Here is a 457,587-nt window from a genome sequence, read left to right as displayed (position 1 = left end):
TGGGTGAGGACTACGAGATCGAGGAGATCCCCGCGGATCTCAAGGCCGCCGCTGAGGAGGCCCACGCCACGCTGATCGAGCGCGTCTCCGATGTGGACGACGAGATCATGGAGATGTTCCTCGAGGGCCAGGAGCCCTCCGTCGAGCAGATCAAGGCCGCCATCCGCAAGGGTGTCATCTCGAACACCTTCACCGCGGTCGTGTGTGGCACCTCGTTCAAGAACAAGGGCGTCCAGCCCCTGCTCGACGCGGTCATCGACTACCTTCCCTCGCCGCTCGACGTTCCCGCCATCGACGGCTTCAAGCCCGGTGACGAGTCCGTCGTCCTCGAGCGTCAGCCCTCCGACGAGGAGCCGCTGTCGATCCTGGCGTTCAAGGTCGCCGCTGATCCGCACCTGGGCAAGCTGACCTTCGTGCGCATCTACTCGGGCGTGCTCACCGCGGGAACGCAGGTGCTCAACTCGACCAAGGGTCGCAAGGAGCGCATCGGCAAGATCTACCAGATGCACGCCAACAAGCGTGAGGAGATCCCCCAGATCGGCGCAGGCATGATCTGTGCGGTGATGGGTCTGAAGGACACCACCACGGGCGAAACCCTGTGTGATCCGAGCAACCCCATCGTGCTCGAGTCGATGACCTTCCCGGCCCCCGTGATCGAGCAGGCCATCGAGCCGAAGACCAAGTCCGACCAGGAGAAGCTGGGCACCGCGATCCAGCGCCTGGCCGAAGAGGATCCGACCTTCCGCGTCCACACGGACGAGGAGACCGGCCAGACGATCATCGCAGGCATGGGCGAGCTCCACCTGGACGTGCTCATCGACCGCATGCGTCGTGAGTTCAAGGTCGAGGCCAACATCGGCAAGCCGCAGGTGGCCTACCGTGAGACCCTGCGTCGCAAGGTCGAGAAGATCGAGTACACGCACAAGAAGCAGACCGGTGGTTCCGGCCAGTTCGCGCGCGTCATCATCGACCTCGAGCCGACCGAGCCGGGCTCGGGCTACGAGTTCGTCAACGCCGTGACCGGTGGCCGCGTCCCCCGCGAGTACATCCCCGCGGTGGACCAGGGCATCCGTGAGGCCATGCAGTTCGGCGTGCTCGCCGGCTACCCGGTCGACAACATCAAGGCGACCCTGACCGACGGCGCGTACCACGACGTCGACTCCTCGGAGCTCGCGTTCAAGCTCGCCGGCGCTCAGGCCTTCAAGGAGGCCGCCCGCAAGGCCGACCCGGCCATCCTCGAGCCGATGATGGCCGTCGAGGTGACCACCCCGAGGACTACCTCGGCACGGTCATCGGCGACCTGAACTCGCGTCGCGGCCAGGTCCGTTCGATGGACGAGCAGCACGGCAACCGCGTCGTGAACGCGCTCGTGCCGCTGTCGGAGATGTTCGGCTACGTCGGCGACCTGCGGTCGAAGACGTCGGGCCAGGCGTCGTACTCCATGGAGTTCGATTCCTACGCCGAGACGCCGAAGAACATCGCCGAGGAGATCATCGCCAAGGCGAAGGGCGAGTGAGCCTGACGGCGCACTGAACCAAGCAGAAGCTGGCCGGGGGGAGCACCCCCGGCCAGCTTCTTCGTTGTTCCTGGAGCGTCCCGGCAGGTGGCCCGCCCCGGTTTGGCGTCACGCGGCAGGATCGCTAGGATGTGGTAGGTATGGCGTTCGGCTGTGTGCTCGTTCGTCGACACTCTTAGGGGAAACACCCAACGCCGCACATTCCCGTGCGGCGATATCCAAGAAGGAGCCCTCGTGGCAAAGGCCAAGTTTGAGCGGACTAAGCCGCACGTAAACATCGGCACCATCGGACACGTCGACCACGGCAAGACCACTCTGACCGCGGCGATCACGAAGGTGCTTCACGACCGCTACCCGGAGTGGAACGCTGTCTCGGCGTTCGACCAGATCGACAAGGCTCCCGAGGAGCGCCAGCGCGGTATCACCATCTCGATCTCGCACGTCGAGTACCAGACCGAGAAGCGCCACTACGCGCACGTTGACTGCCCCGGCCACGCCGACTACGTCAAGAACATGATCACCGGTGCCGCCCAGATGGACGGCGCGATCCTCGTCGTTGCCGCCACCGACGGCCCGATGGCTCAGACCCACGAGCACATCCTCCTGGCCCGCCAGGTTGGCGTGCCCGCGATCGTCGTCGCCCTCAACAAGTGCGACATGATCGACGAGGCTGACGCCGACCTGATCGACCTGGTCGAGATGGAGCTCCGTGAGATCCTCTCCGCGCAGGAGTTCGACGGCGACGAGCTGCCGATCGTCCGCGTTGCCGCCTTCCCCGCCCTCCAGGGCGACGAGAAGTGGGCCGACACGATCGTCGAGCTGATGAACGCTGTCGACGACTACATCCCGCAGCCGGAGCGCGACACCGACAAGCCCTTCCTGATGCCCGTTGAGGACGTCTTCACGATCACCGGTCGTGGCACCGTCATCACCGGCCGTATCGAGCGCGGCATCGTCCGCACGGGCGACACCGTCGACCTGGTCGGCATCCGTGAGGACAAGCAGACCTCCACCGTCACCGGTGTCGAGATGTTCCGCAAGATCCTCGACGAGGGTCGCGCTGGCGAGAACGTCGGTCTGCTGCTCCGCGGCACCAAGAAGGAAGACGTCGAGCGCGGCATGGTCGTGATCGCCCCCGGGTCGACCACGCCTCACACCGATTTCGAGGCCAACGTCTACGTTCTGACCAAGGAAGAGGGCGGCCGTCACAAGCCGTTCTTCTCGAACTACTCGCCTCAGTTCTACTTCCGTACGACTGACGTGACCGGCGTTGTCCAGCTCCCCGCTGGCACCGAGATGGTCATGCCCGGCGACAACACCGAGATGACCGTTCACCTGAACAAGCCCATCGCGATGGAGGAGAACCTCAAGTTCGCCATCCGCGAAGGAGGCCGCACCGTCGGCGCAGGTAACGTCGTCAAGATCATCAAGTGATCATCTGACTCACTGAGTCTCTGAAGGGCCGCATGGGAGACCATGCGGCCCTTCAGCATGTCCTGGGCCTGCTGGTTGAGCCGGCCGCGGCGACGTAGTCGCCTGCTGGCGTGTCGAAACCCTCTGTGGCGTTCTGGGGTCTGCTGGTTGGGTCGGTCCCGGGCGACGCAGTCGCCTGCTGGCGAGTCGAAACCCCCGTGGTGTCAGGCTCGTGGGCGAGCTTGTCTGCGGTCAGCCGGGGCCGGGAGCCGGGCGGCGTTGTCGGCGGCCTGGGTGGTTGGCCTCGGGTAGGTCGGGTGCGGGTTACTGAGGCCGCCCGGCGTCCCGTCCCCGTCTGCCCTGTCCCGCTGGTTGAGCCGGCCGCGGCGACGTAGTCGCTGGCTGCCGTGTCGAAACCCTCTGTGGCGTTCTCGGGTCTGCTGGTTGGGTCCGTCCCAGGCGACTTAGTCGCCTGCTGCCGTGTCGAAACCCCCGTGGTGTCAGGCTCTTGGGTGAGCTTGTCTGCGGTCAGCCGGGGCCGGGAACCGGGCGGCTTTGTCGGCGGCCTTGGTGCTTGGCCTCGGGTAGGTCGGGGGTGAGGTTGTTTGAGGCCGCCCGGCGTCCCGTCCCCGTCTGCCCTGTCCCGCTGGTTGAGCCGGCCGCGGCGACGTAGTCGCTGGCTGCCGTGTCGAAACCCTCTGTGGCGTTCTCGGGTCTGCTGGTTGGGTCCGTCCCAGGCGACTTAGTCGCCTGCTGCCGTGTCGAAACCCCCGTGGTGTCAGGCTCTTGGGTGAGCTTGTCTGCGGTCAGCCGGGGCCGGGAACCGGGCGGCGTTGTCGGGGGCCTTGGTGCTTGGCCTCGGGTAGATCGGGTACTCGGGTTGCTGAGGCCGCCCGGCGTCCCGTCCCCGTCTGCCCTGGTGTTGGGCTCTGGAGGGTGTTGGGTACCGTGCCCTCGATTGGCGCGACCGCGGCGCGCACCTCGGTCGCCCCGCTGGGGTCGGGTCGCTTGAGGCGTGTGTCGTTGCGTTGGTGGTCGGGTTTGGCGTGCTGCGCGGTGGGGCGACGTGCGGGCTCACGGCCGTCACTTCCGGCACGTCGCGTTCCGCTCGGCGCTGGGTGTCTCGCTCTTGTTGAGGTCGGTGACGTAGTCACGTGCTGCCGCGGTGAGATCTTCGGTGGTGTCCTGGGGCCCGCTGGCGCGTCGAAACCTCTGGCGCCTAGTGCTGGGACTTTCTGCTTGGGTGTGGGTGGTTTCGACCGATGCGGTCCCCTGGCGGGCACCCTCATGGCTCAACCAACTGGGGGAGCGGCCGGCTGGGAGGTGACATGAGTGAAGCCGAGGCGAGGGCGCCGTTGCCCTCGACTCGGCTGCATCCGACACTAGTGGCGCGTCGGGGCCGCGACGCGGTCGACGGGGCAACTGTTATCGACTTGTGATGGGTTCCCCGCGAGGCCAACGCGCCTGGGCGATCGAGCGCCGTCGCTCACTCGTATTGAGCGGTTATTTTGTCGAACCCGTTCAATGTTAACGCTAGCATAGGGTGATCCCCGTCCCGATCAATGCAGATCCCGATGGGAGTCCCATGCGACGACAACAACCCCGCGCGAGCATTCGCGCACTGGCTGCGGGCGCTCTAGCGCTCACCCTGACCGCCGGAGCAGGAGCCGGCAGTGCCTTTGCGAGCCCCACAGACGCCCTCGACGTGTCCTTCGGCGGCTCGCTCGTCGGCACCACGCAGTACACGACCCAGGGCGACGAGGCCCAGCGCGGCGTGCTGCACCGGATCGCCGGAGGGGAGGAGCAGGTGCCCGAAGGCGTCCGCCTCGCCGGAGGCACCCAAGGCCTGCGGTTCGACGCCGCCGACCTTGACCTGGCGGCAGGCAGCCAGAGCTATGTGATGGAGTCCCGCTTCACCGCGACGGCCGCACCCGAGCTCAGCACCTACCTGTCCGCTGGCGGCAACGTGTTCGTCCGCGCCCAGAACGGCAAGCTCCGGTACGGCTACTCCAGCAACGCCACGGGCAAGTGGGTCGACTCCTTCAAGGAGGCAGCGCTCCCCGCGCTCGACAAGGAGCACGCCCTGTCGCTGCATTACCGCGCAACCGACGCGGGCGTCACCGTCGACCTCTCGCTCGACGGCGAGGCGCTGCCCGCCGTGACCGGAACCAGTCCCGCGAACGTGTCGACCGGGCTTTCCAAGGCCTTCGGCTTCGGCAACGAGGTCAACCCGGCCGGCGGCAACCGCGGCTTCGTCGGCGCGATCCACCAGGTGCGCGTCAACGCCACCGACGGTACTGGCGACCGGTTCGAACTGCAGCCCCGACCCGCCGCGACCGAGACAATGCTGCTCGGCTTCGACGGCTCCGTCGACGCGGGCGCCTACACCCCGGCCGCGGGCGAACTCGCCGCGGGATCGGTCAAGGCGCTCGGCGGTGCGACCGTGGCAGGCTCCGCGCTGACCCTCACGGGCGGCGGACAGGCCCTGACGTTCACGCCCACCAGCAACCCGATGCCCGACCAGGACATCGCCGCGGGCTTCGTCGCGGAGGCGGAGTTCACGCCGACCGGCGCCCAGTCCGAACTCGGCACCCTGATCGGCGTCGGAGGCAACTTCTACGTCCGCTTCAGCGGAGGCGCCCTGCAGTACGGCTACTCCGGTAACAACGGCAAGTGGGTCGAGTACCGCGCCGCAGCAGGCGAGTTGACGGCGGGCGAGAAGCACGTCGTCTCCGTCGCCTACATCCCGGAGGCCGCAGGGGGAGCCCGCGTGCTGCTCTGGGTCGACGGATACGCCCAACCCGAGCTGAAGGGCGCACTGCTCAGCAGGCAGTCCGCCAGCCGCGGCGTGGTGGCCTTCGGCAACGAGGCCAACCCCGGGGCGCAGACCCGCGGCTTCAAGGGTTCGATCGACCGCGCCCGCTTCGCGCTGCTCAACGGCGAGTTCAAGGACGCCGCCTTCACCTTCCAGAGCCTCAAGCCGCCGGTCTCCTGCGATCCCGTCGAGGTCGTGCCCGGCAACTACGTGCCGGTCAGCCGCACCGACTGCGACGACAACATCATCAAGAAGGCAAGCGCCGTGCGACCCACCGAGGGCCAGCTCGACTGGCAGGAACTGCAGCTCACCGGCTTCATGCACTTCGGCATCAACACCTTCTACAACCAGGAGTGGGGCAACGGCAAGGAAGACCCCAGCCGCTTCAACCCGACAGGCACCGTCGACGTCGACGCCTGGGCCAAGACCCTGCGCGACGAGGGCTTCAAGATGGGAATCCTCACCCTGAAGCACCACGACGGCTTCCAGCTCTGGCCCTCGCGCTACTCCTCCTTCACCGTCGCCAACACTCCATGGCTCGACGGCGAGGGCGACATCATGGCCGACTACGCAAAGGCCGCGAAGAAGTACGGCCTGAAGGTCGGCGTCTACCTGTCCCCGGCCGACTCGTGGGCCGAGCATGCTGGCATCTTCGCCAACGGCTCGCCGAAGTCGATGCGTACCATCCCGACCCTCGTCGAGGGCGACGACCGGGCGGGCAAGGACCTGCCGACGTTCGAGTACGAGGCCACCGACTACGGCCAGTACTTCCTCAACCAGCTCTACGAGGTGCTCACCGAGTACGGCGAGATCGACGAGGTCTGGTTCGACGGCGCTGGCGGCAACACCTCCGGCTCCGAGAAGTTCGACTACGTCGCCTACTACGACCTGATCCACAAGCTGCAGCCGGGCGCCCAGATCGCCGTCGGCGGACCTGACGTCCGCTGGGTCGGCAACGAGGCGGGCTACGCCCGCGACGCAGAATGGGGCGCCGTCCCGATCAAGATGACCACCATCGGCGACAAGATCGGTGGCGTGCTTCCCGCGATGCCGAAGGCCGCCGACGACGCGTGGGTGATCAACGCCGTCAAGTCCGGCGGTGCCAACGCGCTGCACTGGTGGCCCGCCGAGGCCGACATGAAGCTCACCGGCGGCTGGTTCGCGCATCCCGGCGACAGCCCCAAGAGCGGTGCCGCGCTGCTGAACTCGCACTGGGACCGCACCGTCGGCCAGAGCGCAGTGATGCTGCTCAACGTCCCGCCGACGACGGCAGGCAGCTTCGCCCCGTCCTCGGTCGCCGCGCTGGAGAGCTTCTCGAGCCTCCGCCGCCAGGCGTACGGGGACAACGCGGCCCTCGGGGCGAGCGCCACCGCGGGCCAGGCCGACGCGTCCGCCGTCACCGACGGCAACCTGCGCAGCTCCTGGCTGTCGGAGACCGGCGAGGACCGCACGCCGATCACCGTCGACCTTGGGCAGCCGAGCACCGTCTCGCGGATGAGCCTCGCCGAGGACACCCTCGACCACGGCCAGCAGGTGCGCTCCTTCACGGTGGAGTACCTCAACGGAGACACCTGGGTGCAGGCGGCGACCGGCACCACGATCGGCGTCAGCCGGATCGTCAAGCTGGCGAACCCCGTCACCGCGCAGCAGTGGCGGATCACCGTCACCTCCGCCCGCGGCCAGTACGCCATCGCTGACTGGTCGCTGTACCGGCAGGCGGCAACCGACCCGGGCAAGCCGACCGAACTCTGGATCGACTGCTCCGCCCCAACCGCAGGGTCGGGCACCAAGGACCGTCCGATCAACTCCCTCGAGCAACTCCGTCAGCTCGACCTGGCGCCGGGTGCCGACCTGCACGTCAAGTCGGGTACGGCATGCGAGGCGTCGACGGCGAGCCTGTGGGCCTACGGCACCGCGGACAACCCGGTCGTCGTCGACACCTATGACGGCTTCGACCTGCCCACCATCGGCGGCCGACCCGCCACCGAATGGTTCGAGGGCCGCGGTGGCGACCACGTCGAGGCGTTCCTGCGGATCACCGCCAACGAGGCACCCGTCGTCGAGGCCATCCCCGACGCGACCTTCGTCGAGGGCACACCGGTGGCCCTCGCCGTGCGGGCGAGCGACCCGGACGGGCCCCTCGGGTACGCCGCCACCGGCCTGCCGGAGGGAGTCACGATCGACGCCGCCACCGGCGAGATCGCGGGCGTGAGCCAGGCGGTCGGGGAGCATCGGATCGCCGTGACGGTGACCGACGCGCTGGGCGCGGCGAGCACCGCCGAGTTCACGCTCGCGGTGACGGCCCAGGTCAGCGGGGAGGGGCCGGTCATCTCGCCGGTCGCCGACCAGGTCGCGAACAAGGGGAGGCCGTTCAGCCTGAAGGTCAAGGCCTCCGGTCAGCCGCGGCCGCTGGAGCACGCCGCGACCGGACTGCCTGCAGGCCTGTCGATGCACCCGCGCTCGGGCGTGATCACCGGCAAGCCGAGCGTCACCGGCACCTTCGACGTCGTCGTGACCGTCACCAACGCGGCAGGCGCAGCCGCAACGGCCACGTTCACGATCCGCGTCGCGGGCTGAGCCTCGAACACCATCCGTGCCCCCGTCGCTGCCCGCGGCGGGGGCACGGTCGTGTCCCGGCACCGTGGATCTCCGAACGGCCGCGCGGGGCGGGCCCCCTGTGCTGTGCTGTCTCCAGGAATCGCGAGGGAGGATCGGCCATGGCTGGACGCGTACGGGTACACAACTTCTCCATCTCGCTCGACGGCTTCGGCGTCGGGGAGGGGCAGCGGCTCGAGGAACCGTTCGGGCACGCCGGGCACCGGCTGATGCAGTGGGCGCTGCCGACCCGCACCTTTCAACGGATGGGCTTCCACGGCTCCGACGCCGGCACGGTCGGCGTCGACGAGGCCTTCGCGGGGCAGTGGGCCGAGGGCATCGGCGTCGAGATCATGGGGCGCAACAAGTTCGGCCCGCAGCGCGGCCCGTGGACCGACCACGACTGGAAGGGCTGGTGGGGCGAGGATCCGCCGTTCCACACGCCGGTGATCGTGCTGACCCACCACGTGCGACCCCCCGAGCCGATGGCCGGCGGCACGACGTTCTACTTCCTGGACGCCACCCCGCAGGACGCGATCGCCAAGGCACGCACGCTGGGGGACGGACGCGACATCCGGATCGGTGGAGGCACCACGACGGTGCGCGAGTTCCTGGTCGCCGACCTGATCGACGAGTTGCACCTCGTCGTCGTGCCGATCCTGCTTGGACGCGGGGAGCGGTTGTGGGACGGGCTCGAGGGCCTGGAGGAACGCTTCACGATCGAGGCGGTCGGCTCCCCGAGCGGGGTCGTCCACCTCACCCTCGCGCGGCGCCAGGCCGACGGGTAAGGGGGCCGCTCAGCCGCGCTTCTGGATCGAGGCCCACTCGTCGCGGAGCCCCACCGTGCGGTGGAAGTGCATCGTGGTGTCCGGGTCGGCAGCGAAGTAGCCGAGCCGCTCGAATTGGACGACCTCACCCGGTGCCGCGCCGGTCAGCGCCGACTCGACCTTGACGCCGTCGAGCAGTTCGCGGGAGTCGGGGTTCAGGTCGTCGAGCGCCTCACCGGTGCGTTCGCCGGGTGCCTCCGCAGTGAAGAGCCGGTCGTAGAGCGCGACCGTGGCCTCCTCGGCGTGCGGGGCCGAGACCCAGTGCATGGTCGACTTCACCCTTCGACCGTCGGGCGCGTTTCCGCCCTTTGTCTCGGGATCGTAGGTCGCGAGCACCTCGACGACGTTGCCCTCGTCGTCCTTGACAGCCTCGGTCGCCGTCACGAAGTAGGCGCCGCGCAGCCGCACCTCGCGGCCGGGGGAGAGGCGGAAGTACTTCGGGGCGGAACCTCCTGGAAGTCGTCCTGCTCGATCCACAGTTCGCCCGAGAACGCCACCATCCGGGTGCCGTCCTCCGGCCGCTCCGGGTTGTTGGTGATCTCGAAGTGCTCGACGACGGGCTTGCCCGCGGCGTCGGTAGGCCAGTTCGTCAGGCGCAGCTTCAGGGGCCGCAGCACCGCCATCCGGCGCTGGGCAGACGCGTTCAGGTCGCGCCGCACGTAGCTCTCGAGATACTCGATCGACTGGCGCGAGTTGGTGCGCGTGGTGCCGACCTCGCGGCAGAACGCGCGGATCGCGCTCGCCGGGTAGCCGCGGCGCCGCAGGCCGCGCAGCGTCGGCATCCGGGCGTCGTCCCAACCGTCGACGACGCCGTCGTTGACGAGCTTGGCGAGCCGCCGCTTCGAGGTGACGGTGTAGGTCAGCTCCAGCCGGGCGAACTCGTACTGGCGCGGGGGATCGACCACCTTCAACTGCTCAAGGAACCAGTCGTACAGCGGGCGGTGCGACTCGAACTCCAGCGTGCAGATCGAGTGCGTGACGCCCTCGATGGCGTCGGACTGGCCGTGCGCCCAGTCGTAGGTCGGGTAGATGACCCAGTCGTTGGCCGTGCGGTGGTGGTGCGAGTGGCGGATCCGGTACATGATCGGGTCGCGCAACTGCATGTTCTCGTGCGACATGTCGATCTTGGCGCGCAGCACCTTGCTGCCGTCCGGGAACTCTTCGGCCCTCATCCTGCGGAACAGGTCGAGGTTCTCCTCGGGCGAGCGGTCGCGGTAGGGGGAGTTGGTGCCCGGCTTGCCGAAGCCGCCGCGGCCGGCGGAGATCTCCTCGCCGGTCTGGTCGTCGACATAGGCGAGCCCGGCCTCGATGAGCTGCTCGGCCCACGCGTAGAGCTGTTCGAAGTAGTCAGACGCGAACCGCTCGTCGGCCGGCTCGTAGCCGAGCCAGCGGATGTCGGACATGATCGACTCGACGAACGACACGTCCTCCGTCTCGGGGTTGGTGTCGTCGAGGCGCAGCACGCAGCTGCCGCCGAAGTCGTCGGCGACGCCGAAGTCGACGACGATTGCCTTGGCGTGGCCGATGTGCAGGAAGCCGTTCGGCTCGGGTGGAAACCGCGTCTGGACCCGCCCGCCGCGCACACCCTGCTCGATGTCGTCTGAGACGGCATCGTAAATGAAGTTGGAGGGCATGGCGGGATCGGTCATGGCGACATGTTAGCCGGTCGCGGCAGGCGTCAACCCCGGGTCACCAGTAGCGTGATGAGCACGATCGGCACCAGCAGGATCAGCGCGAACATCGCCACGATGATTCCCGCGACGGCGATCCAGTAGCCCACCGACGCGTCCCTCACCTGACCGCGGTCGGCGATCGTGCGGTTGAGCAGTTTGAGGTTCTTGTTGTTCGAGCGCCAAGCGAAGTCGAGCAAGGCCCCCGCGTAGGGGATCAGGCCGACGAGCCAGTCGATGATCCAGTTCAGGAACATCCGGGCGAGCACGGAGAGAGGCATCTTCAACCGGACGGCGTCGAACATCAGTGCCGTCCCGAAGATCGCGCCGGTGGCGGTGCCCGCCCACGGGATCAGGCTGAGCAGTGGGTCGATCCCCACCCGGTACTTGGTTCCCGGGATCGGGACCAGATCCTCCAGCAGGTAGGTGAGCATCCTGGTCGCCTTGGCGGGGCGGTCGGGCTCCAACGCCTTCTCCGCCTGCCTACGGGCCGCCTCAAGCGCGCCCGGATCGTCAGTGCTCATGCGTCCAAGTGTGCCGCACCCGGCACCCAGGCGCGGCGGCCATTTCCTGCCCGGTCCTCTAGAGTTGGGGGCACTATGACCACTGACGCGCCCGCCCGCACCCGAGTCGCCCCGTCGCCCACCGGCGACCCACACGTCGGGACCGCCTTCATGGCGCTGTTCGACCTGGCCTGGGCACGCAAGACCGGCGGCCAGTTCGTGCTCCGCATCGAGGACACCGACCAGAACCGGCTGGTGGCGGGCTCCGAGCAGCAGATCTACGACTCGCTCGACTGGCTCGGCCTCTCCCCGGACGAGAGCCCGGCCAAGGGCGGCCCCTACGCGCCGTACAAGCAGTCGCAGCGCCTCGAGACCTACCGGCCCTTCGTCGAGCAGTTGGTCGCCGACGGCCACGCCTACTACTGCTGGTGCTCGTCGGAGCGCCTCGCCGAACTGCGCGAGGAGCAGAACAGGCAGAAACTGTCGACCACCGGCTACGACCGGCTCTGCTACGGCAAGACTCGCGAGGAGCGCGCCGCGCTTCCCGGCTTCTCCGAGACGCCCGTGGTGCGGATGCTGATTCCAGACGACGCCCCGCTCGAGTTCGACGACATCATCCGCGGCAGCGTCAAGGCGCCCCGCCCCGACGACCAGGTGATCCTCAAGGCCGACGGGTTCCCGACCTACCACCTCGCGGTCGTCGTCGACGACCACCTGATGGGCATCAACACGGTGGTCCGCGGCGAGGAGTGGATCTCCTCGACGCCCAAGCACATCCTGCTGTACCGCTGGCTGGGCTGGGAGCTTCCCGCGTTCGCGCACATGCCGCTGCTGCGCAACACCGACAAGTCGAAGATCTCCAAGCGCAAGAACCCGGCCGCCAGGCTGATGTGGTTCAAGGAGCAGGGCTACCTGCCGGAGGCGGTGCGCAACTTCCTCCAGTTGCTCGGCTACGCCGGCGACGAGGAGCACGAGGTCTCCACCTTCGAGGAGTTCGTCGAGAACTTCTCCTGGTCGAAGGTCAACACCGTCGGCCCGATCTTCGATCTGAAGAAGCTTGACTGGCTCAACGGGGCCTACCTGCGTTCCCTGAGCGCCGACGACCTCGCCGACCAGATCGCGGCCTTCGCCAGCGACACCGGGCAGTGGGTCGACCCCAACGACGAGCAGTTGGCGGTGCTTCGCCAGGCCGTTCCGATCATCCAGGAGCGCCTGGTGCTTCTCAAGGACGCGCTGCCGCAACTGGACTACCTGCTCGAGTCCGACGCGAACCTGGTCATCGAGCCGACCACGGTCAGCGAGCTTCCCGACAATGCCGCCGAGATCCTCGACGCCGCCATCGAGGTCACCGGGTCCGTCGACTTCGACGCGGCCAGCATCCAGGCAGACCTGCGGGAGAAGATCGTCGACGGCATGGGCATCAAGCCGAAGTTCGCGTTCGGGCCGATCCGGATCGCGATCTCAGGGCGAAAGGTCTCCCCGCCGCTGTTCGAATCGATGGAGATCCTCGGCCGCGACTCGTCCCTGACCCGGTTGCGCTCGCTGCGCGCCCAGATCTAGGTCGCCTCCACCTGGCGCGGCGCTCCGATCAGCCCTGGGGCGGCCGCGTCGACCCGCGGCAGGTAGTAGAGGGCGAGTGCGTCGATGAGGTCGACGACGCGTCGACGCGCCGCGTCGCGCTCGCCCGCGGGGGAGTCGTCGTCGGTCGCGATCCTGGTGGCCGACAGAAGTCTGCGGCCCGTTTCGCGCTTGTCGATGGGGAGATGGTTTAGGCCAAGGTGCTCGGCGTTGACCCGTGCCGACTCGAAGGCCGCCGCGACCTCCGCCGACTGGGCGGCGGTCCGCTCGTCCTGCGGGGTGTCGTCCCAGGTCGCCAGCGCGATCACGAACCGGCGCGTCGTCGGCTCGGCGCCGTCGAAGAGAGCGGGACTCTCGATCCGGTAGACGACGTCGAGCAGCAGTGCGCCGTAGGCCTCCTTCACCCTCGCGACGGCGTCGCCCGGCGGGTCGAGCGGGGGCTGCGGTTCGGCCGCGGGCGGCAGTTCCTCGATCCGCTCGACGATCCGGGGCACCGTCATCGGGTCGGTCTCGGAGGCCGACTCGTGGTTGCCGATCAGCCAGCGGACTCCGAAGCTGACGCCGAAGCCGACGAGAGCGCCAAGCAGCAAGGCCGGGAGGTACCCGATCGGCGGCAGCCACGGCTGGTTGACGGCTGCCCAGAGCGCGACGAGACCGGCCACGAACCAGCCGAGGACCTCAAGCTTCGTGACCCCGGGCAGGAAGTCCATGGCCCGCGTCGGCTCGAGGGTCTTGGGGTCGAACTCGTAGTACGGCACCTCCGCGGCGAGCGCAGGATCGAGCCCGGCGAAGGCCCGCGACCAGTCCCGCAGTGTCGCCCCACTGGGCACGACCTCGGTCTTCTGCTGCTCCGACCACGTCCCGACCTGCTGGGGAACCAGCGGGTGCATCTGAGTTCGCCGTCCTCGTCGTCGATGTCGGCCACCACGTGCGTCCTCACTCCGCCGCCGTCCTCGCCGATCACCACGATCCGGCACCCCGCGAGGCTCGCCAGCCGCGTCTCGAGGTGCAGCCGAGCCCAGACGGGGCCGCTGTCGAACGGATCGCTCACCGTTACGCCACTAGGGGAAGGATCATCGGCCAAGGGTAACCACCGACCGACTCACGGCAGGCGCGGCAGCGCCCGCGGCGGGGGAGCAGGAAGGTAGTAGAGGCCCAGCGACACGAGGATCCGGCCGACCTGATCGAGGGCCGCCTCCCGCTCGGGGGCGCTGGTCGCGCGCTCCGCGAGCGAGGCGGCCTTCGCGGCGCGACTCGCCCTGCCGCGGAACTCCGCGGGGACGTGGTCCAGGCCGACGAGTTCGGCGTGCGCCCTCGCGGTGGCGAACGTGAGCCGCACCAGCGCCGCCAGTTCCGCACGTTCCCCGGCCGGCGCGGCGACGGGCAGGTCTTGCCAGGCCAGCAGCGCACGGTCGAACTCGTAGGTGGTGGCGACCGTCGAGTCGAAGAGGGCGCTGTTGGTGATGTGGTAGGTCAGGTCCGTCAGAAGCCGCGCGTATTCGTCGGCGACCTCGTCGACGATGCGGCTGGAGCGGTCGCTGACCGGCAACCGCCGGATCTCGGCGGCGGCCTCGCGTGGCCGGACGTCGCGGCCCTTGCCGAGGTCGACCTCGGGGGCGAGCAGCGGACGCCAACGGATGCCCGGCAGCAGCACCGCGCGGCGCACCTGCAGCCCGTGCGGCAGGGCCAGCGTTGACGGGGTGGCGAACCGAGGCGCGTCGACGCGGCCGCTCCAGCGTTCCCCGCCGCGCTCCGCGTGGAAGCGCACCGAGTACAGCCGCGAGCCGCTGAGCCGTGCCCGGGGGGTCTCGACGGTGGCGAGCATGAAGCCGTCGTCGGCGAGCAGCACCAGCGAGGCGTCACCGATCGAGGCGAGGTCGGCCTCGGGGGAGACGTCGTCGAAGCTGTCCGCCACTCAGTCCTCGAAGATCAGTTCGGGGTAGGCCGCGATCCACATCGCGTCGAACATCTGGTCGACCGGGTTGGTCAGCGGTCGCGCCGCCACGCCGTCGGCCTCCGCCGCCGCCGCGACCCTCAGCGCGACGGTCCCCGACACCCGGCGCAGGTCCTCGACGCTCGGCAGCAGCGAGTCGCCAGGCTTCTGCACCAGCGACAGCGCGGCGACGGCCTCGGCTGAGGCGGCGATCATCGCGTCGGTGACGCGGCTCGCACGACACAGCCCGACCCCAAGGCCGATGCCCGGGAACACGAGGGCGTTGTTGGCCTGGGCGATCGTGTAGGCAACGCCGTGGTAGCTGACCGGGGCGAACGGTGAGCCGGTGGCGATCATGGCCCTGCCATCGGTCCAGGCGATCAGGTCGGACGGGACCGCCTCCGCCAGCGACGTCGGGTTCGACAGCGGCAGGATCAGCGGCCTGGCGACGTGCGAGCCCATGTCCTTGACGATGGCCTCGGTGAACGAGCCCGGCTGCCCGGAGGTGCCGACCAGGACCGTCGGGTGCACGTTGCGCACGATGTCGGCGAGCATGTAGTGCCCGGGCCGGTCGACCTCCCAGTCGGCCAGTTCGCCGATGCCGCGGGCATAGGGCCGCTGGAAGTCGCGGAACTTCTGGGTGGCGTCGTCGGTGACCAGCCCTCGGCTGCTCGTCACCCAGAACCGGGCGCGGGCCTCATCCCGGGTCAGGCCCTCCTTCGCCATGAGGTCGATCAGCAGGTCGGCGATCCCGACTCCCGCGGTGCCACCGCCGTGGATCACGAAGCTCTGGTCGGCGAGCCGTTCGTGCTTGGCCTTCACACCGGCGAGGATCGCGCTCGCCACCACGGCCGCGGTGCCCTGGATGTCGTCGTTGAAGGTGCAGATCTCGCCGCGGTACTTCTGCAGGAGTCGGTGCGCGTTGTTTGCCCCGAAGTCCTCCCAGTGCAGCATCGCGTGCGGGAACACCTTGACGGCGGTCCGCACGAAGTGGTCGACGAACTGGTCGTAGCGTTCACCCCGGACGCGGCCGTGTCGCTCACCCATGTACAACTCGTCGTTGAGGAGGCGCAGGTTGTCGGTGCCGACGTCGAGCACGATCGGCAGGATCCGGTCGGGGTCGATCCCCGCCGCCGCCGTATAGACGGACTTCTTGCCCGTGCAGATCTGGATGCCGCCGACCCCCTGGTCGCCGATCCCGAGGATCCCCTCCGAGTCGGTGACGATCAGCAGATCGATCTCGTTCGGGTCCAGGCCGCAGTTCTGCAGCGACTCCTCGATGGAGTCCGGCTGATCCACAGAAAGGAAGATCCCGTTGACAGCCTGGTACCAGAGCGAGAAGCCCTTGATCGCCTCGCCGATCGTCGGGGTGTAGACGATCGGCATCATCTCCGCGAGGTGGTCGCTGAGCAGCCGGTAGAAGAGGATGGTGTTGCGCTCCCGGAGCGCCTGCAGGTAGGCGAACCGCTCCAGCGAGGTCTCAGCGAGCCGGAACCTCTCGTAGGCCCGGCGCAACTGGGCCTCGAGCGGGGTCACGTTGGTGGGAAGCAGGCCCACGAGTTCGAGCTTCTGTCGCTCCTCGAGGGTGAAGGCGGTGCCTCGGTTGATGCGGGGATTGCGCAACACCGCGCGCCCCCTTGCGTTGATCTTGACCCGCGAACCGTGTCCGCCGGGAAGAACCTCGTACTGGCGCTTGGGCATGGCGCCAGCCTATCGACGGGCGGGCGCGCACGGGCGCTTTCGACCCCGGACTCCCCGAGTTTCGCAGGTTGTCAGGGTTGCGAGGCGCACCAGCCGGGAGCGCGTTAGGGTGGGAGACGTGGCAACGACTCCCCAGGCAGAAGAGTGGACGCTATCGCAGGCGGCCATGTTCATCACGGCGACCCTGAACGAGGGTGGGGAAGAGGCGGCCTATGACGCCATCGCCAACCTGACGGGGCTGCACCGCTCGGTCAGCTTCCGCGCCCCGTCGCGCGACCTGATCCTTCGGGTGGGCATCGGCTCCGACGCGTGGGACCGGCTCTTCGCAGGCCCCCGGCCCGCCGGCCTGCACCCGTTCATCGCCCTCGACGGCGGCGTCCACCAGGCGCCCTCAACTCCGGGCGACTTCCTGCTGCACCTGCGGGCGGGGACCCTCGACATGTGCTTCGAGTTGGCGGGCAGGATCCTGGACAGCTTCCAGGGCACCCTCACGGTCGTGGACGAGGTGCACGGGTTCCGCTTCTTCGACAGCAGGGACCTCCTCGGCTTCGTCGACGGTTCCGAGAACCCGAGCGGCGCCGCCGCCGACCGGTGGACGACCGTCGGCGACGAGGATCAACGGTTCGCGGGCGGCAACTACGTGATCATCCAGAAGTATGTGCACGACATGTCGGCCTGGAACGCGCTCACCGTCGAGCAGCAGGAGTTGGTGATCGGTCGGAGGAAGACCGACAACATCGAACTGCCGGACGACCAGAAGCCGGTCGACGCGCACATCGTCGTCAACACCGTCGAGGACGCCGCGGGGGAGCAGCAGCAGATCGTTCGCCTCAACATGCCATTCGGCGAGCTCGGCAAGGGCGAGTACGGCACCTTCTTCATCGGCTACTCGCGGACCCCCGAGGTCACCGAGACCATGCTGGAGAGGATGTTCATCGGCGAACCGCCGGGCAACACCGACCGGCTCCTCGACTTCTCGACGGCCGAGACCGGCTGCCTGTTCTTCACCCCCACCGACGAGTTCCTCGACGACCCCTTCCCGTTCGTCGGGCCGAGCGTCACCATCGCAGATGAACCCACCCCCACCGCGCCTGCCGCAACCGGCGACGGGGCGCTCACGATCGGCAGCCTGAAAGGAATGAACTGATGAACAACCTGTACCGCGAGCTCGCTCCCGTCACCTCGTCCGCATGGGCGCAGATCGAGGAGGAGGCCGCGCGCACCTTCAAGCGGCACATCGCGGGGCGCCGCGTCGTCGACGTCAACGGCCCATTCGGCCCGGAGACGGCCTCGACCAACACCGGCCACCTGAACCCCACCGATCCGCCCTCGGACGGCATCGAGGCGAACCTGCGCGTCACGCAGCCCATGGTGCGGCTGCGGGTGCCGTTCACCGTTACCCGCGAGGACATCGACAACTGCGAGCGCGGCGGCCAGGACTCCGACTGGGACCCGGTCAAGGAGGCCGCGAAGAAGCTGGCCTTCGCTGAGGACCGCGCCATCTTCGAGGGCTACGAGTCGGCAGGCATCGAAGGCATCCGGGCGAGCTGCTCGAACACGCCCTTGAAGCTGCCGAAGGAGGCCATCGACATCCCGGACGTGATCGCGCGCGCCATCACCGAACTGCGGCTCGCGGGCGTCCAAGGCCCCTACAGCGTGCTGCTGTCGGCCGACGTCTACACGCTGGTCGCGGAGACCTCCGATCACGGGTACCCGATCCTGGAGCACATCCAGCGGCTCGTCGACGGGTCCATCATCTGGGCGCCGGCGATCGACGGGGCGTTCGTGCTGACCACCCGCGGCGGCGACTTCGACCTGCAACTCGGCAGCGACGTGGAGATCGGCTACATCACCCACGACCTCGCGTCGGTGACGCTGTACCTGCAGGAGACCTTCACCTTCCTCGACTACACGTCGGAGGCTGCCGTCTCGCTCGACTGAGCAGGGCCCGTCGTCAACTGGCGGCGAGCGGTCGCGGGCGCTGGCAGGTAGTGCAGCGCCAGCGACTCGAGGATCCTGACGACCTGGGCGAGCGCGGCCTCGCGCTCACCGTCCGACGTGGCGCGACGCGCCAGGCGTGCCGCCTTCGACGCGCGCCGCGCATCCTCGACGGCGCCCAGCGGCAGGTGCGCCATCCCGAGGGTCTCCGCGTTGTCCCGTGCGACGGCGAACGCGATCTCCAGGTCGGCGGCAAGAGTGTCGTACTCGTCGATCGTGAGAGAGCCGGGGTCGACGTCGGATCGCACCAGCGTCACCTCGAAGGCGCTCGTGGCGGGGGAGGCCGCGTCGAAGAGGGCCGGATTCTCGATCCGGTAGACGATGTCGTCGCGCAGGTCGACGTAGCCGGTGCGCACCGCGTCGATCCGCGCCGCGATCGCCTCCCGGCGCTGGGTCTCGGTGCGCGCGTCAGGTCGCTCGCCCAGGCTGCGGGCGGTGGCGTACTCGACGACGTTGCTCCCGTCGATCCTCAGGTCGCCCGCGGTGAGGATCCGTGTCGGCTGCCTGCGACGCAGCAGGTGCCAGGTGAGGGCGCCCGCCACCGCTGCGAGCGGGATCGCGAGCGCCGCGATCACCGTCACCCCGGTGAGCAGTGCAAGGGTGATCACCAGGAGCGCGACGACCGCGGTGATGGGCCCTCGCGCGGCAAGTCCGTGCCCGGACTTCGCCCATTCGACGGGCGGCAGGATGATGAAGTCGTTGCGCACTTCGCCGAGCCTCTTGCTCAGCCGTTCGGTGAGTTGTCCGTCGTCGATGGTGAAGGTGCGGACGCTGTCGAGGTTGCTGACGGGGGCCAGGCGCACGGTGCTGGTGCTCCCGTCGAACACCGTGAGCGACAACACGATCGGCGGCCGATCCTCGGGGATCGCGAGCAGCGACATTCCCGCCACCGCGCGGGCCTGCACCGTGGCTGGCATCGTCGCGAAGAACCTGGTCATCGCCGCTCCTCCTGCGACAGGCGCCCGGGCAGCGCGAGGATCCGGCGCCCCTCGACCATCTGGGCGGCCTCCTTGGGGCTTGGGAGGTAATACAGCGCCAGGTCGGACAGGATGGCGGCGACCTGCCGCAGTGCGGTGCTGCGCTCCGCGGGGGACCTCGTCGATGTGGCGAGGCGGGCCGCCTTCAGCGCGCGCTGCGCATCGGGGACCGCGGCCTCCGGCAGGTGCCGCATGCCGATCGTCTCCGCGTTGGCCCTCGCGGTGTCGAACGCGACCCGCACCTCGCCGGCCAGCGCACCGATCTCCGACGCGTCGAGGTCCTCGCCTCGCCCGTCCCACCTGATCAGCGCCAGGGTGAGCCGCTTGGCTGCCGCGTCGGCCGGGTCGAACAGCGCCGGGTGCTCGATCCGGTAGCAGATGTCGGACAGCAGCGCCCCGTACTCCTCCTTGACGGCGTCCACGCTCGCGGCCGCCGCGACCGCGGCGGGGCGGGCGCTGAGTAGCGCGTCGAGCGGGTAGACGCCCTGGGCCGTGCGGTAGGACAGCCTCACCGAGGGGCGCAGCCGCGCCCGGACGATGGGGCCCGCGACCGCCGCCGTGACCAGCGCCACGACGAGGAGTGCCTTCGCCGTGTCGGGCAGCCCGCTGACCAGCACCAGCGTGACCAGGCCGAGCGCGACCAGCCCGACAAGCGCCGTCAGCGCCATCACGCGCAGCAGGTGCCTGGTCTGCGTCGAGCCGCGCGGCAGCGCGTAGGCCCGAACGGGCCGCGACTTCAGGTGCGTCAGGGCGAAGTCGCCCAACTCCAGGTCAAGGGGCGCCGCCTGCACATAGGTCGGGTCGACCCGGTCGCCGCGGCTGAGGCGCACCTTGGTGGTGGCCTCGTCGCGGGCGAGCAGTTCGAGCACCGTCACGCTGCCGTCCTCCGACTCCAGGACGACGGGCGAGTCGAGCCCCGACAGCGGCGTCTGGAACCGGACGGGGGCAAGGCTGAGCGGGGGTGGGGCTGGCGTCGGCATCGCGGAAAGGATACGACGGTGGGGTCTCAGCCCCTGCCCGACGGCGTCGTCCAGCCGCTCAGGTCGGGTCCCTTCGGCACGATCCCGAGCGGGTTCAGGTCGGTGTGGACCTTGTAGTAGTGGTCCTTGATCTGCTCGAAGTTGACGTTGTTGCCGAAGCCGGGCGTCTGGAACAGGTCACGGGCGTAGCCCCACAGGTTGGGCATCTCCGTCAGCTTGTTCCTGTTGCACTTGAAGTGGCCGTGGTAGACGGGGTCGAAGCGCACCAGCGTCGTGAACAGCCGCACGTCGGCCTCCGTGATGGCATCGCCCATCAGGAAGCGGTTGCCGTCGAGGCGCTCCTCGAGCCAGTCGAGCGCCGTGAACAGCCGGTCGTAGCCCGCGTCGTAGGACTCCTGGGAGCCGGCGAAGCCGCACCGGTACACGCCGTTGTTGACCTCGGTGTAGATCCGCTTCATCACCGCCTCCATCTCCTCGAGCTTGTCCGCCGGCCACAGGTCGGGCGCGCCCTCCTTGTGGAAGTCCTTCCACTCGTGGAAGAGGTCCTTGGTGATCTGCGGGAAGTCGTTGGTGACGACCTCGCCGGTGCGCTCGTCGACCAGCGCGGGCACCGTGATGCCGCGCGGGTAGTCGGGGTCGCGCTTGAGGTAGGCATCCTTCAGCTTGGGGATGCCGAGCACCGGGTCGACGCCGCCTGGGTCGAGGTCGAACGTCCACGAGTCTGCGTCGTGCGTCGGGCCGGGGTTGCCCATCGAGATGACGTCCTGCAACCCCAGGAGGTCGCGGTCGATGATGGCGCGGTTCGCCCAGGGGCAGGCATATGCGGCGATCATCCGGTAGCGGCCCGGCTCGACCGGGTAGTCGCCGCTCTCCGGATCTGGGTCCTTGACGATGCGGGTCTCGATATAGCGGGAGTCGCGGTTGTACTCCTGGCCCTTGACGGAGTAGATGCCGCCCTTGCCATGTTCTTCGGAATCGCTCATGTCGCCACGCTACCCGCCGCGGCGACCCCACGCCGCCTGCACGGCACTAGGGTGAGGCTCATGTCGGTTGGCAGGATGGGTGGCGGAGGCCACGGGTTCAGGGGCGTCGACGAGGACGCCCAGCGCAAGATCAACGCTGAGGCACCACGGATCGCCAACCTGCGGGGGCGCATCGTCGCCCTCTTCCGGCCCTATCTCGGCAAGATCGTCGTCACCGGGCTGATCGTGATCGTCGGCGCGGCGCTCGCCGTCATCCCGCCGCTGATCGTGCAGCGCGTCTTCGACGACGCCCTGTTCCCTGCCTCGGGCGGTCCGAACCTCGGCCTGCTCGGCAGGTTGGTGGCGATCATGATCGGCCTGTACCTGACGTCGTCAGCGCTCGGGTGGTGCAGACCTGGCTGACCAGTTCCGTCGGCAACCGCGTCACGGGCGACCTGAGGGTGAGGCTGTTTGAGCACCTGCAGGCCATGGAACTTGGCTTCTTCACCCGCACCAAGACCGGCGTCATCCAGTCGCGCCTCCAGAACGACGTCGGAGCCGTGTCAGGGGTGCTGACCAACACCGTCACCAGCATCCTCGGCAACGTCGTCACGGTCGCCTCCGCGCTGGTCGCCATGGTCCTGATCGACTGGCGCCTCACCCTGATCGCCGTGGTGCTGATGCCGATCCTGGTGTTCATCCAGCGCCGCGTCGGCCAGGTCCGCGCGAAGATCGCCGCCCAGACGCAGGAGTCGCTTTCGGAACTGACGTCGATCACGCAGGAGACCCTCAGCGTGTCGGGCATCCTGCTGTCGAAGGCGTTCAACAGGCAGCGCACCGAGTCGGCCAGGTACCAGAAGGAGAACGGCAACCAGATCGCGCTGCAGGTCAAGCGGGCGATGAGCGGCCAGGGCTTCTTCGCGGTGGTGCAGGTCATCATGGCCAGCATCCCCGCAGTCATCTACCTGGTCGCCGGCTATCTGATCGAGGGCGGCCTCGGCACCATCACCGCCGGCACCATCGTCGCCTTCACGACGGTGCAGGCCCGGCTGCTCCAGCCGCTGATGGGCCTGATGCGCGTCGCGCTCGACCTACAGACCTCGGGGGCAATCTTCGCCCGCATCTTCGAGTACCTCGACATGACCCCGGCGATCGCGGACGCGCCAGACGCGATCGATGTGACGCAGGGGCCCGGGCCGATGGGGCGCGTGGAGTTCCGCGACGTCTGCTTCCGCTATCCGGACGCCGCCCCGGAGACGCGCCCGACGCTGATCGACGTCACGTTCGCGGCCGAGCCGGGGCAGCACGTCGCGTTCGTCGGCCCGTCCGGCGCGGGCAAGTCGACCGTGCTGTACCTGGCGCCCCGCCTGTACGAGGCGAGCGAGGGGGCGGTGCTGTTCGCGGGCACCGACGTGCGGCGGCTCACGCAGGAGTCGATCATCGACCACGTCGGGATCGTGTCCCAGGAGACCTACCTGTTCCACGCCACCATCCGCGAGAACCTGCTCTACGCCAAGCCCGACGCGACGCAGGCGGAGATCGAGGCGGCATGCACGGCAGCGAACATCCACCACATCATCACCGGCTTCGAGCACGGCTACGAGACGGTGGTGGGCGAGCGCGGCTACCGGCTCTCCGGCGGCGAGAAGCAGCGGATCGCGATCGCCCGGGTGCTGCTGAAGGACCCGCCCGTGCTGCTGCTGGACGAGGCGACCAGCGCGCTCGACACCGTCTCGGAGCGGGTGGTGCAGGAGGCCCTCGACAACGTCGCGGAGGGCCGCACCACGTTGACGATCGCCCACCGGCTCTCGACGGTGGTCGGCGCCGACGTCATCCACGTGCTGGAGGCCGGGCGGATCGTCGAGACGGGAACCCACCAGGAACTGCTCGCCCTCGGCGGGCTCTACGCCTCGCTCGCCGCGCAGCAGATGGAGGCCGCCAAGATCGAGGGCATCGAGCCGAAGGCCTACCCGGAACGCCGCGCCGACAAGGCACCAAGCCCCGAATCGCGCGACGTGTTCGCGGGCTCGGCGGGCTTCGCGATGGTCGTCCAGCAGCAGGACCCGTCCTGGCCGCCGCTCGGCTGAGCGCTCAGCGCCCCAACTGGCCCCGGGCGACGTCGGGCAGGTAGTAGAGCGCCAGCGAGGACAGGATCCGGTTGACCTGCTCCCAGGCCGCGTCCCGCTCGCCGGGGGTGCCGGCGTTGGATGCCAAGCGGGCCGCGCTCGCGGCCCTTCGCCCCTCAGCCCGCACGGCCTCCGGCAGGTGCCCGAGCCCCGTGGTCTCGGCGTGCGCCCGCGCCGTGTCGAACGTGACCTTGACGGCGGCCGCCAACCGGACGACCTCGGGTGCAGGCGTCGCGTCGGTGACGTCGGCCCAGATGGCCAACGCCCGCTCGAACTGGTCGGTGGTCGGCACCGCATGGTCGAAGAGCGCGGAGTTCTCGATCCGGTAGGCCACGTCGCTCAGCATCCGGCCGTACATGGCCCGGACGTCGGCGACCCGGGCGACCGCGGCGTCGCGCGCCGCATCGGCAGAGGGCAGCAGGTCGACGACCTGCCGGGGCCGGAACCGCTCGCCGTCGATCAGGATCTGCGGTTCGTTCTGGACCGGCTTGGCCTCCTCCGTCAGGAAGGCCCTGGAGAGCCGCAGCCCGCGCTCGAGGCCGAGCGAACCGATCGTCGCGAACCCGGCGACGGTGCGCACCCGGTAACGGAAGTACGGGCCCGAGTCGCGCCACGTCGCCGCGAGCCACCGGACGCGCTGGGGGTCGCCCTCCTGCCACGTCCTGAGCGTGAAGATGTCATCGCCCGCAAGGGCGAGCACCAAGCGGTTGGTGAGGTGGCGCACCTCAGCGTCGAGGCCCACGGGGCGCAACCCGGGAAGCGATCGGAGGCTCTCCGGCTGGGAGGGGGTGAGGTCGAGGTTCACGGCGCGGGCTCGATTTCCTTGGGGGCGGCCAGCAGTTGCGGGGCGGCCGGGTCGAGGCTCGGCAGGTAGTACAGCGCGAGCGAACGCAGCAGATCGGCCGCCTTGGTCGCGGCGGCCAGGCGCTCGGCGGGGTTGGTCGCCGCCATCGCCATCGCGGTGGCGCCGTGCGCGCGGCGGGCCGTGTCCTGCGCCGTCTCCGGCAGGTGCGCGAAGCCCTCCGCCTCCGCGGCCTCACGCGCCGCGTCGAAGGACTCCTCGACCTCCGTGGCGAGGCTTGAGGCGTCGGGGCTATCGGGATCCCAGGCGATCAGCGCAATCTCGAAGCGCTGCGTCGCGGGGGAGGCCCCGTCGAACAGGGCCGAGTTCTCGATCCGGTACGCGACATCCGTCCTGAGCTTGCCGTAGGCCTCCCTCACCAGGGTCACCCGGTCGGTCGGCGTCAGGCTCTCGGCGTCCGGGTCAACGGCCGAGGGCGGCAGCATCGCGAACACCTCGGCGGGCGGGATGGTTCGCCCGCCCTCGACGACGTATGCCTGGCCGACTGCCTTGCGGTCGCGCTTCTTGCGGCCTTGAAGCTTGAGGCCGACGAAGCCCGCGATCAGCGGGAAGGTCCACTGCGCGAAGACGAACTGCCGCGAGACGACGGCCGCCACGAGTGCCGCGACGATCAGCAGCACCCAGACGAAGTTCCATTGGGGGTGGGCACCGAACTTCCACTTCAGGCCGGGAACCTCCGCGGCGGTCCATGGCCGGACGTCCGCGTGGGCGAGGACCACCTCGCCGAGCGTCATGCCCGGCTCGACGGTGGGCGACGCGGCCCCCGCGACGGTCGAGCGCTTGGTGGTGTCGGTGATGGCAACCTTGACTCCGTGCGGGCGGCGCAGCAGGTGCGCATAGACGACGGTGCTCGTCCCGTCGGGGCCGAGCCCGCCCACGGCGACCTTCTTGCCCACGAGCGACCCGACGGGTGCGTTCAACGCGACGCGCGGCCAGGACTCCATTCCTCGAGGCTACCCGTCGGGTCAGGCACGCCCGAGCCCGGGACGCCCGAGATCCGGGAGGTAGTAGAGCGACAGCGAGCCGAGGATCCGCACGACCTGGTCCTGGGCCGCGGCCCGCTCCGCCTCGGTCGCACCGTCGGTCGCGAGGCGTGCCGCTCCCGCCGCCCTGCGCGCGGCGTCGCGGGCCGTTGCGGGCAGGTGCGCCAACCCGAGTGTCTCGGCGTTGGCGCGGGCCGCGTCGAACGTGACGCGCACCAGCGAGGCCGCCGTGACGACGTCAGCCTCTGGCGTGTCATCGCTCACCTCCGCCCAGGCGGCCAGCGCGGCCTCGAACCGCGCGGTGAGCGGGACGGCCCCGTCGAACAGGGCCGAGTTCTCGATCCGGTAGGCGACGTCGGTGAGCATCCGGCCGTAGACGGCGCGGACGTCGGCGACCCTGGCAAGGGCGGCATCGCGGGCGGCGTCGGCCGGGGGCAGCAGCGCCGCGACCTGGCCGGGGGAGAGCCGTTGCCCGGCGACCTCGAACCGCGGGCCGCGGATGCCCCACGCCCACACGTCGGCCAGGTAGGCCCGTGTCAGCCGCAGGTCGCGTTGCAGGCCCAACGAGGCGACGGTCGCGAACTCCGGGACGCGGCGGCTCCTGCGCCGCGGGATGGGCCCGGAGTCGCGCCAGGTGATCGATACGACGCGATGTTCCCGGGCGCCGAAGATGAGCACCTCTTGGCGCTGCAGCGCGGCGACCAGCAGGTCGTCGGCGTCGCTCACCCCGAGCAGAAGCCCGCCGAGGATGTCGCCGACGGCGGCGTCAAGGCCGATCGGCCGCAAGCCGTCGACAGGCAGGGCGGGGTTCATCTGCGGGGCTCGATCTGGCGAGGCGGCGCGATCAACCCGGGGTCTCCGGGTCGACGCTCGGAAGGTAGTAGAGGGCCAGCGAACCGAGCAGGTCGGCGACCTTGCGTCCTGCGGCGACGCGTTCGGCGGGTGTGCCCGCCGCGAGCGCCGTCCGGGCAAGCGTGTGCGCCCGGCGGGCCGTGCCGCGCGCCGTCTCCGGGAGGTGGTCGAAGCCGAGCGCCTCCGCCTGCTCGCGCGCCTCGGCGAAGGAGCGCTCCACCTCGTCGGCGAGCGAGTCCGCTGAGGGGGAGTTCGGGTTCCAGCCGAGCAGCGCGACCTCGAGGCGCTCCGTGGCGGGGAAGGCGGCGTCGAAGAGGGCCGAGTTCTCGATCCGGTAGGCGATGTCGTCGCGCAGCCGCTCGTAGCTGCCGCGGACGAGCCGGACCCGGTCGGACGCCGAGACGATCTGGCCCCCGTCCACATCTGGGGGCGCGATCTGGGGGCGCACCTGGCTGGGCAGCAGGTCGCGACGCTCGGCGTCCAAGGCGACGGCGGGCAGGCCGGCGGTGGCGCTCGCCGCGCCGCGCAGCAGTCGCACCCCCGCGTACACGACAGCCGCCAGCAGCGCCGCGGCGAACGCGGCCCAGTCGCGCAGGAACAACACGATCGACACGGCAAGCAGGGTGACGAGCCAACTGGTGGTCGTCATGAACGGGCGGCTGCCGATGGGCCACCGGATGCCCGCGAGTCGCCCGGCGCTGGTCGCCGCGATGCCCGTGTGCGCCAGCAGCACCTCGCGCAGCGTGAGGTCGCCCTTCACCCTCACCGCGACGATGCCCGGCATCTCCACCCTGGTGGCGGTGTCGCTGATCGTGGCGCGGACCGCGCCGCGGGAACGCGCGAGGGAGACGTAGGCGAGGGTGCCGCGGCCGTCGGGCCCGGTGCCGTTCACCGCGATGGGCTGCCCCACCAACGACGCCACCGGCTCATCGAGCGGGACGGAGGGCAGGTGTGACATGGGGCGATGCTAGCTGCGCATCCAGCCGCGGATCGCCTTGACCCGCTCGTCGACTTCCTTCTGGCTGGCCTGCGCCAGCTTCGGGCCGCCGCATTCCCGGCGCAGGTCGGCGTGCACGTGGCTGTGCGGGATGCCCTTGATCCTGGCGTACTGCGCCACGAGCGAGTTGAGTTCCTTGCGCTTCGACTCGAGCGCCCTGTGCAGCGCGACCTCCGGCTCGGCCTTGCCGTCGTCGCGCTCCCGGCGGCGCAACTGGCGGCGCTGCCGTTCGGCGAGCAGCACGCTCACCTGGGCCGGCTCGAGAAGGCCGGGGAGGCCGAGATAGTCCGACTCGTCCTGCGAACTCGGCTCTGCGTGCATCCCGAAGGCCTGCGAGTCGAACAGGACGTGATCAAAGGTGGCCTGAGACTCGAGGGCCTCGTACTCGCCGAACAGGTCGTCGGAGGCGGTCTCGTCCCGGTTGGCCTGCTCGATCAGCGCCTCGGTCTCGGCCCAGATGTCGTCGGGGTTCTTCGGCTTGCCGAGCACGTGGTCGCGCTGCTTCTCCAGCGTCGCGGCGTGCGCGAGCAGCACGGGAACCGTGGGGAGGAACACCGTCGCGACCTCGCCCCTGCGGCGGCTGCGCACGAAGCGGCCGACCGCCTGCGCGAAGAACAGGGGGTGGAGGTCGCCGTCGCGTACACCCCGACGGCGAGCCGGGGCACGTCGACCCCCTCGGAGACCATCCGGACCGCCACCATCCAGCGCTCCTCCGAGGCCGAGAACTGGTCGATCCGTGCGGAGGCCTTGGAGTCGTCGGAGAGCACGACGCACGGCTTGGCGCCCGTCAGTTCGGTGAGGAGTCGCGCGTAGGCGCGCGCCGTCGTCTGGTTGGTGGCGATCACGAGGCCGCCCGCGTCGGGGACGTGGCGGCGCACCTCGGTGAGGCGCCGGTCGGCGGCCCGCAGCACCGCAGAGACCCATTCGCCCTGCGGGGCCAGGGCCGTGCGCCAGGCGGCTGAGGTGAGGTCCTTCGTCATGGGGACGCCCAGGTCGGCGGCCAGTTCCTCGCCGGACTTGGTCCGCCACCTCATCGGGCCGCCGTAGTTCATGAACAGCACCGGGCGCACGACGTGGTCGGCGAGGGCCTCGGCGTAGCCGTAGGTGTAGTCGGCCCTTGACTGCGAGACGCCGGGCGCGAGTTCGTCGTAGGCGACGAACGGGATCGGGTTGTCGTCCGAGCGGAACGGGGTGCCCGTCAGCGCGAGCCTGCGTTTGGCGTTGCCGAAGGCGTAGGTGACCGACTCGCCCCAGCTCTTGGAGTCGCCGGCGTGGTGGATCTCGTCGAAGATCACCAGGACGTCCTTCGAGACGCACAGCGCCTCGTAGACGTAGGACCGGGCGGCGACGCCCGCGTAGGTGACGGCCGAGCCGTCGTACTCCTTGGAGCGGCCCCTGCGCGAGGATCCGCCGGTTCCCGGGTCGAGTTGGATGCCGACGCGGGCGGCGGCGTCGGCCCACTGCACCTTCAGGTGTTCCGTGGGGGTCACCACCACGATCCGCCTGATCTCGCGGGTCTGAAGCAGCATCAGCGCGACGCGGAGCGCGAAGGTGGTCTTCCCTGCGCCCGGGGTCGCGACGCAGAGGAAATCGCGGGGCTGGTCGCGTTCGTACTGGCTGATGGCCTCCTGCTGCCAGGCGCGCAGGGACGACGCGGTGCCCCACGCGGCGCGTTGGGGGAATGCGGGGGAGAGGTTTTCCAGAGCGGAGGACGACATACGGCTGGTCACTTTAGCCACCGACCACGTCAAATCCCAAGGATGTCATTTCGTGGGACCGACTCGGACGGCCGCCCGGGTCGCTCAGCCGAAGTGCTGTGGGGCGCGCCGGGAGCCGAGGACGGAGCCGAGGGAACAGCCGATCAATGCCGCCGCGATGACGAGGGGGATCCCCAGCGATCCCGTCATGCCGATGCTCTGGAAGATCCGCGCAGAGAGCGGTCCCAACTGAGCTGCAGGGGCCGCGATGAGCAGGAACCCGCACAGCGCGACGATTGCGCCGGCGACGAATCCGCCTGCCGCGGACCAGCGGTGGGGGATCAGCGACGCACACAGGGCCACGACGGCGGCGAGCACGATCAACCCCGAGAGACCCTCCCCTCCCATCGTCACCAGGCGCTCCCGGTAGAAGGCGTTGCCCGTGTGGCACACCAGCCACACGCACACGACGGTAAGCAGGCCCGCAGCGGCGCACGGCAGCGTCGATCGGCCAGGGGCCGACCGTCGGCTGGGCGTCATGAACCCCAGGGTGACGAAGAGCGCCCCGAGCGTCGTCACCATCCCCATCGATGCCGTCATCAGGAGCCCGTTACCCGGGCCCAATGGGTCCCGTGCGAGCGCGAAGATGGCGCGCATCAGCGTGGAGGCGCCGGCGGGACTGAGCGGCGCGAACATCACGACGAGACCGATCAGGAGCAGCAGGCCACCCGTGACGACGACCCCGAGGCGCGAGAGGGCAATCGAGGCTCCGGCGGCGACGATCAGGAGGAGGCCGACCACCAGCAGTGCGATGTCGCCGAGCGAGGGGATCGGGTCGTAGCGTGCGTGCTGGTTGGCCACCCGGACGCCGCCCGTCAGGGCCAGCAAGAGCCCGACGGTGGTGGCACCGAGCGCCGCCGGGAGGCTCAGCGCTCTTCTCGTCAGATCGGTCATCGGTGCTCCTCGGCTGATGTCCGGGAAGCGTATCCGCGCGCCCGGTCACCCTCCTGCGCAGGTCACGCCCGCGCGGCGGCGCCGAGCGTCGTGAGGCGCAGTTCCTGGGCGAGCGCCAGGTACAACTCCGCGCACGCCAGGGCATCGGTGAGCGCGTCGTGGCCGCGGTAGCTCGGCAGTCCCGCCCGCGCCCGCAGCCGCCACAGTCGCGCCGCGTCGCGCGGCAGGTCCTCCGCGTCGCCGAGGGCGCGCAGGCCGAGCGCCATGGTGTCGATGCTGGGGATCGCGATGTCGACCCCGTAGAGGCGGCGCACCGCGGCCCGCAGGAAGCCGTCCTCGACGGCGACGTGGTGCGCGAGCAGCACCCGGCCCGCCAACGCGCCGAAGACCCGGTCGAGCGCCTCCTCGATCCCGACGCCCTCCGCGCGCACCTCGTCGTCGGTCAGTTGGTGGATGACGGCGGACTGCCCGACGTCGACGCCCTGGTCGACCAGGTAGCTCTCCGCCGTGCCGAATGGGATGCGCGTCCCGTCGACGGCGAGGGTCCCGACCGAGAGGATGTGGTCGGTGCGGGCGTCCAGGCCGGTTGTCTCGAGGTCGACGGCGAGCAGACGCGCATCCTCCAACCTGGTGCCGGGCGGCGCGACGGGTGCCTCGAGGAAGCGCCGCAGGCCGCCTTCGGGGACGCTGGTGGCCAGCGCGGCGTTCGAGCGGCGCCGGAAGAACCTCATGACATGAACTGGGTCTGGAACGACACCGCGACGCCCTGCTGGGCCCGACGCACGATCGCGAACGCCTCGCGCAGGTGGCGCCGCTCGAAGTCGGACAGGTCGTCGGGGTCGATGAAGTTGTTGGGCTCCCCTCCCGCCGCGACGAGGCGACCCTGGTGCCGGAGGCGCGTGTAGCCGAGGAACTCGTGCGCGTCCAACAGGTTGGCGACCTGGGCGCCGTGCTCGGCCGCGGCGATCAACCTCGGCCGGGTCCCGACCTGCGGAAGGCCCCAGCGCAGCGCGTACAGCCGGGCGACGTCCACGATCGGGGTGATCCCGCCCAGCTTGATGTCGAGCCTGTCGCGGTGCTCGCCCTGCTTCTCGACCACGAAGCCGCGCAGGAAGCCGATGGGTACCTCGATGTCGTTGGCGTGACTGGCGAGGTGCCCCAGGAAGCGCGTCGACCCCGGCGCGGCAGCCAGCACGCGACGGTGCAGGGCCGTGAATAGCGTCTGTTCGCCGTGGATGGGGCGCATGTCGAAGAAGATCGACGAGTTCAGCACGGCATCGGCGGTCGGCGAGGAGAGCCAGGCGCCGAACTCCTGGCCCCACCTGGTGACGCTCTGCCGCCACCTCGGGTTGGTCGCCATCGCGTCCCCGTCGCAGCGCGGGAAGCCGCACGCCTCGAGCGCGGCCGTCACCTCCTCCGCCAGTTCGGCGAAGTAGGGCTCGTGTTCGGGAAGCACCGCGTCGGAGACGAGGAAGGCGTGGTCCTGGTCGGAGCCGAGCGCCTGCTCCTGGCGGGCGAGTGACCCGAGCGCCACCCAGCAGTAGGGGACAGGGGGAGGGCCGAGGCGTTCCTCGGCGAGCGCCGCGATCCGCTGCCACAGCGCGCCGGTGGTGCGCGAGACGAGCTTGGTGATGTCCTCGGCGGTGGCGTCCTGGCGCAGCAACCGGGTGACCAGGCTCGGCATCCTGCCCATCACCTCCGCCAGCCCCGCGACGTCGTGCTGCCGGGCGAGGTCGCCTGCCAGGTACAGCGGGCTGGAGCGCTCCAGCCGCATCAGGTCGCCCGAGGTGACCATCCCGACGACCCGCTCGCCGTCGAGCACCGGCAGGTGGTGGATGGTGTTCTCGACGAGGCTGAGCAGCGCGTCCAGGGCGAGCGCGCCCGCGTCGATGGTGTGCGGCGTCGACGTCATCACCTCGGCGAGCGGCGTGTCGACCGGTTGCGCCATGGCCACCACCCTGCGCAGGTCCCGGTCGGTGAGGATGCCAGCGAGCCGGTCGCCCGACGTGACGATGATGGCCGAGATCCGTTCCCGGTCCATGGCGCGGGCCGCCTCGCCGACCGTCGCCGACGCGTCGATCGTGACGGGGGCGCGGGTCAGCATCTCCAGCACGGGCACCTGCAGAACCGGGGCGTCGTCCGGCAACGACTTGACGGCGTCGGAGAGCCGCGACTGCGTGAAGAACCGCAGCACCTCGGGGACCTGCACCAGCTCGGCGACCACGTCCGCGTCGAAGGACCACAGCAGGGTGTCCTCGATGGCCGTGAAGGTGAAGCGCGAGGGGCGCTGCTCGAGGATCGAGGCCTGCCCGAAGCAGGCCCCGGCCTCCTCGTGCGTGATCAGTTCGCCGTCCGGGTCGAGCACCTCGACGGCGCCCGAGCGGATCACGTGCAGCCGCTCAGGCGACGATCCGGCCGCCAGGATCACGGTGCCGCGCCGCACGTAGCTGCCGGAGGCGCGCCGCGCGAGGGCGGCGACCCTGCCGGGGGGCAGCAGCGACCAGGGTTCGCGGCCGGCCAGAAACTGCGTCGTCTCTGCGAGCTCGGACATGCCAGGAGCCTAGCGGCGCGCCCTGAGTAGCATCGGCCCCGTGACGGAACTCGGGCCGGAATGGACGGTGGGGGAGGACGGCGTGCCGTGGCGCCGCGCCGCCCGCGTGGTCGTGATCGCTCCGGGCCCCCGCGCCCTGCTCGCCACGTCCCACGACGTCGACGACCCTGGCCGCGCCTGGTGGTTCACCCTTGGCGGCGGCATCGAACCGGGAGAGTCGGCCCGCGAGGCCGCCGTCCGAGAGGTGCGGGAGGAGTCAGGCATCGACCTTGCCCCTCAGGGCCTTCTCGGGCCGGTCGCGACCCGCAGCGCGGTGCTTGACTTCGCGGCGGGCGACGTGCGCCAGGAGGAGGAGTACTACCTGGCGAGGCTCGGCTCGGAGCCCCCTGTCGCGCACTCGGGCTGGACGGAACTGGAGCGGGCCTCGATGGATCTGGTCTGCTGGGTCGACCCGGCGGTGCTCCGCTCTGGTGTCGAGGTGTTCCCGCCCGCTCTCGCGGACCTGATCGAGCGGCTGGCGGCGGGCTGGGACGGGTCCGTCGAGCGGCTCACCTGAGAGTTGGTTTAACGTATAGCCACGCGACGGGCGACCTCGGTAGGATGGCCGTGTTCCCACGTCCCGGCCCGCGAAGGCGCTCACCAAGGAGGATCCACCAGTGTCCGAAATCACCTCGTTCTCCCCCGGAGCCGGGCGCCGCGTCGCACCCCGCTCGCGGCTCGCCTCGGACGCCGCAGAGCTCGACCTGAGCGGCACCTGGCGGTTCCTGTTCTCCGGGCGTCCCGACCTCGCGCCCGCCGACGGGGCCGCCGTCGACCTCGACGACTCGGGCTGGGACGAGATCAAGGTGCCGAGCCACTGGGTGCTGCAGGGCCGCGAGGAGTGGGGCAGGCCGATCTACACCAACATCAACTACCCCTTCCCCGTCGAGCCGCCGTTCGTGCCCGACGAGAACCCCACCGGCGACTACCGGATCGCCTTCGACGTGCCCGAGGAGCGCGGCGAGCGGGTGCTGCTGCGCTTCGACGGCGTCGAGTCGCTCGCGATCGTCACCCTCAACGGCACCCAGGTCGGCGTCGTGCGGGGCAGTCGCCTCGCGCAGGAACTCGACGTCACCGACGAGATCCGCCCCGGTCGCAACGTGCTGCACGTGCGCGTGCACCAGTGGTCGGCCGCGACCTACCTGGAGGACCAGGACCAGTGGTGGCTGCCGGGCATCTTCCGCGAGGTGACGCTGCTCTTCCGCCCGGCCGACGGCATCGAGGACGTCTGGCTGCGCGCCGACTACGACCCGGCCACCGGGCAGGGCGTGCTGCTTCCCGAACTCCGCGCCGGGGCCTCGGGCTACCCGATCACCGTCTCGGTGCCCGAACTCGGCGTCGAGACCACCTTTGCCTCTCCCTCCGAGGTCGCGGCGATCCCCGTCGGCGAGGTCGCGCCCTGGAGCGCCGACCGGCCCCGCCGGTACGAGGCAACCGTGCGCAACGCGGCCGAGACCCGCAGCCTGCAGATCGGCTTCCGCCGCATCGAGGTCGTCGGGCACCAGTGGCGCGTCAACGGCCGCAAGCTCCGGCTGCGCGGCGTCAACCGGCACGAGTACGACCCAGACAACGGCCGCGTCTTCGACGCCGTCGCCGTGCGCGAGCAACTGCTGCTGATGAAGCGCGCAAACATCAACGCGATCCGCACGTCGCACTACCCGCCGCACCCCACCTTCTTCGACCTGACAGACGAGCTCGGCTTCTGGGTGATCGACGAGTGCGACCTGGAGACCCACGGCTTCCAGCGCGACGGCGGCTGGACCGAGAACCCGACCGACGACCCCCGCTGGCGCGAGGCGCTCCTCGACCGCATCGAGCGCACTGTCGAGCGCGACAAGAACCACCCGTCGATCGTGTCCTGGTCGCTCGGCAACGAGGCGGGCACCGGCCAGAACGCGGCCGCGATGGCCGCATGGGTGCACCGCCGTGACCCGGAGCGCCCGGTGCACTACGAGCCGGACTACGACGGCTTCTACACCGACATCGTCTCCCGGATGTACCCGCCGGTCGAACAGATGGAGGACATGGCGGCGGGCACCGGCACGCATCCGCACGCCGTCGCGGGGCGCAACGCCGAGCTCGCGAAGCGGCCCATGATCCTGTGCGAGTACGAGCACGCGATGGGCAACGGCGCGGGGGCGCTGGCTGAGTACGAGCGCGTCTTCGACACGCTTCCCCAGTGGCACGGCGGCTTCATCTGGGAGTGGCGCGACCACGGGCTGCGCACCACTACCCCGGAAGGCACCGAGTTCTTCGGCTATGGAGGCGACTTCGGCGAGGAGATCCACGACGGATCCTTCGTCTGCGACGGCCTGCTTCTCTCCGACGGCACCCCCACCCCGATGCTCGCCGAGTTCGCCGCCGTCACGACGCCCGTCAAGGTCACCATCGACGGCGGCTCGGTCACCGTCGAGAACCGCCGCCACGACGGCGACACCACCGACCTGCGCTTCGTGTGGCGCGACGAGCTCGACGGCCGCCAGATCGGCACCGGCGAGTTGACGGTGCCGGCCGTAGCGCCGGGGGAGAGCATCACGGTCTCGCTGCCCGGCTTCGAGCCCCACGACGGCGAACTGTGGCGCACCGTCGAGGCCGTCACCGCCTCTGACGCCGAATGGGCGGCGGCGGGCCACGTCGTGACCCGCGCCCAGACCCAGCTCGCGAAGGCCGCGCCGGCGCTGAGCGTCCCCGCAGACGACGTGACCCCGGTCGCACGGGACGGGGCGATCTCCTTCGGGCCCGCCACGTTCGACGCGTTCAGCGGCGACCTGGTGAGCATCGCGGGCGCCGAGGTAAAGGGCCCACGCCTGGAGCTGTGGCGCGCTCCGACCGAGAACGACTCGCTGAGCTCGTTCGCCTCCTATGTCGACGTCGAGGCGGTCGCCTCACGCGGCATGGGGTCGAAGACCCCCTCGTCGGCGGAACTGTGGCGCGCAGCCGGGCTCGACAGGCTCCACCGCCGCGTCCAGGCCGTCGAGGTCGAACCGGGCCGGCTCGTCGTCAGGCATCGCTACGCCCCGTCCGCGGCCCAGGAGGCGGTCGTCGTCGAACTGATCTGGACGCTGCGCGCCGGACGCCTGCACCTGGACGCCTCGGCGACGCCCTCGCGAGGATGGAAGGGCACCTGGCCGCGGATCGGCCTGCACCTCGAACTGCCCGCCGGGCTGGCCGAGGCGCGTTGGTTCGGCACCGGCCCGGACGAGAACTACGTCGACTCGCACGCCGCGGCCCACGTCGGCAGGTTCGAGGCGGGCGTCGATGAGTTGAGCGTCAACTACGCGGTCCCGCAGGAGAGCGGACATCGGGCGGGGCTGCGGGAACTGCACCTTCCCGAGATCGGCCTGGGCATCACCGCGACCCCGGTCGCTGGCGAGTTGCCTGGCTTCTCGCTCCGCGCGCACGACGCGGCCGAGGTGACCTCCGCCGCTCACCCGCACGAACTGCCCGACTCCTCGGCGACGCACCTGTACCTGGACGTGCAGCAGCACGGTCTCGGGTCGCGCTCCTGCGGCCCGGACGTGCGTCCCGAGTACCAGTTGCGGCCACGGGCAGCGGCCTGGTCGCTCACCTTCGACGTGCGGTGACGCCCCGGCACGTCCATTCCCACAACCCTCTGGTAATTAATCCCTCCTACGGGAGGTAGTATTAGCAGCACAGCGCCGTACCGTCCCCCTCGGGTCCGACTTGCCGGGTTTCGGGTGGCGCTGCGGTGCGCTCTGAACAAACACGTGTCTCACAGGAGCGATATGACGGCCTCGGCCCCCACCCGCGAAGATTCCCTCGTCCCCGAGAATGCCTGGGGAGGGTTCGTTCCCGGAGCGTGGCAGGACAGCATCGACGTGCGCGACTTCATCCTCGCCAACTTCACGCCCTACACCGGCGACGCCGCGTTCCTCTCCGGCGCGACCGAGAAGACGCTGAACGTGTGGGAGACGCTGCAGCGCGACTTCCTGAGCGTCGAGCGGGCCAAGCGTGTCTACGACGTAGAGACCCACATCCCCGCCGACGTGGACGCGTTCCCCGCCGGCTACATCTGCGCTGACGACGACGTCATCGTCGGCCTGCAGACCGACACCCCGCTGAAGCGGCCCATGATGCCTGCAGGCGGTTGGCGGATGGTGGAGACCGCGACCCAGGAGGCGGGCCTCGAGCCCGACGAGCGGATCAAGGAGATCTTCACCCGCTACCGCAAGACGCACAACGAGGCCGTCTTCGACATTTACACCCCGCGCATCCGCGCCGCCCGCAGCGCGCACCTGATCACCGGCCTCCCGGACGCTTACGGCCGCGGCCGCATCATCGGCGACTACCGGCGCGTCGCCCTGTACGGCGTCGACCGGCTGATCCAGGCCAAGCAGGCTGACAAGGACTCCATCGCCGACGAGCCGTTCAGCGAGAACTGGGCCCGCTACCGCGAGGAGCACTCCGAGCAGATCAAGGCGCTGAAGAAGCTCAAGAACCTCGGCGACAGCTACGGCTTCGACCTGTCCCGTCCTGCCGCCACGTTCCACGAGGCCGTGCAGTGGACCTACCTGGCCTACCTCGCCTCCGTGAAGAGCCAGGACGGCGCCGCCATGAGCATCGGCCGGCTCTCCGGGTTCTTCGACGTCTACGCCGAGCGCGACCTTGCCTCGGGCCTGATCACCGAGCCCGACGCCCAGGAGATCATCGACGCGCTCGTCACGAAGCTGCGCATCGTGCGCTTCCTGCGCACCATCGACTACGACCAGATCTTCTCCGGCGACCCGTACTGGGCGACCTGGTCCGACGGCGGCTTCGCAGACGACGGCCGCACGCTCGTCACCAAGACGTCCTTCCGGCTGCTCCAGACGCTGCGCAACCTCGGCCCCGCGCCGGAGCCGAACATCACCATCTACTGGGACGCGGCGCTGCCGGAGGGCTACAAGGCCTTCTGCTCGCTGATCTCCATCGAGACCTCCGCGATCCAGTACGAGTCCGACGCCGAGATCCGCAGCCACTGGGGCGACGACACCGCCATCGCCTGCTGCGTCTCGCCCATGGCGATCGGCAAGCAGATGCAGTTCTTCGGCGCCCGCCTCAACACCGCGAAGGCGCTGCTGTACGCCATCAACGGCGGCCGGGACGAGATGACGGGCAAGCAGGTCGTGTCTGGCTACGACCCGCTCGCGGGCGACCAGCCCCTCGACTTCGACACGGTGTGGGCCAGGTACGACGCGATGCTCGACTGGGCCGTGCAGACCTACGTCGAGGCGCTCAACATCATCCACTACTGCCACGACAAGTACGCCTACGAGGCCATGGAGATGGCGCTGCACGACGACGAGGTCGTGCGCACCATGGGCTGCGGCATGGCGGGCCTGTCGATCGTGGCCGACTCGCTGTCGGCCATCAAGTTCGCCACCGTCACCCCGGTGCGCGACGAGTCCGGCCTTGTGGTCGACTACATCACCGAGGGCGACTTCCCGAAGTACGGCAACGACGACGACCGCGTCGACGACCTTGCCAAGCTCGTGGTCTCGACCGTGATGGGCAAGATCCGATCGATCAAGCTCTACCGCGACGCGATCCCGACGCAGTCGGTCCTGACGATCACGTCCAACGTCGTCTACGGCAAGGCCACCGGCGCCTTCCCCTCCGGCCACGCGGCAGGCACGCCGTTCGCCCCCGGTGCCAACCCCGCCAACGGTGCGGACACGCACGGCATGCTCGCCTCCATGATGAGCGTCGGCAAGCTGTCCTACGACGACGCGCTCGACGGCATCTCGCTGACCAACACCATCACCCCGACCGCGCTGGGTCGCACCGAGCAGGAGCGCATCGACAACCTGGTCGGCATCCTCGACGCGGGCATGGGGGAGGGCCTCTACCACGCCAACATCAACGTGCTGAACCGCGAGACGCTCCTCGACGCGATGGAGAACCCGGAGAACTACCCGCAGCTCACCATCCGGGTCTCGGGGTACGCCGTCAACTTCGTGAAGCTGACCCGCGAGCAGCAACTCGACGTGCTCTCGCGCACCTTCCACGAGGCCCTCTGAGCATGAGCGAGGTCCTGCTGGACGCCCCCGGCCGCGGGGCGCCCGGCGCACCCGCGGAGCAGGCGATGGTCGGCGGCATCCCCGTCGCGAGCGACCTGTCGCGCTCCGAACTGCTCCTCGCCCAACGGGTCGGCGAGGTGGGCTCAGTGCACTCCTGGGAGCTCGTCACGGCCGTCGACGGCCCGGGAACCAGGATGACGACGTTCCTGGCCGGCTGCCCGTTGCGGTGCCTCTACTGCCACAACCCCGACACCATGACCGCCAACCGCGGCATGCCTGTTCGTGCGGAGGACCTGCTGGCACGGATCCGGCGCTACCGGGGCGTGTTCCGGGCGACCAAGGGAGGGATCACGCTCTCCGGTGGTGAGGTCCTGCAGCAGCCGGGGTTCGCGGGCCGGATCCTGCGCGGCGCCAAGGAGATGGGCATCCACACGGCCATCGACACGTCCGGCTTCCTGGGTGCCAACGCGTCAGACGAACTGCTCGCCGACGTCGACCTGGTGCTGCTGGACGTCAAGTCCGGCGACGAGGCGACCTACCGGAGGGTCACCGGCCGTGACCTCGCTCCGACCCTCGACTTCGGGCGCCGCCTCGACGCGCTCGGCATCGCGACGTGGATCCGCTTCGTGCTGGTGCCAGGGCTCACAGATGACCCGGACAACATCGCGCCGATCGCCGACTACGCGGCGAGCCTCGGCAACGTGGAGCGGGTCGAGGTGTTGCCCTTCCACCAGATGGGCCGCGCCAAGTGGGACGGGTTGGGGCTGCGCTACGAACTCGGCGACACCGAGCCGCCGAGTGCCGCCCAGGTGGCCGCGACCAGGGCCATCTTCGAGGCAAGGGGCCTGCTCACCTACTGAATCGGGACCCCGTTCCCACTAGCATGTCTGGGGCAGCGTCACCCAAGGAGGCCCCATGTCCTATCCGCAGAACCCAGGCGGTTACAACCCATCCGGCAACGGCGGCGGATCCCCGCAGGGCGGCTACCAGCAGCAGGGCTTCAGCGGCCAGCAGCAGCCCTACGGCCAGCAGTCCTTCGGGCAACAGCAGTTCAACCAGGCGCCGCAGAAGAGCAACCTCGGGCTCTGGATCGGAGTCGGGGTGCTAGGCGTCGCGGTGCTCGCGCTGCTGCTGTGGCTCTTCCTCGGCACCGGCGGCCAGTACGTCGGCAAGAAGATGCCCTCGCTGCCGTCGAGTTTCGCGGGCTGGACCAAGGTCGAAGACAGCGGCCTTGGCATCACCTTCGGCGAGAACTACGAGAAGGGCGGCAAGCACGTGATGGCGCTTTCCGTCCCGATCGACGACGAGGACAAGCCTGACCCGACGGCCCCGCCGAGCGGGTTCGGCGACGTCGACGTGCCGGAGCCGCGCAAGATCGGCACTGGCATGTTCTGCTCCGATTACGACTCGATGGGCGTGAAGAACACCTCCTGCTACGGGGTATGGGAGGACGGCGTGACCATGTTCATGTCCGAATCGGACTCCGCCGCCGAGGAAGCCCTCAAGGACTTCGTCGGCGCGGCCAAGTAGGCAACGAGCCGCCGTCGAAGCGAGCGGCCGAACGGGCGCGTGACGTCTTCACCGATCGGGGTCTGACGACGGATAGAGCGCCCCGCCTCGCCGCTAGAGTGGTTCTTCAGTGACGAGGAGGTAGCGATGTCTCACCCCCAGGATTCGGGTGAGGCCGGGCAGCAGCCCGAAGGTGCCTCGCCGGGAGCCAAGAGCCGAGGCGGTGCTCGCAAGCAGCCGACGGTCAAGCAGACGGTGTGGTTGGCAGTCGCTCTCGTGGTGGTCATCGCGCTCTGGGTCGCGGTGTGGCTCTTCCACGCCGCCGGTGCCGCGTACGTCGGCGCGACGATGCCCGATCTCCCCGACGAGTTCGGCTCCTGGAAACAGCAGGGGTCGCTCGTCCCCGGGCTCCCCTTCAACGTGATTTACGAGAACGGAGATCGCACCGTCGGCCTCACCGCGTTCCCTTTCGACCCCGCCGAAAAGGCCGACCCCAGCGAACTGCTCGGGCGCAGGGGCTCCGATGTGGGCAAGGTGGGGCCCGGGATCTACTGTCCCGAGGACACAGCCGATACTACTCAGGCCACCTGCTCCGCACTCTGGGAGGATGGCGGGATCATCGTGCTCTCCAACTCCGCAGCGACGTCTGAGAGCGCGATCAAGGACTTCGTGCGCGCCACGAGGTGATCGCCAAGACCGGCCGCGGACCCTCGATTTGGTCGAGTGGGGGAGACGTGCCAGAATGGACCGGTTGCTCCGCGAGGGGTGCCAGGTGTGAAAGCGCCAGGCGCTCTACGAGTGAGGTCTACAACGCCCAAGCGCGAGATGTGACCTTCGGAAGGTGAAAGCCGGAAGAAGGGGTGTCTTACCTTGCGGCAAAGGGCGCGACACTCCCGACCTCGGGGGTCGGGGCGACAAGGGGTTTTACCCCGTAGGAACTTGAAATTTCCAAAGGGACGAGAAGAAGGAACGACTGTGGCTGGACAAAAGATCCGCATCAGGCTGCGGGCGTATGACCATGAGGTCATCGACAGCTCGGCGCGCAAGATCGTCGACACCGTGACTCGCACGGGTGCGAAGGTGGCCGGCCCCGTGCCGCTGCCGACGGAGAAGAACGTGTTCTGCGTTATCCGTTCGCCCCACAAGTACAAGGACAGCCGCGAGCACTTCGAAATGCGCACGCACAAGCGTCTGATCGACATCCTCGATCCGACGCCGAAGACCGTCGATTCGCTCATGCGTCTCGACCTGCCTGCTGGCGTTGACATCGAGATCAAGCTCCCGTGAGGTCTGCTGAAATGAGTGAACGAATCGTGAAGGGCATCCTGGGCACCAAGCTCGGCATGACCCAGTTGTGGGACGAGAACAACAAGGTCGTCCCCGTGACTGTCATCCAGGCGGGACCGTGCGTCGTGACGCAGGTCCGCACCCCCGAGACCGACGGCTACAACGCCGTGCAGCTCGGCTTCGGCGCCGTCAAGGCGAAGAAGGTCACCAAGCCTGAGGCCGGGCACTTCGCCAAGGCCGACGTCACCCCCCGCAAGCACCTGGTCGAGCTCCGCACCGCTGATGCGTCCGAGTTCGAACTGGGCCAGGAGCTGACCGCCGAGGTCTTCGCCGACGGCGAGATCGTCGACGTGACCGGCACCTCCAAGGGCAAGGGCACCGCTGGTGTCATGAAGCGCCACGGGTTCAAGGGCCTGCGCGCCTCGCACGGTGTGCACCGCAAGCACCGCTCGCCCGGCTCCATCGGTGGCTGCGCCACCCCCGGCAGGGTCTTCAAGGGCCTCCGCATGGCGGGTCGCATGGGCAATGACAAGGTCACCGTCCAGAACCTGAAGATTCACGCCGTCGACGCTGAGCGTGGCCTGCTGCTTGTCCGCGGCGCCATCCCCGGAAACAATGGCTCCCTCGTCGTCGTCCGCAGCGCAGCTAAGAAGGGTGACGCAGCATGAGCGATCTGACCGTTGACGTGATCGACGCCAAGGGCAAGAAGGCCGGCAAGGCCGACCTTCCCGCCGCGCTGTTCGACACGCAGACCAACATCCCCCTGATCCACCAGGTCGTCGTGGCCCAGCTGGCCGCCGCCCGTCAGGGCACGCACGACACCAAGACGCGCGCCGAGGTGCGCGGCGGTGGCATCAAGCCTTGGCGCCAGAAGGGCACCGGCCGTGCACGTCACGGTTCGCGTCGCTCGCCGATCTGGACCGGCGGTGGCGTTGTCCACGGCCCGACCCCCCGCGACTACTCGCAGCGCACCCCCAAGAAGATGGTCGCCGCCGCTCTGCGTGGCGCCCTCTCGGACCGCGCTCGTGACGGCCAGGTGTTCGTGATCTCCGAGATCGTCTCGGGCGACAAGCCCTCGACGAAGGCGGCAATCGCGACGCTGACCAAGGTCGCAGGCGACATCTCCAAGGTGCTCGTCGTGCTCGACCGCTTCGAGGACATCGCCTGGCTGAGCCTGCGCAACGTCCCGACCGTGCACGCGCTCGCCGTCGACCAGCTCAACACCTACGACGTGCTGGTCAACGACAAGGTGGTCTTCACCTCCGCAGCGCTGGCCGCGTTCGTGGCTGGCCCCGCTACCGGCAAGTCGGCCAAGGCCGTCGCCACCGAGTCCGAGGCTGCGGCCGAGGCTCCCGTCGCCAAGGCCGCTCCGGCCAAGGCTGCGCCCGCCAAGGAAGCCCCCGCGAAGGAGGCCCCCGCCGACGAGGCTGAGGTCAACGACGGTGGCTACCGCGGCGACAACCCGCCCGCCGGGTTCGACATCAAGGGCAACGCCGATTCCGGCAAGTACCACACGCCCGAGTCGCCCTGGTACGGCCGCACCAAGGCTGAGGTCTGGTTCGACAGTGCCGAGGCAGCAGAGGCCGCCGGGTTCGTCCCGGCAGTCGCCAACAACAACGAGGAGAAGGACAAGTGATGACTGCGCTGAAGATCCGCGATCACCGCGACGTCATCCTGCGTCCCGTGGTGAGCGAGAAGAGCTACAACCTGCTCGATGACGGCAAGTACACCTTCGTCGTCGCTCCCGATGCCAACAAGACCGAGATCAAGATCGCCATTGAGACGATCTTCGGTGTCAAGGTGGCGTCGGTGAACACCCTCAACCGCCAGGGCAAGCGCCGTCGCACCCGCTACGGGTACGGCAAGAAGGTCGACACCAAGCGTGCGATCGTCACCCTCGCTGAGGGCGAGAGCATCGACATCTTCGGGGGCCCGGTCGGCTGACCGGCGTGCCTCTTGTAGAAGAAGGAATTTGACTCATGGGTATCCGTAAGTACAAGCCGACTACGCCGGGCCGTCGCGGCTCGAGCGTGTCCGACTTCGTCGAGCTCACTCGCTCCACTCCGGAGAAGTCGCTGCTCGCGCCGAAGCCGAAGACCGGCGGTCGTAACAACACCGGCCGCATCACCACGCGCCACATCGGCGGAGGCCACAAGCAGGCCTACCGCATCATCGATTTCAAGCGCTACGACAAGGACGGCGTGCCGGCAAAGGTCGCTCACATCGAGTACGACCCCAACCGCACCGCCCGCATCGCGCTGCTGCATTACGCAGACGGCGAGAAGCGCTACATCATCGCCCCCAACGGGCTGGCACAGGGCACCGTCATCTCGGCGGGCGAGGGTTCGGACATCAAGCCGGGCAACAACCTCGAACTGCGTCAGATCCCCGTCGGCACCACGGTGCACGCCGTGGAACTGCGCCCCGGCGGCGGCGCGAAGCTCGGTCGTTCGGCCGGCTCCGCGATCCAGCTGGTCGCCCGTGAAGGCAAGTACGCCACGCTGCGTCTGCCCTCCGGCGAAATGCGCATGGTCGACGTCCGCTGCCGCGCCACGATCGGCACGGTCGGCAACGCCGAGCAGTCGAACATCAACTGGGGCAAGGCCGGCCGCAACCGCTGGAAGGGCATCCGCCCGACCGTCCGCGGCGTCGTGATGAACCCCGTCGACCACCCGCACGGTGGTGGCGAGGGCCGCACGTCGGGTGGCCGTCACCCCGTGTCCCCGTGGGGCAAGCCTGAGGGCCGCACCCGCGACAAGAACAAGGCGAGCAACCGTCTTATCGTCCGTCGTCGCAAGACCGGCAAGAAGCGCTGATAGGGAGCCTGAGGAACTATGCCACGCAGCCTTAAGAAGGGCCCCTTCGTCGATGACCACCTGTTCAAGAAGGTGGAAGTTCAGAACGAAAAGGGCACCAAGAACGTCATCCGTACCTGGTCACGCCGCTCGATGATCATTCCCGACATGCTCGGGCACACCATCGCGGTGCACGACGGTCGCAAGCACGTCCCGGTGTTCGTCACCGAGTCCATGATCGGTCACAAGCTGGGCGAGTTCGCTCCGACGCGTACCTTCAAGGGTCACGTGAAGGACGACAAGAAGGCCCGCCGCCGCTGAGGCGCGAGATAAGGAACTGATTCAACTATGAGCAACGAGAACGGCAACAGCCGTCGTCGCGAAGCCCTCCTGGGGGACCGCGACGGCTCGTACGCCATCGCGCGTCACGTCCGTATGAGCCCCACCAAGGTTCGTCGCGTCATCGATCTGGTTCGCGGCATGGACGTCAAGGACGCCCTTGTCGCCCTCAAGTTCGCGCCGCAGGCCGCTTCCGAGCCGGTCTTCAAGGTCGTGGCCTCGGCCGTGGCCAACGCGGAGACCGCTGAAGGCATGCGCGCAGATGACCTGTACATCTCCAAGGCGTTCGTCGACGAGGGCGTGACCCTGCGTCGGATCCGCCCGCGGGCCAAGGGATCGGCCAGCCGCATCCTGAAGCGCGGCTCGCACATCACCGTGGTCGTCGAACCCCGCGAGACGAAGGGAGCCTGATAATGGGCCAGAAAATCAACCCGATCGGCTTCCGCCTCGGCATCACCACCGATCACACCTCCCGTTGGTACAGCGATAAGCAGTACTCGGAGTTTGTCGGTGAGGACGTCAAGATCCGTGAGTACCTGACCAAGACGCTCGAGCGCGCAGGCATCTCGTCCATCGAGATCGAGCGCCGCTCCGAGCGGGTGACCATCTTCCTGCACGCCGCTCGTCCGGGCATCGTCATCGGCCGTAACGGCGCCGAGGCGGAGCGCGTCCGCGCCGAGCTGGAGAAGCTCACCGGCAAGCAGGTCCAGCTGAACATCCTCGAGGTCAAGAACCCCGAGATCGACGCTCAGCTGGTCGCCCAGGGCATCGCCGAGCAGCTCGGCGCCCGCGTCGCCTTCCGTCGCGCCATGCGCAAGGCCCAGCAGACCGCCATGCGTGCGGGCGCCAAGGGCATCCGCATCAAGTGCTCCGGTCGTCTCGGCGGCGCCGAGATGTCGCGCTCCGAGGGTTACCGCGACGGCCAGGTGCCGCTGCACACCCTCCGCGCCGACATCGACTACGGCTTCTACGAGGCTCGCACCACGTTCGGCCGCATCGGCGTCAAGGTGTGGATCTACAAGGGCGACGTCGCGGGCACCCGCGCCGAGCGCGCCGCCCAGAAGGCCGCCCGCAACAACGCGCCGTCCGGTCGTCAGCGTCCGGGCCGTCGTCCGGCCCGCGGTGACCGTGGAGATCGTCCCGAGCGTGGCGGACGCCGCCGCGCCGACGCAGCTCAGGCTGACGCCCCGGCTGCGCCCGCAACTGAGAACGCAGGAGCATAACAATGCTGATTCCTCGTCGAGTTAAGTTCCGTAAGCAGCACCACCCCAAGCGGGATGGTGCGGCCAAGGGCGGCACCAAGCTCGCCTTCGGTGACTTCGGCATCCAGGCGCTCGAGTCGTCCTACCTGACCAACCGTCAGATCGAGGCAGCCCGTATCGCCATGACCCGTCACATCAAGCGTGGCGGCAAGGTCTGGATCAACGTGTACCCGGACCGCCCCCTGACCAAGAAGCCTGCCGAGACCCGGATGGGTTCCGGTAAGGGTTCGCCCGAGTGGTGGATCGCCAACATCAAGCCCGGACGCGTGCTGTTCGAGCTCTCCGGTGTCCCGGAGGAGGTGGCCCGCGAGGCCATGCGTCTGGCCATCCACAAGCTGCCGTTCAAGGCACGCTTCATCAAGCGCGAAGCAGGTGACATCTGATGAGCAAGAACCTCGCCGCACACGACCTGCGTGGTCTGTCGCGTGATCAGCTCAACGCCAAGGTTGTTGAGCTGAAGGAAGAAGCGTTCGGTCTTCGCTTCCAGGCGGCCACCGGCCAGCTGGAGTCGAGCAGCCGGCTGCGCAGCGTCCGCAAGGACATCGCCCGCATCTACACCGTGCTGCAGGAGCGCAACCTCGGCATCGTGGACGAGCCCGCAGTTGAGGAGAAGTGAACATGAGCGAAGAGACCAACACTGCTGAGCGCAGCCGCCGCAAGGTCCTTCAAGGCGTCGTCGTCTCGGACAAGATGGACAAGACCATCGTCGTCCTGGTCGAGGATCGCGTGAAGCACCCGCTGTACGGCAAGGTCATGACCAAGTCCGAGCGGCTCAAGGCCCACGACGAGAACAACGAAGCCGGCATCGGCGACCGCGTCCGCGTCATGGAGACCCGCCCGCTGTCGGCGCAGAAGCGCTGGCGCCTGGTCGAGATCATCGAGCGCGCCAAGTAAGGCACCAAGAGTTACGGCCCGTCCCTCATCAGAGGGGCGGGCCGTTTCGCGTTCTCAGGCCTTCGGAGGAGGTGCGACCGAGCCGCGCCGGGCCATCTCGACGCTGAGCCGCACCTCTGCGCCGCGCTCCTGAGTCTCGATCAGGGCGAGCAGCGCCGCGACCGCGGCCTTGGCCTTCGCGGGGATGTCCTGGCGGACGGTGCTGAGCGCGGGGGAGACGTAGCGGGCCTCCGGCAGGTCGTCGAAGCCGATGATCGACGCCTGCTCCGGCACCGCGACCCCCGACTCGACCAAGCCCTTCAGCAACCCGATCGCGATGATGTCGGCGGTGGCGAAGATCCCGGTCGGGCGCTGCGGGCTGGCGGCAAGCTCCTGACCGAGCGCAAGCGCGGCGTCGAAGAAGGGGGCGCTGTCGAGCAGCGTGACCGCCTCGCGGTCGAGGCCCGCCTCCGAGACGGCGGCCATGAAGCCGAGGAAGCGTTGGTGGATGACGCCGGGACGGTCGACGCCCGGAGCGACGAGGGCGAGGCGACGGTGCCCCGTCGAGATCAGCTCCCGGCCCGCGATCAGCCCGCCGTGGAAGTCGTCCAGGCCGACCCGGCTGATCCTGCTCGAGGTCGAGTAGTTGTCCACGAACACCAGTGGCAGCCCCAACTTGCTCTGCACCTCGTCGGCCTCGGAGGTGAAGGCGCCGAGGATGATGGCGCCGTCGACGCGCCAGGACCGCAGTTCCTTCGCGGTGACGGCGACGTCGTCGGCGGAGCGGATCATCAGGTACCTGCCCGCCTTCGTCATGCCGCGCTCCACCTCGTCGAGGAAGATCGAGTCATGAGGGCTCGGCTGGGGGCGCTCGCCGCTTGCGGCGTGGACAAGGGCCACGATGTTGGAGCGCTTGGTCGCCAGCGCCGTCGCGGGCCCGTTGGGCACGTAGCCGGTGCGATCCATGATCTCCCGGATGCGCTCGGCGGTGGCGGCCGACACCTTGTCGGTGCGGCCGTTGATCACATTGGACACGGTCATGGCGCTGACCCCTGCCTCCGCGGCGATGTCTCTGACCGTGATCACGGCGCTCCCTTCGTTGCCCACCTCACTGTAGCCAGGTCACATTCGGATAACGCCACTTGACCGGGGGTGCAGGACGAGCCTAGCATTCACGTTGACCGGTAAACGTGTACCGGTAAACCTTGCGGAGGTGAATGCGTGGTGACCGATCGAGTCGCGGAGAGCGCCGAATGGTGGCGCACGGCGGTGATCTACGAGATCTACCCGCGCAGCTTCGTCGACGGCAACGGCGACGGCGTCGGGGACCTCGCGGGCGTACGCTCCGCCCTCGGGTACCTTCGTGACCTCGGCGTCGACGCCATCTGGTTCACCCCCTGGTACGCCTCGCCTTTGATCGACGGCGGCTACGACGTCGCCGACTACCGGGCCATCCACCCGGAACTCGGCACCCTCGCCGAGGCGGAGGCCCTGATCGCGGAGGCCGCGCAACTCGGCATCCGCACCATCGTCGACGTCGTGCCCAACCACATCTCCTCCGAGCATCCGTGGTTCGTGGAGGCCCTCGCCTCCGAGGCCGGTTCTGCGGCCCGCGACCGGTTCTGGTTCCGGGACGGCAGGGGAGAGCAGGGGGATCAACCCCCGACGCGCTGGCCCTCCAACTTCCACGGCGCCACCTGGACCCGCGTGCCCGACGCCGACGGCACGCCAGGCCAGTGGTACCTGCACCTGTTCACCCCGGAGCAGCCCGACCTCAACTGGGACAACGCGGACGTCATCGCCGAACACGAGGCGGTGCTGCGGTTCTGGTTCGACCGGGGCGTGGCGGGCATCCGCGTCGACTCGGCGGCGCTGCTGGTCAAGGACCGTGACCTGCCGGAGGTGCGCGAGCACCACGAGCCGGGACAGCACCCCACCACCGACCGCGACGAGGTGCACGACGTCTACCGCTCCTGGCGCCGGGTGACGGACGAGTACGAGGGCCGCGTGCTTGTCGGCGAGGTCTGGCTGCCCGACCCGGCCCGGTTCGCCGCCTACCTGCGCACCGACGAGATGCACACCGCGTTCAACTTCGACTTCATGGTCCGCCCGTGGGACGCGCGGCAGTTGCGCCAGTCGATCGACACGACCCTCGAGGCGCACCGTCCCGTCGGCGCCCCCACCACGTGGGTGCTGTCCAACCACGACATCACGCGCCCCGTGACGCGCTACGGGCGTGAGGACTCCGGCTTCGACATGGCGCAGAAGCGCTTCGGCACCCCGAGCGACCTCGCCCTCGGAACCCGCCGAGCCCGCGCCGCCGCGTTGCTGACCGCCGCGCTGCCGGGCGTCTTGTACATCTACCAGGGCGACGAGCTCGGCCTCCCCGAGGTCGAGGACATCCCCGACGACGCGCGCCGGGACCCGATGTACCTCTCGGGCGGGGGCGTCGACCCGGGTCGCGACGGCTGCCGGGTGCCGCTGCCCTGGGACGCCGAGGCCCCCAACTGCGGCTTCTCCCCGAGGCCGGTACCCACCTGGCTGCCGCAGCCCGAAGGATGGGGTGACTACGCCGCGAGCTCGCAGGCGCAGGATCCCGGCTCGATGCTCTCGCTGTACCGCTCCGCGATCGCGCTGCGCAGAACCCACCCCGCCATGCACAGCGCAGGCTTCGCCTGGTTGGGTGGCTACGGGGACGACGTCCTCGCCTTCGCACGCGAGTCCGACGGTGGCAGGCTCACGTGCCTGGTCAACCTCGGCAGCGACGCCGTGGCGCTACCCCCTCAAACCCACGTTCTGCTGTCGAGCGCCCCACTGCTCGACCGCCGCCTCGAACCCGATAACGCCGTCTGGCTCGAGAACCACCACCTCTAAGGAGTACGGAGAAATGTCAAACACCCGTCGACCTCTCGCGGCCCTCGTGGCTGCCCTCGTGGGCGCAGGCGCCCTCGTCGGCTGCTCCGGTGGCCAGCCCGCCGGATCCCCCTCGCCCCAGGCAACTGGCGGCGAGGCGGCAGGCCCCGTCACCCTGCGCGTCGTGTCGCTGCTTCCCGGCTCGGAGCAGGCCGCCATCGACGCCTTCAACGCCCAGGTCAAGGAGTTCGAGGACGCCAACCCCGGCATCGACATCCAGCCTGAGGAGTACGAATGGAAGGCGACCACGTTCGCCGCCCAGCTCGCAGGCGGCACCCTGCCGCAGGTCTTCGAGATCCCGTTCACCGACGCAAAGACCCTCATCGAGAACAAGCAGATCGCCGAGCTCGACGCGCAGTTCCAGACGCTGCCGTACGCGTCCAAGTTCAACCCGGCGATCCTCGACGCGGGCAAGGGCCCCGACGGCAAGGTGTACGCCATCCCGGGCAAGAACGTCTACGGTGTCGGCCTGCACTACAACCGCGACCTGTTCACGGCGGCCGGGCTCGACCCCGAGAACCCGCCCAAGACCTGGGACGAGGTCCGCGAGGCGGCCAAGAAGATCGCTGAGAAGAACCCCGGCGTCGCCGGCTACGCGCAGATGACTCAGAACAACACCGGCGGCTGGCAGCTCGTGGCCAACACGTTCGCCCACGGCGGCCGGGTCCAGGAGGTCAAGGCCGACGGCTCCGCCACCTCGACGCTGAACAACGACGGCACAAAGGCCGCGCTGCAGATGCTCAAGGACATGCGCTGGGGCGACAACTCCATGGGCGCGAACTTCATGTTCGACTGGGGCTCCATCAACCAGGCGTTCGCGGCGGGCCAGATCGCCATGTACACCTCCGGAGCCGACGTCTACACCTCGCTCATCCAGACCAACGGCGTCAAGCCCGAGAGCTACGGCCTGACGGCCATGCCGCTGCAGGGCGACGACGCGGGCGTGCTGACCGGAGGCACCATGGTCGCCATGCCCGCCTCGGTCACCGACGCCGAGAAGGACGCCGCCATCAAGTGGATCGACTTCTTCTACCTCGCGAAGCTGGTGGACAAGGACCGCGCAGTGGCAGACGCCAAGACGCTCGCCGCCAACAACCAGCCCGTCGGCACCCCCGTCCTCCCGATGTTCAACAAGGCCCAGTGGGATGAGAACCAGGAATGGATCAAGGAGTACATCAACGTCCCGCTCGACCAGATGAAGGGCTACACCGACACGATGTTCGACCTGCCTCTGGTGGGCGAGCCGAGCCAGAAGACGCAGGAGATCTACGCGCTTCTCGACCCGGTCGTGCAGGCGGTCCTGACGGACAAGAACGCCGACATCGACGCCCTCCTGAACGATGCCAACACCCAGGCTCAGGCGCTGCTCGACCAGAAGTGAGACCGGCGGGCGCGCCGTGACCCCCCTGCGGCGCGTCCGCCCACAACCTTGAGGAGAACCATCACGTGAGCAGCACCACCACCCCAGCCCGGCGCCTCGGCATCGGAGCACGGCTCAGGAACTGGGTCCGCGGCGGGGGAATCAGCACGCTGGTCTTCGCCCTGCCGCTGCTGCTCATCTTCGGGCTGTTCTCCTGGCTCCCGATCGTCAGGTCGGTGATCATGAGCTTCCAGAAGACGAACCTCGTTGCCCCGCCCGAGTTCGTCGCCTGGGACAACTTCGCGTTCGTGCTCTCGGACCCGCTGCTCGGCATCGCGGTGCGCAATACGCTCTACTTCGCGTTCCTCGCGCTACTGGTCGGCTTCCCGATCCCCCTGGTGGTCGCGGTGCTGATGAGCGAGGTCCGCAAGGCGAAGGGGCTCTACTCGGCGCTGGCCTACCTGCCCGTCGTGGTGCCCCCGTCGTGTCGGTGCTGCTCTGGAAGTTCTTCTACGACGCCAGCCCGACGGGCCTGTTCAACACGATCCTCGGCTGGGTCGGGCTCGGCCCGTTCCCGTGGCTGCAGGACTCGACGTGGGCGATGCCGTCCCTGGTGCTCGCCGCCACCTGGGCGGGGGCGGGCGGCACGATCATCATCTATCTCGCGGCCCTCACCGGGGTGCCGCCCGAACTGTACGAGGCCGCCGAGATGGACGGTGCAGGGATCTGGCGCAAGATCTGGCACATCACGCTTCCCCAACTCCGCGGTGTCATCTACATCACGTTGATCCTGCAGATCATCGCGACGGCGCAGGTCTTCCTCGAGCCATACCTGTTCACGGGCGGCGGCCCGGCGCACGCCACCATCACGGTGCTGCTGCTGATCTACAACTACGCCTTCGCCAACAGCCTCGGCGGCAACTACGGCGCCGCGACCGCGCTCTCGTTGATGTTGGCGGGCTTCCTTGCCGTGTTCTCGCTCATCTACTTCCGCCTCACCAGTTCCTGGAGCAAGTCGTGACCGACACCATGATCCCGCGCACCAGGCGCGCCAAGTCGTCCCAGGACCAGCGCGGCATCACCTCGAACGCGGACTGGCGCAAGCCGTCGGTCAGGTTCTCGCTCGGCACGGTGCAGGTGCTGCTGCTTGTGGCGCTGTTCGTCGCGGGGCTCGGCCCGATGCTGCTGCTCGCCAAGTTCGCGATCACCCCGACCCAGGACATCCTGCGCACGCCGATGGCGATCTTCCCCAACGGCGTGAAACTGGAGAACCTCGACCAGGCGTGGAACCGCGTCCAGGTCTCGCGCTACTTCATGAACACCGTGTGGCTCGCCCTCGGCTCGTGGGCGAGCCAACTGATCGTCGCCACCACCGGCGGCTACGTGCTCTCGGTGCTCCGCCCCCGGTACGGAAAGCTGATCAACGCGCTGGTGCTTGCCACGCTGTTCGTCCCAGCCGTCGTGCTGCTCGTGCCGCTGTACCTGACCATCCTGAACCCGCCGCTGCTCGGCCAGTCGCTGATCAACTCGTTCTGGGCCGTGTGGCTGCCTGCAGGCGCGAGCGCGTTCAACGTGGTGCTCGTCGCCCGCTTCTTCGACAGCCTGCCGCGCGAGGTGTTCGAGGCCGCTCGGGTCGACGGGGCGGGTAACTTCCGGCTCTTCTGGTCCATCGTGCTTCCGATGTCCAAGCCGATCCTGGGTGTGGTCAGCGTGTTCGCGATCATCGCGAGCTGGAAGGACTTCCTCTGGCCGCTGCTGGTGCTGAAGGACCCCAAGATTCAGCCCCTGTCGGTTCGGCTGCCCGCGATCGCAGGGGCGACCGACCTCGGGGTGTTCCTCGCGGCGCTGGCGATCGCGACGCTGATCCCCGTGGCGCTGTTCCTCGCGTTCCAGCGCCTGTTCCTCGGGGAGCGGGCCTGGGAGGCGCCGTCAAGGGCTGAGGCTCAGCGCTGCGAGTCCTGCTTCTTCCCGGAGCCGAGCAGGCCGCCCAGGATCGCGCCGACCACCGAGATGATGATCGAGCCGAACAGGGCCGACCAGAAGCCGTCGACGTGGAAGCCGATGCCGAACTGGGTGCCGATCCACGACGTCAGCATCAGCATCAGCGCGTTGACGACAAGCATGAACAGCCCGAGCGTCAGCACAATGAGGCAGGTGCTCATGACGCTGACGATCGGCTTGATCACGGCGTTGACCGCCCCGAAGATGAGCGCGACGATCAGCAGCGTGACGACCTTGTCCGTGGTGTCAGAGGCGGTCAGGCTGATCCCGGGGACGAGCCAGACCGCGGCGGCCGTGGCGAGGGCTGTGACGATGAGACGCATCAAGAACTGCATGCCTCCAACAATGCCAGCCGACCTGCGCCTCGTCTGTGGGGGACCTCCCTGAGCGTTCCCCGGTGTTGGGTGCAACGTAGGATTGCCGGAGTTTGGGCCCGACGACTCGGAGGGAGGACCCGATGCTCCAACTCGATCAAGTGCGTAAGTCGTACACGACGGGCGACTTCACTCAGGTGGCGCTCGACGACGTCAGCATCGCGTTCCGCGACAACGAGTTCGTGGCGATCCTCGGCCCCTCCGGCTCGGGCAAGACGACACTTCTCAACGTGGTCGGCGGGCTCGACCACTACGACTCCGGCAACCTGATCATCGACGGCGTCGCGACGTCGAAGTACAAGGACCGCGACTGGGACACGTACCGCAACAACCGGATCGGGTTCGTCTTCCAGAGCTACAACCTGATCCCGCACCAGAGCGTGCTCGCCAACGTCGAACTGGCCCTGACGCTCGCGGGGGTCTCGCCCGCGGAGCGCAGGCAGCGTGCCATCGCCGCGCTGGACGAGGTGGGCCTCGTCGACCACATCCACAAGCGCCCCAACCAACTCTCCGGCGGCCAGATGCAGCGCGTCGCCATCGCACGCGCCCTCATCAACGACCCCGAGATCCTGCTCGCCGACGAGCCCACCGGCGCCCTCGACTCGCACACGAGCGTGCAGATCATGGCCCTGCTGACCAGCATCGCCAAGGACCGCCTCGTCATCATGGTCACGCACAACCCGGAGTTGGCGGAGGAGTACGCCACCCGGATCGTGTCGCTGCGCGACGGCGTGATCTCCGAGGACTCCGACCCGTACACGCCGGACGCGGGGGAGGAGATCGGCCATTCGCAGGCCAAGCGCACCAGCATGTCCTTCCTGACGGCCATCGCGCTGTCCTTCAACAACCTGATGACCAAGAAGGGCCGAACGCTGATGACCGCGTTCGCGGGCAGCATCGGCATCATCGGCATCGCCGCGATCCTTGCGCTCGCCAACGGAGTCAACGCCTACATCAAGGGCGTCGAGGAGGACACCCTCTCGATGTACCCTCTCTCCATCGAGCGGCAGGGCTTCGACATGGGCTCGATGTTGGCCGCCTCCGCAGGCCTGATGGACGAGATGGGCGGCGACAAGGCGGGGGAGGAGGGCTCCGCGCACGAGATCCACCTGCTCTCGAGCATGTTCGGCGGGATCGGCACCAACGACCTGCGCTCGCTGAAGTCGTACCTGGAGGGCGAGGGACGTTCCATCCAGGACTCCGTCAACTCCATCCAGTACTCCTACGACGTCACGCCGCAGATCTTCGCCTCCGACACGGCCGACGGCCCGCGCCAGGTCAACCCCGACTCCACGTTCAGCAAGCTGGGCTTCGGCTCCGGCGGTGCCGTGATGGGCTCGGCGGGAGGCACCAACGTCTTCTCCGAACTGGTGGACGACCTGTCGCTCGTCGACACCCAGTACGACGTGTTGCAGGGCCGCTGGCCGACGGCATTCGACGAGACGGTGCTGGTGCTCAGCCCGAGCGGGGGCGTCAGCGACGTCTCCCTCTACGCCATGGGGTTGCGCGACCCGGCAGAGCTCGACGCCATGGTGCGCCAGGTGATCGCCGAGGAGAAGGTCAGCGTCCCCGAGGACTCGCTCAGCTTCAGCTACGACGAACTGATGGACGTGACGTTCCGGCTCGTCAACGCCACCGACAGGTATGCGTTCGACTCCGCATACGACGTGTGGACCGACCGCGGCGGCGACGAGGCGTTCATGCGTCAACTCGTCGACGGGGGAGAGACCCTCAAGATCGTCGGCGTCGTCAAGGCCAACGGCGACAACTCCGTGCTGAGGCCCGGCATCTACTACACCTCAGCGCTGACCCGCCACATCATCGAGGCGTCCCAGGACACCGCGATCGTGCAGAGCCAACTCGCCCACCGCGACGTCAACGTCTTCTCAGGGCGCAGCTTCGCAGACGACACAGGAGGGCCCGAGGGCCTCGACCTCGCCTCGCTGATCACCGTCGACGAGGACGCCATCACCAAGGCGTTCACCTTCGACCAGTCCAAGCTGCAGCTCGACCTCGGCGGGCTCGAGGACCTGTCGATGCCCGACCTGGAGCTCGACCCGGCGGCGCTGCCCGAACTCGACGTCGCGGCCCTGCTCGGCGACCTCGACCTGACGACCCTGGTGCGGCCCCCGGACGATCTCGACCAGGACGTCGGCCAGACCACCGCCATGGTGCAGGGCCTCGCGGAGGGGTTCGTCGCCTACGCCGCGGCCAACGCGCTCGACCCGGCCGACCCTGCCAGCTTCCCGACGTTCCTGGCCTCCGACGAGGCGAAGGCGCTGCTCGCGGGCGAGCCGGGTGCGAAGCCCGGGATGATCACCCAGTTGGTCACCGGCTACCTCGGCTACGCCACAGGCAACCAGGCCGACCTCGCGGACGTCGCGACCACGCTCCCCGCCTTCCTGGCCACCCCGGAGGGGCAGGCGCTCCAGGGGGAGGCGATGGGGCTGATCGACACGGCAGCGCTCCAGACCCAACTGCAGGGCGCGATCGGTGGCTACCTCCAAGAGGTGATGTCGACCTACATGGCGGAGGCGTCGAGCCAGATCGGGGACGCGCTGCGCACCCAGATCACCTCCGCCATGGAGGGCGCCATGGATCAGCTCGCCTCCCAGATGAGCGACGCCATGAGCATCGACCAGGAGGCGTTCACCAAGGCGTTCAGCCTGAACAAGAACCAGGAGGAGCTCACTCAACTCCTGATGTCGATGGCGACCACGGAGCTGAACTCCTTCGAGTCGAACATGCGCACGCTCGGCTACGCCGACCTCGCCGACCCGTCCGGGATCGAGATCTTCCCCAAGGACTTCGAGTCGAAGGGCAAGGTCATCGAGACGCTCGACGCCTACAACGAACGCGCCCGCGACGGCGGCCACGAGGACAAGGTGATCACCTACACCGACCTGGTGGGGGCGCTGATGGGCTCGGTGACGGACATCGTCAACATGGTCAGCTATGTGCTTGTCGCCTTCGTGGCGATCTCGCTGATCGTCAGTTCCATCATGATCGGCGTGATCACCTACATCTCGGTGCTTGAGCGGAAGAAGGAGATCGGCATCCTGCGCTCGATCGGCGCCTCCAAGCGGGACATCCGGCGCGTCTTCAACGCGGAGACCCTGATCGTCGGCTTCGTGGCGGGGGCGCTCGGCGTCGGTCTCACATTCCTGCTGACGGTCCCTGCCAACGCGATCGTCTACACCAACTTCGACGTCGCCAACGTCGCGCAGTTGCCGTGGCAGGCGGCGCTGATCCTGGTGGCCATCAGCATGGCGCTGACGGCGCTCGCCGGCCTCATCCCGGCCTCCGCCGCGTCCCGCAAGGATCCGGTCGAGGCGTTGCGCAGCGAGTAGGCCCGGGACCGATTTTTACGCTCAGGTCCGCTGCGATAGACTGTGCCAGTTGTCTTGGGTCTGTGCCCCTTCGGGGGACCTTTCCCGGGCGCACACCGTGGCCCCCTCTCTCTCGAGCTGGGGGTTGCCTCCTGGCAAAATCCAGGGGGTCCATTTCTAGTTCCACAAGGCCTGATACCGGAACCGGTGGAGCAAGGAGCAGTAATGATCCAGCAGGAGTCGCGACTGAAGGTCGCCGACAACACTGGTGCGAAGGAAATCCTCTGCATCCGTGTTCTCGGTGGCTCGAAGCGCCGCTATGCCTACCTGGGCGACACCATTGTCGCCACCGTCAAGGATGCGATCCCTGGCGGCAACGTCAAGAAGGGCGACGTGGTCAAGGCCGTCATCGTCCGAGCCAAGAAGGAGCGTCGCCGCGCCGACGGTTCCTACATCAAGTTCGATGAGAACGCGGCCGTGATCCTGAAGAGCGACGGGGAGCCCCGCGGCACCCGCATCTTCGGCCCCGTCGCCCGCGAACTCCGCGAGAAGAAGTTCATGCGCATCGTCTCGCTGGCACCGGAGGTGATCTGATCATGGCGAAGCTCAACATCAAGAAGGGCGACCGCGTGATGGTCATCTCGGGCAAGGACAAGGGTGTGACCGCCGAGGTCATCGCCGTTGATCCCGCCACCGAGCGTGTCACCGTCCAGGGCGTGAACCTCGTCAAGAAGCACCGTCGTGAGTCGCAGACCGCCAACGGTCGTCGCGTCGAGGGCGGCATCATCAACGTCGAGGCCCCGATCCACGTGAGCAACGTGCAGCTCGTGGTCAAGGTCGATGGCAAGGAAGTCCCCACGCGCGTCGGACACAAGCGCGTCGAGGTGACCAAGCGTCGTCCCGATGGTTCCGAGTACAAGGCCGAGCGCTCCGTGCGCATCGCCACCAAGACCGGTGAGGAGATCTGATGAGCGAGACCTCGACCACCACGATGCCCCGTCTCAAGGCCAAGTACCGCGAGAGCATCGTTCCTGCCCTGCAGGAAGAGTTCAACTTCGACAACGTCATGCAGATCCCCGGTCTCACCAAGATCGTCGTGAACATGGGCGTCGGCGAGGCCGCGCGCGACTCGAAGATCATCGACGGCGCCATCAAGGACCTCACCGCGATCACCGGCCAGAAGCCGGCCGTCACGAAGGCCCGCAAGTCGATCGCACAGTTCAAGCTGCGTGAGGGTCAGCCCATCGGCTGCCACGTCACGCTGCGTGGCGACCGGATGTGGGAGTTCGCCGATCGTCTCCTGACGCTCGCGCTGCCCCGTATCCGCGACTTCCGTGGTCTCAACGGGCGCCAGTTCGACGGCAACGGCAACTACACCTTCGGTCTCAACGAGCAGGTCATGTTCCTCGAGATCGATCAGGACAAGATCGACCGCGTCCGCGGCATGGACATCACGTTCGTGACCTCCGCAGACAACGACGAGGAAGGCCGTGCGCTGCTCAAGCTCCTGGGCTTCCCCTTCAAGGCCACTGACGACCCGAAGAAGCAGAAGGCCAAGCGCGGCCCCGCTTACTACGCCAAGAAGAAGAAGTGAACTGATGGCTAAGACAGCACTCAAGGTCAAGCAGGCGCGCAAGCCCAAGTTCGGCGTGCGTGCGTACACCCGTTGCCAGAAGTGCGGCCGGCCCCACTCGGTCTACCGCAAGTTCGGCCTGTGCCGCATCTGCCTGCGCGAAATGGCGCATGCTGGGGAACTCCCCGGCGTGACCAAGTCGTCCTGGTGACCCAGACCCACATTCCATTCAAACCACACCAGGTCCGGGTCTCCCGGAAACCGGTGTAGATAAGAGGCAACTAGTCATGACGATGACTGATCCGATCGCAGACATGCTGACGCGTCTGCGTAACGCCAACCAGGCGTACCAGGATTCCACGTCGATGCCGAGCTCGAAGATCAAGGTGGGAATCGCCGAGATCCTCAAGAAGAACGGCTACATCGCCGACTACGAACTGACCGAGGTCGAGGGCCAGGTCGGCAAGGTTCTGAAGGTGACGCTGAAGTACGGCGAGTCGCGCGAGCGCTCCATCGCCGGCCTGCGGCGCATCTCGAAGCCGGGCCTTCGCGTTTACGCGAAGTCCACCGAACTCCCCAAGGTGCTCGGCGGTCTCGGCATCGCGATCATCTCGACGTCGCATGGTCTGCTGACCGACCGCGACGCCAAGTCCAAGTCCGTGGGCGGCGAAGTACTCGCCTACGTCTGGTGATCTGGCGAAGGTAAGGAGAAAACTTAAATGTCACGAATTGGCAGGCTCCCCATCGCCATTCCGTCCGGTGTGGACGTCAAGCTCGACGGCCAGCAGGTCGACGTCAAGGGCCCGAAGGGCACCCTGACACTGACCGTCGCTGACCCGATCACCATCGCCAAGGGCGACGACGGCCAGCTGCAGGTTTCCCGTCCCAACGATGCGCGCGAGTCGCGTTCGCTGCACGGCCTGACCCGCACCCTGGTCAACAACATGATGCTCGGCGTCACCGAGGGCTACGAAAAGAAGCTCGAGATCGTCGGCGTCGGCTACCGCGTGATCTCCAAGGGCCCGCAGCAGCTCGAGTTTGCGCTCGGCTTCTCGCACCCGGTGATCGTTGACGCGCCTGAGGGCATCGAGTTCGTTGTCGAGGCCCCCACCCGTTTCTCGGTCAAGGGCATCGACAAGCAGCTCGTCGGCGAGACCGCGGCCAACATCCGCAAGATTCGCAAGCCCGAGCCCTACAAGGGCAAGGGTGTCCGCTACGCGGGCGAGCACGTCCGCCGCAAGGCTGGAAAGGCTGGTAAGTAATGGCCATCTCGATCAAGCACAACAAGTCGCTTGCTCCGAAGAGCGCGTCTCGTGCGCGTCGTCAGCTGCGTGCCCGCAAGAAGATCAACGGCTCGGTCGACCGTCCCCGCATGGTCGTCACCCGTTCGTCGCGCCACCTGTTCGTTCAGGTGATCGACGACACCGTCGGCAAGACGCTCGCGTCCGCCTCCACCATGGAGGCCGACCTGCGTTCGGCCGACGGCGACAAGTCGGAGAGGGCCCGCAAGGTCGGCTCCCTGATCGCCGAGCGCGCCAAGGCCGCAGGCATCGAGCAGGTCGTCTTCGACCGTGCAGGTAACAAGTACCACGGACGGATCGCGGCGCTTGCCGACGCCGCCCGCGAGGCCGGGCTCGGCTTCTAACACGACGAAAGGAATTCACGATGAGTGAAACCCAGCAGCGCCGTTCCGGCGCGGGTGAGCGTCGTGGCCGTGACGATCGTCGTGGCCAGGCTCAGAAGGAAGAAAGCAAGTACCTCGAGCGCGTTGTCACCATCAACCGCGTCGCCAAGGTCGTTCAGGGTGGTCGTCGCTTCAGCTTCACCGCACTGGTCGTCGTCGGCGATGGCGAGGGCATGGTGGGCGTCGGCTACGGCAAGGCGAAGGAGGTGCCGGCCGCGATCGCCAAGGGTGTTGAAGAGGCCAAGAAGCACTTCTTCCGCGTGCCGCTGATCCAGCGCACCATCCCGCACCCCGTCCAGGGTGAGAAGGCCGGTGGCGTCGTGCTGCTGCGCCCCGCCTCGCCCGGTACCGGTGTGATCGCCGGTGGCTCCGCCCGTGCGGTGCTCGAGTGCGCCGGAGTGCACGATGTGCTCTCCAAGTCGCTCGGCTCCTCCAACGCGATCAACGTCGTGCACGCGACCGTTGATGCGCTCAAGCAGCTCGAGACCCCTGAGGCCGTGGCTCACCGCCGCGGGCTCCCGGTCGAGGACGTGGCCCCGGCCGCACTGCTTCGCGCCGCTAAGGAAGGGGCGGCCAAGTAATGGCGGAGCTCAAGATCACCCAGTCCAAGTCCGCGGTGGGCGGCAAGCAGTACCAGCGCGACACGCTTCGCACCCTGGGCCTCAAGCGGATCGGTGACACCGTGACGCGCGAGGATCGCCCCGAGGTGCTCGGCATGATCCGCACGGTCGCCCACCTGGTTACCGTTGAAGAGGTGAAGTGACCATGTCGCTCAAGCTGCATCATCTGCGTCCCGCCCCCGGCGCCAAGACCGAGAAGACTCGTGTCGGCCGTGGTGAGGGTTCGAAGGGTAAGACCGCAGGTCGTGGTACCAAGGGCACCGGCGCGCGCAAGAACGTTCCTCAGAACTTCGAGGGCGGCCAGATGCCGATCCACATGCGTCTGCCGAAGCTCAAGGGCTTCAAGAACCCGTTCCGTGTCGAGTTCCAGGTCGTCAATGTCGGCCGCGTCGCCGAGCTGTTCCCGAAGGGTGGCGACGTCACCGTCGCCGACCTCGTGGCGGCCGGTGCCGTGCGCGACGGCGCCCTGGTGAAGGTGCTCGGCAACGGCGACGTCCCCGTGGCCCTGAAGGTGAGCGCCAACGCGTTCTCCGCCTCGGCCAAGGCCAAGCTGGAGGCCGCTGGCGGTTCCGCCACCGAGCTCTGACGCACAGCTGAACCCAGAATGGGGTGGGTCCGGATCTTTCCGGACCCACCCCATTCGCATCCCCCGACACGGGTTGGGCGAGGTTTGTGGGGGGCGGGAGTTTTGGTGGTGGGTCGGGCCTTGATAGGCTGCCCTGGTTGCCGTGCTATCGGCGCGCGCTGAAATCTGTTGTTCGTCGAAAGTAGATCTGGATGCTCTCCGCTCTCGCAAATGCGTTGAAGACACCGGACCTTCGCAAGAAGCTCCTCTTCACGCTGGGCATCATCGCCGTGTTCCGACTTGGGTCGACGATCCCAAGCCCGAACGTCAACATGGCTCGCATCGACGAATGTCTGGCGATCGCGACGTCCGGCGAGGCAGCCGGCATCTACAACATCGTCAACCTGTTCTCCGGCGGCGCGCTGCTGAGACTGACGATCTTCGCGCTCGGCATCATGCCCTACATCACCAGCTCCATCATCCTGCAGCTCCTCACCGTGGTGATCCCGCGGCTCGAGGCGCTGAAGAAGGAAGGGGCCTCCGGCCAGGCCAAGATCACCGAGTACACCCGTTACCTGACGCTCGTGCTCGCGGTGCTCAACGCCAGCGCCTTCGTGACGATGGCGCGCACCGGACAGTTGCTGCCCGGCTGTACCAACGTGCTGTACTCCGACGAGCTGTTCCCGCTCATCGTGATGATCCTGATCATGACCGCAGGCACTGCGGTCATCATGTGGATGGGTGAGCTGATCACCGAGCGCGGTGTCGGCAACGGCATGTCCATCATGATCTTCACCCAGATCGCGGCCAGCTTCCCCGCAGGCCTGTGGGCCATCAAGGAGAGCCACCAGGGCGTCACCGGATGGGTGCTGTTCTTCGTAGTGATCGGCATCGGCCTGCTCGTGATGCTCGGCATCATCTGGGTCGAGCAGGGCCAGCGTCGGATCCCCGTGCAGTACGCCAAGCGGATGGTCGGCCGTCGCCTCGTCGGCGGCTCCACGACCTACATCCCGCTGAAGGTCAACCAGTCGGGCGTCATCCCCGTCATCTTCGCCTCGTCGATCATGTATCTCCCGGTGCTGTACGCGACCTTCCGGCCCGAGGGCGCAGTCTCGCAGTGGATCACCGCGAACTTCACGGGCAACGGCATCCACTCGTGGGTCTATTCGGCGCTCCAGTTCGTCCTCATCATCGCCTTCTGCTACTTCTACGTGTCGATCACCTTCAACCCCGAAGAGGTCTCCGACAACATGAAGAAGTACGGCGGCTTCATCCCGGGGATCCGGGCGGGCAAGCCGACCGAGCGGTACCTGGCATACGTCCTGTCGCGCCTGACGGCCCCCGGCTCGCTGTACCTCGCGGTGATCGCCCTGATCCCGACCATCGCCTTCATGGCGGTCGGCGCCGCACAGAACTTCCCCTTCGGCGGCACCTCGATCCTGATCATCGTCGGCGTCGGTCTCGACACCGTCAAGAAGATCGAGAGCCAACTCCAGCAGCGCAACTATGAGGGTTTCCTGAAGTGAAGCTTCTGATCATGGGAGCGCCCGGTGCAGGCAAAGGCACCCAGGCGACGGCCTTGGCCGAGCGCTACGGCGTGCCTGCGATCTCTACGGGCGACATCTTCCGGTACAACATCAAGAACCAGACGCCGCTCGGCGTCAAGGTCAAGGCGATTATCGACGCGGGGGAGTACGTCCCCGACGACGTCACCGAGGAGATCGTCGCCTCCCGGCTCGCCGAGCCCGACTGCGAGCAGGGCTTCCTGCTCGACGGCTTCCCCCGCACCATGCACCAGGTCCACTTCCTGGACCGCTACCTCGCGGAGCGTTCGGCCCCGCTCGACGCCGTGGTGTCGTTGATGGTGCAGCCCGAGGCCCTCGTGCAGAGGCTCCTCGCCCGCGCCGAGATCGAGGGCAGGGCCGACGACAACGAGGACACCATCCGCCGCCGGATGGAGGTCTACGCAGGCCAGACGGCCCCGCTGCTCTTCCACTACGAGAACAAGGGCCTGCTCGTCGACGTGGACGGCACCGGCACCGTCGATGAGGTCCGCCAGCGCATGTTCGACCTGGTCGACGCGCACGTCAAGGCCTGAGCGTGAGCCACATCGAGATCAAGTCCCTGGACGAACTGCTCCTGATGCGCAGGGCAGGCCTCGTGGTCTCCGAGGGGCTCGAGGCCATGTGCGGCGCCGCCGCGGTCGGCGTGACCACCGGCGAGCTCGACCAGATCGGCCGCGACGTCCTCGCGCGCAACGCCGCCACCTCCTCGTTCCTCGGCTACGGCGCGGAGTACGGGGCACCGTTCCCCGGGGTCGCATGCATCTCGGTCAACGACGAACTCGTGCACGGCATCCCGGGCGACCGCGCGCTCGTCGACGGTGACGTCGTCTCCATCGACTTCGGTGCGATCGTCGCGGGCTGGCACGGCGACGCGGCGCGCACCATCATCGTTGGCACCGCCGACCCGGTCGACGTCGCGCTGATCGAGGCGACCCGGGAGGCCTTCTGGGCGGGTGCCCTCGCCACCAGGGACGGCAACCGCATCGGCGACGTCTCGAAGGCCATCGAGGGCTACGTGAAGCGCCTCCCGACCCGCTACGGGACGCTGCGCGAGTACACGGGCCACGGCATCGGCACCGAGATGCACATGAGCCCCGACGTGCCCAACTGGTACCGCCCCCGCCCCACGCCGAGGCTGCGGGTCGGGATGGCCATCGCCATCGAGCCGATGCTGACCACCGGCACGCACCAGACCCTTGAACTCGACGACGAATGGACAGTCGTCAGCCGCGACGGCTCCCGCGGCTCCCACTGGGAGAACACGGTCGCCGTCACTCCCGGCGGCGCCTGGGTGCTCACCGAGGCGGACGGGGGCGCGACACGGCTCGGCGACGCGTTCGCCCCGCTGGCCGACTGAGGCCTGTCCTATGATGGGGACCATGGCGCTGCCCCCGAGTTCGAAGTACCTTCAGCGATCCGGCGACCCCGTTGACGACGTCGAACGCGAGTCCCTGACGCAACGCCTCAACGCCGCCTTCGCCGACGGACGGATCACCCACGACGAGTACGCCGAGGGGATGGACACCGTCTACGCCGCGGGTAAGCTCGGCGACCTGGTACCCGTCATCGAACGGCTGCCCGCCGCCGCGGACAACACCCCGGCGATCGTGCAGCAGGGCGGCGTTCCTGCGGGCAACGTGAGCCAACCCCGCGACCTGGCCCCGTTCGCCGTGGCCGTCGGCGTCGTCGGCGTCGCGCTGATCGCGGTCATCGCCGTGCTCGTGGCCGTGCTGCTCTTCTGAGCCCGGCCCGTCGTAGGCTTGGCCGCGCCGCGAGGGGAGGAGGTGGGAACTAGCGATGCAGAACTGGTCGCACGAGGCCGACGACGCCCCGCCCCCCGTAGCACCCGGCCCGGGCCCTGACCGACCCCCGCCGCCCCAGGCCCCGCCGCCCCGGCTGTCCCAGGATCTGTGGCGCCAGGTGCCTACCCAACAGGCCCCACAGCGGCCCCTCGCATGGCAGGCGGCGCCTGCGGAACCCGGCCCCGGAGCCATCACCCGGATCGGCATCGCCGCCACCTCGCTGCTGGTCGCGGGCGCCTTCGTCGTGATCGGCATGTACCTCGCCGAGCGACGCACGACCACCACCGTCGACTCGCCCCCGCCTGCGGCCGCCCCGACCCCGACGCGCCGCAGCGTCGTCACCCCCACCCCGACGCCCCCCGGCCCCTCTCCGACGCCCACGCCCACCACGACGCCGTCGGTCACGGTGAGCGCCGACCCTGGCGGTCGGTCCTGGACGCTGCCGGAGCACACCTGGCCGCAGTTACCTGCCGCCGACCCCGACTCGCCCCTGTACGCGCTGCAGGCCACCCCGCTGGACGACCTGCCGCCGGTGACGCTCAGCGGCTGCCCCGAGCCCGAGCGCACCAGCAGCCAGGACGAGTGGAAGGCCGCGGTGCGCGGCCAGTGGTCGTGCGTGCACGCGGCCTGGGTGCCCGTCTTCAAGCAACTTGGCTGGTCCGTCGTCGAACCGGAGGTGCAGTTCTACCCGGGCGCAGGCTCGAAGAGCGAGTGCGGCTACCTGTCGGCCCCCGCCTTCTACTGCTCCTCCGGCGACGGGACCGTCTACTTCGGCCAGGAGCACTTCGAGATGGCGGCGACCTGGGACCTGTCGGTCAATGAGATGGTCAACCACGAGTACGGCCACCACATCCAGAAGTTGGCGGGAATCACGGCCGCCAAGCTTGCGATGCCGCCGCGCAACGAGTTGGAGCGCCGCTCCGAACTGCAGGCCACCTGTTGGTCGGCCATGATGACCTATCACAACCGGTCCTTCGGGTTCAACGCCGACGACCTGGCGTCCTGGAACGAGCGCCTCGACACCATGCTGATCGACTCGGTGCACGGCACCCGCGAGTCGCTGACCTACTGGGGCACCCGCGGCCTCTACGCGGCGACTGTGGCAGACTGCAACACCTGGGTAGTGGACGCGGATCAGGTCACGTGAGGAGGCGCCGGTGACGCAGGGCAACTGGCCCCAACCCCCTGGGCACCCCGGCTGGAACAGGCCTGGGTCGCTCCAATCGGGGTGGCAGCAGCCGCAGCAGCCGCAGCGCGCGTTCCAGCAGTCCCAGTGGGGGCCGCCGCCCAATCAGCAGCAGTGGCGCCCGCCCTATCCCGGGCCACAGCAGCAGTGGCAGGGCGGCTACCGTCTGCCCCCGCCGCCGCGGCGCTCCGGGGGTTTCGGCAAGACGATCTTCGTGCTCGTCGGGGTCGCGATCGTCCTGGTCCTCGCCGTCAACGTGTTCCGCGCCGTCGCCGACGTGCTGCAGCCGCTGGTGCCCGGCATCAGCCCCAGCGCCTCGGCGTCCGAGTCGCGGGAGCCGGAGCCGGTCGTCGAACCTGCCGAGCCGGGGGAGACCAACCCCGGGCTGCCGCCGCGCACGTGGGAGGAACTGCCAGGGCCCGACTCCACCGATCCGGACTGGAAGACGCTGCAGCAGAGCGCGATCTACGCCCAACCGGTTCCGCTGCTCGAGGGATGCCCCGAGCCGGAACTGGCCTACGACATGGGCGACCTCGAACGCATCGCGACCGGCCAGATGGAGTGCATCCAGGCGGCGTTCAAGCCGATCCAGGCGGCGCTCGGCTATTCCACCGACGACATCCCCATCTACTTCTATGAGGGCCGCTCGGTCGACACCCCCTGCGGTCAGGTCTCCGCGCCTGCGCTGTACTGCTCGACGCAGGGCGGCGCCATTTATTTCGGCGAGGACAGCCTCAACGGCGCGAGTTGGATGGACTTCGGGGTCAAGGACGTCACGGGCCACGAGTACGGCCATCACCTGCAGGCGCAGTCTGGCATGTTCCAGGCCGAGTACGCCGTAGGGCAGGGCGGCAACGAGTCGGCCCGCAGGATCGAACTGCAGGCCACCTGCTGGGGCTACGCCATGATGGCGCACGACCCGACACAGTCGGTTGGGGAGGCGTCCCTTGTCGAGTTCGAGCAGTACCTGCGCGCCACCATCGAGGACGGCATCCACGGGTCGAAGGACTCGATGGCCTACTGGGGCATCCGAGGCCTGTACTCGGCCGACATGGGCAACTGCAACACCTGGACGGTAGCCCCCGAGGACGTCGACTAGGCGCTGAAGCCCGCAGGAAACAGCGGATCGTCGAAGCCGACCTGATCCTCGGGGTGCCGACGCACCGATGCCATCGAGCGCGGCAGGTCGAACGGAAGCCGCCCCACCGACTCCACCTCGCCGAGCAACGCATCGACCAACGCGCTCCCGCTCGTCCCGTAGTCGACAACCAGAACCGAGGCGACGTCGAGCAGCGGCGTCAGCACCGCGGGCCGATCCAGGAAGACGTCGATCACGACGGGGCAGTGGCGGGCGATCCGCGCCAGTCGCACCCGCAGGCCAGGCGGGAAGTCGAGCGAGCCCTGATGGAACCAACTCTCGAGGAACAGGTCGTCGCGTGGCTCAAAGGGTGCCGCGAGCCGCACGATGGCGATGCTCGCCTCCTCCGGGGTGTCGACGACGGTGCCGAGCCGGGCGGCGGCCTCGCGGGAGATGCCCTCGGCGTAGACCCGCTGGTCCGGGGCCAGGGGCAGAAGGTCGCGGCCCGTCAGCACCGTCACGGACGCGGACTGGGCCCGCCTCCCCTCGCGGAGGAAGTCGTCCCGCCCGACGATGCCAGGCGCCGCGGCCTCGTCGACATAGGGGTCGTCGAAGAGCCCCAACCGGAACTTCACGCGGAGCAGCCTGCGCGCCGATTCGTCGACGCGCGACTCCGGGATGCGCCCGCTCGCGACGAGGTCGGCGAGCAGGTCGACGCACTCCTCGCCGCCGAACTGGTCGCAGCCTGCGTTCAGGAGCGCCTCCATCCGGCCTGGAGGGTCGAGGTGCTCCACGCCCCAGGCGCGGGCGGGCAGCACCTGGTCGCCGACGTGGTTGTCGTTGATGAGTTCCCAGTCGGACAGCACGACGCCGTCGAAGCCGAGCACGCCGCGAAGCAGGTCGGTGACGATGGCCCGGTTGTAGCCGAAGCCGACCTCGTCGGCCTCGATGCCGCGCAGCGTCAGGCCGATCGGCTTGGAGTAGTACGGCATCACGGCGCTGACGCCGGCGTCGATGGCGGCGGGGAAGGGCTGCAGGTGCGACTCCTGCGAGCCGCTCGGGTAGACCTGGGCCGAGCCGTAGGGGAAGTGGGAGTCCTCGCCGCCCTTGACGGTGCCGCCGCCGGGGAAGTGTTTGGCGGTGCATGCGACGCTTCCGGGGCCGAGCCGCTCGCCCTGCATGCCCGCAAGGTAGGCCACCCCGAGCCGGGTGACGACGTCGGGGTCCTGGCCGAAGGTCTGAGCCTGGCGCGCCCAACGGGGCTCGGTCGCCAGGTCGAGCGTCGGGTGCAGGGCCGCCCGGATCCCGACGGCGGTGTACTCCTGCCGCGCGATGTCGGCGAAGCGGCGCACCAGGGACTCGTCGCGGAGCGCGGCGAGCCCCAGCATCTCGGGCCACTGCGAGAAGGAGCCTGCGGCGAAGGACGCCCCGGCGTTCTCCGCGAACGAGTGACGCGGGTCGCTCGAGATGGTGACGGGGATGCCGTGCGGGGTCCGCTCGGCGATCTCCTGCACCGCGTTGTGCCACCGGGCGGCGGCGGCAGCGTCGCCCAGCTGGTGCACGTTGAAGTGGTTGAGCAGTTTGCCCGTCACCACCTGTGCCGTGCCGGACTTGCTGATCGCGCCCGCCCCCTCCAGCACCGTCCCGTCGGGTCCCGCCTCGATGACGGTGTGGAACATCAGGCCGATCTTCTCGGGAAGCGTCAGCCTCCCGAGCAGGTCGTCCACGCGCTCCTCGACGTCGCGGCGGGGATCCTCGTACGGGTCGAGGACGCCGTTGCGGTTCAGGTCGCGGTAGCGCTGGCCTGACGGGTCGGTGCTGAAGGTGGCGGGCATGGCGGTTCTCCTCAGTCGAGCGGGGCGAAGACCTCTGGGGCGATCACGGGACGCAGCCTGCGGGCGACCTCACCGTCGGTGAAGTAGCGGCGCAACGCCCCGCCGGTGAGCACGTTGCCGAGCGCGCCCATGATCATGGCCTGGTCGAGCGACAGGTGGCGGCGGGCCACCTGGCCGGATTTGGTGGCGATGGCGTCGTAGAAGCCGCCCGCCCCGTAGGAGTCGAAGTCGGCCTCGATCCGTGCGAGGTTCTCGTAGGCCTCGCGCGGCTCGTGCATCATCGCGAGGAAGGCGGCGTGCGGGGTGACGACCCCGTCCCCGTAGTGGGGCTCCGGCTCGTCGCGCAGGTGGTCGGTGTGCTCGATGTCGGAGAAGTAGCCGTCGGGGCGCATCCCGAGCGCATCAACGCCCCACTCGCTGTAACCGCCTGCGGGGTGGCTTGCGGGGAGAAGCCCCAGTAGCCGTAGTTGTCCATGCCGTGGATGCGTTGCACCGCCACGTGGCGTGGGTGGTTCTTGCCCCACGAGTTGGGCGCCCAGGTCTCCTCTGGCACGAAGACGTTCGGCATCAACTCCTCGAACATGGAGCCGCCCCAGCCGGGCACGGTCTGGTGACCGAGGTAGTCGTAGGCGCCCTCGTAGACGTCGACGCCCTGGTAGGTGTGCCACTCGCCGACCGGGATGATCTCCTGCCAGTCCCAGTCCGGCGGGAACGTCCGCCAGGCCTGGTAATACGCCTGCGCGGGGATCTGCCCCTTGGCGATGCCGAGGTAGGTGGTGATCCTGGTCTCCGAGACGATCGTGTCGTAGTGGTGGTCGCGGGTGTACCAGACGCCGCGACCCTCGTCGATCAGGTCGCGCTCGATGGTGGGCGGCGGGGAGGGCAGCCTTGTCGGCTCGGCCAGGTAGTAGCCGCCGTAGTTGAGGTAGGGCCGCGAGTTGGTGGGGTCGGCGAACACGTCGAAGCGCATCGCGTCGAAGAGTTCGCCAGCCACCTTGCGGTTGCCCTTGTCGCCGTTGCGCACCACGAGCAGGGCGGCGCCGAGCCAGGCGGCGTCGATGCTTGAGACGAACGGCTCGACGGGGTTGCCGTCGTCTGGCCAATTGAGCACCACTGAGCCGTCGCGCGGGTCGTACCAGTTGAAGTACATGCCCGCCGCGTCGTGGTGGGTCATCTTCTTCAGCGTGCGCAGCGTCTGACGGATCCGGTTGTTGGCCTCGCCGGGCGTGATGATGCGCAGGTCGCGGGCCACCAGAGTGCTCCACAGGTAGCCGCCGATGTTGGTCGGCGAGGTGTAGTGGGCGTTGGTGGCGAGGTCTCCCGTGATGTTGTCGGAGATCAGCCCGGTCTTGCGGTCGGTCATGGCCACCATGGAGGCCCACGTGTCGCGCGCCCAGCGCAACAGCGTCGTGCGGTCGGTGCCCTTGGGGGCGGGCAGTGGCTTCCTCGGGTCGGCGAGTGCGACCGAGGGGAGGCTCGCCAGCGCCGCGGCCGTGAGGCCTCCGGCGAGCGCGGTGCGTCTGCTGATCGGGGTCGGGTCAGGTCGGTTCATGACTGCTCCTTGTTGTCCTTCTGGCAGGGGTGTTACTTGATTCCAGTGGTGGCGATTCCTTGAATGAAGTGCCGCTGGAAGATGAGGAAGACGACGAGCACCGGCAGCACGACGACGGTTGCGCCCGCCATCAGCAGGCCGTACTCGGTCTGGTTCTGGCCCGTGGAGTAGAGCGCGAGCGCGACGGGCAGCGTGTACGAGTTGTTGGTCTGGGCAACCACGAGGGGCCACAGGAAGTTGTTCCAGCTTCCGAGGAAGGTCAGGATGCCGAGGGTCGCCATCGCAGGCCCGAGCAGCGGGAGGATGATCCTCAGGAAGATCTTCACCTCGCCAGCGCCGTCGATGCGGGCCGCCTCGACGAGGTCCCTCGGAAGGCCCATGATGAACTGTCGCATCAGGAAGACGCCGAACGGGCCGACCAGGAACGGCAGGATCAGTCCGGGGAGCGTGTTGACGAGCCCCATGTTGGCGACGAGCACGAACAGCGGGACGAACGTCACGACGCCCGGGATCATCAGCGTGCCGAGGATCAGGGCGAAGATGACCTTCTTGCCGCGGAAGTTCAGCATCGCCAACGCGTAGCCGACCATCGAGCAGAACAGCAGGTTGCCGACGGTGACCGCGACGGCGACCAGCGTCGAGTTCGCGAAGTAGGTGCCGAACGAGAGCCTGCTGAACAGCGACGTGAAGTTGTCGAGCGTCGGGTGCTCAGGCAGCCAGGTCGGCGGCACTTGACGCAGTTCCGAACTGGTCTTGAACGAGCCGAGCACCATCCACACGAACGGCGTCACCACGACGAGCAGCGCGACCGTCAGCAGGAGGTAGAGCCACCAGCGACGGCGGAATCCGGTGTCCTGGAACATGCTCAGTCTCCCTTCTCGGACAGGAACTTGAACTGGATCGCCGTGATGATGGCGATCACCACGAAGATCAGGTAGCTCAATGCCGCGGCGAAGCCGTAGTTGCCGAAGCTGAACTGCTGGTAGGTGTACATCGAGGCGGAGATGGTGCTGTTGAGCGGGCCGCCCTTCGTCATCACGAACGGCTCCTCGAAGAACTGCAGGTAGCCGATGGTGGTGGTCACCATCACGAAAAGCACCGTCGGGCGGATGATCGGGAGCACCACGTTGCGGAACCGCTGCCAGGGGCCCGCGCCGTCGATGGAGGCGGCCTCGAGCAGTTGGGTCGGTACGGCCTGCAGGCCCGCAAGGAAGATGATCATGCCGGTGCCGAAGTTTCGCCACACGGCCATCGCGATCAGCGAAGGCATCGCCCAGGTCGTCGACCCGAGCCAGTTGGGGCCGTTGATGCCGATCCAGCCAAGCACGGTGTTGACCAGGCCGCTGTCGGGGTGGAGCAGGAAGCGCCACACCACGGCCACCGCCACGATCGAGGTGATCACGGGGGTGTAGAAGCCGAGCCGGAAGAAGGCCCGGAACCTCGAGATGCCGTTGTTGAGCGCGATGGCGGCCGCCAACGCGACGATGATGGTCAGCGGCACCCCGACCACCACGAAGTAGATGGTGTTGAACGCGGCCTGCTGGAAGACGGGGTCCGCGAATGCCTTCGCGTACTGCTCGAACCAGACGAAGTCCACCGCGAATGGTGTGCGCAGGTCCTTGTTCCTGATGTCGGTGAACGAGAAGAACACCGACTGGATCACCGGCCAGGCGGTGAACACGAGGAACAGCAGCAGGAACGGGAGGGTGAGCAGCCAGCCCGCCCGTTCCTCCAGCCGGGCGCCGCCGGATCTGGAGGTACGGGTGCGGGGGGCCGCCTTCTGCGGCCTTGCCGCAGTCGGCGCGGACATGGTTACGCTCCGGTGCCGATCGAGTCGGCCTGCGCCTGCGCGGCCTTCATGGCGTCGGCGCCCGAGAGGCCCTGCTTCGCAACCTTCTCGATCTCGTTGTCGAAGGACTCGATGACCTGCTCGAAGCTGGGGAATGTCGGCGGAACCTTTGCCGTCTTGAGCGCCTCACCGAACTTGGCGAGCTTCGCGTCCTTGGCGAGGGTGTCGTCTTCCCAGGCGGACTGCAGCGACGGCAGGTCGCTTGTCAGGCCGTACCACTTGACCTGGGTCTCGGGCTGGCTCAGCCACTCGACGAGCGTCCAGGCGGCGTCGCGGCTCTTGGTGGCCTTGAAGACGGCCAGGTTCGAGCCACCGATGAACGAGGAGGACTGGCCGCCGTCGGCGGTCGGGATCGGGGCGACGTCGTACTTGTCCGCGAAGGCGGCGTCGCCGTCCTGCTTGGCGAGGTCCTCGACGAGGCTCATCATCCAGGGGCCGGAGACGAACATCGGCACGGCGCCGCTGACGAAGTCGGCCTCGGTCTGGCCCTCCGGCGGGTTCGGGTCGGAGATGCCGTCCTTGAAGAAGGAGCCGTAGTAGTCGACGGTGGAGACCATCGCCGGGGTGTCGAAGGTGTAGCCCTTGTCGTCGGCGATCTCGGCGCCGCGGGACCAGGCCAGCGGGAGCACGGTCTGCCAGGATCCGGTGCGGCCCGGCTGGAGGCTGATGCCCCACTTCACGCCGTCCTGCTCCTTCATCTTGGCTGCCATCTGCTTGAACTCGTCCTGGCCGGTGGGCACCTCGGTGACGCCCGCCTTCTCGGCGATGTCGGTGCGGTAGTAGGCCATCCTGGTCTCGACGTACCACGGCACGGCGTACGAGGTGCCGCCCACCTTCGTGGTGTCGACGGCGCCCGGGAAGAAGCCGGCGAGGTCGATCGAACTGGGGGTGGGGTCGAGGGCATCCATGCCGACGAACTCGCCCATCCACGTGGTGCCGACCATCGCGACGTCAGGGGTGGTGCCCGCCGTGATGGAGTTGACGAACTTGTCGTGGGCCGAGTCCCATGGGACAGGGGTCACGTTGACCTTGATGTCGGGGTGGGCGTCGGTGAACTCCTTGACGAGTTCGGGGAGCTTCTCGCCCTCGGCGCCCATCGCCCACACCTCGAGGGTGCCGGACGCCTTCGCCGTGTCGACGGCCTGCGCGGTGGGGGTGTCGCCACCGCCGCCGTTGTTGCCCTCGTCTCGGCCGCAGCCGGTCAGTGCGAGGGCGGTTCCGGCCGCGAGTGCGACCACTTTGAGGCTCAGACGCATGGTTCCTCCTGGTGTCTGATGGCCTGGGCCGACGAGTACCTCGGGCGACTGCCGTGTCGTGAGGGACGTCGTTGAGCCTCAGCCTGTCGTGGATGCGCTTACCGTAAGCGCTTACATTGGACGCTACACCGATCCAGGGGTTAGCCGCAAGTGTTTTGGCGGAAGTTCCCCGTTCAGGGGCAGCCGCAGGACTGCCGCAGCACGACCGTCGTCGGGAGTCGACGCGCGGGTTCGCTAGAGGCGTGCCCGGCCAGGAGTTGGCCGATCCGATCGGCGACGAGGCGTCCCAGTTCGCGCACCGGTTGGCGCACCGTCGTCAGCCCTGGCGCGATGTAGCGCGCCGCCATCATGTCGTCCCATCCGGTGACCGAGACCTCGCCGGGTACCTCGATGGGGCCGCCGTGTAACCCCTTCATGATGGCGAGCGCCAGTTCGTCGTTGGCGCACACCAGGGCGTCGGCCCCGAGTTCGCCGGCGAGCATCGCGTGGGCGATGCCGGCGCCCTCGGACTCGATGGCCTGGCACGGCACCGGCGGGCGCGGGGTGAGGCCGCGTTCGAGGTGCGCCTCGACGAAGCCGCGGTGGCGGCCCTCGATGTCGGGGGCGAGTGCGGGGTTGCCGACGAACAGCAGCGAGGATCTGCCGTGCACGTCGATCAGGTGCCCCGTCAGGTCGCGGGCGCTCACCAGGTTCTCGGTCGAGAAGGAGTCGGCGTCGTCGCCGCCCGCGATCATCACGACGGGGATCTTGCGGCGGAGAGCCTCGAGTGTGACGGGCGCCACATCAGCGCCGGCCTGGACCGCGAGCGCGTCGACGCGCCCCGCCAGCCTGCGCACCGCCTGGTCGACGTGCGTGCGGTTCTTCGTCAAGGTGACGACGACGCTGGCCTCCCGCGCCGCGGCGGCCGCCTCGAAGCCGCTGAGCAGTTCGGCGTAGTACGGGCCACGGAGTTCGTAGAGGACCAGCCCGAAGGCCTCGTTGGTGCGGGCCGCCAGGGAGCGGGCCGCACCGGTCGGTACGTAGTTGAGCGCCTCGACCGCCGACATCACCCGCTCGCGGGTGGCGGGGGAGACCACGTCGGGTTTGCTGAGCACCCGGGAGACGGTCGCGATCGACACGCCGGCGGCCGCGGCGACCTCGTAGATCGTGTGCCTGGCCATGATCGTCCGTTCTTCCTGTCGCGTCCGCAGCGTCCCGCGCGGCCGAAGAGAGCCTATTGCCTCATGACTACCGATCATTGCACCACACCGGCGTAAGCGCTTACAGTTTGGATCATGAGCACACCGACGGCGTTGTTGCATCCGGCCACCCACCTCGAGGACAAGGTCGCGGGCCTCTGGCTCCGCGAGCGCCAGGATCGCGCCTGGCTTCCCCATTCGCTGCCGGGGAGGGCGAAGGTGAGGTCGGCGGGCTGCGCTGGCGCACCGGTCGCACCGCCCTCGACGGGCGCGAGGGCTGGTCCCGGCAGGTGGAGGTCGTCAACGCGGGCGACCGGGCGGTCGAGTTCGACCTGGTCGCCGTGGAGGATCCCTCGCTCTCGCCTGCCGCGGTCCTGGACGCGAACCGGCTGTATCCATCCCAGTACCTCGACCTCACCCCGGTCGACCTGGGTGAGCGCGGGATCGCCGTCGCGATCCGGCAGAACATGCCGGGCCCGCGCGCGCCGTGGGCACTGGTCGGATCCTGGACCTCGGCGGTCGGGTGGGCGAGCGACGTCACGCAGTTGACGGGCCGCGGCCTCCCAGAGGGGGCGCCATGGCCCGGCCTGCGCGCCGACCTGCCGAGCCGTCGGCTGCAACAGGAACACTCGGCCGTCGCGCTGCAGAGCGCGCCCGTCACGCTGGAGCCGGGCGACAGGTGGGAGGGCGGCTTCTTCGTGCTCCTCGTCGACGACCACCCCGCCGCCACCTCGCAGGCCGACGCGACGCTTGCCGAGGGCCTCCGGCCCGGCGCGGCACTGCCCGAGGTGCGCGAGTCGGGCGCCTCGCTCGTCGGCCGCGACACCCCTGGCTACCACGCAGACGACCTGAGCCCCGAGGCGCTCGCGGGCCTGTTCCCGGAGGAGCGCCGACACGTCGAGGAACTCGACGGCCGCGAGGTCAGTTGGTTCACCCCCGACGGCGACCACCTCGTGACCGCCGCGAAGCAGCGCGCCGTGCATCGGCCCCACGGCCAGATCCTGCGCCCCCTCGCGTCCCTGCTCCCCGACCCGACCGACGTGACCTGCACAGTCTGGATGGACGGCGGCTTCTGCTCCCACCTGACGCTCGGCCACGCCGCCCTCGGCCGGATCCTCGCCGCCAAGGAGACGCCGCTGCCGATCGGCAGGATCCACGGCCTCCGGATCGCCGTCGACGAGGGCGACGGGTGGCGACTGCTCGGCACGCCGTCGGCCTGGCGCTCCGGCCTCGACCACGCCACCTGGGTCTACGCCTCCGGCGAGCGCGTCATCCAGGTCGACACCACCGGCCCGGGCGACGACGGGGCCGTCGCGATCTCCGTGCGCACGACGGAGGGGGACCCGCTCCCGGCGCTCGTCGTCCTCGCGCTCGACTGGGTCGGCGCCCCCGGCCTGCCAGGCGTCGTCTCGGTGGACGGCGACACCCTCACCGTCGCGGCCCCTGACGGTGCCCTGCTCGCGGACGCCGCGCTCACCGTGCGGTTGGCCGCAGGCGCGCGGGTCGGCGGCGACGAGGCGCTGTTCTCCGACGGCGTCAGCCGCGGCGAGTCCGTCGTGACCGCGCTCGTCCCTGCGCTGGCCGACTGGTCACTGCTGCTGCGCCCCGAGGCGCCCGGCACCCGCGCCCCCAGGGCGCTGGCAGGCTGGTCGGGTGTGCACGACCGGATCGCCATCTCCGGGGTCGGCGACGCCACGGCCGCGGACGAGGTGGCCAGGATCGACCAGGCCTGCGGCTGGTTCGCCCACGATGCGCTGGTGCACTACCTGTCGCCGCGAGGGCTCGAGCAGCACACCGGCGGCGCCTGGGGCACAAGGGACGTCTCGCAGGGACCAGTGGGGCTGTTGCGCGCCTGGGGCGAACACGCCGCCTGGCGCGACCTGCTCCTGATCGTCTTCCGCGCCCAGCACGAGCGGGGCGACTGGCCGCAGGCCTTCGACTTCCTGCCCGATCAGCGACGCGACGAGGTCGCCGACTCGCACGGCGACGTCGTCTACTGGCCCCTGCTCGCGCTCGGGCAGTACCTCGTCGCGACCGGCGACACCGGCATCCTCGCCGAGCGGGTCGCGTTCACCGGCGACGGCGTCCCCGGCGACGAGGCGACCCTCGCCGACCACGTCGTGAGGGCGTTGGACGCCATCGAGGCGACCTTCGTGACCGGCACCTCGCTGCCCGCCTACGGCCACGGCGACTGGAACGACTCGCTGCAACCCGCCAGCCCGGACCTGGCTCGCCGGATGGTGTCGACCTGGACCGTCGTACTGCAGGCCGAGGCCCTCGCCGTCCTCGCGCGGGGCATGGGGATCGCCGCCCCCGCCATCGCCGAGCGCGCCGCGGGCATCGCCGAGCGTGGCGCGGCAGATCTGCGCCGCGAACTCCTCGTCGACGGGGTGCTCGCGGGCTACGGCGTGCGCGAAGACTCCGGCCTGCGTCCGCTGATCCACCCGCGCGACACCGAGACCGGGCTGACCTACTCCGTCCTCGCCATGATCCACGCGATCGCGGGCGACCTCCTGACACCGGAGGAGGCGACGCGCCACCTCGACCTGATCGCCGACCACCTGACCGGCCCCGACGGCGTGCGCCTGTTCGACCGCCCCGTCGCCTACCGCGGCGGGCCCATGGAGGTCTTCCAGCGGGCGGAGGCGAGCACCTTCTTCGGCCGCGAGATCGGGCTGATGTACATGCACGCCCACCTCCGCTACGCCGAGGCCCTCGCGCGCGTCGGCGATGGACGGGGGCTGCTTCGGGCACTCGCCCAGGCGGTCCCCATCGGGATCCGCGACCAGGTGCCCACCGCGACCCCACGGCAGGCCAACACCTACGCCTCCAGTTCCGACGCCGCCTTCGCCGACCGCTACGAGGCGGCCGCCGAGTACCACCGGGTGAAGGCGGGGGAGGTCGCCCTCGACGGAGGGTGGCGCGTCTACTCCTCCGGGCCCGGGCTGTTCCTGGAGGTCCTGACCCAGCGGATGCTCGGCATCCGGCACGCTGGCGCCGAGGTGGAACTCGACCCGGTGATCGATCCCGACCTGCGGGGCCTCGACGCGACCCTTCCGCTGCTGGGGGGTGCCGTCACTGTCGAGATCGTCGCTGGCCCCCTCGGTCACGGGGTCGCATCGGTGCACGCCGACGGCAGGGCGGTCGCCATCCGGCCGCTCACCAACCCGTACCGCACGCCCGGGGTCGCCGTGGCGGCCGACGACCTGCGGGGCGCCGGGACGCTGCGGGTCGTCACCGACTGAGGCGGGTGGGGCCGAGAGCCGGGGTCAGGCCAGCGAGCCGATCACCGGGTTCCAGGGCTGGACGCGGCGCTCGGCGATGAGGCCCTCCTGCCAGAACGGATCCGCGTTGAGCTGAGTGTGGACCAGGTCCTCGCTGTCGGCGGAGAAGATCAGCAGCGCCCCTGGCGGGACCGAGCCCGGGTACGGGCCGCTGGCTACGAGCGTGTCTCCCACCAGCGACGAGAGGTATTCCCGGTGTCGTGGGCGGACCAGGTCGAGGGCGTCGGAGTCCGAGACGTAGGTGTAGTGCACCGCGAAGTAGCTCATGGCGGTAAGGCTAGCCCCGGGGCGGGTATTTGTTTGCGGGCGCTCACGAGCGTAAACTCACCTGTTGGAGTATCATCCGGCGCCGCCGGAGCGAGAAGAATGAGAGTACATGGCGAAGAAAGAAGGAGCCCTCGAGCTTGAGGGCACCGTGGTCGAGGCCTTGCCCAACGCGATGTTCCGCGTCGAGCTTGCCAACGGCCACAAGGTTCTCACCACCATCAGCGGCAAGATGCGCCAGCACTACATCCGCATCCTGCCTGCCGACCGCGTAGTCGTCGAGCTGTCGCCCTACGACCTGACGCGAGGCCGCATCGTCTACCGGCACAAGTGAGCTGCGACGCAGCCTGTGTCACTGCGCGCCCACCCCGAACCAGGGGAGGGGCGCGCTTTTGTTTGCCCGGATTTGGGAAGTCGTTGCCGCTGGCGTAAGCTGGCTCGTCGGTCGCCTATGCCCGGATGCGCTCGCGCGCGCCTGGGTCGCGGAGGCCACTCACCATCCGATTGGGGCGCACAACTGTGCTCCCAGTCGCCGATTGAAAGGTTGCTCGAATGAAGGTTCAGCCGAGCGTCAAGACGATCTGCGACAAGTGCAAGGTCATCCGCCGGCACGGTCGTGTGATGGTGATCTGCGAGAACCCGCGGCACAAGCAGCGCCAGGGCTGAGCCCAGGCCTGCCGCCCCACGGGGACGCAGATCATTGCGGAAAGGGTCGATCGCCCGCACCGCCGACACAACTGAAGAAACGTGATCGCAAGGCTCCCTCACGGGAGTTCCACCCTTGGACGAAGGCCAAGGCCCCGTCGGCACCCCAAGAGGTGCCACAGGCGGCGGGGACGCGTCACGCCACACACCTTCGCGGTCCGCGACCGGGTTCTGACGAACCAGGACCGAAACAATGAGAAAGGTACCGCCTGATGGCACGCCTAGTTGGTGTTGACCTCCCGCGCGACAAGCGCCTTGAGGTTGCACTCACCTACATCTTCGGCATGGGCAAGACCCGCGCCGCCGAGACCCTCGCCGCCACTGGGATCAGTGGCGATCTGCGAGTCCACCAGCTCACCGACGACCAGCTCGTCGCGCTGCGCGATCACATCGAAGGCAACTACGAGATCGAGGGCGACCTCCGCCGCTCGGTTGCCGCCGACATCCGCCGCAAGGTTGAGATCGGTAACTACCAGGGCCGCCGCCACCGCAGTGGTCTGCCGGTCCGTGGTCAGCGCACCCGGACGAACGCGCGCACCCGCAAGGGCAAGAAGAAGGCCGTCGCTGGCAAGAAGAAGGCACGCTGACCCCCCGGGGTGAGCGCCTCTTACAGGACTCAAGGAGAAACACTTAATGGCTACTGCAAGCCGCAAGGCGGCCGCCAAGACCAAGGTGCGCCGCAAGGAGAAGAAGAATGTGCTCGCCGGTCAGGCGCACATCAAGAGCACCTTCAACAACACCATCATCTCGATCACCGATCCCACCGGTGCAGTGATCTCGTGGGCCTCTGCCGGCACCGTCGGTTTCAAGGGCTCCCGCAAGTCGACCCCGTTCGCCGCCCAGATGGCTGCGGAGGCCGCCGGCCGCCGCGCCATGGAGCACGGCATGAAGCGCGTCGACGTGTTCGTCAAGGGTCCCGGCTCCGGCCGTGAGACCGCGATCCGCTCGCTCGGCGCCGTCGGGCTCGAGGTCGGTGCCATCTCGGATGTCACCCCCGTGCCCCACAACGGAACCCGCCCGCCCAAGCGCCGTCGCGTCTGATCGCCCGAGACCAGGAAAGGACCTAAGAACCCATGGCTCGTTACACCGGCCCAATGACCAAGAAGTCCCGTCGTCTCGGGACCGACCTCGTCGGCAACGACAAGGCCTTCGAGCGCCGTCCGTACCCCCCGGGTGTGCACGGACGCGGTCGCACCAAGGACTCCGAGTACTCGCTGCAGCTCAAGGAGAAGCAGAAGGCTCGCTACTCGTACGGCGTGCTGGAGAAGCAGTTCCGCCGCTACTACGAAGAGGCCGACCGTTACCCCGGCAAGACGGGTGACCGTCTGCTGCAGATCCTCGAGTCCCGTCTCGACAACGTGGTCTACCGCGCAGGCTTCGCCGCCACGCGTCGCCAGGCCCGTCAGCTCGTCGTGCACGGCCACTTCCTCGTGAACGGTCAGCGCGTCAACATCCCGTCCTACCGGGTGCGTGCGCACGACATCATCGACGTCGCCGAGAAGTCGCTCACCATGACGCCGTTCGTGATCGCCCGTGAGACCCACGGCGATCGCTCGGTTCCGGCTTGGCTTGAGGCCCGCCCGAACCGGATGCGGATCCTGGTGCACCAGCTCCCCGTCCGCGAGCAGATCGTGATTGACGTCCAGGAGCAGATGATCGTCGAGCTCTACTCGAAGTAGTCGCCCCACCGGTTGCGGTGGCCACCCGGCCACCGCACCACCTGTGGTCGCAGTCAGCGGCCACGCCTCATGTCGCGTCATCAAATAGTGGTTGACGCGGGAAGGAACAGTTCATGCTCATCGCACAGCGCCCCACCCTCTCCGAAGAGGTCGTCTCCGACTTCCGTTCGCGGTTCATGATCGAGCCGCTGGAGCCGGGCTTCGGCTACACGCTTGGCAACTCGCTGCGTCGCACCCTGCTGTCGTCCATTCCGGGCGCGGCCGTGACCAGCATCAAGATCGAGGGCAACCAGCACGAGTTCTCCACCCTGGAGGGCGTCGTCGAGGACGTCACCGAGATCATCCTCAACCTCAAGGGCCTCGTGCTGTCTTCTGAGGAGGACGAGCCCGTGGTCATGTACCTGCGTAAGGCCGGCGCCGGCGCCGTCACCGCTGGCGACATCCAGCCCCCGGCCGGTGTGGAGATCCACAACCCGGAGCTGCACATCGCCACGCTCAACGACAACGGCAAGCTGGAGATGGAACTGGTGGTCGAGCGCGGCCGCGGTTACGTGTCGAGCGTTCAGAACAAGAACCCCGACGCCGAGATCGGCCGCATCCCGGTCGACTCGATCTACTCGCCCGTGCTGAAGGTCACCTACAAGGTTGAGGCCACCCGTGTCGCCCAGCGCACCGACTTCGATCGTCTGATCATCGACGTCGAGACCAAGCCGTCGATCGCGCCGCGCGACGCCGTCGCCTCGGCCGGCCGCACCCTTGTCGAGCTCTTCGGCCTCGCCCGTGAGCTGAACGTCGACGCCGAAGGCATCGAGATCGGCCCGTCGCCCGTCGACGAGCAGATCGCCGAGTCGCTGAACCTTCCCGTTGAGGACCTCGAGCTGTCGGTCCGCTCCTACAACTGCCTCAAGCGCGAGGGCATCCACACCGTTGGTGAGCTCGTCGCCCGCAGCGAAGAGGACCTGCTCGACATCCGCAACTTCGGCTCCAAGTCGATCGACGAGGTCAAGGAGACCCTCGCGGGCCTCGGCCTCGCGCTGCGCGACTCGCACCCGGGCTTCGACCCGCTGCAGGCGATCGAGCGCTACGACGAGGATTCCGACGACGCGGACTTCGCCGAGACCGAGCAGTACTGACCGCCCACCGCCTAAAAACACTCACGGAGATCTAACCAATGCCCAAGCCAACCAAGGGCGCCCGTCTGGGCGGCAGCCCCACGCACGAGCGCATGATCCTGCGCAACATGACCAGCCAGCTCATCGAGCACGGCCGGATCACCACCACCGAGACGAAGGCCCGCCGCGTGCAGCCCTTCGCCGAGAAGATCCTCACCAAGGCCAAGCGCGGAGACCTGCACTCCCGCCGCCAGGTGCTCGCCACCCTCTTCGAGAAGAAGCAGGTCATGGGTGAGCCGGTCAAGGCCAAGGACAAGCTCGTCAAGAAGCTCTTCGACGAGGTCGCCCCGACGCTCGAGGGTCGCGAGGGTGGCTACACCCGCATCACCAAGATCGGCCCCCGCAAGGGCGACAACGCGCCGATGGCTGTGATCGAGATCATCACCGAGGCCGTCGCTCCGAAGGCAAAGCCCGCCAAGGCAAAGGCCGCCAAGGCCGATGCCCCCAAGGCTGAGGCCAAGGAGGAGACCAAGGTCGAGGAAGAGGCCGTCGAGGCCGAGGTCGAGGAGAACGACGTTCCCGCCGACGAGACCGCGATCGAGGAGACCGAGGAGGCCGCGGCCTCCGAGGAGAAGTAAGCCTCACGAGTTCGTGACAAGAGGGGTCCCCTAGTGGGGCCCCTCTTGTTGCATATCCGAGGGACCCCACCTCAAGGGTGTTCTACCCGTGGACGCGGGTCACCCCTGAGGCGGGGAGAATCTAGGCTGTCACCCGCCAAACCTGTTCCAAGGAGACCCCATGAAGCTCAAGGCCGCCGCCCTCGGCATCCTGGCCGCCACGCTGCTTTCCGCATGCGGCGGTACCACCCCGACCTCGACGCCCTCGGCCGACGCACCCGCCTCGGAGGGCGCCAAGAAGGCCGTCAAGATCGGCATCGCGCAGATCGTCACGCACCCCGCCCTCGACGCAGTGGCCGCAGGGTTCAAGGACGCGCTGAAGGAGGCTGGCTACGAGGTCACGTACTCCGAGGAGAACGCGCAGGGCGACCAGGCGACGCTGAGCAGCATCGCCTCGACGTTCGCGTCCTCCGACAACGACGGCTACCTGGCCATCGCCACCCCGACGGCTCAGGCGCTCGCCAACGCCATCACGGACAAGCCGATCGTCTTCGCCGCCGTCACCGACCCGGTCGCCGCTGGCCTCATGAAGGACTGGGACAAGCCGGACGCGAACCTGACGGGCGTCTCCGATCTGAACCCGATGAAGGAGCAGTTGGAGCTGATCAAGGAGGCGCTTCCCGAGGCGAAGACCGTCGGCATCGTCTACTCCTCCGGTGAGGTGAACTCCGAGGTGCAGGTCGCCGAGGCCGAGAAGGCCGCTGGCGACCTGGGGCTCGAGATCAAGAAGGCCACCGTCACCAACTCCTCCGAGGTTCAGCAGGCCGCCGACTCGCTCGACGTCGACGCCCTCCTTGTCCCGACGGACAACACGGTCGTCTCGGCAGCCGAGTCCGTCATCCAGATCGGCGAGCAGAAGCAGATCCCCGTCTTCGCATCCGACGAGTCAACCGTCGAGCGCGGCGCAGCAGCGGGCCTCTCGGTGAACTACACCCAGCAGGGCAAGGACGCGGCGGCCATCATGATCAAGCTGCTCGACGGCACCCCGGCCTCGGAGATCCCCGTCGAGACCCAGAAGGAGTTCGACCTGTTCGTCAACCCCGAGATGGGCAAGAAGCAGGGCCTCGAACTGTCCGAGGCGATCGTCTCGCGCGCCACGAAGCAGTTCTGAGCCTGAGATGTACATCGCCCTGGAACTCGGCTTCCTGTACGCCGTCATGGCGTTGGGGGTCTACCTCACGTATCGGGTGCTCGACTTTCCCGACCTGACGGTGGACGGCTCGTTCACGACCGGTGCGGCCACCTGCGCCATGATGATCGTGGGCGGGCTGCCGGTTCCGGTGGCGATGGCAGGCGGCGTCGTCGCGGGCATGCTCGCGGGTGCCATCACGGGTGCGCTGCACGTCTGGGGCAGGATCAACCCGCTGCTCGCCGGCATCCTGACCCAGATCGCGTTGTACTCCATCAACCTGCGCATCATGGGCAACAAGGCGAACGTCCCGCTGCTGCGCGAGACCACCGCCTTCACCTGGCTGAAGGACCACTCGCTGATGCGCTCGTGGGTGTCGGTGGCGATCCTCGCGGGCGTCGCGCTGATCGTCGCGGCGCTGCTGTACTGGTTCCTCGGCACCAGCTACGGCGTCGCGCTGCGCGCCACCGGCGACAACGAACTGATGGCCCGATCCCAGGGCATCAACACCGGCGCCTCCAAGATCGTCGGCCTGATGATCTCCAACGGCATCGTCGGGCTCTGCGGCACGCTCGTCGTGCAGCACCAGGGCTTCGCCGACATCTCGATGGGCATCGGCATCATCGTCGCGGGCCTCGCGTCCGTGATCGTCGGCCAGGCCATCTTCGGCATGACGGCGGTGTGGCAGGCGATCCTCGCGGTCGTGGCGGGCTCCGTCATCTACCGCGTGGTGATCCAACTCGCGCTCGGCGCCGAGTGGTTCACCGCCAACGACATGAAGCTGATCTCCGCGGTGCTCGTGGTGCTTGCGCTGGTGCTGCCCCAGTGGGGCCCGCTGAAGCGGCTGCGGATCAAGCGCAGGCGCGAGAAGGCCGTCGCGGAAGGGGTCAGCTGATGCTGAAACTCGACAACGTCACCAAGCGCTTCTTCCCCGGCACCGTCAACGAGCGGGTCGCCCTCGACGGGCTTAGCCTGACGCTGAACGAGGGCGACTTCGTCACCGTGATCGGCTCGAACGGGGCGGGCAAGTCGACCATGCTCAACGTCATCTCGGGGCGTTACCCCGTCGACGGCGGCAAGGTGCTGATCAACGACCGCGACGTCACCAAGCTGGGCGAGCACAAGCGCGCGACCTGGGTCGCCCGGGTGTTCCAGGATCCGATGGCGGGCACCGCCCCGCACCTGACGATCGAGGAGAACCTCGCCATCGCCTTCGAGCGGGGCCGCGCGCGCGGCCTCGGGATGGCGGTCACGGCGGCCAAGCGCGCCGAGTACCGGGTCGCCCTCGCCACCCTCGAACTGGGCCTGGAGGACCGACTGCAGATGCGCGTCGGGATGCTCTCCGGCGGGCAGCGGCAGGCCCTCAGCCTGCTGATGGCGACCTACGTGCACCCCGACATCCTGCTGCTCGACGAGCACACCGCCGCCCTTGACCCGTCGCGCGCCGAACTGATCACCCGACTGACCGGTGAGGCCGTCGAGCGCAACAACCTGACGGCGCTGATGGTCACGCACAACATGGATCAGGCCATCACGCTCGGCAACCGGCTCATCATGATGCACGAGGGCCGCGTGGTGCTCGAGGTCGACGAGGACGCGAAGCGGAGCATCACCGCCGACGCCCTCCTCGCGGAGTTCTCCAAGATCAAGGGCGCCACGCTCTCGGACCGCACGCTGCTCGACTGAGCCGCCCCCACGCCCGGCGGTATGCTTCGCGTGGAGGTAGGCGAAGGTGACTGACAACCCGACACCCGCCCGCCCGAACATTCGCCATGTTGCGTCGGCGGCCGGGGTATCGCACATGACGGTCTCGCGCGTCCTGAACAATCACCCGAGCATCCGTCCCGGCACCAGGCAGCGGGTGCTCGACGCCATCGAGGAGCTCAACTTCCGGCCGAACAGCGCGGCGCGGGCCCTCGCGACGCAACGCAACCGGCGCATCGGGGTGCTCATCGACGCGTCAAGCGCCTACGGGCCGAGCAGCACACTTCGAGGGATCGAACTGGCCGCGGGCGAGGAGGACTACTCGGTCACCTCGGTGAGCGTTCCCTCCGAGGAGCAGGGTGGCATGCAGTCCGCCGTGGACCACCTGACGGCCCAGGGAGTCGACGCGTTGTGCGTGATCGCGCCGCGGTCCTCCTCCCTCGCGACGCTGCGCCAACTCGACATCGGGCTGCCGGTGCTCGCCATCAAGGCCGAGGGCGACCCCAACTTCCTCACGACGGCCGTCGACCAGCAGCAGGGCGCGATCCTCGTGGTCGACCACCTCGCCGAACTGGGGCACCGCGACATCCTGCACCTGGCGGGCCCTCTCGACTGGTTCGACGCCCGCGCCCGCGAGCGCGCCTTCCACGCCCGGATCAGGGAATGGAAGCTCAGGGAACGGCCCATCGTGGTGGGGGACTGGTCCGCCGACTTCGCCTACGACTACGCCGCCTCCCTGAAGCGGCGCCCCGAGTACACGGCCATCTTCGCGGCCAACGACGAGATGGCGCTCGGCCTGATCCACGGTTTCGCAGAGCGCGGCATCGCGGTGCCCGACGAGCTCAGCATCGTCGGCTTCGACGACCTTCCCCTGACGGCGCATTTCCTCCCGCCGCTGACCACTGTGCGCCAGGACTTCCACCTGCTCGGCACCAAGGTGGTCGCGGCGCTGATCTCCGCCGCAGAGGGTCGTGAGGTGCCGCGCCGCACCAGGCTCCCCGTCGAGCTCAAGGTGCGCCAGTCGAGCGCCCGGCCGCGGGCCGCGTCGTGACGGCGCTGGTCGAACTGCGCGACGTGACCGTGGCCTTCCCGGGGGTGACGGCGCTCGACCGCGTCAGCCTCTCGCTGTACCCGGGCGAGGTGCACGCGCTGATGGGGGAGAACGGCGCGGGTAAGTCGACCGTCGTGAAGGCCCTCAACGGGGTCTGCCCCATCGACGGGGGCGAGATCCTGCTCGACGGGCGGCCCGTCTCGCTCACTGGCCCCTCCGAGGCGCACGCCGCGGGCATCGCCACCGTCTTCCAGGACATTCACCTCGGCCCGAAGCTCAACGTCGTCGAGAACGTGATGCTCGGCCACGAGGTGCGCGGCCGGTTCGGCATCAACTGGTCGGCGACGCGGGCCCGCGCCGCGGAGGTGCTCGCCGACCTCGGCCTGGACGACCTGGACCTGAACCGTGGCCTCGACTCGCTCCCGCCGTCGGTGCAGCAACTCGTCGCGATCGCCCGGGCCATGGTCGAGCGGCCGAGGGTGCTGCTGCTGGACGAGCCCACCTCCAGCCTCGAACCGCCCGACGTGCAGCGGCTGTTCCGGATCGTGCGCTCGCTGCGCGACCGCGGCGTGGCGATCGTGTTCGTGTCGCACTTCCTGGAGCAGGTCTACGCGATCAGCGACCGGATGACGGTGCTGCGCGACGGCCGCGTGCAGGGCGAGTTCATGACCCGCGAGATCGACCGGGTCGAACTGATCTCCCGGATGCTCGGCCGCGACATCGAGGCGCTGCGTCAGATCGGCTCGCAGCGCCGCGCGCACCACCAGGAGCCGGAGGGGACCCCGGTCATCGAGGCGCGTGGCCTCACGCAGCGCGAAGAGGTGGAGCCAACCGACCTTGAGGTGTACCGCGGCGAGATCGTCGGCCTCGCCGGCCTGCGCGGCTCGGGCCGATCGGAACTGGCAGCGCTGCTGACCGGCATCACCCGCCCCGACGGCGGCACGCTGCTCGTGGAGGGCAAGGAGGTGCGCTTCCGTAACCCGGGCGACGCGCTCGCCAGGCACATCGTCGCCTCCGTCGAGCGGCGAGCCGACCTCGGCATCATCGGGGAACTGTCGGTGGCCGACAACATCCTGATCGGGCTGCAGGCGCTGCGCGGCTGGCGGCACAAGGTCTCCAAGCGGGAGCGGGACGAGGTGCTTGCCTGGTCGGTCGACAACTTCGGCCTCGGCTCGGTCCCGATGGACCGGCAGGCCAAATTCCTCTCCGGGGGTGAGCAGCAGCGGGTGCTGCTCGCTCGGCTGTTCGCGACCCGTCCGGTGGTGATGGTGCTCGACGAGCCGACTAGGGGCATCGACATCGCCGCGAAGGTCGAACTGCAGTCCCGGATCGCAAAACTGGTCGACAAGGGCATGGGCATCGTGTTCATCTCGTCCGAGTTCAGCGAGGTGGTACGGATGAGCGACCGGATCGTCGTGCTGAAGGACAGGGGAAAGATCGGCGAACTCAGCAACGGGCCCGGGGTCACCGTCGACACCATCGTCGAGATGATCGCGGCCGACGGCGTCGACGACGACCACGACTGAGCCCGCGGCGCGTCTGGTTCAATAGGGCAATGCGCATCGCCCAGTTGGCCAACTTCGTGGGCCCAACCTCGGGCGGCATGAAGGTCGTCATCGAGACCCTCGGACAGGGCTATGTCGACGCAGGCCACACCCGCATCTTCGTCTCCCCGGGGGCGCGCGACGAGGTCGTCGAGACAGAGGCGGGGATCCTCGTGTCGGTGCGGGCCCGAAGGTCTCGGAGCAGTACCGGATGATCTTCCAGCCGTGGCGCGTGCTTGACGTTCTGGACCGGTTCCGCCCCACCAACATCGAGGTCTCCGACAAGTGGACGCTCTCGCCGGCGGCGCGATGGGCCGCCAAGCGCAGCGTCGGCTCGGTGCTGTTCAGCCACGAACGGCTCTCCGACATGCTGGCGATGTGGGCGCGCCGCTCCTTCGGGGTCGAGACGACGGTAGGCGCCCTCAACCGGCGGCTGTCGAAGGTCTTCGACTCGGTGGTTGTCACCAGTCGGTTCGCCGCCGACGAGTTCGACAACACCGGCGCGAACCTCAGCCTGATCCCGCTCGGCGTCGACCTCGACACCTTCACCCCGAGCGCCGGGACCCCGGCAGACGACGGCGTCCTGAAGTTCTGCTACGTGGGGCGACTCTCGCACGAGAAGAGCCCCCAGTTGGCCGTCGAGACCGTCGTCGAACTGCACCGGCGCGGCCACAAGGTGCGCCTCGACCTGTACGGAACCGGCCCCGACAAGCCAGAACTGCAGCGCGCCGCGGGTGATGCCCCCGTCTTCTTCCAAGGCTTCGTCTCGGGGCGCGACCAGGTCGCCCGCAGGATCGCGGCCGCCGACATCTCGCTCTCGGTGTGCCCCGCGGAGACCTTCGGGCTCGCGGTGCTGGAGGCCCTCGCGTGCGGCACCCCGGTGGTGACCTCCAATCGCGGGGGAGCGCACGAACTGGTCGACGCGACCTCCGGAGCGGCGGGCGACCCCAACGGCCCGTCGCTCGCCGACGCCGTCGAGTCGCTGCTCCCACGCCTCGGGCCCGACCTGCGCCGCGCAGCACGGGCCCGCGCCGAGCGCTACCCATGGCAGGCCACCATCGACGACATGCTCGCGCTGCACGCCGAACTGGCCGACGAGGTGCCTTACCGCTCCCTCAAGGGATTCGCCCGCCGCAGGAAGGACGACAGATGAAGCTGCGCTGGGGCTTGCCCGCGCTACTTGGCGCCGCGCTGATCCCCGTGTGGGTGATGGCGCCGCCCGCCGTGAAGACCGACGCGCCCGACACCGTCGACGGCCTGATCGCGCGCGCCAAGGCGACCGGGGCCACCGGCCGCGCCCTCGTCGACGAGGCCATCCGGCTCGTCGCAGTTGCCTTCCCGGCGCACTCGCTGTGGCACCTGACCGAGTCTCCCGCCCGGGCGCTGCGCGCGCACCGCGGCTGGTCGCACCAGTACAACACCGTGCTGTCGGAGGTGCTGCGGGGCCTCGGCTTCGACACCAGCCTCGTGCATGCGGCCCGCGTGCGCGGCTTCGGATACCCGTGGTGGCTGAGCGGCCACAGTTGGGTCAAGGTCATCGTGGAGGACAGGGCGCTCGATGCGTGCGCCTGCGACCCGACCTCGACGGTCGGCAACCCGCCGTTCGTCCCGGTGACGGCCGAACTGCCGCTGCGGCTCGTGACCCGCTGGGCGGTGGGCGCAGCGCTGGTGCCGTTCGTGGTCGCGGAGGTGTGGCGCGCCTGGCTCACGGGCCGCCCAGTCGCGCCGTGGGTCTACGGCGACAAGGACGGGTCCCACCCCTAGCCGTTGGGGCTGAGCCCGCAGAAGGCGTAGTGTCGAGCGGGTGAATTCTCCGGCCTCGACGTATGTTCCCAGCCTCGACGGGCTGCGCACCATCGCCGTGGGGCTGGTGATCGCCTTCCATCTGAGCGTGCCAGGGCTCGCGCCAGGCTTCGCAGGCGTCGACGTGTTCTTCGTGCTCTCGGGCTACCTGATCACCGCGGGGCTGCTGGCGGACACGGCCAAGCACGGCCGTCCCCGGTTCGCGCGGTTCTGGCAGCGGCGGTTCCTTCGGCTGCTGCCAGCCGCCACCCTCGTCCTGATCGCGGTGCTGACCTACGCCACGTTCCTGATGCCCGTCTACCGGCGGGCGGCGGCAGCGGGGGACGTCGGCTGGACGGCCGTCTACCTCGCCAACTGGCACTTCATGGAGGCCAACTCCTACTTCTCCTCCGACGGGTCCGCCTCGCTCCTGCTGCACATGTGGTCGCTCGCGGTGGAGGAGCAGTTCTACTTCGTGTGGCCCATCGCGATCGGGCTGATCGCCTGGCTTGCGCGCAAGGCCAGGCTCCGCACCGCCCTGATCGCCGTCACGGCGGTCCTCACGCTCGCGTCGATCGCGCGGCTGCCGCAGCTCTACCTGACGGCCTCGGTCGACCGGGCCTACATGGGAACCGACTCGAAGGCCTTCGAGCCGCTGCTCGGCGCCCTGCTCGCGATCCTCGTCTCCGACGACAGGGTCCGTGACGCCCTGGCCAGGCACCACAAGGCCCTCACCGCCGTCGGCATCGCCGCGGTCGCCGCGGTGCTGCCCTTCCTGGGCGGGCCGAGCCCGTTCTACTTCTTCGGCGGAGCGCTGCTGCTGAGCCTCGGCGTCGTCGTGCTGATGGCGGCGCTCGTCTGCGGCCCGGGAACCCTCGTCGAGCGCGCACTTGCGTGGGGCCCGATGGCCTACCTGGGCCGGATCTCCTACGGGCTGTACCTGTGGCACTGGCCGTGGGCCGTGTGGATGGGGATCGCGCACGTCGAGCACTTCCAGCCGGCCCGCGCCGCCGTCGCGCTCGCCGGGACGGTCGTGACGTCGGTCGCTTCCTATCACCTGGTCGAGCAGCCGATCAGGCGCGGCAGGCTGACGGCCTGGTTCACGCCGCGCAGGGTGGCCGCCGCGGTCGCCGTCGTGATGGCCGTCATCCTCGGCTGGTCTGCGACGCTTCAGGCAACGCTGGGCGTGGTCCCCGCCAAGCACTGGATCGTCGTGACCGGCGACTCCGTGCCGCTGAAGCTGATGAGCTCGCTCGACGCCGCGGCCACCGAACGCGGCTGGGCCGTCGACAGCGCGGCGCGCGGAGGCTGCACGCCGCTCGCCGTGGAACTGCAGGAGTACAAGAAGCCGCCCCACGAGGGGCCGGGCGACTGCCGGGTGCTCGCCCAACTTCAGGACTCGCTGATCGACAGGCACCACCCCGACATCGTGTTCTGGTGGTCGCGCTACGAGACGCACCAGCGCTGGTACGAGGGGCGCCTGATCCGCCCGGAGGACCCGGAGTTCTGGGACGTGCTCGAGGCGGAGACCCGCACCACGATCGACCGGCTGACCCGCGACGGCGCGACCCTCGTCATCGCGCAGCCCGAGCGCCCCGGCCCAGGGCTGCTGAAGAAGTGCCCCGTCGGGGACACCGACTGCTTCCCCCTTGACGACTACGCGTTGAACCACGACGAGTACCGGATGCGCTGGAACGAGATGGTTCGGCGGATCGCCGCCCAGGACCCCCGGGTGCGCACCTTCCAGATGGACCCGCTGTTCTGCGACGACCCCGAGCCGAGCCGCCCGCAGTCCCCGTCCGCCTGTGACGATGCTCAGCCCGACGGCGGCTCACTGCGCGACGACGGCATCCACGTCACGATCGACGCCTACGGGAGGCAGACGGCGGACAAGGTCCTCGCCGCCGTCCTCGACGCCGCCGCCTCCTGAGACGCGGGAACGGGCCCGAGGACGATCCTCGGGGCCCGTTCGCGTCGGTCGGTCAGTAGCTGACGCCAGCGGCCTTCGCTGCGGCGAGGCGCTGCGCCACGTCGTCCCAGTTGACGACGTCCCACCACGCGTTGACGTAGTCGCCCTTCACGTTCTTGTACTGCAGGTAGAAGGCGTGCTCCCACATGTCGAGCTGAAGGATCGGGAGCTGGCCGATGGGCAGGTTGCCCTGCTGGTCGAACAGTTGGTTGATGTTGAGGCGCTGGCCAAGGGTGTCCCAGACGAGCATCGACCAGCCGGAGCCCTGGATGCCGTTGGCGACGGCGTTGAACTGCTTCTTGAAGCCGTCGAAGGAGCCGAAGAACTCGCCGATCGCCTCGGCGACGTCACCGGTGGGCTCGCCGCCGCCGTCGGGCGACATGTTCTTCCAGAACACCGAGTGGTTGATGTGGCCGCCCAGGTGGAACGCCAGGTCCTTCTCCAGCTTGTTCACGGCGCCCAGGTTGCCTGCCTCACGGGCGGCCTGAAGCTGCTCGAGCGCGTCGTTGGCGCCCTTCACGTACGCCGCATGGTGCTTGTCGTGGTGCAGCTCCATGATCTCGGGGGCGATGGAGGGGCGAGCGCGTTGTAGTCGTAGGGGAGATCGGGGAGGGTGTAGGTCATTGCTGACTCCTTCACATGAGTTCCGCGCCGTCAGGCGCGCTGGCACAACCCATCCTATGCCCGGAAAGTAGTCACCGCTTCAACTTTCCACGGGTCCGCGGCGGCAGGCGCGCAGCACCCGGAAGCCCTTCGCCGAGGCCAGTCGCTCGGTCGGGTAGCCCTTGTCGATCAGCCAGCGCTGCAGCGAGTCGCCGCCCAGGTTCCTGCCGACCACCAGGTACGCGGCGCCGCCCTCGCGGAGCCGGGCGAGCCAGGTGAGCAGCAGTTCGTGCAGCGCCTCCTTGCCGATCCGGATGGGTGGGTTCGACCAGATCTCGTCGTAGCGCGTCTCGGGGGAGACCTCCGACGGCGTCATGGCTCGCACCCGGTCGGCAACCTTGTGCCGCCCCGCGTTCAGCGTCGTCAACTCGACGGCCCGCTCGTTGATGTCCACCGCGTCGACGGTGACCTCGGGCGAGGCGAGCGCCAGGCCGACGGCGATGGTGCCGACGCCGCAGCCGAGGTCGAGCACGTGGCCCGCCACAGGCGGGTCGATCTCGCGCAGCAGCACCGAGGTGCCGAGGTCGAGGCGCGAGCCGGAGAAGACCCCCGGCGCCGACGCGAACGTCAACTCCCGGCCGAAGATAGTGGCGGTGAAGTCGTGCGCGACGAACGGCTCCTCCGGCGTCTCGAAATAGTGGCTCACGCTTCCTCCAAGGTGCGGACGTTTCTCGCCTGTTCGGCGCGTTGCGCCAGGTCTTTCTCGGCCGGATAGCCGACCGCCTCGAGCGTCAGGCCGTGCGCCGGCATCACCGGCACCTCGGAGTGCCTGCGCGGGCTCGCCGCGACCTCCTCCAGCCAGGCGAGCGTGCGGCGGCCGCCGCCAACCGCGGTCAGCGCGCCGACCAGCGAACGGACCATCGAGTGGCAGAACGCGTCAGCCTGCAGCCAGATCTCCACGACGCCGTCCTCGCGGCGCAGCGCGCCCACCTCCCGCAGTTCGCGGATCGTGGTCGCGCCGTCGCGTGGCTTGCAGAAGGCGGCGAAGTCGCGCAGCCCGAGCACCGTCGCGGCGGCGGAGTTCAGGGCGCCGACGTCGAGTGGGAACGGGAGCCGGGTGACGTGGCCGCGCAGCAGCGGGTCGTGGAAGGAGCCCTCGTCGCTGACCCGGTAGCAGTAGCGCCGCCAGGTGGCGGAGAAGCGCGCGTCGAAGCCGTCTGGCGCCGTCGCGACAGACCTGACGGCGATGTCGTGGGGGAGCACCCGCTGCAGGCGGCGCAGCAGTTCGACGGAGGGGTCGGACTCGACGTCCAGGTCGACGTGGCAGACCTGCGCCCGGGCGTGCACCCCGGCGTCGGTGCGCCCTGCCACCACGAGCGTCGGCTCCGACGGCAGCCGCAGCACCTGCGCGATCCACGGCTCAAGAACGCCCTGCACGGTGCGCTGGCCGGGCTGGACCGCCCAGCCGTGGAAGTCGGTGCCGTCGTAGCCGAGGTCAAGCCTGAGCCGCATCGCGCCTCCGATACGTCAGGTCGTAGACGGTGCGGCCGGCCTCGAGGCCCTTGCGTTCGTACTTGGTGACGGGGCGCTCCTCCAACCGCGGCGCCCAGCCGTCGTGCTCGTTGACAAGCAGCGGGTGCCCGTCGAGGTGCTCGCGCATCCACAGCGCGTAGTCCTCCCAGTCGGTGGCCAGCCGCCACACCGCGCCGGGGGCGAGTTTCGCGGCGACGACGTCTGCGAAGTCGGTGCCGACCAGCCGTCGCTTGTGGTGGCGCTTCTTGTGCCACGGGTCGGCGAAGAAGGTCCACAGTTCGCTCACGGAGGCGTCGTCGAAGAGCACGGCAAGGCCCTGCGCGCCGTCCGCGACGACCATCCGGACGTTGCCGACCTCCTCGCGCGCGATCCGGCTGAGCGTCGAGGCCACCGCCGGCTCGAACACCTCGAACGCGACCACGTTCGCCCCGGGCCTGCCCTTGGCCATCGGGACGAGCGAGTCGCCACCGCCGGAGCCGATCTCGACGATCAGCGGAGCCTCGCGCCCGAACTGCTCCGACCAGTCGACCCTGGCCTCCGGTGCGACCGAGGTCGACAGGTCGCCATGCAGGACGGCGACCACGTATTCCTGCTTGTAGCGGAACCAGGCACGCTCCTGCGACTCGTTCATCCGGGTGCTGCGGCGCACGTAACTGACGACGTCGCGGTGCAATCGGGGAGGCAGCGGATCCATCCCCTCAGGGTAGTGGTGGGGGACAGACCCGGACCAACCCGGACCCGAACGGGTGGCCCACCCTCGTAGAATGGATGGTGTGCCTGCAGGAAGGACTGACTATGCGGACACTGCTCAACCTGATCTGGGTGATCTTCGGCGGCTTCTGGCTCGCCCTCGGCTATTTCCTCGCCGGAATCATCGCCTGCATCTTCATCATCACCATCCCGGTCGGCGTCGCCTCGTTCCGGATGGCCCGCTACGTGCTGTGGCCGTTCGGCAAGTCGGTGGTCCCGAAGCCGGGTGCCGGCGCGGGGTCGGCCATCATGAACGCCATCTGGTTCGTCATCGCGGGCTGGTGGCTCGCGCTGATCCACCTCGCGGCCGCCCTGGCGCAGACGTTGACGATCATCGGCATCGCGAACGCCTGGGTCAGCATCAAGATGATCCCCGTGACCTGCTTCCCGTTCGGCAAGCGGATCGTGGATTCCGGCGGCATCCTGTGAGTCGACGCGCCGCGAGCCTCGCGGCGCGCCTCGCGCTGGCGGTCACCGCGGTTGCCGCCCTCGCCGCCTGTTCGGCCGCCGGGACCAGTGAGGACCCGGCGGCCACACCGCTGCCCACGCAGACGCACGCCCCCGCGCAGAAGCCTGCCGATCCCGCCTCCGCGATGTTCACCGAGAGCCTTGGGGACGGGACCGTCGTGCTGCGTCACGCGGGGCAGCCAGTGACGGACACCGCGCTGCTCGAGGGCAGCCTGATGGTCGTGGACGGGTGCCTCGTGGTGCGCGCCGGCGACGTCGACGCGGTGCCTGCCTTCCCGAGGATGTCGACGTCGAGGCGCTCGTCGCGGCGGGGGAGAGGTCTCCCTGGTCGGCGGCTACGCCCCGCTGGAGCCCGAGTTGGGTTGCGGCGACAGCGACGCGTTCGTCGTCGGCGCTGTCAACTGAGCCTCAGAGGCTGAGTTCGTTCCACGCGCCCGGCTCGTCCAGCCTCGCCATCGTCGCCGTCACCCCGGCGGCGTCGACCCCTGCGACGCACACCAGAAGGGTCTGCGTCGGGTAACCGTGCGGGCGGTTGTCGCGCACGATCGCCCGATCGTCGGTCGCCTCGACGACGGTGCTTGCGCGCAGCGTGTCGATCCAGCCACCCCACCACGGATCGCCGTCGGTCGGCGCCTCCGAGAACGCGCCCAGCCAGGCCGCCACGCGGGCGGTGGTGGGCGCGTCGACGTCCTCGTGCGCGATCATGTGCGTTCCGGGTGCCAGCCGCGTGACCCGGGGCGTGCCGCCCTCCCATGAGGTGACGCTCACGCCGGCCGCGTCGGCGACGACCAGGTTGAAGCCGAGCGTGGTGAGCGGGTCGGGAAGGTCGCGCCCGGCGATGGCGTCAAGCACCAGCGAACCGCGGGAGGCGGGCACCGCGACGGTCGATCCGCCGTCCCTGTTCAGCAGCACCGCGAGCGTCGCGCCGTCGTGGGCCAGCCAGGCTCCGCCTGCGAGTTCGTCCATGATCCCCTCGACGCCCTCGCGCTCCGGCCACCAGGCGCCGAGCGGACGCCAGGGGCGGTGCGGGTCCTCGTCGCGGACGGCCAGCAACCGGATCGGTCCGTCTCCCGGTTCGGGGACCCGAATCACCACGGTGCACATGGTCCGCAGCGTACCCGGATGGAACAATCGGAACCATGGTCATCGTGGTGGGAGTAACGGGCGGCATCGCCGCCTACAAGAGCGTCCAACTGGTGAGGCTGCTGATCGGGGACGGGCACGAGGTGCACGTGGTTCCTACGCAGGACGCGCTGCGGTTCGTGGGGCTCCCGACGTGGGAGTCGATCAGCCGCAACCCGGTCACCACCTCGGTGCACGACGACGTGCCACGCGTGAGGCACGTGGCGCTCGGCCAGCGGGCCGACCTGGTCGTGGTCGCGCCCGCCACCGCGAACACCATGGCCTCGATGGCCGCCGGTCTCGCGTCGGACCTGCTCGGCACCACGCTGCTCGCGACGCAGGCCCCGGTCCTGATCGCGCCCGCCATGCACACCGAGATGTGGCGCCACCCCGCCACCGTTGCCAACCTGGCGACCCTGCGCTCCCGCGGCGTGCACGTCATCGGGCCGGAGGACGGGCCACTCACCGGCGGCGACTCCGGCCCGGGCCGGATGAGCGAGCCCGAGCAGATCCACGCCAGGATCGACGAGTTGCTCGACCGGCGCCGCGACCTCGCGGGCCTGACGGTGGCCGTCTCCGCGGGCGGCACCCGGGAACCCATCGATCCGGTCCGCTTCCTCGGCAACCGGTCGAGCGGCAGGCAGGGGGTCGCCGTCGCGGCAGCCGCCGCCGAGCGTGGCGCCAGGGTGCTGCTCGCGGCCGCAAACATCGAACGCGCGGTGCTCGACGAGGCGGGCGCGGGCGTCGAGGTCACGCCGGTCGGCACTGCCGCCGAGTTGGCTGACGCGATGGGGGAGTTGGCCGCCATCGCGGACGTGGTCGTGATGGCCGCCGCGGTCGCGGACTTCCGGCCGAGCGCCGTCGCCGACCGGAAGTTGACGAAGGAGGCGGGAGGGATCGCGTCCATCGACCTGGTGGAGAACCCCGACGTCCTGAAGGGCCTTGCCGCGGCACGCGCCGAGGGCCAGACGATCGTCGGGTTCGCCGCCGAGACCGCCCACGGCGAGGAGTTGCTGGAGCGGGGCCGCAGGAAGCGGGCCCGCAAGGGCGCCGACCTGCTCGCCATCAACGAGGTCGGCTGGGCCTTGGGGTTCGAGTCGGAGGGCAACCACCTCGTCGTCATCGACTCATCGGACGAGGTGGTCGCCGACGCGTCCGGTTCCAAGCGCGCTGTGGCAGACGCGCTCCTGGACGCCGTCCTGGCCTACCGCGGCCAGAGTTCCTCAGGCATCAGGTCGTAGCCGTCGAAGACGCGCGTGAACGACCCGGTGCCCTGCGCGAGGCCGCGCAGGTCGATCGGGTAGCTGACCAGTTCGATCTGCGGGACCAGCGCCTCGACGGTCGCGTGGCCCGCGCCGTCCAGGTCGCTGCCCTGCACCTGGGCGCGTCGCGACCCCAGGTCGGTCAGGATCGCCCCGAGGTAGCAGTCGGAGACGGTGACCCGGACGCGGTCGATCGGCTCCAGCACGCCCACCTCGCCGCGCTCGGCGGCGTCGCGTAGCGCGAGTTGGCCCGCGACCTGGAAGGCCATGTCTGAGGAGTCGACCGAGTGGGCCTTGCCGTCGTAGAGCGTGACGCGCAGGTCGACCGTCGGCACCCCGAACCGGGTGCCATGCTCCATCTGCTGCGTGAGGCCCTTCTCCACGGAGGCGATGTAGGCGCGCGGCACTGCCCCTCCGACGACCTTGTCGACGAACTCGAAGCCGGCCCCTCGCTCGAGCGGTTCGACCTCGATGTTGCACACCGCGTACTGGCCGTGGCCCCCAGACTGTTTGACGTTGCGGCCGAGGCCCCTGACGTGGCCGAGGAAGGTCTCGCGCAGCGGCACCTTGACGTCCACCTCGTCGACCTTCAGGCCGAGTCGGTCGCGCAGGTGGCTGAGCGCAAGGTCCTTCTGTGCCTGCCCCATCACCCACAGCAGTTGCTGCTCGGTCTCCGCGTTGCGCTCCAGCCTGAGCGTGGAGTCCTCGACGCACAACCGGTGCAGGGCTCCGGTCAGCTTGTCGGAGTCGCCGCGGCTCGGGGCGGCGAGCGCGACGGGCAGCAGGGGCGTCGGCAGGTCCCACGGCTCCACGAGCGCAGGCCGGTCCATGGAGGAGAGCGTGTCCCCGGTCTCGGCCTTCGACAGCCGGGTCACCAGTACGATCTCGCCTGCGATCGCATCCTTCAGAGGCGCGAACTCCAGCCCGGCGGGCGCGGAGATCGGGCCGACGCGTTCCTCGTCGTCGTGGTCGGGGTGCAGCGGGTCGGGGTCGGCGCCGAACAGTTCGCGCCTGCCCGAGACGTGCACGACGTCCTCGGGACGAAGCCGCCCCGAGAACACCCGCACCAGCGCGGTGCGGCCCGAGTAGTTGTCGGAGGTGGTGCGGATCACCTGCGCGACCAGCGGGCCGTCCGGGTCGCACGCGACCGGAGGCAGGGTCGCGCCGTTCGGGGTGGTCGTCGGGGGCACCGGGTGCACGTTCGGCGGAGGGAAGCCGTTCTCGATCCAGCGCAGCAGTTCCTCGGTGCCCTTGTCGCTGGTGGTGTGGGCCGGCAGCAGCGGGAAGAAGCGGGCGCCGGTGACGGCGCGCAACAGCGACGAGTGGGCCTCGTCGACGGCGATCTCCTCGCCCTCGAGGTAACGCTCCATCAGGTCGTCGTCCTGCACCTCCGTGATGATCGCCTCCAGCAGCGGTGCGCGTTGCTCGTCGACGAGGGAGGCCTCCTCAGGTGTCGCGTCGCGTGAGACGCGGGCGCCAGACGAGTAGTCGTGCGCCCGCTTGTTCAGGAGGGACAGGTTGCCGACGTTGGCTCCGTCGACCGTCAACGGGATCAGCGCCGGGATCACCCCTCGCCGAGGGTGGTCTGGCACGCGGCGACCATCTCCTCAAACGTCGCCCTGCCCTGGTCGAGCTTGGTGATCGCGATGATGCGGGGCATCGACACCTGGCTGCATTCCTCCCAGAGCGCCACCGTCGTGGGGTCGATGTCGTCTCCGGCCGCGATCACGAAGATCGCCGCGTCCGCGGCGCGCAGCCCGGCGCGGAGCTCTCCGACGAAGTCGGGATGCCCCGGGGCGTCAAGGAGGTTGATCTGGACGTCCGTGGCCGGGATCGACGCCAACGTCAGCGAGGCGCCGCGCTCCAGGGAGTCCTTCTCACCGCGGTACCCGTCGATGCGGGCTCGCAGGAGATGTTCGAACAGGGTCGTCTTGCCCGAGCCGCTCGCGCCCACGAGCACGACGTTGCGCACATCATCGGGGGACGTCACGGCGATCTGGGTACTCATCTTTGAGGCCATGCTTCACCCTAATGGCCGATGATTCCCGGCCGCAGCCGCCCTGGGATAACCTGGAGCGGACCCCGTCGGGGGCCTCGATTTTGCGCTGAGGCGTTTGCCGATCTAAGCTAGGTAGCTGTTGCGCGCCGGTGCGGCCTGTGTGACTTTCGAGTCGACGCCGCCAGCGCACCGCACACTGTTCACATGAATGGAAGTTGGTCTGCCTCCGTGTCTACGTACACCCCGAAGCCGGGCGAAATCGCCCGGAACTGGCTCGTGATCGACGCCGAGGACATTGTTCTCGGACGTCTCGCCGTGGCCGCTGCGACCCTGCTGCGGGGCAAGCACAAGGCCACCTTCGCCCCGCATGTCGACGGTGGCGATTTCGTCGTCATCGTCAATGCCTCCAAGATCGCCGTCAGCGGCAACAAGGCGACGCAGTCGATGCGCCACTCGCACTCGGGTCGCCCGGGTGGCCTGAAGTCCATCTCGATCGGCGAGCTGCTCGAGAAGGATCCCCGCAAGGCCGTCGAGCGCGCCGTCTGGGGCATGCTGCCCAAGAACAAGCTGAGCCGTCAGCTGATGGGCAAGCTCAAGGTCTACGCCGGCCCCGAGCACCCGCACGCTGCCCAGAAGCCGCAGCCCTACGAGATCACCCAGATCGCCCAGTGAGTGAGAACCAGATGACTGAGAACGTCGCCGAAGAGACCGTCGCCGAAGAGATCACCCCTTTCGTTGACGAGCAGGATCGCGAGATCGCCTACCGCTCCGACTCGAACCCGGCCGCCGCCGCTGGCGCCGACGTTCGTCCGGCCGTCGTCGCCCCCGGCTACGGCACCGGCCGTCGCAAGGAGGCCGTCGCCCGCGTCCGCATCGTCCCCGGCTCCGGCCAGTGGAAGATCAACGGTCGCACGCTTGACGACTACTTCCCGAACAAGGTGCACCAGCAGCACGTCTCCGATCCGTTCGCGGTCGCCGGTGTCGCCGGTTCCTACGACGTGATCGCCCGCATCGACGGTGGCGGCGTGACCGGCCAGGCCGGCGCCCTGCGTCTCGGTGTTGCCCGCGCCCTCAACGAGGTCGACGCCGAGGCCTCGCGCCCCGCGCTGAAGAAGGCTGGCATGCTGACCCGCGACGCCCGCATCATCGAGCGCAAGAAGGCCGGCCTCAAGAAGGCCCGTAAGGCCCCGCAGTACAGCAAGCGCTGATCTCTGCTTCGAAAACGCCCATCCCTTTCCGGGGTGGGCGTTTTTGCGTGCCCGGCTCCGCATGCCCGGCGCGCTCAGCGGTAGCGAGCGATTCGGCTAAGGTTGCGTCCGTGGCACGACTATTTGGTACCGACGGCGTCCGTGGCGTCGCGAATGACGAACTGACAGCCGAGCTGGCCCTTGACCTTTCGGTCGCGGCGGCGCACATCCTCGGCGAGGCGGGTGCCTTCTCCGGGCATCGACCGCTCGCGCTGGTGGGTCGCGACCCGCGGGCCAGCGGCGAGTTCCTCGAGGCGGCCGTCGTCGCGGGGCTCGCCTCGGCGGGCGTCGACGTGATCCGGCTGGGCGTGCTGCCCACCCCGGCTGTGGCGTTCCTCGTCAACGACATGGACGCCGACCTGGGCGTGATGATCTCCGCGTCGCACAACCCGATGCCCGACAACGGCATCAAGTTCTTCTCCAAGGGCGGCGTCAAGCTCGACGACTACCTTGAGGACGCCATCGAGGCACGGATGGGCGAGGCATGGGACCGTCCCATCGGCCGAGCAGTCGGGCGGATCCGCTACGACTCGAACGCCGTCGAGGGCTACGTCGCGCACCTGCGCCGCTCCCTGGGGGAGGGGGCGTCACTGAAGGGGCTCAAGATCGTGGTCGACTGCGCCAACGGCGCGGCCTCCACCACCGCCGTCGAGGCGTTCGGGGCGCTCGGGGCGCAGATCATCCCGATCCACGCGGAGCCCGACGGCCTCAACATCAACGACAACGCAGGCTCGACGCACATGGGAGGCGTCATCGACCGCGTCATCGCGGAGGGCGCCGACCTCGGCATCGCGCTCGACGGTGACGCCGACCGCTGCCTCGCCGTCGACGCCGAGGGCACCATGGTCGACGGGGACAAGATCCTCGCGATCCTGGCCGTCGCCATGAAGGAGGACCACCGGCTGCACTCCGACACGCTCGTGGCGACCGTGATGAGCAACCTCGGGCTGATCAACGCGATGCGCGAGCACGGCATCCGCGTCGACCAGACGAAGGTCGGCGACCGCTATGTGCTTGAGTCGATGAACGCCAACGGCTTCGCGCTCGGCGGCGAGCAGTCCGGCCACGTGATCATCTCGGAGTTCGCCAACACGGGCGACGGCACGCTGACGGGCCTGCACCTGGCCGCCCGGATGCTGTCGACCGGCCGCTCCCTGAAGGAACTCGCGGGCGTGATGACGGTGCTGCCGCAGGTCGTCATCAACGTGCGCGGCGTGGACAAGTTGCGGGCGGGCATCGACAACGAGGTGCAGTCGGCCGTCACGGCGGCGGCGCGCGAACTCGGGTCGACCGGACGGGTGCTGCTGCGCCCCTCCGGTACCGAGCCCGTCGTCCGCGTCATGGTTGAGGCGCCGACGCAGGAGGAGGCGCAGCGCCATGCTGAGGCGCTGGCCGCGCTGGTGAAGGAACGCCTCGCGCTCTGACGCACGCCCATCGGCGGCGCTAGTAAGGTGGTGCCACCCAACTGGATAAGGACCCTGATGCTCGCCGAACCCGCAGTTCAACGCACGCTTCTCACCCTCGCGGACCTCGACTCCGAGATCGCACGGGTGCAGCACGCGGCCCGCAACCTGCCGCACCACAAGGCCATCACTGCCCTCATGGAGGCGCGTCAGGGTGTCACGGACGAGTTGGTCGCCTCGAACATCGAGGTCGACGACCTCGGCATCGCCGTCGCAAAGGCCGAGACGGACCTTGCGCCGGTCAAGGCGCGGCTCGTGCGGAACCAGGAACGCATCGACGACGGCTCGGTCAGCGACCCGAAGACGCTTCGCTCGTTGCAGGACGAGGTTGCGCACCTGACCCGGCGGATCGGCGAACTCGAGGATGCCGAGCTCGAGGTGATGGGGCAGTTGGAGGACGCAACGGCGCACCGCGACAAGATCGCCGCGCAGAAGGCGGAGGTCGAGACGAGGCTGCGCGACGAGGTAGCGGGCCGCGACCTCGCCGTCGAGAAGCTGCGCAAGGAGTCGGCGGACCTGGTCGCCACCCGCGCCCCGATCGCCGCCAAGATGCCGACCGACCTGATGGGCCTCTACGAGCGGCTGCGGGCCGCCTCGGGCCTGGGCGCCGCCCCGTTGAAGGCGGGCCGCTGCGGCGGCTGCCAGTTGCAGTTGACGCTCTCCGACGTCGCCACGTACCGCCGCGCCCCCGCCAACGAGGTGCTGCGCTGCGTCGAGTGCGACCGGATCCTGATCCGCACCCCGGAATCGGGCATCTGATGCCAGCCTCGCGCATCGCGGTGTCGGACGTGCCGGAGCAGCTCCGCGAGGGCCTGCGTCGGCTGCAAGAGAAGCTCGAACTGCCGCTTGAGTTCCCGCAGGCCGTGCTGTCGGAGGCGGACGTTTCGGCCGAACTGCCCGTCGAGGGCCACGTCGACAAGACGTCGATCGAGTTCGTGACGATCGACCCCGCCTCGTCGATGGACCTCGACCAGGCCGTCCAGATCGAGCGCGACGGCGACGGCTACCTGGTGCGCTACGCGATCTCCGACGTGGCGCACTTCGTGCGTACCGGGACGGCGCTGGAGGCCGAGACGCACGTCCGGGGCCTCACCAAATACGCCCCGAGTGCCCGCATCCCGCTGCACCCGAAGGTGCTCAGCGAGGACGCGGCCTCCATCCTCGACGACACGCTGCCGCGGCCCGCGATGCTGTGGGAGCTTCGGCTCGACGCGGCGGGCGAGGTCCGTGACGTCGCGCTCACCCGAGCGCTCGTCAAGAGCTACGCGAAGCTGAACTACGACGACGTCCAGGCCTCGATCGACGCAGGCAACCCGCACCCGAGCATCGCGCTGCTACCCGAGGTCGGCAAACTGCGCGAGCAGATCGAGATCAAGCGTGGCGGCATCTCGCTGAACCTGCCCGAGCAGGAGATCGTCGCCAAGAACGGCACCTGGGAACTGGAGTTCCGCACGCTGGTGCCGGTGGAGAACTGGAACGCGCAGATCTCGCTGATGACCGGCTTCGCCGCGGCTCAGACGATGATCGAGGGCAAGGTCGGCATCCTGCGCACGTTGCCGCCCGCCGAGCAGTGGTCCATCGACAAGTTGCGTCGCTCCGCCCGCACTCTGGGCGTCGACTGGCCAAAGGGGATGAGCTACCCGGACTTCGTCCGCTCGCTCTCGCCCGACGACCCCGCCGAGTTGGCCGTGCTGACCAAGTGCACCATGCTGTTCCGCGGCGCGGGCTACCTGGCGTTCGACGGCGAACTGCCCGAGGGGAACCTGCAGCACAGCGCGCTCGCCGCGCCGTACGCGCACACCACGGCGCCGCTGCGTCGCCTCGTGGACCGCTACGTGCTGGTGATCTGCCACTCGCTGCTGAATGGCCTGCCGATCCCCGAATGGGCGACCGCAGGGCTGGAGTCGCTTCCGCAGGAGATGGCCGATGCCGGCCGGAGCGCCAACGCCTACGAGCGCGGCGTCGTCGACCTGACCGAGGCGATGGTCCTGGCGTCGCGGGTGGGGGAGATCTTCGAGGGCGTCATCACCGACGTGAACCCGAAGACCGGCGTCGGGACCGTGCAGATCGCCGATCCCGCCGTCGAACTGCGGGTCACCGCGAAGCAGAAGGAGGTCGGCACCGAGGTTCGGGTGCGGATCGAAAAGGTCGACGTGGTGGGCGGCGTCGTCACGGTGGCGCGCCCGAACTAGTCTGAGGTCATGAGCGACTTTCAAGACGTGTGGCGGCGGCTGAGCGACGACTCACGGGACTGGCTGATCGACCACTACGGCGAGGCCGTTCCCGACGAGGTGGCGGCCGAGATCGAGGGCGACCCGGGTTCGGCGTCGGCGTGGCTCGACTACGACGAGGACGGCGCGGTGCTCTCCGACGAGGCGGTCGAGTGGATCGACGAGTACGCCAACGGGGAACATCCCGAGGCCGACTGACCCGGCCGCTGGATCGTCGCCCAATCCTCGCCGGACAAGGCCGTTTGGCGCGAAAAACTGTCGGACCCGGTCCGTAGTATCGGGTTATGGAAGAGATCGCGCGGGAGTCGGCGGAGCGGGTTCGCTCGCTCGTGCGGACGCGCCGCGCGGCCGACGCGTCAATGGTGGTCGCGATCTGTGATCTGGCCGAGGGGTACCGCGTCGATTCCGACGAACTGCTGGAGGTCCTGGCCGAGCGGCGGGTGCGGGTCGGCGGGGCGGGAACTCCCAAGGTGTCCGAGTTCGTGTCGCTCGAACTGGCGGGCCTGCTCGGGTGCACCCCGGTCGCGGCCGGGCATCGGATCGTCGAGGCCCTGAACTTGAAGCATCGCCATCCCGGCCTGTTCGCCGCTGTGCAGGGCCTTGACGTCGACGCCGACCGTGCGCTGCGGGCCGCCTCGCGGTGCGGGCACCTCGCCCCGGACGCTGCGGAGGCGGTGACGAGGCGCTGGGTGCCCCGGCAACGGCGCCTCGGCTGGGCTGCCGCGTTCACCCTGCTTGACCGCCTCATCATCGAGTCCGACCCAGAGTCGGCCATCGAGCGGGAGCGCAAGGCGCGCGAGGACCGCGGCGTCTACCTGTGGGGGTTCCAGGACGGCTGCATGAACCTCACCGGCCGGCTCGATGCGGTCGACGCCAGGTACCTGGATGCCGCCGTCGAACGGCTTGCGGAGGTCCTCGAGGGCGAGCATCCTGGCCTCACGCGGGATCAGCGCCGCGCCAAGGCGATCGGGGTGCTTGCCAACCCCGCCTACGCGACGGCGTTGCTGCAGGCCGCCGCCCAGCAGCGGCTCCCGATGGGCGATGCGGTGCCTGCGCCGGTGACCGTCCCGGTGGCGCGGCTGCGACCCACTCTCGGGATCGCCGTCCACATCCACTGCGACGCGCTCGGCGAGCTGACCGGGTCGGCACGGCTGGAGCGCGCGGGGCACCTCACGACCCACCTGCTCGCCGAGGCGCTGGCCGGGGTGGACGTCACTGTGCATCCGGTCATCGACCTGCCGAACCTCGAACCGGAGGACGGCTACCTGCCGGGTCGGCAGATGAGGCGGGCGGTGCACCTCGCGTTCGACACCGAGGCCTTCCCCTTCTCGAACCGATCCTCGGCGGGGCTCGACCTCGACCACACCGCCCCCTACCAGCCAGGGGTCCGCGGGCAGACGCGGATCGGCAACCTCGCCCCGCTCAGCCGCCGGGTCCACCGCGCCAAGACGGCCGGAAGTTGGCAGGTCGAGCAGTCCAGGGCGGGCGTCCTCGAATGGACCTCGCCGCTCGGCTACCGGTACGAGGTCGGTCGCACCGGAACCCGGATGCTGAACTGAGACGTCACGGCTCCTCAGTGGTCAGTGGACGGACGATCTCCAGGCCCTGTTCCCGCGCCTCCGCGTAGGCCGCCTCGACGTCGTCGACGTGCGCCGAGATCACGGGCAGCGCGGGGGCCGACGCGTCCTCGGTGACCAGTAGAACGACCCCGCCGAAGTCGGGCTCGGCGGCGGCTATACGCTCCTCTCACGTTCCGCAGTTCTCGACAGGATGAAGCCCAATGTCTGCGCCTCAGCCCAACTTCTTGCCCCCTCCCATGCCCGACCCCTATGCGGGCATGCCGACTCCACCGCCGCCGCCGCCACCGCCATACGTCCCGTCTCCTCCGCCATCGCGGCCTTGGTGGGCGGTGCTGCTGCGCTGGCGCATCCCGGCAATCGCCGCCGCCGTCGGCCTCGCGATAGGTGCCGCCGTCGCAGGCGGCATTGCGGAGGGAGTGACCATCCCGAAGTGGAAGAGCGAGACGGCTTCTCTGGCTTCTGCGCGCGACGATGAAGCGGCCCGGGTGGACGGACTCATCGACGAGCGCGACCGGCTGAAGAGCCAACTGGCCACGGCGGAGGACAGGGCCACGCAGGCCGAAGAAGCCGCGGTTCAGGACCGCGCGGCGCTCGATGCCCGTTCCGCGCAACTCGATGTGCGCGCCTCCGAGGTGGAGGCGGCCGAGAAGGCGGTGGCCGAGCGCGAGGCGGCCGTCACCAAGACGGAGGAGACCGTCGAGGCGTCGAAGATCAGGGAAGGGACGTGGACCGTCGGTCGCGACATCAAGCCCGGCGGGTACGTCGTGGAGTCGCCCGTTGAGGGGGCGTGCTACTGGGAAATCGCCCGCTCGGGCTCCAATGGTGACGCCATCATCCAGAACGACTTCATCATGGGCGGCAGGCCATCGGTGACGCTCAAGGAGGGCCAGGACTTCACGACACAGGGGTGTGGCACCTGGGTTCCCGCCTGAGCCCAATCAGGATTCATGGGGATGCCGTCGCCGATGCCGACTCCGCAGCAGAACGCCAGCTTGATCGCGACGTTCGTGACTGGCGTCAGGTTATCGAGGGCGCCTTCGACTGCCGCATGGGCCGCGTCGATGTCGGCGACGGCCGGATCCGCGGTGATCTACATGACCGTGATCGACCCGGCCTTCCAGCCGTTGTGCAATGCGGTTTGGATGAGAAATCTCACCCTGCACCATCCGGACGTGGCGGGCTGACTAAGCTGGCGCGAAATTGCTGGGCTCGACGATGAGCACAGTCCGCCGTCTGACGTATGAGGAGAGAGATGGCCATCGAGGATGCAATCAAGGAGCTCGCGACCAAGGTGTCCGAGCACGGCGCAAGTCTGACTACTGAAGAAGCGACCAAGACCGCCATAGTGCTTCCCTTCATCGCCCGCGTCCTTGGGTACGACGTCTTTGACCCGACTGAGGTCCTTCCGGAGTTCACGGCCGATGTGGGAACGAAGAAGGGGGAGAAGGTCGACTTCGCGATCCTTCGTGGGGGAGAGGTGCAGATGCTGATCGAGTGCAAGCAGATCGGTGCACCACTCGACATCAACCACGCATCGCAGCTTTTCAGGTACTTCCACGTCACGAGCGCCCGCATCGGCGTCCTGACGAATGGTCAGCGTTGGCAGTTCTACACGGACCTTGACGCGCCGAACAAGATGGATGAGCGTCCCTTCCTCACGCTGGACCTGCGCGATGTCGACCCCTACGCGTTGCCGGAGTTGCAGAAGCTGACCAAGACCACATTTGATCTTGACTCGGTGCTTTCGGCTGCAGAGGAACTGAAGTACGTCTCGGGGATCAAGCGTGCTATCGGCGAGCAGTTTGCCGACCCGAGCGATGAGTTCGTCCGGTTGCTGGCGGCCAAGGTCTACGACCGCTCCATGACGGCCCGGATGCGCGAGTTCTTCTCCACTGTTGTGGCCAATGCCTGCAAGCAGTGGATCACCGACCAGGTCAATGTCCGTCTCAAGACGGCGCTTCAGGGCCAGGGTGTTGCCGTGGCAGCCTCGCCTGCAGCGGTCCGTGAAGAGGCCGAGGAACAGGAAGACGTGCCGGAGGCCATCACCCGAGGCGACGACATCGAGACGACCCTTGAGGAGATGGACGGGTTCAACATCGTCCGGGCGATCGCAGTGAGTGATGTGCAGGTCGAACGGGTGGTCGCTCGAGACACCAAGTCGTACTTCGGGATTCTCCTGGACGACAACAACCGCAAGCCGATCTGCCGGCTTCACTTCAACCGGCAGCAGAAATACCTGGGTTTGCTCGACGAAGCAAAGGTCGAAGAGCGGTTCGCCATCGAGCGAGTCTCAGACATTTATCAGTTCGCCGACCAGATCCGGGGAGCGGTCAAGCGGTATGCGTGAGGGCCGTGGGTAGCCGTGCAGTTGATCCTGGTGTACGACGGCGTGATTCCTTCCGCTCGGCAGCGCAAGTCTCGGGAGATCGCGCACATTCGCCAGTGCCTGAGCGCACAAGTGCGGGGGTTCGTGGACAGTGTCTGGCAGAAGGGGCTTGATCCCACCTACCACGCTCGCCAGGTTGGCTCGCGGACCTACGAGTTCGTCATCGGAAGCGCACTGCGCAACGTCGCGGACGTCGATGTCCTGCTGCTCACGCCTCCGGGGCGGCCTTCTCCCGGCGACATCGATAACAGGCTCAAGGCACTCACTGACGCCTTGGCCTGCCCCAGCAGCGAACAGGCGGACGGTGCGGAGGAAGGCGATGATGGCTTGATCTGCGTGCTACAGGATGATCGGCTCATCCACCGGCGCGCTGTCACTGAACGGACACGGTTTGGGCAGCCGCCCAACAGCCGGGCGAGCCTGGCGGTCATTACGGTGACGATCCTGAACGATCCCGAGGCCCGCTCGTCCTACGGTGGTGCGGTTCTGGCGCAATGACCAAGAGGGTGGGGGACGAGACGGCCGGTAAGCCGGATTCTGTCGACGGATGATCATCTATCTGAGGCCCGCCGTTGCCGACGCGCTCATGCAACCTACCCGGACGCCTCGCGCGAGCAGCGCTCAAGCGGCGTCCGCGGCCGACCCGAGGGTCGACCTTCTTGGTCTTGCTCCGAGTGGGGTTTACCTAGCCACCCCAGTCACCTGGGGTGCTGGTGGTCTCTTACACCACCGTTTCACCCTTACCTGTCGCCAGGCGGTCTGTTTTCTGTGGCACTGTCCCGCGGGTCACCCCGGGTGGGCGTTACCCACCACCCTGCTCTGTGGAGTCCGGACTTTCCTCAGCTGTCTCCAGCCGCGATCATCTGGCCGTCTCGTCCGCCCACGAGTGTAGCGCCCGCAGCCATCGCGGCGCGACGCTAAGGTTGTCGCCGTGACTGTCGAGGCGACCGCGACCAGCGAACTGGCCGCCTACCGCTCCAAGGTCAACGGCGGCTGGGACGAGTTCACCGCCTCGACCGGGCTGCGCCCCGACCAGGAGATCCTGGCCGACGCCGTCACCGCGCTCGGCCTGCAGGGGCTCCGATCGGCCCGACGCGAACTGGCGACCCTCGTCCGCGACGAGGGCATCCTCTACGGCGAGTCCGGCCGCAACTGGATCATCGACCCGCTCCCGCTGATCCTCACCTCCGCCGAATGGCAGCGCCTCGAGACCGGCCTTGCGCAGCGCGCCCGCCTGCTTGGCCTGATCCTCGCCGACGTGTACGGCGAGCAGAAACTGCTGTCCTCCGGTGCGATCCCCCCGGAGATCGTCTGGGGCCACAAGGGCTTCCTGCACCAGGCGTGCGGCATCGCGGCCCCGCGCGACAATTGGCTCCCCCTGATCGCCACCGACCTCGGCCGCGACCCGTCGGGGGCATGGACGGTGCTCAGCGACCGCACCGAGGCCCCCGAGGGCGCCGGCTACGTGATGGCCAACCGGCGGCTCACCTCCCGCGTGATGGGCGACCTGCACCACGACGCACGCCCCGCTCGGCTGCGCTCCTACTTCGCCGCGATGCGCACCGCCCTGCAGCGACTCGCCCCACGCGAGGGCCACACCCCGCGCGGCGTGCTGCTCTGGCAGGGCGCCAGCGACCCGACCGCCTTCGAACAGGGCTTCATCGCGACCCTGCTCGGCTATGCCCTCGTGGAGGCCGAGGACCTGGTGCTGCGCGAGGGACAGGTGTGGATCAACTCCCCGGACGGCCGGGAGCTGGTCGACGTGATCCTGCGCCGCGTCGGCTCCGAGGAGAGCGACCCCCTCGAGTTCCGCACCGACTCCGAGGCGGGCCTCGCCGGCCTGCTCGAGTCGACCAGGCTCGGCAACGTCGTCACCGTCAACCCGCTCGGCTCCGGGGTGCTCGAGAACCCCGCGCTGATGGCGCTGCTACCCGGGCTGGCACCGCAACTGCTCGGCGAGGAACTGATCCTCCCCTCGGCCCCGACCTGGTGGTGCGGCGACGACGTGGGACTAAGCCATGCGCTCACCCACCTCGACCGGCTCCTCATCAAGCCCATCGACAGGTCAACCGCGACGACGACGATCCCCGGCTGGCAACTCTCCCGCGCCGAACGCGACGACCTGGCCGCCCGGATCGCCGCCGAGCCGTGGGCGTGGTGCGCGCAGGAGGCGGTCGACCTGTCGACCGCGCCGGTCGTCACCGACGCCGGGCTGACGCCCCGCCGGATGGTGCTGCGGACCTTCGGGGTCCAGGTCGACCGCGGCCACGAGTTCCTGCCCGGCGGCCTCGCGAGGGTCGCCTCAGGCGACGACTTCGCCATCAGCAAGGCCGCGCGCCCCCTGTCCAAGGACGTCTGGGTGCTCGACCCGGACGACGCGGCGGAGACCTGGCTGGCCTCCTTCGACGGCGGCGCGCTCGGGATCGTGCGAACCGGGTCCGTCGCGCCCCGCGTCGCCGACAACCTCGTCTGGCTCGGCCGCTACGCCGAGCGGGCCGACAGCGGCGCCCGGATCCTTCGCCGCGCGCTCGACCTGACCCACGACTACGGAAGGCGCCCGGCCTCGCGCGGCGCCCAGGTGCTGACGGCGGTCCTCGGCGCCGGGCAGAAGGTGATGGGCGTCGACCTCGGCGTCGACGATCCGGCCACGGCGCACCGACGGATCAGGGCGGCCGCCTCGGACGTCGACCTGAAGGGCTCCGTTGCGCACGCCGTCGGGCGACTGACGGCCGCGACGCACGAGGTGCCCGACCTGATGAGCGACGACATCTGGCAGGTCCTCAGCCGCCTCGACGATCTGGTCGACGAGGCCTCCCGCAGGCGCGACCTCGCGGGCGTCCTCGACGGCTTCGTCGACGCGACCCTCGCGATCGCGGGCATCAACGCCGAGTCGATGACGCGCGACGCCACCTGGGCCTTCCTGGACACGGGCGTCCGTCTCGAGCGAGCGCAGCGCATCCTCAGCCTCGTCGAACACACGCTGGGGCAGGAGCGGGCGGCGGTCGTCGAGAACCAACTCGCGGAGGCCGTCGCCGAGATCGCCGAGTCCCTGATCACGCAGCGTCGCCGCGCCGCTGCGGGGTCCTCGCCCAGGCGACCGGCGGTCGCCGTCACCCACCTGCTCGTCGCCGACCGCAGCAACCCCCGCTCGGTCGCCTTCCAGTTGAGCCGCCTCATCGACGACCTGGAACTGATCGGCGACCTGCCGCTCGCGGCGAAGGTCGCCGGGCTCGCCGAGACCTGCGCAGAGACCGACCTGGCGGCCCTTTTCGACGCAGGCAGGCCGCGGGTCGCCGAGTTCCTCGCCGAGACGCGCAGCCAGTTGCGCGGCATCGCCGACGACCTCGGCCGCACCCACCTGACCCGCAGCGGCCGACGCCGAGCCGTCGTGACCGGCTGGACGAACGGGGACCAGCAGTGAGACAACTCGCCGAGAACCTGACCCCGCGCCGCTACTTCGTGCGGCACCGCACCAGTTACGACTACTCCGACCCCGTCACCATGTGCCACGAGCGCGGCTTCCTCACGCCTCGGCCCACCCCCAGCCAACGGGTCGTCGCGCACGGCACCGGCGTGGTCCCGACGCCGCTGCTGCACACCGAGCACCAGGACCGGTTCGGCAACCGCAGCCACTACTTCGAGATCCACTACCCGCACACCCGCTTCGAGGTCGTGAAGGAGTCGGTCATCGACGTCGAATGGCCCCGCATCGACGTCGAAGCGCTCGATCAGTGGAGCCTCTCCAGCGCGCAGCGCGTGATCTCCGCGAACCCGGCCATGCGGATGGACCGCGCCCTGTTCGGCCTGCCGAGCAGGCACGTCGCACCCACGGCCGCCGTCCGGGACTACGCAGAAACGCTGCTCGCGCCCGACCTCGGCTTCGGCCAGGCGCTCGCAGAACTGACGCTCGGCATCCGGCGCGACTTCGCCTACCGTCCCGGCCTGACGTCGGTGCGCACCACCGTCGACCAGGTCCTGGACCTACGTGCCGGCGTCTGCCAGGACTTCGCCCACCTGGCGATCGCGGTGCTGCGGATGCTCGGCATCCCCGCCCGCTACGTCTCCGGCTACATCGAGACCGTCCCCCCTCCAGGCAAGGAGAAGTTGGAGGGCTCCGACGCGTCCCACGCCTGGCTGTCGGCGCTCGCGCCCAACGGGTCCTGGATCGACCTCGACCCGACCAACGGCCAGTTCGCCGACTCGCGCTACCTAGTCACGGCGTGGGGCAGGGACTTCGCCGACGTCAGCCCGCTGCGCGGCATCGTCGTCACCGACGCGGAGACCTCCAAGCTGGGGGTCGGCGTCGATGTGGTGCCGATGAGCGGCGACGACCTGCCGCCGATGAGCGCCCTCGACCTGGAGTGGGCCGCTACCTGAGTTCGACGGGGCGCAGGCCGTCGTCCTCGGGCAGGTCCCCGTCGATCGACGCGTCGACCCGCATCGACGCGAGGCGGGTGCGACCGCCGAGCGTCGTCATGAACGCCGTGTCCGACGCGTCGCGCCCGGTGCAGATCCGCACCATCGTCTCCCGCGGGGCGAGGCCGGTCGCGTCCAGCAGTTGCCATGCCCCGTCGACGTAGACCTCAGACACGGCGTGGAAGTCCATCGGGCGCAGGCCGGGGGCGTAGACCGACACGAAGCGAGCCGGCAGGTTCAGGCCCCGCAGGAACGCGACCACCAGGTGCGAGAAGTCGCGGCAGACGCCGTTGCGGGTCAGATAGGTGTCGAGGGCCCCGTCGATGCTGCGGCTGGAACCGGGCCGGTAGCCGATCTTGCTGTGCACCCATTCGCGCACCGACGCGACCAACTCCTGGCCGGTCAGGCCAGCGAAGTGGGTGCCGCTCAGGTTGGCGAGCCGGTCAGAGTCGCAGTAGCGCGACGGCCGCGTGTAGAGGATCTCGTCGATACCGAGCATCGGCGGCTCCGGCGCGGCGGCGAGCACGTCGGCGCGGTAGTCGACCACCAGCGTCCCCACGGGCGTCTCACGCAGCCTGTGCAGCCTGCTGCCGGACGGCGCGACGACCTCCTCCGGTTCCAGTTCGATGCCGCCGACGCGGAAGGTCAGGCTCTCCTCGAGCTCGGGGTAATCGGCGCTGACGGCGACGGAGAAGATCAGATCGGCCTGGGCGCGGACCTCGACCTCGAGGCGGCTGGAGACGTGGCGGGCGACGGTGGGCACCGGCACACGATAGCCCACGGCAACGCCCCCCGACGCGCGAGGTGTCAGGGGGCGTCGTGGGCGTCGTCACTTGGCCAGGATCTGCCCGATCACGGTGCGGAGTTCATCGTCGATGCCGGGCTCTGTTGACATGTCGCCCGCGCCCTCGCCGCCAAGTTGAGCCACGGCCACCACGTTGGCCTCTCTCGCCACATAGGTGATCACGGCGTCGGGGGCCGGAGCGAAGGTGGTGCCACCGTCGTTGCTGACCTCGGCGTAGCTTCCGAAGATGACCCCGTCGGTGCCGAGCGTCTCGTCGTCGTGGTAGACGGGTACGGAGCGGTTGAACATGTCCTCCACCCCCTCGACCGGTTCCGCGGGCGTGGTGCCCGCGGCCATGCACTCCTGCGCCTTGCCTCGGGCCTGGGCCATGAAGTCGGCGGCATCCTGCTCGGAACCGAAGACGAGGATCGACTGCCACTGGGCCGAGGTCGGCGCGCTGTCCACGATCGTGCGACCGCCGGTGATGGTGCCGAGCGCCTCGAGCCTGAACGCGACCTGCTGGCACATCAACTGCATGGTCGCGTGCTCGACGCTGCCCTCGTCGGACGACTCGCCGACCCGCGGGTCGAGCGGCAGGCCCCTGTCGCCGAGGCTGCCGACGTTGTCGGGCAGGTGCTCCAGGTCGGTCCACACCGGTGCGGGGGGCTGCGCGGTGGGCGTCACCTCCGGCGGCGCTGAGGCGCTCGGCGTCGGGACGACCGTGATGCTCGGCGTGGGCGTCGGCTCGGCGGGCAGCGCGTCCCGGCGGGGCAGGGTGGCGATCCCGACGCCGACGCCGCCCGCGACCACTGCGAGCGCGACGACGGCGGCGATGGCGCCGCGGCGGCGCTTGATGCCGCGGCCCCGACCGATGACGGAGGCGGCGAGCGAGGCGTTGTCGATGGGGGTAGGCACGTCGATCTGCGAGAGTTCCCGGCGCAGTTCCGGTTCGTTCATGGGGGTCATGAGATGCTCCTGGAGGTGATCTGCGCGGCCTCGGCCCTGGTGCGGAGGCGGGCCAGCGCCCGAGAACAGGTGGACTTCACGGTGCCGACCGAGCAGCCGACGGAGTCGGCCACGTCGGCCTCGGAGAGGTCGTGGTAGTAGCGCAACACGACGATCGCCCGCTCCCGCGGGTTCAGCGCCGCGAGTTGTCGGACGATGAACGACCTGTCGTCGGTTGCGGCGAACTCGCGCTCAGCGGCGGGATCGGGCCGCCACTGCGCGACGTCGGCCGAGACGGTGTCGTAGCGCTTCCGGCGCCACCGGTCGGTCGCCAGGTTGACCATGATCCGCCGGGTGTAAGCGGCGGCCGTCGCCTGCTCGACCCGCTTCCAGGCGAGCCATGTCTTGACGAGGGCGTCCTGGAGGAGATCCTCCGCCGTCGACGTGTTGCCCGTCAGCAGGTAGGCGGTGCGGCGCAGCGCCTGCGAGTGTGCGGAGACGAAGCCGGTGAACGCCTCATCGGGTTGGTTGCCTTTCATACCCATCACTACGAAACGGCTCCCGATGAGGTTGACAACGATTTTCCCGAGGTCAGGGGGCGGTCAGGATCTCCGCGCCGTCGGCGGTCACCACCAGCGACTGCTCGAACTGGGCGCAGCGGGAGCCGTCGGCGGTCACCACGGTCCAGTCGTCGTCCCACAGCTCTGTCTCGTGGGTGCCGAGGGTGAGCATCGGCTCGATCGTGAACGTCATGCCCTGCTGCATGAGCGTGTTGAGCCGCGGCTCGTCGTAGTGCAGGATCACCAGCCCCGAGTGGAACGTGGTGTGCACGCCGTGGCCGGTGTAGTCGCGGATCACTCCGTACCCGAAGCGCTTGGCGTAGGCCTCGATGACCCGGCCGATCACGGAGATCGGGCGGCCCGGCTTCACTGCGCGGATGGCGCGGTTCATGGCCTCCTTGGTGCGCTCGGCGAGCAGCCGTGACTCCTCGTCGACGTCGCCGCAGAAGAAGGTCGCACAGTTGTCTCCGTGGACACCGTTCTTGAACGCGGTGCAGTCGATCTTGACGAGGTCGCCGTCCTCGAGTGGGCGCAGGTCCGGGATGCCGTGGCAGATCACCTCGTTCACGGAGGTGCAGATCGACTTCGGGAAGCCCCGGTAGCTCAGCGCCGACGGGTAGGCGCCGTGGTCGAGCATGTACTCATGCGCGATCCGGTCCAGCTCATCCGTCGTGACGCCCGGCGCGATCGCCTTCGATGCCTCCATCATGGCGTTGTGACCGATCCGGCCCGCCTCGCGCATCCGTTCGATCACGTCGTCGCTCTGCACGTCGGAGCCGGTGTAGCGCTTGGGCGCGGGCTTTCCGACGTACTCGGGACGCTGGATCGAGCGCGGCACGTCGCGCATCGGGGTGACGGTGTGCGGGGTAACGGGGTTCACACCCTGCAGTCTAGTGCCGTGCCGCTGAGGAGCCAGAAGACCGGCGTTCAGCCGTCCCAGCGGAGGGTCTCCAGCATCTTGCGGACCTCCTCCTGGTTGTCCTGCTTGTCGATCGTGGCGCAGGTCACGTAGACGGCGATCTTGTCCTTGTCGTCGGTCGGCACCAGCACCAGGTCGACGGTGTCGCCCTCGATGCCCTGGTGGCGCTGGTTCGCGACGTAGATGTTCGACGTCGAGCGCCAGCCGATCCTGCCGTCGACGTTGTAGTCCTCGCTGCGCAGCACGTCGCGGCGCTCAAAGCTGGCGAACATGCCGGAGGAGGCCATGCAGCTCATGAACTCCTCGGAGGCCTGCGACAGCGACGAGGAGAAGCCGTCCGAGACCTTGATGTAGCCGAGGTTGACGTTGCTGATCCAGCCCGGCGCGATGGAGCGGATCATCGAGTTGTCCTCGTACATCCAGGAGATGTAGGCCGACGACTCGATCCACTCGCCCCGGGGCGCCTCGACGGACAGCCCGCCGCCGGAGAGCCGGCCGCTGCGCACCTCGCTGCGCGGGGAGCTATCGGAATAGGGGCAGGTGATCGGCTCGCCGAAGCCCGACTCGATGGGGGTGGGGGTCGGCGTGTCCGTCGGCTCCCGTTCGTCCCACTGCTTACCCGTCGGCCGTGCGCTGCGGGTGTCCTCCGGGGTGGCGCCGAAGCTCAGCCCGTCCCGCGGCCACAGGATCATGCCCGCCACGATGCTCGCCACGACCACCAGGGCGATCGCCAGCCACAGCCAGGTGCCCGACCCCTTGGGTTCGGGGGTCGGCTCGAGCCAGCGCTGACCGTCCCAGTAGCGCCGACCGTCGGGCGCCGTGGGGTCTGCGTACCAACCCGGCTGTGCCATGCGGGCAAGTCTAGGCGACGCCGGGGGCGCACTCCCCGCGACGACAAGGGCCGCGTGTCGGGCTGGGTCGTCACGCGGCTGTAACACGGGCCGGGCACACTTGGCGACATGGATAGGCAGACTGAGTTCGTCCTGCGCTCCATGGAGGAGCGCGGCATCCGCTTCGTGAGGCTCTGGTTCACCGACGTGCTGGGGTCGCTGAAGTCGGTGGCCATCGCCCCCGCGGAGGTGGAGGGCGCGATCGCCGAGGGCGTCGGCTTCGACGGCTCAGCGATCGAAGGCTTCGCGCGCGTGTACGAGTCCGACATGGTCGCGGCACCCGACCCGTCGACGTACCAGGTGTTGCCCTGGCGTCAGGCGGGCCGCTCGACAGCCCGGATGTTCTGCGACATCAAACTGCCCGACGGGTCGCCCAGCTACGCCGATCCGCGCTTCGTGCTGAAGCGCGCGATGCAGAAGGCGAGCGACATGGGATTCGCGTACTACATCCATCCCGAGATCGAGTTCTTCCTGCTGCGGAACCTGCTGCCGCCGGAGCCCCTCGACGACGGCGGCTACTTCGACCACACCACGCTGGGCGACGGCACAGACTTCCGCCGCGACGCCATCACGATGCTGGAGCAGATGGGGATCTCGGTCGAGTTCAGCCACCACGAGGCCGCGCCCGGCCAGCACGAGATCGACCTGCGCTACGCCGACGCGCTCACGATGGCCGACAACGTCATGACGTTCCGCGTCGTGATCCGCGAGGTGGCAGTCAGCCAGGGCGTGCACGCGACGTTCATGCCCAAGCCGTTCTCCGAGTACGCAGGCAGCGGCATGCACACCCACATGTCGCTGTTCGAGGGCGACACGAACGCCTTCTACGACGCGAGCGACCAGTACAACCTGTCGAAGACGGCCAAGCACTTCATCGCGGGCCTGCTGCGGCACGCGCCGGAGATCACCGCCGTCACGAACCAGTGGGTCAACTCGTACAAGCGCCTGGTCACCGGCTCCGAGGCCCCGCAGTTCGCCTGTTGGGGAAGGGCCGACCGCTCCGCGCTGGTGCGGATCCCGCAGTTCACGCCAGGCAAGACGTCGTCGGCGCGCATCGAGTACCGCGCCGTCGACTCGGCGGTGAACCCCTACCTCGCCTACGCCGTGATGCTCAACGCGGGCCTCAAGGGCGTCGAGGAGGAGTACCCGCTTCCCCCGGAGACCGAGGAGGAGGCGTGGCGGCTGAACGAGCGCGAACGCAAGGCGCTCGGCATCCGCGAACTGCCGCACAACCTGGACGAGGCCGTCAGGTTGATGGAGGAGTCGGAACTGGTCGCCGAGACGCTCGGGGAGCACGTCTACGAGTACTTCCTGCGCAACAAGCGCGAGGAGTTCGCCGCCTACCGCCGCCAGGTCACCCCGTGGGAGTTGGAGCGCCACATCCGCATCATGTGAGCGGGAAGACCCTGCTCACCTCGTCGGCGTGCACGCCGCTCGCGCGCACCGCGGCCTCGCCCCAGGCGAGCCTGCCGACGGCCAGGTCGATGAAGGTCTCGGGGGACAACTCCACCACGTTGGGCGGCGTGCCCCTCGTGTGCTTGGGGCCCGTCTCGAAGCCGATCTGCACCGCCGCGAAGGGCGGCACCCGCACCTCGATGCTCGCGCCTGGGTGGCGCTCGCCGAGTAGCGCGCAGCCCGCCCTGCACACCGCGGCCGTCAACTCCCTGCCGAGCGGCTCGCCGTCGCGCGCGGCGGAGAACAGCAGTCGCGTCAGGTCGGGGCGCTTGCGGGCCAGTTCGATCTCCAGCGCGGCGGGGTCGACGCGGTCGCGCAGCGCGGCGACGACCTTGGGAGATGGCTTGAACATATCCCGGTCAGGATAGCCGGGCCGATAATCTGGCCCCGTGACCAGGTACCAGTCGCCAAGCGCGGAGTTCGCCCGACGAGGGTTCGAGTCGGCCAGTTCCGCGGCGCGGATCTGGGAACGCTGGCAGGAACGCCTCGGCGCCGAGCCGCCCGTCGACCTCGCCCTCTTCGCCCCGGTCGCCGACCGCGACCAGGCACTCGACGCCCTGGAACGCCTCTCGACGTCGCCCATCTTCGACGCGATCGTCGCGGACCCCGACTGGCTGGCCCGGCTGCTGCTCGTGCTCGGCGGCTCGTCAGTGCTCGCCCAGACGCTGGTGCGGCACCCCGAGGAGGCCGAGGCGCTGCGGCAGGCGCCACAGCCGCGAGGCAGGACGGGGTGGCGCGAGTTCTTCGAGGACCGCGTCGGCCCCATCGACGCCCCGCTGGACGGCGACCCCGACCGGCTGCGGCTTGCGAACCGGGTTGCGCTGATCGAGATCGCCGCCCGCGACCTGGCAGCCGAGAATCCAGTGCTGCTCGTCGACGACATCGCCGCGGAACTCGCCCACGTCGCCGACGCGGTGCTGCAGGCCTCCCTGGCCTATGCCCGCGCCGAGGTGCCCGACTCCGATCAGGTGCGGCTCGCGATCCTCGCGATGGGCAAGACCGGCGCCCAGGAACTCAACTACATCTCCGACGTCGACGTGATCTACGTCGCCGAACCTGTCGAGGGAGTCCGGGCCGACCATGCCACGGCAGTCGGTGCCCGGATCGTCGCGGCGCAAGCGCGGATCTGCTCGGCCCACACCCCCGAGGGCACCATCTTCCAGATCGACCCGGCGCTGCGCCCCGAGGGGAAGGCGGGTCCGCTCGTGCGGACCCTCGAGAGCAGCAGGCTCTACTACGAGAAGTGGGCCAAGAACTGGGAGTTCCAGGCCATGCTGAAGGCGCGCCCTGCGGCCGGTGACGAGGAACTGGGCCAGGCGTTCGTCGACCTGGTGTGGCCGATGGTGTGGCAGGCGGGGGAGCGCGGCGACTTCCTCGGCGAGGTCCGCGCGATGCGCGACCGGGTGATCTCGCTGATCCCCTCCAAGCAGGCCGACCGGGAGATCAAGCTCGGCAAGGGAGGGCTGCGCGACACGGAGTTCTCCGTCCAACTGCTGCAACTCGTGCACGGCCGCGCCGACGAGCGGCTCCGTGTCCGTGGCACCTTCGACGGGTTGCGCGCCCTCGTCGACAACGGCTACATCGGCCGCGCGGACGGCGCCGAGATGTCCGACGCGTACCGGTTGCAGCGCGTGCTTGAACACCGCGTCCAGCTTCGGCGGCTGAGGCGCACCCATCTGCTGCCCGACGAGGAGCCGGCGCTCGGGCAGATCGCCCGCTCGATCCACACCGATTCCGACGACGTCACCAAGCGGTGGCGCGAGTCGACCAGGCGGGTCCGCGCCCTGCAGCAGCGGCTGTTCTTCTCCCCGCTGCTCGACGCCGTCAGCGCCGTCTCCACCGACGGGTTGAAGATGACCCCAGACGCCGCCAAGACGCGGATGCGGGCGCTCGGCTTCAAGGACCCGCAGGCGGCGCTCGGCCACATCCAGGCGCTCACCAGGGGCACCGACCGCGCCGCCGAGATCCAGCGCCAACTGCTGCCCGCCATGCTCGGCTGGTTCGCGGAGGGGCCGAACCCCGACTTCGGGCTCCTCGCGTTCCGGCAACTCTCCGAGGCCCTCGGCACCGCCTCCTGGTACCTGCGCGCCATGCGCGACGACGGCTACATGGCCCACCGGCTCGCCCGGATCGCCTCATCGAGCCGCTACGTGGTCGACCTGCTGCGCCGCGCCCCGGACATGATCCGGATGCTTGCGAGCAACGAGGAACTGCGCCCCAGGTCGGCAGACGAGTTGACCACCGCCATGCAGCGCGCCGCGGCCCGACACGACAACCCGGACAAGGCGGCCGCCTCGGTGCGGGCGCTGCGCAGGGCAGAACTGTGCCGGATCGCCATCGCCGACGTGCTCGGCCTCGCCGACCTGGACGCCGTCGGCACCTCGCTCAGCGACCTGGCGTCGGCGACCATCGACGCGGGGCTGTACCTCGCCCGCCGCGAGATCGACGCCCCTCCGGTCGGCGTGATCGCCATGGGGCGCTGGGGCGGAGGGGAGATGAGCTACTCCTCGGATGCCGACGCCATGTTCGTCATCCCCGACGAGTCCAGCTCGGACGAGGTCTCCAAGGCGACCGCGCTGGTGCGCCGCGCCGCCGAGATCGTCGGCAAGCCCGGACCCGACCCGGCACTGGTCCTTGACAGCGACCTCCGGCCGGAAGGTAAGGGCGGCGCCCAGGTGCGCACCGTGTCGTCGTACGCCGCCTACTACACCAAGTGGGCGTCGACGTGGGAGGCGCAGGCTCTGCTCCGCGCCCGGCCCGGCGCTGGCGACGTCGACCTGGCGGCGCAGGTGCTCGACGCGCTCGACTGGTTCCGCTACCCCGAGGGCGGGCTGGCCGACGAGCAGGTGCGCGAGATCCGCACGCTGAAGGCCCGGATGGAGAAGGAACGCATCCCGCGCGGCGAGGCGCGGGAGCGTCACCTGAAGCTCGGCCCAGGCGGGCTGTCCGACGTGGAGTGGACCGTGCAACTGCTCCAATTGCGCCACGCCCATGACTTCCCCGAGTTGCGCAGCACCGCAACGCTCGAGGCGCTCAATGCGCTTGCCGACCTCGGCATCGTCGACGAGCCACGCGCCGCGAGACTCAGGGATGCGTGGCAGCGCGCAAGCCAACTGCGCGACGCGGTGATGCTGGTGCGGGGGAGGGCAAGCGACTCCATCCCGTCGGACGCCCGCGAGTTGGCCGCGGTCGCAGACGTGCTCGGCTATCCCGCCCGGCAGGCGTCGCGGCTCGAGGACGAGACCCGTCGGCTGATGCGCAGGGCGCACGAGGTGGCCGAGGACCTGTTCTGGAACTAGGCGGCCACCCGCGCGGTCGCCGTCCGACGCCCGAGCGCCGCCAGCCCGATCAGCATCAGGATCGGGAAGACGATCCCGACCGCCATGCCAGACTGCAGCGAGCCGAACGCGTCGGTGGCCGCGCCGACCGCCGCGGGGCCGATCGCGCAGCCCGCGTCCCCTCCAAGCGCGAGCAGCGCGAACAGCGCCGTCCCGCCACGCGGGAAGGACGCGGAGCCCAGCGTGAACGTGCCGGGCCACAGCATCCCGACGGAGAAGCCGCCGAGCGCGATGCCCACCAGCCCCATCCAGGCCAGCGGGCTGAACGCCGCCAAGGCGTAGGCCACGACGCACGCGATCAGGGTGCCCGTCATGATGGAGCGCACGTTCGCGACGGTCGCCCGCGAGCCGAACGCGACCCTGGCGATGCCCATTGCCGCGGCGAAGCTGAGCGGCCCGAGCAGGTCGCCCGCGGTCTTGCTCAATCCGAGCCCGTCCTGGGCGTAAGCGGAGGCCCACTGGCTCATCGCCTGCTCGGAGGCGCCCGCCGTCAGCATCAGGCCGACGAGCAGCCAGAACGTGCCCCTGCGCATCAGGTCCAGGTAGCGCATCGGTGCGCCGTCCTCGACGAGCGAGTAGTACGGAACGAACCACAGCAGCACGGCGTTCAGCGCGGGCACGATGGCCCACGCGAAGCACAGCCAAGGCCAGCGCTCCTGGCCGAGCGCCAGGAACCCGACGGTGCTGAGCCCCACGACCGCGACGTGCCCCCAGCAGTAGAACGAGTGAAGAAGGCTCATGTGGAAGGCCTTGTTCTCCGTGGGGCACGCCTCGACGACAGGGCTGACGAGCACCTCCAGGAGCCCGCCGCCGACGGCGCAGATGCACATGGCGGCGATCAGTCCGACCATCGGGCTGGACAGCGCGAACGGCAGGATGCCCATCGCGACGAGGCCCAGGGCGGCCATCACGTGCGCGACCACCATGGAGATCCGGTAGCCGACGGCGTCGATGGCCTTGGGAGAGACGAGATCGACCAGCAGTTGCAGCCCGAAGTTGATGGCCACCACCAGGCCGAGCGCGGAGAACGAGATGCCGAAGGTGGTGTGCCAGATGATGAACATCAGCGGGCCGAGGTTGTTGACGATCGCCTGCGTGACGTAGCCCACGTAACAGGCGATCAGTGTGTGGCGGTGGTCGAGGCGGCTGTGCACGAGGCGACCCTACAGTGCGGCTGGCTTGGGGCGTCACCGACCGCGGCCAACGGACGGAGGGCACCCGGGTGCGGCGTGCTACTGTGAAATCACAATTTCGTGTTCCGGGGTCGGTGTAATTCCGAACCGGCGGTGATAGTCCGCGACCCCCGAGGCCTCAGGGCCGAAGGGTTGACTCGGTGAAATTCCGAGGCCGACAGTGAGAGTCTGGATGGGAGGAACACGGCCACCACGTTCGTGGTGTGCCGACGACGCGGCGCGTCCGCGTGCCTCGGCGCATGCAGCGGACGCGGTGACCCGTGACCCCGGAACCACTGACGGACGGGGATCGCGGATGAGACGCCACCTGACTGCCCGGCTCGGGCTGTGGTCGGCGTACCCTGCGCGCACACGGCCCCTCCCCGGACGCTGGGGCATCGGCCTCGGCGCCGTCATCGCGCTGTTCGTGCTGTGGTGGGCCGTCACCGCCTCCGGCCTGATCGATCCGTACCTGCTTCCCGGGCCGGGCCAGGTGCTGGCCAAGATGTCCGACCAGATGCGCCTCGGCCTCGTGTCTCGCTACCTGACGCCCACGCTGATCGCGGCGCTCCTCGGGGCGCTGCTCGCGGTCGCCGTGGCGATCCCGCTCGGCGTCCTGATCTCCCACTCGCGCGTGCTCGCCGCCGTCGCGGAGCCGTTCGTGGCGATCTCCCAGACCATCCCTCTCGTCGCCATCGCACCCCTGCTGGTGCTGTGGATCGGCTACGGCACCGTCCCCATCGCCGTGCTGTGCGCCATCGTCGCGTTCTTCCCGATGGTCACCACCACTGTCGTCGGGCTGCGTTCGCTCGACATGCGCGTGGTCGAAAACGCGATGCTCGACGGCGCGGGCGCCTGGCGGCGGCTGTGGCACATCGAGTTCCCGATGGCCGCCCCCGCGATCCTCGCGGGTGTGCGCGGCGGCGTGGTGCTCGCCATGACCGGCGCCGTCGTCGGCGAACTCGTGATGGGCGGCTCCGGCCTCGGCACCCTCCTCACCCTGTCAAGGGACGCCGCGGACACCGCCGCCGTCTTCTCCGTCGTCGCCTGGATCTCGCTTTCCGCCATGGCCCTCTACGGCCTCATCTCGCTGCTCGAACGGGCAGCGGTCAACCGTCTCCAAGGAGAAGCATCATGATCGATCGACGCTCGCTGCTCGTCGGATCCCTGCTCGCGGGCGTCGCCGCGGGACTGGCAGGCTGCTCCAAGCCGGCGGCCACCGGCCAGCTGACCGTCGGGCTCACCTACATCCCCAACGTCCAGTTCAGCGCCTTCTACCTCGGCGTCGAGCGAGGCATCTTCTCCGACCACGGCGTCGACGTGGTGCTCCGCCACCACGGGGAGCAGGAGGACGTCTTCGGGGCGCTGCTGCGCGGAGACGAGGACGTCGTCTTCGCCTCCGCCGACGAGGCGATGGTCGCCAGCGCCGGGGGCAACGACCTGCGCACCTTCGCGACCAGCTACCAGACCTACCCGATCAACGTGCTCGGCCTCGACGGCACCGTGACACTTCCCCCCAACGCGCTCGAGATGCTCACGGGCAAGCGGCTCGGCATCCCAGGCCACTTCGGCTCCAGCTACTACGCGGCGCTGTGCGCCATCCACCAGGCGGGCCTCACCGAGGACGACGTGACGCTCGTCGACATCGGCTACACGGCGCTCAGCGCCCTCGAGACGGGCAAGGTCGACCTGATCGTCGGGTTCCGCAACAACGAGCTCGTTCAACTTGAGGCGCGCGGCAAGACCCCTCTGGCCATCCCCGTCACGGACCCGCAGCACCCGGACCTGGTCGGCCCGAGCCTGATCGCGCGCGGCGAGGCGGTGCCGAAGGAGACTCTCAAGGCCATCTCCGCCGCCATGGCCGACGCTCAGCAGGCCGTGATCGACGATCCCGACGCCGCCCTTGACGCCACCGCGAAGCAGGTGCCGGCGCTTGCCGACCCGACCCAGCGCGCCTCGGCGGGCATGGTGCTGGAGGCGACCACCAAGATGTGGCTGCGCGACGGCAAGGTCGACGTCCGCGTCGACACCGCAGCCTTCGGCCGGATGGGCGAGTTTCTCACCGCGGCGGGCGTCATCGAGAAGGCCCCGGCGAAACCCTACATCGCGCTCTGACCTCTGGGGACGCAGAACGGCCCACCCCCGAAAAGGGGTGGGCCGTCGGCGTCGGTCAGTTGGCGGCTCGGACCGTGTCCTCGATCCGCTGGCCGGTCGTGGCGTCGACGTTCTTCCAGTACTGGAAGGCGCGCCCGAGGACCTCGTCGGAGGCGACGCCCGACAGTGCGCCGGAGACGGTCTCGACGAAGCGGTCGCGCTGTGCGTCGTCGAAGACCTCACGCACGAGCGTGCCCGCCTGGCCGAAGTCGTCGTCCTCGGCGTGCAGCGTCGCGGCGGCACGCACCAGGGCGCCGTCGGACTCCCATCCGTCCGCGACCGTCACCTGCGCCTCGGAGAACATCCGGCCGTAGCTGTTGGGCGCGTACACCGGGGCGTCGCCCGTGTGCTGGTGCTGCATGTGCCCCTGCTCGGCGTAGTTGTTGAACTCGGCGGTGCGGGGCTGGTTGACGGGAAGCTGGTGGAAGTTCGCGCCGATCCGCGCGCGCTGCGCGTCCGGGTAGGCGAACACGCGGGCCAGCAGCATCTTGTCCGGCGAGATGCCGGTGCCGGGGATCATGTTCGACGGGGAGAAGGCCGCCTGCTCGATCTGGGCGTAGAAGTTGCTGGGGTTCTTGTCCAGCGTCATCGTGCCGACCTCGATCAGCGGGTAGTCCTTGTGCGACCAGGTCTTGGTCAGGTCGAACGGGTTGAAGCGGTAGTGGTTCGCCTCGTCGTAGGGCATTACCTGCACGTTCAGCGTCCAGGACGGGAACTCGCCCCGCTCGATGGCCTCGTACAGGTCGCGACGGTGGTAGTCCGCGTCGGAGCCTGCCAGCGCCTGCGCCTCGTCGTTGGTGAGGTTCTCCTCGCCCTGGTTGGTGCGGAAGTGGTACTTGACCCAGAACTTCTCGCCCGCCTCGTTGATCCACATGTAGGTGTGCGAGGAGAAGCCGTGCATGTGCCGCCAGGAGCGCGGCAGGCCGCGGTCGCCCATCAGGTAGGTCACCTGGTGCGCCGACTCGGGCGAGGCCGTCCAGAAGTCCCACTGCATGGTGTTGTCGCGCAGGCCGGAGGACGGGAGGCGCTTCTGCGAACGGATGAAGTGCGGGAACTTCAGGGGATCGCGCAGGAAGAACACCGGGGTGTTGTTGCCGACGATGTCGAGGTTGCCTGCGGTGGAGTAGAAGCGCACAGAGAAGCCGCGGACGTCGCGCCAGGTGTCGGGGGAGCCCTGCTCGCCGGCGACGGTGGAGAAGCGGGCGACCATCGGGGTCTCGGCCCCGGGCTGGAAGGGCGTCGCGGCGGTGTAGGCGGTGACGTCGCCGGTCACCGTGAACGTGCCGAAGGCCCCGGAGCCCTTGGCGTGCGGGGTGCGCTCCGGCACCCGCTCACGGTTGAAGTGGGCGAGCTGCTCGACCAGGTGGACGTCGTGCAGCACGATCGGGCCGTCGTTTCCGACGGTCAACGAGTGCGCGTCCGACTCGACGGGCGCCCCGTTGAGGCGCGTCGACGCCCCGGTCGGTAGCTGCTGTCCCATGGTTTCGCGGTTGCTCATGTATTCCTCTCGTCAGGTTCGTTGCACTGTGCACACAGCCCCCAGTAGATGACCTCTGCCTCGTCGACGACGAAGCCCAGGTCGTTGCTGGGGACAAACAGGGGGAGTGCCCGACCGCGCAGGCGACGTCGTGCATCGCGCCGCAGGATCGGCACATCAGGTGGTGGTGGTTGTCACCGGTCTGGAGTTCGTAGCGCGGCGGTCGCCCGGCAGGCTCGACGCGGCGGATGATCCGCGCCTCGTGCAGGGCGGCGAGCATGTCGTAGACCGCCTGCGTCGAGGCGCTGCCCGTTCGGGCCCGCACCGCTGCCGCCAGCTCGCCGACGCCCGAGTGGGGGTGCTCGGCGAGCGCGCCGAGGACGGCGAGGCGGCCCGCGGTGACGCGTAGGTTCGCGCCACGCAACACGCCTTGCCAGTCCTGATCCATGTGGCCAAGACTAGCAGCTATCTGGAATTACTCCAGTTATGGAAAGCTTCTGGTTTTAGTCGCCGCCGATGGTGACGAGCGTGCGGCCGTGGCGCTCGCCGTCGAGCAGTTGCTGCCCGGCCGCGATGACCTCGTCGAGCGTGACGCGGCTCGTCATCAGGTCGAGTTGGTCGACGTCGATGCCCTTGGCGAGCAGCCGCCACGCGTCGGCGCGGTCCTCGAGCGGGGCCCACACCGAGTCGATGCCCGCGAGCGTGACGCCGCGCAGGATGAAGGGCATCACCGTCGAGGGAAGGGCGATCGAGCCCGCTAGCCCGCAGGCGGTCACGGTGCCGTTGGGCAGCGTCCTGGCGATCGCGTTGGCGAGCACCTCGCCGCCGACCGAGTCGACGACGCCCGCGTACTGCGCCTTCTGCAGCGGCTTTCCGCGGCCCTCGAGGTCGGAGCGGGGCACCACCTCGGTCGCACCGAGGCTCTGCAGGTAGTCGCCGAACCTGTCGACCCTCCCGGTCGACGCGTGCACGTCGAAGCCCGCGGTTGCCAGCAGCATGGTGGCGATCGAGCCGACCCCTCCGGTTGCGCCGGTGACGAGCACGGGGCCGTCGCTTGGCAGCACGCCCTCGCTGACGATCCGCAGCACCGACAGGGCCGCGGTGTAGCCGGCGGTGCCGAGTGCCGCGACCGACTCGGGGGAGAGCCCGTCGGGCACGCCGACGGCGAGTTTCGCGTCGAGGCGTGCCCGGGTCGCGAAGCCGCCGTTCTTCGTCTCGGAGAGGCCGGCGCCGTTCTGCACGATCCAGTCGCCCGCCTGCCAGCGCGGGTCGCCCGACTCGACGACCCTGCCGACCAGGTCGATGCCCGCCACCAGCGGCAGTGTGCGTACGACCCCTGGCTTGCCTGTCACCGCGAGCGCGTCCTTGTAGTTGAGGTCGGAGTAGACGACGTCGACCACGACGTCCCCGTCCCCCAGGAAGGCTTCGTCGAGCTCCTTGAGTTCGACACCGGTTTCGCTGACGACAATGCCTCGGATCATGGGCTCAGCTTACGCACCGCCGCGCCCCGTCCGGATGTGGGATGATCGCGCATGCACATTCGACGAACGATCGTCCTCGCCCTCGCGGCGACCCTCATCGGCGCGGGCACCATCGCCCCCACGACCGCTGAGGCGGCGACCAAGCCAGCCTGGACCACGAACTGCACGGCCCTGAACAAGAAGTACTCCCACGGGGTCGGGAAGGCGAAGGCCGTCGACCGCGATTCCAAGGGCAAGGCCATCAAGAACGGCGTCAAGAACTTCAAGAAGTCCGACAGCCTCTACGCGCAGGCCATGAAGTACAACAAGGGCCTGGACCGCGACAAGGACGGCATCGCCTGCGAGAAGAAGTAGCTCACTCAGCTTCCGCGTGGCGCGGCTTATCGCCGGTGACCTTGCGGAGCTTCGACGGCCACCACACGGCCGGGCCGATGTCGTAGACAAGTGCCGGGACAAGCAGGGTGCGCACCAGGAACGTGTCGAGCAGCACCCCGAAGGCCACGATGAAGGCCAACTGGGCCAGGAACAGGATCGGGATCACCGCGAGCGCCGCGAAGGTCGCCGCCAGCACGATGCCTGCAGAGGTGATCACGCCGCCCGTCACGGCCAGGCCGCGCAGCACGCCGTCGCGGGTTCCGTGCCGCATCGACTCCTCCCGCACCCTCGTCATCAGGAAGATGTTGTAGTCGATGCCGAGCGCCACCAGGAAGACGAACCCGTACAGCGGCACCGACGGGTCGGCGCCAGGGAAGTCGAGGATGTGGTTGAACACGATGGCGGCGGTGCCCATGGCCGTGCCGAAGCTGAGCGCGGTCGTGGCGATCAGCAGCACCGGGGCGAGCACCGAGCGCAGCAGCGCGATCAGGATGACCAGGATCACGGCCAGCACGATCGGGATGATCAGCGTGCGGTCGCGTTCGGACGTGGTGCGGGTGTCGAGGTCGGTCGCGGTCGTGCCGCCGATCTCGGCGGTCCCCGCCAACGTCTCACGAAGTTCGACGACCGTGTCGATCGCCGCGTCGCTGTCGGCCGCGTCGGCAAGGGTCGCGAGCAGCATCACCTGACCCTCGCTGACCGTCGGCGCGGGCGCGGGAGTGCCGGGCGGGCCGAACGCCTGGATGCCGTCGGCCGTCACCCCGGCCGATCCGGAGGGGGAGTCGGCGGCCACGACGCTGACCGACGCCACGCCGTCGTTGGCGAGCAGCGTGTCTGCGACCTGCTGCAGCGAGTCCTCGCCGGTCAGCACGTAGGCCGGGGAGCCGGAGCCTCCAGGGAAGTGCTCGCCCAACTTCTGCTGCCCGTCACGGGCGTCCGAGTAGCCGAGCACAAACTCGCTCGGGGGAACGCCGTCGGCCTTCAAGGTCGGCACGAACGCGGCACCAGCGGCGAGCAGGAGCGTGCACACCACCCAGACGGTGCGCGGCCGCTTCGCCACGAAGGCGCCCGCCTTGGCGTAGACCCCGGTGTGGGTCTGCTCCTCGTCGGTGCGGTTCGGGTCGAAGCGTGGCCGCCGCGGCCAGTAGGCCACTCGACCGAGCAGGTACAGCAGGCTGGGCAGCAGCGTCAGCGCGGACAGCATTGCGAACACGATGCCGATGGCGGCGACGGGGCCGAGCGAGCGGTTGGAGCCGAGGTCGCTGAGCAGTAGGCACAGCAGGCCGGCGATCACGGTGCCGCCGGAGGCGGTGATCGGCTCGAGGACGCCCTTGAGTGCGGCCCAGGTGGCCGTGGCCTTCGACTCGTGGCGCTTCAGTTCCTCGGAGTAGCGCGCGGTGTACAGCAGCGAGTAGTCGGTGGCGGCGCCGATCACCAGGATGAACAAGATGCCCTGGGTCTGCCCGGTGAGCGTGAGGATGTCGGCCTTGGCGAGCCACCAGTTGGTGAGCAGGGCGACGCACAGCGCGAACATGCTGGTGGCGAGCACCGCGAACGGCAGGATCACCGAGCGGTACACCACCAGCAGGATCACCAGCACCAGAGCCAGCGCCACGATCAGCAGCAGCCCGTCGATGCCCGCGAACGCCTCCACCAGGTCGCTGGTGAACCCAGCGGGGCCGGTGATGTGGGCCTCGACGCCCTCCGGGGTGTCGGCCTTGATGATCTCGCGGACCTTGCCGACGGTGTCCTCCAGGTCCGCGTCGGTGTCGACCCCGACGAAGGCCTGCGCGGCCAGCCCATCCTCCGAGGGGATCAGCGGCGACGCGCTGGAGACGCCCTCAGTTGCCGTCACGTCCTCGGCGAGCGCGCCCAACTTCTCCAGTTGATCTGGGGTCAGCTTCTCGGTGGAGGTGAAGATGGCGATGGCCGGGATCTCCTCGTCGCCGACGAAATCCAGGTAGCGCTGCCCGACCTTGGTGGCCTCCGCGCTCGACGGGAGGAAGGTCGACTGATCGTTCTGCGCGACCTCGCTGACCCGGCCGAAGTACGGGCCCCCGATGCCTGCCCCGATCAGCCACACGACCACCAGGACGATGGGTATCAGGACGCGCACCACGCGGTTGTTCTTCACCTCGGAGAGCGTAGTCGGACGCCACCCCTACGGTGCGTCGGTCCCAAAACCCGCAGTGACGCGCAGGAGCCCCGGCCAGTCGGCCGGGGCTCCTTAGTCGGGATTGAGCGTGGCTCAGATCGCGTAGTACAGCTCGAACTCGTAGGGGTGCGGGCGCATCGCGATCGCCTGGATCTCGGCGCGCTTCAGGTCGATCCACGTCTCGATCAGGTCGGGCGTGAAGACATCACCGACGAGCAGGAACTCGTGGTCGGCCTCCAGGGCGTCGAGCACCGCGCCCAGGTTGCCTGGCACCGTCGGGACCTCGGCGTGCTCGTCCGGGGGCAGCTCGTACAGGTCCTTGTCGATCGGCGCCATCGGCTCGATCCGGTTCTGGATGCCGTCGATGCCTGCGAGCAGCATCGCCGCGAACGCCAGGTATGGGTTCGACGACGGGTCAGGGCAGCGGAACTCGATGCGCTTGGCCTTCGGGTTCGAACCCGTGATCGGGATGCGGATGCAGGCGGAGCGGTTGCGCTGCGAGTACACCAGGTTCACGGGCGCCTCGAAGCCGGGCACCAGGCGGTGGAAGGAGTTCACCGACGGGTTGGTGAAGGCCAGCAGCGCGGGGGCGTGCTTCAGCAGGCCGCCGATGTAGAAGCGGGCCATGTCGGAGAGCCCGGCGTAGCCGTTCTCGTCGTAGAACAGGGGCTCACCGTCGTTCCAGATCGACTGGTGGCAGTGCATGCCGGAGCCGTTGTCGCCGAAGATCGGCTTCGGCATGAACGTGGCGGTCTTGCCCGCCTCCCAGGCCGTGTTCTTGACGAGGTACTTGAACTTCATGACGTCGTCGGCGGCCTTGAGCAGCTCGTCGAAGCGCCAGTTGATCTCGGCCTGGCCTGCGGTGCCGACCTCGTGGTGGGCGCGCTCGACCTCGAGGCCGGCGTTCTCCATGTGGCGGACGATGTCGTCACGCAGGTCGCCGAAGTGGTCGACGGGTGCGACCGGGAAGTAGCCGCCCTTGTACTTGACCTTGTAGCCGCGGTTGCCGCCGTCCTCCACGCGACCGCTGTTCCAGGCGCCCGCCTCGGAATCGATGTGGTAGTACGAAGCGTTCGCGGAGGTGTCGAAGCGGATGTCGTCGAAGACGTAGAACTCGGCCTCGGGGGCGAAGTATGCGGTGTCGCCGATCCCGGTGGAGCTCAGGTACGACATCGCCTTGCGGGCGATGTTGCGCGGATCGCGCGAGTACGGCTCCTTGGTCAGCGGGTCGTGCACGAAGAAGTTCACGTTGAGGGTCTTCGACTTGCGGAACGGGTCGAGATAGGCCGTCGTCGGGTCAGGGAACAGCGACATGTCCGACTCGTGGATCTTCTGGAACCCGGTGATCGAGGATCCGTCGAACCCGAACCCGTCCTCGAAGACCTCAGGGCCGAAGGCCTTTGCGGGGACGGTGAAGTGCTGCATCACGCCCGGCAGGTCGCAGAAGCGGACGTCGATGGTCTCGATGCCCTCCTCCTTGATGTAGGCCAGGAGATCGTCTGCGCCTTTGAACATTGTCGGTGACCCTCCATAGGTGGTGTGTTCTTGTGCACAACCTAGCCGGGGGTCGTTGCCCCGCAGTTGCGCCTTCGTTTCAGGCGCGTTACACGCGGTGCCGATCAGGAAACAAAGGACCCCGCCGCCCGGATCGGGGCGGCGGGGCCGATGTCGATGCGTCAGACAGCGACGCCGGTGAAGCTCGGCTTCGCGTCGTAGGCGGCCTTGTCGAGGATCCCCTCACGCTTGGCGACGATGGCTGGCACCAGGGCCTGGCCGGTCACGTTGAGCGCGGTGCGACCCATGTCGACGATGGGCTCGACCGCAAGCAGCAGCCCGACACCCGCCAGCGGCAGGCCCAGCGTCGACAGCGTGAGCGTCAGCATCACGGTCGCGCCGGTGGTGCCCGCGGTGGCCGCAGAGCCGATCACTGCGACGAAGGCGATCAGCAGGTAGTGCGTCACGTTGAGTTCGATGCCGTAGAACTGCGCGATGAAGATCGCCGCGAGCGCGGGGAAGATCGCGGCGCAGCCGTCCATCTTGGTGGTCGCGCCCAGCGGGACGGCGAACGACGCGTAGCCGCGGGGCACGCCCAGGTTCCGCTCGGTGACCTGCTGCGTGACGGGCATCACGCCCATCGAGGAGCGGGTGACGAAGCCGAGCGAGATCACGGGCCACACGTTGCGGTAGAACTGCCTGACGCTCAGGCCGTTGAGCTTCAGCACCAGCGGGTACACCACGAGCCACACCACGAGCAGCGAGGCGTACAGCGCGAGCACGAAGGTGCCCAGCGAGGCGAGGGAGCTCCAGCCGTAGGTGACGATGGCCTTGCCGATCAGAGCGGCGGTGCCGATGGGGGCGAGGCGGATGATCCACCACAGCACCTTCTGCACGACCGCGAGCGCCGACTCGGCGAACGCGACGAAGGTGTCGGCCTTCGGGCCGACCTTCAGTGCCGCGACGCCGAGCGCGATGGAGATCAGCAGGATCTGCAGGATCGAGAAGCTGGGGGAGGCGGTGACGCCCGCGTCGGTCTGGGTCACCTTGACGCCCAGCCCGAAGATGTTCGAGGGGATCAGGCCGGTCAGGAACGCGGTCCATTCGCCGACCTTGCCGGGCTCGGCGGCCGTGTCGGCCGAGACGCCCGCGGTCAGCCAAGGCTTGGTCACGAGGCCCGCGACGATCCCGACGACGACGGAGGCGAGCGCGGTCAGCGCGAACCAGAGCAGCGTCTGGACGGCGAGCCGGGCCGCGTTGGCGACCTCGCGCAGCCGGGCCACCGATGAGATCACCGCAGTCACGACGAGCGGGATGACGAGCACGGTGAGCAGCGACACGTAGCCGCGGCCGACCTCGGTGAGAAGCGTGGTGAGCCAGTTGGGGTTCTCGACCTGGTTCTCGGGCCCGATCGCGATGGCCGCGAATCCGAGCACCAGGCCCGCGATCAGGCCGACGACGATCTGGAAGCCGAGTTGGGTGTAGAAGGGCTTGGCCTTGGGGGACGCCGTTCGTCGCTTTCGGGCGTGACGGCAGGATCAAGAGTTGCGTTGGACATGGAGAGAGTTCTTTCTTCGAGGGACGTGTGGAGGGCGGTCAGCCCAGACACATCGCGCTGGCCTGAAGCCGCAGGTCGACCCAGCGGCGGGCGAAGAAGATGTCCATGGCCCCTACCCTGGCACACCCGAGCCGGGCGAGCCCCATCGAAGGCTGACGGTTCACTGACGGCGGAATCGACGCCGGGGGACGCCGGGGCCGCGCTGCTAGGCTGCGGGCGTGGCGAGCACCGAAGAGCAGAAGTACCCGGGCCAGAACATCGGCCTGCCGGAATCGGGGCCGGGCTCGCTTGCATCCTGGAGGGCCCGCGTCGCCGCGATGATCGGCGACTGGGCTGCGAGCATGATCGTCGCGATCGCGCTGTTCGGCATGGAGGTCGTCACGGGCTCGGGCTGGAAGTCGTTCATGATCCTGACCGTCTACTTCGTCGAGGCGAGCATCCTGACCGCGCTTACGGGCGGCTCGTTCGGGCAACTGATCGCCCGGATCGGCATCGTTCGCCTCAACGGCGAGCCGCTCGGCTGGTGGCGGCCCTTCGCGCGCACCGCGCTGAAGTGCCTGGTGATCCCGGCCCTGGTGGTCGGCCCCGATCGCCGCGCGCTGACCGACCTGCTGCTCGGCACGGTCGTGGTGGCTCGGCGCCGCGCCGTCGAGACCGCCTAGCGGCGGCCCCACTCCCACGTCGGGCGGCTGAGCAGCCCCTGGCCCTCGATCACCGTCTCGCCGGTGTCCTTCCCCAACTCGACGAGCGTCAGGTCGTCCTCGTCGAGGGCCTCGGTCAGCGAGTCGACAAGGCCCTGCGAGTGCGTCACCACCACGATCTGCGTGTCGGCCGAGGCCGACGCGATCAGCCGGCCGAGCGGCGCGATCAGTGAGGGATGCAGGCTGTTCTCCGGCTCGTTGATCGCCATCAGGGGCGGTCTGACCGGCGCGAGCAGCGCGGCCAGCCACATCAGGTAGCGCAGCGTCCCGTCGGAGAGTTCCGCCGCCCCGAGCGGACGGAGCATGCCCTCCTGTCCCATGGCGATGTCGAACAGGCCGTCGGAGACCCGGACGCCGAGGTCGCTGCCGGGGAACGCGTCGGCGACGTGGCTCTCAACCGGATGCTTGCCGCGCTCGATGATGGTCTGCAGCGCGGCGGCGACGTCGGAGCCGTCGGAGGACATCGCGAAGGTCCTGGTGCCGACCCGGGGTTGGCGGGCCGGGGCGTCGGCGTCGGTGCGCATCGCGTCGTAGAAGCGCCAGGCGGCGAGGTCGTCTCTGAGCGCCCGCGCCTCCGGCACGTCGCTGAGCATCGACGCGTGCGTCGGCAACTGGAAGCCCAACTCCTCCCACGCCTCGTCGCGGACCTCGATCCGCGGCCCCTTGCGCCTGGCGATCATGGTGCCCGCGCGCATGATCGGGCCGGCCCACAGCGCCTCGCGCTTGATCTCGGGGTCGCGGCAGAACGCGGAATGCGAGGGGATCGGCAGCCCGAGGTCGATCAGATAGGAGAAGCCGTCGGCCCCGATGCCAAGCCTGAGCGAGATCGGGTTCTTGCGCGCCGTGCCCTGCGTCATGCCGAGCCGGCGGGCCCCCTTCAGCGACTCCGGACCCGCCCATAGCACCGACTCGAGGCCGCCCTCGCGCGCGAGCGAGCCGATCGCGTCGCCCAGCGCGCAGCCTGCGAGCAACCGCAGCGATCGGTAAAGGCTCGACTTGCCCGAGCCGTTCGGGCCGGTGACGACCGTGACCCGGCCGAGCGAGATGGCGACGTCGCGCAGCGACCGGTAGCCGGCGACGGCAAGGGTGCGATACATGTGATCAACCTATCCGCGGGCACCGACAACGCGGGCGTGCTGCCTGGCAGAATCGGGGCATGCACAAAGACCTGAGGCTCAACGACGGCAGCGACCTCCCAGCCCTCGGCTTCGGCCTGTACAAGGTGGCGCCCGAGGTGACGGGCGAGGTGGTCGTCGCCGGATTCGAGGCGGGCTACCGGTTGGTCGACGGCGCCGAGTTCTACCACAACGAGTCCGAGGTGGGGGAGGGGCTGCGCCGCGTCGACCGCGACCTGCTCACCGTCACCTCAAAGTTCTGGGGCGAGGAGAGCCAGGACCGCGACGCGGTGCTGCGCGCCTTCGACGCCTCGGAGTCAGCGCTCGGCACCTCCATCGACGTGTACATGATCCACTGGCCGCGCCCCAAGCGGAACCAGTACGTCGACGTGTGGCGCACCCTCGTCGAGTTGCGCGACCAGGGACGGGTCCGCACCATCGGCGTGTCGAACTTCGCGCAGCCCCACCTCGAGCGGCTCATCGACGAGACGGGGGTGGTGCCAGCCGTCAACCAGGTTGAGTCGCACCCGTGGCTGCCGCAGCACGACCTGCGCGCGTTCCACGACGCCAACGACATCATCACGCAGGCGTGGAGCCCGCTCGGCAGGGGCAGGCTGCTCGCCGATCCGACGATCGGACAGATCGCCGACCGGGTCGGCGTCTCGCCCGCGCAGGTGATCATCCGCTGGCACCTGCAACTCGGCGGCGCGCTGATCCCCAAGTCGACCAACCCGGAGCGGCTCCGCGAGAACCTCGACGTCTACGGCTTCGAACTGACCGACGCCGACATGGCCGCGATCGCGGGCCTCGAGACGGGCGAGCGCACCGGAACGCACCCCGACGACAGGAACTGAGATCGTGGATATCCGCGTCGCCTCTGTGGCGGAGCGTCCCGACCTGCGCGCCGGGTTCCCGGATACCGACCCGTGGCCCGCGTTCATGGACGAGGACGAGACAGGGATGCTGTACTACAGCGACCCCCGCACCGTGCACCCGCAGTTCTGCCTGATTGCTTACGACGCCGCCGAGCCCGACCGTGCGGTGGCACGCGCATACTGCGTCCCGTTCTCATGGGAGGGTGACCCCTCCCGCGGCGAGCTGCCCGGCGACGGGTGGGACGGGGTGATCCGCCGCGCCGCGATCGACAGGCAACTTGGCAGGGAGCCCAACCTCGTGTCGGCCCTGGAGATCACCGTGTCGACCACGCACCAACGCGCTGGCCTTTCCGCGCTGATGCTCGACGAGATGCGGCGCAGGACCGCAGAGGCCGGGTTCGCCGACCTGGTGGCCCCGGTGAGGCCGAGCGCGAAGCACCTGGCACCCGACGAGTCGATCCACGACTACGCGCGCCGCGTCCGGGCCGACGGCCTGCCCGAAGACCCGTGGCTGCGGGTGCACGCAAGGGCGGGCGGCAGGATCGTCGGCGTCTCGACGCACGCGATGGCCATCACCGGAACGCTCGCGCAGTGGCGCGGCTGGACGGGGCTGCCGTTCGACGCGTCGGGCCCGGTGCTCGTGCCTGGGGCGCTCGTACCGGTGCACTGCAGCGTCGAGCACGACTACGCCGTCTACATCGAGCCCAACGTGTGGGTGCACCACCGACTGGCCTGAGCTCAGCCGGCCTGGTCCTCGACGTTCGGCGTCCAGCCGTACCAGCCACCGTCGGACTTCATCACGGTCCAGTCGCCGCACACGTGCGCCGCGGTGTTCTTCGGGTCGTAGATGTCGGGCGCGCCGTCGAGGTTGAGGGTGGGGGCCGAGCGCCGCTCGGCGTCCTTGCAGGTGTCGGGAAGCTCCGACTTCGAGGTCAGCAGGATCACGGCGATCCCGGCGTTCTCGGTGGAGCGCCGCTCCGTGATGTTCGTCGAGTCGGCGGGGAGCCAGTCGGCGGCCGTCTTGGCGCCCGCGTCGAAGGCCGCCTTGTCCGCGAACGTGGCGGTCTCCTGCTTGTGGAGCATGTCGTCGACGGCGGCGCAGCCGCTCAGCGCGGTCAGGAAGAGGGCGGACAGGATGATGGCGGCGCCCGCTCGGGCCTTGTTGGTTGTCATGGGTTGGGTCCTTCTGGTCGTCATTCTTGATGGGTGTTCTCGGACGCGCGCGCGAGCCGGATGCCGACCCGCGAGGCGATCGCGATGGCGATCACGGCCATCACGGCGGTCGCGGCCAGCGAGATGAGCAGCAGCGAGTCGGGCCAGCCGATCGTTCGGCCGGACAGCGTGGTGATGAGCATGTACGCCGTGAACCAGCCGAGCGCGATGGCTGGCACCACGATGCTCAGCAGCGGCGCGAGGGTCTCCCAGGAGATCACCCTGCGGAGCGTGTTCGACGGCATGCCGATCAGTTGCAGCAGGCCGAAGGTCCGCTTGCGGTCGTACAGGGCGGCGATCGTGCTGACGGTGAGCACCGCGGCGGCGAGGCCCGTGACGATCACGATCGCGAGGCGGCCGATCTCGGTGAACTGCGAGGCCAGGTCGCTGTCGGCGAAGTGCATCGACTCGGCGCGGGTCCACGCGCCGACCGACCGGTCGACCCCGTGCAGGGAGAGCAGCGCGGTCCGGGCCCGCTCGATCGCGTCCGGCTCGGCGTCGGTGCGCACCACGATGTCGCCGACGGCCATGCCGTCCAGCGTCGCGACGTGGGCCTCCTTGAGCGCGGGCGGATCCGGGGTGAGGCTGTACACGCCGCCCACCAGTTCCGCGACGTCGCCGGTGAAGGCGCCGCCCGTGAGCGCCCGCGCGGCGGCGCCGTCGAGGTAGACGCCCTCGCCATCGGTGTAGGTGAAGTAGACGGCCGTCACGCCCGGCACCCTCCGCAGCGCCTCGTCGGCGGCCCCCGGTGTGAGATCCGAGCCGGGGTGCACGGCCGCGGCGACCGCGTCGGCAGGCATCAGCGGCTTCGAGGTGAAGTCGCCGTCGCCGACGTGCGCCGAGGTGGCGAACGCGAACACCGTGATGATGAAGGTCGCCACCACGAGGCCCGCCACGGAGCGGAACCCGGCGCGGGGCGTGCGGACGATCCGTCGCGACGCGATCACCCCGGAACCCGTGCCGGTCAGCCGGGCAAGCGCCGCACCGGACAGCCAGGTGAAGTACGGCCCCGCGACCAGCAGTCCGACGGCCAGCAGCGCGAAGCAGCCGACGACGGGGATCGCCAGCGGCACCGGGATCGCCTTCGCGAAGACGTTGACCAGGGAGAAGATCGCAATGCCCGCGAGGAGCGGCGTCAGCCGCCAGATGCTCGGGCGCTTCTCGAACACCGCGTGCGTGGCGGTGGAGGTGCCGGTGCGTCGCGCCCCGCGGGCGGCCGCAAGGACCGCGCCGAGGATGACGACCACCGCGAGCGCGACGATGGTGGGAAGCGGCACCGTCAGGTCCGAGGCGACCAGGCGTTGGCCGTCGACGGGGAGCAGCGCGAGCACGGGGCGCAGCGCGAAGAATGCCGCGACGCCGAGCGCAGCACCGACGGTTGCGGTGCCGGTCGCCTCGGCGACGGCGATCCGCTTGACGGTCCTGCGCGGCGCCCCGATCGTGAGCAGCGTCTGCCACCGCTCCGAACGCGCCGCCGCCCCGAGCGAGGTGGCGACCGACACCAGCAAGAAGGCGGGGATCAGCAGGGCAAGCGCCCCGATCATTGCGAGGGTCTGATAGTTCTGGTTGCCGCCGTAGGCCTCGCCGCCGAAGCTCTCCACGGGTCCGGCGGACGAGACCATCGAGAGGTCGAGGGCGCTCGCGCCGACGACCACCGCGAGGGAATCGGGCCCGGCAAGCAGGTCGGCCGGGATGGTGCCAGCGGGGGTGCCGTAGCGCTCGCCGAGGTCGTCGCCTGGCGTCGAGTCGATCAACTTCTGCAGCGCAGGGGAGGCCAGGTAGGTGCCCGGGGTCGGGGTGTCCAGGCCGGGGAGCCGGACCGTCGCGTCGGCCGGGATGGCAACGTCGAGGCGCGTGATGTTCCTGCCCTCGTAGGTGTCGATCATGGGAGCGGCGAGCGCGTCGCTCGGGCTCGCCTCGCCGACGTCGCCGACCGACGGCGTGAGCCAGGAGGCCCGGACGTCGCGGGTCTCCAACGCGTTCGAGCCCGCGACGAGCAGCAGCGCGAGCACCACGCCGACGGCAACGCCGACGACGATCCCGGCGAGCCGACCCCAGCCGCGGCGCGTCCCGAGGATCAGCAGACGCAGCACGGACATCAGAGGTCGCCTTCGATGTCGGGGTTGGTGACGCGGCCGTCGCGGATGAAGATCTCGCGGTCGCTGTAGGAGGCGACCCGGGCGTCGTGGGTGACGATGACGAGCGTGGTGCCGGTACCGCGGGCCAGTTCGGTCAGCGTCGTCATGACCTTCTCGGCCGTCAGCGAATCGAGCGCCCCGGTCGGCTCGTCGGCGAACAGCACCGCAGGGTCGTTGACGAGCGCGCGGGCAAGCGCGACCCGCTGCGCCTGGCCCCCGGACATCTCGGCGGGCAGTCGGCGTTCCAGGCCCTCCAGGCCCATCCGGCCAAGCCAGACGCGCGCCCGCTCGACGGCCTTGGCGCGCCGGGTGCCCGCGAGCATCAGGGGGAGCGCGACGTTGTCCTCGGCGCTCAGTTCGGGGAGCAACTGGCCGAACTGGAAGACGAACCCCAGTTCCGTCAGCCGGAACTCGGCGCGCCGATCCTCGTCGAGGTCGCTCACGCGGGTGCCGCTGACCTGGACGTGGCCCTCGTCGGGGGTGATCACGCCAGCGAGGCAGTGCAGCAGCGTCGACTTGCCCGATCCCGACGGGCCCATGATCGCCACGATCTCGCCGCGTCGGATGGTGACGTCGACGCCGCGCAGGGCGTGGGTCTGTCCGTGATGCCTGTGGAGCCCCCTCGCGGAGATCAGGGGCAGCGTCCTGCTCGGCGTTTCCACCTGTGCGAGTTGGGTCATGAGAGGGTCTCCTTCACGTCGTTGAGTCGCGCCTCGGCCAGGTCGATCCATCGAAGGTCGGCCTCGGTGCGCAGTAGTGCCTGGTCGTGCGCGAGCACGTCGAGCAGTGGCGCGCTCTGTTTCGCCCTTGTCAGGGTCCTCATGGTGTCGAGGAGCGCGCTGCGCTGGGCGTTCAGGATGCGGGTGGCGTCCTCGCCGAGCAGCAGGGCGATGACGACCTTGGCGTAGAGGTTGGTGCGCGACGCGTTTTCTTCCGCGTCGGGGGTCATCAGCCATTCGATGACACGCTTGCGGCCGTCGGGAAGGCCGCGGTAGTGCTTGCGCGATGGGCCGGAGCCGTCCTCCATGCCCGCCATCTCGATCAGGCCGTCTCTGGCGAGTCGGGCGAGCGTCTTGTACACCTGCCCGAAGGCGAGCGGTTTCGCGTCGCCGAAGTATTCGTCGTAGCGCTGTTTCAGTTCGTACCCGTGTCCGGGTTGGGCCTCGACGAGCCCGAGAAACGCAAGGGAAGTGTCCACGACAAGCACTATACACCCGGCGTATACACCGGGTGTCTACGTGTCGCGGCGGGTCAGCCCAGCACTCGCGTGAGGTAGTTGTTGGAGAAGATGCCCTGCGGGTCGAGTCCCGCGCGAAGCGCCCGGAAGTCCTCGAAGCGGGGGTACGACGGGGCCAGGTCGGCCGCCGAACGCCAATGCATCTTGCCCCAGTGTGGCCTTCCGCCGCGGGCCCGCATGATCGACTCGACGGTGCGGAAATAGTCTCCCGCGTCCTCGCCGACCACGCGGTGCACCGCGACATAGGCGGTCGCCCTGCCGTGCGCCGTCGACAGCCACAGGTCGTCGGCCGCCGCGAACCGCACCTCGACGGGGAACGAGATCCGCCACCCGTTGCGCTCGATCGCGCGGCGCACCTCGCGGAAGGCGTCGGCGGCCTGTTCTGCGGGGATGGCGTACTCCATCTCGGTGAAGCGCACGTTGCGGTGGGTCGTGAAGACGTTGGTGGAGGCGTCCGAGAAGCTGCGGTGCCCCGTCAGGTGCCCGACGGCGCGGTTGATCAGCGGCACGACGGCGGGCACCGCCCTGCCGACGGCGCAGGTGGCGCGGAAGACGTCGTTGGAGAGCAGGTCGTCGTCGAACCAGCGCCTCGCCCTCGACAACGGGGAGCGCTCCTCTCCCGAGGGGCGCCGGGTGTTGACCTTCGTCAGGGCCGTTTCGGTGTGCGGGAACCAGAAGAACTCGAAGTGGTCGGCCTCTGCTGCGCGCTCGGGAAGGTTCTCCAGCACGGCCTCGATCGGCTCGGGGCGTTCGACCGCCGTCAGGTCGAAGGCGTCGACGCACGCGATGGTGACCTCGGCGAGGATCCCGAGCGCCCCAAGGCCGAGCGCCACCGCGGGCAACAGGTGCGCGTTGTGCTCTGCGTTGACCCGCAGCACGTCGCCGGTGCCCGTCACGAGCACCGCCCCCACCACCTGCGCGGCGATGCCCCGGAACCCCGCCCCGGTGCCGTGCGTGCCGGTCGAGATGGCGCCCGCGATCGACTGGGTGTCGATGTCGCCGAGGTTCTCCATGGCGAGGCCGTGGGGGGCGAGCAGCGCGGGGATCTGGTGCAGCCTGGTGCCCGCGCCCAGGGTGACCTGCCGCCTCGCCTTGTCGATCGACAGCAGCCCGCTCATCCGGTCGAGGTTGACCTGCAGGCCTGCCGCCTCCGCGATCGGGCTGAAGCTGTGCCCGGCGCCGACGGCCTTGACGTGCAGGCCCTCGGTGATGGCCGCCTGCACCGCCGAGACCAGGTCCTGCAGGGATGTGGGGCTCGCCAGCCGGACGGGCGTGACCTCATAGGTGCGTGACCAGTTGCGCCACACGGTGTTGCTCATAGGAAGGCCTTCCCCTCGCCGCGGTAGGTGGGAATCCGGTCGACGACGGACGACCCGTCCACGACCGCGAACTCGTCGACGTGTTCGCTCAGTTCGCCCGACTTGGCGTGCCTGAACCACACCCGGTCGCCGACGCGCAGCGACCTGGCGGCCGGCCCCTCCAACGGGGTCTGGACCTCGCCCGCCATCTCGCGCGGCACCATCCGCAGCCCCTCGGGCGACACGACGCGGGGCACGCGGTCGGGCCCGGGCGGCCCGGACGCGATCCAGCCGCCGCCGAGCACCGTCGCGCAGTCGGGCCGCGGCTTGCGGACCACCGAGAGCGCGAAGCCGGTGGCGGGCGCGGGGGAGAAGGAGGCGTAGGAGTCGAAGTAGTGGCCGGCGAACAGGGCGCTGCCTGCCGCGATCTCCGTGACGGAGCCGTCGCGGGCCGTCGACTCGACCGAGCCGGAGCCGCCGCCGTTGACGAAGGCGAGGTCGGCGACCTGGGACACGGACGCCACCGTCTCGGCCCTGCGGGCCGCCAGTTCGGCGCCGGAGCGGGGCTTCATCCATCCGACGAGCGCGTTCATGGCGCGGCGTCCGGGGACGCGGTCGGCGACGCCCGCGATCTGCGCCTCGTAGGCCATCAGGCCCACCAGGGTGAAGCCGGGCCGGCGTGCGACCTCCTCGGCAAGTGCCCGGACCTGCCCGGGCGTGCGCAGCGGGGAACGCCACACGCCGAGCCTGCCGAGCGGGGGCGGGGCCTGCCACGAGGCGTCCAGTTCAAGGCAGACCCGGATGGAGGGGCGGGCCGCGGGTGGCGTCACGGCGTCGATCAGGTCGAGTTGTGCGGCGTCGTCGACCATCAGCGTGATCTCGGCCGCCGAAGATTCGGACGCGGTGAGCGCCGCGATGCCCCCCGGTCGGCGGTGGGGTAGCCGACCACCACGTCGGGGCAGGTCGCGGAGAGCCAGAGCGCCTCCGGCAGCGTGTAGGCGAGCACCCCGCGGAAGCCGGGTCGGGCCAGCAGCGATTCGATCACGGAGCGGACCCGCAGCGACTTGCTGGCGACCCGGATCGGCAGCCCTCCCGAGCGGCGCAGCAGGTCGGCCGCGTTGGCCTCGAACGCCGCACGGTCGAGCACCGCGAACGGTGGATCCAGGTCGGCGGTCGCCGCCGACAAGCGCGTCCACGGAGCCGCTGCAGTCATCGAAGCCTCCTCATCGCACCGACCTGATGCGGAAGACGGCGAAGCCGCCCAACGCCATGATGGCAGCGGCCACGAGGTACAACTCGGAGTACCCCGCAATGGACAGCACGGCCCAGCCGACCACCGGGGCGATCGGGAGGTGCTGTGCCGAGTTGACCACGCCGAGGTCGCGGGCGCGCGTCTCCGGGTCGGGCAGCACGTCGGTCAGAAGGGCCTGGTCAACCGAGAGGAAGGCGCCGTAGCCGACGCCGAGCAGCACCGCCGCGACGATGCTTGCGCTCCACGACGGGACGAGCGCCAGGATCAGGGCCGCGAGCGCCTGCAGGCCCGCGCACACCGCCACCAGCACCTTGCGGGCGCGCCACCGGTCGGTCAGCACGCCGCCAGCCCACGTCGCGACGGCGCAGCCGACCAGGTAGACAAGCGTCAGGACGAGCAGGGACGTGTCCGGGTCGGCCACCTTCAACTCGTCGGAGAGGAAGTACAGCAGGTAGGTGGTGCCGACGAGGTTGCCCGCGTTGACCAGCACCCGCGACAGCCCCGCCCAGCCGAGGTCGCGGTAGCCGTGCAGCGCTGAGGGCCGCCACCGGAACGCGCCCGGCCTGCGCTCCGGCGCAGCGGGGGAGGCGTCGGGGTAGGCGAACAGGAAGGGCAGCGTCGAGACGAGCGCCATCACGGCCAGCAGCATCCAACTCTGCCCGACGTCGGTGACAAGCATCGTCACGATCACCATGCCGAGCGCGAGCGCGATCACCTGGGGCAGCCCCATGGCGGCGGACGCGCGCCCGCGCTGCGCCTCTGGGACCCGGTCGGCGATCACGGCCGACAGCGACACAAGCAGCGCCGACTCGCCGAGCGCCACGACGCCGAGCAGCAGGGCGGCGCCCTGCCAGGTGCTCTGGTGCCCGACGAAGGCGAACGGGATCGTCGCGACGATCACGCCCGCCAACGCCCAGGTCCTGCGCCTGCCGAAGCGGGTGCGGGTCCGGTCGCACAGCCAGCCGATCACGGGCACGCCGATCACGATGATCGCGGCCATCTCGAAGATCAGGAACGATCCGATGGCGACCTTGTCCGCCGGGTTGATCACGCTTGCGAGTTTCACGATCAGGAACTGGCCGGGCAGCATGATCAGCAGCCAGAACCCGAACCAGGCGAGCGCGAACAGCAGCAGCCACACCTTGCTGACGGGTTCGCGGTGCAGCGGGTCCAGTTCGGTGCCCGCCTCGACGCTCATGTCAGGCCCGTCCGCGCGCCGTCAGCGCCTCGCGGAGCCACGTGTACGACGACTTGGGGGTGCGCGTGCCTGTCTCGAAGTCGACGTGCACGATGCCGAAGCGCTGCGTGAAGCCTGCCGCCCACTCCCAGTTGTCCATCAGCGACCAGACGAAGAAGCCGCGCAGGTCGATCCCCTCCGCGACGCCGCCGGGCGCGACTGCCTCGAGCGCCGTCGACAGGTGGTCGGCGAGGTAGCCGACCCGCCCGGCGTCGTCGACCTGGCCGTCGGGGCCGGGGCGGTCGTCGAAGCTGGCGCCGTTCTCGGTGATGTAGACCGGGGGCAGCGCGTCGCCGTAGCGGTCGCGGACCTCCGCGAGGGCGGTGGCGAAGAATTCGGGCGCGATGGGCCATCCGAAGCCGGTGGTCGGGTACCCCTCGAAGGCCTCGAGGCGGAAGGGCAGTTCCGACATCGCCTCGCTGGTGCCGTCCGGGCTGACGCCGGTTCCGGCTCCCGCCGCGACGAGCGTCGGCATGTAGTAGTTCAGGCCGTAGAAGTCGAGCGGTTGCGAGATGACGGCGAGATCCTCGGTGGGCACCTCGGCGAAGGCGCCGAACATCCCGGCCAGGTCCTCGGGGACCTGCGGGTAGTGGCCCAGCAGCACCGGATCAGCGAAGACCCGGTTGTGCACGACGTCGAACAGGCCGGCCATCAGGGCGTCCTCTTCGGTGCCTCCGGCGGGCACCACGGGGGAGTGCACGTTGGTGATGCCGATGCCGCCGCGCACGCCAGCGGCGCGCAGCGCCTGGACCGACAGGCCGTGGCCGAGCAACTGGTGGTGCACGGTGGGGAGGGCGTCGAAGAGCAGCGCCTGGCCTGGGGCGTGCAGCCCGAGCGCGTAGCCGTTGAGCGTCACCGTCGCGGGCTCGTTGATGGTGATCCAGCCGTCGACGCGGTCGCCGAAACGCTCGCCGACCAGGCCTGCGAACTCGCCCAGCCGGGAGGCCGTGTCCCGGTCGAGCCAGCCGTTGGCGTATTCGACGGGGAGGTCCCAGTGGGAGATCGTCACGAACGGCGAGATGCCGGCGGCGAGCAGTTCGTCGAGCAGGCGGTCGTAGAAGGCGATCCCCTCCGCGTCGAGGGGGCCGCTGCCGTGAGGCTGCAGGCGGGTCCAGCCGAGCGAGAACCGGTAGGCGTCGACGCCCAGGTCGGACATCAGGGCGACGTCTTCGGAGAGCCGGTGGTAGTGATCGGCGGTCACGGCGGTGGTGCTCGCGTCGGCGATGCGTCCCGGTTGGCTGCTGAAGTCGTCCCACACGCTCGGGCTGCGTCGGCCCTGCGTCGTGGCGCCCTCGATCTGGGCGGAGGCGGTCGCGGTGCCGATCAGGAAGCCTGGCGGAAGGCTCGCGCCGAGCGCCTTGGCGTCAGGGGTGGGGTGGTGCAGCATCGTCGTCTCCCGGGTACGGACCGCTTCGTCCGCCTCGTCTGGATCAATGTGGGTCAGTTGTCCCACTTCCGGGTAGTGTAGGAGGCGGCTCACCGGTGAGCAAGCACTTTTCCACAACCCTTGCAGAACCCGTCCGGTGGGTGCCACGCGCAGCCAGGAGGGGCCGATGGGGCGGATACCGGTCGAGGAACGACGCAGGGCGCTGATCGCCGCTGCGCTCCGGGTGGTCGCGTCGCGCGGCCTGGCGGGGGCCTCCACCAGGGCCATCGTCACCGAAGCGGGCATGTCGCTCGCGAGCTTCCATTACGCCTTCGAGTCGCGCGACGAACTCATCGAGCAACTCATCCCGGAGGTGATCGCCAGCGAGGAGTTGGCGATCCTGCCCGACCCGGTCGCCGGGTCGATGGTGGATCTGCTGACCGACGGGCTGATGGGCTACCTCGACCATCTGCGCACCGACCCCGCCCACGAACAGGCGATGCTGGAGTTGACGCAGTACGCGCTGCGCGAGCGGCCGGAACTGGCCAGGCGCCAGTACGAGCAGTACGCGAGGATCGCCCGGGTCGGGCTCGAACTGGCGGCGCGGCACACCAGGCAACGGTGGAGCGAACCCATCGACACCGTCGCGGCGCTGCTGCTGTCGCTCACCGACGGGTTGACGCTCGGTTGGCTCGTCACCCGCGACGACGAGACCGCGGAACGGGTCGTCAAGGCGGCTGCCAGGATCGTCGCCGGCCTCGCCCGGCCGGTGAAGAGGGGAGAGGGGGCGTCGACATGAAGGACGTGACCGCGGCGCTGCGCGAGCACTTCGACACCGGGATCACGCGGGGTCGCCACTGGCGGCGGGCGCAGTTGAGGGCGCTTCGCCGGATGCTCACCGAGAACCAGGGGCGGATTGAGCGGGCGCTCGCCGCCGACCTCGGCAAGGCGCCGGCCGAGGTCGTGATCACCGAGACGGGGATCGTCATCTCGGAGATCGACCACACGCTGCGGCACCTACGGCGCTGGATGCGACCAAGGCGCGCGCGGCTTCCGCTGTTCATGGCGCCCGCCCGAGCCAGGATCGTGCCGCAACCGCTGGGCGTCGTCCTGATCATCGGGCCCTGGAACTACCCCCTCCAACTGCTGCTCGCCCCGCTCGTCGGCGCGCTCGCCGCGGGCAACGTCGCGGTCGTCAAGCCCAGCGAGATCGCGTCGGCCACCAGCGCCCTGGTCGCCGAACTGCTGCCCCGCTACGTCGACCCGGCGGCCGTGGCGGTCGTCGAGGGCGGCCCCGAGGCGACAACGGCGCTGCTGCGCGAGCGCTTCGACCACATCTTCTTCACAGGCTCGGAGCCGGTCGGCAGGATCGTCGCAGAGGCCGCCGCGAAGACGCTCACACCCGTCACCCTCGAACTCGGCGGCAAGTCGCCCGTCTACGTCGACGCGACGGTCGACCTGGCCGTCGCGGCGCGCCGCATCATGTGGGGCAAACTGCTCAACGCCGGCCAGACCTGCGTCGCCCCCGACTACGTGCTCACCACGCCAAAGGTCGCGGCCGCCCTGGTGCCGCTGCTGCGTGCTGCCGTCGCGGAGATGTACGGCGCGGAGCCGGCGGCGAGCCCGGACTACGGCCGGATCGTCACGCCCCGCCACCTGAAGCGCCTCGAGTCGCTGCTCGACGGGCAGCGACCCGCCTTCGGCGGCGAGGTGCTGGAGGGAACGCGCCAACTCGCCCCGACGGTGATCGACGACGCCGATCCCGACTCGCCCCTGATGCGCGAGGAGATCTTCGGCCCGATCCTGCCGATCGTCCACGTCGACTCCCCCCGGGCCGCCATCGACTTCATCGCGGCCCGCCCCGACCCGCTGGCGCTCTACGTCTTCAGCGACAGCAGGCGGGTCAGGCGCGGATTCCTCGTCGGCACCCGGTCCGGGGCGTTGAACTTCGGCATCCCGGCGGCCCACCTCGGCGTGCCGGAACTGCCCTTCGGTGGCGTCGGCAACAGCGGCATGGGGGCCTATCACGGCGAGTTCTCGTTCGCGACGTTCAGTCACGACAGGCCGGTGCTCGACAAGCCGCTCAGCCCCGACTCCGCAGCGATGGCCTACCCTCCGTACGGCCGCCGCGCCACCGGTCTTCTGCTGGCGATGATGCACGGAGGCAGCAGGCGACGCTGACCCACGATCAATACCGTCGGGGGTGACGGTATTTGCTAGGCTGTGCTGTCGCGACCACGGGCGTCGCGCATGGACATCGACGGAGCCCCATGCACAGCATCACCAAGAACAGCCAGGACGACGCCCAGTTGCGCCGCATGATCGAGCGCGCCTTCGGGGCCGACCAGGTGCCGCAGGACGACGGCTTCGCGCACGAGTTCACCCATGGCTGGTTCAACGCCGCCTACCGGATCGATCTGGGCGACGGCACCCCGGTCGCCCTGAAGATCGCGCCCCCCGCGGGCGTGGCGGTCCTGACCAGGGAACACGACATGATGCGCGCCGAACTCGAGGCGATGCGACTGGTGATCGAGCAGACCGACGTGCCGGTGCCAGCGGTGCTCTACGCCGACCTGTCGCACGAGATCCTCGACGCCGACTACTTCTTCATGGACTTCATCGACGCCGACAACTTCGGCATCGCCGCGGCAGAGGGCAGGCTGACCCGCGCGGAGATCGAGGCGGGCTTCCGCGACCTCGGCCGGCTGAACCGCGAGATCAACCAGATCGTCGGGCCCCACTTCGGGCCGCTACTAGGCGAGGGCTTCGGCACCTGGCGCGAGGCGTTCGGCGCGATGTTCGAGGACATGCTGCGCGACGGCGAGGCCGTCGGCATCGACCTGGGCTGGCACCCCGACCAGTTGCGCGCCGTCGTCGCCGACCACGCGGACGTGCTGGACGACGTCACCGAACCGCGGCTCATCGAGGTCGACCTGTGGGGCAAGAACTCGATGCTGCGCGACGGGCGGATCGTCGGGATCGTCGACCACGAGCGGGCCATCTACGGCGATCCGATCATGGAGGCGGGCCTCACCAGCATCGACCTGGAGGGCTTCGACGAGGCCGAGCCGTTCATGCAGGGCTACGGCATGGCGGGCCTCACGCCGTCCGAGCGGGCCCGTCGTCGGCTCTACTCGATCGCGCTGGCCACCGTGATGGCCGTCGAGACCTCGTACCGGGGCCACGTCGACATGAGCACCTACAACCTGGCCCGGGAGTGCCTCGACCAGTTGATGGCCGAACTCGGGCACACCAGGTAGATGGGGCCGTCCCGCGCGGCGGAGAGCGCGGAGACGCTCGGGACGGCCCCGGTCGGGCGGCTGCTGTGGACGATGTCGCTCCAGACGACGGCGTCGGTGGGGCTGTACGGCGTGTACGCGCTGACCAACGCCTGGTTCGTGGCGTGGGGCGTGGGGGAGACGGCGCTCGCGGCCGTGAACCTCGCGGCGCCGCTGCTGCTCATCATCGGCGCGGTGTCCACCACCGTCGGCGTCGGTGGCGCATCGCTGGTGTCGCGGGCGCTGGGTGCCGGCCGACCCGATCGCGCGGCCGCCGCGGCGGGCAACGCCATCGCGCTGTTCTGGCTGGTCGCGATCTGCTCGACCGTCGTCGGACTGCTGGCCCTCGATCCGCTGCTGATCGCGCTCGGCGCCACCGGCGAGACGCTCGGCTACGCCCGCTCCTACGGCGCCATCATCCTCGCGGGCGCGATCTTCGCCACCGGGTTCTCCGCCATCGTCCGGGCGGAGGGCAGGCTCGCGTACTCGATGCTGCTGTGGATCGTGCCGCTCGTGGTGCAGATCCTGCTCGACCCGCTCCTGATCTTCGTGTTCCACCTCGGCACGGCGGGTGCCGCTCTTGGCACCGTCGCCGGGCAGGCCGTCTCGGCGGCGCTGGCGTTCCGGTTCTTCTTCCTGATGCGGGACCGCCCCTACCGGGTCGGGCTCCCGCACCTGAGGCTGCGACTCCGCACGGTCTCCGAGGTGGTGGGGATCGGCGCGCCCAGCTTCCTGGCAGGCTTCGGCGCGACCTTGCTGACGGCGCTCATCAACCAGCGCCTCGCCCTGGTCGGGGCCGTCGCGCTGGCCGCGTTCGCCGTCGTCAGCCGGGTCCAGACGTTCGTGATGACCCCGCAGATCGGGCTCACGCAGGCGGCCCAGCCGATCATCGGGTTCAACGTCGGACGCTCGGACGGCGCCCGGGTCACGCGGACGCTGCGGCTCTCCATCGGTGCGAGCCTCGGGTACGGGACGCTGATCGCCGCCGCCGTGTTCCTGGCGGCGGGCCCGCTCGCGGGGGCGTTCCTGGCGCCTGGGCCGGCGCACGCGCAGGCGGTGGCGGCGCTGCGGGTGGTGGCCGTCGGGTTCCTCGTGGCGGGCATCGCGCCGTTGGTGTCCGGCTATCTGCAGGCGCTCGGGCAGGCGCGCGGCTCCTACCTGATCTCGCTCGGGTCGATCCTGCTCGTCAAGGTGCCGCTGGTGCTCGCGCTCACCGGGGTCGCGCCGATGGGGATCTGGCTTGCGCTGCCCGCGGGGGAGGTGGGGTCGTGCCTGCTCGCGGTCGGCCTGCTCGCGTGGCGGAGGCGTCAGGCTAGGTCGAGCCCGAAGCCCTGACGGTACCAACGCCGCAGTTGGGCGCCGATGTCGACGGCGTCCGGTTCGAGCAGCCACTGCACCTGCAGCCCGTCGATCAGCCCCATCATGGCCGCCCCGGCGTTGTCGACGTCGACCCGGGCGTCGATGGTTCCGTCGGCCTTGAGCGCCGCGAACGCGGCGTCGATGTGGCCGCGGATCCGCCGGTAGCGGTCGCGGAAGTAGCCGTGCGCCGGATGGTCGGGGTCGGTGGCCGACTCGGCGGACAGCACCGCGTACAGGTTGATCAGCCCGGGCACGGCGGCGTTGTCGTCGATCAGGCGAGCGAACCGGTCCAGGTAGTCAAGCGGCTCGACGGAGGGGTCGCTCCCGACGAAGAAGTCCCGGCCGTTGACCCGGTCGCGCTCCTCAAGCACGGCGAGCAGCAGCGCCTCCTTGGTGCGGAAGTGGTGCGCGAGGCCCATCCGGGACACGCCGCAGTCCGCGGCGATCTGGGCGAGGGTCGCGTTGCGGTAGCCGAGGGTCGCGAAACGCGAGAAGGCTGCCTCAAGCAACTCGGAGCGCCGCCTTCTGCCCTTCTCGTAGCCGATGCCAGCCACGCCCTACTCGGCCGCCTCGAGCCAGGCCTCTTCCAGGTCGCCATGGCGGGTCTCGGCGTCGCGCAACTGCCCGTCCAGGGTGGCGAGCCTCTCGAAGTCGGAGGCGGCCGTTGCCATCGCGGCGTGCAGTCGGTCGATCTCCTTTGCCACCTTGTCGAGTTGGCCCTCGATCCGGGCGAGGTCCTTCTTGCGCTGCCGATCTGCCGCCGCGTCTGAGCGTGGGGCCTCCGCGACCGCGGCGGGCGCGGACCGGCCGCGCTTGGCGTCCGCGCGGCGCGCCAGGTACTCGTCGACGCCGCCCGGCAGCAGCGCGACCGACCCGTCGCCGAGCAGCGCGTGGGTGTAGTCGGTGATCCGCTCCAGGAAGTAGCGGTCGTGGCTGACCACGATCAGCGTGCCAGGCCAGCCGTCGAGGTAGTCCTCGATGATCGTGAGCGTGTCGATGTCGAGGTCGTTGGTCGGCTCGTCGAGGATCAGCACGTTCGGCTCGGTCAGCAGCAGCCGCAGGAACTGCAGTCGGCGCCGCTCGCCGCCCGACAGGTCGCCGATCCGGGCGACCAGCTTGTCTCCTGTGAAGCCGAACTCCTCGAGCAGGGACGACGCGCTGGCGTCGCGCCCGGTCGCGAGCTTCGTCTCCTCCCGGAGCCGCTTGACGGAGTCGAGGACCCGGTCGCCGTCGTCGAGTTCGCCGACGGTCTGCGACAGGTAGCCGAGCCGCAGCGTCTTGCCCCGCTTGAGGGTGCCGCTGTCAGGTTCGCGTTCGTCCGCGAGCAGGTCGAGCAGCGTCGTCTTGCCCGCACCGTTGACGCCGACGAGGCCGATCCGGTCGCCGGGGCCGATCGACCACGTCAGCCGGTCGAGCAGCACCCGGCCGGGGATGGCGTAGTCGACGTCCTCCAGGTCGAAGACGTCCTTGCCGAGGCGGGTCACGGAGAACTGCTGCAGCGCGAGCTTGTCGCGCGGATCCGGCTCGTCGGCGATCAGCACGTTGGCGGCGTCGATGCGGAACTTCGGCTTCGAGGTGCGTGCCGGGGCGCCGCGTCGGAGCCAGGCGAGTTCCTTGCGGGCCAGGTTCCTGCGCCGCGCCTCGTTGGAGGCGGCCTGCCGCTGCCGCTCGACGCGGGCGAGCACATAGGCCGCGTATCCGCCGTCGTAGGCGTCGACGACCCCGTCGTGGACCTCCCAGATCCGGTTGCAGACCGCATCGAGGAACCACCGGTCGTGCGAGACGACCAGCATCGCGAGCCCTGCCCGGATCCGGCCCTGCAGGTACTCGGCCAGGAAGGCGATGGCCTCCACGTCCAGATGGTTGGTCGGCTCGTCGAGCACGATCAGGTCGTGGTGGCCCAGCAACACCGCGACGAGCCCGACGCGGCGACGCTCGCCGCCGGAGAGCGTGTCGAGGGTGCGGTCCAGGTCGAGGTCGGGAAGCAGCGCCTCCACGACGCCGCGCTTGTCCGAGTCAGAGGCCCAGACGTGGTCGGGTTCGCCGTCGACGATCCAGTCGCGCACACTCTGGGCGTCGTCGCCGACGGTGGTCTGCGTGAGGACCCCGATGGAGGCGTTGTTGGCGATCGTGACGCGCCCCTGGTCGGGGACGAGGTCACCGGTCAGGACGCGCAGCAGCGTGGTCTTGCCGTCGCCGTTGCGGCCGACCACGCCGATGACGTCGCCCGAGCCGAGCCCGAGCGACACGTCATCGAGCAGGATCCTGGTCCCGAACCCGTGCGTGACGGACTCGAGGTTGACGAGGTTCGCCACGGATCAGCGGCCGCGCATGGCGGCGCGGGCGCCCTTGGCGTTGATGGGACCCTTGGGGATCGGCGCCTTGGGCCGCATCGCGTCGAGCGCGCGGAGTCGCTGCTTCACCTCGGAGATCTTGTCGTCGGTGAGGGCCTTCGGAAGCTTCTTGATGTGGGAGGCGAGCTTGTCGAGCGGGACCTGCCCCGACTTGTCGCCCATCTGGATCACCTTGACGTCGACGCCGTAGGCGACCTGCTCGTGCTTGCGCTTCTCGCTGGCCAGCAGCGGGCGCAGGCGGCCGGGCTCGCCCTCGCCGATCAGGATCAGGCCGGTGGGGCCGATCGTGCGGTGCACGACGTCCATGTTCTTGGTGACGGCGATCACGGGGTCGCTCGTCCACTTCTTCGGCAGCATCTGCAGCGCGACCTCGCCGGATCCGGCCTGCCCCTCGAAGCGCTTGTAGACGGCGTTGCGGGCGCGCCAGGCGAAGATCGCCATCGCGCCGAGGAAGCCGACCGACAGCGCGAGCACGACCCACATCACGATCTGCAGCGCACCGGTGCCCGCAAAGACCAGGCCGAGCGTCAGCACCAGGGCGAACGGGATCACGAAGGCCCCGAGCATCAGCCAGGGCAGCGCCTTGTCGTACTTCGCCGTGACCTTGTAGGTCTCGAGCATCTGGCGCCAGCGGCCCCAGTCGGAGGGGTCGGTGGAGTTCTTCTTGCGCTCCTTGAGCGCCTGCGCTTCGGCCTTCTGCTTCGCTTCGAGGGCCTTGGCGCGTTCGGACTTTGCCATGTCGCTAGTTTCTCTTACTTCTTCTTCTTACGGGCGTCCATCGCCGTGCGGTACAACCGCCCCGCGCGATACGAGGATCGAACGAGCGGGCCGGACAGCACGCCAGAATATCCGATCTCGCGCGCCTCCTGGTCCAGCTCATCGAACTCCTCTGGAGTCACCCAGCGGTCGATGGGGTGCAGGGTCGCGTTGGGGCGTAGGTACTGCGTGATGGTGATGATCTCGGCGCCCGCGTCGTGCAGGTCCTGCAGGGCCTCGGAGATCTCCTCGCGGGTCTCGCCCATGCCGAGGATCAGGTTCGACTTGGTGACCAGGCCAGCCTCGCGGGACATGGTCAGCACCTCGAGCGAGCGCGCGTAACGGAAGCCGGGGCGGATCCGCTTGAAGATGCGCGGCACGGTCTCGACGTTGTGCGCGAAAACCTCGGGGCGGGTGTCGAAGAGCTGTTGCAGCAGTTCTGGCTTGCCCGAGAAGTCGGGGGCGAGCATCTCGACGCCGACGCCGGGGTTGACGGCGTGGATCTGGCGGATGGTCTCGGCGTACAGCCAGGCGCCCTCGTCCTCGAGGTCGTCGCGGCACACGCCGGTGATGGTGGCGTAGCGCAGCCCCATCTTCTTCACGGAGGCGGCGACCCGCAGCGGCTCGGCGGGGTCGTAGCCGTCGGGCTTGGCCGACTCGATCTGGCAGAAGTCGCAGCGCCTCGTGCACTTGTCGCCGCCGATCAGGAAGGTCGACTCCCTGTCCTCCCAGCATTCGTAGATGTTGGGGCAGCCCGCCTCCTGGCACACCGTGTGCAGGTCGCCGGTCGTGACGATCTGCTGCAGGTCCTTGTAGTTGGGACCCATCTTGGCGGTGGTCTTGATCCAGCTCGGTTTGCGCTCGATCGGCGTCTGGGCGTTCTTTGCTTCGACGCGCAGGAGGCGTCTTCCGTCGGGCTGCACTGCTGTCACGCGAGCGAGTCTACCCATTGACCGGCGTGGCCCCTACCCGGCGAGGGTGGCGGCGTGCGAGCGCAGCGGGGCGAGCGCGTCGCGGAGGTACGGCTCGAGGTCGCGCGCGACCCCTGCCACGCTCCACTGGCCAGGCAGTTCCTCGACGATGGAGGTGACGCCGGCGTCAGAGATGCCGCACGGGACGATGTTTCCGAAGCGCTCCGCTGAGCTCTGCACGTTGAGCGCGAAGCCGTGCATGGTGGTGCGGCGCGCCACCCGGACGCCGATGGCGCAGATCTTGCGCTCCGGTCGCGCTGCGGAGGCCTCGAGCCACACCCCGGTGCGCCCCTCCACCCGGCCCGACGCGATGCCGTAGCCGCCAAGCAGCCCGATGATCGCCGTTTCGAGGGCCCGCACGTAGTCGACGACGCCGACCCCGTCGACCAGGTGGATGATCGGGTAGCCGACCAGCTGGCCAGGGCCGTGATAGGTGATCTCTCCGCCGCGGTCGACGGGGATCACGGGCGTCCCGTCCTTGGGGTAGTCGGACTCCTTGGTGCGCCTTCCTGCGGTGTAGACGGGGGAGTGCTCGACGTAGATCGCGTGGTCGGCCCGCGCCCCGTCGGCGACTGCGGCGTGCACGACGCGCTGGTAGTCCCACGTCTCCTGGTAGTCGGAGAGGGAGGCGACCTCGCCCAGGCCGCGGTACTCGAAGCTCAGCACGCTCCCGATGGTAACGCGGCTCAGAGGGCGAGCGCGGCGAGCGGGACGAGCGCGGGCGCCAGCACCAGCGCGGGGAGCAGGTCGCCGACGGGGATCTGCTTGAGGTTGAGCAGGCGAAGGCCCAGGCCGATCAGGATCACGCCGCCGGCGGCGGTGAGCGCGTCGATCTGTGCGGCGCTCAGCACGTCGCCCGCGAAGTAGCCGAGCAGCGTCAGCGCGCCCTGGATCAGGCCGACAGCGGCCGCTGAGGCGAGTACGCCCCAGCCGAGCGTCGACGCGAACGCCATCGCGGCGAAACCGTCCAGGATCGCCTTCACGTAGAGCTGCTCCGCCCCGCGCCCCAACCCGTCGGAGATCGACCCGAGGATCGCGAGGGGGCCGACGCAGAACAGGAGAGTCGAGGTGACGAACCCGTCGACGAAGCGGGCCGCGTCCCCTGTCTCGGTGAAGCGTCCCCGGAGCCAGGCGGCCGCCTGCTCCAGCCGGTCCTCGATCCGCAGCCACGAGCCCAGCAGCGCCCCGACCAGCAGCGAGGCGAGCACCACGATCATCGCGAAGGAGCCGACGGCCTCGGTCAGCGGCGCCGAGTTCATGGCCACCACCGAGAAGCCGCCGAGCACCATGGTGAACATGCCGAGCACGGCGGTGACGGTGTCCTTGGTGCGGCCGGGGATCTTGTTGCCGAGCGCGATGCCGAGCAGCGCACCCACCACGACGGTGGACACGTTGACGATGGTGCCCATGCCGACGATCACGGCCACATCAAAGCAGATGCGGCGTGGTCGTCCGCGCACCAGGGGCCCGACTGAGACGCGAAACGGCCCCGCGGGATCATCCCGCGGGGCCGCCTTGAGCCGGTGTCAGAGGCCGAGTTCGCTCCCGAAGTCGCCCTCCTCCAGGCGCTCCTTGACCACGGAGAGGAAGCGGGCGGCGAGGGCGCCGTCGATCAGGCGGTGGTCGTAGCTCATCGAGAGGTACATCATGTGCCGGATCGCGATGGACTCGGTGCCGAAGCGGTCCTCGACGACCACGGGACGCTTGACGAGCGCGCCCGTGCCCAGGATCGCCACCTGCGGCTGGTTGATGATCGGCGTGTCGAACAGCGTGCCCGCCGAGCCGTAGTTGGTGATGGTGAACGTGCCACCCGAGAGCTCGTCCGGCGCGACCTTGTTGGTGCGCGTCCGGGCGGCCAGGTCGCCGATCTTCTTGGCGAGGCCCGCGAGGTTCAGGTCGCCAGCGCTCCGGATCACCGGGACGAGCAGGCCCTTCTCGGTGTCGACGGCGATGCCGATGTTCTCGGCGTCGGCGTAGGTGACGGTGCCCGCCTCGGTGTCGATGGTCGCGTTGACGATCGGGAACTGCTTCAGCGCCTCGACCGCAGCCATCGTGATGAAGGGCAGGTACGACAGGGATGCGCCCTCGCGCTTCTTGAAGTCGTCCTTGGCCTGCGCCCGGATGTGGCTGATGGCGGTGACGTCGACCTCGACGGTCGCGGTGAGCTGGGCCGAGACCTGCAGCGACTCGACCATGCGCGCGGCGATGGTCTTGCGGAGCCTGGTGAGCTTCTCGGTCGTGCCGCGCACGGCCTGGGCATCGGCCGACGGGGCCTTTGCCGCGGGAGCGGCGGTGGCGGCAGCGGCCGGAGCGGCTGCGGCAGGTGCGGCGGCGGGGGCCTTCTTGGCAGCCTCGGCCGCCTCGATGACGTCCTGCTTGCGGATGCGGCCGCCGACGCCGGTGCCCTTGACCGAGGTCAGGTCGACGCCGTGTTCCTTTGCGAGCTTGCGCACCAGCGGGGTGACGTAGGTTCCGTCGCCTGAGGCCTCAGCCGCGCGGCGCGCGACGGCGTCCTCGACGGCGGAGGAGTGGGCCTTCTCGGACGCCGGGGCGGGCGCGGCAGCAACGGGCTCGGGGCGGGAGCGGCGGGCGCGGGGGCGGGAGCAGCGGGCTCGGGTTCGGCGGCAGGGGCCTGGGCCGCGTCGCCGACCACCGCAAGCACGGCGCCGACCTCTGCGACGTCGTCCTCCTTGAAGCGGATCTCGAGCAGCGTTCCTGCGGCCGGGGAGGGGATCTCGGTGTCGACCTTGTCGGTCGAGACCTCGAGCAGCGGCTCGTCGGCCTCGACGGTGTCGCCGACCTCCTTCAGCCAGCGGCTGATGGTGCCCTCCGTGACGGACTCGCCGAGCGCGGGAAGCGTCACCTCGACGCCCTGCGCCTGGCCCGACGGCGCGGGCGCGGCAGGGGCCGCCTCGGGCGCCGCCTCGGGAGCGGGGCGGGAGCCGGTGCAGGCTCGACCTCCGCCTCGGTGGCGTCGGATGCCGCGGTGGCGGCCGCCTCTTCGGCCTCGATCGAGACCTCAGTGGGAGCCGCGCCTCCGGCGGACTCTCCCGCGTCACCGATCACCGCGAGCACGGCGCCGACCTCGGCCACGTCGTCCTCGTTGAACCGGATCTCGAGCAGGGTGCCCGCAACGGGGCTGGGAATCTCGGTGTCGACCTTGTCGGTAGAGACCTCGAGCAAGGGCTCGTCGGCCTCGACAGTGTCTCCGACCGCCTTCAACCAGCGTGAAATGGTGCCTTCCGTGACGGATTCGCCCAGAGCTGGGAGGGTGACTTCGGTTGACATGTGAGTATGGCTCCTTCGCTGACCGCTTGAATGGGACCAGCCTATATGCCAATCAGGAGTGCATGTGCAGAGGTTGGCCCGCCAGAGCCCAGTTGGCCTCCGCGACGGCCTCGCCGAGGCTCGGGTGTGGATGCACGATCCCCGCAACGTCCTCCGGTGCCGCCTGCCAGCCGACCAGCAGCGCGCCCTCCGCGATCAGTTCGGAGACGTCCTCGCCGATCACGTGCATGCCGACGATCTGGCCCCCGCCTCTGCGCACCAACCTGACGACGCCGATCTCGCGCTCACCAGGGGCCCGGAGGATCTGCGCGCGCCCGTTGCCGGTCAGGTGATAGTCGACGACCTCGGCGTCGGCGCCCGCCTGGGACGCCGTCAGCCCGACGGAGGCCAGTTGCGGGCTTGAGTAGGTGACGCGGGGGATGTCGGAGTCGCGGGGGAGCGTCGGGGTGCCCGCGAAGGCGCCCTGCAACTGCGCGATGCGTTCGGCGAGATAGATGCCGTGTGCGTAGCCGCGGTGCGCCAGTTGCGGCCCCGAGACCAGGTCGCCCGCCGCGTACACGCCGCGCGCCGAGGTCTGCAGGCGCTCGTCGACGACCACGTGGCCGGTCGCGGTGATGCCGATGCCGGCCTCCTCGAGACCCAGGCCGGAGGACGACGGCTTGCGCCCGACGGCGACAAGCAGCAGGTCGGCCGTCAGTTCCGCGTCGCCGGCCAAGACCCTGACCCCCGCGTCGGTGGCGGTCGCCTCGGTGAGGCTGGTGCCGAGCCGCACGTCGACGCCGCGGCGCGCCAGTTCCTTGGCGAGGATGCGGGAGTGGCCGGGTTCCTCGGCGGGCAGCAGCCGGTCGGTGGCCTCGAGAAGGGTGACCTTGACGCCCAGGTCGGCCCACATGGACGCGAACTCCACGCCGATCACGCCGCCGCCGAGCACGATCGCGGACCCTGGCAGCGCATCGAGGCGCAGCGCCTCCTCGCTCGTGATGATCCGGGTGCCGTCGACGGGAAGGCCGAGGGTGACGGGGGCGGCGCCGGTGGCGATCACGACGGCGCCCGCGCGGTGCGTCCGGCCGCCGGTCTCGATGCCAGGGCCCCTGCCGTCGTCGGAGACCAGCCGCCCCCGCTCAGGGATGACGGTGATGCCGCGGGAGGCGACGAGCCCCGTCAGCCCCTTGAACAGCGACCCGACCACCGAGTCGGCGTAGCCCTTCACCGCCGCGGCGTCGACGCCGTCCAGGGAGGCGAGCACCCCGAAGGACGGGGCCTTGGCGACGGTGCGGCGCACCTTCGCCGCCTGCAGCCAGGCCTTCGTGGGGATGCAGCCGCGGTGCAGGCAGGTGCCCCCGACCTGGCCCTCGTCCACCAGGGCGACGCGCAGGCCCAGTTGGGCCGCGCGCAGCGCGCAGGCGTAGCCGGCAGAGCCGGCGCCGAGGATGGCCACGTCGAAGTCGCGAGTCATGCCCGTCAGTCTCCCAGAGGGCCCCAACCGGCCGCGGCTACGGCCATCTACTGGGACCGACACGCCGAAAGGGTGGCGCTCTGACCTGGCCTCTTGTTAGCGTGACCAGCGGATCAACCAAATACCCAGGGAGAAATATGTCCATCTTGAAGAAGCTGGGCGCCATCACCGGCGCCTCGGCCCTCGTGGGTGCGGGCCTCGTCGCGGTCTCGGGTTCGCTGGCCATGGCCGCGCCGATGACTGCGTCGTGGGACAGCACCTACTACGTGCCCGGCGACACCGCCACGCTGACCGTTTCCGGCTGTGAGGCAGGCGGCACCGTCAACGTGGGTCTGCCCGGTGCCACCGAGCCCCAGAAGATCCTGGTGCCGGAGTCCGGTGTGGTCGCGCCCATCGAGTTCACCACCCCCGATGACAAGTACGGTGACCTCAAGGCCAACGTGTACTGCACCACGGCCGAGAACCAGGACGGTGAAGGCACCGACGCCACCGCTGCCGCTTACGTGCTCGGCTCGAACCTGGTCGCCGTCCCCAGCTCCTTCAAGCTCGGCGACACCATCCAGGTCACCGCGGGCGAGTTCGTCCCCGGCGATGCCGTCACCCTGAAGGTCAACACCCAGGCGGGCAAGACCGTTTGGACCCTGCCGATGGGCAAGGCGGGCGAGGACAAGTCGGTCGTCTCCAAGGTGACCTTCCCCGACACCCTCGAGTGCGGCACCTACATCGTCAACGTCAGCTCGAAGAGCGCCGTGAAGGCCAACGAGGTCGAGGCCGAGCTCTACATGTGTGGCGCCACCCCGACCCCCACCCCCACGGCGACGTCGTCGTCGAGCTCGACCCCCACGGTCAAGCCCAGCCCCTCGAAGTCCCCGACCAAGGCCCCGACGAAGAAGCCCGGCAAGCCCGGCCTTCCCCACACCGGCGCCTGAGTCTTCGACTCACCAGAGAAACGCCCCATCCCCTCGCGGGGGTGGGGCGTTGCTCCATCTCAGGGTCCATCGGCAATAATGGTCGCGTGGGTTGGTTCGGCCGTCGTAAGAAGCAGGTTCAGCTGGCTAAGGAGGCCGAGCTAGTGCCTGACGCGCTGCGCGAGCACCTCAGCGCCTTCGTCGGCACCAGGAGGGGAGTCGAGGCCTGGGTGGAGCAGCCCACCTCGTTCAACAAGCCGTCGATCCTGCTCGTTGCTGCCGACGGCGAGTCGACACGGCGTGGCCTCCCCAGCGCCGACTACGGCTACCAGTTCGCCGCAGACCACCAGATCCCGTGCTACGACGCCGGCGTGGTCCCGTACCCGAAGCGGATGCGCGAGTACGGGCTCCGCGCCAAGCGTGAGGCCCGAGGGCCTCAGGCGCCTTCCGCCAACTGAGCCGCAAGCGCGATCAGCGTCCTGACCCCCATGCCGGTGCCCCCTTCGGCACGTAGCCGTAGGCCTCCTCGCTCTCCGCAGGGCCGGCGATGTCCAGGTGGGCCCACTCGATGCCCTCCGGCACGAAGCGCTCCAGGAAGGCCCCCGCGACGACCGCGCCGCCCCAGCGCTGGCCGGAGCCGGAACGCATGTCGGCGACGCTGGACTTGATCAGCGTGCGGGTGTGCTCGGTGATGGGCAACTCCCAGAAGTCCTCGTCCGCAGCCTCGGCGGCGTCGAGCAGTCGATCGGTGGTGACGTCGCCGTTGGTCATCAGGCCCGCCGTGCGCATCCCCAGGGCGACCATGCAGGCGCCGGTCAGCGTCGCGACGTCGACGATGAGGTCCGGGGAGTCCTGCGCGGCGCGCCCGATCGCGTCGGCCATCACGAGGCGGCCCTCCGCGTCGGTGTTGAAGTTCTCGACCGTCTGTCCGTCGAACATCGTCAGCACATCGCTCGCGCGGTAGGACGAACCCGACGGCATGTTCTCCGCCATCGCCGCGTAGGCGGTCACCTTGACCTTGAGGCCGAGGTCGGCGATCGCGCGGATCGCCGCGATGACTGCCGCGGCGCCGGACATGTCGCACTTCATGCCCGCCATCTGGCCCGCGGGCTTGATGTCGAGGCCGCCCGAGTCGAACGTGATGCCCTTACCCACCAGCGCCAGGTGCCGGGTCGCCCCGCGGGGCGCGTAGCTCAACCGCACCAGGCGGGGAGCCCGGGCCGAGCCGCCACCGACGGCCAGGATGCCGCCGTAGCCGGCCTTCTCCAGAGCCTTCTCGTCGAGGATCTCGACGGTGACCCGCGCGTCGCGCAGGTGGGCTTTTGCCGCCTCGGCGAAGGTGGCGGGGTAGAGCAGGTTCGGGGGAGTGTTGGTCCAGTCGCGCGCCTGGCACACGGCCGTCGAGGTGGCGGCGGCAGCGGCGAGCGCGTCCTTCTGGACGGTGGTCGTAGCGCCGGTGATGACCGTGATGCCCGCGACAGGGGCCGCGTCCTGGGTCTCGGACAGCTTCTCGAAGCGGTAGGCGCCGAGCAGCGCGCCCTCGGCGGTGGCCTGCACGAGTTCGGGGTCGCTCGCCTCGAGCGAGACGGCGACCTGCCAGCCGGCGGCCCCCTCCATGCCGATCACCGTGCGCAGCGCGTTCCCGGTGGCGCGGCGCAGCCGCTCCGGGGTCACGTCGGCGTCCTCGAGGCCGACGACCAGGACGCGGGTGTCCTTGAGCGCGGGCAGCGTGGTGACGTTGTCCGCGGCGGGGCTGGCGCCGACGGCCTTCGCCATGGCCATCACGGAGCGCCCGTAGGCGGCCGCGTAGGCCTTGTCGAGGTCGGCGGTCACGCCGACGGCGGCGGTCTCGTCCTTGTTGATCGTCACCAGCCCGACGACGACCACGTCGACGGCCTTGGGGAGGGACTTGCTGAGGGTCAGGTTCGCAATGTTTCGACTCACCGTGACAGCCTATCCAACCGGCAGCGACGGTTGGAGGGAGCCCTCTGGGGCGCTAGGTTGTCGGGGTGATCAAACGCATCGGGCTGTGGGGCTTCGTCGTCGCGGGGCTCGCGGTCGCCGTCTGGGGGATCGTGAGTTGGGTCGCGCCCGCCACCTCCTGCCGCGGTGTGGAGATGCACCAGGGCGACACCTGCGAGTACTCGAGCCTCACCAACGAGAAGACCGGCGAGGTGCAGCGCTACGAGGACCGCGTCGCGGTGGCCCGGGAGCAGGCTCCCTTCGCGGTGGCCGCCGGGGTCGGCATCATCATCTTCGGGGCCGTCCTGATCGTCCAGGACTCGCGCGGGGTCAGGGCGTCAGCGGCATAGGGCCGTAGACGAGCCGATCCTCCTCGTGGAGGCTGACCTCCACGACCCCCTGGTCGAGCAGGTCCTCGAAGAACAGCGTCAGCCACTCCTCTGCGGCGGGCTGCGCGTCAAAGGCGGGCAGCAGGCCCGCCTCGTCCAGGGCCTGCATCGAATAGGTGCCCTTGCCGGGCGTCCACCGGTAGCTCATCAGATCGGGTCGCCGCGCTTGATGCGAGGGCCGGGCTGACGGAAGCGGCGGATCATGATGGAGCGGTTGAACAGGTAGAACAGCAGGCCCTTGGGCGAGGCGCTCGGATGCCGCTCGGCGAGCAACTTCTTGTACCCCCGCCAGAGCAGGAACGTGTTGATCACGACCATGCCGATGACCACCCACATGCCCATCAGGATGTAGCTCGACAGCGTGATGTTCGACATCGTCGCCATCGAGGCCGCCATCAGCAGGATGAAGATCGGCAGCATGAACTCGTTGATCGTCCAGCGGGTGTCGACGTAGTCCCGTGCGAGTTGACGCTGAGGCGAACGCTCCTGCTTGTCGAGGGCCTGGACGCGCGCGTCCTCGCGTGCCCTCGAGGCGGCCTTGCGCTGCTCCTTGGGGGTCAGCGTCGGGTGGAGGCGCTCCATCCGGTCCGCCTCGGCCTGGCGGCGCGAACGGGTCGCGTTGGCCTTGGTCCGCGTCACCTGGATCTTGGTCGACTCCTCGGGGGCGTCCTCGACGACCGGGGCCGCCTCGTTCGCGTCCTTTGCTGCGGCCTTCGCGGCTGCCTTCTGGCCCTTGGGTGTCAGGGTCGCGATCTGGTCGCGCGTGTCGGCGCCGTCCTTGCGCTCGTATGGGCGAAACAGTCCCACGGTAGTCAGGTTCCTTTGCGGCAGGGGATTCAGGTCGACATCTTACCCTGTGGTTCCCCGGCTCAGATCAGGGCCGTCTGGGGGTAGCGAAAGACCCCGGTTCGACCACCTCCGCGCTAACGTTGAGGCGGACACCGCACGTTCCCGGAAGGACACCCCGTGGCAAGCATCTTTGAACGCATCGCTCTGGTCTTCAGGTCGAAGGCGAATAAGGCCCTCGACAAGTACGAAGATCCACGAGAGACGCTCGACTACTCGTACCAGAAGCAGCTTGAACTGCTCCAGAACGTGCGCAGGGGCGTGGCCGATGTCGCCACCAGCCGCAAGCGCGTCGAACTGCAGGCCACCAAGCTCAACTCCGAGGTGGAGCGGCTGCAGAACGCGGCACAGCGCGCGCTGGAGTCCAACCGTGAGGACCTCGCCCGCGAGGCGCTGACCCGCAAGGGCGGCCTGCAGACGCAGCTCGACGACCTCCAGACCCAGCACGCCGCACTCCAGGGGGAGGAGGAGAAGCTGGTGCGCGCCAGCTCCCGCCTCCAGGCCAAGGTCGACGCGTTCCGCACCCGCAAGGAGACCATCAAGGCCACGTACTCGGCCGCCGAGGCACAGACCCGGATCAACGAGGCCTTCACCGGCATCTCCGAGGAGATGGGCGACGTCGGCCTGGCGATCCAGCGCGCAGAGGACAAGACCCTGCAGCTGCAGGCCCGCGCGTCCGCCGTCGACGAGCTGCTCGCCTCCGGCGCGCTCGAGGACCCGACCGGCACGGTCAAGGACGACATCACCCGCGAGCTCGACTCGCTTGCCTCGGACAACGCCGTCGAGAACGAGCTGGCCGCGATGAAGGCGCAGCTCACCGGCGGCCCCGCCGCCCGTCCCGAGCTGCAGGCCGGTCAGGCTCCGGCACAGGCTGCGCCCGCACAGGCCGCGCCCGCGCAGCAGGCGCCCGCACAGTCGGCGGCCAGCGCGGACGAGTGGCCTGCACAGGAGTCGCAGTCATGATCGTGAGGATCATGGGCCACGGCCAGTGGGTCCTGCAGCCCGAGGACCTGATCGAACTCAACGAGCTCGACCGTGTCCTCGAGCAGCGGGTCCAGGCCGACGACGAGCCCGGCATGATCGAGGCGCTGCAGGCGTTGGGCGACGGCGTGCGAAGGCTCGGTGTCGAGGTGCCCGAAGACGTCAGCGTCGAGTCCGACCTGGTGTTGCCGGACGTCGACGTGTCCCTTGCGGACGTGCGCGAACTGTTGAAGTCCACCAGCGAGTACTACGGGCTGATCCCCGACGCGGAGAGTGACCTCAACGAGGGCGACGAGGAGTCGGCCAGCCTGTGAGAGTCGTCATCGCCTCCGACGCCTTGGCGGGCCTTGAGCCCGCAGCGTCGTCGGAGGTCATTGCGCGAGCCTTCGCGGAGCGCGGTGTCTCCGTCGCCGTGGTGCCACTGGCTGCCACGGGACGGGCGCTCCGCGAAGGCATCGCCACATCTGCCCCCGACCACGTGGTGGCCGCGCCGTCGACGTCCGAGGACCTCGGCGACCTCCTGCGCGGTGACCCGGCCCGCCTGGTTCTCGATCTGACGGCGATCCGCGTCGACGACCTCGGTCGCGGCGCGCTCGTCGGCGCAGACCCTGCCGCGGAACTCGCAGAGATCGCGCGGCGGTGGCGCGCCCGCGAACTCGTCGCCCTGGTGCCAGACGACCAGGTCGGCCAGGAGTTCACGGGGCTCAACGGCTTTGCCTCCACGCAGTTGCGCTCCGAGGGGGCTGATCTGACAGCGGTGCTGGCCGCCGACGCGGAGGCCGGCCGCTGGGCGGCGCTCCTCGGTATCGACCCTGCACCAGGGGCGGGCGCTGCCCGCGGCCTCGGGCTGCTCGTGCAGGGCGCCGGCGGCACGGTCACCGACCCGCTGTCCTTCCTCGTCGACCGCTTCGGCCTCGCCGCGACCATCGCGCAGGCCGACCTCGTCGTCACGGGCGCCGAGTCGCTCGACTTCCACGCGCTCGGAGGCCCCGTCGTCAAGCGGGTCGCCGCGATGGCGTCCGAGGCGCTCCGCCCGGTGATCGCCGTCGTCGGACGCAACTTCGTGTCCGCGCGGGAGCTGCGCCTGGGGGGCTTCGAGACGGCCTATCCGCTGGTTCCCGGCGGTTCGGAGGAGAATCCGACCCCCGAGCGACTCGCCGAGGTCGCGGCACATGTTGCCCGCACCTGGCAGTGGTGAGGGGCTGTTCACCGACAGCCGACGGCGCCGCTGGGGAATCCACGCCTCGGCGCGTAGACTTGTGACCCGTACCTCACGATCCCGCTTGAACCTATGGAGCCACACGTGACCGATACCCAGACCGCGCCCGGCGTCGTCCTCACCGACATCGCCGTGCAGAAGGTGCGTACCCTGCTCGACGCAGAGGGCCGCGACGACCTCTCGCTGCGCATCGCCGTGCAGCCGGGCGGCTGCTCGGGCCTGCGCTACCAGCTCTACTTCGACGACCGCGCCCTCGACGGCGACGTCGTGACCGACTATGACGGTGTCGCCGTCGTGACCGACAAGATGAGCGCCCCCTACCTCGGTGGGGCCAGCATCGACTTCGTCGACTCGATTGAGAAGCAGGGTTTCACTATCGACAACCCCAACGCTCAGGGCTCGTGCGCCTGTGGAGATTCCTTCCACTGAGCCAAAGCGGCTAAGGATACGCCACCCCGGTCGGAGACAATCCGCCGGGGTGGTCTTTTTGCGTTAAGGTGGCTGCAGCAGTGGTGCCCGGGCGACGCACAAGGTGGGTCGTCGGGCAGAGGAACGTCCAGAATGGAAGGGCAACTTGTGAGTCGCATTCCTGCGCCATCACGTCGACGAAAGACCCGCATCGGGCTCATCGCCGCGGCCCCTTTGATGCTCGTCGGCTTGTCGGCGTGCTCCGGCCAGTTCGCGCGGTTCGGCCTCCCAGAGGCAGCCAGCGCGGAAGCACCCAATGTCGGCAACCTGTGGGTCGGCGCCTGGATCGCCTCCCTGGCGGTCGGCGCCCTCGTGTGGGGCTTGATCGGTTGGGCCGTCGTCCGCTACCGCCGCAAGGAGGGGGACGCGCCGGCGCCACGGCAGACGACCTACCACCTGCCGTTGGAGTTGCTCTACACGCTGGTCCCGTTCCTGATCATCGGCGTGCTGTTCTTCTACACGGTCAAGGCCTCCGATGCCATGGTCGAGCAGAACCGCGAGCCTGACACCACCATCAACGTGATCGGTCAGAAGTGGTCGTGGACGTTCTCCTACATGGAGGCGGACAACCCCGACGTCGGCACCGACGCCCACACCATCGGCACGGTCGAGTCGCTTCCCGACCTGTACCTGCCGGTCGACCACACCGTGCGGATCAACCTCGAGTCCGCAGACGTGATCCACTCGTTCTGGGTGCCGAACTTCTACTTCAAGAGGGACGTCATCCCGGGCCACCCCAACTCGTTCGACGTCACGCCGAACCGCCTCGGAACCTATGACGGCAAGTGCGCCGAACTGTGTGGCGAGAAGCACGCCCTGATGCTCTTCAAGGTGCACATCGTCACCGAAGAGGAGTACGAGGCAAAGGTCAAGGAGATCGCGGCCACCGGCGGAGCAGGCGAGCGCAAGCTGGCCGAGGCGCTGCAGGCCACCCTTCCCACCGCCGCACCTCAGGAGCACAAGTGATGAGCAGCGCAACAGTGGCCGGACGCACCCAGCTCGCGACCGATGAGGCCGAGGTGAGGCCGCACGTCCGCCCGAGCGAGACGATCATGAAGTACCTGACGACGACCGACCACAAGGTCATCGGCAACATGTACTTCGTCACGGCGTTCATCTTCTTCGGCATCGGCGGCCTGCTGGCGCTCGGCATCCGTGCCGAGCTCGCCAACCCCGGCATGCAGTTCATGAACTTCGAGACGTTCAACCAGTTCTTCACCATGCACGGCACGATCATGTTGCTGATGTTCGCGACCCCGATGTTCGCGGGCTTCGCCAACGCGATCCTGCCGCTGCAACTCGGCGCGCCCGACGTGGCGTTCCCGAAGCTGAACGGCTTCGCCTACTGGCTGTACCTGTTCGGCTCGATCATGGCCTGCGCGGGCTTCGCCAGCCCCGGCGGTGCGGCAAGCTTCGGCTGGTTCGCCTACGCCCCGCTGTCCAACTCGATCCACTCTCCCGGCGTCGGCCACGACCTGTGGATCATGGGTCTGTACCTGCTTGGCCTCTCGTCGATCCTCGGCTCGGTGAACTTCGTCACCACCATCATCACGATGCGCGCCCCCGGCCTGACGATGTTCCGGATGCCGATCTTCTCCTGGAACATCCTCGTCACGTCGCTGATGGTCCTGATCTGCTTCCCCGTGCTCGCCGTCGGCCTGCTCGTGTTGGAGTCCGATCGTGTCCTCGGCAGCCACGTGCTCGATCCATCCTCCGGCGGCGCGGTGCTGTGGCAGCACCTGTTCTGGTTCTTCGGCCACCCCGAGGTATACGTCGTCGCGCTGCCGTTCTTCGGCATCATCACCGAGGTACTCAGCGCCTTCAGCCGCAAGCCGGTCTTCGGCTACTACGGCCTGGTGTTCGCGACCCTGGCGATCGGCGCGCTGTCGATCTCCGTGTGGGCGCACCACATGTTCGTCACCGGCGCGGTGAACCTGCCGTTCTTCTCGTTCATGACCTTCATGATCGCGGTGCCGACAGGCGTGAAGTACTTCAACTGGATCGGCACGATCTGGCGTGGCTCATTGACATTGAATACGTCGATGACGTTCGCCATCGGCTTCCTCACCACGTTCCTGTTCGGTGGCCTCACGGGCATCATCCTCGCCTCCCCGGCGCTGGACTTCCCCGTCTCCGACACCTACTTCGTGGTGGCGCACTTCCACTACGTGCTGTTCGGCACCGTGGTGTTCGCGATGTTCGCGGGCTTCTACTACTGGTGGCCGAAGTTCACGGGCCGGATGCTCAACGAGACCTGGGGCAAGATCCACTTCTGGATCCTGTTCGTCGGCTTCCACACCACCTTCCTCGTCCAGCACTGGCTCGGCGTCGAGGGCATGCAGCGACGCATCGCCGACTACGGCGCCTGGGAGGGCTTCACGCTGCTCAACCAGATCTCCACATTCGGCGCGTTCCTGCTCGGCGTCAGCATGATCCCGTTCCTATGGAACGTGTGGATCACGCGAAAGTCGCCGAAGGTGACGGTCAACGACCCGTGGGGATGGGGCCGTTCGCTCGAGTGGGCGACCTCCTGCCCGCCGCCGCGTCACAACTTCACCAGCCTCCCGCGCGTCCGCTCGAACAGCCCCGCGCTCGACCTTGCCCGGCCTGAACTGGCCAACCACGACCATGAGGCCGACCCGGGCGAGTTGCTCGACCGTGACGCCGACGAGCTTGAAGGAGCCGCGAAGTGAAGGCCGAGAAGTGGGTCTTTTGGTTCATTTTCCTCTTCTTCCTGGTAGTCACCCCCGTCTACTACTTCATGTCGCGTGAGATCGCGGGCACCTTCGTGCTCGGCTTCACTGGGCTGCTGGGTGGCATGATCGCGGGCTACCTGACGTTGACGGCGCGCAGCTTCGATCCTCGCCCTGAGGATCGCCCCGACGCTGAGGTGTACGAGGCGGCTGGCAACGTCGGCTTCTTCGCGCCGAAGTCCATGTGGCCCTTCTGGTGCGCCCTCGTCGTCGCGGTCCTCGCGCTCGGCCCGGCGATGCACCAGGCGTGGATCACGCTGGTGGGCGTCGGCATCGGCATCTGGGCGCTGTCCGGCTGGGTGCTGGAGTTCTACCGAGGCGACTACAAGCACTGAGCCGACCAGGCTCGCAAGCAAAGAAGAGGCCCACCCCATTGCGGGGTGGACCTCTTGCCTTTGTGTTGGAGGTCAGCTCGCCTTGCTGAAGATCTGCTTGTAGGACAGCACCGACCCGGTCTGCAGCAGGCCCCTGCGGTAGATGCGGACCCCGACCCAGATCATCACCGCCATGAACACCAGGGCGATGACGAGCGCGATCAGCGCGTCGACCCAGGTGGCGTCGCCGCTGAGCAGCCTGCCCGGCATCATCACCGTCGAGGCGATGGGCACATAGGACAGCACCTGGGCGAGGGTGCCCTTTGCGAGGATGCCAGCCATGTAGACGAACATCACGATCATCGTCAGGGGAGTGGTGGTCTGGCTCAGGTCCTGGACGCGGGTCGCCATGGCGCCCGCGGCGGCCCACAGGCAGGCGAGCGAGGCGAAGCCGACCAGGAAGAACAGGATGAACCAGCCCGCCACGGGGGCGATCAGGGCGATCATCTCCTTGAATGGGGTGAACGTGAGCCCGATCAACGCCGTCCCCACCAGCAGCAGCACCTGGCTGAGCGCCATCAGCGTGTTGCCGACCACCTTGCCGACCAGCAGCGAGCGGATCGGGACGGCGGCCGCCAGGATCTCGACGATCCGGGACTCCTTCTCGGTGACGACCGACTGCGCGATCTGCATGCCGTAGGTGACGGCCGCAAGCATGAACAGGATGGAGAACGCGAATGTGGCGAGGGTGATCGCCATTGCGCCGGTCTCGCTGTTGTCGAGCGGAACCAGGTTCACCGTGGTGTTGGCCATGATCTGCTTCGCGTCGACCCCTGCAGCTGCAGCGTTCTGACCGATCTGGTAGTCGCGCACCGCATTGTTCAGGTCGGGGGTGTCCATCATGTTCTTGACGGTCAGCGTCCAGCCGGTCTCCTCGTCGAAGGACAGCGCGGCGGAGGCGTCGCCGTCCCTGACGGCGTCATCCAACTGGTCCGCCTGGACAGTGACGGCCTCAAGGGTGCCGCCGGCGGAGTTGGCCTCGCTCAGGACGGCCGCGGCCCGGTCGTCTGCGACGGCGACCTTGGTGGTGCTCGCGCCGCCCCCGAGGAAGGAGCTGACGGCGAACGCGACCGCGACAAGCGCGAGCGTCGACAGGGTGCCGACCCAGAAGGCCTTGCTCTGCAGTTGGGCCAGGATCTCGCGCTTGGCGACGATGACCCAGGGGTTGCGCGGGGCGCGTCGGGTGCTGGCTTCGGTGCTCATCGGGTTACCTCCCGGTAGTAGTCGCTCAAGGGTCGGACGATGGGCCCGAAGGAGTGGACGGGGCCGCGGCGCATCGCCTCGGCGAGGCCGGCCTGGGCGGACTGCTCGTCGGCGAACGTGACGACGGCCTCCGGGCCGTCGAGGTCGATGACGGTGACCCCTGGCGTGCCGCGCAGCCAGCCGAGGTCGGCACCCGCCTGGATCCGGTGCTGAGTCTCGCCTGCGGTGCGCAGTTCGGCGACGGTGCCCGCGGCGACGACCTGTCCCTTGCGCAGGATCACGATCTTGTCGCAGAGTCGCTCGACGAGGTCCAACTGGTGCGAGGAGAACAGCACGGGCACGCCGCGCTTGGTGAACTCGGTGAGCACCGCGAACATCTCGTCGACGGCCTCGGGGTCGAGGCCGCTGAACGGCTCGTCGAGGATCAGGGCCTTCGGGTCGGCGATCACGGCGCCCGCGATCTGGACGCGCTGCTGGTTGCCGAGCGACAGCTTCTCCAGCTTGTCCTTGGTGCGCTCGCCCAGGTTGAATCGGGTCAGCAGTTCAAGGGCCGCCTCCCTCGCGGACCTGGCGTCCATGCCGTGCAGTTCGCCGAGGTAGGCGAGCTGGGGCAGGATCGGCTGCTTCGGGTACAGGCCGCGCTCCTCGGGCATGTAGCCGAACTCGGCGCGATCGGCGCGGGTGATGGGGGAGCCATTCCAGCGGACCTCCCCGTAGGTGGGGGCGAGCACCCCCATCACGATGCGCATCGTGGTGGTCTTGCCTGCGCCGTTGCCGCCGACGAAGCCCGTGAAGGCCTCTTCGGGGACGGAGAACGAGACATTGTCGAGTGCGGTCAGGTCGCCGAATCTTCGGGTGACGGAGTCGATTTCGAGCATGAATCCAGGATGCCCGGGCGCCCGGCCGCGACGCATCGGTCGCTCGGGTGGTTCCGCCCGGTCGGGCTCATCCGTTCGATGGAGGCCTCAGCCGACCACGCCGTTCTCGTAGGCGAAGATCACGGCCTGGACGCGGTCGCGGACGCCGAGCTTCCCGAGCGTGCTTGACACGTGCGTCTTGACGGTCGCCTCGCTGACGAACAGCCGCTCTGCGATCTCCGCGTTGCTGAAGCCGGCCGCGAGTTCACGCAGCACCTCCAACTCGCGGTCGGTGAGCCGCGCAATCTGCGGCGCAGGCTCGCTCGGACGGTGTCCCTGGACGGCCTGCGCGATGACGCGGCGGGTCACCTCGGGGGCGAGAAGGGCGCCGCCGTCGGCGACCGTGCGGATCGCCTCGAGGAGGCGCTCCGGCTCCGTGTTCTTGAGCAGGAAGCCCGCCGCGCCCGCCTCGAGTGCCTCGAAGAGGTAGTCGTCGCGGTCGAAGGTGGTCAGGATGATCACCTGGGTGTGGCCCGCCTCCCGGATCCGGCGGGTCGCGTCGAGGCCGCTGAGGCGGGGCATCTCGATGTCCATCAGCATGATGTCTGGGCGGGACTCGGCGGCGAGCGCGATCGCCTCCTGGCCGTCGCCGGCCTCGCCGACCAGGTCGATGTCCTCCTCGATGCCGAGCATCAGGGAGAATGCCCTGCGCACGAGCGCCTGGTCGTCGACGAGCGCTACTCGGATCATGGGGTGACCTTCCGGGGGATCTGGACGAGGACGCGGTAGCCGACGGTGGCGCGGGGGCCGATCTCGACGGTGCCGCCGAGCGCGGCGACCCGCTCGCGGATGCCGACCTGGCCGAGCCCGCTGCCGCCGGAGTTGGGGACCGGGTGACCGTTGTCGGTCACCTCCAGTTCGAGGCCGTCCTCAAGGCGCACGACGACGCGGGCCTCGGTGGCGGTGGAGTGGCGCCGGATGTTGGTGAGCGACTCCTGGGCGATCCGCAGCAGGTTGGATGCCTGCATGGGGGAGAGTTGCTCGGCGGCGGCGGGGTCGCCGACCAACTGGTAGCTGACGCGCAGCCCATCGGTGCTCGCCTCGTCCGCGAGCGCGGAGAGGGCCTCGATGGTCTTGGGGCCGGTGGTGTCCGCGACGTCGCGCAGCGAGCCAAGCATGCTGCGCAGTTCGGTCACGGCCTCGCGGGACATCGACTCCACCTCCAGCATCGCCTCGGCGGCGACCTCCGGTTTGGTGGCCATGGCCCGTCGCGCGGCGGCGGTCTGCACGCCGATCAGGGAGATGTGGTGGGCCACGGAGTCGTGCAGGTCGCGGGCGATCCGGAGCCGCTCGGCGACCACCGCCTGGTCGGCCAGTTGGTCGCCCTGCCTGCTGACCTGCTCGCGGCTTGCCGCCAGTTCGTCGGTGGTCCTGGCCTGGAGCCAGGCCTGCCTGCCGAGGTAGATGGCGCCGCCGAAGTAGGCGCAGTTGATCAGCACGGTGGCGACCCAGTACAGGAACGGGGGCTGCTGCCCGGGTGGGGAGGTCGCCACCAGGTAGATGTTTGACCAGACGAGCCACACCACCATCGCGGCGAGCACCAGCGCGAGGGCGCCGAGCAGCGCCTCGCGGCGCCGTGCCCACGCGATGGCGGAGTAGATGCCGAAGAAGTAGACGACCTGCATGCTCGCGGTGGACGCCACGAAGGGCAGCAGCGTGCCGAAGGCGACGAAGTGGACGCCGGACAGGAGGACGAGCACGGTGACCGGGAACCGGCGCCGCAGCGTCAGGAGCACGCCCGCGGTGACGACGGCGGCCAGGCTCGGCCACAGCGGGGGCTCGGCGATGCCGTTGGTCTCGCCCTGGCCTTGGTACATCAGGACCAGGCAGGCGGTGATCACGGAGAGCAGCGCCGCGATGATCCAGTCGGTCCGCCAGGGCTGCGCGGGCGCGGGCCGCACGTACGCGTCGTCCAGCCCGAACACGCGTCGGAGCCACGCCCAGGCACCCATGCGCGCCACTCTAGCGCCGTCTGGACCATCGAGCGGGGCGCTGCTGGGCGTAGTGGGCGCGAATGGAGCAACGGAAGTGAGCGTTTGGAACTCGCTGACAAGGAGGCAAGAGATGTCACGAAATCGTTATCCGAAGTCCTTTGGGGAGACGCGCTTTTCGCCACTACGCTGCGGGGGCATGACGCGGAAATTCAATGCTCCTCCAAACTGGCCCGTGCCCGATGATTGGGTTCCAACGCAGGGATTCATACCCCCGAAAGAATGGGGTTCAGCTCCCGATGGGTGGGTCTGGTGGGTCGATTCACCCGGCCCGGATTTCGCCCCTTCCGAAGAGGTTCCAGAGTCCCTTCCGCCATCGAATGGCGAACGGCTGACGGCATTTACGAAGTCGGTCCGGCGCCCGTGGTCCAAGAGTGAAAAGCTCGGGTTGGGGACGCTCGCCGTTGCGGTTGCCGCCCTGCTGTTCGTGGTGGGAGCAGGCAGCGTTGCGTCGAGCCAGGGCGGCAGCGCGGCCGAGGGAACGAAGGCTCCCGTGGTTGCGAGTCGGACCGCCGACCCCGTGCGAAAGGCGAGTGAGAGCGCCAAGCTGAAGAAGGCGAAGGCTGAGGCCTCTGCGGCCGCCGAGGCAAAGGCAAAGGCCGACGCGGAGGCCAAGGCAAAGGCGTCCGCTGAGGCGAGTGCCAAGGCAGAGGCTGAGGCGATTGCCGGCTCTTCGGACTTGAGCGTGGGGTCAGAGGCGTAGACGGCCGCCTATCAGCCGCATTCTGAGGCGGTAGTTGTCGGGGCTACGGAACCCTCGGGCGACGCGTGGGGCGGATTCCATCAAGCCATTGATCGCTTCGGTGCCGCCATTATTGGCGCCGCCAGTGGTGAAGTAGCCTAGGAACACGTCTCGCCACTGGTTGAGGGCGGCCCAGGCGGGCGATCTCCGGGATGGGACACGACGGGAACGAGGCAAGGACCTTCTGCCATCGGATCCCAGCTCACCCCTCGCTCAGGTACGAAGAGCCGGCAACCACAGGACCCGGTCGCATCTCGCCGGTACCCGGAGGTCAAGCCCCGTGGAGTGGTGTAGCGGTTTTTCCTTTGTGAAGTCTCACGACATCGTGGCCGGTTCTGTCTCGGGACATCGTGGACAGTGAGTCTCACGACATCGTGGGCACTGGGTGCGGGTGGTTGGTTTGGGCATGGATTTCAACCACGTGCCCGCGGACGTGCGGTGGGCGATCGCGAACTGGCCCGATGATGCCGAGCGGGGTGCGGTCACGCGCTTCTGCGAGCGGCACCAGATCAGTCGGGCGGTGTTCTACAAGATCAGACGCCAGGCCGGTGAGGTCGGTCCGGTCGGCGCGACAGAGCCGGGCTCACGCCGCCCCCATCACAGCCCGAACCGGACCGACCAGCAGGTGATCGAGCACGCGCTGGCCGTCCGAGCTTGGCTCTCCGAGCAGGGGCTGGACGCCGGCCCCTTGTCAGTGCTGGCCAGGATGCGCCGACAGGGGCTGAACCCGCCCTCAAGGGCTACACTCGCTCGTGCGTTCGCTGCCGCTGGCGTGTCCAAGCCGGAACCGCGTAAGCGGCCGCGGGCGGCGAACCGCCGGTTCGTCTACCCGGCCCCGAACTGCTGTTGGCAGATCGACGCGTTCGCCTGGTCACTGGCTGATGGCACCAGCGTGTCGATCCACCAGGTCATCGACGACCACTCCCGGCTCGCCACCGCAAGCCTCGTCGCCGACGGCGAGACAGCCAAAGCCGCTGTGTTGGTCGTGTCTACCGCGATCCGCCGCTGGGGCGTCCCGCAGCGGCTGCTGTCCGACAACGGATTGGCGTTCAACCCCACCCGCCGCGGCTTCACCGGCAAGCTGGTCGACTACCTGCTCGACCTCGGGGTCAAGCCCATCACCGGCAAACCGGACCGGCCGACAACCCAGGGCAAGAACGAACGGTTCCACCAGACGCTGCAGAAGTGGCTCAACGCCAGGCCACCCGCGAAGACGATCGAGGCCTTGCAAGCACTGGTCGACCAGTTCGACCAGTACTACAACAACGAACGAGCCCATCAAGCACTCGACGGCAAGACCCCGGCCGAGGCGTGGGCCGCTACCCCGGCGGCACCCGAACCGACTCCTGAACCCCGCCTCCCGCAGATCCCACCCTCGGCGCGCGCCACGACCACACCGTCCTCCACCGAGACGGCCATGATCGCTACCAGAACGCGGCTCACCCTCCACCCTGCTACAGGACAGGCCCTCGTCAAGGTCAGACCCAACGGCCAGATCAAGACGCTCAGCTGCCTGTTCTACGTGGCCACCAGCCGGGCCGGGCAGCATGTCCACGTGACCTGGACCCCAGCCGCAGTAGAGATCATCGACCTCAACGGCGAGGTCATCAACACCTACCCTCGACCCGCGACCACCGGCATGTACTACGGGCCACGCAACCCCCAGCAGGGCACCCCGATGAAGACCACCCGCCAGAGCCCCTCCGCCGGGATCAGCGGGACCGCCATGCGCACCGTCACCAAAGGCGGCTACGTCGGAGCCCTCGCCTCCAAGTTCTACGCCGGCTACAAACGCCGAGGCGAACACGTCACGATCAGCTGGGATGCCGACACCGTCACCATCACCGACGCACAAGGACACACCATCGCGACCTACGACAAACCGACCACCCGCCACGGCTGGCACGGACCCACCCAGAACCGACCGTCCACGAAGTCATGAGACACCCAACCGTCAACGAAGTCCCGAGACACAACCGGCCACGATGTCGTGAGACATCACATAGCGGTTTTTCCTTCGTAGGTCGTTGGGGTCAGGCGTTGAGCGCCAGCGGGTGGTCGGGGAGCTCCTTTTCGGGCTCTTCCCAATTGAGGGTGTAGGTAGGGGTTCCGGCGTGGCGGCTGGATAGAGGGGTCGAGGCCTCCCGAAGATGGAAGTTCCTAAGCTGTCCATCTGGAAGACCTCGACGTGTTCAACGCTACCTTCACCGCGCCTGATCTGACGACCTTCTGCCGCCTCGACGAGCTCGGGTTGGAGGTGACTGGCCAACACGTGACCGCGCGCCGGGCGGTGCTGGAGTGCCGCGTCACGGATGCTGATGACTGGTGCCACAACTGTGGCGGGCGCGGTTTGGTGCGTGACACGGTAATCCGAGGCCTGGCTCACGAGCCCTTCGGTTGGAGACCCACTGTGCTGCGGGTGCGGCTGCGCAGGTACCGGTGTGTCGAATGCGGTCATGTGTGGCGCCAGAGCATGGACCGGGCCGCTGAACCGAGGGCTCGGCTGTCGCGGCGTGGGGTGCGGTGGGCGCTCGAAGCTATCGTGTGTCAGCACCTCACCGTGGCGAGGGTCGCCGAAGGGCTGGCGGTGGCGTGGGACACCGCCAACGATGCGATCATCGCCGAGGGTCGTCGGGTGTTGATCGATGATCCGTCCCGGTTCGACCAGGTCACCGTGCTCGGGGTCGATGAGCATTGCTGGCGTCACACCCGTGCCGGGGACAAGTTCGTCACCGTGATCATCGACCTGACCCCGGTAGCGGCTGGGACTGGCCCGGCACGGCTGCTCGACATGGTCGAGGGCCGCTCGAAACAGGTGTTCAAACGCTGGCTCGCTGCCCGTCCAGCCGCCTGGCGGGCCGGCGTGGAAGTCGTGGCGATGGACGGGTTCACCGGCTTCAAAACCGCCGCCGCCGAGGAACTCCCCGACGCAGCTGCGGTGATGGACCCGTTCCACGTCGTGCGCCTGGCCGGGGAGGCTGTCGACAAATGCCGCCAACGCGTCCAACAAGCCACCATGGGGCATCGAGGCCGCCGCGGGGACCCGCTCTATCAAGCCCGCCGCACCCTACTCACCGGCGCCGATCTACTCACCGACAAACAAGTCACACGGCTCGAAGACCTGTTCGGCGACCAGAACCACGTCGAGGTCGAAGCCACGTGGGGCATCTACCAGCGCCTCGTCCAGGCCTACCGCTGCAAAGACCGCACACTCGGCCGCCACCTCATGGCCAGCGTGATCGATGCGATCGCCACCGGCGTCCCCGCTGAGCTGACTGAACTGGTCCGCCTGGGTCACACCCTGAAACGCCGCGCGATCGATGTGTTGAACTTCTTCGACCGGCCCGGCACCAGCAATGGTCCCACAGAAGCCCTCAACGGCCGCCTCGAACACCTCCGCGGCTCCGCTCTCGGGTTCCGCAACCTGACCCACTACATCGCCCGCTGCCTCCTCGAAGCCGGCGGATTCAGACCCCGCCTACACCCTCAAATCGGATGAGCCCCTTTTCGGTGGTGTTGGGGATGGTGGTGAGTCGGCAGCGTGCGAGGATGTCGAGGCCGAGGTAGCGGCGGCCTTCTGCCCATTCGTCGGTTTGTTCGGCTAGGACTGCGCCGACGAGGCGGATGATGGCTTCCCGGTTCGGGAAGATCCCGACCGCGTCGGTGCGGCGCCGGATCTCCCGGTTGAGGCGTTCGGCGGGGTTGTTCGACCAGATCTGGGTCCACACGTCCTTAGGAAATGTGGTGAAGGCGAGCACGTCGGCTCTGGCCTGCTCGAGGTGCTCCGCGACTGCGGGGAGCTTCTCTGCGGTGTAGTCCAGCAGCCGGTCGAACTGCGCCTCGACGGAGGCCGCGTCGGGCTGGTCGTGAGAGGCGAGTGGAGCATCGCTTTGACCGCTGGCCACATGCTCTTCGGCGTGACGGCCATGAGGTTGGCGGCGTAGTGGGTTCGGCAGCGCTGCCAGGACGCGCCGGGTAGGTTCGCCGCGATGGCCTCGACCAGCCCGGCGTGGGCATCAGAGGTCACCAGCCGTACTCCGGCCAGGCCGCGGGCCACCAGGTCAGCGAAGAACGTGTTCCACGCCGGTTTGGTCTCTGAGGTTGCCACTTGCAGACCGAGGACTTCGCGGTGACCATCGCCGTTGACACCGGTCGCGACGAGGACCACGGCGTTGGTCACCCTGCCGCCTTCTCGGACCTTCATCGTCAACGCGTCGGCGGCGACGAAGGTGAACGGGCCCGCCTCGCCCAAGGGGCGGTGTCGGAACTGCGCAACGTGCTCATCGAGGTCGGTGGCCATGCGGGAGACCTGGGACTTCGACAGGCCGTCGATCCCGAGGGTCTTGACGAGTTTGTCCATCCGACGGGTCGACACTCCGGCGAGGTAGCAGTCGGCGATCACCGTGATCAGCGCCGCTTCGGTACGTTTGCGGCGCTCCAAGAGCCACTCGGGGAAGTAGGTTCCGGAGCGCAGTTTGGGGACGGCAACATCAACGGTGCCGACACGGGTATCCAGAGGGCGGTGGCGGTAGCCGTTGCGCTGCGCAACCCGCCCCGCGGAAGGCTGTCCCCACTCGGCGCCGCACACCAGATCGGCGTCAGCCGAGAGGAGGGCGTTGATCATGTTCTGCAGGAGCTGGCGCATCATGTCCGGGGATGCTTCGGTCAGCAGGTTGCCCAGCACGCGGGCGGGGTCGACAATATGAGGAGCGGTCATCGTGGTTGATTTCCTTTGAGAGAGTTGTGAGAGATGAACTCGAAGGATCCCACGGTGACCGCCCTGCCGTCATCGACGGCCACGGCCACTGTGGGGGCTACACCACTCTAGGGGCTCTACTCTCCGGGCGGTGTCGATGTGCACCACGTAGTCCCCACAACGACTACGGTCACCCGGCGAAGGCGGCGATCGACCTGGCCGAGGGCCTCGGCATGACCGTCGCGAGGACGGACAGGCAGGGTACGGTCCTGGTTGCGCGAGGAGAGACGGCGCTCGGCGTGGTCACCCGAAGGTAGCTTGATCCGCGCCGGTGTCTGGAGACTCCGTTCGTTGGGAACGAGTCGCGGGTTCGGATGTATCGGCAAACTAGGGCTGATCTTGAGAACGTGCTGGGCAATGGCCAGAGTGGTCGGGCTGCTCGGTACTGGGATCCAGGAGAAGGGGCAACTCACGCAACGGTGCGACTCCAAGACGGTGACCGCCGAGGTCGGAGCCATGGACGGAATCCTTGATGAGTCATGCGCAGGTGGCGATTGGCAGACAGGAGCCAGATCCGCAGCCTTGTCTTCGGCGTGGAGTCTCGCAAGTGTCGCAACCGATCGGTCCACACTGTACGGCGGAACATGCGGAACATTGGGTGGCGAAAGGGCTATGTCTCGATTCCCAGGCTGGGCGATTGCTGGCAGCCGAGACGGATCTATCGTCACCCCCTGCTGAGTAGGGATGGCTCCCAGTCTCCGGTGCAGCGATCGCCCGAGACCCGGTCTAGCGCACCTATCTGTTTTCGAACATCGTGGCTTCCCAGCGCTGTGGGCGACTCTGGGACTCGAAGCTGCACGGAACGATCGGACCTTCACACATCGAGACTCAGCGCAGCAGAATTGTCAGACCCTGTCTGTAGCGTGAAGTCATGGAGGCAATGGCGAGGGAGCAGGCGGAGGCGATCCGCTCGGCCGTGACGTGCCGTCGCCGGGCAGAGGCAGATCTGCTGGCCTCGATCTGCGAGCTCGCCGAGTGCTACCGCGTCGACACCGACGAACTGCTCGCCGTCCTCGCCGAGAAGCGGATCCGGGTCGGCGCCGAGGGCACGCCCCTCGTCTCCGAGTTCCTGAGCCTCGAGCTGGCAGGGCTGCTTGAGTGCAGCCCCCATGCGGCGGGTCACCGGCTCATCGAGGCGCTCAACCTCAAGCACCGGCACCCGAAGCTGTTCGCCGCAGTGGTGGAGCTGAAGGTCGAGGCGTCGCGGGCGGTCAAGGCCGCGGCCAGGTGCGCTCACCTCCGGCCCGAGGTTGCCGAAGCTGTGACGCTGCGCTGGCTGCCGCGGCAGGACGCTCTGGGCTGGACGGCCACCTTCAACCTGCTGGACAAGCTGATCATCGAGGCTGACCGTGCCGCCGCACAAGAGCGCGAGCGGCTCGCGCGCGAAGACCGCGGCGTCCATGTGTGGGGCCTCTTCGACGGGTGCATGAACCTCACCGGCAGGCTTGATGTGCTCGATGCGCGCAGCCTCGACGTCACGGCGACGCGGGTGGCGAGGCTGCTCGAAGACCGGTTCCCCGGGTTGACGCTGCAGCAGCGGCGGGCGAAGGCGCTCGGGATCCTCGCGAACCCCGCGCAAGCGCTCGCCCTGCTGCAGAGCGGCGACCAACCCACCCTGCCGGGCGACCCTGAACACCACGAGGCGGCACGACCCCGACCCTCCAAGGTCTACCGGCCCGAGCTCGGGCTCGCCGTTCACATCCACGCCGATTCGGTCGGTGGCCTCCCGCCCGCCGCGCGGGTCGACAAGGCTGGCTGGATCACCAGCCGGCTGCTGGGGGAGTTGCTCGGGGAGGCAAAGGTGACGGTTCATCCGGTGATCGACCTCGCCGACCTGGATCCGTCTGATGGGTATGAGCCCGGTGCGCAGCTCAAGCGTGCGGTGGAGATCGTCATGCCGACGGAGATGTTCCCGTACTCCAACCGCAGTTCTCGGAGGCTCGATCTCGACCACACGGTGCCGTGGCGGGAGGGGTACCGGGCGCAGACCCGGCTCGGCAACCTCGTCCCGCTCAACCGTCGGGCCCATCGGGCCAAGACGGCGAGGGCCTGGAAGTCGCTCCAGCGCGGGCCCGACGTGCTCGTCTGGGAGAGCCCGCTCGGCTACCGCTACGAACTCACCCCCTGCGGGACCTGGCCGCTGCGCGAGTAGGGCCGACCCCCGTTGTTGGTGCGGCCCGAGGCCACGCCGACCCGGAAGGGTTGTGCCTCCCGGCACCGGGTCGGCGTGGCCTCGGAGATCAGGAGGCGCTGGCCGGCTGGTCGGGCAGCAGGTACGCCTTGTTGTTGGTGAGCGACAACTTCACCCTTGTCGCGACCTCGAGCAGGTCGCGAGGGTCGGGGTTGGCCACCGAGACGAGGATCTTGCCCTCGGCGGTGTCGACCTCATACTCGACGTTGGGCCCGAAGTACATGGCGGAAACCACGGTGCCGTCTGCCTCCGACTCGGACGCCTCGACCGCAACGCCCTCGGGACGCAGGACCAGCAGGCCGTCGCGGCCGACATCGGGATGCGAACGCACCAGGTACTCGCGGCCGAACGCCTTGACCCGTCGAAGATCGCCCTCCTCGCCGAGTACCGGGGTGCGCAGGAAGCTGGCGCGCCCGATGAAGTCGGCCACGAACGACGTCGCGGGGGAGTTGTAGACCTCCGCCGGGGTGTCGAGCTGCTCGATGCGGCCCTTGCTCATCACGACGATCCGGTCGGAGAGGCTCATCGCCTCGGCCTGGTCATGCGTCACGTAGATGCTGGTGATCCCGAGCCGCTGCTGCAGCTGACGGATCTCCGTGCGCATGTGGTCGCGCAGCTTGGCGTCGAGGTTCGACAGGGGCTCGTCGAACAGCATCAACGAGGGCCGGAGCACCATGGCGCGGGCCAGTGCCACGCGCTGCTGCTGGCCACCGGAGAGCTGGTGCGGCGAGCGGTCCTGCATGCCCGTGAGGTTCATCGACGCGAGGGCCACCTCGACTGCCTCGTTGATCGCGCTCGGCTTCCACTTCTGCATCCGCAGGCCGTAGCCGACGTTCTGCGCCACCGTCATGTGGGGGAACAGGGCGTAGTTCTGGAACACCATCGCGATCGGGCGCTTGTTCGGGCGCATCCGCACAAGGTCTGCGCCGTCGAGGTCGATGCTGCCGGCGGTTGGCTCCTCGAAGCCGGCGATCATCCGCAGGGTCGTGGTCTTGCCGCAACCCGAGGGGCCGAGCAGCGTGATGAACTCGCCGGGAAGGATGTCGAGGTCGATTCCGTCGACCGCGTTCTCATCGGCTCCGTCGTAACGCTTGACGAGGGACTTCAGTTCGAGGGCGCCGCGCACAGCGGTGTCGGGCTTGAGTGTGGTGGTCACGTCAGTTCCTTAGCGGCCATGGCCGTTCCGCTCGGCGCGGGCTTGCCTGTCATCTTCTTGTTCATGAGGTTCACGCCACCGATGAAGATCAGGACGATGATCATCAGCAGGGTGCAGTAGGCGAAGGCGTTGCCGAAGCGGCCGGCGTCGACCTCTGCCAGGATCTGGCTGGTCATCACCTTCGTCCGTGGGGTGGTGAGGAAAACGATCGGCGACAGCGTCGTCATGCATCGGGCGATCGCGAACGTCAGCCCCGCGACCAGGGCGGGAGCGACGAGCGGGAGGGTGACCAGCCGGAAGGTGGTTCCCTCGCTAGCGCCGAGGGAGGCGGAGGCCTCCTCGATGGAGCCGTGGATCTGCTTCAGCGAGCCGGTGCCTGAGCGGACCGCGGCCGGCAACGAGCGCAGCACGAAGACCAGGATGATCGCGATCGCCCCGCCTGCGACGGCGGCGCCGCCTGCCAGTGAGGGGAGCACCGTCACGCCTCCGACGAGGTTCTTCGGCCGGAACGCGAGCAGCACGCCGATGCCCAGCACCGTGCCTGGCACGGCGATGCCGAGCATGGCGACGAAGTCGACGAACCCTGCCGTCTTCTTCAGCTTCGTGACGGTCAGCCAGGCGATCATGATGCCGAGCAGGCTCGCGATCGGTGCCGCGATGATCGACATGACCGTCGTGTCGATGATGGCCTCGGACCCGATGCCGGTGAGGACGAACTTGTAGTTGGCCAGCGTCGGTGCCCAGTTGACGCCTGGGACCTTCGCGAAACCGCCGTAGATGATCGTCGCGTAGATCACGAGGATCAGTAGCGCGATGAAGACCGTCGCACCGTAGGCGACCCAGGCGACCGGGCCGCGCTGCAGCAGGGGAGAGCCGCTCGGCTTACCGGTGACGGTGACGGTCGACTTCCGCTCCACCCAGAACCGCTGCAGGAGGAACACCAGCAGCGCAGGCACCAGCAGCGAGATCGAATACACCGAGCCCGCCGTCACGTCGTACTCGCCGGTGATGGCGAGGTAGGCGCGGGAGGACAGGACGGTGAAGTCGCCTCCGAGGACCAGCGGGTTCGCCAGGTCGGCGATCGCCTCGACGAAGAGCAGCAGGACGCCGCTCGCGATGCCAGGGAGCATCAGAGGGAGCGTGACGGTGAAGAACACCTTCGCCTTGCTCGCGCCGAGGTTGGTGGCCGCCTGGTCGAGCGACGGGTCCAGCCGCTGCATCATGCCGAGCAGCGACATGTAGATGACGGGGAAGAACGAGAGTGCCAGCACGAGCGTCAGGCCGTCGAGGCCGTAGATGTCGACCTCGAGACCGAGCAACTTGTTCGTGATCAGGCCGTTGCGACCGAACAGCACGATGACGCTCGAGGCCAGCGCGAACGGTGGGCTCACGACGGGCAGGATGGCCAGCAGGTGCAGGATCTTCTTGCCCGGGACGTCGAGCCGAGCCTGGACGTAGGCGAACAGGAACGCGATGGCGGTGCCGATCACGGCCACGAGCACGCCCAGCACGACGGTGTTGGTGATCGTCTGCCGGTTGACCGGGTTGGTGAACATGCGACCGAGGACGGTGAGGCCCTCGGTCGAGAAGGTGAGTCCGATCACCTTCGCGAGCGGATACAGGAGGCCGACGCCGACGATCAGGGCGGTCGCGACGAGGCCGATGGCGACGATCAGGGAGGGGCGCTTCATGGAGGGCCGCCGCCTGCGTCGCTGGGGTTCGGGCCCCAGCGACGCCTTCAGGGTGGTGGCGGTCATGACTTGGGAGCCGTGGCCACTTCGGAGTCGAACTTCGACACCAGGTAGGCCTTCATCGCTCCGGCCGCGCTGGAGTCGTAGTCGATCAGCGTGACCTCGTCGAGGTTCAGCATGTCCTCGGTGGTCGGGGTGTCCGGGTTGGTCGGCACCTGGTAGGAGCCGACGCTCGGGCCGATCTCCTGTGCCTCGACGCTGACGGCGAAGTCGACGTACTGCTTGGCCGCGTCCAGGTTCTGCGAGTTCTTGATGATGCCGACGCCGCCGACCTCGTAGCCGGTGCCCTCGCTCGGGGTGGTCACGACGAGGTCGGTCATGCCCTCCTTGTAGTACTTCACACAGTCGTGGGTGAACACCAGACCGGTGGCGATCTCCGCCCGGCCTGCCTGCTGGCCCGGCGCAGTGCCCGACTTCGAGTACTGCAGAACGTTGTTGTTGAGCTGGCGCATGTAGTCGAAGGTCGCAGCCTCGTCCATGTCGTGCAGCACCATCTGCGTCCACAGCGTCGTGTAGGCGGTCCCGGAGGTCGCCGGGTGTGCGGTGCCGATCTGCTTCTTGAACTCGGGCTTGACCAGGTCGGCCCACGACTCGGGTGCCCCGGCGCCGATCTTGTCGAGCACCTTCGAGTTTGAGCAGAACCCGAGCACCCCGACGTACACGCCGGTCCAGGTGCCGTCCGCGCTCTTGTAGGTGTCCGGGATCGCCGCGGTCGCATCGGAGGTGTAGCGCTCGATCAGACCCGCCTCGTCCGCGGCCTCGAAGCCGTCGCTGGGGCCGCCGTGCCACACGTCGAACTCGGGGCTGTCCTTGGACGCACCGAGGCGGGCGACCGTCTCACCACTGGACAGCCGGACGTAGTCGGTCTGGATTCCGCTCTTCTCGGTGAACGCCTTCGTCACCGCCTGGCACCAGTCCTCCTGGGCGCCGCAGACGACCGTCAGGCTTCCGCTCCCGCCGCTTCCCTCGCCACCGGTCGGGCCGGCGCTCTCCTGCGAACAGGCCGCCATCGTCGCAGCGAGGGCGATGCCCGAGGCCGCGGCCAGAATCTTCTTGAGGCTCACTTGATCTCCACTTCATCGTGTCAGTGACGGACCTCTCCGTCGCCCTCAGGATACGAAGGGACCCGGTGACAGCGCCCTACGCTGGCGTAACGGTTGGTAACGGCCCCGTTACCCGGCCTCGGCCCCGAGCCTGTAGCCCTCGCCGCGGACGGTCTGCACCAACTCGGCGGCCGGATGGCCGAGCCGGTGCCGCAGCCGGTAGATGGTCACCTTGACCAGTTCCCGGCCGCCGACATGGTCCTGGGTGTCCCACGCCTGGCTCAACAGGTAGCGCCATGAGAGCACCTCGCCGACGCGTTCGGCGAGGGCGCGCAGCAGCCTCCACTCGACGTCCGAGAGGGTCACGGACGCGTCCCCGACCCGCACCGCACGCGAGTCGAGGTCGACGCTCAGGCCGTCGAGCTCGACCACCTGCGCCCTCGGCGCGACGGTGCGACGCAGCAACGCCTCGATCCGGAGCGTCAGCACCTGTGGCTCGAACGGCTTGACGACGTAGTCGTCGGCCCCGGCCTCGTACCCTGCCACGATGTGTTCGGTGTTCGAGCGGGCGGTGAGGAACACGATCGGCACGTCGCTGATCCTGCGGAGCCGACGGGCCACCTCCACCCCGCCGACGCGTGGCATGGTCACGTCGAGCAGCACGAGATCCACAGGCTGCGCTTCGAAGCGCTCGAGTGCCTGCGCGCCGTTGGTCGCCGTGATCACGGAGAAGCCGCGCCCCCTCAGGAGGTACTCCAGGATCATCACCATCTGCGGCTCGTCGTCGACGACGAGAATGGTCGGTTCGCTCATCGCCGGGGCCTCGTCTCTTTCGGGAAGGTGACCATGAAGGCCGTGCCGGACAGCTGCCGGGTGTCGACGAGCATCCGTCCACCGTTGGCCTCGACGAGTTGCTTGGTGATGGTGAGGCCGAGGCCGATGCCGTCCTCGGAGACGGCTCCGCTGCGGAAGGGCTCGAACAGATGTTCGCGCTCCGCCTGACTCATCCCATCGCCCGAGTCAACCACCTGCAAGACGACCGCGTTGTCGTTGTCGAGGACCTTGACCTCGACGGAGCTTCCCGGTTCGGAGTGGCGCGACGCGTTCAGCACCAGATTGGTCAGCGCCTGCCTCACCGCGCGCCCGTCCAGCCACACCGGATCCATCAACCGGGGCAGCTGGTAGAACAAGCGCTGGTCGCGTTGTCCGAGCAGGGTCTCCATGGCCGTCCCGGTCTCCCGGACGAGGCGGACCAGGTCGGTCTCCGACGGTGCGGGTCGGTAGTTTCCGGTCTCGATGCGCGCCTGGGCGAGGATGTCCTCGCAGATCGCGATGCCCTGCCGTGCCTGCTGCTCCACCGTAGTGACGAATCGCTCCTGGGTGGCTGTCAGGTCGCCCGGTTCACGCGAGAGCAGGATGCTCGCCGAGGCGCTGATCATGGTGAGCGGATTGCGCAGTTCGTGGCCGACGGCCCAGACCACCTCGCTGCGCAACCGGGCGGTGCGGGTCGCGTCGCGCAGCTGAAGGCCCACTCCGACGAGCAGACGCCTCGCCCACCACAGGCCCAGCGTGATCACCAGCACGGTCACGGCGCTGAGCAGCAGGAGCCGGTCCGGACGGCGGCTGAGATCCTCCCACTCCAGGACGACGGCGACCGTGACGGGAAGCGCCCCCACGATCATCACCGGCACGATGAAGGTCAGCACCCGGCTGAGCGTCGGGCGCTGCGGTGCGAGCTCTGGAATGAGAGCAGGCACATCCATCCTCCAGACTCCCGGCGACGCCGCCCGGGAGTCCGGATTCTACGACAAGCTCAGCAGACGATGCTCACTGGCGAGGCTCGAGCCCCGCCGCGCGATACATGGCGTCGATGGCGCGCGTCTGCTTCACCGAGTCCTCCGGGCCGGTGAGGATCTCCGCGCCGTCGCGCACGGCCGAGACGAAGAGGCCGAGCTGGCAGGCGTACGACGTGGGGTGCACCGGGACGTCGATCCTCGTGCTGTCGCCGTCGGTCTTCAGCGTCAGCGAGTTGCCCTCATGGGGCTTCACGAAGCCCTCGACCTGGAGCACGCCGAGCGTCCCGGTGATCGTCGCCGACTGCCGCTCGACGTCCTCGAGCAGCGAGCTCGACACCGTCGAGGTGACCCCGCCCGGGAACCTCAGTTCGGCGGTGAGGGCCTCGTCGATCCGGTCGTCCTCGGGGGAGGGGCGGTACGTGGCCGAGACGACCTCGGGCTCCTCACCGACCAGGCTGCGCACCAGGTGCAGGCAGTAGCAGCCCAGATCCATGGTGGACCCGCCCGCCAGGTCGTGGATGTAGCGGATGTTGCTCCGGTCGGGCAGGTGCACGTCGAACCAGGCGCTCACGTCGACCAGGTCGCCGATGGCCCCGTCGTTGATCAGGCCGATCACCTCCGCGATGAGGGGGTGGTAGCGGTAGTGGAAGGCCTCCATCACGACGCGGTCCGACTCCGCGGCCCTCGCGGCGACGCGCTCGGCCTCGTCGGCGTTGGACGCGAAGGGCTTCTCGACGAGGACGTGTTTGCCCGCGTCGACCGCGGCGAGCGTCCACCTGCCGTGCTCGGAGTTCGGAAGCGGGATGTAGATGGCGTCGATGTCGTCGGCGGCGAGGAGGTCCTCGTAGCTGTCCTCGACGCGGCCGATGCCGTGTTCGGCGGCGAACCGCTCGGCCCGTCCCCGGTCGCGGGCGGCCACGGCCACCAGTTCGACGTCGGGGTTCTCAGAGGCCGGGGCGATGAGGGCGGCCGGGGTGATGCCTGCGGCGCCGAGAATGCCGAAGCGGAGCGGGGTCATGGCTCTCCTTTGAGTGTGCTGCTGCTCGCAGGAAGTCTAGTGGTGCCCCGCATCCGCCGCGCGCCGAGGCGGCGGTCACCGGCTCAGCCCAGTTCCTCGGAGGCCACCTTCTCCAGCGAGTCCGCCCCGTACACGTCCACCCCTCGCTCGGTGACGACATACAGGTTGTCGCCGATGGTCAGCCCACGCACGGAGGAGACCCACTGCTGCTCGGACGCCTCGACGGGAAGCTTGCCTGCGAGCTTGAAGGCACCGCCCTCGAAGCGGTAGACGACATAGTCCGCGGTCGAGCCGCCCCCGGAGTAGTTGAGGGCGGGGAAGCCGATCAAGCCGCGCTCAGAATCGACGAGGACGGCCTTGTGGTTGCGCAGCGCCTCCGAGTCGGCGTAGGGCACCTTCAGGACTGCCTGCTCCTTCAGGGCGAACGGGTCCGAGGTGTCGAACATGCTGAGCTTCAGGCCTGTGACCATGCCGTCGTCGGTGGCGTCCATCCCGAGGCCGAGCAGCTGGCTGTCCGCCCACGGATGCAGGTAGGTGCTGAAGCCCGGGATCTTGAGCTCGCCCATCACCTTCGGGGCTGCAGGGTCGCTGAGATCGATCGCGAACAGCGGGTCGACCTGGCGGAAGCTCACCACGTAGGCGACGGGCCCGACGAAGCGCACCGACTGGACGGTCTCGTTGGTGGCCAGCTTCGGGATCGACGAGATCACCTCAAGGTTCCCGTCGAGCACCAGCAGCGAGGGGGTCGACTCCCACTGGCCCGAGGTGGAGACGCCGTTCAGCGTCACGGCCAGCCTCAGCCTGCCCTCGTAGTCGTCCATCGCGAACTGGTTCAGCAGGACGCCGGGAACCGTCCCCTCGGCCGCAGCGGTGAGTCTTCCGTCGTCGAGGGTGATCCGGGCGAGCTTCGTCTTTTCGGTGACCGACCTCATGCCCGTCTCGTCGCGTGCCTGATCGCCGTCGGCATCTCCTGCGTACTCCACCGAGGCGAGGTAGAGCGACTCCTCGCTCATGTAGGTGGTCTGCGAACCGCCAAGCACCGACAGCGTGTCGACCCGCTCGTTGGTGGCCAGGTCGATGCTGCTGACCACGGAGTAGCGCGGTCCGTCCGGCCGCGGCATCAACACGAGGTCATCGGCAGGAAGCGGAGTGCTCGTCCCGTCATCCGTGGTCGACGGGACGAAGGTTCCCGGCACGGCCGGGTCGATGGCGTGGGGATCGGTCACGGCGTGCTGGGTCACCAGGTACAACAGGTCGCCCGAGAGCCGCGACGTCGAGAAGGCTCCGCTCTGACCGAGGCTCTGCCTCAGCGTTGGTGCGGCCGGATCGGAGACGTCGTAGATGAGCGCCTTCGTCTGGGTGGCGTCGTAGGGCACGTAGGCGGACTCCTGGCTGGCGGGGAGCGCGGACAGGCGCGGCTCGTACTCGGTGACCAGCACGACGAGTGACGAACCGTGCAGCATCAGGTCGACCACCGGCCCCTGGGCGGTTCCGCCCTCCCGTCCCGCGGTGGTAGAGGTGTCGATCCTGGCCAGCTCGTGCGTGTCGGCACCCTGTGCGGCGAGCAGCACCACGTCGTCGCCGGACGCGGCGAAGATCGTGCGCCCGTCACTCTTGACGATGTCGCCCTCGTCGATGCCCGCGACCTGGACGTTCGTCGCGTACTGGCCGGCGCCGTCGGCCGCAGGAGCGGACGTGTCGGCCGCAGAACCCTCTGGCCTTCTATCTGTGCCCCACTGGAATTGGAAGCCCATGTCCGCCTGAGGGTGCTCCTTCAACACGTTCCGCACCGCGTCGTAGACGTGGGAGTAGTCTCCCGGCGCGGCCTCGGCCGTCGGTGCTGCCGGCGGGTCCGAGTGGTCCTGGCTCCCGCCGATCAGTGAGGGCATCGCGGCAAGACCCGCCACCACGGCCACCGCCGCGGCGCTGGCGATCCACGCCACGCGGCGCCGTCGGGGTCGTGACGGCGAGGCCTGCGGTCGCGGGGTCTCGGGCGCGCCAGCCGGCTCGGCAGCGATCCGGGCGAGCAGATCGGCCCGCACCGAGGGGTCCGGCCTGAACTGCTCGGCCATGTCACGCAAGATCTTGTCATTCATCGAACAGCCCTCCCAGGAGCAACTCGCGCATCTGGGCGCGTCCTCGGGAGAGGCGCACCTTCACGGTTCCGGGTTCCACGTCGAGCAGCTCTGCGATGCGCGCGACGGGGAGATCCTCGAAGTAGAACAGGTAGACGACGCTGCGCTGCGTCTCGGGCAGACCACGCAGGGCGCGGAAGAGCACGTTCTGCTCGTCGGTGGCCAGCGTGAAGTCGGCGCCGGTGTCGACGACGACCCCGGGAGTCAGCGGCACCACGCGGGTGCGCCACGAGCTCTGCGCCGATCGTCGCGCGCAGTTGAGCGTCGTGGTGATCAGCCAGGCGCGGCGATGTTCCTCGTCGTTGAACTCGGGTCGGCGCTCTGCGGGCGTCGCCAGGTGTCGCGGGTGGTGTTGGCCTCCCACTTGGCCAGGTGCCAGATCAGCGCGATCTGGGTCAGCCGACCGGCGGAAGCGGTGGCCAGCTCCTTCTCGGCCTTCTTCTCGTCGTAGATCGACGCAAGGGGCGAGTAGTTGCCGTAGTCGCGCAGCGTCCACAGGAACGCTGCGATGAGCTTGTGTGCTCCCTTGGGGGCGGTCTTGGCCTGGGCGAAGTTGGCCAGCCATTCGCGGCGGACCTCGGTGGCGGCATCCCAGCCCTTGTTGTTGGCGATCACGCGGCGGCGCTCGACCCGGGCTTCCTCCTTCTCCTCCTCGGTCATGTCCTCGCGGCTCTTCTTGGAGGTGGCGTGGCTGGACCAGCCGTCGGTGTGCCCGTTGCCCTTGGGGTCGACGCAGACTTCCACGAGGCTGAGCACTCGGCGGTCGCTGATCCGCAGCTCGAACTCGTCAAGGCGCTCGTCTTCGTCATCGATGTGCCAGACGTAGCGAGACTCGATGATGTGAGCGTGGCCCGGGCAGCCGGTGTGGTCCTCGATCCGGTCCCCGTCGCTGGTGCGCAGTCGGCGGGTGTCGAGTGCGTTCTCGGCTTCCTCCTCGGTGGCGATCCGGTGGCCTGCGGCCTCCAGCTCGGCGGTCAGCTCCACTCGTCCGGCCTTCTCGGCCTTCTCAAGTCGCAGCTGGGAAAGGGTGTGATCGAAGTAGTCGTCCTCGGCTGCCTCGATGAGCTTCGCGACGGCCTCCGGGTCGTCGACAAACGCCTCCAGCTCTGCGGCCTGGTCGAGGGTGAGCGTGTGCAAGGCGTTGACCAGGACCGGGGACTTGGCCACGGACACGGCGGTCTTGACCTCCTTACGACTCATGGCGGTCTGCTTGGCGATCGCTGTCACGCTGAGCCCTTCCAGGGCGAGCTGACCGATTGCCTGGGTCACGTCGCTGGTGCCGAGACCCTCGCGATGGAGGTTCTCAGTCAGCTGGTCGATGATCCTGTCGGCTCGCTTCTGCTCAACCTCCTGGATGATCACCGGGACGCTGGCCAGCTCGGCCTGCTGCGCGGCCAGGGTGCGGCGATGACCGGCCAGAACGGTGACAGTGCCGTCCTCGCCCCGGTGAGCCAGAATCGGTTCCAAAACGCCGCGCTCGCTGATCGACTGCACGAAAGCCTGGGTGAGACTCTCCGCAGCGGTGCTGCGGACGTTGTCAGCGAAGGTCAGATCGCTGGGGGACAGGTACTCGATGGTTGCCATTTCCGCTCCTTAGTGTGGTTAGTGTTGGTGCCTGGTGAGGTGACCCCGTGGCCAGGTGGTGCAGGTCGGTGCCCGCCCGTTTTTTTGCCCTTCTGGGCGAGTGGAATCCTGACCGGCGGAAAGCGGGTTGGTGTCCATCCCCCGAAGCCCCGGGGACCGGAGCCGGATCGGCGGCGAAATAAGCGAGCTTGCGAGCGCGTCGACGATCCGGTGAGGACCGGTAGGGGCCGCGTAGCGGCGGGGTGGCGGCGTTCCGCGTGCCGGTCATGATGGAGTCGCCAGAAGGGAAAACCCCCGAAGGGGGTCGGGGTCACGCCGTAGGCGTGTCCTTGTGCCGGCGGCGGCCGCCGCTGGCCGTCGACGACGTCGACGCTGCCGGCCCGGCCCCTCAATGGGGCTCTTCGGACCTGAGCGTGGGGTGAGCGGGGATCGGATGGCGGGCGTGTCGGCGGGGTGAAGGGGGTCGAGGCCCTCAAGAATCGGGGTTACCACACCACCTGATCTTCAAGGACCTCGACGATGCCCGATCCTACTTCCTGCTGCCGTGCCGCGGGCGGCTACTGCCAGCGCTGTGATCTTCTGGTCGGGTTGCCGGGGCTGCATGTGGTTGGCGTCGCCCGCGACGAGGCGGGGCTCAGGATTGAGGTCGAGTCCAGCGCCGACCAGGTGATGGGTTGCCCCGCCTGCGGGGTGATCGCGCATGCGCATGGCCGGCAGCGGGTCGAGTTGATCGACGCGCCGTGTTTCACGGCGCCGGTGAGGTTGTGGTGGCGGAAACGACGCTGGCTGTGTCCCGAACCGTCGTGTCCGGTGACCTCGTTCATGGAACAAGACCCCGACGTGGCGCGACCCAGAGCGCTGCTCACCAGACGCGCGACGTCGTGGGCGATCGGGCAGATGCGGCGGGAGAACGCCTCTGTTCAGGGTCTGGCTCGGCAGCTCGGCTGCACCTGGAAGACGCTGTGGCGGGCCGTCAAGCCGGTCCTTGAGACTGCCGCCGACGACGAGACCCGGTTCGCCGGTGTCACCTCGCTGGGCGTCGACGAACACATCTGGCATCACGTCTCCACCAAGCCCGTCGAGCTCGGCGGCCGCGGCCCGAAGGAGTTCACCGGCATGGTCGATCTGACACGTGACAAGGACGGACGAGTCCGAGCCCGGCTCCTGGATCTGGTCCCGGGCCGCTCCGGCGAGATCTACACGTCGTGGCTGCGTGACCGCGGCGACGTGTTCCGCAAGGGTGTTGAGATCGCCACGCTGGACCCGTTCCACGGTTACAAGAATGCGATCGACGACCAGTTGGAGGACGCCGTCGCGGTGCTCGACGCGTTCCACGTCGTCAAGCTCGCCACGGCTGCCGTTGATGAGGTCCGCCGCCGGGTCCAGCAAGACATCCACGGCCACCGCGGCCGCAGAGATGATCCGCTGTATCGGATCCGCAACGTCCTGCGTGCCGGGAAGGAGCATCTCACCGACCGGCAGAAGACCCGGCTCGAGGCGGCGTTCACCGTCGAGGACCGTCACGTCGAAGTCGAGGTCGCCTGGCACTGCGCCCAGCACCTGCGTTCGGTCTATCACCAGTCGAGTCCTGCTGACGGGCGTCGGGTAGCGGAGAAGGTCCTCGCCTCGTTCCCGACGTGTCCGATCCCGGAGATCGCCCGCCTGGGCCGCACCCTCAACCGATGGAGAGACGCGTTCCTGGGCTACTTCACCACCGGCGGCGCCAACAACGGCGGCACCGAAGCGATCAATGGCTTGATCGAACTCGCCCGCCGCGTCGCCAGAGGGTTCCGTAACCCCGACAACTACCGCCTCAGAATGCTCCTCATCGGCGGCGGTCTACGCCTCTGACCCCACGCTCAAGTCCGAAGAGCCCGATTGCCAAGGCGGAAGCTGAGGCGAAGGCGCAGGCCGAGGCCAGTGCCAAGGCAGAGGCTGAGGCCATTGCCAAGGCGGAAGCTGAGGCGAAGGCCAAGGCTGAGGCGGAGGCCGCCGCCGAGGCCGAGGCGCAGCGCGTCGCGGCGCTGAAGGACGCCTCCCAGTACGAAAAGATCAAGACCCGGGAATGGAACCTGATCGTCAAGGACCCGAGTAAACACCTAGACCGGAAGGTCCGCATTTACGCTGACGTCACGCAATTCGACTCAGCCACCGGGGGGACCTCATTCCGCGCCGATACCGGGGCCGTGAAAACGACCGACTGGTGGAAATACGACCACAATACGATGGTGTCCGAGGGGTTTCCCGGAATGTTCGACAATATCGTCGAGGGTGACCTTGTCGCTCTGTATGTCACCGTCGATGGTGTCCGAAACTACAACACGACGATTGGTGGCACGGCCAGCGCCGTGAGAGTGACCGCCTACGTCGCGGAGGTCTTCGGCAGCAGCGACTAGACGACAAAAAAGGGTCACGGCAGCGATCGGCTGCCGTGACCCTTTGTCGATGTCCTACCAGCTCTGGTCGAGCGGGCGACCCTCTTCGTAGCCGGAGCCGGACTGGATGCCGACCACGGCGCGCTCGGCGAACTCGGGGAGGCTGCGGGCGCCCGCGTAGGTGCACGACGACCGCACGCCGGAGGTGATCCAGTCGAGCAGGTCCTCGACGCCGGGGCGGCGCGGGTCGAGGTACATCCGCGAGCTGGAGATGCCCTCCTCGAACATGGCGGCGCGGGCCCGCTCGAAGGCGGACTGCTCGCGGGTGCGCTGCCGCACGGCGCGGGCCGAGGCCATGCCGAAGGATTCCTTGTAGGCGCGGCCCTGGTGGTCGACCAACTGGTCTCCGGTCGACTCGTGGGTGCCCGCGAACCAGGACCCGATCATCACGGAGCCCGCGCCGGCGGCGAGCGCGAGGGCGACGTCGCGCGGATGCCGCACGCCACCGTCGGCCCAGATCGACTTGCCGCGTCCGCGCGCCTCCTCGGCGCATTCGAGCACCGCGGAGAACTGCGGGCGGCCGACGCCGGTCTGCATCCGGGTGGTGCACATGGCGCCCGGGCCGACGCCCACCTTGAGGATGTCGGCGCCCGCGTCGATCAGGTCGATGCAGCCGCCCTTGGTCACGACGTTGCCAGCCACGATCAGCACGGTGCGGCCCGTCTCAGTCGCGAACTCGTCGCGCACCTCGCGCGCCTGGCTCAGCGCGGAGACCATCTTCTCCTGGTGGCCGTGCGCGGTGTCCATCACGAGGACATCGGCGCCGCCCTCGAGCGCAGCGCGCACCTTGGCGGGGATGTCGCCGTTGATACCGACCGCGACGCCCGCGCGCAGCCGACCCTCGTGATCGAGCGCGGGGGAGTAGATGGCGCTGCGCAGCGCGCCCTTCGGAGTCATCACGCCCACCAGGCGGCCGTCACCGTCGACCGCGACCGCGATCTTCTGGTGGTGCTCGGACAGCAGCGCGAACACGTCGGACGGGGACATGGCGGCGTCGACGATGGTCACGTCGCTTGTCATCACGTCCTTGGCCTGTGCGAAGCGGTCCGCGCCGGAGGCGTCCTGGGGGGAGACCAGGCCGAGCACCCGGCGGTCCGCGTCGATCACGACGGCGACGCCGTGCGCGCGCTTGGCGATCAGCGAGAGGGTCTCGCCGACCGTGGAGTGCAGCGAGACGGTCACGGCCGTGTCGAAGACCGGACTGGCGGCCTTCACCTTCGCGATCGAGGCGGCGACCACGTCCGAGGGGATGTCCTGCGGGAAGATGGCGAGGCCGCCGCGGCGGGCCATCGTCTCGGCCATCCGGCGGCCGGAGACGGCGGTCATGTTGGCCGCCACCAGCGGGGTGGGGGTGGCCAGACCGTCCGTAGAGGTCAGGTCGACGTCGAGGCGCGAGATGACGCTCGAACGGCTCGGGACCATGAACACGTCGTTATAGGTCAGGTCATATGCGGGGCGCTGATCCAGAAAATGCACGGCCCAAGGATACGTCAGTCGCGCGCCCAGGACAGTTCGCGGACCATACCCGTGAGCGTCACGACGCGGACCAGACGATCGGGGCTGGGGTCGGCCGCTAGCGCCCGCAGGTGACCGGCGAGGGTTGCCAGCGCCAGATCGTCGGCGGTCGAGGCCAGCCGCAGGAGCCTGTCTGAGGAGGCTTGTGCCGTCCGCAGGCCGCGGGTGGCGAGGTCGGTGGCCAGGTCGGTCACGTCCCGGGTGAGGGCCTCGACGCCCGACGGGGCGCGCGTGGCGACCTTCCGGTCGGTGAGAAGCGCGAGTTGCCGCCGCAGCCAGTTGTTCTGCTTGGTCGGCTGCACCGCGTTGTCGAAGTCGACGCTGAATCCCTTGACGCTCCCCTTCGGGGTGCCCAGGTAGACCGTTACGGGGTCGAGGCACAGCCGACCCTGATGCACGACCGGGACGGCCACGAGGTACTCGATGCCGCGGCCGTGGCTCAGCAGGTCCCGCAGTCGCTCGACCCTCCCGCGGCTGGATGGGGTCGCAGGGGCACGCAGCACGGTGACGGCGCCGTCGGGCGACTCGACGGGCACCACGAGGCTCTGCCCGATCTCGTCGACGGTGGCGCTGCCGAAGCGTTGGACCCGCAGCACGCGCGCCGCGCCCCGCGGCTCCCCGAACGGGTCGGGCACCCGGTCGACAGGCGGCGCGGCGGCCACGGCGTCGAGGTCCGCGTGCGTTGCGGCGCGCACCCCTGCGGGTCGGCCTCCGGTCGGCGCGAGGGTGCCGTCAGGGCGGAAGCGGGCCTGATCGAGCCGGAACACGCTGCCGAGCAGCGCGGCGAGCGTGCTCTCCCACGGCCGGACGGCGGCAAGGGAGCGCGTGAAGGTGGGGTCGAGGTTGGCGCCTCGCCCGTCGGTCAGGGTCAACGCCCGGGCGTTGGTGCGGTCCCACAGGTGCACGGTCGCGCCCCTGGCGCCTGAGTCGGACTGCCACCAGGTCGCGCCGAGCGCCAGGAGGTCGAGGGCCTGCGATTCGGACTCCTCCCGGCGTCCCGTCAGCTCGGCTGGCCACCCGTGCGGCATCGCCTCGGTGATCGCCCAGGCCCGTGCGATCGAGGTGACAACGGTCGCCTCGTCGGTGGCGTCGGAGCGCGCCGCGAGCGCCTCCAGTTGCCCGCCGATGACGCCGACCTGGCCCGCGAGGCGGGGCAGTCGGGCGGCGCGCAGCCTGGTGCCGACCTCGGCGAGCGAGCGTAGCGACGCGGGCCCGACGTCGGCCAGGCCGTCGACCAGCGCCGAGCCGAGTTCGACGCGCACCTCCGCGAGCAGGTCGACCGGCTCGGCGGCCCGGCGCCCGGCCTCCAGTTCGTCAAGGTACTTCCGGGGCCACTCCCAAGCCCCGCCGGTCGCCCGGACGGCCCGGCTGGCGGCCTCCAGGTGCAGCGCGGGCCACTGCTGGCGCGGCGCAGTCGACGACATCCCGGCGAGCAGTTGTCCCGGGACGTAGCTGACCACAGGCGCGCCCGGCCACCGGATCTGCACCCTGCCGTCGACCTCGGTGACCTCCGTCTCGGCCTCTTCCAGCGCGGAGGGCAGGGCGGCGCGGACGGTGGCGGCCCCCGCCTCCCGGCACCACTGTTCCGCGGTCGTGGCGAGCAGGTCCTCCAGCGGGGACGGGCCCGCCCCGTCGCCCTCCGGCGCCTGCGTGCGGGCCACCATCGTGGCGGTCAGGACGTGGACGCACACGCCCGTCGCCGGGCAGGGGCACCTGGCCTCGGAAGGGCCGCGCGGCCCGATCACGACGTCCATGCCCGCGGTGCTCACCACCGCGGAGTCGTCGGTGACGTCGCCGAGGACGGCGTCCGGCACCGCCTTCGCGGCGCGTCGGACCAGCCCCTTGTTGGCAAGCGCCTCCAGCGCGGCGTCGTCCCACGCCTGCCAGCCCGCCAGCCACGCGCTCACGACATCACCTCCGCGAGCCACTCGGCGAACCGGTCCGGGGTGAGGGCCGCGATGTGCATGCCCCGATCGGCCAGCATCGCCCCGACGCGGCGGTCGTAGCGAGGTGTTGCCTCCTCGTCGAGGGCGGCGAGCCCGAGCAGGGTGACGCCCTGTTCGCGCAGGGCGGTGACCTGGCGCAGCAGTTGAGACACCGAGCCGCCCTCCTCGAAGTCGCTGACCAGCGTGATGACGGTGCGCTTCGGTGTGCCGACCTTGCTCGCCGCGACCCCCAGCACGCCCGCGATGTCGGTGCCGCCGCCCAGTTGGGCCGTCATCAGCACCGCGACCGGGTCGGCCGCGAGATGCGTCAGGTCGACGACCCGGGTGTCGAACAGCAGAAGCGTCACCTCGATGCCGGGCAGCGAGGCGAGGATGCTCGCGCACACGGCGCTGTAGAGCACCGATGACGCCATCGAGCCGGACTGGTCGACGCACAGGATCACGTGCCAGGGCAGCCTGCGCTTCTGCCTCGAGTTGAACCGCAGGTCGCTGACGAGCATCCGACCTGTCTCGGGGTCGACGTTGCGCAGGTTCGCGGCGATGGTGCGCCGCCAGTCGAAGTTCTGCCTGACCTTCTGCTGCGAGCGCCGGAACCTGTTGCGCTGGCCGCTGAGGCTCGCCCGGAACGAGGTGCGGAGGCGCTCGACGATCTGCGCCACCACCTTGGAGATGACCAGCCGGAGGCCGTCCTCGGTGGAGCGGTCGAGCTTGCCGCGGGCCCCGAGCAGCGCGGCGCCCAGTTCGGGCGTCGGCTCGAGGCGCTCGGCGACCTCGCTGTCGCGCAGCAGTTCGCTGACGCCGTACTCGGTGATCGCGGTGGCCTGGAGCCGCTCAAGCGTGGAGGCGGGGAACAGCGCCTTGGACTTCTCCAACCAACTGAGCGCTGCCACGCCCCGCGACTGCCGCCCGCCGCCTCCCGGCTCGAGGAGGCCGCGCTGCGAGTACTCGCGGTCGTAGACGAAGCCGAGCGCGGTGTCGAGGTCGGCGTCGCCGGCGGACAGCCCGGAGCCGAGCGGCTCGTCGGCGTAGCGGCCGAGCACCAGTCGCCACCGGCGCGCCCGCTCGTCGCCGCTCACGAGCCGATCCATTCTCCGAGGTGTCGCTGTTGGAGCAGCGCCGCCAGTTGGGCCTCGATCGCCATGCCCTGCCCGAGGTCGGCTGTGGTGACGGCGATCGGCGCGTCGATCGCCGAGGCGTCCCCGCCGACCAGCGCCGCGACCTTCGATGCCACCGTCGAGGTCTCGAGGGGCTTCAGCCAGGTGAACCCGTGCCGCAACTCCGGCAGCACGTCGAGGAACACGTCGCCGGGGAGCCGTTGCAGGGCCTCATCGGCGGCGAGGAAGAGTTCGTGCGAGCGGACCAGCAGTTCGGGGGCGGCGCGCAGCATCCCCGTCAGGAGTCGCGCGGCGGTCCCCGGCTCGGCGCCCGCCGCGAAGTGCGCCCTGAGTTCGGCTGCCAGGTCATCCTCGTTCAGGTGCCCGTCGGCGGCGGCCACGGCGAGCGCGGCGCCCCTGACCGCGGGGGCAGTGCCCGGCGCGCGGAGCTTGGTCAGGGCCTCCGACAGCGCGGTCGCGTCGACCGCCTCGGCCGCGTCGAGGTCGCGCAGCAGGCGCCGCGCCGCGACGACCTGGGAGACGGCGTCCAGTTCCGCCTCCCGTGGTACGGCGGCGAGGTCGGGGAGCAGGTAGGCCGCCTGCGCGAGGGCGCGGTCCACGAGGGGGCCGAGGCGCTCGGGCTCCGCGAACTGGACCCGCGAGCGGGCGAGCCACAGGCCGAGCAGGCGGGTCGCGCTGGCGAGCACCGAGGGCAGGGACGGGTCCCGTTCGATGAGCTCGTCGACGGCGTCCAGGAGGGGGCGTTCCTGGCTGGTGAGGCCGGCGAGGGCGACGGTGACGAGCAGGTCGGTGAAGGGCGAGGACTCGCGGGCGTTCTCACCCAGCGCCTCCAGGCGCTCGCGCACCACGGTGGCCCCGGCGTCGTGCAGGGTCGCGGCGCGCGGCATCAGGGACACCAGCGACGCCTCGACGGCGGGGGACCACTGGTAGTCCCATCGCTCGGTCAGGAACGAGGCGCCCATCCCGCTGACCAGGTCCGGCCCGCTCGCCCTGGTCGCGAACGGCACGCCGACGAAGGCCAGCAGGTGCAGGAAGCGGCTCCTGGTGCGGGCCGACTCGCTGCGGGAGATGTCGAGGGAGGTGCTGTGCGAGGCGAAGTCGTCGATCACGAAGCGCAGCCGGGACGCCTCCGCGCGGGTCTCACGCACGATCGGCGGGGTGCGACCGTCGCGCCGCACGGACCCCGGGGTGGGGTCGGCGAACAGTTCGGCGACCGCGTCCCGCAGCGACGGCGTGACGGCCTCGTCGACCAGGCACGAGGAGATCGCGTCGACCACGTCCATCCGCGACGGCCACGGATGGCCCCGCAGCCCAGCGAGGCGCTCCGCCTGCAGCACCGCCTCCTGCGCCGACGCGAAGCTGATCGGCGGGTCCGTGCTGCTTGCGTTGGCCCTGGCGACCACGTCGAGGATGAAGCCGACGCCGACCTCTGACCGCGACGCGCCAGCGGTGCGGGCCCGCCAGTCGCGGCGCCAGAAGCTGGGGGCCGGCATCCCGGCCGAGTAGCCGCGCAGCCCGTCGAGAGTCGACGCGGTGATGGGCACCAACCAGGAGTCGTCAGGCGAGACGGGATCGGAGGCGGGGTGCTCCGCCAGCGGGGTGCGCCCCGGCAGATCCGCCAACTCCTCGACGAGGGCGAGGGTGTGGAAGGCGCCGGTGACCACCACGATGGGGCCGTCGACGCGCCCGCGCCACGACCTCAGCTCGGCGAGCATGCAGGCCTCGCGGCGCAGCGAGCCCTCGCTCTCCAGCACCTCGGCCTCGTAGTCGAGGCGGGCGAGCGCGCTCCACGCGAACACGTCGTCGAACAGCCGCGCGGCCGGCTCGTCGCCGCGCAGTTCGAAGAGGTGGTCCCACAGTTCGTCGTGGTCGCGGCAGCCGAGCCGGGCGGCCAGTTCGGCGATCGTGCGGCTCTGCTCCAGGTAGCGCTCGGACTGCAGGACGACCTCGTCGCGGCTGAGTTCCGGCCTGCTCGGCTGATCCAGGTCGATGAAGGCCGTCGGGATGCCAAGGTCGGCGCCTGCCCGCAGCGCGACCCATTCGGGGGAGAACTCGGCGAGCGGGAACAGCGACGACGTCCTGCCCTCGTCGGTGGCGCGCACCGTGAGCACGGAAACCGGGGGCGTGGTGTCGGGGTGCTGCAGGTCGGGAAGCAGCGCGTCGTAGTGCAGCGGGCCCTCGATCAGGATCGCGGCGGGGCGCACCTCGTCGATCAGGCGCGCGGTTGCGGCCGCGCAGGCGGGGGAGTGGTGCCTGATCGGGAGCAGGTGCACGCCCGCCGCGGCGAGGTCGTCGCGCGCGGCCCGGGCGGCGGAGAGCCGGTCGTCCAAGGTCAGTCCCAGGCGGAGCGGGCCGCCGTCAGGAACTCGCGCCACTGCGGGTCGCCGCCGGCGCGTTCCCGCACCACGTTGTCGACCCAGTACCGGAGCCGCGCCCTGTCCTCCGTCGAGTCCTTCAGCGCCACGCCCGCCAGGGCTCGGGCGATCTCGCCGCCGCCGACGCGGCCGTCGCCGAAGTAGGCGGCCTCCAGGGCCGCGGCGTGCGCGACGTTGACCGCCTCCGCCGTCGACATCACGGTCTCGGGGCGCTTCAGTGGGGTGCCCTGCTCGGTGCGACCGTCGCGCAGTTCCCGGAACGCCGTCACGAGCAGTTCGATCACGTCGGCCGGGGCCTCCACCTTCGCGGGCACCGTGTCGAGCGACTCGGCGAGCTGCCTGCTGACCAGCTCAACCTCGAAGGCGCGGTCGGCGATCGGCTTGACGGTCTCGAAGTTGAACCGCCGCTTGAGCGCGGAGCTCATCTCGTTGACGCCACGGTCGCGGAGGTTGGCGGTGGCGATCAGGTTGAAGCCCGCCTGCGCGCCGACCAGTTCGTCCGGGCCGAGTTCCGGCACCATCAGCAGCTTCTCCGAGAGCAGGCTGACGAGGGTGTCCTGGATCTCGGGGGCGGTGCGGGTGATCTCCTCGACGCGGGCGACCCTGCCGGTCTCCATCGCCTGGAAGATCGGGCTCTTGACCAGCGCGCGGGGCGTCGGCCCCTCGGCGAGCAGCAGGGCGTAGTTCCACGAGTAGCGCAGGTGGTCCTCGGTGGTGCCCGCCGTGCCCTGCACCGTCAGCGTCGACGTGCCGCTGATCGCCGCGGCGAGCAGTTCCGACAGCATCGACTTGGCCGTGCCCGGCTCGCCGACCAGCATCAGCGCCTGGCGCCCCAGCAGCGTGACGACCGCCCGGTCGACCAGCGGGTCGTCGCCGTAGAACTTGCGGCTGACCTGCAGCGCGGGGTCGCCGACGATGAAGGACCGCACGGCCCTCGGGCTGAGCCGCCAGCCGGGTGGGAGCGGCCGCTTCTCGGCCTCGTCGGCGGCCCGCAGCCGCTCAAGTTCGTCGGCGTAGCGGACCTCGGCGGGGACCCGCAGCGTGCTCTTGCTCATCAGTACTGGCTCTTGCTTTCCCAATCGGGGTCGAACTGGCCCGCGTCGCCGGTGAACTCGTAGTCCTTGATCGACTCGGCGAGCAGGATCGGCGGCACATCGCTGAGCGGCATCGTCCTGCCCCGCTTGAGGGACTCGAAGTACAGCGTCTGGACGGCGGCGGGGATCAGTTCCTCCGGCACGAAGCTGCCGGTGAACTCGATGACGGCCCGCAGCCCGACGCTCGGGTAGTCGCGGTAGTAGCGGCTGAACCAGCCGCCGTCCTCCGCCTGGCCACGGACGTAGCCGCGCCTGGTCGCCCGGCCGCGGATCGCGAACGAGTCGCTCAGCCAGCCGTACCGCGTGTTCACGACGGTGGCGTCGGGCGCGACCTGGGCGACCGCGGTGTCGAACTGATCGAAGATCGGCTGCGCGTCGTAGTCGTCCAGATGGGTCCGCCACGCCTCGGCGGCCTCGGCGGTGACGGTAGCGCTGTGCGCCAGCCGGACGGTCGCACCGTCGGGCAGGTCGAAGGTGTCGTCGTCGATGCCGATCAACTCACCCTCGGGCGTCAGCCGGAACAGGGCGTCCGCGTCGGCTGGCTCCTCGCCGTCGCCGGCCTGCCACACGAGCCCGGTGATCACCTGGCGGAGGATCGGGTGCTCGGCGATCAGCTCGCGCCACTGGTCGGCGGGCCAGCCGCGCTGGATGCACATGGCCTCGAACAGGCGGGCGGTCTGCAGGTCGACGAGCTGCTTGATCTCCTTCTTGGAGGTGGTGAGCTGCTTCTTGCTCTCCTTGGCGACCTCCTCGTCGTCGGACTTGGCGATCGCCGGCAGCGCCTTGATGGGCTTGCCGTCGGCGGCGCTGAGCTCGATCTGCCAGAGGCCCTTTGCGCTGCGGCCCAACCGGCCGATGAACTCGCGGGGGCCGTAGTCGAGGTGCAGCAGGCCGTCGTCGTCGAAGCCGGCGGAGGGGATGGTGCGGTCGGCCAGTTCGTCGGCCGTCCATCCGCGCCGCTCCGCGATCGCCTCGATCAGCTCCGTCGCCTTCTCCTGTACGGTGCGCTGCTTGAAGCGGCGCGCCACCTGCAGCACCAACTGGATCGCGGCCGGGTCGTCGTTGCCCGACGCCGCGGTGACGAGGGCCTCGATCTGCGCGCGGCGCGCGGTGTGGGTCTTGAAGTAGGAGGTGGTGGCCTGGTACGTGACGTGGCCGGGGGCGCCGACGGTCAGGGCGAGGATGCCCTTCGACGCGGAGGCCGACCCCAGGTACTCGCCGAGCTTCTCGCGGCGAAGGTCCTCGAAGTGCTGCGCCTCGGTCTTGGCCGCCAACTGCCGGTAGTAGTCGTTCTTGGGGCTGCGCTTGGCGTAGCCCTGGTACTGCGCGTGGCGCCCCGGTGCGAGCGCCGCGGCGTGGGCACGGGCCTCCTCCTCGCTGGCGGTCGCGGTGTCCTCCGCGATCCAGGCGCGCAGCACGAACTCGCCGAGCCGTTCCTGCGAGTCGTCGTCGAGCAGCGAGACGTAGATCGGCAGCAGGCCTGCGCCGAGCGGGTCCTTCAGCTTCGTGGCGAGACGCAGCCACCAGACGATGATGTCAGGGTCGACCGGGGTGCCGTCGGCCCACTTGACCGCCGGGATCGAGTCGACGGGAAGCCACTCGATGGCGGCGGGGGCCTTGGCCTTGAGGCCCTTCGCGGCCTGGGCGGCGAGCACCTTCGGGCTGAGGTCCTCGGTGAGGTCCTCGCCGAGCTGGTTCAGGGCGCCGAGGATCGAGGCCATCACCGTCTCGCGCTTCTCGGAGGCGAGGGCCTTCCTGAGCGGGGCGGCTCCGTCTTCGGAGCCGATCCGGCCGAGCCAGGTCGCGGCGGCGGCACGCACCTCCATCCGGGAGTCCGTGAGGCCGTGTGCGGCGATGTCGACGGCGTTGGAGCGGGCGGCGAGGGTGTCCTGCGCGAGCTGCCTGTGCGTCTTGCCGGTGCCGAGCGCGATCTCGTGCAGGCGGGCCACGTAGGCGCGGGCAGCGACGGGAACGCCTGCAGGATGCCGATGGAGGTCGCCACGTCGGCGGTGGAGTCGACGTAGAAGCCCGGCGGGGAGCGGTGGTGTTCATCCCGAGGGACTGCTCGAGACGCAGCGGGTGCTCGGCGAAGTAGGGCCAGACGTTCTCGATGTCGACCCGGTTGACGAAGTCCCATGAGAAGGGCAGCGAGCTGACGTAGTCCTCGGCGGTGCCGCGTCGGCCAGGCACCTCAGCCTCGGTCTCGGTCGCGACGGCGAGCAGCGCGCGCAGGTCGACGTTGAGGTCGGCCTCGTTCCTGAGCTGCCAGCTCAGTTGGTGGAGGCGGACCTGATGGGCCAGCCCGAGCCCCTTCTTGGGGATCAGGCCGAGCCGGATCACCTCGTCGAGCAGCTTCGGGCGCTTGCCTCCGTCGTTGAGGTAATCACGGATGCGGGCAAAGTCGGCGTCGTTGATGCGGTCGGTGACCTTGATGCGGCCGGTGATCGCCTGCCGCTGCCAGTCCTGGACGGTGGCGGGCAGTTCCGCGAGGCGCAGCTTGTCGCGTTCGTTGGCGGCGGCGGAGAGCCTCATGCACTCCTCGACGAAGTCGTCGCCCAACCGGCCCGACTCGATCGTCGGGACGGGCGGTAGGTCGAGGTCGGCCTCCTCGCCGTCGGCGGCCTGCTGCACGCGGGCCAGCGCGGACTCAAGCAGCCGGGACTTCCTGGCGTCCGTGATCTCGGCGGCCAGCGCGTTGAGGGCCTCGATGGCGGCCGCGTCACCGACGCGGGCGAGGTAGTCGGTGGCCGTCTCGGCCTGCGCGGCAGGCGCGGCCCTGACCGCCTCGGCGAGCCGGGACGCCCGTTCGGTCGACGGCAGGGTGGCCAGGTGTGCGACGGCCTGTTCGCGCACGCCCTTGGCCGTGCCGCGGGCGGCGAGGTCCCACAGGTCGTCGAGTTGGGCCGCGAGGTCGGCGTCGGTGCCGAGCAACGTGAGGGTGGCTGCCTTGTCCTCGGCGCCGGAGCGGGTGTACTGGGCGACCGCAACGTCGTGGTGATCCTTGACGAAGTCGGCGAGGCCGCGCAGCACTGGCCTGCGCAGCGGCTGCCAGGACGATGAACTGGGGGCGGAGACGAAGGCCAACTGGGCGATGGCGGCATTCGCCTCCTCATCGGTGCGGCCGTCGGCCGTCAGCAGGGACCGGACGAAGCCGACATCCCAGCCGGGGCCCTTGCTCTGGTTGCGGTCGGGATCGAAGCGCTCAACGGTTCCCCACAGGATGCTGAGCCAGCGCGGCACCACCTCATCGTCGGTCAGCACCGTGACGGTGCTCGCCGATTCCAGGATCCTGCCGTAGCGGACCCACTGCTCCGGCGTGAGCGCCTCGCGCGCCAACGACAGGCGGTACTGGTCGTTCAGGGACGCCTTGAACTTGACGCCGGTCGCCTTCTGGATGTCCTTCTCGAGGTCACGCACCTGCCACGGCGAGGGCCAGTCGGAGGCGCCGGGATTGCCGAGCAGCATCGCCACGTCATCGGTACCCAGGCCTGTCGTCGGCCCTGAGCCGCCCTGGCTCGACCTGAACGACAGCAGGGCCTCGGCGGGGGAGCCCGTGGTCACGTAACCGACAAGCGACTCGTAGACGTCCTCACCCATGAGCTTGATGGGGGCCAGGGCTGCCTGCAGTTCCTTCGGCGGGCGGCTGCCCCCTGAGGCGAAGAGCGCGGTGAGTCGTTCGAACACCATGGATGTGGTCCTTTGGTCGGCCTGGGGATCTGAGGACAACCTATGGCACCGGGAGGGCACAGGCCCGGCATTCTCAGCAGAAGATGCCCAGGTCGCCCCGGTGGATGGACCACCACAGACAAGGGACCCGGCCAGAAGGCCGGGTCCCTTGCGTGGCGTGTGACGTCAGTGCGTCGATGCCTTGTCGTCGGTCAGTTCGCGATCCTCGAAGCCCTCGGGGAGTTCCTCGTGCTCGGACTCGTGGTGGCCGTGGTGCTTGGCCTCCTCGATCTCGGCGACGGAGGGCTTCGGCACCTCCCTGCCAAGGAACCAGCGCGAGGCCGCGGCGCGGAACTTGCTGACCTTCTGCTTGCTCGCGACGCCCGCGGCGTCGGTCTCGGGAGAGATCTCCAGCGGTGTGTGCTGCAGGTGCTGCGTGAGCGTGAACTGCTCGTCCTCCGACAGCGGCACGTGATCCTCGGAGTAGCCGCCCTCCGCGGAGCGCACGATCACGCCGTCCTCGGAGCCGTGCAGCGCACGCTCGCGGTCGACGCGCTGCAGGCTCAGGCAGATCCGCTTGGTGATCATGAACGCGATCACCGGCGCCACGAAGATCGCGACCCGCATGAAGATCGTGATCGCGTTGAGGCTCAGATGGAACCGGGTGGCGATGATGTCGTTGCCGCCCGCGAGCCAGAACATGGCGTAGCACGTGATGCCGGCGACGCCGAACGCGGTGCGCGTCGGCGCGTTGCGGGGACGGTCGAGCAGGTGATGCTCGCGCTTGTCACCCGTCAGCCAGGCCTCGATGAACGGCCAGGCGCCGAGCAGGCCGAACAGCAGGCCCATCAGGCCGACGCCGGGAAGGAAGATGGCCCACGACCAGGTCGTCGAGCCCCAATGCCACTCCCAGTTCGGCATGATGCGGATCGCGCCCTCGACCCAGCCCATGTACCAGTCGGGCTGCGAGCCCGCGGTGACCTTCGCCGGGTCGTACGGGCCGTAGGTCCACACTGGGTTGATCTGGAACAGGCCGCCCATCAGCACGAGCAGGCCGAACACCATGAAGAAGAAGCCGCCGGCCTTCGCCATGTACACGGGGAACAGCGGGTAGCCGACCACGTTGTTCTCGGTGCGGCCGGGGCCGGGGTACTGCGTGTGCTTGTAGTAGACCACCAGAGCCAGGTGCGCTGCGACCAGGCCGAGCAGCAGGCCGGGCACCAGCAGGATGTGCACCATGTAGAGGCGGGGGATCAGGATCGAGCCGGGGTACTCGCCACCGAAGACGAAGAACTCGGCCCAGGTGCCGATGATCGGGATCGAGCGGATCAGGCCGTCGACGAAGCGGAGGCCGGTGCCCGAGAGCAGATCGTCGGGGAGCGAGTAGCCAGCGAAGCCGGCGATCAGCGACATCGACATCAGGCCGACGCCGATCAGCCAGTTCACCTCGCGGGGCTTGCGGAACGCGCCGGTGAAGAACACGCGCAGCATGTGCACGAACGCGGCCGCCACGAACAGCAGCGCCGCCCAGTGGTGGATCTGGCGCACCAGCAGGCCGCCGCGGACGTCGAAGCTGATGTGCAGCGTCGAGGCGAAGGCCTCCGAGACAGGCAGGCCCTTGAGCAACTGGTAGGAGCCGTCGTACTCGATCTCAGCCATCGACGGCTTGAACCAGATGGTGAGGAAGATGCCGGTCAGCAGGAGCACGATGAACGAGTACAGCGCGATCTCGCCGAGCAGGAAGGACCAGTGGTCGGGGAAGATCTTGCGCAGCCCGAACCGGCCGATCTTGGCGAGGCCGAGGCGGTCGTCCGCCCAGCCCAGGACACCCGCGGCGGGCACCGGCTTGGCGGCCTCCGCCTCGCGCGGTTCGACCTCGGGCGAGGTTTCAACGACTCTGGTGGGCTTAGCCATCAGTTGTCACCTTTCACGAAGTCGTGGCGCGAGTCGCGCTCGAAGAAGCTCGGGCCGACGGGGAGGGTGAAGTCGCTCTGAGCGACCAGGAAGCCCTCTTCGTTGACCTTGATCGGCAACTGGGGAAGCGCACGGGCCGCTGGGCCGAACACGACGACGCCGCTGTCACCCAGGTCGAATGTCGACTGGTGGCATGGGCACAGCAGGTGGTGCGTCTGACGCTCCCACAGCGAGATCGGGCAGCCGACGTGGGTGCAGATCTTGGAGTAGGCGAGGATGCCGGAGACCTGCCAGTCCTTGCGGGACTCGGGGATCTTGATGGAGTCGGGATCCATCCGGACCACCACGAGCGGGGACTTCGCCTTCTCGATCATGTACTCGGTGCCGTGCAGGTCGTTGAGGTTCTCGGGCTGGGCGTTGACCAACTGGCCGACCTCGATCATCTCGGGGCGAAGCGGGAGCCAGTTGACGTCGTTGACGAGGCGGATCTCGGAGGCCCAGATCGTCGTCTCGATGGTCTCCTTGCGCTTCTGCTTCGTGGGCCACGGGCCCATGTCCGCGAGCAGCACCACTGCGGGCACAAGGCTGATGCCGAGCGCGCCGCCGAGGGCGCCGAGGAGCAGCGGGCGGCGCTTGACGGCGGCCTGCTCGACACCGTCGGCGAACTCCTGCGCAACGACCTCACGGTCCTCAGCGGAGGAGGCGGCCGTGTGGCGCATCTCGACCATCTCGTGGTCGCCCATCAGCACGCGGGCCCACTGGATGACGGCCACGCCGATCAGGATGACGGCCATGCCGCCGGTGAGGCCGAGGCCGACGTTCATCGCGCTGGCCTTCAGCCAGCCGAAGTCGATGTAGGCGTCGCGGGGCACCGCGAAGTAGATGACCACGAAGATCACGGCGAGCACCGGCACCAGGCCGAGCATCAACAAGATGGAGCCGTAGGCGCGGTTGCCCGCACCCTTGTCGACGTCGGTGAATCGCTCGACGTGCTCCTCGAGCCCGGGGTTGGCCACCACGTGGCCCAGTTCGGGGTCCCGCACAGGCAGGTTGTCGTGGCTCATCGGGCGCGTGCCCCCTTCTTAGCGATCCAGGTGGCGACGATGGCGAGGCCGCCGATGCCGATGACGAAGACCCAGAAACCCTCGGAGACGGGCCCGGCTTCGCCCATCGTCAGCCCGCCGTAGTTGGGCTGCTCGTGGGCGGCGTCCAGGTAGCCGATGATCTCGCGGACGCTCTCATCCGGCATGACCTCCTTGGAGAAGGTCGGCATCTGCTGCGGGCCGGTACGCATGGCCTCGTAGATGTGCTTGGAGGAGGTGTCGACCAGGGAGGGCGCGTATTCACCGTTCGGCATCGCGCCGCCGCCGCCGACGATGCCGTGGCAGGCGGAGCAGTTCGCGCGGAACAGGTTGCCGCCTCGGGCGATCTCTTCCTCGCTCAGCCCTTCCGGCGTGTACTCCGACTCCTTGGGTGTCTCCGGGCCGGGGCCGAGGGAGGCCACGAAGGCGGCGACGGCGTCGATCTGCTCCTGCGAGTAGTTGACCTGGCGGGCGGGCAGTTGCGCCTCGGCGCGGGCCGCGGGCATCCGCCCGGTGCCCATCTGGAAGTCGACGGAGGCCGCGCCCACGCCGATCAGGGTCGGGCCCTGGGAGGTGCCCTCGGCCCCGAGGCCGTGGCAGGAGGAGCAGGTGAGGTCGAACAGCGCCTTGCCTTCTTCGATCTGCTGAGTCATCTCGGTCTCAGCGGAGGAACGCTGCGGGTTCACTCCCGCATACCCGAGCCCGATGACCACGAGCGCCAGGATCAGCAGCGCTGGCCGCGCTACCGAGTGACGCCTGAACTTTGTGAGGAATTTCACGGTGATGATCTCCCGGTCGAGGGTTAGCGGAGGAAGTACAGGACGCCGAACAGGAGAATCCAGATGACGTCGACGAAGTGCCAGTAGTAGGAGACCACGTGGGCGCTCACCGTCTGCTCATGCGTGTGAGTCTTCGTCATCAGCGAGCGGGCCAGGACGTACCACATGGCGACGACGCCACCGAGCACGTGCAGGCCGTGGAAGCCGGTCGCGAGGAAGAACAGCGACCAGTACTGGTTGGTCTGGATCGTGAAGCCCTCGTTGAAGAGCGTGAAGTACTCCCACACCTGGCCGGAAACGAAGATCGAGCCGAGGATGATCGTCACGATGAAGCCCTCGCGCAGGCCCCACTTCAGCGGGTTGAACCACGAGCCGGAGACGCGGCGGGCCTCCGCGGCGTTGGCCGCGAGCTGGCAGGTCACGGAGCTCAGCACCAGGATGGCCGTGTTGATGCTGGCGAACGTGACGTCGAGGTGAGCGCTGTTGGTGGCCCACATGCTCGGCGTCCCGGCCGCCGCCGCGGCATCGTTGGTGATGCTGCGCGTCCAGAAGTAGGCGGCGAACACCGCCCCGAAGAACATCAGCTCGCTCGCCAACCACACGATGACGCCGACGGAGAGCGTGTCGGGGCGTCCCGCGGGCTTGTTCAGACGCGCGGAGGGAACCTTGTGGAGCGCGCCGCTTGGCAGCTCCGCCGGTGCAGTGAGAGTCTCATGATTCGTGGCCACGGCCTCATTATTGCGGCAAAAGCGCGGATGGTCACGCCAGCCACGAAACTTTGGGGTACCCCCTCTAAAACTGCTGGTGGCGGGTGCGATAATGCGCGGCAGGCCGGGCGCGCCGCCGCCTCGCCGGCGGCCCCTCATCTCGTGCCCGGCCGGAAGACGCTATGCGCCTCTCGGGCATGACACGGCTACCATGACACATGCAGGCACTCGGCCCACGGTCGACAGCGACAACGCAAAGGATTGACAGAAGATGACTCAGGCCCCCGTCAAGGTCCTCGTGTTCTCCGATGACCGGACCGTCCGCGAGGCCGTCCGGCTCACCCTCGGGCGCCGTGTCGCGTCCGACCTGCCGGAGATCGAGGTCTTCGAGGTCGCAACGCAGGGGGCGCTGCTTCGCACCCTCGACGCGGGCACCGACTATGCGCTGATGATCTTCGACGGCAACGCGCAGCCCTCCGGTGGCTTCGGGTTGGCGTACCAGGTCAAGGAGGAGTACACCGACTGTGCTCCCGTGATGCTGCTCGTCACGCGCGAGGCGGACGCGTGGCTGGCCTCCTGGTCGCGCGCCGAGGCCATCGCACCGTTCCCGATCGACCCGGTCACCATGCCGCAGCAGGCCGCGAACCTGATCCGACAGCGCCTGTCGCAGGCCGTGTGATGTCGGGCTACTCATGGCCTGACATTCTGACGGGGCTGATCCGCCGCGAGGGGCTCGAGGCGAGCGCGGCGCAGTGGGCACTGACCGAGATCCTCTCGGGCAGGGCGTCCGAGGTGCAGATCGCCGCGATGCTGACCGCGCTGCGGGCCAAGGGTGAGACCGAGGACGAGATCTCCGGGCTTGCCGACGCGATGCTCGCAAAGGCGACCCCCATCACGCTCGACCCTGACGCCGTCGACATCGTCGGCACCGGGGGAGACCGCGCCAACACCGTCAACGTCTCCACGATGGCCGCCATCATCGCCGCGGCCGCAGGCGCGAAGGTCGTCAAGCACGGCGCGCGGGCCGCCTCGTCCATGGCGGGGACCGCTGACACCCTCGAGTCGCTCGGCATCAAGCTTGACGTGAGCCCCGACAAACAGGCCGCCATCCTCGACGAGATCGGCGTGGTGTTCCTGTTCGCGCAGATGTACCACCCGACCATGAAGACGGTCGCCGGGGTGCGCAAGCAACTCGGCATCCAGACGACCTTCAACTTCCTCGGCCCGCTGGCCAACCCCGCCCGGCCGCGCGCCATGGCGCTCGGCGTCGCCAACGACGACATCGCGCCGGTGATCGCGCGGGTGCTCGCCGAACGCGGCACAAGGGAATGGTGTTCCGCGGCTACGACGGTCTCGACGAGTTGACCACCACGTCCTCGTCGGACGTGTGGATGATCGCCGAGGGGCGGGTGCACCGCACCGTGCTCGATCCCACCGACCTGGGGCTGCAGCCCGCCGCCTTCCACGACCTGACCGGTGGCGAGGCAGCGCACAACGCGCAGGTCGTCCGGGACCTGGTCGCGGGGCGGCCGGGCGCCGTGCGCGACATCGTCGTGCTGAACGCCGCCGCCGCGTTGCTCGCCTACCGCGGCATCTCGACCGTGCGCGACCTCGTCGAGCAGTTGCGTGAGCCGCTGCGCGACGCTGAGGAGGCCATCGACTCCGGTCGGGCGGCGCGGACGCTCGAGAACTGGGTCGCCGCTACCCAGCGGTAGCCGCCACCAGTTGAGCCGCGAACGGCCCCGCGTACAGCGCTGGGCCGTACGCGAAGGCCCCGGTGCCGCGCCGCAGCGCCACCCGGACCAAGGCCTGCACCGCCCCGAGCGCGGTGCCGAGCAGCGCCGCCGACGCGACCCCCATGACCCCGGAGGTCCCCGCGACCGCGCCGACCAGCACAGCGAGCCGGACGTCACCGAAGCCCATCCCGCGGCCGAGCCGCCAAGCCAGGTAGAAGAACGCGCCGAGCGCGGCGGCCCCGAGCCCGACGCCCAGGGCGAGCGGCGGACTTGTCAGCGCGACGGGAACCAGCCCGACCAGCATGGCGACAAGGCACAGCCGCCACAGCGCGGTCGGCAGGAACGTGGTGCGCAGGTCGACGGCCACCAGCGGCACGCCGAACGCCAGGTAGGGCACCCACAGCCACCAGGTCCCGAGGGGGCCAGCCACAGCACCTGCGCAAGCGCGAAGGCAGACACCCCCACCACGGCGGCGCTGGCCGGTGTCACGAGGGCGCGGAAGTCGGGCGCCTCGTCGTCGGCGATGACGACGCGGGGGACGGCAAGCACCCAGGTCGCCACGGCCGCGAGGGCGAGTGCCGCGGCCACCAGTTCCACCATGCACCGAGGCTAAGGCCTGCCCCGGTAGCGTCGGGCCGGTCGTGCGGCAACTGTGGACAAGCGGCCCCTATTGTTGGCCCATGCCACGACGACTTAGCCCGGAAGCAGCACGACGGGTGGCGGTCTCCGCCCAGGGACTCGCGGCGACGCGCCCCGCCAAGATCGGCCCCGCCGCGCTGCGCCGCACGATCGCCCGCCTCGGCGTCCTCCAGGTGGATTCGGTCAACGTGTTCGAGCGCAGCCACTACCTCCCGCTGCTCGCGCGCCTCGGCCCCTACGACCGGGGGCAGTTGGACGCGCTGCTGCACCACGACGTGGGTCGGGGGCTGGGCGACTACACCGAGTACCTCGCGCACGAGGCCACCGTGCTCCCGGTCAGCGACTGGCCGCTGTGGGCCTGGCACCGCGAGGCCTCGATGCGCGCCAGCTTCCGGGAATGGGGCAGCGAGAATGCGGCCCTGGTCGACGAGGTCCGCCAAGAGTTCGGGGAGCGGGGCCCGCTGCGGGTGCGCGACCTGGAACACCCGCAGAACGTGTCGCTGGGCGGCGGGTGGTGGAACAAGAATGAGGTGCACTGGGCGGCCAACTGGCTGTTCCGCACCGGCGAGTTGGTCGTGGTGGGCAGGCAGCGCTTCGAGCGCCGGCTTGCGTTGGCCTCCGAAGTGCTGCCCGAACCGGCCCGGGAGGCGGTCGGGCGCGACGAGGCGATCCTCGAGCTGGTGCGCAGGGCCAGCGTCGCGTATGGGGTGGCGACGCTGGAGGATCTCGCCGACTATCCGCGGTTCAAGCCGTCGACGGCGAGGCCGGCGGTTGAGGCGCTCGTCGCGGCGGGCGAGTTGGAGGAGGTCGTCGTCGACGGGTGGGACCGCCCTGCCTACCTCGCGGCCGGCACGCGCGTGCCGCGGGCCGTCGAGGCGGCGGCGCTGCTGTCCCCGTTCGACCCGCTCGTCTGGTTCCGGCCACGGGCGGAGCGCCTGTTCGGCTTCCACTACCGGATCTCGATCTACACGCCAAAGGAGAAGCGCGAGCACGGCTACTACGTGCTTCCCGTGCTTGTCGACGACCAGATCGTCGGTCGCGTCGACCTCAAGAGCGACCGTGGGGCGGCCGTGCTGCGCGTGCAGCACGCCCACATCGAGCCGGGCCAGGAGTCGAGGCGCGCCGAGTTGGCGGCGCGGGTCGCGCCGCTGCTCCACGAGGCGGCCGCGTGGCAGGGACTCCGCGAGGTCGCCGTCACCGGCCCCGGAACCTGGGCCGAGGACTTCGGGCGCGCACTGTAGCGGGACGCGAATGGGGGGCGGCCGGTCGGCCGCCCCCATCGGGTTTGTCTGAGTCGTGCGCCTTAGCGCTGGGCCTTCGTGAACCCAGCCGCCTCGGCGGCCTCCTCAGAGTTGAACCACACCTCGGCGATGGTGCGCTCGTAGCCACCGGTGCCAGGCACGTGGAACTTCTTGGAGCGCTCGTTGCCCTTGATGCTGAAGCCCTCCGGCGGCTCGGAGCCGACGTAGGAGCCCTCGCCGTAGCCACCCTCCTGGGTCGCCTCCTCTGCCTCCGCCTTGGCCTGGGCGTGCGCGTCCTTCTCGGTGACGAACGTCGCGTGGGGAGCCGGGGCGCCCTCGGAGGTCATGTCGTCCTGGACCTCGACCTCTTCAGCAGAGACCACGACCTCGTCGTCGGCCGCCGCATCCATGTCGGAGGCGAACTTGGCCGCGTTGGAGAAGGTGTCATTGTTGTTCACGTACGCCTTCGATGGCTCGTGAGCCGTCCAGCCGTCGTCCTTGGGCGCCAGGAAGTGACGCACCGCCGCGACCGCGCCCGCGATGACAGCACCGATGGCGAGGAACTTGGCGACCTTCTTGAACTTGCTCTTCTTCTTGGTAACCGGCGCGACCTCGCCCTTGAGGGCCTGCACGGCGGCGGTGCCCCGCTTGGTGGCCTCCGCGACCGCAGGGTGCTCCGCGGCATGATGGAGCGCGTCCTGCAGCTTGGGCAGCAGGTCGTCGGTCACCTTGTCGCGGGCGGCATCCACGGCGGGGGCGACCCTGTCGAGGGCGTCCTTGATGTGGGGCTCGAGATCATCGAGCGTGCGCGATGCGAAGTCGGCGGTGCGGACCTTGGCGTCGCGGATGATGGGGCCGGCCTGCTTCTGGGCCTCCGCCAACAGTTCCTGGGCCTTGTCCAGGCCGTCCTTCAGCGCGGTTGTTGAGTACTCGGCGGCGGCGGTGGCGGTCTCCGCGGCGGCCTTCTTCATCTCTTGTGACTTCTTCACAAGTTCCTCCCGTTGTTGTGGCTCGTGATCGAGCATCTCCAACGCTACCGGGTTGTCGGGTTCCATCAAGGCCGATCCGACACAAGAGGGTGCGCCCAGGCGGGTGAACCCCGTCCGTGGGCGCTGGTGGAGGGTCTGTGGAGACTCTGGCGTTGAGCAGCATTCGGTGTTGGTTCCCGTGGATGCCACGGTTGAACGCTCCACACCCGGACGAGTTGTCAATGCTGCTCAACGCCAGGTCGCCACAGGGCTCAGACGACGTTCATCACCAGTTCGACCGGGGTGCCGTCGGGGTCGCTGAGGTACGCGACCCGGTTGCCCGCCCAGGGGCCCATCGCCACGGTCTGCGGCTCGGAGTTGAACGGCACACCGGCCGCGGAGAGGCGCTGGTATGCCTCGTCGATGTTGTCGACGTTCAGCGCGAGGTGCATCGCGCCGACGTCCCGGTTGGGGCGCGTGTTGGCCTTCTCACCCTCCGGTTGCTGGTACTCGAGCAGTTCGAGGACCGATCCGTCGTCGATCGGCAGGAACGCGACGCGGATGACGGCGTCCTCCTCCTGGACGAGTTGGCTCAGCCAGTGGCCCTGGATCGTGAAGATCCAGTCGGCGGGCGGAGCGCCCAGGCCGAGGCTGGTGTAGAACGCGATGGAGCGTTCCAGGTTCGACACGGTGATCCCTACGTGGTTGAGCAGCGGCATTGTTGTCCTCCAAGGTGGTGTTTGCGGCTCGCCGGTGAGCGCGACGTGACCCAAGGCTAGCCAAGCCCCCGGGCGGCGTCTGTCACACTGGGATGGACAACACAGCTGAGAGGACATGCGTTGAGCACTGCAACCCTGCACACCAACCGTGGCGACATCGTCATCGAACTGTTCGAGGACCAGGCCCCCAAGACGGTCGAGAACTTCGTCGGCCTCGCCGGAGGCACCAAGGAGTTCCGCGACCCGGTCACCGGTGAGAACACCACCGCCAACTTCTACGACGGCGTGGCGTTCCACCGCATCATCGACGGCTTCATGATCCAGGGCGGCGACCGCAAGGGCGACGGCACCGGTGAGCCCGGCTACACCTTCGCCGACGAGTTCCACCCCGAACTGTCGTTCGACCGTCCGTACCTGCTCGCCATGGCGAACCGCGGCCCGGGAACCAACGGCTCGCAGTTCTTCATCACCGTCGGCCCCACGCCGCACCTGAACCGCCGCCACACCATTTTCGGCGAGGTCAAGGACGCTGCCAGCCAGCAGGTGGTCGACGCGATCGCCACGACCGCGACCGACTCCCGCGACCGTCCGGTCGACCCGGTCGTCATCGAGTCGGTGACGCTGGCCTGACGCCAGATCTTTCTTGACCGCCCGAGCCTCCCGAGGCTCGGGCGGTCGTCGTTTCAGCCCGCGAGCGGCTCCGGAGCGAGTGGTTCCTGGCCGAGTGGTTCAGGGCCGAGCACCTCAGCGGGCAGCGCGCCGTCGGGCAACCCGACGTTGATCGGCCATGCCCAGTCGCCGTCGGTCTCGATGAACCTGACCCCCGGCAGTTCCAGCCATGCGGCGATCCGCTCGGTCTCCTCGATGCTGGCCGCGGGCATCCCGTGCGAGGCAGCAAGCACCGTCTCGGCCGACGCGACGGCGGCCTCCGACGCGGCGCGCGCCCGGTGGCTCGGCGCGGACGTGGCCGCAGCCAGGCGACCGTGCCTGATCACGTGGATGTCCCAGCCGCGTGACGACGGGACCGCCGCGACCAGTTGCGGGCACGCCGCGAGCGAGCGGATCCGGTGGAATCGCAGCGACGTGCGGTAGTAGGCGTGCAGCCGTCTCGACACCTCGCCTGCCTCCTCGTAGCGCTCCTGCGCGATGAGTCTGCGCATCCGCCCCCGGACGCTGCGCAGCACCGGTCTGACGTCGCCGCCCCAGGTGTGGGCGACGTCGGCGACGATCGCCGGATACTGCTCTGCGCCCTCGCCCAGTTCGCAGGGGGAGACGCAGCGTCCCATCTCGCCCAGTGCGCACGAGGGGCTCGGCTTCCGCGGCGACAGTCGGGTGGTGCAGCGGCGCAATCGGTAGGCGTCGTAGAGGGTCAGCGCGGCGTCATTGGCATCGTCGCGCGTGCGGAACGGGCCGAAGAAGTGGGTCGCGTCGCGCAGTTGGGTGACGACCGAGAGCCGCGGGAACGCGTCGTCGGTCAGCCGCAGCCACCAGAGCTTTCGCTGGTTCTTCGAGCGCCGGTTGTAGCGCGGCGCCAGCGACTCGATCATCCGCAGTTCCCGGACCTCGGCCTCCAGGTCGGTGGCACAAGGCACGAACTCGACGCCCGTGGCGACCCGCACCATCTCGTGGATCCGGCCCCGCTTCTCCGCGGCGGAGAAGTAGGAGCGCACCCGCCGCTTGAGGTTGTTCGACTTGCCGACGTAGAGCACCTCCCGCTGCGGGCGGCCCGCGGGTTGCTGCGTGTCGGAGACGAAGTAGTAGACGCCCGCCGACTCTGGGGCCGACTGCGCCCACACCCGCTTCGCGCGGCGGTCGGGGGAGACCTGCAGCGCGAACTCCGTCAGGTCTTCCAGTGTGTGGACGCCCAGGTTGCCGACCCGCTCAAGCAGGCCGTGCAGCACGTCCACCGTCGCGCGGGCGTCGCTCAGCGCGCGGTGGTTGGGCTCGGTGGCGGCGCGGAAGTGACGGGCGAGCGTCGCCAGTTTGCAGTTGGGGACCTCGTCGCGCAGCAGCGCACAGCGGGCAAGCGCGACGGTGTCGACGACGGTCGGCCTCGGCCACTGCAGGCCAAGCTCCTCGTAGCCGCGCCGCAGGAAGCCGGTGTCGAAGCGGGCGTTGTGCGCCACGATCACGGCATCGGTGGCGAACTCCGCGAACGACGGCAGCACCTCGGAGGCGGCCGGGGCAGACGCGACCATCTGGTTCGTGATGCCCGTGAGCACCTGGATCATCGCAGGGATGCCCCCCGAGGGGCGCACCAGCGTCTGGAACTCCCCGAGCACCCTGCCGCCTCTGACCTTGACGGCGCCGACCTCCGTGATCTCCGAGTCGGCCGCGCCGCCGGTGGTCTCCAGGTCGACCACTACGAAGGTGACATCTGCCAACGGCGTGCCAAGCTCATCGAAGCTGGGCTGCAACGCGGCGGAGGTCGGCGACATGCCACGCACGCTACGTGTCTCCTCGGACAGTTCTGTCGGTGCCCCCGGCAAGACTGTTGCCATGACATCACTACACGTGGACTGCCACACCTGCCAGGCAAAGGGGCCCGCCTGCGGCGACTGCGTCATCTCGGTGCTGCTCGGCACACCCAACTTCGACTTCGTCGAGCCGGAACAGCGCGCGCTCGCGGTGCTCTCCGACGCGGGTCTCCTGCCGCCTTTGAGGATGGACGCCCCGGCGTCAGATCAGCGTGCCGGATGACGACACGCCAACAACGTTTGAGAAAAAGCTGAACGGGGCTTAGGATTCTCTCAGATTTGTTCTATGCCTGTTCTGGAGTTGAACGTGAACCGAGTCCGCCTCGTCCTGGCCAGCACCCTCGCGATCGCCACCGTCTTTGGTGGTGCGGTGGTGGCCAATGCCGATCCTGACGCCGTTGCGCAGGCCCGTAAGGACCTCGACCGCATCCACCAAGAGAGCTCCGCTATCGATCAGGACATCATCGAGGCGCACGACCGGGCCGCCCAGAACGAGGCGAAGCTCAAGAACCTGACCTCCGACGTCACCTCGCAGGTGGCGAAGGTCGAGAAGCTGTCGAGCCAGCTCGGGCACGTCGGCGCGGTGCAGATGCGCGGCGACTCGATCTCGCTGACGGCGCAGCTGCTCACCAGCACTGATGCGGACAACTTCCTCAGCGGGCTCGGCGCGATGCAGGTCGAGGCCGACCGCTCCACCGCGGGCATCCAGCAGCTCCAGGTCGACCAGGCAAAGCTGACGACGCTGCGTGAGGACGTCGACGCCACCCAGAAGCAGCTCGACAAGGACGCCGCCGCCAAGGTCGAGCTCGGCAAGCAGTACGACGCCAAGGAGGCCGAGGCGCAGGCCGTCTACGACCGCCTCTCTGAGGAGGAGCGTCAGCGGCTCGCGGCCATCGAGGCTGAGCGGGTCCGCCGCGAGGCCGCCGCCCAGGCCGAGGCCGAGGCCCGCGCCGCCCAGGAGCGCGCCAGCCGCGACACCGCGACCTCGCCCCGTGTGGAGGCCCCGGCGTCGACCAGCCCCAGCGCCCCCGCCTCGAGCAAGGCGCCCAAGCCCGAGACGCAGGAAGAGCCCCCGGCCGCCAGCGGTGGCTCCGGCCGCGCGCAGGACGTCGTCGACGCCGCGCTCAGCAAGGTCGGCAGCCGCTACGTGTGGGGCACCTCCGGCCCGAGCACCTTCGACTGCTCCGGCCTCACCAGCTGGGCGTACCGCCAGGTCGGCATCAACCTGACCCGCTCGTCGCGTGGCCAGTTCTCATCGGCCGGTTACAAGGTCTCCAAGTCCGACCTTCGCCCCGGCGACCTGGTCTTCTACTACAGCCCCGTAAGCCACGTCGGCCTGTACATCGGCAACGGCAAGATCGTCGACGCAGCCAACCCGCGCAGCGGCGTCCGCGTCACGAGCCTCAACTCGATGCCCTTCAGCGGCGCCCGCCGCGTCATCGGCTGACGCAACTACAGCCTCGAGGCCCCCACCGATCGGTGGGGGCCTCTTTTTGTGCTCTGCGGGCTGGGTGTCCGCGCTTGTCAGTGCGGTATTCGAATAACTGACCCCCGATTTCGTTACTACAAAACGTAGTTGATAGGGTTTGTGTCAGGTCGGCATCGGTGCCGACGCTTCACCCTTCAACGTCGAAGGAGACGCTGTAGTGAGCATTAACGAAGTCATCGTCTGGATCTTGATGATCTGCATGGTGTTGGGTGGGCTCGACAGGGCGATCGGCAACAGATTTGGGCTCGGCGAGAAGTTCGAAGAGGGCTTCAACGCGATGGGTCCCCTTGCCTTGTCCATGGTCGGCGTCTACGCGCTGTCTCCTGTGCTGGCCAAGATTCTGAGCCCCGTTGTCGCGCCCATCTACGGGCTCGTCGGTGCAGATCCCGCCATGTTCGCGGGAACGCTGCTCGCCAACGACATGGGAGGCTGGCCGCTCGCGCAGGCCATGACCGACAACCCCGACGCCCAGCGGCTCTCGGGTCTGATCCTGGGCGCCATGATGGGCGCCACCGTCGTCTTCACGATCCCCGTCGCACTCGGCATCATTGGTAAGGACGACCGTCCGTTCCTGGCGAAGGGCGTGCTCGCCGGCATCGTCACGATTCCGTTCGGCGTCGTCACCTCCGGCCTCATCGCGGGGATGCCCGCCGGGTTCGTGCTGATCAACACGGTACCGATCATCTTCGCGGCGGTCCTGATCGCCCTCGGACTGTGGTGGAAGCCCGACGCCATGACCACCGGGTTCCTCTGGTTCGGCAGGGGGCTCGTCTTCATCATCTCCGTCGGCCTGGTGATCGGCGTGTTCGAGACCATGACCGGCGTCAAGATCATGCCTGCCGGATGGGAACTGCTCCCCGTCACCGAGGGGCTCGCGGTGGTCGGCTCGATCGCCATGATGCTGTTGGGCGCCTTCCCCGCGGTCCATCTCATCGTCACGCTCGGCGCGAAGCCGCTCGCGGCGGTCGGCAAGCTGATCGGGGTCAACAAGTCCGCGGCGGGTGGCTTCATCGCCACGCTCGCGAACAACATCGCCATGTTCGAAATCATGAAGAACATGGATAAGCGCGGCAAGATCCTCAACGCCGCCTTCGCGGTCAGCGCCGCCTTCGTGCTCGGTGACCACCTCGGCTTCACTGCAGGCGTTGCGCGCGACATGATCGCGCCGATGATCGCAGGCAAGCTCGTCGCGGGCATCACCGCCGTCATCGTGGCACTGCTGCTCTTCGCCCGTGCCTTCCCCGCGAGCTCGCCGGAGGCCGACGACGAAGCCCCCGTCGACGCGGAGGAACTCGCAGACGTCACCGCCACCTCGGCGATGGCTGAGGCCGAAAGCCTCGCCGACGTCGCCGACGGGGCCAGGCGCGAAGCCCGACGGGACTCGGCCACCGGCAGAGTAGCGGAGGACTGACATGCGGATCGCGCGCGTCATCGGATCGGCGGTGTCGACCATCAAGGTCGACTCGCTCCGTGGGTCCAAGTTGCTGATCGTCTCCAACGCCACCGTCGATGACGAGCTGTACGGCGAGCCCTACGTCGCGGCTGACGCCATCGGCGCAGGGGAGGGCGAGCTCGTCCTCGTCGCCGAGGGCAGCGCAGGTCGCCACACCGACCTGACGGCGGGAGCGCCCGTGGACGCGGTGATCTTCGCGATCCTCGATTCGCTCGAGGCAGACGGCCGCACGACCTTCCGCAAGAGCTGAGGGCCCTGACCGTCATGACCAGCCGCGAGATGTTGAGTGTCGGGATCGACGTCGGTACGACCACCACGCAGGTGGTGCTGTCGGAGCTGAGCGTCAACAACCAGGCCCGCATGGGCCTGGTTCCCCGGCTCGACATTGACGCGCGCCGCGTGCTGTACCAGGGGGAGGCCCACTTCACCCCGCTCGTGAGCGCCGACGAGGTGGACGTCACCCGCCTTGTCGCGATGGTCCGCGCCGAGTATGCCAACGCGGGGGTCGATCCCCGCCAGGTGGAGACCGGCGCGGTCATCATCACGGGGGAGACCGCGCGAACCAAGAACGCGGAGGAGATCCTGCAGGGCCTCGGTGATCTGGCTGGCGACTTCGTGGTCACCGTGGCGGGGCCGAACCTGGAGTCTCAGATCGCCGGGCGAGGCTCGGGCGCGGCCCAATGGTCGGCCGACAACTACGCGACGGTGGTCAACGTCGACATCGGAGGAGGATCGTCGAATGCCGCCGCTTTTCGGACGGGCAGGCACGTCGCCTCCGCCGCCTCGATGGTCGGCGGTCGGCAGGTTGTGCTGGACTCATCCACGGGAGCCGTCACGCATCTCGCGCACACCGGCGCTCTCATCGCGCAGCGGCTCGGCCTCAACCTCAGGATTGGGTCGGTCCCTGCGCTGGAGGAGCTGCGCAAGCTGACCGACGCCATGGCCGAACTGGTTGTCGAGTTGTGCCTCGGTGAGGTGTCGGACCTCGGCAGCCGGGCCGCGCTCAGCGCCCCTCTCGAACTCGACGGCAAGGTGGGGGCGTACTTCGTCTCCGGAGGGGTCGGTCAGCTCTACTACGACCAGACCCGCGCCCCTACGACGCTCGCCGAGGTCGCCAGATGGGGCGATGTCGGGCCGCTCCTGGCCGATGCCCTGCGCAACAACGTCCGTTGGCAGGGGCTGCGCGTGGAGAGGCCAGCTCAGACGCTCCGCGCGACGGTGTTGGGTGCGGCCAGCCAGCAGGTAACTCTTTCCGGGTCCACGATCTGGGCCGAGGAGTCACATCTGCCCATCAAGAATGCACCCGTCATCGAACCGCATCTCGGGGCCCAACTCGTGGACCCGCACGCGATCGCGGAAGCGCTCGGCGAAGCGGTCGAACGCTGGGATCGTGGTGCGGGAAACGAGGGCGACTTCGTCGTCTCGGTTCCGATACCGCGCCGCTTGAGCTTCGATCAACTCAACGTCCTGGCCACGGGAATCGCCCAATTCGCGAGGCGTCACGTTCCCGCACAGCGCCCCCTCGTGTTGGTCACCGAGGAGGACTACGCGCAGGTGCTCGGCCAGACCATCAAACGCGAGCTGCCATCTGAGCCACTCATCGTGGTTGACCAGATCCAGCTCGGGGAGGGCGACTTCATCGACATCGGTGAGCCGCTCTTCGACGGACGGGTCGTGCCCGTCTCCGTCAAGACTCTCATCTTCTACCAAGCCACTGAGAACAAGACTCGACCAAGGAGTTGACGTGGAGAAACCAAACGAGGAGGTGTCGTAATGCTGTTGCGAACGAAGCTGTTCGGACACACATACGAGTTCGCCGACATCAAGGACCTGTTGGCCAAGGCCAATGAAGAAAAGTCCGGAGATCAGCAGGCGGGCATCGCAGCGAGAAGCGCGGCAGAGCGCGTGGCGGCCAGGCATGTGCTTGCCGAGGTCCCACTGAGCGCCCTGCGTGAGAACCCGGTCGTCCCGTACGACCAGGACGAGGTCACCCGCGCCATCGACGACGCCATCAACGAGACCATCTACCAGGAGATCAAGGGCTGGACGGTCGGCGATTTCCGGGAGTGGCTGCTCGCGAACACCACGAGCAGCGACGACATCACCAGGATCTCGCGGGCACTGACCGGCGAGATGGCGGCAGCGGTCACCAAGCTGATGGGCAACCTCGACCTCGTCGTCGCGGCCCGCAAGATCAGGGTCGTCACGCACTGCGGCAACACCATGGGGCTGGAAGGCACCCTCGCATCGCGGCTGCAGCCCAACCACCCCACCGACTCGGTCGACGGGATCCGGGCGACGATCTACGAGGGTCTCTCCTACGGCTCGGGTGACTCGGTGATCGGCATCAACCCCGCCGACGATTCGGTCGGGTCGGTCAGCAGGCTGCTCGAGATGACCTATGAGGTCATCCAGCGGTGGGAGATTCCGACGCAGAACTGCGTCCTCGCCCACGTCACCACCCAGATGGAATGCCTGAGGCGCGGTGTCCCCGCCGGTCTGATCTTCCAGTCCATCGCAGGATCCCAGAAGGCCATGGAGAGTTTCGGCATCTCCGTCGGTCTCCTCGACGAGGCGAACGACCTTGCGAAGAAGCACTGCTTCACCGCAGGGCCGAACTACATGTACTTCGAGACGGGTCAGGGCTCGGCCTTGTCCGCCGACGCCCACCACGGCGCCGACCAACTGGTGCTCGAGGCGCGCAACTACGCCATCGCCCGCCGCTGGAACCCGTATCAGGTCAACACCGTCGTCGGATTCATCGGCCCCGAGTACCTGTACGACTCCGTCCAGATCATCAGAGCCGGCCTCGAGGACCACTTCATGGGCAAGCTCCTGGGGATCTCGATGGGCTGCGACGTGTGCTACACCAACCACGCCAAGGCAGACCAGAACAGCAACGACAACCTCGCTGTGCTCCTGGCCAGCGCGGGCGTCAACTTCGTCATGGGCATCCCGATGGGCGACGACGCCATGTTGAGCTACCAGACGACCAGTTTCCACGATGCGCCGTCGCTGCGACAGGCCCTCGGGCTTCGCCCGCTGCCGGAGTTCGAGGCGTGGCTCGAGGGGGTGGGCCTGTGGAAGGACGGACGGCTCACCGACATCGCAGGCGATGCGTCCTTCTTCCTGAAGAGGTGAAACAGATGAGTGTCAACATCGAAGAAATCGTCGGCCGCATCCTGGCGGAGCTTCGTCGGGAGGGATACGAACCCAAGGAGCAGAGCCCCGAGCGGCAGGAGTCGGTGATCTCGCGCGACGGCACGGACCTGGTCATCGACCTGGCCGATCCGACGCTCGACCGACCGCGTCACGCCATGCTGGTCGAGGACGCCCAAGATCCCGACGGCCTGCGGAACCTGATGGCCAGCACCAATGCGAGGCTGGGCGTCGGCAGGGCGGGGCCCCGCCCCAAGACGGGGACCGCGCTGCTGTTCCAGGCCGATCACGGCGTCACCCAGGACGCCATCTACGGCGTCGTGAGCGACGAGGCGCGAGACGCCTTCAACCTGTTCACCGTGACAAGCCGAGTCGCCGACCGGGCCGAGTACCTGCTGCGGCCGGACCTCGGACGCCTGCTCAGCGACGAAAGCAAGGCTGTCATCGCTGAGAAGTGTGTGAAGTCGCCGGACGTGCAGTTGTGCGTGGTCGACGGGCTCTCCGCCGCTGCGATCGACAACAACCTGCGCGACATCTACCCGGTGATCGAGCAGGGCCTCAAGGCCGCGGGGCTGACGGTCGGAACTCCGTTCTTCGTAGAGAACGGACGCGTCGGAATCATGAACGACATCAACGCCCTCGTCAAGGCGAAGGTGGTCGTCCTCCTCATCGGTGAGCGTCCCGGCCTGGGAATCGCCGACGCGATGAGCGCCTACATGGGGTTCGATCCTCAGCCGGGCAAGTCTGACGCCGACCGAGATCTGATCTGCATGATCACCACCCACGGCGGCACCAACCCGCTCGAGGCTGGCGCCTACATCGTCGAGTTCATCAAGCGAATGATCAAGTACAGCGCGAGCGGCGTGAAGCTCCGCGAGGTCGCTGGAGAGTAGGGACAACCATGGCAATCCTGGAACCAATCAAGCCCACCGTCCTGGCGGTGCGCATCATCTCGAACGTCGATCGCGCGTTCGCCGAAAAGCTCGGGCTGGCGGATCACCAACGCTCGCTCGGCCTGATCACCTGTGACATCGACGACTCCCTGTACGTGTCCCTCGACGAGGCCACCAAGTACGCCGAGGTGGACGTCGTGTACGCGAAGAGCTTCTACGCCGGTTCGGCGCACGCATCCGGACCTCTGTCGGGCGAGATCATCGGCATGCTGGCGGGCCCGACCCCCGCAGAGGTCAGGGCCGGAGTCGACGCTGCCGTGTCGTACTGCGAGGAGGCGGCGTGGTTCCACGCTGCTGACGAGGCTGGCGATCTTGCCTTCTTCGCGCACCTCATCTCCAGCACCGGCAGTTACCTGTCGAAGGAGGCTGACATCCCGCTGGGGCAGCCGCTGGCCTACCTGATCGCGCCTCCGCTGGAGGCGACCTTCGCACTGGACCTGGCGCTGAAGTCAGCCGATGTGTCGCTCCAGACGTACTTCGAGCCCCCGAGCGAGACCAACTTCGCCGGTGGCTGGCTGACCGGCTCCCAGAGCGCCTGCCGGGCGGCCTGCGCGGCGTTCCAGGACGGCGTCCTGGAGGTCGCGTCCAACCCGAAGAAGTACTAGGAGGACACGATGTCTGCAAACGCGATGGACGCCGACCTCCGCTCCATTCAACAGGCGCGCGACCTTGCGGTCGCCGCCCGCGGAGCCATGAGGTCGTTCCAGTTCGCGTCCCAGTCGCAGGTCGACAGGATCTGCGAGGCGATGGTCGCCGCGGCGATGCGCGAGGCTGCCAGGCTCGGAGAGCTCGCCCACGAGGAGACGGGGTTCGGATACGCGCCCCACAAGCAACTCAAGAACGAGTTCGCCGCGCAAGGGGTGTGGGACTCGATCCGCGACGTCCCGACCTGCGGCGTGCTGCGCCGCGATGAGAAGAACAAGATCGTCGAGATCGGTTGGCCGGTGGGGGTGCTCTGCGCTCTGACGCCCTCGACCAACCCGACCTCGACCGCGATCTTCAAGATCCTCATCGGGGTCAAGGCGCGCAACGCCGTCGTCGTGGCACCTCATCCGTCGGCGAAGCGCTGCACGGCCGAGGCGGTCCGGGTGATGGTCGAGGCAGGCGAGGCGGCAGGAATGCCGAAGGGCCTTGTCTCGTGCATGACCGAACTGACCATCCAAGGCACGAACGAACTGATGAACCACTACGCGACTTCGATGATCCTGGCCACAGGCGGGCCGGGGATGGTCAAGGCAGCGCACAGTTGCGGAAAGCCGGCGCTCGGCGTCGGGCCAGGCAACGTGCCCGCTTACGTCGATCGCAGTGCCCACATCGTGCGTGCGGCCAAGATGATCGTCGAGTCGAAGTCGTTCGACTGCTCGACCATCTGTGCCACCGAGCAGGTCGTCATTGCCGACCGTCCGATCGCCGAGCGGTTGAAGTCGGAGATGCAGGCGGCCGGTGCACAGTGGCTCACCCGCGACGAGGCCGACCGGCTGGCGGCCATGATGTTCCGACCCAACGGCATGATGATCGCCGAGTTCGTTGGACGCACGCCGCAGGAACTGGGCCGCAAGGCAGGCATCGCTGTGCCGGAGAGCACCCGGATCCTGGTCGCCGAGATCGACGGCGTCGGTCCCGACCATCCACTGTCCCGCGAGAAGCTCACCTCGGTGCTCGGATGGATGGTGGAGGACGGTTGGAAGGCCGGCTGCGACCGGGCGATCCAGCTGCTCACGTTCGGCGGTGACGGACACTCGATTGTCATCCACTCACGCGATGAAGAGTCGATCATGGCCTTCGGCATCGAGAAGCCCGCCTTCCGGGTCCTCGTCAACACCTGGGGCTCGCTCGGGGGCGTCGGCTACACGACGGGTCTCAGGCCCTCCATGACGCTCGCGCCCGGTGGAATCGGCGGCGCCTCCGTCAGCGACAACATCACGGTCGAGCATGTCCTCAACGTCAAGCGGGTCGCCTACCAGGTGCGTCAGGCTCCGGAGGTGGCCAGGGCGCACAGGGGACTCATGGACGGCACGCCGGCCCCGTTGGAGGATGACGAGGTCCTCGAGTCATCGGACGGCGCCGACTCAGCCCTCATCGAGAAGCTGGTACGCCAGATTCTCACGGAACTCGGGAAGTGACGTCAGGAGGCTAAAGCATGACCGAGACCACAAAACCTCGCCCTCCGCGCAAGCAGACCGCCCCGGAGGAGAGCACCACAACTGAAAAGGAAACCATCCAACGGGCCGAGCCCAGCTCGACCCCCGACCCAGCACCCAATACACCCCCTGTCACCACACAAAGGAGAACTCCAATGGCAGATGTCCAGATGATCGCTCTCGGCATGGTCGAGACCAAGGGCCTGATCGGCGCCATTGAGGCCGCCGATGCAATGGTCAAGGCCGCCAACGTCAAGTTGATCGGCAAGGAGCAGATCGGCGCCGGTCTCGTGACCGTCTTCGTCCGCGGCGATGTCGGTGCGGTCAAGGCCGCCACCGATGCCGGTGCCGCGGCCGCAGGCCGCGTCGGCGAACTGATCTCCGTGCACGTCATCCCGCGTCCGCACGGCGACGTCGAGATCATCCTGCCGCACCGCGACTGATCTCGTCCCAGACACCGCACGCACCTAAGAGAGGCACATCATGGGCCGTCAGGTCATCACCGCCACCGAAGTCCAGTTAGCCGCCCCCGGGCGCCTACTGGTTGCCGAGGACGCGATCGTCACGCCGCTTGCGCGCGACACCGCGGCCGACCTCGGGGTCTCCATCGAACGCTCCACCGGTATCGCGGTGGCGCCGGAGAAGCCCGAGCAGGCTGGCGAGGACGACCTGATGACCAAGGTGCGTGCGCTTGTCACTGCGATGCTGGGCGCCGGTGGGGGCGGCCTGACCGCCCCCACATCGGGCCCGCCCCGACCGCCGGTGAAGGTGGTCGACCAGCACGAACACGTGCCCCAACCGTTCCCCTACCCGGGGCCGCCTCCCGAGATGAAGGTGGCCACCGTGGACGTCGTCACGGGCGACGACGGATCGCCCATGGCGGCCGGCTACATGACCATCACGCAGGGCAGCTTCCCGTGGACTTTCACCTACGACGAGGTACAGATCGTGTTGGAAGGCGAACTGCACCTCGGCGGCGACGGCGGCGGCCGGATCGCCCGTGCCGGTGACGTCTGTTACGTCCCCAAGGGGGCACACATCACCTTCGGAACCCCCACCTGGGCCCGATTCGTCTACGTGACGTTCCCAGCCGACTGGGACAGTGGCGTGTCGTGATCGTCACCGAAGCCGAACTCCGAGACCAACTCCGGCGACCCGTCGCCGGAGCCAAGGTCACGGTCGCGGCAGGGGCCCGACTGTCGCCAGCGGCGCGGGACTTCGTCAAGCAGTTCGCGCTCGTCCTCGTCGAGGAGGGCGGCGCCGCCGAGGGGCAGGCGGGAGACTGGGATCATGACGCGGTGTTCCCCGTCGCACTGTCGGGTGAGACACCGCGATGCACCCAATGCGGCACCGGCGTCACGAGTAAGCCGAGCGCCCTGACCCAGCTCAACTCCAGTCATTACGCGTCAAAGACCCACCCCAGAATCAAGCTGCGCGGCAGGGTCGACTCGCTTCACGCGAGGGTCCTGTGGATGCAGCGCCTGGCCCACGAAGCGGGGGAGGAGGCACTGGTTGCCGACCTCGCCAGCCTGGCGGCGTACTGCCGCGAGCTGATCTCGGCCGAGTACAACGAACGGCCAGCCGCCGAGTTGCGTCTGGCGGGGCTCGACCCCGACACGATGCACCGCGCGACCCACGACCCGCGCTCGATCCTGGGCGTCGAACACCTCACGCTCGACCACCACGACGACGAGATCCAACACCTGCTGAACCTGGTACGCACCGAGTCGCGAGAGATCGAGATCCTGGCGTTGGAAACCTTCCCCTCGCCCCACGACCACGGTGCGACCATCTGCCACGCGCTCAACCGGATCTCCAGCGCCTTCTACTACCTTCAACTCCGACGAGCGGCGGCGTGCCGATGAGCAGGCCGCGCGGCATCGGTGCCCTGATGAAGTCGGCCAACAGCGCCCTGAGGCACCCAGCCAGGATCGACGCTGGTACCCCGATCCGCGTCGGGGTGGACCTCGGGACCGCCTTCACCGTCATCATGGTCACGGACGAAACCGGCAGGCCCCTTGCCGCCGCGCACGCCTTCGCGGACGTGGTACGCGACGGCGTGGTGTGGGACTTCGCAGGCGCCCAGGCCGTGGTGCGCGACCTGAAGGACCGACTCGAGTCGGCCACCAGCCGTGAACTACTCCACGCCGCGGTCACCATCCCGCCCGGCGTGCTCGAGGCCGATCACCGCGCCCACAGATATGTCGTGGAGGGCGCGGGAATGGAGTGCGCCGCCGTGGTCGACGAGACCACCGCTGCAAACCGGATCCTTGGCATCCGCGACGGGGCGGTCGTCGACATCGGCGGAGGCACCACCGGCGTCGCCATCCTCCGGGACGGTGTGGTCATCGCCAATATCGACGAACCCACAGGTGGAACGCACCTGAGCCTCGTGATCTCCGGGGCGCTCAAGGTGCCTTTCGCCGAGGCCGAGAAGCGCAAGATGCGAACGTCGCAACACCCGAGCCTCTACCCGCTCGTGCGACCGACCCTCGAGAAGGTCGCCACCATCGTCTCCGCGGCCATCAAGGGACACGATGTCCATGAGATCCACCTGGTCGGCGGCACCGCCGCCTTCACAGGCGTGGCAGACGTGATGACCGAGATCACGGGGGTCCACGCGACGGTCGCCCCACACCCCATGCTCGTGACCCCGCTCGGCGTGGCCGCCTGGTCGCCACCAACTCCCACGAAGGAAGGTCGCTGACATGACCGAACAGTCCCCGTTCCAACTGCGCGCGTTCTGCCACCTGGATCGGATCCAGCCACAGTTCGCCGCCTTCGTCGGCAAGATCGCCGCCGGATCGCCCCCGATCGAGGGCATGAGCAGCCTCTACGTCGAGATGGCCCCCGGCAACTGGGTCTTCCGCGTCGTCGACAGCGTCCTGAAGGCCGTCGACGTCAAGCCAGGTGCCCAGGTGGTCGAGCGGCAGTTCGGCATGTTCGAGGTCCACTCCGAGAACCAGGCGGAGGTGCTGCGTGCAGGAGAGGTCGTGCTGGAGGCAATCGGACAACCGCTCGAGAGCAGGATCGCCCCGACGATCGCTTCGGAGCAGGTGATCACGAACGTCCATCCACTCCAGGCTCAGGTCCTCAACCGCATGAACATGGGGACGATGTTGGAGGGCGGGCAGACGCTTCTCGTCATGGAGGTGGAGCCCGCGGCCTACATCACCCTGGCCGCGAATGAGGCCGAGAAGGCCGCTCCCGTGTTCTTGAACCACCTGAGTTCGGTCGGCGTTTACGGCCGGATGTGGATGTCGGGGACCGAGGCAGACATCGAGGCGGCCCGCGCAGCGGCGGTCACCGCCATCCAATCAGTGACAGGACAGTAAGGAGTTCACCATGCCACGTCGAGTGCTGACCAAGGTCGACATCGACCAGATGCTGCAGACGGGAACCTCGGAGGTACGCCTTGGGCCCGGCGACATCGTCACCGCCCTCGCGCGCGAGTACGCCCTGGACCGGGGGGTGCGGTTGGTGCCGCACTCGTCCCAGGCCGAGAGTGTCCCACCGTCCGCACAACCCGCGCAGGCCCCCTTGGCGACGGAGATCCGCTCGGCAGTGATCTCGGCTCTCGGCGAGGAGCCGGCCGGGCTCGACGAGATCATCTCCCGCGCCCTTCGCTGACCGCCATGGCTGTCCGTTCGCTGTATCTCTGCCCGACCCAGCACTGCCCGCATCTGCTGCAGTTCGCGGTCGGAGCCATCGCTGGTCTGCGTGCGGAGGGTGCCAGAGTCACGGTGTTCAGACCCATCGTCGCCGACTCGCGAGGGGATCGGCTTCTCAAGGCGCTGAGCGAGCCGACCGAGCCACCCGCCTGGGGTGCGACGGCGGACCAACTGCTGAACACACCCGGCGACGCGCTCGGGCAGATCATCGCCAGGTTCGCCACACGGCTCCAGGGACACACGGCCGCGGTCGTCCTGGGGAGCGAGTATGACTGCTCGCTCGCGCCCGTTGAGTTCGCCTGGAACACGAAGGTCGCGGCGAACCTGGACGTGCCCATGCTGCTCGTGGTGCCCGCCGATGGAGGCGCGGATCTGGTGCGGGAGCGCATCGCGGTCGCGCTCGATGAGGCCACGCGGAACCTGGCGCAGGTCCTCGGCATCATCGTGCCGAGCGGGCGCCAGGCGCCTCTGGTCCTCGAAGAGGTCGCGAGGGACTGCCCGGTCCCTGTGCACCTGGTCCGGGAGGTCGAGGGCGACGCCGCCCCCGATCTCGCGGCCGTCGCGGCAGGTCTCGGAGCGGAGCAACTCGCGGGCGGGATTGCCCTGTCTGCGCAGAGTTTCGCGTCGCCGCCTCTGGTCGCCGACATGTCGCTGACGCATCTGCTTCCCCTGATAGACAAGGAGACCATCGCGATCTTCTCCGCCGACCGGGCGGAGATCGCGGTCGGGCTCTGCGTGGCAGGTGCGAGCGGACGGTTCAGTTTCCCGGCCGCCGCGATCGCGGCGGGCCCGTGGCCGCTCGAGCGCGGGGTTGCAGACCTGTGGCGGAGGGTCGCACCGTCCGTTCCGTTGCTGCGGACCCCCGTCGGGGTCCGCGAGGTCTCCCGGCTTCTGGAGGCCGACGCCTTGCCGGTTGCAGAGCTCGCCGAGGCGCACAGGGCGGAGGCGATCCGGAACTTCTCGGCGGCAGTCGATCTCTCGCGGCTCGGCGGTGCGGCAACCATCGGTCGCGATGATGTGGTCACGCCCATGATGTTCGAACACCGCCTCCTGGAGGCGGCGCGCGCCGCTGACCGGCACATCGTGCTGCCGGAGGGCGAGGAGGACCGGATCCTCAGGGCTGCGCACCGGCTTCTCGAGCAGGGGATCTGCCGCCTCACTCTTCTCGGTAACGTCGAGACGATCCGAGGCCGCGCCGCCGAGTTGGGCGTCGACATCGCAGGCGCTCAACTCATCGATCCGCGACGAAGTGAGCTCCTGGAGCCCTTCGCCGCGAGGTATGCCGAGCTACGCAAGAAGAAGGGCGTCACCCTCGAGCAGGCGCGTCAGCGCGTCATGGATGTCAGCTACTTCGGGACGATGATGGTGCTGGAGTCGCTCGCCGACGGCATGGTCTCGGGCTCGGTCAACACGACCGCGCACACGATCCGGCCCGCGCTGGAGGTCATCCGCACCAGGCCGGGGATCTCGGTGGTGTCATCGGTCTTCTTCATGTGCCTTGCCGACCGGGTGCTGGTGTTCGGCGACTGCGCCGTCAACCCGAACCCCACCCCGGATCAACTCGCTGAGATCGCGCTCAGCTCCGCCGCGACCGCGCGGCAGTTCGGCATCGATCCCCGGATCGCGATGCTTTCCTACTCGACGGGTTCCTCCGGAAGTGGGCCCGACGTGGAGGCCACCGTCGAGGCGACGCGATTGCTTCGGGAGATGGCCCCCGAATTGCCGGTCGACGGTCCGCTGCAGTACGACGCCGCCGTTGAGCCAAGCGTCGCGCTGACGAAGCTCCCTGGCTCGCCCGTTGCCGGTCGCGCCACCATCCTGATCTTCCCGGATCTGCAGACGGGCAACAACACGTACAAGGCGGTGCAGCGCAGCGCGGGGGCCCTCGCGATCGGCCCTGTCCTCCAAGGGCTCAACAAGCCGGTCAACGACCTCTCCCGCGGAGCGCTCGTCTCGGACATCGTCAACACGGTGGCCATCACGGCCATCCAGGCAGGAACGGAAGAGCCATGAGCGCCAGGATGCGCGCCGCGAGGGTCGTGCGGTTCAACGACGACCTGGAACTCGCCGAGGTGCCCGTTCCGACACCCGGCTACGGGGAGATCCTCGTCAAGGTGAGCGCCTGCGGCGTTTGCCACACCGACCTGCATGCCGTACACGGTGACTGGCCGGACAAGCCGGCGCTGCCGAGGATTCCGGGGCACGAGGCCGTCGGGATGGTTGTCGGACTCGGCAAGGGTGTGGCGAACGTGGCGGTTGGTGACAGGGTGGGAGTGCCATGGCTGCACCGGGCGTGCGGACGCTGCGACCAGTGTCTGTCCGGCTGGGAGACGCTTTGTGCGACGCAGGTGCGCAGTGGTTACGACGTCGACGGCGGGTTCGCCGAGTATGTGGTCGCTGCAGCGGACTTCGTCGTCAAGGTCCCGAGCGCACTGAGCGATCAACAGGCCGCGCCGCTGATGTGCGCGGGGCTCACCGTCTACAAGGGACTTCGGATGTCGGACGCGAAGCCGGGCGACTGGGTGGTGATCTCCGGTGTGGGAGGCCTCGGCCACTTGGCCGTCCAGTACGCCCGCGCGATGGGATTTCAGGTGATCGCCACGGATATCGATGACGCCAAACTGGCACTGGCGGCGAGGCTCGGGGCCGCGATGACGCTCAACGTGCGCACGACCGAGCCAGCCGGCTTCATCCACCGCAGCATCGGAGGGGCACATGCCGCGCTGGTCACCGCTGTGTCCCGTTCGGCCTTCGGCCAGGCTGTCGACATGCTGCGACCCGGGGGAACGCTGGTCCTGAACGGGCTGCCGCCCGGTGAGTTCGGCCTGAACATCTACGACGTCGTGATGAGGGCCCTTACGCTGCGCGGCTCCATTGTCGGAACCCGCCATGATCTGTCGAGAGCCCTGGAGCTGGCCGCGCAGGCGCACATCGAGGCGACCGTGCACCCGGCGCGCCTCGACGACATCAACGAGGTGCTGGACAAGATGGTCAGATCCTCGCTTCCCGGTCGAACGGTCCTCGAGTTCTAGTGCGCCGCGATGAACTCCTTCGACGCCGAGGCAATCGCCTCGGCGTCGTTGTCGAGCGTGGCGACGTGGTAGCTGTGCTCCAACGTCAACGAGGTGACGTCGCGCACGCGTGAGCGGATCAGTTCACCGCTCAACTCGTCGACCACGTGGTCGACCCTCGAGGTCATCAGCAGCACCGGGGCGCGGACGGCGGCGAGGTTGGCCCGCACGTCGCGCCACAGATCCGTCATCGTCGCAAGGCTCGTCACCGAGAACTTCGGGTAGCCCAACTCCTCGACGCCCTCCTTGGCGATGTCGTCGGCGACCCCCTTCTGGGGCGGGAGGATCGCGTGCACCGCGGTCGCCGGGGCGACCCTACAGTCCCGCGTCGCGATCGCCGGGTTGACCAGCAGCACGCCCGCGACCTTCTCCCGCTCCGCGAGCCGGAGCGCCAACGCGCCGCCCAACGACAGCCCGGCGACGAACACCCGGTCGACCTGACCGCTCAGCTCAAGGTAAGCGTCCTCGACGGCGGCGTACCAGTCCCACCAACGGGTGCGGGCCAGGTCCCGCCACGTCGTGCCGTGCCCCGGAAGTCGCGGCGCGACCACGCGGGCGCCCTCCCAACCATCACCTGGCGTGGCCAGCGCCTCGGCCCACGGCCGGATCGACTGGACCGAGCCGGTGAATCCGTGGCTGACGACGACGCCGACGTCGCCCTCACCCGCGCGATAGGTGCGGGCCTCCGGCCAGATCGTGGGGGCGGGGGAGTGCGATAGGCCTGTCATGGTGAGCAGGATAGGCGGGAATTCCGTAGACTGCCGCGCATGTGGTGGTATCGCTTCTTCAGGTTCACGATCTTCAGGCCCATGGTCAGGTTCAGCTACAAGACCAAGGTCTTCGGCCTGGAGAACTTCCCGCGCAAGGGCGGGGCGGTCCTGGCGAGCAACCACATCGGCGCGCTCGATTCGCTCGTGGTTCCTGCCATGATGCCGCGCCCGATCACGTTCCCCGCCAAGGCGGAACTGTTCGCAGGCAAGGGGGCAGGCGCCAAGATCGTCGCCTGGTTCCTGAAGACCATCAAGATGGTTCCCATGGACCGCAGCGGGGGCCGTGCCTCCGCGGATGCGCTCAAGGCCATCTCTGACGTGCTGGCCGACGGCCACGTCATCGCGTTCTACCCCGAGGGCACGCGTTCCCCCGACGGCCGCCTCTACAAGGGCAAGACGGGCATGGCGCGGATGGCGCTCTCCAACCAGGTGCCCGTGATCCCCGTCGGCGTGATCGGCTCGCAGTCCGTCAAGGGGCCGTTCGGGCTACCGTGGGCGCGACGCCCGGTGGTCATCGTCGGCGAACCCCTCGACTTCAGCGACTTCTACGCGACGCCTGGCAACTCCAAGGTGCTGCGCTACGTCACCGACGAGGCGATGGCCGCGATCCAGGCGCTCACGGGACAGGACTACATCGACGTGTACGCCTCCCGCGTGAAGTCGGGCGACCTCAGCCCGGAAGAGGCCGACGCCTTCCAGCTTCCCCGCCCAGGCGGCGGGGACCCGCCCGTCATCGAGCCCAAGGCCTGACGCGCAGGTGAGCGACTCGACGACCGCGCTGCGCGCCTGGCGCTGGGGCAAGTCCCAACTCCTCTGGTACCGCGACCGGCGCGACGTGCTCGGCCGGATGTACACCGTCTGTGAGGTCGCCCGCAGCTTCCTCGCGCTGCACGCGCTGGTCGTCAACCTGCTCATCGTGCTGCCGCGCGCCACCAACCACGTCGGCGTGGTGGCTGCGTCGCTCGTCCTGCTCTACTGGCAGATCTTCATCTCGCTGCGGATGCGCAAGCCCTCCCGGCGCACCAAACCCGCGCTGCTCGCCGACCTCGGCATGACCCTCACCATCATCCTGACGACCAACCTCACGGTGCCGCCAGGTGGGGCTCCGCTGTCCTTGGCCGGCTACTGGGCGGGCGGCTGCGCCGCCTACGCCGCGATCTTCCTCAGCTACAAGTGGGGCGTCGTGTTCGCCGTCACCACGTCCGCGGCACTGCTCGCGGCCCCCGAGCACTTCGCGATGGAGCGGGTCGGCGCCGCGTTCGTCACCGTCTTGTTCACCGCCTGCCTCGGCAACCTCGTCACGCAGGTGCGCGCCACCCTCGAGGAGCAGGAGGAGGAGCGCCTCCGCAGCGCCGCCCTCGCCGAGCGTGAACGGCTCTCGCGCATCGTGCACGACGGCGCGCTGCAGGTCCTCGCGCTCGTCGAGCGCGAAGGGCCGTCGCTCGGCCTGCGCGGCATCCGGCTCGCGGCGCTGGCACGGGAGTCGGAGGCGCAACTGCGTGGCCACCTGCAGGACCGCGAGATCAGCGACATCGACCACGGGGCCGCGGTCGACCTCGCGGCGGCCCTCGACAAGTACGAGTCCGCCCGGGTGACCGTCTCGACGATGGCGAGCCTTGTCAAGGCGCCAAGGGCACTCGTCGACGAGGTGGAGCGCACGCTAGCTGAGATCCTGAAGAACGTGGAGAAGCACGCAGGCCCCGAGGCGCGGGTCTGGATCCTGCTCGACCAGGAGTTGGACGACGAAGTGATCCTATGGGTCCGCGACAATGGGGTCGGCATGAGTGCCGCGCAGGTGCAGGAGGCGGCCGACAACGGTCGGCTGGGGATCAGGGACTCGATCGTCGGGCGGATGACCGACATCGGCGGGTCCGCGATCCTCAAGTCCTCGCCCGGCGCAGGCACGGAGTGGGAACTGCGGTTCCCGATCGAGGAAGATGATGAGGCGGAGTCGTGACCCAGGAACGTAAGCGCGTGATGCTCGTCGATGACCACCCCATGTGGATCGACGCGCTGAGCGAGGACCTCACCGAGGTCGGTTTCGAGATCGTGGCGGTCGCCAAGAACGGCACCGAATGCCTGGCCCGCGCCCGCGCGACCAGGCCCGAGGTGGTCGTGATGGACCTGCAGATCCCCGAGCCGGACGGTGCGACCTGCATCGAGATCCTGCTCGGCGAGTTCCCCGACATGCACGTGCTCGTGATGTCTGCCTCTGGCGAACGCGACGACGTGCTGCGGGCCATGAAGGCGGGCGCGAAGGGCTACCTGGTCAAGTCGGCGTCAAAGGAGGAACTGATCGAGGGCGTGCAGCGCACCGCGGTCGGCGACGCCGTCTTCACGCCCGGCCTCGCTGGCCTGGTGCTCGGCGAGTTCCGACGGATGGTCAACGTCGCCCGCTCCCACAACGAGGAGGGCCCGGTGCTGACCACCCGCGAGATCGAGGTGCTGCGCCGCGTCGCCAAGGGCATGGCCTACCGGGAGATCGCGGACGAGTTGTTCGTGTCGCACCGGACGGTGCAGAACCACGTGCAGAACGTGCTGCGCAAACTGCAACTGCACAACCGCGTCGAACTGACCCTCTACGCCATCGACAACGGGCTGCACGACCCCAACGAGTGAGGCGGTCCACCGCCGTCCGACGGTGCGGGGAGCGTTGCCGCGGTGGGGTAACCTGACGCCCATGTCGAGCATCATCTCCCGGGAAGAACTGCGCGCGCTGCCCTTCATCCAGCAGCCCAGCTACCCGGATCCCACGGCACTTGACCGCACCATCGACTCGCTCGAACGGCTCCCACCGCTGGTGTTCGCGGGGAGTGCGACGACCTGCGCGGCAAGCTCGCCGACGTCGCCGACGGCAAGGCATTCCTGCTGCAGGGCGGCGACTGCGCCGAGACCTTCGAGGCCGTCACCGCAGACAACATCAAGCAGAAGTTGCTCGTCCAGTTGTCGATGGCGGTCGTGATGACCTATGCCGCTCAGGTGCCGGTGGTGAAGGTCGGCCGGATCGCGGGCCAGTACGCAAAGCCACGCTCCAAGGACGCCGAGACCCGCGGCGACGTGACGCTTCCCGCCTACCGCGGTGACGCCATCAACGGCTTCGAGTTCACCGAGGGCTCCCGCGCTCACGACCCCGGCCGCCTGATGGACGTCTACAACTCCTCGGCCGCGACCCTCAACCTGGTGCGCGCCTTCGTCAAGGGCGGGTTCGCCAACCTGCGCGGCGTGCACACCTGGAACGCGCAGTTCGTGCGCGACTCCGAGGTCGAGCAGGAGTACGAGGAGCTCGCCTCCGAGATCGACCGCGCGCTCGCCTTCATGGTCGCCTGCGGCGTGCACGACGAGTCGCTCAGCACCGTCGACTTCTACGCCTCGCACGAGGCGCTGCTGCTGGAGTACGAGCGGGCACTGACCCGCGTCGACTCGCGCTCGCAGAACCTCTACGGCTGCTCGGGCCACATGCTGTGGATCGGCGAGCGCACCCGCCAACTGGACGGCGCGCACGTCGAACTGCTGCGCCGCGTCGCCAACCCGCTCGGCGTCAAGCTCGGCCCGACCTCCACGGCCGAGCAGGCCATCGCGCTGGCCGACGCGCTCGACCCCGACCGGATCCCCGGCCGGCTCACCTTCATCACGCGGATGGGCGCGGGCAAGGTCCGCGACGTGCTGCCCGCCGTCATCGAGGGCGTCGAGGCGACCGGACGCAAGGTCGCCTGGGTGTGCGACCCGATGCACGGCAACACCTTCGAGGCCGCCAACGGCTACAAGACCCGCTCCTTCGCCGACGTGGCAGACGAGGTCAACGGCTTCTTCGACGTGCACGAGCAGCTCGGCACCTGGCCGGGCGGGCTGCACGTCGAGCTGACGGGCGACGACGTCACCGAATGTGTCGGCGGCGCGGCGAACCTCAGCGAGGCCGACCTCGAGAGCCGCTACGAGACGGTATGCGACCCGCGGCTCAACCGCAACCAGTCGCTCGAACTGGCGTTCACCGTCGCGCGCAGGCTGCGCTCGGGTCGCCTCAACCGCGACAACCCCGTCCAGCAGTTCAGGGCCAAGGAACTGTGATCGACCTCCGCAGCGACACGGTCACCCGGCCGAGCGCCGGGATGATCGACGCGATGACCGGCGCTGCGCTCGGTGACGATGTCTATGCGGAGGATCCGAGCGTCGCGGCACTCGAGGCTCGCGCCGCCGAACTGTTCGGCAAGGAGGCGGGCCTGTTCTGCGCGACCGGCTCGCTCAGCAACCTGCTGGGGGTGTGGCTGCACACCCCGCCCGGCCGCGAGGTGCTGTGCGACGGCTACGCACACATCGCCCGCGCCGAGATGGGCGCCCACGGCGCGCTGCACGGCGTCACGATGCGCACCTGGACGTCGACGGCGGGGCGGCTCGTCGCAGACGACGCGCTGGCGATGCTCGCCGTCGAATGCGGCCCGTACCTCGTCGAGACGGCCTGCGTCGCGGTGGAGGACACCCACAACTTCGGCGGCGGCACCGTGCAGGACTACGACCAACTGGTCGCCGTCACAGACGGAGCCCGCGCCGTCGGCATCAAGACGCACCTCGACGGGGCGCGGCTCGCTAACGCCATGGCCGTCACCGGCCGCCCGTTCTCCGACTACGGCCGCCTCTTCGACACCGTCAGCCTCTGCCTCAGCAAGGGGCTCGGCGCTCCGGTCGGCTCAGTCCTCGTGGGGACCGCGGACGACATCGCCCGCGCGCGGGTGCAGCGCAAGCGGCTCGGGGCGGGATGGCGACAGGCGGGGATGCTGGCCGCTGCCGGCTCCTATGCGCTGGAGCACAACGTCGCACGGATCGCCGAGGACCACCGCTCGGCGGGCGTGCTCGCCGACGCCATCAACGCCGAGCGACCCGGGGCGGTGGCCGCGCCTGCGACCAACATCGTCCTGATCCCCACGCCGGCTGCGCCAGCCGTCGCGGCGCGATTGAAGGAGGCGGGCGTGCTGATCAGCGTGCTCGGCCCCTCCGCGCTGCGCGCAGTGACGCACCTGGACGTGACACAGGAGGAGTGCGCAGAGGCGGGTCAGCTGATCGGGTCGCTGCTGGGCTGAGGCGCCGGTTCGATCTCCGGAATCGGGCGCGGCCACGCGCCCAACTCCTCCCAGACGAAGTCGGGCACCCGCGCGAAGAAGCCGCGCAGGAACGCGTCGGCCCCGAGGATGTCCTCGATCTCCCACTTCTTACCGAAGCCCTTCAACAGGATCGCCCCGTCGCCCTGGATGGCGAACTTCGGCGCCCCAGACGCCATCAGGTACTCCATCTGACGCTGGTGGATGATCGCGTGCGCGATCCGCTCGTTGCTGCTCTCGATCCGCACCGCGTCGTTGAAGTCGGTCCATTCGAAGCGCTGGCTGCGGCCGAACCAGCCCCAGTTCGACGCGAGGTCGACGAAGGGGAAGCTGGTGCGGAACTGGCACAGGTACTCCGTGTGGTGCGTCGTGGTGGTGTGCGACCTGCCCTCGGAGTCGGTGCTCGTGGAGTCGGTCTTCCAGTTGTGCTGCATCCGGATGAACGGGATGCGGGCGTTCTCGCTCATGATGATGTCGCGCGCCTCGTGGCCGTAGCCCCCGCCGCTGTGCTCGACCTGGCGGAGGATCTCGTCGTCGTGGGGCACGTAGGTCCAGTCGGGGTGGTCGGCGAAGCTGAGCCCCTGCGGCGGCGTCGGGCCCTGCCGTCCGGCAGCGGGGCTGGCGAGCAGCGCCGTGCGGGCGGCGGCCAACGCGTCGACGGCGGTCTGGAGTTCGTCCGCGTCGTCGCTGACCCGCAGCATCACGAGGGTGTCGTGATCGACCGTCAGGTCCCTGCTCGCGCCGCCCAGGGCCTTGGCCAGTTCGTCGGCGTAGTGCGGGTCGGCCGTGCGGACGGGGCCGCCCGCGGGGACCTCGGCCAACGGCATCGAGTGCGGCAGCTTCATGGTGACCACCAGGTCGCCCGGATCCCACGCGCTCGACCGGTACATGAACGCGGAGAACGCGGTGCCGTCCGACGCGGGGCCGCTGATCTGCTTCTTGACGCTGCGGTCGAAGGCGACGCCGAAGGGCGCCACGTTCAGGCCGTGCGCGATCGAGATGGGCGGCGAGCCTTCGTAGGCCCACCCCTTGTCCTCGAACGATTTGATGTAGCGGTGGTGCATGATGGCCCACACGATCAGGGCCGCGACGACCATCCCGCCGATCACCAGCAGTAGCGGACCGAAAGCTTCCATCGTTGATCACCTCCACGTGCCAGTGTGGCAGGGGCGGCGGTCACGACCCCGTCGGCTCGGGCTCAGCGGCGGGGCGGTGCGGTGCTGCCGCGAACCGTCAACGAGGTCGGGATCACCAGGTGGTGGGCGCGATTGCCTGCGGTGCCCTTGATCTGGCTGACCAACTGGTTGACGAGCTCGTGACCGAGGCGGGAGAAGTCCTGGCGGACGGTCGTGAGCGGGGGATAGGTGTACTCGCTGAGCGCGATGCCGTCGAAGCCGACGACGGACACATCGCCCGGGACGCTGCGACCCGCCTCGTGCATCGCCCGAAGCACCCCGATCGCCATCTCGTCGTTGGCGCAGCTGACCGCCTTCACCTCGGGATCCGCCGCCAGCAGTTGGCCGATCCGGTACCCCGACTCGGCCGTCCAGTCGCCGTGGTGCGCGGCGGGCACCTCCAGGCCCCGCTCGGTGAGGCAGCGGCGCCAGGTGGCCAGCCGCACGGACGCCGGCTGGGAGCCCTCCGCGCCTGCGACGTGGTCGACGCGGCGGTGACCGAGGTCGAGCAGATGGTTGACGGCGTCCTGCATGCCGCGGATCTGGTTGGCGACCACAGACGGGTAACGTCCGACCAGGCGCGAATCGGCGACGACGACCGGCAGGTTGGCGGGCAGCGCGAAGGCATCAAGGCTCGCGTTGTCGATGCCGATGATGACCAGGCCGTCGATCGCGGAGTGTGAAAGCCGTTGGGTCGCCTGGCTGATCTCCTCGGGGTCCTGGTTGCGGACCTCGACGAGCGTGGCGCTGTACCCGAGTTCCTGGGCCGCCGCCACGACGGCGGTGGTGGTCAACGCGTCGCCGGTGCGCTCCAGTTGCTGCGCGATGACGCCGAGGCTGCCGTACGCGCCGTTGCGCAGCGCTCGCGCGGCGCGGTTAGGGGTGTAGCCGAGCTCCGACATGGCAAGCAGCACGCGCTCCTTGGTGGCGGGGCTGACCGCGGTCGCGCCGCGGGAGACCCGCGAGACCGTCTGCGCGGACACGCCTGCCAGACGCGCAACATCGGAGATCGAGGGCGTCTTGGTGGGAGGGATGCGCCTCGTCGTCGCGGCCATGTCGTCATCCTATCAAGATCGGTCAACCACGCGTGTGTTCACGTGGCCAAATATTGCCCTGAGACTTCACCCCGAGGGCGGTGCTACCTCCGTTTGGGCGGGAAACCTGCAGTACGAGCGTGCGATTGTTACAGATTTGATAGAAAGACCCCCTAGCTGTCGTGCGGAGCCGGTGTTACGGTTGGCAACGTAAACAAATCATGGTGTTGCTCGAAGAGGAGCTCATCCGCTTTCCCGCAACGACGCGTTACCGGAGCCGACCCGCTCGTCGGCAAGGAATTCGACAGAAGGAACACCCGATGAAGAAGAGGAAGCTGCCAGCCCTGCTCGGCGCTGGCCTACTCGCACTGTCCCTCGCGCTGTCTGCCTGCGGTGGCGGCGGCAACAACAACACGGGAGGTGGCGAGGGTGACGGCGACCAGACGCTGACCGTCTGGACCTGGGACCCCGCGTTCAACATCTACGCGATGCAGGAGGCCGAGAAGGTCTACCAGAAGGATCACGCCGACTTCAAGCTCGACATCACCGAGGTCCCCTGGGACGACCTGCAGGCAAAGCTCACCACCATCGCCCAGTCGGGTAGCTACAAGGACCTGCCTGACATCTTCCTGATGCAGAACAACGCGTTCCAGAAGAACGTCATCAACTACCCGGACCTGGTCGCCTCCCTCAAGGACTCGGGCGTCGACTTCAGCCAGTTCCCGGACTCGGTGAAGGCGTACTCCACCATCGACGGCCAGAACTACGGTGTGCCGTTCGATGCGGGCACGGCCATCACGGCTCTGCGCACCGACGTGCTCGAGGAGGCCGGCTACACCATCGATGACTTCACCGACATCACGTGGTCGAAGTACATCGAGCAGGGCAAGGACATCCTCGCCAAGACCAAGAAGCCGATCCTCTCGGGTCAGGCCGGGTCGTCCGACCTGATCATGATGATGCTGCAGAGCGCTGGCGGCAGCCTGTTCGACAAGGAAGGCAACCCGACCATCACCGACAACGCCAAGCTCGACGCTGCGGTGGCGACCTACAAGGAACTGGTCGATTCCGGCGTCCTGGTCGAGGTCAACTCGTGGGACGAGTATGTCGGCACCTTCGTCAACGGCAGCGTGGCTGGCACGGTCAACGGCATCTGGATCAGCGGCACCATCCAGACGGCGACCGATCAGGAGGGCAAGTGGAAGATCACCGACCTTCCCAAGCTCGACGGTGTCGACGGCGCGACCAACTACTCGGCCAACGGCGGCTCTTCCTGGGCGATCAGCTCCACGGGCGACTACAAGCTGGCCTCCGATTTCCTGAAGTCCACCTTCGCCGGTTCGACCGAGCTGTACGACACCATCCTTCCCAAGGCCGGCGCCGTCGCGTACTGGACCCCGGCTGGCGACTCCAAGGTCTACGCGGAGCCCCAGAAGTTCTTCGGTGACCAGCCGATCTACCAGATGGTCGTCGGCTACGGCAAGGACGTCCCGGTCAACAACACCGGCGTCTACTACTACGAGGCCCGCGACGCGGTCAGCGCCGCGCTGACCAAGATCATCCAGGGCACCGACGCCAAGTCCGCGCTCGCTGAGGCGCAGTCGACCGTCGAATTCGCCATGAAGTAAGGCAACAGCCTCGGGGCGGGCGCCGCACGCGCCCGCCCCTCGGCATTGCCCTCGACGAACGGAGAAACTCGTGACCACCACAACTCTCGAGTCCGCCCCCGGGGAGGGAGCGGCCTCACCTAGATCTCGCCGGTCGAAGAAGACCGGCGGCTCTCGCATGTCGCCGGAGAGGCGACGCAATCTGACGGGATGGGGCTTCCTCATCCCCGCCGCGGCGCTGATTGCCGTGATGAGCTTCTGGCCGATGATCGAGGCGTTCATTCTGTCTCTCAAGACCGGACGCGGCCTCAGGCTGAACTTCGCCGACCCCCTCTGGTACAACTACGCCCGCCTCTGGCAGGACGAGACGTTCAAGCTGACGCTCGGCAACACCTTCATCTACCTGATCATCCAGGTGCCGATCATGCTCGTGCTCGCGCTGATCCTGGCCAACCTGCTCAACAACCCCACCCTGCGCTTCAAGGGCTTCTGGCGCACCGCCATCTTCCTGCCGTGCGCCGTCTCGCTGGTGTCGTACTCGCTGGTGTTCCGCACACTGTTCGCAACGGACGGGTTCATCAACGACATGCTGCAGGGCCTTCACCTGATCGACCAGCCCGTGAACTGGCTCGGCCAGACGGGCACGGCCCGCTTCGTGATCATCCTCGGCCTGATCTGGCGCTGGACCGGCTACAACATGGTCTTCTACCTCGCCGCCCTGCAGAACATCGACCACTCCAGCATCGAGGCTGCCAAGGTCGACGGCGCGGGCGCGTTCAAGACGTTCTGGTACGTCACCGTTCCGCAGCTCAAGCCGATGATCCTGCTCACGGCGATCATGTCGACCAACGGCACGCTGCAGCTCTTCGACGAGTCGTGGAACCTCACAAAGGGCGGGCCGGCCTACACGACCATGACCATGTCCCACTACCTCTATGAGTTGTCCTTCCAGAAGAACCCCAATGTCGGCTACGGCTCGGCGATCTCGTACGTGATCCTGATCCTCGTCGCGGTGCTGGCATTCGTGCAGATGAAGGTGGGTGACAAGCGTGACTAGGACCAAGTGGCGCAAGGTGCCGGGCTACGCGTTCCTCAGCGTCTTCGCGCTGTTCTCGCTCTTCCCGCTGTACTTCATGATCGTCTCGTCGACCAACACCAGCCAGGACGTGCTCGGCTCGCGGCTGCTGCCCGGCGGCAACCTGATCGCGAACTTCCAGGCCCTGATCGGCGCGGCCGACCTCGGCTCCGCCATGTGGTACTCGGCGGTCAACGCCGTCGCGACCACCCTGGCGGCCCTGCTCGTGTGTTCGATCGCGGGCTACGGCTTCGAGATCTACCACTCCAAGGGCAAGGACGTCCTGATGGCCGTCCTGCTGCTCGCCATGATGATCCCGTTCGCCGCGACCATGATTCCGCTGTTCCGCCTCTTCGCGAGCGCAGGCATGGTCAACTCGACGTTCGCCGTCATCCTCCCCGCCATCTCGACGCCCTTCCTGATCCTGCTCTTCCGGCAGGCGTCGCGGAACTTCCCGCACGAGATCCTGGAGGCCGCGCGCCTCGACGGGCTCAGCGAGTTGGCGATCTTCGCGCGCATCTACATCCCCACGATGCGCTCGACCTATGCGGCCGCCGCCGTCATCACCTTCATGACGGCGTGGAACAACTTCCTCTGGCCGAAGGTCATCCTGCTCGACAACGCGTACCAGACCATGCCGATGCTCATCTCGAACCTGAGCGCCGGCTATGTCACGAACTACGGCGTGCTGATGCTCGCCGTGCTGTTGGCTTCACTGCCGACGATGATCATCTTCCTGGTCCTCCAGCGCAGCTTCGCCGCTGGCATGACCGGGGCCATCAAGTGAGTTAGGAGCACATCTCAAATGTCATTCGAACGTGGCCGCCTCGCGGACCCGACGTACTACGCCGACAACCGGATGCCGGCGCACTCCGACCACCGCTGGTTCGCCAGCGAGGGGGAGGCGGCCACCGGCGTCAGTGGCTTCGAGCGCAACCTGAACGGGTTGTGGAAGTTCCACTACGCCAAGAACCCGGACGCGACCATCGAGGGCTTCGAGAGCCCCGACTACGACTGCTCCGGGTGGGACGACATCCCGGTGCCATCGCACATCCAACTGCAGGGCTACGACCGGCCGCAGTACACCAACGTCCAGTATCCGTGGGACGGGCACGAGAACCTCGAGATCGGTGACGTGCCGACCAGGTTCAACCCGGTCGGCAGCTATGCGACCACCTTCACCCTTGACGAGCCCCTCGCCGACGGTGAGCGACTCAGCATCTCGTTCAAGGGCGCCGAGTCGGCCATCGCGGTGTGGCTCAACGGCTCGTACATCGGCTACGGCTGCGACTCCTTCACGCCGTCCGAGTTCGACCTCACCGACGCGCTGGTGGTCGGGGAGAACAAGCTCGCCGCGCAGGTGTTCAAGTGGTCCGCCGCCTCCTGGCTCGAGGACCAGGACTTCTACCGGTTCTCCGGCATCTTCCGCGACGTGGTGCTGTACCGGCGCCCCGCGACGCATCTTGAGGACGTCGACGTCAGGGCGGAACTCTCCGAGGATCTCGGCGAGGCCGTCGTCACGCTCGGCTACCGGTTGGAGGGCGAGGGCAGCGTCGCGGCGCGCCTGGAGGGCGTCGGCGACCTGACGGCGGGGGAGGACGGCGTGCTCAGCATCACCGTCACCGACCCGCACCTGTGGAGCGGCGAGGACCCGCACCTGTACCGGCTCGTCATCGAGGTCCGCGACGCCGCGGGCGAGGTCACCGAGGTCGTCCCCGAGCGGGTCGGCATCCGTCGCTTCGGCATCGAGGACGGCGTCCTGAAGATCAACGGTCAGAGGATCGTGTTCAAGGGCGTCAACAGGCACGAGTTCGGGCTCAACGGTCGTGTGATGGACCGCGAGACCACCGAGTCGGACCTCAAACTGATCAAGGCGGCGGGCATCAACTCGGTGCGCACCAGCCACTACCCGAACAACTCCTTCTTCTACGAGTTGTGCGACGAGTACGGCGTCTACGTCATCGACGAGATGAACCTCGAGACGCACGGCCTGTGGGACCGGATCCGGCAGTTCGGGCGCCCCATCGAGGAGGCCGTCCCCGGCGACCGTCCCGAGTGGAAGCCTGCCCTGCTCGACCGTGCCGCCTCGATGTACGAGCGAGACAAGAACCACGCGAGCATCGTGATGTGGTCCTGCGGCAACGAGTCCTTCGGCGGCTCGACGCTGCTGGAGGTGTCGAACTGGTTCAGGGCACGCGACTCCCGCCCCGTGCACTACGAGGGCGTCGACTGGGATCCGCGCTACCCGGCCACCACCGATGTCGTGTCGCGGATGTACACCCCGGCGGCCGAGATCGAGACGTTCCTCAAGGAGAACCGGGACAAGCCGTTCATCCTGTGCGAGTACGCCCACGCGATGGGCAACTCGTTCGGCGCCGTCGACAAGTACCTCGACCTCGCTGAGCGCGACCCGCTGTTCCAGGGCGGGTTCATCTGGGACTTCTCCGACCAGGCCATCGCGTTGACCGACAGGCACGGGAAGAAGTTCTTCGGCTACGGCGGCGACTGCGGCGAGGCGCCCCACGACGGCGAGTTCTGCGGCAACGGCATCCTGTTCGCCGACCACACCCCGACGCCGCGGATGCAGGAGGTCGCCTACCTGTACCAGGGCTTCGGCACCGACATCACCGCCGACTCGGTGACGATCACCAACAAGATGCTGTTCACCTCGACCGCGGAGTACGACTGCGTCGTGACGCTTGCCCGCGAGTCGGTGGTGCTCGCCGAGTCGACGCTCGAGACCGACGTCGCTCCCGGCGAGACCGTCTCCTACCCGCTGCCGCTTGCCCTGCCGGAGGCACCGGGGGAGTACACCGTCGACGTGTCCTACCGGCTGCGCAAGGCGACCCGGTGGGGCTCGGCCGGCCAGGAGGTCGGCTGGGAACAGGCAGTCATGGAGGTCCCTGGGGCCGAGCGGGTCGCGCCCGGCGCCGCTCCCGAACTGATCAACGGCATCCACAACATCGGGGTGCGCGGCGATCACTTCATCGCGCTGTTCTCGCGCATCTTCGGCGGGCTGCAGTCGTACCGCTTCGGGATGACAAGCGACGGCGGACGTGAACTGCTCAAGGCTGTCCCGACGCCGAACTTCTGGCACGCGCCCACCTCGAACGAGAAGGGCTGGCGGTCGTTCTTCGAGGACGGCGACTGGCTGCTCGCCAGCCGCTACGCCAACCTGGTGCCGGGCGAGAACCCGACCATCACCACGCACGACGACAGCGTCGAGGTCACCTACCACTACGCCCTCCCGACCCGACCCGAGAGCCGCTGCGACCTGTCGTACCGCGTCTTCGGCGACGGCAGGATCGACGTCACCGAGACCCTGACGCCGGGCGCAGGGCTCGCCGACCTGCCGGAGTTCGGGGTGCTGTTCACCATCGACGCCGACTACTCGCACCTCAGGTGGTACGGCGAGGGGCCGGACGAGTGCTACGTCGACCGCAGGGGAGGCGCGCGGGTCGGGGTCTACGACGCCGACGTCGCCGACCTGCTGACGCCCTACCTGATGCCTCAGGAGGCGGGTAGCCGCACGGGCGTCCGGTGGGCCGAGGTGACCAACGGCAAGGGCGCGGGCCTGCGCTTCTCCGCGCCGTCCGGCATGGAGTTCTCGGCGCTGCCGTGGAGCCCCTTCGAGATCGAGAACGCGGCCCACCACGTGGACCTGCCGCCGATCCAGAACACCTTCATCCGGCCCGCCCTCGCGCGCCGCGGCGTCGGTGGCGACGACTCGTGGGGCGCCCGCACGCACCCCGAGTTCCTGATCCCCGCCGAGGGGCAACTGGTCTTCCAGTTCTCCTTCATCGGGCTGCGCTGACGAAGCGGAAGGCCGGGCGCCCCCTCGTGGGGCGCCCGGCCTTTTCGCGCCGTGGATCAGGGGCTCGGATCAGACGATGATGAGCTTGACGGTGCTTCCGACGGCGACCTGAGAGCCCTCCGCGGGGTCGGTCGACTTCGCCAGGTTCAAGGGCAGCCCGAAGCCTGAGTCGTTCTGGATCTCCACCTTGAGGTCGAGGTCCTCCAGCAACTTCTTGGCGTCGTCGGCGTTCTTGCCCCACACACCGGGGATGGTCACCATCACGGGGCCGAGCGACTTGACGATCGTGACGGTGTCGCCGCGGTTGCCGTTGCCTCCCGAGGGATCCTGCCGGATCACCTGCCCCTTCTCGACGCTCGTGGAGTTCTCCTCCTTGACATCGACCTTGAAGCCGAGCGCCTTGAGTTCCTTCTCTGCGTTCGCGGCGCTCGAGGCGACCACGTTCGGGATCCGGATCGGCTCCTTGCCCTTGGAGACCATGAGGTCGACGGTGGTGCCGGGCTTGAGTTCGGCACCCTCCTCCTGTGAGGCGGACAGCACCTGCCCTTCGGCGGCGTCCTCGGAGAACGACTCGGTGACCGCTCCGATCGTGAAGTGCTGGCGAATCGCCTCCTCGGCCTGGTCGCGGGACACGCCCACCACCTTCGGCATCGGGTAGCGCTCCGGGCCGCGTGAGATCACGAGCGTGAAGCTTCCGCCGCGCAGCAGTCGCTCACCCGAGCCGGGTTCCGTGTCGATCACGACGCCCTTCGCGACCGTCTCGGAGTACTCCTCGCGGACCGAGACGCCGAGCGAGTTCGCGTCCGCGGCCTCGCGGGCCTTCGTCTCGTTGAGGCTCGCCACCGCGGGCACGGTGGTGTAGCGGCCGGACAGCCACCACCAGGAGCCGACGCCTGCGCCGGCGGTCAGCAGCAGCACCAGCAGCAGCGCGATGACGCCGCGGCGCCTGCGGTGCACCGGGTCGTGCGAGATGTGCAGCGGAGGGAACACGGGCGTGCGCTGGCTCTTGGGGAGTGCGACGGCGAGGGTGAGTGGTGCGGGTTCACCGGCGTCTTCTCGGGAGGCGGGATGGGCGTGCGGGGGGCCTGGTCGGCGGGCTGCCACTGCGGTTGCCGCACGATCACCGTCTCGGGCGTCATGCCGGAGGCGGGGCGCGGCCGCTCACGCGGCTTGAGGCGTTCGGTGACGCCGTCGGCGGGGCTCTCGGGCAGGATCGAGGCCGCCAACTGCGGGTTGTCGTTTCCCGCCCCGCGGGCCATCTCGTGGCGCACCTTGCGCACCGCGGCGAGCAGTTCGTAGCCGTTGGCGATCCTGGCGCGAGGGTCGCGTCGGGTCGCTGCGAGCACCAGCGTGTCGAGGTAGTCGGGGATCGGCCAGTCGAAGCTCTGCCCCAACTCGGAGAGCCGCTCCGAGGGCTTCTCGATGTCGACGTTCACGTGCCGGTAGGCGATCTGGTAGTTGTTCTCGCCCGTGTGCGGCTTCTTGCCCGTCAGCAGTTCGAAGAGCACCACGCCCGCGGAGTACACGTCGCTGCGGCCATCCGGGCGCGCGTGGGTGACCAGTTCCGGGGGCAGGTAGCTCGCGGTGCCGACCAGGACGCCGGTTGCCGTCATCTGGGGCGAGTCGACCTGGCGGGCGAGGCCGAAGTCGGCGACCTTGACCTGCCCGCGGTCGGTCAGCATCACGTTCTCCGGCTTGATGTCGCGGTGCACGACGCCCGCCTCGTGTGCCGCGGACAGCGCGGCGGCGACCTGCTCGAACAGTTCGAGCGCCCGGTCCGGCGGCAGCGGCGCCTCCCGGCCGATGACCCGGCGCAGCGTCTCGCCCTCGATGAACTCCATCACGATGTACGGCTGACCCTGCGAGCTGCCCTGGTCGAAGATGCTGACGACGTTGGGGTGGCTGAGCACCGCGGCCGAGCGGGCCTCGCGGTCGAACTTCGCCGCGAACTCGTCGTCCTCGCCGAGGTCGCTTCGCATCACCTTGACGGCGACGACGCGCGACAACCTGAGGTCGCGCGCGCGATAGACCGTGGCCATGCCACCGCGTGCCACCTTCGCCACGATCTCGTAGCGTTCGTCCAGCACTTGGCCGACCAACGGGTCGAAAGTGCTGTTCATGCCACTCCATGCACGGTCGGGGAAGGAGGCCGTGTGAGCCCGTCTGCGACCCCGATTGTATGCGCCGCGCGAGCCATCGCGCTCGCCTCGCCCCGGCGAGTCGGGGTCAAAGGGCGCCGATCGTCCCTGCTTCGACCCAGTTGCCCCGCGGGCGGAGCGGCGGCAATAGAGTTGTGGGCGCAAACGCTGGAAGGACGAACTTGGCTATGTCTGCACACGGATCCGCCACCGGGAGGACGCCATGACCGCGTTGGTCCCGCTGACGACGAGGCTGCGGACGGCGCGCGTTGCCGTCGTGCTGCCGCCAGAGCTGGCCGTTCCCGAGGCGGCCGACTTCGCCGCCCACGGCGCCGACCTGCTGATCTTCTCCCAGGGCAAGCGCGGCAATGAGGAGACGGCCGAGGCGATCAAGGTCGCCAGGAACCGGCTGTTCAGCCTTCCGACCCTCGTCGCAGCAGACGACCTGGCGGTCGGGCTGGCGTGCGGCGCCGACGTGGTGTTCCTGAAGCGTCCCGGCTGGCGGCCGTTCGGATACCCGCGGCCGCACGAGTTCTCGATGTTCGGCAGGTCGATCGACGGCGCGGGCGACGTCGACGAGTTGCAGGGTGACCCGTTCGTGTTCGGCTTCGTCGGCCCGGCGATCACGCGCGACGGCGTCAACGACTCGATCGTCGAGATGGCGGGAAAGGTGCCCCCGCTCGGGCTGCCAAGCGGCCCGGTGTGGTTCGCCGCCGGCGGCGTCTCCAGCGCCAACGTCGCGGACGTGCTGGCCGCGGGGGCGCGCCGGGTGACGGTCTCGACGGCCATCTTCGAGGCGGCCGACCCGTTCGCCGAGACGAGAGCCATCGCCGACGCCGTGAAGGCGGCTTGGACGGAGGATCCGGCGGCCGAGACCTACACCAGGGACGCGTTCGGCTGACCCCACAGCCGCGGCGTCTCGCCGCGGACGATCGCGGTGACCCACCACGCCAGTTCGATGCCGACCATGCCGATCAGGCCCGCGATCACCCGAAGGTGACGGTGTGCAGGTTCGACACGTCCAGGGTCAGCCACTTCCTGGCGAACGGCAGCACGAACACCGCGAAGTAGAAGCCGTAGGCGAACAGCACCAGGCAGGCGCGCCACCAGACGTACGGCCGCGCGACGACGCTCAGCACCCAGGTGGCGGTCATGATCAGCGCGATCAGCGTCGCGGTCGACGCCTGCGTCTGGACGTCGTCGGCGACCTCGTGCAGGCCGCGGGTGCCGATGTAGGTGGTCAGCGCCGCCGCCGCCACGATGATGCCGCCGGGAATCGCGACGGCGAGCGTGCGCCGCACGAAGCCGGGCCGGGCACGCTCGCGGTTCGGCGCGAGGCTCAGCAGGAACGCGGGAATGCCGATCGTGAACCAACCGACGACGGTCATCTGCAGCGGCAGGAACGGGTTCGGCAGGCCGAGCACGACGGCCGTGAGCGCGAGGATCACGGCGTAAATCGTCTTGGTGAGGAACAGTTTCGCGACCCGCTCGATGTTGCCGATCACCCGCCGCCCCTCGGCGACGACGTGCGGGAGTGAGGCGAACTTGTCGTCGAGGAGCACGATCTGCGCGACGGCCCTCGTCGCGGAGGAGCCAGAGCCCATCGCGACGCCCAGGTCGGCATCCTTGAGCGCGAGGACGTCGTTGACGCCGTCACCGGTCATGGCGACGCTGTGCCCCCGGGCCTGCAGCGCCCCGACCATCTGGCGCTTCTGCTCTGGGGTGACGCGGCCGAACACGTCGCCGTCGTTGACGATGTCGATGAACTCGGGGCCCGGCTCTGGCAGCGTCCGCGCGTCGACCACCTCGCCGATCTCGACGCCCAAGGAGCGGGTCACGGCCCCGACCGAGGCGGCGTTGTCTCCGGAGATGACCTTGACGGCCACGTTCTGTTCCTGGAAGAAGCGCAGCGTTTCGGCGGCGTCGGGGCGCTTGACCTGATCGAGCACCAGCAGCGCCTTCGGGGTGACGGTCCCCGGCGCGGTGGGTGAGTCGACCGGTTCGGAGCCCGTGGCGAGCAGCAGCACCCGGCGGCCCGTCGCGCCGATCTCCTCGGCGCGCGCCGCAGTCGCCGGGTCGGCGAGCACGTCGGCGGCACCGAGCAGCCAGGTGCCGTGCCCCTCGAAGGTCGCGCCCGACCACTTCTTCGCCGACGAGAACGGGGCCCGCGCCGTCAGCAGCCACGGATCGTCGGCGGGCGGCACGACTGCGTCGATGGCCTGCATGGACGCGTTGGGGGTGGGGTCGGAGGCGACCAGTTGCGACAAGGCGGCCGTCGGGTCGTCGCCGTCGAGCGGGATGATCTCGCCGAGCGTCAGGGAATTCTGCGTCAGGGTGCCCGTCTTGTCGGCGCACACCACGCTGACGCGGGCCAGGCCCTCGATGGCGGGCAGTTCCTGCACCAGGCAGTTGCGCCTGCCGAGCCTGATCACGCCGAGCGCGAAGGCCATCGAGGTGAGCAGCACCAGCCCCTCCGGCACCATCGGCACCAGCGCAGATGTGGTGCGCAGGATGGACTCCTGCCACGTGGTGTCGGGCTGGGAGAACTGCACGATGATGTTCAGGATCCCGACCGGGATCAGCAGGAACGTGACGTACTTGAGGATCTGGTTGATGCCCCCGCGAAGCTCTGAGGAGACCAGGGTGAACTTCGCGGCCTGCGCCGTGAGTTGCGCCGCGTAGGCGTCGGCGCCGACCTTCGTGGCGCGGTAGGTGCCGGTACCCGCCACCACGAAGGAGCCCGACATCACCTGGTCGCCCGGACCCTTCGGCAGCGCGTCGGCCTCTCCGGTGAGCAGCGACTCGTCGATCTCGAGGTAGTCGGAGGCGACGACCTCCCCGTCGACGACGACCTGCTCACCGGGCGCGATCGCGATCAGGTCGTCAAGCACCACCCCGTCGCGCACGATCTGCTGCGCCACACCGTCGCGGATGACCGTGGGGTGCGCCTCGCCGACGACCGCCAGCTTGTCCAGGGTGCGCTTGGCGCGCAGTTCCTGCACGATGCCGATGACCGAGTTGGCGACGATCAGCATCCCGAAGAGACCCTGGATGAGGTGGCCGGTGATGGCGACGCTCAGGAACAGGACGAACAGGATCGCGTTGACGCGCGTGAAGACGTTGGCCCGGACGATGTCGAGGGTCGATCGCCCCGACCTGGAGGGCAGCGCGTTGACCTGCCCCGCCGCGATCCGTTCGGCGACCTGCGCCGACGTCAGGCCGGTCGCCTCAACTGGCACGGTTCACACTCCGCTCGGCCAGGGCGGCAAGCGCGGTGCGACCCTCCCTCGTCATGGGCGTCGAGTCGAGCAGCCGCTCCGCGTGCCGCAGGTTGGACTCGATGGTCGCCTCGACGCTGCCCTTCGCGCCGGTGGAGGCGATCAGGTTGGCGGCGTGCGTGATGTCGTGATCCGTCAGGCCCGTCGCGCCCAGCAGGTGCGCCAGTTCGTCGGCCTCCGCGGGCGACCCCTCGGCGAGCGCCGTCAGCACAAGCACCGTCCGCTTGCCCTCGTGGATGTCGCCGCCGTATGGCTTGCCGGTCAGCGCCGGGTCGCCGTAGACGCCGAGCAGGTCGTCGCGTAACTGGAAGGCGCGCCCGATGGTCGAGCCGAACTCGCCGAGCACGCCGAGCAGCGCCTCGTCCGCGCCGCCGAGCGACGCGCCGATCTGGGCAGGGCGGCGGATGGAGTAGCGGGCCGACTTGAACTCGAGCACCCGCCGGGCCACGTCGAGTTCGTCTGCGAAGGTTCCGGCTCCCGTGACGCGGTACTGGGCGCTCACGTCGAGGAACTGCCCGGCAGTCACCTCCGCGCGCATCGCGTTGAGGAGCGGACGGGTCCGCTCCAGTCCCGGCGCGCCCGACGCGTCGGCCAGTTCGAGGCTCCACATCAACAGCAGGTCGCCGAGCAGGATCGCCGACGACGTGCCGAACGCCGCCCTGTCGCCGCGGCCGCCGCGCTGCGTGTGGTACGCCTCGAAGCGCTTGTGGGCCGCAGGCTGCCCCCGGCGGGTGTCCGCGTCGTCGATCAGGTCGTCGTGGACCAACGCGCTGACGTGCAGCAGGTCGAGCGAGGAGGCGACGGCGAGCAGCGGCGCGTCGTCGTCGGGGACCCCCGCCGCCGCGACATGGCTCCAGTAGCAGAACGCGGGCCGCAGGCGCTTGCCCCCGAGGTGGCGAGCTCGGCGACGCGGAGCAGTTCTGGCACCCCCACTTCGTCGATCAGGGGCCGCTGGGCCGCCAGGAACGCGTCGATGGTTTCGCCGACCGCGGACAGGAATCCGTCGTTCAGCGGGGCGGTGGGATCAGGGGGTTGTCTCACGTGGGCAGCTTAGTCGAGCCGTCCGCGCCACTGCCTATTGTTAGGGCCATGCACACGCGCGATCCACGACCCGGGACCGTGGGCGAGATGCTCGCCTCGGCCCAAGGGCCCCTCTTCTCGTTCGAGTTCTTCCCCCGAGGTCTGACGAGGAGGAACCGATCCTGTGGAGGGCGGTCGACGCTCTTGCGCCGCTGTTCCCGGACTTCGTGTCCGTCACCTACGGCGCCAACGGGTCGCGGCGGGACAGGACCATCCGCGCGACCCGCAGGATCGCGGCGTCAGGAGGGCCCGTCACGGTGGGGCACCTGACCTGCGTCGACCAGTCGAGGGCCGACATCGCCGAGGCGCTGGCCGCCTACCGCGAGGCGGGCGTCACCAACATCCTGGCGATCCGTGGCGACATGCCGGGCGGGGGAGAGTGGGCCGCGCACCCCGACGGCCTCTGCAACGCGACCGAACTGGTCGCCTTCGTCAAGGAGCAGGGCGACTTCTGCGTCGGCGTCGCCGCCTTCCCGAACCCGCACGAGACGTCCAACGACGCCGAGTTGGACGCCGACATCCTCGAGGCGAAGGTCGCGGCGGGCGCCGAGTTCGCCATCACGCAGTTGTTCTTCGAGGCGCGCCCCTATCGGGAGTTGGCCGACCGGATGGCCGCCCGCGGCTGCCCCGTCCCGATCATCCCGGGCATCATGCCGCTGACGGTGATCACGCAGATCGAGCGGTTCGCGGCGCTCTCGGGCCGCGACCTGCCGGAGGACCTGGTCGCCCGACTGCGGGCCGCAGGCTCCAAGGAGGAGGTCCGGGGTATCGGCCTCGACGCGGCGCTCGGGCTCTGCCGGGACCTGCTCGCGGCGGGCGCCCCAGGGCTGCAGTTCTTCACGCAGAACCGTTCCAAGGCGACCCGCGAGGTGCTGGCCCGGCTGAAGGACGACCTGGGCGAGAACACCGACTGAGCCGTCAGTCGAGCAGGCTCCGCCATTTGGAGGTGTCGACGTCGAGGGTGACGAGGCGCTGCGTGGCGCGGGTCAGCGCGACGTAGAGCACCCGCACCCCGCCGGGCGCCTCCGCGACGATCTCGTCGGGCGAGACGACCACGACGCCGTCGTACTCGAGGCCCTTCGCCTGCAGCGCCGTGACGACGATCAGCCGGTCCTCGAACGCGGCAAGCCGGTCGTCGCCCATCAGCAGCAGTTGGACCTCGCTGAGGCGCGACGGGGGCACCACGATGCCGATGGTGCCGTTGACCTGGCCCGCGAGGTCGAGCAGGATGCCGCGCAGCGCCGCAGGTAGGTCGGCCGCGGTGGTCGCCTCCAGCCTCGGCTCGATGCCGGTGGAGCGCACCGCCTTCGGCAGTTCCGCGTCCGGGTAGACCTTGGTGATGACCTTCGCGGCCAGGTCGAACACCTCGCTGGGGGAGCGGTAGTTGGTCGACATGGTGAAGGTGCGGCGCTGCGCCCGCCCGATCAGTTCGTCGAGGGCCTTTGCCGTCTCCTCCGGGTACGGGTAGGAACTCTGCGCGGGGTCGCCGACGATCGTCCACGACGACTGCGGCCCGCGGCGGCGCAGCATCCGCCACTGCATGGGGGTGACGTCCTGGCCCTCGTCGACGAGGATGTGCGCGTAGGTGGTCTGCGGGTCCTCGTCGGGGTCCTCGGTGCGCTCGAAACGCAGCAGGTCGGCGGTGGTCAGCACCTCCGCGACGTCGCCGCCCTCGAGGAAGACGTCGACGTCGGCGTCCCTGTCCTCCGGGACCGGCCCGAGGATCGAGACCAGTTCGTCGAGCAGCGCCATGTCGGCGATCGACCAGCCCTTCAGGTTGTCTGCATCGGCCTCGGAGCCGCGCAACCAACCGTAGGAGGCGGTCAGCGCCGCGCGCTGCTCCGCGGTCAGGCTGGTGGCGACGCGTCCGGTCAGTTCGGGGTCGGACAGCCGGGCGAGCACACGCGGCGCGCTCAGCGCGGGCCACCACGCGTTCATGAACATGGCGAGGCTCGGGTGCTCACGCACCCTCTCGTCCAGTTCGGCCGGTTCGATCCCGACGTCCTCGGGGAACTTGGCCTTGAGCGCGGCGATCACCAGTTTGAGGGCGAGGTCGCGGCCGCGGTTCAGCTTGGTCTGCGCGAGGACCTGGTCTCGGATCCGGCCCAGCTCGCGCGCCTCGAGGCCAAGGACCTCTCCCTTGACCGTGACCCGCACCCGCAGTGCGTCCGGGTGGTCGATCAGCGGGGTCCGCACCAGGCGGCGCAGCACCGCCACCATCGCGAGGCTGCCCTTGACCGTTGCCGCCTCTGCCTGGTCCATCCGCTCGCTCGACATGCCGAGCACGTCGGCGGCGACGCTGCCGATGGCCTTGAGTGTGACCGTGTCCTCGCCGAGGCTCGGCAGCACCCGCTCGATGTAGTTCATGAAGACGTTTGACGGGCCGACGACGAGCACGCCGCCGCGCTCCAGCCTCGCCCGGTTGGTGTAGAGCAGGTAGGCGGCGCGGTGCAGCGCGACCACCGTCTTGCCGGTGCCTGGACCGCCCGCGATGATCGTGACGCCCTGATAGGGGGCGCGGATCGCCTCGTCCTGCTCGGCCTGGATGGTGGCGACGATGTCCTTCATGGTGCGCCCTCGGGCGCGGGTCAGGGACGCCATCAGGGCGCCCTCGCCGATGATCGGCAGCGCGGTGTCCGCCGAGGAATCGAGCAGGTCGTCCTCGAGGCCGATCACCTTGTCGTCGCGGCAGCGCAGCACGCGGCGGCGGATCACGCCCATCGGCTCGGCAGGGGTGGCACGGTAGAAGGCCTCCGCGGCGGGGGCGCGCCAGTCGATCACGAGGGGCTCGTAGTCGGAGTCCCGCACGCCGATGCGCCCGATGTAGCGCGCCTCGTCGTCCTTGGCCAGATCGATCCGGCCAAAGACGAGGCCCTCATGCTCCGCGTCCAGGATCGCGAGCCGGCGCGCGGCCTGGTAGGCGAACGCGTCGCGCTCGAACAGCGCGGTGCCGTCCTCCTCGCGCGTCCATCCGGTGCGGTCGGAGCGATAGATCTCGCGGCCCTGCTCGGCCAGCGACTTGGCGCTGGCCGTTGCGGCGTCGAGGTTGTCGTACACCCTGTCGACGTGGGCCTGTTCAAGGGCGATCTCGCGATTCAGGTCGGCGCGCGAAGTACTCAAAACCACTCATCCTCGGTTGAGACAGACAGTCAAGCTTACTACCGATCGACGTGGGGTTCCGCGCGGTGACCAACCCCCAGTTGGCGACGCTTGTTCGCCTAAGGCACAGTGGATACCGCCGAACCCGACCCAGAATGAGTTGATCGCATGTCCTCCGCGCCCGCAAACACCAACGGGTACAAGATCACAATCGTCGCCATGCTGGTGGTGATCATCGCCCTGATCGGGGTGATCGCCCAGATGCAGATGGGCGGCTCGCAGGCCGCGCCGCAGCAGGAGCAGACGACGCCCGCCGCGAACGCCGAGACGCAGCCGCCCGTGACGGTGGAGACCGGGGAGCCGACGGCCGAGCAGGCCGAACTGCAGCGCTTCTTCCTGGAGGACCTGCCAAAGCGCGACCCCGCCGATCCGCTGGCGATGGGCCGCGTCGACGCGAAGATCGTGCTGACGGAATGGGCCGACTACCGCTGCCCCTTCTGCTCGGTGTTCGCCGAGGAGACGCTTCCCGCGCTACAGCCGCTGATCGACGACGGCACGCTGCGCGTCGAGTTCCGTGACCTCGCGATCTTCGGCGACGAGTCGATCCGCGCCGCCACCGCCGCCCGCGCCGCGGGCGTGCAGGGCAAGTACTTCGAGTTCGCGCACGAGTTGTACGTCGCGCTGCCCAACCAGGGCCACCCCGACATCCCGGACGACCTGGTCTTCGGCATCGTCGAAAAGCTCGGCCTCGACGTCGAACAGTTCACGACCGACTGGGCAGACCCCGCCCACGCGGAGGCCGTCGCCGCCGACTCCGCGGAGGCGCAGGGCTTCGGGCTGACGTCGACGCCTTCGTTCGTGGTCGGCTCCGAGTTCGTCTCGGGAGCCCAGCCGCTCGAGTATTTCCAGAAGCTGATCGCGCAGCAGGTCGCGCTGGTCGACTGATGCTGATCGGTTACGCAGGCGCCTTCCTCGGAGGGGTCGCCGCGATCCTCAGCCCCTGCGCCGCGCTGCTGCTGCCCGCCTTCTTCGCCTACGCCTTCAACGGCGACCGAGCGAAGCTGCTCGCCCGCACCGGCCTGTTCTACCTGGGGCTGCTGCTGACGCTCGTGCCGCTCGGCCTGGGCGCGGGAGCGCTCGGGTCGCTGGTGACGGTGCACCGCGGCACGCTGTCGATGGTCGGCGGCGCGATCCTGATCGTGTTCGGGCTGATCACGGCGCTCGGCATCCGGATCCCCATCCCCGGCATCGCGCAGCGCGGCGACCCGCGCTCCGCCGTCGGCGCGATCCTGCTCGGCGCGACCTACGGGCTCGCGGGTGCCTGCACCGGGCCGCTGCTCGGCGCCGTGCTGACGGTCGCCGCGGTCGGCGGCAGCCCGCTGTACGGCGCGGTGCTGCTTGCCGCCTTCGGCGCCGGCATGGTGGTGCCGCTCGTGCTGCTCGCCCTGGTGTGGGAACGGTTCAAGCTGGGGAGCGGCTGAAGCCGAGGCCGGTGAAGCTCGGCCCGTTCACCACGTCGGTGATCGGGCTGGTCTCCGGCGCGCTGTTCGTCGCCGTCGGCCTGCTGTTCCTGCTCACCGACGCGACCTCCGCGCTGGGCGGCATCCTCGGAGCGACCGAGCAGTACAGGGTGGAGAACTGGCTGCGCGGCGTCGGCGAGGCCATCCCCGACTTCGTGATGCTCGCCCTGGCCGCCGTCGTGGTCGGGCTCATCGCGTGGCGCTGGCTGTCCCGTCCGAAGGGCGACGAGGGCTCAGGGTAGCCGCGGCATCGTGAAGGCGACGTTGGTGGGGCGGCAGTCCTCGCCCGTCAACCGCTCATGCAGTTCGTAGACGGCCAGCGCGGCGCTGCCCAACTGCGCCCACGGCTCGCGCCCCGCGGGCGAGGCCGCCGAGGCGCGCAGCGCGCCGTCGGCCCCGACGATCGGGGGAAGCGCCAGCCACTGCTCCGCGCTGACCGGTTGGGCCAGCGGCGTGGGCTGGCGACAGTCGATGTCCGCCGCGCCGTCGGCGTCGTCTGCGAGCGTGACGCCCCGCTCGGCCATCCGGTCGAGGAGTAGGCCGAGCAGCCGGGAGGCGGGCTGCGGGGTGGCGTCGCCGTCGACCAGGTGCCAGCGCCCGAAGGAGCGCTCGACCACAAGAGGCAGCGCCAGCAGCGCGGGGGAGGCAGGGTCGTCGACCAGGCGCAGCGCGAGATCGGCAAGCGGGCCGAGCGGCGCGGCGACGTCGGCGACGGTGCGCTCGAGCCACAGCGCGCGTCGCTGCTCGTCGGTGACCACCGCTTCGTTGCCCTCCAGCGCGTGCCTGCGGAAGGCGTGCCAGAGGGTGTCGAGGTCGTCGAGGCGGTCGCGCCAGGCGACCGCGACCTGCTCGCCGAGCGCGTCGCGGACGGCGCGGAACTGCGGGCCGCGCTCGGTCGGCAGGTCGAGCACCGTGCCGTCGGAGAGCACGTGGCGCGGCGGCGGCGCCTCCACCAGTTCCAGACCCGCGCGGTTGAGTTCGGCCTGCAGGTGGCCGCCGGACTTCTTGAAGAGGTCCTTCCAGGTGGCGGGCAGCGCGATGACGGGGGAGGCGTCGTCCAGCGCGCGGTCGATGGGAAACCCGTCGGTGACAAGCGTCACCTCGTGCCCGAGGCGAGCCAGGCGCGCCGACGCCGCCATCGCCGCCAGCGTCGCGCCGCGGACGCTCACCTTCGCCATCGCCGCCTCCTCACGTCATCGCTGCGGGCGCGCCCATGATGCCACGGTTGGCCCGGGTCAGTCGCCCCCGGCGTCGGCCGCGCGGAGCGTGGCGCGTGCCTCCATCAGCGCGAAGCCGAGGAGGTTGAGCCCCCGCCACCGACGCGGATCGCCCGCGCGCTCGTCCGAGGCCGCGAGGCCGATGCCCCAGACCCGATCCGCCGGCGATGCCTCGACGATCAGGCGGTCGCCGGTGTCGAGGAGGAAGCCGCGCAGCACGTCGTGGCTGCCGAACTTGGCGGCGTTTCCCTCGACCACGATCGCGAAGCGCGCCGCCTCCCAACGCTCCCGGTCGTAGCCGCGCACCTTGCGCCCGAGGCGCTTCATCTCCTCGGGGGAGTCGGCGGCGAGGATCGCGGCAAGCGCCTCCTCGTCGCAGAAGACGCGGGCCTTGCCCGCCATCATGTACTGCTCGGCGTTGGCGTAGCGGACGCCGTCGACGTCGAAGGTGGCCGGGTACCACTGGCTCAGACACTCCCGGCCGACCTGGCCTGCTCGCCCGGTGTGTCCCCAGAACAGCAACGGGTCCGGTTCCGCACCGCTCGCGGCGCGCGCGATCGCCGCGTCGAGCAGTACACGTTCCCGATCGGTTGCCATCGCTTCCCCTCCTTCCTGGACAGTAGCGCCACGCCCGGACAACGCGGCCTCCCATGCCCGGTCATAGGCCGGCGGGCCGGGCCGTTGCCACCGGACCCATGCCTGTGGACAGAACTTTTGCGTTATCCACAATTCTTCGCGTTGGGCTTGACGTCTTGTCGGAGGGGGAGCCTATAGTTGTCTTCATCCGAACGCCTGTTCGATTAGTTCGGGGAAGCTCTGGTGTGAACAGGCGAAACGGGTATGGGCCGCCCCGGCCCGGCGTGGATTCGACCCCCACGCCGGTCCGGGGCTCCCGGGTCGAATGAGCAGTTTTCGAAGAATCGAACGATCCCCGGGAGGCGGCCATGCGTACCTACGACGAACCCATCCACGTGCTGTTTTCGGACCAGCCGCGCCAGTTCATCTGGCGCGACAGGCTGCTGCTGGTCAAGGAGGTCCAGGGCAGGTGGAGCAGGGCGACGCCCTGGTGGTCAGGCCAACAGGCCCGCGCGCTCCGGGGAGAGGCCGTCGAGGCGGACGGAGCCGATCCGCTCGGCGAGCGCGAGGTGTGGAGGGTGGAGGCGGGCAACGGCGGGCACCGCGGCGTCTACGAACTGGCCCGCACCGTCGACGCGCAGGACTGGGTGCTGCAGGCGGTGCTCGACTGATGATCGACCTCAGCCATGCCCAGCGGCTCATCATCGAGGCCGAGTACGCCGACCCGCCAGCGGCGCGGTTCGGCGTCGCCTACCGCGCGGCGCAGCAGATCGCGCTCGCGGTGATCGCCGCCTCGCCCCGCCGCGTCCGCGGCCGCACCGATGCGTGGGAACTGCTCGCCGCAGCGGCGCCCGAACTGGGTGAATGGGCCGCCTACTTCGGCGTCTACGCGCCCGCCGCGAAGGCGGGCGTCGCGAGCGAGCGGATCGCGGCCGACATGGTGCGCGCCACCGACCAGTTCCTCGCCGACGCGTCGCGCTGGCTGCGCAGGCGCGAGCGGGTCGTCGCGGCGGAGGCAGTGTGATGGAGCAGTTCGTGCACCTCAGGGTGGCCTCCGGCTACTCCTTCCAGTACGGCGCCTCGCATCCGAGCGAGCTGGTCGCAGAGGCCGTCCGGCACGGCATGGACGCGCTCGCCATCACCGATCGCGGCGGCCTGTACGGGGCCATCCGGTTCGCGAAGGCGTGCCTGCAGGCGGGCGTCGCGCCCATCGTCGGGGTCGACCTCGCGGTGCGGCCCGCAGGGTGGCAGCCCCCGCGCCGCCCCAACGCCGCCCGCGGCGGGCAGTTGCGCGACGAGCGGCTGCCCCGGGCGGTGGTGCTCGCCACCTCCCGCGCTGGCTGGGGCGCGCTCTGCTCCCTGATCACCGCTGCGCAACTCACCGGCGACCGGTCCGATCCGGTCGTCACTCTCGAGACCATCGCGCAGCACTGCGCGGGCCGCGACACCCTCGTCCTGCTCGGCGCCGATTCCGAGATCGGCGAGCTGATCGCGGCCGGGCATCCGGAGGCGGCGCGGCTGGCAGCGGTGCGGTGGCGCTCCGAACTGGGCGGGGGCCTCGTGCTCGCCGCCACCAACCACCAGACAGGCGGCCGCGGCGTCACCTCCGCACACCAGGCGGGCGGGATCATCCGGCTCGCCGACGAACTGGGCCTGCCTGCGGTGCTGACCAACGCGGTGCGGATGGCGCGCAGGCAGCAGGCCGCCACCGTCGACGTCCTCGACGCGGCCCGCCGCCTCGTGCCGCTCGACGTGCGCAACATCGACCGCCGCAACGCCGAGGGCTACCTCAAGGACGGCGCCGCGATGGGTATCGCCGCCGACGAGGCGGCCCGGCTCGCGGGCAGGGCGGACGGCGCGTCGCTGCTCGCCGCCACCCGGGCCGTCGCGGAACGCTGCCGCCTCGACCCGATCGGCGACATCGGGCTCGGCGAGATCCGGCTCCCCGAGTTCGAGACCCTCGGCACCACGCCGGAGGAGGCACCTGCCGCGCTACGTGCGCGCTGCGAGGCGGGCATCGCCGAGCGCTACGCCTCGCCGGGGGCCGACGTGTTCGACCGCCTCGACGAGGAACTGTCGGTGATCGGCCGGATGGGGTTCGAGTCCTACTTCCTCACCGTCGCCGACGTCGTCGGGCTGGTCCGCGACCTCGGCATCCGGTGCGCGGCCAGGGGGTCCGGCGCGGGCAGCCTCGTCAACTACGCGCTCGGCGTCTCGGGGGTCGACCCGATCCGCTACGGCCTCATCATGGAGCGCTTCCTGTCGCCGCTCAGGATGGCGCTGCCCGACATCGACCTCGACGTCGAGTCGGCGCGCCGCACCGAGGTCTACGACAAGATCCTCGAGACCTTCGGGGGCAGCGCGTCGCCTGCGTCGCCATGATCGAGACCTACCGGGTCCGGCACGCCGTCCGCGACGTCGGCGCCGCGCTCAGTCTGCCGCCCGTCGAGATCGACGCCATGGCGAAGGCCTTCCCGCACATCCGGGCCCGCGACGCCCGCAACGCGCTGCGCGACCTGCCCGAGTTGCGCGCCGCGGGGCTGGGGGAGCGGCGCCTCGACATGCTCTTCGGGCTGGTCGAGTCCCTCGACGGGCTGCCCCGCCACATCGCGCTGCACCCGTGCGGCGTGATCCTCAGCGACTCGTCGCTCGGGCAGCGCACCCCGCTCGAGGCCAGCTATGGCGGCTACCCGATGAGCCAGTTCGACAAGGACGATGTCGAGGACCTCGGGCTGCTGAAGTTGGACGTGCTCGGCATCCGGATGCAGTCGGCCATGGCGCACGCCCTCGAAGAGATCGACCGCACCGAAGCGGAGGGCCCCACGCCCGACATCGACGCGCTCGCCCCGTTCGATGACGAGGCGGTCTACGACATGATCGCCCACCGGGCCACGCTCGGCTGCTTCCAGATCGAGTCGCCCGGCCAGCGGGAATTGGTCGGTAAGTTCGGCCCCGAGACCTTCCACGACCTGATCGTCGACATCTCCTTGTTCCGGCCGGGCCCCGTCAAGTCCGACATGGTCACGCCCTTCCTGGAATCGCGGCAGGGCTGGACGGCGCCCGAGTACCTGCACGACAGCCTGATCCCCGCGCTCGAACAGACCTACGGCGTGGTCGTCTTCCACGAACAGATCATCATGATCATCGCCGCCGTCACCGGCTGCACGCTTGCCCAGGGCGACGAGGTGCGCCGCGCGCTCGGCGACTCCGAGGGTCAGGCGAAGGTCAGGAAGTGGTTCACGAGGCTCGCCGTCGAGCGCGGCTACGGGGAGCAGGTCACCGAACAGATCTGGTTCATCCTCGAATCCTTCGCCTCGTTCGGGTTCTGCAAGGCGCACGCCGCCGCCTTCGCGCTGCCCACCTACCAGTCAGCCTGGCTGAAGCGGCACTACCCGGCGCACTTCCTCTCCGGCATCCTCACCCACGACCCTGGCATGTACCCCAAGCGACTGCTGCTCGAGGAGGCGCGTCGGATGAACATCTCGGTGCTCGGGCTCGACGTCAACCGCAGCACCGGCCGGTACCGCGCCGAACGCCTCGAGGAGACGGACGACGAGGAGTCGGTGACGCTGCCGGAGCACTTCGCGATGGGGGCGATCCCGGCCGCCGACGGGCTGCCGCAGGTCGACGGGTGGGGCATCCGGCTCTCGCTCGCCGACGTCAAGGGCATCTCCGAGCCAGAGATCGAGCGGATCGTTGCGGGCCAGCCGTTCGCCTCCCTCAGTGACTTCTGGGCGAGGGCACGGGTCGCCGAGCCCGTCGTCGAGCGGCTCGTCCTGGCGGGCGGCTTCGACCGGCTCTACGGCATCGGGCGGCGCGCCGCCATCACCAGGCACGGCCAGGTCACCCGCCGCGACCTGCTGCTCGCGCTCGCCGACCTGCACCGCGCCCGCCGGGCAGACGAACGGGTGGCCGCGCGGGCCAAGGGCCGCAGGCAGCAGGTGCTCAGCGCCGACCCCGCCGAGTTGGCAAGGGCGCAGCGCCAGCAGGCCGACCGCGCGGCACAGGCCGTGCAGACCGCGCTCGACTTCGGCGACGCCGAGGCCGAGCCGACCGCCGATGTCGCCGTCACCGGGCTCCCGGAGATGGACGACGACCAGCGGCTCAAGGCCGAACTGGAGATCCTCGGCCTTGACGCGAGCCAGCACATCATGGGCCGCTACCTGCCGCTGCTGCGCGCCATCGGGGCGTCGAGTTCGCGCGTCCTGCTGCAGCACCGCAACCAGGAGGAGGTGCTGGTCGCGGGCGTGAAGGTCGCCACCCAGACCCCGCCCGTCCGCTCCGGGCGGCGCGTGATCTTCCTCACCCTCGACGACTCGACCGGCCCCGTCGACACCACCTTCTTCGAGGACGTGCAGGGGCCCTACGCCGCGACGGTCTTCTCGTCGTGGATGCTGCTGGTACGCGGCAAGATCCGCCGCACCGGGCCGCGCGGCATCTCGATCCGCGCCACCGGCGCCTGGGACCTCGGCACCCTCGACGAGGCGTGGCGCGCCGCGCTCAACCAGGGCGCGACCGAGGAGGAGGCCATCGCCGCCGTCACCGCCATCCTGGACGAGGTGCCCGAGGGCTACTCGCTGGTCGGCACCTGGGAGGAGACGCGCCGCCCGGCCGCCGACGCCGCGAACGCGCCCCAAGCCGCCGACCCGGACGAGCCAGCGCCAGAGGGCTTCGAGCCGCCGCCCGATCCGCAGCGCCACACCCGCGCGGGAGGCATGGGCCGTCGCCGCGTCCTGGTGCACGCGAGCGGGTTCAAGCAGTCGCCCTATTCCGACATCAAGCCCGCGGGCACCGGGGCCGCCGAGGCGCCGCGGAAGCTGTGGCACTCCAGCCCGGGAAGCTCAGGAAGGTGACCCCGTGACAGTGATCGCCCACGTGGACATGGACGCGTTCTACGCCTCCGTCGAGATGGCACGGCACCCGGAACTGCGCGACGTGCCCATGTTCGTCGGCGGCTCCACCAGGGGGGTGGTGCTGTCGGCCAACTACCCGGCACGGCGCTTCGGCATCACCTCCGGCATGCCCACCAGCCGGGCCCGCCGGATGTGCCCCCAGGTCGCCGTCGTGCATCCCGACTTCGACCATTACACCGCGGTCTCCGCTGGCATCGCCGAGATCTTCGACACCGTCACCGATCGGGTCGAGATGGCCTCCATCGACGAGGCGTTCATCGACCTGACCACCGCGCTGCGCAGGCTCGGCGGTGACCCGGTGGCGATCGGGGAGCGGCTGCGCGCCCAGGTGATGGACGAACAGGGCATCGCCTGCTCGGTCGGCATCGGGCCGAGCAAGTTCATCGCGAAGCTCGCCTCCAAACAGGCAAAGCCCGACGGGTTGGTGTGGATCACCGCGGACCAGGTGATCGGCTTCCTGCACCCGCTGCCGGTCGAGGCGATCTGGGGCGTGGGGGAGGCCACCGCGGGCAAGTTGCACCGCCTCGGGCTCGAGTCGGTGCGCGATGTGGCAAACACCTCGAAGGCCACCCTGCAGCGGGCGCTCGGCGACGGGCAGGGCGGCCTGCTGTTCGACCTCGCCTGGGGCCGCGACGACCGCTCGGTGCTCGTCAGGGAACCGGCCGAGCACAGCGTCGGATCGCAGGAGACCTTCGGGCGCGACACCGACGACCCCGCCCTCGTCGTCACCGAGATCCTGCGGATGGCGGACCGCACCGCAGGCAGGATGCGGGCGCAGGAGATGGTCGGCAGGACCGTAACCCTCTCGGTGCGCTTCGCCGACTTCACCACCATCACCCGCACCGGCACCCTCAAGGCCTACACCGACCGCACCAACGACATCTACGCCGAGGCGCTGCGCCTGTTCGAGAGGCTCGGGCTGCAGCGCGCCCGGATCCGCCGCATCGGGGTGCGCGTCGAGAAACTGGTGCCAAAGACCGAGACCTACCAGCAACCCGCTCTCGACGAGCCGGCCCGCGGTTGGGGGGAGGCGGAGGAGGCCATCGACCGTGCGGTGCTGCGGTTCGGGCCGCAGGCGGTGCAGCGCGCCCGGCTGGCCCGGCGCGCCGACGTCCTCACGGCTGCGGGCTGAACCGGCAACGGGTCGGTACCATCCAGGCGTGCCACAACGACGCAAGATCACCGCCTCGGCGGCGACCCGAGCCAGGTACGCGAAGCGTCGCAGGAACCGGCTCGCCAGGGTCGACAACGACCTCACCGACGCGCAGTGGGGCGACATCGTCTCGGCGTGGGGGCCTGTGCCTACTGCGAGGCCGTCGGCACCGCGCTGCAGCGCGACTGTGTGCTGCCCGTCTCCCGAGGCGGCAGGTACACCCTCGACAACGTGGTGCCCGCCTGCCCCTCGTGCAACGCGAGCAAGCACAACGACGAGGTGACCGGGTGGCTGCGCCGCAAGCGCCTGGACGAGAACCTGTTCCTGATCCGGCACGCACGCATCCTTGTGGCGCTCCACGCGGCGCCTCTCGAAGGGTAACCGGACCCGCCCCTTGTGGAGATACCCCCACCGGGTATCTTCTAGGGTGTCGTCACCGCCCAACCGAAAGGCACCCCAGTGCGTACCCTGCCCGCCGCCACCGCATCGTTGATCGCCGTGATCGCCCTCGGCGCCTGTTCCGCGGACCAGCCGGCCATCACGCCGCCGACCGCCGCACCGTCAGCCGCTGCCCCCGCCGGCGTCGACGCGTTCCTCGCTGCACACGGACTGGAGGGCAAGAGCGTCACGGAGATCGTCGACGCACTCGACGCGACCAACGACGACCGCGAGGCCGGGCCGTTCGGCTCCGTGCGCTCCGGCGAACTGATCCTCGCCGATGACACGTCCGAGATCAGCCTGCCCATCGAGGACGCCTTCTACCTCTCGATCGCCCCCTACGTCGGCCAGACCCACGAGTGCTACAACCACAGCCTCTCGGGCTGCCAGGGGGAGTTGGTCGACGCCGACCTCGACGTCACCATCGTCGGCGACGACGGCACTCAGATCTACGCGGGGGACGCCACGACCGGCCCCAACGGCTTCGTGGGATTCTGGTTGCCGCGCGACATCGACGCCACCGTCACGATCACCGCAGACGGCAGAAGCGCCACCACCCGGGTCGGCACCGGCGCGGACGACCCGACCTGCCTCACCACGATGCGGCTCGGCTGAACTGTCGGGGCCAGCCCCGACGGCGAAGTTAGTTGTCGCCACCCTGCTGGCGCTTGCGCCAGCGTTCCTCGAGGCGGTCCATGAAGTCGCTCGTCGGGGGATCGCTCTTCGGCGGGCCCTGCTGGGGCTTGCTCGGCTGCCCGTCGTCGCCGACGCGCTGCCACGAGTTGATGCCGAGAAGGGCGGCGCCCAGCATGATCAGGAAGCCCACGACGCTCACCGCGGGATGCACCTGCACCCCCGCGATCAGGACCGCGACGCCGAGCACGAAGCTCAGGCCGGCAAGCGCTGCGCGCCTGCGGTGCACCCGCACCTCGGCCGACCCGCTCAGCCGATCCGCCAGCTTGGGGTCATCGGCCATCAGGGACGCCTCAAGCTGCTCCAGTAGCTTGCGCTCCTGCTCAGAAAGGGCCATCTCATCTCCCTCGTCGGCTCGATACTTGCATTCTATGCTCCCAGTCAATTGTCTGAAAGCGCGCCGTCGGGCGGCCCGTCCGCTGAACGGCGAGCCGCACCGAACAGCGAGGTGGGCAACAGAGCGGCCCTGAAGCGGGCACCTGAGGTGGCGGCCCGCGAGACGGAGGTCCGAAGCGCCTTGACTTGCGCCGCGAGTTGGCCCGCGTCGCTGCCCTCACGCGAGAAGCGGCTTCGCTCGACGGTCTGGGCGATCACCGCAAGCGCGGCGGCGCCCTGAGGCATCAACTGGTCCGCCGCAGCCCGGGACGCGGGGCCGGGAGAACCACCCGGCCAGGACAGGCCGTAGTCGCGGAAGGTGGCGCGCACCTCGTCCCAGGCCCCGTCCGCCGCGCGCTCCGGCTCCTGGCCACCGCGCAGCCGCAGGCCGCGCTGGACGAGTCGTGCGAGGGCGGGCAGCGCAAGCAGCAGGAGGACGAGGGCGCCGACGCCGATCCCGGTCGAGACGGCGCGCCCACCGCCCTGCGACGGGTCGGCGCTCGGCGTCGGGCTCGGCGTGGGCGTCGGGGTCGGGGTGGCAGCAGGCTGCTCCGAGGTGGGGGCGGTCGGCTCAGGCGTGGGGCTCGCCGAGCCGGGGTCGGCGGGGTCGACGTACTCGGGCGGTCCGTCGAAGGCGGGGGTCGGCTCGAACGGCACCCAGCCGAGCCCGTCGAGGTACAGCTCAGGCCACGCGTGCGCGTCGTGCGCTGTCACCTCGTAGCTGCCGTCCTCCTGACGCTCGCCGGGGGTGAAGCCGACGGCCATCCTGGCCGGGATCCCCTCGATCCGGGACATGGTGATCATGGCCGCCGCGAAGTGGATGCAGTACCCGGAGCGGTCCTCCAGGAGGAAAGCGTTGATCGCATTGCTGCTCGACGAGCCGGGCGCACCAAGCGAGTAGGTGAACTGGTCGGAGCGCAGGTACGACTGGATGGCCAGGGCCTTCTGACCAGCGGTCTGCGCGTCGCCGACGACCTCACCGGTGAGCTGGGTGACCTCGGGGGAGAGGCCCTGCGGGATCTCGGTCACCACGGCATCCAGGCCGGATCCGGCACCTGCCGCCTCGACCTGCTCCTTGGTGGGGTCGGGCAGCACCGACTCGACCGAGTACTCCAGCCCGCGCGTCTGATCGATGCGGTCGGGGCCTGCCGCCACGATCGAGAGCGTCTCCGGGTCGTAGGACCACGTCCCGTCCGCGCTGAACCCGCGCGGCGCGAAAGGAGCGGGCAGGTATTCGGAGGGGATGTCGGCCATCTCCACCTCGACCTTGACGTCGACGCCCGGCTGGTTCGATGCGGAGCCGAGCCCGAAGCGGCTGAGCCGCATCGGCATCAGCCGCGCCCCGTCGGAGGTCAGGTTGGCCAGCGCGACCGTGCGCAGGTAGACGGGCTCGTCGGTGCTGGCGCGATAGTTGAGCACCGGGACATCGTCGGGCCTGCGCAGGTCCTGGTTGAGCCGGACGGTCGGGTCGCTCAGTTGAATGGGGCCGTCCTGGCCCGAATTGTTCCACGGCTGCTTCGGGCCGAGCGGGATCAGCGGCGCGATCACCAGCGCCGCGATCACGCCGATGGCGGCGATCGCGAGCCCGGTGGCGGTGCGGGACGCGTTGAAGGCCCCTGAGCGCGACGCGCGGCCGGTCGCCCCTCCGAACCCGCCGGAGGCGAGCAGCACGGCGAGGTAGCCGCCGAGCACCGGCAGCACCTGGTACCAGGGGAGGTCCTGGCGCACGATCAGCGCGGACATCGTGAACGACAGCGCCAGCGGGGCGATCGCCCAGCCCGGCTGTTCCAGGCCGTTGACGAGCAGTTCGAGCACGATCGTCAGGACGGAGGCGAGCAGCAGCACCAGCCACACCACGCCCGGCACGGCCGACAACGGCGGGGGCTGGTTGCGGATGGCCTCGACGCCGTCGCTCGTCAGCAGCGCCAGAGCGTCGAACGGGTCGCCCGGCCCTGCGAGCGAAAGCCCCCGCCAGACGAGCATGCCGACGATCGCCACCAGTTGCGCGATCAGCGTCAGCAGTCGGGGGGCGCGCAGCAGCGCGAGGATCAGGCCGACGGCCGCGGAGGCGACCAGCACGGGGAGGCTCTGCACGACGAAGGCGTCGCGTTCGATGAGCGCACCGAGCGGCAAGAGCGACAGCCACACGGCCACGGCGATCATCACGCTGGTGAGGGGGTGGTACGTGAACTTCATCGCGGCACCCGGGCCCATGCCTCGGGGACGGTGTCGCCGGGCGAGTAGCGCGCCAGCGTCCAGCCGTGGTTGGCGAGCAGCGTCACGGCATCCTCATGTTCGTCGGACGGGGAGCCCCACCGCTCGGCGTCGGGGACGAGCGCGACCACGCTGCGGGCGCCCGCGCCGGCGGCGGTGAGGGCGGCGGCGTCGGCCGCGGTGAGCAGGCCGGTCACCGCGACGAGCGACGCCGACGATCCGAGCGCCTCAGGGTCGCTGAAGGCCTCGCCGAGCCAGCCGTGCTCGGAGGCCGTCAGGTCCGTCATGGCCTCGATCATCGCTTGGCCAGCCGACGGTCCGACGGAGTGCCCCGACTGGTACACCGAGCCGGACGGCGACACGATCGAGAGCCGGAATCGGCCCGACAGCAGCATGGTGGCCACCGAGGCGACCGCGGACACGGCCCATTCGAGGGACCCGCGCGGCCCGTGGTCGGCGTGCGCCGAGCGCCGGGTGTCGACGATCAGCGTGCTCGACGGGTCCCACGGGTGTTCCTCGAGGCGGACCATCAGGTCGTCCTTCTTGGCCGAGAGTTTCCAGTGCACGCGGCGCATGTCGTCGCCGTAGCGATGCTCGCGCACCAGCACGTCGTCGGTGCCGGCCTGCCCGATCCGCTGTGGCGTCGCGTCGCCCGCCGCCCCCAGCCCGGAGCCGGTCGGCAACTCGCTCAACGGCCACACCCGTGGCGTGACGCGCAGCGTCGAGTCCTCCCCGTCGGAGGTGATGGTGCGGCGCGCCAGCCCGAACGGATCGGTCGCGGACGCCGTCAGCGGGCCGATCCGGAACCGGCCGCGGGACTCGGCCTCGACGGTGTACCCGACGGCCTGGTGCCAGCGCCCGAAGCCGCGGGCGATCACGAACGATGCGCCGCCGCCGATGGCGTGGTCGGCCGAGTCGTTGAAGCGCAGCGCGCTGGACTGCGCTGGCGCGTCGTTGACGACGCGCAGCACGATCCTGGCGCTCTCGCCGTTGGGCATCATCGGCGGCTCAAGGGTGCGTTCGTGCCCGATCCGGGGCGGCGCGACAAGGAGATACAGGAGGGCGAGCACCGGAAGTGCGGTCAACCCGAGCGTCAGCCACAGGATGTCGCGTTCGCCGATGAAGGCGGCCGCCGCAGACGCGAGGCCGCCGAGGATGACGAGCGCGAGGCCGCGGCCCGTCAAGCGTGCGCCGCGCTTCAATGCGCCTACCCCCGCTCCGGGGTCGGCACCGAGGCGATGACGGAGGAGACGATCCCCGAGGCATCTCGCCGGGCGACCTGCGCCTCGACGGTGGGAAGCACCCGGTGAGCGAGCACCTCGACGGCGAGCGAGCCGACGTCCTCGGGGATGACGTAGTCGCGCCCGGCCAGCGCGGCGGCGACCCGCGAGGCCCGCATCAGGTGCAGCGACGCGCGCGGACTCGCGCCGAGCCGGAGGTCGGGGTGCCTGCGCGTCGCCTCGACGACCGAGACGACATAGTCGTTGATGACGGGGGCCACGTAGACGGCCCGGACGGCCTGGATCGCCGCTGCGACCGTCGCGGCGTCCGTCACCGGACGCACGGAGGACAACTGGTCGCCCCCCGCCTGCGCCGCGAGCATCGCGACCTCGGACTGGCGAGCGGGGTAGCCCATGGTGATGCGCGCCATGAAGCGGTCGCGCTGCGCCTCGGGGAGGGGATAGGTGCCCTCCATCTCAATGGGGTTCTGCGTGGCGATCACCATGAACGGCTGCGGAAGCTTGTAGGTCTGGCCGTCTGCCGAGACCTGGTTCTCCGCCATCGCCTCCAGCATGGCGGACTGCGTCTTGGGGGAGGCCCGGTTGATCTCGTCGCCCAGCACGATGTTGGCGAAGATGCCGCCGCGCTTAAACTCGAACTCGCGGCTGGACTGGTTGAACACCGACACTCCGGTGACGTCGCTGGGCAGCAGGTCAGGCGTGAACTGGATGCGCTTCACATCGCCGGCGATCGCGCGCCCGAGCGCCTTGGCGAGCACGGTCTTGCCGACGCCCGGCACGTCCTCGATCAGCAGGTGCCCCTCGGCGAGAAGCACGGTCACCGCCATCCGGATCTGCGCGGGTTTCCCCTCGATCACACGACTCATCTCTTCAGCGATGCGGTTGGCGAGCTGAGACACCTCTGGCAGCGAGGGGGTGGCGTGCTGGATCACCTGGGCTCCTATGGGTGGCAGTTTGCGGCGTCGCTAAGCCTACAAGTCGCGGCAACAACCCAGGAATGCAACGAAAAATGGCTGCCCTGTGGAGAGAAGTGGGGTAATGTGGGGCCAAGTGGAGCAAAGTGGGTGCCTAAGGGAGGAAGGAGGTGCCTGATCGATGTTTCTGGGGACGTATCAGCCGAAGCTGGACGAGAAGGGCCGCCTCATCCTTCCCGCGAAGTTCCGCGAAGCGCTCGCAGCGGGTCTCGTCGTGACGAGGACCCAGGAGCGGGCGCTCGCCGTGTACCCCCGAGCCACGTTCGAGGCGAAGATGACCTCCCTCGTCAGCGCCCCGAGCACCGTGAAGCAGGTCCGCGACTATCAGCGCATGTTGATGGCCGGGGCCAGCGATGAGGTTCCAGACAAGCAGGGCCGGGTCACCATCCCCCCGAACCTGCGCGCCTATGCGGGTCTGGATCGTGACGTCGTGGTGATCGGCGCGGGCGACCGCGCGGAGATCTGGGACGCCGAGGCATGGCAGAAGTACTCGGAGCTGAGCGAAGAGGGCTTCTCCGACATGGACAACGAGTTCACCGCCCTGACGGGAATGTGACCTCCACCCGGTGATACCCGGCCGGACCGGCCCTGACTTCACTTCCCCGATGTCAGGACCGGCCCGGAAGGGAATCTCCAGGTGGAGATATAGACAAGAGATGAAGGGTCGACATCTGATGCAGGGCTTTGCGGACGTCCACGATCCGGTCATGCGCGACCGGATCGTCGAACTGCTCCGCCCCGCGCTCTCGCACCCTGGCGCCGTGTTCGTCGACGGCACCCTCGGCCTGGCAGGCCACTCCATCGCCATGCTCAACGCCTGCCCCGAGGCGCGCCTGATCGGCATCGACCGAGATCCCGACGCGCACCAGGTGGCCGAGCAGCGCCTCGGCGCGCTGATGGAGCGCGCGACCCTCGTGCACGCCGTCTATGACGAACTTCCGGACGTGCTCGCCGACCTCGGCGTCGCGCGGGTAGACGCGATCCTGCTCGACCTCGGCCTCTCCTCGCTGCAGATCGACCGCACGGAGCGCGGGTTCGCCTACCGCGTCGACGCGCCCCTCGACATGCGGATGAACCCGACGGAAGGCCCGACGGCCGCCGACGTGCTCAACACCTACCCGGCCAAGGACCTGTCCAACATCCTCAAGTGGTACGGCGAGGAGCGCTTCGCCGACCGGATCGCCCGCGCGATCGTCGCGGGCCGCGAGGACGCCCCGTTCGACACCTCAGGCCGGCTCGTCGAGGTGATCTCCGGAGCCATCCCCGCCGCCGCGAGGCACACCGGGGGACACCCGGCCAAGCGGACCTTCCAGGCGCTGCGCATCGAGGTCAACCGCGAACTGGTCGCCCTCGAGGGCGTGCTGCCAGCAGCCGTCGACGCGCTCGCGGTGGGCGGCCGCGTCGCGGTGCTCAGCTACCACTCGCTCGAGGACCGGCTCGTCAAGCGGACCTTCGCGAAGGGCGCCACCGACCGGGCGCCGCGCGACCTGCCCGTCGTCCCCGAGGAACTGAAGGCCGACCTCCGCCTCCTCACCAGGGGAGCCGAACGGCCCGACGCCGAAGAGATCGCCACGAACCCCCGGGCCGCGTCCGCGCGCCTCCGGGTCGCCGAACGGATCAAGGAGGCCGCATGAGCGCAGCAACCGTCGAGACCGAGGCCCAGGAGCGGGCCCCGCGACTCTCCCTCGTGCACACCCCGACGGCGTCGGTGTCGACCTTCGGGTTCATCGCCATCATCGCCGTCCTGATCGGCATCGGCCTCGGCGCCGTGATGATCGTGTCGACGTCGGTGGGGGCGCAGTCACAGGAACTGACGATGCTGCGCAGGGAGGCGACCGAACTCGGCTACAAGGCGGAGTCGCTCGAGGGCGAACTGCAGCGCGTCTCCAGCGCCAACGCGCTCGCGCTGCGCGCCACCGAACTCGGCATGGTGCCCAACCCGTACCCGGCGTTCATCAATCTCGCCGACGGCACCGTCACCGGAGTGCCCACCGCGGTGAAGGGCAACGAGATGCCCTTCCTCACCGGCACCCAGATGAAGCCGCTGCCCTCGGCGCAGCCAACCGCGCCACCCGTTGACCCGGCGCCCGACGCGCAGGCCGAGCAGGAGGCCCCCACCGACATCACCGCCGCGGGACCCGCGGGGGAGGAACAGCCGTGACCGAGCGCAAGCCGGCCTCCGGCGGCAACCGGCGCGCCTCCTCGTCGCGTTCCTCGTCGTCGCGTCCCTCCTCGTCGCGCACGTCGACGACCCGCGCCGCGGCCTCGAAGCAGACGGGCAAGCGTCCCGCAGCCAAGAAGGCGGCCGCGTCGCGCCCCACCTCCAAGCCGCGCGCGGCCGCCAAGCCCGCCTCGCGCCCCAAGGCCGACGCCCCGCGCCGCTACCGCCGCACCGTCAGGCTGCCCATCGGGCGGACCTCGGTGCGGATCCGCGTGTTCATGGTGCTGCTTGCAGTGCTGCTCGGCACCGCAGGAGCCCGCGCCATCCAGTTGCAGGGCATCGACTCGCAGGCCTACGCAGACACCGCGGCCAAGAAGATGCAGTCCACCAAGGACCTCACGGCCAACCGCGGCGCGATCACCGACCGCAACGGCGTCGTGCTCGCCGCGACCGAGCCGGCGATGCTGATCTCGATGGACCCGCACATGGTCTTCACCAACGGCGCGGACGAGCGCTACCGGATGAGCGAGAAGAAGCAGGCGGCGGCCAAGGCCTCGCCGGGCGCGATCGCCGACATCCTCGTCAAGCATCTGGGCGGCCGCAAGGAGACCTACCTGGAGATGGTGGGCGACGGCACCTCCAAGTACAAGGTCGTGGCGCGTCGGATCCCCGCCAACACCTGGGTGGAGATCCAGGCCGACATGAAGGCGGGCATCGACGGCGACGGCAAGCGGCCGCTGTACGGGCTCTTCGCCACCAGCGACCCGGTGCGCACCTACCCCAACCGCACCGTCGCCTCCAACGTGCTCGGCTTCGTCAACGCCGAGGGCAACGGCGCCGCGGGCCTCGAGTACGTGCTCAACGACAAGCTCACCGGGACCCCGGGCAAGCAGGTCTACGACTCGTCCACCTATGGCCGGATCCCGCTCGGCACCTCCGTCATGGAGCCGGCCGTCGACGGCGACTCCTACGTGCTGACCATCGACTCCGACCTCCAGTGGATGAGCGAGCAGGCCCTCGCGCAGGGCATGAAGACCGCCGGCGCGAAGACAGGCAAGCTGATCGTGCTCAACGTCAAGACCGGCGAGATCCTCGCGCTGGCCAACGGGCCGAGCTACGACTCGGCCAACCCCGGCTCCGCCAAGAGCGAGGACCTGGGTAACCGGGCCGTCACGGAGGCCTACGAGCCCGGCTCGGTGCAGAAGGTGCTGACCATGGCGGCGCTGGCCGACCAGGGCCTCGTCACCCCCGACACGGAGGTGGTCGTGCCGCCGACCATCGCCTCCGGCGACGGCGTGGTGCGCGACTCCTACTCGCACGGCACCATCAACCTGACGGCGCGCGGCGTGATCGCCAACTCCTCCAACATCGGCACCATCCAACTGACCCGGGCGATGGACAAGGGCAAGCTCAGCGACTACCTGTCGTCGTTCGGGCTGGGGACCAAGAGCAACGTCGGCCTGCCGGGCGAGACCGCCGGTCGGCTGCCCGGCGCGGACATGGCCGACTACACGCGCGACCAGATCGCCTTCGGCCAGGGCCTCAGCGTCAACTCGATCCAGATGGCCGCAGCGGTGGCCGCAGCGATCAACGGCGGCACCTATCACCAGCCAAGCATCATCAAGTCGGCGACGACGGCCGACGGCGAGCCGGTCGACCTGCCGGCGCGCGAGTCGCACCGGGTCGTCTCCGAGGAGGCCTCGAAGGCAGTCGTCGACATGATGGAGTCGGTCGTCACGCTCAAGGACGACCGCGCCATCGACGGCTACCGCACTATCGGCAAGTCCGGAACCGCGCAGCGCTTCGACCCGAAGTGCAAGTGCTACAACGGCTTCACGGCCTCCTACGTCGGCGCCGCACCCGCCGAGGACCCGCAGCTTCTGGTCTACGTCGTCCTCGATCAGCCGACCAACGGCAACCTCGGTAGCCAACTCGCGCTTCCCGTCGTCAACGACGTGCTGAAGCTGGCGCTTCCCCGCTACAACGTCGCGCCGTCGACGACCACGGCACCGAAACTGCCGCTAACGTTCGAGTGATGGAAAGCGCACTTCGACCCGCTGCCCTGCCCCCGCGACCCTCGCGTCGCTGGTGGCGGGGCTCGGTCTCGTCGGGGACACCGACGCCCGAACCGCGGTGAACGGGATCACCCTCGACTCGCGGGCGGTCGAGGACGGCTGGCTGTATGTGGCGCTGCCCGGCAGCCGCGCGCACGGCGCCTCCTTCGCGGCGGCCGCCGTCGACGCCGGGGCGGTCGCGATCCTCACCGACGACGCGGGCCGCGATCTGATCGGACCCTCGCTCGTCCCCGTTGTCGCGGCGCTCGACGCCCGCGAGGCGATGGCGGTGGTGGCCGCGCGCCTCTTCGGTGAGCCCGGCCGCGAGATGACCATGCTCGGCGTCACCGGCACCAACGGCAAGACGACCACCGTCGCGCTCCTGCAGGGCGGGCTGCTCGCCGCCGGGGTACCGACCGGCACCATCGGGACCATCGGATTCCGGCTCGGCACCGAGGAACTGCGCTCGTCGCGCTCGACCGTCACGACACCTGAGTCGCCCGACCTGCAGGCGCTGCTCGCCGTGATGCAGCAAAGGGGAGCGCAGGCCGTCGCGCTGGAGGTCAGCTCGCACGCCATGGCGCTCGACAGGGTCGACGCCATTGCGTTCGACGCCGTCGGCTTCCTGAACCTCGGCCGCGACCACCTCGACTTCCACGCCACCATGGAGGACTACTTCGAGGCAAAGGCGAAGCTGTTCGAACCGGGCAGGGCCGCCGTCAGCGTGATCTGGGTCGACGACGACCACGGTCGCGAACTCGCGTCCCGGGTCGCCGCGCACGGCCAGTCGCGGCTGATCACCGTCGGCACCGGCGCGGGCGTCGACTACCGACTCAGCGACTACGCCCCCGAGGAACCGCTCGGCGGCGTCGCCACCCTCACCCGAGACTCGGAACGCCTCGAGCTTCGCCTGACGCTGCCCGGCAGTTACAACATGATCGACGCGGCCGTCGCGTTCGCGATGCTGGAGGCCGTCGGCGTCCCTGCCGAGGCGGCGCTGCGTGGGCTGGAGACGGCCCAGGTCCCCGGCCGGATGCAGCGCGTCACGCTGGGGGAGGGTGCCCCGCTCGTGGTGGTCGACTTCGCGCACACCCCGCAGGCCGTCGAGGCGGCGCTCGAGTCGCTCGCCGGCCACGACGAGGTGATCTGCGTGCTCGGCTGCGGGGGCGACCGCGACCCGGAGAAGCGCCCAGGCATGGGCGCCGCGGCGGCGAGGGGCAGCGACCTCACGATCATCACCGACGACAACCCGCGCACCGAGGACCCCGCGGCGATCCGCGCGCAGGCACTGGCGGGCGCGCGCGAGGCGGCAGCGGGGGAGACCCTCGAGGTCGCGGGCCGCCGGGCCGCCATCGAGGAGGCGATCCGAAGGGCAGGGCCCGGGTCCGTCGTCGCGATCCTCGGCAAGGGCCACGAGAGGGGCCAGATTCTCGCCGACCGGACGGTCGATTTCGACGACGCAGAGGAGGCGACGCTCGCGTGGTGGCGTCTCGAGGAGGAAGGTGAGCGTCATGGAACCACGAAGGATCAGTGAACTGATCGACCTCATGCAGCCGGCGGCCGTTGAACTCGTCGGCGACGACGCGCTGGTCGGCCCGGAGGTCGTGATCGACAACCGTGAGGCGCGTCCCGGCGCGATCTTCGTGGCGATCCCAGGCGAGCGCGTCGACGGACACGACTTCGCGCCGCGCGCCGTCGAGGCTGGCGCGGCGTGCGTGATCGGCACCCACCTCACCGAGGCAGACGCCCCCCACATCCTCGCCGCCGACTCCGTCGACGCGCTGAGCTGGCTAGCCCGCGGCGTCGTCGCGGAGGCCAGGGCGCGGGGCATGCTCAGCGTCGGGGTCACCGGAAGCTCGGGCAAGACCTCCACCAAGGACCTGATGGCGCAGATCTTCGAGGCCGCGGGCCCGACGGTCGCGCCGGTCGGCTCGCAGAACAACGAGATCGGCGTCCCCCTGACCGCCTGCCGCGTCGGCGCGTCGACCGCCTATCTGATCTCCGAGATGGGGGCCCGCGGCATCGGTCACATCGCATGGCTGACCTCGCTGGTGGGGCTCGACATCGGCATGTGCCTCAACGTCGGGCGCGCACACGTCGGCGAGTTCGGCGGGATGGAGACGACCGCCCGCGCCAAGTCGGAGATCGTCGCCGACCTGGCCCCCGACGGCTGGGCCGTGCTCAACTTCGACGACCCGCTCGTTTCGGCGATGGCCGACGCGACCCGCGCCAGGATCGCCTGGTTCGGTGAGGGGAACCTCACCGGCGGCGACCTGCGCGTCACCGCCCGCGATGTCCGACTCAACGCGCTCAGCCAGGCCAGCTTCACGCTCGTCGCCTCTGACGGAGACGGCGAACGCACCGCGGAGGTCGCCCTCGGGGTGATCGGCAGGCAGCAGGTGTCCAACGCGCTCGCCGCGGCGGCGGCCGCCCTCGCGGCGGGGCTCGACCTTGACCTGATCGCGGCGGCGCTGTCGGCCGCGACGCCACGCTCGCAGTGGCGGATGGAACTGGCCCCTCGTGCCGACGGCGTGCTGATCCTCAACGACGCCTACAACGCCAACCCCGACTCGATGGCCGTCGCGCTCGCCACCGCCGTCGAGTTGGCGGCGGGCACCAGGCGGGAGCATCCCGAGGCCCGCGTGGTGGCGGTGCTCGGCGACATGCTCGAGCTCGGCCCGACGGCCGCGGAACTGCACCAGGAACTGGGCCGACTCGCCGCTGACCTGGGCATCAACGAGGTGGTGGCCGTCGGAGAGTTCGCCGACCAGATCGTGGCGGGGGCGACGTCCGAAAACATCGCGGCCCGCGCCTCGACGCGCGATCAGGTCGCATCGTCGCTTACCCTTAGCCCCGGCGATGTCGTGTTGATCAAGGGATCTCGCGGTGTCGGATTGGAGACGGTTGCGGCCACGCTGGTCGCACGGGACGGAGAGACGAAGTGATCAACATCCTGCTCGCGGGCGGGCTGTCACTGCTGTTGGCGATGGTGGGCACCCCGATGCTCATCAAGTTCCTGACCAGGCGGCACTATGGGCAGTTCATCAGAGAGGACGGGCCGACCGCCCACTACGTCAAGCGTGGCACCCCCACCATGGGCGGCCTCGTCATCGTCGGAGCGGTGATCCTCGCCTACTTCCTGACCCACCTGCTCCGGTGGCAGGCCCCGACGCTGTCGGGCATGCTGCTGATCGGGCTCGCCGCCTCCATGGGATTCCTCGGCTTCCTCGACGACTGGGCCAAGATCTCGAAGGAGCGCAGCCTTGGGCTCACCGCCCGCGGCAAGCTGATCGGCCAGATCGCCATCGGCGCGATCTTCGGGCTGGTCGCCCTCAACTTCCCGGACCACCGCGGCCTGACTCCCGCCTCGCCCGCCATCTCGTTCCTCCGGGACTTCGGCCCCAGGTTGCCGATCTTCATCGCCGTGATAGTGATCGTCTTCCTTGTCGCGGCCTGGAGCAACGCCGTCAACCTCACAGACGGCCTCGACGGGCTCGCCGCAGGCAGCGCGACGCTCGTGTTCTCCGCCTACGCGCTCGTCAACATCTGGCAGTTCAACCAGTGGTGCGGACGTACCTCGACGGCGGGGCCGCGCTGCTACGAGGTGCGTGACCCGAACGACCTCGCCGTCGTCGCGATCGCCTTCGCCGGTGCCTGCTTCGGGTTCCTGTGGTGGAACGCCAAGCCGGCCAAGATCTTCATGGGTGACACCGGCTCGATGGCCATCGGCGCCGCGCTCGCCGGCCTGTCCGTCATGACGCGCACCGAGATCCTGCTGGTGATCCTCGGCCTGCTGTTCGTCATCGAGGTCGGCTCCGTCGCGCTGCAGGTCTCCTACTTCAAGGCAACCAAGGGCAAACGCATCTTCAAGATGTCGCCCATCCATCACCACTTCGAGCTGTTGGGCTGGGACGAGGTGACGGTGGTGATCCGGTTCTGGATCATCTGCGGGCTGTGCGTCGCGCTCGGCCTGGGCATCTTCTACGCGGAATGGGTGGTGGGTCAGTTTTGACAAAGGACTGGATGAGCTCGGCTAACCGGCTCTCGGACTGGCCGTCGGCCAACGTCGTCGTCGCGGGCCTCGGCGTCTCCGGCTTCGCCGCCGCGGACGGCCTCATGTCGCTCGGCGCGAAGGTCACCGTCCTGGACGAGTCCGATGCCTACGCCGACAAGGCGATGCTGCTCGAGCACCTCGACGTCACCGTCCGGCTCGGCAAGGGCGCCACCGCGCAGTTGCCGCCGGGCACCGACCTGGTCGTGACCTCGCCCGGCTGGCGCCCGTCCGCCCCGCTGCTTCGGCAGGCCGCGGCCGGGAACGTCCCCGTCTGGGGCGAGACCGAACTCGCGTGGCGCATGATGCAGCCAGACCGCGTCATCCCGTGGCTCGGCATCACAGGCACCAACGGCAAGACCACCACGACCCAGATGGTCGAGTCGATGCTGATCGCCGACGGCAAGAAGGCCGCCGCGGTCGGCAACATCGGCCGACCCATCATCGAGGCGATCCTCGACGACGTCGACTACGACGTGTTCGCCGTCGAGCTGTCCAGCTTCCAGTTGCACTGGATGAACAACGTCAACCTGCACTCGGCGGTCGTGCTGAACCTGCACCAGGACCACCTCGAGTGGTACGAGGGCGACGGCGCGTTCGACCGCTACGCGGCGGACAAGGCGAAGATCTACCAGGGCGTCACGCATTCGTGCGTCTACAACGTCGCCGAGCCGGTCACCGAGAAGATGGTCGAGGAGGCCGAGGTCGTCGAGGGCGCCCGCGCCATCGGCTTCACCACCGGCATCCCGGCGATCTCGATGCTCGGCGTCGTCGACGACCTGATCGTCGACCGGGCCTTCGTGCCGCAGCGCCGCGACTCGGCCCTCGAACTGGCGAAGGTCTCCGACGTGCAGCCCTTCGCGCCGCACAACGTCGCCAACGCGATCGCCGCGGCGGCGCTGACCCGAAGCTACGGGGTGGCGGCCACGTCGGTCGCCGACGGGCTGAAGCGGCTGCAGTTGGCGGGCCACCGCATCCAGCAGGTCGCAGACGCCGAGGGCATCACCTGGGTCGACGACTCCAAGGCGACCAACCCGCACGCCGCGAACTCGGCGATGCAGGCCTACGACTCGTTCGTGTGGGTCGCGGGCGGCCAGGCGAAGGGCACCACGTTCGACGAACTGATCCAACGGAACCGCGACAAGCTGCGCGGCGCAGTCGTGATCGGCGTCGACAGGGAGATGATCGCCGAGGCGCTTGCCCGACACGCGCCCGAGGTCCCCGTTCGCGTGCTCGACACGACCGACACTGGGGTGATGGACGAGGTCGTCGAGCTCGCGGGTTCGATGGCGCGGCCCGGAGACACCGTCCTGCTGTCACCGGGATGCGCCAGCCTCGACATGTATGACGGCTACGCAGCCCGCGGGGACAGCTTCGCGGCGGCGGTCAAGAAGTACCTGGCCAGGTAGGAAGGAACCCCATGGCAACCGACGCAACCTCCCCGGCGCGGCTGACCATCTGGTCCCAGGTCAAGGCCCTGGCGGGTTCGCCGATGGCCCCGTACTACTTCATCGCGGCGAGCGTCTCGATCCTCGTCGGCCTCGGCACCTTGATGGTGCTCTCCGCCTCCTCGGCCTACGCGCTTCACAACCAGGTCGACCCTTACTACTACGTGACGCGCCAGTTGGTGTTCGTGGTCGCGGGCATCGTGTTCGCCGTGATCTTCAGCCGGATCAAGCCAGACCTGCTGCGCAAGCTGGGCTGGCCCGCGTGGGCGCTCGCCGTCGTGCTCCTGATCCTGGTGCTCAGCCCGCTCGGGCAGCACAGCCGCGGCAACCAGAACTGGCTCGCGCTCGGCCCCGGAGTGCAGTTCCAGCCATCCGAGTTCGCGAAGCTGGCGCTGGTGGTGTGGTGCGGCGCCGTGTTCCACCTCAAGCGCGGCAGGCTGCACGAGCCGGCCCAACTCGCCATCCCGCTGATCCCGCTCGGCGGCCTGATCCTCGCGCTGGTGCTCGCGGGCAAGGACCTCGGCACCGGCCTGATCATCGGCCTGATCCTGGTCCTGGTGATGTGGTTCATCGGGACCCCGCTGCGCGTGATGATCCCGCTCGGCACCGCAGCCGCGGTGCTGGTCGGCCTGCTGGTCTACGGATCAGGTAACCGGATGAGCCGCATCTCGATCTTCCTGGACCCGCAGTCCAACACCGACCTGTCGTCGCAGCCCATGTCTGCGCTGTACGCGCTGGCGAGCGGCGGCTGGTGGGGGCTCGGCCTCGGCGCGAGCCGACAGAAGTACGGCGGCCTCAAGGACAACGCCCACACCGACTTCATCTTCGCCGTCATCGGCGAGGAGTTGGGCCTGTTCGGCGCCCTGCTCGTGATCGGCCTGTTCGCGCTGCTCGGCTGGGCGGGCCTCGCCGTCGCGATGCGCTCGGACAAGATGTTCAACAAGGTGGTCGCCTCCGGCGTCACCGGCTGGTTCCTCAGCCAGGCGGTGATCAACATCTTCGTCGTGATGCACCTGCTCCCGGTGCTCGGCGTCCCCCTCCCGTTCATCTCCTACGGCGGCTCCGCGATGTTGGCCTGCCTGATGGGCACCGGGGTACTGTTGGCCCTCGCGCGCGACACACCCGATGCGCGCGCCTATCTTGCCTCCCGCAAGAAGAAGTCGCGGCCGCGGATGACGAGCGTCATGGCGGCCACCAAGGAGGACTGACATGACCAGCGTCGTGCTCGCAGGGGGCGGCACCGCGGGGCACACCTCTCCGCTGATCGCCACCGCGAAGGCCGTCCAGGAGCGCGCCTCGGCAGAGATCGTGTGCATCGGCACCGCGAAGGGCCTCGAGACGCGGGTGATCCCGAGGCCGGCCTCGAGCTTCGGCTGATCGACCCGGTACCGCTGCCGCGCAGCGTCAACCTCGACCTGGTCAAGCTGCCCGTCACCCTCACCCGCTCCGTGCTGCAGGCCCGTAAGGTGCTCAAGGACGCGAAGGCGGACGTGCTGGTCGGGTTCGGCGGCTACGTCTCCATCCCCGCCTACCTGGCGGCCCGCTCCATGAAGGTGCCGGTCGTGGTGCACGAGGCAAACAAGCTGCCCGGCATCGCCAACAAGGTCGGCGCCCGGTTCGCGGCCTTCGTCGGGACCACCTTCCCCGAGACCACCATGCGCGGCGGCCACCTCGTCGGCATGCCGATGCGACGCTCCATCACCAACCCCGAACTGACAAAGGCCGAGGCGCGCGAGAGCTTCGGCCTCGACCCCTCCCGCCCGACGCTGCTGGTCAGCGGCGGCTCGCAGGGTGCGCTCAGCATCAACCGGGCGGTGAGCGAGGCCCGGGACGACATCCTCGGCGCGGGGGTGCAGATCCTGCACGTGCTCGGCCCAAGAACTTCACCGACGACGACACCGTGGTCACGCACGCCGACGGCGCCAGCTACGTGCCCGTCGCGTTCGTCTCCGACATGGCCGTCGCCTACACCGCCGCCGACGTGATGCTCGGACGCGCGGGTGCAGGCACCGTGATGGAGACGGCCGTCAGCGCGCTGCCCGTGATCTTCGTGCCGCTGCCCTGGGGCAACGGCGAGCAGGGCAGGAACGCGGCCGAGCTGATCGCCGCCGACGCCGGTTGGCTCGTCGACGACTCACAGTTGACTGCGGATAGACTTGCCTCGCTCGTCAAGGACGCGTTCGGCGACCCGGACCGGCTGGCCCGCATGTCGGCGACCGCACGCGAGATGTACCCCTCAGACGCCGCCGATGTGCTCGCGGAGGCCGTCCTCAAGGCCGCCAGGAAAGGTAACTGATGCTTCTCGAACCGATTGAGGTCGTGCCCGCCGATCAGGTCGGCCCCATCCACTTCATCGCGGCAGGCGGCTCAGGCATGAGCGGCATCGCCCGCCTGTACGCCGAGCTCGGCGTCGAGACCTCCGGCTCCGACCAGTCCGACTCCACGGCGCTGCAGGGCCTTGCCCGCTCCGGCGTGAAGACCTACGTCGGCCACTCCGCCGAGCAGCTCGGCAACGCGAAGACCGTTGTGATCTCGTCGGCGATCCGTGAGGACAACGTCGAGCTCGCCGAGGCCCGCAGGCGTGGGCTGCGCGTCTGGCACCGCTCTGCGGCGCTCGCGGCGCTGATGCTCGGCAAGCGCGGCATCTCGGTCGCGGGCACGCACGGCAAGACGACCACCACCGCGATGACCGCCGTGATGCTCAGCGAGGCGGGGGAGGACCCCACCTACGTGATCGGCGGCCCCCTGTCGACCACCGGCGTCTCCTCGGCCATCGGTTCCGGCGACGCCTTCGTGGTGGAGGCCGACGAGTCCGACGCGTCCTTCCTGCAGTACCCGACCGAGATCGCCGTCATCACCAACATCGAGGCCGACCACCTGGTCAACTGGGGCACCCCCGAGGCCTACGCCAAGGGCTTCCGCGCGTTCGCGACGCAACCGCACGTGCGCCACGTCGTCATCAACGTCGACGACCACGGCTCGCGGACGCTCGCAGAGGAACTGATCGCCGACGGCCACGACGTGATCCGCTACGGCGAGGCGGAGGACGCTGACGTCCGCTTCACCGACGTGAAGGCGCACGGCGGGGGAGTGGAGGCGCTGCTCACCTTCGGCGACGACGCGGGCCAGATCATCCTCCAGGTGCCTGGCAACCACAACCTGGCCAACGCCTGCGCCGCCTACGCCGTCGGGCGCCTGCTCGGCCTCACGCACGCCCAGGCGGTCGACGCGCTCGGCCGTTTCGAGGGGACGCTGCGCCGCTTCCAGTTGATCACCGACACCGCAGGCATCCGCGTCTACGACGACTACGCGCACCACCCGACGGAGATCCGCGCCGCGCTGACCGCTGCCCGCAGGGCGACCGCGGCGGGCAACGAGGCGACCGGGCTGCCCGGCAGGCTGATCGCCTGCTTCCAGCCGCACCTCTATACCCGCACCGTCGACTTCGCCGACGAGTTCGGCCAGGTGATGACCCTCGCGGACGTCGCCGTCATCAACGACGTGTGCGGCGCCCGTGAGGACCCGATCCCCGGCGTGACCGGAGAACTGGTGGTCGACGCGGCCGTCAAGCATGGCGCCCGCGAGGTCGTCTACGTCAAGGAGAAGTACGACCTTCCCGCAGCGCTGAACGACATGGCCCACCCGGGCGACCTCATCATCACGCTGGGCTGTGGCGACGTCACGATCGTCGGCCCGCTGCTCGCGACGCTCCTCAAGGAGCGTCCGGACGCACGCAAGTGAGTCAACCGCTCGCCCCTGGCGCCTTCGCGAAGGCGCTTCAGGACAGGCGGAGGGGCGACCGTAAGCGCCGGTGGATCCTGTGGGGGAGCATCGTCGGCGCGGTCGTGCTGATCGGCGCAGCGATCTACCTGTTGGGCTTCTCGCCGGTGTTCGCCACCCACAACGTCCAGGTCAACGGCACCAGCCTGCTCACCGAGGACGAGGTGCGGGAGGCGGCGCAGGTGCAACTTGAGCTTCCGGTGCTGCGCGAGGACACCGGCGCCATCGCCGAACGGGTCAGGCAACTCAAGCCGGTGCGCGACGTCGCGGTCGGCCGGGCGCTGCCCGACACCATCGTCATCAACGTCACGGAGCGCACGCTCTCCTACCAGGTGAAGGAGAAGGGCTCCGTGTCCTGGGTCGACACCGAGGGCGTCATCTACAACACCTCATCCGCAGGCTCCGACGGCGTCATCCAGGTCTCCGCCCCGACGCCGACGACCGGCTTCGGCGCGACATCGCCACGGTGGTGGCGAACCTTCCGGGCAACGTCAAGGGCGACATCGAGTCGTTCAGCGCGAAGGCCGTCGACCGGATCTCGTTCACGCTCAGCGGCGACCGGGAGGTCGTGTGGGGAAGCGCGGAGGAGTCCGAGCTCAAGGGCCAGGTGCTTTCGGCACTGCTTTCGGTGGAGGCAAGCGTGTACGACGTGTCGGCCCCGCGGGACCCCATCACGCGCAAGTAGTGCCCATCCCACGAACCTTCAACCCGGTGAAGTGAAACCCTGAAGTAGAACTTGAGGTGATTCGGGCCCTATTCGGACGCGCCGTTGGACCTGGGCACGAAAGTGCACATAACCTTCGGGGCATGGCTAGCGCATCTCAGAACTACCTCGCGGTGATCAAGGTCGTCGGTGTCGGCGGCGGCGGCGTCAACGCCGTCAACCGCATGATCGAGGCCGGGCTCCGCGGCGTGGAGTTCATCGCCGTCAACACGGATGCGCAGGCGCTTCTGATGAGCGACGCCGACGTCAAGCTCGACATCGGCCGCGAACTGACCCGCGGCCTCGGCGCAGGCGCCGACCCGGCAAAGGGACGCCAGGCCGCAGAGGACCACTCCGACGAGATCGAGGAGGCGCTCAAGGGCGCCGACATGGTCTTCGTCACAGCAGGCGAGGGCGGCGGCACCGGCACCGGAGCCGCGCCGATCGTCGCGAAGATCGCCCGCTCGCTCGGCGCGCTGACCATCGGCGTCGTGACGCGGCCATTCTCCTTCGAGGGGCGCCGCCGCTCGACCCAGGCGGAGACCGGCATCGAGTCGCTCCGCGAAGAGGTCGACACGCTGATCGTGATCCCCAACGACAAGCTGCTGCAGATGGCGGACCACCAGGTGGCCATCCTGGAGGCGTTCAAGCAGGCCGACCAGGTGCTCATGCAGGGCGTCTCCGGCATCACCGACCTGATCACCACGCCCGGCCTCATCAACCTCGACTTCGCCGACGTGAAGTCGATCATGAGCCAGGCCGGTTCGGCGCTCATGGGCATCGGCTCGGCCCGCGGTGAGGACCGCGCCCGCGCCGCGGCCGAGATGGCGATCAGTTCGCCCCTGCTCGAGGCGAGCATCGACGGCGCGCACGGCGTGCTGCTGTCGATCGCGGGCGGCTCCGACCTTGGCCTGTTCGAGGTCTCCGCCGCCGCCCAACTCATCGAGGAGGCGGCGCACGACGAGGCCAACATCATCTTCGGCACCGTCATCGACGACGCGCTCGGCGACGAGGTCCGCGTCACGGTGATCGCGGCGGGCTTCGACGGCGGACAGCCGCAGAAGCGCCAGCAGTCCCGGCTCGCCCCGGAGACGCGCCCGCAGGCCCGCCCTGCTGCCACGTCCCAGGCCCCGCAGGCCAACCCGATGCCTGGGCAGCGCCCTGCGGTGCCCGCGCCCGCGCCGCGCCCGGCCCCGCAGCCGGTCGATGACGACGACGATCTGGACGTTCCCGATTTCATGAAGTGATCTCGGCGCGTCGGTGCGTCGCGCGCAGGTCGCGGCGCACAGCGCGATAGCCTTCCAGTGATACCGATCAAGGAGGCATCGTGGGCGTTCGGAAGCTTGGTGCATGGCTGGGGCTCGTCGAGGACGGGCGCTACGAGACAGATGAGCAGATCGACGCCGAAGGCGAGCTCACAAGCGACGTGTACGTCGAGGATGAGCCGAGCCAGGAGGTGAGCAAGGTGTCCCAGCTTCCCTCGCGTCGCCCCACGCAGTTGACCCCTGTCGCGCAGAAGGAGGTCGCCGATCTGAGCCGCATCGTGTCGGTGCGCCCCCGCTCGTACAACGAGGCCCGCGTGATCGGTGAGAACTTCCGCGACGGCATCCCCGTCATCATGAACCTGTCCGACATGGAGGACGGCGAGGATAAGCGCCTCGTCGACTTCGCCGCCGGGCTGATCTTCGGGCTGCGCGGCAACATTGAGCGCGTGTCGTCGAAGGTGTTCCTGCTCTGCCCCCAGAATCTGGTCGTGGGGCCGGAGGACAAGGAACGCATCGTCTCGGGCGGCTTCTTTAATCAGAGCTGAGCCTAAAACCCTCAAGTGGTTGCTGAAGTTTTTGACGCCTACAACCGCGGCTAGGCTAATGTTTGTTGAAATCGGCCACCCGGTCAGTGTTTTTCGATGAGCTTTGGAGCAAACATGAGCTTGACCCTTGACGAGGTCCGTCAAATCCGCTTCCGCATGACGCGTCGCGGTGAGTCCGGCTACCAGGTCGGCGATGTCGACACCTTCATTGACAAGGTGGAACTCACGTTCGACGAGTTCGACAAGGAACGCGAGCGGATGCGTCGGGAACTGGACTCCGTTCAGACGACCGCTGTGCAGCCGGCGGTCTCCGATGACACCGAGCTCCGCGGCGCCGTCGAGAACAAGGACCGCGAGATCGCCTCGTTGCGCGCCGAGATCGACCGCCTCAACGGCGTCGTGAGCCAGGCCTCCGGCCAGGGCGGCGCCGACGCGCACGCCGCGCAGGCGTCCGAGGCCCGGATCCGTGACCTGTCGGCCGAGAACGACACCCTCCGTAGCCAGCTTGAGCAGGTCCGCGCCGAGTACGACCGCGCCCGCACCGAGCGGGTCACCGCGTCGGCAGGCACCGGCAGCGAGACGCTGGTCGTCACCTCAAGCGAGGAGGCCGCCCCGCGGTGACCCGCCTGCTGCAGATGGCCACCGACCAGGCCACCACGCTCGTCAACGAGGCGCAGACCGAGGCCGAGCGCAAGATCGCCGAGGCCGAGCAGCGTGCGACCGAGATCAAGACCGACGCCCGCACCAAGGCCGAGCGCGTCGAGTCCGAGGCCCGCGTCAACGCCGAGCAGATGACGAGCCAGGCGGAGGCCCGCGCGGCCGCCGTCGACACGCAGGCGTCGCAGCGCCGCGAGGAGCTGTTCTCCGACCTCGAACGCGAGCAGGGCGAGCTGACCGGCAAGGTCGACGCGCTGCGGGGCTTCGAGTCGTCCTACCGCGAGAACCTCACCGGTTCGCTGCAGCGGTTCCTGACGTTGCTCGGCGACGATCGTCCCGAGCCGGGAGAGGTGCCCGAGCTGGCCGAGCGTCGCTCCGACACGCCGCGCCTCGGCGCCCTCGCCAACGGGGATCAGGCCTAGTCGCACCGCATAAGCAAGGGGGTCGGCGCCTACTGGCGCCGGCCCCGTTTCTTGTGTGACCACCTTGGCCTTGTTTTGCGCCGATTGTGGTGTAACCTTCCCGCCACAGTCCAGACTAGAAAGAGCTGAGATGCCGACGTCGAAGAAAGCCGCTCCCGCGGTTGTCCTCCCTGTTCTCGACGGAGAAGATCCGTGGACGGCTGAGGAAGTGGAAGAACAGCGCGCCGAACTCCAGGAGGAACTGGAGCGGGTAGAGCGCAGGATCGCCACGACCGAGGCTGAGCTCGAATCCCTGCTCAAGGGCGGTACTGACGGGGCCGGCCGCGACCCCGCGGACGTGGGTTCCAGCAACTTCGAGCGCGACCAGGAGGTCTCGCTCGCCGCAAACGTCAAGGAGATGGCCGAGCAGTTGCACCTGGCGATCTCGCGCTTCGACGACGGCGAGTACGGCCTGTGCGAGGTGTGCGGTCAGCCGATCGGCAAGGGGCGCCTTCAGGTGTTCCCGCGCGCGACCCTCTGCGTGACGTGCAAGCAGCGAGAGGAACGACGCTGAGCGTCCGGTACCGGGGCGTCGGCCTGATCGCCGGCGGCATCGCCTTGTTGGGGATCGGCATCGACCAGGTCGTCAAGTGGGCGAGCGCCACGTTCCTGACGCCTGGCGAGCCCGTCGAACTGCTCGGCCCGCTCCTCAAACTCAACCTGATCCGTAACCCCGGTGCCGCCTTCGGGATGGGCTCCGGGTCACCATCGTGTTCTCCATCTTCGCGATCGTCGCGCTGATCGGCTGCCTCGGCTACGCGCTGCCGCGCATCACCCGGCTGTGGCACGGCATCGCGCTCGGGCTGTTGATGGCGGGCATCGCTGGCAACCTGGTCGACCGGATCTTCCAGCCTCCTGCCGCGCTGCACGGACACGTCATCGACATGTTCCAACTCCCCAACTTCGCGATCTTCAACGTCGCAGACATGTGCATCACGTTCGCGGCGGTCATCATCGTCATCATGAGTTTCCGCTCCGACCGTGCCGCCAAGCGGGAGGCCGAGGCCGAGAAGGCCAAAGCGTGAGCCTGTTCATCATCCCCGACGCGCTCGCGGGCGACCGCGTGGACGCCGCCGCCGCACGGGTCTCCGGCTACAGCCGGTCCAAGGTGGAGGACTTCATCGAGGCCGGGGCGATCCTGCTCGGTGGGGTCCCCGTCGCCAAGGCGTCCCAGCGCGTCGCCGCCGGAGAACTGCTCGAGATCGTCGAGGCCCCGCCCGCTCCGGTCGCACCGCCCAAGCTCGCCGACGGCGTCAGCATCGTCTACGAGGACGCCGACCTGGTCGTGGTCGACAAGCCCGTCGGCGTCGCGGCGCATCCAAGCCTCGGCTGGGAGGGCCCGTCGATCACCGAACACCTCGCAGCAGCAGGCATCGCGGTGAGCACCTCCGGCGCGGCGGAGCGGCAGGGCATCGTCAGCCGCCTCGACGTGGGAACGAGCGGCCTGATGGTGGTCGCCAAGTCGGAGGTCGCCTACTCGGTGCTGAAGCAGGCCTTCAGGGACCGGGTCGTCGACAAGACCTACCACGCGCTGGTGCAGGGGCATCCGGACCCGTTCGTCGGCACCATCGACGCGCCGATCGCGCGGCATCCCGGCGCCGACTGGAAGATGGCCATCATCGACGGCGGCCGCGCGTCGGTGACCCACTATCAGACGCTCGAGGCGCACCGCGCCGCGACGCTGCTCGAGGTGCACCTCGAGACGGGCCGCACGCACCAGATCCGCGTGCACATGGCCGCCATCGGCCATCCGTGCGTCGGCGACCCGCTGTACGGGGCCGATCCGACACTCTCGGCGCGCCTGGGGCTCGAGCGGCAGTGGCTGCACGCCGTCGGGCTCGGGTTCGTGCACCCGACGCGGGGGAGTACGTCTCGTTCGAGTCGCCCTACCCGGCCGACCTGGCCCGCGCGTTGGAATCCGTGCGCGAAGGCTGATCGGTTCTGCCCACTGGTTCGCCCGCTGTGGGTCGAATCGGGCAGGTCGGGTAGGGTATGCACCGTGCGTAGAGCAAAGATCGTTTGTACCCTCGGCCCTTCTGCCGAGACTGTTGACCGCCTCGTCGAACTCGTGAACGCCGGCATGAATGTCGCGCGTCTCAACATGAGTCACGGCGACTACAACGAGCACGGCAACCGCGTGAAGAACGTGCGTGCCGCCTCCGAGATCACGGGCAAGACCGTCGGCGTGTTCGCCGACCTGCAGGGCCCTAAGATCCGCCTCGGCCGTTTCGCCGATGACGCGAAGATCATCCTGGAGCCCGGCGCCCGTTTCACCATCACCACCGACGACATCCTCGGTGACCAGGAGCGCTGCTCGACGACCTACAAGGGTCTCCCCGGAGACGTCAAGGTCGGCGACCAGATCCTGATCGACGACGGCAAGGTCGGCATGCGGGCCATCGAGGTCACCGACACCGACGTGGTCTGTGAGGTCACCGTCGCCGGCCCCATCTCGAACAACAAGGGCATCAACCTGCCCGGCGTCGCCGTGTCCGTCCCCGCCCTCTCCCAGAAGGACGAGAACGACCTTCGTTGGGCGCTCGGCCAGGACGTCGACATGATCGCCCTGTCCTTCGTGCGTTCCGCCGACGACATCAAGCGCGTCCACGAGATCATGGACGAGGAGGGCCGCCGCCTTCCCGTCATCGCGAAGCTGGAGAAGCCGCAGGCCATCGCCAACCTGCAGGAGATCATCGACGCATTCGACGCGTTCATGGTCGCCCGCGGTGACCTGGGCGTCGAGCTTCCTCTCGAGGAGGTGCCGCTCGTCCAGAAGCGCATCGTCCGCGCCGCCCGCAAGTGGGCCAAGCCGGTCATCGTCGCAACCCAGATGCTCGAGTCGATGATCTCGAACCCGCGCCCGACCCGCGCCGAGGCCTCCGACGTCGCCAACGCGGTGCTCGACGGCGCCGACGCGGTGATGCTCTCCGGCGAGACCTCCGTCGGCGACTACCCGGTCGAGACCGTCTCCACCATGGCCCGAATCGTCGAGAAGACCGAGCGCGAGGGCCACGCCGAGATCCACACCATCGACTGGGACCCCCACACCACGGGCGGCATCCTGGCGAAGGCCGCCGCCGAGGTCGCTGAGCGCATCGGCGCCCGCTACCTGGTGGCGTTCACCAAGTCGGGCGACACGGGCCGCCGCCTGGCGCGCCTGCGTTCCCCGATCCCGATGCTCGTGTTCTCCCCGGAGAAGTCGACCCGCCAGCAGCTCACCCTGACGTGGGGCGTCGACACCCAGATCACGCCCGAGTTCACGGAGCAGGAGGAGATGGTCGAGGCCGTCGACCACCACCTGCGTGACCGCGGGATGATCGAGGTCGGCGAGCGCATCGTCATCGTGTCCGGCTCCCCGATGGGCGTGCCTGGCAAGACGAACAACCTGCGCGTGCACAAGATCAAGGATCAGCTCGAAGAGCAGTGAGCTGATGTGTGAAGGCCGGGAACCCGATCGGGTTCCCGGCCTTCTGCGTGCCCGGAAGGGGAGTCGAACCCCTATGGCCTTTCGGCCAGACGGGTTTGAGCCGTCCGCGTATACCATTCCGCCACCCGGGCAGGGCGTGCAACATTGTAGCCAGATTCTCATCTGTGCCGCTCAGTGGGCAAATCGCGCCCAAGACGGGTAATATTCCCCCAGGTTGACCAGCGAAGCTCGCCTCCCAGGGCGAGGGAAAAGTGCCCACGAATATTATGAACAAGAAACCAACTGTGATCGTTGCCGAGGACGAGGCCCTTATCCGCCTCGACCTCGTCGAACTGCTGACCGAAGAAGGGTACAACGTCGTCGGCGAGGCCGCCGATGGTGAAGAGGCGGTGAAGCTCGCCCGCGAGCTCGACCCCGACCTCGTCATCATGGACGTCAAGATGCCGAAGATGGACGGCATCAGCGCCGCCGAGATCATCGCGGAGGAGCGGATCGCCCCGATCGTCATGCTGACCGCGTTCAGCCAGCGCGACCTGGTGGAGCGTGCCCGCGACGCCGGGGCCATGGCCTATGTCGTCAAGCCGTTCGGGGCCTCCGACGTGGTGCCCGCCATCGAGATTGCGATGGGGCGCTTCCAGGAGATCACCGCGATCGAGGAGGAACTCGCAAGCCTGGAGGACCGCTTCGAGTCGCGCAAGATCATCGATCAGGCGAAGGGCATCCTGCAGCAGGACCTCGGCCTGACCGAGCCCGAGGCCTTCCGCTGGATACAGAAGACGGCCATGGACATGCGCAAGTCGATGCGCGACGTCGCCGAGGGCGTCATCAGCCACAAGAAGAAGTAGCCCCAGACGCTGACCGCCGAGCGCCGCCACCCCTCGGGGTGCGGCGCTCGTTGCCGTTACGGGGTGGGGCGGGAAGCGGGCGGCAGCGGGACCATCTGGCAGGTGAGGCGGCCGGTCGCCGTCTGCCGTCCCTCGTCGTCGACGATGTCGACCTGGTAGGTCACCACAGTGCGGCCCAGGTGGACCGCGGTGGCGGTGCCCGTGACCCTGCCGGACCGCGCGGAGCGCAGGTGTGTGACGTTGAGGTCGACCCCGACGCCCGCCCGGTCGGGCCAGCCGTAGGCCATCGCAGCGAAGGACCCGAGAGTCTCGACCATCGCTGCCGAGGCGCCGCCGTGCAGCAGCCCGAGCGGCTGCTCGTTGCCTGCCACCGGCATCGAAGCGACCACGCGTTGCGGGGACATCTCGGTGATCTCGAGGCCCAACTTCTGGTCGAGCGGGGAGATGATCGACTCGGCCCACTGCGGCACTTGGTTCATGACCGGCAACTCTGCCACATTCGGTAGGCTCGGCCGGGTGAACACCCCTGGAAAGCTGCTGCTGATCGACGGCCACTCGGTGGCCTACCGCGCGTTCTTCGCGCTCCCCGTCGAGAACTTCGCCACGAGTACCGGACAGCACACCAATGCGGTGTTCGGGTTCACGTCGATGCTGATCAACGTGCTGCGCGACGAGCAGCCGACGCACCTGGCGGTCGCCTTCGACGTGGCGCGCGAGTCGTTCCGCACGGAGGAGTACCCCGAGTACAAGGCGAACCGGGCGAAGTCGCCTGACGAGTTCAAGGGCCAGGTGCAGCTCATCAAGGAGGTGCTCGACGCCCTCAACGTCGCATACGTCGAGAAGCCGGGATACGAGGCGGACGACATCATCGCGACGCTGTCGACGCAGGCCGCCGCCGACGGCTTCGACGTGTTCATCGTCTCGGGCGACCGCGACGCCATGCAGTTGGTCAACGAGCGCGTCACGGTGCTGTATCCGCGCAAGGGCGTCTCCGACCTCGCACGGATGACCCCGGAGGCCGTCGAGGAGAAGTACCTCGTGCCGCCGGCGGTGTACCCCGAACTGGCGGCCCTCGTCGGCGAGACGAGCGACAACCTGCCCGGGGTTCCCGGCGTCGGCCCGAAGACGGCTGCCAAGTGGCTGACGCAGTTCGACGGCCTCGAGAACCTGGTCGCCCGCTCCGAGCAGGCGCCAGGCAAGGCGGGCGAGTCGTTCCGCGCCCACCTCGACGACGTGGTGCGCAACCGCAAGCTCAACGCGCTGGTGCGCGACCTCGACGTCGACCTGGCGGTGCCGGAGACCGCGCGCCACGAGTGGGACCGCGAGAAGGTGCACACGCTGTTCGACGCGCTCGAGTTCCGCGTGCTGCGCGAGCGGCTGCTCGAACTCGCCCCCGCGGAGCCGGTGGCGACCGAGAGCTTCGAGGTGGCGGGCGCCCGGCTGACCGGCGACGACCTCGCCCCCTGGCTCTCCACGCACGCCCAGGACACCACCGCCGTCGAGTTCGTCGGGACCTGGGGAAGCGGCACCGGTGACATCACCGGGATCGCCTTCGCGGCCGGTGACGGCGACGGCGCCTTCGTCGACACCGCCGACCTGACCCCCGCAGACGACGCCGCCCTCGCGGCCTGGCTGTCCGACCCGGAGCGCAGGAAGCTGGTCCACGAGGCGAAGGGGCCGATGCTCGGCTGCTGGGCCCGCGGCTGGGACCTGCAGGGCGTCGAACTGGACACGCTGCTCGCCGCCTACCTGCTGCGCCCCGATCAGCGGACCTACGACCTCGGGGATCTGGCCGTTCGTTATCTCCACCGCGACCTGAGCGCCGCGGCGCAGCAGCACGACGACGACGCGCAGGCGGCGTTCTCCTTCGACGAGGACGAGGCGGACGAGGCGGCCGACGCCGCCCTGCTTCGGGCCCGTGCGGTCTTCGACCTCGCGGAGGCGCTGACCGGTCAGCTCGAGGAACGCGGTGCCGCTCGGCTGATGGAGTCGGTCGAGGTGCCGCTGCAGCGCCAACTGGCGGTCATGGAGCGGGTCGGGGTCGCCGTCGACGTGGAGCGTCTCGAGCGGCTCCGCGACGACTTCGACACCGCCGTCGCCGCGGCCCAGCAGGCCGCGTACGACGTCCTGGGGCACGTGGTCAACCTCGGCTCACCCAAGCAGCTTCAGGCGGTGCTCTTCGACGAGTTGGAGATGCCGAAGACCCGCAAGACCAAGTCGGGCTACACCACCGACGCGGAGGCGCTGGAGTCGCTGTTCGCGAAGACGGCCCACCCGTTCCTGGAGCACTTGCTTGCGCACCGCGACGCGATCCGGCTGCGGCAGACCGTCGACGGCCTGCTCGCGGCCGTGGCGCCGGACGGGCGCGTCCACACCACCTACGTCCAGACGATCGCGGCGACCGGCCGGCTGTCGTCGACCGACCCCAACCTGCAGAACATCCCGATCCGGACCTCGGTCGGCAGGCAGATCCGCTCGGCCTTCGTGCCGGGGGAGGGCTACGAGTCGCTGATGTCGGCCGACTACTCGCAGATCGAGATGCGCATCATGGCGCATGCGAGCGGCGATGAGGGTCTGATCGACGCGTTCGCCTCGGGCCGCGACTTCCACGGCGAGATGGCGTCTCTGGTGTTCCGCGTCGAACCAGACGACGTCACCTCGGAGATGCGCGCCCGGATCAAGGCCATGAACTACGGCCTGGCATACGGCCTGTCCGCCTACGGGCTGTCCAACCAACTGAAGATCTCCGTCGGCGAGGCCAAGGGGCTGATGGAGGACTACTTCTCCCGCGTCGGCGGCGTGCACGACTACCTGGCGGGCATCGTCGACCAGGCGCGGAAGGTCGGCTACACCGAGACCATGCTCGGCAGGCGCCGCTACCTTCCCGACCTGACCACCACCAACCGGCAGCGCCGCGAGATGGCGGAGCGGGCGGCGCTGAACTCGCCCATCCAGGGCTCGGCGGCCGACGTCATCAAGGTCGCGATGATCAACGTCGGCGACGCGCTGGAGCGGGAGGGGCTGAAGAGCCGCGTGCTGCTGCAGGTCCACGACGAACTGGTGCTCGAGGTGGCGCCGGGGGAGCGTGAGGCGCTCGCCGTCCTGGTGGATCGGGAGATGGAGGGCGCCTTCGATCTGGCGGTGCCGCTCAGCGTCTCGGTGGGGGTCGGCCCGAACTGGGAGTCCGCCGCACACTGACGGCGGCCCCCCGCGCTATGAGACCTGGACCGGCTCGAAGTTGAAGAACACGCGAGACTCCCACACCTCTGTGGAGGCCTTGAAGTCCCAGCAGATGATGATCGTCAGGCTGGGATCGCCCTCGAAGTCGACCATCACGTTCGAGTCCGGGTCGTAGTCGTCGATGAAGATCTTCTCGGCGCCGGTGTACTGGAAGCACTTCACCTGGCCGGCGTCACCGTACAGTTTGATGACGTCGCCGGGCTGGAACTGCGACTTCCCGTCGGCGAACATCTCGTTACCGAGCGCCTTGCCCGTGCGGTACGTGTGAATGCTCAGGATCGACTTGCCCTTGTCTGAGCCCGGCTGGGGGCCGCCGCTCCACCAGGAAGCCATCCTCGGCTCGTCCAGCGGGGGAGCGGCGATGTTGCCGTCCTTGTCGAGGTTCAGAGCCACGATCGGCTCGTCGACCCCGAAGCGCTCGATGCTGAAGCGGTTCGGCACGAAGCCGTCCCCGACCACTGTGCAGTTGGCCGCCGCCGGGTTGGCTGAGACCGTCGGCGACGCGGCGGGCGCGGACGTCGCGGCCTCGGTCGGAGGCTTCGGCAGCTCCTCCTGCTGTGTCACGAGGGTGGTCGGCTCGGGGGACGGTTCTGCCTTGTCCCCGCTTCCGCGGGTCAGCGCGAACACGAGCAGGCCGATCACGACGACGATGGCGACGATGATGATGATCAGCCGGGTACGATTGGGCTTCGGTGCGGTGGAGGCGTGGGACACGCGGCCAGCTTATGCGGTCGTCAGGTCCAGCCGAAATGTCGCTGAGGCAGGCGCCCACTTGCCGGGTTGCCCCACGCACCCGCGCGGGGTAGGCTGGTCGGGCGCTGTGGCCTGTACTGCCTCGGACGGAGCAGGCAGTGCCGACAAGGGCCACCAGTGCGTTACAGCTTTATTCGGAGCCCTACTACATGACCTCCTCTACTGAGGCCTCGACTGTCGCAGTCGACGACTTTGGCTCGCCCGAGGCCTTCATGGCCGCGGTTGACGCCACCATCAAATACTTCAATGACGGAGACATCGTCTCCGGCACCGTCGTCAAGGTTGACCGGGACGAGGTCCTGCTCGACATCGGTTACAAGACCGAAGGCGTCATCCCCTCCAAGGAACTCTCCATCAAGCACGACGTGGACCCGTTTGAGGTTGTCCAGGTCGGCGACGAGATCGAAGCTCTCGTCCAGCAGAAGGAGGACAAGGAAGGCCGTCTGATCCTGTCCAAGAAGCGGGCTCAGTACGAGCGCGCCTGGGGCACGATCGAGAAGATCAAGGAAGAGGACGGCGTCGTCACCGGCTCGGTCATCGAGGTCGTCAAGGGCGGCCTCATCGTCGACATCGGCCTGCGTGGCTTCCTGCCCGCGTCGCTGGTTGAGATGCGTCGCGTCCGCGACCTCCAGCCCTACGTCGGCATGGAGCTCGAGGCCAAGATCATCGAGCTCGACAAGAACCGCAACAACGTGGTCCTTTCGCGTCGTGCGTGGCTCGAGCAGACCCAGTCCGAGGTTCGTCACACGTTCCTCACCCAGCTCCAGAAGGGCCAGATCCGCAAGGGTCAGGTCTCCTCGATCGTCAACTTCGGCGCGTTCGTCGATCTCGGCGGCGTCGACGGCCTCGTGCACGTCTCGGAGCTCAGCTGGAAGCACATCGACCACCCGAGCGAGGTTGTCGAGGTCGGCATGCCCGTCACCGTCGAGGTGCTCGAGGTTGACATGGACCGCGAGCGCGTCTCCCTGTCGCTGAAGGCCACCCAGGAAGATCCGTGGCAGACCTTCGCCCGCCTGCACCAGATCGGCCAGATCGTGCCGGGCAAGGTCACCAAGCTGGTTCCGTTCGGTGCGTTCGTGCGCGTCGGCGAGGGCATCGAGGGCCTGGTCCACGTGTCCGAGCTGGCCGAGCGTCACGTCGAGATCCCGGAGCAGGTCGTCTCGGTCGGCGACGACCGGATGGTCAAGGTCATCGACATCGATCTCGACCGTCGCCGCGTCTCCCTGTCGCTGAAGCAGGCGAACGAGGGCGTCGACGTCACCGCGATCGACTTCGATCCGCAGCTCTACGGCATGGAAGCCTCCTACGACGACCAGGGTAACTACATCTACCCCGAGGGCTTCGATCCGGAGACCAACGACTGGAAGGAAGGCTTCGACGAGCAGCGCGCTGCTTGGGAGGCCCAGTACGCCCAGGCACAGGCTCTGTGGGAGGCGCACAAGCGCCAGGTCGAGTCGGCAGAGACCAGCGAGCGCGAGCTCTCGGTCGAGGCCGGCGCCGGCTACACCACCGAGTCCCCGGTTGAGGGCTCGCTTGCCTCCGACGAGTCGCTGCAGGCCCTGCGCGACAAGCTGGCTGGCAACAACTGACGCAGTCCGTCTCCGCGAGGGGCGTCGATCCGAAGGGATCGGCGCCCCTCGCGGCATGTCCGGGGTGTGTCCCCAGCGGTCACCTGGTGCGGGTCAGCGTGAACTCGGGGGAGACCACGGTGTGCGTCTTGCCGTTGACCAACGTGTAGCTCGCAGTGACCCGCCAACGAGTGGTCCCGACGGTCCCTCGCCCGTAGGTCAGGGGGAGCGTGTAGTCATTGCCGCCGTACTTCTGGTTGCTGCTTCCCGCGTGGAAGACGTCCAGGTATGCGGCCTTGGTCTGCTGTGACGTGGACCACTTGCCGTTCAGTAGCACCTGCGTCGAGAAGGTGATCGGGACGCTCCGATTGACCGACGCAGCGTTGGTGAGGCTTCCCCACACGGAGGTCGTCTGGTTGATCCGCTTGGTTCCCGCGCTGGAGGCGGAGAGTCGAGGGCTGGCGGTTCTGACGATGATCTTCTCGGGGCCGATCTTCGTGTACCCGTATTTGTCCTTGGCGACGATGCGGAAGCGGTACTCCCCGGCGGTGCCGCGCCCGTAGGTCAGCGGGAGCGAGAACGTCCCCGTCGTCGTGGTGGTCGACTGCGACGCGGCCCACTTTCCCTTGATCTGGACCTGGCTCGTCACCGTGACCGGGCCTGGCAGTCCCTTGACGACGCCGCTGACGGTGACCGCGTCCCCGGTGCCGTACATCCAGTCGTAGCCCGACCACGCAGGGGTCGCCGAGGACTTCGTCACGGCAACCGACGCCTGTGGCGAGTCGGCGCGCGAGACGACGAACGGGTCGCTGACCGCGGACGCGCCACCCCCGGAGGCCACGACCCGGTAGCGGACGTCCCCGACGAGGCCGCGCCCGTAGGTCAACTCGAGAGTCGTGGGCCCGGTGACGCCGGTCCTGGTCTGCGAGGTCGCCCATGCGCCGTTGATGAGAACCTGCGTCGACACCGTACGCGGGCCGCCGAAGCCCGGCGTCTCGACCCGCACAGAGCCAGCCTGCAGCCGGTCATACCCCACCGAGCCCGTGATGTCCGTGAAGACGTGGGGGCGCGACGCTACCCAGGCCAGGGTCACCTCACCAGCGAAGTACCGGTAGGACCGCATGGTGTACCACGCGCGGTACGCCTGCGTCCGCGGAGCCAGGCTGACCTCATCCACCGCGCTGAACTCCGGCATCGTCACCCCGTCGCTGGAGGACGCCTTGACCCAGGCGTCACCGACCTTCTTCTCGACGGTCAGGACCGACACCTGGCCGACCGCGCGCATCGGGGTCTTCGCGAGGACCTGGGAGTGCTGGCCCACCTCCGCCGAGCCCTGTGGGAAGGTCCGGAGCGCAGAGGTGCGCTCGAACGTGAAGTCGTGGCGCGCCACCTCTGTGCCGTCGGAGGTAACGCTGATGAACGCGTCATGGCTGCCCACGCCGCCGTAGGGAAGGACGTTGTTGATAGTGAAGGGCGACGAGGTGATGGTGCTTGTCGTATACGACTCCGGCAAGCCGACGATTCCCATCGTCCTCGTGACGGGCACCGGCCCCGTGTAGGTACCTCGCACCGCGATGGGGTCGCCGACCGCCGCCGTCGGGGTAGTGGTGATCTGCAGGGTCGCGGCCGTCGGCGCCGGGCTCTCATCAGCCTCGGCCGACAGGCCTGCACCCAGCAGCAGGATGGACAGGGCGAGCGACGCGGCCCTGCGGTGAACTGACGTCATGGCGCCCCCTCGAACAGATGCGAGAAAAGTAGCAGCCTCAATCGGCGGGCGGGCGGGTATTCACGGAAGTCAGCGCCCGGTTGCGCGGCCATCGTGCACGGCGGCTCGCGGGGCGGCGTCACGGGCGTGCGGTGCTCCGACTACCATGTGCCCATGGCCCCGAAGGAACCCGTGCGCATGCTCGACGTCGCGCAGGAGGCGGGGGTCTCGCGGGCAACCGTCAGCCTGGTGCTCCGCGGCGAGGGCGTCATCGGGCAGGAGACCCGCGACCACGTCGTCTCGGTCGCCAAGCGGCTCGGCTACGTCTACGACCGGCGCGCCGCGCAACTGCGATCTGGCGCCTCCAACGTCGTCGGCCTCATCATCACCGACAGCCGCAACCCGTTCTTCATGGAGTTCACCGACGCCATCGAGGGGCCGCTGGCCGCGGAGGAGAAGGTGCTGCTCGTCGCGTTCACCCACGACGACGTGGAGAGCCAGCGGCGCATCCTGCGGCGGTTCATCGAGGATCGGGTCAAGGACATCATCCTGGTGCCCGCCATCGGCACGACCGCCGCCGAACTGCAGGAACTCAAGACGGTGGCCAACGTGGTGCTCGCGACCAGGCCCGTCAGGGGGAGCGGGTTGCCGTGCGTGGCGAGCGACGCGACGTTCGGGTCCCGCACGGGCGCGGAGCATCTCCTGTGGCACGGCGCCAAACGACTCGCCTTCTACGGTGGCATCAGCGACTCGCCGACCAGGCGCCAGCGGGCCGCGGGGTTCGCCGCCGCGGTCGCGGAGGCGGGGGCCGAACTGGTCGCTCCGTGGAACGTGGCCAGCCACCCGTCGGCTGAGCAGGTGTTCGGCCAGGTGAAGGACCTGATCAGGCTCGGCGAGGTGCCCGACGCGATCGCATGCAACAGCGACCCGATCGCCTTCGGCGTGATGCGCGCCCTCGCCGACTCCGGCGTCGCGATCGGCGAGGAGGTCCGCGTCATCGGCTTCGACGACCTCGCCTACTCCAGCCTGTGGCGCCCTTCGCTGACGTCGCTGCGCGTCGAGCCGAAGGTGCTCGGCGAACTGACCGCGGGCGCGATCCTGAGGCCACGCCGAGGCGGACACCTGCACAAGCCAACGTTGGTGACCCGGGAGTCGTGCGGCTGCCGCTGAAGCCCGCCTCCAACTGATCCAGCTGCACCCCTTGACGATGCCAGGGGCAGCACTTTACGATCACTAGATCGATCTACTAACAATCACTGGATCGATCTACCGGAAGGGTGTTCGGGATGGAATTTCAAAGGCGAAGCTTCCTCAGGGCTGGTCTCATCGGGGCGGGTGGCCTTGCCACCGGCGCGCTGGTGACGGCCTGTGGCAATAACGACGGGATGATGGGGGAGAGCGCAGCCCCCACCTCGAGCGGCGGCGGTGGGGGCGGCTCGGCGGTCAAGGCGATCACCGTCGCGACCGCGACGACGCCGTGGCTGGACAGCTACAAGGCAATCGTCGCCGAGTATGAGAAGGCGACCGGCGTGAAGGTGACGCTGCAGGACTTCCCGTTCGACGGCCTGCAGACGCAGCAGATCACGGCCATGCAGCAGGGCTCCAACGCGTTCGACGTGTTCCAGATCAACGAGGGCTGGGTCGGCCAGTTCTACGGCCAGTCCTGGATGCGGCCCCTCAAGGAGATCGACCCCTCCTTCGAATGGGACCCGGGGATCGCCGAGTTCGACGGCCTCGGCCGCTGGGACAGCAAACTCCAGATCACGAGCGCCGACGGTGAGGTCGTCGCCCTGCCGCTCAACGGCAACATCCACATCCTCGCGTACCGCAAGGACCTCTACGACAAGATGGGCCTCAAGCCCCCGACCACGTGGGACGAGGCGATCGCCAACGGCAAGCGCGCCGTGCAGGAGGGCCTCTGCAAGTACGGCTACGTCACCCGCGGGCAGGGGGCGCCGGGCGGCAACTCCGTCACCTTCGACTTCTCGGCCGTGCTGCACAGCTACGGCGCCGAGTGGATCGACAACCCGGGCACCGACTGGACCTCCGGCATCACCACGCCCGCGGCGGAGGAGGCGGCGGCCAAGTACCAGGAACTGCTCGCCCTCGGCCCCGCCAACCCGCAGACCATCGACCAGGCCGCAGTCATCGCGGCGATGCAGTCCGGCGACGCGCTGCAGGGCCACATGGTCGTGGCCATCGCGCCCCAGCTTGAGAACCAGGACAAGTCGAACGTCGCGGGCATGATCGGCTACGCGCCCGTCCCCGCGGGACCCGAGCGGCGCTCCCCGATCAGCGGCGCCTGGACCTTCGGCGTGCCCGCCGGCCTCCCGGACGACCGCGCGAAGGCGGGCCTCGACTTCATGAAGTGGATCACGAGCAAGGAGGCCCAGACGAGCTGGGCGAAGGGCGGCGGCGTCATCACCCGCTCCGATGTGCTCGACGAGGTCGGCTCCGAGATCCCGCAGCTCGGGGCGATGCGCGACTCGCTCGCCGACGTGCACCAGGGCATCCGGTTCCCCTTTGGCCACGCCCTGCTCGCCTCGACCGAGGTCAACCTCAACAAGATCGTCGCGGGACAGTCCTCCATCCCTGACGGGTTCAAGGTCATCGCCGACGACACCGCCAAGGCGGTCACAGAGGCGGGGCTCGGCTGATGCGCGCCGCCCGCCGCCTCGGTGGGTTCAGGTTCTGGTCGATCGTGCCCTTCCTCGCGGTCACCCTCATCTTCGGTGTCTACCCCTTCCTCCGCGTGATTCAGATGGCCTTCGGGTCGGTGAATCTGCGCGGGGGAGGGATGACGTTCGAGTTTCGCGGGCTCCAGAACTTCGAACGCGCCTTCTCCGACGAACTGTTCCGCCACAGCGTGGTCATCAGCTTCGTCTTCGTGGTCGCCTCGACCGTGCTCAGCGTGGTCTTCGGGACCGCCCTTGCGATCCTGACCGACCGCGCCACCAAGCTGCAGAACCTCGCCCGCAACGTCCTTGTCTGGCCCGCCATCATCGCCCCCGTCGTGGTGAGCGTGCTCTGGGTCCTGATCCTCAACCCGCAGATCGGCGTCCTGAACACCATCCTCGAGGCGATGGGCGCACCGGAACAGGGCTGGCTCGGTGACGGCGTCGGCGCCATGGCGGCCATCATCGCCGTCGACGTGTGGCACTGGACGCCGCTGGTGTACCTGCTGGTCTACTCGGCCCTGAAGTCCATCGACAGCGAGGTGCTGGAGGCGTCCTCGGTCGACGGCGCCAACCGCAGCCAGACCACCTGGCACATCGTCATCCCGATGCTGCGCCCTGCGCTGATCGCCGCCACCGCGCTGCGCGTCGTGATGGGCGTCAAGGTCTTCGACGAGATGTACCTGCTGACCCGCGGCGGCCCTGGCGACTCGACGACCATCATCAGCCTGCTGATCCGCGGGATCGTCTTCGACAGCGTCGACCTCGGCTACGGCTCGGCCGTCAGCCTCGTCACCATCGCGCTCGTCGTCATCCTCGCGCTCCTGATCGTCGGCGCGCGGGCCCTGCTGAAGCGGAGGACCTCATGAAGCGCAGTACCTGGGGAAGCGAGGCGACGCTCGCCATCTCGATGGTGATCATCGTGGTGCCGATCGTGTGGCTGGTCGTCACCGCGTTCAACAGCCCACGCAAGATCATCTCGCGAAGCTTCGAGTTCTCGATGAGCAACTTCGCGCGGCTGTTCGAGCCCGGCTCGGTGGTCGGCGCCCAGATCCTCAACTCCGTCGTGATCGCCGTCGCCGCCACCGTCGTGACCATGGTGGTCGCAGCGCTGGCAGGCTACTCGCTCAGCAGCCTCGGCTGGTCAAAGCTCGTGACGGGGATCCTGCTCGGGCTGAGCGCCCTGATCCAACTGATCCCTCCCATGACGCTGGTGCCCGGCCTCTACGTCGTGCTGCAGCAACTCGGCATGCTCAACAGCCTCGGCGGCCTGATCATCCTCAACGTCTTGTTCAACCTGCCGTTCGCGACGCTGATGCTGAAGGTCTACTTCGACGCGCTCCCGCCCGCCATCCGCGAGTCGGGCCTGGTGGACGGCGCCTCGGAGGCGAGGATCTTCTGGTCGCTGATCCTGCCGCTGGTCAAGCCTGGCCTCGCCGCCGTCGGGATCTACGTCCTGATCATGGCCTGGAACGAGTTCCTGTTCGGCCTGACCATGACCTCGGGCGGAGCGAGAGCCCCGATCACCGTCGGCATCGCGGCGCTCGTCCAGCCACAGGAGATCACTTACGGGCCGATGGCGGCAGTCGGGGCGCTCACCGTTGTTCCGATCATCATCCTGGCGATCGTCGCCAACCGCCAGATCGTCGCCGGGCTGACCGGCGGAGCAGTGAAGGGATAGCCATGCCACCCACGCCGGACACGCCCAACGTCCTGCTCATCCACGGCCACGACATGGGCCGCTGGCTGTCGTGCTACGGGCTGCCCAACGTCCCCACCCCCAACCTGAACGCCTTCGGCGACACGGCCATCGTGTTCGAACAGGCGTTCTCGGCGGCGCCGCTGTGCACCCCGTCGCGCGGGGCGATGCTGACGGGCATGCTTCCGCACGCCAACGGGCTCAACGGCCTGTCGCACGACTCCTGGTTGTACTTCGACGACGTCAGGACGCTGCCCGAGTACCTCTCGGACGAGGGCTACCTGACCACGTTGATCGGGCTGCAGCACGAGAACCCCGACCCGCTGGTGCTCGGCTACGAGCAGGTGCGCGGGCTCGGGTTCCTGCCAAGGAGCGAACCGGTCGTCGACGCGATGCTCGAGTGGCTCGCCGAGCAGGACGGGCAGCGGCCCTGGTTCTGCAACGTCGGGTGCTGGGAGGCGCACCGTCCGTGGCCCGAGACGGACTACGTTCCGGCCGATCCCGCGACGGTGCACGTGCCCGCCTACCTGCCGGACAACGAGCACACCAGGGCCGACATCGCAGCCATGTACGGGGCGCTCGCGCAGTTCGACGAGAACTTCGGTCGGCTGCTCGCCGAGGTCGACGACGAGACGCTCATCATCGTGACCACCGACCACGGCGTGCCCTTCCCCGCGCCAAGAGCACGCTGCTCGACTCGGGGGTCGGCGTCACCCTGATCGTGCGACCGCCCCGCAGTTGGGCAGTCGCTCCGCGCCGGGAGCACGCCATGGTCAGCCACCTCGACCTGGTGCCCACGCTGGTGGAACTGGCCGGGGGAGAGCGGCGCCCCGAGTGGGACGGCGTCTCGCTCGTCGGCCTCCTCAAGCGCGACGAGCCCCAGCCCGACCGCGAACTGGTCTTCGAGAAGACCTACCACGACGGGTACGACCCGGCCCGCGCGCTGCGGACGAAGGACCGCAAGTACATCCGGCACTTCGTGCCCGGCCCGAGGCTCGCGCTCGCCAAGGACCTCGAGGCGAGCCTCACCCGCCAGGGGATGGGCGACGCGCACCTCGAGCCGAGGGAGATGGAGGAGTTCTATGACCTCACAGTCGACCCTGACGAGTTGACGAACCTGTCGACCGACGAGGGCCTCGCCGACCAGGTCGCCGACTTCCGCGAGCGGCTCACCGCCAAGATGCGCGACGGGGGCGACGAACTGCTCGACGGCGACATCGCCCCGATGCCGCACCCGCAGCGCCCAACCAGGTCGCGTCCGTGACCAGGCGGAGCGGACTGCCTCTCTATGAGGGCCTCGGCGCCTACGTCGGCGACCTGCACAACCACTGCGGCATCAGTTACGGACACGGGCCGCTCTCGGACGCGCTCGCCAACGCGCGCCTGCAACTCGACTTCGTCTCGGTGACGGGCCACGCCGCGTGGCCGGACATGCCCCCGGGCGACCGGCTCGCTGGGCTGCGCCAGTACCACCTCGACGGCTTCGAACGTCTGCGGCGGTGCTGGGACGACGTGCTCGCCGCCGTCGAGGAGTCCCACGAGGACGGGCGGTTCGTGACGTTCCCCTCGTTCGAGTGGCACTCCATGGAGTACGGCGACCAGTGCGTCTACGCCGAGTCCGGGCCCCTGCCGCTGCTCGAGGCGCCGACGCTCGCGGCGCTGCGCGACCAGGTGCGGGCGCTGTCCGAGCCGGGCAGGCGCACCATGGTGCTGCCGCACCACGTCGGCTACCGGCGGGGTTTCCGCGGCGCGAACTGGGACGCTTTCGACCCCGAACTGACCCCGCTCGTCGAGATGGTCTCGATGCACGGCGCGGCCGAGACCGACGACGGGCCACGCCCGTACCTGCACACCATGGGCCCCGTCGACGTGGATTCCACGGTCTGGCGCGCCTGGGAACGCGGCCTCCGGTTCGGGGTGATCGGCTCGACGGACCACCACAGCGCGCACCCCGGCAGCCACGGCTATGGGCGCGCCATGGTCTGGTCCGACGGCCTGAGCCGGGGGGCGCTGTGGGACGCGATGGCGGCGCGTCGCACGTACGCGGTGACCGGCGACCCCATGGTCGTGGCGACGCAGGTTGCGGGGGCGCCGATGGGTGCCGACGTGATCCACGAGGGCCCCGTACCGATCCAGGTCGAGGTGCGGGGACTCGACGAACTCACGGGCGTCGAGGTGCTCAGGAACAACCGCGTCATTCACCGCGCCCACCCGCAGGCAGGCGTCGACGGCGAGGGCGTGTGGCTGACGGGTGTGAGCGTCGGCTGGGGAGAGGCGGGTGTCCCGCAGGACTGGGACGTCACCGTCGAGGTGGTCGACGGGGTCCTCGAGGTCGTCGAGCCTCGACTGCACGGCCACGACATCGTCGACCCGCTTGCCGCGCTCCCGGAGAGCTACTCGTTCACCCGGTGGCAGCGGGTCGGCAGGGACCGCATCGAGTTGAGCACCCTCACCCGGGGCAACCCCACCGTCCGCACGGACGCCACCCAGGGCCTCAGCCTGCGGGTGCGGGGCGACGCGAACACGCACCTGATCGTGACGGCCAACTCCCGCACGTGGTCCGCCAGCATCGGCCAACTGGCCGACGGCGCCACGACGGGCTACCTGGACGGGTTCGTCTCGGGGGCCGTCCGGTTGCACCGGGCGGTGCCGGAGTCGGCGACGGTGGTGACGGCCGAGATCCTCGACGATGAACCCCGCGACGCGACCGCCTGGTACAGCGTGCGGGCCTCGCAGCGCAACGACCAGCACGCCTGGAGCAGCCCCACCTGGGTCGACTGACCGGCTGGCGGAGGGCTGGCTGCGGTGCGACCCCCGCGCCGCCGCTAGGCTGACGGCCATGCAGAGGATCGCGCTCACTGGCGGCATCGCGTCCGGCAAGTCCTTCGTCGCCGACGAGTTCGCCGCGCTCGGCGCCGTCATCGTCGACTCGGACCTGATCGCCCGCGAGGTGGTCGAGCCGGGCACGCCGGGGCTGGCGCAGGTCGTCCAGCGCTTCGGCGAGGGCGTGCTCGCCGAGGACGGCTCGCTCGACCGCGCCCGGCTCGGGGCCATCGTCTTCTCCGAGGACGCGGCGCGCGCCGACCTGAACGCGATCGTGCACCCGCTCGTGCGGCGTCGCGCGGCCGACCTGGAGAGGGCCGCGCCGGAGGGCTCCGTGGTGATCCAGGTCATCCCGCTGCTGGTCGAGACCGGGCTGGACGAGGGCTTCGACACCGTGCTGGTCGTCGACGTGCCCGTCGAGGCGCAGATCGAAAGGCTGATGCGCCGCAACGCCCTCACTGAGGCCGACGCGCTGGCCCGGATCAACGCGCAGGCAGACAGGGGCCGCCGGCTCGCGGCCGCGACGCACGTGATCGAGAACTCGGGATCCCGCTCCGCGACGCGCGAGCGGGTGCGAGAGGTGTGGCGCGACCTGAGCGTCAGCGCTTGACGGAGGCGCGCAGCGTCTCGACGACGCTCAGCAGCGCGTCGATGTCGTGCGGCGTCTCGGCCTGGAACAGCGCGTTGTAGTACAACCCGTCGCCCATCAGCACGATGGCGCGCGACACGGCCTCGTCGCCGATCTCCTCGCGCACCACGGCGGCCCACGCCTCCTGCGCGCGGCGGAGGACCGCCGCGGCGGCCGGGTGCTGGTCGCTGCCGAGGCGGCTGAGCGCGATCAGCGTGCGGTCGAAGGGAGTGGTGGTCTCAGCCGAGGTGCGCAGGTAGGCGACGGCCGGGCCAGCCTCGTCGTGTCGCAACCGCTCCAGGTACTCGGCGCCGAGCGAGTCGGCCCGGTCGACCAGGCCGAGGATCAGCGCCTCGCGGTTGGGGAAGTGGTACAGCAGGCCGCCCTTCGACACCTTCGCCCTGGCGGCCACCGCGTCGAGGGTGGCGGCGCGCTCGCCCTCGGTCGTGAGGATCACCTCGAGGGTGTCGAGAATCCGGTCGCGTGCTGACATGTCGAAGAGCCTATCGCGTTTGAACTGTACCGTCTAGACGGTTAAGCTGATCGGGTTTGCTCGTGAAGGAAGGTGAACTCGACATGACGATCACGGAGGCGGCGACGTCCGCGAAGCTCCGCTGGGTGGCCCTAGCTGTGCTGATGCTTCCGGTGCTGCTGGTGGCCATCGACGGGACGGTGCTCGCGTTCGCCGTGCCAAAGATCTCGGAGGCGCTCAGCCCGACGGGGGCCGAACTGCTGTGGATCGTCGACGTCTACGCTCTGGTGCTCGCGGGCCTGCTCGTCCCGATGGGCAGCCTGGGAGACCGGTTCGGCAGGCGGAGGATGCTGCTGATCGGCGCGACCGGGTTCGCGGCCATCTCCGCCGTCGCGGCGTTCGTGCCGACCGCGGGCGCCCTGATCGCGGCGCGCGCGGCGATGGGCTTCTTCGGCGCGATGCTGATGCCCGCGACGCTCTCGCTGATCCGCAACATCTTCACCGAGGCCAACGAGCGGCGCATCGCGATCGCGATCTGGGCCGCTGGGTTCAGCGGCGGCGCGGCGCTCGGCCCCATCGTCGGGGGCTTCCTGCTGGAGCACTTCTGGTGGGGATCGGTGTTCCTGATCGCCGTCCCGATCCTGCTTCCGCTGCTGATCGGTGGGCTCAAACTGCTTCCCGAGTCGCGCGACCCCAACCCCGGCCCGATCGACGCGCTCAGCACCCTGCTGGTGCTGACCGCCATGACGAGCCTCGTGTGGAGCATCAAGTCCGTGGCGATTTACGGCCCGAGCCTTCCCGTGGCGGCCGCCTTCGGTCTCTCCCTGGCCACGGGCGTCTGGTTCGTTCGTAGGCAGTTGGGCCGGCCGGTGCCGATGCTCGACGTCCGGCTGTTCGCCAACCCGGTGTTCAGCGGTTCGGTCGCGGCCAACCTGCTCAGCCTGTTCTCGATGGTCGGGTTCCTGTTCTTCGTGTCCCAGCACCTCCAACTCGTCTCCGGGAAGTCCCCCGTGGAGGCCGGGCTGGTGCTGCTGCCCGGGCTCGCGGTCACGGTGGTCGCGGGGCTCGTCGTTGTCAGGCTGGTGCGCCGCTTCAGCCCTGGCACCCTTGTCGTCGCCGGCCTGCTTCTCAACGCGGTCGGCTACGCGGTGGTCATGGTCAGCGGCAAGGCGGGCTCCGATCTCGGCCTGTTGATCGCCTTCGCGATCCTCGGCGCGGGCGTCGGGATGGCGGAGACGATCTCGAACGACCTGATCCTCTCCAGCGTCCCCGCCGCGAAGGCGGGCGCCGCGTCCGCGATCTCGGAGACGGCCTACGAGGTCGGCTCGGTGCTCGGCACCGCGGTGCTCGGCGGCCTGCTGACCGCCATCTACCGCGGCGGCGTGGTGCTGCCGGAGGGGCTCACTGCGCAGCAGGCGGCGACGGCGGGGGAGACCCTCGGCGGCGCCACCGACGTCGCGTCCCAACTGCCCGCCGGCCTTGGGGGACAACTGCTCGCCTCGGCGCAGGCGGCCTTCGACTCGGGTGTCATCGTCACCTCGGCCATCGGGCTCGGTCTGATGATCGCCGCAGCCGTGCTGGCGCGGATCACGCTGCGGCGCGCCTAAGCCACCCGGTAGCGCAGGTACGCGATGGAGTCGTCGAGGGTCGCCTGCTCGACGAGGCGGAGGTCCTGACGGCGCTCGTGGCGCGCGAAGAACGGGATGCCGCCGCCGACGAGCACAGGGAAGATCCGTAACCGGTACTCGTCGATCAGGCCGAGGTCGGCCGCGTCGGCAGCCAGGTCGGCCCCGCCGATGGCGATCTCGCCGCCCGGTTCGGACCTGAGCCGGGCGATCTCTTCAGCAAGTGGCCACTGCGCGAGCCGGGTGTTTCCCTCGACCTTGCGGAGGGTGTCGGAGAAGACGACCTTCGGGAGCGCCCGCCAAATCGCGGCGAACTCGACCTCGTCGGCCTCCCACGTCGGGTCGTCGTGCTCCCAGTAGACCATCGTCTCGTACAGCCTCCTGCCGAGCAGGTGCACGCCGACGCCGCGCACCTCCTGCGTCGCGGCGCGGAAGGCCTCCGGGCCGGGCACCGACCAGTCGAACCGACCGTCGGGCCCGACGATGTAGCCGTCGAGGGACATGGACATGGAATAGACGACATCGCGCATGGCGACCCCCTTCGTTCAGCCCAGTGTGAACCGCCAGGCCTGCGTTGTGTAGCCCTCCGTGACGGTGTCGCCCGCGTTGGCGTCGAGGAGGGCCCGCCAGCGGGCGAGCCGATCGGCCTTCGTCGCGTCGTCGGCCACCATGAACGGCGAGTGCGTCGTGCGGATCCGCAGATAGTCCTCGGCGGGCACCTCACGGCTCCACCGGAAGATCAGCTCCTGGCAGGCGCCGAGCGGTTCGCGCACATCGGGGCGCCCTTCGCCCAGCAGGGCCGTGCCGCGCAGCGCATCCTGGATGGCCTCGAACTCCTCCTGCCAACCGGCCGAGGGCACGTGCATGTTCCACACCAGCGCGAGCGTGCCTCCCGGGCGAAGCAGCCTTGCCGCCTCCGCCGACGCGGCCGCCGGATCCATCCAGTGCCAGGCCTGAGCGACCAGGATCGCGTCGAAGGATCCCGACGGCAGCCCCGTCGACTCCGCGGTCGCCTCGACGGCGCGGACCTCCGGGAGACGCTCGCGCAGCACGCCGAGCATCGACGTCGACGGATCGACAGCGGTGACGGCGAGGCCGCGCGCGACGAGGGAGTCGGTCAACCGGCCGGTGCCCGCGCCCAGGTCGAGCACGTCGACGGCGCCATCCGGAAGCATCCAGTCGACGACCTCGTCCGGGAACGGCGGCCGCAGCCGGTGGTACTGGTCGCCGATCGTCTTGAAACTGTCGGCCCGCTCGCGCCGGTTGTCGGTGGTCATGGACCTCAGGCTAGCGGCGCGCCGTCCTCATCGAGCCAGGGCGGGCAGGCGCACACCAGGTTTCGGTCGCCGTAGGCGTTGTCGACCCGGCCGACCGGCGGCCAGTACTTGTCGACACGGAATGCCCCGGGCGGGAAGCAGCCGACCTCGCGGGAGTACGGCCTGTCCCACTCGGCCACCAGGTCCTCGGTGGTGTGCGGGGCGTGCCTGAGCGGCGAGTCCTTGGCCTCGACCCGGCCCTCGACGACGTCGCCCGCCTCGCGCGCGATGTCGAGCATCGCGGTGACGAAGCGGTCCAGTTCTGCGAGTGGTTCCGACTCGGTCGGCTCCACCATCAGCGTGCCGGGCACCGGGAAGGACATCGTCGGGGCGTGGAAGCCGTGGTCGATCAGGCGCTTGGCGATGTCGTCCACCGTCACCCCATGATCGGCGAAGCCGCGCGGGTCCACGATGCACTCGTGCGCCACCCTGCCCTTGTCGCCGCGGTACAGGATCGGGTACGCCTCCGCGAGCCTGGTCGCCAGGTAGTTGGCGTTCAGGATCGCGACGCGGGTCGCCTGCGTGACGCCCGCCCCGCCCATCAGCCTGAGGTAGGCCCACGAGATCAGCAGGATCGAAGCGGACCCGAACGGAGCGGCCGAGACCGCGCCCTCCTCGCCGGTGCCGGGATCGGTCGGAAGGTGCTCCGCCAGGTGCGCCTTGACGCCGATCGGGCCCATGCCTGGGCCGCCGCCGCCGTGCGGGATCGCGAAGGTCTTGTGCAGGTTGAGGTGGCTGACGTCGCCGCCCAGGTCGCCCGGTCGCACCAGGCCCACCATGGCGTTCATGTTGGCGCCGTCGATGTAGACCTGGCCGCCGTGCTCGTGCGTGATGTCGCAGACCTGGCGCACCGTCTCCTCGAAGACGCCGTGCGTCGACGGGTAGGTGATCATCACGGCCGCGAGCCTGTCGCCCGCCTCCGCCGCCTTCGCCGCGAAGTCGGCCACGTCGATGTCGCCGTTGTCGGCCGACTTCACGGGCACCACCTTGAGGCCCGCCATCGACGCCGATGCCGGGTTGGTGCCGTGTGCGGAGGTGGGGATCAGGCAGATGTCGCGCTCGTCGCCGCGCGCCTCGTGGTAGCCACGGATCGTCATCAGGCCGGCGTACTCGCCCTGCGCGCCCGAGTTGGGCTGCATCGAGAACGCGTCGTAGCCGGTGATCTCGCAGAGCTTTTCCTCGAGGTCGTCGATCATCTCGCGGTACCCCTCGGCCTGGCTGGACGGGGCGTACGGGTGGATCGTGGCGAACTCGGGCCAGGTGATCGCGGCCATCTCCGCGGCCGCGTTGAGCTTCATGGTGCACGAGCCGAGCGGGATCATCGCCCGGTCGAGAGCCAGGTCGCGGTCGCTGAGGCGACGCATGTAGCGCATCATCTCCGACTCGGCCCGGTTCATGTGGAACACGGGGTGCGTCAGGTAGTCGCTCTCCCGGAGCAGGTCGTCCGGGATGGCGGGGGCCTCCGCGAGCGCCTCGACGGGGTCGATGCCGAACGCGTCGAGCACCCGGGCGAGCACCTCGAGCGTGGTGGTCTCGTCGCAGGAGATGCCGACCTTGTCGCGGCCGACCTTGCGCAGGTTGATGCCCCGCTGCTGGGCCGCGGCGAGGATGCCCGCCTGGCCGACCCCGACCGTCACGGTGATGGTGTCGAAGAAGTGCTCGGGCTCGACGTGCGCGCCGCCCGCCCGCAGCGCCTCCGCGAGCGTGACCGTCATCAGGTGAACCCGCTGCGCGATCGCCCGCAACCCAGCGGGGCCGTGGAAGACGGCGTAGAAGGAGGCCATCACCGCGAGCAGCGCCTGCGCCGTGCACACGTTCGACGTCGCCTTCTCGCGGCGGATGTGCTGCTCGCGGGCCTGCAGCGCAAGCCGGTAGGCGCGGTTGCCGTTGGCATCGCGCGAGACGCCGACCAGGCGCCCAGGCATGATCCGCTTCAGCGAGTCGCGGCAGGCGAGGAACGCGGCGTGCGGGCCGCCGAAGCCGGGCTGGACGCCGAAGCGCTGCGTCGACCCGACGGCGATGTCCGCGCCCATCGCGCCCGGCTCCTTGACCAGGCACAGCGCGAGCAGGTCGGTGTCGGCGATCGCCAGCGCGCCGACCTCGTGCAGCGCCTCGAACAGTTGCGTGTAGTCGCGCAGTTCGCCGTGCGTGCCGGGGTAGGCGACGATCGCGCCGAACCAGGTGTCGTCCGGTCGCGCGTCGTCGACGGGCCCCGAGACCAGGTCGATGCCGTAGGGCGTCGCGCGGGTCGCGAGCACGGCCCGCACCTGCGGGTGCAGGTCGTCGGCGACGAAGAACCTGCTCCGCTTGCCGCGGGCGTGGTTGAACGCCATCACCATGGCCTCGGCCGCCGCGGTCGCCTCGTCGAGCAGCGACGCGCCCGCCACCTCGAGGCCGGTCAGGTCGATCACCATGGTCTGGAAGTTCAGCAGCGCCTCGAGGCGGCCCTGCGCGATCTCCGGCTGGTACGGCGTGTAGGCCGTGTACCAGGCGGGGTTCTCCAGGATGTTGCGCTGGATGGCGGGCGGGGTGAGAGTCCCGTGGTAGCCCTGGCCGATCATCGACGTGTGCACGACGTTGCGCGACCCGAGGCGCCGAAGCTCCTCGAGCACCGCGCCCTCCGTCATGGGGGCCCAGCCGAGCGGCCGATCCTGACGGAGGCTGCCCGGCACGGCCTCGTCGATGAGGTCGCCGAGCGAATCCACCCCGAGCGCGCCGAGCATGGCGTCCATCTCGGCCGGGCTGGGGCCGATGTGGCGCCGGTTGGCGAAGTCGTCGGGGTCGTAGGCGGTGGGCTCCCAGGTTGGCACAGGCTCAGCCGATCATCTCGCGGTAGGCGGCCTCGTCCATCAGCTCGTCGAGCTGGGCGGGGTCGGTCGGGTCGATCCGGAACACCCAGGTGCCCATCGGGTCGGCGTTGATCGTCTCGGGGGCGTCGTTGAGGTCCTCGTTGACGGCGGTGATGACCCCGTCGATCGCGGCGGTGATGCCGGAGGCGGCCTTCGTGGAGTCGATGGCGACGACCTCGTCGCCCTTGCTCACGGACGCGCCGACCTCGGGGAGTTCGACGAAGACGATGTCGCCCAGTTCGCTCGCGGCGTGCTCGGTGATGCCGACCGCGACGTCCTCGCCGGAGGGGTCGAGCCATTCGTGCTCGGTGGTGAACTTCAGCATGTCTGGTTCCCTATCGGTGGTAGTTGTGGGCGACGAAGGGGAGGGGTGCGACGTCGGCGGGGACGCGCTTGCCGCGCACCTCCGCGTAGACGCGGTCGCCGGCTGAGCCGGCCTCGACAAGCGCCATCGCGATGGGGGCGCCGAGCGTCGCGGCGAAGCCGCCGGAGGTGACGACGCCGATCGGGTCGGCGCCATCCTCGGATGCGAACACGGCGGCGCCCTCGCGCACTGGAGCCCTTCCGTCGATCCGCAACCCGATCCGTTCGCGCGGGGCGCCGTCGGCGAGTTGGGCACCGATGATGTCGGCGCCGGGGTAGCCGCCCGCCCGCGAACCGCCGGGTCGGCGGACCTTCGGGATCGCCCAGTTGAGGCCCGCCTCGACGGGGGAGATGTCCTCGGTCAGTTCGTGCCCGTACAGCGGCATGCCCGCCTCGAGACGCAGCGAGTCGCGCGCGCCCAGCCCGGCGGGGGCGACCTCGTCCATGGCGAGCAGCGCGCGGGCGAATTCGATCGCCCGGTCGTTGGGGACCGAGACCTCGAAGCCGTCCTCACCGGTGTAGCCGGAGCGCGACACCCACACCTCTGTGCCGTCCCAGTCGAGGGCGATGGAGTCCATGAAGGTGAGGTCGGCGACGCCGTCGATCAGGCGGCCGAGGGCCTCGGCGGCCTTCGGGCCCTGGAGCGCCAGCAGCGCGCGGTCGTCGAGATGGGTCACCGTGACGCCGTCCAAGGCGCGGAGCCGCTCGAGGTCGACGTCGGTGCGTGCCGCGTTCAGGACAAGCAGGAAGTGGTCGCCCCGGTTGGCGAACATCAGGTCGTCGACGACGCCGCCGTCGTCGGTGGTGATCAGGCCGTATCGCTGCCGCGACTCGGCCAGCCCGGCGGCGCTTGCCGGGATCAGGCTCTCGAGCGCGGCCGCAGCGTCGGCGAGGTCGCCGGAGTCGGGGTGATGAGCACCTGCCCCATGTGCGAGACGTCGAAGAGCGACGCCGCCTGGCGGGTGTGGTGGTGTTCTGCGATGATCCCGGCGAACTGCACGGGGAGTTCCCACCCCGCGAAGTCGACGAGCCTGCCACCCAGTTCACGGTGCAGTGGATGAAGCGCGGTTCTCGCCATTGATAAGCCCCTTCTGCCGCGTGCGGCGCCGTCGGGTGGTCACCACCCTAAGCCCCCTCTGTCGCGGTTGCCTGAGATCTTCGTATCCTTCGGCGGGCCAATGGCCTCTTTCCAGAGTTCCAGCGTCGGCACGGTCCTGGGGCCTGAGAGTTTCCGGGGCGGTTGCTCCTTCGGCACCGGCGCAAGGCCGGTTCTCCCGTGTCGACACGAGCAGCCTAGCGGATCACCAGGTGACGAGGGTGGCGACGGGGTCGGTTCGCGGCGGTTCGGGCTCGCCCGGCTCCGGTCGCCAGAGCCACCGCAGCGCGTCGGGGAGCAGCACTCCCGCGTGGTTGAGGTTGTGGGCGCCGTCGCCGAGCACCAGGTGGAAGTCGTAGCCGGTCTCGGCGAAGGCCGCCGCGGTCTTGAGGTTCTCGCTGAGCGCGTTGAGTTGCCCGCTCGCATGGTTGGTGTCGAACGAGGCGGCCGTCATCAGGATCCGGAGGGCCTTGGGCAGCGTCTCGCGCACCAGGTAGGGGTACGGGTTGCCGTCGGGAAGGGTGGTGAAGCTCCCGATGAAGCTGATCGCCTTGCCGAACACGTCGGGCCGCATCCAGGCAGCAGTCAGGGCCGCGTGACCTCCGGCGCCGACGCCGCAGATCCCGTGCCGTGCTGGCTCCCGGTCGAGGTGCCAGCCCGCCGCGACCCGCGGGATGATCTCGTGGGCCAGGAGGTCGGCGTGCCGTGCGTCGAAGGCGTCGTACTGCGCGGCCCGGTCGACCGGGTCGACGAAGACCCCGACCGTCATCGGGATCGCCCGGCGAGCGACCAGATTGTCCAGCACCAGCCCACCGCGGAGTTCGCCGTCGGGCGCGTGGCAGCGCTCGCCGTCGAGGAAGACCATCAGGGCGGCCGGCTCGTCATCGCGGTACCCGAACGGCACGTGCACCCGGTAGCGGTGCGTCACGCCCCGGACCTTCGCCTCAAGCACCTGACAGCGCCCCGGCACCACGTCGGAGCGCGGCAGGGAGTCCGGGCCGTGCCGATAGCTCACAGGTCCGGCGGGAACCTGGTCGTCTCGGTACTGACGCTCAGCCATGACCCATTCTCGCACCGGAGCGCCGGCCGTGCGGCGACGACCGCGGAGGGGGTTGGGACCCGGCGCGTCCCCCGGTCGCCCGCGAGGGGCAGAATTGGATCCGTTGGGAGGGAGTCGCAGATGAGTGGTCCGGATGCTGCCACAAACCCACACGTAGCAAGCGACCTTGCCGAGGTCGGCAGAGGCGAGGCGTTGTCCCCGGTGCTGTTGGTGCGGGGCGACGCCACCCGAGGCCGCCCGCTCATCGTGGCGGACGGCTACCACCGGATCTGCGCCAGCTACTACCACGACGAACACACCGATATCCCAGCCGCGCTGGTGGAGGTGCCGTGAGCTTCGCGCTGCTGGCGCTGATCTGCGCCGTGGCGCTGCTTGGACCGCTGCTGTCGGCCACTCGGCGGCTGCGGCTACCCGTGGTCGTCGGCGAACTGGGCGTCGGGATCGTGCTCGGCATGACGGGCCTGAGGGTCCTGGATGCCACCAACCCGACGTTCGAGTTCATGGGGCAGATCGGTTTCGCGCTGGTGATGTTCATCGCGGGGGCGCACTTGCCGATCAGGAATCAGGCACTGGTGAAGGGGCTGGGTCGCGGCGCCTCTCGCGCGGTCGCGATCGGCGTGTTGTCGGTGCCTGCCGGGTTCGGCCTCGCGTGGGCCTTCGGAACCGGCCACGGCCCGCTGTACGCGGTACTGCTGGCGTCGAGTTCGGCCTCCCTCGTGCTGCCCGCGATGGCGGGCGCCGACCTCGGCGGGCACGACGCGCTGGAGTTCCTGGCTCAGCTCGCGATCGCCGACGCGGCCTGCATCGTGCTGCTTCCGCTCGCGATCAACCCGACGCGGGCCGGGTCCGCGGCGATCGGTGCCCTCGCGGTGCTGGTCACCGGCGCGGTGCTGCTCGTGATCCTGCTCCTCGCCGGGCGGAAGGGCCGCGCCGAGCGGCTCCACGAGTTCAGCCAACGCCGTCTCCTCGCGCTTGAGCTCAGGATCACCCTGCTTGTGCTGTTCGTGCTGGCCGCCGTGGCCGTTTCCACGGGGGTGTCTGTGATGCTGGCGGGCTTCGTCGCCGGGCTGGTGTTCGCCGCGATCGGGGAACACAACAGGGTGCAGCACCAGCTCTTCGCGATCAGCGAGGGCTTCTTCGCCCCGATCTTCTTCGTGTGGCTCGGCGCCTCACTGGACCTCCGAAACCTCGCCTCGCACCCGGCGGCGATCCTGTTGGGTCTCTCGCTTGGGTTGGGAGCGCTGATCCTTCACACGGTGGTCGGCGTCGTTTCCAGACAGCCTTGGCCGTTGGCGGGGCTCACCGCCGCGCAACTGGGGGTACCGGTGGGCGCGGTGGCGCTCGGGTCGGAGGCAGGGCTGCTGCACCCGGGCGAGGGGTCGGCCCTGCTGCTTGGGGCTGTGGTGACCATCGTGGGCGTCGCGATGCTGGCAGGGCGGGCACGAAGAACCCTCGGCGCGTCGCCAGCGCAAGCCTGATCCGACTACTTGTTCGCCTCGATCATTCCGCGCAACTCCTTCTTCAGGTCGGCGATCTCGTCGCGGTGCCTGGCCGCGACCTCGAACTGCAGTTCGGCGGCCGCGGCGTGCATCTGCTCGGTCAGCTCCGCGATCAGCTTGGTGAGCTCGTCGGTGGCCAACTTGGACGGGTCGAGGCCCTTCCTCTTCCCACCGGTCTCCTTCTTGGCCGAGTCGAGCAGGGCGTCGGTGTCGGCGTCCTCGCGCGCCAGCATGTCGGAGACGTCGGCGATGCGCTTACGCAGCGGCTGCGGGTCGATTCCGCGTTCGGTGTTGTAGGCGACCTGGATCGCTCGGCGACGATTCGTCTCATCGATGGCGGCCGCCATCGAGTCGGTGATCTTGTCTGCGTACATGTGGACCTGGCCCGCGACGTTTCGGGCGGCTCGGCCGATGGTCTGGATGAGGGAGCGCGCCGAACGCAGGAAGCCCTCCTTGTCCGCGTCGAGGATCGCCACGAGGCTCACCTCGGGAAGGTCCAGGCCCTCGCGCAGCAGGTTGATGCCGACCAGGACGTCGTACTCGCCCAGCCGGAGTTCGCGCAGCAGTTCGATCCGGCGGATGGTGTCGATGTCGGAGTGCAGGTACCTGGTGCGGATGCCGTGATCCATCAGGTAGTCGGTGAGGTCCTCGGCCATCTTCTTGGTCAGCGTCGTGACGAGGACCCGCTCGTTGCGCTCGACCCGCACCTTGACCTCCGCCATCAGGTCGTCGATCTGGCCCTTGGTCGGCTTGAGCACGACCTCTGGGTCCACGAGGCCCGTCGGGCGGATGATCTGCTCGACGAACCCGTCGCTCCGGTCCATCTCGTAGGGGCCGGGGGTGGCGGACAGGTAGACGGTCTGGCCGATCCGGTCGACGAACTCGTCGAACTTCAGCGGCCGGTTGTCGATCGCAGACGGCAACCGGAAGCCGTGCTCGACGAGGGTGCGCTTGCGGGACGCGTCGCCCTCGTACATGCCGCCGATCTGCGGGATCGTCACGTGCGACTCGTCCACGACGAGCACGAAGTCCTCGGGGAAGTAGTCAAGCAGACATGAAGGCGCCGACCCGGCCGTGCGACCGTCGATGTGGCGCGAGTAGTTCTCGATGCCCGAGCAGGTGCCGATCTGACGCATCATCTCGATGTCGTAACTGGTGCGCATCCGCAGCCGCTGCGCCTCGAGCAGTTTGCCCTCCTGCTCGAACTCGGTGAGCCGCTCGGCCAGTTCCGTCTCGATGCTGCCGATGGCCCGCTCCATCCGGTCGTTGCCCGCGGAGTAGTGGGTCGCTGGGAAGACGTAGGCCTCGTCCTCCTCCAGGATCACGTTGCCCGTGAGGGGATGCATCGTGGCGATCCGTTCGATCTCGTCGCCGAAGAACTCCACGCGAAGCGCGTTCTCCTCGTACATCGGGAAGATCTCGAGGGTGTCGCCCTTCACGCGGAAGGTGCCACGACCGCCGCCGATGTCGTTGCGCGCGTACTGGATGTCGACGAGGTGGCGAAGCAACTGGTCGCGGTCCATCTCCTCGCCGACCCGCAGCGTGACGCGCTGCTGCAGGTACTCCTCGGGGGTGCCGAGGCCGTAGATCGCGGAGACGGTAGCCACCACGATCACGTCGCGCCTGGTCAGCAGCGACGAGGTGGCCGCGTGCCGCATCCGCTCGACCTCCTCGTTGAGCGAGGAGTCCTTCTCGATGTAGGTGTCTGTCTGGGGGAGGTACGCCTCGGGCTGGTAGTAGTCGTAGTAGGAGACGAAGTACTCGATGGCGTTGTTGGGAAGCAGGTCGCGCAACTCGTTGGCGAACTGGGCGGCAAGGGTCTTGTTCGGCAGCATCACGAGCATCGGTCGCTGTAGCCGCTCCGCGAGCCACGCCACGGTTGCGGTCTTGCCCGTGCCCGTCGCGCCGAGGAGCACGACGTCCTGCTCGCCCGCCTCGATGCGGTGCTCCAACTCGTCGATGGCGCGCGGCTGATCGCCGGACGGCGTGAACTCCGAGATGACCTCGAGCGGGGCCACCTGGCGTTGTAGTTCCTCGACTGGACGCATGACCGCAAGCCTAGTCCGGCCCTCCGACAGAACCGTCGCCGTTCGCCCTTGGGTGACCCTCAGCCGGCGGGAACGAGGCAGTAACTGCGGCCGGCCTTCTGGAACTCGTAGGCGACGGCGGGACCCTCGCACGTGATCGACGCGGCGTCCGCACGCTGAGTGACCCGGAACTCCGCCGCCGCGCAGTCGCTCAGCCGGTACTCGTGCCTCCCCTCCTCGACCGTGGAGTAGCACCCGTCCACCTGGAAGTTGGGGATCAGGCAACTGGTGGTCTCCAGCAGCGTTCCGAACCGACCCTTGGTCGTGACGGTGAGCGGCGCGGCCTGGTCGTCCACGCAGGTGGTGCCCTTGTTGAACTCCGTCACGAGGTACGAATACTGCGAAGCGTCGTTGCAGTCGATCCGGTGGTACGTGAGGTCCGTGGTCCCCTCGCCGTGCACGAGGCAGTGGCCGACCTGCAGTGCGGCCTCGTCGCCGACCTGCTGCATTGCGCGGTAGCCGACCAGGCCGAGGGTCGCGACGATCACTGCGCCTGCCACTCCCCAGATCAGCCACTTGTGCAGGGGCTTCATGGGCGTCGACGGCTTCGACGGGGGTCGCCACGGCTGCTGCTGGGGCAGTGACTGGTTCGCCGCGCCCGGTGCCGGTTCCGGTGGGGGTGAAGGCGTGGGAGCCGGACGCTGCTCAGCTCCGTCTCTCTCGGCTGGAGGCTGTGTCATGGGCGGTCCTGTCCTCGACGCTGGCGGAAAGGTAGCAGGTCACGGCAGGTCCGCGGGAAGAAAGCGGTCGTCGAGTGGCCGAAGCGCAGTCCGGACGCGACGGACGGGCGACCCCGTTGCTGGGGCCGCCCGTCCGGGCAGGGTGACGCCGTCGCGTCAGGAGTTGAACGTCCCGCAGTAGCTGCGGTTGCCCTTGGCGAACTCGAGCAGCGGCTCAGAGGGGGTCTCGCAGTTGGCGGTGGCGGACTCCTCGACCTTCGTGACCTTGAAGTCGGCGCCCGCGCAGTCGGCGATCTGGAAGTCCCAGATGGTGTCGTCGACGATCTTGTAGCACTTGTCCGCGATGAAGTTCGGGATCAGGCAGGTGGTCTTGTTCGTCTTCTCCTTGGAGGAGTACTTGCCCTTCGACGAGATGGTGTAGGGCACCTCGGCCTCGCCGCAGGCCGCCTCGCCGTTGGTCACCTCGGTGACCAGGTAGGAGTAGTTGGCGTCGTCGTCGCACTTGACCTCCTTGTGGTCGAGGTCGCCCTCCTCACCGGTGATCACGATGCAGTTGCCGGCCTTCAGCGCGGCGTTGCTCACGAAGTTGCTGTACAGCGCGAAACCGCCGACGCCGACGACCGCGGCGATCACGATGAAGCTCAGCACGCGTCGCACCGGACCGGGCTTCGACGGCGCCTGCACGCCGGGGTGCGGGTAAGGACCGGGCTGGCCCGGTGCCTGCTGCCCTGGCTGTGCGCCTGCCTGGGCCTGCTGCGCGTACGGGTCGGGCTGTCCGGGGTTGCCCTGAGGCTGGCCGGGGAAGGGCTGGCCGGGGGCGCCCTGCTGCGGGGGAACAGCCTGCGGGTCGTTCGGCTGGTTTCCGCCCGGCTGGAAGTCGGGGGTCGGGTCGTTCGGCTGCGTCACGGTTGTTCCTCTGCTGGTCAACGCCGCCTCTCGCGGCTCGACGCGCAGGCTAGCAGCACAAGGGGCCGATCGGGCCCGATCGTGTCGCTGCTGGGCGATGCCGCGGCGGTTGGCTCCCGGGAGGGGCAGGCTGCGCAAGGCATCCTTCAGGCCCAGGTCAGGCGTCCGACTCCGTCGATCGGTAGATGCGGGGCGACTCGGTGCCGCGGGCCAGCCATGCGACCAGGTCGCCTGCGGGGCCGTTCATCTGCGTCGGCATCCCGGACCGGCCGACGGAGCCCTCGTAGCCCTCGTCGGCGACGAGCCGGAGCGGTGGGAAGTCGTCGCGCCTGCCGATCCGGTCGACGTGGAACGCGAGCAGCGCCACCGCGATCTCGGGCGTGAGGTCGGCGGTGGAGAACTGGCTTCCGAGGTCCATGTGGTGCAGCACCACCTCGCCGAGGCGAGCGAGCGGCATCTGGCTCGCGGGGATCCGGTAGCCGGCCCGCAGCGCGACGGGACGCGTGTCGCCCTCGAGGGCGGCGAATTCGCGCTGCAGTTCGCTTGCGGACGTGTCCAGCCGGATCTGCAGGGCGAGCCCGCTCGTCAGGGCTCCCACCTCGATCGCGTGGTGCTTGGCCGCCTGCGACTCGTACATCCGGGTCGGGGTGCCGGAGTCGATGCCGTGGATGACGCGCACCATCCCGTTGGCTCCCTCGGCGAGATGGGCGGCCACATGGCTGCGGGTCCAGCCCGCCAAACCGGTGGGCGCGGCCCAGTCGTCGTCGGAGTATCCGATGGTGGTGCCGAGCAGCAGTGCAGTGTGATCGCGAACCGCGCTCACCACCTCGGCGAACTCGGCGCGATTGGTCGGCATGTGCCCAAGTTATCAAAGACGTACCATGGCGGGCGTGAATGATCGGCTGGTAGTGCGTGGCGCACGCGTCCACAACCTCAAGAATGTTTCCCTCGACCTCCCGCGTGACGCGCTCATCGTGTTCACGGGGCTCAGCGGGTCGGGCAAATCGTCGCTTGCGTTCGACACGATCTTCGCGGAAGGCCAGCGCCGCTACGTCGAGTCGCTCTCGGCCTATGCGCGCATGTTCCTCGGCCAGATGAACAAGCCCGACGTCGACTTCATCGAGGGGCTTTCCCCCGCGGTGTCGATCGATCAGAAGTCGACGAGCCGCAATCCGCGATCCACGGTCGGCACCATCACGGAGGTCTTCGACTACCTGCGCCTGCTGTTCGCCCGCATCGGCGTGCCGCACTGCGAGGTCTGCGGCGCCGTCATCGGGCGGCAGACGCCGCAGCAGATCGTGGACCGGCTGATGTCGATGGACGAGGGCACCAGGTTCCAGATCCTCGCGCCGCTGGTGCGCGGCCGCAAGGGCGAGCACGCCGAACTGTTCCGCCAGTTGATCGGCGACGGCTACAGCCGCGTCCGCATCGACGGCGACACGTTCCCGCTCACCGAACTGCCGAGCATCGACAAGAACCGCAAGCACAACATCGAGGTCGTGGTCGACCGCGCCGTCGTGCGACCCAACGCGAAGCAGCGCATCACCGAGTCGATCGAGACGGCGCTGAACCTGGCGGGCGGCGTCGTGGTGGCCGACTTCGTTGACCTGAAGGTCGACGACCCGGAGCGGGAGCGCCGCTTCTCGGAGAAGATGGGCTGCCCCAACGACCACGACGTCAACATCGACGAGTTGGAGCCGCGCCAGTTCTCCTTCAACGGGCCGTGGGGAGCCTGCCCCGAGTGCTCCGGCCTCGGCACGCTGCTCGACCCGGACCCCGAACTGATCATCCCCAACGACGACCTGACGCTCGACGAGGGCGCCATCGCGCCGTGGAACACCGCGACCATCAAGTCGCACTACGAGCACGTGCTGACCTCGCTCGGTGAGGAGCACGGCTTCGACATGACGACGCCGTGGAAGGACCTGAGCGCCGCGGTGCAGAAGTTGCTGTTGCACGGCGCGAAGGGCAACGTCGTGGTCAAGTACCGCAACCGGTTCGGGCGGGTGCGGTCCTTCTCGCAGCGCTACGAGGGCGTCATCCCGTTCATCCGGCGCCGCTACGACGAGGCGGAGACCGACTCGGCTCGGGAACGCTGGGGCGGCTACATGCGTGAGATCAACTGCGCGGCGTGCGGTGGGGCGCGACTCAAGCCGTCCTCGCTGGGCGTGACGGTCGCGGAGCGCAACATCGCCCAGATCTCCGACCTGTCGATCGGTGAGGCCTCCGATTTCCTCGGCTCGCTGACGTTGACCGAGCGGGAGGCGGCCATCGCTGAGCGGCTCGTGAAGGAGATCAACGCCCGGCTGAAGTTCCTGCTCGACGTCGGCCTCGACTACCTGACGCTGTCCCGCGGCGCCGGGACGCTGTCTGGCGGCGAGGCGCAGCGGATCCGGCTCGCGACGCAGATCGGCTCCGGCCTGGTCGGCGTGCTCTACGTGCTGGACGAGCCGTCGATCGGGCTGCACCAGCGCGACAACCTGCGGCTGATCGAGACGCTGCACCGGTTGCGCGACCTCGGCAACACGCTGATCGTCGTCGAGCACGACGAGGACACCATCCGGGCCTCCGACTGGGCCGTCGACATCGGCCCCGGCGCGGGCGAGGGGGGCGGCGAGGTCGTCGTCTCGGGCCCCGTCAAGGAACTGCTGACCACGAAGGAGTCGATCACCGGCGCCTACCTGTCCGGCAGGCTGTCGATCCCAGTCCCGGCCGTGCGACGCACCGGCAACGGCCTGTCGATCGCGGTGCGGGGGGCCCGCGAACACAACCTCCGCGGCGTCGACGTCAGCTTCCCGCTCGGCGAACTGATCGCCGTGACCGGCGTGTCGGGGTCGGGCAAGTCGTCGCTGGTCAACTCGATCCTCTACACCGCCGCCGCGAAGGCCATCTACAACGCGAAGGCCGTGCCGGGTAAGCACAAGGCCCTCGACGGGTTGGAGAACATCGACAAGGTGATCCAGGTCGACCAGTCGCCCATCGGTCGCACCCCGCGTTCGAACCCCGCCACCTACACCGGCGTGTTCGACAAGATCCGCAACCTGTTCGCGCAGACGCCGGAGGCGAAGGTCCGCGGCTACATGCCGGGCCGCTTCTCCTTCAACGTCAAGGGCGGGCGCTGCGAGAACTGCATGGGCGACGGCACCATCAAGATCGAGATGAACTTCCTCCCGGACGTGTACGTGCCGTGCGAGGTGTGCCACGGTGCCCGCTACAACCGCGAGACGCTCGAGGTGCACTACAAGGGCAAGACGATCGCCGAGGTCCTCGACATGCCGATCAGCGAGGCCGTCGAGTTCTTCGCGCCGATCTCCTCGATCGCGCGCTACCTGCAGACCCTGACGGAGGTCGGGCTCGGGTACGTCCGGCTCGGGCAGCCCGCCACGACCCTGTCCGGCGGTGAGGCGCAGCGCGTCAAGCTGGCGGCCGAACTGCAGAAGCGGTCGACGGGGCGGACGCTGTATGTGCTCGACGAGCCCACCACGGGCCTGCACTTCGAGGACATCCGCAGGCTGCTCGCGGTGCTGCAGCGCCTGGTCGACGCGGGCAACACCGTCGTGACCATCGAACACAACCTGGACGTCATCAAGTCGGCCGACTGGATCATCGACATGGGGCCGGACGGCGGATCGCGCGGCGGAACGGTGGTCGCCACGGGAACCCCCGAAGAGGTCGCGGCGAACAAGTTGTCGGCGACCGGAGCGTTCCTGAAGCCGCTGCTGGACGTCTAGGAGGGGATGACGGGTCGCATCGACTCCGGTGCGATCCGGCGCGGCACGATCCGGCCGACCACCAGCAGCGCGACGCCGAGGATCAGGAACGGCGCGACCTTCGCCAACTCGGAGACCCAGCCGTTGACCACCATCGGCAGGTCGTCGACGGCGAACACCACCACGCCGCTCTGGCCGCCCTCGCAGGTGACCGTGTAGGTGGCCTTCTCCGCGTCGAAGACCTGCAGGGTCTTGCCGTTGGCCTCAGGGAGTTGCTCCATGGCGACGGGCACCGCGGTGCCGTCCATGTCTGCCACGGTGCAGGCGGGCGCGACGCCGTCGGGCTTGGTGATGGCGTAGCGGCCTGGGTCGGGCAGCGAGACGGTGCCTGACGCGCCAGGCACGTGCCGCTGCGCGACCCACTCGCCGGTCCTGGTGTTGAGGAACTGGGTGTTGAACTGGCCGAGGGCGAGCGCCCCGCCGAGCGCGATCGACGCGACCGCGAGCACCGTTGCCACGATGCCGACGACGAGCGCCCAGTTCTTGCGCTTGCGGAAGGCCGCCAACTGCTCGCGGTAGGCGTGCATGTCTGCCGCCGTCGGCTGGGGGGACTCGGTGACGGTGACGTGTCTGGGTGACGACTCGGGCATGGCTTCAGGCTACCCGCCTAAGATCGCTGACATGGCCGATCCAGCTACCTACCGTCCCCGTCCCGGTGCGATTCCCACCGATCCGGGGGTGTACCGGTTCTTCGACGCGTTCGGCAACGTGATCTACGTTGGCAAGGCCAAGAACCTGCGGCAGCGGCTGAACTCCTACTTCGCCGACCCGTCCGCGCTGCACTTCCGCACCCAGACGATGGTGCGCACCGCCAACAAGGTCGAGTGGACGGTGGTGGCCAACGAACTGGAGGCGCTGCAACTCGAGTACACCTGGATCCAGCAGTTCGACCCGCGCTTCAACGTCAAGTACCGAGACGACAAGTCGTACCCGTGGCTCGCCGTCACGATGAGCGAGGAGTTCCCGCGCGTGTTCGTCGGTCGCGGCGCCAAGAAGCGCGGCACCCGCTACTTCGGGCCGTTCGGCCAGGCGTGGGCGATCCGCGAGACGGTCGACCTGCTGCTGCGGGTGTTCCCGATGCGCTCCTGCACGCAGGGGGTGTTCAACCGGGCCAGGTCGTCGGGTCGCCCCTGCCTGCTCGGCGACATCGGCAAGTGCTCGGCGCCGTGCGTCGGCCGGGTCACGCCGGAGGAGCACCGCGAGATCGCCGAGGACTTCTGCTCGTTCATGGCGGGCAACACCGGCGGCATCATCGGCAGGATCGAGCGGGAGATGTACCAGGCCTCCGCCGACCTCAACTTCGAGCGGGCAGCGGTGCTGCGCGACTCGCTCGCAGCGCTCAGGAAGGTGCAGGAGAAGAACTCCGTCGTGCTGAGCGACGGGCTCCGCGCCGACATTGTGGGGCTCGCCGACGACGGCCAGCAGGTCGCCGTGCAGGTCTTCCACGTCGTCGACGGCCGGATCCTGGGGGAGCGCGGCTGGATCGCCGACCGGGCCGACGACCGCCCCCTCACAGAACTCTTGGAGGCCTTCCTCGAGCAGCTGTACACCGACGACCTCGAGATCCCGCCGCACGTCTTCTCCTCCATCGAGGCGGAGGACACCGTCGCGGCGCACCTGACCGTCCGCCGAGGCAGCAACGTGACGATCAAGGTGCCGCTGCGGGGGGAGAAGCGGGCGCTGCTCGACACGGTCGTCAAGAACGCGGAACTGGCCCTCGATCAGGCCAAGCTGCGCCGCGCCACGGACCTGACGACCCGCAACCTCGCCCTTGAGGAGGTCGCAGAGGCCCTCGACCTGTCCGAGCCTCCGCTGCGGATCGAGTGCTACGACATCTCGCACACCATGGGCACCGAGGTCGTCGGCTCGATGGTGGTCTTCGAGGACGGTATGCCGCGCAAGAGCGAGTACCGCCGCTTCATCATCAAGGGCTTCGAGGGCAGCAACGACGTCGCCGCGATCCGGGAGGTGCTCACCCGACGGCTCCGCCGCCTCGTGGACGAGCGCGCCTCGGACGTGCACGTGGACGCCACCACAGGGGCGGCGGCGAAGTTCGCCTACGCCCCAGGCCTGATCGTGGTCGACGGTGGACAGCCGCAGGTCAACGTGGCGGCGGAGGTGCTGCGCGAATTCGGCCTCGAGAACGAGATCGCGCTCAGCGGCCTCGCCAAGCGCCTCGAGGAGGTGTGGCTGCCAGGAGAGGACTACCCGGTGATCCTGCCGCGCGCCTCCGAGGGGCTGTACCTGCTGCAGCGGTTGCGCGACGAGGCCCACCGGTTCGCGATCACGCACCACCGCTCCCGCCGGGCCAAGCACGTCGTCGAGTCGCTCCTCGACGGCGTGCCCGGCCTGGGGGAGCTACGCAGGAAGGCCCTGCTGACCTACTTCGGGTCGATGCGGAAGCTGCGTCAGGCCACCGTCGAGGAGATCGCGGAGGTCCCCGGCTTCGGCCCGACGCTCGCCGCCGCCGTGAAGGAGGCGGTCGCCGACACCGGAGGCGAGGCGATCAACCTCACCACCGGCGAGGTGACGGAGATCTGAGTCATCCCTTGACGGCGCCTGCCGTCATGTCTGCCTTCTGGAACCGTTGGAAGATCACGTATCCGATGACTGGCGGGACGATCGCGATTGCGGTGCCCGCCATGATGATCGGCCATGGCGTGGAGAGGCCCTCGCCGACGGGAAGCAGCGAGATCGCCTGCATCAGCGTGTACTTCTCCTGCGAGCGCAGGAACACCAGCGGCCAGAAGAAGTCGTTCCAGCGCGCGATCACGGTCAGGGTGGTCCAGACGGCAAGGCCCGGCTTGATCATGGGAAGCACGATCTGCCAGTAGGTTCGGAACGGGCCGCATCCATCGACGCGGGCCGCCTCGATCACCTCGTCCGGAACGGCCTTGATGTACTGGCGCATGTAGAAGATCCCGACCGCTGTGGCCATCTTCGGGATGATGAGCGACCAGAGCGAGTTGGTCAGGCTCAGGTCCGTCATGATCATGAAGAGCGGGATGACAGCGACCTCCGGCGGAACCAGCATCGTCCCGACCAGTGCGTAGAACAGGAACTCACGCCCAGGGAAGCGGATCTTTGCGAACGCGAACCCCGCGAGGGAGCAGAAGAACAGCGTCGTCACGGTGCCGATCGCCGTGGTGAACAAGGAGTTGCCGATGTTGGTCCACACAGGGATCAGCCGGTTGACCTCCGGGAAGTTGCTGAGCGTCAGGTTCGACATGTCCAGCACCGCCGCCCCCGTCATCGACGAGGACTTGGGGTGCAGCGCGATCAGCATCATCCACGCGGCGGGCAGGATCGAGTAGACCGTGATGATCAGCATCAGGGTGTAGCAGATCCAGCGGCCGGCACGGGCGGAGATGGTTCCGGACGGGCGTTTCATGCGTCGGCGTCCTTTCGCATCAGGAACAACTGGATGATCGAGACGAGGGCCAGGATGAGGGTCAGGGCGACGCCGATGGCGGCCCCGTAGCCGTACTTGAACAGCCGGAACGAACTCTCGTACATGTACTGGAACAGGCTGACGTTGGACGTGCCTGGCCCCCGCATGATGAACGGCTCGGCGAAGATGTTCCACGACTCGACCGTGATCATGATCATGCAGAACATCAGCACCGGCCGCAGCGACGGCAGGGTGATGTGCCAGAAGGTGCGAGCCGCGCCCGCGCCGTCCACCTTGGCGGCCTCGTAGTAATCCCGAGGGATGTTGAGGAGGCCGCCGAGGAGGATCAGGGCGAACCACGGTGTGTGACGCCACACGTTGAGCACGATGACCGGAACCTTGGACCAGGTGGTCGTGGTCAGCCACCCGACCTGGTCGAGTCCCACGAGTCCGAGTACCTCGTTGACGAGGCCCTGCTGCGTGTCGAACATGATGTTGAAGATCAGGCCGATGGCGACCGTCGCGCAGACATACGGCAGGAAGGTCAACGTCTTGAACGTGCGCAGACCGTGGAGGTCGCGCTTGTTCAGCAGCAGGCTGATCCCCATTGCCAGCGGCAGGATGAAGACGAGGCCGCAGACCCAGTAGATCAGCGTGTTCGCCGTGGCATCCCAGAACTGCGGATCGGTCAGCAGCAACCGAAAGTTCTTGAGCCCCACCGATTCCGGCTCCCCGAGCCCTGACCATTCCTGGGTCGAGATGTAGAAGGTCCAGAGGATCGGGAAGAGTTGGAAGACGAGGAAGAGCGCGAAGAACGGAACGATGAACAGGTAGCCGGCACCGTGGCGTCGGGCGAAGCTCAGCATGGCGCTACTTGGGGTCGGTGGTGCTGATCCGGCTCTTCAAGGCCTCGTGGGCATTCTTGATGGCATCGTCGATCGACTGATCGCCGGCGATGAACTTCTCGAGCTCGGGTGAGATGAGGGCGTCGGCCTCCGCGTCGTCCTTCGTCACCCGGAGGTTGGCGGACGAGTTCTGCAGGCCGAGTGCCTCCGTCTCGCGGAACGACTGGCCGCCGTAGAAGTCCGACGGCTCCTTCCAGAACGGATCCTTGAGCAGGTCCAACGCGATCGGGTTCGCGTAGGGGGCGTTCTCCTCGACCATCTTGGTGGTCCAGGTCTGTCGCGCCTCTGCGTCGAACTGGAAGTCGTTCCAGAGCTGCTGCCACAGGGCGGAGTACTGCCCCTCCGGCTTCTTGACGGCGCAGAACAGGCCGATGACCGGCGCTCCGGCGGTGCCGACGTCCTCGAAGACGGGGGCGGGCTGGGCCCGCCACTTGCCGGCCATGTCCGCCACGTTGCCGCGCAGGAACTCGTCGAAGAATGCTCCGATGTAGAACGTCGCGATCTTGCCAGCCTTGATGGCGTCATAGAGCGGAGCCTGGAACATCTTGGTGACGAACAGGTGCCCCTCGCTCTGAAGCGTCCCCAGGTAACCCAGCGCCTTGCGAGTGCCCTCGGAGTCGCCGAACACGACGCTGCCGTCGTCGCCCCAGATCTGGGCCCCTGCCTGGGGAAGCAGACCGCGACGTCCCCAGTAGCGCCAGGCCAGGGTCGTCGGGTCGATCTGGCTCAACTGGACGGCACCCTTCGAGTCGGTCTTCAGCTTTCGACCGGCCTCCAGGTAACCGTCCATCGTGGAGAGGCTCTCGGCATCGATGCCGTAGGTGTCGAGGATGTCCTGGTTGTAGAAGAGCAGTTGCGGCCGCACCGAGTCGGGCAGTCCGTACAGCTTCCCGTCGTACGCCGAGTCACTCAGGGCACCGGGCACCAACTTGTCCTCGATCCCGCTGAGGTAGTCGGTGAAGTCGACGAGGATGTCGTTCTTGGCCATGTCGAGCAGCGAGACCCTCGAGGTCTGGATGACGTCCGCGGCACTGGCGTAGTCCTGGGCCGACATGGCCTGGATGAGCTTCTGGCGCGCCTGCGCCTCACCCTCGTTCTGCACCATGTCGATGGTGACGCCCTTGGCGATGTCCTGATGCCGCTCGAGCCACGGGTTGTAGTACTCCAGCAGCCACTGCGGCTGGCCGTAGCCGTACATGATCATCTTGCCGGGCGGGAAGACCCCGCCGTCCGGGGTGCTGGGTGAGTCCGGGGACGGCTTCGAGCCGCCACAGGCGCTGAGCCCGGCCGAGGCCCCGAGGAGGAGCGAGGAGCCGAGGAGGGTACGTCGGGAAATGTTCATATCGAGGACCTCAGTTCTAGGACGAAAGGGTGGAGATAGCGGAGGCGAGGCGACCCACGACGTCGGCGGGGGTCGTGTCAGGCAGGCTGCAGTCGGCGCCGATGATGGTGCGGCTCCGGGTCATGGACGAGATCGCCCCGGTCGCGAGGGACTCTGCGTCGGCAGGGTCCCCAGCGCCGAGGAAGTACGGGTCGAAGTTGTCGATGCCGCCGACCACGACGGCGCCTGGGAAGGCCTCGCGCATCTGGGCCTCGGTGATGGGGTTCAGGTGGAGCGCGACCTGGACGATGTCGACCGGGTAGCCGGCATAGCGTGCCAGGTCGATGTCCTCCTTGCAGATGTGCAGGAAGCTCAGGCGTCCCACGGCTCGGGTCGCCTCGAGGATCGCGAGGTCGTGCGGTCGGATGTGGCGCTCGAACTCCTCGCGGGTGAAGTTGGAGGACTCGCCGCCCAGCGCGGCGAGGTAGATGCCGTCGACGCCCGCGTCGAGCATCGCGGTGGTCTGGGCGAGCAACGACGCGCCGATCACGTCGAATGCGGACCCGACGGTGACCGGGTCGGCCCTGAGCGCGTCGGTCAACTGGTGCCGCCGCTCCTCGTAGTCGTTCGGTCCGCCGCGTGCGTGGAAGGCCGACGCCGTCACGCCATGCACGGTCGCGAAGACCGGCAGATCTTCCCCGAACTCCGCGATCAGCCGGGTCACCAGGTCGACCTGGGCCTGCAGCGCGGGATGGTCCGGTTCGTAGGGGGTCACCGTCGCCCAGTCGGATGCCCGGGCGAACTCATCCCCATGGGGGTACAACTGCTCGTTCATTGCCTTGACTATGAGGGGATGGGTCTCCTCGACCCATTCGGCGTGTGCGGCAAGCGCCGCATCGCCTAGTTGTGCGTCGGTTGGAAAGTGTTTCCAGAAGACCGAACCGAACCTTGACTGCGGCTCACCCGAGAGGGCTGCTGCCAGCAGTTCACCGTTGAACATGAGACCAACTCCTTGTCGTTTGGTGAAGCATGGCAGACAGCCAGCCGTAACGACTAGGCCCTATTGGGCATACTCTCCATAAGTTTTACTTATAGTGGCCTATGCCTTGAGCCTCGATGGTCATCGCCGCCTCCCGCAGGGCGTCCAGCAGTTGGACAACGCCCGGGATTCGAAGCGTTGTCGAAGTGGAAACCGTGCTGACTCTGCGCAGTCGGGCCGGAGAGATGGCCTTGAAACGCAGGGTCGGGTCGACCCGGGCCGCGGCGACCATCAACTGGGGGATCAGGGCGACGCCGAGTTCCAGGGCCGCGAGGCGCTGCAGTGCCACGTAGTCGTCGGTCTCGAGGGCGATGTTCGGGACGAAGTCGGCCGCGCTCGCCGCCTCGAACAGGTTCGCCCTGCACTCCTCGCACCCGGCGATCCACGGGGCGTCGGCGAGGTCGTGCAGTGCCACCACCCGGGACGAGGCTGCGGGGTGATGCTCGGGAAGCGCCACGTAGACGTCCTCCTCAAGGATGGTGCGCCACATCCAGTCCTCCTCGGCGGGGCGAGGAGGGGAGCCGGGGGAGTAGAACTGGGCGATGACAGCGACGTCGATCCTGCCCGCGCGCAGGTCGGCGACCGCGGTGGTCGCGTCCGCCTCGACGAGTCGCACGTCGACGCCCGGGTGTTTGGCCTTGAAACTGGCAAGCGCCAACGGCACGATCGTGGCGGCGGCGGAAGGGAACGCGGCAAGCGTCAACGCCCCGCCCCGCAGGCCGGCGATCAGGTCGATCTCGGTCTTGGCCCGGGTGGCCGCCTCGATCGCCTGCGCGCCGTAGTGGAGGAACACCTCACCCGCCTGCGTGAGTCGGGTGCGCCGGCCCTCGCGCAGCACCAGCGGGGTCGCGGCCTCCTTCTCCAACTGCTTGATCTGCTGGGAGATCGCGGGCTGCGAGTAGCCGAGCTCCCGGGCCGCAGCCGAGACGGTACCCGTCCGGTTGAGCGCGTCGATGAGGCGGAAGTGACGGATTTCGAACATGGTCAAGTATAAGCAGCGCTTTGGTTTCGTAGAGCAAACCTGCCTTTGATTTCTGGCGCTCAGGTGGCGACGATGGAACCGTCACGAGGAAGGGGCAGGGATGCGATCGGATTGGGTGAGTCGCGCGGTCGAGGTCGTGCGCTCCTGCGCGCTCGAGGAGGAGACCCCGCTCGTCGAGGTGCCGCTGCCGGATCGCCTCGGTGCGCGGTTGGTGATGAAGGACGAGTCGCAGCATCCGTCGGGTTCGCTGAAGCACCGCCTCGCCGCGTCCCTGATCATGTTCGGCCTCTGCAACGGCGACATCCGCCCGGGCGGCACCCTGCTGGACGCCTCCAGCGGGTCGACGGCGATCTCGGAGGCCTACTTCGCCCGTGAACTCGGGCTCGACTTCGTCGCGGTGATCCCCGCGGCCACCAGCCCGGAGAAGATCCGGTTGCTCGAGGGACTCGGGGCCCGCTGTGAACTGGTCGAGGGAGGGGTGAGCGTCACCGCCGTCGCCGAGGAACTCGCCGCGCAGCCGGGGTGGGTCTACCTGGACCAGTTCGCCAACGCAAGCACCCGCACCAACTGGCGTGAGGGCAACGTCGCCAGCGCCCTGTTCGCTCAGTTGGACGCGCAGCAGATCAGGTGTCCCGACTGGATCGTCGTCGGCGCGGGCACCGGGGGCACCTCCGCCACGATCGCCCGGTTCGCCAGGTATCGCGCCAGGCGCTCGTCCGTCGCGGTGGTCGACCCCGAGGGAAGCGCGTTCTACAAGGCCTGGCGCAGCGGAAGCCGCGACGAGGTCGGCTCGACCTCGCGGATCGAGGGGATCGGAAGGTCCGTCGTCGAGGCGTCCTTCATGCCCCAACTCATCGACGAGATGATCCAGGTCCCCGACGTGCTCTCCGTCGCTGGCATGCGGGCGCTCAAGGAGTTCGGCATCGACGCGGGCCCTTCGACCGGAACCAACCTGATCGGCAGCCTGCTGCTTGCGCTGCGGGGGCGACCGGAGGGTCGGACGATGACGCTCGCGTCGCTGATCTGCGACCGCGGCGAGCGCTACGCCGACACCTACGGTGACGACGCCTGGCTCGCCCGGCAGGGGATCGTCCTTGGCGATGAGGTGCAGAGTTTGGTTGACTTCCTGCATGGGGGCGACGTGCCCTCCTTCCTGACGGACGCGAGGGTGCCCGTCCCGATGTGACGAGGGTCGGTTTGAACACTGTTCAAAGATGGTGCTTAGATGGGTGAGTCCACCGATGGAGGAGACCCCATGACCACGCACAGCCTCACCCGATCCCGCGCCGTCGCGCCGATGGATCTGGCCTACATCTCCGTCTTCGCGGCCCTGATCGCCGCGATGTCGCTCACCCCCGCCGTGCCCGTCCCGGGGCTCCCCACGCCCATCACGCTCCAGACCCTCGCCGTGATGCTCGCAGGCCTCTGCCTCGGCGCCTGGCGCGGTGCCGCCGCCGTCGCCCTGTATCTCGTCGTCGGCATCGCGGGCCTGCCCGTCTTCGCGGGTGGCAAGGCGGGCATCGGCGCCTTCGTCGGCCCCACCGGCGGCTACCTGGTCGCGTTCATCGTCTCCGCCTTCCTGATCGGCCTCGCCACCTCCTGGGTGCTGCGCTCCACCGAGCGGTTCCGCTTCCTGTGGCTGCTCGCGGCCTGCCTCGTGGTGCGGATCGCCGTGATCTGGCCGCTCGGTGTGGCGGGCATGGCCCGCGCCCTCGGCAAGCCGATGGGCTCCCTCTGGGCCGCAGACCTGGTCTTCTGGCCGGGCGACATCATCAAGGCCGTCATCGCCGTCCTGATCGCGATCGCCGTGCACAAGGCCTTCCCGAGGCTGCTCGGACGATGATCCACCTGCGTGACGTGTCCGTCGTCGTCCCGGCCCAGCGCCGGGGCGAGGCGGACCGCGCGCTGCTCAGCGGCGTCACGCTCGACCTCACCGAGTCCAGGATCGCCGTGATCGGCGCCAACGGCTCCGGCAAGTCCACGCTGCTGAGGCTTCTCAACGGCCTCCGCGAGCCCACCTCGGGGCAGGTGCTCGTGCACGGCCACGACACGGTGAAGGCCTCGAAGAAGGTCCGCTCGCTGGTCGGTTTCGTGTTCACCGACCCGCTCGCGCAACTGCTGATGCCCACCCCGATCGAGGACGTCGAACTGAGCCTGCGCGCCAGGATCAAGGACCGCGCGGCCCGCACCGCTCAGGCCGCCAGGCTGCTCGAGGAGCGCGGCGTCGGCAGGGTCGCGCACCAGTCCATCTACGACCTCAGCGGGGGAGAGCGGCAACTTGTCGCCCTGACCAGCGTGCTCGCCGTCGAGCCGAAGGTCGTGGTCGCCGACGAGCCGACCACGCTGCTCGACCTGCGCAACAAGATGCTGCTGCGCGAGGTGCTCGGCGCGCTTCCGCAGCAGGTGATCTTCTCCACCCACGACCTCGACTTCGCCCGCGAGGCGCAGCGCGTCATCGTGATCGACGAGGGACGGGTGCTCGCCGACGGTGCGCCGTCGGAGGCGATCGACGCCTACGTGGGGGCGATGAGCAGGTGAACGCGCACGCCAGCCTCTTCGGCATCTACGAGCCAGGCGACGGCTGGCTGTTCCGGATCCCCGTCGGCTGGAAGTACCTGCTGCTGCTCGCCATCGCCGTCCCGCCGCTGATCGCCTGGACATGGTGGGCGACGCTCGCCGCGCTGATGGTGGCCGTCGGCTGCCTGCTCACCTCCGGGATCGGCCCGCGCCGGATCTTCGCGCTCGGCTGGTACCTGTGGGTGCTGCTCGCGGTGATGGCCGTCTATCAACTCACCTCGACGCTGTTCGAGGCGGCGTTCGTCGCGCCCGGCAACGTGCTTGTGGCGGTGCTTGCCTCCAGGATGCTCACCCTGACGACCTCCACGCCGGTGCTGCTCGACGCTCTCTCGACGGGGCTGCGCCCGCTGCGGTGGATTGGCGTGAACCCCGACGCGGTGTCGCTGATGGTAGCTCTGATGCTGCGCTCCATCCCGTACCTCGCCGGGTCGCTGCAGGACGCGCGCGACGCCGCGAGGGCGAGGGGATCGGAGCGCAACCCGGTCTTCCTGCTCACCCCGGCCGTCGTCGGCGCGGTCGCGTATGCGCAGCGCACCGGGGAGGCGCTGCACGCCAGGGGCCTACCCGAAGAGTGAGCCGGGGGGATAGTCACCCGAGATCCGGGTCGCCCACGCCGGGATCGACGCGTAGCTCACCACGACGGCCTCGACGCCGGAGACGCGACCCATGGCGCGCGTGATGGCCGAGGCGATCCAGGACGGATCGTTGCCGAACACCCCGCCCCCGACCGCCGTCAACAGCACGCGGTCCGAGTGCGGGTTGGCCAGCCCCGCGAGCAGCGTCGCCTCGTAACTGGCCTCCAGGACCAGCCGGGCGAACGGCTCCCAGCCGGGATGCGTGGAGTTGGCGCCGTAGGCGATGGGGAGTGCCGAGCACAACGCCTGCGAGACGCGCTGCTCGCCGGAGGCGACGTCGGTCACCTCGGCGTCGGAGACCAGCCCGATCCGCAGCCTGCCGCGTAGATCGTCGAGTTCCTCCTCGCCCAGGTCGCGCAGGTGCGCCGCGATCGCCGTCAGGCCCTCGTCGGTGCACAGCGCGTAGCCGTTGCGCATCCGCCAGAGCTCAACAGGCGCCAGGCCGGTCGCCTCCGACAGCGCGGCGCCGAGGTCGGCCAGCGCGTCCAGTTGCCGCGTCGCGCTCTGCCCTTGCCCGCCGTCGACCGGCACCAGGTAGTTGCGGTAGATCGTCGCGGCGCCCGCCGCCATCGCGCACGCCGGGCCCTGCGTGTGGTCCCACTCGTAGCGGCCGACGCCGTCGTCCGGCGTCACGGACGGCGAGACCATCTCCAACAGGTTGAACTGTGACGCGACCTGGATCAGCGCACCACTGTTGGCGGGGTCGGCGTGCATGGCGCGCGCCTCGCCCTGCGTCGCGGCGAGGCTGCCCGCCCGGCCGGAGTCGGGACGCGCCGAGCTCAGTTCGGCGAGGCTCGGCAGCGTCAGGGTGCCGACCGCCGGCCGACGCTCGCTCGCGTCGGAGACGAGCCTGCCGTCCTCGACGCGCAACCGCGCACGGACCGCGTCGGGACCTGCCGACTCGTCGAAGCCGACGATGCGGCTGAACCAGTTCTCCTGCATCCGGCAACGCTAGCGACTCAGCGCAGACCCCGCATCATCTTGACGATCCACTTGTTGAGCAGCACCATCACCAGCGACATCGCGATCGACGCGCCGCCGATCCACAGGAAGTACGGGGTCTCGTTCTTCTCGGTGTAGAGGCCTGCGAGGGCGCCCGCCATCGACGAGCCGAGCGCGATCGACAGGAAGTACAGCGCGATCATCTGCGTGTGGAAGGCCTGCGGCGCGAGCTTCGTCGACAGCGACTGGCCGACGGGGCTCAGGAACAGTTCCGCCATGGTGAAGAAGAACAGGATCAGCACGATCCACAGCAGCGGCGTCGAGTTCGGGCCGCCACCTGCGTAGGGGATGAACAGCAGGAACGCCGCGCCCATCAGGAAGGTTCCCGCCGCGAACTTCAGCGGCGTGCTCGGCTGGCGCGGGCCGAGGGCGGTCCACATGGCGGCGAACACGCCCGCGAAGATGATGATGAAGATCGGGTTGATCGACTGGACCCACGAGGGGCTGATCTCCCAGCCGAGGATCCTGCGGTCAAGCCGCTTGTCCGAGTACAGCGCCATCACGGTGAACTGCTGCTGGAAGAGCGACCAGAACGTGGCGCTGGCCAGGAACATCGGGATGAACGAGATGACGCGGGAGCGTTCGTCGGAGGTGATCCGCTTCGAGGTGAGGATGATCGCGAACAGGGCGACCGCGGCGATGGCGATCAGCACCGTGACGATGTTCGACAGGTACTCCACGGGAAGCAGCCCGAACACGGCGAGCAGCGCGATGAGGACCACCGCGCCGATCACGATCAAGAGATAGGTGCGACGCTTCTCTGCGGGCAGCGGGTTCGTCGGCGCCTTGCCGACGTCGCCGATGGTGGAGCGGCGAAGCAGGGTGTACTGGATCAGGCCGATCGCCATGCCGACCGCCGCGGCGCCGAAGCCCCAGTGGAAGCCCTTCCAGCCCCAGAGCCAACCGGTCAGCAGCGGGCCGATCAGGGCGCCGAGGTTGACGCCCATGTAGTAGATCGAGAAGCCCGCGTCGCGTTTGTCGTCGCCCGGGGCGTACATCTCACCGAGCACCGACGAGGTGGTCGCCTTCAGCGTGCCCGAGCCGAGCGCGACGCAGATCAGGCCGATCCCGACGCCGAGCAGGCCGGGCACCACCGCGAGCGCGATGTGGCCGAACATGATGAGGACGGCGCCGTAGAACAGGGTGCGCTCCGAGCCCAGCAGTCGGTCGGCGACCCACGCCCCGAACACCGCGGACAGGTAGACCAGGCCGCCGTACGCGCCGACGATCTGGACCGCCGCGGCCTCAGACAGCCCCAGCCCGCCCTTGGTGACGCTGTAGTAGAGGTAGAACGCCAGGATCGACTGCATGCCGTAGAAGCTGAAACGCTCCCACATCTCCACGCCTGCGAGGTTCCAGAGGCCTAACGGATGGCCCCGGCGTTGTTGGGGTGGGTTCATGGCTGAAGTCATCCCCCCACCCTGCCACTGTGGAGGGGCATGCTTGTCGGGGTTGGCCAAATCCACCCACCGTGGGGTCTGCTACTCGCGCGCGGTCACGCGCGCTGGCCAGAAGGAGCGGGTCCACTAGGCTGTCGGCATGACCCACGCCCCCCACCTCGAGATCGCGTTGATCACCGGACTGTCCGGCGCAGGGCGCCGCACCGCGGCGCACGCGATGGAGGATCTCGGCTGGTACGTCGTGGACAATCTTCCGCCCGTGCTGATCCCGACGCTGGCCGAGACCATGGTGCGGCAGAACGTGATGCGGGTCGCGATCGTGGTCGACGTCCGCTCCCGCGAGCAGTTCGACCAGGTGCCGGAGGCACTGGCTGTGGTCAAGGCGGAGGGGGCGACCGTCACGACGGTGTTCCTCGAGGCGACCGACGATGTGATCGTGCAGCGCCAGGAGTCCAACCGGCGCCCGCTCCCGCTGCAGGGCGGCGACCGGCTCATCGAGGGCATCGACCGTGAGCGTCGCCTGCTGGCAGACCTGCGCGCAAAGGCCGACATCGTCGTCGACACGTCACGGCTGTCGGCCAGGCAACTGGTCCAGCGGATCGCCAACCACTTCGGCGACGAGGCCACCGACAAGTTGAAGATCTCGATCATCTCGTTCGGGTTCAAGAACGGCGTTCCGGTGGACGCCGACATGGTCTTCGACGTCCGCTTCCTGCCGAACCCGTTCTGGATCCCGGAACTGCGCCCCAAGTCCGGCCTCAGCCGCGACGTCGCCGCATACGTGCTCAAGCACGACGCCGCGCAGCGCTTCCAGGACCACATGGTCGAACTGCTCGAGACGGTCGCGCCCGGCTACCTGGCCGAGGGGAAGCGCCAGGTCACCCTCGCCATCGGCTGCACCGGCGGCAAGCACCGCTCGACGTCGATGAGCGAGGAACTGGCCACCAGGCTGCGCGCCAAGGGCTACGCCACCACAGTGCTGCACCGGGATCTGGGGAAGGAATGAGCCTCACGTCGTTGCCCCGCGTGGTCGCCCTCGGCGGAGGCCACGGGTTGTCGGCCTCCCTGTCCGCGCTGCGTCGGGTCACCGACCGGTTGACGGCGGTCGTCACCGTCGCCGACGACGGCGGTTCGTCCGGCAGGCTGCGCGACGAGTTCCACATCCTGCCTCCGGGCGATCTGCGGATGGCGCTGGCCGCGCTGTGCTCGGACGACCATGCCGGACGGACGTGGGCGAGCGTGCTGCAGTCGCGGTTCGCGGGGGAGGGGCCACTGGCGGGCCACGCCATCGGCAACCTCCTGATCGCGGGGCTCTGGCAGCAGTTCGAGGACCCGGTCGAGGGGCTCGACATGGTGGGCGACCTGCTGCGCACCCGCGGCAGGGTGCTTCCGATGAGCTCGGTGCCGCTGGAGATCGAGGCCGACGTGGTGGGCCTCGACCCGTTCGCGCCGGACGAGGTCTGCACGCTCAGCGGCCAGGCGACCGTCGCGAAGTCGCGCGCGACGGTCCAGAGCGTCCGCCTGATCCCGGAGTCCCCGCCCGCGCGCGCCGAGGCAGTCGAGGCGATCCTGCAGGCCGACAGCGTCGTGCTCGGCCCCGGCTCCTGGTTCACCAGCGTCATCCCGCACCTGTTGGTGCCCGACCTGGCCGAGGCGATCCTCACCACGAAGGCCCAGCGGGTCCTCGTGCTGAACATCGCGCCCGCGGACGAGACCGACGGGTTCAGCGCGTCGCGCCACATCGAGCTGCTCGCCGAACACGCGCCTGGTCTGCGGCTCGACGTGGTGCTCGCAGACCAGCGGTTCGCCGACACCGACCGGCACCTCGGCGCCTACGTCCGGTCCCTCGGAGGCAGGCTCGTCAGGGCCGATCTCGCGGTGCGCGGCGGGGCCGCATTGCACGACACCAACCGTCTCGCCTCCGTCTTCAGTGAAGTCATCAACGGCTGATTGCGCGGCACGCGGGTGTGGCAGACTTCGCCCATGGCTCTGACGCAGAAGGTGAAGGCTGAGCTCGCCACCGTTGTCGCTCCGCACCCGTCCGTGCGACGGGCGGAGGTCGCCGCGATGCTGCGATTCGCCGGTGGCCTGCACCTCGTCGGCGGCCGGATCGTCATCGAGGCCGAGTTCGACACGGGCGCGGCGGCCCGCAGGCTCCGTTCCTTCATCGCCGAGTTGTATTCCATCGACTCCGAACTTCTCGTCATCAACGGCTCCGGCGTGCGCAGGGGCCCCCGCTACACCGTCCGCGTCGTCCGCGAGGGCGAGCAGTTGGCCCGCATGACGGGCCTTGTCGACCAGAACCGGCGCCCGGTGCGCGGCCTGCCTCCCGTCGTGGTGGGCGGGTCGATGGCCGACTCCATCGCCGTGTGGCGCGGCGCCTTCCTCGCCCGCGGCTCGCTTACCGAGCCCGGCCGCTCCATGGCCCTCGAGGTCACCTGCCCAGGCTCCGAGGCGGCGCTCGCGCTGGTCGGCGCGGCCCGCAGGCTCGGGCTCGGCGTGAAGTCGCGAGAGGTGCGCGGCGTCGACCGCGTCGTGATCCGCGACGGCGACGCGATCGCCGAACTGCTCACCCGGATGGGGGCCGCTGAGACCCGCATCGTGTGGGAGGAGCGCCGCAAGCGCCGTGAGGTGCGCGCCTCCGTCAACCGGCTTGCCAACTTCGACGACGCCAACCTGCGCCGCTCCGCACGCGCGGCCGTGACGGCGAGCGCCCGGGTCGAGCGCGCGATGGAGATCCTCGGCGAGGATGTGCCAGAACACCTACGCGCGGCGGGTGAATTGCGCCTCGCGCACCGCCAGGCGAGCCTCGAGGAACTGGGCAGGCTGCACGAGCCGCCGCTGACCAAGGACGCGGTCGCCGGACGGATCCGTCGCCTGTTGGCTACGGCGGATAAGGCGGCCGACGATGCGGGAATACCTAACACTGAGGCGTCGCTGCCTGCCGATCTGCGTGAGGATCAGTAGCCCGGGGCTAAATGGCCCCCGCAGTTGCCAGCGCCGCTGAGAAGGTTAGGATTGGTACTGTCCGTAAGCGTCGAAAGACGTTAGGTAGCTCGAAAGGGATCGAATTCCACATGACCGTTAAGGTTGCAATCAACGGGTTTGGCCGCATCGGCCGTAACTACTTCCGCGCGCTTGTCGCCGCAGGAGCCGATCTTGAGGTCGTTGCTGTCAACGACCTGACCGACAACAAGACCCTGGCCCACCTCCTCAAGTACGACTCCATCCTGGGTCGCTTCCCGGGCGAGGTCAGCTACGACGAGGACGCGCTGCACGTCGACGGCAAGGAGATCAAGGCCTTCGCCGAGAAGGATCCCGCGCAGCTTCCGTGGGGCGAGCTTGGTGTCGACATCGTCATCGAGTCGACCGGCTTCTTCACCGACGCCCAGAAGGCAAAGGCGCACCTCGACGCCGGCGCCAAGAAGGTGCTCATCTCGGCTCCGGCCAAGAATGAGGACATCACCATCGTGATGGGCGTCAACGACGACAAGTACGATCCGGCGATCCACAACATCATCTCGAACGCCTCCTGCACCACCAACTGCCTCGCCCCGATGGCAAAGGCCCTCAACGACGGCATCGGCATCGAGCGTGGCCTCATGACCACGATCCACGCCTACACGCAGGACCAGAACCTCCAGGACGCTCCTCACAAGGATCTGCGTCGCGCCCGCGCCGCCGCCCTGAACATGGTTCCCACCACCACCGGTGCGGCCAAGGCCGTCTCCCTGGTGCTGCCCGAGCTGAAGGGCAAGCTGGACGGCTACGCCATGCGCGTTCCCACCCCGACCGGCTCCGCCACCGACCTCACCTTCGAGGCCTCGCGTGAGACCACCGTCGAGGAGATCAACGAGATCGTCAAGAAGGCCGCCGACGGCCGAATCCTCGTCTACACCGAGGATGAGATCGTCAGCAAGGACATCGAGACCGATCCCGCTTCCTGCATCTTCGACGCGAAGCTGACCAAGGTCATCGGCAACCAGGTCAAGGTGCTCGGCTGGTACGACAACGAGTGGGGCTACTCCAACCGTCTCGTCAACCTGACCGAGCTCGTCGGCTCGAAGCTCTGAGCTGACTGCTTCGGCCAAGTGCCCTGAACGACGGCCCCGCGACCCCCAAGGGGTTGCGGGGCCGTCGTCACATCCTGCGTCGCCTGTGCGACGCCAAGAAACCACAGTGAAAGGCCAACCATGAAGTCTGTCGCAGACCTTGGAGATCTCTCCGGTAAGCGCGTCCTCATCCGCAACGACTTCAACGTCCCGCTGGATGCAGACAAGAACATCACCGACGACGGCCGCATCCGCGCCGCGCTTCCGACGCTGAACCAGCTCCGCGACGCCGGCGCCCGCATCGTCATCATGGCCCACCTCGGCCGCCCCAAGGGCGAGGTCAACCCCAAGTATTCGCTCGCCCCCGTCGCGAAGCGCCTCGGTGAACTGCTCGGCACCGACGTCAAGTTCGCCTCCGACGTCGTCGGCGATTCCGCCACCGCCGTGGTCGACTCGCTGCAGGACGGAGAGGTCGCCCTGCTGGAGAACGTCCGCTACGAGCCGGGCGAGGAATCAAAGGACGAGGCCGAGCGCACCGAACTTGCCAAGAAGTACGCGGCCTTCGGTGACATCTTCGTCTCCGACGGCTTCGGGGTCGTGCACCGCAAGCAGGCCTCCGTCTACGACGTCGCCAAGCTGCTGCCCAGCGCCGCAGGTTCGCTCGTCGCGAAGGAGGTCGGGGTCCTCAAGCAGCTCACCGAGTCGCCCGAGCGCCCCTACGTCGTCGTCCTCGGCGGCGCGAAGGTCGCAGACAAGCTCTCCGTGATCGACAACCTGCTCAAGGTCGCGGACACGCTCGTGATCGGCGGCGGCATGCTCTTCACCTTCCTGAAGGCCCAGGGCCACGACATCGGCACGTCGCTCGTCGACGACGCCAACCTCGAGACCTGCCGGGGCTACCTGGAGCAGGCGAAGGCCGAGGGTAAGGTCATCCTGCTCCCCGTCGACGTCCGCGTCGCTGACGGCGCCGACTTCGAGGGCCTCAAGGCCATCGGTGACGTCGAGGTCGTCTCCGCCGACGCGATCCCCGCCGACAAGATGGGCCTCGACATCGGCCCCGAGTCGGAGAAGCTGTTCGCCGCGGCGATCCGTGAGGCCAAGACCGTGTTCTGGAACGGCCCGATGGGCGTGTTCGAGATCAAGGAGTTCTCCGACGGCACCCTGGCCGTCGCGAAGGCCCTCACCGAGGTCGGCGGCCTGTCTGTCGTCGGCGGTGGCGACTCCGCCGCAGCGGTCCGCGCGCTGGGCTTCGCCGACGAAGAGTTCGGCCACATTTCGACCGGCGGCGGCGCGTCGCTGGAATTCCTGGAGGGCAAGGAACTGCCCGGTATTTCCGTTCTTGAGGAGAACAACTGATGACTCGCACGCCCATCATGGCCGGCAACTGGAAGATGAACATCGACCACATCGAGGCCACCGGACTCGTGGAGAAGATCCACTACACCCTCGTCGACAAGGACTGGGACCCCAAGAAGTCGGAGTGCGTGCTGTGCGTGCCCTTCACCGACATCCGCACGGTCCGCACCCTGATCGACGGCGACCGTATCCCGTTCGGGCTCGGCGCGCAGAACGTCTCCGAGCACGACAACGGCGCCTTCACGGGCGAGATCTCCGTGACGATGCTGTCGAAGCTCGGCGTCCAGTACGTCGTCGTCGGCCACTCGGAGCGCCGTCAGTTCTTCGGTGAGACCGACGAACTGGTCAACGCGAAGACCGCAAAGGTGCTCGGCGCCGGGATGATCCCGATCGTGTGCGTCGGTGAGGGCCTCGACATCCGCAAGGCGGGCGACCAGGTCTCCTACACCCTCGCGCAGGTCCAGGGCGCCCTCGCGGGCCTCACCTCCGAGCAGGTCGCGGGCCTCGTGATCGCCTACGAGCCCGTCTGGGCCATCGGCACCGGCGAGGTCGCCACCCCGGCCGACGCGCAGGAGGTCTGCGGCGCGATCCGTCGCGAGGTCGCATCGCTCTACGACGAGGCAACCGCCGAGTCGGTCCGCATCCAGTACGGCGGCTCCGTCAAGTCCGGAAACGTCGTCCAGATCATGGATCAGCCCGACGTCGACGGCTGCCTCGTGGGCGGCGCGAGCCTGCAGCCCGAGGAGTTCGCGGCGATCGTGCGCTTCTACCAGCTCTGAGCACATCGAGCCCTGGCGGCGGCGTCGACCCACGGGTCGGCGCCGCCGCTTCGCTTGGGGGACCGCGGATGTGGAATAAACGTGCCCGTCCGATAACATGTACCGCGTGATTGTCCCCCTCGTGTCTGTGCCCATTACGGTGCTGTCGATCATCGTCACGATCCTCAGCATTCTGCTCGCGGCGACCGTCCTCCTCCACAAGGGACGCGGCGGTGGCATGTCAGACCTCTTCGGCGGCGGCATGTCCAGTTCGATGGGCGGCGCATCGACGGCAGAACGCAGGCTCGACCGGATCACGGTCGTGCTCGGGTTGCTATGGCTGCTGACCATCGTCGGTCTGCTCGTGCTGTACCGACTGGGCTGACGCTCGAGAACATCACAGATTTCGCACCCTCTTTCTAGGAGCTCATCAAAGTGGCTGGTGGCAATGCCATTCGTGGAACACGCGTCGGTGCAGGACCCATGGGCGAGGCGGAGCGCGGCGATACCGCGCCCCGACTGCACGTCTCCTACTTCTGTGCCAGCGGGCACGTGACGCGCCCGGCCTTCGCGGCCGACGCGCAGGTCCCGGAGACGTGGGACTGCCCGCGCTGCGGGCTGCCCGCGAACATGGATGCGGACAACCCGCCGCCGCCCCCGAAGATCACCCCGTACAAGACGCACCTCGCCTACGTCAAGGAGCGTCGCACGGACGCCGAGGCGGAGCAGATCCTTGAGGAGGCGGTGACCGCGCTGCGCGCGCGACGCGCGAGCGGCGAGGTCATCTACTGACACGCACAGCGTCAGAGAGGGCCCTGGGACACGTTCCTGGGGCCCTTTTCTCTGTGCGGCCACGGCCCCGGTCTGCGGGACCTGCTGGGCCGGACTGCGCTTAGGATGTCGTGGAGATCTCCCCGAGGAGGGCAGTGAGCAGCACCGACGACCCGTACGGCTTCAACGACGACACCGTCGAGCAGCCGACCGTGGCCCCGCAGCCGGGACCCGCGCCCCAGCCTCACCAGCAGCAGGCCGGATGGCCTGGGCACCCTCAGCAGCAGTGGGCGCAGCAGCCCCAGTGGGGTCAGCAGCCCTACCGGCCGCCCGTCCAGCCGTCGGGCGGAGGCTGCGGGCGCGCCGTGGCGATCTTCACTGCGCTGCTCAACATCGTGATGCTGCTGATCATGCTCGGCATAGAGATGATCGCCGACTACGTCGACCGGGAATTGGGGGACCAAGGGGCTGCCGCTGCCCTGGTGGTCTTCGTGCTGATCGTGCTCCTGACGCTGATCTTCGGCCTGATCTCGATCGGCGTCACCCGGGGGCTGCCGAGGCTCGGCGCCATCGTCGGCGTGCTGGCCCTGCTGGGGGCGGGAGTGTGGGTGGCGGTCGCGCTGATGGGCACGACCCCGCTCGCGGGGTTGAGCCTCCTTGATGCGGCGAAGATCCTGGCGGCGATGCACGGACTCGCGGCGCTACTGCTGTTCATCCCCTCCTCGCGCCGGAGGTAGCGTCGTCAGAAGGCGCAGGTGTACTGGGGTGGCAGTTCCTCGGCGGCACCTTGGTCCAGGAACCACACCGTCGCGACGTCGCCCTTGATCTGCGATCCCGGGAGCCGCGGGTCGCCGTCCAGCGTCGCGGACACCGCGTGCGCCTTGCCCGTTCCGGTCGCCAGGTACCAGACCTCGTGCGAACGCTTCAGCGACCCGGCGGTGAGGCTGATCCGCTCGGAGGGCTCCTTGGGGCTGTCGGTCACCCCGATCACGCCCCGCGACGTCGGGTCGGAGCTCGGGTGGTTCGGGAAGAGCGACGCGACGTGGCCGTCCTTGCCGATCCCCAGCAGCGTGATGTCGAAGGTGGTCGACCCGAGTTCCGCCTCGTACTCCGCCGCCGACTCGTGCGGGTCCTTGCGCCCGTCCGCCGCCGCCATCATGTGGGTGTCCGCCGACTTGATCGAGATGGTGCGCGCCAGCCGGGTGATCGCCTGCAGCGAGTTGCGGGCCGGGTCCGTCGCGGGGACGAAGCGCTCGTCTCCCCACCACAACTGCAGCTTCGAGGCGTCGAGTTCTGAGCCGTCGGCCAGTTCCGCGAACTTCTCGTACATCGCGTTGGCGGTGTCGCCACCGGTCAGACAGACGTGCACGATCGGCTGGCTCGCCTGCAGTTCGAGCAGCCGCTCCAGCAGCAGGCCAGCGACCGTCGTCGAGACGTCGTCGGCGTCGCAGAGGCGCACCACGCGGGTGTACACGGCTACCGTCCCTCGGAGTCGGCGACGATCTGCTCGGCGGCGGCCTCGAAGATGTCGTCGGCGTCCATGCGACGCAGTTCCTCGGTCAGCAGGTCGGTCAGCGGCCTGCGGCGCAGCGCCACCGTCCGCTCCGGCTGGCCCGGCACCTGGTAGATGGCGCTGCCCGCTGCGATCCTGCGGACGGTGATGTCGCCCTCGGGGGTGGTCAGGACGACCGAGTTGACGCCCTGATGGTCGCCCCGCCGGTATTCGACGTCGACGCCGAGGCGCTGCTTCAGCCAGGCGGCAAGCAGCAGCGCGGGGGCGTTGTCGGGGGCTGCCTCGACGCGGGCGCCGGTGACCTGCTCCTCGGACTGGTCGAGCGCCGCGGCGAGCAGCGCGCGCCAGCGGGTCAGCCGGGTCCAGGTCAGGTCGGTGTCGCCGGGGGCGTGGTTGCGGGCCCTGCGCACCAGCGCGGCGACGGGGTCGCCGCAGCCCGCCGCGTCGGTGATCCGCCGGTCCGCGAGCGAGCCGATCGGGTCGGTTGCCAGGTTGTCGGGCGCCTCGTGGGGCCACCACACGATGGTGGGGGAGTCGGGAAGCAGCAGCGGAAGGCACACCGAGTCGCCGTGGTCGCGCAGCGCCCCGTGCAGCCTCAGCACGATCAGGTCGCCGGGGAGGCCCTCGCCGACCTCGACGCTCGCGTCCAGGTACGGCTCGTCGCCGTCGGCGTAGGTCGCGACGATGACGCGCGAGGGGTGGGCGGTGGCGGAGGCCTTCGCGGCCTCGAGGACCTCCTCGAAGCGCGATTCGCTCGTCACGATGACAAGGGTCAGCACGAGGCCGGTGGCGTTGCCAACGCCGCGGTGGGCGTCGATCAGCGCGGCGGAGATGGCGCGCGCGGTGGTGTTCTTCAGGTCGACGATCATGGTCGCTCTCCTTACGGCCTACGCCACGAGTTGCCGTCGCGGGCAACCATCTCGAAGCTGGACTCGGGCCCCCAGGTGCCCGCGGGGTACTGGTCCGGTTGGCTGTCGAGCGAGGCCCAGTACTCGAGCACCGGGTCCAGGATCTGCCAACTCAGTTCGACCTCCTCCTGCTGCGGGAAAAGCGGCGGGTCGCCGAGCAGCACGTCGAGGATCAGGCGCTCGTACGCCTCGGGGAGGACTCGGTGAATGACCCGCCGTAGGCGAAGTCCATCGACACCTCACGGATCTCCATCTGGGTGCCCGGCACCTTCGCGCCGAAGCGCAGCGTGACGCCCTCGTCGGGCTGGATGCGCATCACCAGGGCGTTGGTGCCGAGTTCCTCGGTGTCGGTCACCGTGAACGGCAGGTGCGGGGCCCGCTTGAAGCTGAGGGCCACCTCCGTGACGCGGCGCGGCATCCGCTTGGCGGTGCGCAGATAGAACGGCACCCCGGCCCAGCGGCGGTTGTCGATGTCGACGCGGATCGCGGCATAGGTCTCGGTCTTGGAGTCGGCGGGCACGCCCTCCTCCTCGAGGTAGCCGATCACGGCCTCGCCGCCCTGCCAGCCGGCGGCGTACTGGCCGCGCGCGGTGTGCAGGTCGTAGTGCTGCGGTACGTGGGCGGCCGCGAGCACCTTCTTCTTCTCGGCGCGCAACTGGGATGCCTCGAAGCTGGTTGGCTCCTCCATGGCGGTCAGCGCAAGCAGTTGGAGCAGGTGGTTCTGCATCACGTCGCGGGCCGATCCGATGCCGTCGAAGTAGCCTGCGCGGCCGCCGATGCCGATGTCCTCGGCCATCGTGATCTCGACGTGCGAGACGTAGTGGTTGTTCCAGATCGGCTCGAACATCTGGTTCGCGAAGCGAAGCGCCAGGAGGTTCTGCACCGTCTCCTTGCCGAGGTAGTGGTCGATGCGGAACACCTCCTGCGGGGTGAACAGCCGCTCGACCACGGCGTTGAGTTCCTTGGCTGAGGCCAGATCGTGCCCGAACGGCTTCTCGATCACGACCCGGTTCCAGGTGCCGGGGTGACGCTCCGCGAGCCCGTGCTTCGCCAACTGCGACATCACCTGTTCGAAGCCCGACGGCGGGATCGACAGGTAGAAGGCGTGGTTGCCGCCCGTGCCGCGTGTCGTGTCGAGTTCGACGATGGTCTTCTTCAGCGACTCGAACGACTCGTCCGAATCGAAGGTGCCAGACACGAAGCGGATGCCCTCGAGCAACTGCTCCCAGACCTCCTCACGGAAAGGCGTGCGCGCATGCTCCTTGACCGCGTCGTGGACCTCCTTGGCGAAGTCCTGATCGGCCCAGTCGCGGCGGGCGAACCCGACCAGCCCGAAACCCGGGGGGAGAAGGCCTCGGTTCGCGAGGTCGTAGACCGCGGGCATCAGCTTCTTGCGCGACAGGTCGCCGGTCACGCCGAAGATCACGAGCACGCACGGCCCTGCGATGCGGGGCAGGCGGCGATCCTGCGGATCGCGCAGCGGGTTCTGGTAGCTGTTCATCAGGCACCACCCTAGACGTTAGGGAGGGGGCGGCGGAACGCCATACCACATCGCGTGTGGGCACGATTGTGCGGGGCGGGGTAGACTGCGACCGAGTTTCGTGGAAATCGGGGTGTGTGTGGCTGTCATGAGTGTGACGGTGCCTGCGAAGGCGCGGTTCGGCGATGTCGTGAAGGCATATGTTGCCCTCACCAAACCACGCGTCGTCGAATTGCTGCTCGTCACGACCATTCCGGCGATGTTCCTGGCCGCAGGAGGGCTCCCTCCGTGGCGGCTGATCCTCGTCACGTTGGTCGGCGGATTCCTCGCGGCCGGGTCGGCCAACACGTTCAACTGCGTGTGGGACGCCGACATCGACGAGATCATGCGCCGCACCCGCAGGCGCCCCGTCCCGCGCCATCAGGTCAGCACCGCCGCCGCCTTGGTGTTCGGCATCGTGCTCGGCATCGCCGCGACCCTGATCCTCGGCTTCGGCGCCAACTGGCTCTCGGCGATCCTTGCGCTGGCCGCCAACGCGTTCTACGTCTTCGTCTACACGATGTGGCTGAAGCGCCGCACCTGGCAGAACACCATCTGGGGCGGCATCGCCGGCTGCTTCCCGCCCCTGATCGGCTGGACTGCCGTGACGGGCAGCGTCGCGCTCGCGCCGTTCATCCTGTTCGCGATCGTGTTCCTGTGGACGCCCCCGCACACGTGGGCGCTGGCGTTCCGCTACAAGGAGGACTACGCCGCCGCCGACGTGCCGATGCTGCCGGTCGTGCGCCCCGCGCCGAAGGTCTCCAACCAGATTCTGGCCTACACGGTCGCCACCGTGCTCGTCTCGCTCGCGCTGTGGCCGCTGACCCCGACCGGCCTGCTGTACCCGATCGCCGCCGCCGTGCTCGGCGCGGTGTTCATCTGGGAGGCCGTCGCGCTGTGGCGCCGCGCGCACCGTGGCCTCGAGGGCGCCCAACTCAAGGCGATGCGCCTGTTCCACTGGTCCAACACCTACCTGGCGCTGCTGTTCCTCGCCGTTGCGATCGACCCGCTGGTCTTCTGACTGGTCCTGTCACTGGCGGTGGCGCCGGGCGGGACGCAGCTGGGGGCTTTGCAGGTTCTGAGCTCTGGGATGGTCAGGCTCGGCGGCGTCGATGACCGCGGCGACGCTCGTGCGGGACACTCCCTGCGCGGCGATCTGCCGACCCGTCAGAGCTTCCGCGCGCAACCGAAGCACGAGCTTCGCCTTGATCTTGCGCACCATCCGAATTACTCCTTCTGCCGCGTGGCCTATCACGCGGCAGAAGGAGCCTAGGAAGGTCCCCCCGAACACGAATACCCACTGGCCCTCACCGACACGATCACATCGAACGGCGAGTGGCCCTGAACCCCAATATCAGTGGCCCTCAGAAGAGCGAATACTCAGTTGGGACGGTCCCCGGTGCTGGCCCAACCCCAGTGGCGAACAAAAAAATACGACGATCAGGTCACGGCAGGTCGGTCCATCGAGAGAACTTGAGAAGCGAGCCCGCCTAGCAGCTGCTACGCGGCTAGGCGGGCTCGTCTGCCTCAACGCCTGGAACAACCGTCAGAGAACTAACGCATGCAACCCACGAGCGGTGTAGTTCAGCGGGGCCTTCTTCTGAACAGAAGATAACCTCCGGCCACAAATGTGGCGACGACGAACAGAAGGCTGGAGGGGGCGTAGATTGGGCCGCAATATGCCTCGGAGCAGCTGAATGTCGTGGTTACGGTGAGGAATACCAGGCCGAGTAAAATCACGGCCAGCCCTGGAACTATACGCCGCACCTTCTTCACTGGTTAGCTCACCAGTTGCTCGATCGTAGACTGATCCAGGTCTACGGGGAGGTGTTCTCCGTCTGTGGGCGAGATCTGACGGGCGGATGGCTCTCGAACGCCACCGCGTGCTTTGGACTCATCAGCCAGTTCGTAGATACCCGCGTTGCTCCCGGTCACATAGTAATGGGTGGCCAGATCTCCCTTGAGTCCGGAGCTCGTCAAGAAAAGCAGGTATTCATGTCCTGTGACAAGCAACGGCACCACAGGCTCCTGCTTATCTGAGCCGAACTGACGAACGGTGAGCAGGTCCCCGACCTTCGCGTCGTTCGACTCCAGGACCTCAACCGTGGAGAGCGTGAAGTCAGTTTCATCGTCGAAATCACGGACTGTCTTGGTTTCGACCACGCGTCCGGTGACGACCAGGGCGCTGTCTTCGGCCATCTCGCTGACTGATCCGTAGAGGCGGACGCGCGAAACTTCGCCCCCGCTGGTGACAGCGGCACATCCGGTGAGCAAGCTGAGCAGGAGCACCACGGCTGCCGTGTAGATACGTGACATGATCATCGCCTCCGATTTTAGTAGAGCGCGTTCACACCAGCGATTTCGTCGCTGGTCAGGCTGCGGACACCATTGCTGTATGCCGTGCTAGCAGACGTATACATAACGCGCTTGACAGTCGATACGTGTCCAAGCCCGATTGAATGACCGAGTTCGTGCAGCCAGACGACCTTCAGGCGAGGGACGTCGGTGCTGGAGGTTCCCGGCAGGTAGGTCATGTTGATCTTCGCGGTAACGCCGATGTAGCGCCCCAACGCACATGTCCAATCCGCCCTACCTTCCCAGCCGGTATACCCATAATCAGCGTTCTGCGCCTTCAGTCCGGGGCCGCTTGCGTCGACATACGACATCGTGACGTCCGTCGCGGAAGTGTAGTTGGAGATCGCCTGCTTGATGGCGGTGAAGAAATGTCCGTTGACATAGCGAGTGTCGACCTTGATGGTGCCCGACCCCCATTTGCAGCCGGTCGTCGTGTAGGCGCTCGCGTCAAGCTGAGCCGCGAAGACTATGAGGGTCCCCACGACGAAGGCGGCGAAGAACCTGTGAACGATTTTCATCCCAAATCCTCCTTACGGTTGGCCAGTCAGCCTACCTTCTTCGAGGCGCTTCTACCTGAACTTGAGAAGCGTTGCCAAATTGTTATAAGTCGAGGTGGTGTGGGGTCGGAGCTTGTTCGCCATGCTGTGATCGTTGGGGATCTGCATACGGCCTGTGGCTCCGCCTTGCGGATGCTAGGGTCAAAACCACCTGCGAGAAGGAGTGTGAAGGCAATGAAGGTTTCAGCTAGAGCCGTGGCCGGAGCTGTCGCGGCGCTCGTTCTGACCGGAGTAGCGAGTGTTGCACCAGCAAGCGCGGCACCGGCTGCGCCGATGGCCAACCCGAGTCCGAGCGGGTGCACGGCGCTTGGCACCAAGGGGGATTCCTCTTCGCTGAGCTGGACGCGTGCGAAGAGCAACGACTGCGCTGGCAACGTGCAGGCGCGTGTGATGCGGTACATCGCCAACTACCCGACGATCACAGATGGACCGAAGTCGCGCAACTCCTACGTTTCAGCCACCGGTGGGGTGTCTGGTGCGGGACATGGTCTGCGGATTCAGATCTCGGCTGGAAGCTCTAGCTGGAACGACTGGATGTACTTCTGAGCGTAGGTTCCTTGTGAAGTTCCACGGGCGAGCCCTCTTGTGTGTGTTGACGACCGCCATCGCGGGCGCCGGGTGTTCGGGTCCAGCCCCAGCGACCAATCCCTACGCGGAGGATTTTCGGCAGGCGAAAGAGTTCGCTACGTCGGATTTCGAGCGCGCCGTCCTGGAGGATGGGGAGATCACGCGGGCGGAGTACGAGGAGGCAATGCAGCGTTATGTCTCCTGCATTCGTGATGGTGGCGGCAACGTCGAGCTGAAGGATCAGAGCGGCTACTACGTCTATCAAGTCTCTGGAGACATCGACGCCTACGACCGCATGAGTGATGGGTGTGCACGAGGCACGACGGCGCTGATTGAGCCGCTGTACGTGGATGTCCTGATGAACCCTGACAAGCTCGATCCGGACGAGGCGCTCGCGCGCTGCTTTGTCGCGGCGGGTCTGGTGAAGGCACCGTTCGGTGCTCAGGATCTTCGTGATCTGATGACGGCGGCTGGCGCGGATGGCGACTCTTCGGGGACGCCGGTAGATCCGGCGGCTCAGGAGTTGGTGAACTCCGAAAAGTCGATCAAGTGCATGGAGAACCCGAGCAGCATGGGCAAGGAAGAGTGACCGCGCGCGTACGTTTTCCGTCGCTCGTCTTGTCGTGGTCCGCGGTAGCCGCTGTGAGTGTGGGAGTCGTCTGGTTCTCGGCGTTCCGGCCAATCGATGAGCCTACGCTGGGAGACGCGGGCGAGTCGTTCTATGCCTTGGCCCGCAGCGAGTTCGCCGACGAGCGTCCGGTCGAAGTCAGCGTGGCGCCGGCGCCAGGCAGACCCCTGATCGTACGGGAGTCCGGCATCCTCACAACGGTCGACTGCGCGGTCGGCGATTATTGGGCCTCGGGCTCGTCTCCCGTTGCGGTGGGCGGGGCAGGGCTGCTGCTATTGAGCGGGCAGGAACCGTGGTACCGGGACTTGACGGCCGGTGACGAGGGTGAGGATGTGGCGAACCTGCAGCGTGCACTGAACCATCTCGGTGCTGAGATACCCGTCTCCGGGCGGTTCGACACCTTGACTCAGGACGCATGGAAGAAGACCGCGACCAAGGCCCAGGTGCCCGCAAAGGATGGGGTTTTCCGGCTGAGTCAGGTCGTGTGGCTACCTGAGAACGAGGTCATCATCACGCAGTGCCCTCTCTCCGCGGGGCAGGACATCGCTGCCGGCGCGGTGATCGGGACGGCCAGCTCTGGCCACGCCACAGTGAGCCTTGCCGCTCCCGCGGACCTCTTCGATGGGCCCCGCACCCTGACCGTCGCAGCGACGACGGTGAAGCTCGACAAGGACCTCCGCCTGGCCGATCCGGAAGACGCCAGAGCCGTGCTGGCGACGGCAGAGGTCACCGCCGCCATCGCCCAGGGAACCGGGGAGAGCGTCCAGGTCAGTGGGGCGTTGCGTCTTGCGACGCCGATTCCGGTCTATGCGGTACCGCCTTCCTCGGTGGTCAGGGACGCCTCAGCGCGGGTGTGCGTGCTGAGCGCTGGATCCCCCATCGCGGCAGAGGTCATCAGTTCCGCGTTGGGCCTGACCTACGTGCGGCTGGTGGGCGATCCACCACCGGCCGTCGACGTGTATCCCGCGATGGATGCCACGTGCGGCTCGTAGCCGAAGGGCTGGGGCACCGGTTCCCGGGCCAGCCTCCGCTGTTCGCCGACCTGTCGTTCGACCTTCGACCCGGTGTGCTGTACGGCCTGGTCGGGCCCTCGGGCTCGGGGAAGAGCACGCTGTTGTCGATACTCTCCGGCGGGCTGCGCCCCAGCAACGGCAATATCGAGGCCATCGGCGTCGACCGGATCGGGTGGATCATGCAGAACCCCGTTGGCGCCCCGCGACGCACCGCAATCGATCAGGTTGCCGTGCCCCTCCTCGCGCGAGGGCTCTTGCGACGTGAGGCCGAACCGCAGGCAAGGGATCTGCTCGATCGATTCGGACTCGCTCACGTAGCGGCACGGGAGTTCCGCCGACTGTCAGGCGGCGAGGCCCAACGGATGTGCCTGGCTCGCGCAGCCGCGAGCGACTACGACGCGATCCTGATCGATGAGCCCACTGCCCAACTCGACCGCGACACCGCACACACCATCGGTGACGTGATCCGCGAGATGGTCTCTGAGGAACGGATCGTTGTGCTGGCCACTCACGACGAGCTGCTGAGGAACAGATGCGACCAGATCCTTCAGGTCGACCCGGTGGCGCCATGAGATGGTCGTCGATCCTGTCCGAAGCAACTCGCAACGTAGCATCGGGCACCACCCGAGCAATGCTCGCCTCACTGGCGCTGCTGGTGATCATCGCTGGAACCGTCCTGCAGGACGCGCTCGCCGTCGAGCACGTCTTCATCGCTCAACGCGCGGTCCGCACGGGTGGCGGCGCAACCCATATCATCGCAGCGCCTGCGGGTATCGACGGCCAGCGGTGCGTCGCGCTGCAAGGGCTCAAAGGGGTCGTCGGCGCCATTGCCCTGCGCGAGGTGCGCGACAGGTTCGACCTGCTCGCCTATCCGCACTCCAAGCCGGCTCTCTACGATGTGGCTGGAGATATCCCCGCGACACTCGACGCACAACCTTCCGGGCCACCCGGGGTCTGGCTATCAGAGGCCATGGCCACGCGGTTCGGCACCGGTCCACTCGCCATGGCGGACGGGACCTCGGCGCTGGTCGCGGGAACCTTCCCTTACCCCGACGACGGACGCAACAGCCAACTCGCTTCCGCCGCCCTGCAACCGGTCCCGTCCCCCGGCCGATTCGATGCCTGCTGGGCGACGATCTGGCCTCACGACGAAGCGACCTTCGCCCTTCTTAGTACCGTCGTCGTCCCGGGAACCGACAACGTGGCGCGCCAACAGCTCAACCCCGCATTCGGCACACCCACACCGACGATCAGCCTGCTCCAGGCACGCTCGACCCGATGGCTCCTTGTTATCGGCGCTGCGGCCTCCGCGTGCCTGGGATACACCTTGATTCGGACACGACGAGTCGAGCTGAGCCTTGCCCAGCACCTCGGCGTCCGCGCCACCCAGCAGCACATTCAACTCGAACTGGAGACTATGTGCTGGGCCCTCCCTGCCAGTGCATTGGCCACAACCGTCACCCTCGTCGTCACCACGGCCAACACGACCGCACCCGAGGCACGATGGCTCGTCACACACATCCTGGTCGGAGTTGCCGCATGTCTCGTCGCGACCCTGACCGGCAGCATGGCCGCCGCGCTGACGATCACCGGAAAGAAGCTCTACATCTGGACAAAAGACCGCTGAGCGACCTTTCGCGCAGCGACACGACAGCCGAGATGCAGGGCTCCGCTGACGTCTGCGCTACACATAAGGATCCTGGCGTAGAGTCCGGAGTATCCCATCCCGATGGTCTGACCAGCCGTCGCCGCCCAGAAGGGGCCGTTCCAATGTCGTCTCCCCTACGCCGCCGCCCGGTGGATCTGGCACAGGCCCGTCGATCGAGTATTCGGGTTTGCGCCTAGCGCCACCTGGTGCCCTGTGCCGACGGCGTTCGGTGGGTCGACGATGTCAACGAGCCTGCTGCACGGGGGGACGGCGCGTGCTGATCACCCGCCCGGGCCTTCAGGAACTTCCGGATCTCACGGCTCGGAACCGGGTCTACCTCCTGGCGGTACCGGAGGATGCGGCCGCAGCGATCACTGATGCTGAGCATGCGGGGTTCGTGGAGAGCGTGCTGGCGTGGCCGGAAGCCGAAGAATGGCTGCCCTGTACGTGGCTGGGAGGTTCGCTGGGCTTCTTTCATGGGGGTCCTTGCGGATCTGGCACGATCGCGGTTCGTGCATCCGTCGTTGTCGACGGAGTGGAGACGGCCAGGACTTATGAGGTCCCCTTCTTAGGGCCGAGTGCCGCTGAACGTCGTTCGTCGTCTCTCGCGCAACGTGGATCCCGGGCACGACCCGGGATCCACGTTCCGTGCCGGAGGCTACGGCCGGGTGTGGTCGCTATGGTCGAGGCATGGCTGAAGACTTCCTGGTGAATCTGCCCGACGGCACCGTCAAGCAACGCAACCCGTTCACCGGGACAGAGGTCTGGACGGCGCCCGGCAGGGGAGACCGGCCGCTCGGCGTCACGCATCCCGACCCGCACCCGCTCGCCGCGCGCGACTTCACGCACACCTGCGCGTTCTGCCAGGCGCGCTACCTCGACACCCCGCCCGAGAAGCAGCGACTTGTCCGCGACGGCGACGCATGGCGACTCCTCGACGCGCTGCCCGCCGACGCGCTATTCGACACGGTCGCCGACTTCCGCCGCGTCCCCAACCTGTTCGAGATCCTCGGCTACGACTACTGGCACCTCAACTACGGCTACGTGCTGCCCGCCCCCGTGCGGCGCAGGCGCGACGCCTACCTCGCCTCCGTTGCGGGAAGGGCGCACGTCCTGGCGGTCGAGTCGGGCAAGTTGCGGGCCTCCGGCGTCGACGTCGCCGCGCTGGGCGAGGATGACATCCTGGCGCGGGCCTCCGGCTTCTTCGGCGGAGGCCACGACGTCGTGATCGCCCGCAGGCACTACGTCGACGGCGCCACCGACAGCACCGGCCTCGCGTCGTCCGGGACCCTTACGCCGGAGGAGCACGCCCAGTTCATCGCCTTCAGCGCGGATGCGGCCCGCTCCAAGTACGACCTGATCCCCGCCGCGCGCTACGTGGTGGTGTTCCAGAACTGGCTCAAGCCCGCAGGGGCCTCCTTCGACCACCTGCACAAGCAGATCGTCGCCGTCGACGACGTCGGGGCGCAGCAGGAGGCGGCGATCCAGCGGGCCACCGCCAACCCGAACGTGTTCAACGACGATGCCGTCGCCGTCGCCCAGCGCAATGCCCTGGTAATCGCCCACAACGAGCATGCGGTCGCGTTCGCCGGATTCGGGCACCGCTACCCGACGATCGAGGTGTACTCGCGCAGCCCCGAGGGGGTGCCGTGGCTGCAGTCGCCGGAGGAGGTGCGCGGCATGTCCGACCTGCTGCACGCCATGCACGCGGCCACCGGGGCGGACGTGGCGAGCAACGAGGAGTGGCACTACCGACCGCCGGGCACGACGGTGGCAATGCCGTGGCGCATCATGCTGAAGTGGCGCGTCTCCACGCTCGCGGGGTTCGAGGGAGCCACCAAGATTTATCTGAACACCATCGCGCCGGGTACGCTACGTGCTCGCGTCGTCGCCCGCCTCGTGGAACTCCGCGAGCAGGGGCGGATCGCCGCGGGGCTGAGGCTCGCCGACGAGGCGGACCTCCGTCCCGACCCGCTGCTCTACCGGTAGCGGGACGTTGCCCCGGCGCCGCCGGGCAGCCTGAGAGGACTCACATGTCCGACACCTCAACTCCTACCACCAGCGGACGCGGCGTCGTGCCGATCCTGCTCGTCGCGGCCTTCGTCGTGATCCTCAACGAGACGACCATGAACGTGGCGCTCACCAGCATCATGGGCAACCTGCACGTCACAGAGCGCACCGCGCAGTGGCTGACCACCGCCTTCATGCTGACGATGGCGGTCGTGATCCCGATCACCGGGTGGCTGCTCGACAGGCTCCCGACCAGGCAGGTGTTCATCATCGCGATGAGCACCTTCAGCGTCGGGACCCTGCTGTGCGCCGTCGCCCCGAGTTCGGCTTCCTGCTGTTCGGCCGCGTCGTGCAGGCCAGCGGCACCGCCATCATGATGCCGCTGCTGATGACCACCATCATGCGGGTCATCCCCGCCGACCGCCGCGGCGGCGTGATGGGCAACATCTCCATGGTGATCGCGGTCGCGCCCGCGGTCGGCCCCACCCTCTCCGGGATCATCCTGCACTTCGGCTCCTGGCGGCTGATCTTCGCCTTCGTGCTGCCGATCGCGCTCGGCATGCTCGCCCTCGGCTGGACCAGGCTCGGCAACGTCGGGGAACAGAAGCCGACCCCGCTCGACCTGGTCTCGATCCCACTCAGCGTGATCGCGTTCGCGCCGCTGATCTACGGGCTGAGCCTGATCGGCGACGAGAGCGTCGCGTTCTGGGTGCCGATGCTCGCCATCGGGATCGGCATCGGTGGCCTCGTGGCCTTCCTCGGCCGCCAACTGGTCCTGCAGGGACGCGACCGTGCCTTCCTCGACCTGCGCACCTTCACGCACGGGTCCTTCACGGTCGCGCTCACCATGCTCGCCGTCGCGATGATGGCCATGTTCGGCGCGATCATCATGCTCCCGCTGCTGCTGCAGAAGGCCTACGGTCTCGAACCGCTGCACATCGGGCTGATGATGCTGCCGGGCGGCATCGCGATGGGGCTGCTGTCCCCGGTGGTCGGCAGGATCTTCGACAAGGCCGGCCCGCGGGTGCTGGTGGTGCCCGCAAGCATCGTCGTGCTTGCCGTGTTCTTCTTCTTCTCGACGCTGAACCCGGCGACCCCCTGGTGGGCAGTGATGGTCGCGCACATCGTGATGAGCCTCAGCTTCGCGTGCATCTTCACGCCGCTGTTCACCGTCGCGCTCGGGGCGCTGCCGTCGAACCTGTACTCGCACGGGTCCGCCGTCATCGGCGCAGTGCAGCAGGTCGCGGGCGCAGCGGGCACCGCGCTGTTCGTGACGGTGTTTGCGATGCAGACCGCCGTCGCGCGGCCGCACGTCGCCTCCGACGCTGCCGCGATGCTCAGCGGGTCGCACTGGGCCTTCCTGGGGGCAGGGGCGGTGTGGACCGGCGCGATGATCTGCGGCTTCTTCCTGCGCAAGCCCTCGCCGATCGAGGGCGGCGTGCCGGCGCACTGAGCCCGCCACGACGGCAGAAGGCCCGACCCCGCGCGGGGTCGGGCCTTCGTCGTCAGCCGGTCAGGCGGCGGGGCAGAGCTCGTTGATCTTGTTCGCCGAGTCCGAGATCTTGGTGCTGGCGTCCTGGATCTCCTGGCCCTTGTCGGCCAGCGCGGTGACGTCGCCGTCCTCGACGCCGTCGAACAGCTTGGCGAAGTCGGAGAAGCTGGTCTTGAAGTCGGTCAGGGCAGCCTTGACCTCCTTGTTCGAGACCTTGGCCTCGGCCTCGCCGAGCGCCTTGGACAGCTTGTCCATGCCCTCCTTCAGCTTGCTGTAGTCGCCGGTGGCGACCTCACCCATCGAGGCCTCGATGTCGGCCTGCGACGCGGCGACGGTCTCCTGGGCGACCTTGCAGGCGTCGGCAACGGACTGCTCGCCGCCACAGGCGGTGAGACCGAAGATGGAAACGGCCGCGGCAAAACCGGCGGCGAGGAACTTGGTACGCAACATGGGGTTGCCTTTCGCATGGCGCGCCGAACCCAGTGGGAGCGACGTTGGTGGTGCCGGGACGGAAGAGTCCACCGGCCAGGAAAGACTATCGGGAGTGCGGCTCACCAGCCATTTCGGCGATTCGGGTGAGACGCGCGACCGTCTCCTGCCAGCCGGATGACGGCTCCCAGACGTTGCTGCTCGACGGCCGCAGGCCGACCTGCCCGTCGATGCCCTCCCGCAGGATGTCGGCCTGGCCCGCGTGCCTGGTGACGTCGCCCAGGACGTGCACCAGCACCTCGCCCAAGGTGGTGTCGCCGCGCTCGCCCCACCACTCGACGTGGCCGGGCGCCTCGAGCGGCAGCGCCTCGATCACAGCGTCGACGACCTCTGCCACGCGCCGGTAGAGCGCGAGCAGGTCGGCGGCGCTCTCCTCGGCGGTGGCGTACAGGTCGGCGATCGGGTCGGCGTCGTAGTCGAGGTCGGGGATGACGATCGGAGAGGGCTGCGAGAAGCACGTCACGAAGTAGCCGTGCTCGATGTAGGCGCAGTGCTTCACGAGGCCGAGCAGGTTGGTGCCCGTCGGGGTGCGGGGGAGCCGCAGGTCGCGCTCGCTGAGCCCCTCGCATTTCCACAGCAGCCCCTCGCGTGCGGCGCGCAGGTGTCTCAGCAGCCTGTTCTTGAGGTCGGCCATCAGATGCTGAGGCCGAGCCGGTCCAGCAGCGGCTGCAGCAGCGGGTCGCGCCCGCGGAAGCGGCGGTAGGTCTCCATCGGGTCGACCGACCCTCCGGGCGCGAGCAGCGTGCGCCGGAAGTGGTCGCCGGACTCGCGGACCGGGCCCTCCCGGTCGTCGAACCAGCCGACGGCGTCGGCGTCCATCACCTTCGCCCAGGCGTAGCCGTAGTAGCTGGCCGCGTAGCCGCCTCCCCAGATGTGCGCGAAGTACTGCGAGCGGTAGCGCGGCGGGACGAGCGGGTCGACCAGGCCGAACCGCTCAAGGGCCGCGCGCTCGAAGCCCTCCACCTCGTCGGCGGCGGTGGGCAGGTCCTCCAGCGCGGTGGTGTGCCACACCAGGTCGAGCAGCGATGAGATCTCGGTCTCCGCGGTGGCGTAGCCCTGACCGAACCGGCTCGCCTCCTCCAGCCGGGCGACCCACTCGGCCGGGAGCACCCGGTCGGGTGTCCACGCCCAGTGCTCGTTGACCTGGCTGGGGAACTCCACGAAGTCGCGCGGGGTGTTGGTGCCCGAACGCGACGCGTAGCGGCTGTCCGCGAGCAGGCCGTGCAGCGCGTGGCCGAACTCGTGGAACATCGTGATGACGCCGTCCCACGTGATCGCCGTGGTGGTGCGCGTGTAGTTGCAGTTGTTGGTGACCACCGGCAGCGTGGCGTCCCTGGTGGACTGGTCGACCAGGTTGCTCATCCATGCGCCGCCGTTCTTGGTCGGGCGGGCCCAGAAGTCCATCACGAACAGGCCGATCACGGCGCCGTCGGCGTCGTGGACCTCGAAGCATTGCGACTCCGGCGCGTGGCCGACGAGGTCGGCGCGGGGGTGGAACGTGAGGCCGTACAGCTCCTCGGCGGCCGCGTAGACGGCGGCGAGCACCGTGTCGACCTGCAGGAACTCGCCGAGCTCCGCCTCGTCGAAGTCGTAGCGCTCGCGGCGCAGGATCGCCTCGACGTAGCTCCAGTCGGCTGCAGTGAACTGGGCACCTGGGGTCAGCTCGGCGTAACGCGCGGCCAGTTCGGCGCCCTCCTCGCGGGCCTTCGCCAGCCCGGCCTGCGCGAGCGGGACCAGCATCTCGAGGATCGCGTCGACGGTCTTCGCGCAGCCCGACTCCGCGACAAGCGCCGCGTGGTTCGGGTAGCCCAGCAGGGCGGCCCGCTCGGCGCGGGCCCGTGCGGTGGCGACGACCAGGTCGCGGGTGTCGAACTCGCCGTCGAGGGCGCGCCCCGTTGAGGCGGCAAGCAGGCGGGCCCGGACATCGGCGTCGGTCAGCTTCGCCGCGAGGGGCTGCTGCGTGGTGTTGACCAGGTCGATGCGGTAGGTTTCCCCGACGCGAAGCGCCTGGACCTCCTCGTCGCTGAGGCCCGCCAGTTCCTCCGCGGAGACCTCGAAGCCGCCCGCGTTCCTGGCGCCGCGGTTCAGCGTCTCGAAGCGGCTCGACAGCTCGGCGAGCGTGCGGTTCAGTTCGCGGAGCCGGTCCTGCTGCGCGTCGTCGAGTTCGACGCCCGCGCGCCGGAACTCGCGCAGCGTCTCGTCGAGGGCGTAGCGGTCCTGCTCGTCGGCCTCGACCTCGCCCGCCGCGATGCGGGCCTCGAGGGCGCGGAGCCGCCCGTACAGCCCGCGGTCGAGGTAGATGGCATCGTTGTGTGCGGCGAAGCGGGGCGCGAACTCCTCGTCGATGGCGTCGAGTTCGTCGTTGGTGTTCGAGGCGCGCACGGCGAAGAAGGCGTGCAGGCTGCGGCGCAGGTCGGCCTCCGCATCCTCCCAGGCGCCGAGCACGTTCTCGACGGTCGGCTCGGCCTCGTCGTCGCGCAGCCGGGCCAGCCCCTCCAGGTGTGCCGTCATCGACGCGTCCATCGCGTCGCGGTAGTCGGCTGGGGTGGCTGAGGCGAAGTCGGGCAGCGTGAAGGGAAGCTGGCGCGTCAGCACTGGGTTGGTCGTCATGCGGGCTCCTGGCGGATGGGACGCGGCCGGTCGGCCGCGGGCAGCCACCACCCTATTGGTTGTCGGCTCCCGGTGCAGGACGGTGCGGAGCCAGGCCTCAGTTGGCCCCGACGGTCGCGGCGGGGGCGTCCTGGGCATCGCGGACGCGGCCAGCGGGCGTGCAGGCGAACAGCAGCCAGGCGGCGGCCGCCGTCAGCAGCGTGAGCCCCACCATGTGCAGCGCGACGATGGCAGGGGGAAGGCCGAGGAAGTACTGCAGGTAGCCGATCGCGCCCTGCAGGACGATGGTGCCGAGCAGCACGCCAGCGATCCGCGTCAGGCGGCGGTTGCCGCGCACCGCGAGGAGCGTGACGACCACCAGGGCGACGGTGATCCAGGCGGAGATGCCGTGCAGTTTCGCGACTGTCTCGATGTCGAAGCCGGTGCGCACCGCCTTCTCGTCGCCGGCGTTGGGCCCGGAGCCGGTCACGATGGTGCCGACCCAGGTGGCCAGCATCGTCGCGGCGAAGGTGGCGATCACCAGCCAGCGCTGCGGCGGGGAGACGGCCTCGGGCGCGGAGCGGTAGCCGATCAGCACGGACCACACGCACAGCACGATCAGCGCGACCGAGAGGAGCAGGTGCAGCGCCACCACGAAGGGGTTCAGGTGCGTGAGCACAGTGATGCCGCCGATGACGCCCTGGAAGGGGATGCCGATGCCGATCCCGAGCGTCAGCCACCACAGCTTGGTGCGGAGGCCGCGGTTGCGCCAGGCGGCGATGAAGGCGCCGAGCGCCGCGATGATCAGCACGAAGGTGAGGGTGCGGTTGCCGAACTCGATGATGCCGTGGATGCCGGAGGCGCCGTGCGGCACGTAGCTCTCCTCGGTGCACTTGGGCCAGGTGGAGCAGCCGAGCCCTGATCCGGTGAGTCGCACCACGGCGCCGGTCACGATGATGCCCATGTTGCAGATCAGCGAGCCGATCAGCCAGGCGCGCAGCGCGCGTTCGCCGTCGACCAGTTTCCGCAGGCCCGCCAGGAGCTTGGTCATGAGGTCCACTTGAACACCTTCCACGCGAGCGCGAGGGCGCCGATCAGCCAGAGCGCGGACACCAGTACCGGCCAGCCTAAGGCCTGGCCCTGGGAGGCGGCCCGGAGCGCCTCACCGAGGGCGCCGGTGGGGAGCCCCTGCACGATCCGCGCGGCCCAGTCGGGGAACCGGTCGGCGGGCAGCAGGATCCCCAGCGGCATGCCGACGAGGTAGGCCAGGTTGGCGACCGCGAGGGTCGCCTCCGGGCGCAGCGACCCGGAGATCGCCAGCGCCAGGCCGGCGAAGGCGCCCATCGACAGCACCGAGACGAGCAGCGCCACCAGAAGAGCGGCGGGGGAGAAGACGGGGCGCCAGCCAAGCGCAAGCGCGATGACCGCGAGCAGGGCCACCTGGCATGCCGTGATCAGCGCGATGCCGAGCCCTTTGCCCGCGAGGATGCCTGGCCGACCCAGCGGGGTCGCGGCGAGCCGTTCCAGGACGTTGTAGCGGCGCTCGAAGCCCGTCGCGATCGCCAGCGTCGTCAGGCCGGAGCTCCACATCGCGAGCGCGAGCACCGACGGCGCGCTCTGCTGCAGCCCGAGGCCGAGCCGGTCGCCGAAGAACGCGGCGCCCACGAGGACGGCGACGGGGATCACCACCGCGAGAAGCGCCTGCTCGCCGTTGCGCAGGATCAGGGTCGCCTCCATCCTGGCCTGCGCCCAGATCCTGGTCAGCGGCGGCGCGGCGGCGGGGCGGGGCGTGAAGTCGAGGCTCATCGCGGGTCTCCCGAGGTGTAGCGGAGGTAGGCGTCCTCCAACGACCCGTCGACGGCGAGTTCCTCTGCGGTGCCGCTCGCGCGGACCGCGCCGTGGTCGATGATGTGGACCCTGTCGGCCAGTGAGGCCGCCTCCGCCATGTCGTGGGTGGTCAGCAGCACCGCGACGCCGGAGTCGCGCAGGCTGCGCACCACGTCCCACGTCAGCCGCCTTGCGCGCGGGTCGAGCCCGGCCGTCGGCTCGTCGAGGAAGACGAGCGCCGGACGACCGACGAGGGCGCCGGCCAGGTTCACGGCCTGCTGCTGGCCCCCGAGAGCCTGCGGTAGGGCGTCGCCTCGAAGGCGCCGATGCCGAGCAGAGCGATGAGGTCGTCGACGGGCTGTGGTTCGGCGTAGAGGCGCGCCAGATAACGGAGCAGTTCGCCCGCGCGCACACCGGACCAGGCGCCGGTCGACTGGGGCATCAGCCCGATCTTCGGCAGCACCGCCGCGCTGCCCGGCTCGTCGCCCAGGATCGTCAGCGTGCCGGAGGCGGGCCGGGCGAGCCCGGTGCAGCAGCGGATGAAGGTGGTCTTGCCCGCCCCGTTGGGCCCGAGCAGCGCCGTGACCTGGCCGGACTCCGCGGTCAACGTCAGCCCGTCGAGGGCGCGGAGGCTGCCGAACGTGACGACGAGATCGTTGGATTGGAGGGCAGGCACCCGGTCAGCCTAGCCGCGTTCGCTGAGGGCTCCCCACCCGCGCCCGGGGTTAGGCAAACCTTGCTTGAATCCTGAAGGAGAATTGGCAAGACTGGCGTAAGCTAATTGGGGCCTTGGGGATTCCTTGGCCGCGCGGTGGGAGGTGAACCTGGATGACCGCTCCAACTGAGCTTGAGGCCGAGGTCCCGACCCGGCAACGAGTCGTCGACCTCATCCTGCACGACGGTCCCCAGACCGCCCGGCAACTCGCCGAACGCCTTGACCTGACGCCCGCCGCGATCCGCCGCCACCTCACGGGGCTGCTGGACGAGGGCATCCTCACCTCGCGCGAGGAACGCGTCTACGGTGCCCGAGGCCGCGGCAGGCCGTCGAAGGTCTTCGTGCTCACCGACGCGGGCCGCGCCGAGTTCCGGCAGGCCTACGACGCGCTGGCCATCGCCGCGCTGCGTCGGCTGTCCGGGGAGGTCGGCCCGAACGCCGTGCGTGAACTCTCCGTCGAACAGTTCGCCTGCATCGAGGAACGCTTCCTGCGCTCCCGCGAGGCCAACCCGGAGCAGAGCACCATCGAGGCGCTCGTCCAGGCGCTCGAGGTCGACGGGTATGCCCCCTCGGTTCGCCCGGTGCACTCCGGCAACCAGTTGCTGCAGCACCACTGCCCGGTCGCGCACGTCGCGGCCGCCTTCCCCGTGCTCTGCGAGGTCGAGACCCAACTGTTCGCCCGGCTGCTCGGCAGCCACGTGCAGCGGCTCGCGACCATCGCCCACGGCGACGGCGTGTGCACCACGCACGTCCCCACACCACTTCCCACTCCCAACATCCCGAAAAGAAAGTGACGGATACGGATATGACGCAGACCGCACCGCAGGCACCCGGATTGGGTGCAACGCAGGACGAACACATCGAGGCGCTCTCCAGCTACAAGTGGGGGTGGCACGACACCGACACCGCGGGCGCCGCGGCCAAGCGCGGCCTCAACGAGGCCGTCGTCGCCAACATCTCCGAGATGAAGGACGAGCCCCAGTGGATGCTCGACCTGCGCCTCAAGGGCCTGAAGCTCTTCGAAAAGAAGCCCATGCCGAAGTGGGGCGCCGACCTCAGCGACATCGACTTCGACAACATCAAGTACTTTGTGCGCTCCACCGAGAAGCAGGCCCAGACCTGGGAGGACCTCCCGGAGGACATCAAGAACACCTACGACCGGCTCGGCATCCCCGAGGCGGAGAAGGCGCGCCTCGTCGCGGGCGTCGCCGCCCAGTACGAGTCCGAGGTCGTCTACCACAAGATCAACGAGGAGCTCGAGCGTCAGGGCGTCATCTTCCTCGACACAGACACCGCGCTGCGTGAGCACCCGGAGATCTTCCAGGAGCACTTCGGCACCGTCATCCCCGTCGGCGACAACAAGTTCGCGTCGCTGAACACCGCCGTCTGGTCGGGTGGCTCGTTCATCTACGTCCCCAAGGGCGTCCACGTGTCGATCCCGTTGCAGGCCTACTTCCGCATCAACACGGAGAACATGGGCCAGTTCGAGCGCACGTTGATCATCGCCGACGAGGACTCCTACGTGCACTACGTCGAGGGCTGCACCGCGCCGATCTACAAGTCGGACTCGCTGCACTCCGCCGTCGTCGAGATCATCGTCAAGAAGAACGCCCGGGTGCGCTACACGACCATCCAGAACTGGTCCAACAACGTGTACAACCTGGTCACCAAGCGCGCCACCTGCGAGGCGGGCGCCACGATGGAATGGGTCGACGGCAACATCGGCTCCAAGGTGACCATGAAGTACCCGGCCGTCTACCTGATGGGCGACCACGCCCGCGGCGAGACCCTCTCGATCGCCTTCGCGGGCGAGGGCCAGCACCAGGACACCGGCTCCAAGATGGTCCACTGCGCGCCCAACACGTCCAGCTCGATCATCTCGAAGTCGGTCGCCCGCTCCGGCGGACGCGCGTCCTACCGCGGCCTCGTCCAGGTCGACCCGGGCGCCAACCACTCGGCATCGTCGGTCAAGTGTGACGCGCTGCTCGTCGACAACGTGTCGCGCTCCGACACCTACCCCTACGTCGACGTCCGCGAAGAGGACGTGTCGATGGCCCACGAGGCCACCGTGTCGAAGGTCTCCGAGGACCAGCTCTTCTACCTGATGTCGCGCGGCATGGAGGAGGACGAGGCCATGGCCATGATCGTGCGCGGCTTCATCGAGCCGATCGCCCGCGAGCTGCCCATGGAGTACGCCCTCGAGCTGAACCGCCTCATCGAACTGCAGATGGAGGGTGCGGTCGGCTGATCGTCGAGACCGCGCCCACCCACGAAATTTCCTGAGAAAGAGACAGTTGATTTGACTACTGCAACCGTGCCCAATGTCGCCGGCGCGATCGAGACCATCGAGTCGCACCTGCACCCGGAGCCGAGCTACGACGTCGATAAGCACCCCATGCCGACCGGCCGTGAGGAGATCTGGCGGTTCTCGCCGATCCGCACGCTGAAGCCGCTGCTGCAGCAGGGCGAGGCCCTCGGCGGCCTCGACTGGAGCGGCGAGTTCCCCGACGGCGTCGAGTGGAAGACCATCACCGCCGCAGAGGCGCGCGAGGTCGCCATCGAGCCCCCCGTCGACCGGATCTCGGCCATCGCAGCCGAGCGCAGCGCACAGGCCCACTACCTGCGCGTGCCCGCCGACGTCGAGATCGACGAGCCCATCGTGTTCATCGGACGCGGCGACGGCGCCCAGGTCGCCGAGACCTTCGTCGCCGAGTTCGGCCCGCACAGCAAGGCGACGCTCGTCCTTCGCTTCGAGGGCTCCGCCAAGTACTCCGCGAAGTACGACTTCCGGATCGGGGCAGGCGCCCAGATCAATCTCGTCTACGTCAACGACTGGGCGGGCGACAGCATCCACGGCGGGCAGATCTCCGTCGAGGTCGGCCGCGACGCGCAGGTCCGCACCGTGCACGCCTCGATGGGTGGCCGCGCCATCCGCATCGCCGAGCGCGCCCGCTACAACGGCCCCGGCGGACAGCTCGAACAGTTCGGCATCTACTTCGCCGACGCAGGTCAGGACATCGAGCACCGCATGTTCGTCGACCACAACGAGCCCAACACCAAGTCGAACGTCGACTACCGCGGCGCGCTGCAGGGCAAGGGCGCGCACTCCGTCTGGATCGGCGACGTGCTGATCCGCAAGCAGGCGCTCGGCATCGAGACCTACGAGAGCAACAAGAACCTGGTGCTCTCCGAGGGCTGCCAGGCCGACTCGGTCCCAAACCTCGAGATCGAGACCGGCGAGATCGCCGGCGCGGGCCACGCGTCCAGCACCGGCCGCTTCGACGACAACCAGCTCTTCTACCTGATGAGCCGCGGCATCTCGGAGGAGGAGTCGCGCCGGCTGATCGTGCACGGCTTCTTCAACGACATCATCCGCCGCGTCGGCGTCGAGCACATCGAGCGCAAGCTCCTGGAGCAGGTCGAGCGTGAACTGGCGCTGGTCCACGGCACCACCCGGACGGCGGATCACGCGTGACCTTCGTTCCCGTCGCCACGACCGACGAGCTCAGAGACGACATCCCCCTGGCCTGCGAGGTCCCCGAGACGGGATCCGGCCGGGAGGATGACGGCGAGCTCGAGGTCGCGCTGGTGCGCCACGAGGGCGTCCTGTACGCCATCGAGAACGAGTGCAGCCACGCGAAGGTGCCGCTCAGCGAGGGCGACGTGATCGACTGCACCATCGAGTGCTACCTGCACGGGTCGACCTTCGACCTGCGCACCGGAAAGGCCCTGAACCTGCCCGCGACCAAGCCGGTGCGGGTGTTCCCCGTCCGGATCGAGGGAGACGACATCCTCGTCGATCCCGACAACCCACTGAATTTTGAAGAAAACTAGGAGTACAGACACATGACCACGCTCGTCATCAAGGACCTGCACGGCGACGTCATCACCGAAGAGGGCAACAAGGAAATCCTCAAGGGCGTCAACCTCACGATCAACTCCGGCGAGGTGCACGCCATCATGGGCCCCAACGGCTCGGGCAAGTCGACGCTGGCCTACGCCATCGCCGGCCACCCCAAGTACGTCATCACCTCCGGCTCCGTCACCCTTGACGGCGTCGAGATCACCGACATGACCGTCGACGAGCGCGCCCGCGCCGGCCTGTTCCTGGCCATGCAGTACCCCGTCGAGGTCCCCGGCGTCTCCGTCGCCAACTTCCTGCGCACCGCAAAGACCGCGCTCGACGGCGAGGCCCCCAAGGTCCGCACCTGGGTCAAGGACGTCGAGAAGGTCCTCGCTGGCATGGACCTCGACAAGTCCTTCGCCGCACGCTCCGTCAACGAGGGCTTCTCCGGTGGCGAGAAGAAGCGCAACGAGATCGCCCAGCTCGAGCTCCTCAACCCGAAGGCCGCGATCCTCGACGAGACCGACTCCGGCCTCGACATCGACGCGCTGAAGGTCGTCTCCGAGGGCGTCAACCGCTACTCCGAGCAGGGAGACCGCGCGGTGCTGCTGATCACGCACTACACCCGCATCCTGCGCTACATCAAGCCCGACTTCGTGCACGTGTTCGTCGACGGCCGGATCGTCGATGAGGGCGGCCGCGAGCTGGCGGACAAGCTCGAGGCCAACGGCTACGAATCCTATGTGAAGGCCGCCGCCAACGCCTGACGCTTGGGATTGTCCGATCCCCGCGCCGATGCATCCCACCTGGCTGCGTTCACGTCGGTCGCTGGGCCATCGCTTGAAGGTGACCGATCTCCGGCCCTATGCATCCCGTCTCGCTGCGTTCTCCTTCCTCGGCGGGCGTCAGCCCTGCCTCGGTCGTCGGCCTTGCGAGACGGGCGCCTAGGGCCGGAGCTCTCGCGATGACTGGCTCGGGTTGGTGGGGTCCCGGCACAGCGCTTCGCTCGTGCCTGGTCTCGCTGCCTGACGTGGTGAGGGGCGGCGGGACGGCGCGGGCGATAATTGAACCAAGGCCCTCGGGCCAATCAACCAGGAGGTGATGAGCGTGTACGACGTCGAAAAGATCCGCGAGGACTTCCCGATCCTGCAGCGCAGGGTGGGGGAGCAGCCGCTGGTGTACCTCGACTCGGCCAACACCTCGCAGAAGCCGCGCCAGGTCGTCGAGGCCGTCGAGCGGCACTACCTCGAGCACAACGCCAACGTCGCCCGCGCCATGCACCTGCTCGGCGCCGAGGCGACCGAGGCGTTCGAGGGCGCGCGGGCGAAGGTCGGATCGTTCATCGGGGCTGCGCGGGCCGAGGAGATCGTGTTCACCAAGAACGCGTCCGAGGCGCTCAACCTGGCGGCCAACACCCTCTCGTCCCGGCTTGGCCCGGGCGACGAGGTGGTCATCTCCGTCATGGAGCACCACTCCAACATCGTGCCCTGGCAGATGGCCTGCCAGCGCACCGGGGCGACGCTGCGCTGGTTCGACATCACAGACGACGGCCGCCTCGACCTGGAGAAGGCCGAACGCGAGCACCTCCTCAACGAGCGCACCAAGGTCGTGTCGCTGACCTGGGTCTCCAACGTGCTCGGCACCCGCAACCCGATCGCCGACATCGCCGCGAAGGCGCACGCCGTCGGGGCCGTGATGGTCGTCGACGCGTCCCAGGCCGTCCCGCACCAGGCAACCGACGTCGCCGCGCTCGGCGCCGACCTCGTCGCGTTCACCGGCCACAAGATGGTCGGGCCCACCGGCATCGGCGTGCTCTGGGGGCGCTACGACCTGCTCGCGGAGCTTCCGCCCTTCCTCGGCGGCGGCGAGATGATCGAGATCGTCGAGATGGAGAAGTCGACCTACGCGGCACCTCCCGCACGCTTCGAGGCGGGCACCCCGCCGATCGCGCAGGCCGTCGGGCTCGGCGCGGCAGTCGACTACCTGCAGGGCATCGGCATGGACGAGATCGCCGCGCACGACGACGAACTGACCGGCTATGCCCTCGACAAGCTCACCTCCATCGACGACCTCGTCGTCCTCGGCCCAACCGAGGCCGTGGAACGCGGCAGCGCCATCTCGTTCAACCTCAAGGGCGTCCACCCGCACGACGTGATGCAGGTCCTCGACTCCCGGGGCGTCGCCATCCGCGGTGGCCACCACTGCGCCCGCCCGTTACACAAGCGGCTCGGTCATCAGAGTTCGACGCGCGCGTCCAGCTACCTGTACACCACCAAGACGGAGATCGACGCGCTGGCCGACGCGCTCGTCTACACCCGCAACTACTTCGCCCCGCGCTTCTGAGGAGGGCAATGAACATCGACGAGCTCTACCAGACGATCATCCTCGACCACTACCGGGAGAAGCACCACGCGGGGCTCCGCGAGCCGTACGAGGCAGAGGTGCATCACGTCAACCCGTCCTGCGGGGACGAACTGACCCTCCGCGTGCACCTCGACGGCGACACCGTCTCCGACATCTCCTACCACGCCGAAGGCTGCTCGATCTCGCAGGCCTCCACCTCGGTGATGGGGGACCTGCTGATCGGCGGCAGCGTCGACCACGCCCTCGCCCTGCACGACAAGTTTCTCGAGATGATGCAGTCCCAGGGCAGGATCGAACCAGACGAGGACACCTTCGAGGACGCCATCGCGTTCGCCGGGGTCTCCAAGTTCCCGGCCCGCGTCAAGTGCGCACTCCTGGGGTGGTCAGCCATGCGCGACGCCACCCTGCAAGCAACCACCAAGGAGAACTGATGTACAACCACGAGCAGCGCCCGAGCGACCTCGTCAAGGACGAGCTGCCCGACGTCGACCTCAGCCCCAACCCGCCCTCCGTGGTGCCCGCTGAGGACGAGATCCTCGAGGCCATGAAGGACGTCGTCGACCCCGAACTGATGGTCAACGTCGTCGACCTCGGCCTCGTCTACGGCGTCCAGGTCGATGACGAGGGCAACGTCACCATCGACATGACGCTGACCTCCCCGACCTGCCCCCTGACCGACAAGATCGAGTACGACACCAAGTACGTGCTCGACGGGCTCGCGAACTCCGTGACCCTCAACTGGGTCTGGCTGCCGCCGTGGACCCTCGAGATGATCTCCGAGGACGGGCGCGAGCAACTTCGAGCCATCGGCTACAACCTGTAGCAGTCGGTGCCGGCGACCCGTCGATCGCGGGTCGCCAACCCGGGAGCCGGGCGTCCCCAGGGCCATCGGACGAGGGGCCAGTTCCTGATCCTGGCACGCCGCCACGACTAGCGTGACACGACCCCTTCCCGGCACTGCGGAGCTAGGCTGGAGGCTCAGACCTACAGGAGGCGACGATGCCGAATCTGACCACGCCTGACGGCGTCCGACTGCACTACACCGACACCGGCGGCGACGGCCGACCGCTGGTGCTGATCCACGGCTGGCCGCTGTCTGGTGCCTCTTTCGCCAAGAACGTGCCCGCATTCACCGACGCCGGGTACCGCGTCATCACCTATGACCGGCGAGGATTCGGGGAGTCGGACAAGCCTGAGGGCGGCTACGACTACGACACGCTCGCCTCCGACGCGGCGTCGCTGATCGAGCAACTCGACCTGCACGGAGCAGCGGTGCTTGGCTTCTCGATGGGCGGCGGCGAGGCCGCGCACCTGGCCGGACGGCACAACCCGCGTATCGCGGGCGCGATCTTCTCCGGAGCCATCACCCCGGCACTCGGCATCTTCGACGACAACCCCGACGGCGCCATGCCGTTCTCGGCCTTCGAGGACATGTCGCGTGCCTGCGAGACGGACCGCGACGGCTTCCTCGACTCCTTCATCACGACGTTCTACAGCACCGAGGAGGGCGGGCTCCAGGTCAGCGAAGCCGTCCGCCGCGAGTCCCTCGACATCGCGCACCAGTCCTCGGAGAGGGCGGCGGTGCAGACCATCCTGATCTGGGCGACCGACCTGCGCGACTTCGTCGAGACCATCGAGGTGCCGACGCTGGTGATCCACGGCGACGCCGACCAGAACGTGCCCGTCGAGAAGTCCGCGGAGCGGATGCCCCGCTATGTGGCGCATGCCAAGCTCGCGATCATCGAGGGCGCCCCGCACGGCGCCAACGTGTCGCACCACGTGCAGTGGGAGTCCTCGATCCTCGACTTCCTGGAGACCCTCGATGAGGGAGTAGCCTTCGCCGGGTGAAGAGAACCGGGCTGGACAGCGGCATCGCCGCCTACCTGTTGTGGGGACTCTTCCCGCTGTACTTCCTGCTCTTCACCCGCTCTGGTGCGCTGGAGGTGGTCGCCTACCGCGCCGCCTGGTCGCTCGCGTTCTGCCTGCTGCTGCTCGCGGTGCTGCGCAAGATGGGCGACCTGCGCGCCATCTGGCGCGACCGCAGGACGGCCCTCTCGCTTGCGGTCGCAGGCGTCCTGATCGCGACGAACTGGACCATCTACGTCTACGGCGTCGCCACCGGTCGCACCCTCGACGCGGCGCTCGGCTACTTCATCAACCCGCTCGCCGTTGCTCTGCTCGGCGTCGTGGTGCTGCGCGAACGGCTCCGCCCCGGCCAGTGGGTGGCCCTGAGTTTCGGCGCGGTCGCCGTCGTGGTGCTGATCCTCGGCTACGGCCAGGTGCCGTTCATCGCGCTCGGCCTCGCGCTCAGCTTCGGCACCTACTCGCTCGTGAAGAAGCTCGCGGGCCGCTCCGTCGCGCCGGCTCCCGGGCTCGCGTTCGAGACGGGAGCGGTGCTCCCGCTCGCCCTCGGCTACCTGTTCTACCTCGGGGTCACCGGCCAGTCGACGGTGCCGCCGCTTTCCGGATACTGGTTCCTGATGGCGACCACCGGAATCGTGACGGCAGTCCCGCTGCTGCTGTTCGCGGACGCGGCCCGGAAGGTGTCGATGGTGACGCTCGGCATGCTGCAGTACATCGCGCCCGTCGGCCAGTTCCTGCTCGGCTGGCTGGTGTTCCGGGAGCCGATGCCCGCCAGCAGATGGGCGGGCTTCGCTCTGGTGTGGGTGGCCATCGCCGCCTTCGCCGTCGACGCGATCCTGGTCAGTCGTCGAGGAGGCCCCAGCGGTAGGCGAGCAGGCGAGGCCTGCCCGGTTCAGCCGGTCGAAGCGGCTCAGCAGGGCCGACACACACTCCCTGACCGACGACGCCGCCAGGCCAAGGGTGCTGCCGATCTCCGAGTTGGTGTGCCCCTGCCCGACCAATGCGAGCATCGTCCGATCCTCGGGCGTCAACGCGGCGGGGGCGTCGGTGCGGGTCAGGAGTTGTCGGAGCAGGGTCCCCATCAGCTTGGGGGAGACCAGCGCATCGCCGTTATGTGCCGACCTGATCGCCCTGGCGATCAGCCCGGGGCTGTCCGTCTTCAGGAGGAACCCCGCGGCGCCCTCCTCGATGGCCTGGGCAAGGGTCCGGTCGTCGGCGAGCGCCGTGAAGCAGACCACGCTTGCGCCAAGCCGCGACGCCACGTGGCGGATCACCTCGAGGCCCTCGACGGAGGGCAGGTGAACGTCGACGAGCACCACGTCTGGGGAGAGGGACTCTGCCAGGGTGAGCGCCTCGCGGCCGTCCGAGGCGACGCCGACCAGGTCGATGTCCTCAAGGGGCGCGAGGTAGCGATCGACGGCCCGACGCGCCAACTCGTCGCCCTCGACCAGCAGGACCCTGATGGGTCGACACGCGGCAGGCATGCGAGGAGTCTAGCCATGCCTGGCTTGGCCAAAAGGGTGGATGCCGCCTATCGAGTCTCAGGCGATCGTGTGGCGGTCCAGCAGCGCTTCCTCGCGGCTCTCGTACCCCGGCGGGAGCGTCACGGTGAGCGTCCACACCCCGTCCTCGAACGTCACCGAGCACCTGCCCTTCAGCAGCGCAGCGCGCTCCTGGACGCCGAGCAGCCCGAGGCCTGCGGGCCTCGGCGTGCGCGTCGTCAGGTTCGAGTAGGTCGCACGGACGTGACCGTCCACCTCGGCGATCCGGATCGAACACTTTGAGCCGGGCACTCCGTGGCGGATCATGTTCGTCACGGCCTCGACGGTGATCTTGGCGATCGTGGTCGCCCGCGCCGCGCTCATGTGGCGCTGCTCGAGTCGCACGTCGGCGTGCAGACCCGCGGCGCAGAGCCTCTGGCGTTGCTGCTCCACAGCGCCCGCGAGGTGCTCATCGTCGATCAGGAGGCCCCGGTCGGGATCGAGACTCTGGCCCTCGCGCAGCGTCGAGAGCAACTGGCGCAGGTCCTGTGCCGCGGAACTGCACTCGCCCGCGATCCGCTCCAACTGGTCGCGCACCGCTGGCTGCAGGTCCGGCTCTCCGAGCGCCATGTGCGCTCGCATCGCGGCGTGCGAGAGGCTCTGGGCGACCGAGTCGTGCAGGTCCCGCGCCAACGCGAGCCGGCGCGCCTCGGAGCGCTGCTCCGCCAGTTCGCGCTCCTGACGCACCCGCAGCACGGCACCGCGCCACAGGTTCGCGCCGCCGACCGTCAGCACGAGGGAGACGCAGTACAGCGCGGCAGATGCCGCCATCTGGCCCCACACCGTCGGCGCGTGGAAGACGAGCAGCAGGAACGCCACGACCGCGAGGCCCGTCGCGATGGGCACCCAGTGCCGGTACCTGATCCGGACGGCGGCGAAGATCCCGGTGAGCGCGGCGAAGCCGGACATGCCCGTCTCGGCAGGCGCGCCCGCGAACTGGCCGAGGAGCCCAACCGCGAGCAGCGCCACCCCAATGGCGGGGCGGTACCCGGAGAGGCCCGCTCCCAGGCAGGCGAGCACGTCCAGCACCCACAGGAAGGCGGGGCGCGGACCGTCGGCCGCGATCGTGCTGACCTGCAGCGCGAAGACCGACAGCGCGAGTGTCGGCTCGAACCAGCCGGATCTGGCATACAGGGGGCGCCGGGCTTCTGTGCTCACGAGCATCCCCCTCACATCCGTTGCGTTGGCCCATCTTCCAACCCCTGCGGGCCAGTTCAGGTCACCTTCGCGGCACGAGGCCCCATTCGTGGGCCCGGGCGGCAAGCGCCGCCCTGTTCCTCACGGCCAGGCGCCTCAGCAGCCGGCTGACGTAGGTCTTGACGGTGGTGGTCGCCAGGAACATCTCCTCGGCGATCTCGGCATTGCTGCGCCCCTGCCCGATCAGCATCAGCAGTCGCCGATCGGTCTCGGAGAGCGTTCCTGGCGGCTCCGCGCGGTTCGCGCGCGACGTCAACAGCGCCGTCACCAGCTTCGGGGAGACCAACGCCTCCCCGTTAGCCGCGCTGCGGATGCCGTGCAGGATCAGGCCGACGCTGTCGGACTTCAGCAGGAAGCCGTCGGCGCCCGCCTCGATGGCTCGCACCATCATCTGATCGTCGCCGAGCGCGGTGAAGCACAACACCTTGACGCTCAATGGAGGGGCCGTGAGGCGCCGCGTCACCTCGATGCCGTCGATCCCCGGAAGGTGGATGTCGACCACGGCGACGTCGGGTCGCACCGAGCGGGCCAGGTCGACGGCGGCGATCCCGTCTCCAGCCACGCCGACCAGTTCCAGGTCGGGGGTGCGGGCAAGGTAGGCCGCAACCGCCTCCTGAGCCAGGGGGTCGTCTTCGGCGAGAAGAACGCGGATCGTCGGCTCCATGGCGCACACGATAGCCCTGTGGGGCGGACCTCACCCGTCGGGGTGGCCTGGCGACGCGGCAGTTTTGGCTAATCGCGCCAGGAGCGACAGACTAGGTCGGTGCTACAGGTCAAGGACATCGAGGTGCGGGCAGGCGCCCGCTTGCTGCTTTCGCCTGTCAGTTTTCAGGTGATCCCGGGCGACCGGATCGGCCTCGTCGGCCGCAACGGCGCAGGGAAGACGACCCTGACGCGGATCCTGTCCGGCGAGTCCCAGCCCGCCGCAGGCACCGTCAACCGCACCGGCCAACTCGGCTACCTGCCGCAGGACCCCCGCTCCGGTGACCCCGAACAGATCGCCCGCGACCGCATCCTCGGCGCCCGCGGCCTCGACCAGGCCATCCGCCGGATGCGGCGCACCGAGGAGACCATGGCCAGCGCCGACGGCGCCGAACGCGACGAGGCCATGTCGGCATACACCCGCGCCGAGGCCGCCTTCCTCGCCGCGGGAGGCTACGCGGCGGAGTCGGAGGCCGCGCGGATCGCGTCGAACCTCGGCCTGCCCGACCGGGTGCTCGGCCAGCCCCTCAAGACGCTCTCCGGTGGCCAGCGGCGCCGCATCGAACTGGCAAGGATCCTGTTCTCCGACGCCGACACGCTCCTGCTCGATGAGCCGACCAACCACCTCGACGCCGACTCCATCGTGTGGCTGCGCAGCTACCTGCAGGGCTTCGCGGGCGGGCTGATCATCATCTCCCACGACACGGCGCTGCTCGAGGCCGTCGTCAACAAGGTCTTCCACCTCGACGCGAACCGCTCCGAAATGGACGTCTACTCGATGGACTGGAAGCGGTACCTGCTGCAGCGCGAGACCGACGAGAAGCGCCGCAAGCGCGAACTGGTCAACGCGGAACGCAAGGCCGCCCAGTTGATGGCGCAGGCGGACAAGATGCGCGCGAAGGCCACGAAGGCCGTCGCGGCGCAGAACATGGCCAAACGGGCCGAGCGACTGCTCGCGGGCGTCGAGGGGGAGCGCGCCGTCGACCAGGTCGCCAAGATCCGCTTCCCCGACCCGGCACCCTCCGGCAAGACGCCCGTGCGGGGATTCGAGCTCAGCAAGTCCTACGGCTCGCTCGAGGTGTTCACCGCGGTCGATCTCGCGGTCGACCGAGGCTCGAAGGTCGTCATTCTCGGCCTGAACGGCGCGGGAAAGACCACCATGCTGCGCGTCCTCTACGGCATCGAGGAGCCGACTGCCGGCCGGGTCGAACTCGGCCACGGCGCGCGCGTCGGGTACTACGCGCAGGAACACGAGACCCTCGACGTCGACCGGTCCGTGCTCGCCAACATGGTCTCGGCCTCGCCCAACCTCAACGACACCGACGTGCGCAAGGTGCTCGGCTCGTTCCTGTTCACGGGCGATGACGTCGACAAGCCGGCCAGGGTGCTCTCCGGCGGCGAGAAGACGCGCCTTTCGCTTGCCATGCTCGTCGTCTCCGCCGCCAACGTGCTGCTGCTCGACGAGCCGACCAACAACCTCGACCCCGCGTCGCGGGCCGAGGTGCTCAGCGCGCTGCGCACCTATGCGGGCGCCGTCGTGCTCGTCACGCACGACCCGGGGGCCGTCGAGGCGCTGCATCCGGACCGGGTGCTTGTGCTGCCGGACGGCGTCGAGGACCTCTGGTCCGAGGACTACGCGGATCTGATCGACCTGGCTTGACGCAGGTCAAGGCGGTTCACGCCGCCAAGCGGTGACATGGGGGTGTCGGGCGATCCGGCCCGCACCCCAGTTCCAGGAGGAACCAATGTCCACCGTCACGCTCACCACCGTCCCCCTCACCTGCCCCAGTTGCATCGCAACCATCGAACGGGGCCTGGCGCGCCGTCCGGGCGTCGACGCCGTCAAGGTCCGCTTCGCCTCCAACGCCGTGCGCGTCGAGTACGACCCCGGCAAGGTGACCCGCGACGACCTCGTCGCCGACCTGGACGCGCTCGGGTACCCGGTGCGGAAATGAACGCCCGCGACGCCTTGACGGCCTCCAGCGGCGCGCTGCTGATCGCCGCGCTGGCCGCGCACGTCACGGGGGCCTCGCAGGTCGCCGCCGTGCTGCTGAGCGTCTCTGCGCTGCTGAGCCTCGGGCCGATCGCGCGGCGCGCGCTGCGCGCCCTTCGGGTGCGGGCCTTCAGCATCGATCTGCTCGTCACGATCGCCATCGTCGGCGCGCTCATCATCGGCGAGGCCACCGAGGCAGCGGTCGTCGGGTTCCTGTTCCTGTTCGGGGCCTGGCTGGAGGCGCGCACCCTCGAACGCACCCGCCGCTCGCTGCTTGCCCTCGTCGCGCTCGCCCCCACCCGCGCGACGATCGATCGCGACGGCGGACGGGTCGCCGTCGACGTCGAGGATGTGCTCCCCGGCGAGCGGGTGATCGTCACCACGGGGGAGCGGATCGCGGTCGACGGGACCGTGCTGACCGGCGACGCATGGGTCGACGAGTCCACGCTCACCGGCGAGCCGAGCCCGGTGCACAGGGTCGCTGGGGAACGCGTCCGCGCGGCCACGCTCCTGACGTCGGGCTACCTGGAGGTCGAGGCCGAACTGATCGGCGCCGAAACCACCTACGGCAGGATCATCGACCTGGTAGAGGAGGCGCAGGAATCGCGCACCAGGCGGCAGCGGTTCCTCGAACGGTTCGCCAGGTACTACACCCCGGGCGTGCTGCTCGCCTCCCTGCTGGTGTTCGCGCTCACCCGGGACGTCGAGTTCGCCCTGGTGTTCCTGGTGATCGCCTGCCCCGGCGCGCTCGTCATCTCCGTGCCCGTCGCCGCCGTCGCGGGCCTCGGCGCCATCGCCAGGCAGGGGGTGCTGATCAAGTCGGGCGAGGCGCTCGAGGCGCTCGCCTCGGCCGACACCCTCGTCGTCGACAAGACCGGGACGCTGACGCTCGGTCGCCCCGCCGTCACCGAGGTCGTCGCGGAGCCAGGCGTCGCGCGCGGGGACGTGCTGGAGAGTGCGGCGGCCGTCGAGTCGGCGAGCGAACACCCCTTGGGCGCCGCCATCGTCGCGGCAGCCAGGACCCGCGGCCTCCCGCTCGGTCGCCCCGAGGACATCTACGTGCTCACGGGCGCAGGCATCTCGGGTCGCCATGAGGGCCGCCGGATCGCCGTCGGCACCCCGGACTTCGTCACCGAGTTCGGCGCCCCGCCAGGGGTCGCGGCGCTGACCCGCGCCGACCGCCTCGAGGAGGAGGGCGCCAGCGTGGTGTTCGTCGCTGACGAGCGCCGACTGCTCGGCCTGATCGCCATCGCCGACCAGCCCCGCGCCGAGGCCGCCGACGCGATCCGGCGGCTCCGGGCGGCCGGGATCGAGCGGGTGGTCGCCCTCAGCGGGGACGCGGACGGCCCGACGAGGCGGGTCGCCGAGGCGTTGGGCGTCGACGAGGCACACGGCAGGCTGCTCCCAGCAGACAAGGCCGCGGCCGTCGCCGACCTGCAGGCCTCAGGTCGCACCGTCGTGATGCTGGGCGACGGCGTCAACGACGCCCCGGCGCTCGCACGGGCCGACGTGGGTGTCGCGATGGGCGTCGGCGGCACGGACGCCTCCGTCGAGACGGCCGACGTCGTCCTCCTCGGCGACAGGCTCGATCAGTTCGCGCACGCGAGGCGGGTGGCCCGGGCGACCGTGCGCGTGATGCGGCAGAACACGGCGCTCGCGCTCGCCACGGTCGCCGTACTGCTGGTGGGGGTCCTGAGCCGCGACATCGGGTTGGCGGGTGGCATGCTGGTGCACGAGGCGAGCGTGCTGCTGGTGATCGTGAACGCGCTGCGCCTGACGAGAATGCGCGGGCCGGCCGCCACGGAGGCGTCGAGGCTCCCGCTGGTCGAGGAGGCGAGGCGATGACCCATCGGGGCTCCTGCGTCGGCCGGGTGCCGATCTTCGCGGGGCTGACCGCCGCCCAACAGGGCGAGGTCGCCCGGCTTGCGAGGCCGTTGCGGCTCGACAGGGGCGAGGTGGCCCAACGCCCCGGCGAGCGCGCCGGCACCTTGCTGGTGGTGCACTCCGGCGCACTTCGCGTGTCGAGGGTTGCGCCGGGCGGGCAGGAGCAGGTCCTGCGGGTTCTGCACCCCGGCGACTTCGTCGGGGAGATCGGCTTCGTCACCGGAGACGCGGACGACCGGCTCGCCGTCAGCGTCGAGCCGGCAGAGGTGTGCAGTTTCCGACACCGGGATCTGGAGGACCTGGTGAACCGGTTCCCCGACATCGGGCTGCGGATGCTGCGGGCCGTCACGCGGCGACTGTCAGCGGCGGAGGCGTCGCTCGCGGCGGTGAGCGGGGTCGACGCCGGCGCGCGGGTCGCGGGCTACCTGCTGGAACTGCCCGCCCGGTGGAGCGACGGTCGCCCCGCCGTCACCTTCCCGGTGCCGAAGCGCGACGTCGCCTCGCTGCTCGGACTGAGCCCGGAGACGCTCAGCAGGCGTCTGGGTGCCCTCAGCAGGGCAGGCCTGATCCGCGTCGACAAGGCAACCGTCGAACTGCACGACCCGGAAGCTTTGGCGAGGATCGCCGAGACACAGTGAGCGACGTGTGCATGATGGTTGCGCATTCGCTCGTTAGGATGACCGGCTCTCCGGGGGGCCCGGTCTACTGTTGAGGCGTGGCACGAATCAACTTTGGCACTGGCGGCTGGCGGGCAATCATCGGAGACGAGTTCATCAGGGCGAACGTGCGGCTGCTCAGCGCAGCCCTCGCGGCTCGGATGCGCGACGAGGGCGTCGCGGACGAGGGGATCGTGATCGGTTACGACCGCCGGTTCCTCTCGGACGTCGCGGCGCAGTGGGCGGCGGAGGTGTTCGCCGGGTACGGCATCCCGACAAAGGTGATCAAGGTCGCCCAGGCGCCGACCCCGCTGATCATGTGGACGGTCAAGGACCAGAACCTGCCGTACGGCATGGCCATCACCGCGTCCCACAACCCCGCGCTGTACAACGGCATCAAGGTGTTCACCCGCGGCGGCAAGGACGCCGACGAGGACGTGACGCTCGACGTCGAGCGCCGGATGGAGGCCCTCGAGGGCGCGCCGGAGGCCGACATCGCCTCGATCGCCTACCCCAAGGCCATCGCGACGGGTGCCGTCGAGGAGATCAACACCTTCAACGGCTACATCGACTCGATCATCTCCCAGATCAACATGGAGGCGATCCGCGAGGCGGGGCTCAAGGTCGCGCTCGACCCGATGTTTGGCGTGTCGAAGACCTCTCTCCAGACCATCCTGATGACCGCCCGCGTCGACGTGGAGGTCATCAACGACCGCCACGACACGCTCTTCGGCGGCAGGCTCCCGTCGCCGACCTCCCACACGCTGCAGGCGCTTTCGCGCTACGTGGTGGAGAACAAGTGCGACCTCGGCATCGCCACCGACGGTGACGCCGACCGGATCGGCATCATCGACGACCTGGGCAACTTCCTGCACCCCAACCAGTTGCTGGTGATCCTCTACTACTACCTGCTCAAGTACAAGGGTTGGAAGGGCGCGGTCGTGCGCAACGTCGCGACCACCTCGCTGCTTGACGACGTCGCCACGATGTTCGGCGAGGAGTCCCACGAGGTCCCCGTCGGATTCAAGTGGATCTCCGGCAAGATGCTCGAGACCGACGCCATCATCGGCGGCGAGAGCTCCGGCGGCCTCACGGTGCGCGGCCACATCTCCGGCAAGGACGGCATCTACGCCGCCGCGCTGCTCGTCGAGATGATCGCGGTCGTCGGCAAGCCCATGAGCCAGATCTACAAGGAGATCGTCGGCCAGTTCCCGCCGCACTACATGGCAGAGACGGACTTCTCATTCGACCCGGAGCGCAAGCCGGAGATCCTCAACACGCTGATGGTCGAGAAGCGGCTGCCCGAGTTCTCCGAGCCCGTCGTGCGCACCTCCTACGAGGACGGCTGCAAGGTCTACTTCGAGGACGGTTGGATCATCGCGCGCTTCTCGGGCACCGAGCCGCTGCTGCGCATCTTCTGCGAACTCCCCGACCGGGAGCGGGCCGAGCGCTGCTGCGACGAGTTCCGCGCATTCCTGGGCCTCTGAGCCCCTAGACGAAGGCGGCCGACGCGTTGGCGTCGGCCGGTTCCTTCGTCTTCGCCTTGGCGTTGGCTCCTGCTCAGAGCTTGCGCATCACCGCGACGACCTTGCCCATGATCTGCGCGTGGGTGCCGTCGATGGGGGAGTACCGCTCGTTGTGCGGCAGCAGCCACACCTCGCCGTCCCTGCGGCGCAGCGTCTTGACGGTGGCCTCGTCGTCAAGGAGGGCCGCCACGATGTCGCCGTTGATGGCGTCGTTCTGCCTGCGCACCACGACCCAGTCGCCGTCGCAGATCGCCGCCTCGATCATCGAGTCGCCCTTGACCTCGAGCATGAAGATCTCGCCATCGCCGACCAACTGCTTCGGAAGCGCGAACACGTCGTCGACCTGCTGCTCCGCAAGGATCGGCCCGCCCGCCGCGATGCGGCCAAGCAGGGGAGCCGCGACGGAGCGGGGCGCCGAGTCGAAGTGCTGCGTCGGGTCGAGGTCCTCGGAGCTTTCGCCCGGCATCTGGACTACGACGGCGCGGGGCCGGTTCGGATCGCGGCGCAGGAACCCCTTCTCCTCCAGCACCTTGAGTTGGTAGGCGACCGACGACGTCGACGCCAGGCCGGCGCGCGTGGCGACCTCGCGGATGCTCGGTGGATAACCGACCTCCTCGATCGACTCGCGGATCACCTGGAGGATCGCCATCTGGCGCGCGGTGAGGCCGTGCAGGTCCTCCGGGCCGTCCGGCAGCGGGGTGATGCTGCCGAACTCGGCGGCGAGCGAGGCGTTGGTGGGCCGTCCGCGGCGTGGGGTCTTGTCGGGCATGGACCCACTGTAGCCGCTGAACGAACGTGTGTTCGAAATTGGGCAGCGTGTCTTCGCTTCTCCCTGACTGCGTCCTGGTCGCGGGACGACACGCCGAAACGAAACTGTCGGAGGCGTCGTGTTGAGTGCTTCTTGAGGGCGACGCGACACGTGGATCGAACGGATGTTCCATTTCGAGAGTCGAGGCGCTAAGCTCAGTAATCGAACAGTTGTTCTAGGACGAGAGGGGTGGTCCCCATGGCCGCTGCAGTTTCTTTCCAGGTCGTTGACGCAGGGTCCCGCAGAGTCGTCACCGTTACGCCTGCCGGCCGCCCCGATCTCCGCCTCCCCGTCGCCCACCCCAGGCGTGGCGAGCGCCCCGGCGCGACCGCTAGGGTCGCCTCGTGCGTCGCCTCCCGTCCGGCGCCCAGGTCGCCGTGGCTTGTCGCAAAGGTGGCGCTGGTCGGTGCGCTGACCGTCGTCGGTGGGGCGATGTGCGTCGGTCAGTTCGCGGCCAACGCCACACCCGATCCGGCGTTCGAGTACGTCGCCGGAGACCCGGGCTGGGCGCACGTCACGCAGCCGTGAGCGTGGCCTAGTCAGCGCTTCGGCGTGTCGCCCCTGGAGTGCTTGTCTGGGGTGCCGGGCCAGCCTAGAATTCCTATATCTAGTGGTTCTGGGCGTGTCGCTACACAAGGGCTTGTGGTTTTGAGCTGAACGTGGCACCTTGGTACCTCCGCAGGGGATTCACGAGGGAAGGTCCACGACAATGCACTGCCCGTTCTGCAGGCACGGCGACACCAAGGTGTCGGATTCGCGTGCCACAGAGGATGGTTCGGCCATCCGGCGCAGGCGTGCATGCCCGATGTGTGAGCGCAAGTTCACCACCGTCGAGCAGATCGTGCTGACCGTCGTGAAGCGCTCCGGGGTCGTCGAGGCGTTCAGCAGGGACAAGGTCATCCGTGGGGTGTCGAAGGCCTGCAAGGGTCGTCCCGTGACACCCGCGCAGTTGGCATCGCTCGCCCAGCGGGTCGAGGAGTCGCTGCGTGCCTCAGGGTTCGCGGAGATCCCGTCCGAGAAGATCGGGGTCGCCATCCTTGGGCCGCTCGAGGAGTTGGACGCCGTCGCGTACCTGCGCTTCGCAAGCGTCTACAAGAACTACGACTCGGTCGACGACTTCCAGAGAGAGATCGACACGCTGCGACTCAGCGTGTCGCAGCAACCGCCGCAGGGCAGTCAGGTCCTCGTCGGCGCGCTCAGCCAGGAACCGCTGATCAGTTGACGCTCAGCGCCAGCACACTCATCTGACACACAACACCGGATACACACGAGGGGAAAACAATGACCGCCACTGCCGCGCGCGGAACACGCCGCAAGAACTCGGAGACCCAGGGCAAGGGCCTCACCATCGGGCGCGTCTTCACCAAAGAGGGGGTGCACCCCTACGACGAAGTGGAGTGGGACCGCCGCGACGTGGTGCAGACCAACTGGAGGACCGGCGAGACCGTCTTCGAGCAGCACGGGGTCGAGTTCCCGTCGTCGTGGAGCGTCAACGCCTCCACGATCGTCACCACCAAGTACTTCCGTGGAGCGCTCGGCACCGAACAGCGCGAGGCCAGCCTCAAGACGCTGATCGACCGGGTCGTCACCACCTACGCCAAGGCGGGCCAGGACTTCGGCTACTTCGCCACCGAGCAGGACGGCGAGATCTTCGAGCACGAGCTCACCTGGATGCTGCTCAACCAGTACTTCTCCTTCAACTCGCCTGTCTGGTTCAACGTCGGCACCCCCTCGCCGCAGCAGGTCAGCGCGTGTTTCATCCTGTCGGTCGACGACTCCATGGACTCGATCCTCAACTGGTACAAGGAAGAGGGCTTCATCTTCAAGGGCGGCTCCGGTGCCGGCCTGAACCTGTCGCGGATCCGCTCGTCGAAGGAACTGCTGAGCTCCGGTGGCACCGCCTCGGGCCCCGTGTCCTTCATGCGCGGCGCAGACGCCTCTGCCGGCACCATCAAGTCGGGCGGCGCGACCCGCCGGGCCGCGAAGATGGTCGTGCTGGACGTCGACCACCCCGACATCGAGGAGTTCGTCGAGACGAAGGCGCGCGAGGAGGACAAGATCCGTGCGCTGCGCGACGCCGGGTTCGACATGGACCTCGGCGGCAAGGACATCACCTCGGTCCAGTACCAGAACGCCAACAACTCGGTGCGCGTGAACGACGAGTTCATGGCTGCCGTGGAGAGCGGCTCCGCGTTCGGGCTGCGCGCCCGCGGCGACGGCTCGGTGATCGAGGAGGTCGACGCCAAGACCCTCTTCCGCAAGATCGCCAAGGCCGCGTGGGAGTGCGCCGATCCCGGCATCCAGTACAACGACACCATCAACGCGTGGCACACCAACCCGGAGACCGGCCCCATCACGGCGTCGAACCCCTGCTCCGAGTACATGAGCCTCGACAACTCGTCGTGCAACCTGGCGTCGCTGAACCTGCTGAAGTTCCTCAAGGCCGACGGCACCTTCGACGCGGAGTTGTTCGTCAAGGCCGTCGAACTGATCATCACCGCGATGGACATCTCGATCTGCTTCGCCGACTTCCCGACGGAGCCGATCGGCGAGACCACCCGCAACTTCCGCCAGCTCGGCATCGGCTACGCCAACCTCGGCGCGCTGCTGATGGCGATGGGCAAGGGCTATGACACCGAGGGTGGCCGCTCCACCGCTGCTGCCATCACGTCGATCATGACGGGCGCCTCGTACCGTCGCAGCGCAGAACTCGCGGCCGTGGTCGGTCCGTACAACGGCTACGCGGTCAACGCCGATGCCCACCAGCGCGTGATGCGCAAGCACCAGGCCGCCAACGATGACCTGCGCGTGCTGCCCGATGACCGTGCGCTGCACGCCGTCGCGACCCGCGAGTGGGACGAGGTGGTCAGCACCGGCACCGTCAACGGCTTCCGCAACGCCCAGGCCTCCGTGCTCGCGCCCACCGGCACCATCGGCTTCATGATGGACTGCGACACCACGGGCGTCGAGCCCGACTTCTCGCTGGTCAAGTTCAAGAAGCTGGTCGGCGGCGGCTCCATGCAGATCGTCAACCAGACGATCCCGCGGGCGCTGAAGCGGCTCGGCTACAACGCCGAGGAGATCGAGGCGATCGTCGAGTTCATCAGCAGCAAGGGCCACGTCGTCGGCGCCCCCGGTCTTGCCGCGGAGCACTACGAGGTCTTCGACACCGCGATGGGCACCAGGGCGATCAAGCCGATGGGTCACGTGCGGATGATGGCTGCCGTGCAGCCGTTCCTGTCCGGCGCGATCTCCAAGACCGTCAACCTGCCCGAGTCCGCCACGGTCGAGGAGATCGAGGACGTCTACCTGCAGGGCTGGAAGCTCGGCCTCAAGGCGCTTGCCGTGTACCGCGACAACTGCAAGGTCGGTCAGCCTCTCTCCGACGGCAAGAAGGAGACGAAGGAGGAGAAGAAGGCCGAGCCGGAGGTGCGCATCGAGTACCGTCCGAAGCGCCAGCGCCTCCCGAAGTCGCGTTCGGGTCGCACCACGAGCTTCTCCGTCAGCGGCGCCGAGGGCTACATGACCTCCGGCTCCTACCAGGACGGTCGCCTCGGTGAGGTGTTCCTGAAGCTCGGCAAGCAGGGCTCGACCCTCGCGGGCGTGATGGACGCGTTCTCGATCGCCGTGTCGATCGGTCTGCAGTACGGCGTGCCGCTTGAGAGCTTCGTGCAGAAGTTCACGAACCTGAAGTTCGAGCCGGCGGGCATGACCGACGATCCTGACATCCGCATCGCGCAGTCGTTCATGGACTACATCTTCCGCCGCCTGGCGCTGGACTACCTGACCTTCGACGACCGTTCCGAGCTCGGCATCTACACCGCCGCCGAGCGCGCCCGCTACGTGGAGACCGGCTCGTACCTGTCCGAGGAGGACGAGGCCGAGCTGATCGAGTCCGAGACCCTGCGCAACGACGCCGGCGACGACTTCAACGTCGACGGCGCCCGGCAGCCCTCGCTGCTCGACGCGCACACGACCGCCGAGCTGATGGAGGCCCTCGGGGTCGCCGAGGTCGACGCTCCGCTGTGCATGACGTGCGGCACCAAGATGCGCCCGTCCGGCTCCTGCTACGTGTGCGAGGGCTGCGGCTCCACCAGCGGCTGCAGCTGACCAGTCAACAGGCCGAGGCCCGCTCCCGAAAGGGGGCGGGCCTCGGTCTGTTCTAAGGAGGAGGGACCGACGCCGACGTTACCGCCGGCGCCGGCCTACTCGGGTCAGACCCGAGGGTGAGGGAACACCATCAAAGACCTTAAGCGCACCCCTGGGGCAAGGCAGTTCACCCCAAGGGGTGTTTGTTTGCGGCCACCCCCTTGGGGGAGTTCGGAGGCGCTTTCACCCTCCGTATAGTCGCCTCGTGAGTCCGATCCGCGTTGCCCTTTTGAACGACTATGACGTGGTTGTCCATGGCCTGAAGGGAATGCTGCGCCGCTACGGCGAACGCGTCGAAGTAGCGGCGTTGGCGTGGGGCGCGACGGTGGATGTGAAGGTCGACATCACCTTGTTCGACACCTTCGGAGAGTCGCAGCGGGGCAACGACGACGTCGCGCGCCTGCTCGCCGACCCCGACGTCGGCCACCTCGTGGTGTTCACCTGGAACCTGGTTCCCCAGCTCGCGGCGGAGGCCGTCGCGCTCGGCTGCAGCGGCTACCTCGACAAGTCGATGACGGCGCTGGAACTGGTGGAGGCGCTGGAGGCCATCGCCCAGGGCGAGATCGTGGTCTCGGAGGCGGGCCGTGAGGTCACGAGCGAGTCCTCGTCCGCAGAGCTGTCCTGGCCGGGAAGCGAGTACGGCCTCAGCCCGCGCGAGGCCGAGGTGATGGCGCTCATCACGCAGGGCCTGACGAACCAGGACATCGCCTCGCGCAGCTTCCTGTCGATCAACTCGATCAAGTCCTATATCCGCTCCGCCTACCGGAAGATCGGCGTTGCGCGCCGCTCGCAGGCGGTCCGGTGGGGCCTTGAGCACGGCATGCTGCCCAACAGCGGCCGGGAGTACGAGGACCGTCGGCGATAGGCTGGCGGGATGATCCCACCAGTTGTCGACCAGGCCTGGCTTGAGGCCCATCCCGAGGCGGTCGTCGCCGACGTCCGCTCCTACCTCGATGGGCGCTCCGGAGCCGACGCCTATCGCGCAGGCCACCTTCCCGGGGCGGTGTTCGTCTCGCTCGACGTGGTGCTCGCCGACCCGCCGGGAGACAGGGGCAGGCATCCGCTGCCCGACCCCGCCCGGTTCGCGGCGGGCCTGTCGGCAAGTGGCATCGGCGACGGGTCCGTCGTCGTGGCCTACGACGACGCTGGGGGCGCGATGGCCGCGCGCCTCGTCTGGCTGCTCAGGATGCTGGGTCGCGACGCGGCGCTGCTGGACGGCGGCATCGACGCCTGGGAGGGCGACCTGAGCACCGAGGCGGTGCTGCCCGAGGTCGCCTCATTCACCGCGACGCAGTGGCCGGACGACGCACTCGCCACCATCGACGAGGCCGTCGCCGGCCCCGTCGTGATCGATGCCCGCGCCACGGAGCGGTTCCGCGGCGAGCACGAGCCGATCGACCCGAAGGCCGGCCACATCCCGGGTGCCCGCAGCTATCCGCTGAGCGGCAACCTGGACGGGTCGCGCTTCAAGACCCCAGACGATCTGCGCCAGAGGTTCGCGGGGCTGGGACCGGCCGAGGGTGTCATCTCCTACTGCGGCTCCGGCGTCACGGCCTGCCACAACCTGATCGCGATGGAACTGGCCGGGCTCGGGAGGGGTCGCTTGTACCCGGGCTCGTGGTCCGAGTACAGCGCCACCGACCGGGACGTCGCGACGGGGGCGTGACCCGTCTCCGAGGCCGTCCGCGTGCTGGTCTGGCGTTGAGCAGTAGTCGGTGTTCGTGTCGGTGTGCGTCGAGATTGAACGATCGAATCGGCATCGAGTTGCGGATAGTGCTCGTCTGACTTGGCCGGCTCTGACCCGCTGAGGTTTCCGCGCCCTCGGCCCGCTCGGCCATCCACCGATCCCAGTGGCGGCGTAATGCGCAAAAAGCCTTCGCGATTGGCGTCGCAATGTGACCCTCCGCGACCTCGGCTGGAAGACTCGACCACATCTGCCATTCCATTCGGAGGAACCCCACGCCATGACTTCACGCGGTCGCGTCACCATGCCCATCGAACAGGGCATGGACGACCAGCTTCCCCACATCCTGCAGCGGATCGGCGCAGACGCCGTCCGCAACTCCGACGGCACGTGGCTGCCGGAGATCACGTCGCAGTTGGGAGTGAAGGTCTATGAGACCTACTTCCCGGCGCGCGGCAACCAGGAGTTCGCGCTCGCGAACCTCGACGCCCGTCCGCACTTCTACCTGATGTCGGAGCGGGTCACCGCCCCGGCAGAGGGCCCGCTCGCCGTCTCGGTGATGAACGGCTACTACGCGCTGCAGATCGAGCCCGACCTGGGCGACGTGCAGCGCTGGTGGGAGGTCATCGACCGCACCACCGGCGAGGTCGTCCCCGTCGACGGGTGGAGCGTCGCCGGAGAGGGCACCGACACCGTCGTCACGATCGCCCAGCCGGCGGCGTTCCATGTCTACACGGTCAGCTTCCTGGCCTGGCAGGTCTGGGACTCGACGCAGATGTACAACTACACGACCAACAACTGGCAGGACGACCCGACGCGCGTGCGCGAGATCGGCTACGACGCAAGGCACCCGGCCGCGTGGGAGTTCATGACCACGTCGCTTCGCCGCTGGTGCGAGGAGCGCCCCGAGGTCGACGTGGTGCGCTTCACCACGTTCTTCTACCACTTCACGCTGGTCTTCAACGACCTCGGCAAGGAGAAGTTCGTCGACTGGTTCGGCTACTCCGCGTCGGTGTCGCCGCGCGCGATGGACGCCTTCGAGGCCGAGTACGGCTACCGCCTGCGCGCCGAGGACTTCGTCGACCAGGGCTACTACAACAACGCCTTCCAGGTGCCGAGCAAGGCGTTCAGCGACTGGATCGACTTCCAGAACCGGTTCGTCTGCGCCCGCGTCAAGGACCTCGTCGACATCGTGCACGAGTACGGCAAGGAAGCCCTGATGTTCCTGGGCGACAACTGGATGGGCACCGAGCCCTACGGCGAGCAGTTCGCCACCACCGGCGTCGACGGGGTCGTCGGCTCGGTCGGCTCCGCCGCCACCTGCCGGATGATCTCCGACATCCCCAGCGTGCGCTACACCGAGGGCCGGTTCCTGCCCTACTTCTTCCCGGACGTGTTCACCGAGGGCGGCGACCCGCTCGGCGAGGCGAACGTCTCCTGGCTGCAGTCGCGCCGCGCGATCGCCCGCAAGCCGCTCGAGAGGATCGGCTACGGCGGCTACCTGTCGCTCGCGGTGAAGTTCCCGGAGTTCATGGACCGGATCACCCAGATCGCCGACGAGTTCCGCTCCATCCACGAGGTCGGGGAAGGGCGCCTGCCGCAGTCCTCCAGCATCCGCGTCGGCATCCTCAACTGCTGGGGTGCGATGCGCAGTTGGCAGACACACATGGTCGCCCACGCGCTCTGGTACAAGCAGATCTACTCCTACCTTGGCGTCCTCGAGTCGCTGGCAGGGCTGCCGTTCGACCTGAAGTTCGTCAGCTTCGACGACGTGCGCGGCGGCGCGCTCGACGGCCTGGACGTCGTCCTCAACGTCGGCGCGGCAGGCACCGCCTTCTCCGGCGGGGACAACTGGCTGGACTCCGACGTGCTGGTCGCGGTGCGCGGCTTCGTCGCGCGCGGCGGCGGCCTGATCGGCGTCGGCGAGCCGACCGCGGTGCAGTCGGAGGGCGCGTTCTTCCAACTCTCCGACGTGCTGGGCGTCGACAAGGAACTGGGCTTCTCGCAGTCCACCGACCGCTACCCGGTCGAGTCGCGGGAGCACTTCATCACCGAGGACCTCCCCGGCGCGCTCAACGTCGGCGAGGGAGCGGGCGACATCTTCGCCACCGGCGACGCGACGCAGATCCTGCGCCTGCAGGACGGCTCGGTCGAGTTGGCCGCGCACCAGCAGGGCGAGGGCCGCGGCGTCTACCTGGCGGGGCTGCCCTACAGCCACGAGAACTCGCGACTGCTGCACCGCGCGATCTACTGGGCAGCAGGCCGTGAGGCCGACTTCGGCGCCCAGTGGGTGCCCTCGCACCCGGGCGTCGAGGTGGCGGTGTTCCCCGAGGCGGGCAAGGGCTTCGTGATGAACAACCTGATGGAGGCCGTCTCGACGCGGCTCGCGGGCCGCACCACCGGACTGGAGGGCGAAGGCGAGGTCCGCAAACTGGACCTCGACCTGGAGCCCATGGAGTCGCGCTGGATCGACCTGGCCTGACGAGCAGAGAGAAGCGCCCCGACCGTCTGGTCGGGGCGCTTCGTCGTCTGGTCTCTCGAAGTCCTAGTCGGCCTGGGCGCGTGCGTCGTCGTCGAGGCGCAGGCTCAGCGAGGAACCCATCGGGATCGCCTGCACCATCCGAAGCTTCGCGAGCGCCGGGTGGTCCTCCAGGATCTTCGCGCCGTTGGCGAGCGTGCGCAGCGCGGCCGTCTCGGCGCGCGCCGACTCCAACTGGGCAAGGCCGCGGGTCTTCGCGGTCAGCAGGGCCATCGCCGCCGAGCGCAGGTCGGCGGGCAGGATCACGTCCTTGATCACAACCGAGGAGACCTCGTAGCCGACGCGGGTACCCGCCTCGACGGCGCGGGCCTTGACCCGGGCGACCAGGTCGGGGTTGCTGCGCGGGGCCTGCGCGGCCTCGGTGACGTCCAGTTCGGCGAACTCGTCGCGCAGCGCGACCTGGATCGCGAGGTAGATCGCCTGCTCAGGCTGCTCGAACTCGAGCCCTGCGAGCGGGTCGACCACGCGCACGTCGGCGACCGCGGTGATCTTGACCTGGGCGCCGTCGGAGGTGGGGATCTCCTGCGGGGCCAACTGCAGCAGGCGGCGGGCCGTCGAGATGGGGGAGTAGGTCGCGTTCCTCGTGCGACGGTGCCGTCCGGCGGGCAGGATCTTGCTGCGTCCGTCGAGGTGCGCGACGACGACCTCGTGCGGGTCCACTGTGACGTGGAAGGTGGTGAGCTTCACCGCTACTCCTTCTGGTTCGAGGGCCCGGATCGCGGCCGGCGCGGTCGTGGACCCAGTGAAGGGTGCATGACGCCCGCGCGTGTTGCCACGATCCGGACCCTGATGGGGACTCGAACCCCGGGCCTTGCGGCCTTTCCCTTGTGAATGTGTCCTGGTGGGGACATCGACGCCGCCGACGAGGGTACGGGTCGCACCACGGTGCTTCCGCCCAGACGACGTCGAGCCTCCAAGGGTATCGACGCCCATGCGCCCCCGGCAAGGGCGCGGCCCCGTCCACCCGTTGTCGCGCGTCGGCCGCGGCGCGCCCGCGCGGGTAATCTGTACTGAGTCTCATCGACTGGAGGTAACTTTCATGCCTGCGCTCAGGTCCCGCACCACCACCCACGGCCGCAATATGGCGGGCGCCCGCGCCCTCTGGCGCGCCACGGGCATCACGGACTCGGACTGGGGCAAGCCGATCGTCGCAGTAGCCAACTCGTTCACCCAGTTCGTGCCGGGCCACGTGCACCTGCGCGACATGGGCAAGCTCGTCTCCGAGTCGATCGCGGAGGCGGGCGGCGTCGGGCGCGAGTTCAACACGATCGCCGTCGACGACGGCATCGCCATGGGCCACGGCGGAATGCTCTACTCGCTGCCCAGCCGCGAACTGATCGCCGACTCCGTCGAATACATGGTCAACGCGCACTGCGCCGACGCGCTGGTGTGCATCTCCAACTGCGACAAGATCACCCCCGGCATGTTCCTCGCCGCGCTGCGCCTGAACATCCCGACCGTTTTCGTCTCGGGCGGGCCGATGGAGGCGGGCAAGGCCATCGTCAAGGACGGCGGCACCGTCGAAAGCTCCCTCGACCTGATCAACGCGATGGTCGCGGCGGTCGACCCGAACGTCACCGACGCCGAGCTCGGCCGCATCGAGGCCAACGCCTGCCCGACCTGCGGCTCCTGCTCCGGCATGTTCACCGCCAACTCGATGAACTGCCTGCTCGAGGCCATCGGCCTCGCGCTGCCGGGCAACGGCTCGACGCTCGCGACCGCTGCCGCCCGCAAGGGCCTGTTCCAGGAGGCGGGCCGCCTCGTCGTCGAACTGTGCAAGCGCTTCTACGACGGGGACGACGACTCCGTGCTTCCGCTGTCGATCGCGACCAAGTCGGCGTTCGAGAACGCCATGAAGCTCGACGTCGCGATGGGCGGCTCCACCAACACCGTCCTGCACCTGCTTGCCGCAGCCCAGGAGGCAGGCGTCGACTTCACCATGGACGACATCGACGAGATCTCGCGCGTCACGCCGTGCCTGGCCAAGGTCGCACCGAACTCCGAGAAGTACTACATGGAGGACGTGCACCGCGCCGGCGGCATCCCCGCCATCCTCGGCGAACTCAAGCGCGGCGGGAAGCTCGACGAGACCGTCCACTCGGTGCACGCGCCGACGCTTGACGCGTGGCTCGACGAGTGGGACATCCGCGGCGGGTCGGCAAGCGACGCCGCCATCGAACTGTTCCACGCCGCGCCTGGTGGGGTGCGCACCACGGAGGCCTTCTCCTCGACCAACCGCTGGGAGTCGCTCGACACCGACGGCGAGGGCGGCTGCATCCGCTCTACCGACCACCCCTACACCGTCGACGGCGGCCTCGCCGTGCTGAAGGGCAACCTCGCGCTCGACGGCGCCATCGTCAAGACCGCGGGCGTCCCGGAGGACCAGTGGACGTTCACCGGTCGGGCGATCGTGACCGAGTCGCAGGACGAGGCCGTCGAGGCGATCCTCGGGAAGCGCGTCCAGCCCGGCGACGTCGTCCTGGTCCGCTACGAGGGCCCCAAGGGCGGCCCCGGCATGCAGGAGATGCTGTACCCGACGTCCTACCTCAAGGGGCTTGGCCTCGGCCCCAAGTGCGCCCTGGTGACCGACGGCCGCTTCTCCGGCGGCTCGTCGGGCCTGTCGATCGGGCACGTCTCCCCGGAGGCGGCCTCTGGCGGCACCATCGGCCTCGTCGAGGACGGCGACCAGATCACCATCTCGATCCCCGAGCGCCTGATCCGCCTCGACGTCGACGACGAGACCCTCGCCGCGAGGCGGGCCAAGCGCGACGCCGAGGGCTGGGCCCCGAAGGACCGCGAGCGTGAGGTGTCGACGGCGCTGAAGATCTTCGGGATGCTCGCGCAGTCCGCCGACAAGGGCGCCGCGCGCAAGCTCGACTGAGCCCTACCGGGCGCCACATCGGGCCGACCTCTCCGCATACGCGGGGTGGGCGGCCCGAATCTTTGAGCATGGTGGGTGAGTCGTTGCGGATTCGAACGTTCAAACCTGGTCGTCCGCGCAACGAGCAACCAAACATGCTCAAGGCCTGACCCGAGCCGGCACCGCTACGATCGGCGGAGAGACAGGAGCCGCCCGTGACGTTGCCAGCCTGGGTTACCACGATCTTCGTGATCGTCGAGTACCTGATGAAGATCATCGCGATCGGGGTCGTGCCCGAGAACCGGCGCCCCTCCTCCTCGTCCGCGTGGCTGCTGCTGATCCTGTTCCTCCCCGTCGTCGGGTTCCCGCTGTACTGGCTGATCGGCAGCCCCTGGGTGCGGGGGCGCAGGCAGCAGATTCAGCAGCGCAGCGACGAGGTCATCAAGCAGCACACGCTCGGCCTGCCCGTCGTCCCGGAGGGGGCGCACACGTCCCCGGCGCTGGAGCGGATCCTGTACATGAACCGCGACCTGACGGGCTGCCGTGCATGACGGGCGCCGTCGTCGCGATGCACGCCGACGCGGAGGAGACCTACGAGGCGATGGCGGCCGCCGTCGACCGCGCGAAGCGCTACGTGCACGTCGAGTTCTACATCATGGCATGGGACGAGACGACCGACGTGTTCTTCACCTCCCTGGAGCGGGCCGTGAAGCGGGGCGTCAAGGTGCGACTGCTGGTCGACCAACTCGGCTCGCAGAAGTACACGGGCTGGCGCCAGTTCCAGCGGCGGCTCACCGAGATCGGCGTCGAGTGGCGCCTGATGATGCCCATCGCGATCCTCAAGGGACGCTGGCGCCGCCCCGACCTGCGCAACCACCGCAAGCTGATGGTGGTCGACGGGGACGTGGCGCTGATGGGGTCGCACAACCTGATCGACCCGAGCTACGCCAGCAAGAAGAACAAGCGGATCGGCAGGCGCTGGCACGACCTGTCCGTGTCCGTCACGGGCGATATCGTGCTGGAACTCGAGGCCGTCTTCGCGATGGACTGGTACGTCGAGTCCGGGGAACTGCTCGACCCGCAGGAGCACTTCATCGACAAGCCCGACCTGATCCCGGGCGGTGCCGCCAACGCCATGCAATTGGTGCCGTCGGGGCCCGGCTATCCGACCGAGCCGAACCACCGGATGTTCGTCGCGCTGATGTACCTGGCGCAGCACACCATCACCATCGCCAGCCCCTACTTCGTGCCCGACGAGCCGCTGCTCAACGCCATCACCTCGGCCTGCTACCGAGGGGTGCACGTCGAGTTGTACGTCGGCGCCGAGGCCGACCAGTTCGTCGTGGGGCACGCGCAGCGCTCCTACTACGAGGCGCTGCTCGAGGCCGGGGTCAACATCTACCTGTACCCGGCTCCCGCGGTGCTGCACTCGAAGTACATGACGGTCGACGACACGATCGGCGTGATCGGATCGTCCAACATGGACTACCGCTCCTTCGCGCTCGACTACGAGATCATGCTGCTGGCCTTCGGCGGCAACATGGTCGACCTGCTGCACGAGAACGACGCGCACTACCGGCAGGTGTCGAAGCTGCTGACGATGGAGGAGTGGCGCCAGACGCCCTGGTGGGAGCGCTACCTCGACAACGTGTGCAGGCTGACGTCGGCGCTCATGTAGCGCTCAGAGCCAGTCCTTCCACTTGAAGATCAGGTACATCACCACGCCGGTCACGACCATCAGCCCCAGCCCCCACAGGTAGCCGAACTTCCAGTCCAGTTCCGGCATGTTGTGGAAGTTCATGCCGTAGGTGCCCGCGACGAGGCTCGGCACGAAAAGCACGCCGGCCCAGGCCGCGATCCTGCGCGAGTCCTCGGCCTGCTTGAGGCTGGCGGCGGTCATGTTGGTGACCTCCTCGTTCTGCCGCTGCGTCTGCAGCGCCAGGTTGAGGTCGAGCGCGCCCTTGAGCGCCTCGTGCAGCGACTCGACGCGCTCGTTGACGCTGATCGCGTGGTCCTCGATGTCGCGCAACTGCTGGCGCAGCAGTTCGGGGCGTTGTTCATGATGGGGTCATCGCGCAGGTCGTCGACGATCTGACGCAGCGGCCGCAGCGCGCGCTGCAGGTCGATGACCTCGCGGGAGAGTTGATAGATGCGCTTGGAGACGTGCGAGGCTCCGCCGAAGACCTCGGTCTCGATCTCGTCGACGTCGTTCTCGATGCCGAGCATCACGGGGCGGTACCCGTCGACGACCGTGTCGAGCAGCCTGGTCAGCACAACGCGCGGGCCCTTGGCGAGCACCTTCGGCTTGGCCTGCAGTTCCCTGCGCAGTTCGGACAGGTCGGGGGTGGGGGAGTGCCGCAGCGTGACGATGAAACGGTCGCCGACCAGCGCGTGCACCTCGCCGAACTCGATGGTCTCCGACGTGTCGCGGTAGGTCGCGGCGCGCAACACCAGGAAGCCGACGGCGCCGTAGCGCTCGAACTTCGGCCGCTGGTGCGCGTTGATGATGTCCTCGATGAGCAGCGGGCTCAGCTCGAACTGCTGGGCAAGCACGTCCACGTCCTTGTGGGTGGGGCGCTTCATGCCGATCCAGGCGAAGGACTCGGGGTGCTCGTCGAGATATCCGAAGGTCTCCGCGAACGTGGTGGCGGTCGCGACGCGGCGACCCTCAGCGTAGATGCCCGCGTCGACGATGGACGTCACGGCGTGTTCGCTGCCCATCTCACCCCTCCCGTCAGGTCGGGGTCAGCCTACTCTGCGGCGACCTTGGCGGGAGTGTCGCGACGCGCCACGGCCCAGACGAGGGCCCCGACGCCGAGCACCGCGACGACGATCACCAGCGGGGCGACAATTCCCACAGCCGCACGACCGCGGCCCACCCGATGAATCCGACGGTGCCGTACAGGAAGGCCCAGATCACGGAGCCCGCGGTCACGGCGGGCAGGTAGCGGCGCAGCGGCATCCGGGTGATGCCTGCCGCGAGGTTGATCATCGTCTGGATTCCGATGGTCAGGAAGGACAGCGCTATGGCGGGGGCGCCCCAGCGGTTCAGCCAGTCCCTGGCCACCGCGTAGTGCTTGGAGCTCATCATCTTCGCCATCCGGGTGTGCTCCGCCCCGCGGGTCAGCCCGCGGCCCAGCCAGTAGGTGCCGTTGGCCCGCAGCATCACGATCACGAACAGTGCCGCGACGATGACGAGATAGGGGGCATCCCAGGTCATGGGATTGAACACGCTGCTCCTGATGGTTCGAGGTCCCGCAAAGTCTAGCCCGCGAATTAGGGAGACTCCATGTCGCGAAAATCATCCTTTGTGATGATTCGGGTCGCGCGGCGGCATGTTCGGGCCCAGGAGGGCGCCCTCTAGGATGCTCGCCATGCGCCTCCATCTGCTCCGCCACGGCCAGTCCGTGTGGAACCTGGAGCGACGGCTCCAAGGCCAGACGATGCACGTTCCGCTCACGCAACAGGGGATCGACGAGGCCCGCGCTGCCGCGGCGGCGCTGAGAGGGGTTGCGCTGAGCGCGGTCTGGTCGAGCGACCAGGTGCGCGCAATCCAGACGGCGGAGGTCGTCGCTGGGGAGGTCGGCCTGCCGGTTACTCCGGTGGCGGGGCTACGGGAGGTCGCGCTCGGTTCGATGGAGGGCATGCGCTACGAGGACCTGCGACCCGAGGATCCGCCGGAGGGCCTGCAGACCTGGGAGGTTGGCTGGGGTGGCGGCGAGTCGCTCGTCGACGTCGCCGGGCGGTTGCGTGTGCTCCTGGCCGACCTGGCGTCGACGTTCGCGCCCGGGGACGAGGTGCTGCTGGTGTCGCACGGAGACACGCTGCGCCTGCTCGTGACGATGCTCGACGGCGGCGGGCCGGGTGACATCGACTGGGAGACCTGGGCGCAATGGCCCAACGGGCTCGTGGTGAGCCGCGACTGGGACCCGCTCACCCTCGAGCCGTGAGCACCGCTCAACGCCAGACCCGCGCCCGCGCGTCGGGTCAGTGGTGCTAGCGTCGCGGCCATGCTTGTCAGCCGTGCCGCCGGGATCGCGCTCGGCGTCGTCGCCGACCGGGTCCTCGGAGATCCCCGCCGCCACCACCCCGTCGCCTGGTTCGGGACGTGGGCCGCGCGGGTGGAGGAGTCGACCTACGCCGACGACACCGCCGCGGGGGCGCTCCACGTCGCGGCGACCGTCGCTCCCGTCGCAGCCGCCGCGCTGCTGGTCGAGCGGGTCAGCAGGCGCCACCCCGTCGCACACACCCTTGCCACCGCCGTCACGACCTGGGCGGTGCTCGGTGCAAGGAGCCTCGCACGGGAGGGTGACCTGATGGCCGACCGTCTCGACGAGGGCGACCTGGGCGGCGCCCGCGCCCGGCTCGGCAACCTCTGCGGCCGCGACCCCGAGCAATTGGACGAGCCGGAACTGGCGCGCGCCGCCGTCGAGTCGATGGCGGAGAACACCGCAGACGCCGCGGTCGCGTCGCTGCTGTGGGGGACGCTGCTCGGCGTCCCCGGCATGGTCGTGCACCGCTGCCTCAACACGCTCGACGCGATGGTCGGTCACCGCAACGAGCGCTACGCGCGGTTCGGGACGGCCGCCGCGAGGCTCGACGACGTCGCCGACCTGGCCCCCGCCCGCGTCACGGGGGCCGTCGCCTGCCTGCTCGCGCCCACCGTCGGCGGCGACGCGCGGCACGCCTGGCGGATCATGCGACGCGACGGGGCGAAGCACCCATCGCCCAACGGCGGATGGTGCGAGAGCGCATGGGCCGGGGCGCTCGGCGTCCAGTTGGGCGGCACCAATGTGTACTTCTCCCGCTCCGAGGACCGCGACCTGCTCGGGGAGGGGCCGCGCCCCAGGTCGCCCGAACTTCGCCGCGCGGCCCGGCTCGTGACCCGCGTCACCGCGGTCGTCACCGCTGGCTGCGTCGCGGCGCTGGCCATATGTGGAAGGAAGAGATGACCGGAATCCTCATCGCGGGCACGTCGTCCGACGCGGGCAAGTCGCTGTTCGTGACGGGCCTGTGCCGGGTCGCCCGGCGGCGCGGCATCGACGTTGCCCCGTTCAAGGCGCAGAACATGAGCAACAACTCGATGGTGTGCCTCGACGGGTCCGAGATCGGCCGCGCCCAGTACCTGCAGGCGCTCGCCGCGGGCGTCACGCCCACCTCGGTGCTCAACCCCGTGCTGCTGAAGCCGGGCACCGACCGGCGCAGCTTCGTGGTGCTGCGCGGGCAGCCGTTCGGCACGCTCGAGGCGGGGGAGTACGCCACCGAGCGCAGGCACCTGGCCGAGGCCGCGTTCGCCGCCTACGAGGAACTGTCCGCCCGGCACGACCTGATCGTCTGCGAGGGGGCAGGATCTCCCGCCGAGATCAACCTGCGCGCAGGCGACTACACCAACATGGGCCTCGCCCGTCGCTTCGACCTGCCGGTCGCGCTGGTCGGCGACATCGACCGCGGGGGAGTGCTCGCCTCGATCTACGGCACCTGGGGCCTCCTCGAAGAACCGGACCGTGCGCTGCTCTCGGGCTACATCATCAACAAGTTCCGCGGCGACCAGTCGATCCTCGACCCGGGACTCGACGACATCAGCGCCCGCACCGGGCTGGCGAACTTCGGCGTGCTCCCGTACCTGCACGGCGTCTGGGTCGACGGCGAGGACGCGCTCGAGGTCGGCCGCTGGCGCTCCGACGGCCGCGCCGCCGACCCGTCCGACCTCACGATCGCGGCCGTCCGGCTGCCGCGCATCTCCAACGCCACCGACGTCGACGCCCTCGCGCAGGAGCCCGGCGTCGACGTCACCGTGACTGTCGACCCGCGCCAGGTCGAGGCCGCCGACGTCGTCGTGCTGCCCGGCTCCCGCTCGACGCTCGACGACCTCGCCTGGCTGCGCGAGACCGGCATCGCCGCCGTCATCGAGGCCCGCGCCGCCGCGGGTCGCCCGGTGCTCGGGATCTGCGGCGGCTACCAGATGCTGGCCCGCACCATCGACGACGACGTGGAGGGCAGCGGCCGCGCCGACGGGCTCGGCCTGCTGCCCGTCTCGGTGCGGTTCCACGCCGAGAAGGTGCTGGCGCGCCCGGAGGGATCCTGGCGCGGCGAGGCCGTCACCGGCTACGAGATCCACCACGGCATCTGCACGGTCGACCCGGGCCACGAGCCCTTCCTCGACGGCGTCCGCGCCGGTTCGGTGTGGGGCACGATGTGGCACGGGTCGCTCGAGTCGGACGGCTTCCGTCGCGCCTGGCTGCGCGAGGTCGCCGCCCAGGCGGGCCGCGACTGGTCGCCGTCAGGGGAGGGCATCAGTTTCGGCGCGCTGCGCGAGACGATGATCGAGACGACGGCAGACGCGATCGAGGAACACATCGACGTCGACGCTCTGCTTTCGCTCGCCCGCTAGCCGCTCGTTCCCTGGGGCTGGCTCCCTGCGCGGGTGTCGAGGTTTCGACGTACCGCGCGACTTCGTCGGTGGGCTGGCTCAACCAACGTGTCGCTGGTTGAGCCATGTCGGGCGCGGAGCGGTCGACATCGGTCGAAACCCCCGTGAGGGGCGCGGGGTCTCGGGTGATGCCCGTGGACTGGCTCGCTGCGTGGGTGCGGGAGGTTTCGACGCACCGCGCGACTTCGTCGGCGGGCTGGCTCAACCAACCTGTCGCTGGTTGAGCCATGTCGGGCGCGGAGCGGTCGACATCGGTCGAAACCCCCGTGAGGGGCGCGGGGTCTCGGGTGATGCCCGGGACTGGCTCGCTGCGTGGGTGCGGGAGGTTTCGACGCACCGCGCGACTTCGTCGGCGGGCTGGCTCAACCAACGTGTCGCTGGTTGAGCCATGTCGGGCGCGGAGCGGTCGACATCGGTCGAAACCCCGGTGAGCTCCGCGGGGTCTCGGGTGATGCCTCTAGTGCCCTGGGGCTGGCTCGGCGTGCGGGTGCGGGAGGTTTCGACGCACCGCGCGACTTCGTCGGCGGGCTGGCTCAACCAGCGATCGTCACGGAACCCGGTGGCCGCCCGCCCGGAACAGTTCGTACCACTCGCTGCGCGTCAGCGGGATGTCCGAGCCCAGCGCCGCGCCCGCGACCCGGTCCGGGGTCGTGGTGCCGAGCACGACCTGCATGCCCGCCGGGTGCCGCGTGATCCACGCCGTCGCGATCGCGATCGGCGGCACGTCGTACTTCGCCGCGAGCCGGTCGATCACCGCGTTCAACTCGGGGTACTCGTCCGAGCCGAGGAACACGCCCGTGAAGAAGCCGCCCTGGAACGGCGACCACGCCTGGATCGTCAGGTTGTTGATCCGGCAGTACTCGACGAGGCCGCCGCCGTCCAGCACCACCGACTGGTCGAGGTCGGACATGTTCGCCGCGACGCCCTGCGCGATCAGCGGCGAGTGCGTGATCGACAACTGCAACTGGTTCGCCACCAGCGGTTGGCGCACGGCCGTCTTCAGCAGGTCGATCTGGCGGGGCGTGTGGTTCGAGACGCCGAACGCGCGCACCTTGCCCGCCGACTCCAACTCGTCGAACGCCCGGGCGACCTCCTCCGGTTCGACAAGCGCGTCCGGGCGGTGCAGCAGCAGCACGTCGATGTAGTCCGTGCGCAGCGCGCGCAGCGACCCCTCGACCTGGCCCATGATGTGCTCGTAGGAGAAGTCGAAGTACGGCCCGTCGGTCACGATGCCGCACTTGGTCTGGATCGTGATTTCGCCGCGTTCGGCGGTGGAGAGCCGCATCGCGTCCGCGAACCGCTCCTCGCAGGCGTGGTCGCGACCCCCGTAGATGTCGGCATGATCGAAGAAGTCGATGCCCGCCTCCCGCGCGGTCCCCACCAGTTCGCGGATCTCTGCGTCGGACTTGTCGGCGATGCGCATCAACCCCAGGACGACGTTGGGCACCTCTTTCCCGGTGCCGCCGAGCGGAACGGTCCTCATCGTGGTCATGCCTGTCTCCTCACGTCCGTGGTGTAGCAGGAGCCTATCGCCGTGCGGTCGCGCGTGGCGGCACCCTTGAGCGACCCCGCCTGACGAGGTCCTGACGGCCCCTGCAAGACTTCACCCGAGCATGGGAATGCTTGAGGAAGCCGGTGTAAGTCCGGCACGGTCCCGCCACTGTGACCGCACCCGATGGTGCGGGAGTCAGGAACTCATCCCATGCGCCGCACACCTCGGGCGAGAGACCCAGAAAGGCGACCAGGATGACGCATCCCCCATCGCAGCCACGCCTCATCGGCATCGGAGTCGGACCAGGCGACCCAGACCTCATCACCCTCAAGGCGACCCGCGCGCTCGAGATCGCCGACGCGGTGCTGGTGCCCGCGACGGAGGAGTCCGGCGACGGGCCGGGCCGGGCGGAACAGATCGTGCTGGCCAACGCGCCGGACGCCCGGATCGTCCGGGTGCCCTTCTCGATGGCCGACCGCAGCGGCGTCAGCCCCCGACGCAAGGCCGCGTGGCTCGCCTCCGCCACCGCCGCCGTGGACGCGTTCGACGATGGCGCCCGGTGCGTCGCCTTCGCCACTGTCGGGGACCCGAGCGTCTATTCGACGTTCTCCTACCTAGCCGCGCACGTCCTGGAGCGCCGCCCCGACGTCGCCGTCGAGGTGATCCCCGGCATCACCGCCATGCAGGCCCTTGCCGCCACCAGTCGCACCCCGCTCGTCGAGGGCACCGAGACCCTCGCACTCGTCCCCGTCACCGCCGGCCTCGATGCCCTGGAGCGGGTGCTCGACGCCGTCGACACCGTGGTCGCCTACAAGGGCGGACGGCGGATGCCGGAGGTCGTGGCGACCCTGCGATCCAAGGGCCGCGATGCGGTGCTCGGCGTCAACCTCGGCCTCGACCGGCAGGAACTGATCCGGCTGGCCGACCTCGACGACGACGCGACCGCCCCCTACTTCTCGACGGTGCTGGCTCCCGCCGCCCGCGGCGACCAGGCGGGGGGACGGCTGTGAACCGCGGCAAGGTCATCTTCGTGGGGGCGGGCCCCGGCGCCGCCGACCTCATCACCGTGCGCGGCGCAGACGTCATCTCCCGCGCCGACATCGTGATCTGGGCCTCCAGCCTGGTGCACCCGGGGATCGTCGCTGGAGCCCGTCCCGACGCGCTTGTCGTCGACTCGGCCTCCGCGGCGCTGGAGGACACCGCGGCCCACTACCGACGCGCCGCAGACGAGGGCCTGCTCGTGGCGCGCGTCCATACCGGAGACCCGTCCATCTACGGGGCGACCGGGGAGCAGTACGAGATGTGCAGGCAACTCGGCCTCGACTTCGAGACCGTCCCCGGTGTCTCCGCCTACTCGGCCACCGCCGCGAGGATGAACTCGGAGATCACCATCCCCGAGGTGTCCCAGTCGCTGATCCTCACCAGGCTCGAGGGCGGCCGCACCCCCATGCCGCCGCGCGAGACGGTCAAGGGGTTCGCTGCCCACGGCGCCACCATGGCGCTCTACCTCTCGGCCGCCCGCAACAAGCAACTGCAGGAGGAACTCCTCGCGGGCGGGTACCCGCCGGAGACGCCGTGCATCGTCGGTTACCGGGTCTCCTGGCCGGACGAGATGATGCTGCGCTGCCCGCTCGGCGAGTTGTCGGCGACCATGCGCGAGAACAAGTTGTGGAAGCACACCGTCGTCCTTGTCGGCCCGGCACTCGCCGAGGGCCACAGCGGCACCCGCTCACACCTGTACCACCCCGGCTTCCGGCACGAGTACCGCGCCGCAGAGGCCACCGCCCAAACCGACCTTCGCGCCAACGGCGCGGGCGCCGTCCGACTCGAGGGAGAGACCCGATGATCCACGTGCACGGCTACCTGGGCGAACTGAGCCAGGCGACCCGGGACCTCGCCGCCACCGCCGCGCTCGTCGTCGGGGGACGGCGCCACCTCGCCGAACTGGGCGTCGAACCCGAACGCCAGGTCGTGCTCGGCGCGCTGACCCCTGCCCTCGAGCGGATCGGCGCGGCCGACCCGAATGACGACGTCCTGGTCGTGGCGAGCGGCGACCCGGGCTTCCACGGGATCGTGCGCCGGATCCGGCTCGCCGGCCACGAGGTCACCGTCTCGCCCGCCGTCAGTTCCGTCGCGGCGGCCTTCGCCGCCGTCGCCCTCCCGTGGGACGACGCCCTGGTGGTCTCGGCACACGGCAAGCCCCTCGACGCCGCCATCGCCGCGGCGCGCTGGCACCGGAAGGTCGCGGTGCTGACCTCCGCCGACGGTGGCGTCCGGGAACTCGCGGTCGCCCTGCCCGCCCGAACCTTCGTGCTTGCCGAACGCCTCGGAGAGCCGGACGAACGGGTCCGCGTCCTGACCGCCGAGCAGGCCTCCGCCCTGGACGACGTCGCCGAACCCAACGTCGTGCTTGTCCTCGACGGCGTCCCGGACGATCCCGGCCTGATCGCCGCGGAGGCGCCGCGCGACCGCGCGCCCGGCGCCGAACCCGTCGTCGGCCACCTCGTCGGCAGCCCCGCCGCGTGCCGCCGAGCCGACGAGATCGACGCGGCCCTCGGCGTGGCGTCCCGGCGCTACGACGGCCCCGCCGCGCACCTGCTCCCGCTCGCCTGGCGCGAGTGCGACCTGATCGTCAGCCACCTGGCGCTCGGCGCCACCACCCGCCTCGTCGCGCCCCTGCTGCGCAGCAAGGTCACGGACCCCGGCGTGGTCGTCGTCGACGAGGCGGGCCGCTTCGCCGTCCCGCTCGTCGGGGGGCACGCGGGCGGAGCCAACGACCTCGCCCGCCGCATCGGCGAGGGGATCGGCGCGACCCCGGTGCTGACCACCGCGACCGACGCCCTCAACCTGCCGGCCCTCGACACCCTCGGCTGGGCATACAGCGGCGACGTCGCGGGCGTCACCCGCGCACTGATCGACGGCAGGCCCGTCCTCGTCGAGAAGACCTCCGGGTGGCCGCTACCGCCGCTGCCCGAGAACGTGTCGAGCGACGCGGACGACCCGGTCGCCCGGATCGTGGTCACCGACCTCGCCGAGGCCCCGGCCTCGGCGCTTCCCACCGTCACGCTGCACCCCAAGAGCCTCGTCGTCGGGATGGGCTGCAACCGTGGCACCGACATCGCCGTCATCCGCCAACTCCTCACCGACACCCTCTCCGAGCACGGGCTCGCGCTGGAGTCGGTCGCCGCCATCACCACGATCGACGTCAAGGCCGGCGAGATCGGCTTCCTCAAGCTGGTCAAGGACCTCGGCGTCCCGCTCATCGACTACCCGGCCGACGAACTCGCCGGCCAGGAGGTGCCGACCCCCAGCGCTCTCGTCGAGGGTCACGTCGGCACGCCTTCCGTGTCGGAGGCCTCCGTGCTTGCCCACGGAGCGGAGTTGATCGTCCCCAAGCAGCGCAACACCGACGCCACCTGCGCGATCGGGCGGCTGCCTGCGCGCGGAAGGCTCAGCGTCGTCGGCCTCGGCCCTGGCTCCCGCGACCTGCTCACCCAGCGCGCCCAGACCGCGCTGCGACAGGCCACCTTCATCGTCGGCTACGGCCCATACGTCAAGCAGATCCGCGACCTTGCCCGCCCCGGCACCCGGATCTACGCGTCGAAGATGGGCACCGAGGAGGCCCGCACAGCCGCCGCGATTGAGGCGGCGCGAGCGGGGGAGAACGTCGCGCTCGTCTGCGGTGGCGACCCGGCGATCTACGCCATGGCCAGCCCCGTGCTTGAGCAGGGCACCGAGGGCATCGACGTCGAGATCGTGCCGGGCGTCACCGCGAGCCTCGCCGTCTCGGCGATCCTCGGTGCGCCGCTCGGCCACGACCACGTCACCTTGTCGCTGTCCGACCTGCACACCGACTGGAACAACATCGAGAAGCGCCTGCACGCCGCCGCCGACGGCGACTTCGTGGTCGCCCTGTACAACCCGCGCAGCCGCACCCGCACCAGGCACCTGCCCCGAGCGCTGGAGATCCTCGGCGCACAGCGCGGCCCCGACACGCCCATCGCGGTCGTGCAGCAGGCGTGCCGGTCCCGCCAGAAGGTGCTGATGAGCACGCTCGCCGAGTTCAAGCCCGAATGGGTCGACATGAACTCGCTGGTCGTCGTCGGCTCCTCCACCACGAAGTACGTCACCACCGGCGGCGGGGAACTGCGCATGGTCACCCCCCGCGACTACGCCTGGATGCCCAAGGAGAACGCATGAGCACCCCACTGATCATCGCCGCCCACGGCACCCGCGACGCGGCAGGCGAGGCCGTATGCCGACGCCTCGGCGAACGGGTCGCCCGGATGCTGCCCGACGCGCGGGTCGCCGTCGGCTTCGTCGAACTGAGCCTGCCCACGATCCCCGACGCCCTGCGGGAGGTGGTCGCCGACGAACCGGCCGGGCGGGCGGTCGTGGTGCCCCTGATGCTCGGCACCGGCGGGCACGTCCGCAATGACATCCCGGCCTTCATCGAGGAGGCCCTCGAGTCGGTGCCCGAGGCGCGGATCGACTACGCGGGCCACCTCGGTGCCGACCCGCGGCTCACCGACGCCGTCCGACAGAGGCTCGACGCGGCGCTTGGCGACTGGGAACCCGGCGAGGCGACCCTGGTCTTCGTCGGCCGCGGCGCGCTGGTCGCCGAGGCCAACGCCGACCACGTCCGGCTCGCCCGGATGCACTACGAACAGGGCGGATGGGGCGCCGTCGAGCCCTGCTTCATCCAGGTCACCGACCCGAGACTGCCCGACGGCCTCGACCGCGCCTACGCCGGTGGCGCCCGCAGGATCGTCGTGATGGGCCACTGGCTCTTCCCCGGGAGACTGCGGCAGTGGACCTTCGAACAGGCCGAGGCCTGGGCCGCAGCGCACCCCGACGCCGAGGTACGCCTCGCCGAGGTGATCGGCGACTGCGACGAACTGGCCGAGGTCGTCATCGACCGCTACCGCGAGACGCTGCCCGACGCCACCCCCTCCGGCTCGCCCGCTTACCTGACGGGGCTGCTGCTGCAGGGGCGAAGCGTCGTCGTGGTCGGCGCTGGCCGCGTCTCCTCTCGACGGGTCCAAAGGCTCCTCGACTCGGGCGCCGACGTCACCTTGATCGCGCCGGAGGCCACCCCCGGACTGGTCAGGCTCGCCGAGGCGGGGCGGCTCCGCTGGCAGCGCCGGGGCTACCGCGACGGCGACCTCTCGGGCGCCTGGTACGCGTTGGCCGCCACCGACGACCCGCGGGTCAACGCCGCGGTCGCGGCCGAGGCAGAGCGAGAGCACGCGTTCTGCGTCCGCGCCGACCACGCCCCAGGCGGCTCCGCCTGGACGGCGGCCTCGCAGTCGGCCGGCGGCGTGACGATCGCCGTCGTCGGGAACCGGGAACCACAGCGCTCCCGGGCGGTCCGCGACGCGATCTTCGCCGCCCCGTCGGTACGGCAGGCCATCTTCACGGCGCTCGTCGGGCAGGAGGAACGATGAACTACCTGAGGACGGGGGCCGAGATCTACGAGGAGTCGTTCCGGATCATCCGCGACGAGACCGACCTTGCCCGGTTCCCCGAAGACGTGAGCCGAGTCGTGGTGCGCATGGTGCACGCCGCCGGGGCCACCGACATCGCCGACGACGTGGCCTTCACTCCCGCCGTGGTGGCACGCGCCAACGCAGCACTGCGGGCGGGGGCCGCGATCCTGTGCGACTCGTCGATGGTCGCCACCGGCATCATCACCTCGCGCCTCCCGCGCTCCAACGACGTGATCTGCCACATCAAGGACCCCGCGCTCGCCGAGGTCGCCCGGCGCGAGGGGATCACCAAGACCATGGCCGCGGTCGACCTGTGGCTGCCGCGCCTCGAGGGGGCCGTCGTCGCCATCGGGAACGCGCCGACCGCGCTGTTCCGACTGCTGGAGGTGGTCCGTGCGACCGGGGTTCGGCCGGCCGCGGTCGTCGGCATCCCCGTCGGCTTCGTCGGCGCCGCCGAGTCGAAGGAGGCGCTCGCCGCCAACGACCTAGGGCTGGAGTACCTGGTCGTGCGCGGACGGCGCGGCGGCAGCGCCATGACGGTGGCCGCCGTCAACGCGATCGCCTCCACCGACGAACTGACCAACACCTCCCGACAGGACTGAGCGTGTCCGAGGGAGGACGCAAGGGCCAACTCCGCTCGTCGGGACTGCGGCCTGGCTGGACGACCGGCGCCTGCTCCGCTGCCGCCGCGAAGGCAGCCTGGGAGGCGCTGCTGTCCGGCCGGTTCCCCGACGCGGTCGAGGTGACGCTTCCCGGCGGCCACCGCCCGACGTTCACCCTGACGCACGAGTCACTGACGCCGCGGCGGGCCGAGGGGGCGGTCGTCAAGGACTCCGGCGACGACCCCGACGTGACGCACGGCGCCATCGTCCGGGTAGCCGTCTCCCAGGCACCGCCGGGCGCGGGCGTCCGCTTCGTCGGGGGAGCGGGCGTCGGCACCGTGACGCTGCCCGGGCTGCCCCTCGACGTCGGCGAGCCCGCCATCAACCCGGTGCCGCGCCGCTACATCGCCGACAACCTCGCCGAGGTGTCGGCGCGCCACGGGGTGGCCACCGACGTCGTCGTCGAGATCTCCGTCGACGGGGAGCAGAGCTTGCCCGGCGGACGTGGAACCCGCGGATCGGCATCGTCGGGGGCATCTCGATCCTCGGCACCACCGGCGTCGTGGTGCCCTACTCGTGCAGCGCGTGGATCGACTCGATCCGCCGCGGCGTCGATGTCGCCCGCGCGGCCGGCCTGCAGCACCTCGCGGGCTGCACGGGGTCGACGTCAGAGCGGGTGGCGACCGAACTCTTCGGCCTCGACGAGTTGGCGCTGCTCGACATGGGCGACTTCGCGGGCGCCGTCCTGAAGTACGTCGGCAGGCACCCCGTCGAGCGGCTGTCGCTGGTGGGCGGGTTTGCCAAGCTCAGCAAGCTCGCCAACGGCCACCTCGACCTCCACTCGCACCGCACCTCCGTCGACACGGGCCATCTCGCCGACCTGGCCTCCTCGGCCGGAGCCACGCCCGACCTGGTGGCCGTCGTCCGCGCCGCCAACACCGCCATGGGGGCACTGCAGGCCTGCGAGGCGGCGGGCGTCCCCCTCGGAGACGCCGTCGCCGCCGCGGCGCGCGACCAGGCGATGCGGGTCCTCAAGGGGGCCCCCGTGGCGGTCGACGTCGTCTGCATCGACCGCGCAGGCACCGTCGTCGGGCGCTCCTGACGGCTATCCGACCCCGCCGATCCGCCCGGAATCCCGGCTGCAAGACTGGCCCCACAAGTACAAAGCTCGAACAGCGAGAGGAACCCGGGAATCAGCCGGGACGGTCGCGCCACTGTGAGCCGCACGCGATGCGGAAGTCAGGAACTCAACCTGTTCGACCTGGAAGCACGGGACGCGAGATCCCGTCGAAAGGAGATCTGCGATGCACATCGCAGAGGGGTTCCTACCACCCCTTCAATGCGCGGCATGGTTCGCCGCCTCAACCCCCTTCGTGATCCACGGCGCGCGCGCCGTCATCCGCGCGTCGAAGGAGTCGCCCGAGAACAAGCTGCTGCTGGCCGCGGCGGGCGCCTTCACGTTCGTCCTGTCCGCCATCAAGCTCCCGTCGGTGACGGGCAGCTCCTCGCACCCCACCGGGACAGGCGCGGGCGCCATCCTGTTCGGGCCACCCGTGATGGCCTTCCTCGGCACCGTCGTGCTCCTGTTCCAGGCCCTGCTGCTCGCCCACGGAGGCCTGACGACGCTCGGCGCAAACGTCTTCTCGATGGCGATCGCGGGCCCTTGGGCCGGCTATGCGATGTGGAAGCTGCTGCGCAGGGTCTCGGCACCCACCTGGCTCGGCGTGTTCTCGGCCATGGCCGTGGCCGACCTGGTCACCTACTGCGTCACCTCGCTCCAGTTGGCCATCGCGCACCCCGACGCCACCGAGGGCTTCGGCGGGGCGCTCGCGAAGTTCCTCAGCGTCTTCGCCCTCACCCAGATCCCGCTCGCGATCGCCGAGGGCGTCCTCGGGGTGCTGCTGTTCGGGTTCTTCACCCGGGTGGCTAAGCCCGAGCTGATCCGGCTCGGCGTGCTCAAGCAGAAGGAGGCCGTCGGTGTTTCAGCGTAAGGATTGGTTCATCGGCGCCGGGCTCGTCGCCATCATCGCGCTGATCTTCGCGATCAGCTTCGCCATGGCCCCTCAGCCGGCCGACGGTGAAGAGGCCTTCGGCGGTACCGACGCCACCGTCACGGGCATCCTCGAGGAGCGGGGCGTCGAGCCCTGGTTCCGCCCCGTCTTCGAACCCGGCTCGGGTGAGATCGAGTCCGGGCTGTTCGCCCTCCAGGCGGCGATCGGGGGCGCGGTGCTCGGGTTCGCGCTCGGCCAGCTCCGCGGACGCGCCGCCATCAGGCGCGAACTGGAGCCGGTCGCCAGCGGTGACTAGCCACCAGACCACCATCGACGACGCCGCCTGGGCCAGCCCCTGGCGGCGCCGTCGAGTGGGGGAGAAGGTGCTCCTCAGCGTCTCGCTCGTCCTCACCGCGCTGCTGACGCCCGCCTGGCCCGGCTGCGTCCTTGTCGCGGCGGTGTCGGTCTTCTTCATCGTCGGTCCCGCCCGGATCCGGCCGGGCCTGCTGCTCACCGTCATGATCGCCCCGCTCACCTTCCTGGTGATGGGCTCGCTGCCGGTGGCCTTCCAGTTCGGCGGCACCGGGTGGGGGATCGGAGGCCTGAGGATCAGTCCCGACGGGCTGGGCACCGCGCTCGGCCTCGTCGCGCACGGCGTCGCCGGGACCCTCGCGCTGATGGTCGTCGCGACGACCACGCCCATGGTCGACGTCGTCACCTGGATGCGTTCGCTGCGCGTGCCCGACCCGCTCCTCGACGTCGCCTCCCTGATGTACCGCCTGCTGTTCGTGCTGCTGTCGACTGCGCTCGCCGTCCGCCAGGCGCAGGTCGCCCGGTTGGGTGACGCGGCCTCGTGGCGCCGCCGCTGGCGCGCGGTCGCCGACACCCTCGGCAGCATCATCCTGCGCACCTGGGCACGGGCGACCGCGCTCCAGCGGGGACTGGAGGGCCGCGGCTACGAGGAAGCGATGCGCACGCTGAGCCCCCGCAGACAACGCAACTGGGGCTTCGTCTGTGGCGCGGTCGCCAGCGTCGCGGGCGTCTGGGCCGCCTGCTGGGTGCTGTCATGAGCGCCCTCCTCGCCGCCGTCGACCTCACGGCGGGCTTCCATGACCACGTCGTGCTCCGCGACGCCACCCTGCGGATCGCCGCGGGACGGAGGATCGCCCTGCTCGGCGCCAACGGCTCTGGCAAGACGACGCTGCTGCGCTGCCTGTCCGGGGCACTGCGCCCGTCGGCGGGAAGGGTCGAGGTCGGCGGTCGTCCGCTTAGCCACGACCGGGCGTCGCTGCGCGCGCACCGCCGCCTCGTCCAGTTGGTGCTGCAGGACCCGGACGCCCAACTGTTCTCCGCCGACGTGACGCAGGACGTGTCCTTCGGCCCGCTCAACCTCGGCCTCGACGACTCGGCCGCATGGGCCCGCGTCGAGGAGGCCCTCGACCTGCTGTCGATCACGCACCTCGCCGAACGCCCGACCCACCACCTCAGCTACGGCGAACGCAAGCGCGTCGCCATCGCGGGCGCCGTCGCGATGCGCCCCGAGGTGCTGCTGCTGGACGAGCCGACCGCCGGGCTCGACCCGATGGGGGTCGGCGAACTGCTTGACACGCTGCGCCGACTGGACACGACCGTGGTCCTCGCGACCCACGACGTCGACCTCGCCCTCGCCTGGGCCGACGAGGTCGCCGTCGTGTGTGGAGGCGCGGTCACGCAGGGTGACCCGGCGCTGCTTGGTGACGCGGACCTGATCGGCCGCGCCCGGCTCAGGATGCCGTGGCAACTGGAACTGGTCGCCCGGCTGGGGCTGCCCGCGGCACCGGCCGCCAGGACGATGGACGATGTCGTGAGCCGACTCGGCACCCAGCGGTAGTGCTCAGCGGCCCGGCGGGGGAGGTGCGGTCGACTCCCTCACCACCAGCGTGGTGGCGAGTTCCATTCGCCTGCCGACCGGCTCTTCCACGCCGCGCGACATCGACACCAGGATCCGGATCGCGAGGGTTCCCATGGCCTCGAGCGGTTGGTTGACGGTGGTCAGCTTCGGTGAACACCATTCACCCGACTGGAGGTTGTCGAAGCCGACCACGCTGAGCTTGCGGGGGATCGCGACGTTGTGTTCGCGGGCCGCCGTGTAGAGGCCGTGGGCGTGCAGATCCGAGCCGGTGAACACCGCGGTCGGCGGGTCGGGTAGCTCCAGCAGCGAGCAACCGAGCCGGTATCCCGACTCCTCGTCCATGTGTCCGTGGCGCACCAGGTCGTCGTCGAAGTCGATACCCGCCCGGGCGAGGGCGGCGCGGTAGCCGTCGAGGCGTTCCTGCGAGTAGGGCAGGTCGGAGGGTCCCGTCATGACGGCGATGCGCCGGTGCCCCAGGTCGATCAGGTGCCGGGTCGCGTCGCGGGCGCCCGCGAAGTTGGTCGAGCAGATGGTCGGTACCGCCTCGGGAATGGCACCGAGCGGGTCGAGGACGACGTATGGCACCCGGAGCCGCCGCAGTTCGGCCCCCAACTCCGGGCGGAGCTTCGACGCCACGACCACCAGGCCGTCTGAGCGTCGCTCCTTGAACTTCTCCACCCAGTGCTTGTTGCCGAGGGTGCGGTTGTGCAGGGCGCTGACGACAAGCGCCACCCCCGCGCGGGACGCTTCGCCCTCGGCACCGAAGAGGATGCGCGCCGACCAGAGGCCGTAGACGTCGGCAAGGACCACGTCGATCAGCCCGCTGCGCGAGCGGCGACCCTCCCCACGCCTCCGGTACGAGGTGTCCTCGAGGATCGCCAGGATCTTGTCCCTACGCGCCGCCCCGACGCCGGGCCGGCCGTTGAGGACCTTCGACACGGTGCTGACCGACACCCCCGCCCGCTCGGCGATCTCGGCGATGGTGACGCGGCGGCTCACAGCGACCCGTGCGGACGAGCCTGCGAGGGGACCGCGTCCGCTTCCTCTCGCACCGCGCGCCGGCCCGGGCCGGGTGGAGCGGGAAGGGGCGTGAACGGGCGGCGTCGCAGGAGCATGCTCACACAATGCCATCCGACGCGGGGATACGCATCGCGGAACGACGCATCTTGGACGAAAGTTTCGTAGGGCTTTGCTCCGTGTTCCATGCCGGAGGCTGCCTCGGGCAGAAGGCTCGCTTATGGTCACATCTGCGGCCAGCAGGTTCGCGAAACTATCTCAATCCTCGACGAGGAGGAACAATGAAACGAGCAATCAGGAGCGTCAAGGCCCTGTCGGTCGCCGTCGTCGCTTGTCTGGGGGTCGCGGCGTGCTCGCCCGCCACCAGTGACCCTGCGCAGACCGGCTCGCCCGGAGCCCCCCAAGCGACCGAGATGACGTTCTGGCACAACGCCACCACCGGCGACGGCAAGGCGTTCTGGGACAACCTGGTCTCCGAGTTCGAGGCGTCGCATCCCGGCGTCACCATCCGGGCCCAGGCCGTGCAGAACGAGGACTTCGACGGCAAGCTCCAGACCGCGCTCAACTCGCCCGACGCCCCCGACGTCTTCATGCAGCGCGGCGGGCTCAAGATGCACGACATGGTCGATGCGGGACTTCTCCGCGACGTCAGCGGCGCAGTGACCGACACGCAGCGCGAGGAACTCGGCCAGGGCGCCATCGAGGCCATGACCTACCAGGACAAGGTGTGGGCGATGCCCGACACCATCCTCCCCGGAGGCATCTGGTACAGCCAGGATCTGTTCGACAAGGCGGGCATCACCGAGGCTCCCAAGACGATGGACGACCTGTTCGCCGCCATCGACAAGCTGAAGGCCGCAGGCATCACCCCGATCGCGCTCGGCGCCAAGGACGCGTGGCCTGCCGCGCACTGGTACTACTGGCTCGCGCTTCGCGAGTGCAGCCCTGAGACCCTGGACGCGACCATCGAGGCCCGCAAGTTCGAGGACCAGTGCTGGACAAAGGCGGGCGAAAGCCTGGAGAAGCTGGTCGCGGCGAAGCCCTTCCAGGACGGTCTCCTGACCACCCCCGCACAACAGGGCGCTGGATCGTCTGCGGGCCTGCTCGCCAACCACAAGGCCGCCATGGAACTGATGGGCGCCTGGAACGCGGGAGTCATCAAGGACCTGACCCCGAACAAGGAACCCCTTGCCGACCTGAGCTGGTTCCCCTTCCCTGAGATCCCCGGTAGCAAGGGCGCCCCGGGCGCGGTGATGGGCGGCATGGGCGGCTACTCGTGCTCCGCAGACGCCCCCGAGCAGCTCTGCTTCGAGTTCCTCCAGACGATCGTCAAGGCCGACTCGCAGATCGCCTACTACAAGGCGTTCTCCGTTCCGCCGCTGAACTCCAAGGCGAAGGAGGCCGTCACCGAGCCATTCAACATCGCCATCATGGACGGCCTCGCCAATGCCTCGTTCGTCTCGGACTGGCTCGACACGAGGCTCGGCCAGAACGTCGGAAATGCGCTCAACACCGCCGTCGTCGACCTGCTGGCGGGCAAGGGCGACGCCCAGCACCTGATCGACTCGGTCAACGCGGCCGCGGCCAAGGAATGACGAGCGCCGCACAGGCGCACACCCCGGTGAATGAACCCCTCCCGCCAGCTCGCGTGCGACGCGTGAGCTGGCGGGAGCGCGGGGAGATCGCCCTGATGTCCGCCCCGGCGCTGATCCTCTTCCTGGGCTTCGTCATCTTCCCGGTGATCACCGCCGCCTACTACGGGTTCTTCAAGTGGAAGGGCTACGGCCCGCCGATCGACTTCGTCTGGTTCGAGAACTACCGGATCATCCTCACCGACCCCGCGTTCCTCGACACCCTCCGCCACAACGCCTTCATCCTCGTCTTCTCCCTCGTGATGCAGGGGCCGCTCGCGATCCTTGTCGCCCTGCTGCTGAACAAGAAGATGCGCGGCCGATCCATCGTGCGGGTGCTGATCTTCGTGCCATACGTGATCTCCGAGGTCATCGTCGGCATCGGCTGGTCGCTGATGCTGCAGAGCGGTGGCGCGCTCGACGAGACGCTCAGGAACATGGGGCTCGACTGGCTGATCCGGGACTGGCTCGCCGATCCGTCGATCGCGATCTGGACCCTGATGATCATCATCACGTGGAAGTACCTCGGCTTCGCCGTGATCATCATGCTGGCAGGCCTCCAGGGCATCCCCGAGGAACTAGCCGAGGCCGCCGCCGTCGACGGGGCCTCCTACTGGCAGACGCAGTGGCGGATCACGCTGCCGCTGCTCGGCCCCACGATCAGGATCTGGGCGTTCCTGTCGATCATCGGCTCGCTGCAGTTGTTCGACCTCGTCTACATCATCTGGGGTCAGTACATCTCGTCCACCGCGGGCACCTCGACGATGGCCACCTACATGGCCCTCACCGGTCGCCTGTCCGGCAACTACGGATACGGCAACGCCGTCGCCGTGGTCATCTTCTTCATCTCCCTCACCGTGGCCCTGATCTACCAGCGGTTCGTGCTGCGCAGGGACACCGAGGGCGCCCTGACGGGAGGAAACTGACATGGCACGACGCTCAAAGAACGGGTACGAGTGGGGTTCTCCCTTCATCTACCTCGTCGCCGCGATCCTGATCTCGGCGTGCCTCACCCCGGTGATCTTCATCATCGTCGGCGCCTTCCGCACCAACTCGGAACTGACCACCGACCCGGCCGGCTGGCCATCGCAGTGGCAGTTCAGCAACTACACCAACGTGCTCAGCACCTCGCTGTTCTGGCAGCAGGCAGGCAACTCGTTGATCGTCGCCCTCTGGACGACCCTCGGGGTGGTTCTGATCGGGCTGATGGCCGCCTACGTCGTCGCGCGCTACCAGTTCAGGGGTCGCGGCGCGCTCTACGCGCTCTACGCCTCCGGCCTGATGTTCCCGCTGACCGTTGCGATCACACCGCTCTACCTGTTGATCCGCTCACTCAAACTGGTCGACACCCTGCCGGGCGTGATCATCCCGCAGATCGCCTTCGGCCTTCCGATGACGATCATCATCCTGGTGCCGTTCCTGCGCGCCATCCCGAAGGAGATCGAGGAGGCCGCGGCCATCGACGGGTGCAGCAGGCTGGACTTCTTCTGGCGGATCGCCCTGCGGCTGTCCGTGCCTGGCCTGGTGACGACCGGCATCCTGGCCTTCGTCGGATCCTGGAACGGGTACATGCTGCCCCTATTCGTCCTGAACAACCCCAGCCTGTACACGTTGCCGCTCGGCACCCAGGCGTTCTCCTCGGAGCATTCGGTCGACACGGCGGCGGTCCTCGCGTTCACGTCGCTGTCGATGCTTCCCGCCCTGGCCTTCTTCAGCCTCTTTGAGCGCCGCATCGTCGGCGGGCTGACGGGCGCCGTCAAGGGCTGAGCCAACCCCTCAGCCACCTTAATCCGGCGGGCCACCGCCGTCCCCTTTCCTCAGGAGTACCGTGACCACCTTTCACGTCGCCGTCGACGGATCCGACCTCGCGCCCGGCACGGCCGAGCGGCCATTTCGCACCATCTCCCGCGGCGCCCGCGCCGCCATGCCCGGCGACACCGTCAGGGTGCACGGGGGTGAGTATCGCGAGTGGGTCGTTCCGCGGCGCGGGGGCATCGGTGAGCGGCGACGGATCGTCTACGAGGCGGCCCCGGGGGAACATGTCGTCATCAAGGGATCCGAACCGATCACCGGATGGCAGCCAGAGCAGGGCTCGACATGGCGGGTCGAGGTCCCCAACACCCTGTTCGGGGACGTCAACCCCTACGCGGAGACCATCAACGGCGACTGGGTCTCGCCGGAGACCAATGACGGCCCGCCCCGTCATCTGGGGGAGGTCTATCTCGACGGGATGAGCTTCTTCGAGGCCGGCTCGGTCGAGGAGTTGGCGGATCCGCCGCTGCGGACGACGGTGACCGACCACTGGACGGGGCTCGAGGACCGGGTGCGGGAGCCTGAGCAGACCCGCCATCTCTGGTTCGCCGAGGTCGGTGAGGAGAGCACGGTCATCCGGGCCAACTTCCAGGGCGCCGACCCGAACACGCGCCTGGTCGAGATCAACGTGCGGCGCAGCGTGTTCTATCCGCGGGAGCACCATCTCGACTACATCACGGTGCGCGGCTTCGAGATGGCGCACGCCGCGACGCCGTGGACGCCGCCCACCGCGGACCAGCCGGGCCTGATCGGCCCCAACTGGGCGAAGGGGTGGATCATCGAAGACAACCACATCCACGACTCGAAGTGTTCGGGCATCTCGCTCGGCAAGGAGGGGTCGACCGGCCACAACTTCTCCGCCGAGCGCGGGGACAAACCGGGGTACCAGTACCAACTGGAGTCCGTCTTCTCCGCCCGCCAGATCGGCTGGGACGCCGAGCACGTCGGGGGCCACATCGTCAGGCGCAACCACATCCATGACTGCGGGCAGAACGGCGTCGTCGGCCACCTCGGCGCCGTCTTCTCGACCATCGAGCACAACCACATCCACCGCATCGCCCTCAAGCGGGAGTTCTACGGATGGGAGATCGCAGGCATCAAACTGCACGCGGCCATCGACGTCGTGATCCGCGGCAACCACATCCACGACTGCTCGTCGGCCACGTGGCTCGACTGGCAGGCCCAAGGGACCCGGTTCACGGGCAACGTGCTGCACGACAACAACCGCGACCTGTTCGTCGAGGTCAGCCACGGGCCGTACCTGGTCGACAACAACGTGTTGGCCTCGCCGGTCTCGCTCGAGGTGTTCAGCCAAGGCGGCGCCTACGTCAACAACCTGGTCTGCGGCCTGCTGAGGACCGAACCCGTTCTCGACCGGCCGACGCCCTACCACGTGCCGCGCAGCACCCAGGTCGCCGGCTACGGTGCCATCGTCGGCGGCGATGACCGCTTCGTCGCCAACCTCTTCCTGAGCGGCCCCCAGGGGTACCGCGAGAACCCCGCCGGGATCGCAAGCACCGGGTACGGGACGAGCGTGTACGAGGGGAAGCCGACGTCGCTGGACGCGTACCGGGCCAGGGTCAAGGCCGCGCCGGTGGGGGACCAGGAACCGTTCCTGGCTGTGCCTCAACCGCTGTACGCGCGGCACAACGTCTACGGCTCGGGGCGACCCCACACCCCGAGGAGCCGTCCGTCACCATGCTCGACGGCGAGGCGACGGCGCGGGTCGTCACGGACGGCGACGCCGTATTCCTCGTCACGCGCCTGCCGCAGGCCTTCGACGCGGCGCGCAGCCCCCTGATCTCCGGCGCCGACCTTGAGCCGGTCCGCCTCGCCCAGGCGGAGTTCCAGGACCCGACGGTTCCCCCTCCGATCTGGGGACCGACCTGCTCGGCGCGAGGCGGGAGGGCGCGAGCGACTATCCGGCCGGACCGCTTCTCTCGCTCACCTCCGGCGATGTGCGGACCAGGCTGCGCTGACGATCGACGCGAGCCGGCCCCGGAGCGACGCCCAGGGGCCGGCCTCGATCAGTCGGCGGTCAGGGCCCACTGCGTGACGGTGCGGGCGGGCTTCCAGCCCTGCAGCGAGCCGAGCGGTTCGAGCGTCTCGATCTGCAACCGGCTCAGGTGACCGCCCCAGCGGGCGTGCGCCTCGGCGCACAGGAGTTCGGCCTCCAGCGTGATGCCGTGCACCACGACGCGGCCTGCGGGCCGTAGCGCGGCCATCGCGTCGGCGAGCAGCGCCATGGTGGCGCCGCCGCCAACGAACACGGCGTCAGGGGCAGGCAACTGGGGCAGCAGGTCGTGCGCCTCGCCGAGCACCAGCGAGAAGGCACCCCCCGGAGCCAACCGTTCCGCATTCTCAAGGGCCCGCGCCGCGCGGTCGGCGCGCCGCTCAAGCCCGATGGCCTGTGCCCCGACGGCGCCGCGGCACCACTCGATCGCGACCGATCCGGCGCCGACGCCGACGTCCCACAGCAACTGCCCGGGGAGCGGCCGCAGGTGCGCGAGCGCGCTGGCCCGCACCGCCCGCTTCGTGATGAGCCCGTCGCTGGCGAATGCCTCGTCGGGCAGTCCGGGAGAGGTGCCGAACAGGGCGCAGTCGCGGTCGATGATCACCCGGCCGATCCTAGTGCCGCCGTCGTCGACCCCGCCGTCAGGGCCGCATCGGCCTGTGCCACGATGATCCTGGTCGATGACGAGGAATCCGGTGTGAATCCGGAGCGGTCCCGCCACTGTGAGCGCCGACGGCGCGAGCCAGGGCATCGGAGTCGACTGCGGCAGAGCCGCACACCGATCACGACAGCAGGCGCGGACCTGCAGGAGGACCCCGATGAACGCCATCCGTCCCGAGACGACCCGATGAGCCGCGGCACCACCCCCGCAGCCCCGGACGACGGACTCACCACAAGAGAGCGCCGCAACCGGCCCGTTCTACTCGTCAACACGGGAGACGGCAAGGGCAAGACAACCGCGGCCTGCGGGGTCGCGCTCCGCGCCTGGGCGCAGGGCTGGTCCATCGGCGTCTACCAGTTCGTCAAGTCCGCGGCCTGGAAGCCGGGGGAGCGTGACGCGCTGCTCGCCCTCGGCGCGCTGAGCGGCGACGTCACCTGGGAGACCATGGGCACCGGTTGGTCCTGGGCGCGCGCCACCGACCCGACCGACGCCCGCGCCGCCGCGGTCGAGGGCTGGCGGGCCATCCGGGAGGGCATCGAGCAGCAGCGGCACCGGTTCTGGCTGCTCGACGAGTTCACCTACCCGATGGACTGGGGGTGGATCGACGCCGACGAGGTCGCCGAGACCCTTCGCACCCGCCCCGGCACGCAGCACGTCGTCATCACCGGACGCCGCTGCCCAGCCGCGATCGTCGCGGAAGCCGACCTCGTCACCGACATGACCAAGATCAAGCACCCCTTCGATGACGGGCAGCGCGGCCAGGTGGGTATCGAATGGTGAGCCTCCCAAGGGTGGTCATCGCGGCCCCCGCGTCGGGGCAGGGCAAGACCACCGTCGCCACCGGCCTGATGGCCGCGCTCACCGACCGCGGTACCCGCGTCTCCCCGTTCAAGGTCGGGCCCGACTACATCGACCCCGGCTACCACGGCCTCGCCGCCGGGCGACCCGGGCGTAACCTCGACCCCTTCCTGACGGGCGAGGACCTCATCGCGCCGCTCTTGCTGCACGGCTCACATGGCGCCGACCTCGCCGTCATCGAGGGGGTGATGGGCCTGTTCGACGGGCGGCTCGGCACCGGAGGCTTCGCCTCGACGGCGCACGTCGCCCGACTCCTCGACGCGCCAGTGATCCTGGTCGTCGACGCGCGGCACGCCTCCCGGAGCATCGGCGCCCTGGTGCACGGCATGGCCACGTTCGACCCGACCGTCCGCGTCGCGGGGGTGATCCTCAACCAGGTCGGCAGCCCCCGGCACGCGAAGGAGGCGCGCGACGCCGTCGGCCTGCCGGTGCTCGGCGTGCTGCCGCGCAACCTGGCGATCGAGGCGCCCTCGCGGCACCTCGGCCTCGTGCCCGCCGCGGAGCGCGACGACGCGGGCATCCGGGCCATCGGGGAGGCGGTCGCCGCGCACGTCGACCTCGACGCCGTCGCCGCCCTGGCTCACACCGCGCCGGCGATCGACGCGCTGCCGTGGGACCCGACCGCTGTCGTCCGGCAGGCCGGTCCGCTCAGGCCGCGGGTCGCCGTCGCGGGCGGTCGCGCCTTCACCTTCCGCTACCCGGAGACCGAGGAACTGCTGGTGGCCGCCGGTTGCGAGCCCATCGAGTTCGACCCCCTCACGGCCGACGCGCTGCCGGAGGACACGGCCGCGCTGTGGATCGGCGGTGGCTTCCCCGAGATGCACGCCGACCGGCTCGCCGCCAACCGCTCCCTCCGCGCCGACATCGCCTCCGCGGTCGCCGCGGGGCTGCCGACGGTCGCCGAATGCGCGGGCCTGCTGTACCTGTGCGACAGCCTCGACGGCGAACAGATGGCGGGCGCGCTGCCCGGCACGGCCGCCATGACGGGGCGCCTCACGATGGGCTACCGGGAGGCCACCACCGAGCGCGCCACGCTGCTCGGCAGGCCGGGGGAGAGGGTCACGGGTCACGAGTTCCACCGCACCGCCACCGTCACCACCGGCGATCCCGCGTGGCTGCTGGATGGCCGCCCCGACGGCGTCGCCAGCGCCACTCTCAGCGCCTCCTACCTGCACGTCCACTGGGCCGGCCATCCGCGCCTCGCCCAGCGCTTCGCCGACGCCGCGCACGCGTTCGCCGCCGACCCGACGACGTGGGCCCCGACCCCGTGGGCGGCGCCAACGCCGCCCGAGAAGGCACCAGCCGAGCCCGATCTGCTGCACCACGGCGACCGCGACCTCGCGCCCGGCCTGACCGACCTCGCCGTCAACGTCCGCCAACCGCACACCCCCGACTGGCTGGTGCGCGCCATCACCGATGACGCCGACTGGGCCGCCTACCCCGACCCGGAGCCGGCCAGGCAGGCGATCGCCGCCCACCACGGCGTCGCCGCCGAGATGGTGCTCCCGGTCGCAGGCGCCGCGGAGGCGTTCACCCTGATCGCCCGCGCGATCCACGGCGACGCCCTGGTGATTCACCCCCAATTCACCGAACCCGAGGCCGCGCTGCTCGCGGCCGGAAGGACCCCGCGCCGCCACCTGCTGCGCCCCGAGGAGGGCTTCCGGCTGGACCCTGCAGCGGTTCCGGCCGCCGAGCTCATCGTGGTCGGCAACCCCACCAACCCGACCGGGGTGCTCCACTCAAGGGACGCGCTGCTCGCGCTGCGCGCCGGGACCCTCGTCGTCGACGAGGCCTTCCTGGACGCCGTCGTCGGCGAACCAGAGACCCTGATCGCGCCCGAGATGCCCGGGATCCTCGTGCTGCGCTCCCTGACCAAGACGTGGGCGCTGGCAGGCATCCGGGCCGGCTACGTCGTCGGCGACCCCGCGCTCGTCGCGTCGCTCGCCGCGCAGCAACCGCCGTGGTCCGTGTCCAGCCCCGCCGTCGCCGCCACCGTCGCCTGCCTCGCGCCGGAGCGCGCGGCAGAGGCCGCGGCGCTGGCGCTGGAGGCGCGCGTCGCGCGGGCCGACCTCGTCGCCCGGCTCACCGGCATCGGGCTTGACCCTGTCGAGGGGGAGGCGCCGTTCGTGCTGGTCGACACCTCGCCGATCGCCCGGCACTCGCTGCGCGCCGACCTCGCCGACCGCGGCCTCGCGGTCCGCAGGGGCGAGACCTTCCCCGGCCTCGGCCCCACCTGGCTGCGGCTCGCGGTCCGCGACCCCCACACCCACCAACGGCTCGTCGAGGCCATCACCCAGATCAAGGAACACCATGCAGGCTGAACTCACCCCAGGCGAGGTCGTGCTGGTCGGCGGAGGCCCCGGCGACCCCGACCTGCTCACCGTCGCGGCGCTCCGCGCGCTGCGCCAGGCCGACGTCATCGTGCACGACCGGCTCGGCGCCAACGCCGCCCTCGCCGACGTCTCCACCGAGACCGAACTGATCAGCGTCGGCAAGATCCCGCGCGGCCCGTTCACGCCGCAGGAGGACATCAACGCGCTGCTGATCGACCTCGCACGGAAGGGCCTGCGGGTGGTGCGACTCAAGGGAGGCGACAACTACGTCTTCGGACGCGGCGGAGAGGAATGGCTCGCCTGCGCCGAGGCGGGCATCCCGGTGAGGGTCATCCCGGGCGTCACCTCGGCCGTCTCGGTGCCTGCCCTGGCGGGCATCCCCGTCACCCATCGAGGCCTGACGCAGGGCTTCACGGTCGTCAGCGGGCACGTGCCGCCGGGCGATCCCCGCTGCACGCTCGACTGGGCGGCGCTCGCGGCCTCCGGCACCACGCTCGTGCTGCTGATGGCCGTCAAGAACCTGCCTCAGATCGCGGCGGCCCTGATGGAGGCGGGCCTCGACGCGGCCACGCCTGCCGCCGTCGTGGCGGACGGGTCGACCGCGGCTCAGGCCACCTGGCGGGCCCCCCTCGCCGACATCGCGGCGGTCGCGGCGTCGGCCGGGGTCGCACCGCCGGCCATCGTCGTGATCGGGGAGGTCGCCGGCCTCAGCCTCGGCTGAGCCAGTCGAGGGCCGCCTCGACGCTGCCCACCGTCGCGACCCCTACGGCCGGGGGCTCGCGGCGCACCACCACCACGGCGGCGCCAGACTCGGCGGCCGCGGTCAACTTCGCGGCGGTGTGCGTTCCTCCGGAGTCCTTCGTGACAAGGCAGTCGATCCGGTGCTCGGCGAACAGTTCCCGCTCGCGCGCCAGGTCGAACGGGCCGCGGGCGATCAGCAGGCGCCAGCAGTCAGGGACTTCGCCGTCCGGAGGCTCGGCCACCCGCGCGATCACCGTGCGGTCGGCGAGCAGGCCGTAGTCGAGCGTGTGCTGCCTGCCCACCGTCAGCAGCACGTTCTGGGCGCCGAGGGCCACTACCTCCGCGGCCGCGGAGGCGTGGTCGTCGACCCAGCGCCAGCCGGCGGCGCCCTCCGCGTCCGACCAGCCCGGACGTTCGAGGCGGAGGATCGGCACCCCGGTCGCCCGGGCCGCGGCCGCCGCGTTGCGCGACATGGTGGTCGCGAACGGATGCGTCGCGTCGACGATCGCCGAGACCCGCTCCGCGCGCAGGTAGGCGATCAGCCCCTCCACGCCGCCGAAGCCGCCGATCCTGACGGGCCCGGCCGTCAGTGGGTCCGCGGTGCGACCTGCGAGCGACAGCACGGCCGGACGACCCTCGGTCTCCAGGGCGGAGGCCAGTTCGCGGCCCTCGGCGGTGCCGCCGAGCAGCAGGATCACGACGCCAACCGCTCGGTCAGCCACCTGCTGAGCGCCTCGCGGATCGCGGCATGGTCCTTCTTCAGCGAGTGGTCGCCGTCGACCAGCACCAGTTCCCCGTTGGGTGGCGCGATAGGCACCCCGAAGGCGTCGCCTCGCCCCTGCACGATCAGGCACGGCACCTCGACGGGGGTCAGTTCCGGTTGCCGCGACGGCCGATCGCCCGGGGGCTGCAGCGGGAACGCGAGGCAGAGCACGGCGTCGGCGCCCGTCGCCTCGACGGTGCGGCACGCGACCCGCCCTCCGAAGGACCGGCCGCCGGTGACCAGCGGGCCGTCCGGGAAGCGTTCCCGCAACACCGCCACCACGTCCGCGAACGCCTCGTCCGTCGACGCCCCGCGCGGCGGCACCCTGCGGCCCGCGACGGCGTAGGGCGGTTGCACGACGGCGGCGGCCATCCCCAGCGACCCGGCGACCGAACACGCCAGCGCCAGGTCGGCAGAGCCCGTTTGGCCGCTTGCGCCGGGGCCGAGCACCAGCAGGCCCCGGGCCCCCTCCGGGGCGGCCATCCTAACGACCGCCCGGCCGTGCCGGGTCTCAACATCGAACGAGCTCATAGGGCGATCGTAGGGTGCCCCGCTGTCCCACTGGAGATGTGTGTATTAGGTTGGTCGTGGAGGTACAGCTACGTGAGTGACTATCAGGACTTCGACTTCGACAACACCCAGAAGGAGGCGTGGGACGAGTTCTCCCGCCGACTCGACGAGGTGCTCTCGGTCATGGACGCGACGGCCGACCTCAACATCTCGGTCGCCTCAACCGCCGAGGACGCGCCGCGCGCCGGGATCCGCTTCTCGATGGTGGCACCCGAGCAGATCGGCGCCTACGTCGCCGGATCGGCCGCCGGGCAGGCGACCCCCGACGAGGAGCAGCAGTTGCGGGCGCTCGGCTGGAGCGAACCGGCCGACGGAGAGCCCTTCTTCCACACCCTGACAGACCAGGAGGCCTCCGCGGAGCTGGCCCGGCTCGCAACGGACACGCTCGCCGACGTGTTCGGCGTGCTGCACCCCATCTTCCTCGAGCCGGACCAGCTGGCGGAGATCCTCAAGGGGGAGAGCACCTGGACGCCGCTCGCCCCGCGCCCGCTCAGCAAGGACGAGACCCCGGTGCGCACCGCGAGCCAGGCCGAGCTCGACCAACTCGTCGACGAGATCCTGCGCCGCGAGTTCGGGCACCCGACGCTGCGCAACGAGCAGGGCGACGTGGCGATTCGCGTCGGGTCGACCATGGTGTTCCTGCGCTCGACAAGCGACGCCGCGGAACTGCTGCTGTTCGCGCCGCTCGTGCACGACGTCGCCGGGCGCTCGCGGGCCTGTGAGGTGCTCAACGACCTCAACGTCGAGTCCCGCTTCGGTCGGTTCTCCCTGCACCGCGATCGGGTCTTCGTGCAGTTGTCGGTCCCGTCCCAGCCCTTCGTGCCCGCCCACCTGCAGCAGGCGCTGCGGGCGGTCAGCCAGATCGCCGACGGCATCGACGACGAACTGGCCGCCCGGCTCGGCGGTCGCACCACGTTCCAGTCGCTCTGACGCTCAACCCCCGCGCGTCGTCGAGCGGCCCGGCCTTTGGGCTGCGCAGGCGTTGAGCAGCATTGCGTGTTCGTTTCCGATTGGAACGCTACAACGCGGCTCTCCGACCAACGAACCCGCGCTACTGCTCAACGCTAGGGGCCAGCCCGGGCCGGGCGGCCCACTATCGACCGGCCGGCCGTTACCGCTTGCCCGTCTGGCAGGGCTTCAGGTCGGGCTTCTTCGCGCACGGCATCTTCGCGGGCTTGGCGTCCGTGAGGGCCGCGACCATCGCGTCGAAGGCCGGCTTCGGCTGGTAGTCGCCGGTCATCAGCGTCGCCCAGCCCTCACCCGCGAACGTCTGTGGGACCCACGAGTAGTCGTCGTTGAATCCCCACACAGTGAAGCTGGTGCAGGCCTCGTTGGCGAGGCAACTCTCGAGGAGCCGCACGTGGCGGCTGGCGTGTTCGGCGACCTCGGCGGCCGTCGGTTCGCGGCCCTCGACGCCGGGGATGCGCACGTCAGCCTCGGTGATGGCCACCTTGAGCCCGAGGTCGGAGAACCGCTTCAGGTTTGCGTCGAGCCCTCCGTCGTAGCCGTACTGCAGGCTCAGGTGGGCCTGGGCGCCGAAGCCGTGCAGCGGGACGCCGTCGGCCAGCAGTCGCTTCGCCAACGCGTAGTAGGCGTCGGTCTTCTCGTTGATCCCCTCCGCGTTGTAGTCGTTGAGGAACAGCAGCGCCTTCTTGTCGGCCTGGTGGGCCCACCGGAAGGCGTCGCCGATCAACGCCTCCGGATCGGCGGCGCACGCCTTGAGGAACGGGTTCGCCTCGGTGCGCAGCCTCACGCCCCCGTTGTCCCAGGTGTCCTGGAAGATCTCGTTGGCGACGTCCCACTCGTAGATCTTGTTCTTGTAGCGCCCGACGACGGTGGTGATGTGGTCCTTCAGGACCGCGCGGGCCTCGTCGCAGGTCCACGTCGTGCTCGCCTCGTTGACCCACGCGGGGTTCTGGCTGTGCCACAGCAGCGTGTGACCGCGGACCTGCTGCTTGTTCAGTTGGGCGAAGCGCATGACGGCGTCGGCGCGCTCGAAGTCGTAGACGCCGGGGGAGGGATGGATCTCGGCCCACTTCATGTCGTTCTCGGGGGTGATCGAGTCGAACTGCGCGCCGAGGATCTGCTGGAACCTTGTCGGGGCCGACTTCTGGTAGCCGATCAGGTCGCGCATGCCCAGGCGGCGGTACCGATCAACGGCCGGTCGGGGCCGGTGTCGCGCAGCGTGGGGCCGGCCGCGACCGCTGGTGTGGAGGAGAGGGCTAGCGCCGCTGAGGCCGCGACGGCGAGGCCTCCGCGCACGGGTCGGGAGAAGGTTCGCATCTGATGAACTCCTTTGTCTCGATGCGCCCGCCTTTTGGTGCGAGGCGGAACTAAACGGAGGATAAGTCGGCGCCTCGACGCGGGGCCAGGGGTTTCGGAACGTTTCGACGGCCGTCGCGGGCCGTGGCCGTCTCCTACCCGGGATGGGTGAGCATGCCGGGCGGACGCGAAGTCAGGCCCGCGCGCGATAGTCTGCTCCCATGACGAGTGAACCCGGCCAGGGCGTGACCTATTTCTCGCGGCTAGACGCCGATGAGTGTTGGGCCCTGCTTGCGGAGGCCGAGGTCGGCAGGCTCGCGTGGCACGGAGCCAACGGGATCGTCGTGGTCCCCGTCAACTTCCGGGTCAGCGACTCCAGGGTCGTCTTCCAGACGGCCGAGGGAAGCAGCCTGTCGCGGCTCGCCGAGCCAACAGAGGTGGCCTTCGAGGTCGACGACATCGACGGTGAGGCCATCATCGGCTGGTCGGTGCTCGTGCAGGGAACCACCGCCCGCGTCGAGGCGGACGAAGACAAGCCGATCAGCTGGCTCGACGGTGAGCGCTCCGTGTGGATCGCCGTCAGCCCAGGCGCCATCAGCGGGCGCGTGATGTCCGGAACGAAAAGGAGTTGACTCATGACTGAGCCCACCACCCCCCACAACGATCAGGTCGATCCGGAGACCCCCAAGAGACCCTTGAAGAGACCCCGCGCCACGAGGTCAAGCGTCCGTGGCCCGTCGAGGAGGGGACCGACTCCGATCCCGCCAAGCCGCACGTCCCGCTCATCGTCGTCGGTGTCGACGGCAGCGACGACGGCCTGCGCGCCGTCCGCTTCGGCGCAAACACCGCCAAGCGTCACGACGCGGAACTGATGCTCGTCAACGCCGTCGACGACACCCTGATGGCGGGCGCCTGGGGCGTCGTCTACGACCCCGAGGTGCTGCAGGCAGCGGGAGTCACCGCCAACGAGGAAGCAAAGGCACTCGCCCTGGAGATCGGGCTCGACCCGGCCCACCTCAAGACCGAGGTCGTGATGGGCTCGCCCGGTGGCGTGATGGCCCGCCTCAGCGAGGTTGCCGACCTGGTGGTCGTCGGCCGCCGCGCCGCCTCCGGCCTCGAGCGGATGTTCGTCGGCTCCACCTCCGTCGCGGTGGTCGCCAACGCGTCGTGCCCCGTCATCGTGATCTCCGCCGCAGCACACCCCGACCCCGTCGGGTCGAAGGGCATCGTCGGAGTGGGTCTGCAGACCTCGCCCGGCTCGGAGACGATCCTCCGGGCGGGCTTCCAGCAGGCCCAGCGGCTCGGCAGTCGGCTCGAGGTCGTGCACGCGGTGCAGCCCCCCGTCGGGCTGTTCTCCCGCAGGCTCAGCCCGTCGCAGCTCGACGAGCAGCTTCGCTTCGCGCAGGGCGGCATCGAGGCGATCGCGCAGGGCATCGCCCCCGACTTCCCCGAGGTCGTCTACGACGTGCAGGTCGCGGCAGACAGCCCCATCAACGAACTCGTCAGCCGCAGCGCCAACTACGACCTGCTGGTGCTCGGCGTGGGGGAGTCCACGATTCCGGGCTTTGGGCTCGGCGGCCTGCTGCGCGGCCTGATGGCCCACGCGGAGTGCCCGTTGTTCATCACGCACGGATGACGGGGAAGCCAACCCCCACCATCGAGGTCGACCCGTCCCTGCCGATCGCGGCGGAGGCGGAACACATCGCGCAACTGATCCGCGACAACCAGGTCGTCGTCGTGGCCGGCGAGACCGGCTCCGGCAAGACGACGCAGCTCCCCAAGATCTGCCTGCTCGCGGGCAGGGAGCGGATCGCGCACACGCAGCCGCGCAGGATCGCCGCCCGGACCGTCGCGCAGCGGATCGCGTCCGAGTGCGGGGTCGATCTCGGCGAGTTCGTCGGCTACCAGGTGCGCTTCACGCGCAAGGTGAGCGCCAGGACGCGGGTGAAGGTGATGACCGACGGCATCCTGCTGTCGGAACTGACCCACGACCGGATGCTGAGCCGCTACGACACGATCATCATCGACGAGGCGCACGAGCGCAGCCTCAACATCGACTTCCTGCTCGGCTATCTCAAGCAGTTGCTGCCCAAGCGCCCCGACCTGCGCGTCATCGTCACCTCCGCCACGATCGACACCGCCCGCTTCTCCGAGCACTTCGACGGCGCCCCGGTCGTCGAGGTGTCCGGTCGCACCTATCCGGTCGACGTCGTCTACCGCGAGCCCGACGAGGGCGAGGACGAGATCGACCAGATCACCTCAGCGGTCGAGGAGATCGTCACGACATCCTCCACCGGCGACATCCTGGTGTTCCTCAGCGGGGAGCGCGAGATCCGCGACACCGCCGACGCCATCGACGCCCTCGGCACCGGACTCGAGGTGCTCCCACTGTTCGCCCGGCTGTCCTCGGCCGACCAGCAGCGGGTCTTCGCGCCGAAGGCGGCCCGCCGGGTCGTGCTCGCCACCAACGTCGCAGAGACCTCCATCACCGTCCCGCGGATCCGCTACGTGATCGACGCGGGCACCGCCCGCATCTCGCGCTACTCGGCACGGACGAAGGTGCAGCGACTTCCGATCGAGCCGGTGTCGCAGGCCTCCGCCAACCAGCGCGCAGGCCGCTGCGGCCGGGTCGGCCCTGGCGTTGCGATCCGGCTGTACTCGGAGGAGGACTTCACGGGGCGGCCCGAGTTCTCCGACCCGGAGATCCTGCGCACCAACCTCGCCACCGTCATCCTCCTGATGGCGCAGGCCGGCCTCGGTGACATCGAGTCGTTCCCGTTCGTGGAGGCCCCCGTCACCTCCCACATCAACGACGGCGTCCGCGTGCTCAGCGAACTGGGCGCCATCCATCCGCGCAAGCGCCACGACCGGTTGAGGCTGACCCGCACCGGCCGGATGCTCGCGCGGATGCCGGTTGACCCGAGGCTCGGCCGGATGCTGATCGAGGGCGCACGGCGCGACGCACTTGCGACGGTGCTGGTCCTGGTCGCCGGACTGACGGTGCCTGACGTGCGCGAGCGCCCCGCCGAGTTCCAGCAGCAGGCAGACGAACTGCACCGCAGGTTCTGGGGAGGGGTCCCGGGCAGCGAGCCGGCGCCAGAACCGTCGGGGGCCGAGCCGAGGCGCCACACCGCCCACACGGGAACCCGGCCCGAGCAGCAACAGACCTCCCGCTCGCCCGAGGGCGGCGACTTCGAGGTGCTGCTCAACATCTGGACCTATCTGCGCACCAAGCGCCGCGAGATGGGCAGCAGCGCCTTCCGCAGGCTGTGCCGCTCCGAGTACCTGAGCTTCGTCCGGTTCCGCGAGTGGGAAGACCTGGTCTCCCAGTTGAAGGAGGCCACCCGCGAACTGGACCTCGACACCACGGGGCGCGGCGCGATGCCCGAGGTGCTGACCTGCCTGCTCAGCGGGCTGCTGTCCAACGTCGGCCTCGCCGAACAGGAGCGCGCTAAGAAGCAACCGGGCAAGCGCCGCCCTCTCACGGAGTACCAGGGCGCGCGCGGGGCCAGGTTCGCGATCCAGCCCGGCTCGGCGCTTGCGAGGTCCACCCCGCCGCTGGTGATGGCCTTCGAACTGGTCGAGACGTCGCGGCTGTGGGCGCGCACCGTCGCCGCCATCACCCCCGAGATGGTCGAACAGGTCGGCGGCCACGTGCTGACCCGGACCGTCTCCGAGCCGCACTGGTCCAGCCGCACCGCCTCGGTGCAGGCCAACGAGAAGATCAGCCTGTTCGGGGTCCCGATCGTGGCGGCCCGGCGCACCAACTACGCGGCCGACCACCCCGTCGAGGCCCGCGAGATCTTCATCCGCAGCGCCCTGGTCGAGGGGGAGTGGGAGACAAGGAGCAAGCTGATCGCCGCCAACCGGGCGACCGTCAAGGAGGGCGAGAAGGTCACCGACCGGATGCGCCGCCCCGACCTGCTCGCCTCCGACGACGCGCTGTACGCCTTCTTCGAGGCGCGCGTGCCAAGCGAGGTCGTCTCCGGCGCCACCTTCGACAAGTGGCTGCGCCGCACCCCGGAGGACCAGTGGCCGCGGCTGACCCTCGACGACGTGGTCGTCAACCCGGAACTGCTGCGCCCCTCCGACTTCCCCGACCGCTGGGAGGTCGGCCAGCACAAGCTCCCCATCAGCTACGTCTACGACCCGGGCGCAGGCTCCGACGGCGTCACCGTCACCGTCCGGCTTGAACTGCTCAACCAACTCGACGACGCCACCTTCAGTTGGCAGGTGCCAGGGCTGAGGCGCGAACTGGCCACCGAGCTGATCCGCACCCTCCCGAAGTCGCTGCGCACCAGCTTCGTGCCTGCCCCCGACCACGCCGCCCGCGCGCTGGAGTGGCTCGCCGACGCGCCGCGCGAGGGCTCGTTCCCGACGGGCCTTGCGAGGGCCCTGACGGCGCTCACGGGCACCGTCGTCACCGCCAAGGACTTCGACCCGGCCAAGCTGGGTTCGCACCTGCGCCCGACCTTCGTGATCATCGACAACGGCCGCGAGATCGCGCGCGGCACCGACCTCGACGAGCTCTCCGAGCGGCTGTCGCCCAAGGTCGCCGAGAAGCTGACCCGCTCCGCGGGCGGCATCGCCACCACCGGCCAGCGGTCCTGGACGTTCGGCGCCATCCCCAGGCAGACGAGCGTCGCGAAGGGGGTGGTCGGCTACCCGGCACTCGTCGACGAGGGAGTCAGCGTCGGCGTCGCCGTCGTGGACGAGGCGGCAAAGGCCGACCGGTCGCACGCGCACGGTGTCCGCAGGCTCCTGACGCTGACCAACCCGGAGCCGCTGAAATGGGTGGTGGCGCACATGGGGCGCCTGGAGAAGCTCTCACTTGCCGACTCGGCCTACCCGAGCGTCCCCGACCTGCTCGCCGACGCATGGCTCAAGGCGGGGGAGCAGTTGGCCAGCGAGCAGGGGCCCCTGGCAGAGGTGCGCGACGCGGCTGGCTACCAGCGGGTAGCGCTCGCGGTGCGGCAGGAGTGCCCCGGCCGCACGCTCGAGGTCGTCAACACGGCCGCGCACGCACTGGCGGAGGTGACCCGCGCGCGGCTGCTTGCCGGGTCAACGCAGGCCGGCAGGGACGTCTCGGTGCAACTCGACAACCTGTTCTTCAACCGGTTCATCTCCGCGACCCCTGACCCGTGGTTCGCGGCGCTTCCCCGCTACGCGAAGGCGGCGGTCGCCCGGCTGGAGGCTGCGCCCGCCAACCCGGTCCGCGACGCGGGCCTCCAGGCGCAGGTCGACGAGATGGAGGACCTCTACGGCGCGCTGATCGACGCGCAGCCCGCGGGGCCGCTGCGGCCGGAGGTCGAGGAGATCGCCTTCCTCATCGAGGAGTTCCGCGTCAGCCTCTTCGCTCAGCAGTTGCGCACCTCCGTGCCGATCTCGGCGAAGCGGATCAGGCAGGCGATCCGCCAAGCTGGCTAGTCGCGGCCAGGTGGTGCGAGGATGGGCCCCGTGCCGAAAGACGTGACCGAGCTGCTCAACCTGTTCGCCCTGGACCAGACGGGCGAGCTGAGCTTCCGTGGGCCCCAGCCGAGGACCAAGTTGCAGCGCCTGTTCGGCGGCCAGGTGCTCGGCCAGACGCTGATCGCCGCGGCCCGCACGGTCGCCGAGGACCGGATCCCGCACTCCCTGAACGCCTACTTCCTCCGCCCGGGGGCGACGGACACGGCCCTCGACTTCGACGTCGAGGTGATGCGCGACGGTCGCACCTTCTCCAATCGGCGGGTTATCGCGAGGCAGCGGGACCGGGTGATCTTCGAGATGACGGCGTCGTTCCAGCACCCGGAGCCCGGTCTCGACCACAGCGCAAGCGCGCCGGTCGACGTCGCGCCGCCGGAGGCGTCGCCGGAACTGGCGGAGGTGCTAGGGCGACGCTTCGGTGAGGGCGTCGCACTGATCTCGGAGTGGGACGCACTGGAGGTGCGCCTCGCGTCGCGGCCCGAGCCCACCAGGCACGGAGGCAGCATGCGCGCGTGGGTGCGGACCAAGCAGCCGATGCCCGACTCCCCGCTGCTGAACACGGCGGTGCTTGCCTACCTGAGCGACATGACGCTGCTCAGCGTGACCACGATCCCGCACGAGGTGGAGTTCCTGTCGCCGAGCCTTCAGGCCGCCTCGATCGACCACGCCATGTGGTTCCACCGCCCCGTCCACGTCGACCGGTGGCTGCTCTACGACATGATCTCGCCGTCGGCCTCCAACGCCCGCGGCTTCGCGATGGGTCGGCTGTTCCAGGACGGCGCCGCCGTTGCCTCCTGCGCGCAGGAGGGGTTGATCCGCGTGGTGGCCGAGCAGTAGCCGGACAAGGAGGCGGCCCGCCACGACCCAGGGAGGGCAAGCGTGACGGGCCGCGTCCGGCTAGTGGTTGTGCGTCAGGCAGCGACGCCCTGACGGGCGCGCATCTGCGCGAGCGCCTGGCGCTCGATCTGGCGCACCCGCTCGGCGGTGATGCCCCAGTGGGTGCCGATGTCGGCCAGCTTCGCCTGGCGCCCGTCGAGCAGGCCGTAGCGGCGCCGCACGACGTCCTGGGAACGCTCGTCCAGGTCGGAGAGCATCTCCTCCAGACGGGCACGCTCCTCGGCGTCCAGCACCATCTCGTCGGGCCCGGGGGCCGTCTCGCGGGCGATCAGGTCGCCGAGCGCCGTGTCGCCGTCAGCCTCGACAGGTGCGTCCAGCGAGACGTGGTCGCGGGAGTAGCGCAGCAGGTCGACGATCTTCGACTCCTCAAGGCCGAGCTCTTCGGCGATCTCGCCGAGCTCGGGCTCGCGTCCGAGCTGGCGCTCCAGGTTGCGGCGCACGGCCGAGACCTGGTTGACCTGCTCGGCGACGTGCACGGGCAGCCGGACGATGCGTCCCTGCTGAGCGATGCCACGGGAGATGGCCTGGCGGACCCACCAGGTCGCGTACGTGGAGAACTTGAAGCCCTTGGCGTAGTCGAACTTCTCGACCGCGCGGATCAGGCCGGTGTTGCCCTCCTGGACCAGGTCGAGCAGCGGCATCTGCGAGCGGCCGTACTTGCGGGCGACCGACACCACCAGACGCAGGTTCGCCTGGATGAACTGCTGCATGGCGCGCTCGCCCTCGGCGGCGACCTCCCGCAGTTCGTCTTCGGTCACTTGGGTGGACGAGGTAGCCTCGCCATCGAGGATCTTCTGGGCGTAGAGCCCAGCCTCGATAGCGCGAGCAAGGTCGACCTCGCCCACGGCGGTGAGCAGGGGGGTCTTGGCGATCGCGTCGAGGTAGAGCCCCACCGCGTCCTTGCCGTCGATGCCTTCGGTACTACGCATGCGAGCAGAAGTAAACATATTCAAATCAGACCTTTCGCCAGTCGTCACCCTGTACAACGCATGACCGGCGCCGGAGGTTCCACGAATTTTGAGGCTTCCGGCGAAATCGGCCCAAAGTATGACGCGTGGGCACGTCGACCCTGACCGTGGGTAGGGGCGGCCCCCGACCGCCGTTTGAGTACCCGGGGAACGCGTGCCAGAATGGAGGGCGCGTCACCCTTGACTAGAACGGGGCGGCGCACGCGCAAAAGTCAGTCGTCTGGCTTGAGAGGACAACCGTGACCCAGAACGCTGAAGACCCCGGCAAGGCACCACGCACCCGCCGGAGCTCCGCCCAGGAGGCGCCCGCCGAGAAGAAGCCGGCGACGCGCACCCGGAAGCCCGCAGGAGAGGCAGCAGCGACCAAGGCCGCCCCGCGCACCCGTGCAGCAAAGCCCGCTGTGTCGGACGTGAAGGCCGACGCCCCAGCAGCGAAGACCACCCGCACCCGCAAGGCGCCTGCGAAGGCCGCCGCCAAGGAGCCCACCATCGCGCAGGCCTCGACCGGCGAGGTCGAGGTCAAGTTCGAGCGCGACGGCAACGATGTCGTCCTGACCGTCGGCGGCAAGAAGCGCTCGCTCGACGAGGTCGACGACTCGCAGTTCGAGGAGGCCAAGGAGGCCCCGCTCGAGAAGGAACTCACCGAGGACCAGGGCTTCGCGCTCTCCGACTCCGACGACGCAGACGAGCCGGAGCAGCAGGTCGTCTCCGCCGGAGCAACGGCCGACCCCGTCAAGGACTACCTGAAGCAGATCGGCAAGGTCGCGCTGCTCAACGCCGTCCAGGAGGTCGAACTCGCCAAGCGCATCGAGGCGGGCCTGTTCGCGGACGAGCGGATCACGGGCGACGCCGTCAAGGCAGCCGACCTGGAGGACTTCGAGTGGATCGCCGAGGACGGCCACCGCGCGAAGAACCACCTGCTCGAGGCCAACCTGCGCCTGGTCGTCTCGCTCGCCAAGCGCTACACCGGTCGCGGCATGCTGTTCCTCGACCTGATCCAGGAGGGCAACCTCGGCCTGATCCGCGCCGTCGAGAAGTTCGACTACACCAAGGGCTACAAGTTCTCTACCTACGCGACGTGGTGGATCAAGCAGGCGATCACCCGCGCCATGGCCGACCAGGCCCGCACGATCCGCATCCCCGTCCACATGGTCGAGGTCATCAACAAACTCGCCCGCGTGCAGCGCCAGATGCTGCAGGACCTCGGCCGCGAACCAACGCCCGAGGAACTGGCGGTCGAGCTGGACATGACGCCCGAGAAGGTCGTCGAGGTCCAGAAGTACGGCCGCGAGCCGATCTCGCTGCACACCCCGCTCGGCGAGGACGGCGACTCCGAGTTCGGCGACCTCATCGAGGACTCCGAGGCCGTCGTGCCCGCGGACGCGGTGAACTTCACGCTGCTGCAGGAACAGCTCAACGACGTCCTCGACACGCTCAGCGAGCGCGAGGCGGGCGTGGTGAGCATGCGCTTCGGCCTGACCGACGGCCAGCCGAAGACCCTCGACGAGATCGGAAAGGTCTACGGCGTCACGCGCGAGCGCATCCGCCAGATCGAGTCGAAGACCATGTCGAAGCTGCGTCATCCGTCGCGCTCGCAGGTGTTGCGCGACTACCTGGACTGACATCCCCGACGACGACACCGGCCGCCCCCGATTCAGGGGGCGGCCGGTGTTGCTTGTCTGTGCCTCAGGCGTCTGAGCCTCAGGCGGGGGACAGCGCCTGATCTGCGGTGGAGGCCTCGCGGCGCCGGGCGATCGCGACGAAGTTGGCGAGCACCAGGTGCACCTCCGGCGAGATCGGGGCGCCCTCCGCGAACGCCGCGAGCGTCTCCGTCTCCGACGGATGGAAGTAGCCTGCCTGGCTGTAGATCCGCAGCCGCGACGCCATCCCCGGCCGGTCCAGCTCGGGGTGGAACTGGGTCGCGTAGACGTTGCTTCCCAACCGGAACGCCTGCACGGGGCACTCGATCCCCGTCGCCAGCAGCACCGCGCCCTCGGGCAGTTGGCTCGAGGCCTCCTTGTGGCCGACGAAGGCGACCATCTCGCTGGGGATTCCGTCGAAGAGCCGGTCGTCGCGCCCCTCGGACGTCAGCGTCGCGGTGGCGACCCCCGCGTCCTCGCCGTAGGTGCGGTCCACGACGCCGCCGAGGCGGCTCGTCAGGGCGCCGACGCCGTAACAGAGGCCGAGGAACGGGAAGTCGCGGTGCACGGCGTCGTCGATGACGCGGAAGATGTCCGCCTCGATGCGGTCCTGATGGTCAGACTTCGGGTCGTCGCTCGCGTTGAACGGGCCGCCTCCCAGGAAGACGCCCGAGTAGTCGTCAAGGTCGATCGGCGGCAGCGGCTGGCGTTCCACGCGGTACTGCACGACGTCGTCGTCCGAGAGCCCCGAGAGGCGGACGATGGCCTCCCGCTCGCCCTCGGACGCGGCGTCCTCGGGGCGGGTGCTCAGCAGCAGGAAGGGTTTCATGGCGTGTCCTTGAACGTCGGGGTGCCGGCGCGCAGCTCCTCCACGAGCCTACGGGTCGCCCCAACAGGGTCGCCGACCCGACGCTGCCTCAGGTAGCTGGGTCCCTTCAGCGCCAGCCGCCGCACGTCCTCGAGTTGCTCGGCGCAGCCCAGTTCATCTGCGATGTCGCGCAGCTCCTCGACCCACCGGATGATGCCGTCGTGGACGTGGATCAGGTACTCCTCCTTGCGGGGCGTGATCACGTCGGCGGCAAGACCGTAACGGGCGGCGCGCCACTTGTTCTCCCGCATGAACCAGTACGGCAGCCGGTCGATCGGCTCGCCGACGGCGAGCGCTCGCGACATCCGCTCGACCAGGCACTGGCTGAACGCGCACAGCGCTCCGACCTCCATCAGCGTCGGCACCGAGTCCATGATGCGGTTCTCGACGGTTCCCCACCCCGAAGGTCGCACGTCCCACCGAATCTCGGATGGGTTCTGGATCAGGCCGACCCCCTCGAGTTGGGACGCGAAGCGCTCCAACTCGGCCCAGTCCTCCATGTGATAGGGCAGGCCGTTGGTCGGCAACTGCTGGAACATCATGGTGCGCTGCGACGCGAACCTGGTGTCCTCGCCCATCCAGTAGGGCGAGCTGGCCGACAGCGCGATGAAGTACGGGGTGAAGCGGGCGATGCCGTAGACGATCGGGAGGGCCTTGACCCGCGCGTCGATGCCGGTGTGGATGTGAAGGCCGTTGATGGCCATCCGCTTGCCCCACCACGCGTTGCGTTCGCTCACCCTGCGGTACTGGGGCTTGTCTCCCGCGAACTGCTTCGTCGGGTCGCCGAAGGGATGCGCCCCCGCGCCGAGCAGCGTCAGGCCGTGCGGCTCGAGCACCGACAGCGAGTGCTCCAGCAGCCCACGCATCTCGGCGACGGCGGAGGGGACGCTCTGGTGCACGCCGGAGACGAGTTCGATCATGGAGGTCAGGTACTCGCGCCTGATCGGCCCCTCCGCCGCGTCCTCGACGGTGCTGAGCAGCACCTCAGCCCCGGGCACCTGTTCGAGCGTCTGGGCGTCGACGACCGCCAACTCCCACTCGATCCCGACGCTCGACTGCTTGGACTCACCGAACTTGATCTTCACGTCCCACCTCCGATCTGACCGAACGATAACAACGGGCGACGCCACTTCGGGGCCAGTCCGCGAGCGCGGTTTGGTCGGGCGTTGAGCAGTATCGCGACCTCGATGGGCGACGCGCCGAGAGTTGGCGCCGTTGTGGGTAACGAAAGCGGAATGCTGCTCAACGCCAGACCTGCCCCGGCGGCTGGGATGAGGCGGACCTGCCGGCGACGCGGCACTAAGCTGGCCGGGAACGAGAGGAAGCCAACACATGTCGCTGTTCGACCGCGCCGAACTTGCCCCCGCCGACCCGATCCTCGGACTGACCGAGGCCTTCAACGCAGACACCCGACCCGAGAAGGTCAACCTGGGCGTGGGCGTCTACCTCGGTGAGGACGGCAAGCTGCCCCTCATGGCGGCGGTGCGCTCCGCCGAGGAGCGCGTCACGCAGCAGCACAAGCCGAAGGCCTACCTCGGCATCGACGGCATGCCCGCGTACCGCGACGCCGTCCGCGCCCTGATCTTCGGGGCCGACTCGGCTGCGCTGGCCGACGGCCGGATAGCGACCGTGCAGACCCTCGGCGGCACCGGGGCGCTGAAGGTGGGCGCCGACCTGCTCCACCAGCTCAGCCCCGAGGCGACCGTCCTGATCTCCGACCCGAGCTGGGAGAACCACAGGGCGCTGTTCACCCGCGCCGGCTTCACGGTCGACGCCTACCGCTACTACGACGCAGAGGCGAAGGGCATCGACGTCGACGGCATGCTCGAGGACCTGCGCGCCGCCGCGGAGGGCACCGTCGTGGTGCTGCACGCCTGCTGCCACAACCCCACCGGGTACGACCTGACGGGCGAACAGTGGGACGCCGTCATCGACGTGCTGCGCGAGCGTGGGCTGGTGCCCTTCCTCGACATGGCCTACCAGGGCTTCGGCTTCGGGATCGCCGAGGACGGCGCCGTGGTCACGAAGTTCATCGACTCGGGCCTGAACTTCCTGCTCTCGACTTCCTACTCCAAGTCGTTCAGCCTGTACGGCGAGCGGATCGGCTCCCTCTCGGTGGTGCTCGGCAGCGCCGAGGAGGCCAAGAAGGTGCTCTCGCAGCTCAAGATCGTGGTGCGCACCAACTACTCCAACCCACCGACCGAGGGCGCTGCGCTCGTCACAACCGTGCTGACGGACCCGGAGCTCCGGCAGAGCTGGGAGGACGAGCTCGGCTCGATGCGTGAGCGGATCAAGACGCTGCGCCAGGGCCTCGTCGACGCCCTCGCCGCGCGCGGCATCAGCGACATGGGCTTCATCGCAGAACAGCTCGGCATGTTCAGCTACTCGGGCCTCACCAAGGACCAGATGATCGCGCTGCGCACCGAGCACGGCGTCTACGGGCTCGACTCGGGCCGGATGTGCGTCGCCGCGCTCAACACCGGCAACCTCGACTACGTCGCCGACGCGATCGCATCAGTCCGCGGCGCCTGAGTGATCAGGCCCCGGCCAGGCCGCTCGCGCGCCGGGCCGGGGTGCCGACCGCCTCGGCGAACGCCTCCCACGAGCCGTAGAGCCTGACCTGCTGTCGCGCGCGGGTGACCGCCGTGTACAGCAACTCCCTGGTCAGCAGCGGGGAACCGGGCGGCGGGAGCACGATCGAGACGGTGTCGAACTGGCTGCCCTGCGACTTGTGGATCGTCATGGCGTGCAGGTCGGTCGCGTCGTCGAGCAGCGCGGGCGCCACCCACAGCGCCCCCTCTGGCCGGTCGACGACCGCCACCAACTCGTTGTCTGCGCGTTTCACCACCACGGCCGTGTCGCCGTTGCTGAACAGGTCGCTGTTGCGCTGGATCAGCAGCGGCTGACCGGGGTAGTGGCGGTTGTCGTAGCCGTAGCCGTCCAGTTCGCTGGCGAGCCAGGTGCGCAGCGACCTTGCCCAGTGCGTCACGCCGAACGGCCCCTCGCGGTGGCCGCACAGCACCCGGTGCCTGTCGAGCGCCTTGTTGGCCGCGACCCCGTCCGCCTCCAACGCATGGCCACGCACCGCCGCTGCGGTGGCGAGCGCGTCGCCGCGGATCGCGTGCAGCGTTGCCGGGTCGACGTCGCCTGCGAAGGCGATCATCTCGATGCTTTCCGCGCCCTCAACTGCCGCCCGTGCGGCCGCCTCGTCGCCTCGGAGGATCGCGTCGGCGAGTTCGTTGATCTCGGCGTTGGAGCGGTAGTTGTGCAGCAGTCGCGCCAGGCTGCCGCCGGGGCAGTCACGAGGTCGTCTGCGCTCTCGATGTCAGCGAGCACGGCGCCTGCCTCGACCGAACGCAACTGGTGGGGGTCGCCGAGCAGGATCAGCCGGGTCCGTTCGGACAGCGCGGCGAGCAGGGTCGCCATCAACTCGAGCGAGACCATCGACGTCTCGTCCACCACGACGACGTCGTAGGGGAGTGGGTTCCGCGGCCCGTACTCGCTGTGCGCCGACCGGGGACGCAGCCCAAGCAACTTGTGCAGGGTGCCGCCCCAGGTGTGGCCCGTCGCGCCGCCGACCTCCTGCAGCAGCCGCGCCGCGGCCTTGCCTGTCGGAGCGCACAGCGCGACCCGCGGCATGACGGGGCCGAGCGCCTCGAGGATCTTCGCCACGATCGTGGTCTTGCCCGTTCCGGGGCCGCCCGTGATGACGGTGGTGAGATGGCCGAGCGCGGCCGTGACGGCGTCGCGCTGCTGTTCGTCGAGAACTTCGTCGACCGCGAAGGTGACGGGCACCGGTTCGACGGTGACCGCGCTGCGGGCGCGGAGCAGGTCGGCGAGCGAGCGCTCCTGCCGCCAGTAGCGGTCGAGGTAGAGCAGCGTCCCGTCGAGCCGGAACGGGGCCTCGACGGAGGCGTCGGTCGCCACGGTGGGAGACGCCGCGACCCGTGCAAGCCAGGCGTCGGCCTCGGGCCATGGGAGCGCGACGGGGACGGCCTCGGCCGCGCCGTCGTCCAGGTCGGCCTCGGGTTGGAGTCGCTCGGCCGCCGAGGCCAGGTCGACGCAGACCGACCCGAGCCGCAGTTCCCTGACCGCGAGGGCGCAGGCCAGCATCAACTCGGGGTCGGCCTCGCCCGTGAGTTGCGCGAGGCGGCGCGCCAGATGGAAGTCGATCAGCCGCAGCATGCCCGCCTCCGCAAAGGCGAGCAGCGTTCCGGTGGCGGCGATAGGCAGTTCAGGCACGGTGACCTCCCAGCAGGTCCGAGGTGGCGACCACGAAGGCGGCGGGCGGGAACCAGCCGAAGACGCCGCAGGCGGTGCCGTCGACGACGGGGGTGTCGGGGCCCGCCATGCCGCGCACGAAGAGGTATCCGACGCCGCCGAGGTGCTCGGCCGGGTCGTAGCCGGGAAGCCGCAGCGTCAGGTAGCGGTGCAGCGCGACGCAGTACAGGCTCGCCTGCAGCGGATAGTGGGCCTGCATCATGGCCTCCGCCATCGACGGGGCGGTGTAGTGGCCGAGCGTCAAGGGGTCGGCGGCCGTCGGGCTGAGCCGGTTGGTCTTGTAGTCGACGACCGCGAACCGGCCGTCCGGCAGGCGCAGGACGGCGTCGATCGAGCCGGTCAGGAAGCCGTTGAGGACGGCAGGGGCCGCCTCGGAGGAGGCGAGCCTGCGCGGATAGTCGACCAGCGGGTCGTCGGCTCCGAGGTGCTCGGCCATCAGCGCGGCCAGGTCGGCCAGCGTCGCGGGACGGCCGGCGTCGGCGAGCGGCAGGTCGAAGTCGAGTTCCGGCAGCCGGGACGAGGTGGGCAGGCCGGACAGCGTCGTCGAGGTGAGCGGCAGCAGGGGCGTGCGGCACAGCAGGTCGAGAGCGTCCGCAAGCAGGCCGGACTGCGTCGCGTCGAGGCCGTTGGCCGGGCCGATCTCTGCGAGCAGTTCGTGCGCGCTTGCCGTCAGCCGCTCCGGGGCCCAGTCCAGGCGCTCCAGGGCCTCGTGCACCAGGGTGCCGAAGCCGGCGCCCGCGGGCAGGTCGGCCATCGGGGATGCGGCCAGCAACTCGGGGGCGACCTCATGCACGGGGGCGAGGTCGAGTTGGTCGGCCTCGTCGGTGACGACCCGCACGACCTGCTCGTGCAGGCCCTGAGTCAGCCCCGAGTAGGAGGTGCGCCGCCAGGTGTGGTCGACGGCGCGGTGCAGCGTCGCAAGCGCCAGCGGTTCGCGGCCCTCGGCCGACGGCGGGGTCCCTCCCGGCGGCGGCGTCGGGTCGAGCAGGCTGTCGAAGACGCTCGCCAGGTGGATGGGCGTCGTCGTGCCGCTCTGGCGCCACCCGTGGCGCTTCAGCAGCGTGCTCAGCGGGCCGTTGCTGCTTGCCCGGGTGTTGTCGCTGACATGCCAGGCGATCGTCAGGTGTGCGGCGCGCGTCATGCCGACGTAGAGCAGTCGCAACTCCTCCTCGAGGTTCTGCCGGTTGACGTCCTTGTGGATGTCGTCGAGGTGGCTGGGCTTCTCACCGACGTACAGGTGTCGACGGTTGGCCTCGATGACGGAGAACGGGTACGCCACGCGGACGTGGCTGCCGCCGGTCTCGGGGAGCAGCACCACCGGGAACTCGAGGCCCTTGGCGGCGTGCATGGTCATCACGCGGATCGCTGGCTCGTCGGACTCGATCCGGATGGAGTCGGCCTCGTCGTCCCCGGACCGACGCTCGGCGATCACGGCGAGGAGTCCGGGCAGCGAGCGCTGGCCGCTGGCGTCGAGCAACTCGGCGATGTGCAGCAGGTCCGTCAGGCGGCGGGCACCGTCGGCCTCGGCGAGCACCCGCGCGTCCAGGTTGGCGCGGGAGCGCAGCACGGTCACGACCGCCCCGATCCCCCCGGTGTCGAAGGCGAGGCTCAGTTCCCGAACCAGGGTGCTGACCCGTGCCGGTTCCTGGCTGCCCTCGCTCAGCAGGTCGCCGAGTTCGGAGCCGACCAGGGGAGTCATGGCCGCCATCCTGATGTGCGACTGCGTGGGGTCGGCCATGGCGCGCAGCAGCGACTGCCAGTCGTCTGCCGAGTCCTGCTTCCACACGGACTGGCTGCCGGTGAGCACCGCGGACAGCCCCGCCTCCGTGAGCGCCTCGCGGACGCGGCGGGCGCGGGCCGTGGTGCGGGTCAGCACGGCGATGTCGCCTGGGCCGAGCGCGCGGGTGCCGGACGGCGTCGTCAGGCTGGCGTGGGCCAGCAGGTTGCGGACCTGCCGGATCAGGTCGCGCTCGATGGCGGTGAGGCCGTCGACTCCTGCGGCCAGCAGCGAGTCGGCGCTCTCGCGGCGCAGCCAGACGCGGGCCTCGACAGGCAACGTCAGCCGGGCCCCGTGGCGGGCGGTGACCGGGGTGACGGTGACCTCGGCCGAGCCGAGTTCCATGTCACCGAAGAGGTCGACGACGCCGCGCACCAGCGGCGCGTCGGAGCGGTGGTTGGTCGCCATGGTGAACACCTCGGCGCCTTGGCGGGCCCGCAGGTAGCTGCCCAGGTCGGCGCCGCGGAACCCGTAGATCGACTGCTTCGGGTCGCCGATCAGGATGGTCGGCCGGCCGGGGGCGACGAACGCGCGCTCGATGATGTCCCACTGCTCGGGGTCGGTGTCCTGGAACTCATCCACCAGCACCACGGGGAAGCGGCCCGCCAGGTGTTCGCGGGCAAGGCCTCCGGTGCGGGGGTCGGCGAGCGCTTCGCGCAACCGGGCGATCACGTCGTCGAAGGTGCAGATCCCCTCCGTTGCCTTCCGTGCCGCGTACAACTCGCGCACCGCGACGGCGTAGTCGTGGCGCGGCCCGTCGAGGGGCAGGAGTGGCAGCGCGGTCTCACAGGCCGCCTCGCCGATCCGCAGCGCCGTGCGCGGGTCGAACGGGGGATCGCTCTGGTCGCGGTGCAGCCTCAGATAGGTGTCGCTTGCGCATTGGCGCGCAAGTTCGCGGTCGTCCGGGCCGATGGTCTCGGCCGGGTCCCAGTCGGCGAGGACGCCCAACTCGCGAAGCATCGCGTCGCAGAACGCGTGCGTGGTCAGGATCGTTGCCTCGTTGTAGCGGGCGACGGCGGTGGCGATCCTGTCGCGGTGCACCTTTGCGTCGGTGCCGGCCAGGAGCAGATCGACGGGGTCCGGGTCGTCCATCTGCTCGCCCGCGAGGTGGGCGTCGAGGCGACGCAGCGTCGCCTGGAGCCTGGCGAACACCCGGCTGCGCAGTTCGCCTGCTGCGTGGTTGCCGAAGGTGATCATCAGGAGTTGCGTGACGTCGAGGTCGGGGCGCTCGGCGAGGTAGCGGGTCGCGAGCGCGGCGATCGCGTAGGTCTTCCCGGTGCCCGCGCTCGCCTCGAGAAGCGTCGTGCCGGTGGGGAGGGGGCCGGTCAGGTCGAAGTCGTGCATCAGTTGCCCCCCATCAGGCCGGTGTACAGGGCAACGGCCCACGCGCCGAAGGCCGAGTCCTCACCGTTGGCCGGGTCCTCAGCGGTCGGAGGGTCGACGAAGAGGTCGGCGACGTCCTGGTCGTAGAACAGTTCCCACGCCTCACCCATCGAACTCCACTTGTCGTGCCGGTAGCCCGGCTGGCCGCGCCAGGCGCCCCGCTTGTGGCGATCGCGGCGGATCTCGTCTGCGTAGCAGATCGCGGCGGTCGCGGGGGCGGGGATCAGGCGGTGCTGGCCGAGCACGTAGGCCCGCAACACCGTCTCGAGCCGTGCCCGCGCGGCGGCCGGATCGGGTTCGCCTACCCGACGGTGGTCGACGATGACGTCGCTCCAGTTGCCCGGATCCTGCACGAACCGGTACACGCTGCCAGGGGTGGGGGTTCCCGCGGCGGTCAGTGCCAGCGACTCCAGCCACGGCCCGATCAGCTTGTCGGTCGTCTTGCTCGGGGTCAGCGTCAGCGCCTCGCCCCCGCGGCAACGGATCTCGTCGACCAACCGGATCGTGCCGAGGCCAGGCAGGTCGAAACCCAGGTCGACGGGCACGTCGGTGATCTCGCTCCGGTAGGCGGGGCCAGCCTCCCCCCAGAGCAGTTCGGCGCGTGCCTTTGCGCGCGAGAACTCGGCCCTGCCGATCTCTTCGGGCGGGAGTTCCTCGTTGCTGCGCAACGTCCTGATCACAGACTGCAGCGGCGTGCCCTGCTTCAGCGCGTCGAGCAGGGTCGTGACGACCGACCACTGGGCCAGCCCGTTCAGTTCGAGCGGCATGTCGTCGTTGAGAGATGGCTCCGTGAACAGCGGCAGCCCTGCCGCCGAGCGCAGGAATGCCTTCGCAGGGTCGGCGAGGAAGCGGGTCAGCTGGGTGACGGAGACCTGAGCGGGGGCCGCGCCCGCAGGACGCAGCCTCGCCTGTTCCCTGCGCCGGAGCCGCACGGTCGCGACGCGGGAGGCGGAGCGTCGGGCCACGGCACCCGAGTGCGCCGCGATGTCGAAGCTGGCGGGGGAGCCGAAGTTGGCCTCCGAGGTCGCCGTCGGTGGGTGCGCGACCGGCTGCGGGGCGGCGCCCAGTTCCTCCAGGAGCCAACTCACCGCAGACGGCGGCGCGATCCTGTCGTTGGTGCGCTGCGAGGCGCTCTGCCGCACGATCAGGAGCCGTTCCGCGGAGCGGGCGTGGCCGAGGAGTTGGTCGAGCCGCCTGCGCCGCTGATCGGGGGCCGCGTCGCCGAGGTCGACGGCGTCTGGCGCGAGCCCCGAACCGCCCGGCACCACGTCGTCGGTGACGCCGAGCAGCGCGACCAGCCGGAACTCGACGTGGCGCAGTTCCCCCAGTGGGGCGACGAGCAGCGAGCCGTTGCCCGCCGCGACCCGCGCGCGCGGCGCGGACTCGGCCGCGGTCAGGAGATGGGCGAACTCGCCGCGGGTCAGGCGGGTCTCGCTCGAGACGTGGTCGGCCTCGAACCGGGAGAGCACGGAGTGCGCGTGCAGCACCTGCCACTCGTCGTCGCGCGGGGGCCGATCAGGTCGACGAGAATCGCGCGGGCGCGCCTCACCCATTCGACGATGGTGGCGGGCGCCGCGGTCTCGCCGATGAGGCGACGCAGCCGCGAGACGATCTCGCACAGCGCCCCGACCGTCTCGAGGTCGGAGGCCTCCACCGCGTCGGTGCCCGCCACCTGCAGCGAGCCCTCGTGCCCAGTCGCGACGGACAGGCCGACCAGTAGCCGGTCAAGGCCGCGCAACCAGGTGTTCTGGGCCAGCCCGTCGAGCGCGAAGGCGGCGCGGTGCTGGGCGTCCATGCCCCACCGGATGCCGGAGCCGCCGACGAGTTCGAGGACCGCCTGCCTGTCGTTGAGGCGCCAGCGGTGCGCGATGGGCGCCGAAAGCAGCAGTTCGACAACGTCGGTCGCGGAGGCGCGCAGTTCGCCGAGCCGAAGCAGCGTCGACAGGAGCGTCAGGACCGGATTGTGGTCGGGGGCGGCGGCCTGCTGCACGCGCAACTGCCTGCCGGGGTGGCCTCCCTCGACGCGGTTGGAGAACGCCGCGTCAAGGAGATGCGCGTAGCGCTCAGGGCGGGGGCAGACGATCGCGACGTCGCGGGGCTCCAGCGTCGGGTCGGCCTCGAACGCGCGGGTCAGTTCGTCGCGCAGCACCTCGACCTGGCGGGCCGGGCCGTGCGAGTCGTGCAGCGACACCTCGACCGGGTTGGGGGAGCCCTCGTCGCCCAGGTCGGTCGGCTGCGCGCCGAGACCCTCTGCCCACGCCGCGCCCGGCGAGCCGAGCGGGGCGATCACCGTCAGCGACCCGAACGACTCCAGCGCCGCCCGCTGCGGGGTCGTCAGGTCATCGACGGCGAGCACGAAGGTCGGCACGTCGTCGTCGGCCGCCGCGTTGACGGTCGCCTCGAGAGTGTCGAGCGGGTCGACCTCCAGGCAGTCAACGGCAGCGCGCAGCAGCGCGGGCTGCCAGGCCCAGCGCTGCGCGAGTTCCTCACCGTCGGGCCCTGCATCCTCGCCGGCGAGCCAGCCGCCGAGCAGATCGGGGGAGACGTCGAGGTACCACCTGAAGAGCCGGGCGATCCGTTGCGCCGTCGCGCGCCTGCCTCCGACGCGGCCGGGCTCGGCTGCACGGGCAAGCACCGGGAACTGGTCGGCCAGTTCGTCGATGGCCTCCCAGGTGGCCAGCTCTAGAGGGGTGCCGAGCCAGCGGGACCGGTCGCGGGCGACCCCTGCGCGCTCCGCGAGCTGACCCATCAGGCGCGCGGGGGTGACGTACTCGATGCCCGCGGAGATGCCGAGCCGGGCGGCGATCTCCTGCCCGACGATGCGCCCGGTGGCGGGGGAGGAGACGACGACGCGCGACCAGGCGAAGGGATCGGTGTGGGTGCCGCGCAGCCGGTCGGCAAGGGCATCGAGCAGCGTCGCCCAGCGCCGCCCCGTCAGCAGCTCCACATCCATCTCAAACCCGCCCTTCCCAAGCCTCCGCACCACCCTAGTGGTCGCCTCCGACGGTTGCCGGTTGGCAATGTGTCAGTGGCCACCCGGACAATGGGGGTGTGACCGATCCGATCCTTGATGCCCTCGACCCCGAACAGCGCCGCGTCGCCACGATGCTCGACCACCCGGTCGTCGTGCTCGCTGGTGCGGGGACGGGCAAGACCAGGGCGATCACGCACCGGATCGCCCATGCCGTGCGTGAGGGCCGCTACGACCCGGCGGGCACGCTCGCGGTGACCTTCACCACCAGGGCGGCTGGCGAGATGCGTTCGCGGCTCGCCTCGCTCGGCGTCCGTGCGGCGCAGGCGCGCACCATCCACTCCGCCGCGCTGCGGCAGTGCCAGTTCTTCTGGCCGCAGGCCTACGGCGTCGAGTTCCCGCGCGTCGCCGAGAACACCTTCGGCCTGGTCGCCCGCGCGGCGCACCAGGTGCTCGGCTCCTCCGAGACCGCCCTGGTGCGCGACCTCGACTCGGAGATCTCCTGGGCGAAGACCAGCAACGTCAGCGCCGCCCGCTATCCCGACGTCGCAGACGGGCGCTCCGTGAACGGGGCGACCCCCGCGCAGGTGTCGGCCGTGATGGCGCACTACGAGAAGCAGAAGCTCACCGAGGGAAGCGTCGACTTCAACGACATCCTGATGTGCAACGCCGTGCTGCTCAGCGAACACGAGGAGATCGGGGCCCGGATCCGAAGCACCTACCGCCACTTCGTCGTCGACGAGTACCAGGACGTCTCCGCGCTGCAGCACCGGCTGATCTCGCTGTGGGTCGACGGGAGGGACGACGTGTGCGTGGTGGGCGACGCCAACCAGGCGATCCACTCCTTCGCGGGGGCCGACGCCGCCTACCTGCTGGGATTCGCCTCCGAACACGAGGGCTCCCAGACCGTCCGACTGGTGCGCAACTACCGCTCCAGCCCTCAGGTGATCGCCGCCGCCAACAAGGTGCTCCGGGTCCGCGAAGGTGGGCCCGCGGCGCTGAAGGCGACCAGGGATCCGGGACCCGTCCCGACGTTCACCGGCGAACCAGACGAGCGCACCGAGGCCGCCGGCGTCGCGGCGTGGGTCAAGGCCGTCCGCGCCGAGGGCACCCCCTGGTCGGAGATCGCCGTGCTGTACCGGATCAACGCGCAGTCGCCGAACCTCGAGGCGGCGCTGACGGAGGCGGGGGTTCCCTACACCGTGCGCGGCACCGAGCGCTTCTACGACCGCGCGGAGGTGCGCCAGGCAGTGCTCGAGTACGGTCGCACCGCCTCCAGGGGCCCGGAGGCCCCCGCGACCGACGTGATGGACGGGGTGCTCGCCGGCCTCGGCTGGCGCGCGGAGGCGCCGAGCGGGCAGGGCAGGCAGCGCGAGCGGTGGGAGTCGCTCGAGGCGCTGCGCACCATGCTCGTAGACGAGGCCGCCGGGCGCGACGGATGGGCCGCGGGCGATGCGGCGGCCTGGCTGCAGGAGCGCGCCAGTTGGCAGGCCAGCCCGGTCGCCGACGCGGTGACGCTGTCGACGCTGCACGCCGCAAAGGGCCTTGAATGGCAGGCGGTGTCGATCATCGGGGTCCGCGAGGGGCTGATCCCGTTCGCCCTGTCCCAGGAGGAGCCGGAACTGTCGGAGGAGCGCCGCCTCCTCTACGTCGGGTTCACCCGTGCCAAGCGCGAGTTGCGGATCAGTTGGGCCGCGGCGCGCGGCAACTCCACCAGGTCGCGCTTCATCGCCGACCAGGCCGGGGCCGCGGTGGTCAACGGCCGCGCCAAGCCGAAGCGCACCACCTCGGCGAAGTCGCGGACCTGCCGGGTGTGCGGCGGCCACCTGCACACGGCGGGGGAGCGGAAGCTCAGCAGGCACGAGGGCTGCGAGGTGACCTACGACGAGGCCCTGTTCGAGGCGCTGCGGGTGTGGCGGAAGGCGGTGGCCGACGAGGCGAAGGTGCCCGCCTTCGTCGTGTTCACCGACGCGACCCTCCTCGCTATCGCCGAGGCGGCGCCAAGCAGCCCAGCCGACCTGCTCCGGCTTCCGGGCATCGGCCAGACGAAGGTGAACCGCTACGGCGACGGCGCGCTCGAGGTGATCCGGGAACATCAGGGCTGACAGTCCTTTCCGCCGCACCCTGGCAGCGCCCGCCACCGGACGAGGTCGAGCCCTGGCCTGCTGAGCCGCCAGCGCCAACTGGCGCCGATCAGTTCGCTCGCCCCGGTGCGCAGCAGCGCCTCGCACTGTAGGGCCACCCACGCCGCGACCCAGGAGCGCAGCGCCGGATGACCGCCGCGCCCGCGCGCCGCCGCGGACCCGGACACGCACGCGGCGCACGGGCCGGCGCCCCGCACCAGCACCGGGCCGATCTCAGCGTCGGTGGCGCTCCAGTGGGCGTAGACGGCGCAGGTGCCCGACGCGTAGCCCTGCGACTCGAGTGTCGGATGGCCCCCGGGAGGAAAGGCCCAGATCAGCGCGGGTGAGCCGACCACGACCCCGGCCGGTCGAGCGCAACCTCGGGGCTGACGGCCCGCCACGGCAGCCCGACCGCAGCGAGCGCCAGCCCGATCGCCGCGGCCCGCTCGGCTCGTCCGACGACGCACAGTTCCCGTCCGGTCTCCATCGCCCCACCCTGCGCCACGCCGCGCGGTGGGTGGTCGGGGCCGGGTTGACCGGACAACACCTCCCCGGAAACGACAACGACGGGGCGATGGAAGCTTCCATCACCCCGTCGAGGTCTGTGCGGTGGCTCAGGCCTTACCGAGAATGCGGTTCAGGTTCGTGCCACACACCGGGCACTTGCCCTTGGCCATCTTGGTGCCCTTGGCGTTGACGACGACCTCTCCCTTGGCGTCGCGCTTCTCCTTGCACTTGACGCAGTAGAAAGAGCCTTCCCAGGTCTCCGTAGCCATATTTCCTCCTTATATGCCGCTGTGATTCAACGGCCCAGACAACTGTAGCCGCGTGACAAGCCCATCTAGGGTAGTTCCCGCCTACACGGCGGAGTCCCGGCGGCTCGATCCGCCTTCCCCTGCGAATTGAGCCGACCGGGACTCTCAGCCACAAAGTCTGGCGTGACTGGTGGTCCGCGTCAAGCGCGAAACAGGTAATCGGGCCGATTTATTCGCCGAGGAGCTTCCGCAACTCGTTGTCCAGATCGTCCTCGACCCCGCCGTGGGAGTCGCCGCCCGCCGTGAATGCGAGGGGGTCTGCCAGGTCGGACTTCGTCGGAAGCAGGTCCGGGTGGCCCCAGACGGCGTCGCGCCCCTCCAGGCCCCGTTGGTGCTCGACGGCGGCCCACAGGTTGCGCGCGTCACGCACCAGGCGCGGCCTGAGGTCAAGCCCGATCAGCTCGGCGAACACGCTTGTCACGGGCGTCCCGGAGGCGCGCCTGCGGTGCGTGATCTCCTCCAACTGGCCCGCGTTGGGCATCCACGGGGAGGTCGCCTTCGCGACCACATGGTCGACCCATCCCTCGACGAGCGCGAGCAGCACCTCGAGGCGCTCCAGGATCTCGAGTTGGGTCGGGGTGCTGGCGGGCTGGAAGAAGGAGCCGCGCACGGACTCGCCGACGGCGACGACGTCCTCGATGGACATCCCCTCGAGGCTCTCGGGGCGGAACTGGTTGGCGATCGCGTCGAAGTCGATGGTGATCTCGCGCGAGAAGTGCGCGAGGAGGGCGCTCATCTGCGGGGAGAGCCAGCCCACCGAGTGGAAAAGGCGCTGGCGCGCCGACTCGCGCAGCAGCAGGTACAGCGCAACGTCGGAGTCCTTGACGTCGAGGTCGCGGGTGAACTGCGCCACGTTGTTGGGCAGCAGCACCACCTCGCTGGAGCCGAGCAGGTTGAACCCGATCTCGGTGCCTGTCAGCACGTCGCTGGCGAGATTTGCCAGTTCGCGCTTGAGGCGATCGCGGTAGATCAGCGACGCGGACGACTTCATCATGGGCGCAAGCATCTGGGACATGCCCTGCAGTTCCGCGTCCTCGACGTCGCCCGCGGTGCCACGCTGGAGGGCGTCGGCGAGGCCGTCGATGATGGGCTCGATGACGGCGCGCCAGCCGTCGCTCGTCGCGTCCAGCCATTGGGCCCGCGTCATGGCGCGACCTGGTCGCCCGGTCTCGGCGAAGGTCGTCACGGGCGTCAGCCAGGACTGGGCGAGCCGCTCGGCGTCGCGCACCGCCGTCTGTTCCTCGTCGTGCAGCGCCGGGTCGCCACCGGACTCCGCGGCCAACTGCTTGGCGGCCGTCAGGGTCGTCAGCCAGGCCGCGTCGGGATCGCGGTCGGCGTTGGTCATGCCGAACATGAAACCGCCGCCCGAGGCCTGCATCCGGTTCACCTGGGCGATCAGTTCCTCGAGGTTGAGATCCTCGGCGTCCCCGAACCCGAGTTGCTCAAGCATCCGGCGCAGTTGTTCGAAGTCGAAGGGGTTGTTGCTGGACATCGGCTTCCTCCTATACCCCCCATTCTTCCGCATCGGGCAAGGACCCGCGAGGGGTCCACCGCCGTTGCCGGCGTCTTGGCGCCGCTTGCTAGGGTGAGCCCAGGCTTGGGAGCAGAAGGGAGCCGCTGTGTCGCGCAACGCGATGGCGATCGTCTCGTCTCTGCTCTTCGCGGTACTTGCCGCATCCCTCGTGCTGATCCCGGTGCCGTACGTGGCCAGGCGACCGGGCCAGACCATCGACGTGCTCGCCACCACCGACAACACCCCCGTCATCGAGGTCACCGACGCGCCGACCTTCCCGACGACGGGCAAACTGCTGATGACGACGGTCTCGACGACCCGCGTCGACGCCACGCTGAGCCTGCCGGAGGCGATCTTCGTGCACCTCGGCGCCGACTCCGACGCGATGCCGCGCGACGTCATCTACCCGCCGGGCAAGTCGTCGGAACAGGTCGAGAGCGAGGCCGTCGCGATGATGGACAGCTCCCGTTCCGACGCGACGGTCGCGGCGTTGCGGGCCGCCGTCATCCCCGTCACCGACATGCCGCGCGTCCAGTCCGTCTCACTCGCGGGCCCGAGCGGCGACGTGCTGCAACCGGGCGACCTGATCGTGAGCGTCGACGACCAGCCGGTCTCCTCCGCCAAGGACGTCGCCTCGGTGCTCGGCACCCACGCCGCGGGCGACCAGGTGATCTTCACGGTGCTGCGGGAGGGCAAGGAGATCTCGGCCCCAGTGGTGCTCGACGCGTCGGCCTCCGAGCCCGGCAAGGCGGTCGCGGGCATCGACGTCGGCACCGGATACCGGTTCACTCCGCGGGTCACCTTCGGTGTCGACCCCGCGGTAACCGGGCCGAGCGCCGGGCTGATCTTCGCGCTCGGCATCTACGACCGGATCACCGACGGCAACCTGATCGGCCAGGAGGTCGTCGCGGGCACCGGCACGATCGACCCCCAGGGAAAGGTCGGCGCCATCGGGGGAGTCCGCGAGAAGATCAAGGGAGCAGAACGCGACGGCGCGACCGTCTTCCTGGTCCCGGAGAGCAACTGCGCCGACATCGGCACCCTCAAGACCAGCCTGAGGCTGGTCAAGGTCGGGACGCTGAAGGACGCCATCTCGGCGCTCCAACTCATCAATGAAGGAAACACCTCGGAGGTTCCCACCTGTGGCTGACTCGTCTCGCCTCATCGCCTGTCTCATGGACGTGGAGCGCCACGTCTCCTCGGCTGGCTGGGATCAACCTGCGCGCCTGTTCGCGCTCGTCACGACCGGCACGCTGCTCGAGGTCGAGCCGCAGTTGCGTGGGCGCGTCCCCGAGACGGCTCCCGACGCGCTGACCGCCATCGAGCAGGACGAGTTCCACGCCACCGACAACCTGTTCGAGCGTCTGCACACCATCTTCTGGCCGGACACGGTCGAGGGCTGCGCCATCGCGTTGGAGCGCGCGTTCCTTCCCCCGAAGTTCGAGGCCGATCTTCCCGAGGATCCCGACGCGGCTGCCGAGTTCGTCGCGAAGCACCCGGAGAAGACCGACGTGCGCGTCGTCGTCGGCGTGCTGCGCGACGGCACCAAGCACGGACTTGCGCGGCTCGTCAGCGACCCAGATGACCTGCTCGGCGCCGAGGATCTCGTCCCCGGGCTCGCCGAGGGACTGCTCGACACCTTCAGGAGCGAAGACTGATGTCCGCCACCCAGGATCTGGACGAGCCCCGCCGCCGTTCCCCGCTGCTGTGGACCGTGCTGATCATCGGCGCGCTGATCATCGCCGCCGTGATCGCCTCCCGCGTCGCCACCGACTACCTGTGGTTCAAGTCGATCAACTTCCAGACGGTGTTCACCACGCGGCTTGCGGCGCAGATCGGGCTGCTCGTCGGCTTCGGCGGCGCCATGTTCCTGATCATGTTCTTCTCCATGGTGATCGCCTACCGGCTCCGGCCGAAGGTGCGCCGGGCGAACCTCGACTCCGAGTTCCTGGTCCAGATGCGTGACGTGCTCGACCAGCGCTCGCGGCTGCTGATGGCCGTGCCAGCGCTCATCATCGCGCTGCTGTCCGGGCTGACGGCGCTCGGACAGGCCGACACGTTCCTGGCCTGGTGGCACGCGACGCCGTTCGGCGAGCGCGACCCGTACTTCAACATCGACGCGTCCTTCTACGTCTTCACGCTGCCGTGGCTGCAGTTCGTCTCCGGCTTCCTGCTGTTCGCGCTGATCGCGGGCGGCATCGCGGCCCTGTTCGTGCACTTCCTGACCGGCTCGCTGAACGCGTCGGCGCTTCGCGGCCGCGGCAACACGGCCGCGAGCGTCCCCGCACAGCGGCAACTCTCGATCACGCTCGGCATCATCATCCTGCTGTTCGGCGCGAAGGTCGTCCTCGACCGGTTCGCGCTCAACGTGACGCCGTCGACGCTGTTCACCGGCATGGGTTACACCGACTACACAACCCGCGTTCCCGTCACGGCGATCGTGGCCGCGATCTGCGTGATCTGCGCGCTCGCCTGCTTCGTCAACGCGTGGCGGGTCCGCTGGTCGGTGCCCGCAGCGAGCATCGCTCTGCTGATCGTGTCGATGCTGATCCTCTCCAGCCTGTACCCCTGGCTGATCCAGAACTTCCGCGTCGCGCCGCAGGAACAGGACCGCGAAGTTCCCTACATCGCCAACAACATGAAGGCGACCAAGTACGCCTACGACGTCAGCGATGTGGAGATCGAGGACTACGACGCCAAGACCACCGCGACCGCGGGCCAGTTGCGCGCCGACGCCGAGGCGCTGCCCGCGATCCGCCTGATCGACCCGTCGATCGTGCCGCGGACCTTCGAGCAGTTGCAACAGGTGCGTGGCTACTACACGTTCCCGAAGGTGCTAGACGTCGACAGGTATGTCATCGACGGGAAGGCCACAGACGCCGTCGTGGCGGTCCGCGAACTTGACCTGCAGTCGGTCGAGTCGGGCGACAACTGGAACAACCGTCGCACCGTCTACACCCACGGCTACGGACTGGTCGCCGCGTTCGGCAACCAGCGCGGTGCCAACGGCGAGCCGGTGTTCTTCTCCGGAGGCATCCCCACCACGGGCGAACTGGCCGAACACGAACCGCGGATCTACTTCGGCGAGAAGAGCGACTACTACGTTGTGGTCGGCGCGCCGGACGGCGCCACCCCCGTCGAACTGGATACTCCTTCGGGTGGCGAGGGCCGCTCCGAGTCGCTCTACACCTACGAGGGCAAGGGCGGCGTTCCGGTCGGCAACATGCTGACGAGGGCGGCGTTCGCGATCCGCTTCGGCGACATCAACCTGATGCTCTCCGACCGGGTCAACTCCGACTCGCGCCTGATGCACGACCGGGTGCCGACCCAGCGCATCCAGGAGGCCGCGCCGTGGCTGACGGTCGACTCCGACCCGTACCCGAGCGTCGTCAACGGCCGGGTCGTGTGGATCGTCGACGCCTACACCACCACCGACTCGTTCCCGAACTCGCAGCGGGTCGACTGGACCCAGTCGATCTCGGACTCCCGCACGGCCACCGACCGCACGCTGCTCGGGCAGCAGGTCAACTACGTGCGCAACT

At 69.1% G+C, this 457,587-nt stretch carries 417 protein-coding genes, 1 tRNA gene, 1 other RNA gene, 22 pseudogenes and 4 riboswitches (2 of these 445 only partly in view); of the genes and pseudogenes, 263 read left to right on the top strand and 178 right to left on the bottom strand.

Going from position 1 to position 457,587, the window contains the following annotated elements; translation table 11 throughout:
- The 4 genes and pseudogenes from fusA to BW730_RS09075 all read left to right on the top strand — a co-directional run.
- Positions 1-1,516, top strand: a pseudogene (gene fusA, locus BW730_RS09090) (elongation factor G); it begins 529 nt to the left of the window's first position.
- A gap of 234 nt (positions 1,517-1,750) precedes the next feature.
- Positions 1,751-2,950, top strand: coding sequence for an elongation factor Tu (gene tuf / locus BW730_RS09085; protein ID WP_077685959.1), 1,200 nt, complete (start codon positions 1,751-1,753; stop codon positions 2,948-2,950).
- A gap of 1,564 nt (positions 2,951-4,514) precedes the next feature.
- Positions 4,515-8,321, top strand: a complete 3,807-nt coding sequence (locus BW730_RS09080; protein ID WP_077685958.1) for a putative Ig domain-containing protein — start codon at positions 4,515-4,517, stop codon at positions 8,319-8,321.
- A gap of 140 nt (positions 8,322-8,461) precedes the next feature.
- Positions 8,462-9,127, top strand: coding sequence for a dihydrofolate reductase family protein (locus tag BW730_RS09075; RefSeq protein ID WP_077685957.1), 666 nt, complete (start codon positions 8,462-8,464; stop codon positions 9,125-9,127).
- Between the two features lie 9 nt (positions 9,128-9,136).
- Here BW730_RS09075 and BW730_RS09070 read toward each other — a convergent pair.
- Together BW730_RS09070 and BW730_RS09065 are read right to left on the bottom strand one after the other, a co-directional pair.
- Positions 9,137-10,815 (bottom strand): annotated as a pseudogene (locus BW730_RS09070) (glutamine--tRNA ligase/YqeY domain fusion protein).
- Positions 10,816-10,844: 29 nt separating this feature from the next.
- Positions 10,845-11,360, bottom strand: coding sequence for a DUF4112 domain-containing protein (locus BW730_RS09065; protein WP_077685956.1), 516 nt, complete (start codon positions 11,358-11,360; stop codon positions 10,845-10,847).
- Between the two features lie 150 nt (positions 11,361-11,510).
- On the opposite strand from BW730_RS09065, the gene gltX reads away from it, so the two are divergent.
- Positions 11,511-12,899, top strand: a complete 1,389-nt coding sequence (gltX, locus tag BW730_RS09060) for a glutamate--tRNA ligase (RefSeq protein WP_237268036.1) — start codon at positions 11,511-11,513, stop codon at positions 12,897-12,899.
- Here the strand turns inward: gltX and BW730_RS09055 are convergent.
- The 3 genes from BW730_RS09055 to BW730_RS09045 all read right to left on the bottom strand — a co-directional run bounded on the left by BW730_RS09055 (position 12,896) and on the right by BW730_RS09045 (position 16,551).
- Positions 12,896-13,807, bottom strand: a complete 912-nt coding sequence (locus BW730_RS09055) for a hypothetical protein (protein ID WP_077685954.1) — start codon at positions 13,805-13,807, stop codon at positions 12,896-12,898. The genes gltX and BW730_RS09055 overlap by 4 nt on opposite strands.
- A 212-nt stretch (positions 13,808-14,019) precedes the next feature.
- The gene (locus BW730_RS09050) at positions 14,020-14,832 is read right to left on the bottom strand and encodes a hypothetical protein (protein ID WP_077685953.1); all 813 of its coding nucleotides are present in this window, start codon (positions 14,830-14,832) and stop codon (positions 14,020-14,022) included.
- On the bottom strand, positions 14,833-16,551 hold the full coding sequence (locus tag BW730_RS09045) for an NAD-dependent malic enzyme (RefSeq protein WP_077685952.1): 1,719 nt from the start codon (positions 16,549-16,551) through the stop codon (positions 14,833-14,835).
- Positions 16,552-16,669: 118 nt separating this feature from the next.
- Here BW730_RS09045 and BW730_RS09040 point away from each other — a divergent pair, with 118 nt between their 5' ends.
- Both BW730_RS09040 and BW730_RS09035 read left to right on the top strand, forming a co-directional pair.
- Positions 16,670-17,698, top strand: a complete 1,029-nt coding sequence (locus BW730_RS09040) for a Dyp-type peroxidase (protein ID WP_226997171.1) — start codon at positions 16,670-16,672, stop codon at positions 17,696-17,698.
- Positions 17,698-18,492 carry a family 1 encapsulin nanocompartment shell protein gene (locus BW730_RS09035; protein ID WP_077685950.1) on the top strand — a complete coding sequence of 265 codons (795 nt, stop codon included), beginning with the start codon at positions 17,698-17,700 and terminating at the stop codon, positions 18,490-18,492. Before BW730_RS09040 ends, BW730_RS09035 begins: the two co-directional genes overlap by 1 nt.
- Here BW730_RS09035 and BW730_RS09030 read toward each other — a convergent pair.
- The 3 genes from BW730_RS09030 to BW730_RS09020 are packed head-to-tail and all read right to left on the bottom strand — an operon-like array spanning position 18,459 to position 21,489.
- The gene (locus BW730_RS09030) at positions 18,459-19,487 is read right to left on the bottom strand and encodes a hypothetical protein (RefSeq protein WP_077685949.1); all 1,029 of its coding nucleotides are present in this window, start codon (positions 19,485-19,487) and stop codon (positions 18,459-18,461) included. The genes BW730_RS09035 and BW730_RS09030 overlap by 34 nt on opposite strands.
- Entirely contained in the window at positions 19,484-20,506 is a 1,023-nt protein-coding gene (locus BW730_RS09025; protein WP_077685948.1) for a hypothetical protein, read from the bottom strand. The genes BW730_RS09030 and BW730_RS09025 overlap by 4 nt, the downstream gene beginning before the upstream one ends.
- 26 nt (positions 20,507-20,532) lie before the next feature.
- Positions 20,533-21,489, bottom strand: a complete 957-nt coding sequence (locus BW730_RS09020) for a glutathione S-transferase family protein (protein WP_077685947.1) — start codon at positions 21,487-21,489, stop codon at positions 20,533-20,535.
- A 60-nt stretch (positions 21,490-21,549) separates the two neighbouring features.
- Between BW730_RS09020 and BW730_RS19290 the strand changes: the two genes are divergently transcribed.
- Together BW730_RS19290 and BW730_RS09015 are read left to right on the top strand one after the other, a co-directional pair.
- On the top strand, positions 21,550-21,891 hold the full coding sequence (locus BW730_RS19290; protein ID WP_226997170.1) for a hypothetical protein: 342 nt from the start codon (positions 21,550-21,552) through the stop codon (positions 21,889-21,891).
- Entirely contained in the window at positions 21,876-23,555 is a 1,680-nt protein-coding gene (locus BW730_RS09015) for an ABC transporter ATP-binding protein (protein WP_226997169.1), read from the top strand. The genes BW730_RS19290 and BW730_RS09015 overlap by 16 nt, the downstream gene beginning before the upstream one ends.
- Before the next feature lie 4 nt (positions 23,556-23,559).
- On the opposite strand, the gene BW730_RS09010 is transcribed toward BW730_RS09015, so the two are convergent.
- From BW730_RS09010 to BW730_RS08975, 9 genes are all read right to left on the bottom strand, one after another.
- Positions 23,560-24,399: a hypothetical protein gene (locus tag BW730_RS09010; RefSeq protein WP_077685946.1), complete on the bottom strand. Its 840-nt coding sequence runs from the start codon at positions 24,397-24,399 to the stop codon at positions 23,560-23,562.
- Positions 24,396-25,400, bottom strand: coding sequence for a hypothetical protein (locus tag BW730_RS09005; protein ID WP_077685945.1), 1,005 nt, complete (start codon positions 25,398-25,400; stop codon positions 24,396-24,398). Before BW730_RS09005 ends, BW730_RS09010 begins: the two co-directional genes overlap by 4 nt.
- Before the next feature lie 21 nt (positions 25,401-25,421).
- Positions 25,422-26,252, bottom strand: coding sequence for a hypothetical protein (locus BW730_RS09000; protein WP_077685944.1), 831 nt, complete (start codon positions 26,250-26,252; stop codon positions 25,422-25,424).
- Positions 26,253-26,283: 31 nt separating this feature from the next.
- Positions 26,284-27,249, bottom strand: coding sequence for a hypothetical protein (locus tag BW730_RS08995; RefSeq protein ID WP_077685943.1), 966 nt, complete (start codon positions 27,247-27,249; stop codon positions 26,284-26,286).
- Positions 27,250-27,258: 9 nt separating this feature from the next.
- On the bottom strand, positions 27,259-27,822 hold the full coding sequence (locus tag BW730_RS20500) for a hypothetical protein (protein WP_471248208.1): 564 nt from the start codon (positions 27,820-27,822) through the stop codon (positions 27,259-27,261).
- On the bottom strand, positions 27,723-29,006 hold the full coding sequence (locus BW730_RS08990) for a DEAD/DEAH box helicase (RefSeq protein WP_471248207.1): 1,284 nt from the start codon (positions 29,004-29,006) through the stop codon (positions 27,723-27,725). Before BW730_RS08990 ends, BW730_RS20500 begins: the two co-directional genes overlap by 100 nt.
- An 84-nt stretch (positions 29,007-29,090) precedes the next feature.
- On the bottom strand, positions 29,091-29,939 hold the full coding sequence (locus tag BW730_RS08985; RefSeq protein ID WP_077685942.1) for a hypothetical protein: 849 nt from the start codon (positions 29,937-29,939) through the stop codon (positions 29,091-29,093).
- A gap of 62 nt (positions 29,940-30,001) precedes the next feature.
- The gene (locus tag BW730_RS08980; protein WP_077685941.1) at positions 30,002-30,670 is read right to left on the bottom strand and encodes an exonuclease domain-containing protein; all 669 of its coding nucleotides are present in this window, start codon (positions 30,668-30,670) and stop codon (positions 30,002-30,004) included.
- Positions 30,667-32,490 carry a DUF294 nucleotidyltransferase-like domain-containing protein gene (locus tag BW730_RS08975; RefSeq protein WP_077685940.1) on the bottom strand — a complete coding sequence of 608 codons (1,824 nt, stop codon included), beginning with the start codon at positions 32,488-32,490 and terminating at the stop codon, positions 30,667-30,669. Before BW730_RS08975 ends, BW730_RS08980 begins: the two co-directional genes overlap by 4 nt.
- Before the next feature lie 40 nt (positions 32,491-32,530).
- Here BW730_RS08975 and BW730_RS08970 point away from each other — a divergent pair, with 40 nt between their 5' ends.
- The 17 genes from BW730_RS08970 (at position 32,531) to rpsQ (ending at position 46,635) form a co-directional block, all read left to right on the top strand.
- Entirely contained in the window at positions 32,531-33,046 is a 516-nt protein-coding gene (locus BW730_RS08970; protein WP_226997168.1) for an NUDIX hydrolase, read from the top strand.
- 100 nt (positions 33,047-33,146) lie between these two features.
- Positions 33,147-36,113 (top strand): glycoside hydrolase family 2 TIM barrel-domain containing protein, encoded by a 2,967-nt coding sequence (locus BW730_RS08965; protein WP_193432373.1) that lies wholly within the window; start codon positions 33,147-33,149, stop codon positions 36,111-36,113.
- A gap of 162 nt (positions 36,114-36,275) precedes the next feature.
- Positions 36,276-38,549 carry a formate C-acetyltransferase gene (gene pflB, locus BW730_RS08960; protein ID WP_077685938.1) on the top strand — a complete coding sequence of 758 codons (2,274 nt, stop codon included), beginning with the start codon at positions 36,276-36,278 and terminating at the stop codon, positions 38,547-38,549.
- A gap of 2 nt (positions 38,550-38,551) precedes the next feature.
- Positions 38,552-39,409, top strand: coding sequence for a pyruvate formate-lyase-activating protein (gene pflA / locus BW730_RS08955; protein WP_077685937.1), 858 nt, complete (start codon positions 38,552-38,554; stop codon positions 39,407-39,409).
- Positions 39,410-39,464: 55 nt separating this feature from the next.
- Positions 39,465-40,079: a hypothetical protein gene (locus BW730_RS08950; protein ID WP_077685936.1), complete on the top strand. Its 615-nt coding sequence runs from the start codon at positions 39,465-39,467 to the stop codon at positions 40,077-40,079.
- Positions 40,080-40,205: 126 nt separating this feature from the next.
- Positions 40,206-40,745 (top strand): hypothetical protein, encoded by a 540-nt coding sequence (locus BW730_RS08945; RefSeq protein WP_077685935.1) that lies wholly within the window; start codon positions 40,206-40,208, stop codon positions 40,743-40,745.
- A 288-nt stretch (positions 40,746-41,033) separates the two neighbouring features.
- Positions 41,034-41,345, top strand: a complete 312-nt coding sequence (rpsJ, locus tag BW730_RS08940; RefSeq protein ID WP_015071250.1) for a 30S ribosomal protein S10 — start codon at positions 41,034-41,036, stop codon at positions 41,343-41,345.
- A gap of 11 nt (positions 41,346-41,356) precedes the next feature.
- On the top strand, positions 41,357-42,013 hold the full coding sequence (rplC, locus tag BW730_RS08935) for a 50S ribosomal protein L3 (RefSeq protein WP_077685934.1): 657 nt from the start codon (positions 41,357-41,359) through the stop codon (positions 42,011-42,013).
- Positions 42,010-42,981, top strand: a complete 972-nt coding sequence (gene rplD / locus BW730_RS08930; protein WP_077685933.1) for a 50S ribosomal protein L4, sunset domain variant — start codon at positions 42,010-42,012, stop codon at positions 42,979-42,981. The genes rplC and rplD overlap by 4 nt, the downstream gene beginning before the upstream one ends.
- Positions 42,981-43,289: a 50S ribosomal protein L23 gene (gene rplW, locus BW730_RS08925; protein ID WP_077685932.1), complete on the top strand. Its 309-nt coding sequence runs from the start codon at positions 42,981-42,983 to the stop codon at positions 43,287-43,289. Before rplD ends, rplW begins: the two co-directional genes overlap by 1 nt.
- Before the next feature lie 35 nt (positions 43,290-43,324).
- The gene (gene rplB / locus BW730_RS08920) at positions 43,325-44,161 is read left to right on the top strand and encodes a 50S ribosomal protein L2 (protein ID WP_077685931.1); all 837 of its coding nucleotides are present in this window, start codon (positions 43,325-43,327) and stop codon (positions 44,159-44,161) included.
- A gap of 18 nt (positions 44,162-44,179) precedes the next feature.
- The gene (rpsS, locus tag BW730_RS08915; RefSeq protein ID WP_077347785.1) at positions 44,180-44,461 is read left to right on the top strand and encodes a 30S ribosomal protein S19; all 282 of its coding nucleotides are present in this window, start codon (positions 44,180-44,182) and stop codon (positions 44,459-44,461) included.
- Positions 44,462-44,488: 27 nt separating this feature from the next.
- Complete coding sequence (gene rplV, locus BW730_RS08910) at positions 44,489-44,890, top strand: 50S ribosomal protein L22 (protein ID WP_077685930.1); 402 nt, start codon at positions 44,489-44,491, stop codon at positions 44,888-44,890.
- A 2-nt stretch (positions 44,891-44,892) separates the two neighbouring features.
- A complete protein-coding gene (gene rpsC, locus BW730_RS08905) occupies positions 44,893-45,702 on the top strand; it encodes a 30S ribosomal protein S3 (RefSeq protein ID WP_077685929.1) in 810 nt (269 codons plus the stop codon).
- A 2-nt stretch (positions 45,703-45,704) separates the two neighbouring features.
- Positions 45,705-46,124 (top strand): 50S ribosomal protein L16, encoded by a 420-nt coding sequence (gene rplP / locus BW730_RS08900; RefSeq protein WP_077685928.1) that lies wholly within the window; start codon positions 45,705-45,707, stop codon positions 46,122-46,124.
- The gene (gene rpmC, locus BW730_RS08895) at positions 46,124-46,357 is read left to right on the top strand and encodes a 50S ribosomal protein L29 (protein WP_077685927.1); all 234 of its coding nucleotides are present in this window, start codon (positions 46,124-46,126) and stop codon (positions 46,355-46,357) included. Before rplP ends, rpmC begins: the two co-directional genes overlap by 1 nt.
- Positions 46,358-46,359: 2 nt before the next feature.
- Entirely contained in the window at positions 46,360-46,635 is a 276-nt protein-coding gene (rpsQ, locus tag BW730_RS08890) for a 30S ribosomal protein S17 (RefSeq protein WP_077685926.1), read from the top strand.
- Positions 46,636-46,689: 54 nt separating this feature from the next.
- Here rpsQ and BW730_RS08885 read toward each other — a convergent pair whose 3' ends face one another.
- On the bottom strand, positions 46,690-47,700 hold the full coding sequence (locus tag BW730_RS08885; RefSeq protein WP_077685925.1) for a LacI family DNA-binding transcriptional regulator: 1,011 nt from the start codon (positions 47,698-47,700) through the stop codon (positions 46,690-46,692).
- 138 nt (positions 47,701-47,838) lie between these two features.
- On the opposite strand from BW730_RS08885, the gene BW730_RS08880 reads away from it, so the two are divergent.
- On the top strand, positions 47,839-49,488 hold the full coding sequence (locus BW730_RS08880) for a glycoside hydrolase family 13 protein (protein WP_226997167.1): 1,650 nt from the start codon (positions 47,839-47,841) through the stop codon (positions 49,486-49,488).
- Positions 49,489-49,501: 13 nt separating this feature from the next.
- Positions 49,502-50,908 (top strand): extracellular solute-binding protein, encoded by a 1,407-nt coding sequence (locus BW730_RS08875; protein ID WP_077685923.1) that lies wholly within the window; start codon positions 49,502-49,504, stop codon positions 50,906-50,908.
- Between the two features lie 61 nt (positions 50,909-50,969).
- On the opposite strand, the gene BW730_RS19285 is transcribed toward BW730_RS08875, so the two are convergent.
- A complete protein-coding gene (locus BW730_RS19285) occupies positions 50,970-51,131 on the bottom strand; it encodes a hypothetical protein (protein ID WP_226997166.1) in 162 nt (53 codons plus the stop codon).
- 240 nt (positions 51,132-51,371) lie between these two features.
- Here BW730_RS19285 and BW730_RS19280 point away from each other — a divergent pair, with 240 nt between their 5' ends.
- Both BW730_RS19280 and BW730_RS20160 read left to right on the top strand, forming a co-directional pair.
- Positions 51,372-51,908 carry a carbohydrate ABC transporter permease gene (locus BW730_RS19280; protein ID WP_226997165.1) on the top strand — a complete coding sequence of 179 codons (537 nt, stop codon included), beginning with the start codon at positions 51,372-51,374 and terminating at the stop codon, positions 51,906-51,908.
- A gap of 8 nt (positions 51,909-51,916) precedes the next feature.
- Positions 51,917-52,729: pseudogene (locus BW730_RS20160) on the top strand (carbohydrate ABC transporter permease); the annotation flags it as partial.
- Between the two features lie 101 nt (positions 52,730-52,830).
- On the opposite strand, the gene BW730_RS08860 reads toward BW730_RS20160, so the two are convergent.
- Positions 52,831-53,211, bottom strand: coding sequence for a phage holin family protein (locus BW730_RS08860; protein ID WP_226997211.1), 381 nt, complete (start codon positions 53,209-53,211; stop codon positions 52,831-52,833).
- Between the two features lie 134 nt (positions 53,212-53,345).
- On the opposite strand from BW730_RS08860, the gene BW730_RS08855 reads away from it, so the two are divergent.
- The 17 genes from BW730_RS08855 to BW730_RS08775 all read left to right on the top strand — a co-directional run bounded on the left by BW730_RS08855 (position 53,346) and on the right by BW730_RS08775 (position 66,685).
- Positions 53,346-56,612 (top strand): ABC transporter ATP-binding protein/permease, encoded by a 3,267-nt coding sequence (locus tag BW730_RS08855; RefSeq protein ID WP_077685921.1) that lies wholly within the window; start codon positions 53,346-53,348, stop codon positions 56,610-56,612.
- 204 nt (positions 56,613-56,816) lie between these two features.
- The gene (gene rplN, locus BW730_RS08850; RefSeq protein ID WP_077685920.1) at positions 56,817-57,185 is read left to right on the top strand and encodes a 50S ribosomal protein L14; all 369 of its coding nucleotides are present in this window, start codon (positions 56,817-56,819) and stop codon (positions 57,183-57,185) included.
- A 2-nt stretch (positions 57,186-57,187) separates the two neighbouring features.
- Positions 57,188-57,559: a 50S ribosomal protein L24 gene (gene rplX, locus BW730_RS08845; RefSeq protein WP_077685919.1), complete on the top strand. Its 372-nt coding sequence runs from the start codon at positions 57,188-57,190 to the stop codon at positions 57,557-57,559.
- Positions 57,559-58,185: a 50S ribosomal protein L5 gene (rplE, locus tag BW730_RS08840; protein WP_077685918.1), complete on the top strand. Its 627-nt coding sequence runs from the start codon at positions 57,559-57,561 to the stop codon at positions 58,183-58,185. The genes rplX and rplE overlap by 1 nt, the downstream gene beginning before the upstream one ends.
- Before the next feature lie 4 nt (positions 58,186-58,189).
- Complete coding sequence (locus BW730_RS08835) at positions 58,190-58,375, top strand: type Z 30S ribosomal protein S14 (RefSeq protein ID WP_068749473.1); 186 nt, start codon at positions 58,190-58,192, stop codon at positions 58,373-58,375.
- A 76-nt stretch (positions 58,376-58,451) separates the two neighbouring features.
- On the top strand, positions 58,452-58,856 hold the full coding sequence (gene rpsH, locus BW730_RS08830; RefSeq protein ID WP_077685917.1) for a 30S ribosomal protein S8: 405 nt from the start codon (positions 58,452-58,454) through the stop codon (positions 58,854-58,856).
- Between the two features lie 27 nt (positions 58,857-58,883).
- Complete coding sequence (gene rplF / locus BW730_RS08825) at positions 58,884-59,426, top strand: 50S ribosomal protein L6 (protein ID WP_077685916.1); 543 nt, start codon at positions 58,884-58,886, stop codon at positions 59,424-59,426.
- Positions 59,426-59,809, top strand: a complete 384-nt coding sequence (gene rplR, locus BW730_RS08820) for a 50S ribosomal protein L18 (protein WP_077685915.1) — start codon at positions 59,426-59,428, stop codon at positions 59,807-59,809. The genes rplF and rplR overlap by 1 nt, the downstream gene beginning before the upstream one ends.
- Before the next feature lie 20 nt (positions 59,810-59,829).
- Positions 59,830-60,429: a 30S ribosomal protein S5 gene (rpsE, locus tag BW730_RS08815; RefSeq protein WP_077685914.1), complete on the top strand. Its 600-nt coding sequence runs from the start codon at positions 59,830-59,832 to the stop codon at positions 60,427-60,429.
- The gene (gene rpmD / locus BW730_RS08810) at positions 60,429-60,611 is read left to right on the top strand and encodes a 50S ribosomal protein L30 (RefSeq protein ID WP_077685913.1); all 183 of its coding nucleotides are present in this window, start codon (positions 60,429-60,431) and stop codon (positions 60,609-60,611) included. The genes rpsE and rpmD overlap by 1 nt, the downstream gene beginning before the upstream one ends.
- Positions 60,612-60,613: 2 nt before the next feature.
- A complete protein-coding gene (gene rplO / locus BW730_RS08805) occupies positions 60,614-61,054 on the top strand; it encodes a 50S ribosomal protein L15 (RefSeq protein WP_077685912.1) in 441 nt (146 codons plus the stop codon).
- 191 nt (positions 61,055-61,245) lie between these two features.
- Positions 61,246-62,559: a preprotein translocase subunit SecY gene (gene secY, locus BW730_RS08800; protein WP_077685911.1), complete on the top strand. Its 1,314-nt coding sequence runs from the start codon at positions 61,246-61,248 to the stop codon at positions 62,557-62,559.
- Complete coding sequence (locus BW730_RS08795; protein ID WP_077685910.1) at positions 62,556-63,131, top strand: adenylate kinase; 576 nt, start codon at positions 62,556-62,558, stop codon at positions 63,129-63,131. Before secY ends, BW730_RS08795 begins: the two co-directional genes overlap by 4 nt.
- A 44-nt stretch (positions 63,132-63,175) precedes the next feature.
- On the top strand, positions 63,176-63,955 hold the full coding sequence (gene map, locus BW730_RS08790; protein WP_237268035.1) for a type I methionyl aminopeptidase: 780 nt from the start codon (positions 63,176-63,178) through the stop codon (positions 63,953-63,955).
- A gap of 22 nt (positions 63,956-63,977) precedes the next feature.
- Complete coding sequence (locus BW730_RS08785) at positions 63,978-64,340, top strand: DUF1707 SHOCT-like domain-containing protein (RefSeq protein WP_158522558.1); 363 nt, start codon at positions 63,978-63,980, stop codon at positions 64,338-64,340.
- 178 nt (positions 64,341-64,518) lie between these two features.
- Positions 64,519-65,547: a neutral zinc metallopeptidase gene (locus tag BW730_RS08780; protein ID WP_077685907.1), complete on the top strand. Its 1,029-nt coding sequence runs from the start codon at positions 64,519-64,521 to the stop codon at positions 65,545-65,547.
- 10 nt (positions 65,548-65,557) lie between these two features.
- Positions 65,558-66,685, top strand: a complete 1,128-nt coding sequence (locus BW730_RS08775; protein WP_145952784.1) for a neutral zinc metallopeptidase — start codon at positions 65,558-65,560, stop codon at positions 66,683-66,685.
- On the opposite strand, the gene BW730_RS08770 is transcribed toward BW730_RS08775, so the two are convergent.
- The 7 genes from BW730_RS08770 to BW730_RS08745 form a co-directional block, all read right to left on the bottom strand.
- Positions 66,682-68,499, bottom strand: coding sequence for a glycoside hydrolase family 3 protein (locus BW730_RS08770; RefSeq protein WP_077685905.1), 1,818 nt, complete (start codon positions 68,497-68,499; stop codon positions 66,682-66,684). The two genes, BW730_RS08775 and BW730_RS08770, sit on opposite strands and share 4 nt — an antisense overlap.
- Before the next feature lie 11 nt (positions 68,500-68,510).
- Positions 68,511-68,780, bottom strand: coding sequence for a hypothetical protein (locus BW730_RS19270; RefSeq protein ID WP_237268007.1), 270 nt, complete (start codon positions 68,778-68,780; stop codon positions 68,511-68,513).
- Complete coding sequence (locus BW730_RS08765; protein WP_226997163.1) at positions 68,777-70,051, bottom strand: DUF3131 domain-containing protein; 1,275 nt, start codon at positions 70,049-70,051, stop codon at positions 68,777-68,779. Before BW730_RS08765 ends, BW730_RS19270 begins: the two co-directional genes overlap by 4 nt.
- 32 nt (positions 70,052-70,083) lie before the next feature.
- The gene (locus BW730_RS08760) at positions 70,084-70,914 is read right to left on the bottom strand and encodes a carbohydrate ABC transporter permease (RefSeq protein ID WP_077685904.1); all 831 of its coding nucleotides are present in this window, start codon (positions 70,912-70,914) and stop codon (positions 70,084-70,086) included.
- A gap of 2 nt (positions 70,915-70,916) precedes the next feature.
- On the bottom strand, positions 70,917-71,861 hold the full coding sequence (locus tag BW730_RS08755; protein WP_077685903.1) for a carbohydrate ABC transporter permease: 945 nt from the start codon (positions 71,859-71,861) through the stop codon (positions 70,917-70,919).
- A gap of 2 nt (positions 71,862-71,863) precedes the next feature.
- On the bottom strand, positions 71,864-73,156 hold the full coding sequence (locus BW730_RS08750) for a sugar ABC transporter substrate-binding protein (protein ID WP_077685902.1): 1,293 nt from the start codon (positions 73,154-73,156) through the stop codon (positions 71,864-71,866).
- 173 nt (positions 73,157-73,329) lie between these two features.
- Positions 73,330-74,316 (bottom strand): LacI family DNA-binding transcriptional regulator, encoded by a 987-nt coding sequence (locus BW730_RS08745; protein ID WP_077685901.1) that lies wholly within the window; start codon positions 74,314-74,316, stop codon positions 73,330-73,332.
- Between the two features lie 56 nt (positions 74,317-74,372).
- Here BW730_RS08745 and BW730_RS08740 point away from each other — a divergent pair, with 56 nt between their 5' ends.
- Positions 74,373-77,579 carry a GH36-type glycosyl hydrolase domain-containing protein gene (locus tag BW730_RS08740; protein WP_418082040.1) on the top strand — a complete coding sequence of 1,069 codons (3,207 nt, stop codon included), beginning with the start codon at positions 74,373-74,375 and terminating at the stop codon, positions 77,577-77,579.
- Between the two features lie 24 nt (positions 77,580-77,603).
- On the opposite strand, the gene BW730_RS08735 is transcribed toward BW730_RS08740, so the two are convergent.
- Complete coding sequence (locus BW730_RS08735; RefSeq protein ID WP_077685899.1) at positions 77,604-77,885, bottom strand: YciI family protein; 282 nt, start codon at positions 77,883-77,885, stop codon at positions 77,604-77,606.
- Positions 77,886-77,994: 109 nt separating this feature from the next.
- Here BW730_RS08735 and infA point away from each other — a divergent pair, with 109 nt between their 5' ends.
- The 17 genes and pseudogenes from infA (at position 77,995) to BW730_RS08660 (ending at position 91,195) form a co-directional block, all read left to right on the top strand.
- The gene (infA, locus tag BW730_RS08730; protein ID WP_068749455.1) at positions 77,995-78,216 is read left to right on the top strand and encodes a translation initiation factor IF-1; all 222 of its coding nucleotides are present in this window, start codon (positions 77,995-77,997) and stop codon (positions 78,214-78,216) included.
- Between the two features lie 218 nt (positions 78,217-78,434).
- Positions 78,435-78,548 carry a 50S ribosomal protein L36 gene (gene rpmJ, locus BW730_RS08725; protein ID WP_073187875.1) on the top strand — a complete coding sequence of 38 codons (114 nt, stop codon included), beginning with the start codon at positions 78,435-78,437 and terminating at the stop codon, positions 78,546-78,548.
- A 251-nt stretch (positions 78,549-78,799) separates the two neighbouring features.
- Positions 78,800-79,174, top strand: a complete 375-nt coding sequence (rpsM, locus tag BW730_RS08720; RefSeq protein ID WP_077685898.1) for a 30S ribosomal protein S13 — start codon at positions 78,800-78,802, stop codon at positions 79,172-79,174.
- 46 nt (positions 79,175-79,220) lie between these two features.
- Positions 79,221-79,628, top strand: a complete 408-nt coding sequence (gene rpsK, locus BW730_RS08715) for a 30S ribosomal protein S11 (protein ID WP_077685897.1) — start codon at positions 79,221-79,223, stop codon at positions 79,626-79,628.
- 32 nt (positions 79,629-79,660) lie between these two features.
- Positions 79,661-80,266, top strand: coding sequence for a 30S ribosomal protein S4 (rpsD, locus tag BW730_RS08710; protein WP_077685896.1), 606 nt, complete (start codon positions 79,661-79,663; stop codon positions 80,264-80,266).
- Positions 80,267-80,379: 113 nt separating this feature from the next.
- Positions 80,380-81,399 (top strand): DNA-directed RNA polymerase subunit alpha, encoded by a 1,020-nt coding sequence (locus BW730_RS08705; protein WP_077685895.1) that lies wholly within the window; start codon positions 80,380-80,382, stop codon positions 81,397-81,399.
- A 38-nt stretch (positions 81,400-81,437) separates the two neighbouring features.
- The gene (rplQ, locus tag BW730_RS08700) at positions 81,438-82,016 is read left to right on the top strand and encodes a 50S ribosomal protein L17 (RefSeq protein ID WP_077685894.1); all 579 of its coding nucleotides are present in this window, start codon (positions 81,438-81,440) and stop codon (positions 82,014-82,016) included.
- Between the two features lie 160 nt (positions 82,017-82,176).
- Positions 82,177-83,166, top strand: coding sequence for an ABC transporter substrate-binding protein (locus tag BW730_RS08695; protein WP_077685893.1), 990 nt, complete (start codon positions 82,177-82,179; stop codon positions 83,164-83,166).
- Positions 83,167-83,173: 7 nt separating this feature from the next.
- The gene (locus tag BW730_RS08690; protein WP_077685892.1) at positions 83,174-84,079 is read left to right on the top strand and encodes an ABC transporter permease; all 906 of its coding nucleotides are present in this window, start codon (positions 83,174-83,176) and stop codon (positions 84,077-84,079) included.
- Complete coding sequence (locus tag BW730_RS08685) at positions 84,079-84,870, top strand: ABC transporter ATP-binding protein (RefSeq protein WP_077685891.1); 792 nt, start codon at positions 84,079-84,081, stop codon at positions 84,868-84,870. Before BW730_RS08690 ends, BW730_RS08685 begins: the two co-directional genes overlap by 1 nt.
- Before the next feature lie 115 nt (positions 84,871-84,985).
- Positions 84,986-85,939 carry a LacI family DNA-binding transcriptional regulator gene (locus tag BW730_RS08680; RefSeq protein ID WP_077685890.1) on the top strand — a complete coding sequence of 318 codons (954 nt, stop codon included), beginning with the start codon at positions 84,986-84,988 and terminating at the stop codon, positions 85,937-85,939.
- Positions 85,936-87,465, top strand: a complete 1,530-nt coding sequence (locus tag BW730_RS08675) for a sugar ABC transporter ATP-binding protein (RefSeq protein WP_077685889.1) — start codon at positions 85,936-85,938, stop codon at positions 87,463-87,465. The genes BW730_RS08680 and BW730_RS08675 overlap by 4 nt, the downstream gene beginning before the upstream one ends.
- A 29-nt stretch (positions 87,466-87,494) precedes the next feature.
- Entirely contained in the window at positions 87,495-87,698 is a 204-nt protein-coding gene (locus BW730_RS19790; RefSeq protein ID WP_237268006.1) for a hypothetical protein, read from the top strand.
- Positions 87,662-87,964 (top strand): annotated as a pseudogene (locus BW730_RS19265) (glycosyltransferase); the annotation flags it as partial. The gene BW730_RS19790 and the pseudogene BW730_RS19265, both read left to right, overlap by 37 nt.
- Positions 87,938-88,636, top strand: a complete 699-nt coding sequence (locus BW730_RS19260; RefSeq protein ID WP_237268034.1) for a glycosyltransferase — start codon at positions 87,938-87,940, stop codon at positions 88,634-88,636. The pseudogene BW730_RS19265 and the gene BW730_RS19260, both read left to right, overlap by 27 nt.
- The gene (locus tag BW730_RS08665; RefSeq protein ID WP_077685888.1) at positions 88,633-89,247 is read left to right on the top strand and encodes a hypothetical protein; all 615 of its coding nucleotides are present in this window, start codon (positions 88,633-88,635) and stop codon (positions 89,245-89,247) included. The genes BW730_RS19260 and BW730_RS08665 overlap by 4 nt, the downstream gene beginning before the upstream one ends.
- Before the next feature lie 40 nt (positions 89,248-89,287).
- A complete protein-coding gene (locus tag BW730_RS08660; protein WP_077685887.1) occupies positions 89,288-91,195 on the top strand; it encodes an acyltransferase family protein in 1,908 nt (635 codons plus the stop codon).
- Between the two features lie 52 nt (positions 91,196-91,247).
- Here the strand turns inward: BW730_RS08660 and BW730_RS08655 are convergent.
- The 4 genes and pseudogenes from BW730_RS08655 to trmB form a co-directional block, all read right to left on the bottom strand.
- Positions 91,248-91,858: pseudogene (locus BW730_RS08655) on the bottom strand (superoxide dismutase).
- A 79-nt stretch (positions 91,859-91,937) separates the two neighbouring features.
- Positions 91,938-92,543 (bottom strand): class I SAM-dependent methyltransferase, encoded by a 606-nt coding sequence (locus BW730_RS08650; RefSeq protein ID WP_077685886.1) that lies wholly within the window; start codon positions 92,541-92,543, stop codon positions 91,938-91,940.
- Positions 92,540-93,349, bottom strand: a complete 810-nt coding sequence (truA, locus tag BW730_RS08645) for a tRNA pseudouridine(38-40) synthase TruA (protein ID WP_077685885.1) — start codon at positions 93,347-93,349, stop codon at positions 92,540-92,542. The genes BW730_RS08650 and truA overlap by 4 nt, the downstream gene beginning before the upstream one ends.
- Positions 93,333-94,064 (bottom strand): tRNA (guanosine(46)-N7)-methyltransferase TrmB, encoded by a 732-nt coding sequence (trmB, locus tag BW730_RS08640; RefSeq protein ID WP_077685884.1) that lies wholly within the window; start codon positions 94,062-94,064, stop codon positions 93,333-93,335. The genes truA and trmB overlap by 17 nt, the downstream gene beginning before the upstream one ends.
- 101 nt (positions 94,065-94,165) lie before the next feature.
- Between trmB and BW730_RS08635 the strand changes: the two genes are divergently transcribed.
- Entirely contained in the window at positions 94,166-94,549 is a 384-nt protein-coding gene (locus tag BW730_RS08635; protein WP_077685883.1) for a YccF domain-containing protein, read from the top strand.
- Positions 94,550-94,996: 447 nt separating this feature from the next.
- Here BW730_RS08635 and BW730_RS08625 read toward each other — a convergent pair whose 3' ends face one another.
- A complete protein-coding gene (locus BW730_RS08625) occupies positions 94,997-95,692 on the bottom strand; it encodes an NRDE family protein (RefSeq protein ID WP_077685881.1) in 696 nt (231 codons plus the stop codon).
- A 35-nt stretch (positions 95,693-95,727) separates the two neighbouring features.
- On the opposite strand from BW730_RS08625, the gene coaBC reads away from it, so the two are divergent.
- Positions 95,728-96,951, top strand: coding sequence for a bifunctional phosphopantothenoylcysteine decarboxylase/phosphopantothenate--cysteine ligase CoaBC (gene coaBC, locus BW730_RS08620; RefSeq protein ID WP_077685880.1), 1,224 nt, complete (start codon positions 95,728-95,730; stop codon positions 96,949-96,951).
- On the opposite strand, the gene BW730_RS08615 is transcribed toward coaBC, so the two are convergent.
- Positions 96,915-98,564 carry an elongation factor G-like protein EF-G2 gene (locus tag BW730_RS08615; protein WP_226997161.1) on the bottom strand — a complete coding sequence of 550 codons (1,650 nt, stop codon included), beginning with the start codon at positions 98,562-98,564 and terminating at the stop codon, positions 96,915-96,917. The two genes, coaBC and BW730_RS08615, sit on opposite strands and share 37 nt — an antisense overlap.
- Positions 98,537-98,980 (bottom strand): GTP-binding protein, encoded by a 444-nt coding sequence (locus tag BW730_RS19255; RefSeq protein WP_226997160.1) that lies wholly within the window; start codon positions 98,978-98,980, stop codon positions 98,537-98,539. The genes BW730_RS08615 and BW730_RS19255 overlap by 28 nt, the downstream gene beginning before the upstream one ends.
- Positions 98,981-99,199: 219 nt before the next feature.
- Here BW730_RS19255 and rplM point away from each other — a divergent pair, with 219 nt between their 5' ends.
- The 11 genes from rplM (at position 99,200) to BW730_RS08560 (ending at position 108,376) form a co-directional block, all read left to right on the top strand.
- Complete coding sequence (gene rplM / locus BW730_RS08610) at positions 99,200-99,643, top strand: 50S ribosomal protein L13 (protein WP_077685879.1); 444 nt, start codon at positions 99,200-99,202, stop codon at positions 99,641-99,643.
- An 11-nt stretch (positions 99,644-99,654) separates the two neighbouring features.
- Positions 99,655-100,179: a 30S ribosomal protein S9 gene (gene rpsI, locus BW730_RS08605; RefSeq protein ID WP_077687589.1), complete on the top strand. Its 525-nt coding sequence runs from the start codon at positions 99,655-99,657 to the stop codon at positions 100,177-100,179.
- A gap of 110 nt (positions 100,180-100,289) precedes the next feature.
- Entirely contained in the window at positions 100,290-101,642 is a 1,353-nt protein-coding gene (glmM, locus tag BW730_RS08600) for a phosphoglucosamine mutase (RefSeq protein WP_077685878.1), read from the top strand.
- A 57-nt stretch (positions 101,643-101,699) separates the two neighbouring features.
- On the top strand, positions 101,700-102,440 hold the full coding sequence (locus tag BW730_RS08595; RefSeq protein ID WP_077685877.1) for a zinc ribbon domain-containing protein: 741 nt from the start codon (positions 101,700-101,702) through the stop codon (positions 102,438-102,440).
- Entirely contained in the window at positions 102,440-103,873 is a 1,434-nt protein-coding gene (locus BW730_RS08590; RefSeq protein WP_077685876.1) for an RNB domain-containing ribonuclease, read from the top strand. The genes BW730_RS08595 and BW730_RS08590 overlap by 1 nt, the downstream gene beginning before the upstream one ends.
- 9 nt (positions 103,874-103,882) lie before the next feature.
- The gene (locus tag BW730_RS08585) at positions 103,883-104,110 is read left to right on the top strand and encodes a hypothetical protein (protein WP_077685875.1); all 228 of its coding nucleotides are present in this window, start codon (positions 103,883-103,885) and stop codon (positions 104,108-104,110) included.
- Between the two features lie 86 nt (positions 104,111-104,196).
- The gene (locus BW730_RS08580) at positions 104,197-105,471 is read left to right on the top strand and encodes a DUF222 domain-containing protein (protein ID WP_077685874.1); all 1,275 of its coding nucleotides are present in this window, start codon (positions 104,197-104,199) and stop codon (positions 105,469-105,471) included.
- 350 nt (positions 105,472-105,821) lie between these two features.
- Positions 105,822-106,424, top strand: a complete 603-nt coding sequence (locus BW730_RS18500; RefSeq protein ID WP_077685873.1) for a hypothetical protein — start codon at positions 105,822-105,824, stop codon at positions 106,422-106,424.
- Positions 106,425-106,445: 21 nt separating this feature from the next.
- On the top strand, positions 106,446-106,676 hold the full coding sequence (locus BW730_RS08570) for a hypothetical protein (protein WP_145952783.1): 231 nt from the start codon (positions 106,446-106,448) through the stop codon (positions 106,674-106,676).
- A gap of 68 nt (positions 106,677-106,744) precedes the next feature.
- Positions 106,745-107,839: a type I restriction endonuclease gene (locus BW730_RS08565; RefSeq protein ID WP_077685871.1), complete on the top strand. Its 1,095-nt coding sequence runs from the start codon at positions 106,745-106,747 to the stop codon at positions 107,837-107,839.
- A 15-nt stretch (positions 107,840-107,854) separates the two neighbouring features.
- Positions 107,855-108,376, top strand: a complete 522-nt coding sequence (locus BW730_RS08560) for a hypothetical protein (RefSeq protein ID WP_077685870.1) — start codon at positions 107,855-107,857, stop codon at positions 108,374-108,376.
- A gap of 12 nt (positions 108,377-108,388) precedes the next feature.
- Here the strand turns inward: BW730_RS08560 and rnpB are convergent.
- Positions 108,389-108,753, bottom strand: an RNA gene (rnpB, locus tag BW730_RS08555) — RNase P RNA component class A.
- A gap of 56 nt (positions 108,754-108,809) precedes the next feature.
- On the opposite strand from rnpB, the gene BW730_RS08550 reads away from it, so the two are divergent.
- Both BW730_RS08550 and BW730_RS18495 read left to right on the top strand, forming a co-directional pair.
- Positions 108,810-111,299, top strand: a complete 2,490-nt coding sequence (locus BW730_RS08550; protein WP_077685869.1) for a circularly permuted type 2 ATP-grasp protein — start codon at positions 108,810-108,812, stop codon at positions 111,297-111,299.
- Positions 111,296-112,255: a transglutaminase family protein gene (locus BW730_RS18495; RefSeq protein ID WP_158522556.1), complete on the top strand. Its 960-nt coding sequence runs from the start codon at positions 111,296-111,298 to the stop codon at positions 112,253-112,255. The genes BW730_RS08550 and BW730_RS18495 overlap by 4 nt, the downstream gene beginning before the upstream one ends.
- Here the strand turns inward: BW730_RS18495 and BW730_RS08535 are convergent.
- From BW730_RS08535 to BW730_RS08515, 5 genes are all read right to left on the bottom strand, one after another.
- On the bottom strand, positions 112,248-113,057 hold the full coding sequence (locus BW730_RS08535) for a transglutaminase-like domain-containing protein (RefSeq protein ID WP_077687587.1): 810 nt from the start codon (positions 113,055-113,057) through the stop codon (positions 112,248-112,250). The two genes, BW730_RS18495 and BW730_RS08535, sit on opposite strands and share 8 nt — an antisense overlap.
- A gap of 66 nt (positions 113,058-113,123) precedes the next feature.
- Positions 113,124-114,044, bottom strand: coding sequence for a hypothetical protein (locus tag BW730_RS08530; protein WP_077685868.1), 921 nt, complete (start codon positions 114,042-114,044; stop codon positions 113,124-113,126).
- On the bottom strand, positions 114,041-114,562 hold the full coding sequence (locus BW730_RS08525; protein WP_226997159.1) for a SigE family RNA polymerase sigma factor: 522 nt from the start codon (positions 114,560-114,562) through the stop codon (positions 114,041-114,043). The genes BW730_RS08530 and BW730_RS08525 overlap by 4 nt, the downstream gene beginning before the upstream one ends.
- A 52-nt stretch (positions 114,563-114,614) precedes the next feature.
- The gene (map, locus tag BW730_RS08520) at positions 114,615-115,430 is read right to left on the bottom strand and encodes a type I methionyl aminopeptidase (protein WP_145952987.1); all 816 of its coding nucleotides are present in this window, start codon (positions 115,428-115,430) and stop codon (positions 114,615-114,617) included.
- 80 nt (positions 115,431-115,510) lie between these two features.
- Complete coding sequence (locus BW730_RS08515; RefSeq protein ID WP_077685865.1) at positions 115,511-116,353, bottom strand: DUF2510 domain-containing protein; 843 nt, start codon at positions 116,351-116,353, stop codon at positions 115,511-115,513.
- Between the two features lie 141 nt (positions 116,354-116,494).
- Between BW730_RS08515 and BW730_RS08510 the strand changes: the two genes are divergently transcribed.
- Complete coding sequence (locus BW730_RS08510; protein WP_077685864.1) at positions 116,495-117,787, top strand: glutamine synthetase family protein; 1,293 nt, start codon at positions 116,495-116,497, stop codon at positions 117,785-117,787.
- Here BW730_RS08510 and BW730_RS08505 read toward each other — a convergent pair.
- Positions 117,780-118,199: a sterol carrier family protein gene (locus BW730_RS08505; protein WP_077685863.1), complete on the bottom strand. Its 420-nt coding sequence runs from the start codon at positions 118,197-118,199 to the stop codon at positions 117,780-117,782. The two genes, BW730_RS08510 and BW730_RS08505, sit on opposite strands and share 8 nt — an antisense overlap.
- A 37-nt stretch (positions 118,200-118,236) precedes the next feature.
- On the opposite strand from BW730_RS08505, the gene BW730_RS08500 reads away from it, so the two are divergent.
- A complete protein-coding gene (locus tag BW730_RS08500) occupies positions 118,237-121,146 on the top strand; it encodes a bifunctional [glutamine synthetase] adenylyltransferase/[glutamine synthetase]-adenylyl-L-tyrosine phosphorylase (protein ID WP_077685862.1) in 2,910 nt (969 codons plus the stop codon).
- Here the strand turns inward: BW730_RS08500 and BW730_RS08495 are convergent.
- Positions 121,143-122,339, bottom strand: coding sequence for an MFS transporter (locus tag BW730_RS08495; protein WP_077685861.1), 1,197 nt, complete (start codon positions 122,337-122,339; stop codon positions 121,143-121,145). The two genes, BW730_RS08500 and BW730_RS08495, sit on opposite strands and share 4 nt — an antisense overlap.
- 96 nt (positions 122,340-122,435) lie before the next feature.
- Positions 122,436-122,566, top strand: a riboswitch (FMN riboswitch).
- Between the two features lie 107 nt (positions 122,567-122,673).
- Here BW730_RS08495 and BW730_RS08490 point away from each other — a divergent pair.
- Both BW730_RS08490 and BW730_RS08485 read left to right on the top strand, forming a co-directional pair.
- Positions 122,674-123,495, top strand: a complete 822-nt coding sequence (locus BW730_RS08490) for an ABC transporter permease (protein WP_077685860.1) — start codon at positions 122,674-122,676, stop codon at positions 123,493-123,495.
- Positions 123,492-124,472: an ABC transporter substrate-binding protein gene (locus tag BW730_RS08485; protein ID WP_077685859.1), complete on the top strand. Its 981-nt coding sequence runs from the start codon at positions 123,492-123,494 to the stop codon at positions 124,470-124,472. The genes BW730_RS08490 and BW730_RS08485 overlap by 4 nt, the downstream gene beginning before the upstream one ends.
- A 55-nt stretch (positions 124,473-124,527) precedes the next feature.
- On the opposite strand, the gene BW730_RS08480 is transcribed toward BW730_RS08485, so the two are convergent.
- From BW730_RS08480 to BW730_RS08470, 3 genes and pseudogenes are all read right to left on the bottom strand, one after another.
- Positions 124,528-126,009 carry a catalase gene (locus BW730_RS08480; RefSeq protein ID WP_269466654.1) on the bottom strand — a complete coding sequence of 494 codons (1,482 nt, stop codon included), beginning with the start codon at positions 126,007-126,009 and terminating at the stop codon, positions 124,528-124,530.
- Positions 126,010-126,190: 181 nt separating this feature from the next.
- A pseudogene (locus BW730_RS20155) lies at positions 126,191-126,436 on the bottom strand (Fur family transcriptional regulator); the annotation flags it as partial.
- Between the two features lie 55 nt (positions 126,437-126,491).
- A complete protein-coding gene (locus BW730_RS08470; RefSeq protein ID WP_077685858.1) occupies positions 126,492-127,469 on the bottom strand; it encodes an MDR family oxidoreductase in 978 nt (325 codons plus the stop codon).
- A 51-nt stretch (positions 127,470-127,520) separates the two neighbouring features.
- On the opposite strand from BW730_RS08470, the gene BW730_RS08465 reads away from it, so the two are divergent.
- On the top strand, positions 127,521-127,823 hold the full coding sequence (locus tag BW730_RS08465) for an excalibur calcium-binding domain-containing protein (protein ID WP_077685857.1): 303 nt from the start codon (positions 127,521-127,523) through the stop codon (positions 127,821-127,823).
- Between the two features lies 1 nt (position 127,824).
- On the opposite strand, the gene BW730_RS08460 is transcribed toward BW730_RS08465, so the two are convergent.
- The 3 genes from BW730_RS08460 to BW730_RS08450 form a co-directional block, all read right to left on the bottom strand.
- On the bottom strand, positions 127,825-129,978 hold the full coding sequence (locus BW730_RS08460) for an MMPL family transporter (RefSeq protein ID WP_226997157.1): 2,154 nt from the start codon (positions 129,976-129,978) through the stop codon (positions 127,825-127,827).
- A gap of 114 nt (positions 129,979-130,092) precedes the next feature.
- A complete protein-coding gene (gene glnA, locus BW730_RS08455) occupies positions 130,093-131,514 on the bottom strand; it encodes a type I glutamate--ammonia ligase (protein ID WP_077685856.1) in 1,422 nt (473 codons plus the stop codon).
- 161 nt (positions 131,515-131,675) lie between these two features.
- Positions 131,676-132,929 (bottom strand): dicarboxylate/amino acid:cation symporter, encoded by a 1,254-nt coding sequence (locus BW730_RS08450; protein WP_237268005.1) that lies wholly within the window; start codon positions 132,927-132,929, stop codon positions 131,676-131,678.
- A gap of 340 nt (positions 132,930-133,269) precedes the next feature.
- Here BW730_RS08450 and BW730_RS08445 point away from each other — a divergent pair, with 340 nt between their 5' ends.
- Positions 133,270-133,713, top strand: coding sequence for an RDD family protein (locus BW730_RS08445; protein WP_077685854.1), 444 nt, complete (start codon positions 133,270-133,272; stop codon positions 133,711-133,713).
- On the opposite strand, the gene BW730_RS08440 is transcribed toward BW730_RS08445, so the two are convergent.
- On the bottom strand, positions 133,710-134,849 hold the full coding sequence (locus tag BW730_RS08440; RefSeq protein ID WP_077685853.1) for an AAA family ATPase: 1,140 nt from the start codon (positions 134,847-134,849) through the stop codon (positions 133,710-133,712). The two genes, BW730_RS08445 and BW730_RS08440, sit on opposite strands and share 4 nt — an antisense overlap.
- Positions 134,850-134,908: 59 nt before the next feature.
- Between BW730_RS08440 and BW730_RS08435 the strand changes: the two genes are divergently transcribed.
- The gene (locus BW730_RS08435; protein ID WP_077685852.1) at positions 134,909-135,721 is read left to right on the top strand and encodes an aldo/keto reductase; all 813 of its coding nucleotides are present in this window, start codon (positions 134,909-134,911) and stop codon (positions 135,719-135,721) included.
- A gap of 4 nt (positions 135,722-135,725) precedes the next feature.
- The gene (locus BW730_RS08430; RefSeq protein WP_077685851.1) at positions 135,726-136,478 is read left to right on the top strand and encodes an N-acetyltransferase; all 753 of its coding nucleotides are present in this window, start codon (positions 135,726-135,728) and stop codon (positions 136,476-136,478) included.
- 2 nt (positions 136,479-136,480) lie between these two features.
- Here BW730_RS08430 and BW730_RS08425 read toward each other — a convergent pair whose 3' ends face one another.
- Genes BW730_RS08425 through BW730_RS08390 form a run of 9 tightly spaced genes read right to left on the bottom strand, consistent with a single transcriptional unit; the run spans position 136,481 to position 145,569 of the window.
- Positions 136,481-136,915, bottom strand: coding sequence for a hypothetical protein (locus BW730_RS08425; protein ID WP_077685850.1), 435 nt, complete (start codon positions 136,913-136,915; stop codon positions 136,481-136,483).
- A 20-nt stretch (positions 136,916-136,935) separates the two neighbouring features.
- The gene (locus BW730_RS08420) at positions 136,936-139,053 is read right to left on the bottom strand and encodes an FtsX-like permease family protein (protein ID WP_077685849.1); all 2,118 of its coding nucleotides are present in this window, start codon (positions 139,051-139,053) and stop codon (positions 136,936-136,938) included.
- Complete coding sequence (locus BW730_RS08415) at positions 139,053-139,772, bottom strand: ABC transporter ATP-binding protein (RefSeq protein ID WP_077685848.1); 720 nt, start codon at positions 139,770-139,772, stop codon at positions 139,053-139,055. Before BW730_RS08415 ends, BW730_RS08420 begins: the two co-directional genes overlap by 1 nt.
- On the bottom strand, positions 139,769-140,290 hold the full coding sequence (locus BW730_RS08410; RefSeq protein WP_077687584.1) for a PadR family transcriptional regulator: 522 nt from the start codon (positions 140,288-140,290) through the stop codon (positions 139,769-139,771). Before BW730_RS08410 ends, BW730_RS08415 begins: the two co-directional genes overlap by 4 nt.
- 53 nt (positions 140,291-140,343) lie before the next feature.
- Complete coding sequence (locus BW730_RS08405; protein ID WP_077685847.1) at positions 140,344-141,648, bottom strand: D-arabinono-1,4-lactone oxidase; 1,305 nt, start codon at positions 141,646-141,648, stop codon at positions 140,344-140,346.
- The gene (locus BW730_RS08400) at positions 141,645-142,496 is read right to left on the bottom strand and encodes a type III PLP-dependent enzyme domain-containing protein (RefSeq protein ID WP_237268004.1); all 852 of its coding nucleotides are present in this window, start codon (positions 142,494-142,496) and stop codon (positions 141,645-141,647) included. Before BW730_RS08400 ends, BW730_RS08405 begins: the two co-directional genes overlap by 4 nt.
- Entirely contained in the window at positions 142,496-142,840 is a 345-nt protein-coding gene (locus tag BW730_RS19250; RefSeq protein ID WP_226997260.1) for a type III PLP-dependent enzyme domain-containing protein, read from the bottom strand. Before BW730_RS19250 ends, BW730_RS08400 begins: the two co-directional genes overlap by 1 nt.
- Positions 142,841-142,850: 10 nt before the next feature.
- Positions 142,851-144,077 (bottom strand): MFS transporter, encoded by a 1,227-nt coding sequence (locus tag BW730_RS08395; protein WP_077685846.1) that lies wholly within the window; start codon positions 144,075-144,077, stop codon positions 142,851-142,853.
- Position 144,078: 1 nt separating this feature from the next.
- A complete protein-coding gene (locus BW730_RS08390) occupies positions 144,079-145,569 on the bottom strand; it encodes a glycoside hydrolase family 1 protein (protein WP_226997156.1) in 1,491 nt (496 codons plus the stop codon).
- A 100-nt stretch (positions 145,570-145,669) separates the two neighbouring features.
- Here BW730_RS08390 and BW730_RS08385 point away from each other — a divergent pair, with 100 nt between their 5' ends.
- The 4 genes from BW730_RS08385 to BW730_RS08370 all read left to right on the top strand — a co-directional run bounded on the left by BW730_RS08385 (position 145,670) and on the right by BW730_RS08370 (position 150,095).
- Positions 145,670-146,281 carry a TetR/AcrR family transcriptional regulator gene (locus BW730_RS08385; protein ID WP_077685844.1) on the top strand — a complete coding sequence of 204 codons (612 nt, stop codon included), beginning with the start codon at positions 145,670-145,672 and terminating at the stop codon, positions 146,279-146,281.
- Positions 146,278-147,663: an aldehyde dehydrogenase family protein gene (locus tag BW730_RS08380; RefSeq protein ID WP_077685843.1), complete on the top strand. Its 1,386-nt coding sequence runs from the start codon at positions 146,278-146,280 to the stop codon at positions 147,661-147,663. Before BW730_RS08385 ends, BW730_RS08380 begins: the two co-directional genes overlap by 4 nt.
- Positions 147,664-147,752: 89 nt before the next feature.
- The gene (locus BW730_RS08375) at positions 147,753-148,742 is read left to right on the top strand and encodes a phosphotransferase family protein (protein ID WP_077685842.1); all 990 of its coding nucleotides are present in this window, start codon (positions 147,753-147,755) and stop codon (positions 148,740-148,742) included.
- Positions 148,743-150,095 carry an MATE family efflux transporter gene (locus BW730_RS08370; protein WP_077685841.1) on the top strand — a complete coding sequence of 451 codons (1,353 nt, stop codon included), beginning with the start codon at positions 148,743-148,745 and terminating at the stop codon, positions 150,093-150,095.
- Here the strand turns inward: BW730_RS08370 and BW730_RS08365 are convergent.
- From BW730_RS08365 to BW730_RS08325, 9 genes and pseudogenes are all read right to left on the bottom strand, one after another.
- On the bottom strand, positions 150,068-150,673 hold the full coding sequence (locus tag BW730_RS08365) for a TetR/AcrR family transcriptional regulator (RefSeq protein WP_077685840.1): 606 nt from the start codon (positions 150,671-150,673) through the stop codon (positions 150,068-150,070). The genes BW730_RS08370 and BW730_RS08365 overlap by 28 nt on opposite strands.
- A gap of 3 nt (positions 150,674-150,676) precedes the next feature.
- Positions 150,677-152,434, bottom strand: a complete 1,758-nt coding sequence (locus BW730_RS08360; RefSeq protein ID WP_077685839.1) for an ABC-F family ATP-binding cassette domain-containing protein — start codon at positions 152,432-152,434, stop codon at positions 150,677-150,679.
- 3 nt (positions 152,435-152,437) lie between these two features.
- Positions 152,438-153,211: a DUF4191 domain-containing protein gene (locus BW730_RS08355; RefSeq protein ID WP_077685838.1), complete on the bottom strand. Its 774-nt coding sequence runs from the start codon at positions 153,209-153,211 to the stop codon at positions 152,438-152,440.
- A gap of 14 nt (positions 153,212-153,225) precedes the next feature.
- Positions 153,226-154,161: a lipoyl synthase gene (gene lipA, locus BW730_RS08350; protein WP_418082039.1), complete on the bottom strand. Its 936-nt coding sequence runs from the start codon at positions 154,159-154,161 to the stop codon at positions 153,226-153,228.
- 33 nt (positions 154,162-154,194) lie between these two features.
- The gene (gene lipB, locus BW730_RS08345) at positions 154,195-154,866 is read right to left on the bottom strand and encodes a lipoyl(octanoyl) transferase LipB (protein ID WP_226997155.1); all 672 of its coding nucleotides are present in this window, start codon (positions 154,864-154,866) and stop codon (positions 154,195-154,197) included.
- A gap of 20 nt (positions 154,867-154,886) precedes the next feature.
- Positions 154,887-155,621 (bottom strand): DUF554 domain-containing protein, encoded by a 735-nt coding sequence (locus tag BW730_RS08340; protein WP_145952782.1) that lies wholly within the window; start codon positions 155,619-155,621, stop codon positions 154,887-154,889.
- Positions 155,622-155,726: 105 nt separating this feature from the next.
- Positions 155,727-157,063, bottom strand: a pseudogene (sucB, locus tag BW730_RS08335) (2-oxoglutarate dehydrogenase, E2 component, dihydrolipoamide succinyltransferase).
- Positions 157,060-157,488: a biotin/lipoyl-containing protein gene (locus BW730_RS20350; RefSeq protein ID WP_077685836.1), complete on the bottom strand. Its 429-nt coding sequence runs from the start codon at positions 157,486-157,488 to the stop codon at positions 157,060-157,062. The pseudogene sucB and the gene BW730_RS20350 overlap by 4 nt, the downstream one beginning before the upstream one ends.
- A gap of 52 nt (positions 157,489-157,540) precedes the next feature.
- The gene (locus BW730_RS08325) at positions 157,541-158,944 is read right to left on the bottom strand and encodes a dihydrolipoyl dehydrogenase (RefSeq protein WP_077685835.1); all 1,404 of its coding nucleotides are present in this window, start codon (positions 158,942-158,944) and stop codon (positions 157,541-157,543) included.
- A gap of 137 nt (positions 158,945-159,081) precedes the next feature.
- Here BW730_RS08325 and BW730_RS08320 point away from each other — a divergent pair, with 137 nt between their 5' ends.
- Together BW730_RS08320 and BW730_RS08315 are read left to right on the top strand one after the other, a co-directional pair.
- On the top strand, positions 159,082-159,873 hold the full coding sequence (locus tag BW730_RS08320) for a hypothetical protein (protein WP_077685834.1): 792 nt from the start codon (positions 159,082-159,084) through the stop codon (positions 159,871-159,873).
- 86 nt (positions 159,874-159,959) lie between these two features.
- Positions 159,960-160,310 carry a hypothetical protein gene (locus BW730_RS08315; RefSeq protein WP_226997154.1) on the top strand — a complete coding sequence of 117 codons (351 nt, stop codon included), beginning with the start codon at positions 159,960-159,962 and terminating at the stop codon, positions 160,308-160,310.
- Positions 160,311-160,323: 13 nt separating this feature from the next.
- Here the strand turns inward: BW730_RS08315 and BW730_RS08310 are convergent, their stop codons facing one another.
- Positions 160,324-161,796 carry a leucyl aminopeptidase gene (locus BW730_RS08310; RefSeq protein WP_226997153.1) on the bottom strand — a complete coding sequence of 491 codons (1,473 nt, stop codon included), beginning with the start codon at positions 161,794-161,796 and terminating at the stop codon, positions 160,324-160,326.
- 65 nt (positions 161,797-161,861) lie between these two features.
- Between BW730_RS08310 and BW730_RS08305 the strand changes: the two genes are divergently transcribed.
- Positions 161,862-162,164: a hypothetical protein gene (locus tag BW730_RS08305; RefSeq protein WP_077685833.1), complete on the top strand. Its 303-nt coding sequence runs from the start codon at positions 161,862-161,864 to the stop codon at positions 162,162-162,164.
- Here the strand turns inward: BW730_RS08305 and BW730_RS08300 are convergent.
- Positions 162,145-162,351 (bottom strand): hypothetical protein, encoded by a 207-nt coding sequence (locus tag BW730_RS08300; protein ID WP_077685832.1) that lies wholly within the window; start codon positions 162,349-162,351, stop codon positions 162,145-162,147. The genes BW730_RS08305 and BW730_RS08300 overlap by 20 nt on opposite strands.
- Positions 162,351-163,010 carry a DUF3043 domain-containing protein gene (locus tag BW730_RS08295; protein ID WP_077685831.1) on the bottom strand — a complete coding sequence of 220 codons (660 nt, stop codon included), beginning with the start codon at positions 163,008-163,010 and terminating at the stop codon, positions 162,351-162,353. The genes BW730_RS08300 and BW730_RS08295 overlap by 1 nt, the downstream gene beginning before the upstream one ends.
- A gap of 159 nt (positions 163,011-163,169) precedes the next feature.
- On the opposite strand from BW730_RS08295, the gene BW730_RS08290 reads away from it, so the two are divergent.
- The 7 genes from BW730_RS08290 (at position 163,170) to BW730_RS08260 (ending at position 168,805) form a co-directional block, all read left to right on the top strand.
- Positions 163,170-164,012, top strand: a complete 843-nt coding sequence (locus BW730_RS08290) for a PspA/IM30 family protein (protein ID WP_077685830.1) — start codon at positions 163,170-163,172, stop codon at positions 164,010-164,012.
- Positions 164,009-164,344, top strand: a complete 336-nt coding sequence (gene pspAA, locus BW730_RS08285) for a PspA-associated protein PspAA (protein WP_077685829.1) — start codon at positions 164,009-164,011, stop codon at positions 164,342-164,344. The genes BW730_RS08290 and pspAA overlap by 4 nt, the downstream gene beginning before the upstream one ends.
- Positions 164,341-165,228 carry a glycerate kinase gene (locus BW730_RS08280; RefSeq protein ID WP_077685828.1) on the top strand — a complete coding sequence of 296 codons (888 nt, stop codon included), beginning with the start codon at positions 164,341-164,343 and terminating at the stop codon, positions 165,226-165,228. The genes pspAA and BW730_RS08280 overlap by 4 nt, the downstream gene beginning before the upstream one ends.
- 105 nt (positions 165,229-165,333) lie before the next feature.
- The gene (locus BW730_RS08275; RefSeq protein ID WP_471248206.1) at positions 165,334-165,678 is read left to right on the top strand and encodes a HesB/IscA family protein; all 345 of its coding nucleotides are present in this window, start codon (positions 165,334-165,336) and stop codon (positions 165,676-165,678) included.
- Between the two features lie 147 nt (positions 165,679-165,825).
- Positions 165,826-166,683 (top strand): aa3-type cytochrome oxidase subunit II, encoded by an 858-nt coding sequence (ctaC, locus tag BW730_RS08270; protein WP_226997152.1) that lies wholly within the window; start codon positions 165,826-165,828, stop codon positions 166,681-166,683.
- A 53-nt stretch (positions 166,684-166,736) separates the two neighbouring features.
- Positions 166,737-168,410, top strand: coding sequence for an aa3-type cytochrome oxidase subunit I (ctaD, locus tag BW730_RS08265; RefSeq protein ID WP_418082049.1), 1,674 nt, complete (start codon positions 166,737-166,739; stop codon positions 168,408-168,410).
- Positions 168,407-168,805 carry a cytochrome c oxidase subunit 4 gene (locus tag BW730_RS08260; protein WP_077685825.1) on the top strand — a complete coding sequence of 133 codons (399 nt, stop codon included), beginning with the start codon at positions 168,407-168,409 and terminating at the stop codon, positions 168,803-168,805. Before ctaD ends, BW730_RS08260 begins: the two co-directional genes overlap by 4 nt.
- Before the next feature lie 72 nt (positions 168,806-168,877).
- On the opposite strand, the gene BW730_RS08255 is transcribed toward BW730_RS08260, so the two are convergent.
- The 4 genes from BW730_RS08255 to BW730_RS08240 form a co-directional block, all read right to left on the bottom strand.
- Positions 168,878-170,047 (bottom strand): ABC transporter permease, encoded by a 1,170-nt coding sequence (locus BW730_RS08255; RefSeq protein WP_077685824.1) that lies wholly within the window; start codon positions 170,045-170,047, stop codon positions 168,878-168,880.
- Positions 170,044-170,925: an ABC transporter ATP-binding protein gene (locus tag BW730_RS08250; RefSeq protein WP_077685823.1), complete on the bottom strand. Its 882-nt coding sequence runs from the start codon at positions 170,923-170,925 to the stop codon at positions 170,044-170,046. The genes BW730_RS08255 and BW730_RS08250 overlap by 4 nt, the downstream gene beginning before the upstream one ends.
- 87 nt (positions 170,926-171,012) lie before the next feature.
- Positions 171,013-171,654: a response regulator gene (locus BW730_RS08245; protein ID WP_077685822.1), complete on the bottom strand. Its 642-nt coding sequence runs from the start codon at positions 171,652-171,654 to the stop codon at positions 171,013-171,015.
- On the bottom strand, positions 171,651-172,916 hold the full coding sequence (locus tag BW730_RS08240; protein ID WP_077685821.1) for a sensor histidine kinase: 1,266 nt from the start codon (positions 172,914-172,916) through the stop codon (positions 171,651-171,653). The genes BW730_RS08245 and BW730_RS08240 overlap by 4 nt, the downstream gene beginning before the upstream one ends.
- A gap of 427 nt (positions 172,917-173,343) precedes the next feature.
- Between BW730_RS08240 and BW730_RS18790 the strand changes: the two genes are divergently transcribed.
- Positions 173,344-173,658: a hypothetical protein gene (locus BW730_RS18790; RefSeq protein WP_077685820.1), complete on the top strand. Its 315-nt coding sequence runs from the start codon at positions 173,344-173,346 to the stop codon at positions 173,656-173,658.
- On the opposite strand, the gene BW730_RS20345 is transcribed toward BW730_RS18790, so the two are convergent.
- Positions 173,647-173,805, bottom strand: coding sequence for a transposase (locus tag BW730_RS20345; protein WP_158522554.1), 159 nt, complete (start codon positions 173,803-173,805; stop codon positions 173,647-173,649). The two genes, BW730_RS18790 and BW730_RS20345, sit on opposite strands and share 12 nt — an antisense overlap.
- A gap of 298 nt (positions 173,806-174,103) precedes the next feature.
- On the opposite strand from BW730_RS20345, the gene BW730_RS08225 reads away from it, so the two are divergent.
- Together BW730_RS08225 and BW730_RS08220 are read left to right on the top strand one after the other, a co-directional pair.
- Positions 174,104-175,639, top strand: a complete 1,536-nt coding sequence (locus BW730_RS08225; protein ID WP_077685417.1) for an integrase core domain-containing protein — start codon at positions 174,104-174,106, stop codon at positions 175,637-175,639.
- Between the two features lie 246 nt (positions 175,640-175,885).
- The gene (locus tag BW730_RS08220; RefSeq protein WP_145952651.1) at positions 175,886-177,196 is read left to right on the top strand and encodes an ISL3 family transposase; all 1,311 of its coding nucleotides are present in this window, start codon (positions 175,886-175,888) and stop codon (positions 177,194-177,196) included.
- Here the strand turns inward: BW730_RS08220 and BW730_RS08215 are convergent.
- Positions 177,165-178,414 (bottom strand): annotated as a pseudogene (locus BW730_RS08215) (IS256 family transposase). The gene BW730_RS08220 and the pseudogene BW730_RS08215 overlap by 32 nt on opposite strands.
- 910 nt (positions 178,415-179,324) lie before the next feature.
- Here BW730_RS08215 and BW730_RS18785 point away from each other — a divergent pair.
- A complete protein-coding gene (locus tag BW730_RS18785) occupies positions 179,325-180,605 on the top strand; it encodes an HNH endonuclease signature motif containing protein (protein WP_158522552.1) in 1,281 nt (426 codons plus the stop codon).
- 88 nt (positions 180,606-180,693) lie between these two features.
- Here the strand turns inward: BW730_RS18785 and BW730_RS08205 are convergent, their stop codons facing one another.
- From BW730_RS08205 to BW730_RS08165, 9 genes are all read right to left on the bottom strand, one after another.
- Positions 180,694-181,800: an ABC transporter ATP-binding protein gene (locus tag BW730_RS08205; protein ID WP_077685817.1), complete on the bottom strand. Its 1,107-nt coding sequence runs from the start codon at positions 181,798-181,800 to the stop codon at positions 180,694-180,696.
- A complete protein-coding gene (locus BW730_RS08200; RefSeq protein ID WP_077685816.1) occupies positions 181,797-183,557 on the bottom strand; it encodes an ABC transporter permease in 1,761 nt (586 codons plus the stop codon). Before BW730_RS08200 ends, BW730_RS08205 begins: the two co-directional genes overlap by 4 nt.
- Entirely contained in the window at positions 183,554-184,615 is a 1,062-nt protein-coding gene (locus BW730_RS08195) for an ABC transporter substrate-binding protein (protein ID WP_226997150.1), read from the bottom strand. Before BW730_RS08195 ends, BW730_RS08200 begins: the two co-directional genes overlap by 4 nt.
- A 108-nt stretch (positions 184,616-184,723) precedes the next feature.
- Positions 184,724-185,407, bottom strand: a complete 684-nt coding sequence (locus BW730_RS08190; protein ID WP_077685815.1) for a response regulator transcription factor — start codon at positions 185,405-185,407, stop codon at positions 184,724-184,726.
- Positions 185,404-186,351 (bottom strand): sensor histidine kinase, encoded by a 948-nt coding sequence (locus tag BW730_RS08185; RefSeq protein ID WP_158522550.1) that lies wholly within the window; start codon positions 186,349-186,351, stop codon positions 185,404-185,406. The genes BW730_RS08190 and BW730_RS08185 overlap by 4 nt, the downstream gene beginning before the upstream one ends.
- A gap of 70 nt (positions 186,352-186,421) precedes the next feature.
- The gene (locus tag BW730_RS08180) at positions 186,422-187,408 is read right to left on the bottom strand and encodes a Gfo/Idh/MocA family protein (protein ID WP_077685813.1); all 987 of its coding nucleotides are present in this window, start codon (positions 187,406-187,408) and stop codon (positions 186,422-186,424) included.
- An 83-nt stretch (positions 187,409-187,491) separates the two neighbouring features.
- Positions 187,492-189,504: a beta-propeller domain-containing protein gene (locus BW730_RS08175; RefSeq protein ID WP_077685812.1), complete on the bottom strand. Its 2,013-nt coding sequence runs from the start codon at positions 189,502-189,504 to the stop codon at positions 187,492-187,494.
- Positions 189,497-189,907, bottom strand: a complete 411-nt coding sequence (locus BW730_RS08170) for an RNA polymerase sigma factor (protein WP_158522548.1) — start codon at positions 189,905-189,907, stop codon at positions 189,497-189,499. The genes BW730_RS08175 and BW730_RS08170 overlap by 8 nt, the downstream gene beginning before the upstream one ends.
- The gene (locus BW730_RS08165) at positions 189,817-191,127 is read right to left on the bottom strand and encodes a ParB/RepB/Spo0J family partition protein (RefSeq protein WP_077685811.1); all 1,311 of its coding nucleotides are present in this window, start codon (positions 191,125-191,127) and stop codon (positions 189,817-189,819) included. The genes BW730_RS08170 and BW730_RS08165 overlap by 91 nt, the downstream gene beginning before the upstream one ends.
- Positions 191,128-191,646: 519 nt before the next feature.
- Here BW730_RS08165 and BW730_RS08160 point away from each other — a divergent pair.
- Both BW730_RS08160 and BW730_RS18090 read left to right on the top strand, forming a co-directional pair.
- On the top strand, positions 191,647-192,978 hold the full coding sequence (locus BW730_RS08160) for an ISL3 family transposase (RefSeq protein ID WP_145952758.1): 1,332 nt from the start codon (positions 191,647-191,649) through the stop codon (positions 192,976-192,978).
- A gap of 335 nt (positions 192,979-193,313) precedes the next feature.
- Positions 193,314-193,523 (top strand): hypothetical protein, encoded by a 210-nt coding sequence (locus BW730_RS18090; protein WP_145952781.1) that lies wholly within the window; start codon positions 193,314-193,316, stop codon positions 193,521-193,523.
- Between the two features lie 54 nt (positions 193,524-193,577).
- On the opposite strand, the gene BW730_RS08155 is transcribed toward BW730_RS18090, so the two are convergent.
- The 11 genes and pseudogenes from BW730_RS08155 to ctaE all read right to left on the bottom strand — a co-directional run bounded on the left by BW730_RS08155 (position 193,578) and on the right by ctaE (position 209,776).
- Complete coding sequence (locus BW730_RS08155; protein ID WP_237268033.1) at positions 193,578-194,984, bottom strand: GuaB1 family IMP dehydrogenase-related protein; 1,407 nt, start codon at positions 194,982-194,984, stop codon at positions 193,578-193,580.
- Between the two features lie 68 nt (positions 194,985-195,052).
- Positions 195,053-196,984 (bottom strand): hypothetical protein, encoded by a 1,932-nt coding sequence (locus BW730_RS08150; protein ID WP_077685809.1) that lies wholly within the window; start codon positions 196,982-196,984, stop codon positions 195,053-195,055.
- Positions 196,981-198,099, bottom strand: a complete 1,119-nt coding sequence (locus BW730_RS08145; protein ID WP_226997149.1) for a VWA domain-containing protein — start codon at positions 198,097-198,099, stop codon at positions 196,981-196,983. The genes BW730_RS08150 and BW730_RS08145 overlap by 4 nt, the downstream gene beginning before the upstream one ends.
- Positions 198,096-200,513, bottom strand: a complete 2,418-nt coding sequence (locus BW730_RS08140) for a DUF5682 family protein (RefSeq protein ID WP_077685807.1) — start codon at positions 200,511-200,513, stop codon at positions 198,096-198,098. The genes BW730_RS08145 and BW730_RS08140 overlap by 4 nt, the downstream gene beginning before the upstream one ends.
- On the bottom strand, positions 200,471-201,568 hold the full coding sequence (locus BW730_RS08135) for an ATP-binding protein (protein ID WP_077685806.1): 1,098 nt from the start codon (positions 201,566-201,568) through the stop codon (positions 200,471-200,473). Before BW730_RS08135 ends, BW730_RS08140 begins: the two co-directional genes overlap by 43 nt.
- A complete protein-coding gene (locus BW730_RS20340) occupies positions 201,568-203,328 on the bottom strand; it encodes a DUF4132 domain-containing protein (RefSeq protein ID WP_418082048.1) in 1,761 nt (586 codons plus the stop codon). Before BW730_RS20340 ends, BW730_RS08135 begins: the two co-directional genes overlap by 1 nt.
- A 57-nt stretch (positions 203,329-203,385) precedes the next feature.
- Positions 203,386-203,433 (bottom strand): annotated as a pseudogene (locus BW730_RS20335) (hypothetical protein); the annotation flags it as partial.
- A 2,026-nt stretch (positions 203,434-205,459) separates the two neighbouring features.
- A complete protein-coding gene (qcrB, locus tag BW730_RS08125; protein WP_077685804.1) occupies positions 205,460-207,187 on the bottom strand; it encodes a cytochrome bc1 complex cytochrome b subunit in 1,728 nt (575 codons plus the stop codon).
- Positions 207,187-208,251 (bottom strand): cytochrome bc1 complex Rieske iron-sulfur subunit, encoded by a 1,065-nt coding sequence (qcrA, locus tag BW730_RS08120; protein WP_077685803.1) that lies wholly within the window; start codon positions 208,249-208,251, stop codon positions 207,187-207,189. The genes qcrB and qcrA overlap by 1 nt, the downstream gene beginning before the upstream one ends.
- Complete coding sequence (gene qcrC, locus BW730_RS08115) at positions 208,248-209,048, bottom strand: cytochrome bc1 complex diheme cytochrome c subunit (protein ID WP_077685802.1); 801 nt, start codon at positions 209,046-209,048, stop codon at positions 208,248-208,250. The genes qcrA and qcrC overlap by 4 nt, the downstream gene beginning before the upstream one ends.
- A 23-nt stretch (positions 209,049-209,071) precedes the next feature.
- Positions 209,072-209,776: an aa3-type cytochrome oxidase subunit III gene (ctaE, locus tag BW730_RS08110; RefSeq protein WP_077685801.1), complete on the bottom strand. Its 705-nt coding sequence runs from the start codon at positions 209,774-209,776 to the stop codon at positions 209,072-209,074.
- Positions 209,777-210,026: 250 nt separating this feature from the next.
- On the opposite strand from ctaE, the gene BW730_RS08105 reads away from it, so the two are divergent.
- On the top strand, positions 210,027-210,434 hold the full coding sequence (locus BW730_RS08105; RefSeq protein ID WP_077685800.1) for a response regulator: 408 nt from the start codon (positions 210,027-210,029) through the stop codon (positions 210,432-210,434).
- Positions 210,434-211,470: pseudogene (trpD, locus tag BW730_RS08100) on the top strand (anthranilate phosphoribosyltransferase). Before BW730_RS08105 ends, trpD begins: the two are co-directional and overlap by 1 nt.
- Here trpD and BW730_RS08095 read toward each other — a convergent pair.
- The gene (locus BW730_RS08095) at positions 211,457-211,921 is read right to left on the bottom strand and encodes a prepilin peptidase (RefSeq protein WP_158522544.1); all 465 of its coding nucleotides are present in this window, start codon (positions 211,919-211,921) and stop codon (positions 211,457-211,459) included. The pseudogene trpD and the gene BW730_RS08095 overlap by 14 nt on opposite strands.
- A 250-nt stretch (positions 211,922-212,171) precedes the next feature.
- Here BW730_RS08095 and BW730_RS08090 point away from each other — a divergent pair, with 250 nt between their 5' ends.
- The gene (locus BW730_RS08090) at positions 212,172-213,371 is read left to right on the top strand and encodes a winged helix-turn-helix domain-containing protein (protein WP_077685798.1); all 1,200 of its coding nucleotides are present in this window, start codon (positions 212,172-212,174) and stop codon (positions 213,369-213,371) included.
- Positions 213,372-213,433: 62 nt separating this feature from the next.
- Here the strand turns inward: BW730_RS08090 and BW730_RS20495 are convergent.
- Together BW730_RS20495 and BW730_RS08080 are read right to left on the bottom strand one after the other, a co-directional pair.
- A pseudogene (locus tag BW730_RS20495) lies at positions 213,434-213,607 on the bottom strand (sunset domain-containing protein); the annotation flags it as partial.
- Between the two features lie 1,004 nt (positions 213,608-214,611).
- The gene (locus tag BW730_RS08080) at positions 214,612-215,058 is read right to left on the bottom strand and encodes a VOC family protein (protein ID WP_158522542.1); all 447 of its coding nucleotides are present in this window, start codon (positions 215,056-215,058) and stop codon (positions 214,612-214,614) included.
- A 120-nt stretch (positions 215,059-215,178) separates the two neighbouring features.
- Between BW730_RS08080 and BW730_RS08075 the strand changes: the two genes are divergently transcribed.
- Entirely contained in the window at positions 215,179-215,688 is a 510-nt protein-coding gene (locus BW730_RS08075; protein ID WP_269466653.1) for a peptidylprolyl isomerase, read from the top strand.
- Positions 215,689-215,741: 53 nt separating this feature from the next.
- Here BW730_RS08075 and BW730_RS08070 read toward each other — a convergent pair whose 3' ends face one another.
- The gene (locus tag BW730_RS08070) at positions 215,742-217,496 is read right to left on the bottom strand and encodes a DEDD exonuclease domain-containing protein (protein ID WP_077685794.1); all 1,755 of its coding nucleotides are present in this window, start codon (positions 217,494-217,496) and stop codon (positions 215,742-215,744) included.
- A 61-nt stretch (positions 217,497-217,557) separates the two neighbouring features.
- Between BW730_RS08070 and BW730_RS08065 the strand changes: the two genes are divergently transcribed.
- The 17 genes from BW730_RS08065 to adhP all read left to right on the top strand — a co-directional run bounded on the left by BW730_RS08065 (position 217,558) and on the right by adhP (position 233,433).
- Complete coding sequence (locus tag BW730_RS08065) at positions 217,558-217,758, top strand: hypothetical protein (protein ID WP_077685793.1); 201 nt, start codon at positions 217,558-217,560, stop codon at positions 217,756-217,758.
- An 84-nt stretch (positions 217,759-217,842) separates the two neighbouring features.
- Entirely contained in the window at positions 217,843-218,982 is a 1,140-nt protein-coding gene (locus tag BW730_RS08060) for a C40 family peptidase (protein ID WP_145952778.1), read from the top strand.
- Between the two features lie 199 nt (positions 218,983-219,181).
- Entirely contained in the window at positions 219,182-220,435 is a 1,254-nt protein-coding gene (locus BW730_RS08055) for an ethanolamine utilization protein EutH (RefSeq protein WP_077685791.1), read from the top strand.
- Between the two features lies 1 nt (position 220,436).
- A complete protein-coding gene (locus BW730_RS08050; protein WP_077685790.1) occupies positions 220,437-220,727 on the top strand; it encodes a EutN/CcmL family microcompartment protein in 291 nt (96 codons plus the stop codon).
- Between the two features lie 14 nt (positions 220,728-220,741).
- A complete protein-coding gene (locus BW730_RS08045; RefSeq protein WP_077685789.1) occupies positions 220,742-222,220 on the top strand; it encodes an ethanolamine ammonia-lyase reactivating factor EutA in 1,479 nt (492 codons plus the stop codon).
- Positions 222,221-222,250: 30 nt separating this feature from the next.
- Positions 222,251-223,618, top strand: a complete 1,368-nt coding sequence (locus BW730_RS08040) for an ethanolamine ammonia-lyase subunit EutB (RefSeq protein ID WP_077685788.1) — start codon at positions 222,251-222,253, stop codon at positions 223,616-223,618.
- Positions 223,619-223,623: 5 nt separating this feature from the next.
- The gene (gene eutC / locus BW730_RS08035; RefSeq protein ID WP_077685787.1) at positions 223,624-224,529 is read left to right on the top strand and encodes an ethanolamine ammonia-lyase subunit EutC; all 906 of its coding nucleotides are present in this window, start codon (positions 223,624-223,626) and stop codon (positions 224,527-224,529) included.
- Positions 224,530-224,537: 8 nt separating this feature from the next.
- Positions 224,538-225,194 (top strand): ethanolamine utilization microcompartment protein EutL, encoded by a 657-nt coding sequence (gene eutL / locus BW730_RS08030; RefSeq protein ID WP_193432371.1) that lies wholly within the window; start codon positions 224,538-224,540, stop codon positions 225,192-225,194.
- Between the two features lie 9 nt (positions 225,195-225,203).
- Positions 225,204-226,712, top strand: a complete 1,509-nt coding sequence (locus BW730_RS08025) for an aldehyde dehydrogenase family protein (protein WP_077685786.1) — start codon at positions 225,204-225,206, stop codon at positions 226,710-226,712.
- 173 nt (positions 226,713-226,885) lie between these two features.
- Positions 226,886-227,173, top strand: a complete 288-nt coding sequence (gene eutM / locus BW730_RS08020; RefSeq protein WP_077685785.1) for an ethanolamine utilization microcompartment protein EutM — start codon at positions 226,886-226,888, stop codon at positions 227,171-227,173.
- A gap of 40 nt (positions 227,174-227,213) precedes the next feature.
- Complete coding sequence (locus tag BW730_RS08015) at positions 227,214-227,846, top strand: cupin domain-containing protein (RefSeq protein WP_077685784.1); 633 nt, start codon at positions 227,214-227,216, stop codon at positions 227,844-227,846.
- Positions 227,843-228,595: a hypothetical protein gene (locus tag BW730_RS08010; protein ID WP_158522540.1), complete on the top strand. Its 753-nt coding sequence runs from the start codon at positions 227,843-227,845 to the stop codon at positions 228,593-228,595. Before BW730_RS08015 ends, BW730_RS08010 begins: the two co-directional genes overlap by 4 nt.
- A complete protein-coding gene (gene eutJ / locus BW730_RS08005) occupies positions 228,592-229,437 on the top strand; it encodes an ethanolamine utilization protein EutJ (protein ID WP_077687576.1) in 846 nt (281 codons plus the stop codon). Before BW730_RS08010 ends, eutJ begins: the two co-directional genes overlap by 4 nt.
- Before the next feature lies 1 nt (position 229,438).
- Complete coding sequence (locus BW730_RS08000; RefSeq protein WP_077685782.1) at positions 229,439-230,065, top strand: hypothetical protein; 627 nt, start codon at positions 229,439-229,441, stop codon at positions 230,063-230,065.
- Positions 230,066-230,075: 10 nt separating this feature from the next.
- The gene (locus BW730_RS07995) at positions 230,076-230,360 is read left to right on the top strand and encodes a hypothetical protein (protein WP_145952777.1); all 285 of its coding nucleotides are present in this window, start codon (positions 230,076-230,078) and stop codon (positions 230,358-230,360) included.
- Between the two features lie 5 nt (positions 230,361-230,365).
- Positions 230,366-232,414, top strand: coding sequence for a phosphate acetyltransferase (gene pta, locus BW730_RS07990; protein ID WP_077685780.1), 2,049 nt, complete (start codon positions 230,366-230,368; stop codon positions 232,412-232,414).
- A complete protein-coding gene (gene adhP, locus BW730_RS07985; protein WP_077685779.1) occupies positions 232,411-233,433 on the top strand; it encodes an alcohol dehydrogenase AdhP in 1,023 nt (340 codons plus the stop codon). The genes pta and adhP overlap by 4 nt, the downstream gene beginning before the upstream one ends.
- On the opposite strand, the gene BW730_RS07980 is transcribed toward adhP, so the two are convergent.
- Positions 233,430-234,200 carry an alpha/beta hydrolase gene (locus BW730_RS07980; protein ID WP_077685778.1) on the bottom strand — a complete coding sequence of 257 codons (771 nt, stop codon included), beginning with the start codon at positions 234,198-234,200 and terminating at the stop codon, positions 233,430-233,432. The two genes, adhP and BW730_RS07980, sit on opposite strands and share 4 nt — an antisense overlap.
- A 39-nt stretch (positions 234,201-234,239) precedes the next feature.
- Here BW730_RS07980 and BW730_RS07975 point away from each other — a divergent pair, with 39 nt between their 5' ends.
- The 5 genes and pseudogenes from BW730_RS07975 to BW730_RS07955 all read left to right on the top strand — a co-directional run bounded on the left by BW730_RS07975 (position 234,240) and on the right by BW730_RS07955 (position 239,314).
- On the top strand, positions 234,240-234,992 hold the full coding sequence (locus BW730_RS07975) for a lysophospholipid acyltransferase family protein (protein WP_077685777.1): 753 nt from the start codon (positions 234,240-234,242) through the stop codon (positions 234,990-234,992).
- 7 nt (positions 234,993-234,999) lie between these two features.
- Entirely contained in the window at positions 235,000-236,199 is a 1,200-nt protein-coding gene (locus BW730_RS07970) for a sensor histidine kinase (RefSeq protein ID WP_077685776.1), read from the top strand.
- Positions 236,200-236,219: 20 nt separating this feature from the next.
- Positions 236,220-236,861, top strand: a complete 642-nt coding sequence (locus BW730_RS07965) for a response regulator (RefSeq protein WP_077687575.1) — start codon at positions 236,220-236,222, stop codon at positions 236,859-236,861.
- 61 nt (positions 236,862-236,922) lie between these two features.
- Positions 236,923-238,307, top strand: a pseudogene (locus tag BW730_RS07960) (class II 3-deoxy-7-phosphoheptulonate synthase).
- Positions 238,304-239,314, top strand: coding sequence for a threonine aldolase family protein (locus BW730_RS07955; protein WP_077685775.1), 1,011 nt, complete (start codon positions 238,304-238,306; stop codon positions 239,312-239,314). The pseudogene BW730_RS07960 and the gene BW730_RS07955 overlap by 4 nt, the downstream one beginning before the upstream one ends.
- On the opposite strand, the gene BW730_RS07950 is transcribed toward BW730_RS07955, so the two are convergent.
- The gene (locus tag BW730_RS07950) at positions 239,287-240,468 is read right to left on the bottom strand and encodes a hypothetical protein (RefSeq protein ID WP_145952775.1); all 1,182 of its coding nucleotides are present in this window, start codon (positions 240,466-240,468) and stop codon (positions 239,287-239,289) included. The genes BW730_RS07955 and BW730_RS07950 overlap by 28 nt on opposite strands.
- Positions 240,469-240,530: 62 nt before the next feature.
- Positions 240,531-241,562, bottom strand: a complete 1,032-nt coding sequence (locus BW730_RS07945) for a LacI family DNA-binding transcriptional regulator (protein ID WP_226997147.1) — start codon at positions 241,560-241,562, stop codon at positions 240,531-240,533.
- 299 nt (positions 241,563-241,861) lie between these two features.
- Between BW730_RS07945 and BW730_RS07940 the strand changes: the two genes are divergently transcribed.
- From BW730_RS07940 to lacZ, 4 genes are all read left to right on the top strand, one after another.
- A complete protein-coding gene (locus tag BW730_RS07940) occupies positions 241,862-243,169 on the top strand; it encodes an extracellular solute-binding protein (RefSeq protein ID WP_077685773.1) in 1,308 nt (435 codons plus the stop codon).
- Between the two features lie 157 nt (positions 243,170-243,326).
- On the top strand, positions 243,327-244,205 hold the full coding sequence (locus BW730_RS07935) for a carbohydrate ABC transporter permease (protein ID WP_077685772.1): 879 nt from the start codon (positions 243,327-243,329) through the stop codon (positions 244,203-244,205).
- Positions 244,198-245,010: a carbohydrate ABC transporter permease gene (locus tag BW730_RS07930; RefSeq protein ID WP_226997146.1), complete on the top strand. Its 813-nt coding sequence runs from the start codon at positions 244,198-244,200 to the stop codon at positions 245,008-245,010. The genes BW730_RS07935 and BW730_RS07930 overlap by 8 nt, the downstream gene beginning before the upstream one ends.
- Before the next feature lie 18 nt (positions 245,011-245,028).
- Positions 245,029-248,037 carry a beta-galactosidase, LacZ type gene (gene lacZ / locus BW730_RS07925; protein ID WP_077685771.1) on the top strand — a complete coding sequence of 1,003 codons (3,009 nt, stop codon included), beginning with the start codon at positions 245,029-245,031 and terminating at the stop codon, positions 248,035-248,037.
- A gap of 69 nt (positions 248,038-248,106) precedes the next feature.
- On the opposite strand, the gene BW730_RS07920 is transcribed toward lacZ, so the two are convergent.
- Positions 248,107-249,027, bottom strand: coding sequence for a PASTA domain-containing protein (locus BW730_RS07920; RefSeq protein ID WP_158522538.1), 921 nt, complete (start codon positions 249,025-249,027; stop codon positions 248,107-248,109).
- Positions 248,943-250,157 (bottom strand): protein kinase domain-containing protein, encoded by a 1,215-nt coding sequence (locus BW730_RS07915; protein ID WP_077685769.1) that lies wholly within the window; start codon positions 250,155-250,157, stop codon positions 248,943-248,945. The genes BW730_RS07920 and BW730_RS07915 overlap by 85 nt, the downstream gene beginning before the upstream one ends.
- 241 nt (positions 250,158-250,398) lie before the next feature.
- Here BW730_RS07915 and BW730_RS07910 point away from each other — a divergent pair, with 241 nt between their 5' ends.
- A complete protein-coding gene (locus BW730_RS07910) occupies positions 250,399-251,076 on the top strand; it encodes a beta/alpha barrel domain-containing protein (RefSeq protein ID WP_077685768.1) in 678 nt (225 codons plus the stop codon).
- An 85-nt stretch (positions 251,077-251,161) separates the two neighbouring features.
- Here BW730_RS07910 and BW730_RS07905 read toward each other — a convergent pair whose 3' ends face one another.
- Positions 251,162-253,414 carry an HAD-IC family P-type ATPase gene (locus BW730_RS07905; RefSeq protein ID WP_145952774.1) on the bottom strand — a complete coding sequence of 751 codons (2,253 nt, stop codon included), beginning with the start codon at positions 253,412-253,414 and terminating at the stop codon, positions 251,162-251,164.
- A complete protein-coding gene (locus tag BW730_RS07900; protein ID WP_226997206.1) occupies positions 253,404-254,330 on the bottom strand; it encodes a polyprenyl synthetase family protein in 927 nt (308 codons plus the stop codon). The genes BW730_RS07905 and BW730_RS07900 overlap by 11 nt, the downstream gene beginning before the upstream one ends.
- A gap of 322 nt (positions 254,331-254,652) precedes the next feature.
- On the opposite strand from BW730_RS07900, the gene BW730_RS07895 reads away from it, so the two are divergent.
- A complete protein-coding gene (locus BW730_RS07895) occupies positions 254,653-255,447 on the top strand; it encodes a methylenetetrahydrofolate reductase (protein WP_145952772.1) in 795 nt (264 codons plus the stop codon).
- 4 nt (positions 255,448-255,451) lie between these two features.
- Here BW730_RS07895 and BW730_RS07890 read toward each other — a convergent pair whose 3' ends face one another.
- Entirely contained in the window at positions 255,452-257,653 is a 2,202-nt protein-coding gene (locus BW730_RS07890; protein WP_077685767.1) for a HelD family protein, read from the bottom strand.
- Positions 257,654-257,800: 147 nt separating this feature from the next.
- On the opposite strand from BW730_RS07890, the gene BW730_RS07885 reads away from it, so the two are divergent.
- The 3 genes from BW730_RS07885 to BW730_RS19235 are packed head-to-tail and all read left to right on the top strand — an operon-like array spanning position 257,801 to position 259,394.
- Positions 257,801-258,577, top strand: coding sequence for a thioredoxin domain-containing protein (locus tag BW730_RS07885; protein WP_077685766.1), 777 nt, complete (start codon positions 257,801-257,803; stop codon positions 258,575-258,577).
- A complete protein-coding gene (locus BW730_RS07880) occupies positions 258,577-259,113 on the top strand; it encodes a cytochrome c biogenesis CcdA family protein (protein ID WP_226997145.1) in 537 nt (178 codons plus the stop codon). Before BW730_RS07885 ends, BW730_RS07880 begins: the two co-directional genes overlap by 1 nt.
- 11 nt (positions 259,114-259,124) lie before the next feature.
- Positions 259,125-259,394 (top strand): hypothetical protein, encoded by a 270-nt coding sequence (locus tag BW730_RS19235; RefSeq protein ID WP_226997144.1) that lies wholly within the window; start codon positions 259,125-259,127, stop codon positions 259,392-259,394.
- Here the strand turns inward: BW730_RS19235 and BW730_RS07875 are convergent.
- On the bottom strand, positions 259,386-260,330 hold the full coding sequence (locus BW730_RS07875) for a phytoene desaturase family protein (protein WP_077685765.1): 945 nt from the start codon (positions 260,328-260,330) through the stop codon (positions 259,386-259,388). The two genes, BW730_RS19235 and BW730_RS07875, sit on opposite strands and share 9 nt — an antisense overlap.
- A gap of 57 nt (positions 260,331-260,387) precedes the next feature.
- Positions 260,388-260,966: an NADAR family protein gene (locus BW730_RS07870; RefSeq protein ID WP_077685764.1), complete on the bottom strand. Its 579-nt coding sequence runs from the start codon at positions 260,964-260,966 to the stop codon at positions 260,388-260,390.
- A gap of 347 nt (positions 260,967-261,313) precedes the next feature.
- Here BW730_RS07870 and BW730_RS07865 point away from each other — a divergent pair, with 347 nt between their 5' ends.
- The 7 genes and pseudogenes from BW730_RS07865 to BW730_RS07840 all read left to right on the top strand — a co-directional run bounded on the left by BW730_RS07865 (position 261,314) and on the right by BW730_RS07840 (position 268,064).
- Positions 261,314-261,616, top strand: coding sequence for a DUF6504 family protein (locus BW730_RS07865; RefSeq protein ID WP_077685763.1), 303 nt, complete (start codon positions 261,314-261,316; stop codon positions 261,614-261,616).
- Positions 261,616-261,969 (top strand): SAV_6107 family HEPN domain-containing protein, encoded by a 354-nt coding sequence (locus tag BW730_RS07860; RefSeq protein WP_077685762.1) that lies wholly within the window; start codon positions 261,616-261,618, stop codon positions 261,967-261,969. Before BW730_RS07865 ends, BW730_RS07860 begins: the two co-directional genes overlap by 1 nt.
- Positions 261,969-264,323 (top strand): annotated as a pseudogene (locus tag BW730_RS19230) (hypothetical protein); the annotation flags it as partial. The gene BW730_RS07860 and the pseudogene BW730_RS19230, both read left to right, overlap by 1 nt.
- Positions 264,324-264,379: 56 nt before the next feature.
- Positions 264,380-265,798 (top strand): helix-hairpin-helix domain-containing protein, encoded by a 1,419-nt coding sequence (locus BW730_RS19225; protein WP_335340898.1) that lies wholly within the window; start codon positions 264,380-264,382, stop codon positions 265,796-265,798.
- A 4-nt stretch (positions 265,799-265,802) separates the two neighbouring features.
- Positions 265,803-266,990, top strand: a complete 1,188-nt coding sequence (gene dinB / locus BW730_RS07850) for a DNA polymerase IV (protein WP_226997143.1) — start codon at positions 265,803-265,805, stop codon at positions 266,988-266,990.
- 156 nt (positions 266,991-267,146) lie between these two features.
- Positions 267,147-267,392, top strand: coding sequence for an HNH endonuclease (locus BW730_RS07845; RefSeq protein WP_226997142.1), 246 nt, complete (start codon positions 267,147-267,149; stop codon positions 267,390-267,392).
- Between the two features lie 78 nt (positions 267,393-267,470).
- The gene (locus BW730_RS07840) at positions 267,471-268,064 is read left to right on the top strand and encodes a CueP family metal-binding protein (protein WP_145952771.1); all 594 of its coding nucleotides are present in this window, start codon (positions 267,471-267,473) and stop codon (positions 268,062-268,064) included.
- 28 nt (positions 268,065-268,092) lie between these two features.
- Here the strand turns inward: BW730_RS07840 and BW730_RS07835 are convergent, their stop codons facing one another.
- Genes BW730_RS07835 through BW730_RS07820 form a run of 4 tightly spaced genes read right to left on the bottom strand, consistent with a single transcriptional unit; the run spans position 268,093 to position 272,838 of the window.
- A complete protein-coding gene (locus BW730_RS07835; protein WP_077685761.1) occupies positions 268,093-268,479 on the bottom strand; it encodes a DUF3040 domain-containing protein in 387 nt (128 codons plus the stop codon).
- 44 nt (positions 268,480-268,523) lie between these two features.
- Complete coding sequence (locus BW730_RS07830) at positions 268,524-270,713, bottom strand: transglutaminase TgpA family protein (RefSeq protein WP_158522536.1); 2,190 nt, start codon at positions 270,711-270,713, stop codon at positions 268,524-268,526.
- Entirely contained in the window at positions 270,710-271,915 is a 1,206-nt protein-coding gene (locus BW730_RS07825; RefSeq protein WP_077685759.1) for a DUF58 domain-containing protein, read from the bottom strand. The genes BW730_RS07830 and BW730_RS07825 overlap by 4 nt, the downstream gene beginning before the upstream one ends.
- A gap of 23 nt (positions 271,916-271,938) precedes the next feature.
- A complete protein-coding gene (locus BW730_RS07820) occupies positions 271,939-272,838 on the bottom strand; it encodes an AAA family ATPase (RefSeq protein WP_077687570.1) in 900 nt (299 codons plus the stop codon).
- A 229-nt stretch (positions 272,839-273,067) separates the two neighbouring features.
- Between BW730_RS07820 and mraZ the strand changes: the two genes are divergently transcribed.
- The 22 genes and pseudogenes from mraZ to pyk all read left to right on the top strand — a co-directional run bounded on the left by mraZ (position 273,068) and on the right by pyk (position 293,498).
- Complete coding sequence (gene mraZ / locus BW730_RS07815) at positions 273,068-273,502, top strand: division/cell wall cluster transcriptional repressor MraZ (protein ID WP_077685758.1); 435 nt, start codon at positions 273,068-273,070, stop codon at positions 273,500-273,502.
- Positions 273,503-273,602: 100 nt separating this feature from the next.
- Positions 273,603-274,580 carry a 16S rRNA (cytosine(1402)-N(4))-methyltransferase RsmH gene (gene rsmH, locus BW730_RS07810; RefSeq protein ID WP_226997141.1) on the top strand — a complete coding sequence of 326 codons (978 nt, stop codon included), beginning with the start codon at positions 273,603-273,605 and terminating at the stop codon, positions 274,578-274,580.
- Positions 274,577-275,107 carry a cell division protein FtsL gene (gene ftsL, locus BW730_RS07805; protein WP_077685756.1) on the top strand — a complete coding sequence of 177 codons (531 nt, stop codon included), beginning with the start codon at positions 274,577-274,579 and terminating at the stop codon, positions 275,105-275,107. Before rsmH ends, ftsL begins: the two co-directional genes overlap by 4 nt.
- A gap of 278 nt (positions 275,108-275,385) precedes the next feature.
- Positions 275,386-277,143 (top strand): peptidoglycan D,D-transpeptidase FtsI family protein, encoded by a 1,758-nt coding sequence (locus BW730_RS07800; protein WP_077687569.1) that lies wholly within the window; start codon positions 275,386-275,388, stop codon positions 277,141-277,143.
- A gap of 52 nt (positions 277,144-277,195) precedes the next feature.
- Entirely contained in the window at positions 277,196-278,695 is a 1,500-nt protein-coding gene (locus BW730_RS07795; protein WP_077685755.1) for a UDP-N-acetylmuramoyl-L-alanyl-D-glutamate--2,6-diaminopimelate ligase, read from the top strand.
- The gene (locus BW730_RS07790) at positions 278,673-280,106 is read left to right on the top strand and encodes a UDP-N-acetylmuramoyl-tripeptide--D-alanyl-D-alanine ligase (RefSeq protein WP_077685754.1); all 1,434 of its coding nucleotides are present in this window, start codon (positions 278,673-278,675) and stop codon (positions 280,104-280,106) included. The genes BW730_RS07795 and BW730_RS07790 overlap by 23 nt, the downstream gene beginning before the upstream one ends.
- A complete protein-coding gene (mraY, locus tag BW730_RS07785) occupies positions 280,103-281,173 on the top strand; it encodes a phospho-N-acetylmuramoyl-pentapeptide-transferase (RefSeq protein WP_077685753.1) in 1,071 nt (356 codons plus the stop codon). The genes BW730_RS07790 and mraY overlap by 4 nt, the downstream gene beginning before the upstream one ends.
- A complete protein-coding gene (murD, locus tag BW730_RS07780; protein WP_077685752.1) occupies positions 281,152-282,621 on the top strand; it encodes a UDP-N-acetylmuramoyl-L-alanine--D-glutamate ligase in 1,470 nt (489 codons plus the stop codon). Before mraY ends, murD begins: the two co-directional genes overlap by 22 nt.
- An 11-nt stretch (positions 282,622-282,632) precedes the next feature.
- Positions 282,633-283,868 carry a putative lipid II flippase FtsW gene (gene ftsW, locus BW730_RS07775; protein ID WP_077685751.1) on the top strand — a complete coding sequence of 412 codons (1,236 nt, stop codon included), beginning with the start codon at positions 282,633-282,635 and terminating at the stop codon, positions 283,866-283,868.
- 1 nt (position 283,869) lies between these two features.
- Positions 283,870-284,956 (top strand): annotated as a pseudogene (gene murG, locus BW730_RS20145) (undecaprenyldiphospho-muramoylpentapeptide beta-N-acetylglucosaminyltransferase).
- Positions 284,953-286,401: a UDP-N-acetylmuramate--L-alanine ligase gene (gene murC / locus BW730_RS07765; protein WP_077685750.1), complete on the top strand. Its 1,449-nt coding sequence runs from the start codon at positions 284,953-284,955 to the stop codon at positions 286,399-286,401. The pseudogene murG and the gene murC overlap by 4 nt, the downstream one beginning before the upstream one ends.
- Positions 286,398-286,697, top strand: a pseudogene (locus BW730_RS20330) (cell division protein FtsQ/DivIB); the annotation flags it as partial. The gene murC and the pseudogene BW730_RS20330, both read left to right, overlap by 4 nt.
- A 212-nt stretch (positions 286,698-286,909) precedes the next feature.
- Positions 286,910-287,125, top strand: coding sequence for a hypothetical protein (locus BW730_RS19210; protein ID WP_226997259.1), 216 nt, complete (start codon positions 286,910-286,912; stop codon positions 287,123-287,125).
- A gap of 122 nt (positions 287,126-287,247) precedes the next feature.
- Complete coding sequence (gene ftsZ / locus BW730_RS07755) at positions 287,248-288,390, top strand: cell division protein FtsZ (RefSeq protein WP_077685748.1); 1,143 nt, start codon at positions 287,248-287,250, stop codon at positions 288,388-288,390.
- A gap of 77 nt (positions 288,391-288,467) precedes the next feature.
- Positions 288,468-288,953 (top strand): cell division protein SepF, encoded by a 486-nt coding sequence (locus BW730_RS07750; RefSeq protein ID WP_077685747.1) that lies wholly within the window; start codon positions 288,468-288,470, stop codon positions 288,951-288,953.
- Between the two features lie 114 nt (positions 288,954-289,067).
- Positions 289,068-289,574 carry a DivIVA domain-containing protein gene (locus tag BW730_RS07745; protein WP_158522532.1) on the top strand — a complete coding sequence of 169 codons (507 nt, stop codon included), beginning with the start codon at positions 289,068-289,070 and terminating at the stop codon, positions 289,572-289,574.
- Complete coding sequence (locus tag BW730_RS07740) at positions 289,571-290,032, top strand: V-type ATP synthase subunit E family protein (protein ID WP_077685745.1); 462 nt, start codon at positions 289,571-289,573, stop codon at positions 290,030-290,032. Before BW730_RS07745 ends, BW730_RS07740 begins: the two co-directional genes overlap by 4 nt.
- Positions 290,033-290,240: 208 nt before the next feature.
- On the top strand, positions 290,241-290,585 hold the full coding sequence (locus BW730_RS07735) for a TraR/DksA family transcriptional regulator (protein WP_335340889.1): 345 nt from the start codon (positions 290,241-290,243) through the stop codon (positions 290,583-290,585).
- On the top strand, positions 290,558-290,812 hold the full coding sequence (locus tag BW730_RS18085) for a signal peptidase II (protein ID WP_145952768.1): 255 nt from the start codon (positions 290,558-290,560) through the stop codon (positions 290,810-290,812). Before BW730_RS07735 ends, BW730_RS18085 begins: the two co-directional genes overlap by 28 nt.
- A complete protein-coding gene (locus BW730_RS07730) occupies positions 290,782-291,096 on the top strand; it encodes a signal peptidase II (RefSeq protein WP_158522530.1) in 315 nt (104 codons plus the stop codon). Before BW730_RS18085 ends, BW730_RS07730 begins: the two co-directional genes overlap by 31 nt.
- Positions 291,093-292,006, top strand: a pseudogene (locus BW730_RS19205) (RluA family pseudouridine synthase). The gene BW730_RS07730 and the pseudogene BW730_RS19205 overlap by 4 nt, the downstream one beginning before the upstream one ends.
- Positions 292,007-292,070: 64 nt before the next feature.
- Positions 292,071-293,498: a pyruvate kinase gene (gene pyk, locus BW730_RS19200; protein WP_226997138.1), complete on the top strand. Its 1,428-nt coding sequence runs from the start codon at positions 292,071-292,073 to the stop codon at positions 293,496-293,498.
- Between the two features lie 48 nt (positions 293,499-293,546).
- Here pyk and BW730_RS07720 read toward each other — a convergent pair.
- A tRNA-Leu gene (locus BW730_RS07720) sits at positions 293,547-293,629 on the bottom strand.
- Positions 293,630-293,764: 135 nt separating this feature from the next.
- On the opposite strand from BW730_RS07720, the gene BW730_RS07715 reads away from it, so the two are divergent.
- Positions 293,765-294,343: an ANTAR domain-containing response regulator gene (locus BW730_RS07715; protein ID WP_077685741.1), complete on the top strand. Its 579-nt coding sequence runs from the start codon at positions 293,765-293,767 to the stop codon at positions 294,341-294,343.
- 56 nt (positions 294,344-294,399) lie between these two features.
- Here the strand turns inward: BW730_RS07715 and BW730_RS07710 are convergent, their stop codons facing one another.
- Positions 294,400-294,822 carry a PaaI family thioesterase gene (locus BW730_RS07710; RefSeq protein WP_077685740.1) on the bottom strand — a complete coding sequence of 141 codons (423 nt, stop codon included), beginning with the start codon at positions 294,820-294,822 and terminating at the stop codon, positions 294,400-294,402.
- Positions 294,823-294,859: 37 nt separating this feature from the next.
- On the opposite strand from BW730_RS07710, the gene polA reads away from it, so the two are divergent.
- The gene (polA, locus tag BW730_RS07705) at positions 294,860-297,541 is read left to right on the top strand and encodes a DNA polymerase I (protein WP_226997137.1); all 2,682 of its coding nucleotides are present in this window, start codon (positions 294,860-294,862) and stop codon (positions 297,539-297,541) included.
- A 15-nt stretch (positions 297,542-297,556) separates the two neighbouring features.
- Here polA and BW730_RS07700 read toward each other — a convergent pair whose 3' ends face one another.
- A complete protein-coding gene (locus BW730_RS07700; protein ID WP_077685738.1) occupies positions 297,557-298,297 on the bottom strand; it encodes a class F sortase in 741 nt (246 codons plus the stop codon).
- A gap of 188 nt (positions 298,298-298,485) precedes the next feature.
- Between BW730_RS07700 and rpsA the strand changes: the two genes are divergently transcribed.
- On the top strand, positions 298,486-299,925 hold the full coding sequence (gene rpsA / locus BW730_RS07695) for a 30S ribosomal protein S1 (RefSeq protein ID WP_077685737.1): 1,440 nt from the start codon (positions 298,486-298,488) through the stop codon (positions 299,923-299,925).
- A gap of 79 nt (positions 299,926-300,004) precedes the next feature.
- On the opposite strand, the gene BW730_RS07690 is transcribed toward rpsA, so the two are convergent.
- Positions 300,005-301,630, bottom strand: coding sequence for a hypothetical protein (locus BW730_RS07690; RefSeq protein ID WP_077685736.1), 1,626 nt, complete (start codon positions 301,628-301,630; stop codon positions 300,005-300,007).
- A 153-nt stretch (positions 301,631-301,783) separates the two neighbouring features.
- Here BW730_RS07690 and BW730_RS07685 point away from each other — a divergent pair, with 153 nt between their 5' ends.
- From BW730_RS07685 to coaE, 8 genes are all read left to right on the top strand, one after another.
- On the top strand, positions 301,784-302,779 hold the full coding sequence (locus BW730_RS07685) for a substrate-binding domain-containing protein (RefSeq protein ID WP_145952767.1): 996 nt from the start codon (positions 301,784-301,786) through the stop codon (positions 302,777-302,779).
- A 116-nt stretch (positions 302,780-302,895) separates the two neighbouring features.
- Entirely contained in the window at positions 302,896-304,266 is a 1,371-nt protein-coding gene (locus BW730_RS07680) for an extracellular solute-binding protein (RefSeq protein WP_077685734.1), read from the top strand.
- On the top strand, positions 304,266-305,153 hold the full coding sequence (locus tag BW730_RS07675; protein ID WP_077685733.1) for a carbohydrate ABC transporter permease: 888 nt from the start codon (positions 304,266-304,268) through the stop codon (positions 305,151-305,153). The genes BW730_RS07680 and BW730_RS07675 overlap by 1 nt, the downstream gene beginning before the upstream one ends.
- Positions 305,150-305,965 carry a carbohydrate ABC transporter permease gene (locus BW730_RS07670; RefSeq protein WP_077685732.1) on the top strand — a complete coding sequence of 272 codons (816 nt, stop codon included), beginning with the start codon at positions 305,150-305,152 and terminating at the stop codon, positions 305,963-305,965. Before BW730_RS07675 ends, BW730_RS07670 begins: the two co-directional genes overlap by 4 nt.
- 2 nt (positions 305,966-305,967) lie before the next feature.
- Positions 305,968-306,702: a sulfatase-like hydrolase/transferase gene (locus tag BW730_RS07665; RefSeq protein ID WP_077685731.1), complete on the top strand. Its 735-nt coding sequence runs from the start codon at positions 305,968-305,970 to the stop codon at positions 306,700-306,702.
- Between the two features lie 50 nt (positions 306,703-306,752).
- Positions 306,753-307,247 carry an alkaline phosphatase family protein gene (locus BW730_RS07660; protein ID WP_077685730.1) on the top strand — a complete coding sequence of 165 codons (495 nt, stop codon included), beginning with the start codon at positions 306,753-306,755 and terminating at the stop codon, positions 307,245-307,247.
- The gene (locus BW730_RS18475) at positions 307,244-308,764 is read left to right on the top strand and encodes a PHP domain-containing protein (RefSeq protein ID WP_077685729.1); all 1,521 of its coding nucleotides are present in this window, start codon (positions 307,244-307,246) and stop codon (positions 308,762-308,764) included. Before BW730_RS07660 ends, BW730_RS18475 begins: the two co-directional genes overlap by 4 nt.
- A 58-nt stretch (positions 308,765-308,822) precedes the next feature.
- Positions 308,823-309,416, top strand: a complete 594-nt coding sequence (coaE, locus tag BW730_RS07650) for a dephospho-CoA kinase (RefSeq protein ID WP_193432370.1) — start codon at positions 308,823-308,825, stop codon at positions 309,414-309,416.
- Here coaE and BW730_RS07645 read toward each other — a convergent pair.
- Complete coding sequence (locus tag BW730_RS07645) at positions 309,406-309,927, bottom strand: TetR/AcrR family transcriptional regulator (RefSeq protein ID WP_077685728.1); 522 nt, start codon at positions 309,925-309,927, stop codon at positions 309,406-309,408. The two genes, coaE and BW730_RS07645, sit on opposite strands and share 11 nt — an antisense overlap.
- An 83-nt stretch (positions 309,928-310,010) precedes the next feature.
- On the opposite strand from BW730_RS07645, the gene BW730_RS07640 reads away from it, so the two are divergent.
- Complete coding sequence (locus BW730_RS07640) at positions 310,011-311,513, top strand: MFS transporter (protein ID WP_077685727.1); 1,503 nt, start codon at positions 310,011-310,013, stop codon at positions 311,511-311,513.
- Here BW730_RS07640 and BW730_RS07635 read toward each other — a convergent pair.
- From BW730_RS07635 to BW730_RS07610, 7 genes are all read right to left on the bottom strand, one after another.
- Positions 311,510-312,061 carry a dihydrofolate reductase family protein gene (locus tag BW730_RS07635; protein ID WP_077685726.1) on the bottom strand — a complete coding sequence of 184 codons (552 nt, stop codon included), beginning with the start codon at positions 312,059-312,061 and terminating at the stop codon, positions 311,510-311,512. The two genes, BW730_RS07640 and BW730_RS07635, sit on opposite strands and share 4 nt — an antisense overlap.
- A gap of 15 nt (positions 312,062-312,076) precedes the next feature.
- Complete coding sequence (locus BW730_RS07630; RefSeq protein ID WP_077685725.1) at positions 312,077-312,808, bottom strand: class I SAM-dependent methyltransferase; 732 nt, start codon at positions 312,806-312,808, stop codon at positions 312,077-312,079.
- 5 nt (positions 312,809-312,813) lie between these two features.
- Positions 312,814-315,657, bottom strand: coding sequence for an aminomethyl-transferring glycine dehydrogenase (gene gcvP / locus BW730_RS07625; RefSeq protein WP_077685724.1), 2,844 nt, complete (start codon positions 315,655-315,657; stop codon positions 312,814-312,816).
- A 4-nt stretch (positions 315,658-315,661) separates the two neighbouring features.
- Positions 315,662-316,021, bottom strand: coding sequence for a glycine cleavage system protein GcvH (gene gcvH, locus BW730_RS07620; protein ID WP_226997136.1), 360 nt, complete (start codon positions 316,019-316,021; stop codon positions 315,662-315,664).
- A 10-nt stretch (positions 316,022-316,031) separates the two neighbouring features.
- A complete protein-coding gene (locus tag BW730_RS19970) occupies positions 316,032-316,898 on the bottom strand; it encodes a glycine cleavage T C-terminal barrel domain-containing protein (RefSeq protein ID WP_250637764.1) in 867 nt (288 codons plus the stop codon).
- A 20-nt stretch (positions 316,899-316,918) separates the two neighbouring features.
- The gene (locus BW730_RS19965; protein ID WP_250637759.1) at positions 316,919-317,137 is read right to left on the bottom strand and encodes a hypothetical protein; all 219 of its coding nucleotides are present in this window, start codon (positions 317,135-317,137) and stop codon (positions 316,919-316,921) included.
- A gap of 121 nt (positions 317,138-317,258) precedes the next feature.
- Positions 317,259-317,346, bottom strand: a riboswitch (glycine riboswitch).
- A gap of 14 nt (positions 317,347-317,360) precedes the next feature.
- The gene (locus BW730_RS07610; RefSeq protein WP_077685723.1) at positions 317,361-318,215 is read right to left on the bottom strand and encodes an alpha/beta hydrolase; all 855 of its coding nucleotides are present in this window, start codon (positions 318,213-318,215) and stop codon (positions 317,361-317,363) included.
- Between the two features lie 192 nt (positions 318,216-318,407).
- Here BW730_RS07610 and BW730_RS18470 point away from each other — a divergent pair, with 192 nt between their 5' ends.
- Together BW730_RS18470 and BW730_RS07605 are read left to right on the top strand one after the other, a co-directional pair.
- Positions 318,408-318,548 carry a hypothetical protein gene (locus BW730_RS18470; protein WP_158522526.1) on the top strand — a complete coding sequence of 47 codons (141 nt, stop codon included), beginning with the start codon at positions 318,408-318,410 and terminating at the stop codon, positions 318,546-318,548.
- The gene (locus BW730_RS07605; RefSeq protein WP_077685722.1) at positions 318,545-319,693 is read left to right on the top strand and encodes a cation:proton antiporter; all 1,149 of its coding nucleotides are present in this window, start codon (positions 318,545-318,547) and stop codon (positions 319,691-319,693) included. The genes BW730_RS18470 and BW730_RS07605 overlap by 4 nt, the downstream gene beginning before the upstream one ends.
- 5 nt (positions 319,694-319,698) lie before the next feature.
- On the opposite strand, the gene uvrB is transcribed toward BW730_RS07605, so the two are convergent.
- The 4 genes from uvrB to BW730_RS07585 form a co-directional block, all read right to left on the bottom strand.
- Entirely contained in the window at positions 319,699-321,762 is a 2,064-nt protein-coding gene (gene uvrB, locus BW730_RS07600) for an excinuclease ABC subunit UvrB (protein ID WP_077685721.1), read from the bottom strand.
- 59 nt (positions 321,763-321,821) lie between these two features.
- Entirely contained in the window at positions 321,822-322,334 is a 513-nt protein-coding gene (locus tag BW730_RS07595) for a hypothetical protein (RefSeq protein WP_077685720.1), read from the bottom strand.
- 303 nt (positions 322,335-322,637) lie between these two features.
- Positions 322,638-323,387, bottom strand: coding sequence for a hypothetical protein (locus tag BW730_RS07590; RefSeq protein ID WP_077685719.1), 750 nt, complete (start codon positions 323,385-323,387; stop codon positions 322,638-322,640).
- A 157-nt stretch (positions 323,388-323,544) separates the two neighbouring features.
- Entirely contained in the window at positions 323,545-324,243 is a 699-nt protein-coding gene (locus BW730_RS07585; RefSeq protein ID WP_077685718.1) for a maleylpyruvate isomerase family mycothiol-dependent enzyme, read from the bottom strand.
- 25 nt (positions 324,244-324,268) lie between these two features.
- Between BW730_RS07585 and uvrA the strand changes: the two genes are divergently transcribed.
- Entirely contained in the window at positions 324,269-327,118 is a 2,850-nt protein-coding gene (uvrA, locus tag BW730_RS07580; RefSeq protein WP_077685717.1) for an excinuclease ABC subunit UvrA, read from the top strand.
- Here the strand turns inward: uvrA and BW730_RS07575 are convergent.
- Positions 327,115-327,747 (bottom strand): hypothetical protein, encoded by a 633-nt coding sequence (locus BW730_RS07575; protein ID WP_145952766.1) that lies wholly within the window; start codon positions 327,745-327,747, stop codon positions 327,115-327,117. The two genes, uvrA and BW730_RS07575, sit on opposite strands and share 4 nt — an antisense overlap.
- A gap of 31 nt (positions 327,748-327,778) precedes the next feature.
- Between BW730_RS07575 and uvrC the strand changes: the two genes are divergently transcribed.
- Positions 327,779-329,698 (top strand): excinuclease ABC subunit UvrC, encoded by a 1,920-nt coding sequence (gene uvrC, locus BW730_RS07570; protein ID WP_077687566.1) that lies wholly within the window; start codon positions 327,779-327,781, stop codon positions 329,696-329,698.
- A gap of 1 nt (position 329,699) precedes the next feature.
- On the opposite strand, the gene BW730_RS07565 is transcribed toward uvrC, so the two are convergent.
- The 5 genes from BW730_RS07565 to BW730_RS07545 all read right to left on the bottom strand — a co-directional run bounded on the left by BW730_RS07565 (position 329,700) and on the right by BW730_RS07545 (position 334,795).
- The gene (locus tag BW730_RS07565) at positions 329,700-330,548 is read right to left on the bottom strand and encodes a carbohydrate ABC transporter permease (protein ID WP_077685715.1); all 849 of its coding nucleotides are present in this window, start codon (positions 330,546-330,548) and stop codon (positions 329,700-329,702) included.
- Positions 330,545-331,414 (bottom strand): carbohydrate ABC transporter permease, encoded by an 870-nt coding sequence (locus tag BW730_RS07560; protein WP_077685714.1) that lies wholly within the window; start codon positions 331,412-331,414, stop codon positions 330,545-330,547. The genes BW730_RS07565 and BW730_RS07560 overlap by 4 nt, the downstream gene beginning before the upstream one ends.
- Positions 331,415-331,418: 4 nt before the next feature.
- Positions 331,419-332,795, bottom strand: coding sequence for an ABC transporter substrate-binding protein (locus BW730_RS07555; RefSeq protein ID WP_145952765.1), 1,377 nt, complete (start codon positions 332,793-332,795; stop codon positions 331,419-331,421).
- Positions 332,796-332,811: 16 nt separating this feature from the next.
- Complete coding sequence (locus BW730_RS07550; protein ID WP_077685713.1) at positions 332,812-333,774, bottom strand: uroporphyrinogen decarboxylase family protein; 963 nt, start codon at positions 333,772-333,774, stop codon at positions 332,812-332,814.
- 85 nt (positions 333,775-333,859) lie between these two features.
- Positions 333,860-334,795: a LysR family transcriptional regulator gene (locus tag BW730_RS07545; RefSeq protein WP_077685712.1), complete on the bottom strand. Its 936-nt coding sequence runs from the start codon at positions 334,793-334,795 to the stop codon at positions 333,860-333,862.
- A 115-nt stretch (positions 334,796-334,910) separates the two neighbouring features.
- Here BW730_RS07545 and BW730_RS07540 point away from each other — a divergent pair, with 115 nt between their 5' ends.
- From BW730_RS07540 to BW730_RS07525, 4 genes are all read left to right on the top strand, one after another.
- Positions 334,911-335,981, top strand: coding sequence for a PLP-dependent cysteine synthase family protein (locus BW730_RS07540; RefSeq protein WP_226997135.1), 1,071 nt, complete (start codon positions 334,911-334,913; stop codon positions 335,979-335,981).
- A 69-nt stretch (positions 335,982-336,050) separates the two neighbouring features.
- Positions 336,051-336,638 carry a biotin transporter BioY gene (locus BW730_RS07535; protein ID WP_226997134.1) on the top strand — a complete coding sequence of 196 codons (588 nt, stop codon included), beginning with the start codon at positions 336,051-336,053 and terminating at the stop codon, positions 336,636-336,638.
- Positions 336,635-337,333 carry an energy-coupling factor ABC transporter ATP-binding protein gene (locus tag BW730_RS07530; RefSeq protein ID WP_077685710.1) on the top strand — a complete coding sequence of 233 codons (699 nt, stop codon included), beginning with the start codon at positions 336,635-336,637 and terminating at the stop codon, positions 337,331-337,333. Before BW730_RS07535 ends, BW730_RS07530 begins: the two co-directional genes overlap by 4 nt.
- The gene (locus tag BW730_RS07525; protein ID WP_077685709.1) at positions 337,330-337,947 is read left to right on the top strand and encodes an energy-coupling factor transporter transmembrane component T family protein; all 618 of its coding nucleotides are present in this window, start codon (positions 337,330-337,332) and stop codon (positions 337,945-337,947) included. Before BW730_RS07530 ends, BW730_RS07525 begins: the two co-directional genes overlap by 4 nt.
- Here BW730_RS07525 and BW730_RS07520 read toward each other — a convergent pair.
- Together BW730_RS07520 and BW730_RS07515 are read right to left on the bottom strand one after the other, a co-directional pair.
- Positions 337,933-338,949 carry a hypothetical protein gene (locus tag BW730_RS07520; protein ID WP_077685708.1) on the bottom strand — a complete coding sequence of 339 codons (1,017 nt, stop codon included), beginning with the start codon at positions 338,947-338,949 and terminating at the stop codon, positions 337,933-337,935. The two genes, BW730_RS07525 and BW730_RS07520, sit on opposite strands and share 15 nt — an antisense overlap.
- Before the next feature lie 17 nt (positions 338,950-338,966).
- A complete protein-coding gene (locus BW730_RS07515) occupies positions 338,967-340,346 on the bottom strand; it encodes a peptide MFS transporter (protein ID WP_237267999.1) in 1,380 nt (459 codons plus the stop codon).
- Positions 340,347-340,548: 202 nt separating this feature from the next.
- Here BW730_RS07515 and rapZ point away from each other — a divergent pair, with 202 nt between their 5' ends.
- From rapZ to BW730_RS18780, 9 genes are all read left to right on the top strand, one after another.
- Complete coding sequence (gene rapZ / locus BW730_RS07510; protein ID WP_077685706.1) at positions 340,549-341,415, top strand: RNase adapter RapZ; 867 nt, start codon at positions 340,549-340,551, stop codon at positions 341,413-341,415.
- Positions 341,412-342,359, top strand: a complete 948-nt coding sequence (locus BW730_RS07505) for a gluconeogenesis factor YvcK family protein (protein ID WP_077685705.1) — start codon at positions 341,412-341,414, stop codon at positions 342,357-342,359. The genes rapZ and BW730_RS07505 overlap by 4 nt, the downstream gene beginning before the upstream one ends.
- A gap of 33 nt (positions 342,360-342,392) precedes the next feature.
- Positions 342,393-343,376, top strand: a complete 984-nt coding sequence (whiA, locus tag BW730_RS07500; RefSeq protein WP_077685704.1) for a DNA-binding protein WhiA — start codon at positions 342,393-342,395, stop codon at positions 343,374-343,376.
- A 110-nt stretch (positions 343,377-343,486) separates the two neighbouring features.
- Positions 343,487-344,482 carry a type I glyceraldehyde-3-phosphate dehydrogenase gene (gene gap / locus BW730_RS07495; protein ID WP_077685703.1) on the top strand — a complete coding sequence of 332 codons (996 nt, stop codon included), beginning with the start codon at positions 343,487-343,489 and terminating at the stop codon, positions 344,480-344,482.
- Positions 344,483-344,602: 120 nt separating this feature from the next.
- Positions 344,603-345,817, top strand: coding sequence for a phosphoglycerate kinase (locus BW730_RS07490; protein ID WP_077685702.1), 1,215 nt, complete (start codon positions 344,603-344,605; stop codon positions 345,815-345,817).
- Positions 345,817-346,596 carry a triose-phosphate isomerase gene (gene tpiA, locus BW730_RS07485; RefSeq protein WP_077685701.1) on the top strand — a complete coding sequence of 260 codons (780 nt, stop codon included), beginning with the start codon at positions 345,817-345,819 and terminating at the stop codon, positions 346,594-346,596. Before BW730_RS07490 ends, tpiA begins: the two co-directional genes overlap by 1 nt.
- A gap of 97 nt (positions 346,597-346,693) precedes the next feature.
- Positions 346,694-346,960, top strand: a complete 267-nt coding sequence (secG, locus tag BW730_RS07480; protein WP_077685700.1) for a preprotein translocase subunit SecG — start codon at positions 346,694-346,696, stop codon at positions 346,958-346,960.
- Positions 346,961-347,010: 50 nt separating this feature from the next.
- The gene (locus BW730_RS07475) at positions 347,011-347,367 is read left to right on the top strand and encodes an RNA polymerase-binding protein RbpA (RefSeq protein WP_077685699.1); all 357 of its coding nucleotides are present in this window, start codon (positions 347,011-347,013) and stop codon (positions 347,365-347,367) included.
- A 134-nt stretch (positions 347,368-347,501) separates the two neighbouring features.
- The gene (locus BW730_RS18780; protein WP_077685698.1) at positions 347,502-348,083 is read left to right on the top strand and encodes a hypothetical protein; all 582 of its coding nucleotides are present in this window, start codon (positions 347,502-347,504) and stop codon (positions 348,081-348,083) included.
- A gap of 5 nt (positions 348,084-348,088) precedes the next feature.
- Here BW730_RS18780 and pgl read toward each other — a convergent pair whose 3' ends face one another.
- From pgl to zwf, 3 genes and pseudogenes are all read right to left on the bottom strand, one after another.
- Positions 348,089-348,820: a 6-phosphogluconolactonase gene (pgl, locus tag BW730_RS07465; protein ID WP_077685697.1), complete on the bottom strand. Its 732-nt coding sequence runs from the start codon at positions 348,818-348,820 to the stop codon at positions 348,089-348,091.
- A 2-nt stretch (positions 348,821-348,822) separates the two neighbouring features.
- Entirely contained in the window at positions 348,823-349,728 is a 906-nt protein-coding gene (locus BW730_RS07460) for a glucose-6-phosphate dehydrogenase assembly protein OpcA (RefSeq protein ID WP_077685696.1), read from the bottom strand.
- Positions 349,729-349,739: 11 nt separating this feature from the next.
- Positions 349,740-351,190: pseudogene (zwf, locus tag BW730_RS07455) on the bottom strand (glucose-6-phosphate dehydrogenase).
- Positions 351,191-351,386: 196 nt separating this feature from the next.
- Between zwf and BW730_RS07450 the strand changes: the two are divergent.
- Positions 351,387-352,307, top strand: a complete 921-nt coding sequence (locus BW730_RS07450; RefSeq protein ID WP_335340888.1) for a heme o synthase — start codon at positions 351,387-351,389, stop codon at positions 352,305-352,307.
- 9 nt (positions 352,308-352,316) lie between these two features.
- Here the strand turns inward: BW730_RS07450 and BW730_RS07445 are convergent, their stop codons facing one another.
- The 3 genes from BW730_RS07445 to BW730_RS07435 all read right to left on the bottom strand — a co-directional run bounded on the left by BW730_RS07445 (position 352,317) and on the right by BW730_RS07435 (position 354,159).
- Positions 352,317-352,508 (bottom strand): hypothetical protein, encoded by a 192-nt coding sequence (locus BW730_RS07445; protein ID WP_077685694.1) that lies wholly within the window; start codon positions 352,506-352,508, stop codon positions 352,317-352,319.
- A 557-nt stretch (positions 352,509-353,065) separates the two neighbouring features.
- Entirely contained in the window at positions 353,066-353,602 is a 537-nt protein-coding gene (locus BW730_RS07440) for a hypothetical protein (RefSeq protein WP_145952764.1), read from the bottom strand.
- Between the two features lie 17 nt (positions 353,603-353,619).
- Positions 353,620-354,159, bottom strand: a complete 540-nt coding sequence (locus BW730_RS07435; RefSeq protein ID WP_077685693.1) for a matrixin family metalloprotease — start codon at positions 354,157-354,159, stop codon at positions 353,620-353,622.
- A gap of 631 nt (positions 354,160-354,790) precedes the next feature.
- On the opposite strand from BW730_RS07435, the gene BW730_RS07430 reads away from it, so the two are divergent.
- The 6 genes and pseudogenes from BW730_RS07430 (at position 354,791) to BW730_RS07405 (ending at position 361,517) form a co-directional block, all read left to right on the top strand.
- Positions 354,791-355,354, top strand: coding sequence for a hypothetical protein (locus BW730_RS07430; RefSeq protein ID WP_145952763.1), 564 nt, complete (start codon positions 354,791-354,793; stop codon positions 355,352-355,354).
- 59 nt (positions 355,355-355,413) lie between these two features.
- The gene (locus BW730_RS19190) at positions 355,414-356,385 is read left to right on the top strand and encodes a peptidoglycan-binding domain-containing protein (RefSeq protein WP_226997133.1); all 972 of its coding nucleotides are present in this window, start codon (positions 355,414-355,416) and stop codon (positions 356,383-356,385) included.
- Complete coding sequence (locus BW730_RS07420; RefSeq protein ID WP_077685690.1) at positions 356,373-356,978, top strand: ATP-binding cassette domain-containing protein; 606 nt, start codon at positions 356,373-356,375, stop codon at positions 356,976-356,978. The genes BW730_RS19190 and BW730_RS07420 overlap by 13 nt, the downstream gene beginning before the upstream one ends.
- A 59-nt stretch (positions 356,979-357,037) precedes the next feature.
- A complete protein-coding gene (locus tag BW730_RS07415) occupies positions 357,038-358,033 on the top strand; it encodes a hypothetical protein (protein WP_077685689.1) in 996 nt (331 codons plus the stop codon).
- Positions 358,034-358,744: 711 nt separating this feature from the next.
- Entirely contained in the window at positions 358,745-360,043 is a 1,299-nt protein-coding gene (locus BW730_RS07410; protein WP_077685688.1) for a DUF4921 family protein, read from the top strand.
- A gap of 44 nt (positions 360,044-360,087) precedes the next feature.
- Positions 360,088-361,517 (top strand): annotated as a pseudogene (locus BW730_RS07405) (MDR family MFS transporter).
- 60 nt (positions 361,518-361,577) lie between these two features.
- Here BW730_RS07405 and BW730_RS07400 read toward each other — a convergent pair.
- The 6 genes and pseudogenes from BW730_RS07400 to BW730_RS07375 all read right to left on the bottom strand — a co-directional run bounded on the left by BW730_RS07400 (position 361,578) and on the right by BW730_RS07375 (position 367,137).
- The gene (locus tag BW730_RS07400) at positions 361,578-362,006 is read right to left on the bottom strand and encodes a hypothetical protein (RefSeq protein WP_077685687.1); all 429 of its coding nucleotides are present in this window, start codon (positions 362,004-362,006) and stop codon (positions 361,578-361,580) included.
- Positions 362,007-362,091: 85 nt separating this feature from the next.
- On the bottom strand, positions 362,092-362,679 hold the full coding sequence (locus BW730_RS07395) for a DinB family protein (RefSeq protein ID WP_077685686.1): 588 nt from the start codon (positions 362,677-362,679) through the stop codon (positions 362,092-362,094).
- Entirely contained in the window at positions 362,679-364,655 is a 1,977-nt protein-coding gene (locus BW730_RS07390; protein WP_077685685.1) for a M3 family metallopeptidase, read from the bottom strand. Before BW730_RS07390 ends, BW730_RS07395 begins: the two co-directional genes overlap by 1 nt.
- A gap of 97 nt (positions 364,656-364,752) precedes the next feature.
- Complete coding sequence (locus BW730_RS07385; protein WP_418082047.1) at positions 364,753-365,655, bottom strand: COX15/CtaA family protein; 903 nt, start codon at positions 365,653-365,655, stop codon at positions 364,753-364,755.
- 26 nt (positions 365,656-365,681) lie between these two features.
- Positions 365,682-366,440 carry an ABC transporter permease gene (locus BW730_RS07380; protein WP_077685684.1) on the bottom strand — a complete coding sequence of 253 codons (759 nt, stop codon included), beginning with the start codon at positions 366,438-366,440 and terminating at the stop codon, positions 365,682-365,684.
- Positions 366,437-367,137, bottom strand: a pseudogene (locus BW730_RS07375) (ABC transporter ATP-binding protein). Before BW730_RS07375 ends, BW730_RS07380 begins: the two are co-directional and overlap by 4 nt.
- A gap of 152 nt (positions 367,138-367,289) precedes the next feature.
- Between BW730_RS07375 and BW730_RS07370 the strand changes: the two are divergent.
- From BW730_RS07370 to rarD, 10 genes and pseudogenes are all read left to right on the top strand, one after another.
- On the top strand, positions 367,290-367,970 hold the full coding sequence (locus tag BW730_RS07370) for a helix-turn-helix transcriptional regulator (RefSeq protein ID WP_077685683.1): 681 nt from the start codon (positions 367,290-367,292) through the stop codon (positions 367,968-367,970).
- An 11-nt stretch (positions 367,971-367,981) separates the two neighbouring features.
- On the top strand, positions 367,982-369,424 hold the full coding sequence (gene sufB / locus BW730_RS07365) for a Fe-S cluster assembly protein SufB (RefSeq protein WP_077685682.1): 1,443 nt from the start codon (positions 367,982-367,984) through the stop codon (positions 369,422-369,424).
- Positions 369,425-369,490: 66 nt separating this feature from the next.
- Positions 369,491-370,651, top strand: a complete 1,161-nt coding sequence (locus tag BW730_RS07360; RefSeq protein WP_226997132.1) for a SufB/SufD family protein — start codon at positions 369,491-369,493, stop codon at positions 370,649-370,651.
- Positions 370,648-371,010 carry a Rieske (2Fe-2S) protein gene (locus BW730_RS07355; protein ID WP_077685681.1) on the top strand — a complete coding sequence of 121 codons (363 nt, stop codon included), beginning with the start codon at positions 370,648-370,650 and terminating at the stop codon, positions 371,008-371,010. The genes BW730_RS07360 and BW730_RS07355 overlap by 4 nt, the downstream gene beginning before the upstream one ends.
- A 12-nt stretch (positions 371,011-371,022) precedes the next feature.
- Positions 371,023-371,787, top strand: a complete 765-nt coding sequence (sufC, locus tag BW730_RS07350; RefSeq protein ID WP_077685680.1) for a Fe-S cluster assembly ATPase SufC — start codon at positions 371,023-371,025, stop codon at positions 371,785-371,787.
- Positions 371,788-372,121: 334 nt separating this feature from the next.
- Entirely contained in the window at positions 372,122-373,363 is a 1,242-nt protein-coding gene (locus tag BW730_RS07345) for a cysteine desulfurase (RefSeq protein WP_077685679.1), read from the top strand.
- 8 nt (positions 373,364-373,371) lie between these two features.
- Entirely contained in the window at positions 373,372-373,815 is a 444-nt protein-coding gene (gene sufU, locus BW730_RS07340) for a Fe-S cluster assembly sulfur transfer protein SufU (protein WP_077685678.1), read from the top strand.
- A gap of 113 nt (positions 373,816-373,928) precedes the next feature.
- Positions 373,929-374,207 (top strand): metal-sulfur cluster assembly factor, encoded by a 279-nt coding sequence (locus BW730_RS07335; protein ID WP_237268029.1) that lies wholly within the window; start codon positions 373,929-373,931, stop codon positions 374,205-374,207.
- Between the two features lie 176 nt (positions 374,208-374,383).
- Entirely contained in the window at positions 374,384-375,232 is an 849-nt protein-coding gene (locus BW730_RS07330; RefSeq protein ID WP_077685676.1) for an alpha/beta fold hydrolase, read from the top strand.
- Positions 375,229-376,002: pseudogene (gene rarD, locus BW730_RS20325) on the top strand (EamA family transporter RarD); the annotation flags it as partial. The gene BW730_RS07330 and the pseudogene rarD, both read left to right, overlap by 4 nt.
- Positions 376,003-376,434: 432 nt before the next feature.
- Here the strand turns inward: rarD and BW730_RS20320 are convergent.
- The 3 genes and pseudogenes from BW730_RS20320 to BW730_RS07310 form a co-directional block, all read right to left on the bottom strand.
- Positions 376,435-376,731, bottom strand: a pseudogene (locus BW730_RS20320) (response regulator); the annotation flags it as partial.
- A 57-nt stretch (positions 376,732-376,788) separates the two neighbouring features.
- Positions 376,789-377,946, bottom strand: coding sequence for a sensor histidine kinase (locus BW730_RS20315; protein ID WP_158522522.1), 1,158 nt, complete (start codon positions 377,944-377,946; stop codon positions 376,789-376,791).
- A gap of 61 nt (positions 377,947-378,007) precedes the next feature.
- Positions 378,008-378,649, bottom strand: coding sequence for a response regulator transcription factor (locus BW730_RS07310; RefSeq protein ID WP_077685674.1), 642 nt, complete (start codon positions 378,647-378,649; stop codon positions 378,008-378,010).
- Positions 378,650-378,748: 99 nt separating this feature from the next.
- Here BW730_RS07310 and BW730_RS07305 point away from each other — a divergent pair, with 99 nt between their 5' ends.
- The 5 genes from BW730_RS07305 to BW730_RS07285 all read left to right on the top strand — a co-directional run bounded on the left by BW730_RS07305 (position 378,749) and on the right by BW730_RS07285 (position 384,707).
- Positions 378,749-380,347, top strand: coding sequence for an ABC-F family ATP-binding cassette domain-containing protein (locus BW730_RS07305; protein ID WP_077685673.1), 1,599 nt, complete (start codon positions 378,749-378,751; stop codon positions 380,345-380,347).
- Between the two features lie 85 nt (positions 380,348-380,432).
- A complete protein-coding gene (locus BW730_RS07300) occupies positions 380,433-380,642 on the top strand; it encodes a cation transporter (RefSeq protein ID WP_077685672.1) in 210 nt (69 codons plus the stop codon).
- Positions 380,639-382,525: a heavy metal translocating P-type ATPase gene (locus BW730_RS07295; RefSeq protein WP_077685671.1), complete on the top strand. Its 1,887-nt coding sequence runs from the start codon at positions 380,639-380,641 to the stop codon at positions 382,523-382,525. The genes BW730_RS07300 and BW730_RS07295 overlap by 4 nt, the downstream gene beginning before the upstream one ends.
- Positions 382,522-383,202 (top strand): Crp/Fnr family transcriptional regulator, encoded by a 681-nt coding sequence (locus BW730_RS07290; protein ID WP_077685670.1) that lies wholly within the window; start codon positions 382,522-382,524, stop codon positions 383,200-383,202. Before BW730_RS07295 ends, BW730_RS07290 begins: the two co-directional genes overlap by 4 nt.
- A 77-nt stretch (positions 383,203-383,279) precedes the next feature.
- On the top strand, positions 383,280-384,707 hold the full coding sequence (locus BW730_RS07285; RefSeq protein ID WP_077685669.1) for a phosphoglucomutase/phosphomannomutase family protein: 1,428 nt from the start codon (positions 383,280-383,282) through the stop codon (positions 384,705-384,707).
- Between the two features lie 73 nt (positions 384,708-384,780).
- Here the strand turns inward: BW730_RS07285 and lexA are convergent, their stop codons facing one another.
- A complete protein-coding gene (gene lexA / locus BW730_RS07280) occupies positions 384,781-385,515 on the bottom strand; it encodes a transcriptional repressor LexA (protein ID WP_077685668.1) in 735 nt (244 codons plus the stop codon).
- 237 nt (positions 385,516-385,752) lie between these two features.
- Between lexA and BW730_RS18060 the strand changes: the two genes are divergently transcribed.
- From BW730_RS18060 to gnpA, 6 genes are all read left to right on the top strand, one after another.
- Entirely contained in the window at positions 385,753-386,082 is a 330-nt protein-coding gene (locus BW730_RS18060) for a hypothetical protein (protein WP_145952760.1), read from the top strand.
- 181 nt (positions 386,083-386,263) lie between these two features.
- Complete coding sequence (gene nrdR / locus BW730_RS07275) at positions 386,264-386,776, top strand: transcriptional regulator NrdR (RefSeq protein WP_077685667.1); 513 nt, start codon at positions 386,264-386,266, stop codon at positions 386,774-386,776.
- 59 nt (positions 386,777-386,835) lie between these two features.
- Positions 386,836-389,664 (top strand): vitamin B12-dependent ribonucleotide reductase, encoded by a 2,829-nt coding sequence (locus BW730_RS07270; RefSeq protein ID WP_077685666.1) that lies wholly within the window; start codon positions 386,836-386,838, stop codon positions 389,662-389,664.
- Positions 389,665-389,908: 244 nt separating this feature from the next.
- On the top strand, positions 389,909-390,568 hold the full coding sequence (locus BW730_RS07265; protein WP_226997131.1) for a helix-turn-helix transcriptional regulator: 660 nt from the start codon (positions 389,909-389,911) through the stop codon (positions 390,566-390,568).
- 9 nt (positions 390,569-390,577) lie between these two features.
- Positions 390,578-391,369, top strand: coding sequence for a sulfurtransferase (locus tag BW730_RS07260; RefSeq protein ID WP_077685664.1), 792 nt, complete (start codon positions 390,578-390,580; stop codon positions 391,367-391,369).
- Between the two features lie 298 nt (positions 391,370-391,667).
- Complete coding sequence (gnpA, locus tag BW730_RS07255; protein ID WP_077685663.1) at positions 391,668-393,869, top strand: 1,3-beta-galactosyl-N-acetylhexosamine phosphorylase; 2,202 nt, start codon at positions 391,668-391,670, stop codon at positions 393,867-393,869.
- A gap of 63 nt (positions 393,870-393,932) precedes the next feature.
- On the opposite strand, the gene BW730_RS07250 is transcribed toward gnpA, so the two are convergent.
- Positions 393,933-394,613 carry an SPFH domain-containing protein gene (locus BW730_RS07250; protein ID WP_158522520.1) on the bottom strand — a complete coding sequence of 227 codons (681 nt, stop codon included), beginning with the start codon at positions 394,611-394,613 and terminating at the stop codon, positions 393,933-393,935.
- Positions 394,614-394,965: 352 nt separating this feature from the next.
- On the opposite strand from BW730_RS07250, the gene ilvD reads away from it, so the two are divergent.
- From ilvD to BW730_RS07240, 3 genes are all read left to right on the top strand, one after another.
- On the top strand, positions 394,966-396,807 hold the full coding sequence (gene ilvD / locus BW730_RS07245; RefSeq protein WP_077685661.1) for a dihydroxy-acid dehydratase: 1,842 nt from the start codon (positions 394,966-394,968) through the stop codon (positions 396,805-396,807).
- Between the two features lie 194 nt (positions 396,808-397,001).
- Positions 397,002-397,337 carry a PLDc N-terminal domain-containing protein gene (locus tag BW730_RS19180; RefSeq protein WP_226997130.1) on the top strand — a complete coding sequence of 112 codons (336 nt, stop codon included), beginning with the start codon at positions 397,002-397,004 and terminating at the stop codon, positions 397,335-397,337.
- A complete protein-coding gene (locus BW730_RS07240; RefSeq protein ID WP_226997129.1) occupies positions 397,334-398,464 on the top strand; it encodes a phospholipase D-like domain-containing protein in 1,131 nt (376 codons plus the stop codon). The genes BW730_RS19180 and BW730_RS07240 overlap by 4 nt, the downstream gene beginning before the upstream one ends.
- A gap of 3 nt (positions 398,465-398,467) precedes the next feature.
- On the opposite strand, the gene BW730_RS19960 is transcribed toward BW730_RS07240, so the two are convergent.
- The 3 genes from BW730_RS19960 to BW730_RS07225 form a co-directional block, all read right to left on the bottom strand.
- Positions 398,468-398,791, bottom strand: coding sequence for a CorA family divalent cation transporter (locus tag BW730_RS19960; protein WP_250637763.1), 324 nt, complete (start codon positions 398,789-398,791; stop codon positions 398,468-398,470).
- Complete coding sequence (locus BW730_RS19955) at positions 398,683-399,507, bottom strand: CorA family divalent cation transporter (protein WP_077685659.1); 825 nt, start codon at positions 399,505-399,507, stop codon at positions 398,683-398,685. Before BW730_RS19955 ends, BW730_RS19960 begins: the two co-directional genes overlap by 109 nt.
- A 112-nt stretch (positions 399,508-399,619) precedes the next feature.
- Positions 399,620-400,018, bottom strand: coding sequence for a DedA family protein (locus BW730_RS07225; RefSeq protein WP_226997128.1), 399 nt, complete (start codon positions 400,016-400,018; stop codon positions 399,620-399,622).
- Between the two features lie 142 nt (positions 400,019-400,160).
- Between BW730_RS07225 and BW730_RS07220 the strand changes: the two genes are divergently transcribed.
- Genes BW730_RS07220 through BW730_RS07210 form a run of 3 tightly spaced genes read left to right on the top strand, consistent with a single transcriptional unit; the run spans position 400,161 to position 403,177 of the window.
- Positions 400,161-400,736: a histidine phosphatase family protein gene (locus BW730_RS07220; protein WP_077687561.1), complete on the top strand. Its 576-nt coding sequence runs from the start codon at positions 400,161-400,163 to the stop codon at positions 400,734-400,736.
- A 60-nt stretch (positions 400,737-400,796) separates the two neighbouring features.
- On the top strand, positions 400,797-401,738 hold the full coding sequence (locus BW730_RS07215; RefSeq protein WP_077685658.1) for a cobalamin biosynthesis protein: 942 nt from the start codon (positions 400,797-400,799) through the stop codon (positions 401,736-401,738).
- Complete coding sequence (locus BW730_RS07210; protein WP_077685657.1) at positions 401,735-403,177, top strand: cobyric acid synthase; 1,443 nt, start codon at positions 401,735-401,737, stop codon at positions 403,175-403,177. The genes BW730_RS07215 and BW730_RS07210 overlap by 4 nt, the downstream gene beginning before the upstream one ends.
- Positions 403,178-403,763: 586 nt before the next feature.
- Here BW730_RS07210 and BW730_RS07205 read toward each other — a convergent pair.
- Positions 403,764-404,708, bottom strand: a complete 945-nt coding sequence (locus BW730_RS07205) for an aldo/keto reductase (RefSeq protein ID WP_226997127.1) — start codon at positions 404,706-404,708, stop codon at positions 403,764-403,766.
- A 106-nt stretch (positions 404,709-404,814) separates the two neighbouring features.
- A riboswitch (cobalamin riboswitch) is annotated at positions 404,815-404,934 on the top strand.
- A 28-nt stretch (positions 404,935-404,962) separates the two neighbouring features.
- Here BW730_RS07205 and cobI point away from each other — a divergent pair.
- The 10 genes and pseudogenes from cobI (at position 404,963) to BW730_RS07155 (ending at position 414,660) form a co-directional block, all read left to right on the top strand.
- On the top strand, positions 404,963-405,718 hold the full coding sequence (cobI, locus tag BW730_RS07200) for a precorrin-2 C(20)-methyltransferase (RefSeq protein ID WP_077685656.1): 756 nt from the start codon (positions 404,963-404,965) through the stop codon (positions 405,716-405,718).
- Entirely contained in the window at positions 405,715-406,554 is an 840-nt protein-coding gene (gene cobM / locus BW730_RS07195; RefSeq protein WP_077685655.1) for a precorrin-4 C(11)-methyltransferase, read from the top strand. The genes cobI and cobM overlap by 4 nt, the downstream gene beginning before the upstream one ends.
- Complete coding sequence (cobJ, locus tag BW730_RS07190; protein ID WP_077685654.1) at positions 406,551-408,908, top strand: precorrin-3B C(17)-methyltransferase; 2,358 nt, start codon at positions 406,551-406,553, stop codon at positions 408,906-408,908. The genes cobM and cobJ overlap by 4 nt, the downstream gene beginning before the upstream one ends.
- Positions 408,905-410,155, top strand: a complete 1,251-nt coding sequence (locus BW730_RS07185; protein WP_077685653.1) for a CbiX/SirB N-terminal domain-containing protein — start codon at positions 408,905-408,907, stop codon at positions 410,153-410,155. Before cobJ ends, BW730_RS07185 begins: the two co-directional genes overlap by 4 nt.
- Positions 410,152-410,799 carry a precorrin-8X methylmutase gene (locus BW730_RS07180; RefSeq protein WP_077685652.1) on the top strand — a complete coding sequence of 216 codons (648 nt, stop codon included), beginning with the start codon at positions 410,152-410,154 and terminating at the stop codon, positions 410,797-410,799. The genes BW730_RS07185 and BW730_RS07180 overlap by 4 nt, the downstream gene beginning before the upstream one ends.
- 2 nt (positions 410,800-410,801) lie before the next feature.
- Positions 410,802-411,901: pseudogene (locus BW730_RS20310) on the top strand (cobalt-precorrin-5B (C(1))-methyltransferase).
- A 202-nt stretch (positions 411,902-412,103) separates the two neighbouring features.
- Positions 412,104-412,790, top strand: coding sequence for an energy-coupling factor ABC transporter permease (locus BW730_RS07170; protein WP_077685651.1), 687 nt, complete (start codon positions 412,104-412,106; stop codon positions 412,788-412,790).
- Positions 412,777-413,106 (top strand): energy-coupling factor ABC transporter substrate-binding protein, encoded by a 330-nt coding sequence (locus BW730_RS07165; RefSeq protein ID WP_226997126.1) that lies wholly within the window; start codon positions 412,777-412,779, stop codon positions 413,104-413,106. The genes BW730_RS07170 and BW730_RS07165 overlap by 14 nt, the downstream gene beginning before the upstream one ends.
- Positions 413,099-413,860: a cobalt ECF transporter T component CbiQ gene (cbiQ, locus tag BW730_RS07160; protein WP_077685650.1), complete on the top strand. Its 762-nt coding sequence runs from the start codon at positions 413,099-413,101 to the stop codon at positions 413,858-413,860. Before BW730_RS07165 ends, cbiQ begins: the two co-directional genes overlap by 8 nt.
- The gene (locus BW730_RS07155) at positions 413,857-414,660 is read left to right on the top strand and encodes an energy-coupling factor ABC transporter ATP-binding protein (RefSeq protein ID WP_077685649.1); all 804 of its coding nucleotides are present in this window, start codon (positions 413,857-413,859) and stop codon (positions 414,658-414,660) included. Before cbiQ ends, BW730_RS07155 begins: the two co-directional genes overlap by 4 nt.
- 3 nt (positions 414,661-414,663) lie before the next feature.
- Here BW730_RS07155 and BW730_RS07150 read toward each other — a convergent pair whose 3' ends face one another.
- The gene (locus BW730_RS07150) at positions 414,664-415,680 is read right to left on the bottom strand and encodes a LacI family DNA-binding transcriptional regulator (protein ID WP_226997125.1); all 1,017 of its coding nucleotides are present in this window, start codon (positions 415,678-415,680) and stop codon (positions 414,664-414,666) included.
- 299 nt (positions 415,681-415,979) lie between these two features.
- On the opposite strand from BW730_RS07150, the gene BW730_RS07145 reads away from it, so the two are divergent.
- The 4 genes from BW730_RS07145 (at position 415,980) to BW730_RS07130 (ending at position 420,942) form a co-directional block, all read left to right on the top strand.
- Positions 415,980-417,293, top strand: coding sequence for an ABC transporter substrate-binding protein (locus tag BW730_RS07145; RefSeq protein ID WP_077685647.1), 1,314 nt, complete (start codon positions 415,980-415,982; stop codon positions 417,291-417,293).
- 62 nt (positions 417,294-417,355) lie between these two features.
- Positions 417,356-418,255, top strand: a complete 900-nt coding sequence (locus tag BW730_RS07140) for a carbohydrate ABC transporter permease (protein ID WP_226997124.1) — start codon at positions 417,356-417,358, stop codon at positions 418,253-418,255.
- 1 nt (position 418,256) lies between these two features.
- Positions 418,257-419,096, top strand: a complete 840-nt coding sequence (locus BW730_RS07135) for a carbohydrate ABC transporter permease (protein ID WP_077685645.1) — start codon at positions 418,257-418,259, stop codon at positions 419,094-419,096.
- Between the two features lie 61 nt (positions 419,097-419,157).
- Positions 419,158-420,942, top strand: a complete 1,785-nt coding sequence (locus BW730_RS07130; RefSeq protein ID WP_226997123.1) for a right-handed parallel beta-helix repeat-containing protein — start codon at positions 419,158-419,160, stop codon at positions 420,940-420,942.
- Between the two features lie 226 nt (positions 420,943-421,168).
- On the opposite strand, the gene cbiT is transcribed toward BW730_RS07130, so the two are convergent.
- On the bottom strand, positions 421,169-421,759 hold the full coding sequence (gene cbiT, locus BW730_RS07125) for a precorrin-6Y C5,15-methyltransferase (decarboxylating) subunit CbiT (protein ID WP_077685644.1): 591 nt from the start codon (positions 421,757-421,759) through the stop codon (positions 421,169-421,171).
- Positions 421,760-421,843: 84 nt separating this feature from the next.
- Positions 421,844-421,905, top strand: a riboswitch (cobalamin riboswitch).
- Positions 421,906-422,002: 97 nt separating this feature from the next.
- Between cbiT and cobO the strand changes: the two genes are divergently transcribed.
- The 3 genes from cobO to cobA are packed head-to-tail and all read left to right on the top strand — an operon-like array spanning position 422,003 to position 425,728.
- Positions 422,003-422,596, top strand: coding sequence for a cob(I)yrinic acid a,c-diamide adenosyltransferase (cobO, locus tag BW730_RS07120; RefSeq protein ID WP_077687557.1), 594 nt, complete (start codon positions 422,003-422,005; stop codon positions 422,594-422,596).
- Positions 422,590-424,995 (top strand): cobyrinate a,c-diamide synthase, encoded by a 2,406-nt coding sequence (locus tag BW730_RS07115; protein ID WP_193432369.1) that lies wholly within the window; start codon positions 422,590-422,592, stop codon positions 424,993-424,995. Before cobO ends, BW730_RS07115 begins: the two co-directional genes overlap by 7 nt.
- Positions 424,985-425,728 (top strand): uroporphyrinogen-III C-methyltransferase, encoded by a 744-nt coding sequence (gene cobA, locus BW730_RS07110; protein ID WP_077685643.1) that lies wholly within the window; start codon positions 424,985-424,987, stop codon positions 425,726-425,728. Before BW730_RS07115 ends, cobA begins: the two co-directional genes overlap by 11 nt.
- Here the strand turns inward: cobA and BW730_RS07105 are convergent.
- Positions 425,715-426,470 carry a cobalt-precorrin-6A reductase gene (locus tag BW730_RS07105; RefSeq protein ID WP_145952759.1) on the bottom strand — a complete coding sequence of 252 codons (756 nt, stop codon included), beginning with the start codon at positions 426,468-426,470 and terminating at the stop codon, positions 425,715-425,717. The genes cobA and BW730_RS07105 overlap by 14 nt on opposite strands.
- The gene (locus tag BW730_RS07100) at positions 426,443-427,042 is read right to left on the bottom strand and encodes an alpha/beta hydrolase family protein (RefSeq protein ID WP_077685642.1); all 600 of its coding nucleotides are present in this window, start codon (positions 427,040-427,042) and stop codon (positions 426,443-426,445) included. The genes BW730_RS07105 and BW730_RS07100 overlap by 28 nt, the downstream gene beginning before the upstream one ends.
- 72 nt (positions 427,043-427,114) lie before the next feature.
- On the opposite strand from BW730_RS07100, the gene BW730_RS07095 reads away from it, so the two are divergent.
- Entirely contained in the window at positions 427,115-428,011 is an 897-nt protein-coding gene (locus BW730_RS07095; protein ID WP_226997122.1) for a T3SS (YopN, CesT) and YbjN peptide-binding chaperone 1, read from the top strand.
- 181 nt (positions 428,012-428,192) lie between these two features.
- Here BW730_RS07095 and BW730_RS07090 read toward each other — a convergent pair whose 3' ends face one another.
- On the bottom strand, positions 428,193-429,215 hold the full coding sequence (locus tag BW730_RS07090) for an endo-1,4-beta-xylanase (protein WP_226997121.1): 1,023 nt from the start codon (positions 429,213-429,215) through the stop codon (positions 428,193-428,195).
- Complete coding sequence (locus BW730_RS19175) at positions 429,203-429,364, bottom strand: hypothetical protein (protein ID WP_226997120.1); 162 nt, start codon at positions 429,362-429,364, stop codon at positions 429,203-429,205. The genes BW730_RS07090 and BW730_RS19175 overlap by 13 nt, the downstream gene beginning before the upstream one ends.
- A 200-nt stretch (positions 429,365-429,564) precedes the next feature.
- On the opposite strand from BW730_RS19175, the gene BW730_RS07085 reads away from it, so the two are divergent.
- The 4 genes from BW730_RS07085 (at position 429,565) to BW730_RS07065 (ending at position 435,646) form a co-directional block, all read left to right on the top strand.
- On the top strand, positions 429,565-429,975 hold the full coding sequence (locus BW730_RS07085) for a pyridoxamine 5'-phosphate oxidase family protein (protein WP_077685640.1): 411 nt from the start codon (positions 429,565-429,567) through the stop codon (positions 429,973-429,975).
- A 152-nt stretch (positions 429,976-430,127) separates the two neighbouring features.
- Positions 430,128-430,979 carry a universal stress protein gene (locus BW730_RS07075; protein ID WP_226997201.1) on the top strand — a complete coding sequence of 284 codons (852 nt, stop codon included), beginning with the start codon at positions 430,128-430,130 and terminating at the stop codon, positions 430,977-430,979.
- Entirely contained in the window at positions 430,976-434,770 is a 3,795-nt protein-coding gene (gene hrpA / locus BW730_RS07070; protein WP_077685637.1) for an ATP-dependent RNA helicase HrpA, read from the top strand. The genes BW730_RS07075 and hrpA overlap by 4 nt, the downstream gene beginning before the upstream one ends.
- 21 nt (positions 434,771-434,791) lie before the next feature.
- Positions 434,792-435,646: an acyl-CoA thioesterase gene (locus BW730_RS07065; RefSeq protein ID WP_418082032.1), complete on the top strand. Its 855-nt coding sequence runs from the start codon at positions 434,792-434,794 to the stop codon at positions 435,644-435,646.
- A 74-nt stretch (positions 435,647-435,720) separates the two neighbouring features.
- Here BW730_RS07065 and BW730_RS07060 read toward each other — a convergent pair whose 3' ends face one another.
- Entirely contained in the window at positions 435,721-436,653 is a 933-nt protein-coding gene (locus BW730_RS07060) for a sigma-70 family RNA polymerase sigma factor (RefSeq protein ID WP_077685635.1), read from the bottom strand.
- A gap of 260 nt (positions 436,654-436,913) precedes the next feature.
- Here BW730_RS07060 and BW730_RS07055 point away from each other — a divergent pair, with 260 nt between their 5' ends.
- Positions 436,914-438,296 carry an RNA polymerase sigma factor gene (locus BW730_RS07055; RefSeq protein ID WP_077685634.1) on the top strand — a complete coding sequence of 461 codons (1,383 nt, stop codon included), beginning with the start codon at positions 436,914-436,916 and terminating at the stop codon, positions 438,294-438,296.
- 79 nt (positions 438,297-438,375) lie between these two features.
- On the opposite strand, the gene BW730_RS07050 is transcribed toward BW730_RS07055, so the two are convergent.
- Positions 438,376-439,143, bottom strand: coding sequence for a glutamine amidotransferase (locus tag BW730_RS07050; protein WP_077685633.1), 768 nt, complete (start codon positions 439,141-439,143; stop codon positions 438,376-438,378).
- Positions 439,140-440,267: a carboxylate-amine ligase gene (locus BW730_RS07045; RefSeq protein ID WP_158522516.1), complete on the bottom strand. Its 1,128-nt coding sequence runs from the start codon at positions 440,265-440,267 to the stop codon at positions 439,140-439,142. Before BW730_RS07045 ends, BW730_RS07050 begins: the two co-directional genes overlap by 4 nt.
- Positions 440,268-440,514: 247 nt before the next feature.
- Between BW730_RS07045 and BW730_RS07040 the strand changes: the two genes are divergently transcribed.
- Positions 440,515-441,714 carry an amino acid aminotransferase gene (locus tag BW730_RS07040; RefSeq protein WP_077685631.1) on the top strand — a complete coding sequence of 400 codons (1,200 nt, stop codon included), beginning with the start codon at positions 440,515-440,517 and terminating at the stop codon, positions 441,712-441,714.
- Between the two features lie 4 nt (positions 441,715-441,718).
- On the opposite strand, the gene BW730_RS07035 is transcribed toward BW730_RS07040, so the two are convergent.
- Genes BW730_RS07035 through BW730_RS07015 form a run of 5 tightly spaced genes read right to left on the bottom strand, consistent with a single transcriptional unit; the run spans position 441,719 to position 449,576 of the window.
- Positions 441,719-442,345 (bottom strand): ATP-binding domain-containing protein, encoded by a 627-nt coding sequence (locus BW730_RS07035; protein ID WP_077685630.1) that lies wholly within the window; start codon positions 442,343-442,345, stop codon positions 441,719-441,721.
- On the bottom strand, positions 442,342-443,424 hold the full coding sequence (locus tag BW730_RS07030) for an AAA family ATPase (protein WP_077685629.1): 1,083 nt from the start codon (positions 443,422-443,424) through the stop codon (positions 442,342-442,344). Before BW730_RS07030 ends, BW730_RS07035 begins: the two co-directional genes overlap by 4 nt.
- Complete coding sequence (locus BW730_RS07025; RefSeq protein ID WP_077685628.1) at positions 443,417-446,584, bottom strand: UvrD-helicase domain-containing protein; 3,168 nt, start codon at positions 446,582-446,584, stop codon at positions 443,417-443,419. The genes BW730_RS07030 and BW730_RS07025 overlap by 8 nt, the downstream gene beginning before the upstream one ends.
- Positions 446,584-448,110 (bottom strand): hypothetical protein, encoded by a 1,527-nt coding sequence (locus tag BW730_RS07020; protein WP_077685627.1) that lies wholly within the window; start codon positions 448,108-448,110, stop codon positions 446,584-446,586. The genes BW730_RS07025 and BW730_RS07020 overlap by 1 nt, the downstream gene beginning before the upstream one ends.
- Entirely contained in the window at positions 448,044-449,576 is a 1,533-nt protein-coding gene (locus BW730_RS07015) for an exodeoxyribonuclease V subunit gamma (protein ID WP_077685626.1), read from the bottom strand. Before BW730_RS07015 ends, BW730_RS07020 begins: the two co-directional genes overlap by 67 nt.
- 98 nt (positions 449,577-449,674) lie before the next feature.
- On the opposite strand from BW730_RS07015, the gene BW730_RS07010 reads away from it, so the two are divergent.
- Entirely contained in the window at positions 449,675-451,699 is a 2,025-nt protein-coding gene (locus BW730_RS07010; protein ID WP_226997119.1) for an ATP-dependent DNA helicase UvrD2, read from the top strand.
- On the opposite strand, the gene BW730_RS07005 is transcribed toward BW730_RS07010, so the two are convergent.
- From BW730_RS07005 to BW730_RS07000, 4 genes are all read right to left on the bottom strand, one after another.
- Positions 451,690-452,073, bottom strand: coding sequence for a hypothetical protein (locus tag BW730_RS07005; protein ID WP_077685625.1), 384 nt, complete (start codon positions 452,071-452,073; stop codon positions 451,690-451,692). The genes BW730_RS07010 and BW730_RS07005 overlap by 10 nt on opposite strands.
- Positions 452,052-452,204, bottom strand: a complete 153-nt coding sequence (locus BW730_RS18465; protein ID WP_158522514.1) for a hypothetical protein — start codon at positions 452,202-452,204, stop codon at positions 452,052-452,054. The genes BW730_RS07005 and BW730_RS18465 overlap by 22 nt, the downstream gene beginning before the upstream one ends.
- A 127-nt stretch (positions 452,205-452,331) precedes the next feature.
- On the bottom strand, positions 452,332-452,493 hold the full coding sequence (locus BW730_RS18770) for a DUF5679 domain-containing protein (protein WP_193432368.1): 162 nt from the start codon (positions 452,491-452,493) through the stop codon (positions 452,332-452,334).
- A gap of 208 nt (positions 452,494-452,701) precedes the next feature.
- The gene (locus BW730_RS07000) at positions 452,702-454,024 is read right to left on the bottom strand and encodes a zinc-dependent metalloprotease (RefSeq protein WP_158522512.1); all 1,323 of its coding nucleotides are present in this window, start codon (positions 454,022-454,024) and stop codon (positions 452,702-452,704) included.
- A 127-nt stretch (positions 454,025-454,151) separates the two neighbouring features.
- Between BW730_RS07000 and BW730_RS06995 the strand changes: the two genes are divergently transcribed.
- The 3 genes in view from BW730_RS06995 to BW730_RS06985 are tightly spaced (each overlapping or abutting the next) and all read left to right on the top strand, a layout consistent with a single transcriptional unit that may run on beyond the window.
- A complete protein-coding gene (locus tag BW730_RS06995) occupies positions 454,152-455,195 on the top strand; it encodes a YlbL family protein (RefSeq protein WP_158522510.1) in 1,044 nt (347 codons plus the stop codon).
- Positions 455,188-455,703, top strand: a complete 516-nt coding sequence (locus BW730_RS06990; protein WP_226997118.1) for a PPA1309 family protein — start codon at positions 455,188-455,190, stop codon at positions 455,701-455,703. Before BW730_RS06995 ends, BW730_RS06990 begins: the two co-directional genes overlap by 8 nt.
- A protein-coding gene (locus BW730_RS06985) for a UPF0182 family membrane protein (RefSeq protein ID WP_077685621.1) crosses the window boundary here: on the top strand, positions 455,703-457,587 show its 5' portion. Its footprint extends 989 nt past the window's final position; the window shows 1,885 of its 2,874 coding nt (coding positions 1-1,885); it begins with the start codon at positions 455,703-455,705; the stop codon falls past the right edge of the window. Before BW730_RS06990 ends, BW730_RS06985 begins: the two co-directional genes overlap by 1 nt.

It is taken from the genome of Tessaracoccus aquimaris (assembly GCF_001997345.1).
GTDB lineage: Bacteria > Actinomycetota > Actinomycetes > Propionibacteriales > Propionibacteriaceae > Arachnia > Arachnia aquimaris.
This window is presented reverse-complemented; position numbering and strand designations above follow the sequence as displayed.

Excerpts from the sequence above, each read along its gene's own strand:
- eutM (WP_077685785.1), top strand. The coding sequence starts at position 226,886 with ATGGCAGATGTCCAGATGATCGCTCTCGGCATGGTCGAGACCAAGGGC.
- BW730_RS07745 (WP_158522532.1), top strand. The coding sequence starts at position 289,068 with ATGAGCTTGACCCTTGACGAGGTCCGTCAAATCCGCTTCCGCATGACG.
- BW730_RS08990 (WP_471248207.1), bottom strand. The coding sequence starts at position 29,006 with ATGTCGTCCTCCGCTCTGGAAAACCTCTCCCCCGCATTCCCCCAACGC.
- rplP (WP_077685928.1), top strand. The coding sequence starts at position 45,705 with ATGCTGATTCCTCGTCGAGTTAAGTTCCGTAAGCAGCACCACCCCAAG.
- BW730_RS07630 (WP_077685725.1), bottom strand. The coding sequence starts at position 312,808 with ATGACCACCGACAACCGGCGCGAGCGGGCCGACAGTTTCAAGACGATC.
- BW730_RS07535 (WP_226997134.1), top strand. The coding sequence starts at position 336,051 with ATGACCACGCACAGCCTCACCCGATCCCGCGCCGTCGCGCCGATGGAT.
- BW730_RS07830 (WP_158522536.1), bottom strand. The coding sequence starts at position 270,713 with ATGAAGTTCACGTACCACCCCCTCACCAGCGTGATGATCGCCGTGGCC.
- BW730_RS07390 (WP_077685685.1), bottom strand. The coding sequence starts at position 364,655 with ATGACGACCAACCCAGTGCTGACGCGCCAGCTTCCCTTCACGCTGCCC.
- gnpA (WP_077685663.1), top strand. The coding sequence starts at position 391,668 with ATGACTTCACGCGGTCGCGTCACCATGCCCATCGAACAGGGCATGGAC.
- eutL (WP_193432371.1), top strand. The coding sequence starts at position 224,538 with ATGGCAATCCTGGAACCAATCAAGCCCACCGTCCTGGCGGTGCGCATC.
- BW730_RS09055 (WP_077685954.1), bottom strand. The coding sequence starts at position 13,807 with ATGCACCCGCTGGTTCCCCAGCAGGTCGGGACGTGGTCGGAGCAGCAG.
- rplC (WP_077685934.1), top strand. The coding sequence starts at position 41,357 with ATGAGTGAACGAATCGTGAAGGGCATCCTGGGCACCAAGCTCGGCATG.
- BW730_RS07035 (WP_077685630.1), bottom strand. The coding sequence starts at position 442,345 with ATGATCGCCTTCGCAGGCGACGTCGACCCGGCAACGCTGCACGCGATC.
- qcrB (WP_077685804.1), bottom strand. The coding sequence starts at position 207,187 with ATGGCTAAGCCCACCAGAGTCGTTGAAACCTCGCCCGAGGTCGAACCG.
- BW730_RS09045 (WP_077685952.1), bottom strand. The coding sequence starts at position 16,551 with ATGCCCAAGCGCCAGTACGAGGTTCTTCCCGGCGGACACGGTTCGCGG.
- BW730_RS20350 (WP_077685836.1), bottom strand. The coding sequence starts at position 157,488 with ATGTCAACCGAAGTCACCCTCCCAGCTCTGGGCGAATCCGTCACGGAA.
- rpsI (WP_077687589.1), top strand. The coding sequence starts at position 99,655 with ATGACTGAGAACGTCGCCGAAGAGACCGTCGCCGAAGAGATCACCCCT.
- BW730_RS08050 (WP_077685790.1), top strand. The coding sequence starts at position 220,437 with ATGCGGATCGCGCGCGTCATCGGATCGGCGGTGTCGACCATCAAGGTC.
- adhP (WP_077685779.1), top strand. The coding sequence starts at position 232,411 with ATGAGCGCCAGGATGCGCGCCGCGAGGGTCGTGCGGTTCAACGACGAC.
- rplO (WP_077685912.1), top strand. The coding sequence starts at position 60,614 with ATGTCGCTCAAGCTGCATCATCTGCGTCCCGCCCCCGGCGCCAAGACC.
- BW730_RS07240 (WP_226997129.1), top strand. The coding sequence starts at position 397,334 with ATGACGGGCGCCGTCGTCGCGATGCACGCCGACGCGGAGGAGACCTAC.
- BW730_RS07945 (WP_226997147.1), bottom strand. The coding sequence starts at position 241,562 with ATGGCCGCGACGACGAGGCGCATCCCTCCCACCAAGACGCCCTCGATC.
- BW730_RS08025 (WP_077685786.1), top strand. The coding sequence starts at position 225,204 with ATGTCTGCAAACGCGATGGACGCCGACCTCCGCTCCATTCAACAGGCG.
- glnA (WP_077685856.1), bottom strand. The coding sequence starts at position 131,514 with ATGTTCAAAGGCGCAGACGATCTCCTGGCCTACATCAAGGAGGAGGGC.
- BW730_RS07410 (WP_077685688.1), top strand. The coding sequence starts at position 358,745 with ATGGCTGAAGACTTCCTGGTGAATCTGCCCGACGGCACCGTCAAGCAA.
- BW730_RS08000 (WP_077685782.1), top strand. The coding sequence starts at position 229,439 with ATGACCGAACAGTCCCCGTTCCAACTGCGCGCGTTCTGCCACCTGGAT.
- BW730_RS08045 (WP_077685789.1), top strand. The coding sequence starts at position 220,742 with ATGACCAGCCGCGAGATGTTGAGTGTCGGGATCGACGTCGGTACGACC.
- mraZ (WP_077685758.1), top strand. The coding sequence starts at position 273,068 with ATGTTTCTGGGGACGTATCAGCCGAAGCTGGACGAGAAGGGCCGCCTC.
- BW730_RS07490 (WP_077685702.1), top strand. The coding sequence starts at position 344,603 with ATGAAGTCTGTCGCAGACCTTGGAGATCTCTCCGGTAAGCGCGTCCTC.
- BW730_RS08695 (WP_077685893.1), top strand. The coding sequence starts at position 82,177 with ATGAAGCTCAAGGCCGCCGCCCTCGGCATCCTGGCCGCCACGCTGCTT.
- BW730_RS07800 (WP_077687569.1), top strand. The coding sequence starts at position 275,386 with ATGGTGCTGCTTGCAGTGCTGCTCGGCACCGCAGGAGCCCGCGCCATC.
- lexA (WP_077685668.1), bottom strand. The coding sequence starts at position 385,515 with ATGCCCGACAAGACCCCACGCCGCGGACGGCCCACCAACGCCTCGCTC.
- gap (WP_077685703.1), top strand. The coding sequence starts at position 343,487 with ATGACCGTTAAGGTTGCAATCAACGGGTTTGGCCGCATCGGCCGTAAC.
- pflA (WP_077685937.1), top strand. The coding sequence starts at position 38,552 with ATGAGCGAGGTCCTGCTGGACGCCCCCGGCCGCGGGGCGCCCGGCGCA.
- secY (WP_077685911.1), top strand. The coding sequence starts at position 61,246 with ATGCTCTCCGCTCTCGCAAATGCGTTGAAGACACCGGACCTTCGCAAG.
- BW730_RS07545 (WP_077685712.1), bottom strand. The coding sequence starts at position 334,795 with ATGTTCGAAATCCGTCACTTCCGCCTCATCGACGCGCTCAACCGGACG.
- rpsH (WP_077685917.1), top strand. The coding sequence starts at position 58,452 with ATGACGATGACTGATCCGATCGCAGACATGCTGACGCGTCTGCGTAAC.
- BW730_RS07335 (WP_237268029.1), top strand. The coding sequence starts at position 373,929 with ATGAAGGACGTCGTCGACCCCGAACTGATGGTCAACGTCGTCGACCTC.
- cobO (WP_077687557.1), top strand. The coding sequence starts at position 422,003 with ATGAGCCGCGGCACCACCCCCGCAGCCCCGGACGACGGACTCACCACA.
- BW730_RS07025 (WP_077685628.1), bottom strand. The coding sequence starts at position 446,584 with ATGCACGACTTCGACCTGACCGGCCCCCTCCCCACCGGCACGACGCTT.
- BW730_RS08585 (WP_077685875.1), top strand. The coding sequence starts at position 103,883 with ATGAGCGACTTTCAAGACGTGTGGCGGCGGCTGAGCGACGACTCACGG.
- BW730_RS07440 (WP_145952764.1), bottom strand. The coding sequence starts at position 353,602 with ATGTCACGTATCTACACGGCAGCCGTGGTGCTCCTGCTCAGCTTGCTC.
- cobI (WP_077685656.1), top strand. The coding sequence starts at position 404,963 with ATGACGCATCCCCCATCGCAGCCACGCCTCATCGGCATCGGAGTCGGA.
- BW730_RS07995 (WP_145952777.1), top strand. The coding sequence starts at position 230,076 with ATGCCACGTCGAGTGCTGACCAAGGTCGACATCGACCAGATGCTGCAG.
- BW730_RS19270 (WP_237268007.1), bottom strand. The coding sequence starts at position 68,780 with ATGATGCACGAGCCGCGCGAGGCCTACGAGAACCTCGCACGGATCGAG.
- BW730_RS07565 (WP_077685715.1), bottom strand. The coding sequence starts at position 330,548 with ATGAAACGCCCGTCCGGAACCATCTCCGCCCGTGCCGGCCGCTGGATC.
- rplF (WP_077685916.1), top strand. The coding sequence starts at position 58,884 with ATGTCACGAATTGGCAGGCTCCCCATCGCCATTCCGTCCGGTGTGGAC.
- nrdR (WP_077685667.1), top strand. The coding sequence starts at position 386,264 with ATGCACTGCCCGTTCTGCAGGCACGGCGACACCAAGGTGTCGGATTCG.
- BW730_RS19790 (WP_237268006.1), top strand. The coding sequence starts at position 87,495 with ATGCGCATCGCCCAGTTGGCCAACTTCGTGGGCCCAACCTCGGGCGGC.
- BW730_RS07870 (WP_077685764.1), bottom strand. The coding sequence starts at position 260,966 with ATGGCAACCGATCGGGAACGTGTACTGCTCGACGCGGCGATCGCGCGC.
- secG (WP_077685700.1), top strand. The coding sequence starts at position 346,694 with ATGTACCGCGTGATTGTCCCCCTCGTGTCTGTGCCCATTACGGTGCTG.
- BW730_RS08090 (WP_077685798.1), top strand. The coding sequence starts at position 212,172 with ATGCCACGACGACTTAGCCCGGAAGCAGCACGACGGGTGGCGGTCTCC.
- rpsA (WP_077685737.1), top strand. The coding sequence starts at position 298,486 with ATGACCTCCTCTACTGAGGCCTCGACTGTCGCAGTCGACGACTTTGGC.
- BW730_RS08255 (WP_077685824.1), bottom strand. The coding sequence starts at position 170,047 with ATGAGCACCGAAGCCAGCACCCGACGCGCCCCGCGCAACCCCTGGGTC.
- BW730_RS08995 (WP_077685943.1), bottom strand. The coding sequence starts at position 27,249 with ATGTCACACCTGCCCTCCGTCCCGCTCGATGAGCCGGTGGCGTCGTTG.
- BW730_RS07085 (WP_077685640.1), top strand. The coding sequence starts at position 429,565 with ATGACGAGTGAACCCGGCCAGGGCGTGACCTATTTCTCGCGGCTAGAC.
- rplD (WP_077685933.1), top strand. The coding sequence starts at position 42,010 with ATGAGCGATCTGACCGTTGACGTGATCGACGCCAAGGGCAAGAAGGCC.
- BW730_RS08250 (WP_077685823.1), bottom strand. The coding sequence starts at position 170,925 with ATGCTCGAAATCGACTCCGTCACCCGAAGATTCGGCGACCTGACCGCA.
- BW730_RS08580 (WP_077685874.1), top strand. The coding sequence starts at position 104,197 with ATGGAAGAGATCGCGCGGGAGTCGGCGGAGCGGGTTCGCTCGCTCGTG.
- BW730_RS07675 (WP_077685733.1), top strand. The coding sequence starts at position 304,266 with ATGCGCGCCGCCCGCCGCCTCGGTGGGTTCAGGTTCTGGTCGATCGTG.
- BW730_RS08980 (WP_077685941.1), bottom strand. The coding sequence starts at position 30,670 with ATGAGGTTCTTCCGGCGCCGCTCGAACGCCGCGCTGGCCACCAGCGTC.
- BW730_RS08570 (WP_145952783.1), top strand. The coding sequence starts at position 106,446 with ATGCCGTCGCCGATGCCGACTCCGCAGCAGAACGCCAGCTTGATCGCG.
- BW730_RS08180 (WP_077685813.1), bottom strand. The coding sequence starts at position 187,408 with ATGACCCCGCTCCGCTTCGGCATTCTCGGCGCCGCAGGCATCACCCCG.
- BW730_RS19965 (WP_250637759.1), bottom strand. The coding sequence starts at position 317,137 with ATGGCGAGAACCGCGCTTCATCCACTGCACCGTGAACTGGGTGGCAGG.
- BW730_RS07040 (WP_077685631.1), top strand. The coding sequence starts at position 440,515 with ATGTCGCTGTTCGACCGCGCCGAACTTGCCCCCGCCGACCCGATCCTC.
- BW730_RS07880 (WP_226997145.1), top strand. The coding sequence starts at position 258,577 with ATGCTGATCGGTTACGCAGGCGCCTTCCTCGGAGGGGTCGCCGCGATC.
- murD (WP_077685752.1), top strand. The coding sequence starts at position 281,152 with ATGGGTGGTGGGTCAGTTTTGACAAAGGACTGGATGAGCTCGGCTAAC.
- BW730_RS07015 (WP_077685626.1), bottom strand. The coding sequence starts at position 449,576 with ATGGATGTGGAGCTGCTGACGGGGCGGCGCTGGGCGACGCTGCTCGAT.
- BW730_RS19175 (WP_226997120.1), bottom strand. The coding sequence starts at position 429,364 with ATGCGAACCTTCTCCCGACCCGTGCGCGGAGGCCTCGCCGTCGCGGCC.
- BW730_RS08425 (WP_077685850.1), bottom strand. The coding sequence starts at position 136,915 with ATGACAACCAACAAGGCCCGAGCGGGCGCCGCCATCATCCTGTCCGCC.
- BW730_RS07215 (WP_077685658.1), top strand. The coding sequence starts at position 400,797 with ATGCTTGTCAGCCGTGCCGCCGGGATCGCGCTCGGCGTCGTCGCCGAC.
- BW730_RS07505 (WP_077685705.1), top strand. The coding sequence starts at position 341,412 with ATGAGCCTCACGTCGTTGCCCCGCGTGGTCGCCCTCGGCGGAGGCCAC.
- BW730_RS07865 (WP_077685763.1), top strand. The coding sequence starts at position 261,314 with ATGCGTACCTACGACGAACCCATCCACGTGCTGTTTTCGGACCAGCCG.
- rpsS (WP_077347785.1), top strand. The coding sequence starts at position 44,180 with ATGCCACGCAGCCTTAAGAAGGGCCCCTTCGTCGATGACCACCTGTTC.
- BW730_RS07875 (WP_077685765.1), bottom strand. The coding sequence starts at position 260,330 with ATGGCGAAGGTGAGCGTCCGCGGCGCGACGCTGGCGGCGATGGCGGCG.
- BW730_RS08300 (WP_077685832.1), bottom strand. The coding sequence starts at position 162,351 with ATGAGCTACCGGTGGACGCCCGGCAAGGGCACCTATTCGATGCAGGCC.
- map (WP_237268035.1), top strand. The coding sequence starts at position 63,176 with ATGCGCAGGGCAGGCCTCGTGGTCTCCGAGGGGCTCGAGGCCATGTGC.
- BW730_RS07260 (WP_077685664.1), top strand. The coding sequence starts at position 390,578 with ATGATCCCACCAGTTGTCGACCAGGCCTGGCTTGAGGCCCATCCCGAG.
- BW730_RS07295 (WP_077685671.1), top strand. The coding sequence starts at position 380,639 with ATGAACGCCCGCGACGCCTTGACGGCCTCCAGCGGCGCGCTGCTGATC.
- ilvD (WP_077685661.1), top strand. The coding sequence starts at position 394,966 with ATGCCTGCGCTCAGGTCCCGCACCACCACCCACGGCCGCAATATGGCG.
- BW730_RS07635 (WP_077685726.1), bottom strand. The coding sequence starts at position 312,061 with ATGCGCGATGTCGTCTATTCCATGTCCATGTCCCTCGACGGCTACATC.
- rplB (WP_077685931.1), top strand. The coding sequence starts at position 43,325 with ATGGGTATCCGTAAGTACAAGCCGACTACGCCGGGCCGTCGCGGCTCG.
- BW730_RS09005 (WP_077685945.1), bottom strand. The coding sequence starts at position 25,400 with ATGGAGTCCTGGCCGCGCGTCGCGTTGAACGCACCCGTCGGGTCGCTC.
- BW730_RS07090 (WP_226997121.1), bottom strand. The coding sequence starts at position 429,215 with ATGCGCGACCTGATCGGCTACCAGAAGTCGGCCCCGACAAGGTTCCAG.
- BW730_RS07185 (WP_077685653.1), top strand. The coding sequence starts at position 408,905 with ATGAGCACCCCACTGATCATCGCCGCCCACGGCACCCGCGACGCGGCA.
- infA (WP_068749455.1), top strand. The coding sequence starts at position 77,995 with ATGGCGAAGAAAGAAGGAGCCCTCGAGCTTGAGGGCACCGTGGTCGAG.
- rpsM (WP_077685898.1), top strand. The coding sequence starts at position 78,800 with ATGGCACGCCTAGTTGGTGTTGACCTCCCGCGCGACAAGCGCCTTGAG.
- BW730_RS08190 (WP_077685815.1), bottom strand. The coding sequence starts at position 185,407 with ATGAGCGAACCGACCATTCTCGTCGTCGACGACGAGCCGCAGATGGTG.
- BW730_RS07380 (WP_077685684.1), bottom strand. The coding sequence starts at position 366,440 with ATGAGCCTCGACTTCACGCCCCGCCCCGCCGCCGCGCCGCCGCTGACC.
- BW730_RS07515 (WP_237267999.1), bottom strand. The coding sequence starts at position 340,346 with ATGTGGGAGCGTTTCAGCTTCTACGGCATGCAGTCGATCCTGGCGTTC.
- BW730_RS08735 (WP_077685899.1), bottom strand. The coding sequence starts at position 77,885 with ATGAGCTACTTCGCGGTGCACTACACCTACGTCTCGGACTCCGACGCC.
- BW730_RS08225 (WP_077685417.1), top strand. The coding sequence starts at position 174,104 with ATGGATTTCAACCACGTGCCCGCGGACGTGCGGTGGGCGATCGCGAAC.
- BW730_RS08855 (WP_077685921.1), top strand. The coding sequence starts at position 53,346 with ATGCTCCAACTCGATCAAGTGCGTAAGTCGTACACGACGGGCGACTTC.
- BW730_RS09075 (WP_077685957.1), top strand. The coding sequence starts at position 8,462 with ATGGCTGGACGCGTACGGGTACACAACTTCTCCATCTCGCTCGACGGC.
- BW730_RS07310 (WP_077685674.1), bottom strand. The coding sequence starts at position 378,649 with ATGGAGCCGACGATCCGCGTTCTTCTCGCCGAAGACGACCCCCTGGCT.
- BW730_RS07835 (WP_077685761.1), bottom strand. The coding sequence starts at position 268,479 with ATGGCCCTTTCTGAGCAGGAGCGCAAGCTACTGGAGCAGCTTGAGGCG.
- map (WP_145952987.1), bottom strand. The coding sequence starts at position 115,430 with ATGCGCGACGTGCCGCGCTCGATCCAGCGTCCCGAGTACGTCGGAAAG.
- BW730_RS08785 (WP_158522558.1), top strand. The coding sequence starts at position 63,978 with ATGGCGCTGCCCCCGAGTTCGAAGTACCTTCAGCGATCCGGCGACCCC.
- BW730_RS07670 (WP_077685732.1), top strand. The coding sequence starts at position 305,150 with ATGAAGCGCAGTACCTGGGGAAGCGAGGCGACGCTCGCCATCTCGATG.
- truA (WP_077685885.1), bottom strand. The coding sequence starts at position 93,349 with ATGCGGCTCAGGCTTGACCTCGGCTACGACGGCACCGACTTCCACGGC.
- BW730_RS07145 (WP_077685647.1), top strand. The coding sequence starts at position 415,980 with ATGAAACGAGCAATCAGGAGCGTCAAGGCCCTGTCGGTCGCCGTCGTC.
- BW730_RS08040 (WP_077685788.1), top strand. The coding sequence starts at position 222,251 with ATGCTGTTGCGAACGAAGCTGTTCGGACACACATACGAGTTCGCCGAC.
- BW730_RS07550 (WP_077685713.1), bottom strand. The coding sequence starts at position 333,774 with ATGTTCAACGGTGAACTGCTGGCAGCAGCCCTCTCGGGTGAGCCGCAG.
- rplX (WP_077685919.1), top strand. The coding sequence starts at position 57,188 with ATGGCGAAGCTCAACATCAAGAAGGGCGACCGCGTGATGGTCATCTCG.
- tpiA (WP_077685701.1), top strand. The coding sequence starts at position 345,817 with ATGACTCGCACGCCCATCATGGCCGGCAACTGGAAGATGAACATCGAC.
- BW730_RS07660 (WP_077685730.1), top strand. The coding sequence starts at position 306,753 with ATGGTCAGCCACCTCGACCTGGTGCCCACGCTGGTGGAACTGGCCGGG.
- BW730_RS07610 (WP_077685723.1), bottom strand. The coding sequence starts at position 318,215 with ATGGCTGAGCGTCAGTACCGAGACGACCAGGTTCCCGCCGGACCTGTG.
- BW730_RS07330 (WP_077685676.1), top strand. The coding sequence starts at position 374,384 with ATGCCGAATCTGACCACGCCTGACGGCGTCCGACTGCACTACACCGAC.
- BW730_RS19285 (WP_226997166.1), bottom strand. The coding sequence starts at position 51,131 with ATGATCACCGACCTGACGATCGGGAGCCAGGAGAACAGCCCGAAGATG.
- BW730_RS08945 (WP_077685935.1), top strand. The coding sequence starts at position 40,206 with ATGTCTCACCCCCAGGATTCGGGTGAGGCCGGGCAGCAGCCCGAAGGT.
- BW730_RS07135 (WP_077685645.1), top strand. The coding sequence starts at position 418,257 with ATGGCACGACGCTCAAAGAACGGGTACGAGTGGGGTTCTCCCTTCATC.
- BW730_RS08245 (WP_077685822.1), bottom strand. The coding sequence starts at position 171,654 with ATGATCCGAGTAGCGCTCGTCGACGACCAGGCGCTCGTGCGCAGGGCA.
- rplW (WP_077685932.1), top strand. The coding sequence starts at position 42,981 with ATGACTGCGCTGAAGATCCGCGATCACCGCGACGTCATCCTGCGTCCC.
- BW730_RS07345 (WP_077685679.1), top strand. The coding sequence starts at position 372,122 with ATGAGCGTGTACGACGTCGAAAAGATCCGCGAGGACTTCCCGATCCTG.
- rpmD (WP_077685913.1), top strand. The coding sequence starts at position 60,429 with ATGGCGGAGCTCAAGATCACCCAGTCCAAGTCCGCGGTGGGCGGCAAG.
- BW730_RS08405 (WP_077685847.1), bottom strand. The coding sequence starts at position 141,648 with ATGAGCAACACCGTGTGGCGCAACTGGTCACGCACCTATGAGGTCACG.
- BW730_RS07980 (WP_077685778.1), bottom strand. The coding sequence starts at position 234,200 with ATGACAGGCCTATCGCACTCCCCCGCCCCCACGATCTGGCCGGAGGCC.
- BW730_RS08480 (WP_269466654.1), bottom strand. The coding sequence starts at position 126,009 with ATGAGCAACCGCGAAACCATGGGACAGCAGCTACCGACCGGGGCGTCG.
- BW730_RS09000 (WP_077685944.1), bottom strand. The coding sequence starts at position 26,252 with ATGAACCCCGCCCTGCCTGTCGACGGCTTGCGGCCGATCGGCCTTGAC.
- rpsC (WP_077685929.1), top strand. The coding sequence starts at position 44,893 with ATGGGCCAGAAAATCAACCCGATCGGCTTCCGCCTCGGCATCACCACC.
- BW730_RS07715 (WP_077685741.1), top strand. The coding sequence starts at position 293,765 with ATGAACAAGAAACCAACTGTGATCGTTGCCGAGGACGAGGCCCTTATC.
- BW730_RS07560 (WP_077685714.1), bottom strand. The coding sequence starts at position 331,414 with ATGCTGAGCTTCGCCCGACGCCACGGTGCCGGCTACCTGTTCATCGTT.
- BW730_RS08400 (WP_237268004.1), bottom strand. The coding sequence starts at position 142,496 with ATGGTCGACGACGCCGCACAACTCGACCTGATCGACGCCGTGACGCCA.
- BW730_RS08175 (WP_077685812.1), bottom strand. The coding sequence starts at position 189,504 with ATGAATGACAAGATCTTGCGTGACATGGCCGAGCAGTTCAGGCCGGAC.
- gltX (WP_237268036.1), top strand. The coding sequence starts at position 11,511 with ATGGCGCTGTTCGACCTGGCCTGGGCACGCAAGACCGGCGGCCAGTTC.
- BW730_RS07115 (WP_193432369.1), top strand. The coding sequence starts at position 422,590 with ATGGTGAGCCTCCCAAGGGTGGTCATCGCGGCCCCCGCGTCGGGGCAG.
- BW730_RS19225 (WP_335340898.1), top strand. The coding sequence starts at position 264,380 with ATGTACCCCAAGCGACTGCTGCTCGAGGAGGCGCGTCGGATGAACATC.
- BW730_RS07965 (WP_077687575.1), top strand. The coding sequence starts at position 236,220 with ATGCTCGTCGATGACCACCCCATGTGGATCGACGCGCTGAGCGAGGAC.
- BW730_RS07060 (WP_077685635.1), bottom strand. The coding sequence starts at position 436,653 with ATGTTTACTTCTGCTCGCATGCGTAGTACCGAAGGCATCGACGGCAAG.
- BW730_RS08770 (WP_077685905.1), bottom strand. The coding sequence starts at position 68,499 with ATGCCCGCCACCTTCAGCACCGACCCGTCAGGCCAGCGCTACCGCGAC.
- BW730_RS07170 (WP_077685651.1), top strand. The coding sequence starts at position 412,104 with ATGCACATCGCAGAGGGGTTCCTACCACCCCTTCAATGCGCGGCATGG.
- ftsW (WP_077685751.1), top strand. The coding sequence starts at position 282,633 with ATGGCAACCGACGCAACCTCCCCGGCGCGGCTGACCATCTGGTCCCAG.
- BW730_RS08765 (WP_226997163.1), bottom strand. The coding sequence starts at position 70,051 with ATGAACCGACCTGACCCGACCCCGATCAGCAGACGCACCGCGCTCGCC.
- BW730_RS07155 (WP_077685649.1), top strand. The coding sequence starts at position 413,857 with ATGAGCGCCCTCCTCGCCGCCGTCGACCTCACGGCGGGCTTCCATGAC.
- BW730_RS08565 (WP_077685871.1), top strand. The coding sequence starts at position 106,745 with ATGGCCATCGAGGATGCAATCAAGGAGCTCGCGACCAAGGTGTCCGAG.
- BW730_RS08240 (WP_077685821.1), bottom strand. The coding sequence starts at position 172,916 with ATGGGTGCCTGGGCGTGGCTCCGACGCGTGTTCGGGCTGGACGACGCG.
- BW730_RS07065 (WP_418082032.1), top strand. The coding sequence starts at position 434,792 with ATGGGCCCCGTGCCGAAAGACGTGACCGAGCTGCTCAACCTGTTCGCC.
- rpmC (WP_077685927.1), top strand. The coding sequence starts at position 46,124 with ATGAGCAAGAACCTCGCCGCACACGACCTGCGTGGTCTGTCGCGTGAT.
- coaBC (WP_077685880.1), top strand. The coding sequence starts at position 95,728 with ATGGTCATCGTGGTGGGAGTAACGGGCGGCATCGCCGCCTACAAGAGC.
- BW730_RS08685 (WP_077685891.1), top strand. The coding sequence starts at position 84,079 with ATGCTGAAACTCGACAACGTCACCAAGCGCTTCTTCCCCGGCACCGTC.
- BW730_RS08435 (WP_077685852.1), top strand. The coding sequence starts at position 134,909 with ATGCACAAAGACCTGAGGCTCAACGACGGCAGCGACCTCCCAGCCCTC.
- rpmJ (WP_073187875.1), top strand. The coding sequence starts at position 78,435 with ATGAAGGTTCAGCCGAGCGTCAAGACGATCTGCGACAAGTGCAAGGTC.
- BW730_RS08385 (WP_077685844.1), top strand. The coding sequence starts at position 145,670 with ATGGGGCGGATACCGGTCGAGGAACGACGCAGGGCGCTGATCGCCGCT.
- trmB (WP_077685884.1), bottom strand. The coding sequence starts at position 94,064 with ATGGATCCGCTGCCTCCCCGATTGCACCGCGACGTCGTCAGTTACGTG.
- BW730_RS08760 (WP_077685904.1), bottom strand. The coding sequence starts at position 70,914 with ATGTTCCAGGACACCGGATTCCGCCGTCGCTGGTGGCTCTACCTCCTG.
- BW730_RS07950 (WP_145952775.1), bottom strand. The coding sequence starts at position 240,468 with ATGGAAGCTTTCGGTCCGCTACTGCTGGTGATCGGCGGGATGGTCGTC.
- pta (WP_077685780.1), top strand. The coding sequence starts at position 230,366 with ATGGCTGTCCGTTCGCTGTATCTCTGCCCGACCCAGCACTGCCCGCAT.
- BW730_RS08415 (WP_077685848.1), bottom strand. The coding sequence starts at position 139,772 with ATGACCCAACTCGCACAGGTGGAAACGCCGAGCAGGACGCTGCCCCTG.
- sufC (WP_077685680.1), top strand. The coding sequence starts at position 371,023 with ATGACCACGCTCGTCATCAAGGACCTGCACGGCGACGTCATCACCGAA.
- sufU (WP_077685678.1), top strand. The coding sequence starts at position 373,372 with ATGAACATCGACGAGCTCTACCAGACGATCATCCTCGACCACTACCGG.
- BW730_RS08975 (WP_077685940.1), bottom strand. The coding sequence starts at position 32,490 with ATGTCCGAGCTCGCAGAGACGACGCAGTTTCTGGCCGGCCGCGAACCC.
- BW730_RS08135 (WP_077685806.1), bottom strand. The coding sequence starts at position 201,568 with ATGAGCAAGAGCACGCTGCGGGTCCCCGCCGAGGTCCGCTACGCCGAC.
- BW730_RS18770 (WP_193432368.1), bottom strand. The coding sequence starts at position 452,493 with ATGGCTACGGAGACCTGGGAAGGCTCTTTCTACTGCGTCAAGTGCAAG.
- BW730_RS07520 (WP_077685708.1), bottom strand. The coding sequence starts at position 338,949 with ATGCAGGAGAACTGGTTCAGCCGCATCGTCGGCTTCGACGAGTCGGCA.
- rplE (WP_077685918.1), top strand. The coding sequence starts at position 57,559 with ATGAGCGAGACCTCGACCACCACGATGCCCCGTCTCAAGGCCAAGTAC.
- BW730_RS08985 (WP_077685942.1), bottom strand. The coding sequence starts at position 29,939 with ATGACCGATCTGACGAGAAGAGCGCTGAGCCTCCCGGCGGCGCTCGGT.
- coaE (WP_193432370.1), top strand. The coding sequence starts at position 308,823 with ATGCAGAGGATCGCGCTCACTGGCGGCATCGCGTCCGGCAAGTCCTTC.
- BW730_RS08705 (WP_077685895.1), top strand. The coding sequence starts at position 80,380 with ATGCTCATCGCACAGCGCCCCACCCTCTCCGAAGAGGTCGTCTCCGAC.
- BW730_RS08745 (WP_077685901.1), bottom strand. The coding sequence starts at position 74,316 with ATGGCCAGGCACACGATCTACGAGGTCGCCGCGGCCGCCGGCGTGTCG.
- BW730_RS07435 (WP_077685693.1), bottom strand. The coding sequence starts at position 354,159 with ATGAAAATCGTTCACAGGTTCTTCGCCGCCTTCGTCGTGGGGACCCTC.
- BW730_RS07555 (WP_145952765.1), bottom strand. The coding sequence starts at position 332,795 with ATGAACATTTCCCGACGTACCCTCCTCGGCTCCTCGCTCCTCCTCGGG.
- BW730_RS07100 (WP_077685642.1), bottom strand. The coding sequence starts at position 427,042 with ATGAGCTCGTTCGATGTTGAGACCCGGCACGGCCGGGCGGTCGTTAGG.
- rsmH (WP_226997141.1), top strand. The coding sequence starts at position 273,603 with ATGAAGGGTCGACATCTGATGCAGGGCTTTGCGGACGTCCACGATCCG.
- BW730_RS08665 (WP_077685888.1), top strand. The coding sequence starts at position 88,633 with ATGAAGCTGCGCTGGGGCTTGCCCGCGCTACTTGGCGCCGCGCTGATC.
- BW730_RS08155 (WP_237268033.1), bottom strand. The coding sequence starts at position 194,984 with ATGGTCCCGAGCCGTTCGAGCGTCATCTCGCGCCTCGACGTCGACCTG.
- BW730_RS08470 (WP_077685858.1), bottom strand. The coding sequence starts at position 127,469 with ATGATCCGAGGCATTGTCGTCAGCGAAACCGGTGTCGAACTCAAGGAG.
- BW730_RS08105 (WP_077685800.1), top strand. The coding sequence starts at position 210,027 with ATGACTCAGGCCCCCGTCAAGGTCCTCGTGTTCTCCGATGACCGGACC.
- BW730_RS08635 (WP_077685883.1), top strand. The coding sequence starts at position 94,166 with ATGCGGACACTGCTCAACCTGATCTGGGTGATCTTCGGCGGCTTCTGG.
- BW730_RS08355 (WP_077685838.1), bottom strand. The coding sequence starts at position 153,211 with ATGGCAAAGTCCGAACGCGCCAAGGCCCTCGAAGCGAAGCAGAAGGCC.
- BW730_RS07460 (WP_077685696.1), bottom strand. The coding sequence starts at position 349,728 with ATGATCGTCGACCTGAAGAACACCACCGCGCGCGCCATCTCCGCCGCG.
- BW730_RS08440 (WP_077685853.1), bottom strand. The coding sequence starts at position 134,849 with ATGTATCGCACCCTTGCCGTCGCCGGCTACCGGTCGCTGCGCGACGTC.
- BW730_RS09030 (WP_077685949.1), bottom strand. The coding sequence starts at position 19,487 with ATGACCAGGTTCTTCGCGACGATGCCAGCCACGGTGCAGGCCCGCGCG.
- whiA (WP_077685704.1), top strand. The coding sequence starts at position 342,393 with ATGGCTCTGACGCAGAAGGTGAAGGCTGAGCTCGCCACCGTTGTCGCT.
- BW730_RS08750 (WP_077685902.1), bottom strand. The coding sequence starts at position 73,156 with ATGCGTCTGAGCCTCAAAGTGGTCGCACTCGCGGCCGGAACCGCCCTC.
- rplQ (WP_077685894.1), top strand. The coding sequence starts at position 81,438 with ATGCCCAAGCCAACCAAGGGCGCCCGTCTGGGCGGCAGCCCCACGCAC.
- BW730_RS08165 (WP_077685811.1), bottom strand. The coding sequence starts at position 191,127 with ATGGCAACCATCGAGTACCTGTCCCCCAGCGATCTGACCTTCGCTGAC.
- BW730_RS09080 (WP_077685958.1), top strand. The coding sequence starts at position 4,515 with ATGCGACGACAACAACCCCGCGCGAGCATTCGCGCACTGGCTGCGGGC.
- BW730_RS07820 (WP_077687570.1), bottom strand. The coding sequence starts at position 272,838 with ATGAGTCGTGTGATCGAGGGGAAACCCGCGCAGATCCGGATGGCGGTG.
- BW730_RS07415 (WP_077685689.1), top strand. The coding sequence starts at position 357,038 with ATGCTCGCCTCACTGGCGCTGCTGGTGATCATCGCTGGAACCGTCCTG.
- BW730_RS07940 (WP_077685773.1), top strand. The coding sequence starts at position 241,862 with ATGAAGAAGAGGAAGCTGCCAGCCCTGCTCGGCGCTGGCCTACTCGCA.
- BW730_RS07860 (WP_077685762.1), top strand. The coding sequence starts at position 261,616 with ATGATCGACCTCAGCCATGCCCAGCGGCTCATCATCGAGGCCGAGTAC.
- BW730_RS18465 (WP_158522514.1), bottom strand. The coding sequence starts at position 452,204 with ATGGAGACCGGACGGGAACTGTGCGTCGTCGGACGAGCCGAGCGGGCC.
- BW730_RS08395 (WP_077685846.1), bottom strand. The coding sequence starts at position 144,077 with ATGAGCGTCGAGGCGGGCACCGAACTGGACCCGCTGCACCGCGAACCC.
- BW730_RS08200 (WP_077685816.1), bottom strand. The coding sequence starts at position 183,557 with ATGACCGCCACCACCCTGAAGGCGTCGCTGGGGCCCGAACCCCAGCGA.
- gcvH (WP_226997136.1), bottom strand. The coding sequence starts at position 316,021 with ATGCTGAAGTTCACCACCGAGCACGAATGGCTCGACCCCTCCGGCGAG.
- uvrB (WP_077685721.1), bottom strand. The coding sequence starts at position 321,762 with ATGCGTCCAGTCGAGGAACTACAACGCCAGGTGGCCCCGCTCGAGGTC.
- BW730_RS07790 (WP_077685754.1), top strand. The coding sequence starts at position 278,673 with ATGGAACCACGAAGGATCAGTGAACTGATCGACCTCATGCAGCCGGCG.
- BW730_RS08950 (WP_077685936.1), top strand. The coding sequence starts at position 39,465 with ATGTCCTATCCGCAGAACCCAGGCGGTTACAACCCATCCGGCAACGGC.
- BW730_RS08515 (WP_077685865.1), bottom strand. The coding sequence starts at position 116,353 with ATGGCACAGCCGGGTTGGTACGCAGACCCCACGGCGCCCGACGGTCGG.
- BW730_RS07530 (WP_077685710.1), top strand. The coding sequence starts at position 336,635 with ATGATCCACCTGCGTGACGTGTCCGTCGTCGTCCCGGCCCAGCGCCGG.
- BW730_RS08465 (WP_077685857.1), top strand. The coding sequence starts at position 127,521 with ATGCACATTCGACGAACGATCGTCCTCGCCCTCGCGGCGACCCTCATC.
- BW730_RS07680 (WP_077685734.1), top strand. The coding sequence starts at position 302,896 with ATGGAATTTCAAAGGCGAAGCTTCCTCAGGGCTGGTCTCATCGGGGCG.
- BW730_RS08380 (WP_077685843.1), top strand. The coding sequence starts at position 146,278 with ATGAAGGACGTGACCGCGGCGCTGCGCGAGCACTTCGACACCGGGATC.
- BW730_RS07205 (WP_226997127.1), bottom strand. The coding sequence starts at position 404,708 with ATGACCACGATGAGGACCGTTCCGCTCGGCGGCACCGGGAAAGAGGTG.
- BW730_RS08320 (WP_077685834.1), top strand. The coding sequence starts at position 159,082 with ATGTCCATCTTGAAGAAGCTGGGCGCCATCACCGGCGCCTCGGCCCTC.
- BW730_RS08505 (WP_077685863.1), bottom strand. The coding sequence starts at position 118,199 with ATGTTCAAGCCATCTCCCAAGGTCGTCGCCGCGCTGCGCGACCGCGTC.
- BW730_RS07595 (WP_077685720.1), bottom strand. The coding sequence starts at position 322,334 with ATGAAGCCCCTGCACAAGTGGCTGATCTGGGGAGTGGCAGGCGCAGTG.
- cobA (WP_077685643.1), top strand. The coding sequence starts at position 424,985 with ATGCAGGCTGAACTCACCCCAGGCGAGGTCGTGCTGGTCGGCGGAGGC.
- BW730_RS07370 (WP_077685683.1), top strand. The coding sequence starts at position 367,290 with ATGACCGCTCCAACTGAGCTTGAGGCCGAGGTCCCGACCCGGCAACGA.
- BW730_RS07220 (WP_077687561.1), top strand. The coding sequence starts at position 400,161 with ATGCGCCTCCATCTGCTCCGCCACGGCCAGTCCGTGTGGAACCTGGAG.
- BW730_RS07180 (WP_077685652.1), top strand. The coding sequence starts at position 410,152 with ATGAACTACCTGAGGACGGGGGCCGAGATCTACGAGGAGTCGTTCCGG.
- rpsK (WP_077685897.1), top strand. The coding sequence starts at position 79,221 with ATGGCTACTGCAAGCCGCAAGGCGGCCGCCAAGACCAAGGTGCGCCGC.
- BW730_RS07685 (WP_145952767.1), top strand. The coding sequence starts at position 301,784 with ATGGCCCCGAAGGAACCCGTGCGCATGCTCGACGTCGCGCAGGAGGCG.
- rpsE (WP_077685914.1), top strand. The coding sequence starts at position 59,830 with ATGAGTGAAACCCAGCAGCGCCGTTCCGGCGCGGGTGAGCGTCGTGGC.
- uvrC (WP_077687566.1), top strand. The coding sequence starts at position 327,779 with ATGGCCGATCCAGCTACCTACCGTCCCCGTCCCGGTGCGATTCCCACC.
- pflB (WP_077685938.1), top strand. The coding sequence starts at position 36,276 with ATGACGGCCTCGGCCCCCACCCGCGAAGATTCCCTCGTCCCCGAGAAT.
- BW730_RS08530 (WP_077685868.1), bottom strand. The coding sequence starts at position 114,044 with ATGACCCCCATGAACGAACCGGAACTGCGCCGGGAACTCTCGCAGATC.
- BW730_RS07445 (WP_077685694.1), bottom strand. The coding sequence starts at position 352,508 with ATGGTGCGCAAGATCAAGGCGAAGCTCGTGCTTCGGTTGCGCGCGGAA.
- ftsZ (WP_077685748.1), top strand. The coding sequence starts at position 287,248 with ATGGCTAGCGCATCTCAGAACTACCTCGCGGTGATCAAGGTCGTCGGT.
- BW730_RS07300 (WP_077685672.1), top strand. The coding sequence starts at position 380,433 with ATGTCCACCGTCACGCTCACCACCGTCCCCCTCACCTGCCCCAGTTGC.
- BW730_RS09025 (WP_077685948.1), bottom strand. The coding sequence starts at position 20,506 with ATGCCGACGCCAGCCCCACCCCCGCTCAGCCTTGCCCCCGTCCGGTTC.
- BW730_RS08325 (WP_077685835.1), bottom strand. The coding sequence starts at position 158,944 with ATGACTCGCGACTTCGACGTGGCCATCCTCGGCGCCGGCTCTGCCGGC.
- cobJ (WP_077685654.1), top strand. The coding sequence starts at position 406,551 with ATGATCCACGTGCACGGCTACCTGGGCGAACTGAGCCAGGCGACCCGG.
- BW730_RS08160 (WP_145952758.1), top strand. The coding sequence starts at position 191,647 with ATGCCCGATCCTACTTCCTGCTGCCGTGCCGCGGGCGGCTACTGCCAG.
- BW730_RS07935 (WP_077685772.1), top strand. The coding sequence starts at position 243,327 with ATGTCGCCGGAGAGGCGACGCAATCTGACGGGATGGGGCTTCCTCATC.
- BW730_RS07710 (WP_077685740.1), bottom strand. The coding sequence starts at position 294,822 with ATGAACCAAGTGCCGCAGTGGGCCGAGTCGATCATCTCCCCGCTCGAC.
- qcrA (WP_077685803.1), bottom strand. The coding sequence starts at position 208,251 with ATGAGCCACGACAACCTGCCTGTGCGGGACCCCGAACTGGGCCACGTG.
- BW730_RS08370 (WP_077685841.1), top strand. The coding sequence starts at position 148,743 with ATGGGGCCGTCCCGCGCGGCGGAGAGCGCGGAGACGCTCGGGACGGCC.
- rplV (WP_077685930.1), top strand. The coding sequence starts at position 44,489 with ATGAGCAACGAGAACGGCAACAGCCGTCGTCGCGAAGCCCTCCTGGGG.
- BW730_RS09035 (WP_077685950.1), top strand. The coding sequence starts at position 17,698 with ATGAACAACCTGTACCGCGAGCTCGCTCCCGTCACCTCGTCCGCATGG.
- BW730_RS08375 (WP_077685842.1), top strand. The coding sequence starts at position 147,753 with ATGCACAGCATCACCAAGAACAGCCAGGACGACGCCCAGTTGCGCCGC.
- rpsQ (WP_077685926.1), top strand. The coding sequence starts at position 46,360 with ATGAGCGAAGAGACCAACACTGCTGAGCGCAGCCGCCGCAAGGTCCTT.
- BW730_RS07270 (WP_077685666.1), top strand. The coding sequence starts at position 386,836 with ATGACCGCCACTGCCGCGCGCGGAACACGCCGCAAGAACTCGGAGACC.
- BW730_RS20340 (WP_418082048.1), bottom strand. The coding sequence starts at position 203,328 with ATGGCCTCGATCCTCGGCGCCCTGAACCAGCTCGGCGAGGACCTCACC.
- BW730_RS07210 (WP_077685657.1), top strand. The coding sequence starts at position 401,735 with ATGACCGGAATCCTCATCGCGGGCACGTCGTCCGACGCGGGCAAGTCG.
- BW730_RS07585 (WP_077685718.1), bottom strand. The coding sequence starts at position 324,243 with ATGCCGACCAATCGCGCCGAGTTCGCCGAGGTGGTGAGCGCGGTTCGC.
- pspAA (WP_077685829.1), top strand. The coding sequence starts at position 164,009 with ATGATCGTGAGGATCATGGGCCACGGCCAGTGGGTCCTGCAGCCCGAG.
- BW730_RS09020 (WP_077685947.1), bottom strand. The coding sequence starts at position 21,489 with ATGAGCGATTCCGAAGAACATGGCAAGGGCGGCATCTACTCCGTCAAG.
- BW730_RS07290 (WP_077685670.1), top strand. The coding sequence starts at position 382,522 with ATGACCCATCGGGGCTCCTGCGTCGGCCGGGTGCCGATCTTCGCGGGG.
- BW730_RS07640 (WP_077685727.1), top strand. The coding sequence starts at position 310,011 with ATGACGATCACGGAGGCGGCGACGTCCGCGAAGCTCCGCTGGGTGGCC.
- BW730_RS19955 (WP_077685659.1), bottom strand. The coding sequence starts at position 399,507 with ATGGGCAGCGAACACGCCGTGACGTCCATCGTCGACGCGGGCATCTAC.
- BW730_RS08015 (WP_077685784.1), top strand. The coding sequence starts at position 227,214 with ATGGGCCGTCAGGTCATCACCGCCACCGAAGTCCAGTTAGCCGCCCCC.
- BW730_RS07395 (WP_077685686.1), bottom strand. The coding sequence starts at position 362,679 with ATGGCCGACCTCAAGAACAGGCTGCTGAGACACCTGCGCGCCGCACGC.
- BW730_RS07400 (WP_077685687.1), bottom strand. The coding sequence starts at position 362,006 with ATGTTGCGTACCAAGTTCCTCGCCGCCGGTTTTGCCGCGGCCGTTTCC.
- BW730_RS08525 (WP_226997159.1), bottom strand. The coding sequence starts at position 114,562 with ATGAAAGGCAACCAACCCGATGAGGCGTTCACCGGCTTCGTCTCCGCA.
- BW730_RS08420 (WP_077685849.1), bottom strand. The coding sequence starts at position 139,053 with ATGTCCGTGCTGCGTCTGCTGATCCTCGGGACGCGCCGCGGCTGGGGT.
- rpsD (WP_077685896.1), top strand. The coding sequence starts at position 79,661 with ATGGCTCGTTACACCGGCCCAATGACCAAGAAGTCCCGTCGTCTCGGG.
- BW730_RS08875 (WP_077685923.1), top strand. The coding sequence starts at position 49,502 with ATGTCAAACACCCGTCGACCTCTCGCGGCCCTCGTGGCTGCCCTCGTG.
- rplR (WP_077685915.1), top strand. The coding sequence starts at position 59,426 with ATGGCCATCTCGATCAAGCACAACAAGTCGCTTGCTCCGAAGAGCGCG.
- BW730_RS08625 (WP_077685881.1), bottom strand. The coding sequence starts at position 95,692 with ATGTGCACCGTGGTGATTCGGGTCCCCGAACCGGGAGACGGACCGATC.
- BW730_RS08070 (WP_077685794.1), bottom strand. The coding sequence starts at position 217,496 with ATGTCGCCGACCTCCGCCGCGTTGCAGCCCAGCTTCGATGAGCTTGGC.
- BW730_RS08860 (WP_226997211.1), bottom strand. The coding sequence starts at position 53,211 with ATGCGTCTCATCGTCACAGCCCTCGCCACGGCCGCCGCGGTCTGGCTC.
- rplN (WP_077685920.1), top strand. The coding sequence starts at position 56,817 with ATGATCCAGCAGGAGTCGCGACTGAAGGTCGCCGACAACACTGGTGCG.
- BW730_RS07645 (WP_077685728.1), bottom strand. The coding sequence starts at position 309,927 with ATGTCAGCACGCGACCGGATTCTCGACACCCTCGAGGTGATCCTCACG.
- BW730_RS07910 (WP_077685768.1), top strand. The coding sequence starts at position 250,399 with ATGACCGCGTTGGTCCCGCTGACGACGAGGCTGCGGACGGCGCGCGTT.
- BW730_RS08065 (WP_077685793.1), top strand. The coding sequence starts at position 217,558 with ATGACATCACTACACGTGGACTGCCACACCTGCCAGGCAAAGGGGCCC.
- ftsL (WP_077685756.1), top strand. The coding sequence starts at position 274,577 with ATGAGCGCAGCAACCGTCGAGACCGAGGCCCAGGAGCGGGCCCCGCGA.
- BW730_RS18060 (WP_145952760.1), top strand. The coding sequence starts at position 385,753 with ATGGCCGCTGCAGTTTCTTTCCAGGTCGTTGACGCAGGGTCCCGCAGA.
- BW730_RS08690 (WP_077685892.1), top strand. The coding sequence starts at position 83,174 with ATGTACATCGCCCTGGAACTCGGCTTCCTGTACGCCGTCATGGCGTTG.
- BW730_RS08755 (WP_077685903.1), bottom strand. The coding sequence starts at position 71,861 with ATGTCCGCGCCGACTGCGGCAAGGCCGCAGAAGGCGGCCCCCCGCACC.
- BW730_RS07915 (WP_077685769.1), bottom strand. The coding sequence starts at position 250,157 with ATGAACAGCACTTTCGACCCGTTGGTCGGCCAAGTGCTGGACGAACGC.
- BW730_RS07575 (WP_145952766.1), bottom strand. The coding sequence starts at position 327,747 with ATGCCCGAGTCGTCACCCAGACACGTCACCGTCACCGAGTCCCCCCAG.
- BW730_RS07050 (WP_077685633.1), bottom strand. The coding sequence starts at position 439,143 with ATGAAACCCTTCCTGCTGCTGAGCACCCGCCCCGAGGACGCCGCGTCC.
- BW730_RS08485 (WP_077685859.1), top strand. The coding sequence starts at position 123,492 with ATGATCGATCGACGCTCGCTGCTCGTCGGATCCCTGCTCGCGGGCGTC.
- BW730_RS08080 (WP_158522542.1), bottom strand. The coding sequence starts at position 215,058 with ATGCCGCTGCTCAACCACGTAGGGATCACCGTGTCGAACCTGGAACGC.
- BW730_RS08510 (WP_077685864.1), top strand. The coding sequence starts at position 116,495 with ATGGAGGAGCGCGGCATCCGCTTCGTGAGGCTCTGGTTCACCGACGTG.
- BW730_RS19250 (WP_226997260.1), bottom strand. The coding sequence starts at position 142,840 with ATGACTGCAGCGGCTCCGTGGACGCGCTTGTCGGCGGCGACCGCCGAC.
- uvrA (WP_077685717.1), top strand. The coding sequence starts at position 324,269 with ATGGCGGGCGTGAATGATCGGCTGGTAGTGCGTGGCGCACGCGTCCAC.
- BW730_RS08590 (WP_077685876.1), top strand. The coding sequence starts at position 102,440 with ATGCCAGCCTCGCGCATCGCGGTGTCGGACGTGCCGGAGCAGCTCCGC.
- lacZ (WP_077685771.1), top strand. The coding sequence starts at position 245,029 with ATGTCATTCGAACGTGGCCGCCTCGCGGACCCGACGTACTACGCCGAC.
- eutJ (WP_077687576.1), top strand. The coding sequence starts at position 228,592 with ATGAGCAGGCCGCGCGGCATCGGTGCCCTGATGAAGTCGGCCAACAGC.
- eutC (WP_077685787.1), top strand. The coding sequence starts at position 223,624 with ATGAGTGTCAACATCGAAGAAATCGTCGGCCGCATCCTGGCGGAGCTT.
- BW730_RS19290 (WP_226997170.1), top strand. The coding sequence starts at position 21,550 with ATGTCGGTTGGCAGGATGGGTGGCGGAGGCCACGGGTTCAGGGGCGTC.
- BW730_RS08595 (WP_077685877.1), top strand. The coding sequence starts at position 101,700 with ATGCTCGCCGAACCCGCAGTTCAACGCACGCTTCTCACCCTCGCGGAC.
- BW730_RS07975 (WP_077685777.1), top strand. The coding sequence starts at position 234,240 with ATGTGGTGGTATCGCTTCTTCAGGTTCACGATCTTCAGGCCCATGGTC.
- BW730_RS07665 (WP_077685731.1), top strand. The coding sequence starts at position 305,968 with ATGCCACCCACGCCGGACACGCCCAACGTCCTGCTCATCCACGGCCAC.
- rapZ (WP_077685706.1), top strand. The coding sequence starts at position 340,549 with ATGACCCACGCCCCCCACCTCGAGATCGCGTTGATCACCGGACTGTCC.
- BW730_RS07690 (WP_077685736.1), bottom strand. The coding sequence starts at position 301,630 with ATGACGTCAGTTCACCGCAGGGCCGCGTCGCTCGCCCTGTCCATCCTG.
- BW730_RS18785 (WP_158522552.1), top strand. The coding sequence starts at position 179,325 with ATGGAGGCAATGGCGAGGGAGCAGGCGGAGGCGATCCGCTCGGCCGTG.
- BW730_RS07885 (WP_077685766.1), top strand. The coding sequence starts at position 257,801 with ATGTCCTCCGCGCCCGCAAACACCAACGGGTACAAGATCACAATCGTC.
- BW730_RS08490 (WP_077685860.1), top strand. The coding sequence starts at position 122,674 with ATGAGACGCCACCTGACTGCCCGGCTCGGGCTGTGGTCGGCGTACCCT.
- BW730_RS19255 (WP_226997160.1), bottom strand. The coding sequence starts at position 98,980 with ATGAGTACCCAGATCGCCGTGACGTCCCCCGATGATGTGCGCAACGTC.
- BW730_RS08835 (WP_068749473.1), top strand. The coding sequence starts at position 58,190 with ATGGCTAAGACAGCACTCAAGGTCAAGCAGGCGCGCAAGCCCAAGTTC.
- BW730_RS07000 (WP_158522512.1), bottom strand. The coding sequence starts at position 454,024 with ATGTCCAGCAACAACCCCTTCGACTTCGAACAACTGCGCCGGATGCTT.
- hrpA (WP_077685637.1), top strand. The coding sequence starts at position 430,976 with ATGACGGGGAAGCCAACCCCCACCATCGAGGTCGACCCGTCCCTGCCG.
- BW730_RS09065 (WP_077685956.1), bottom strand. The coding sequence starts at position 11,360 with ATGAGCACTGACGATCCGGGCGCGCTTGAGGCGGCCCGTAGGCAGGCG.
- sufB (WP_077685682.1), top strand. The coding sequence starts at position 367,982 with ATGACGCAGACCGCACCGCAGGCACCCGGATTGGGTGCAACGCAGGAC.
- BW730_RS08680 (WP_077685890.1), top strand. The coding sequence starts at position 84,986 with ATGACGGTCTCGCGCGTCCTGAACAATCACCCGAGCATCCGTCCCGGC.